Source organism: Caulobacter sp. DMC95 (genome assembly GCF_056313785.1).
Window position 1 is genome coordinate 1 of record NZ_JBQUZP010000003.1, and the last position, 447,227, is coordinate 447,227.

The 447,227-nt window shown below is 68.0% G+C and carries 408 protein-coding genes, 3 tRNA genes and 30 pseudogenes (1 of these 441 running past the window's edge); 218 read left to right on the forward strand and 223 right to left on the reverse strand.

Annotated elements, in window-relative coordinates:
- Positions 1-662: 662 nt before the first annotated feature.
- On the forward strand, positions 663-1,094 hold the full coding sequence (locus ACT53N_RS08005; protein WP_476063413.1) for an RrF2 family transcriptional regulator: 432 nt from the start codon (positions 663-665) through the stop codon (positions 1,092-1,094).
- Between the two features lie 75 nt (positions 1,095-1,169).
- On the opposite strand, the gene ACT53N_RS08010 is transcribed toward ACT53N_RS08005, so the two are convergent.
- Both ACT53N_RS08010 and ACT53N_RS08015 read right to left on the reverse strand, forming a co-directional pair.
- Positions 1,170-1,601: a CBS domain-containing protein gene (locus tag ACT53N_RS08010; RefSeq protein ID WP_476063414.1), complete on the reverse strand. Its 432-nt coding sequence runs from the start codon at positions 1,599-1,601 to the stop codon at positions 1,170-1,172.
- A 72-nt stretch (positions 1,602-1,673) separates the two neighbouring features.
- Positions 1,674-2,330, reverse strand: coding sequence for a rhomboid family intramembrane serine protease (locus ACT53N_RS08015; protein ID WP_476063415.1), 657 nt, complete (start codon positions 2,328-2,330; stop codon positions 1,674-1,676).
- A gap of 146 nt (positions 2,331-2,476) precedes the next feature.
- Between ACT53N_RS08015 and hfaA the strand changes: the two genes are divergently transcribed.
- The 11 genes from hfaA (at position 2,477) to ACT53N_RS08070 (ending at position 16,733) form a co-directional block, all read left to right on the forward strand.
- Positions 2,477-2,920: a holdfast anchoring protein HfaA gene (gene hfaA / locus ACT53N_RS08020; protein WP_476063416.1), complete on the forward strand. Its 444-nt coding sequence runs from the start codon at positions 2,477-2,479 to the stop codon at positions 2,918-2,920.
- Positions 2,917-3,930 (forward strand): holdfast anchoring protein HfaB, encoded by a 1,014-nt coding sequence (gene hfaB, locus ACT53N_RS08025; protein WP_476063417.1) that lies wholly within the window; start codon positions 2,917-2,919, stop codon positions 3,928-3,930. Before hfaA ends, hfaB begins: the two co-directional genes overlap by 4 nt.
- A complete protein-coding gene (hfaD, locus tag ACT53N_RS08030) occupies positions 3,848-5,095 on the forward strand; it encodes a holdfast anchor protein HfaD (RefSeq protein ID WP_476063418.1) in 1,248 nt (415 codons plus the stop codon). The genes hfaB and hfaD overlap by 83 nt, the downstream gene beginning before the upstream one ends.
- A 130-nt stretch (positions 5,096-5,225) precedes the next feature.
- The gene (locus ACT53N_RS08035; protein ID WP_476063419.1) at positions 5,226-7,055 is read left to right on the forward strand and encodes an ABC-F family ATP-binding cassette domain-containing protein; all 1,830 of its coding nucleotides are present in this window, start codon (positions 5,226-5,228) and stop codon (positions 7,053-7,055) included.
- A 220-nt stretch (positions 7,056-7,275) separates the two neighbouring features.
- On the forward strand, positions 7,276-9,357 hold the full coding sequence (locus ACT53N_RS08040; RefSeq protein ID WP_476063864.1) for an MASE1 domain-containing protein: 2,082 nt from the start codon (positions 7,276-7,278) through the stop codon (positions 9,355-9,357).
- A gap of 88 nt (positions 9,358-9,445) precedes the next feature.
- Entirely contained in the window at positions 9,446-10,453 is a 1,008-nt protein-coding gene (locus tag ACT53N_RS08045; protein WP_476063420.1) for an ABC transporter substrate-binding protein, read from the forward strand.
- Positions 10,450-11,199 carry an ABC transporter ATP-binding protein gene (locus ACT53N_RS08050; RefSeq protein ID WP_476063421.1) on the forward strand — a complete coding sequence of 250 codons (750 nt, stop codon included), beginning with the start codon at positions 10,450-10,452 and terminating at the stop codon, positions 11,197-11,199. Before ACT53N_RS08045 ends, ACT53N_RS08050 begins: the two co-directional genes overlap by 4 nt.
- Complete coding sequence (locus tag ACT53N_RS08055) at positions 11,196-11,954, forward strand: ABC transporter permease (RefSeq protein ID WP_476063422.1); 759 nt, start codon at positions 11,196-11,198, stop codon at positions 11,952-11,954. The genes ACT53N_RS08050 and ACT53N_RS08055 overlap by 4 nt, the downstream gene beginning before the upstream one ends.
- A gap of 61 nt (positions 11,955-12,015) precedes the next feature.
- Complete coding sequence (locus ACT53N_RS08060; protein ID WP_476063423.1) at positions 12,016-12,618, forward strand: hypothetical protein; 603 nt, start codon at positions 12,016-12,018, stop codon at positions 12,616-12,618.
- Positions 12,618-13,706: a DUF2336 domain-containing protein gene (locus ACT53N_RS08065; RefSeq protein WP_476063424.1), complete on the forward strand. Its 1,089-nt coding sequence runs from the start codon at positions 12,618-12,620 to the stop codon at positions 13,704-13,706. Before ACT53N_RS08060 ends, ACT53N_RS08065 begins: the two co-directional genes overlap by 1 nt.
- A gap of 96 nt (positions 13,707-13,802) precedes the next feature.
- Positions 13,803-16,733: a M16 family metallopeptidase gene (locus ACT53N_RS08070; protein WP_476063425.1), complete on the forward strand. Its 2,931-nt coding sequence runs from the start codon at positions 13,803-13,805 to the stop codon at positions 16,731-16,733.
- Between the two features lie 62 nt (positions 16,734-16,795).
- Here ACT53N_RS08070 and ACT53N_RS08075 read toward each other — a convergent pair whose 3' ends face one another.
- Positions 16,796-17,725, reverse strand: coding sequence for a hypothetical protein (locus ACT53N_RS08075; RefSeq protein ID WP_476063426.1), 930 nt, complete (start codon positions 17,723-17,725; stop codon positions 16,796-16,798).
- 175 nt (positions 17,726-17,900) lie between these two features.
- Here ACT53N_RS08075 and ACT53N_RS08080 point away from each other — a divergent pair, with 175 nt between their 5' ends.
- A complete protein-coding gene (locus ACT53N_RS08080; RefSeq protein ID WP_476063427.1) occupies positions 17,901-18,446 on the forward strand; it encodes a PAS domain-containing protein in 546 nt (181 codons plus the stop codon).
- A gap of 56 nt (positions 18,447-18,502) precedes the next feature.
- Here ACT53N_RS08080 and ACT53N_RS08085 read toward each other — a convergent pair whose 3' ends face one another.
- Both ACT53N_RS08085 and ACT53N_RS08090 read right to left on the reverse strand, forming a co-directional pair.
- Positions 18,503-20,170, reverse strand: a complete 1,668-nt coding sequence (locus tag ACT53N_RS08085) for a choline dehydrogenase (RefSeq protein WP_476063428.1) — start codon at positions 20,168-20,170, stop codon at positions 18,503-18,505.
- A gap of 291 nt (positions 20,171-20,461) precedes the next feature.
- Positions 20,462-20,992, reverse strand: coding sequence for a gamma carbonic anhydrase family protein (locus ACT53N_RS08090; protein ID WP_476063429.1), 531 nt, complete (start codon positions 20,990-20,992; stop codon positions 20,462-20,464).
- 179 nt (positions 20,993-21,171) lie between these two features.
- Here ACT53N_RS08090 and ACT53N_RS08095 point away from each other — a divergent pair, with 179 nt between their 5' ends.
- The 3 genes from ACT53N_RS08095 to ACT53N_RS08105 all read left to right on the forward strand — a co-directional run bounded on the left by ACT53N_RS08095 (position 21,172) and on the right by ACT53N_RS08105 (position 24,194).
- On the forward strand, positions 21,172-21,333 hold the full coding sequence (locus ACT53N_RS08095) for a hypothetical protein (RefSeq protein ID WP_476063430.1): 162 nt from the start codon (positions 21,172-21,174) through the stop codon (positions 21,331-21,333).
- Positions 21,330-22,109 carry a PhoH family protein gene (locus ACT53N_RS08100; RefSeq protein WP_476063431.1) on the forward strand — a complete coding sequence of 260 codons (780 nt, stop codon included), beginning with the start codon at positions 21,330-21,332 and terminating at the stop codon, positions 22,107-22,109. Before ACT53N_RS08095 ends, ACT53N_RS08100 begins: the two co-directional genes overlap by 4 nt.
- An 84-nt stretch (positions 22,110-22,193) precedes the next feature.
- Positions 22,194-24,194 (forward strand): OPT family oligopeptide transporter, encoded by a 2,001-nt coding sequence (locus ACT53N_RS08105; protein WP_476063432.1) that lies wholly within the window; start codon positions 22,194-22,196, stop codon positions 24,192-24,194.
- A gap of 155 nt (positions 24,195-24,349) precedes the next feature.
- Here ACT53N_RS08105 and ACT53N_RS08110 read toward each other — a convergent pair whose 3' ends face one another.
- The 3 genes from ACT53N_RS08110 to ACT53N_RS08120 all read right to left on the reverse strand — a co-directional run bounded on the left by ACT53N_RS08110 (position 24,350) and on the right by ACT53N_RS08120 (position 26,343).
- Entirely contained in the window at positions 24,350-25,039 is a 690-nt protein-coding gene (locus ACT53N_RS08110) for a GNAT family N-acetyltransferase (RefSeq protein WP_476063433.1), read from the reverse strand.
- Between the two features lie 117 nt (positions 25,040-25,156).
- Positions 25,157-25,363 (reverse strand): DUF3126 family protein, encoded by a 207-nt coding sequence (locus ACT53N_RS08115; protein ID WP_012640547.1) that lies wholly within the window; start codon positions 25,361-25,363, stop codon positions 25,157-25,159.
- A gap of 80 nt (positions 25,364-25,443) precedes the next feature.
- Positions 25,444-26,343: a LysR substrate-binding domain-containing protein gene (locus tag ACT53N_RS08120; protein ID WP_476063434.1), complete on the reverse strand. Its 900-nt coding sequence runs from the start codon at positions 26,341-26,343 to the stop codon at positions 25,444-25,446.
- A gap of 73 nt (positions 26,344-26,416) precedes the next feature.
- On the opposite strand from ACT53N_RS08120, the gene ACT53N_RS08125 reads away from it, so the two are divergent.
- Positions 26,417-26,593: a hypothetical protein gene (locus ACT53N_RS08125; RefSeq protein WP_476063435.1), complete on the forward strand. Its 177-nt coding sequence runs from the start codon at positions 26,417-26,419 to the stop codon at positions 26,591-26,593.
- A 132-nt stretch (positions 26,594-26,725) separates the two neighbouring features.
- Here ACT53N_RS08125 and ACT53N_RS08130 read toward each other — a convergent pair whose 3' ends face one another.
- The 3 genes and pseudogenes from ACT53N_RS08130 to ACT53N_RS08140 all read right to left on the reverse strand — a co-directional run bounded on the left by ACT53N_RS08130 (position 26,726) and on the right by ACT53N_RS08140 (position 29,113).
- Entirely contained in the window at positions 26,726-27,508 is a 783-nt protein-coding gene (locus tag ACT53N_RS08130) for a glutaminyl-peptide cyclotransferase (protein WP_476063436.1), read from the reverse strand.
- Positions 27,509-28,348 (reverse strand): serine O-acetyltransferase, encoded by an 840-nt coding sequence (gene cysE, locus ACT53N_RS08135; protein ID WP_476063437.1) that lies wholly within the window; start codon positions 28,346-28,348, stop codon positions 27,509-27,511.
- A gap of 76 nt (positions 28,349-28,424) precedes the next feature.
- Positions 28,425-29,113, reverse strand: a pseudogene (locus ACT53N_RS08140) (NUDIX domain-containing protein).
- A 4-nt stretch (positions 29,114-29,117) separates the two neighbouring features.
- Between ACT53N_RS08140 and ACT53N_RS08145 the strand changes: the two are divergent.
- On the forward strand, positions 29,118-29,732 hold the full coding sequence (locus tag ACT53N_RS08145; RefSeq protein ID WP_476063438.1) for a nitroreductase family protein: 615 nt from the start codon (positions 29,118-29,120) through the stop codon (positions 29,730-29,732).
- 7 nt (positions 29,733-29,739) lie between these two features.
- Here ACT53N_RS08145 and queF read toward each other — a convergent pair whose 3' ends face one another.
- On the reverse strand, positions 29,740-30,195 hold the full coding sequence (queF, locus tag ACT53N_RS08150) for a preQ(1) synthase (protein WP_010920506.1): 456 nt from the start codon (positions 30,193-30,195) through the stop codon (positions 29,740-29,742).
- Between the two features lie 68 nt (positions 30,196-30,263).
- On the opposite strand from queF, the gene ACT53N_RS08155 reads away from it, so the two are divergent.
- Both ACT53N_RS08155 and ACT53N_RS08160 read left to right on the forward strand, forming a co-directional pair.
- Positions 30,264-31,085 (forward strand): SDR family NAD(P)-dependent oxidoreductase, encoded by an 822-nt coding sequence (locus ACT53N_RS08155; protein ID WP_476063439.1) that lies wholly within the window; start codon positions 30,264-30,266, stop codon positions 31,083-31,085.
- Between the two features lie 245 nt (positions 31,086-31,330).
- Positions 31,331-32,023: a TorF family putative porin gene (locus ACT53N_RS08160; RefSeq protein ID WP_476063440.1), complete on the forward strand. Its 693-nt coding sequence runs from the start codon at positions 31,331-31,333 to the stop codon at positions 32,021-32,023.
- 65 nt (positions 32,024-32,088) lie between these two features.
- Here ACT53N_RS08160 and ACT53N_RS08165 read toward each other — a convergent pair whose 3' ends face one another.
- From ACT53N_RS08165 to ACT53N_RS08210, 10 genes and pseudogenes are all read right to left on the reverse strand, one after another.
- Entirely contained in the window at positions 32,089-33,369 is a 1,281-nt protein-coding gene (locus ACT53N_RS08165; protein WP_476063865.1) for an MFS transporter, read from the reverse strand.
- A pseudogene (locus ACT53N_RS08170) lies at positions 33,370-33,517 on the reverse strand (hypothetical protein); the annotation flags it as partial.
- Positions 33,517-35,925, reverse strand: coding sequence for a TonB-dependent siderophore receptor (locus ACT53N_RS08175; protein ID WP_476063441.1), 2,409 nt, complete (start codon positions 35,923-35,925; stop codon positions 33,517-33,519). The pseudogene ACT53N_RS08170 and the gene ACT53N_RS08175, both read right to left, overlap by 1 nt.
- 172 nt (positions 35,926-36,097) lie before the next feature.
- Entirely contained in the window at positions 36,098-36,814 is a 717-nt protein-coding gene (locus tag ACT53N_RS08180) for a GntR family transcriptional regulator (protein ID WP_476063442.1), read from the reverse strand.
- A 103-nt stretch (positions 36,815-36,917) separates the two neighbouring features.
- Complete coding sequence (locus ACT53N_RS08185) at positions 36,918-37,730, reverse strand: MetQ/NlpA family ABC transporter substrate-binding protein (protein WP_476063866.1); 813 nt, start codon at positions 37,728-37,730, stop codon at positions 36,918-36,920.
- A gap of 95 nt (positions 37,731-37,825) precedes the next feature.
- Positions 37,826-38,173: a hypothetical protein gene (locus ACT53N_RS08190; protein WP_476063443.1), complete on the reverse strand. Its 348-nt coding sequence runs from the start codon at positions 38,171-38,173 to the stop codon at positions 37,826-37,828.
- A 52-nt stretch (positions 38,174-38,225) separates the two neighbouring features.
- Positions 38,226-38,885 carry a methionine ABC transporter permease gene (locus tag ACT53N_RS08195; RefSeq protein WP_476063444.1) on the reverse strand — a complete coding sequence of 220 codons (660 nt, stop codon included), beginning with the start codon at positions 38,883-38,885 and terminating at the stop codon, positions 38,226-38,228.
- Positions 38,882-39,880, reverse strand: a complete 999-nt coding sequence (locus ACT53N_RS08200; protein ID WP_476063445.1) for a methionine ABC transporter ATP-binding protein — start codon at positions 39,878-39,880, stop codon at positions 38,882-38,884. Before ACT53N_RS08200 ends, ACT53N_RS08195 begins: the two co-directional genes overlap by 4 nt.
- A gap of 94 nt (positions 39,881-39,974) precedes the next feature.
- On the reverse strand, positions 39,975-42,047 hold the full coding sequence (locus ACT53N_RS08205) for a hybrid sensor histidine kinase/response regulator (protein ID WP_476063446.1): 2,073 nt from the start codon (positions 42,045-42,047) through the stop codon (positions 39,975-39,977).
- 142 nt (positions 42,048-42,189) lie between these two features.
- Positions 42,190-44,649: a S9 family peptidase gene (locus ACT53N_RS08210; RefSeq protein WP_476063447.1), complete on the reverse strand. Its 2,460-nt coding sequence runs from the start codon at positions 44,647-44,649 to the stop codon at positions 42,190-42,192.
- A 223-nt stretch (positions 44,650-44,872) separates the two neighbouring features.
- Between ACT53N_RS08210 and ACT53N_RS08215 the strand changes: the two are divergent.
- Positions 44,873-44,983: pseudogene (locus ACT53N_RS08215) on the forward strand (hypothetical protein); the annotation flags it as partial.
- A 47-nt stretch (positions 44,984-45,030) separates the two neighbouring features.
- Here ACT53N_RS08215 and ACT53N_RS08220 read toward each other — a convergent pair.
- From ACT53N_RS08220 to ACT53N_RS08230, 3 genes are all read right to left on the reverse strand, one after another.
- Complete coding sequence (locus ACT53N_RS08220) at positions 45,031-46,314, reverse strand: Xaa-Pro dipeptidase (protein WP_476063448.1); 1,284 nt, start codon at positions 46,312-46,314, stop codon at positions 45,031-45,033.
- Between the two features lie 93 nt (positions 46,315-46,407).
- Positions 46,408-47,388, reverse strand: a complete 981-nt coding sequence (locus ACT53N_RS08225; RefSeq protein ID WP_476063449.1) for an NAD-dependent epimerase/dehydratase family protein — start codon at positions 47,386-47,388, stop codon at positions 46,408-46,410.
- Between the two features lies 1 nt (position 47,389).
- Entirely contained in the window at positions 47,390-48,697 is a 1,308-nt protein-coding gene (locus ACT53N_RS08230; protein WP_476063450.1) for a UDP-glucose dehydrogenase family protein, read from the reverse strand.
- Between the two features lie 300 nt (positions 48,698-48,997).
- Here ACT53N_RS08230 and ACT53N_RS08235 point away from each other — a divergent pair.
- Positions 48,998-49,081: transfer RNA gene (locus ACT53N_RS08235), tRNA-Leu, on the forward strand.
- Between the two features lie 169 nt (positions 49,082-49,250).
- Entirely contained in the window at positions 49,251-49,649 is a 399-nt protein-coding gene (locus ACT53N_RS08240) for a helix-turn-helix domain-containing protein (protein WP_476063451.1), read from the forward strand.
- Between the two features lie 16 nt (positions 49,650-49,665).
- On the opposite strand, the gene ACT53N_RS08245 is transcribed toward ACT53N_RS08240, so the two are convergent.
- A complete protein-coding gene (locus ACT53N_RS08245; RefSeq protein WP_476063452.1) occupies positions 49,666-50,427 on the reverse strand; it encodes a competence/damage-inducible protein A in 762 nt (253 codons plus the stop codon).
- Positions 50,428-50,581: 154 nt separating this feature from the next.
- Between ACT53N_RS08245 and sfsA the strand changes: the two genes are divergently transcribed.
- From sfsA to ACT53N_RS08285, 8 genes are all read left to right on the forward strand, one after another.
- Positions 50,582-51,283 carry a DNA/RNA nuclease SfsA gene (gene sfsA / locus ACT53N_RS08250; RefSeq protein ID WP_476063453.1) on the forward strand — a complete coding sequence of 234 codons (702 nt, stop codon included), beginning with the start codon at positions 50,582-50,584 and terminating at the stop codon, positions 51,281-51,283.
- Between the two features lie 553 nt (positions 51,284-51,836).
- Entirely contained in the window at positions 51,837-52,229 is a 393-nt protein-coding gene (locus ACT53N_RS08255) for a hypothetical protein (RefSeq protein ID WP_476063454.1), read from the forward strand.
- A gap of 125 nt (positions 52,230-52,354) precedes the next feature.
- Positions 52,355-53,185 (forward strand): type I methionyl aminopeptidase, encoded by an 831-nt coding sequence (map, locus tag ACT53N_RS08260; protein WP_476063455.1) that lies wholly within the window; start codon positions 52,355-52,357, stop codon positions 53,183-53,185.
- 60 nt (positions 53,186-53,245) lie between these two features.
- The gene (locus ACT53N_RS08265) at positions 53,246-53,512 is read left to right on the forward strand and encodes a hypothetical protein (protein ID WP_476063456.1); all 267 of its coding nucleotides are present in this window, start codon (positions 53,246-53,248) and stop codon (positions 53,510-53,512) included.
- On the forward strand, positions 53,512-53,754 hold the full coding sequence (locus tag ACT53N_RS08270; protein WP_476063457.1) for a hypothetical protein: 243 nt from the start codon (positions 53,512-53,514) through the stop codon (positions 53,752-53,754). The genes ACT53N_RS08265 and ACT53N_RS08270 overlap by 1 nt, the downstream gene beginning before the upstream one ends.
- A 28-nt stretch (positions 53,755-53,782) precedes the next feature.
- A complete protein-coding gene (locus ACT53N_RS08275) occupies positions 53,783-53,989 on the forward strand; it encodes a hypothetical protein (protein WP_476063458.1) in 207 nt (68 codons plus the stop codon).
- A gap of 199 nt (positions 53,990-54,188) precedes the next feature.
- On the forward strand, positions 54,189-54,962 hold the full coding sequence (gene radC / locus ACT53N_RS08280) for a RadC family protein (RefSeq protein WP_476063459.1): 774 nt from the start codon (positions 54,189-54,191) through the stop codon (positions 54,960-54,962).
- A 148-nt stretch (positions 54,963-55,110) separates the two neighbouring features.
- Positions 55,111-56,295 carry a dipeptidase gene (locus tag ACT53N_RS08285; RefSeq protein WP_476063867.1) on the forward strand — a complete coding sequence of 395 codons (1,185 nt, stop codon included), beginning with the start codon at positions 55,111-55,113 and terminating at the stop codon, positions 56,293-56,295.
- Positions 56,296-56,403: 108 nt separating this feature from the next.
- Here the strand turns inward: ACT53N_RS08285 and msrQ are convergent, their stop codons facing one another.
- From msrQ to ACT53N_RS08320, 7 genes are all read right to left on the reverse strand, one after another.
- Positions 56,404-57,030, reverse strand: coding sequence for a protein-methionine-sulfoxide reductase heme-binding subunit MsrQ (msrQ, locus tag ACT53N_RS08290; RefSeq protein ID WP_476063460.1), 627 nt, complete (start codon positions 57,028-57,030; stop codon positions 56,404-56,406).
- Between the two features lie 112 nt (positions 57,031-57,142).
- Entirely contained in the window at positions 57,143-58,063 is a 921-nt protein-coding gene (gene msrP / locus ACT53N_RS08295; protein ID WP_476063461.1) for a protein-methionine-sulfoxide reductase catalytic subunit MsrP, read from the reverse strand.
- A 69-nt stretch (positions 58,064-58,132) separates the two neighbouring features.
- Positions 58,133-58,852, reverse strand: coding sequence for a periplasmic heavy metal sensor (locus ACT53N_RS08300; RefSeq protein ID WP_476063462.1), 720 nt, complete (start codon positions 58,850-58,852; stop codon positions 58,133-58,135).
- Positions 58,849-59,286, reverse strand: coding sequence for a hypothetical protein (locus tag ACT53N_RS08305; protein WP_476063463.1), 438 nt, complete (start codon positions 59,284-59,286; stop codon positions 58,849-58,851). The genes ACT53N_RS08300 and ACT53N_RS08305 overlap by 4 nt, the downstream gene beginning before the upstream one ends.
- A 25-nt stretch (positions 59,287-59,311) precedes the next feature.
- Positions 59,312-59,875, reverse strand: a complete 564-nt coding sequence (locus ACT53N_RS08310) for an RNA polymerase sigma factor (protein WP_476063464.1) — start codon at positions 59,873-59,875, stop codon at positions 59,312-59,314.
- 26 nt (positions 59,876-59,901) lie between these two features.
- Positions 59,902-60,309, reverse strand: coding sequence for an EF-hand domain-containing protein (locus tag ACT53N_RS08315; RefSeq protein ID WP_476063465.1), 408 nt, complete (start codon positions 60,307-60,309; stop codon positions 59,902-59,904).
- Positions 60,310-60,548: 239 nt separating this feature from the next.
- Complete coding sequence (locus tag ACT53N_RS08320; protein WP_476063466.1) at positions 60,549-63,425, reverse strand: bifunctional [glutamine synthetase] adenylyltransferase/[glutamine synthetase]-adenylyl-L-tyrosine phosphorylase; 2,877 nt, start codon at positions 63,423-63,425, stop codon at positions 60,549-60,551.
- 116 nt (positions 63,426-63,541) lie between these two features.
- On the opposite strand from ACT53N_RS08320, the gene ACT53N_RS08325 reads away from it, so the two are divergent.
- A complete protein-coding gene (locus ACT53N_RS08325; RefSeq protein WP_476063467.1) occupies positions 63,542-64,429 on the forward strand; it encodes a M56 family metallopeptidase in 888 nt (295 codons plus the stop codon).
- Positions 64,430-64,436: 7 nt separating this feature from the next.
- On the opposite strand, the gene uczS is transcribed toward ACT53N_RS08325, so the two are convergent.
- The 16 genes from uczS to ACT53N_RS08405 form a co-directional block, all read right to left on the reverse strand.
- Entirely contained in the window at positions 64,437-65,843 is a 1,407-nt protein-coding gene (uczS, locus tag ACT53N_RS08330) for a two-component system sensor histidine kinase UczS (RefSeq protein WP_476063468.1), read from the reverse strand.
- Between the two features lie 34 nt (positions 65,844-65,877).
- Positions 65,878-66,549, reverse strand: coding sequence for a two-component system response regulator UczR (uczR, locus tag ACT53N_RS08335; protein WP_010920598.1), 672 nt, complete (start codon positions 66,547-66,549; stop codon positions 65,878-65,880).
- Positions 66,550-66,737: 188 nt separating this feature from the next.
- Positions 66,738-68,324, reverse strand: coding sequence for a Do family serine endopeptidase (locus ACT53N_RS08340; RefSeq protein WP_476063469.1), 1,587 nt, complete (start codon positions 68,322-68,324; stop codon positions 66,738-66,740).
- Positions 68,325-68,503: 179 nt separating this feature from the next.
- Positions 68,504-68,956 carry a cytochrome c-type biogenesis protein gene (locus ACT53N_RS08345; RefSeq protein ID WP_476063470.1) on the reverse strand — a complete coding sequence of 151 codons (453 nt, stop codon included), beginning with the start codon at positions 68,954-68,956 and terminating at the stop codon, positions 68,504-68,506.
- Positions 68,953-70,935 (reverse strand): heme lyase CcmF/NrfE family subunit, encoded by a 1,983-nt coding sequence (locus tag ACT53N_RS08350; RefSeq protein WP_476063471.1) that lies wholly within the window; start codon positions 70,933-70,935, stop codon positions 68,953-68,955. The genes ACT53N_RS08345 and ACT53N_RS08350 overlap by 4 nt, the downstream gene beginning before the upstream one ends.
- A complete protein-coding gene (gene ccmE / locus ACT53N_RS08355) occupies positions 70,932-71,420 on the reverse strand; it encodes a cytochrome c maturation protein CcmE (protein WP_476063472.1) in 489 nt (162 codons plus the stop codon). Before ccmE ends, ACT53N_RS08350 begins: the two co-directional genes overlap by 4 nt.
- Entirely contained in the window at positions 71,417-72,529 is a 1,113-nt protein-coding gene (gene ccmI / locus ACT53N_RS08360; RefSeq protein WP_476063473.1) for a c-type cytochrome biogenesis protein CcmI, read from the reverse strand. Before ccmI ends, ccmE begins: the two co-directional genes overlap by 4 nt.
- A gap of 108 nt (positions 72,530-72,637) precedes the next feature.
- The gene (locus tag ACT53N_RS08365; protein WP_476063474.1) at positions 72,638-74,008 is read right to left on the reverse strand and encodes a hypothetical protein; all 1,371 of its coding nucleotides are present in this window, start codon (positions 74,006-74,008) and stop codon (positions 72,638-72,640) included.
- A 159-nt stretch (positions 74,009-74,167) separates the two neighbouring features.
- Complete coding sequence (locus ACT53N_RS08370; protein WP_476063475.1) at positions 74,168-75,559, reverse strand: ATP-binding protein; 1,392 nt, start codon at positions 75,557-75,559, stop codon at positions 74,168-74,170.
- Positions 75,560-75,563: 4 nt separating this feature from the next.
- Positions 75,564-76,241, reverse strand: a complete 678-nt coding sequence (locus tag ACT53N_RS08375; RefSeq protein ID WP_476063476.1) for a response regulator transcription factor — start codon at positions 76,239-76,241, stop codon at positions 75,564-75,566.
- Positions 76,242-76,259: 18 nt separating this feature from the next.
- The gene (locus ACT53N_RS08380; protein ID WP_268068422.1) at positions 76,260-76,577 is read right to left on the reverse strand and encodes a PepSY domain-containing protein; all 318 of its coding nucleotides are present in this window, start codon (positions 76,575-76,577) and stop codon (positions 76,260-76,262) included.
- A 126-nt stretch (positions 76,578-76,703) separates the two neighbouring features.
- Complete coding sequence (locus ACT53N_RS08385) at positions 76,704-77,639, reverse strand: DnaJ C-terminal domain-containing protein (RefSeq protein WP_476063477.1); 936 nt, start codon at positions 77,637-77,639, stop codon at positions 76,704-76,706.
- An 87-nt stretch (positions 77,640-77,726) separates the two neighbouring features.
- Positions 77,727-81,437 carry a baseplate multidomain protein megatron gene (locus tag ACT53N_RS08390; RefSeq protein WP_476063478.1) on the reverse strand — a complete coding sequence of 1,237 codons (3,711 nt, stop codon included), beginning with the start codon at positions 81,435-81,437 and terminating at the stop codon, positions 77,727-77,729.
- A 62-nt stretch (positions 81,438-81,499) separates the two neighbouring features.
- Positions 81,500-82,000, reverse strand: coding sequence for a C40 family peptidase (locus ACT53N_RS08395; RefSeq protein ID WP_476063479.1), 501 nt, complete (start codon positions 81,998-82,000; stop codon positions 81,500-81,502).
- Between the two features lie 119 nt (positions 82,001-82,119).
- Positions 82,120-82,746, reverse strand: coding sequence for a baseplate hub domain-containing protein (locus tag ACT53N_RS08400; protein WP_476063480.1), 627 nt, complete (start codon positions 82,744-82,746; stop codon positions 82,120-82,122).
- The gene (locus tag ACT53N_RS08405; RefSeq protein WP_476063481.1) at positions 82,746-83,381 is read right to left on the reverse strand and encodes a phage distal tail protein, Rcc01695 family; all 636 of its coding nucleotides are present in this window, start codon (positions 83,379-83,381) and stop codon (positions 82,746-82,748) included. Before ACT53N_RS08405 ends, ACT53N_RS08400 begins: the two co-directional genes overlap by 1 nt.
- A 146-nt stretch (positions 83,382-83,527) precedes the next feature.
- Here ACT53N_RS08405 and ACT53N_RS08410 point away from each other — a divergent pair, with 146 nt between their 5' ends.
- On the forward strand, positions 83,528-83,992 hold the full coding sequence (locus ACT53N_RS08410) for a DUF805 domain-containing protein (RefSeq protein ID WP_476063482.1): 465 nt from the start codon (positions 83,528-83,530) through the stop codon (positions 83,990-83,992).
- Between the two features lie 9 nt (positions 83,993-84,001).
- Here ACT53N_RS08410 and ACT53N_RS08415 read toward each other — a convergent pair.
- From ACT53N_RS08415 to ACT53N_RS08475, 13 genes and pseudogenes are all read right to left on the reverse strand, one after another.
- Positions 84,002-84,133 (reverse strand): annotated as a pseudogene (locus tag ACT53N_RS08415) (hypothetical protein); the annotation flags it as partial.
- Positions 84,133-84,639, reverse strand: a complete 507-nt coding sequence (locus tag ACT53N_RS08420; RefSeq protein WP_476063483.1) for a phage tail tape measure protein — start codon at positions 84,637-84,639, stop codon at positions 84,133-84,135. The gene ACT53N_RS08420 and the pseudogene ACT53N_RS08415, both read right to left, overlap by 1 nt.
- Positions 84,636-84,815, reverse strand: a complete 180-nt coding sequence (locus ACT53N_RS08425) for a phage tail assembly chaperone (RefSeq protein ID WP_476063484.1) — start codon at positions 84,813-84,815, stop codon at positions 84,636-84,638. Before ACT53N_RS08425 ends, ACT53N_RS08420 begins: the two co-directional genes overlap by 4 nt.
- The gene (locus tag ACT53N_RS08430; protein ID WP_476063485.1) at positions 84,812-85,096 is read right to left on the reverse strand and encodes a GTA-gp10 family protein; all 285 of its coding nucleotides are present in this window, start codon (positions 85,094-85,096) and stop codon (positions 84,812-84,814) included. Before ACT53N_RS08430 ends, ACT53N_RS08425 begins: the two co-directional genes overlap by 4 nt.
- 154 nt (positions 85,097-85,250) lie before the next feature.
- Positions 85,251-85,667 carry a phage major tail protein, TP901-1 family gene (locus ACT53N_RS08435; RefSeq protein WP_476063486.1) on the reverse strand — a complete coding sequence of 139 codons (417 nt, stop codon included), beginning with the start codon at positions 85,665-85,667 and terminating at the stop codon, positions 85,251-85,253.
- A 12-nt stretch (positions 85,668-85,679) separates the two neighbouring features.
- Entirely contained in the window at positions 85,680-86,078 is a 399-nt protein-coding gene (locus ACT53N_RS08440; protein WP_476063487.1) for a DUF3168 domain-containing protein, read from the reverse strand.
- Entirely contained in the window at positions 86,075-86,344 is a 270-nt protein-coding gene (locus ACT53N_RS08445; protein WP_476063488.1) for a head-tail connector protein, read from the reverse strand. The genes ACT53N_RS08440 and ACT53N_RS08445 overlap by 4 nt, the downstream gene beginning before the upstream one ends.
- A gap of 17 nt (positions 86,345-86,361) precedes the next feature.
- A pseudogene (locus tag ACT53N_RS08450) lies at positions 86,362-86,486 on the reverse strand (NlpC/P60 family protein); the annotation flags it as partial.
- Positions 86,486-87,709 (reverse strand): phage major capsid protein, encoded by a 1,224-nt coding sequence (locus ACT53N_RS08455; protein ID WP_476063489.1) that lies wholly within the window; start codon positions 87,707-87,709, stop codon positions 86,486-86,488. The gene ACT53N_RS08455 and the pseudogene ACT53N_RS08450, both read right to left, overlap by 1 nt.
- A 128-nt stretch (positions 87,710-87,837) precedes the next feature.
- Positions 87,838-88,263: an HK97 family phage prohead protease gene (locus ACT53N_RS08460; protein ID WP_476063490.1), complete on the reverse strand. Its 426-nt coding sequence runs from the start codon at positions 88,261-88,263 to the stop codon at positions 87,838-87,840.
- Entirely contained in the window at positions 88,253-88,504 is a 252-nt protein-coding gene (locus ACT53N_RS08465; RefSeq protein ID WP_476063491.1) for a hypothetical protein, read from the reverse strand. Before ACT53N_RS08465 ends, ACT53N_RS08460 begins: the two co-directional genes overlap by 11 nt.
- A pseudogene (locus ACT53N_RS08470) lies at positions 88,504-88,633 on the reverse strand (hypothetical protein); the annotation flags it as partial. The pseudogene ACT53N_RS08470 and the gene ACT53N_RS08465, both read right to left, overlap by 1 nt.
- Positions 88,629-89,768, reverse strand: a complete 1,140-nt coding sequence (locus ACT53N_RS08475; RefSeq protein WP_476063492.1) for a phage portal protein — start codon at positions 89,766-89,768, stop codon at positions 88,629-88,631. The gene ACT53N_RS08475 and the pseudogene ACT53N_RS08470, both read right to left, overlap by 5 nt.
- A gap of 180 nt (positions 89,769-89,948) precedes the next feature.
- On the opposite strand from ACT53N_RS08475, the gene ACT53N_RS08480 reads away from it, so the two are divergent.
- A complete protein-coding gene (locus tag ACT53N_RS08480) occupies positions 89,949-90,290 on the forward strand; it encodes an endonuclease domain-containing protein (RefSeq protein WP_476063493.1) in 342 nt (113 codons plus the stop codon).
- A 132-nt stretch (positions 90,291-90,422) separates the two neighbouring features.
- On the opposite strand, the gene ACT53N_RS08485 is transcribed toward ACT53N_RS08480, so the two are convergent.
- Together ACT53N_RS08485 and ACT53N_RS08490 are read right to left on the reverse strand one after the other, a co-directional pair.
- A complete protein-coding gene (locus tag ACT53N_RS08485; RefSeq protein WP_476063494.1) occupies positions 90,423-91,721 on the reverse strand; it encodes a DNA-packaging protein in 1,299 nt (432 codons plus the stop codon).
- On the reverse strand, positions 91,606-92,013 hold the full coding sequence (locus ACT53N_RS08490) for a hypothetical protein (RefSeq protein WP_476063495.1): 408 nt from the start codon (positions 92,011-92,013) through the stop codon (positions 91,606-91,608). Before ACT53N_RS08490 ends, ACT53N_RS08485 begins: the two co-directional genes overlap by 116 nt.
- A 263-nt stretch (positions 92,014-92,276) precedes the next feature.
- Between ACT53N_RS08490 and ACT53N_RS08495 the strand changes: the two genes are divergently transcribed.
- From ACT53N_RS08495 to ACT53N_RS08505, 3 genes are all read left to right on the forward strand, one after another.
- Positions 92,277-93,863 (forward strand): aldehyde dehydrogenase (NADP(+)), encoded by a 1,587-nt coding sequence (locus ACT53N_RS08495; RefSeq protein WP_476063496.1) that lies wholly within the window; start codon positions 92,277-92,279, stop codon positions 93,861-93,863.
- A gap of 181 nt (positions 93,864-94,044) precedes the next feature.
- Complete coding sequence (locus ACT53N_RS08500; protein WP_476063497.1) at positions 94,045-94,386, forward strand: ArsR/SmtB family transcription factor; 342 nt, start codon at positions 94,045-94,047, stop codon at positions 94,384-94,386.
- Positions 94,383-94,838, forward strand: a complete 456-nt coding sequence (locus ACT53N_RS08505) for an SRPBCC family protein (protein ID WP_476063498.1) — start codon at positions 94,383-94,385, stop codon at positions 94,836-94,838. The genes ACT53N_RS08500 and ACT53N_RS08505 overlap by 4 nt, the downstream gene beginning before the upstream one ends.
- A gap of 138 nt (positions 94,839-94,976) precedes the next feature.
- Here ACT53N_RS08505 and ACT53N_RS08510 read toward each other — a convergent pair whose 3' ends face one another.
- The 4 genes from ACT53N_RS08510 to rutR form a co-directional block, all read right to left on the reverse strand.
- A complete protein-coding gene (locus tag ACT53N_RS08510; RefSeq protein ID WP_476063499.1) occupies positions 94,977-95,378 on the reverse strand; it encodes a c-type cytochrome in 402 nt (133 codons plus the stop codon).
- A gap of 14 nt (positions 95,379-95,392) precedes the next feature.
- Complete coding sequence (locus ACT53N_RS08515; RefSeq protein ID WP_476063868.1) at positions 95,393-97,018, reverse strand: flavin monoamine oxidase family protein; 1,626 nt, start codon at positions 97,016-97,018, stop codon at positions 95,393-95,395.
- Between the two features lie 135 nt (positions 97,019-97,153).
- The gene (locus tag ACT53N_RS08520; protein ID WP_476063500.1) at positions 97,154-98,821 is read right to left on the reverse strand and encodes a sensor histidine kinase; all 1,668 of its coding nucleotides are present in this window, start codon (positions 98,819-98,821) and stop codon (positions 97,154-97,156) included.
- Positions 98,822-98,884: 63 nt separating this feature from the next.
- Positions 98,885-99,649 carry an HTH-type transcriptional regulator RutR gene (rutR, locus tag ACT53N_RS08525; protein ID WP_476063501.1) on the reverse strand — a complete coding sequence of 255 codons (765 nt, stop codon included), beginning with the start codon at positions 99,647-99,649 and terminating at the stop codon, positions 98,885-98,887.
- Positions 99,650-99,758: 109 nt separating this feature from the next.
- On the opposite strand from rutR, the gene rutB reads away from it, so the two are divergent.
- The 5 genes and pseudogenes from rutB (at position 99,759) to rutA (ending at position 102,932) form a co-directional block, all read left to right on the forward strand.
- Positions 99,759-100,478, forward strand: coding sequence for a pyrimidine utilization protein B (gene rutB / locus ACT53N_RS08530; protein WP_476063502.1), 720 nt, complete (start codon positions 99,759-99,761; stop codon positions 100,476-100,478).
- Between the two features lie 26 nt (positions 100,479-100,504).
- Positions 100,505-100,639 (forward strand): annotated as a pseudogene (locus ACT53N_RS08535) (hypothetical protein); the annotation flags it as partial.
- Between the two features lie 30 nt (positions 100,640-100,669).
- On the forward strand, positions 100,670-101,059 hold the full coding sequence (gene rutC / locus ACT53N_RS08540) for a pyrimidine utilization protein C (protein WP_476063503.1): 390 nt from the start codon (positions 100,670-100,672) through the stop codon (positions 101,057-101,059).
- A 6-nt stretch (positions 101,060-101,065) separates the two neighbouring features.
- Positions 101,066-101,866, forward strand: coding sequence for a pyrimidine utilization protein D (gene rutD / locus ACT53N_RS08545; RefSeq protein WP_476063504.1), 801 nt, complete (start codon positions 101,066-101,068; stop codon positions 101,864-101,866).
- 4 nt (positions 101,867-101,870) lie between these two features.
- Positions 101,871-102,932, forward strand: a complete 1,062-nt coding sequence (rutA, locus tag ACT53N_RS08550; protein WP_476063505.1) for a pyrimidine utilization protein A — start codon at positions 101,871-101,873, stop codon at positions 102,930-102,932.
- 52 nt (positions 102,933-102,984) lie between these two features.
- Here rutA and ACT53N_RS08555 read toward each other — a convergent pair whose 3' ends face one another.
- From ACT53N_RS08555 to ACT53N_RS08565, 3 genes are all read right to left on the reverse strand, one after another.
- Complete coding sequence (locus tag ACT53N_RS08555) at positions 102,985-103,488, reverse strand: FKBP-type peptidyl-prolyl cis-trans isomerase (protein WP_476063506.1); 504 nt, start codon at positions 103,486-103,488, stop codon at positions 102,985-102,987.
- 248 nt (positions 103,489-103,736) lie between these two features.
- Positions 103,737-104,393: a response regulator gene (locus tag ACT53N_RS08560; RefSeq protein WP_476063507.1), complete on the reverse strand. Its 657-nt coding sequence runs from the start codon at positions 104,391-104,393 to the stop codon at positions 103,737-103,739.
- Positions 104,390-106,549: an ATP-binding protein gene (locus tag ACT53N_RS08565; RefSeq protein ID WP_476063508.1), complete on the reverse strand. Its 2,160-nt coding sequence runs from the start codon at positions 106,547-106,549 to the stop codon at positions 104,390-104,392. Before ACT53N_RS08565 ends, ACT53N_RS08560 begins: the two co-directional genes overlap by 4 nt.
- A gap of 378 nt (positions 106,550-106,927) precedes the next feature.
- Between ACT53N_RS08565 and ACT53N_RS08570 the strand changes: the two genes are divergently transcribed.
- Complete coding sequence (locus ACT53N_RS08570; protein WP_476063509.1) at positions 106,928-108,505, forward strand: GH35 family beta-galactosidase; 1,578 nt, start codon at positions 106,928-106,930, stop codon at positions 108,503-108,505.
- 41 nt (positions 108,506-108,546) lie between these two features.
- Here the strand turns inward: ACT53N_RS08570 and ACT53N_RS08575 are convergent, their stop codons facing one another.
- From ACT53N_RS08575 to ACT53N_RS08585, 3 genes are all read right to left on the reverse strand, one after another.
- Positions 108,547-110,223 (reverse strand): glycoside hydrolase family 43 protein, encoded by a 1,677-nt coding sequence (locus ACT53N_RS08575; RefSeq protein ID WP_476063510.1) that lies wholly within the window; start codon positions 110,221-110,223, stop codon positions 108,547-108,549.
- 169 nt (positions 110,224-110,392) lie between these two features.
- Positions 110,393-111,559, reverse strand: a complete 1,167-nt coding sequence (locus ACT53N_RS08580; protein WP_476063511.1) for an endo-1,4-beta-xylanase — start codon at positions 111,557-111,559, stop codon at positions 110,393-110,395.
- Positions 111,560-111,704: 145 nt separating this feature from the next.
- Positions 111,705-114,932: a TonB-dependent receptor gene (locus tag ACT53N_RS08585; protein WP_476063512.1), complete on the reverse strand. Its 3,228-nt coding sequence runs from the start codon at positions 114,930-114,932 to the stop codon at positions 111,705-111,707.
- Positions 114,933-115,400: 468 nt separating this feature from the next.
- Here ACT53N_RS08585 and ACT53N_RS08590 point away from each other — a divergent pair, with 468 nt between their 5' ends.
- The 5 genes from ACT53N_RS08590 to ACT53N_RS08610 all read left to right on the forward strand — a co-directional run bounded on the left by ACT53N_RS08590 (position 115,401) and on the right by ACT53N_RS08610 (position 121,830).
- Positions 115,401-116,909, forward strand: coding sequence for a tryptophan halogenase family protein (locus ACT53N_RS08590; protein ID WP_476063513.1), 1,509 nt, complete (start codon positions 115,401-115,403; stop codon positions 116,907-116,909).
- Positions 116,906-118,030 (forward strand): tryptophan halogenase family protein, encoded by a 1,125-nt coding sequence (locus tag ACT53N_RS08595; RefSeq protein WP_476063514.1) that lies wholly within the window; start codon positions 116,906-116,908, stop codon positions 118,028-118,030. Before ACT53N_RS08590 ends, ACT53N_RS08595 begins: the two co-directional genes overlap by 4 nt.
- A gap of 162 nt (positions 118,031-118,192) precedes the next feature.
- On the forward strand, positions 118,193-119,722 hold the full coding sequence (locus ACT53N_RS08600; RefSeq protein ID WP_476063515.1) for a tryptophan halogenase family protein: 1,530 nt from the start codon (positions 118,193-118,195) through the stop codon (positions 119,720-119,722).
- Positions 119,719-121,230 (forward strand): tryptophan halogenase family protein, encoded by a 1,512-nt coding sequence (locus ACT53N_RS08605; RefSeq protein ID WP_476063516.1) that lies wholly within the window; start codon positions 119,719-119,721, stop codon positions 121,228-121,230. Before ACT53N_RS08600 ends, ACT53N_RS08605 begins: the two co-directional genes overlap by 4 nt.
- Before the next feature lie 156 nt (positions 121,231-121,386).
- Positions 121,387-121,830 (forward strand): endonuclease domain-containing protein, encoded by a 444-nt coding sequence (locus ACT53N_RS08610; RefSeq protein WP_476063517.1) that lies wholly within the window; start codon positions 121,387-121,389, stop codon positions 121,828-121,830.
- Between the two features lie 74 nt (positions 121,831-121,904).
- Here ACT53N_RS08610 and ACT53N_RS08615 read toward each other — a convergent pair whose 3' ends face one another.
- Both ACT53N_RS08615 and ACT53N_RS08620 read right to left on the reverse strand, forming a co-directional pair.
- Entirely contained in the window at positions 121,905-123,221 is a 1,317-nt protein-coding gene (locus ACT53N_RS08615; RefSeq protein ID WP_476063518.1) for an amidohydrolase, read from the reverse strand.
- Between the two features lie 207 nt (positions 123,222-123,428).
- Positions 123,429-125,570 (reverse strand): alpha-glucuronidase family glycosyl hydrolase, encoded by a 2,142-nt coding sequence (locus ACT53N_RS08620; protein WP_476063519.1) that lies wholly within the window; start codon positions 125,568-125,570, stop codon positions 123,429-123,431.
- 219 nt (positions 125,571-125,789) lie between these two features.
- Here ACT53N_RS08620 and manD point away from each other — a divergent pair, with 219 nt between their 5' ends.
- The 3 genes from manD (at position 125,790) to ACT53N_RS08635 (ending at position 129,122) form a co-directional block, all read left to right on the forward strand.
- Positions 125,790-127,001, forward strand: a complete 1,212-nt coding sequence (gene manD, locus ACT53N_RS08625; RefSeq protein ID WP_476063520.1) for a D-mannonate dehydratase ManD — start codon at positions 125,790-125,792, stop codon at positions 126,999-127,001.
- Positions 127,002-127,128: 127 nt separating this feature from the next.
- Positions 127,129-127,878 (forward strand): FadR/GntR family transcriptional regulator, encoded by a 750-nt coding sequence (locus ACT53N_RS08630; protein WP_310213184.1) that lies wholly within the window; start codon positions 127,129-127,131, stop codon positions 127,876-127,878.
- Positions 127,879-128,039: 161 nt separating this feature from the next.
- Positions 128,040-129,122 carry an acyltransferase family protein gene (locus ACT53N_RS08635; RefSeq protein WP_476063521.1) on the forward strand — a complete coding sequence of 361 codons (1,083 nt, stop codon included), beginning with the start codon at positions 128,040-128,042 and terminating at the stop codon, positions 129,120-129,122.
- 117 nt (positions 129,123-129,239) lie between these two features.
- On the opposite strand, the gene ACT53N_RS08640 is transcribed toward ACT53N_RS08635, so the two are convergent.
- Complete coding sequence (locus tag ACT53N_RS08640) at positions 129,240-129,941, reverse strand: HAD family hydrolase (RefSeq protein ID WP_476063522.1); 702 nt, start codon at positions 129,939-129,941, stop codon at positions 129,240-129,242.
- A gap of 127 nt (positions 129,942-130,068) precedes the next feature.
- Here ACT53N_RS08640 and ACT53N_RS08645 point away from each other — a divergent pair, with 127 nt between their 5' ends.
- On the forward strand, positions 130,069-131,562 hold the full coding sequence (locus ACT53N_RS08645) for a putative 2OG-Fe(II) oxygenase (RefSeq protein WP_476063523.1): 1,494 nt from the start codon (positions 130,069-130,071) through the stop codon (positions 131,560-131,562).
- A 98-nt stretch (positions 131,563-131,660) separates the two neighbouring features.
- On the opposite strand, the gene ACT53N_RS08650 is transcribed toward ACT53N_RS08645, so the two are convergent.
- Entirely contained in the window at positions 131,661-134,582 is a 2,922-nt protein-coding gene (locus ACT53N_RS08650; RefSeq protein ID WP_476063524.1) for a TonB-dependent receptor domain-containing protein, read from the reverse strand.
- 585 nt (positions 134,583-135,167) lie between these two features.
- On the opposite strand from ACT53N_RS08650, the gene ACT53N_RS08655 reads away from it, so the two are divergent.
- Positions 135,168-135,899, forward strand: a complete 732-nt coding sequence (locus ACT53N_RS08655) for a 2OG-Fe(II) oxygenase family protein (protein WP_476063525.1) — start codon at positions 135,168-135,170, stop codon at positions 135,897-135,899.
- Positions 135,899-136,441, forward strand: a complete 543-nt coding sequence (locus tag ACT53N_RS08660) for a hypothetical protein (RefSeq protein WP_476063526.1) — start codon at positions 135,899-135,901, stop codon at positions 136,439-136,441. Before ACT53N_RS08655 ends, ACT53N_RS08660 begins: the two co-directional genes overlap by 1 nt.
- 195 nt (positions 136,442-136,636) lie before the next feature.
- On the opposite strand, the pseudogene ACT53N_RS08665 reads toward ACT53N_RS08660, so the two are convergent.
- Positions 136,637-136,768 (reverse strand): annotated as a pseudogene (locus ACT53N_RS08665) (hypothetical protein); the annotation flags it as partial.
- A 208-nt stretch (positions 136,769-136,976) separates the two neighbouring features.
- Here ACT53N_RS08665 and ACT53N_RS08670 point away from each other — a divergent pair.
- The 8 genes from ACT53N_RS08670 to ACT53N_RS08705 are packed head-to-tail and all read left to right on the forward strand — an operon-like array spanning position 136,977 to position 147,646.
- Complete coding sequence (locus ACT53N_RS08670; RefSeq protein ID WP_476063527.1) at positions 136,977-138,608, forward strand: TldD/PmbA family protein; 1,632 nt, start codon at positions 136,977-136,979, stop codon at positions 138,606-138,608.
- 21 nt (positions 138,609-138,629) lie between these two features.
- A complete protein-coding gene (locus ACT53N_RS08675) occupies positions 138,630-139,961 on the forward strand; it encodes a TldD/PmbA family protein (protein WP_476063528.1) in 1,332 nt (443 codons plus the stop codon).
- Between the two features lie 9 nt (positions 139,962-139,970).
- A complete protein-coding gene (locus tag ACT53N_RS08680; RefSeq protein WP_476063529.1) occupies positions 139,971-140,690 on the forward strand; it encodes a DUF4159 domain-containing protein in 720 nt (239 codons plus the stop codon).
- A gap of 21 nt (positions 140,691-140,711) precedes the next feature.
- Entirely contained in the window at positions 140,712-141,719 is a 1,008-nt protein-coding gene (locus ACT53N_RS08685; protein WP_476063530.1) for an AAA family ATPase, read from the forward strand.
- A gap of 8 nt (positions 141,720-141,727) precedes the next feature.
- Positions 141,728-142,615, forward strand: coding sequence for a DUF58 domain-containing protein (locus ACT53N_RS08690; RefSeq protein ID WP_476063531.1), 888 nt, complete (start codon positions 141,728-141,730; stop codon positions 142,613-142,615).
- Entirely contained in the window at positions 142,612-143,766 is a 1,155-nt protein-coding gene (locus tag ACT53N_RS08695) for a BatA domain-containing protein (RefSeq protein WP_476063532.1), read from the forward strand. Before ACT53N_RS08690 ends, ACT53N_RS08695 begins: the two co-directional genes overlap by 4 nt.
- Positions 143,763-145,925 carry a DUF4175 family protein gene (locus ACT53N_RS08700; RefSeq protein ID WP_476063533.1) on the forward strand — a complete coding sequence of 721 codons (2,163 nt, stop codon included), beginning with the start codon at positions 143,763-143,765 and terminating at the stop codon, positions 145,923-145,925. Before ACT53N_RS08695 ends, ACT53N_RS08700 begins: the two co-directional genes overlap by 4 nt.
- Positions 145,922-147,646 carry a hypothetical protein gene (locus ACT53N_RS08705; RefSeq protein WP_476063534.1) on the forward strand — a complete coding sequence of 575 codons (1,725 nt, stop codon included), beginning with the start codon at positions 145,922-145,924 and terminating at the stop codon, positions 147,644-147,646. Before ACT53N_RS08700 ends, ACT53N_RS08705 begins: the two co-directional genes overlap by 4 nt.
- Positions 147,647-147,653: 7 nt before the next feature.
- Here the strand turns inward: ACT53N_RS08705 and ACT53N_RS08710 are convergent, their stop codons facing one another.
- The 3 genes from ACT53N_RS08710 to ACT53N_RS08720 form a co-directional block, all read right to left on the reverse strand.
- Positions 147,654-147,797 carry a hypothetical protein gene (locus ACT53N_RS08710; RefSeq protein ID WP_476063535.1) on the reverse strand — a complete coding sequence of 48 codons (144 nt, stop codon included), beginning with the start codon at positions 147,795-147,797 and terminating at the stop codon, positions 147,654-147,656.
- Positions 147,798-148,078: 281 nt separating this feature from the next.
- Positions 148,079-151,153, reverse strand: coding sequence for a TonB-dependent receptor (locus ACT53N_RS08715; RefSeq protein ID WP_476063536.1), 3,075 nt, complete (start codon positions 151,151-151,153; stop codon positions 148,079-148,081).
- Between the two features lie 348 nt (positions 151,154-151,501).
- Positions 151,502-151,768, reverse strand: coding sequence for a DUF1272 domain-containing protein (locus tag ACT53N_RS08720; protein WP_476063537.1), 267 nt, complete (start codon positions 151,766-151,768; stop codon positions 151,502-151,504).
- A gap of 329 nt (positions 151,769-152,097) precedes the next feature.
- Between ACT53N_RS08720 and carA the strand changes: the two genes are divergently transcribed.
- The 4 genes and pseudogenes from carA to ACT53N_RS08740 all read left to right on the forward strand — a co-directional run.
- A complete protein-coding gene (gene carA, locus ACT53N_RS08725; protein WP_476063538.1) occupies positions 152,098-153,264 on the forward strand; it encodes a glutamine-hydrolyzing carbamoyl-phosphate synthase small subunit in 1,167 nt (388 codons plus the stop codon).
- 198 nt (positions 153,265-153,462) lie between these two features.
- On the forward strand, positions 153,463-154,200 hold the full coding sequence (locus ACT53N_RS08730) for an SDR family NAD(P)-dependent oxidoreductase (protein ID WP_476063539.1): 738 nt from the start codon (positions 153,463-153,465) through the stop codon (positions 154,198-154,200).
- A gap of 13 nt (positions 154,201-154,213) precedes the next feature.
- A complete protein-coding gene (locus ACT53N_RS08735) occupies positions 154,214-155,254 on the forward strand; it encodes an alcohol dehydrogenase family protein (protein ID WP_476063540.1) in 1,041 nt (346 codons plus the stop codon).
- Between the two features lie 24 nt (positions 155,255-155,278).
- Positions 155,279-155,460 (forward strand): annotated as a pseudogene (locus tag ACT53N_RS08740) (hypothetical protein); the annotation flags it as partial.
- Here the strand turns inward: ACT53N_RS08740 and ACT53N_RS08745 are convergent.
- Positions 155,431-155,550, reverse strand: a pseudogene (locus ACT53N_RS08745) (endonuclease domain-containing protein); the annotation flags it as partial. The pseudogenes ACT53N_RS08740 and ACT53N_RS08745 sit on opposite strands and share 30 nt — an antisense overlap.
- Before the next feature lie 48 nt (positions 155,551-155,598).
- Positions 155,599-155,844 (reverse strand): flagellar basal body rod C-terminal domain-containing protein, encoded by a 246-nt coding sequence (locus ACT53N_RS08750; RefSeq protein ID WP_476063541.1) that lies wholly within the window; start codon positions 155,842-155,844, stop codon positions 155,599-155,601.
- 408 nt (positions 155,845-156,252) lie between these two features.
- Here ACT53N_RS08750 and ACT53N_RS08755 point away from each other — a divergent pair, with 408 nt between their 5' ends.
- From ACT53N_RS08755 to ACT53N_RS08765, 3 genes are all read left to right on the forward strand, one after another.
- Positions 156,253-157,980: a M20/M25/M40 family metallo-hydrolase gene (locus ACT53N_RS08755; RefSeq protein WP_476063542.1), complete on the forward strand. Its 1,728-nt coding sequence runs from the start codon at positions 156,253-156,255 to the stop codon at positions 157,978-157,980.
- Between the two features lie 146 nt (positions 157,981-158,126).
- Positions 158,127-158,828 carry a DUF998 domain-containing protein gene (locus ACT53N_RS08760; RefSeq protein WP_476063543.1) on the forward strand — a complete coding sequence of 234 codons (702 nt, stop codon included), beginning with the start codon at positions 158,127-158,129 and terminating at the stop codon, positions 158,826-158,828.
- A gap of 79 nt (positions 158,829-158,907) precedes the next feature.
- Positions 158,908-160,008 (forward strand): HPP family protein, encoded by a 1,101-nt coding sequence (locus ACT53N_RS08765; protein ID WP_476063544.1) that lies wholly within the window; start codon positions 158,908-158,910, stop codon positions 160,006-160,008.
- Positions 160,009-160,059: 51 nt separating this feature from the next.
- On the opposite strand, the pseudogene ACT53N_RS08770 reads toward ACT53N_RS08765, so the two are convergent.
- A pseudogene (locus tag ACT53N_RS08770) lies at positions 160,060-160,164 on the reverse strand (hypothetical protein); the annotation flags it as partial.
- A 44-nt stretch (positions 160,165-160,208) separates the two neighbouring features.
- Positions 160,209-162,455, reverse strand: coding sequence for a methyl-accepting chemotaxis protein (locus ACT53N_RS08775; protein WP_476063545.1), 2,247 nt, complete (start codon positions 162,453-162,455; stop codon positions 160,209-160,211).
- A 71-nt stretch (positions 162,456-162,526) separates the two neighbouring features.
- On the opposite strand from ACT53N_RS08775, the gene ACT53N_RS08780 reads away from it, so the two are divergent.
- From ACT53N_RS08780 to ACT53N_RS08815, 8 genes are all read left to right on the forward strand, one after another.
- Positions 162,527-163,189 (forward strand): glutathione S-transferase family protein, encoded by a 663-nt coding sequence (locus tag ACT53N_RS08780; RefSeq protein ID WP_476063546.1) that lies wholly within the window; start codon positions 162,527-162,529, stop codon positions 163,187-163,189.
- A 64-nt stretch (positions 163,190-163,253) separates the two neighbouring features.
- Positions 163,254-163,682, forward strand: a complete 429-nt coding sequence (locus ACT53N_RS08785) for a VOC family protein (protein WP_476063547.1) — start codon at positions 163,254-163,256, stop codon at positions 163,680-163,682.
- A 182-nt stretch (positions 163,683-163,864) separates the two neighbouring features.
- Positions 163,865-164,491 carry a hypothetical protein gene (locus tag ACT53N_RS08790; protein WP_476063548.1) on the forward strand — a complete coding sequence of 209 codons (627 nt, stop codon included), beginning with the start codon at positions 163,865-163,867 and terminating at the stop codon, positions 164,489-164,491.
- Positions 164,488-165,084, forward strand: coding sequence for an OmpA family protein (locus tag ACT53N_RS08795; RefSeq protein WP_476063549.1), 597 nt, complete (start codon positions 164,488-164,490; stop codon positions 165,082-165,084). The genes ACT53N_RS08790 and ACT53N_RS08795 overlap by 4 nt, the downstream gene beginning before the upstream one ends.
- 155 nt (positions 165,085-165,239) lie before the next feature.
- On the forward strand, positions 165,240-165,596 hold the full coding sequence (locus ACT53N_RS08800) for a hypothetical protein (protein WP_476063550.1): 357 nt from the start codon (positions 165,240-165,242) through the stop codon (positions 165,594-165,596).
- Positions 165,593-167,197 (forward strand): methyl-accepting chemotaxis protein, encoded by a 1,605-nt coding sequence (locus ACT53N_RS08805; protein WP_476063551.1) that lies wholly within the window; start codon positions 165,593-165,595, stop codon positions 167,195-167,197. The genes ACT53N_RS08800 and ACT53N_RS08805 overlap by 4 nt, the downstream gene beginning before the upstream one ends.
- Positions 167,198-167,351: 154 nt before the next feature.
- A complete protein-coding gene (greA, locus tag ACT53N_RS08810) occupies positions 167,352-167,825 on the forward strand; it encodes a transcription elongation factor GreA (protein ID WP_476063552.1) in 474 nt (157 codons plus the stop codon).
- Between the two features lie 114 nt (positions 167,826-167,939).
- Entirely contained in the window at positions 167,940-169,097 is a 1,158-nt protein-coding gene (locus tag ACT53N_RS08815; protein ID WP_476063553.1) for a mitochondrial fission ELM1 family protein, read from the forward strand.
- 21 nt (positions 169,098-169,118) lie between these two features.
- Here ACT53N_RS08815 and ACT53N_RS08820 read toward each other — a convergent pair.
- Positions 169,119-169,234, reverse strand: a pseudogene (locus tag ACT53N_RS08820) (hypothetical protein); the annotation flags it as partial.
- Positions 169,235-169,301: 67 nt separating this feature from the next.
- Between ACT53N_RS08820 and ACT53N_RS08825 the strand changes: the two are divergent.
- The 3 genes from ACT53N_RS08825 (at position 169,302) to ACT53N_RS08835 (ending at position 170,487) form a co-directional block, all read left to right on the forward strand.
- On the forward strand, positions 169,302-169,466 hold the full coding sequence (locus ACT53N_RS08825) for a hypothetical protein (protein WP_476063869.1): 165 nt from the start codon (positions 169,302-169,304) through the stop codon (positions 169,464-169,466).
- 58 nt (positions 169,467-169,524) lie between these two features.
- Positions 169,525-169,638, forward strand: a complete 114-nt coding sequence (locus ACT53N_RS08830) for a hypothetical protein (RefSeq protein ID WP_476063554.1) — start codon at positions 169,525-169,527, stop codon at positions 169,636-169,638.
- A 108-nt stretch (positions 169,639-169,746) separates the two neighbouring features.
- Positions 169,747-170,487 (forward strand): hypothetical protein, encoded by a 741-nt coding sequence (locus ACT53N_RS08835; RefSeq protein ID WP_476063555.1) that lies wholly within the window; start codon positions 169,747-169,749, stop codon positions 170,485-170,487.
- A 2-nt stretch (positions 170,488-170,489) separates the two neighbouring features.
- On the opposite strand, the gene ACT53N_RS08840 is transcribed toward ACT53N_RS08835, so the two are convergent.
- The gene (locus ACT53N_RS08840) at positions 170,490-172,445 is read right to left on the reverse strand and encodes an ATP-binding protein (RefSeq protein WP_476063556.1); all 1,956 of its coding nucleotides are present in this window, start codon (positions 172,443-172,445) and stop codon (positions 170,490-170,492) included.
- Positions 172,446-172,604: 159 nt separating this feature from the next.
- Here ACT53N_RS08840 and ACT53N_RS08845 point away from each other — a divergent pair, with 159 nt between their 5' ends.
- The 5 genes from ACT53N_RS08845 (at position 172,605) to ACT53N_RS08865 (ending at position 177,128) form a co-directional block, all read left to right on the forward strand.
- Positions 172,605-173,321 (forward strand): cytidylyltransferase domain-containing protein, encoded by a 717-nt coding sequence (locus ACT53N_RS08845; protein WP_476063557.1) that lies wholly within the window; start codon positions 172,605-172,607, stop codon positions 173,319-173,321.
- Positions 173,318-174,301 (forward strand): UDP-2,4-diacetamido-2,4,6-trideoxy-beta-L-altropyranose hydrolase, encoded by a 984-nt coding sequence (gene pseG, locus ACT53N_RS08850; protein ID WP_476063558.1) that lies wholly within the window; start codon positions 173,318-173,320, stop codon positions 174,299-174,301. The genes ACT53N_RS08845 and pseG overlap by 4 nt, the downstream gene beginning before the upstream one ends.
- A 213-nt stretch (positions 174,302-174,514) precedes the next feature.
- Positions 174,515-175,162 (forward strand): class I SAM-dependent methyltransferase, encoded by a 648-nt coding sequence (locus ACT53N_RS08855; protein WP_476063559.1) that lies wholly within the window; start codon positions 174,515-174,517, stop codon positions 175,160-175,162.
- Positions 175,159-176,424, forward strand: a complete 1,266-nt coding sequence (locus tag ACT53N_RS08860) for a flagellin modification protein FlmF (protein ID WP_476063560.1) — start codon at positions 175,159-175,161, stop codon at positions 176,422-176,424. The genes ACT53N_RS08855 and ACT53N_RS08860 overlap by 4 nt, the downstream gene beginning before the upstream one ends.
- On the forward strand, positions 176,421-177,128 hold the full coding sequence (locus ACT53N_RS08865; RefSeq protein ID WP_476063561.1) for a WbqC family protein: 708 nt from the start codon (positions 176,421-176,423) through the stop codon (positions 177,126-177,128). The genes ACT53N_RS08860 and ACT53N_RS08865 overlap by 4 nt, the downstream gene beginning before the upstream one ends.
- Here ACT53N_RS08865 and ACT53N_RS08870 read toward each other — a convergent pair.
- Positions 177,126-177,239: pseudogene (locus tag ACT53N_RS08870) on the reverse strand (hypothetical protein); the annotation flags it as partial. The gene ACT53N_RS08865 and the pseudogene ACT53N_RS08870 sit on opposite strands and share 3 nt — an antisense overlap.
- A gap of 88 nt (positions 177,240-177,327) precedes the next feature.
- Between ACT53N_RS08870 and ACT53N_RS08875 the strand changes: the two are divergent.
- Entirely contained in the window at positions 177,328-178,179 is an 852-nt protein-coding gene (locus ACT53N_RS08875; protein WP_476063562.1) for an SDR family NAD(P)-dependent oxidoreductase, read from the forward strand.
- A gap of 154 nt (positions 178,180-178,333) precedes the next feature.
- On the opposite strand, the gene pseI is transcribed toward ACT53N_RS08875, so the two are convergent.
- The 3 genes from pseI to ACT53N_RS08890 form a co-directional block, all read right to left on the reverse strand.
- Positions 178,334-179,386, reverse strand: a complete 1,053-nt coding sequence (gene pseI / locus ACT53N_RS08880; protein ID WP_476063563.1) for a pseudaminic acid synthase — start codon at positions 179,384-179,386, stop codon at positions 178,334-178,336.
- A 73-nt stretch (positions 179,387-179,459) separates the two neighbouring features.
- The gene (locus ACT53N_RS08885) at positions 179,460-179,714 is read right to left on the reverse strand and encodes a hypothetical protein (RefSeq protein WP_476063564.1); all 255 of its coding nucleotides are present in this window, start codon (positions 179,712-179,714) and stop codon (positions 179,460-179,462) included.
- A gap of 24 nt (positions 179,715-179,738) precedes the next feature.
- The gene (locus ACT53N_RS08890) at positions 179,739-179,927 is read right to left on the reverse strand and encodes a hypothetical protein (protein ID WP_476063565.1); all 189 of its coding nucleotides are present in this window, start codon (positions 179,925-179,927) and stop codon (positions 179,739-179,741) included.
- A gap of 60 nt (positions 179,928-179,987) precedes the next feature.
- Between ACT53N_RS08890 and trxB the strand changes: the two genes are divergently transcribed.
- Entirely contained in the window at positions 179,988-180,995 is a 1,008-nt protein-coding gene (trxB, locus tag ACT53N_RS08895; RefSeq protein ID WP_476063566.1) for a thioredoxin-disulfide reductase, read from the forward strand.
- Positions 180,996-181,101: 106 nt separating this feature from the next.
- Here trxB and ACT53N_RS08900 read toward each other — a convergent pair whose 3' ends face one another.
- Complete coding sequence (locus ACT53N_RS08900; RefSeq protein ID WP_476063567.1) at positions 181,102-182,340, reverse strand: cell wall hydrolase; 1,239 nt, start codon at positions 182,338-182,340, stop codon at positions 181,102-181,104.
- A gap of 9 nt (positions 182,341-182,349) precedes the next feature.
- Positions 182,350-182,829, reverse strand: a complete 480-nt coding sequence (locus ACT53N_RS08905; protein WP_476063568.1) for a Dps family protein — start codon at positions 182,827-182,829, stop codon at positions 182,350-182,352.
- 59 nt (positions 182,830-182,888) lie between these two features.
- Here ACT53N_RS08905 and ACT53N_RS08910 point away from each other — a divergent pair, with 59 nt between their 5' ends.
- Positions 182,889-185,288, forward strand: coding sequence for a hybrid sensor histidine kinase/response regulator (locus tag ACT53N_RS08910; protein WP_476063569.1), 2,400 nt, complete (start codon positions 182,889-182,891; stop codon positions 185,286-185,288).
- Between the two features lie 4 nt (positions 185,289-185,292).
- On the opposite strand, the gene ACT53N_RS08915 is transcribed toward ACT53N_RS08910, so the two are convergent.
- Both ACT53N_RS08915 and ACT53N_RS08920 read right to left on the reverse strand, forming a co-directional pair.
- Entirely contained in the window at positions 185,293-185,628 is a 336-nt protein-coding gene (locus ACT53N_RS08915) for a hypothetical protein (RefSeq protein ID WP_476063570.1), read from the reverse strand.
- Complete coding sequence (locus tag ACT53N_RS08920; RefSeq protein ID WP_476063571.1) at positions 185,625-186,041, reverse strand: hypothetical protein; 417 nt, start codon at positions 186,039-186,041, stop codon at positions 185,625-185,627. Before ACT53N_RS08920 ends, ACT53N_RS08915 begins: the two co-directional genes overlap by 4 nt.
- Positions 186,042-186,109: 68 nt before the next feature.
- On the opposite strand from ACT53N_RS08920, the gene ACT53N_RS08925 reads away from it, so the two are divergent.
- On the forward strand, positions 186,110-186,664 hold the full coding sequence (locus ACT53N_RS08925) for a TetR/AcrR family transcriptional regulator (protein ID WP_476063572.1): 555 nt from the start codon (positions 186,110-186,112) through the stop codon (positions 186,662-186,664).
- Between the two features lie 42 nt (positions 186,665-186,706).
- Positions 186,707-187,093 (forward strand): thiol-disulfide oxidoreductase DCC family protein, encoded by a 387-nt coding sequence (locus ACT53N_RS08930; protein WP_476063573.1) that lies wholly within the window; start codon positions 186,707-186,709, stop codon positions 187,091-187,093.
- Here the strand turns inward: ACT53N_RS08930 and ACT53N_RS08935 are convergent.
- Positions 187,074-187,694, reverse strand: coding sequence for a TIGR02466 family protein (locus tag ACT53N_RS08935; protein WP_476063574.1), 621 nt, complete (start codon positions 187,692-187,694; stop codon positions 187,074-187,076). The two genes, ACT53N_RS08930 and ACT53N_RS08935, sit on opposite strands and share 20 nt — an antisense overlap.
- A 54-nt stretch (positions 187,695-187,748) precedes the next feature.
- On the opposite strand from ACT53N_RS08935, the gene ACT53N_RS08940 reads away from it, so the two are divergent.
- Genes ACT53N_RS08940 through uvrC form a run of 3 tightly spaced genes read left to right on the forward strand, consistent with a single transcriptional unit; the run spans position 187,749 to position 190,271 of the window.
- Positions 187,749-188,048, forward strand: coding sequence for an antitoxin (locus ACT53N_RS08940; protein WP_476063575.1), 300 nt, complete (start codon positions 187,749-187,751; stop codon positions 188,046-188,048).
- Positions 188,045-188,323 (forward strand): type II toxin-antitoxin system RelE/ParE family toxin, encoded by a 279-nt coding sequence (locus ACT53N_RS08945; protein WP_476063576.1) that lies wholly within the window; start codon positions 188,045-188,047, stop codon positions 188,321-188,323. Before ACT53N_RS08940 ends, ACT53N_RS08945 begins: the two co-directional genes overlap by 4 nt.
- A 28-nt stretch (positions 188,324-188,351) precedes the next feature.
- Entirely contained in the window at positions 188,352-190,271 is a 1,920-nt protein-coding gene (uvrC, locus tag ACT53N_RS08950; RefSeq protein WP_476063870.1) for an excinuclease ABC subunit UvrC, read from the forward strand.
- 5 nt (positions 190,272-190,276) lie between these two features.
- Here the strand turns inward: uvrC and ACT53N_RS08955 are convergent, their stop codons facing one another.
- Positions 190,277-190,636, reverse strand: coding sequence for a CZB domain-containing protein (locus tag ACT53N_RS08955; RefSeq protein WP_476063577.1), 360 nt, complete (start codon positions 190,634-190,636; stop codon positions 190,277-190,279).
- 232 nt (positions 190,637-190,868) lie between these two features.
- Between ACT53N_RS08955 and ACT53N_RS08960 the strand changes: the two genes are divergently transcribed.
- The gene (locus tag ACT53N_RS08960) at positions 190,869-191,438 is read left to right on the forward strand and encodes a sigma-70 family RNA polymerase sigma factor (protein WP_476063578.1); all 570 of its coding nucleotides are present in this window, start codon (positions 190,869-190,871) and stop codon (positions 191,436-191,438) included.
- On the opposite strand, the pseudogene ACT53N_RS08965 reads toward ACT53N_RS08960, so the two are convergent.
- The 3 genes and pseudogenes from ACT53N_RS08965 to ACT53N_RS08975 all read right to left on the reverse strand — a co-directional run.
- Positions 191,437-191,497: pseudogene (locus ACT53N_RS08965) on the reverse strand (hypothetical protein); the annotation flags it as partial. The gene ACT53N_RS08960 and the pseudogene ACT53N_RS08965 sit on opposite strands and share 2 nt — an antisense overlap.
- 73 nt (positions 191,498-191,570) lie before the next feature.
- The gene (locus tag ACT53N_RS08970) at positions 191,571-192,755 is read right to left on the reverse strand and encodes an aminotransferase class V-fold PLP-dependent enzyme (RefSeq protein ID WP_476063579.1); all 1,185 of its coding nucleotides are present in this window, start codon (positions 192,753-192,755) and stop codon (positions 191,571-191,573) included.
- Positions 192,731-193,522 carry a tryptophan 2,3-dioxygenase gene (locus ACT53N_RS08975; protein ID WP_476063580.1) on the reverse strand — a complete coding sequence of 264 codons (792 nt, stop codon included), beginning with the start codon at positions 193,520-193,522 and terminating at the stop codon, positions 192,731-192,733. Before ACT53N_RS08975 ends, ACT53N_RS08970 begins: the two co-directional genes overlap by 25 nt.
- A gap of 103 nt (positions 193,523-193,625) precedes the next feature.
- Between ACT53N_RS08975 and ACT53N_RS08980 the strand changes: the two genes are divergently transcribed.
- The 6 genes from ACT53N_RS08980 to ACT53N_RS09005 all read left to right on the forward strand — a co-directional run bounded on the left by ACT53N_RS08980 (position 193,626) and on the right by ACT53N_RS09005 (position 199,696).
- Positions 193,626-194,084: an Lrp/AsnC family transcriptional regulator gene (locus ACT53N_RS08980; protein ID WP_476063581.1), complete on the forward strand. Its 459-nt coding sequence runs from the start codon at positions 193,626-193,628 to the stop codon at positions 194,082-194,084.
- A gap of 234 nt (positions 194,085-194,318) precedes the next feature.
- On the forward strand, positions 194,319-196,205 hold the full coding sequence (locus tag ACT53N_RS08985; RefSeq protein WP_476063582.1) for a methyl-accepting chemotaxis protein: 1,887 nt from the start codon (positions 194,319-194,321) through the stop codon (positions 196,203-196,205).
- Between the two features lie 109 nt (positions 196,206-196,314).
- Complete coding sequence (locus tag ACT53N_RS08990) at positions 196,315-197,487, forward strand: carbohydrate porin (protein WP_476063583.1); 1,173 nt, start codon at positions 196,315-196,317, stop codon at positions 197,485-197,487.
- 51 nt (positions 197,488-197,538) lie between these two features.
- Positions 197,539-198,531: a glycosyltransferase family 2 protein gene (locus ACT53N_RS08995; RefSeq protein ID WP_476063584.1), complete on the forward strand. Its 993-nt coding sequence runs from the start codon at positions 197,539-197,541 to the stop codon at positions 198,529-198,531.
- A complete protein-coding gene (locus tag ACT53N_RS09000; RefSeq protein ID WP_476063585.1) occupies positions 198,528-198,971 on the forward strand; it encodes a GtrA family protein in 444 nt (147 codons plus the stop codon). The genes ACT53N_RS08995 and ACT53N_RS09000 overlap by 4 nt, the downstream gene beginning before the upstream one ends.
- Positions 198,971-199,696 carry a class I SAM-dependent methyltransferase gene (locus ACT53N_RS09005; RefSeq protein ID WP_476063586.1) on the forward strand — a complete coding sequence of 242 codons (726 nt, stop codon included), beginning with the start codon at positions 198,971-198,973 and terminating at the stop codon, positions 199,694-199,696. The genes ACT53N_RS09000 and ACT53N_RS09005 overlap by 1 nt, the downstream gene beginning before the upstream one ends.
- A 4-nt stretch (positions 199,697-199,700) precedes the next feature.
- On the opposite strand, the gene ACT53N_RS09010 is transcribed toward ACT53N_RS09005, so the two are convergent.
- The gene (locus tag ACT53N_RS09010; protein WP_476063587.1) at positions 199,701-201,620 is read right to left on the reverse strand and encodes a hypothetical protein; all 1,920 of its coding nucleotides are present in this window, start codon (positions 201,618-201,620) and stop codon (positions 199,701-199,703) included.
- Between the two features lie 207 nt (positions 201,621-201,827).
- Between ACT53N_RS09010 and ACT53N_RS09015 the strand changes: the two genes are divergently transcribed.
- Positions 201,828-202,379, forward strand: coding sequence for a hypothetical protein (locus tag ACT53N_RS09015; protein ID WP_476063588.1), 552 nt, complete (start codon positions 201,828-201,830; stop codon positions 202,377-202,379).
- Here ACT53N_RS09015 and ACT53N_RS09020 read toward each other — a convergent pair.
- The 3 genes from ACT53N_RS09020 to carB all read right to left on the reverse strand — a co-directional run bounded on the left by ACT53N_RS09020 (position 202,376) and on the right by carB (position 207,619).
- On the reverse strand, positions 202,376-202,846 hold the full coding sequence (locus ACT53N_RS09020) for a DUF2269 family protein (protein ID WP_476063589.1): 471 nt from the start codon (positions 202,844-202,846) through the stop codon (positions 202,376-202,378). The two genes, ACT53N_RS09015 and ACT53N_RS09020, sit on opposite strands and share 4 nt — an antisense overlap.
- On the reverse strand, positions 202,846-204,138 hold the full coding sequence (locus ACT53N_RS09025; RefSeq protein WP_476063590.1) for an SDR family oxidoreductase: 1,293 nt from the start codon (positions 204,136-204,138) through the stop codon (positions 202,846-202,848). The genes ACT53N_RS09020 and ACT53N_RS09025 overlap by 1 nt, the downstream gene beginning before the upstream one ends.
- A 181-nt stretch (positions 204,139-204,319) precedes the next feature.
- Entirely contained in the window at positions 204,320-207,619 is a 3,300-nt protein-coding gene (carB, locus tag ACT53N_RS09030; RefSeq protein ID WP_476063591.1) for a carbamoyl-phosphate synthase large subunit, read from the reverse strand.
- A gap of 272 nt (positions 207,620-207,891) precedes the next feature.
- Here carB and ACT53N_RS09035 point away from each other — a divergent pair.
- Both ACT53N_RS09035 and ACT53N_RS09040 read left to right on the forward strand, forming a co-directional pair.
- Positions 207,892-208,008 (forward strand): annotated as a pseudogene (locus ACT53N_RS09035) (hypothetical protein); the annotation flags it as partial.
- A gap of 147 nt (positions 208,009-208,155) precedes the next feature.
- Positions 208,156-209,937 carry an SLC13 family permease gene (locus tag ACT53N_RS09040; RefSeq protein ID WP_476063592.1) on the forward strand — a complete coding sequence of 594 codons (1,782 nt, stop codon included), beginning with the start codon at positions 208,156-208,158 and terminating at the stop codon, positions 209,935-209,937.
- 6 nt (positions 209,938-209,943) lie between these two features.
- Here ACT53N_RS09040 and ACT53N_RS09045 read toward each other — a convergent pair whose 3' ends face one another.
- A complete protein-coding gene (locus ACT53N_RS09045) occupies positions 209,944-210,096 on the reverse strand; it encodes a hypothetical protein (RefSeq protein ID WP_476063593.1) in 153 nt (50 codons plus the stop codon).
- 343 nt (positions 210,097-210,439) lie between these two features.
- On the opposite strand from ACT53N_RS09045, the gene ACT53N_RS09050 reads away from it, so the two are divergent.
- Both ACT53N_RS09050 and ACT53N_RS09055 read left to right on the forward strand, forming a co-directional pair.
- Positions 210,440-210,649, forward strand: coding sequence for a cold-shock protein (locus ACT53N_RS09050; RefSeq protein ID WP_004622582.1), 210 nt, complete (start codon positions 210,440-210,442; stop codon positions 210,647-210,649).
- A gap of 132 nt (positions 210,650-210,781) precedes the next feature.
- Positions 210,782-211,945 carry a patatin-like phospholipase family protein gene (locus ACT53N_RS09055; protein WP_476063594.1) on the forward strand — a complete coding sequence of 388 codons (1,164 nt, stop codon included), beginning with the start codon at positions 210,782-210,784 and terminating at the stop codon, positions 211,943-211,945.
- On the opposite strand, the gene ACT53N_RS09060 is transcribed toward ACT53N_RS09055, so the two are convergent.
- The gene (locus tag ACT53N_RS09060; protein ID WP_476063595.1) at positions 211,942-212,709 is read right to left on the reverse strand and encodes a LytTR family DNA-binding domain-containing protein; all 768 of its coding nucleotides are present in this window, start codon (positions 212,707-212,709) and stop codon (positions 211,942-211,944) included. The genes ACT53N_RS09055 and ACT53N_RS09060 overlap by 4 nt on opposite strands.
- A gap of 108 nt (positions 212,710-212,817) precedes the next feature.
- Here ACT53N_RS09060 and ACT53N_RS09065 point away from each other — a divergent pair, with 108 nt between their 5' ends.
- Positions 212,818-213,459 (forward strand): DUF2306 domain-containing protein, encoded by a 642-nt coding sequence (locus ACT53N_RS09065; RefSeq protein WP_476063596.1) that lies wholly within the window; start codon positions 212,818-212,820, stop codon positions 213,457-213,459.
- A 22-nt stretch (positions 213,460-213,481) separates the two neighbouring features.
- Here ACT53N_RS09065 and pgsA read toward each other — a convergent pair whose 3' ends face one another.
- Complete coding sequence (pgsA, locus tag ACT53N_RS09070) at positions 213,482-214,099, reverse strand: CDP-diacylglycerol--glycerol-3-phosphate 3-phosphatidyltransferase (RefSeq protein WP_476063597.1); 618 nt, start codon at positions 214,097-214,099, stop codon at positions 213,482-213,484.
- Positions 214,100-214,263: 164 nt separating this feature from the next.
- Here pgsA and ACT53N_RS09075 point away from each other — a divergent pair, with 164 nt between their 5' ends.
- The 6 genes from ACT53N_RS09075 to nadC all read left to right on the forward strand — a co-directional run bounded on the left by ACT53N_RS09075 (position 214,264) and on the right by nadC (position 221,066).
- Positions 214,264-215,934, forward strand: coding sequence for a sensor histidine kinase (locus ACT53N_RS09075; RefSeq protein ID WP_476063871.1), 1,671 nt, complete (start codon positions 214,264-214,266; stop codon positions 215,932-215,934).
- Positions 215,934-216,839, forward strand: coding sequence for a kinase (locus tag ACT53N_RS09080; protein ID WP_476063598.1), 906 nt, complete (start codon positions 215,934-215,936; stop codon positions 216,837-216,839). Before ACT53N_RS09075 ends, ACT53N_RS09080 begins: the two co-directional genes overlap by 1 nt.
- A gap of 10 nt (positions 216,840-216,849) precedes the next feature.
- Positions 216,850-217,290, forward strand: a complete 441-nt coding sequence (locus ACT53N_RS09085; RefSeq protein ID WP_476063599.1) for a hypothetical protein — start codon at positions 216,850-216,852, stop codon at positions 217,288-217,290.
- A gap of 173 nt (positions 217,291-217,463) precedes the next feature.
- On the forward strand, positions 217,464-218,564 hold the full coding sequence (gene nadA / locus ACT53N_RS09090) for a quinolinate synthase NadA (RefSeq protein ID WP_476063600.1): 1,101 nt from the start codon (positions 217,464-217,466) through the stop codon (positions 218,562-218,564).
- Between the two features lie 125 nt (positions 218,565-218,689).
- A complete protein-coding gene (locus ACT53N_RS09095) occupies positions 218,690-220,204 on the forward strand; it encodes an L-aspartate oxidase (protein WP_476063601.1) in 1,515 nt (504 codons plus the stop codon).
- A 4-nt stretch (positions 220,205-220,208) separates the two neighbouring features.
- Positions 220,209-221,066, forward strand: coding sequence for a carboxylating nicotinate-nucleotide diphosphorylase (nadC, locus tag ACT53N_RS09100; RefSeq protein ID WP_476063602.1), 858 nt, complete (start codon positions 220,209-220,211; stop codon positions 221,064-221,066).
- A 139-nt stretch (positions 221,067-221,205) separates the two neighbouring features.
- Here nadC and ACT53N_RS09105 read toward each other — a convergent pair whose 3' ends face one another.
- Positions 221,206-221,622, reverse strand: coding sequence for an MAPEG family protein (locus ACT53N_RS09105; RefSeq protein ID WP_476063603.1), 417 nt, complete (start codon positions 221,620-221,622; stop codon positions 221,206-221,208).
- Between the two features lie 90 nt (positions 221,623-221,712).
- Positions 221,713-222,222: a lipocalin family protein gene (locus ACT53N_RS09110; protein WP_476063604.1), complete on the reverse strand. Its 510-nt coding sequence runs from the start codon at positions 222,220-222,222 to the stop codon at positions 221,713-221,715.
- A 172-nt stretch (positions 222,223-222,394) separates the two neighbouring features.
- Between ACT53N_RS09110 and ahpC the strand changes: the two genes are divergently transcribed.
- From ahpC to ACT53N_RS09130, 4 genes are all read left to right on the forward strand, one after another.
- Positions 222,395-222,958 carry an alkyl hydroperoxide reductase subunit C gene (gene ahpC, locus ACT53N_RS09115; protein ID WP_062095751.1) on the forward strand — a complete coding sequence of 188 codons (564 nt, stop codon included), beginning with the start codon at positions 222,395-222,397 and terminating at the stop codon, positions 222,956-222,958.
- A gap of 153 nt (positions 222,959-223,111) precedes the next feature.
- Positions 223,112-224,695 (forward strand): alkyl hydroperoxide reductase subunit F, encoded by a 1,584-nt coding sequence (gene ahpF, locus ACT53N_RS09120; RefSeq protein ID WP_476063605.1) that lies wholly within the window; start codon positions 223,112-223,114, stop codon positions 224,693-224,695.
- A 109-nt stretch (positions 224,696-224,804) separates the two neighbouring features.
- Entirely contained in the window at positions 224,805-226,721 is a 1,917-nt protein-coding gene (locus ACT53N_RS09125) for a hypothetical protein (RefSeq protein WP_476063606.1), read from the forward strand.
- Positions 226,722-226,790: 69 nt separating this feature from the next.
- On the forward strand, positions 226,791-228,686 hold the full coding sequence (locus ACT53N_RS09130; protein WP_476063607.1) for a tetratricopeptide repeat protein: 1,896 nt from the start codon (positions 226,791-226,793) through the stop codon (positions 228,684-228,686).
- Here the strand turns inward: ACT53N_RS09130 and ACT53N_RS09135 are convergent.
- The 3 genes and pseudogenes from ACT53N_RS09135 to ACT53N_RS09145 all read right to left on the reverse strand — a co-directional run bounded on the left by ACT53N_RS09135 (position 228,683) and on the right by ACT53N_RS09145 (position 233,118).
- Positions 228,683-229,180, reverse strand: a complete 498-nt coding sequence (locus ACT53N_RS09135; RefSeq protein ID WP_476063608.1) for a helix-turn-helix transcriptional regulator — start codon at positions 229,178-229,180, stop codon at positions 228,683-228,685. The genes ACT53N_RS09130 and ACT53N_RS09135 overlap by 4 nt on opposite strands.
- A 9-nt stretch (positions 229,181-229,189) precedes the next feature.
- Positions 229,190-229,846 carry a cytochrome b/b6 domain-containing protein gene (locus ACT53N_RS09140; RefSeq protein WP_476063609.1) on the reverse strand — a complete coding sequence of 219 codons (657 nt, stop codon included), beginning with the start codon at positions 229,844-229,846 and terminating at the stop codon, positions 229,190-229,192.
- Between the two features lie 418 nt (positions 229,847-230,264).
- Positions 230,265-233,118, reverse strand: a pseudogene (locus tag ACT53N_RS09145) (TonB-dependent receptor).
- Between the two features lie 81 nt (positions 233,119-233,199).
- On the opposite strand from ACT53N_RS09145, the gene ACT53N_RS09150 reads away from it, so the two are divergent.
- Positions 233,200-234,324, forward strand: coding sequence for a phosphatidylinositol-specific phospholipase C1-like protein (locus ACT53N_RS09150; protein ID WP_476063610.1), 1,125 nt, complete (start codon positions 233,200-233,202; stop codon positions 234,322-234,324).
- 10 nt (positions 234,325-234,334) lie between these two features.
- Here ACT53N_RS09150 and ACT53N_RS09155 read toward each other — a convergent pair whose 3' ends face one another.
- From ACT53N_RS09155 to ACT53N_RS09170, 4 genes are all read right to left on the reverse strand, one after another.
- Positions 234,335-234,544: a hypothetical protein gene (locus tag ACT53N_RS09155; protein ID WP_476063611.1), complete on the reverse strand. Its 210-nt coding sequence runs from the start codon at positions 234,542-234,544 to the stop codon at positions 234,335-234,337.
- Positions 234,514-235,698, reverse strand: a complete 1,185-nt coding sequence (locus ACT53N_RS09160; protein WP_476063612.1) for a PepSY-associated TM helix domain-containing protein — start codon at positions 235,696-235,698, stop codon at positions 234,514-234,516. The genes ACT53N_RS09155 and ACT53N_RS09160 overlap by 31 nt, the downstream gene beginning before the upstream one ends.
- The gene (locus ACT53N_RS09165) at positions 235,608-237,773 is read right to left on the reverse strand and encodes a TonB-dependent receptor (protein ID WP_476063613.1); all 2,166 of its coding nucleotides are present in this window, start codon (positions 237,771-237,773) and stop codon (positions 235,608-235,610) included. Before ACT53N_RS09165 ends, ACT53N_RS09160 begins: the two co-directional genes overlap by 91 nt.
- 147 nt (positions 237,774-237,920) lie before the next feature.
- A complete protein-coding gene (locus tag ACT53N_RS09170) occupies positions 237,921-238,811 on the reverse strand; it encodes a branched-chain amino acid aminotransferase (RefSeq protein WP_476063614.1) in 891 nt (296 codons plus the stop codon).
- A gap of 80 nt (positions 238,812-238,891) precedes the next feature.
- On the opposite strand from ACT53N_RS09170, the gene ACT53N_RS09175 reads away from it, so the two are divergent.
- The 3 genes from ACT53N_RS09175 (at position 238,892) to ACT53N_RS09185 (ending at position 241,574) form a co-directional block, all read left to right on the forward strand.
- Positions 238,892-239,398: a MarR family winged helix-turn-helix transcriptional regulator gene (locus tag ACT53N_RS09175; protein ID WP_476063615.1), complete on the forward strand. Its 507-nt coding sequence runs from the start codon at positions 238,892-238,894 to the stop codon at positions 239,396-239,398.
- Positions 239,395-240,096: a response regulator gene (locus tag ACT53N_RS09180; RefSeq protein WP_476063616.1), complete on the forward strand. Its 702-nt coding sequence runs from the start codon at positions 239,395-239,397 to the stop codon at positions 240,094-240,096. Before ACT53N_RS09175 ends, ACT53N_RS09180 begins: the two co-directional genes overlap by 4 nt.
- Positions 240,097-240,236: 140 nt before the next feature.
- Complete coding sequence (locus ACT53N_RS09185; protein WP_476063617.1) at positions 240,237-241,574, forward strand: ATP-binding protein; 1,338 nt, start codon at positions 240,237-240,239, stop codon at positions 241,572-241,574.
- A gap of 3 nt (positions 241,575-241,577) precedes the next feature.
- Here the strand turns inward: ACT53N_RS09185 and ACT53N_RS09190 are convergent.
- Positions 241,578-241,667, reverse strand: a pseudogene (locus tag ACT53N_RS09190) (hypothetical protein); the annotation flags it as partial.
- 1 nt (position 241,668) lies between these two features.
- On the opposite strand from ACT53N_RS09190, the pseudogene ACT53N_RS09195 reads away from it, so the two are divergent.
- A pseudogene (locus tag ACT53N_RS09195) lies at positions 241,669-241,818 on the forward strand (hypothetical protein); the annotation flags it as partial.
- On the opposite strand, the gene ACT53N_RS09200 reads toward ACT53N_RS09195, so the two are convergent.
- The gene (locus ACT53N_RS09200; RefSeq protein WP_476063618.1) at positions 241,815-242,666 is read right to left on the reverse strand and encodes a prephenate dehydratase; all 852 of its coding nucleotides are present in this window, start codon (positions 242,664-242,666) and stop codon (positions 241,815-241,817) included. The pseudogene ACT53N_RS09195 and the gene ACT53N_RS09200 overlap by 4 nt on opposite strands.
- Complete coding sequence (locus tag ACT53N_RS09205) at positions 242,663-243,400, reverse strand: 3-deoxy-manno-octulosonate cytidylyltransferase (RefSeq protein ID WP_476063619.1); 738 nt, start codon at positions 243,398-243,400, stop codon at positions 242,663-242,665. The genes ACT53N_RS09200 and ACT53N_RS09205 overlap by 4 nt, the downstream gene beginning before the upstream one ends.
- 156 nt (positions 243,401-243,556) lie before the next feature.
- Between ACT53N_RS09205 and ACT53N_RS09210 the strand changes: the two genes are divergently transcribed.
- Positions 243,557-244,243: a c-type cytochrome gene (locus tag ACT53N_RS09210; protein ID WP_476063620.1), complete on the forward strand. Its 687-nt coding sequence runs from the start codon at positions 243,557-243,559 to the stop codon at positions 244,241-244,243.
- 202 nt (positions 244,244-244,445) lie between these two features.
- Here ACT53N_RS09210 and ACT53N_RS09215 read toward each other — a convergent pair whose 3' ends face one another.
- Together ACT53N_RS09215 and ACT53N_RS09220 are read right to left on the reverse strand one after the other, a co-directional pair.
- Complete coding sequence (locus ACT53N_RS09215) at positions 244,446-245,282, reverse strand: C40 family peptidase (RefSeq protein WP_476063621.1); 837 nt, start codon at positions 245,280-245,282, stop codon at positions 244,446-244,448.
- Complete coding sequence (locus ACT53N_RS09220; protein WP_476063622.1) at positions 245,279-246,679, reverse strand: leucyl aminopeptidase family protein; 1,401 nt, start codon at positions 246,677-246,679, stop codon at positions 245,279-245,281. The genes ACT53N_RS09215 and ACT53N_RS09220 overlap by 4 nt, the downstream gene beginning before the upstream one ends.
- 83 nt (positions 246,680-246,762) lie before the next feature.
- On the opposite strand from ACT53N_RS09220, the gene ACT53N_RS09225 reads away from it, so the two are divergent.
- Positions 246,763-247,587: a tetratricopeptide repeat protein gene (locus ACT53N_RS09225; protein WP_476063623.1), complete on the forward strand. Its 825-nt coding sequence runs from the start codon at positions 246,763-246,765 to the stop codon at positions 247,585-247,587.
- A 9-nt stretch (positions 247,588-247,596) separates the two neighbouring features.
- Here the strand turns inward: ACT53N_RS09225 and ACT53N_RS09230 are convergent, their stop codons facing one another.
- The 11 genes from ACT53N_RS09230 to ACT53N_RS09280 all read right to left on the reverse strand — a co-directional run bounded on the left by ACT53N_RS09230 (position 247,597) and on the right by ACT53N_RS09280 (position 257,502).
- Positions 247,597-247,791: a hypothetical protein gene (locus ACT53N_RS09230; protein WP_476063624.1), complete on the reverse strand. Its 195-nt coding sequence runs from the start codon at positions 247,789-247,791 to the stop codon at positions 247,597-247,599.
- Between the two features lie 60 nt (positions 247,792-247,851).
- Positions 247,852-248,835 carry a type II secretion system F family protein gene (locus ACT53N_RS09235; protein ID WP_476063625.1) on the reverse strand — a complete coding sequence of 328 codons (984 nt, stop codon included), beginning with the start codon at positions 248,833-248,835 and terminating at the stop codon, positions 247,852-247,854.
- 13 nt (positions 248,836-248,848) lie between these two features.
- The gene (locus ACT53N_RS09240) at positions 248,849-249,826 is read right to left on the reverse strand and encodes a type II secretion system F family protein (protein WP_476063626.1); all 978 of its coding nucleotides are present in this window, start codon (positions 249,824-249,826) and stop codon (positions 248,849-248,851) included.
- 3 nt (positions 249,827-249,829) lie between these two features.
- The gene (locus ACT53N_RS09245; RefSeq protein ID WP_476063627.1) at positions 249,830-251,335 is read right to left on the reverse strand and encodes a CpaF family protein; all 1,506 of its coding nucleotides are present in this window, start codon (positions 251,333-251,335) and stop codon (positions 249,830-249,832) included.
- The gene (locus ACT53N_RS09250; RefSeq protein WP_476063628.1) at positions 251,336-252,889 is read right to left on the reverse strand and encodes a CpaE/TadZ family protein; all 1,554 of its coding nucleotides are present in this window, start codon (positions 252,887-252,889) and stop codon (positions 251,336-251,338) included.
- On the reverse strand, positions 252,889-253,566 hold the full coding sequence (locus ACT53N_RS09255; protein ID WP_476063629.1) for a CpaD family pilus assembly lipoprotein: 678 nt from the start codon (positions 253,564-253,566) through the stop codon (positions 252,889-252,891). Before ACT53N_RS09255 ends, ACT53N_RS09250 begins: the two co-directional genes overlap by 1 nt.
- 9 nt (positions 253,567-253,575) lie before the next feature.
- Positions 253,576-255,231 (reverse strand): type II and III secretion system protein family protein, encoded by a 1,656-nt coding sequence (locus tag ACT53N_RS09260; protein ID WP_476063630.1) that lies wholly within the window; start codon positions 255,229-255,231, stop codon positions 253,576-253,578.
- Positions 255,228-256,121: a Flp pilus assembly protein CpaB gene (gene cpaB, locus ACT53N_RS09265; protein ID WP_476063631.1), complete on the reverse strand. Its 894-nt coding sequence runs from the start codon at positions 256,119-256,121 to the stop codon at positions 255,228-255,230. Before cpaB ends, ACT53N_RS09260 begins: the two co-directional genes overlap by 4 nt.
- 189 nt (positions 256,122-256,310) lie before the next feature.
- The gene (locus ACT53N_RS09270; protein WP_476063632.1) at positions 256,311-256,823 is read right to left on the reverse strand and encodes an A24 family peptidase; all 513 of its coding nucleotides are present in this window, start codon (positions 256,821-256,823) and stop codon (positions 256,311-256,313) included.
- 133 nt (positions 256,824-256,956) lie between these two features.
- Entirely contained in the window at positions 256,957-257,136 is a 180-nt protein-coding gene (locus ACT53N_RS09275; RefSeq protein WP_310213473.1) for a Flp family type IVb pilin, read from the reverse strand.
- 186 nt (positions 257,137-257,322) lie between these two features.
- Positions 257,323-257,502 (reverse strand): Flp family type IVb pilin, encoded by a 180-nt coding sequence (locus tag ACT53N_RS09280; RefSeq protein ID WP_062095805.1) that lies wholly within the window; start codon positions 257,500-257,502, stop codon positions 257,323-257,325.
- A 317-nt stretch (positions 257,503-257,819) separates the two neighbouring features.
- Between ACT53N_RS09280 and ACT53N_RS09285 the strand changes: the two genes are divergently transcribed.
- The 3 genes from ACT53N_RS09285 to ACT53N_RS09295 all read left to right on the forward strand — a co-directional run bounded on the left by ACT53N_RS09285 (position 257,820) and on the right by ACT53N_RS09295 (position 259,428).
- On the forward strand, positions 257,820-258,245 hold the full coding sequence (locus tag ACT53N_RS09285; RefSeq protein ID WP_476063633.1) for a pilus assembly protein N-terminal domain-containing protein: 426 nt from the start codon (positions 257,820-257,822) through the stop codon (positions 258,243-258,245).
- Positions 258,246-258,325: 80 nt separating this feature from the next.
- Positions 258,326-258,877, forward strand: a complete 552-nt coding sequence (locus tag ACT53N_RS09290) for a TadE/TadG family type IV pilus assembly protein (RefSeq protein ID WP_476063634.1) — start codon at positions 258,326-258,328, stop codon at positions 258,875-258,877.
- Positions 258,874-259,428, forward strand: coding sequence for a TadE/TadG family type IV pilus assembly protein (locus tag ACT53N_RS09295; RefSeq protein WP_476063635.1), 555 nt, complete (start codon positions 258,874-258,876; stop codon positions 259,426-259,428). The genes ACT53N_RS09290 and ACT53N_RS09295 overlap by 4 nt, the downstream gene beginning before the upstream one ends.
- Here the strand turns inward: ACT53N_RS09295 and ACT53N_RS09300 are convergent.
- The 7 genes from ACT53N_RS09300 to ACT53N_RS09330 all read right to left on the reverse strand — a co-directional run bounded on the left by ACT53N_RS09300 (position 259,425) and on the right by ACT53N_RS09330 (position 266,890).
- Positions 259,425-260,180: an aminotransferase class IV gene (locus tag ACT53N_RS09300; protein WP_476063636.1), complete on the reverse strand. Its 756-nt coding sequence runs from the start codon at positions 260,178-260,180 to the stop codon at positions 259,425-259,427. The two genes, ACT53N_RS09295 and ACT53N_RS09300, sit on opposite strands and share 4 nt — an antisense overlap.
- On the reverse strand, positions 260,177-261,505 hold the full coding sequence (gene pabB, locus ACT53N_RS09305; protein ID WP_476063637.1) for an aminodeoxychorismate synthase, component I: 1,329 nt from the start codon (positions 261,503-261,505) through the stop codon (positions 260,177-260,179). Before pabB ends, ACT53N_RS09300 begins: the two co-directional genes overlap by 4 nt.
- A gap of 167 nt (positions 261,506-261,672) precedes the next feature.
- Positions 261,673-262,170 (reverse strand): motility/cell cycle regulatory protein MopJ, encoded by a 498-nt coding sequence (gene mopJ / locus ACT53N_RS09310; protein WP_476063872.1) that lies wholly within the window; start codon positions 262,168-262,170, stop codon positions 261,673-261,675.
- A 197-nt stretch (positions 262,171-262,367) separates the two neighbouring features.
- The gene (locus tag ACT53N_RS09315; protein WP_476063638.1) at positions 262,368-262,787 is read right to left on the reverse strand and encodes a Ros/MucR family transcriptional regulator; all 420 of its coding nucleotides are present in this window, start codon (positions 262,785-262,787) and stop codon (positions 262,368-262,370) included.
- 227 nt (positions 262,788-263,014) lie between these two features.
- Positions 263,015-264,238, reverse strand: coding sequence for a DUF2336 domain-containing protein (locus tag ACT53N_RS09320; RefSeq protein WP_476063639.1), 1,224 nt, complete (start codon positions 264,236-264,238; stop codon positions 263,015-263,017).
- 200 nt (positions 264,239-264,438) lie between these two features.
- On the reverse strand, positions 264,439-265,323 hold the full coding sequence (locus ACT53N_RS09325; RefSeq protein ID WP_476063640.1) for a crotonase/enoyl-CoA hydratase family protein: 885 nt from the start codon (positions 265,321-265,323) through the stop codon (positions 264,439-264,441).
- Positions 265,324-265,555: 232 nt separating this feature from the next.
- A complete protein-coding gene (locus ACT53N_RS09330; RefSeq protein ID WP_476063641.1) occupies positions 265,556-266,890 on the reverse strand; it encodes a cytochrome P450 in 1,335 nt (444 codons plus the stop codon).
- A 165-nt stretch (positions 266,891-267,055) separates the two neighbouring features.
- Between ACT53N_RS09330 and ACT53N_RS09335 the strand changes: the two genes are divergently transcribed.
- From ACT53N_RS09335 to ACT53N_RS09365, 7 genes are all read left to right on the forward strand, one after another.
- Complete coding sequence (locus ACT53N_RS09335; protein ID WP_476063642.1) at positions 267,056-268,723, forward strand: GMC family oxidoreductase; 1,668 nt, start codon at positions 267,056-267,058, stop codon at positions 268,721-268,723.
- Between the two features lie 126 nt (positions 268,724-268,849).
- Positions 268,850-270,388, forward strand: coding sequence for an acyl-CoA synthetase (locus ACT53N_RS09340; RefSeq protein ID WP_476063643.1), 1,539 nt, complete (start codon positions 268,850-268,852; stop codon positions 270,386-270,388).
- 76 nt (positions 270,389-270,464) lie between these two features.
- Positions 270,465-271,478 (forward strand): nucleotidyltransferase family protein, encoded by a 1,014-nt coding sequence (locus ACT53N_RS09345; RefSeq protein ID WP_476063644.1) that lies wholly within the window; start codon positions 270,465-270,467, stop codon positions 271,476-271,478.
- Between the two features lie 64 nt (positions 271,479-271,542).
- On the forward strand, positions 271,543-271,992 hold the full coding sequence (locus ACT53N_RS09350) for a MaoC family dehydratase (RefSeq protein WP_476063645.1): 450 nt from the start codon (positions 271,543-271,545) through the stop codon (positions 271,990-271,992).
- A gap of 90 nt (positions 271,993-272,082) precedes the next feature.
- On the forward strand, positions 272,083-272,400 hold the full coding sequence (locus ACT53N_RS09355) for a DUF1272 domain-containing protein (RefSeq protein WP_476063646.1): 318 nt from the start codon (positions 272,083-272,085) through the stop codon (positions 272,398-272,400).
- Positions 272,401-272,874 carry an OsmC family protein gene (locus tag ACT53N_RS09360; RefSeq protein WP_476063647.1) on the forward strand — a complete coding sequence of 158 codons (474 nt, stop codon included), beginning with the start codon at positions 272,401-272,403 and terminating at the stop codon, positions 272,872-272,874.
- A gap of 99 nt (positions 272,875-272,973) precedes the next feature.
- Positions 272,974-275,379 carry a bifunctional diguanylate cyclase/phosphodiesterase gene (locus ACT53N_RS09365; protein ID WP_476063648.1) on the forward strand — a complete coding sequence of 802 codons (2,406 nt, stop codon included), beginning with the start codon at positions 272,974-272,976 and terminating at the stop codon, positions 275,377-275,379.
- 83 nt (positions 275,380-275,462) lie between these two features.
- Here ACT53N_RS09365 and ACT53N_RS09370 read toward each other — a convergent pair whose 3' ends face one another.
- On the reverse strand, positions 275,463-277,364 hold the full coding sequence (locus ACT53N_RS09370) for a CocE/NonD family hydrolase (RefSeq protein WP_476063649.1): 1,902 nt from the start codon (positions 277,362-277,364) through the stop codon (positions 275,463-275,465).
- Positions 277,365-277,453: 89 nt separating this feature from the next.
- Between ACT53N_RS09370 and ACT53N_RS09375 the strand changes: the two genes are divergently transcribed.
- Entirely contained in the window at positions 277,454-278,902 is a 1,449-nt protein-coding gene (locus ACT53N_RS09375) for an aminotransferase class V-fold PLP-dependent enzyme (RefSeq protein WP_476063650.1), read from the forward strand.
- A gap of 46 nt (positions 278,903-278,948) precedes the next feature.
- On the opposite strand, the pseudogene ACT53N_RS09380 reads toward ACT53N_RS09375, so the two are convergent.
- Both ACT53N_RS09380 and ACT53N_RS09385 read right to left on the reverse strand, forming a co-directional pair.
- Positions 278,949-279,142, reverse strand: a pseudogene (locus ACT53N_RS09380) (CsbD family protein); the annotation flags it as partial.
- 66 nt (positions 279,143-279,208) lie between these two features.
- A pseudogene (locus ACT53N_RS09385) lies at positions 279,209-280,166 on the reverse strand (trypsin-like serine peptidase).
- Positions 280,167-280,186: 20 nt separating this feature from the next.
- Between ACT53N_RS09385 and ACT53N_RS09390 the strand changes: the two are divergent.
- Positions 280,187-282,379 carry a S9 family peptidase gene (locus ACT53N_RS09390; RefSeq protein WP_476063651.1) on the forward strand — a complete coding sequence of 731 codons (2,193 nt, stop codon included), beginning with the start codon at positions 280,187-280,189 and terminating at the stop codon, positions 282,377-282,379.
- Positions 282,376-282,927, forward strand: coding sequence for an N-acetyltransferase family protein (locus ACT53N_RS09395; protein ID WP_476063652.1), 552 nt, complete (start codon positions 282,376-282,378; stop codon positions 282,925-282,927). Before ACT53N_RS09390 ends, ACT53N_RS09395 begins: the two co-directional genes overlap by 4 nt.
- Before the next feature lie 242 nt (positions 282,928-283,169).
- On the opposite strand, the gene ACT53N_RS09400 is transcribed toward ACT53N_RS09395, so the two are convergent.
- From ACT53N_RS09400 to ACT53N_RS09420, 5 genes are all read right to left on the reverse strand, one after another.
- Positions 283,170-283,598 (reverse strand): Ros/MucR family transcriptional regulator, encoded by a 429-nt coding sequence (locus tag ACT53N_RS09400; protein ID WP_012640096.1) that lies wholly within the window; start codon positions 283,596-283,598, stop codon positions 283,170-283,172.
- Between the two features lie 327 nt (positions 283,599-283,925).
- Positions 283,926-284,630: an ABC transporter ATP-binding protein gene (locus ACT53N_RS09405; RefSeq protein WP_476063653.1), complete on the reverse strand. Its 705-nt coding sequence runs from the start codon at positions 284,628-284,630 to the stop codon at positions 283,926-283,928.
- Complete coding sequence (locus ACT53N_RS09410) at positions 284,627-285,832, reverse strand: ABC transporter permease (RefSeq protein ID WP_476063654.1); 1,206 nt, start codon at positions 285,830-285,832, stop codon at positions 284,627-284,629. Before ACT53N_RS09410 ends, ACT53N_RS09405 begins: the two co-directional genes overlap by 4 nt.
- Positions 285,833-285,836: 4 nt before the next feature.
- On the reverse strand, positions 285,837-286,913 hold the full coding sequence (locus tag ACT53N_RS09415) for an efflux RND transporter periplasmic adaptor subunit (protein WP_476063655.1): 1,077 nt from the start codon (positions 286,911-286,913) through the stop codon (positions 285,837-285,839).
- A 188-nt stretch (positions 286,914-287,101) separates the two neighbouring features.
- Positions 287,102-287,175: transfer RNA gene (locus tag ACT53N_RS09420), tRNA-Gln, on the reverse strand.
- Between the two features lie 163 nt (positions 287,176-287,338).
- Here ACT53N_RS09420 and ACT53N_RS09425 point away from each other — a divergent pair.
- Positions 287,339-287,415 (forward strand) — tRNA-Pro (locus tag ACT53N_RS09425).
- A gap of 186 nt (positions 287,416-287,601) precedes the next feature.
- Positions 287,602-289,386, forward strand: coding sequence for a signal peptide peptidase SppA (sppA, locus tag ACT53N_RS09430; RefSeq protein WP_476063656.1), 1,785 nt, complete (start codon positions 287,602-287,604; stop codon positions 289,384-289,386).
- Positions 289,387-289,862: 476 nt separating this feature from the next.
- Here the strand turns inward: sppA and ACT53N_RS09435 are convergent, their stop codons facing one another.
- Entirely contained in the window at positions 289,863-292,892 is a 3,030-nt protein-coding gene (locus ACT53N_RS09435; RefSeq protein ID WP_476063657.1) for an outer membrane beta-barrel protein, read from the reverse strand.
- A 605-nt stretch (positions 292,893-293,497) separates the two neighbouring features.
- Between ACT53N_RS09435 and ACT53N_RS09440 the strand changes: the two genes are divergently transcribed.
- Positions 293,498-293,905 (forward strand): TIGR01244 family sulfur transferase, encoded by a 408-nt coding sequence (locus tag ACT53N_RS09440; RefSeq protein ID WP_476063658.1) that lies wholly within the window; start codon positions 293,498-293,500, stop codon positions 293,903-293,905.
- 4 nt (positions 293,906-293,909) lie between these two features.
- On the opposite strand, the gene ACT53N_RS09445 is transcribed toward ACT53N_RS09440, so the two are convergent.
- Positions 293,910-294,056 carry a hypothetical protein gene (locus tag ACT53N_RS09445; protein ID WP_268066882.1) on the reverse strand — a complete coding sequence of 49 codons (147 nt, stop codon included), beginning with the start codon at positions 294,054-294,056 and terminating at the stop codon, positions 293,910-293,912.
- A gap of 66 nt (positions 294,057-294,122) precedes the next feature.
- On the opposite strand from ACT53N_RS09445, the gene ACT53N_RS09450 reads away from it, so the two are divergent.
- Positions 294,123-295,016, forward strand: a complete 894-nt coding sequence (locus ACT53N_RS09450) for an MBL fold metallo-hydrolase (protein ID WP_476063659.1) — start codon at positions 294,123-294,125, stop codon at positions 295,014-295,016.
- Positions 295,017-295,024: 8 nt separating this feature from the next.
- On the opposite strand, the gene ACT53N_RS09455 is transcribed toward ACT53N_RS09450, so the two are convergent.
- Complete coding sequence (locus tag ACT53N_RS09455; RefSeq protein WP_476063660.1) at positions 295,025-298,033, reverse strand: long-chain-fatty-acid--CoA ligase; 3,009 nt, start codon at positions 298,031-298,033, stop codon at positions 295,025-295,027.
- Between the two features lie 236 nt (positions 298,034-298,269).
- Here ACT53N_RS09455 and ACT53N_RS09460 point away from each other — a divergent pair, with 236 nt between their 5' ends.
- Both ACT53N_RS09460 and ACT53N_RS09465 read left to right on the forward strand, forming a co-directional pair.
- Positions 298,270-300,030 (forward strand): ATP-binding protein, encoded by a 1,761-nt coding sequence (locus tag ACT53N_RS09460; RefSeq protein WP_476063661.1) that lies wholly within the window; start codon positions 298,270-298,272, stop codon positions 300,028-300,030.
- A 171-nt stretch (positions 300,031-300,201) separates the two neighbouring features.
- A complete protein-coding gene (locus ACT53N_RS09465) occupies positions 300,202-301,596 on the forward strand; it encodes an amidohydrolase family protein (RefSeq protein ID WP_476063662.1) in 1,395 nt (464 codons plus the stop codon).
- Between the two features lie 124 nt (positions 301,597-301,720).
- Here ACT53N_RS09465 and ACT53N_RS09470 read toward each other — a convergent pair whose 3' ends face one another.
- A complete protein-coding gene (locus tag ACT53N_RS09470; protein WP_476063663.1) occupies positions 301,721-303,220 on the reverse strand; it encodes a bifunctional aminoglycoside phosphotransferase/ATP-binding protein in 1,500 nt (499 codons plus the stop codon).
- Positions 303,221-303,365: 145 nt separating this feature from the next.
- On the opposite strand from ACT53N_RS09470, the gene ACT53N_RS09475 reads away from it, so the two are divergent.
- Positions 303,366-303,986, forward strand: coding sequence for a TetR/AcrR family transcriptional regulator (locus ACT53N_RS09475; protein WP_476063664.1), 621 nt, complete (start codon positions 303,366-303,368; stop codon positions 303,984-303,986).
- A gap of 10 nt (positions 303,987-303,996) precedes the next feature.
- Here the strand turns inward: ACT53N_RS09475 and pdxH are convergent, their stop codons facing one another.
- Positions 303,997-304,665 (reverse strand): pyridoxamine 5'-phosphate oxidase, encoded by a 669-nt coding sequence (gene pdxH, locus ACT53N_RS09480; protein WP_476063873.1) that lies wholly within the window; start codon positions 304,663-304,665, stop codon positions 303,997-303,999.
- A 106-nt stretch (positions 304,666-304,771) separates the two neighbouring features.
- Between pdxH and ACT53N_RS09485 the strand changes: the two genes are divergently transcribed.
- The 3 genes from ACT53N_RS09485 (at position 304,772) to ACT53N_RS09495 (ending at position 306,592) form a co-directional block, all read left to right on the forward strand.
- Positions 304,772-305,473, forward strand: a complete 702-nt coding sequence (locus tag ACT53N_RS09485; RefSeq protein ID WP_476063665.1) for a DnaJ domain-containing protein — start codon at positions 304,772-304,774, stop codon at positions 305,471-305,473.
- Between the two features lie 245 nt (positions 305,474-305,718).
- On the forward strand, positions 305,719-306,135 hold the full coding sequence (locus ACT53N_RS09490) for an organic hydroperoxide resistance protein (protein ID WP_476063666.1): 417 nt from the start codon (positions 305,719-305,721) through the stop codon (positions 306,133-306,135).
- A gap of 10 nt (positions 306,136-306,145) precedes the next feature.
- Positions 306,146-306,592, forward strand: a complete 447-nt coding sequence (locus ACT53N_RS09495; protein ID WP_476063667.1) for a MarR family winged helix-turn-helix transcriptional regulator — start codon at positions 306,146-306,148, stop codon at positions 306,590-306,592.
- A gap of 6 nt (positions 306,593-306,598) precedes the next feature.
- Here ACT53N_RS09495 and ACT53N_RS09500 read toward each other — a convergent pair whose 3' ends face one another.
- The 3 genes from ACT53N_RS09500 to ACT53N_RS09510 form a co-directional block, all read right to left on the reverse strand.
- Positions 306,599-306,991, reverse strand: a complete 393-nt coding sequence (locus ACT53N_RS09500; protein ID WP_310214461.1) for a DUF4282 domain-containing protein — start codon at positions 306,989-306,991, stop codon at positions 306,599-306,601.
- A gap of 114 nt (positions 306,992-307,105) precedes the next feature.
- Positions 307,106-307,630, reverse strand: a complete 525-nt coding sequence (locus tag ACT53N_RS09505; protein ID WP_476063668.1) for a hypothetical protein — start codon at positions 307,628-307,630, stop codon at positions 307,106-307,108.
- 85 nt (positions 307,631-307,715) lie between these two features.
- Positions 307,716-308,324, reverse strand: coding sequence for a TetR/AcrR family transcriptional regulator (locus ACT53N_RS09510; protein WP_476063669.1), 609 nt, complete (start codon positions 308,322-308,324; stop codon positions 307,716-307,718).
- 123 nt (positions 308,325-308,447) lie between these two features.
- On the opposite strand from ACT53N_RS09510, the gene ACT53N_RS09515 reads away from it, so the two are divergent.
- Positions 308,448-309,770: an oxygenase MpaB family protein gene (locus ACT53N_RS09515; RefSeq protein WP_476063670.1), complete on the forward strand. Its 1,323-nt coding sequence runs from the start codon at positions 308,448-308,450 to the stop codon at positions 309,768-309,770.
- 65 nt (positions 309,771-309,835) lie between these two features.
- Positions 309,836-309,928: pseudogene (locus ACT53N_RS09520) on the forward strand (hypothetical protein); the annotation flags it as partial.
- 6 nt (positions 309,929-309,934) lie between these two features.
- Here the strand turns inward: ACT53N_RS09520 and flhA are convergent.
- The 11 genes from flhA to ACT53N_RS09575 all read right to left on the reverse strand — a co-directional run bounded on the left by flhA (position 309,935) and on the right by ACT53N_RS09575 (position 322,550).
- Complete coding sequence (flhA, locus tag ACT53N_RS09525; protein WP_476063671.1) at positions 309,935-312,037, reverse strand: flagellar biosynthesis protein FlhA; 2,103 nt, start codon at positions 312,035-312,037, stop codon at positions 309,935-309,937.
- 268 nt (positions 312,038-312,305) lie between these two features.
- Positions 312,306-313,673, reverse strand: coding sequence for a sigma-54-dependent transcriptional regulator FlbD (gene flbD, locus ACT53N_RS09530; RefSeq protein ID WP_476063672.1), 1,368 nt, complete (start codon positions 313,671-313,673; stop codon positions 312,306-312,308).
- Positions 313,674-313,706: 33 nt separating this feature from the next.
- Positions 313,707-314,039 (reverse strand): flagellar motor switch protein FliN, encoded by a 333-nt coding sequence (fliN, locus tag ACT53N_RS09535; protein WP_476063673.1) that lies wholly within the window; start codon positions 314,037-314,039, stop codon positions 313,707-313,709.
- A 15-nt stretch (positions 314,040-314,054) separates the two neighbouring features.
- Positions 314,055-314,693, reverse strand: a complete 639-nt coding sequence (locus ACT53N_RS09540) for a FliH/SctL family protein (RefSeq protein ID WP_476063674.1) — start codon at positions 314,691-314,693, stop codon at positions 314,055-314,057.
- A 10-nt stretch (positions 314,694-314,703) separates the two neighbouring features.
- Positions 314,704-315,726: a flagellar motor switch protein FliG gene (gene fliG / locus ACT53N_RS09545; protein ID WP_476063675.1), complete on the reverse strand. Its 1,023-nt coding sequence runs from the start codon at positions 315,724-315,726 to the stop codon at positions 314,704-314,706.
- Positions 315,726-317,390, reverse strand: a complete 1,665-nt coding sequence (gene fliF, locus ACT53N_RS09550; RefSeq protein ID WP_476063676.1) for a flagellar basal-body MS-ring/collar protein FliF — start codon at positions 317,388-317,390, stop codon at positions 315,726-315,728. Before fliF ends, fliG begins: the two co-directional genes overlap by 1 nt.
- A gap of 18 nt (positions 317,391-317,408) precedes the next feature.
- Positions 317,409-317,633, reverse strand: coding sequence for a hypothetical protein (locus ACT53N_RS09555; RefSeq protein WP_476063677.1), 225 nt, complete (start codon positions 317,631-317,633; stop codon positions 317,409-317,411).
- Positions 317,634-317,653: 20 nt separating this feature from the next.
- On the reverse strand, positions 317,654-317,935 hold the full coding sequence (gene sciP, locus ACT53N_RS09560; protein WP_010918787.1) for a CtrA inhibitor SciP: 282 nt from the start codon (positions 317,933-317,935) through the stop codon (positions 317,654-317,656).
- Between the two features lie 168 nt (positions 317,936-318,103).
- Positions 318,104-319,879 (reverse strand): flagellar hook protein FlgE, encoded by a 1,776-nt coding sequence (flgE, locus tag ACT53N_RS09565; RefSeq protein WP_476063678.1) that lies wholly within the window; start codon positions 319,877-319,879, stop codon positions 318,104-318,106.
- Positions 319,880-320,025: 146 nt separating this feature from the next.
- Positions 320,026-320,709 (reverse strand): flagellar hook assembly protein FlgD, encoded by a 684-nt coding sequence (locus ACT53N_RS09570; RefSeq protein ID WP_476063679.1) that lies wholly within the window; start codon positions 320,707-320,709, stop codon positions 320,026-320,028.
- 11 nt (positions 320,710-320,720) lie between these two features.
- Entirely contained in the window at positions 320,721-322,550 is a 1,830-nt protein-coding gene (locus tag ACT53N_RS09575) for a flagellar hook-length control protein FliK (protein WP_476063680.1), read from the reverse strand.
- Positions 322,551-322,830: 280 nt separating this feature from the next.
- Here ACT53N_RS09575 and ACT53N_RS09580 point away from each other — a divergent pair, with 280 nt between their 5' ends.
- Genes ACT53N_RS09580 through mnmA form a run of 5 tightly spaced genes read left to right on the forward strand, consistent with a single transcriptional unit; the run spans position 322,831 to position 328,536 of the window.
- Entirely contained in the window at positions 322,831-322,947 is a 117-nt protein-coding gene (locus ACT53N_RS09580) for a hypothetical protein (RefSeq protein WP_310215278.1), read from the forward strand.
- A gap of 3 nt (positions 322,948-322,950) precedes the next feature.
- Entirely contained in the window at positions 322,951-325,062 is a 2,112-nt protein-coding gene (gene flgK, locus ACT53N_RS09585; protein WP_476063681.1) for a flagellar hook-associated protein FlgK, read from the forward strand.
- Between the two features lie 3 nt (positions 325,063-325,065).
- Entirely contained in the window at positions 325,066-325,989 is a 924-nt protein-coding gene (locus ACT53N_RS09590) for a flagellin (RefSeq protein ID WP_476063682.1), read from the forward strand.
- 41 nt (positions 325,990-326,030) lie between these two features.
- Positions 326,031-327,269 (forward strand): FAD-binding domain-containing protein, encoded by a 1,239-nt coding sequence (locus ACT53N_RS09595; RefSeq protein WP_476063683.1) that lies wholly within the window; start codon positions 326,031-326,033, stop codon positions 327,267-327,269.
- 43 nt (positions 327,270-327,312) lie between these two features.
- On the forward strand, positions 327,313-328,536 hold the full coding sequence (gene mnmA, locus ACT53N_RS09600) for a tRNA 2-thiouridine(34) synthase MnmA (protein WP_476063874.1): 1,224 nt from the start codon (positions 327,313-327,315) through the stop codon (positions 328,534-328,536).
- 6 nt (positions 328,537-328,542) lie between these two features.
- On the opposite strand, the gene ACT53N_RS09605 is transcribed toward mnmA, so the two are convergent.
- Together ACT53N_RS09605 and ACT53N_RS09610 are read right to left on the reverse strand one after the other, a co-directional pair.
- Positions 328,543-330,576, reverse strand: a complete 2,034-nt coding sequence (locus tag ACT53N_RS09605; protein WP_476063684.1) for a putative bifunctional diguanylate cyclase/phosphodiesterase — start codon at positions 330,574-330,576, stop codon at positions 328,543-328,545.
- 90 nt (positions 330,577-330,666) lie between these two features.
- Entirely contained in the window at positions 330,667-331,170 is a 504-nt protein-coding gene (locus ACT53N_RS09610; protein WP_476063685.1) for a winged helix-turn-helix transcriptional regulator, read from the reverse strand.
- A 234-nt stretch (positions 331,171-331,404) separates the two neighbouring features.
- On the opposite strand from ACT53N_RS09610, the gene ACT53N_RS09615 reads away from it, so the two are divergent.
- Positions 331,405-332,592 carry an acetyl-CoA C-acyltransferase gene (locus ACT53N_RS09615; RefSeq protein ID WP_476063686.1) on the forward strand — a complete coding sequence of 396 codons (1,188 nt, stop codon included), beginning with the start codon at positions 331,405-331,407 and terminating at the stop codon, positions 332,590-332,592.
- 164 nt (positions 332,593-332,756) lie between these two features.
- Positions 332,757-333,026: a GNAT family N-acetyltransferase gene (locus ACT53N_RS09620; protein WP_476063687.1), complete on the forward strand. Its 270-nt coding sequence runs from the start codon at positions 332,757-332,759 to the stop codon at positions 333,024-333,026.
- A 4-nt stretch (positions 333,027-333,030) separates the two neighbouring features.
- Here the strand turns inward: ACT53N_RS09620 and ACT53N_RS09625 are convergent, their stop codons facing one another.
- Positions 333,031-333,864: a DUF2306 domain-containing protein gene (locus ACT53N_RS09625; RefSeq protein ID WP_476063875.1), complete on the reverse strand. Its 834-nt coding sequence runs from the start codon at positions 333,862-333,864 to the stop codon at positions 333,031-333,033.
- Between the two features lie 140 nt (positions 333,865-334,004).
- Between ACT53N_RS09625 and ACT53N_RS09630 the strand changes: the two genes are divergently transcribed.
- Complete coding sequence (locus tag ACT53N_RS09630; protein WP_476063688.1) at positions 334,005-334,985, forward strand: helix-turn-helix domain-containing protein; 981 nt, start codon at positions 334,005-334,007, stop codon at positions 334,983-334,985.
- Here ACT53N_RS09630 and ACT53N_RS09635 read toward each other — a convergent pair whose 3' ends face one another.
- The gene (locus ACT53N_RS09635) at positions 334,986-336,365 is read right to left on the reverse strand and encodes a M20/M25/M40 family metallo-hydrolase (protein ID WP_476063689.1); all 1,380 of its coding nucleotides are present in this window, start codon (positions 336,363-336,365) and stop codon (positions 334,986-334,988) included.
- An 85-nt stretch (positions 336,366-336,450) separates the two neighbouring features.
- Positions 336,451-336,948, reverse strand: coding sequence for a winged helix-turn-helix transcriptional regulator (locus tag ACT53N_RS09640; RefSeq protein WP_476063690.1), 498 nt, complete (start codon positions 336,946-336,948; stop codon positions 336,451-336,453).
- Positions 336,949-337,048: 100 nt separating this feature from the next.
- Here ACT53N_RS09640 and ACT53N_RS09645 point away from each other — a divergent pair, with 100 nt between their 5' ends.
- Entirely contained in the window at positions 337,049-337,846 is a 798-nt protein-coding gene (locus tag ACT53N_RS09645; protein ID WP_476063691.1) for an SDR family NAD(P)-dependent oxidoreductase, read from the forward strand.
- Positions 337,847-337,948: 102 nt separating this feature from the next.
- On the opposite strand, the gene ACT53N_RS09650 is transcribed toward ACT53N_RS09645, so the two are convergent.
- Complete coding sequence (locus ACT53N_RS09650; protein ID WP_476063692.1) at positions 337,949-338,518, reverse strand: OmpA family protein; 570 nt, start codon at positions 338,516-338,518, stop codon at positions 337,949-337,951.
- A gap of 423 nt (positions 338,519-338,941) precedes the next feature.
- On the opposite strand from ACT53N_RS09650, the gene ACT53N_RS09655 reads away from it, so the two are divergent.
- Positions 338,942-339,268 carry a hypothetical protein gene (locus tag ACT53N_RS09655; protein WP_476063693.1) on the forward strand — a complete coding sequence of 109 codons (327 nt, stop codon included), beginning with the start codon at positions 338,942-338,944 and terminating at the stop codon, positions 339,266-339,268.
- Positions 339,269-339,298: 30 nt separating this feature from the next.
- Here ACT53N_RS09655 and ACT53N_RS09660 read toward each other — a convergent pair.
- From ACT53N_RS09660 to prmC, 10 genes and pseudogenes are all read right to left on the reverse strand, one after another.
- A pseudogene (locus tag ACT53N_RS09660) lies at positions 339,299-339,387 on the reverse strand (hypothetical protein); the annotation flags it as partial.
- A gap of 38 nt (positions 339,388-339,425) precedes the next feature.
- Positions 339,426-339,758, reverse strand: coding sequence for a hypothetical protein (locus ACT53N_RS09665; protein WP_012640079.1), 333 nt, complete (start codon positions 339,756-339,758; stop codon positions 339,426-339,428).
- A gap of 48 nt (positions 339,759-339,806) precedes the next feature.
- Positions 339,807-339,932, reverse strand: a pseudogene (locus ACT53N_RS09670) (hypothetical protein); the annotation flags it as partial.
- Positions 339,933-340,019: 87 nt separating this feature from the next.
- Positions 340,020-342,599: an ATP-dependent chaperone ClpB gene (gene clpB, locus ACT53N_RS09675; protein WP_476063694.1), complete on the reverse strand. Its 2,580-nt coding sequence runs from the start codon at positions 342,597-342,599 to the stop codon at positions 340,020-340,022.
- Positions 342,600-342,756: 157 nt separating this feature from the next.
- Complete coding sequence (locus tag ACT53N_RS09680; RefSeq protein ID WP_476063695.1) at positions 342,757-343,512, reverse strand: M48 family metallopeptidase; 756 nt, start codon at positions 343,510-343,512, stop codon at positions 342,757-342,759.
- A 74-nt stretch (positions 343,513-343,586) separates the two neighbouring features.
- Entirely contained in the window at positions 343,587-343,928 is a 342-nt protein-coding gene (locus ACT53N_RS09685) for a response regulator (RefSeq protein WP_476063876.1), read from the reverse strand.
- Between the two features lie 10 nt (positions 343,929-343,938).
- Positions 343,939-344,982, reverse strand: coding sequence for a sensor histidine kinase (locus tag ACT53N_RS09690; protein WP_476063696.1), 1,044 nt, complete (start codon positions 344,980-344,982; stop codon positions 343,939-343,941).
- A 157-nt stretch (positions 344,983-345,139) separates the two neighbouring features.
- Positions 345,140-346,252 (reverse strand): DUF4167 domain-containing protein, encoded by a 1,113-nt coding sequence (locus tag ACT53N_RS09695; RefSeq protein WP_476063697.1) that lies wholly within the window; start codon positions 346,250-346,252, stop codon positions 345,140-345,142.
- A pseudogene (locus tag ACT53N_RS09700) lies at positions 346,249-346,473 on the reverse strand (hypothetical protein). The gene ACT53N_RS09695 and the pseudogene ACT53N_RS09700 overlap by 4 nt, the downstream one beginning before the upstream one ends.
- A 37-nt stretch (positions 346,474-346,510) precedes the next feature.
- Positions 346,511-347,380, reverse strand: a complete 870-nt coding sequence (gene prmC / locus ACT53N_RS09705; RefSeq protein WP_476063698.1) for a peptide chain release factor N(5)-glutamine methyltransferase — start codon at positions 347,378-347,380, stop codon at positions 346,511-346,513.
- 100 nt (positions 347,381-347,480) lie between these two features.
- Between prmC and ACT53N_RS09710 the strand changes: the two genes are divergently transcribed.
- Together ACT53N_RS09710 and ACT53N_RS09715 are read left to right on the forward strand one after the other, a co-directional pair.
- On the forward strand, positions 347,481-347,732 hold the full coding sequence (locus ACT53N_RS09710) for a type II toxin-antitoxin system ParD family antitoxin (protein ID WP_476063699.1): 252 nt from the start codon (positions 347,481-347,483) through the stop codon (positions 347,730-347,732).
- The gene (locus tag ACT53N_RS09715) at positions 347,729-348,016 is read left to right on the forward strand and encodes a type II toxin-antitoxin system RelE/ParE family toxin (RefSeq protein ID WP_476063700.1); all 288 of its coding nucleotides are present in this window, start codon (positions 347,729-347,731) and stop codon (positions 348,014-348,016) included. Before ACT53N_RS09710 ends, ACT53N_RS09715 begins: the two co-directional genes overlap by 4 nt.
- Here ACT53N_RS09715 and ACT53N_RS09720 read toward each other — a convergent pair whose 3' ends face one another.
- Positions 348,017-348,778, reverse strand: a complete 762-nt coding sequence (locus tag ACT53N_RS09720; protein ID WP_476063701.1) for an MOSC domain-containing protein — start codon at positions 348,776-348,778, stop codon at positions 348,017-348,019.
- Positions 348,779-348,883: 105 nt separating this feature from the next.
- On the opposite strand from ACT53N_RS09720, the gene ACT53N_RS09725 reads away from it, so the two are divergent.
- From ACT53N_RS09725 to ACT53N_RS09745, 5 genes and pseudogenes are all read left to right on the forward strand, one after another.
- The gene (locus ACT53N_RS09725; RefSeq protein WP_476063702.1) at positions 348,884-350,104 is read left to right on the forward strand and encodes a YihY/virulence factor BrkB family protein; all 1,221 of its coding nucleotides are present in this window, start codon (positions 348,884-348,886) and stop codon (positions 350,102-350,104) included.
- Positions 350,105-350,191: 87 nt separating this feature from the next.
- A complete protein-coding gene (locus ACT53N_RS09730) occupies positions 350,192-350,719 on the forward strand; it encodes a GNAT family N-acetyltransferase (RefSeq protein WP_476063703.1) in 528 nt (175 codons plus the stop codon).
- 80 nt (positions 350,720-350,799) lie between these two features.
- A pseudogene (locus ACT53N_RS09735) lies at positions 350,800-350,931 on the forward strand (hypothetical protein); the annotation flags it as partial.
- A 24-nt stretch (positions 350,932-350,955) separates the two neighbouring features.
- Positions 350,956-351,570 carry a DUF3108 domain-containing protein gene (locus ACT53N_RS09740; RefSeq protein WP_476063877.1) on the forward strand — a complete coding sequence of 205 codons (615 nt, stop codon included), beginning with the start codon at positions 350,956-350,958 and terminating at the stop codon, positions 351,568-351,570.
- Positions 351,571-351,657: 87 nt separating this feature from the next.
- Positions 351,658-352,524 (forward strand): endonuclease/exonuclease/phosphatase family protein, encoded by an 867-nt coding sequence (locus ACT53N_RS09745; protein WP_476063704.1) that lies wholly within the window; start codon positions 351,658-351,660, stop codon positions 352,522-352,524.
- Between the two features lies 1 nt (position 352,525).
- On the opposite strand, the gene ACT53N_RS09750 is transcribed toward ACT53N_RS09745, so the two are convergent.
- Entirely contained in the window at positions 352,526-354,205 is a 1,680-nt protein-coding gene (locus ACT53N_RS09750) for an alkaline phosphatase family protein (RefSeq protein ID WP_476063705.1), read from the reverse strand.
- Between the two features lie 125 nt (positions 354,206-354,330).
- Positions 354,331-355,713 (reverse strand): aminotransferase-like domain-containing protein, encoded by a 1,383-nt coding sequence (locus ACT53N_RS09755; protein WP_476063706.1) that lies wholly within the window; start codon positions 355,711-355,713, stop codon positions 354,331-354,333.
- A 107-nt stretch (positions 355,714-355,820) separates the two neighbouring features.
- On the opposite strand from ACT53N_RS09755, the gene ACT53N_RS09760 reads away from it, so the two are divergent.
- Both ACT53N_RS09760 and ACT53N_RS09765 read left to right on the forward strand, forming a co-directional pair.
- On the forward strand, positions 355,821-356,492 hold the full coding sequence (locus tag ACT53N_RS09760; RefSeq protein ID WP_476063707.1) for a LysE family translocator: 672 nt from the start codon (positions 355,821-355,823) through the stop codon (positions 356,490-356,492).
- A gap of 61 nt (positions 356,493-356,553) precedes the next feature.
- Positions 356,554-357,402, forward strand: a complete 849-nt coding sequence (locus tag ACT53N_RS09765; protein ID WP_476063708.1) for an alpha/beta hydrolase — start codon at positions 356,554-356,556, stop codon at positions 357,400-357,402.
- 243 nt (positions 357,403-357,645) lie between these two features.
- Here ACT53N_RS09765 and ACT53N_RS09770 read toward each other — a convergent pair whose 3' ends face one another.
- A complete protein-coding gene (locus ACT53N_RS09770; RefSeq protein WP_476063709.1) occupies positions 357,646-359,853 on the reverse strand; it encodes a putative bifunctional diguanylate cyclase/phosphodiesterase in 2,208 nt (735 codons plus the stop codon).
- Between the two features lie 196 nt (positions 359,854-360,049).
- On the opposite strand from ACT53N_RS09770, the gene prfA reads away from it, so the two are divergent.
- Complete coding sequence (gene prfA, locus ACT53N_RS09775) at positions 360,050-361,120, forward strand: peptide chain release factor 1 (protein ID WP_476063710.1); 1,071 nt, start codon at positions 360,050-360,052, stop codon at positions 361,118-361,120.
- Positions 361,120-361,887, forward strand: coding sequence for a pseudouridine synthase (locus ACT53N_RS09780; protein ID WP_476063711.1), 768 nt, complete (start codon positions 361,120-361,122; stop codon positions 361,885-361,887). The genes prfA and ACT53N_RS09780 overlap by 1 nt, the downstream gene beginning before the upstream one ends.
- Positions 361,888-361,935: 48 nt before the next feature.
- On the opposite strand, the gene ACT53N_RS09785 is transcribed toward ACT53N_RS09780, so the two are convergent.
- The 9 genes from ACT53N_RS09785 to ACT53N_RS09825 form a co-directional block, all read right to left on the reverse strand.
- Positions 361,936-363,093 (reverse strand): acyltransferase family protein, encoded by a 1,158-nt coding sequence (locus ACT53N_RS09785; protein WP_476063712.1) that lies wholly within the window; start codon positions 363,091-363,093, stop codon positions 361,936-361,938.
- Positions 363,094-363,234: 141 nt separating this feature from the next.
- A complete protein-coding gene (locus ACT53N_RS09790) occupies positions 363,235-363,645 on the reverse strand; it encodes a hypothetical protein (protein ID WP_476063713.1) in 411 nt (136 codons plus the stop codon).
- A 2-nt stretch (positions 363,646-363,647) separates the two neighbouring features.
- Positions 363,648-364,115: a hypothetical protein gene (locus ACT53N_RS09795; protein ID WP_476063714.1), complete on the reverse strand. Its 468-nt coding sequence runs from the start codon at positions 364,113-364,115 to the stop codon at positions 363,648-363,650.
- Between the two features lie 117 nt (positions 364,116-364,232).
- A complete protein-coding gene (locus ACT53N_RS09800; RefSeq protein ID WP_476063715.1) occupies positions 364,233-364,640 on the reverse strand; it encodes a hypothetical protein in 408 nt (135 codons plus the stop codon).
- 12 nt (positions 364,641-364,652) lie between these two features.
- Positions 364,653-365,792, reverse strand: coding sequence for a flavodoxin-dependent (E)-4-hydroxy-3-methylbut-2-enyl-diphosphate synthase (gene ispG, locus ACT53N_RS09805; RefSeq protein ID WP_476063716.1), 1,140 nt, complete (start codon positions 365,790-365,792; stop codon positions 364,653-364,655).
- A 74-nt stretch (positions 365,793-365,866) separates the two neighbouring features.
- Complete coding sequence (locus ACT53N_RS09810; RefSeq protein WP_476063717.1) at positions 365,867-366,925, reverse strand: helix-turn-helix domain-containing protein; 1,059 nt, start codon at positions 366,923-366,925, stop codon at positions 365,867-365,869.
- A gap of 159 nt (positions 366,926-367,084) precedes the next feature.
- The gene (ptsP, locus tag ACT53N_RS09815) at positions 367,085-369,349 is read right to left on the reverse strand and encodes a phosphoenolpyruvate--protein phosphotransferase (RefSeq protein ID WP_476063718.1); all 2,265 of its coding nucleotides are present in this window, start codon (positions 369,347-369,349) and stop codon (positions 367,085-367,087) included.
- 242 nt (positions 369,350-369,591) lie between these two features.
- Entirely contained in the window at positions 369,592-370,008 is a 417-nt protein-coding gene (locus ACT53N_RS09820; RefSeq protein WP_476063719.1) for a hypothetical protein, read from the reverse strand.
- 243 nt (positions 370,009-370,251) lie between these two features.
- Positions 370,252-371,202, reverse strand: a complete 951-nt coding sequence (locus tag ACT53N_RS09825) for a DMT family transporter (protein WP_476063720.1) — start codon at positions 371,200-371,202, stop codon at positions 370,252-370,254.
- Between the two features lie 120 nt (positions 371,203-371,322).
- On the opposite strand from ACT53N_RS09825, the gene ACT53N_RS09830 reads away from it, so the two are divergent.
- Complete coding sequence (locus tag ACT53N_RS09830; protein ID WP_476063721.1) at positions 371,323-372,249, forward strand: CE1 family esterase; 927 nt, start codon at positions 371,323-371,325, stop codon at positions 372,247-372,249.
- Positions 372,250-372,342: 93 nt separating this feature from the next.
- Positions 372,343-372,786 carry a nuclear transport factor 2 family protein gene (locus tag ACT53N_RS09835; RefSeq protein WP_476063722.1) on the forward strand — a complete coding sequence of 148 codons (444 nt, stop codon included), beginning with the start codon at positions 372,343-372,345 and terminating at the stop codon, positions 372,784-372,786.
- Between the two features lie 3 nt (positions 372,787-372,789).
- On the opposite strand, the gene ACT53N_RS09840 is transcribed toward ACT53N_RS09835, so the two are convergent.
- The 3 genes from ACT53N_RS09840 to ACT53N_RS09850 all read right to left on the reverse strand — a co-directional run bounded on the left by ACT53N_RS09840 (position 372,790) and on the right by ACT53N_RS09850 (position 375,067).
- The gene (locus tag ACT53N_RS09840) at positions 372,790-373,143 is read right to left on the reverse strand and encodes a CZB domain-containing protein (protein ID WP_476063723.1); all 354 of its coding nucleotides are present in this window, start codon (positions 373,141-373,143) and stop codon (positions 372,790-372,792) included.
- A gap of 126 nt (positions 373,144-373,269) precedes the next feature.
- Entirely contained in the window at positions 373,270-373,734 is a 465-nt protein-coding gene (locus ACT53N_RS09845) for a hypothetical protein (protein WP_476063724.1), read from the reverse strand.
- A gap of 85 nt (positions 373,735-373,819) precedes the next feature.
- Entirely contained in the window at positions 373,820-375,067 is a 1,248-nt protein-coding gene (locus tag ACT53N_RS09850; protein WP_476063725.1) for an aspartate kinase, read from the reverse strand.
- 180 nt (positions 375,068-375,247) lie between these two features.
- Here ACT53N_RS09850 and ubiG point away from each other — a divergent pair, with 180 nt between their 5' ends.
- The 5 genes from ubiG to ACT53N_RS09875 all read left to right on the forward strand — a co-directional run bounded on the left by ubiG (position 375,248) and on the right by ACT53N_RS09875 (position 379,979).
- Entirely contained in the window at positions 375,248-376,006 is a 759-nt protein-coding gene (ubiG, locus tag ACT53N_RS09855; protein ID WP_476063726.1) for a bifunctional 2-polyprenyl-6-hydroxyphenol methylase/3-demethylubiquinol 3-O-methyltransferase UbiG, read from the forward strand.
- Between the two features lie 130 nt (positions 376,007-376,136).
- Entirely contained in the window at positions 376,137-377,153 is a 1,017-nt protein-coding gene (locus ACT53N_RS09860; RefSeq protein ID WP_476063727.1) for a glycine zipper 2TM domain-containing protein, read from the forward strand.
- A 101-nt stretch (positions 377,154-377,254) separates the two neighbouring features.
- Positions 377,255-377,557 (forward strand): glycine zipper 2TM domain-containing protein, encoded by a 303-nt coding sequence (locus tag ACT53N_RS09865; RefSeq protein ID WP_476063728.1) that lies wholly within the window; start codon positions 377,255-377,257, stop codon positions 377,555-377,557.
- A gap of 113 nt (positions 377,558-377,670) precedes the next feature.
- On the forward strand, positions 377,671-378,423 hold the full coding sequence (locus ACT53N_RS09870) for an ABC transporter ATP-binding protein (RefSeq protein ID WP_476063729.1): 753 nt from the start codon (positions 377,671-377,673) through the stop codon (positions 378,421-378,423).
- On the forward strand, positions 378,420-379,979 hold the full coding sequence (locus ACT53N_RS09875; RefSeq protein ID WP_476063730.1) for a hypothetical protein: 1,560 nt from the start codon (positions 378,420-378,422) through the stop codon (positions 379,977-379,979). Before ACT53N_RS09870 ends, ACT53N_RS09875 begins: the two co-directional genes overlap by 4 nt.
- A gap of 1 nt (position 379,980) precedes the next feature.
- On the opposite strand, the gene ACT53N_RS09880 is transcribed toward ACT53N_RS09875, so the two are convergent.
- Together ACT53N_RS09880 and ACT53N_RS09885 are read right to left on the reverse strand one after the other, a co-directional pair.
- Entirely contained in the window at positions 379,981-382,245 is a 2,265-nt protein-coding gene (locus ACT53N_RS09880) for a PAS domain-containing protein (RefSeq protein WP_476063731.1), read from the reverse strand.
- Positions 382,246-382,401: 156 nt separating this feature from the next.
- Positions 382,402-383,832 carry a DEAD/DEAH box helicase gene (locus ACT53N_RS09885; protein ID WP_476063732.1) on the reverse strand — a complete coding sequence of 477 codons (1,431 nt, stop codon included), beginning with the start codon at positions 383,830-383,832 and terminating at the stop codon, positions 382,402-382,404.
- Between the two features lie 387 nt (positions 383,833-384,219).
- Here ACT53N_RS09885 and mutT point away from each other — a divergent pair, with 387 nt between their 5' ends.
- The gene (gene mutT / locus ACT53N_RS09890; protein WP_096052285.1) at positions 384,220-384,624 is read left to right on the forward strand and encodes an 8-oxo-dGTP diphosphatase MutT; all 405 of its coding nucleotides are present in this window, start codon (positions 384,220-384,222) and stop codon (positions 384,622-384,624) included.
- Positions 384,603-384,776 (forward strand): Flp family type IVb pilin, encoded by a 174-nt coding sequence (locus ACT53N_RS09895; protein WP_476063878.1) that lies wholly within the window; start codon positions 384,603-384,605, stop codon positions 384,774-384,776. Before mutT ends, ACT53N_RS09895 begins: the two co-directional genes overlap by 22 nt.
- 5 nt (positions 384,777-384,781) lie before the next feature.
- Here the strand turns inward: ACT53N_RS09895 and ACT53N_RS09900 are convergent, their stop codons facing one another.
- Positions 384,782-385,693, reverse strand: coding sequence for a methyltransferase domain-containing protein (locus ACT53N_RS09900; RefSeq protein WP_476063733.1), 912 nt, complete (start codon positions 385,691-385,693; stop codon positions 384,782-384,784).
- Between ACT53N_RS09900 and ACT53N_RS09905 the strand changes: the two genes are divergently transcribed.
- From ACT53N_RS09905 to ACT53N_RS09920, 4 genes are read left to right on the forward strand one after another with little or no spacing between them, the layout of a single operon-like run.
- Entirely contained in the window at positions 385,692-386,489 is a 798-nt protein-coding gene (locus tag ACT53N_RS09905) for a phosphoribosyltransferase family protein (protein ID WP_476063734.1), read from the forward strand. The genes ACT53N_RS09900 and ACT53N_RS09905 overlap by 2 nt on opposite strands.
- Before the next feature lie 28 nt (positions 386,490-386,517).
- The gene (grxC, locus tag ACT53N_RS09910; RefSeq protein WP_096052288.1) at positions 386,518-386,772 is read left to right on the forward strand and encodes a glutaredoxin 3; all 255 of its coding nucleotides are present in this window, start codon (positions 386,518-386,520) and stop codon (positions 386,770-386,772) included.
- On the forward strand, positions 386,769-387,605 hold the full coding sequence (locus ACT53N_RS09915; protein ID WP_476063735.1) for a carbon-nitrogen hydrolase family protein: 837 nt from the start codon (positions 386,769-386,771) through the stop codon (positions 387,603-387,605). Before grxC ends, ACT53N_RS09915 begins: the two co-directional genes overlap by 4 nt.
- Positions 387,606-387,624: 19 nt before the next feature.
- Entirely contained in the window at positions 387,625-388,062 is a 438-nt protein-coding gene (locus ACT53N_RS09920; protein WP_476063736.1) for a DUF1178 family protein, read from the forward strand.
- Positions 388,063-388,066: 4 nt separating this feature from the next.
- Here ACT53N_RS09920 and ACT53N_RS09925 read toward each other — a convergent pair whose 3' ends face one another.
- The gene (locus ACT53N_RS09925; RefSeq protein WP_476063737.1) at positions 388,067-388,462 is read right to left on the reverse strand and encodes a PAS domain-containing protein; all 396 of its coding nucleotides are present in this window, start codon (positions 388,460-388,462) and stop codon (positions 388,067-388,069) included.
- A 193-nt stretch (positions 388,463-388,655) separates the two neighbouring features.
- On the opposite strand from ACT53N_RS09925, the gene ACT53N_RS09930 reads away from it, so the two are divergent.
- Complete coding sequence (locus ACT53N_RS09930) at positions 388,656-390,146, forward strand: methyl-accepting chemotaxis protein (RefSeq protein ID WP_476063738.1); 1,491 nt, start codon at positions 388,656-388,658, stop codon at positions 390,144-390,146.
- Positions 390,147-390,173: 27 nt separating this feature from the next.
- On the opposite strand, the gene ACT53N_RS09935 is transcribed toward ACT53N_RS09930, so the two are convergent.
- Positions 390,174-390,695: a hypothetical protein gene (locus ACT53N_RS09935; RefSeq protein ID WP_476063739.1), complete on the reverse strand. Its 522-nt coding sequence runs from the start codon at positions 390,693-390,695 to the stop codon at positions 390,174-390,176.
- A gap of 90 nt (positions 390,696-390,785) precedes the next feature.
- Between ACT53N_RS09935 and ACT53N_RS09940 the strand changes: the two are divergent.
- Positions 390,786-390,896, forward strand: a pseudogene (locus tag ACT53N_RS09940) (hypothetical protein); the annotation flags it as partial.
- Between the two features lie 53 nt (positions 390,897-390,949).
- Here ACT53N_RS09940 and ACT53N_RS09945 read toward each other — a convergent pair.
- Positions 390,950-391,432 (reverse strand): hypothetical protein, encoded by a 483-nt coding sequence (locus ACT53N_RS09945; RefSeq protein WP_476063740.1) that lies wholly within the window; start codon positions 391,430-391,432, stop codon positions 390,950-390,952.
- A 194-nt stretch (positions 391,433-391,626) separates the two neighbouring features.
- On the opposite strand from ACT53N_RS09945, the gene ACT53N_RS09950 reads away from it, so the two are divergent.
- The 8 genes and pseudogenes from ACT53N_RS09950 to ACT53N_RS09985 form a co-directional block, all read left to right on the forward strand.
- Entirely contained in the window at positions 391,627-392,781 is a 1,155-nt protein-coding gene (locus ACT53N_RS09950; RefSeq protein ID WP_476063741.1) for a fumarylacetoacetate hydrolase family protein, read from the forward strand.
- A gap of 24 nt (positions 392,782-392,805) precedes the next feature.
- Positions 392,806-394,242, forward strand: coding sequence for an aldehyde dehydrogenase family protein (locus ACT53N_RS09955; RefSeq protein ID WP_476063742.1), 1,437 nt, complete (start codon positions 392,806-392,808; stop codon positions 394,240-394,242).
- A gap of 5 nt (positions 394,243-394,247) precedes the next feature.
- Positions 394,248-394,994: a D-xylose 1-dehydrogenase gene (gene xylB, locus ACT53N_RS09960; RefSeq protein WP_476063743.1), complete on the forward strand. Its 747-nt coding sequence runs from the start codon at positions 394,248-394,250 to the stop codon at positions 394,992-394,994.
- Between the two features lie 89 nt (positions 394,995-395,083).
- Positions 395,084-395,947, forward strand: a complete 864-nt coding sequence (gene xylC / locus ACT53N_RS09965) for a D-xylonolactone lactonase (RefSeq protein WP_476063744.1) — start codon at positions 395,084-395,086, stop codon at positions 395,945-395,947.
- Positions 395,940-397,715, forward strand: coding sequence for a xylonate dehydratase XylD (xylD, locus tag ACT53N_RS09970; protein ID WP_476063745.1), 1,776 nt, complete (start codon positions 395,940-395,942; stop codon positions 397,713-397,715). Before xylC ends, xylD begins: the two co-directional genes overlap by 8 nt.
- Positions 397,716-397,926: 211 nt before the next feature.
- Entirely contained in the window at positions 397,927-398,133 is a 207-nt protein-coding gene (locus tag ACT53N_RS09975) for a hypothetical protein (RefSeq protein ID WP_476063746.1), read from the forward strand.
- A gap of 55 nt (positions 398,134-398,188) precedes the next feature.
- Positions 398,189-398,584: pseudogene (locus tag ACT53N_RS09980) on the forward strand (tetratricopeptide repeat protein); the annotation flags it as partial.
- A gap of 39 nt (positions 398,585-398,623) precedes the next feature.
- A pseudogene (locus ACT53N_RS09985) lies at positions 398,624-398,755 on the forward strand (hypothetical protein); the annotation flags it as partial.
- A gap of 106 nt (positions 398,756-398,861) precedes the next feature.
- On the opposite strand, the gene ACT53N_RS09990 reads toward ACT53N_RS09985, so the two are convergent.
- Entirely contained in the window at positions 398,862-401,060 is a 2,199-nt protein-coding gene (locus tag ACT53N_RS09990) for a TonB-dependent receptor domain-containing protein (RefSeq protein WP_476063747.1), read from the reverse strand.
- Between the two features lie 366 nt (positions 401,061-401,426).
- On the opposite strand from ACT53N_RS09990, the gene ACT53N_RS09995 reads away from it, so the two are divergent.
- The 3 genes from ACT53N_RS09995 to ACT53N_RS10005 all read left to right on the forward strand — a co-directional run bounded on the left by ACT53N_RS09995 (position 401,427) and on the right by ACT53N_RS10005 (position 405,745).
- A complete protein-coding gene (locus tag ACT53N_RS09995; RefSeq protein ID WP_476063748.1) occupies positions 401,427-402,863 on the forward strand; it encodes a sugar porter family MFS transporter in 1,437 nt (478 codons plus the stop codon).
- Between the two features lie 262 nt (positions 402,864-403,125).
- Positions 403,126-404,748: a family 43 glycosylhydrolase gene (locus tag ACT53N_RS10000; RefSeq protein WP_476063749.1), complete on the forward strand. Its 1,623-nt coding sequence runs from the start codon at positions 403,126-403,128 to the stop codon at positions 404,746-404,748.
- 139 nt (positions 404,749-404,887) lie between these two features.
- Positions 404,888-405,745: a rhamnogalacturonan acetylesterase gene (locus ACT53N_RS10005; RefSeq protein WP_476063750.1), complete on the forward strand. Its 858-nt coding sequence runs from the start codon at positions 404,888-404,890 to the stop codon at positions 405,743-405,745.
- Here ACT53N_RS10005 and ACT53N_RS10010 read toward each other — a convergent pair.
- Positions 405,742-407,334: an MBL fold metallo-hydrolase RNA specificity domain-containing protein gene (locus ACT53N_RS10010; protein ID WP_476063751.1), complete on the reverse strand. Its 1,593-nt coding sequence runs from the start codon at positions 407,332-407,334 to the stop codon at positions 405,742-405,744. The two genes, ACT53N_RS10005 and ACT53N_RS10010, sit on opposite strands and share 4 nt — an antisense overlap.
- Positions 407,335-407,463: 129 nt before the next feature.
- Here ACT53N_RS10010 and ACT53N_RS10015 point away from each other — a divergent pair, with 129 nt between their 5' ends.
- A complete protein-coding gene (locus tag ACT53N_RS10015) occupies positions 407,464-408,231 on the forward strand; it encodes an LOG family protein (protein ID WP_476063752.1) in 768 nt (255 codons plus the stop codon).
- On the opposite strand, the gene ACT53N_RS10020 is transcribed toward ACT53N_RS10015, so the two are convergent.
- Entirely contained in the window at positions 408,228-408,824 is a 597-nt protein-coding gene (locus ACT53N_RS10020; RefSeq protein WP_476063753.1) for a TetR/AcrR family transcriptional regulator, read from the reverse strand. The genes ACT53N_RS10015 and ACT53N_RS10020 overlap by 4 nt on opposite strands.
- Positions 408,825-409,011: 187 nt before the next feature.
- Here ACT53N_RS10020 and ACT53N_RS10025 point away from each other — a divergent pair, with 187 nt between their 5' ends.
- The 4 genes from ACT53N_RS10025 to ACT53N_RS10040 all read left to right on the forward strand — a co-directional run bounded on the left by ACT53N_RS10025 (position 409,012) and on the right by ACT53N_RS10040 (position 415,156).
- On the forward strand, positions 409,012-410,187 hold the full coding sequence (locus tag ACT53N_RS10025) for an efflux RND transporter periplasmic adaptor subunit (protein ID WP_476063754.1): 1,176 nt from the start codon (positions 409,012-409,014) through the stop codon (positions 410,185-410,187).
- Positions 410,188-410,199: 12 nt separating this feature from the next.
- Positions 410,200-413,361: an efflux RND transporter permease subunit gene (locus ACT53N_RS10030; RefSeq protein ID WP_476063755.1), complete on the forward strand. Its 3,162-nt coding sequence runs from the start codon at positions 410,200-410,202 to the stop codon at positions 413,359-413,361.
- A 1-nt stretch (position 413,362) separates the two neighbouring features.
- Positions 413,363-414,766, forward strand: coding sequence for an AdeC/AdeK/OprM family multidrug efflux complex outer membrane factor (gene adeC, locus ACT53N_RS10035; protein ID WP_476063756.1), 1,404 nt, complete (start codon positions 413,363-413,365; stop codon positions 414,764-414,766).
- Between the two features lie 225 nt (positions 414,767-414,991).
- Positions 414,992-415,156 carry a hypothetical protein gene (locus ACT53N_RS10040; protein WP_476063757.1) on the forward strand — a complete coding sequence of 55 codons (165 nt, stop codon included), beginning with the start codon at positions 414,992-414,994 and terminating at the stop codon, positions 415,154-415,156.
- On the opposite strand, the gene ACT53N_RS10045 is transcribed toward ACT53N_RS10040, so the two are convergent.
- Positions 415,153-415,620 (reverse strand): Lrp/AsnC ligand binding domain-containing protein, encoded by a 468-nt coding sequence (locus ACT53N_RS10045; protein WP_096052310.1) that lies wholly within the window; start codon positions 415,618-415,620, stop codon positions 415,153-415,155. The two genes, ACT53N_RS10040 and ACT53N_RS10045, sit on opposite strands and share 4 nt — an antisense overlap.
- 444 nt (positions 415,621-416,064) lie before the next feature.
- Here ACT53N_RS10045 and putA point away from each other — a divergent pair, with 444 nt between their 5' ends.
- The 3 genes from putA to ACT53N_RS10060 all read left to right on the forward strand — a co-directional run bounded on the left by putA (position 416,065) and on the right by ACT53N_RS10060 (position 422,316).
- Positions 416,065-419,154, forward strand: a complete 3,090-nt coding sequence (gene putA / locus ACT53N_RS10050) for a bifunctional proline dehydrogenase/L-glutamate gamma-semialdehyde dehydrogenase PutA (RefSeq protein ID WP_476063758.1) — start codon at positions 416,065-416,067, stop codon at positions 419,152-419,154.
- Between the two features lie 132 nt (positions 419,155-419,286).
- Positions 419,287-420,615, forward strand: coding sequence for a glycoside hydrolase 5 family protein (locus tag ACT53N_RS10055; RefSeq protein WP_476063759.1), 1,329 nt, complete (start codon positions 419,287-419,289; stop codon positions 420,613-420,615).
- A gap of 84 nt (positions 420,616-420,699) precedes the next feature.
- Entirely contained in the window at positions 420,700-422,316 is a 1,617-nt protein-coding gene (locus tag ACT53N_RS10060) for a carboxylesterase/lipase family protein (protein WP_476063760.1), read from the forward strand.
- A 31-nt stretch (positions 422,317-422,347) separates the two neighbouring features.
- Here the strand turns inward: ACT53N_RS10060 and ACT53N_RS10065 are convergent, their stop codons facing one another.
- The 4 genes from ACT53N_RS10065 to ACT53N_RS10080 all read right to left on the reverse strand — a co-directional run bounded on the left by ACT53N_RS10065 (position 422,348) and on the right by ACT53N_RS10080 (position 426,488).
- Entirely contained in the window at positions 422,348-423,121 is a 774-nt protein-coding gene (locus ACT53N_RS10065; RefSeq protein WP_476063761.1) for a MerR family transcriptional regulator, read from the reverse strand.
- A gap of 73 nt (positions 423,122-423,194) precedes the next feature.
- Positions 423,195-424,454, reverse strand: a complete 1,260-nt coding sequence (locus ACT53N_RS10070; protein WP_476063762.1) for a hypothetical protein — start codon at positions 424,452-424,454, stop codon at positions 423,195-423,197.
- A 202-nt stretch (positions 424,455-424,656) separates the two neighbouring features.
- Positions 424,657-425,820, reverse strand: coding sequence for a hypothetical protein (locus tag ACT53N_RS10075; protein ID WP_476063763.1), 1,164 nt, complete (start codon positions 425,818-425,820; stop codon positions 424,657-424,659).
- Between the two features lie 71 nt (positions 425,821-425,891).
- Positions 425,892-426,488, reverse strand: coding sequence for a GNAT family N-acetyltransferase (locus ACT53N_RS10080; protein WP_476063879.1), 597 nt, complete (start codon positions 426,486-426,488; stop codon positions 425,892-425,894).
- A 157-nt stretch (positions 426,489-426,645) separates the two neighbouring features.
- Here ACT53N_RS10080 and ACT53N_RS10085 point away from each other — a divergent pair, with 157 nt between their 5' ends.
- Positions 426,646-427,953: an acyl-CoA dehydrogenase family protein gene (locus ACT53N_RS10085; protein ID WP_476063764.1), complete on the forward strand. Its 1,308-nt coding sequence runs from the start codon at positions 426,646-426,648 to the stop codon at positions 427,951-427,953.
- A gap of 8 nt (positions 427,954-427,961) precedes the next feature.
- Here the strand turns inward: ACT53N_RS10085 and ACT53N_RS10090 are convergent.
- Positions 427,962-428,070 (reverse strand): annotated as a pseudogene (locus tag ACT53N_RS10090) (hypothetical protein); the annotation flags it as partial.
- A gap of 63 nt (positions 428,071-428,133) precedes the next feature.
- On the opposite strand from ACT53N_RS10090, the gene ACT53N_RS10095 reads away from it, so the two are divergent.
- Positions 428,134-428,646, forward strand: a complete 513-nt coding sequence (locus ACT53N_RS10095) for a methylated-DNA--[protein]-cysteine S-methyltransferase (protein WP_476063765.1) — start codon at positions 428,134-428,136, stop codon at positions 428,644-428,646.
- Here the strand turns inward: ACT53N_RS10095 and ACT53N_RS10100 are convergent.
- A complete protein-coding gene (locus ACT53N_RS10100) occupies positions 428,643-429,071 on the reverse strand; it encodes a DUF4345 family protein (RefSeq protein ID WP_476063766.1) in 429 nt (142 codons plus the stop codon). The genes ACT53N_RS10095 and ACT53N_RS10100 overlap by 4 nt on opposite strands.
- Positions 429,072-429,100: 29 nt before the next feature.
- Positions 429,101-429,484 carry a VOC family protein gene (locus ACT53N_RS10105; protein ID WP_476063767.1) on the reverse strand — a complete coding sequence of 128 codons (384 nt, stop codon included), beginning with the start codon at positions 429,482-429,484 and terminating at the stop codon, positions 429,101-429,103.
- Between the two features lie 173 nt (positions 429,485-429,657).
- Between ACT53N_RS10105 and groES the strand changes: the two genes are divergently transcribed.
- The 4 genes from groES to ACT53N_RS10125 all read left to right on the forward strand — a co-directional run bounded on the left by groES (position 429,658) and on the right by ACT53N_RS10125 (position 432,434).
- Entirely contained in the window at positions 429,658-429,948 is a 291-nt protein-coding gene (gene groES / locus ACT53N_RS10110) for a co-chaperone GroES (RefSeq protein WP_013080760.1), read from the forward strand.
- Between the two features lie 59 nt (positions 429,949-430,007).
- Positions 430,008-431,651 (forward strand): chaperonin GroEL, encoded by a 1,644-nt coding sequence (gene groL, locus ACT53N_RS10115; RefSeq protein WP_310214683.1) that lies wholly within the window; start codon positions 430,008-430,010, stop codon positions 431,649-431,651.
- Between the two features lie 296 nt (positions 431,652-431,947).
- The gene (locus ACT53N_RS10120) at positions 431,948-432,079 is read left to right on the forward strand and encodes a hypothetical protein (protein WP_476063768.1); all 132 of its coding nucleotides are present in this window, start codon (positions 431,948-431,950) and stop codon (positions 432,077-432,079) included.
- A gap of 40 nt (positions 432,080-432,119) precedes the next feature.
- Complete coding sequence (locus ACT53N_RS10125) at positions 432,120-432,434, forward strand: hypothetical protein (protein ID WP_096032523.1); 315 nt, start codon at positions 432,120-432,122, stop codon at positions 432,432-432,434.
- Between the two features lie 4 nt (positions 432,435-432,438).
- Here the strand turns inward: ACT53N_RS10125 and ACT53N_RS10130 are convergent, their stop codons facing one another.
- Positions 432,439-433,512, reverse strand: coding sequence for an IMCp domain-containing protein (locus tag ACT53N_RS10130; protein WP_476063880.1), 1,074 nt, complete (start codon positions 433,510-433,512; stop codon positions 432,439-432,441).
- Positions 433,513-433,655: 143 nt separating this feature from the next.
- On the opposite strand from ACT53N_RS10130, the gene ACT53N_RS10135 reads away from it, so the two are divergent.
- The gene (locus tag ACT53N_RS10135) at positions 433,656-434,813 is read left to right on the forward strand and encodes a DUF3089 domain-containing protein (protein WP_476063769.1); all 1,158 of its coding nucleotides are present in this window, start codon (positions 433,656-433,658) and stop codon (positions 434,811-434,813) included.
- Positions 434,814-434,937: 124 nt separating this feature from the next.
- Here ACT53N_RS10135 and ACT53N_RS10140 read toward each other — a convergent pair whose 3' ends face one another.
- Positions 434,938-435,120 carry a DUF1328 family protein gene (locus tag ACT53N_RS10140; protein WP_476063770.1) on the reverse strand — a complete coding sequence of 61 codons (183 nt, stop codon included), beginning with the start codon at positions 435,118-435,120 and terminating at the stop codon, positions 434,938-434,940.
- Positions 435,121-435,227: 107 nt separating this feature from the next.
- Here ACT53N_RS10140 and cobT point away from each other — a divergent pair, with 107 nt between their 5' ends.
- The 5 genes from cobT to ACT53N_RS10165 all read left to right on the forward strand — a co-directional run bounded on the left by cobT (position 435,228) and on the right by ACT53N_RS10165 (position 441,649).
- Positions 435,228-437,156, forward strand: coding sequence for a cobaltochelatase subunit CobT (gene cobT, locus ACT53N_RS10145; protein WP_476063771.1), 1,929 nt, complete (start codon positions 435,228-435,230; stop codon positions 437,154-437,156).
- Positions 437,153-438,229 carry an esterase-like activity of phytase family protein gene (locus ACT53N_RS10150; RefSeq protein ID WP_476063772.1) on the forward strand — a complete coding sequence of 359 codons (1,077 nt, stop codon included), beginning with the start codon at positions 437,153-437,155 and terminating at the stop codon, positions 438,227-438,229. The genes cobT and ACT53N_RS10150 overlap by 4 nt, the downstream gene beginning before the upstream one ends.
- Positions 438,230-438,433: 204 nt before the next feature.
- Entirely contained in the window at positions 438,434-438,733 is a 300-nt protein-coding gene (locus ACT53N_RS10155; RefSeq protein ID WP_476063773.1) for a hypothetical protein, read from the forward strand.
- A gap of 465 nt (positions 438,734-439,198) precedes the next feature.
- Positions 439,199-439,489, forward strand: a complete 291-nt coding sequence (locus ACT53N_RS10160) for a hypothetical protein (RefSeq protein WP_476063774.1) — start codon at positions 439,199-439,201, stop codon at positions 439,487-439,489.
- 234 nt (positions 439,490-439,723) lie between these two features.
- A complete protein-coding gene (locus tag ACT53N_RS10165) occupies positions 439,724-441,649 on the forward strand; it encodes a TonB-dependent receptor domain-containing protein (RefSeq protein ID WP_476063775.1) in 1,926 nt (641 codons plus the stop codon).
- Between the two features lie 22 nt (positions 441,650-441,671).
- On the opposite strand, the gene ACT53N_RS10170 is transcribed toward ACT53N_RS10165, so the two are convergent.
- Both ACT53N_RS10170 and rpmB read right to left on the reverse strand, forming a co-directional pair.
- Positions 441,672-442,394, reverse strand: a complete 723-nt coding sequence (locus ACT53N_RS10170; RefSeq protein ID WP_476063776.1) for a hypothetical protein — start codon at positions 442,392-442,394, stop codon at positions 441,672-441,674.
- Positions 442,395-442,519: 125 nt separating this feature from the next.
- Positions 442,520-442,819, reverse strand: a complete 300-nt coding sequence (gene rpmB / locus ACT53N_RS10175; protein ID WP_010918547.1) for a 50S ribosomal protein L28 — start codon at positions 442,817-442,819, stop codon at positions 442,520-442,522.
- Between the two features lie 265 nt (positions 442,820-443,084).
- On the opposite strand from rpmB, the gene ACT53N_RS10180 reads away from it, so the two are divergent.
- Together ACT53N_RS10180 and ACT53N_RS10185 are read left to right on the forward strand one after the other, a co-directional pair.
- Complete coding sequence (locus ACT53N_RS10180; RefSeq protein ID WP_476063777.1) at positions 443,085-443,567, forward strand: DUF3617 domain-containing protein; 483 nt, start codon at positions 443,085-443,087, stop codon at positions 443,565-443,567.
- 215 nt (positions 443,568-443,782) lie between these two features.
- A pseudogene (locus ACT53N_RS10185) lies at positions 443,783-443,914 on the forward strand (hypothetical protein); the annotation flags it as partial.
- Positions 443,915-443,938: 24 nt separating this feature from the next.
- Here ACT53N_RS10185 and ACT53N_RS10190 read toward each other — a convergent pair.
- Positions 443,939-444,514 (reverse strand): methylated-DNA--[protein]-cysteine S-methyltransferase, encoded by a 576-nt coding sequence (locus tag ACT53N_RS10190; RefSeq protein WP_476063778.1) that lies wholly within the window; start codon positions 444,512-444,514, stop codon positions 443,939-443,941.
- An 80-nt stretch (positions 444,515-444,594) separates the two neighbouring features.
- On the opposite strand from ACT53N_RS10190, the gene ACT53N_RS10195 reads away from it, so the two are divergent.
- Positions 444,595-446,229, forward strand: coding sequence for an amidohydrolase (locus ACT53N_RS10195; RefSeq protein ID WP_476063779.1), 1,635 nt, complete (start codon positions 444,595-444,597; stop codon positions 446,227-446,229).
- Between the two features lie 17 nt (positions 446,230-446,246).
- Here ACT53N_RS10195 and ACT53N_RS10200 read toward each other — a convergent pair whose 3' ends face one another.
- On the reverse strand, positions 446,247-446,675 hold the full coding sequence (locus ACT53N_RS10200; RefSeq protein ID WP_476063780.1) for a GFA family protein: 429 nt from the start codon (positions 446,673-446,675) through the stop codon (positions 446,247-446,249).
- A gap of 70 nt (positions 446,676-446,745) precedes the next feature.
- On the reverse strand, positions 446,746-447,227 hold the final stretch of the coding sequence (locus ACT53N_RS10205) for a hybrid sensor histidine kinase/response regulator (RefSeq protein WP_476063781.1). Its footprint extends 1,393 nt past the window's final position; 482 of the gene's 1,875 nt are visible here — the last part of the coding sequence; the start codon falls outside the window, past its right edge; its stop codon occupies positions 446,746-446,748.

Sequence of the window (447,227 nt, forward strand, 5' to 3'; positions counted from 1 at the left end):
CGTTTAGCGCCCGATGTCGGCGGAGGCGGCTATCTATCCAACCTCGAAACCCGTGTCAAATCGTTTTTTTCAAAACTCTCTGACTTTCTCCGCGGGTCCAGCCCGAAGGCTTTCTGCGGAGCCGGCAGCTTCTAAAGAAACCACCGGAGCCAGTCAAGCGACTTTTTCAAAGAAAAAGCTAAGCTCTTCTGGGTGAAATACTTGGAGCCTCTTGCGAGTTACCTCGTATTTCTAGGGAGCGCGGCTTCTATCGAAACCGAATTCCCAGGTCAACCGATCTTTTCATTCTTGTTTTCTTTGCCGGCACGGCCAGCTTGGAGCACAAAAACTGCCGTTGGCGCGCCAGAGGAGCGCCGCGAGCTCGAAGAGATTCGACTGAGGCTGCGGAACCTATCGATCCACGGTTCGAAACGCAAGCCCCGAGAGGCTTAAGTTCCGGTCCGTGGCGCGGGGCCCCGAAGCGAGGGGCGGCTTCTAGGCCCCCTCCCCTCGGGCGGCAAGCGTGAAATCGGCGTTTCATCCCCAGCGAGCCGCATTCCCTGTGCATGAACGGCGTCATGCAAGACTTGCGCGGCGAGCGCGCCTCGCTCAGAACGCGGACCACTCTATAGAGCGTGCGCCCCCAAAGGACACGGCTCGCTCCATCAAGGCGCCCTGCAACCATGTTGTCCCAAAAGGCTCGCTATGCGCTCCGCGCCATGATCGAACTGGCTCGGGCCGACACCCAGGTCACCGCCGGCGAGCTCGCCGAGCGCGCCGACGCGCCGCGCAAGTTCCTGGAAGCGATCCTCCTGTCTCTATCCCGAGAAGGCCTTGTCATCAGCCGGCGCGGCAAGTTTGGCGGCTATGTCCTAGCCCGCGAGGCCGATGCGATCAGCTTCGCCGAGATCATCCGCCTGGTCGACGGCCCCTTGGCCCTGACGCCCTGTGTCAGCCGCACTGCGTTCCGGCGCTGCGAGGATTGCCGCGACCTGGCGACCTGCGCCTTGCGTGAAGCGCTGCTCCGCGCCCGCGACGCGACCGCCGGCGTGCTGGAAGGCTATAGCCTGGCCGACGCCGCCAAGGGGGCGGGCGCCGAACTGATCGAGAGCTAGCGGCTTCCAGTCTTTATATATGCGGCGCTGCTCTATAGAGCGCCGCATATATAAAGGGAGCCGCGCGATCCGGGTTCAGCCCGCTGCGATGTAGGCTTTCAGCCCCTCGGCCTCGGCCTGGGTTTCGCTGATCTTGTACTTTACGAGGTCGCCGATCGAGATGATCCCCGCCAGACGCTCCCCGTTGACCACGGGCAGGTGACGGATACGGCGGTCAGTCATTCTTTCCAGAAGCGCGTCGATCGACTCGTTCGGCTGAGCGAAGACGACATTAGCGCTCATACAGCCGCTGATCGGCTTGGAGAGCGCAGCAGCCCCCTCCTTAGCGACCATGCGAACAATGTCGCGTTCGGACACGATGCCGACGACGGCCTCTTTTTCATCGACCACCACCATGGCGCCCACCTTGCGGGTATGCAGCAACGCCGCTGCGGCGCCGACCGTCTCCTGAGGAGAGGCCGTGAACACGAGATCACCCTTGTCCTTGAGGATCTGAGAAACCAGCACAGCTTGTCCTCCCTTGTTCTTTATAGAACGAGGGTCCTCCAAAGCGGCTCTTCGATCAATGGGGCTTAGGCCTCAATGGGTATCGGTGACATTGGCGGGCGGCCCGGCCCAGCGCGCGAACGGACCGATCAACAGAACGCCGGCCGCGAACCCGATCAGATGCGCCTCCCAGGCGACGCCGCCTGCGCCCATTGTCAGAAGACTGCCGGTCACCGCCATGACCAGGTTCACCACAAGCCAACCCAGGCCCAGGGAAATCACGCGCGGCCCGAACACAGGGCCCAGGTGCCGGGGCGCACTGTCCATGGTGCGCGCCGCCGCGCCCATCAGGCCGGCGATGGCGCCGGACGCGCCGACCACCGGGCTCATCCCCTGAGGATGGATCGCGGCGAAGCCGGCGCCGGCGACCACGCCACAGGCGAGATAGAACAGGCAGAAGATTCCCCCTCCCCGGCCGTTAAGTCCCAGCACGCGGGAGACCGGGGCCCCGAACGCCAGGCCGAACGCCGCGTTCATGATCGCGTGGATCCAACCGCCGTGGACGAACTGCATGGTGATGACGCCCGTCCACCGCCCCTCCCAGAACTCGCGGGGAACCAGGGCCAGCGAGTAGATCAGATCCTGGCTGGCGTTCTGCAGCAGCAGGTGCGGGATGATCACAGCCGCCGCGACCAGCAGCGCGGGCCAGGGCGCGTTGAAGATGGGTTCGGGGCGCGAGGGCTGGTCCATGGCTTCTATCTAGGGGCTCGTGCGACGATTCGAACCCCGTCGCAGGGCTTAACCATTTTTTCGAGACCTTGGGTCTATCCCTGACGCTGTATCTTTTTGGCACGAGGGTTGCTTGCCGCTCCGTGTCGACAGTCGCGGAGCCTCTCATGGCCTGGCATCGGAAATCAAAGACGCGTCTGGCGACGGTTGTCGTCGCCGTCACGCTCGGCGCAGGCGGCGTCGCCAACGCGCAGTCGATGTCGACGAACTCGGCCTCGTTCAACGCCGGCTATGGCCGCAGCTCAGGCCAGGAGAGCCGGATGGTCGAGTATTCGACCCGCGACGCCAACGGCAACCGGGTGATCGTGGACGGCGTCATGTTGACCGGCTCCGACCAGAGCGTCTTCTCCTCTAGCCGCAGTTCGGGGTCGCTGGACGCCTATTCTGGCGTCGGCGCGGTCGGCGGCTACGCCGGCTCCACCGCGATCGGCAACAACCTGACGGTCATCACCCAGGGCAATAACAACACGGTCATCGTCAACTCCAGCCAAGTGAACACCGGCAACGTCACCGCCGGCTCGAATGTTGTGAAGGGCGACGCCCCCAAATGATGGTCAAGCGCACAGGGCTGGTCCTGGCCTTGCTGGCTACAGCAGCGCTCAGCGCCTGCGGCAGCACGCCCGTGGCCTCGACGGCCGGCAACTACGCCAAGCCGATTGGCACCGCGCCGGTGACCGCCAACCCCACTGACTACTCCTCGGCGCTGGTTTGTCTGAACCAGTATGCGCGCACGAACCGTATCGTCGCCCCGCGCATCGCTATCGGCCGCATCGCCGACTACACGGGCAAGGAAGAGGCCGACGGTTCGGGCCGCAAGGTCACGCAAGGCGCATCGCTCATGGCCGTTTCGGCCTTCGCCAAGGCTGGCATGCCGCTGGTCGAACGTTTCGACACCTCGGTGTCGGAGTTCGAACTGAAGTACGCCAACAACAAGCTGATCTCGGATCGCCCCAACCCCGCGCCCGACGCGCCGGCGGACTTCCGCAAGATCCTGGCCGGCCAGGTGCCGGGCTCGGACTTCTATGTCATCGGCGGCATCACCGAGCTGAACTACAACATTCGCTCGGCCGGCATTGACGCCTATGCCGGTGACAAGGACACGGACGGGCTGAAGGGCAACTTCCGCCGTCGCGTTTTCATCATGAACATCGCGCTGGATCTGCGCCTGGTGAACACCCGCACCCTCGAGGTGGTGGATGTCATCTCGTACCAGAAGCAGGTGGTCGGTCGCGAAGTCAGCGCCGGCGTCTTCGACTTCTTGAACGGCAACCTCTTCGATATCTCCGCCGGTCGCGGGGCGCTGGAGCCGATGCAACTGGCGGTCCGCGCCCTGATCGAGCGCGCGACGGTCGAGATGGCCGCCAACCTCTATGGCATGCCCGGTCCGGAAAGCTGCCTGCGCTTTGATCCGTTCGGGGACGCCACCGTCGGTCAGACGGGCGCCTTCACGCCGGCCTACAACAATCTGGGAACGAACAATGCGCAGACCCGCGATGACCCGTCTCGCTGGAACGCTCGCCGCGATCCCGATATCCGTGATGCTAAGCGGGGTCGCTACTAGCCAGACGACCACCCCGAGCCCGGTCCTCAACAACCAGATCAATCTGGGCGAGATCTTCTCGGAGCAGACCCTCAACGTCCAGACGGTCAGCGACGGCGTCACGGCCAGCACCACCGCCCAGGCCAATGGCGTGTCGGTTGGCGTGACCAACGCCGACGCTGCGGTGACCTCCAATCAGGACAATCAAGGCGTGGTGTATGGCCACGGCTTGGTGGACGTCGCCGGCAATGCGGGCGCTTCCAGCGCGGTGCGGACCACCGCCGTGGGCAACGCCGCCGCCCTCACCGCCTCGAACGGCACGATCTCGGCCTTCGCGGTGCAGACCAACTCGGCCGCCGTCACCGCGCGCGGCCAGGTGGAAGCCGCAAACGCTGAAGCCGCGGATCTGACCCAGTCCACCCTCGCCATGGGCAACAGCGCCGGCGTGACTCTCGACAATGGCTCGGCCGGTGCGCGGATCAGCCAGTCCACGACCGCCAACGTCCTGGCCGACGGCGGCGCGATCGTCGGGTACGTCTCGGGCACCAGCGCGGTCACCGCGACGACGGCGGGCAACAACATCAATATCGGCGGCGCCAACCAGTCGGCTGTTCGGGCGATCACCGACCAGGCGAACACGGCCGACGTGACCCAGGCCAGCAAGTTTACCGCCTACGGCAACAGCAATCTCACGTCGACCGCAGCCACGGCGACGGGCAACAACCTGTCGGTCACCAATGAAGGGCCGCTGGCGGACGTGACCTCGAACCAGTGGAACACGTCCTATGTGCGCGGCCAGGCCGAAGCGACATCGTACCTGTTCGGCGCTGCTCAAACCACGGCCTACGCCGCCGGCAACTCATCGCAGGTCAACAATATCGGCGCCGAATTGGTGCTCGACAACATCCAGACCAACACCGGCGGCGGTGTTGAAGCGACCGCCAGCTTCGTGGGGCAGGACGGCTACGACACCGTGACGACCGCCACCGCCATGGGCAACGCCGTCACCGGCTATGCCTGCTCGCGCTGCAATGGCCGGATGAGCGTCAACAACAATCAGACCAACGGCGCGGACGTTGGCGCATCGTTGTCGTCCAGCGTCGTGTCCAGCGGGCGTCAGGTCACCGGCGTCTCGACCGCGATCGGCAACAACGCCAGCTTCAACGTCAACGCCCCGGGGAACTAGGCGGACGGCATAGGGGTCAAGGTCCGCGCGCGTCCGGGCGGCATAGAGAATTTGGCGTTCCTTAGGCCTCTGGCCTGCTATACGCCCTCTCCTCCCGGCTCCGCCGCCTCCGACCCCGTATTCAGACACCATGGCTTCTCCCGCCCGCGCGCCCGTACTCGCTCTCAAGGATGTCCGCCTCGCCGACGGGGCCAAGCCGCTGTTCGACGGCGTTGACCTGGCGCTGGAGCCCCGCGTGCGCGCCTGCCTGGTCGGCCGCAACGGCGCGGGCAAGTCGACCCTGCTGAAGATTCTGGCCGCCCAAGGCGTCGAGGCCGACAGCGGCGAACGCGCCGTGCAGCCCGGCGCCAAGGTCGTCTATGTAAGCCAGGAGCCGGAGATCACTGGCGAGACCCTATTGGACTACGCCACCGCAGGCGGCGCGCAGGACTATGAAGCCCAGGCCGCCCTCACCGATTTCGGCCTGGACCCTGACAAGAGCGCCAAGGGCCTGTCCGGGGGCGAAACCCGCCGCGCCGCTCTGGCCCGCGCCTTCGCCGAGCAGCCCGACGTGCTGCTGCTGGACGAACCGACCAACCACCTGGACATCTTCGCCATCCAGACGCTGGAAGACGAACTAGCCGCCTCCAAGTGCGCCGCCCTGATCGTCAGCCACGACCGCGCCTTCCTCAACCGCGTCACCGAGCGCTGCTTCTGGCTGGAGCACCGCAAGATCCGCCGCCTGGACAAGGGGTTCTCCGAGTTCGAGGCGTGGGCCGAGTCGATCATGGCCGCCGACGCCGAGGAGGCGCGGCGCCTAGACAAGGTGCTGGAGCGCGAGAACGCCTGGCTGGCGCGCGGCGTCCAGGGCCGGCGCGCGCGCAACGAAGGCCGTCGCCGTGCGCTCCTGGCGCTCCGCGCTGAGAAGAAGGACCGCCAGTCCGAGCTGCGCGGAACCATGACTATGGCCGTGGAGTCCGCGGGGACCTCGGGCAAGCGCGTGGTCGAGGCCAAGGGCGTCACCAAGCGCTTCGGCGATCGTATCATCGTCGAAAACTTCTCCACGCGCATCCTGCGCGGGGATCGTGTCGCTCTGGTCGGCCCCAACGGCGCGGGCAAGACCACCTTGGTCAAGCTGCTGCTGGGCGAACTGGAGCGGGACGCCGGTTCGGTGCAACTGGGGACCAATCTCGAGGTCTCCTATATCGACCAGGCCCGCATGGCCCTGTCGGACAAGATCACCGTCTGGGACTTCCTGACGCCCGGCGGCGGCGACTCGATCATCGTGCGCGGTCACCCCAAGCATGTGGCCGGCTACGCCAAGGAGTTCCTGTTCACCGACGCCCAGCTACGCCAACCCGTCACCAGCCTTTCGGGCGGCGAGCGTAACCGCCTGCTGTTGGCCCGCGCGCTGGCCAATCCCACCAACCTGATGGTGCTGGACGAACCGACCAACGATCTCGACATGGACACCCTCGATCTGCTCGAGGATCTGCTGGCCGACTTCGACGGTACGCTGATCCTGGTCAGCCACGACCGTGATTTCATCGATCGCCTCGCCAGCTCGACCATCGCCCTGGACGGCAAGGGCAGGGTCGTCGAGACGCCCGGCGGCTGGACCGACCTGATCGACCAGAACCCGGACTTCTTCAAAGCCGCAAAGTCCGGAACCGCGTTCGCGCCCGTGTCGAAGGGCGCCGCCAAACCCGCAAGCGCCGCACCGGCTCCTCCGCCGAAGAAGAGCGTCAAGCTCTCGTACAAGGACCAGCGCCGCTTGGAGGAATGCGAGGCGCTGATCGCCAAGAGCCCGGCGATCATCGCCAAACTCGAGGAAGCGCTGGCGGACCCCAACCTCTACACACGCGATCCAGCCACCTTCGACAAGACCATGAAAGCCCTCGACAAGGCGCGCGCTGACCTTGAGCAAGCCGAGATGGAGTGGCTGGAGCTCGAGGAAAAGAAAGAAGGCTTGGCGGGCTGACCGGCGGTCGCCAGGCGACTCTTTTCAGCGCAAAGCTGTGCGACGAAATGGCACAGCCATCGATTGCTAGGCGCGGACGGTTTGTGCGGTCGTAATGTAGCGCCTGTGGCGACGATCTCGTGGCGGTACGCTACGCGGCATGGCCTTGTTTGGCGATCAGGACTTTCGCGCGATCCGCGCGAACCTGCCTGGCGCTTTCGGCTTTGGGAACAGCTTCACGATGACGCTGAGTTTGGCGCTTCATGAGGAAAGGCGGCAAGCGGCGCTGCTGCTGGCCCTGTCGTGCACGATCGTCGCGGCGATAGCCTTCAGCGAGTACCTGACCCGCGCGACGCTGGGCGTCGCCGCCTTTTGGCCCGCCAACGCTTTCTTGGCCGCCGGCCTGTTCACCCTCAAGGGCGGTCGCCGCACGGTGCTGGCTGGCGTGTTCATCGTGTCTCATCTCACGATGAGCCTTCTGGCGGGCGACGAACTGCTATCGGCCCTGCTTTACGCCATCGTCGATCTCTGTGAGGCCGGGGCGGTCTGGGCTGTCTGCCATCGGTTCTGGAACGGCGCCCCGCGCGTGCGGACCATGCGCTCCCTGGCGCAAATGCCCGCGATCACGACGCCGATCGCTCTTGTTTCAGCTCTGGTCTGCGCGACCGCCTTCCATTTCGGATACGGCGCGCCCTTTGTAGTAACCCTGATCGATTGGTTCCTGCGCAGCGCGCTTGGTTTGGCCGTCGCCCTGCCAGCCACCCTGGTGCTGATCGACGCTGAGCACAGGCGGGCTTTCCACCGTCCCAGGACCGAGCAGTTGCTGCTGATGTTCGGCGTCGGCACGATCGCCCTGCTCTGCGCGCATCCGGCGGCTGGCGCGCCGCCAGTGCTGATCTTTCCGGTGACCTTGGCGGCCGCCTACCGGCTTGGGGCCAGGGGCGCCGCGCTGGCGGCGTTCCTGACCATCGGGATCATCATGCCGTTGGCCATATCGTCGGGGTCGTCGCCTTTCAACGCGACCCAGGATCCCGTCGTCCAGGCTCGCACGATCCAGGTGTTTACGAGCGTCCTGTTCTACACCTGTCTCGCCGCCGGCTTGGCCTTCGGCCAGCAGAACCGGCTCAAGCGCCTGTTGCTCCGTCGTGAGTTGCTGACCCGCGCCGCGCGAGGCCGCGCGCTGGCCGCCACCGAGGCCAAGACCGAGTTCCTGGCCACGATGAGCCACGAGATCCGCACGCCGCTGAACAGCGTGCTCGGCTTCGCCCAACTGCTCGCCGCACGCGAAGACCTGCCGCCCGAGGCCCGCCGTCAGGTCAATCTGATCGATAGCGCGGGCGCCGCCTTGCTGACGGTCGTCGACGACATTCTGGACTTCTCGCGCGTCGAGGCGGGCCAGATCGAGCTTCTGCCAGGCCCAACCTCCGCGGCGGCCTTGCTCCAGGATACGGTCGCGATCATGGCCCCCGAGGCCCGCGCCAAGGGCTTGTCGATGGACCTCGATGTCCTCGATCCTCTCGGTGTGCTTCACGATCTGGACGCCGATCGCCTGAGGCAGGTCTTGATCAACCTGCTGAACAACGCCGTGAAGTTCACCGACGAAGGCCGGATCGGCGCACGCCTGATCATAGAGCCGGGCGATCTTGAGGACCGCCTGCGCTTCGAGATCACTGACACCGGTATCGGCATCGAACTCGACAAGCAAGGGCTGCTCTTCCAGCGCTTCTCGCAGACCGACAGCTCCCCAAGCCGGCTGCATGGCGGCGCGGGCCTTGGACTGGCGATCGCCAAGGCCCTGGTCGACGTGATGGGCGGCAAGATCGGTGTCGACAGCGTCCCGGGTCGTGGCTCGTGCTTCTGGGTGGAGCTCTACGCGCCTGTCGCCGAGCCGGGGCCCGAGCCTGAGCCGGCGAAACCTCCGGCGCCCGGCGCCGCGCGGATCCTGATTGTCGACGACCACGCCATCAATCTGGAGATCGCCGCCGCGCTTCTCACCCTTGTCGGTTATGAGGTGGATCTGGCCGAGAATGGCAGACAGGCGGTGGAAAAGGCGCAAGCGGGCGCCTACGACCTCATCCTGATGGACATCCACATGCCGTTGATGGACGGGCTGCAGGCGACACGGGCGATCAAGGCCCTGCGCACAGCGTCCGGAAAGGCGCCGATCATCGCCATGAGCGCCGACGCCCTGCCGCGTCAGGTGGAGCGCTGCTACGCCGCCGGCATGGTCGACCACATCGCCAAGCCGATTCAGCGCGAGGTGCTCTACGCCAAGGTCGAGCGTTGGCTGCACCCACGTCCTGATACGCCGGAACCAACCTAGGTTCGCCAAGACGGTGCGAAGCCACGGGTTTGGGTTGTGGCTTGGAACTCCGCGCCGACGCCCCTAACTTGGCTGCGGATAACGGGAGATGTCCTCAATGCAGCGCCGCGCCTTTGTCGCCCTTGGCTTGATGGCCATGCTCGCCGCTTGTTCGCCTGCCAAGAAGGAAGACGCTGCGACGGCTGGTCAGACCCCTATCAAGCTGGCGACCGACTGGCGCGCCCAGGCCGAGCTCGGCGGCTACTATCAAGCGCTGGCGACGGGTGAGTATAAGAAGCGCGGCCTGGACGTGACCCTGATCCAGGGCGGCCCGGCGGTGAACGTGCCGCAACTGCTCGCCACCGGCGCGGTCGATGTCGGCGTCGGCTCCAACAGCTTCATCATTATGAACCTGGCCAAGGAAAACGCGCCGGTCAAAGCCGTGGCGGCCTTCATGCAGAAGGATCCGCAGGTCCTGATCGCGCATCCGGACCAGGGGATCAACGGCATCGCCGACATGAAGGGCCGGCCGATCCTGCTGTCGGACGCCTCGATCACCGCGTTCTGGGTCTGGCTGAAGGCCAAGTACGGCTTCACCGACGATCAGGTCCGCAAGTACAACTATTCGTCCGCGCCGTTCCTGGCCGACAAACGCGTCGTGCAGCAAGGCTACGCCACCAGTGAGCCGTACCTCATCGAGAAGGAAGGCAAGATCAAGCCGGCGGTCTTCTTGCTAGCCGACAGCGGCTATCCCGCCTACGCCTCGTTCGCCCTGGTGCCCGACAGTCTGATCGCCAAGAATCCGGCCGCCGTCCAGGCCTTCGTCGAAGCGACCGCCGCTGGCTGGACCTCCTATCTCTATGGCGACCCCAAGCTGGGCGACGCCGCGATCCTGAAGGACAATCCGGAGATGACTCAGGACGTCCTGGACCAGGCGCGCGAAAAGATGCGGTCTTATGGCATCGTCAGCGCCACCGGGGGCAAGGGCGACGTAGGTCAGATGACCGACGCGCGCTGGGCGGAGTTCTTCAAGGTCGCGTCCGAACAGGGCGTCTACCCCAAGGACATGGACTACAAGAAGGCCTACACCCTGCAGTTCCTGCCCAAGGGCCAATGAGCGCCCCCATCGCCAGCCTGTCCGCCGTCGAGGTCGACTACCCCCGGGGACGGGCGCTGGGTCCGTTTGACCTGACGCTTGCGCCGGGCGAAATTGTCGCTCTGGTGGGACCGTCCGGCTGCGGCAAGTCCACCGCGCTTCGGCTTCTCGCGGGCCTGGAGCAGCCGACGCGCGGTGTCGTGTCCCGCGTGGCGGGCAAGGGCGAGACTGCTGTCGTCTTCCAGGCGCCGACCCTGGCGCCGTGGCTGTCAGCCCGGGACAATGTAGCCCTGCCCCTCGTTCTGGCGGGAGTCGCCAAGGCCGCCGCCCTCAGAGCCGCTGACGAAGCGCTGTCCAGGGTCGGGCTCAGCGCCGCCCTGCATGCCCGCCCCAGCCAGCTCTCCGGCGGCATGGCCATGCGCGCGTCCCTGGCCCGGGCGCTGGTGACGCGGCCTCGGTTGCTGCTGCTGGATGAACCGTTCGCGGCGCTGGATGAGATCACCCGTCGCGCGCTGGCAGACGATGTCCTGGCCCTCGCCGCCGACAGCGCGCCGGCCGTCGTGTTCGTCACCCACAATGTCGAAGAGGCCGTCTACATGGCGCAGCGCATCGTGGTGATGACGCCAGGTCCCGGTCGCATCGCGGGCGAGGTGGTCATCAACGCGCCGTCGCAGCGCCCCGCCGGGTTCCGGACCACCGAGGCCTTCCGCACCGCCGCCGAGGCTGTGTCGCACCTTCTCGCCGCCGCGACGGAGCGCGCGGCATGAGCCGGATCCTCGCGCCGCTGATCCTGATCGCCGCCCTGCTGGGGGGCTGGGAATTTGCGTGCAAGGCGCTGGAAGTTCCCGCCTATTTGCTGCCCCCGCCCAGCGCGATCTGGAAGGCCTTTACCGAGTCATGGCCGCTTCTGCTGAGCTCCGCCTGGGCGACGCTGTCGACGGCCTTGCTGGCGCTCGTCATCGCCAGCCTGATCGCTTGCGGCCTTGCGCTCGTCGTCAGCCTTAGCCGCCTGCTGGAGGACGCCGTCCGTCCCATCGCCGTGACCCTGCAGGTGACGCCGCTGGTCGCCATCGCCCCGCTGGTCACGATCTGGGCGGGGATCGATCACCCGGAGCGAGCGGTCATCGGTCTCGCCGCTGTCGTCGCCTTTTTCCCAATCTTCTCCGGGGCGTTGAGCGGGCTGAAGGCCGTCGACCCGGATCTGGCGCGTCTGTTTGATCTCTATGGCGCCACGCCGCTACAGCGCCTGACACGCCTGCGATTGCCCTCCGCCGTGCCCGCCCTGCTGGAAGGACACAAGGTCGCCGCAGGTCTGGCCGTGATCGGCGCGGTGGTCGCCGAGTTCGTGGCGGGCGCCGGCGGCGCGCAGGGCCTCGCCTGGCGCATCCTGGAGGCGTACAACCGCCTGCAGACGGCCAAGGTCTTCGCCGCCCTCTTCACCCTCGCGCTGCTGGGCGTGGCCTTGCACGCGGCGATGGAAACCCTGGAACGTCGACTCCTCAACTTTTGGCGAGGGCGTTAGGCCAAGATTAAAGCGCGCACCGCAGAATGAGCGTCTGACAAGACTTCGCCTGGATCGCGTTATGCGTCTCGCTGCTCTCATCGTCGCCCTGGCCAGCGCGTCCGCCGCGCAGGCCGAAGGTGCGCGCGAGACCCGATACGGCCCAGCGCCCGCGCGATCGCCCGCCGCGCTGGAAGGCCGCCCCGCTCTCTACAATGGCGCCGCCTACGGCGCGAGAACCCTGGGTTGGTCGGGCAAACGCGACGCTGTGGCTGCGCCCGCCGGAACGGTTGAGCAACGCCCTTGGTGGGCGCGCGAACAGTCACAGGCTCAAGCCCAGACCCGCCAGCCCGGCGCATCCATCCCGGCGGCCTTCACACCTCAGGCTCCGGCTCCCGCAGCGCCGCTGCCACAGAGCCTTTTTGATGCGCCGCCGCCCCTCGCCGGCGCCGCGCCGACGCAAGCCGCCAACGCCGCGCCCCAGCTTCAGCCTGGCCAGGTGGGCGCTCGAACCTACTCGGTCGGACGCCAGTTCGGCATGACGCCCGATCCCATTCCAGCCGCTGGCCCCTCGCGCATGGTGCTGATCGCGCCGCCGCCCGCTGCGGAGGCGGACGAATCCAAACCCAGCCTTCAAGACGGCGGCGAGTGGTCCGGACGCGCCGAAAAGGACGGCGATCTCTAATGCAGTCGCGTATTCACGATCTCATCGCCCTGGCCAACGAGCCCTCCAGCGCCAAGCGCCGCGAACTGCTGCGCGGCGTAACCGACCTGTTTTTCCAAGGCGACGGCCACAACAGCGTCGAGATGAGCCTCTTTGACGACGTGCTCAGCCAGTTGGCCGGGGACATGGAAGAGGCCGTCAAGGCCGAGCTCGCGCAGCGCCTCAGCGAAACGGCGAAGCCGCCGGCCGGACTGTCGCGCACATTGGCCGCTGATTCCATCACCGTAGCCGCGCCGATCCTCCGCAGTTCCAGAGTCCTGACCGACGATGACCTGCTGCACGTCGCCCGCACCCAGGGCCAGGATCACCTGCGGGCCATCTCGCAGCGCAGCAGCGTCTCAAGCGTGGTCTCCGACGCCATTGTCGCGCGCGGCGACGACCAGACCCTGGGCGTCCTGCTTCGCAATGAGGGCGCGGTGCTGTCCCGCGAGGCGCACGAGACCGTCGTTGATCGCGCGGCGGCGAACCCTGCCCTGCACGAGGCTGTCATCGACCGGCAAAGCCTGCCCGTCGATCTGCTGAACGAGATGTATTTCATGGTTGAGGCCCGGCTTCGGGATCGGATCATGGAAAAGAACGCCGGCATGGATCCCGCGACGCTGGAAGCCGCCCTCTCCGCCGGTCGCAAGCGGGTCGCCGAGCAGGACGGTGCGCTGCCTCCCGACCACGCCGAGGCTGAACGCGAGTTCCGCGCGCTGCGCGCCAAGGCGCAGATCTCGCCGCAGATCCTGGCCAACATGCTCCGCGGCAAGAAGACGACGCTGTTCCTTGTCGCTCTGGCGGACATGGCTCAGGTGGACTTCCACACCGCGCGCAAGATCCTCGAGCGACGCGAGATGGACGCCTTGGCGGTCATCTGCAAGGCGGCCGATTTTGACCGATCGCTGTTCCTGACCTTCGCGCTGCTGATCCTGGAACAGACCGAAGACGTCATGATGCGCGCCAAGGCGTACGGCGAACTCTACGCCAACCTGCCTCGGGACTCGGCCCTGCGCACGATCCGGTTCTGGCGCCTGCGCCGTCAGACCGGCGACGTCGCCGCCGCCTAAAGTCGGCCGGGCGCAAAGCCGCCCACCTCGCGCCTTGCGTGCGCCATGCGGGACGGCCAAGGTGCGCGCCTTGTTCTCTCCTGTCTTGGATTCCCGATGATCAGCGCTTCGCGCCTGGCGATTGTCGCCGCTGCCGGCCTCTCGGTCGCCGCCTGCTCCCAGCTGCCCAAACCCTCGATCCCGCTGCTGAAGAAGGACGCCGGCGAAGCGTCTGCGCCCCGGACGCCCGAAGCCCCGGCGCTGGCGGGACCCAAGGTGAGCGATCTGAAGCCGGGCCAATGGGCTCAGGAGCTCTCGGATGTCGCGCCCGATCCGGCTTGGCGCTTCGGGGTGTTGCCCAACGGCATGCGCTACGCCCTCCGCAAGAACGCCACGCCGCCGAACCAGGCGGCGCTGCGCCTCTGGTTCGACGCCGGCTCGCTGATGGAGGCCGATGACCAGCAAGGCCTCGCCCATTTCTTGGAGCACATGGCCTTCAACGGCTCGAAAAACGTGCCTGAAGGCGAGATGATCAAGATCCTGGAGCGCCACGGTCTGGCGTTCGGCGCTGACACCAACGCCTCGACCGGCTTTGACGAGACGATCTACCAGCTTGATCTGCCCAAGACCGACGACGGCACGGTCGACACCTCGCTCATGCTGCTGCGCGAAGCCGCCGGTGAGCTGACCATCGCCCCTGAAGCCGTCGATCGTGAACGCGGGGTCGTACTGTCGGAGGAGCGCACTCGCGACACCCCCGGCTATCGCGTCGCGATCAAGACGTTGTCCGCCCAGATGGAAGGCCAGCTGACGCCCAAGCGGATTCCAATCGGCAAGACCGAGGTCCTTAAGACCGCTCCCGCCCAGCGTATTCGCGATTTCTACGAAGCCTATTACCGGCCAGAGCGCGCCGTGCTGGTCGCCGTGGGCGACTTCGACGTCGACGCGATGGAAGCCAAGATCAAGCGCAAGTTCGGCGATTGGGTCGGCAAGGGCCCGAACGGAAAGGACCCTGACGTGGGTCCGGTGGCCAAGCGCGGCCCGACGGCCAAGATGATCGTCGAGGCGGGCGCCCCTTGGTCTGTGCAGATGACCTGGACCCGTAAGCCCGACGGCCTGCTGGAAACCAAGGCCGTCGACGAACGCGAGGTGCTGGAAAATCTGGCCTTCGCCGTTCTGAACCGGCGCATGCAGGCGCTTGGGCGCTCCGCCGAACCGCCGTTCATCGCCGGGGGCGCGTTCAAGGGCGATCAGTACGGCACGGTCCGCGTCACCACCTTCGGCGCCACGGCCCAGCCCGGCCGCTGGCGTGAAGCGCTGACCGCGCTCGACGCCGAACAACGCCGCGCCGTCCAGTTCGGCGTGCGTCAGGACGAACTGGATCGCGAGATCGCCTCCACGCGCGCGGCCCTGGTCGCGGCTGCGGCGGGCGAGGCCACCCAACGCACGCCCGCTCTGGCCAACCAACTGGTCGGCACGCTGGGCGATGGCGAGGTGATCACTTCGCCCAGCCAGAACCTCGCGGCCTTCGACATCATGGTGAAGGATCTGAAGGCCGAACGCGTCAACGCCATACTCAAGAGCGCCTTCGTCGGTTCGGGCCCGCTGCTGATCCTGGCTGCGCCTACCGCCGTCGAGGGGGGCGAGCCGGCCATCCTGAAGGCCTACGAGGATCTCAAGGCACAGCCCGTAACGCCGCCCGCCGCGCCGGGCGTGACCGTGTGGCCCTATTCCAGCTTCGGCCCCACCGGCAAGGTCGCCGAACAGAAGGACGTCTCGGATCTGGACGCCGTCTTCGTGCGCTTCGAAAACGGCGTGCGCCTGACGGTCAAGCCGACCAAGTTCCGCAATGACCAGGTGATCGTGAAGGTCCGCGCCGGTCACGGCCTGCTGGACATGCCGTCGGACAAGCAGAGCCCGCTGTGGTCCGGCTCAGCCTTCATCGAGGGCGGGCTCAAGCAGATCACCGCCCAGGACATGGAGCGCGTGCTCACGGGCAAGATCTGGAACGCCCAACTGGGCGTCGAGGACGACGCGTTCACGCTGAACGGCCGCACCCGTCCGGAGGACCTGTCCACTGAACTTCAGGTGCTGGCGGCGTTTGCGAGCGAGCCGGGCTGGCGGCCGGAAGCGTTCAATCGCATCAAGACCAGCTACGGCACGCTGCATGACCAACTGCAGAGCACGACCGGCGGTGTCCTGGGTCGTGACCTGGGCGGTCTGATGCATGGCGGCGACCAGCGCTGGACCTTCCCGTCGCGCGAACAGATCGCGTCGGCCTCGCTGGACGAGCTGAAGGCGGCCGTGGCCAACCCGCTGGCCAAGGGCGACCTGGAGGTCGTCATCGTCGGCGACACCACGGTGGACAAGGCGATCGCTGCGGTCGCTGACACCTTCGGCGCCCTGCCCGCGCGCCCGGGCGATCCGCCTTTGCCCGGCGCGGAGAAGGCTCCCTTCCCGGCGCCTTCGAAGGAGCCGGTCGTTCGCACCCACAAGGGACGTCCCGATCAGGCGGCTCTTTTCATGACCTGGCGGACGGACGACCTGTTCTCCAACCTGCAACGGTCGCGCGACGTGTCGGTGCTGGGCCAGGTCATGCAGCTGCGCCTGACCGATGAGCTTCGCGAGAAGCAGGGCGCGACCTACTCGCCCAGCGCCTCGGCGACCGCCAGCGTGGTGTTCGAGGACTGGGGTTATCTGGCCGTCAGCCTGGAGGTTCCTCCGGAGAAGCTGGATGGCGTCGTCGCCTCGATCCGCAAGATCGCAGCCGACCTGCGCGACAAGCCGGTAAGCGGCGACGAGCTCGAACGCGCCAAGAAGCCCAGGATCGACGCGATCGAGAAGGCCCGCGTCACCAACGAGTACTGGGTTGGCGCGCTGTCGGGCGCCCAGTCGGATCCGCGCCTGCTGGACGCGACACGTTCCGTAGTTGCGGGCCTGTCCCGCGTGACGCCGGCGGACGTTCAGAAGGCGGCGCAGACCTATCTCGCCGACGACAAGTCCTGGCTCTTGCTGGTCAAGCCAGAGGTCGCCGCGCCAGCGAAGTAGGAGCGCACAAAAAAGGCCCCGGTGAAAACCGGGGCCTTTCCATTTCCAGAGCGTAGTCGCGCCTAGTAAACGACGCCACCAACGCCGCCATCCAGGCTGAAGCTGGTCGAAAGCGTCTGGCGCTCCTGCACCGTTTCCTCGCGATAGGCGGTGTAGGTTTCGGTCGTCAGCATGCTCAGGATCTTCACGCCGGCGCCGAAGCGGCGCAGCAAGGAGCGCTCATTGCAGTCGCGGGCCGGAAGCTGCGGCCGGCACGACACGATCGCCTGACCAGCGGCGGCGCCGCGCGCGTAGTAGAGCGCCTCGCCCTTGCGGCAGATATAGGTCTGTCCCGGCGCGCCGGTCGAGATGTCGATATGACCCCCATACTCGGCGATCACATACTGAAGCCGGGCGCCAGCGATGCAGCGGTAGAGTTCGCCGTCATAGGCGTCGTCGATCTCGCGGTCAGGCGTGACCTGTGAAGCCGCGTGCGGCACGTCGCGATCGTCCAGGCAGACGGCGCGGACGATGACCCGGCGGGTGCGGGTGCGCGTCGCTTCATAGGCCTGGCGACGACGGACTTCGGCGCCCTCGACGTTCAGACCCTGGATATATCCCGTCGCCATCGGGCCCGAATAATAGCCGCCGTGGCCACCACCGCCGTAATAGTTGACGACGCCGCCAGCGGTCGAGCCGGCTCCGGCCGACGCGCCGGACGTCGCGCCAGAATTGGCGATCGCCGTGGCGTTCGTTGTCGCGTTGACGATCACGGTCGAGCCGATGTTCACGTTCACGCCGGGAATGTTGACGTTGTGACCACCGCCGCAGCAGCCGGTTGGCGGCGCGGGCGGCTTCGGCGGGGGCGGCGGCGGCTTGCAGCACACCGGCGGCGGCGGCGGACAGGCGCTGGTGCAGCCAGCGGCATAGGCCGCGCCCCCCAAAAGCAGCCCGCTCAGCATCGCCCCCAGAGCGATCATCCCTGCGCGCGTGTTCAGTTTCGGCGCCTTCATCCGGCGTTTCCCTTCACCTCGGGTCGTACCGCTTGTGGTTAAGCAAGAAACGGGCCGAGGCGACCGCCGAACCCGGATTTGCTCCAGAATGAGACGGTTGAGCGCTTGGCCCGGTTCTCCCAGCAAGCCCCGTGCGGTCGAAAACAGCCGCGCAAGGACCCGCAAGGGGACGACGATGTTCCATCCAAGCACGGAACGGTTGATAGACTATTGGCGCGCCAAGAAGGGCGAGGCCGCCCTGCCCCGCCGCGCCGACATCGATCCCGGGGAATTCCTGGAGCTTTTGCCCCAGGTGTTCGTGCTGGGGCGCGAAGGCGGCAAGCTGCCCTTCCGCCTGGCCGGCGGCTTTGTGTCCGACCTGCACGCGCGCGACCTTCGCGGCCATGACGCCCTGTCGCTGTGGGCTCTGGCCCACCGCCTCGAACTGAAGAGCGCCCTGGACGTGGCCCGCAAGCGGCGTACGCCGGTGGTCGTCACCGCCGACATCCGCGCCCATGGCGTGCCCTCGGTCGGGATGGAGGTGCTGTTCGCACCGCTGCAGGGCGCGAGCGGCGAGACGGACCGGTTCCTGGGCCTCTACCAGCCGATCGCGATGATGGCGCGCCTGATGGGCCGTCCCGCCTATGAGTTGGGGGTGCGCGAGATCAAACCGCTGGGCGACGGCAATCAGGACATGCCGCGCCTACGCTTGGCCACGCTAGACGGCCGCCGGATCGCTTAATGCTCGAAGCGCTCGCCCGCTTGATCTAATCGGGGCGAGCGCCTCAAAGGCCCTACTTACTCCGCCGCCACCGCGCGGCCGTCCTCATAGACGGGCACGTCCAGCGGCGCGGCCGGCGCCTTGCCCCGGATCAGGTCCGCAGCCCGTTCGGCGATCATGATGGTCGGCGCATTGGTGTTGCCGCCGATCAGGGTGGGCATGACCGAGGCGTCGATCACGCGCAGCCCCTGGACACCCTGGACCCGGAGTTGGTCGTCGACCACGGCCATCGGGTCGCCCGCCACACCCATCCGGCAAGTGCCGACGGGATGGTAGATCGTCTCGGCCTTGGCGCGGATCCAGGCGTCGAGGTCGGCGTCCGACTTTACGTCCGCGCCCGGCGCGTACTCGGCGTCGCGATAGGGGTCGAAGGCGGCCTGGGCGACGGTCTCGCGGGCGATACGCACGCCTTCGCGGATGGCGCGGCGATCCTCTTCCGTGGCCAGATAGTTGCCCAGAATGGTCGGATCATCGAACGGATCCGCCGAACGCAGTCCCACCTTGCCCCGGCTTTCCGGACGCAGTTGGCAGACGTGCAGGGTAAAGCCGTCCTTCTCGACCACGACCTTGCCGTGGTCCTGCATGATCGCCAGCACGCCGTGGATCTGCAGGTCAGGACGATCAAGGTCCGGGCGCGACTTCAGGAACGCGCCGCTTTCCAGGAACTGCTGCCGGCCCAGGCCCTTGCCGAAGAACATGTAGTTCATGCCGACGCCGAGCTTGTTCAGCCCCTTGTTGGCCGAATAGGCGGTCTTCAGGTTCTTGGCGGTCCATGAAACGCAGACGTCGAGGTGGTCCTGGAGGTTGGCGCCGACGCCCTTGGACTCGTGGGCCACCGCGATGCCGTGCGGCGTCAGGTCGTCCGGCGCGCCGATCCCCGACAGTTGCAGGATCTGCGGCGACTGCACCGCGCCGGCGCTCAGCAGCACCTCGGCGTCGGCGTAGGCGACCTGCTTCTCGCGCGACTTGCCCACCACGTACTCCACACCCACGGCGCGGCGCTTTTCCAGGATGATCCGCGTGGTCCGGGCCTCGGTGACGCAGGTCAGGTTCGGACGCGACAGGGCTTGGGTAAGGTAGGCCATGGCCGCGCTCCAGCGCTGGCCGTCGCGGATCGTCAGGTCGTAGGGCCCAAAGCCCTCCTGCTGGTAGCCGTTGAAATCCTTGGTTGTCTTGTGACCCGCCTGGCGGCCGGCCTCGACCAGGGTGGTGTAGAACGGGCTGTCGGACTCGCCCTTGGACACGTGCAGCGGCCCCTTGTCGCCGTGATAGGCGTCGCCGCCGGCGTGGTGGGTCTCCGAGCGCTTGAAGTAAGGCAGAACCTCAGAATACGACCAGCCGGTCAGGCCCATCTGGCGCCACTGGTCATAGTCGCGGGCGTGGCCGCGAATGTAGATCATGCCGTTGATGGCCGAGCTGCCGCCCAGGCCCTTGCCGCGCGGCCACCAGAGCTTGCGGTTGTCAAGGTGCGGCTCGGCCTCGGTCCAGAAGCCCCAGTTCTGCTCGCCCTTGTCCTTGATCAGTTGGCCGACGCCGGCGGGCATCTTCACCAGGATGGACTTGTTCTTGCCGCCGGCCTCCAGCAGCAGAACCTTGACGTTCGGATCCTCGGTCAGGCGCGCGGCCAGGACGCAACCGGCCGAGCCGGCCCCGATGACGATGTAATCAAAGCGCTCGCTGGCCATGGCCCCGACGCCCTCCCTCGAAGGTTATCATTGTTAAGGCAGAGATTGGTCTGGGTTTGAGCCGCGCGCAAGGCGCTTGCTGAAGGCGCCTGCAAAGCGGCGCACGTTTAAGCCTTCCCGCAACCAAGAATGCGGACTATACCACCTATACACGAAATGAGGCCCTATTCGCCTCGCCGCTCTCGCCGCGACCACGATCGTAGCGAGCGCTTCTCGCGCTCGTGCGCCCTGCGCGAGAAGCGGGAGCGTCGCCTTGCATCCCCCCAAGCAAGCGGGCGGCGCTCCCACCCCCTATTCGACGATCCGCAGATCGCGGGCGTAGCGCTTCCAGTTCTCGACATAGTGCAAAGCCGAGGCCTGAAGGATCATGGCGTGCTGTTCACCGATCTCGCGCACCACCTTGCCCGGCGCGCCCATGACCATCGAATTGTCCGGGATCTCCTTGCCCTCGGTGATCAGCGCGCCCGCCCCGATCAGGCAGTTCTTTCCGATCTTGGCGCCGTTCAGCACGATTGCGCCGATGCCGATCAGCGAACCGTCGCCGATCGTGCAGCCGTGCAGCATCACCATGTGACCGATGGTCACGTTCGCGCCGATGGTCAGCGGCGCGCCAAGATCAGTGTGGAGAACCGAGCCGTCCTGGACGTTGCTGTTCTCGCCAATCGTAATCGGATCGTTGTCTCCGCGAGCGACCGCGCCCCACCAAATACTGGCGTTCTTCTTGAGAATCACATTCCCCATGACGCTCGCCGTGGGAGCGACCCAGTATTCGCCTTGCGCGGGAAGCGTCGGCGTCACGGCGCCCAAGGAATAGACAGTCATCCGTACACCTCGTTTTCTTACGCGCGATTTCCAGGTTAACGACCCGGAAACCATGATGCGCCATTGTAGTCGGGCGATTCGAGAGGGAACATTCCTCCAGCGGGAATCATTTTCCTTTCGTAACGGGCTCGGAGACAAGCGCTCCAAGCTCGCCCGCTGACGAAGACGAGGTGTGGCTCTTGGCGTTTCGGCGTACAGCACCGTCTCCTGGGACTTCCCCACTGGGAAGCGCTCCCGAGCCGCTCCGCCGCGCACGCGACTTCGTAAAAACCCAGCTCACCGCCAAGGACGACGCCTCACGGGCTCGTCCTTTTTTCTTGTCTGAATGGAGGCTTAGATGACCAAGCGAGCCCTGAAGCGGATGGCGCGCGAAGGCGTGCAGGAAACCGGCCAGTACGACGACGCCAAGGTGCGTCGTCTGCCGGTCGATCACCGCGGCGGCTGGTCACCCCTGCCCCAGGACGGAGCGCCGAGAGGGGATAGTCGGGACCAGAGCTACCTAAAAACCATAAAACCCAAATCGCCGGGACAGGCCCAGCTCATGGAGGCCATCGACGAGAAGAACCTCGTCATGGCCCTGGGCCCGGCCGGCACCGGCAAGACCTACATCGCCATCTCCAAGGCCGTGGAGGCCCTTGAGGCCGGTCGCGTCAGCCGCATCGTCCTCTCTCGCCCCGCCGTCGAGGCCGGCGAGTCGATCGGCTACCTGCCGGGCGACATGGAGGACAAGCTGGCGCCCTACCTGCGTCCGCTCTACGACGCCCTGACGGACCGCCTGTCGGTCAAGCGCATGCGGGCCTTGATGGCCGAAGGCGCCATCGAGATCGCGCCGGTCGGCTTCATGCGCGGCCGCACCCTGAACAACGCCTTCGTCGTGATCGATGAGGCCCAGAACTGCACCTACATGCAGCTGAAGATGCTGCTGACTCGCCTGGGATGGCACTCGACCATGGTGGTGACGGGGGACCCTAACCAATCGGACCTGCTGCCGGGCATTTCGGGCCTGGCCGAAGTGGCGGCCAAGTTCGACGCGGTCTCCAACATCGCCGTCGTGCGCCTCGCCGACCGCGACATCGTCCGCCACCCGTTGGTCGCGGAGATGCTGGGCGTGCTGTGATTTCGTAACAGCACACGACACTGAAGACTTGAGTTTGAGGCGGTCGGACGTGCAAGGTCCGGCCGCCTTAATATTTTGTTGGACATGTCCATGGCCGATACGACTGCCCCGCGCACGGAACTGACCCTTCGCGGGGTCCTCCTCGGCATACTGATCACGTTGGTGTTCACCGCCGCCCAGGTCTATCTGGGCCTGAAGGTCGGCCTGACCTTCGCGACCTCGATTCCCGCCGCCGTCATCTCGATGGCTCTGCTGCGAGCGTTCAAGACCTCGACCATCCAGGAAAACAACATCGTCCAGACGATCGCCTCGGCAGCGGGGACGCTGTCGTCGGTGATCTTCGTCCTGCCAGGTCTGTTGATGATCGGATGGTGGGCCAATGTGCCCTTCCTGCCGACCTTCGGCGCCTGCGCGGTCGGCGGCATCCTGGGCGTGATGTACACGATCCCGCTGCGCCGGGCGCTGGTGACCAACTCAAACCTGCCCTACCCAGAAGGCGTCGCCGCCGCCGAGGTGCTGAAGGTCGGCACGGGCTCGCGCGAGGGCGCGGCCGAGGGCAAGGCGGGCCTCGCCGCCGTCAGCATGGGCGCGATCGCCTCGGCGCTGTTCGGCGCCCTGGGCGCAGCCAAGGTGTTCGCGGCAGAGATCGCCGCCTACTTCAAGTTCAAGCTCGGGGCCGCCTCGGGCGCGACAGGCATCGGCGCCTCCAGCTCGCTGGCCCTGATGGGCGCGGGCCATCTGATGGGCATCACCGTCGGCGTCGCCATGTTCGCAGGCCTGTTCATCGCCTGGGCGATCCTGACGCCGGTCCTCACCCTCTTGACCCCGATGCCCGAGGCCGACGCCGCCACCCACGCCCTCACCGTCTGGAAGAGCCAGGTCCGCTTCCTGGGCGCGGGCGTCATCGGCGCGGCCGCCGTCTGGACTCTGGCCAAGCTGGTCGGCCCGATCACCTCCGGTCTGAAATCGGCGCTGGACGCGGCCAAGGCCCGCAAGGCCGGCGGCGCGACCCTGCCCCGCGTCGAACAGGACATCCCGATCGGCATCGTCGGTCTGGTGTCGGTGCTGCTGCTCGCGCCCGCCGGCTGGTTCCTGGCCCACTTCCTGACGGGCGGCCCCATCGCTCAGCTGACGACGCCGCTGGTGGCCATCGGCATCGGCTATCTGGTCTTCGCCGGCCTCCTGGCCGCCGCCGTCTGCGGCTACATGGCCGGCCTGATCGGTTCCTCGAACAGCCCGGTCTCCGGTATCGCCATCCTCAGCGTTCTAGGCGCCTCGCTGATGGTCGGCATGGTCGGGCGCGGCGTCATCGGTCCGGACGTGACCAAGGCGCTGATCGCCTTCGCGCTCTATGTCACCACCTGCGTCCTGGCCGTCGCCGTGGTCGCCAACGACAACCTGCAGGACCTCAAGACCGGCCAGTTGGTCGACGCCACCCCGTGGAAGCAGCAGGTCGGCCTGATCATCGGCGTGCTGTCGGGCTCGGTGGTCATCCCGTTCGTGCTGGAGTTGCTGAACCGCTCGAACGGCTTTGCCGGGGCGCCGAACCTGCAGGCCATCGCCGACGAGCCGTTGGCGGCGCCGCAGGCCACCCTGATCTCGACCCTGGCCAAGGGCGTGCTGGGCGGAAATCTCGACTGGGGGCTGCTGGGCTTTGGCGCACTGATCGGCCTGGCCCTGGTCGCCGTCGACACGGGTCTGCGCGCGACCAGCAAGGACCGCCTCAGCCTGCCGCCGCTGGGCGTGGGCCTGGCGATCTATTTGCCCAGCTCGGTCACCGCCCCCGTGGTGGTCGGCGCCCTGGCCGGCTGGCTGTTCGAAAAGATCGTCGCCAAGGACCGCTCGGCCGAGGCGGCCAAACGCCTGGGCGTGCTGATCGCCTCTGGCTTCATCGTGGGGGAGAGCCTGTTCAACGTCTCCCTGGCCCTGCTGATCGTCTCTACGGGTAAGGGCGAGCCGCTCGCCGTGCCGTTCGCGCCGCCCGAACATGTCGGGATGCTGCTGTCCCTGACCGCCGCTGCGATCGTGGTGGTGGGCTTCTACCGCTGGGCCCGCAAGGCCGGCGCGAAGGCGATGGAGGGGTAGCGATCTGGGGGCGCCCTCAGCGCCCCCTCCGTCTCGCCGCTTCGCGCCGAACCACCTCCCCCGCAAGCGGGGCAGGAGGGTTGCGGCTTCCTCCTCCCACGCAAGGCGAGGGAGGTGTCACGATGCGGATACGCATCGTGACGGAGGGGGCGCTGCTACGCTTCACCCGGCCGAAGAATCGTGAACATCAGCTCCCGCCGCCCGCGATAGCCCAGCGACTCGTAGAGCCGGATCGCCGTCGCATTGTCGGTGTAGCTATGCAGGAAGGCCTTCTCGCCGCGCGCCAGGATCCGGGCGGTCACCTCGCGCAGCAGCCGCGCCGCATAGCCTTGGCCGCGATGGTCGGGGTGGACGCAGACGCCGCTGGCCTCGGTGTAGCCGTCCGGGCGCATGCGCTGGCCGGCCATGGCGATCAATTGGCCCTCCCGCCGCACGCCGATGAAGGCGCCCAGCTGATGCGTGCGCGAGAAGAACGGGCCCGGCTTGGTCAGGGTCGCTAAGGCCAGCATTTCAGGTCCGTCAGCGTCGGCGAGGTCCAGCATGTCGAAGGCGACATCCCAGGCGGGAACCACCTCGGCCGCCTCCATCTGCAGGCAGACGGCGTTGGAGACCACCTCGGTTCCGGGAACCGGCGGCGTCGCTTCGGGCGCGATCAGGCCCACCGTCCCTTGCTCGCGCACCAGCGCGCCAAGATCGGCCAGCGCCTCGGGGCCTTCGTCCTCCAGACCGGCGAACAGGCCGTAGTCGGGATGCATCCGGAAGGCGCGCCCGCGCCGGATCGCCAAGTGGCTTTGCCGCCCAAGGAGGGTCGAACAGACGGGGCGATCAAGAACGTGAAAGGTCATGGCCCCATTCAAGCGGGGCGAGGGTCGACGATCAACGCCTGACCAAGCTGCGGATACTCAAGACCGCAGCGGCCGCGCGCCCCGTCGATCACCGACAGGGCGCGGGGCCAGTTCGATTTAGTCGAGATCTTCGCCGAGAATGGCCATTTCGAACATGAACGAGCCGTCCTCGTCCTCGTCCTGGAAGACGACGCCGATGAACTCGCCGGCGACCTCGACCTCGGCCGAGTCCTTCTGCTTGGGGCGCGGCTTCACCTGGATGTGCGGGTTGCCGAAGGTGCGCTTCAGGTGCTTTTCGAGCTTGGCGACGGTTGTGGCGTCCACGGGGGATCCTCATTGATGGCTGGGCGCCCGGGGCGCTTGTCCGCGCGAAACTAGCGCCCGCCGCGAGAACGGCAAGCCGCTTAAGGCGGAGAAGGTGTGGACGCTCCTTCCGACAGCAGCCAATCGCGGAACAGGAGGGCCTCACGGGTGGCGCCGTCGGGCGGCGTGACCGCCACGATCTTGGCTCGTCCTGGGGTGAAACCCAGCGGCGCCACCAGCCGCCCGCTGGCCAGATCGCGCTGGACGAAGGCCCAAGGGCCGATCGCCACGCCAAGCCCAGCGGCCGCCGCCTCGATCATGTAGAAGTAGTGGTCGAACTCCTGCTCGCTGAAGGCCGGCGGCAGGTGATCGAGCTCGAAATTCCGCGCCCAGTCGGACCAGCTTTCCACGAAGGTTCGGGTCAACAGGCGCGGCATGGCGAAGACCTGCTCCAAGGTCATCGGGCTGGTCGCCAGCTCCGGCGCCATGACGGGCCCGTGGTAATGCTCCATGAAGGGCGTCGCGACGGCGTCATAGGTCACAACGGTGTCGGGCGATCGCATGCGAATGGCCAGATCGATCCCATCCGCCTTGAAGTCGAAAGGTCCGTTCGACTCGGCCACCCGCACCGGAACATCGGGATGGGCGGCTTGGAAGCGGGGCAGACGCGGGATCAGCCACTTCATGGCGAAGGTCGGAAGACAGGAAACCACCAGCGGCTTGGGGCCAGCCTGGATTGGACGCGGGACCGCCGCCTCAATTTGATCAAAGGCCGGCGACAGGGCCTGGGCCAGCTTCAGCCCCGCCTGCGTCAGGCGAAGGCGCGAGCGCGGTCCCTCAGTCAAGGCCACGCCGAGTTGTTCTTCAAGCTGCCGGATCTGCCGACTGACGGCCCCGCGCGTCACGCAAAGCTCGTCGGCCGCCAAGGTCATGCGGCCATGCCGGCCAAAGGCCTCGAAGGCGCGCAGAGCGTTCAGCGAAGGCAGTTGCCGGCGGGCCATGTGAAGAAACCTCACAGAAGGCCGACCGATAAGTCGTTATCGCGGGCGGCGCAACCGGGGGATAGTGCCCGGCATGCCACCCATCGCGCCACGCTCCACCGGCCACGAGGTCACCCTGCCCCAGTTGCTGGCGGTCCTGACTATCTGGGCAGGCGTCATCTACGGCCTCACTCACACTGGCAAGCCGGACGCGGAGCAAATCTCACTGAAGAACAAGCCGCCCCTGACGGTCTGCGCGCCCCAGGGTTAGGAACCGGGCCCGGCAGATATGAGTAGGGCCCCGGCGCGTCTCGCGGCCGGGGCCCTGGTCCGCCCACTAGGTCGGGGGGGCGTAGAGGGGCGGACATCAGTTAAACGCCAACGCCCGAACACGGTTCCCCGACTACTTGGCTTCGGTCAGCTTGATTTCGAAAAGCTTAGGCCACAGCTTGCCGGTGACGAACAGGCGATCGCCAGCGGCGTCATAGGCGATGCCGTTCAGGACATCGTCGCGGTCGCCGCGCACGCCCGCCTCAGGCAACAGCCCGGCCAGTTCGATCCAGCCCTTCACCCGCCCGGTCGCCACGTCGATCCGCGCGATCCGGGTCGTCTGCCACACATTGGCCAGCAGCTCACCCTTCACCCATTCCAACTCGTTGAGCTTGGTCACCGGGACGCCGTTGTCGGTGACCTGGATGCGCCCGGTCTCCTTCAGCGTCTCGGGGTCGAGGAAGCGGATAAAGGCGGTGCCGTCGCTCATCATGATCCGCTTGTCGTCGCGGGTCAGGGCCCATCCCTCGCCCGGATAACTGAACTCGCCAAGCGTCTCGAAGCTGTTGATATCGTAGATGAAGCCGACTTGATCGGTCCAGGTCAGCGCATAGACCCGGTCCTTCCAGTCGACGATCCCTTCACCGAAAAAGCGGGAATCGATGGTGCGCTCGGCCTCGATGGCGCCCGTTTCCAGGCTCCACTTGCGAATGAACGACCGCCCCTGCAGGCCGGTGCTCTCAAAGATGAACCCGTCACGATAAAGCAGGCCCTGGGTGAAGGCCCGGGTGTCGTGCGGATAGCTTTTCACCACCGTGTAGCCGCCCACCGGCGCAGGCGCAGCCAAGGCGGGCGCAGCCAGACCGACGACGACCGCCAGCGCCAGGCCGCCCAGACGACGTAAAAGCGGCTTCACTCAGATCTCGTAGGTCGAGGGCGAGTAGACCGTCTCGGCCAGGGTGTGATCCATGGTCTTCGCCGGCTCTTCACAGGTCGGGCAGTTGACCAGACGCGCAGGCACGCCGGCCGCCGTGCAATGCGCCGGCACCGGACGCAGCACCACTGAGCCAGACGCCACCTTGGCGTAGTCGCCGATGGTGATGTTGCCCAGCACCTTGGCGCCGGCGCCTAGCAGCACGCCCTTGCCGATCTTGGGGTGACGGTCTCCACGCTCGGCGCCGGTGCCGCCCAGGGTCACGCCATGCAGCATCGAGACGTCGTCGCCGACCACCGCCGTCTCGCCGATGACGATGCCGGTGCCGTGGTCGATGAACACGCCCTTGCCGATCTTGGCGGCGGGATTGATGTCGACCTGAAAGACCTCGCTGGAGCGGCTCTGCAGATAGAAGGCCAGGGTTTCGCGACCCTGGTTCCAAAGCCAGTGCGACACGCGGTGCGTCTGCAGCGCCAGGAAGCCCTTGAAGAACAGGAATGGCTGAACATAGCCCTTGCAGGCCGGATCGCGCTCGAACACCGCCTTGAGGTCCGCCTCGGCGGCCTCGACGATCGACGGGTCATCCTCGAAAGCGTCGGCGGCGAACTCGCGCGCCGTCATCGCCCGCATTTCCTGGTCGCCCAGCTTCCGCGCCAACTGGAAGGTCAGGGCGTCGGCGAGGTTGTCGTGGCTGAGAATGACTGCGTTCAGCAGCGACGCCAGCGCCGGTTCGGCCTTGGCGGCGTGTTCGGCCTGGTTACGCAGCGCCACCCACACCGGCGTTTCGGTGTCGGACGTCACCACTTCGAGATGCTTGGCCATCGGGCTCTCCCTTCCCAGGCGCGCCGGGAGCATAGCGCATCTTTTTTAGAAATGCTCTAGCTCAGTGCGGGACGCCCTATGCGAGGATCAGAGCGGCCAAGTCGGCCGGCAGTTCGCCTCGCACCGCCATATGGTGCGTTCTCAGCAACAACGCCACTGTAATTGCGTCAGGCATATGACCCAACGTCGCCGCGTCCAGCGCCTCGCGGAACGGCACGCGCGCGACAGCGAAGTCCTCGGTCTCGTCCGGCTCGCCTTCGGTGGGAGACAGGCCCATGGCCAGAAAGCCATAGGCGATCTCGTCGGTGACGGAATTGGAGAGCTCCATGCGCAGGATCAGGCGCCAGTCCGACGCCTGCAGCCCCACCTCCTCGGCCAGTTCGCGCTTGGCGCCGTCCAGCGGATCCTCGCCGTGCGGCGCGCCGCCTTCGGGCAACTCCCAGCTATAGTTCGCCAGCGAAAAACGGTTCTGGCCCACCAGCGTGACCGTGCCGTCCTCATGCAGCGGCACGATACCGATCGCCTGGTTCTTGAACCCCACCTTGCCGTACAGCGCCGGCCGTCCCGTCGGCGCGACCGCCTGATACTCCGTCAGGGTGATCCAGGGATTGTCGTAGACGACCTTGCTGGACGAGACCGCCCAAGGCTTTCCGTGCGGCTTCAGCCATGCGGGCTTGCGGTCAGGTTCGTCGGCCATAGCGCTGAGTCCCTTGTCGCGGCCTCGTCACGGCCATAGGTCTGCGACTTACAACGCTTCGGAGACATCGTCTTGGCTGGTTCCGTTCCCCCCGCCCCCGAGTTTGGCCAGACCTTGCCGGTCGAGGCGGCGCCCAAGGTCTTGGCCTTCCTGGCTAAGCGTCGCTCGGCCAGCGCCATGACCCTGACGTCGCCAGGGCCGGACGACCAGCAGCTGACGGAGCTTCTGCGGGTCGCCGCCCGCGTGCCCGACCATGGGAAACTGGCCCCCTGGCGCTTCATCGTTCTCACCGGCGCCGCCAAGGACGCGTTCGCCGAACGGATCGCTCCGCTCGCCGAGAGCCAAGCCAACCCGACCAAGGCGACGGCGGCGCTTCGCAAGCTGACACGCCCGCCGGTCTGCGTGGCCGTGATCTCGCGCCATATTCCCGGCGAAATCCCCGAGTGGGAGCAACGCCAGAGCGCTTCGGCGGTCTGCCACCAGATGCTGCTGGCCGCCGCCGCCCTGGGCTGGGGCGCCAACTGGATCACCGACTGGTACAGCTATGACCCGCGCGCGACCGCGCTCCTGGGTCTGGCCGAGGGCGAGCAGGTGGCGGGCTATCTCTATCTCGGAACCACCACCGAACAGCCGCAGGAGCGCCCGCGCCCCGATGTGGCGGCGCTCACAACCTATTGGTCAGCCTAGCGGAGCTTCAGCCCCGGCCGCGATAGGGCGCGACGCCTTGGTCGGGGACCCACAGCCCCTCCGGCGCCGGTCCGGTCTGCCAGAAAACGTCGATCGGGATGCCGCCGCGCGGATACCAGTAGCCGCCGATGCGCAGCCAGCGCGGCTGCGCGATCTCGACGATCTTGCGCGCCACCTTGACCGTGCAGTCTTCGTGGAACGAGCCGTGGTTGCGGAAGCTGGTCAGATAGAGCTTCAGCGACTTGCTCTCGATCAGCCAGTCGCCAGGGGCGTAGTCGATGACGAGGTGCGCGAAATCCGGCTGGCCGGTGACGGGGCACAGCGAGGTGAACTCCGGCGCGACGAAGCGCGCCAGATAGAGCACGTCGCTCTGCGGATTGGGCACGCGCTCAAGGACGGCGGCCTCGGGGCTTTCGGGCGCGTCGACGACGCGGCCCAGCTGGGTGACGTTGAGATCGGTCATCGGGGCGATTTAGGCCTCCCCGGCTCGCGAGACAAGCGCGCGGCGCCCCGCTACAAGGTCGCAAACAGATGTTCGGGAGAGACGCGATGTTGGGACGAGACTTCGAAGGCTTCACCGTGGTGGTCACCGGCGGCTCCACCGGGCTTGGTCGTGCGATCGCCGTCGAGACCGCACGGCGCGGCGCGGACCTTGTCGTGATCAACTTCGCCCGCAGCGCCGAAGAGGCCGAAGAGACCGCCAAACTCGTCCAGGCCGAAGGGGCCAAGGCGGTGCTGGCCCAGGGCGACGTGTCCAGCGACGAGGACTGCCGCAGGATCGCCGCAGCCGCCGACGCTTCGGGCCGCATCGACGCGCTGTTCAACAACGCCGGCATGACCAAGTTCGCCCCGAACCACGCCGACCTCGACGCGGTGAACGCCGAGGACTTCCTACGGCTCTATTCAGTGAACGTGGTCGGGGCCTTTCAGATGGTCCGCGCCGCCCGCTCGCTGCTTGAGGCCGCCCCGTCGCCGGGCGCTGTGGTCAACACCTCTTCGATCGCTGGCGTCGTCGGCAACGGCTCGTCAGTGCCCTACGCCGCGTCAAAGGGGGCGATGACCACCATGACCCTGTCGCTGGCGCGCGCGCTCGCCCCTCGGATTCGCGTCAATGCCGTGTGCCCGGGCTTCATCGATACGCCCTGGTTCGGAAAGGCGATGGACGCCGAGCGAGTCGATCGCCTGCGCGCTGGCGCGGCGGCCGCAACACCTCTGAAAGTGGCGTCCACCGCCGAGGATATCGCTGGAGCCGCTGTCTTCCTGGCGTCTCCCGCTTCGCGACACGTGACCGGCGAGACCCTGCTGGTCGATGCGGGCCTGCACCTGGGCGGCGCAAGCCTTTCCATGCGGTAAAGACACAGCCAAGCTGGATTCGCTTTTCAGGCGCATGTGGCCTAGCGGCGTCAATATTGAAGCAAAATCGTCACACACCGCCCAAAGTTTAAGCCTCAGGCGCCCTTCGCACTGGCGTTCCACGCCCCTCGATTGCACTTAAGGACGTGTCCCCAACTAATCAGTGGGGGACGCAAATGCGCTTGCAGGCGCGGTTGGCGGCTGGGAACCAACCCGGTCGACGACACAGACAAGGGGATAGAACTATGAAAGCCATGAAGATTGCGCTGGCCGCAGCCGCCGCCACGGTCGCCCTCGCGGGCGCCGCCTCGGCTCAGGAGCTGAAGGCTTCCTACAACCTCGGCATCACCAGCGACTACGTCTTCCGCGGCGTGAGCCAGACCCAGGAAGATCCGGCCCTGCAGGGCGGCGTCGATCTGTCCTACGGCATCGCCTATGCGGGCGTCTGGGCTTCGAACGTCGACTTCGGCGCCAGCGACCCGACCACGGAAATCGACTTCTACGCCGGCGTGAAGCCGACCGTGGGCGACACCTCGCTGGACTTCGGCGTGCTGTACTATGGCTACACCAAGGACAAGGGCCTGACCCCCGGCTCGTACAGCTACGTGGAACTGAAGGCCGCCGCTTCGCGCGCTTTCGGCCCGGCCACCCTCGGCGCGGCCGTCTACTACTCGCCGGAATATCCGGGCAAGGGCGGCGGTGCGACCTACTTCGAAGCCAACGCCGCCATGCCGGTCGCTGAAAAGCTGACCCTGTCGGGCGCCGTCGGTCACCAGACCATCAAGAACTACGCCGACTACAGCACCTGGAACGTGGGCCTGGCCTACGCCCTGACCGACAAGCTGGCCGCTGACCTGCGCTACCACGACACCAGCGAGCACGGCCTCGGCAAGATCTATGACAGCCGCGTGGTCGTCAGCCTGAAGGCCGCTTTCTAAGCGATCCTACAGGATAGACATCGAAGCCGCCCCGGCTCCCCCGGGGCGGCTTTTTTGTATCAGCGTCAAACTGCGGGCGCGCGAGGCGGCCGCATCGCCAGGACCGCGACGAACACCACGGCGGTGACGGCGGCGAACAGCTCGAAGGTCGGCGTGAAGCTTCCCAGGCGGTCGCGCATGGCGCCCGCGATGAAGGGGCCCGCCGCTGACACCGCGCCAACCAGACAGGTCAGCGAGAACAGCTCCAGATTGCTCTGGCGGCCATAGTAGTTCAGCAGCAGCACCGTCACGGCCAGGACCGTCAGACCAAAGCCCACCCCCGTCCCGATCGCATAGACCAGCATCAGGGCCGGCGTCGTCGCCTTGGCCAGGGCCAACAGGCCGACCACCAGCATGGCCTGGGCGATGATCAGCAGCCAGCGCGGATCAACCCGGTCGCCCAGGGCTCCTCCAGCGAGACGCGCGAGGGTCTGCATCAAGGCCTCGAGGCTCAGCATCTTGGCGGCCAAGGCCCCGGCCGCGACCGCCGCGATCCCCGCCGCGACGCCGATCTCGGTGAGGTGCGACACCGACACGCTGGCCACGCTGACCCCGACCAGCAGGTGCGAGAAATAGGCCGCCACCAGGATGTAGAATTGCGGCGTTCGCAGCGCCTGACGAACAGTCCATTCATGCGCGGTGCGATAGACGCGAGCGTTGGCGGGCGCTTGCCGCGCCGCCTGCTCGACCTCTTCATCAACCTCATGCGCGGCGGCCGCCAGCCATTGGGAGCCACCGACCATCAGCGCGCAGGCGCCGCCGACCACAATGGCCAAGACCGCCTGCACGACCCAGAAGGCGCGCCAATCGCCGCCACTGGCGTCCATCAGGGTCAACACCATCCAAGGCCCGGCGGCGCCGCCCAGCGATCCGAAGGTGAAGTAGACGCCGAACGGCATGGCCCGCTCGCGAAACAGCGCCGACAGCACGTGCGTCCCCGGGATCAGCGCGGCCATCTGGAAGCCAACGCCACACGCCGCGGCTCCGGCATAGTAGCTCATCAGGCTTTCGGCGTTGGCCAGGCCGACGAACCCTGCGGCCAGCACCGCAGCGCCGACCAGCAAGGTCCCCCGCACCCCGATCCGCCGGATCAGGATCGCCGGCAGCCATGACGAGGCCCCGGTGAAAACCCCAAGCACCGAAAAGCCCAGGAACGCCTTCTCGAAGCTCCAGTTCAGCTCGCCGATCATGGCCGGCAGCACCACGCCCAGCGAGCCGTAGGTCGAGGCGGTGATCAGGAACAGCAGCAGGCTGAACGCCGCCACCAGCAGCCAGGGGCGGAAACGGGAGACAGTATCGATCGTCATGCCGCCCTCCTCACCCACATCGCGGGGGAGGTGGCGCGATGCGGATACGCATCGTGACGGAGGGGGCGCCGTGCGGCGGCTGTGCCCCCTCCACCGCTTCGCGGTCCCCCTCCCCCGTTTCACGGGGGAGGATGCTTTGCTCAATCATCAGAAGGTCCGCTTCAGGGTGGCCCGCCACTCGCGTCCCTTGCCGGGCAAGGCGCCGAGATTGGCGTAGGTGTCAGCGTCGGGGGTGAAATAGAACGTGTCGAACAGGTTATCGACATTGACCGACAAAGTGTAAGGCCCCCGGCTGATGAAAGCCGACGCATTGACCACCTCATAGGCGGGATAGCGCACCGCGTTCTGCACCGTGCCCGAGGTGCGGCCCACATGGCTGACGCCGACCGTTGCTCCAGCCTGCCCCCAGTCATAGCCCTTGCTGGTGTAGGTCCCGTACAGGCTGAGCACAGACTTCGGCGTCAGGGTGTAGGCGTAGTCGCCGCTGCGCGCTGGCAGGCCGGCGAAGCTCCACACCACATAGGAGCCGCCATAGGCCTGCGCCCCCGGCACGCCGGCAGTATAGGCGGGGATGTACTGGAACGAGGTATCCGGCCCCTTGATCGTCGTGCGCTGGTTGTTGCCGGCGAAGGTGAAGGACAGCCGTTCGGAGGCCAGCCAGCGGATCTCCAGCTCCACGCCCTTGGCGCGCGTGCCCTGCACGGTGGGCGGCGCGATGGCGCCGGTGATCTGGGTGCGGTTCTGGCGATAGGCCGCCAGCGAACCGATCAGGGTTCCGCGCAGCAGCTGGAACTTCACCCCGGCCTCGGCGAGGTCGGAGCTGGAGAGCCATGAGCCGTCGGCCACCAGACCCGGCGCGATATCGCCGCCCTGGCTCATCTCCAGCGCCGAGGCCTTGGCGTAGCTGGCGTAAGGCATCAGGCCGATCGGCAGCTTGTAGGTCAGGCTGGCGTTCCAGGTCGCCTTGTTGCGATCGGCCGTCTTGCGGCCCGTGACCGTGTAGCTGAGGAAGCCGCTGTCCTGGCTTTCGACGCTGTAGTGGTCCCAACGCCCGCCCAGCACCAGGTTCAGACGCCCGATGTCGATATCGGAGGTGACGAAGACGCCGGTCTGCTTCCAGGTCGAGCGGTTGTCGTTCTCCCACTTCAAGCCGACGCCGCCGGGCTCGTCGTCGAACGGGCTGTCGATGATGTCGGTCGGCGTGGCGCCGAAGCTGATGTCGCGGCGGTCCAGCGCGATCATGCCGCTGTTATAGCTCTCCCGACGGCGCCCCTCGAACCAGCGATGGGAGCCGCCGACCAGGGTGCGGGCGCTGGCTGCGCGCAAGGTGGTCGGGAAGGCGTAGGTCAGGCGGACTTCGCTGACCTTGGCGTCGATCGCCGACGGATAGCCGTAGGAGACGTAACGCTTGTTGTCCTGACGGTCGTGGAACAGCTGCAGCTTCAGCGCGCGATCCTCGCCCAGGTCCTTGGCCAGGTCGAAGTACAGGGTCTGGGTGTCGGTCTTCGAGAAGTCGGCAGGGCTGATATAGACCGTGCGGCGGTCCAGCTTGGTGGTCCCGACGCCGACGTCGAGCGTGTGGACCGCATCGGTGCTGAAGAAGCCGTAGTGCGGGATGTAGAGCGCACTGGCGTAGGGATAGAAGCCCACCTCGTTGGGCGTCAGCCGGCCGTTGCCGTCCGTGTCCTTCAGCGTCGTGTCGCGGCCGGTGACATAGGCGCGGTTGTCGATCAGGTCCTGGGTCAGGCGGTTCCAGCCCGGCGTCTGCACGTCGCCCCGCGAGCGGAACAGCATGCCGCCGAAAGCGGTGCTCCAGCCCTCGCCCAGATCGAAATCGGCCGACAGCTCCAGCGTCTGGTGACGCGGATAGATCCCCTTGTAGAAGCTGTGGCTGTCCTCGGCCTCGCCGTAGATATAGACCCCGCCCTCGGCGCCGCCGAGGCTCACCGGCGCGCCGAACTGGGCGGTGAGCAGCTTCTTGTTGTAGCTGCCGACGGTGGCGGTGACCTCGCCTTCCGGTCCGGCCAGGAAGCGGCCCTCGTCGCGCGCGGACTTGGGGATGAAGTTGACCAGGCCGCCGACCTTGCCCGCGCCATAGACCGGCGTCGGCGGGCCGCGCAGGATCTCGATACGCGCCGCGCCGCCGATCGGGGTCGAGTAGGTTCCCCGGTTCTCCACGCGCTTGAAGCCGCGGAAGTAGTTTTCGGCCAGGGTGCCGCGAATGTTAAGCGAGCCGGGCACGCCATAGAAACTGGCGGTGTGGGTTCCGGGCGCGACCTTGGTGGCGCCGTCCAGGGTCAGAACGCCGTAGCGCTCCAGCGTCAGGTCGCTGACCAAGCTGGCCGAGCGCGGCGTCTCGATCAGCGGCTTGTCGATCCCGAACACCGTCTGGCTGGGCTGCTTCTCCAGCAGGCCAGCCTTGTCGCGCGCCACGATCACCACCGCATCGACGCGATCGGACAACTGCGTGTCGGCCAGGGCGGGCGACGCGGCGGCCAGGGCCAGGAGGCTGGCGGACAGAAGGATGCGCTGAGACGACATGGATTGAGCCTTCACGGCGCCGGGCGGGAGGGCCCAGCGGTCACGGCTCGATATCTGGGGATGTCTTGATCTTCGTCAAAATGCCTTCTGACATTTCAGAAGGGATTGCGATGGGAGTGTGGCCTGAATGCTGCAGCTTACGTAAAGGGAACAATGACCTTTGCGACGTGGTGCGGAGGCTTGCGATCTAGGATCGAGCGCCGGCCTCGGGCTGGACATCCAGAATCCGCAGCATCGCCCGCCGCGAGCCCTCGACGTCGCCGCTGGCGATGACCCGCGCGACCTGCCGATGCTCCTCGATCTCATCGAGCAGCTCCTGTTCAGACGCGCCATTGAACGAGAACACCCAGAAGCGAGCGGCCTTGTGCTGGAGCGGAATCAGGATGCGCGCCAGGGCGAGGTTGCCGGAAGCGCGGGCGACGGCGGCGTGGAACCGTAGGTCCATCGCCACCAGGGCGGGCAGGTCGCAGGTCCGCGCGGCCTCCTCCCCGTCGGCGAAGACGTCGTACATGGCTTGGGCTTCGGCCTTGCTGGCGTTCTTGGCGGCCAGTTGCGCGCAGTGCGGCTCGATCAGCACGCGCGCCTCATAGCCCTGGCGCAGCTCCACCAGGTCCAGCGGCGCGACGGTGGTGCCTGAACGGGCGCGACGGATGACCAAGCCTTCCAAGGCCAGCCGCCCAAGGGCGTCACGGATCCCCGCCAGTCCGGTGTCGTAGTGCGCCGCCAGCGACTGCTCGTCCAGGCGGGCCCCCGCCGGCAGTTCGCCCAGGATTAAGTCCAGCAGAATCCGCTCATAGACCTTGGTCTTCTGAAGGTCGGGTGCCCAGTCCTCGAGGCCCGAGGAGTTGGCCACGTCCAGCACAAGGCGGCGTCCAGCAGGCGATATCAGCGACGGCGGGGCCATGAGCGATCCGTAAGCGGCGGGCGCTGATAGGTAGTGTGAAATGTCAGGGCGCGCCAGCCGCTAGCCCCCCCCACATCGCGGGGGCGCAACACATCAGCGTCCCTCAGAACGCCGGCACCACCGCGCCGGCGTACTTCTGCTCGATGAACGCCTTGACCTCTGGCGAGGTCAGGGCGGCGGCCAGCTTCTTGACGCGGGGGTCTTCCTTGTTGTCCGGACGGCCGACCAGGTAGTTCACATAGGGGCTGGTCTTGTCCTCGATGATCAGGGCGTCCTTGCTGGGGTTCAGCTTGGCGTCGAGGGCGTAGTTCGTGTTGATCACCGCCAGGTCGACCTGGTTCAGCACCCGCGGCAGGGCCGGCGCTTCCAGCTCCTTGAACTTCAGGTTCTTCGGGTTGCTGGTGATGTCGCGCAGGCTGGTCAGAGGATTCTTGGGGTCCTTGATGGCGATGACGCCATTCTTGGCCAGCAGGATCAGGGCGCGCCCCTCGGTCGAGGCGTCATTGGGGATGGCGATGGTGGCCCCGTTCGGAACCTCGGCGATCGACTTCCACTTGGCCGAATAGGTCCCGATCGGCTCGACATGGACGCCCTGTAGCGGGATCAGGTTGGTCCCCTTGTCGCGATTGAAGCTCTCCAGATACGGCAGGGTCTGGAAGTAGCTGACGTCGATGCGCTTTTCGGCGACCTGGGTGTTGGGCTGGACGTAGTCGTTGAACACCTTGATGTCGATGTTCAGCCCCTGCTCGGCGAGCTTTGGCTTGATGAACTCCAGCACCTCGGCGTGCGGCACCGCGGTGGCCGCCACGGTCAGGGTGTTGGGATCGGCGGCCTTGGGGGCCTTCGGGCCACAGGCGGTCAGCGCCAGAGCGGCGAGGCTGAGGGCGACGAAAGCGCGGCGGGCGACCATGAACAGCTCCATAAAGGCGATCCTAGCGGTAGGCTTTTGCCCTGATACGCGGGACGCACGAAATCAGATTTCCTGACGCGCCCTCAAGGGGACGAGAAACCTCAGACCTCTTCGTCCAGGTCGTTGGCGACATCGGGCGCGCCCTGGATGACCCAGCTGGCGACAAAGTCGGGCTTGTCGCCGGCCAGGCTGGTGACCCCCGCCTCGGCCTTCTGGATCGCCGAGGTCTGCGGCGGCAGGGTGTAGGTGTCGCCGTCGTGCTCGCCCAGCAGGTCCAGCACGATGCCCTCGTGTTCGGTGGCGTCGATGACCACGCCGAAGAACTGCTGGCGCTCCTCAACCTCGCCGTCGTCATCGACGAAGGTCAGGTTCATCAGCAGCGTCTTGCCGATCAGGCTCTCGGCGAAGGCGGCGTCCCAGTGGGGGTCGTGTTCGATGGGGTCGGTCATGGCGCGTTCTTGGCTGCAATCCTCCTCACCCGCAAGGCGAGGGAGGAGGTTGTCACTTATGCGAAACGCGACGCACCACCGCGTCGCCGATCATCTGCAGCACCTGCACCAGCACCAACATCAGCACGACAGTCACGACCATCACGTCGGTCTGGAAGCGCTGATAGCCAAAGCGGATGGCGAGATCGCCCAGGCCGCCCGCGCCGACCACCCCGGCCATGGCGGTGTAGGAGACCAGCGCCACCGCCGTCACCGTCGCGGCGGCGACGAGGCCGGGCAGCGCCTCGGGCAACAGCGCGCCCAGAACCACCTGACGCCGCTTGGCGCCCATGGCGAAGCTGGCCTCGATGACGCCCTTGTCGACCTCGCGCAGGGCGGTCTCGACCAAACGCGCGAAGAACGGCGCTGCGCCCGCCACCAGCGGCGGGATCGCGCCGGCCACGCCCAGCGAGGTGCCGACCAGCGCCACGGTCAGCGGGATCATCACGATCAGCAGGATCACGAACGGCACCGAGCGCAGGATGTTGACCAGCAGCGACAGCGCGCCATTGGCCATGCGGTTCTCCAGCATCTGGCCCTTGCCGGTCAGGAACAGGATCACGCCCAGCGGCAGACCCACCGCCACCGTCAGCACCATCGAACCGCCCAGCATGGCCAGCGTGTCGAGCGTGGCTTGGCCGATCTCGCTCCAGTCAATGTTCGAGACGCTCATTGGGCGGTCTCCCCGGAAAGTTCCTCCACGCGCACGCCGGCGGCCTGGAACTGGGCGATGGCGGCGGCGACATCGCCGCCGGTCAGGGCCAGGGTCAGCTGGCCATAGGGCGTATCGCGCAGGCGATGGATGCGGCCTCCCAGGATCGAATAGTCAACGCCGGTGGTCCGGGCCACCTCGCCCAGCACCGGCTTGTAGGTCGCCTCGCCCTTGAAGGTCAGGCGCACCACGCGGCCGCCGACGCCGGGCGCTGCGGAGACATCGCCCTCGGCCTCGCGAACGAAGCGACGGGCGGTGTCGCTGACCGGGTGCAGGAAAACCTCCTCGACCGCGCCCTCCTCCACCACGCGGCCGGCGTCCAGCACGGCCACGCGATCGCAGACGCGGCGCACCACATCCATCTCGTGGGTGATCAGCACGATGGTGAGGCCCAACTCGCGGTTCAGGCCCGAGATCAAGTCGAGGATCTGCTCGGTCGTCTCGGGATCCAGCGCGCTGGTGGCCTCGTCGCACAGCAGGACCTTGGGGTTGGTGGCCAGGGCGCGGGCGATGCCGACACGCTGCTTTTGACCGCCCGACAGCTGGGCCGGATACTTGCCGGCGTGGGCCGACAGGCCGACGCGTTCGAGGAGTTCGGCGGTGCGCGCCTTGACCTCGGCGGCGGGGCGACCGGCAAGCTTCAGGGGAAAGGCGACGTTCTGGGCGACCGTCTTCCCCGACAAGAGATTGAAATGCTGGAAGATCATACCGACCCGACGGCGCAGGGCGCGCAGCCCCTCCACGCCGAGGGCGGCCACATCGTCGCCGTCGACGATCATCTTGCCCGCGCTGGGTGTCTCCAGGCCGTTGATCAGCCGGATTAAGGTGGACTTGCCCGCGCCCGAGGCGCCGATCACGCCGAACACCTCGCCGGCGTTCACCGACAGCGAGACCCCGCGCAACGCGGGCGGCGCGCCCTGGGCGTAGGTTTTAGAGACGTCCTGGAAGGTGATCACGCGGCCAAGTCCAAGCAGGGTTTCGGGCGGCCCCCGGGCCGCGAGCCGCCCGATTTAGGCGTTCGCCGCGCAAAGGTGAAGGGAAACCGCCGGATCAGTGCGCCATCACCTGGCCGATGCCGTCCAGAAGCGCCGCGACCGTCACCGGCTTGGCCACATGCAGGTCAGCGCCGGCCTGCAGCGCATCCTGACGATGACTGGCCATGGCGTTGGCGCTAAGCATGATAATCGGCGTGCGCCGCCCCTCCCCTTCCCGCGCCCGGATCGCGCGCGTCGCGGCCAAGCCGTCCATCACCGGCATCTGCATGTCCATCAGCACGACGTCGAAGACTTCGGACGTCATGGCCTCAACGGCCTGCGCGCCATTCTCCACGACGGTCACGTCGGCGCCGCACGGCTCGAGGATCAGTTGGACCACACGCTGGTTGATCGGGTGATCCTCGGCGAGAAGCACCTTGAGCCCTTCGCTCGGCGCCGCAGATCGGGGCGCCTCGATATCGACGCCCTGATCCAACTGCGTGCGGCTCAACGGCAGCACCACCCGGAATAGGCTGCCCTCACCAGGATTGGAGCGGGCCGCGATCTCGCCGCCCATCATCTCGACCAGGGTCTTGCTGATCGACAGGCCCAGACCCGACCCGCCGAACCGGCGCGTGATCGTGCTGTCGGCCTGACTGAAGCGCTGGAAGATCAGATCGGCCTTCTCAGCATCAAAGCCGACGCCCGTGTCCTCGACCTCGACGCAAAGGCGCGCTGTCTCGCCCTCACCAGCCTCCTCTACAGCGACGCGAACAATCACCTCGCCCTGGTCGGTGAATTTCACGGCGTTGGAGAGCAGGTTACTGATCACCTGGCTGATCCGCACGCTGTCACCCACGAAGCGGCCAATCGCGGTCGGGCCGCGCTCAAGGCGAACCGCCACGCCTTTGTCCTTGGCCCGTAGTCGCGTGACATCCAAGAGCCCGTCCAAGAGCGCGCCCAGGTCAAAGGCTTGCGGCTGGATGGTCATCTGACCGGCCTCGATCTTGGAGACGTCCAGAATATCCGAGACCAGCCTCTCAAGGGTCTCGCCAGAGCGCGCGATCATGGCGACCATTTCAGCCTGCTTGGCGGTGAGCGGTGTCTCACCCAGCGCCGCAGCCAGAGCGACAACCCCGTTGAGGGGCGTGCGGATCTCGTGGCTCATATTGGCCAGGAAGTCGTTCTTGGCCCTGTTCGCCGCTTCGGCGGCGTCGCGCGCTTCGGCCATCTCCGCCTCGATTCGCAGCCGCTCGGTGACATCGCGCGCCACGCCAAACACCAGGTCGCCACAGCGACGCGCCCGCCACTCCAACTGGCAATAGGAGCCATCGGCCCGCCGGTAGCGATTGACGAAGCCATTGACCTCACCATCAAGGTCAGCCTTGGCCATATGGGCGCGCGTGATCTCGACGTCGTCAGGGTGAAGAAGCGGCAGCAAACCCTCGCCTACCAGGGTCGCGACCGGATAACCCAGCACAGTCTCCCAAGCCTGGTTCACCTGGACGAACCGCCCCTTGAGGTCCCGGATACAGAGGAGATCGGCCGAGACGTCGAAGAAGTTGGCCAGGTTTCGCGACGTCTCCAGCGCCTGTTCGGCCAGCCGTCGCGCGCGCGCCTCGCTGGCCGCCAGCTCCTCTTCCGCACGCCGCCGATCGATCGCGAACGCGGCCAGCTGCGCGGCGGCCTCGATGAAGGCGATGTCCTCCCTATTCGGGGTGCTGACCTCGCGATGATAGATGGCGAAGGTGCCCACCACCGTCCCGTCGGACGAGCGGATTGGCTGAGACCAGCAGGCCGCCAAGCCAGCCTCCGTCGCAAGCGCCTTGTAGCCGTCCCAAAGGGGGCTGGACTGGATGTCGTCAACGGTCACCCGACGTCCAAGATAGGCCGCCGTGCCGCAGGAGCCCACCGACGGGCCGATCTCAACGCCCTCGATCGCCTCGTTGTAGAAGCTCGGCAGGCTGGGCGCGGCGCCCATGAGCAGCCGACGCCGATCGGCGTCGAGCAGCAGGATGCTGCAGAGGATCGTGGGGTCCTCGGCCTCGACGGCTTGCACAATGGCCTTGAGGGCTGAGGCCAAGGGCTTGCCGCCGGCGATGAGGTTCATCGTGCGCCGAAAGGCGCGGTGGGCGGTCGTTCGACTCATGGTGGCGTCTCCCGAACAGCGACCTTGCCACGAGCAGAGAGATCAGGCGATCAGATCCGACAGCTCCGCTCGCTGGAAACGCGCGACACAATGGCGCGGAGGCGGCCCGGCGGCCGCCCCCTTCATCCTTCATCGTCCTCGCTTACTTGCCTTCGCGCTTGGGCGCGTTCTTCACGTGCTTGTCCATCCACTGAGCCATTTCCCACAAGGTATGGCCCGTGGACTCCCGCGCGCGATAGCCGTGCGCTTCGTTGGGCAAGGTGACATAGCGCACCGTCGCGCCCGCCCCCTTCAGCGCTGCGTAGAAGCGCTCGCTCTGCACCGGGAAGGTGCCCGAGTTGTCGTCGGCCTCGCCGTGGATCAGCAGGATCGGGTCCTTGATGTTCGGCGCGTAGGTGAACGGGCTCATCTTCGTATAGGTGTCGGTCGCCTCCCAGTAGGTGCGCTGCTCGGCCTGGAAGCCGAACGGCGTCAGGGTGCGGTTATAGGCGCCCGAGCGGGCGATGCCGGCTCGGAACAGGCGCGTGTGAGCCAGCAGATTCGCCGTCATGAACGCGCCATAGCTGTGGCCGCCCACGGCGATCCGATCCCGATCCGCGACACCCATGGCGACCACGGCGTCCACAGCGGCCTGGGCGTCTGCGGTCAGCTGCTCGATATAGGTGTCGTTAGGCTCGGCCCCGTTCTGGCCGATGATCGGGAACGCCGGATTGTCGAGGATGGCGTAGCCCTGGGTCAGCAGGAACAGGTGGCTGGTGCCGCCCGGACGGGTGAAGCGATTGCCCTCGTCCACCGTCTGGCTGGCCACGGCCGCGTCGGTGAACTCGGCCGGATAGGCCCACATCAAGAGCGGCAGCGGGCCGTCCTTGGCCTTGTCATAGCCCGGGGGCAGATAGAGCACGCCCGACAGGGTCACGCCGTCGGCGCGCTTGTAGGTGATCGTCTGCTTGGTGACGCCGGCGAACTGCGGCGCGCGGTCCGGGAAGCTGGTCAGGGCCTTGGCCTTGGCGCCCGGCGCAACGGCGTGGGTGTAGAAGTTGGGCTGCTCCTTGGCGCTCTCGCGGCGGGTGATCACCGTCTTGCCCGCGTCGTCGGCCAGGGCGACCGGAACCTGATAGTACGGCGCCTGGGCTTGCCAGAGCTTGGTCACCTTGCCGTCGGCCAGCGACATGCGGCCCACGAACGGGAACTCGCCCTTGGCCGAGGCGCCATCGCCGACCACGAACACCGACTTGCCGTCTGGCGTGAAGTGCAGCAGGTCCTCGCCCTTGGCGTCGCGACGGGTCAAGACGCGGCCCGGATCGTTGTAGCGATCCTGGTAGTTGCGATCGACGATGACACGGCCGGTTCCCGGCTTGGACGGGTCGATCAGGATGAGCTTCTGGTTGCGGGTCTGCCACCAGCGGCTGGTCAGCAAGGCAACGTCGCCGCGCCCCCATTCGACGCCGCGATAGCGCTGCTCCAGATCGATCAGCTTGGTCGGCGCACCGTCGAACGGCGCGGCCTGTACAAAGACGCTGTCGTGGATGGCCACCTTCTTGCGCGGGTCGCCGCCATCCTGGGCCTCGGCCCAGACCAGCGTGGCCGGGGCGTCGGCGCGCCACGAGACCGAGCGCACGCCGGTCGGCACGGCGTCGAAGGCGGCGGGCAGGTTGTCGGCCAACGGACGGTCGACCAGGGTCTTCACCGGCTGGCCTTCGATGGTCGAGACCGCGATCTCGGTCGGGAACTGGCTGGCCGGGACCAGGTAGCTGTAGGGACGCTTCAGGCGGTTGGTCAGCACATACTGGCCGTCCGGCGAAACGCCAAAGCCGGAGATCACGCCCGGCTTGCCGACCGCCGTCGCCTTGCCATCGGCCAGGTTCACGCGGGTCAGTTGCGAGGTGAAGTAGTAGTCGAACAGCGCCTCGTCATGGGCGTTGGTCAGCAGGTCCTGATAGGTGCGGATGGCGGCCGTGCGGCCCTTGGACTCCTGAATGGTCGGCCCCGTGGGCGTCAGGTCCTTGGCCGGCGGCGCGCCGCGGCCGGCCACCACGGCTTGCACTAGGAAGCCCGAACCGTCCGGCAGCCACTCATAGCCCGCGCCGAACACGCCGTTGACCGCCACGTCAGAGACCTTGCGCGCGGTGGCCGCTTTCACGTCCACGACCCACAGCTCAAGACCGCTCCTGGCGTCCATGACGAAAGCCATCTTGCCGCCGTCCGGCGACCAGCTGGGCGCCAGGAAGCGCGCTCCGGCCGGCAGCGTCACGGGACGGACCTTGCCGGTCGCCACGTCCTGGAACGACAAGGCGTTCATCCAGGCCGAACGCGCCTCGATCGGTCCGTTGCTGCGCGGATTGATGCGATAGCCGCCCAGCCGCAGGATCGGCTCGGACACGGCGGCGATCGATGGCAGGTTCTCGCGGCCCAGTTGGGCGAGCACCTTGCGATCAGGGCTGACCGCGATGCTGGGGGTCGGGGCGGCGTCCAGGATCTGGGCGATCGGCGCAGGCGGCGCCTGATAGCCGTCGGCGGCCAGCGCCGCGCCGGAGGACAGCGCCGCAATGGCGACCGATGCGGCCAGCGCCAGCGCGCGGCGGCGGAAGGAAGTCTGGAACATCAAAGGGCCCCTCACCTGAAACGCGCACCGTCGATCCGGCGCGTCAATCGAGGGGCATGATTATGCAGGCGCAGGGCCAAAGGGAATCGATTTTGTCCGCAAATCGACGCCAAACACGCCAACTGCACACCATTTTTTGCCGAGACGCGTAGCATTCGATTTCCCCGGCGCCACATCGTGTCAACGGGGAAATTTAAAGACTGTCTCAACGTGAGTGTTGCTGGCGTCGTGGAAGCCGCCCTCGCCCTTCGACGGGCTCAGGGTGAGGGCGAATGTTAGCCTCGGTTCGTACAAAATCCTTATCCTGAGCCTGCCGAAGGGCGAGGATTTCCAGCCGGACGAGGCTCACACTCAACGCAAACCTAGCTCATCCAATGTCGGCTAAGGCGCCTTCACCACCGCGCCGCCCTTCATCACGAAGACTGGCTTCTCCAACGTGGTGACGTCGGCCAGCGGATCACCGGCCACCGCGATGATGTCGCCATAGCGACCGACGGCCACCTGACCGACATCCTTGCTACGCCCCAGGGCCTCAGCGGCGGTCACCGTCGCCGCCTGGATCGCCTGCAGCGGCGTCGCGCCGTAGCGCACCATGACGGCGAACTGCTTGGCGTTGTCGCCGTGCGGATAGATGCCTGCATCGGTGCCGTAGACCATCTTCACCCCCGCCTTCAGCGCCTTGCGGAAGTTCTCGCGCTGAATCTCGCCGATGTCGCGATCCTTGCGCAGGTTGTCTTCCAGCACGCCGTTCTTCTTGCCCTCGGCCTGGGTGTAGTCGGTGTTGTAGATGTCCATCGAGAAGTAGGCGCCCTTCTGGACGGCCAGCTTGATGCCCTCGTCGTCGACCAGGCTAGCGTGCTCGATGGTGTCGACCCCGGCCCGCACCGCTTCGCGGATGCCCGAAGCGCCGTGGGCGTGGGCGGCGACCTTGATGCCGGCCATGTGCGCCTCGTCGACGACGGCCTTCATCTCCTCGTAGGTGAGTTGCTGCTGGCCCGGCTCGTTGCCGCGCGAGAACACCCCGCCCGTGGCGCAGATCTTGATCACCTGAGCGCCGTATTTCTTCAACGTACGCACGGCCTTGCGGGCCTCGTCGGGGCTGTCGCTGTTGAAGGGGTTCTTCTGGTCCATCGACGGCGGCAGGAAGGTCGAGTCGCAGTGCCCGCCCGTCGCGCCGAACGAGATGGCGGCGGTGACGATCCGGGGACCGGGCACATAGCCCGCATCGATCGCCTCGCGCAGGCCCACGTCGTCATAGTCGGCGGCGCCGACGTTCCGCACCGTGGTGAAGCCGGCCTCCAGCGTCTTCCTGGCGTTGGCGGTCTGCACCACGCTCCAGAAGCGGTCGCTGTATTCAAGGCCGTTGTAGCCGCCGATCTCGGCGAGGCTGTCGAGGTGCACGTGCATGTCGATGAGGCCCGGCAGCAGGGTTGCGCCAGGCAGGTCGACGGCGACAGCGCCCGCAGGAACCGCATCGCCCTTCTTGCCGACGGCGGTGATGCGCCCGTCGGTCACAATCACCAGAGGATTGTCGACATACTTGCCGCTGGCCACGTCGAGCAGACGCGCCGCGCTGACCGCCTTGACCTCCGCCGCGCCCGCCGCGCCGGCCAAGGCCGCCGCCGCGCTCGCCGTCAGCGCCGCGATCTTGATCCTCTTACGCATGAAACCATCCCCATCAAACTTGAGCGGGGAACGCTAGCACGCCGAACGGCTCCGTCGAGCCCCCTGCGAGAGGTCCGTCTGAAAGCGCTATCTTCAGCCTGCCCAGCTGAACGCGCGCCGCCATTCGACAAACCGCCCCAACCCCTCGGCCAGCTTGACCTTGGGCTTGTAGCCGCAGAGGGCGTGGAGCTTGTCGATGTTGGCGTAGGTGGCGGTGACGTCGCCGGGCTGCATAGGGCGGAAGACCTTGTTGGCCTCGATCCCGAGCGCGGCTTCCAGTGTGGTGATCATGTCCATCAGGCCGACGGGGTCGTTGTCGCCGATGTTGTAGACCTCGTGCCCGCCTTGGGCCGGAGGGTTGTCGAGCACGCCGAGGATCCCGTCGACGATGTCGTCGATATAGGTGAAGTCGCGGGCCATCTTGCCCTCGCCATAGACCTCGATCGTCTCGCCCTTCAGCATCTTCTCGGTGAAGCTGAAATAGGCCATGTCCGGGCGGCCCCACGGGCCATAGACCGTGAAGAACCGCAGGCCCGACTGCGGGAAGCCATAGAGCTTGGCGTAGCTTTGGCTCAGCAGCTCGCACGAGCGCTTGGTGGCGGCGTAGAGGGACACCGGGCTCTCGGCCGGATCGCTCTCCCTGAAGCCCTCGCCGTTCAGGGGGCGATCACCGTAGACGCTGGAGGAGCTGGCATAGACCAGGTGCTCGACGCCGGCGTGGCGACAGGCCTCCAGCACCGACAGGTGGCCGGCGAGGTTGCTGCGCTCGTAGGCGAAGGGGTTCTCGATCGAGTAGCGAACGCCGGCCTGGGCGGCGAGGTGGATCACCTGCTTGGCGCCGGAGGACTTCACCAGGGTGGCGAAGGCGTCGTGGTCGGCGATGTCCATGCGGAGCATCGTAAAGCCCTGCCGGGCGTCAAGCCGACGGGCTCGGGCCTCCTTCAGGGCCGGATCATAGTAGGCGTTGAAGACATCGACCCCGATCACCGCCTCGCCGCGGTCGAGCAGGCGCTCGGCCACGTGGTAGCCCACGAAACCGGCTGCGCCCGTGACGATGATGGGCGTCTTGCTCATATCAGCCGCGTCCGATGGACGCGTAGGTGAAGCCATGACGGACCATCTCGGCCGGCTTGTAGACGTTGCGCAGATCAACGACCGTCGGCGACCGCATCAGCAGCTTCAGTCGATCCAGATCCAGCGCCCGGAACTGGTCCCACTCGGTCAGGATCACCAGGGCGTCAGCGCCCTCAGCGGCCTCATAGGCCCCGGCCTTGAAGTCCACGCCCTCGAGCATGTGGGCGGCTTCCTTGGCGCCTTCAGGATCGAAGGCCTGGACCTTGGCGCCCATGGCCTGCAGGGCCGGCAGGATGTCGAGGCTGGGCGCGTCGCGCATGTCGTCGGTGTTGGGCTTGAAGGTCACGCCTAGCACCCCGATCGTCTTGCCGCTGAGGTCCGTCGAGCCGATGGCGTCGGCGACCTTCGTGGCCATGGCCTTCTTGCGAGCGGTGTTGACCTCGACCGTGGTCTCGATCAGCCGGGTCGGCGCCCCATACTGCTGGGCGGTCTTGACCAGAGCGATGGTGTCCTTCGGAAAGCAGCTCCCGCCATAGCCGGGGCCGGCGTTGAGGAACTTGGAGCCGATCCGCTTGTCCAGACCAATGCCCTTGGCCACCGACTGCACGTCGGCGCCGACTTTCTCGCAGAGGTCGGCCATCTCGTTGATGAAGGTGATCTTCATCGCCAGGAACGCGTTCGCCGCATACTTGATCAGCTCGCTGGTGCGGCGGCCGGTAAAGACGATCGGCGTCTCATTGAGACTCAGCGGACGGTAGAGGTCGCGCATCACCGCCTGGGCGCGCTCATCGTCAGTGCCGACCACCACGCGATCGGGACGCTTGAAGTCCTCAATCGCCGCGCCTTCGCGCAGGAACTCAGGGTTGGAGACCACGGCGAACTGGGCGTCGGGGCGTACCTTTTTGATGATCGCCTCGACCTCGTCGCCGGTGCCCACCGGCACGGTCGACTTGGTGACCACCACCGTAAAGCCGTCGATCAGGCCGGCGATCTCTTCAGCGGCGGCGTAGACATAGGAGAGGTCGGCGTGGCCGTCGCCGCGACGGGTCGGCGTGCCGACGGCGATGAACACCGCGTCGGCGTCCTTGATCGTCTGGGCGCCGTCCAGGGTGAAGAACAGGCGGCCTTCGCGCACGTTGCGCGCCACCAGATCATCCAGGCCCGGCTCGAAGATCGGGATCTCGCCCTTCTCCAGGCGCTCGATCTTGCTCGGGTCCTTGTCGATGCACGTCACCACGTGCCCGAAGTCGGCGAAGCACGCCCCCGACACCAGGCCCACATAGCCCGTTCCAATCATCGCTACGCGCATCTTTTCCCTACCGCGTTCCCTGCCCAAGCAAGCAGGGCATACAGGTTGAAAGAGTATCGAGTCCCGTACAGCGCAGTACGGGCCGGAGTGTGACTACCTAATGCAAATGACAGCGACGCAAAGCCTGTTTGCGCCGTTGTCATAGCGCAATCGCGATCAGACGCCTCGCTGGGATTGATCCGGCCGTTGAAGCCTTGCCGTAAGCCGCGACTTCGGTTGCCTCTTGGGTGCGACCCTGCCCCCCTTGCAATGATCCGCAACCCTTGTGGTTCAAAGGAAAAACCCTTACGCCACCGCCATGGGGACGTGGCGGAATGGTAGACGCGCCGGACTTAAAATCCGTTGGAGCAATCCGTGTGGGTTCGAGTCCCACCGTCCCTACCAACCAACCTTCGGACGAGCCTCAAAAGCAAGTTCGCGCCTTTGGGGAATGAGCAGCGTAAGGTAGAATATTCATTTCAGCCAACCTCGACTCCGGTCAGGATAAGCGACAGTCGAATCCTGGTGCGGCGCTGGTAGTCGCTCTCCTCCGTAGCGTTTCGAGTTCCGTAGAATGGCTGAAGACAAGTCTCCCGATCCCGTCGACACCCATGTTGGTCGGCGCCTTCGCATGCGGCGCAAGGATCTGGGGTACTCCCAGCAGGCGCTGGCCGACGCTCTGGGACTGACCTTCCAGCAGGTGCAAAAGTACGAAGGCGGCTCGAACCGGATCAGCGCCAGCAAGTTGCACGCGGCCGCCATGTTCCTGAAGACGCCCGTGGCGTTCTTTTTCGAGGGTCTGGAAGATCCCGAAGGTGTCGACAACACGGCGGCGGACCTGGCCAACGAGATGGCCAGCTTCTGGTCGCTGCCGGGCGGCCCTGATCTGGCCCGCGCCTATGCGGCGATCGAGTCGGCGGGCATGCGCAAGCACCTGATGGACCTGGCCCGCGCGATCGCCGGCCAGGAGTAGAGGTTCGAACCCGGTCTCAGACCGGGTCCGCAAGCAGTTCGACGTTCTTGGCGCCGGCCTCGGCCAGGGCCGAGATCAGTTCGCTCACCGCCGCGTCCAGCTCCGCCGCATCGCGGCCGCGCAGGACGAGGTTCGCGCCATAGACGTCCGGCGGCGAGAAGAACGGGTAGCTGCCCAGCGACATCTCCGGATGGGCCTTGGCCACGGCCTCCAGCGGCGCGGCGATGACGCCCTCGCCCGTGCCGGTCACCCGCACCGTCTTGGCCAGCACCACAGCGCCGGTGCGCAGGCGCGGGCCGACGTCCTCGAGCATGCCGCGCATGATCGACGGCACCCCGGCCAGCACGAAGACATTCTCCTTCTGGAAGCCGGGCGGGCCCTGCACGGGGTTCTTCACCAGGCTGCCGCCCTCCGGCACGTGCGCCATGCGGCGGCGGGCGGCGTTCAGCTGGTCGCCCCAGCGCGCCGTCAGCATGGCGATGATCTCGGGATGCTCGGGCGCAGTCACGCCGAACGCCTTGGCGATCGAGTCGGCGGTGATGTCGTCGTGGGTGGGGCCGATGCCGCCTGTGGTGATGACGTAGTCGTATTTGGTGCGCAGGGCGTTCACCGCATCGATGATCTCCTGCTCGACATCGGGCACCACCCGCGCTTCGCAAAGATCGACGCCATAGGTCGCCAGATATTTGGCGATGGCCGAAAGGTTGGTGTCCTGGGTGCGACCCGAGAGGATCTCGTCGCCGATGATCATCACGGCGGCGGTTACACGATCGACCATGTCTTTCTCTCCCAGGGACCGCCCTCGCCCTTCGACAGGCTCAGGGTGAGGGCTACTTCAGCCGGTTCGACCAGAAATCCTCATCCTGAGCTTGTCGAAGGACGAGGATTTCCGCAAAGCCTAGCGACTTCTCTCAGCCCGACTTAGGCCTCGCATGCTGCTGCCGCAACCGCTGATCCATGGTCGTCTGGTGAGCCGCTACAAGCGGTTCTTCGCCGACCTCGTACTGGACGATGGCCAGGAGATCACCGCCCACTGCCCCAATCCGGGGGCGATGCTGGGGGTGAAGGATCCAGGGCAAGGCGCCTGGGTGTCATGGTCGGACGATCCCAAGCGCAAGTTGGCCTACACGCTGCAACTGGTCGAGCAGGGCAATGCCCTGGTCGGGATCAACACCCTGCTGCCCAACAAGCTGGTGGCCGAGGCCCTAGCGGCCGACGCCATCCCTGAGCTCTCCGGCTATGCAACCATCAAGCCCGAGGTGAAGTATCGCGAGGCCAGTCGTGTCGACTTCCTGCTGACCCACCCGGATCGCCCGCCCTGCTGGCTGGAGGTGAAGAACTGCCACTTCTCGCGCACCCCGGGCCTGGCGGAGTTTCCCGACTGCAAGGCGGAGCGCTCGACCCGGCACCTGGAGGACTTGGCCGCCCAGGTCCGCGAAGGTCACCGGGCCGTGGTGTTGTTCATCGTCCAGCGAGAGGACTGCGACACCTTCAGCGCCTGCGCCGACCTCGACCCGAAGTTCGCGGCGGGGCTGGACGCGGCGGCGCAGGCCGGGGTGGAGGTGCTGGTCTATGCGTGTGCGATGGGAACGGAGGCGATCAAACTACGCCTTCGGCTTGAGTGGCATCGCTAAACCGCGTTGAAATCTAACCTAACAGCGCCCTTCTCTGCACAGGCGAGACGAGGGTGGCCAGCGGCGCGCCAATCATTCCCTGAATCCGCAAACTGGCTCTTGAACCCGCACGAAGCCGCCCCATCTCTGTTTAACGGTGAGGCTGCCTCGCCAACGATATAGTCGGAGCGTGTTTGGGGATCACCATGACCGGACTACAGGCTAACAAACCCCAGAGCTAACACGCTGGCCTAACGCATCCCCCCACCGGCTACAGTAAGGGTCGGGATGCGAGGTAGAGGAGAAGGAGGCCATGAGCTTCCGACTTGCTATCGAAGCCAGCCAGCCAGATGGAACAGTGTTCCGCCTAGGCCTTGCGTGGGACTTCCCCGCCTTGGCTTCGTGGAGCAGCTTGATCCTGCGGCTGTTCTGAACGAGAGGGCGTCCCCGAAAGGGGGCGCCCTTTTCAGTTGGTGAGCATCCAACCTAGGAACGCCCCCACCTAACAGCGATTTAAGCTGCATTTCGCGCCCGCTGAGCTACCCCTTCTGGAGGCTCGCGAAATGGGGATCGCATGAGGAAGACCGTTCTGGCGCTCGCTGTCGCGGGGCTGGCCCTGGCGTCGTGCGGCCCGTCCGATCCCGGCAAGCCCGAGGGCGGCTTCATCATCGGCCTGCGGGCGGTGTTTGCGTTCAAGACCTGCACCAGCAAGCTCGAAGAGCGGTTCGGTCTGAAGGAGATCGCCGGCGTCACCTCCAACGACATGGACCCCCAGCCCACCGGCCGTCCGGGCGAATGGGACGTCAGGTTCACCGCCGACGTCACCGAGAAAGAAAGCGGGCGGGTGACGCGCTACAAGGGCGTGTGCCGCGTGCGTCGCGACCAGCCCACGACCTTGGACGCCCAGTTCGTCAAGGAGGTGAAGGCGGGCGTCGCCGAGACGGTGCGGCGGGTTCGGCCGAACTGAGGCGCTACGCCGAAAGGTCGCGGCCAAGAGGCGACGGCTATTGAACTTTCGTGCTATGCTCGCGACATAACCCTGACATCAGACCGCTTCGCCGCCCCTCGCGGCGGCGAGCCCCCGAGTAGAGCATGACCCTGGATAACGCCCTCGAGATCGAAGCCGAGACCCGCACGGGTCAGATCAAGCTGCACAAGGCCGAGGACTTCGAGGGCATGCGCAAGGCCGGCAAGCTGGCCGCCGAATGCCTGGACATGCTGACCCCGCACGTCCAGCCGGGCGTCTCGTCCGACGAGCTGGACCGGCTGGCCCGCGAGTTCATCCTCGATAACGGCGGCCTGCCCGCCTGCCTCTACTATCGCGGCTATCCCAAGACGGTCTGCATCTCGCGCAACCACGTGGTCTGCCACGGCATTCCCGGCGACTGGGCCCTGAAGGAAGGCGACATCGTCAATATCGACGTGACCGCCATCGTCGACGGCTGGCACGGCGACACCTCGCGCATGTACGGCGTCGGCGAAGTGGGTCCGCGCGCCCGTCGCTTGGTCGAGATCACCTATGAGGGCATGCGGCGCGGCCTTGAGGCCGTGAAGCCGGGCGCCACGCTGGGCGACATCGGCCACGCCATCCAGTCCTATGTCGAGGCCCAGCGCTGCAGCGTGGTGCGCGATTTCTGCGGGCACGGCCTGGGCCGGGTGTTCCACGACGCCCCGAACATCCTGCACTTTGGCCGCCCCGGCCAGGGCGCGGTGCTCAAACCCGGCATGTTCTTCACCGTCGAGCCGATGGTGAACCTGGGCAAGCCCGCCGTGAAGGTGCTGAACGACGGCTGGACCGCCGTCACCCGCGACAAGTCGCTGTCGGCCCAGTGCGAGCACTCGATCGGCGTGACGGAAGACGGCTACGAGGTCTTCACCGCCTCGCCCGCCGGGCTGTTCCAACCGGCGATCCTGGGCGGCTGATCGCGTAAAACGCGTATTTCTGCGCTAGACAATCGGGCTATTGTCGGTGATCCTCCGGCCATGACCGAGGCTGAAAAGCGCAAGCGATTTCAACGCTTCTTCGGATGGTTCTACCTCCCGATTGGGGTGAGCCTGTGGCTCGCCCTTAGCGCGTTGAGACTGCGCGACGGCGAGATCACCGAGGCCGAGTTTCTTTGGCGAGCCTCCCTCTTCGCCCTCGTGATCGTTGCGGGCGCCCTCATCCCTTGGGCGGAAGGTCGCCGTCTCCGCCGTCTCACCGAGGAACGGCGCAAGACGCGCCGACCACCGCTGAGCCTCAGCGCGTGATGCAAAAGCGTGTCTACGCGCTGGCCGCTTGGGTGATCATTCCGTGCCTTTGGTTGGCGATCGTCGCCTGGACGTTCTTGGAATGGCGTGGCGGGGACGCGTCCGACGAAAAGCTGCTGACCACCGTCATCATTGTCGGGATCCTGTCGCTTTTTGCGCCTGCAGTCAGACTGGTAAGGGTAGCGCTCGCGCACCGGGCCGAGGCGCCGCCACAACATCCTCCCCTAAATCTTGGCGGCTAGGATGAAGGCCTTGCGAAACTCGCCTTAATTGCTCGGGGCGCAACTGGCCTGCCTGATCGTCCCCGCAGCGCTGAACATCGGAGGGGCCGCGCAAGCCTGGGTTCATCGCGCGCCGGACGCGCTTATTTCCGGATCCTTCCAGTTTCGGATCTTCGTGGCGCTCCTCCACGCAGCCATGACTATCGCGGGGGTCTTCATCCTGCTGGCGATCCACCGGCGTCGAGTGCAGAGCTAGGCCGGACATACTGAGAGACTACGCACTAAATCCTCCCCCCAGCGGGGGAGGTGTCCGCGCAGCGGACGGAGGGGGAAGTCTTGCTGAGCTTGCCCCCTCCGTCGCCTCTTCGAGTCGACACTTCCCCCATTGAGGGAGGATTTTCACTAGACAACCTCGACGATAAACCGCCTACTCTTCCCGTAGAGTCGAGGGCGGCATGGTCAGTGTTTCTTCCCTGGCGATCTCCGACGGCGCGCCTGATGAGCCGTCTGCACCTACGCCCGCTCCCCTACCGCCCAAGCCCGCCCGCAAGTCCGCCCACGCCCATCACCTGGGGCACCGCGAACGCCTGCGCGAGCGGGCGGCCAAGGGCGGGTTCGTCGCCCTGCCCGACTATGAGCTGATCGAGCTTTTCCTGTTCCGCACCTTCCCGCGCGGCGACGTCAAGCCGCTGGCCAAGGCGCTGCTGACCCGGTTCGGCTCGTTGGACGGGGTGCTGGGCGCAACCGTCGAGGAGCTGCGCACCGTGCCCGGCGTCGGCGAGGCGGCGGCCATGGACCTGAAGCTGCTGCACGAGGTCGCCCTGCGCGCCGGTCGCGACAAGATCGTCAAGCGCCCGGTCATCTCGTCGTGGAGCGCCTTGCTCGGGTATGTCCGCGTGGCCCTGGCCAACGAGTCGCGCGAGCAGTTCCGGGTGCTGTTCCTCGACAAGAAGAACCAGCTGATCGCCGACGAGGTGCTGAACCGGGGCACCGTCGACCACGCGCCCGTCTATCCGCGCGAGGTGATGCGCCGGGCGCTGGAGCTCTCCTCCAGCAACATCATCATCCTGCACAACCACCCGTCCGGCGATCCTACGCCCTCGCGGCCCGACATCGACATGACCAAGCAGATCGTCGAGGCCGGAAAAGCCCTGAAGATCGCCGTTCATGATCATTTGGTGGTCGGTCGCGACGGGGTGGCCAGCTTCAAGGCGTTGGGGTTGATGTGAGGGCGGAAGATGGGTTGACGACCGCAAGCGCAGCCGTGAGCCTCCCAACGCGAAATTGCTCCGGAGTCCGCTCATGCGTCGTCTGCTTACCGCCCTGCTCGCCTCGACCGCCCTACTGGGCGGGGTCGCCGAGGCCCAAGCCCAGACCATGACCAAGGCCAAGACGCCCTCGGCCCCGCCGGCGGTGTCCAAGGCGGACAAGGCGCTGCACGACAAGTTCCTGACCCTGGACACCCACCTCGACACCCCGACCCACTTCGCGCGCCCCGGCTGGAACATCACCGACCGCCACGAGGTCGAGCACGACTTCAGCCAGGTGGACCTGCCGCGCATGAACGAAGGGGGCCTGGATGGCGGCTTTTTCGTGATCTACACCGGCCAGGGCGACCTGACCGCCGCCGGCTATGAGTACGCCCGCAACTACGCCCTGCGCCGCGCCATCGAGATCCGTGAAATGCTGGCCGGCACCAAGACCGGCTTCGAGCTGGCCCTGACCTCGGACGACGCCCGACGCATCGACAAGGCTGGCAAGAAGTTCGCCTTCGTCAGCATGGAAAACAGCTGGCCGCTGGGCGAAGACCTGACCCTGCTGACCACCTTCCACCGCGAAGGCCTGCGGATGGCGGGGCCCGTTCACTTCCGCAACAACCAGCTGGCCGACAGCTCGACCGACCCCAAGGGCAAGATCTGGAACGGCTATTCGCCGCTGGGCCTGCGCTGGCTGGCCGAGGCCAATCGTTTGGGCATCGTCATCGACGTCAGCCACGCCAGCGACGACGTCGTCGACCAGTCGGTGGCCCTGTCCAAGGTTCCGATCATCGCCTCGCACTCGGGCCCGAAGGCGGTCTACAATCACCCGCGCAATCTCGACGACGCGCGCATCAAGAAGATCGCCGACGCCGGCGGGGCGATCTGCATCAACTCGATCTACCTGACCGACACCACGCCCAGCCCCGAGCGCAAGGCGGCGCTGGAAGCCCTGGGCCGCGCGCCGGACATGAAGACCGCCACGCCTGAAGCGGTGAAGGCCTATGCCGAAAAGCGGGCCGCGATCGACAAGGCCCATCCGGTCCCGCGCGGCGACTTCGACCTCTACATGAAGAGCATGCTGCACGTCTTGAAGGTGGCCGGGCCCAAGGGCGTCTGCGTCGGCGCCGACTGGGACGGCGGCGGCGGCATGGACGGCTTCGAGGACATCACCGACCTGCCCAAGATCACCGCCCGTCTGAAGGCCGAAGGCTATTCCGACGCGGACATCGAGGCGATCTGGAGCGGCAATGTGCTGCGCATCGTCGACGCGGCGCAGGCCTATGCGAAGACGGTGGCGAAGTAAGGATCAATCCTCCCCCTAACGGGGGAGGTGGCCGAAGGCCGGAGGGGGAAGTTCAGCTGAGCTTCCCCCTTCCCCCTCCGTCGCCTCTTCGAGCCGACACCTCCCCCGCTAGGGGGAGGATTTGGAGGCCGCTCGCCGTCCCTCCCAAACCCGCCACAGCATCAACGCCGCGAAGATCGCGCCGTAGATGATCGGTGGGCGATGGTCAGCCTTCACCAGCAGGTAGTAGTGGGCGACGCCCAGCGGCACGATCAGATAGACCAGCCTGTGCAGCCGGCTCCAAGCCGCCCGGCCCATGCGGATAACCCAGCCATTGGTCGAGGTGATCGCCAGCGGGATCAGCAGCACAAAGCCCAGCATGCCCAGGGTGATGAAGGGCCGCTTGAGGATGTCCTTCCACAGCTGGTTCCAGTCGAAATAGAGATCGACGCCGATGTAGCTGAGCAGATGCAGCAGCACATAGGCGAAGGCGAACAGGCCAACGGTGCGCCGGAAACGCACCAACCTCGGCATCTTCAGGATCCGCGCCACCGGGGTGATCGCCAGGCCCACCAGCAGCAGCCGCAGCCCCCAGACGCCTAGCTCGCGGATCAACTTTTCGATGGGATTGGCGCCTAGTTCGCCCGCATAGCCGCGCCAGGCCAACCAGCCCAGCGGCGCAAAGCAGGCCAGCCAGACGAGGCCGTAGACGAGGTTGTCCTGGAGCTTGGAGGCGCGTTTCTTTCTCATTATCATCCCGGACGCCCTGTAGGGGCGATCCGGGATCTCCGGAAGCTGTTGCGCATGCGGAGGTCCCGGCTCTTCGCGCTTCGCGCTGCGGCCGGGATGACAGGCAAGATCACCACCATCAATAAAACCGCTTCAGGTCCATGCCCCGGTACAGATCCGCCACCCACTCGCCGTAGCCGTTGAACGGCAAGGTCTCACGGCGGCGGAACTCGCCGATGCGGCGTTCGGTGGCCTGGGACCAGCGGGGGTGATCCACGGCCGGATTGACGTTGGAGTAGAAGCCGTACTCGCGCGGGGCCAGGACGTTCCAGGACGTTGTCGGCTGCTTCTCGGTCAGCGTGATCCGGACAATCGACTTGATGCCCTTGAAGCCATATTTCCACGGCACGACCAGACGCAGCGGCGCGCCGTTCTGGTTGGGCAGCACGTCGCCATAGAGACCCACGGCCATCAGGGTCAGCGGGTGCATGGCTTCGTCGATCCGCAGGCCCTCGCGATACGGCCAGTCCAAGGTGTTCCAAGCCTGGCCGGGCATTTCCGAGGGGCGCATGACCGTTTCGAACGCCACGAACTTAGCCTTCGAGGTCGGCTTGACGGTGGCCAGAAGGTCCTTCAGCGGGAAGCCCACCCACGGAATGACCATCGACCAGCCCTCGACGCAGCGCATCCGATAGATGCGCTCCTCCAGCTTGTTCTTGCCGATCAGGTCCTCGATGCCGACCGTGCGCGGCGCCTCGCAGGCGCCGTCGACACGCACCGTCCAGGGACGCGGCTTGAACTTCCCCGAGTTCTCGGCCGGATCGCTCTTGTCGACGCCGAACTCATAGAAGTTGTTGTAGGTGGTGATGTCCTCTTTCGAGGTCGGCTTTTCGGTGGTCGAAAAGCCCCGGCTGTAGGTCAGGTCAGCCTTCGCCTCGCCCGCCGCCGCGCCCGCCACCCCAAGGCCCGCCAAGCCAGCCATCAAGGTCCGGCGCTTCAGATAGAGGCCGTGGTCGGTGACGTCGTTATCGGTCAGGTCGGCGGCGTGGCGGATCAGCATGGGAACACTCCGGCGAGGCTTGCGACCATGATACGCAGCGGCGCGCGGTTTGGTTACGTGGCCACGCGATTATTGTCGCCCGGGCCGGGCGCCCCCCGGCTCGCGCGCCCCCTGCTCGCGCCCCTGGGCCGCGTAGATCTGCCGCAAACCCTCGGCCAGGGCCGCGCGCTCGGCGGGCGGCAAGGTCGCGGCGAACGCAGCCAAGGCCGCTTCGACATTGGTGCGGGCCTCTTGCTCCAGCGCGCGAGCGTTGGCCAGACGGCGCGCCACCTCGGCCGGGTCGGCGCCTGGGGTCGACAGCGCTTCCAGGGCCGACCGCCGCTCGAGGCGGGCCTGGCGGGTGATGGGCTGATTTTTCTGATTCACCGCCCTGAGGGTCTGGCGCAGGGCGACGCGGTTTTCCGGCGAAAGCTGCTCACCCGCCGTCCAGATAGGCGCGCGCGCCGGACGCGGGCCCGGTTGAGAGGCCGTCGGCGCGGGCGTCGCTGCGGGCTTGCCCGTCGCTGTTTTCGCCGGTTTATCGCTCGGCCGCTCGGGCGCGGGCGCTCGACTTGGCGAGGCTTGTGAACCCTGATCCGTGGCTGCCGGCGGCGAGAGCGGGGCGATCACCGGCGGCCCGGCGGCGGGCGCAGGCCCCGTCGCCCCGGCGCGCTCCGCGGCGTCCGATGCGGACGCAGCCTTTGGAGCCGTCAGCCGCACGTAGGCCACGCCGGCGATCCCGCCGATCAGGAACACATTGAGGGCCGCCGATGCGATCAGGCCGATCAACAGCGGGCGCGAGACACTCATAACTCGGATGGCTCCTGAAGGGCGTCCTGCAGGTCCTGATAGACCTCGGCAGCGGTGACCACCTCGTTTTGCGGCGCTTTTGCGGGCAAGGCCGGAGCGTGAACGTGTCCGCCCAGCGCCACACCCGCCAACACGCCGGCGAAGGCGGCCGCCGACAGGCCCAGCGCCGCCGACAGACCTGCAGCCCAACGGCGCGCGGTGTTCGGGGCCTGGGGCGCGGCGGTGATCAGACGGCCGAGCAACGCTGCATCAACCGCTTGCGCCGGGGCTAGGTCCAGCAGACGGTCGACCTGCGACGCCTCGGCCAGAACGCTCGCCAGGAGAGTCGGATCGGACGCCAGCAAGGCGCGCGCGGTCTCACGCTCGGCTTCGGGCCAGCGCGCGATCTCGCCGCCATAGGCCTGCGCCAGCGCCTCAAAGCGCGCGACGGACATCGCCGTCTCCATTACCCGGCCTCCTTCATCGCCCGTCGTCCCGGGCCAGATCGGCCAGCGACGCCTTCAGCGCCCGCCGGCCGCGCGAGAGCAGGCTTTCCAGCGCCTCGACGCTGATCTCCATCAACCCCGCCGCCTCGATATTGCCAAGCCCCTGGTGGTGACAAAGCACGATCGCCTCGCGCTGGCGCTCGGGCAAGGCCGCCAAGGCCGCCTCGACCCGGCGCGAGAGATCCGCGTGCATCAGGCCCGCATCCGGGGCCGGCCCGGTGTCTACCTGCTCGGGCGGACTGTCGGTGACCACCTCGCGCCGCCGACGCAGACGGTCGTAGCAAAGGTTCAGCGCCACCCGGTGCAGCCAGGTGTCGAAACGGGCACCGCCGGGCTTCCAGGCCCGCGCCTGTTTCCAGGCGCGCAGGAAGGTCTCCTGGGCCACATCCTCGGCCTCGCCGGAGTCGTTGAGCATCCGGCGCGCCAAGGCGAGAATGCGCGGCAGACGCCGGTCCAGCAGGGTTCGTACGGCGGACGGGTCGCCCCGTCCCACCCCCGCCAGCAAGGCTTCGTCGGGATCGTTCCCGTCGGAGACCAAACCTCAGCTCGCTGCGCACGTCGTCATCAGATCCCGACCTTGGGCCCGCCGCCCTTGGCGCTCAACTCCTCAAGCGTCAGAACGCCGTCATTATTGGCGTCCATCCGCTTGAAGCGCATGGCCATCACGGTGTTGGCCTCGGTCCGCGACAGCGCGCCGTCCTTGTCCTTGTCGAAGCGCGCGAACATCCGCTGGCCGCGCTTGCCCGCCTTGTCCGCCTTGGCGTCGACCTCGGCGTTCTGGCGACGCATGGCGGCGAACTCGTCGGGCGAGATCTTGCCGTCCTTGTTGGTGTCCAAGCGCGCAAACATCTTGTCGCCGTTCTTGGCCTGGAACTGCTCGAGCGTCATGCCGGTCGGCGCGGCGGTCTGCGCCAGCGCCGGCGCGGCCAGGGCCAGCACAGCGGCGGTCGCAATCAGGGTGCGTTTCATCATCAGGCTCAAAGTCTCCATCGTCTGGACAGCCCGTCCCATGGAGCTGAAACGCAGGGCGTTTGGGATTCCGTCGCGGGGGTGGATGAGAAATTCAGAGCGCCCCCTCCGTCACGTCGCCTATCGGCGCCGCGCCACCTCCCCCGTTTCACGGGTGAGGAGGAAGCCGCCATCCTCCTGCCCCGCTTGCGGGGGAGGTGGCGCGCGGCGCAGCCGCGTGACGGAGGGGGCGCTCGAAAGCCCTACCCTTTCACCACCGCAGCATAGGCCGCCCGCGCCTCGGTCTTGGCCTTGGCGAGCTTGGGTCTCAGCGACTTGAACTGGGCCACGCCGCCGGCCTTGGCCAGCAGGGTCTTGAAGGCCTTGGGCTCGGCCTCGACGTCGGCGCCGTCCTCCAGCGCCACCTTGATCAGCTGCGAGAGGTCCTGCTCCAGTCGCCAGGCCGCCTCCAGCCGCGTGAGCGCGCCCTCGTCGGCGAGGCCCGCCGCGCGCAGGGCCGCCAAAGCCTCGCCGGTGTTTTGCCGCAGAGGTCCGCCCGCCGCCGCGTGGGCCAGCTGCAGGAACTGGGCGGCGAACTCGATGTCGACCAGCCCGCCGAGGTCGAGCTTCAGGTCCCAGTCGCCCTTGCCCGGGCGCTCGCGCTCCATCAGCTGGCGCATCTCGACGACGTCGGCGGCGGTCTTTTTCGGGTCGCGCCCCCGCCGCAGCGCCGCAGAGATCGCGCCCTCGGCCCGCGCCTTGAAGTCCGGCGAACTGGCCCAGACCACCCGCGCGCGAGTCAGGGCCAGGAGCTCCCAGGTCTCGGCCTCGCGCTCGTAATAGTCCTCAAAGGCGGCGAAGCTGACGGCCACCGGCCCCTTGGCGCCCGAGGGGCGCAGCTTCATGTCGACCTCGTACAACGCCCCCTCGCCGGTCGGCGCCGACAGGGCCGAGATCAGCCGCTGGGTGAACCGCGCGTAGAAGACGTCGGCGCTCCACTCCTTCACCGACGACATGCCGCGCGGATCGTCGGCGGCGTAGAGAGTCATCAGGTCGAGGTCCGACTTGGCGGTCATCTCCCGCGAGCCGGCCTTGCCCAAGGCCACCACGGCCACCTGCCCAGGAAATGCGCCGCCGACACGCTCGACCTCGGCAAGGGCGGCCGGGGCCAGGCCGCCGATGATCAGGTCGGCCAGTTCGGCGAAGGCGCGGCCGATATCGCGGGCGTCGGCGGTTCCGCTCATCACCCGCACGCCGATGCGGAAGCTCTGGTCGCGGAACAGGCGACGGGCGGCGTCCATCGCCCCCTCGAAGTCCTCCGGGTCCCACGGCGCGACCGTCGGGGTCTCGATCGGTCCGAAGAAGTGCGGATCCAGCAGGGCGTCCAGCGCGGTCGGTCGCTTGGCCATGGTCGCCGCGAGGCGCGGCGCGAAGGCCATGACCTCGACAATCAGCTCGAACAGGCGCGGCTGGGCCAGGAACAGCGACTGGATCTGCACGCCCGACGACAGGCGGCCGAAGAAATCGGAAAAGCGGTTGAAGGCCTGGTCCGGCGCGCCGGTGGCGTTGGCTGCATCCAAGAGGCGGGGCGCCAGGCGCGTGAATAGCTCGCGGCCCCGCTCCGTGCGCGTGGCTGCGATGTGGCCATGGTGCCAGCCCCGGATGGTGGCGGCCACCCGCTCGGGGCTGGAAAAACCCATCCGCTTCAGCGTGGCCAGCGTCTCCGGATCGTCCTCGACGCCGGTGAACACCAGGCTACCGAAGCGCGACGACAGCGCCTCCTCCCCGGCGAACAGGCGTCCATAGCGCAGGTTGACGCCCTTGAGGATCTTGCCGACGGCGGCGTCGAACACCCGCAGATTGCCCTCGCCCCACAGGGCCGCGACTTTCTTGCGCTCGACGTCGGACTCCGGGAGCTTGTGGGTCTGGTCGTCAGCGATCATCTGGGCGCGATGCTCCAGCGCCCTCAGGTCCTTGTAGGCCTGCGTCAGCCAAGCGGCGTCCTCTGGCGTGACGTGACCTGCAGCCGACAGGGCCTGGAGCGCGTCCAGCGTGCGCGGGCTGCGTAGGTCCGGCTGACGGCCGCCCAGGATCAGCTGCTGGGTCTGGACGAAGAACTCGATCTCGCGGATGCCGCCCCGGCCCAGCTTCAGGTCCGCCCCCTTGGCGGTCAGGCGGTCGTCGACCTTGTAGGTATGGATCTGGCGCTTGATCGAGTGGATGTCGGCGATGGCCGCGAAATCCAGGTTCCGCCGCCAGATGAAGGGCTGCAGTCCCTCCAGGAACCGCCGCCCTTCAGCGAGGTCGCCGGCCGCGATCCGGGCCTTGATGTGGGCGGCGCGCTCCCAGTTCTGACCGACGCTCTCGTAGTAGTCCATGGCCGCGTCGACCGGCATGGCCGGCGGGGTCGAGGACGGATCCGGGCGCAGACGCAGGTCGATGCGGAAGACATAGCCATCGCCGGTGCGCTCCTGCAGGATCCGGCCCAGATGGTTGGCGATCCGCACTGCCACCGCCTGGGGCTCATGCCCCTCGGCGACCTGCAGTTTTTCGGGCGCGTAGAAGATCGAAAAATCGATGTCGCTGGAATAGTTCAGCTCGAATGCGCCGTGCTTGCCCATGGCCACGCAGAAGAGGCCGGGCGCAGGCCCCGCCGCGCCTTCGCCGACATGGGTCAGGGCGCCGCGCGCCACCTCCTGCCGCACCGCCTGGGCCAGCGCCGCATGCAGCACCGCGTCGGCGAAGCGGGTCAGGGCGCCGGTCACCTGATCCAGATCCCACACGCCGCCGAGATCACTGATCGCCGTCAGCAGGTGCAGGTCGGCCTTCAGCTCGCGCAGCACTCGGCGGGCGGTCTCGAAATCCGGTTCGGCGGCGACGGCCTCAGCCTGGCTGAGGATCACCGCCAAGGTCTGGTCGGGATCGCCCGCCAGGATCCTTGGCAAACGCTGGCCGTCGCGCCGCGCCAGGCCCGCCAGATAGGGCGAGGCGGCGAAGATCGGCGCCAGGCTGTCCCAGGCCGCGTCGACCTCGTTCATCGCCTCGCCGGCCCGCTTGGCGATGGCCTCATGCGCCCGGTCGGCGGCCTTCAGGTCAAGAACGGGGCCGCAGGGGGCGAGGCGGACGGCGAGCTTGGTCATGCGACCACGGTGGCCTGCGTTGCGTTTTCCGACAAGCCAACCGCGTGACTCGCGCTTGACGCCAGATATTACAGTTGTAACCATCAGCCCCTAGAAACGGCTGGAACCGCCCGACCATGATCGAGCTCTTCGCCCTCGCCCTGATCCGGGCCCAGATCGCCGCCGCCGCCGCCGTGCTGCTGGTGCTGATCCTGCGGCCCTCAGCGCGCCAGCTGTTCGGACCCCGCCGGGCCTATGCGCTGTGGGGCGTGGTCCCCGCCGCCGCCGCCGCCGCCTTCCTGCCCAGCCTGGCTGAGACCATGGATATCGGCGCGCCCACCCAGCCGCTCGGCCCCTGGGCGGCGAAGCTGGTGGCGCTGTGGCTGGCCGGCGGCGCGATCGCGACCGCCATCCTGGTGCTGCGGGAGCATCTGTTCCGCCGCCGCGTCGACCAGGGCCAAGCGGGCCCGGCGGTGATGGGCGCGCTCTGGCCGCGCATCGTGCTTCCTGCCGACTTCGCCCAGCGCTTCGACGCCCGCGAGCGCGAGTTGATCGTGCTGCACGAGCGCACCCACATCCAGCGGGGCGATCCGATCGCCAACCTGGTCATCGCTGGCGTCGGCGTCCTTTGCTGGTGCAACCCGATGATCGCCATCGCCCAGCGCTTCATCCGCATCGACCAGGAACTGGCCTGCGACGCCACCGTCGTGGCCCTGCGCTCGGACATCCGCGCCGACTACGCCCGCGCCCTGATGAAGGCGCAGATGAGCGCCAGCGTCTCGCCGCTGGCCTGCGGCTGGGCCACTCATCCGCTGATCCTGCGCGTCTCGCTGCTGAACCGCCGCGAGCCCAGCCTGCATCGCGATATCGCAGGCTTTCTGACCATGACCTTCCTGGCGCTCATGGCCATGGTCGTCGTCTGGAGCGTCGCCCCGCGCGGCCCCGACTACAGCGACCTGCGCCCAGGCCTGGCGCCGCAGATGGACCCCTACACGGGCGCGATCACCTGGGTCCAGGGGACTTAAAGTCCCCCTACTCCACCCGCGGCAGCACCAGCGCCACGCGCAGGCCTGGGCCCATGCCGTTGTACTCCCCGGGCCCTTCCGACAGCTCCAGACGGCCGCCGTGCGATGCGGCCACGGCGCTGACCAGCGACAGGCCAAGGCCCGCGCCCGGTTCGCTGCGGCTGTTTTCCAGGCGCACGAAGCGCTGGACCACGCGGGGGCGATCGGCCTCGGGCACGCCGGGGCCGGTGTCGGTGACGGAGAACTCCAGTTCGCCCGACGAAGTGCGGCGCGCGCGCAGCATGATGGCGCCGCCTTCGGGCGTGTACTTGATGGCGTTGTCGAGGATGTTGGCCAGAGCCTGGGCCAAGAACTCACGATTGCCCTTGATGACCAGGGCCGGCGTGATCTCGGCCTTGAAGTCCAGCCCCTTGTCCTCGCACGACAGCTCGTAGAGCTCCGCCATGTCGCCGGCCAATTCCGAAGCGTCGAACTGCCGCTGGTCAGGGGCCGAGCCGGCCGCCTGCAGTCGGGCGATGGCCAGCACCGCGTTGAAGGTCTTCAGCACCCCGTCGGCGTCCTGCAGGGCGGTTTCCAGAGCCGCTACAGGGTCGCCCTTGCCGTTCTCGGCGTCGATCAGGGCCACCTCCATGCGGGCGCGCAGGCGTGTCAGCGGCGAGCGCAGGTCGTGGGCGATGGCGTCGCCGGCATGGCGCAGGCCGCCCATAAGGCGCTCGATCCGGTCGAGCATGTCGTTGAGACCCTCGGCCAGCTCGTCATATTCGTCGCGCGTGCCTCGCACCCGGGCGCGAGCATGTAGATCGCCGCCGCGCACGGCGTTGACCACGTCCACCAGCCCCTGCATCGAGCGGCTGACATTGCGGCTGATAAGCACCCCGCCGGCCATGCCCAGCAGGATGACCAGCGCCCCCGCGCCCCACAGCGCCCGAACGATCTTGCGGACATAGGCCTCCGAGGCGTCGACATCAGCGCCGACGAACAGGATCTCGCCATTGTCCAGCCGCTGCTGCACGCCGCGCGCGGCGGCCCGGACCTCAGCGCCGTCAAGATCGGTCTCAGTGACCTTGAAGCTGGCCCATTCCGGCCCATCGCCGGTGAAGCCGGACACCGGCGACTCCTCGATCGAACCGGAGATCCGCTTGCCGTCCTTGTCGGCCAGGAAATAGAGGAACGGCCGCTCGCTGGTGGCCCGCTCGACGATCGTCTGGTTCAGCGCGTCGACGCCCCCCTGGCGATAGGCCGCCTCCAGGCTCTCGAACTCGCGGCTGATCTCGGCCTGGGCGCGCCGGTTCACCTCGCCCGCCGTGGCCACATAGATGTAGCCCAGGAAGGCGCTGGCGGCCGCCGCGAACAGGGCCAGGAACAGCAGGGTCAGCCGGAACGGCGTGGTGCGGAGAAGGCGCGGCAGACGCATGGTGATTCCCGACGGCTAGGCCGCCGCCAGTCTCCTACGGATCCAGCCGGTAGCCGGCGCCGCGCACGGTCTGCAGCATCGCCCGGTCGAAGCCCTTGTCGATCTTGCTGCGCAGGCGCGAGATGTGGACGTCGATGACGTTGGTCTGCGGATCGAAGTGGTACTCCCAGACCTTCTCCAACAGCATGGTGCGGGTCACCGACTGGCCGGCGTGGCGCATCATGAACTCCAGGAGCTGGAACTCACGGGGCTGGAGGTCGATCTCCTTGCCCTGGCGATGGACCGTGCGGTTGATCAGGTTCATCTCCAGCTCACCCACCTTGAGAGTGGTGGCCACGGCGCCCGTCTCGCGGCGACGCGACAGGGCCTCGACGCGGGCCATCAGCTCGGGGAAGGCGTAGGGCTTGACCAAGTAGTCGTCGGCGCCGGCCTTGAGGCCCACCACACGGTCATTGACCTCGCCCAGGGCCGACAGGAAAAGCACCGGCGTCTGGTCGCCCTCGCGACGCAGGGTCTCGACCACCGTCACGCCGTCCATCTTGGGCATCATCCGGTCGACGACCAGCACGTCCCAGCCGCCCTTTTGGGCCTCGGCCAGGCCCGCCTCGCCGTCCGGCGCGTGGGCGACGTCATAGCCGGCTTCCTTCAGCCCGTGCGCCATGGCGCCGGCGGCTTCCAGGTCGTCCTCGATAATCAGAATACGCATCGTAAAGCCCCTCAGGCGCCAGACACGGTGGTGGAACTTCCGACGTTCCCCCGATTCCGCGCATCACGCGATAGTCGTCAGGGTTGATAGCGTTTTCGACGACCGCCGTAACTTAAACCTTCGACAGGTACGAAAAAGCCCCGCCCAGGAGGTCCTGGACGGGGCGATTTGGTTCGAAGACGGAGCGCTTACGGCGCGATCTTCAGCGGCACGAAGACCGAACGGTTCTGACGGATCACCTTGACCAGCACGCTGGTGCGGCCGGCCTTCTTGGCCGCTTCCACCGCCGTCGTGACGTCAGCGGCGCTGGCGACCGGCGCGCCGTTGATGTTCGACAGGACATCGCCCTTGGCCAGGCCCTTCTCGCCAGCGTCGCTGTCGCCCTTCACGCCGATGATCAGCAGGCCCTTGATCTCCGGATCGATCTTGTAGGTCTGGCGAGCCGCAGCGTCGATCGGCGACAGGGTCAGACCCAGCGCATCGACCTTCTGGCTGGTCGGCTTGTCCGGCGTGGGCGTCGCGCCGTCCTGACCTTGTTCGTCGTCGGTCGCCGCCAGGCTGCTCTCCGAAGGACGGGTGCCCGACGTCACGCCCACTACGCGCGGCTTGCCGTCGCGAAGGATCGACATCTTGATCGTCTCGCCCGGACGCGCCTTGGAGACTTCACGGGTCAGCTCGCTGCGGTCGCTGATCTTGACGCCGTTGACGGCGACCAGGATGTCGTCCGGCAGCAGACCAGCCTTGGCGGCGGGGCCGCCCGGCACGACCTCGGCGACGATGGCGCCCTTGACGTCGGTAAGACCCAGGGCCTCGGCCATCTCGACGCTGAAGTCCAGGATGCTGACGCCGATATAGCCGCGCACGACCTTGCCGTTGGCGATCAGCTGCTTGGCGACACCCTCGGCCACCTCGGCCGGGATGGCGAAGCCGATGCCGACCGAGCCGCCCGAGGGCGAATAGATGGCGCTGTTGACGCCGATCACCCGGCCATAGATGTCGAAGCTGGGACCACCCGAGTTGCCGCGGTTGATGGGCGCGTCGATCTGGATGTACGGCACGAACGACGAGGTGTTGTCGTTCAGGTTGCGGTCATAGGCCGAAATGATGCCGGCGGTGGCCGTGCCGCCCAGGCCGAATGGATTGCCGATGGTGATCACCCAGTCGCCGACGCGCGGCTTGGCCTGGTTCTCGAAGTTCACAAACGTGAAGTCCTTACCCTTGGCCTTGGGGTCCACCACCTTGATCACGGCCAGATCGGTGCTTTCGTCGCGACCGACCAGCGTGGCCTTCAGCTCGCGGCCGTCCTTCAGCACCACCTGGATGTCATCGGCGTCGGCCACGACGTGGTTGTTGGTGACGATGTAGCCGTCAGCTGAGATGAAGAAGCCCGAACCCGCCGATTGCTGCTTGGGGGTCGCCGGCGTGTCGCCGTCCTCATCCTGCTGATCCTGACCAGGCTGGCCCGGGCGGCGCTGGCCGCGCGGGACGATGTCGAAGCCTTCCAGGCCCGGGATGCGCAGCGACGGCGCCTTGGCCTTGGACGTCACATTGATCTGGACGACGGCCGGCGAGACCTTCTCGAAGATGTCGGCGAACGACATCGGCGCGCCCGGCGGCGGGGCGAAGGTCGGCGCGACAGCCGTGGACGCGCGGGTGACCTGAGCGGGGGCGGCTTCGGCCGCTCCCATCCGCATGCCCATCCCGGCCAGAGCCGCACACGCCACGCCTGCGCCTGCGACGGCGCCCACGATGAAACCCGACTTCCTAGCGGTCATTCTCGTCTTTCCTCACCCACATCGCACAGACGTGGTCCCTTAACGTCATCCGCGCGCCCGGCGCGCGGCCCCGATCTCTTTGAGAACCTAGTCGCGACCGGAAAAGGTGCAATGGCTCTCGAACGATCTTTGCATCATGCTCAAGTCGCTTCTTGCGGCCCCATTTCGGCGCAATCGTGTCAATCGCCCTCGAGAAGGCGCCGAACGCGCTCTTCTTCAGCTTCGGTGAGCTCGGGTTCGGACGCTGGGCGGCGACGCAGCAAGCCGGCCATCAAAAGGCCGCCCACCAGCAGGACGCCCACCGGCGCCAGCCAAAGCACCGCATTTCCAGCGGAGAACCGCGGCTTCAGCAGCACGAACTCGCCATAGCGCTCGACCAGGAAGTCGCGGATCTGCGCATCGCTGCGGCCCGCCTTGACCTGTTCGCGGACAATAAGCCGCAGGTCGCCGGCCAGCTGGGCCTGGGAGTCGTCGATCGACTCGTTCTGGCAGACCAGGCACCGCACCTCCTTGAACAGCGTGCGGGCGCGGGCCTCCTGCGCTGGATCCGGCAGGCGCTCGGACGGATCGGACGCTCCGGCCATGAGGGCGAACGAGCAGAGGGCGATGGCGAGGGTTCTGTATAGCCTCACGACACCACCTCACCGGTCCGCCGTCCCACGCCCAGGCGCACGCGGCGATCCGACAGCGAGACCAGCCCGCCGATGGCCATCAGCAGCGGCCCGAGGAAGATCAGCCGCACCCAGGGGTTCACATAGGCGCGCACCAGCCAGGCCGGCTTGCCGCCTTCGCCCGCCCGGCGCTCGCCCAGGACGATGTAGATGTCATCCAGACCCTTGGCGCAGATCGCGACCTCAGAGGTGGTCTGCGCGCCCGTGGGATAGAACCGGCGCTCGGGTTCGGCCCGGCAGACCTCTTGCCCCGCCTTGTTGACCACGGTCACGGTCCCGCGCTCAGCCAAGTAGTTCGGCCCCTCGATCGTGCCCACATCCTTAAGGGTCACGGTGTAGGCGCCCAGGGTCTGGCTGTCGTTGAGACTGAGCGCCTGAGCGGCTTCGACGCGCCATGAGGTTTCGAAGGACGCCCCCAGCACGAAGACGCCAAGGCCGGCATGGGCCAGGGTGGTGCCCCAGGCGCCGCGCGGCAGGCCGCGCGCGCGACGGACGCTCTCGGCCGCGGGCGCGCGGAACAGCTTCAGGCGCTCGGCCATCTCCAGCAGCGCGCCGCCGACCAGCCAGAACCCGAACACCAGACCGATGCTGGCCAGGATCTTGCGCGGCTGCACGACGCCGTAGGCGATCAGGCCCAGCAGAGCGGCGAGCGCCAGCACCACCCACAGCTTGCGGGCCACGCCCTTGGCGTCGCCCCGCTTCCACGCCAGCAGCGGCCCGGCGGGCAGCACGGCGAACGCCAGCAGCATCAGCGGCGTGAAGGTCAGGTTGAAGAACGGCGCGCCGACCGAGACGGCCTCACCGTCCATGGCCTCGCGGATCAGCGGGTACAGCGTGCCCAGCAGCACCACCGCCGTCGCCGTCGACAGCAGAATATTGTTGAGCACGATGGCGCTCTCGCGGCTGATAGGCCGGAACTGGCCGCCCCGGTTCAGGCTAGGCGCGCGAAGGCCAAACAGCAGGAAGCCGGCGCCGGCGGCCACGCCCATCATGATCAGCAGCAGGACGCCGCGCGTCGGATCGACCGCGAAGGCGTGGACAGATGTCAGAACGCCCGAACGCACCAGGAAGGCGCCCAGCATCGAGAACGTGAAGGCCGCCAGGGCCAGGAACGCTGTCCAACCCGGCAGGGCGCCGCGCCTTTCGGTGACGATGGCCGAGTGCAGCAGGGCCGCGCCGATCAGCCACGGCATGAAGCTGGCGTTCTCGACCGGGTCCCAGGCCCACCAGCCGCCCCAGCCCAGCTCGTAATAGGCCCAGAAGGCGCCGAGCGCGATGCCGATGGTCAGCATGCTCCACGCCGCCAGGGTCCAGGGGCGCACCCAGCGGGCCCAGGCCGCGTCGATCCGGCCCTCGATCAGCGCAGCCATCGACAGCGAATAGACCACCGAGAATCCGACATAGCCGGCGTAGAGGAACGGCGGGTGGAAGGCCAAGGCCCAGTCCTGCAGCAGCGGGTTCAGCGACTTGCCCTGGATCGGCGCGTCCAGCAGGCGCGCCAGCGGGTTCGAGGCGAAGACGGTGTAGGCCAGGAACATGACGCCCAGCGCGCCCTGAACGGCGATGGCGTAGGCGCGCAGGCGCGGCGGCAGGGTATCGCCGAACGCCGCCATGGCCGCGCCAAAGCCGGTCAGCACCAGACACCACAGCAGCATCGAGCCTTCGTGGCTGCCCCAGGCGCCGGCCACCTTGAACAGCATCGGCTTGTCAGTGTGCGAGTTGGTGGCGACGTTGGTCACCGAGAAGTCCGAGGTCACGAAGGCGTAGACGAGGGCCGCGAACGAGACCAGCAGCGCTGCGAAGGTCGCGATCGCCGCGCCTTGCCCCGCGCCCGCCAGCACCGGAGAGCGCCGCGCGCCGCCCACGGCGGACAGACCCGCCTGGGCGAGCGAAAACATCAGGGCCAGGACCAGCGCGAACGCGCCGAATTCGACGATCATGGCGCGGGCTTCCCATAAGCCGGAGCCCCGGCGCCTTCGCCGCGCCACTCGCCCTGCTCCTTCAGCGCCTTGGACACTTCGCGCGGCATGTAGCGCTCGTCGTGCTTGGCCAGCACGAGCTTGGCCTCGAAGACGCCCGCCTTGTTGAAGCTGCCCTCGGCGACGATGCCCTGCCCCTCGCGGAACAGGTCGGGCAGGTCGCCATGATAGACGACCTTGGCGGTGGCCTTCTGGTCGGCGACCACGAACTCGACATTGCCGTCCGGGTGCTTGACCACGCTGCCGTGCTGGACGAGGCCGCCCAGTTGGACCTTGCGGCCGGCGTCAACCTTGGCCTCCTGGGCCTGGGCGGGCGTGTAGAACAGCGAGATGCTGTCGCGCAGGCCGTACAGCGCCAGCCCGACCGCCAGGGCCAGCACCGGCGCGATGGCCAGCAGGATGGTCAGGCGACGGCGCGCCTTCCGGGATTTTGGCCAGAAACTCATGGATTTGTCGTCTTGGCTTGAGCGGGCGTATCGGCGGCCTGACGCAGGGCCGACAGCACCTTGGGCTGATCCTTGAACAGGGCCGAGGCGGTGGCCAGGGCCGCGTCGCGCTTGGCCGCGTCGCCCAGCACCGCATAGGCGCGCACGAGACGCACCCAGCCGTCGGGATCGTCGGGCGACTGCTTCAGGCGCTGAGCCAGCCCCTCGACCATGCCGGCGATCATGCCCTGCACCTCGGGGTTGGCGCTGGCGGGTTCGGGTTGCGCGCCGGGCAACTTGCCGGACGCCTCGACCTGGGCGATCTCGGCGGCCAGGGAGGCGCGCCCCGGCGCATTCGGCGCGAGAACCGCCAGGAGGTTGCGCCAGTCCGCAAGACCTCCGGCGAGATCGCCCTCGGCGATGCGGGCGCGGCCCAGATAGTAGCGAGCGCGGACATCAGCCGGGTCGGCCTTCAGCGCTTGGCCAAAGGCGAGCTTGGCGTCGGGGCCGATCTGCCCCTCGGACTGGATGACGAAGGTTTCGCCCAGCAGGCTCCAGATATCGGCGCGCTTGGGCGCGATGCGGACCGCCTTGCGCAGCGCCTGCTCGGCGCTGGCCATGTCGCCGGCGGCCGCATGGGCCTTGGCCATGAACACCAGCGGCTCGGGATCGTTCGGGCGCTCGGCGGCCACGCCTTCCAGCACAGCGGCGATCTTGGCCGGCTCCAGGGTCGCGGGATCAGCGGCGCGCCATGCGGCCACGCGCTTGGCGTAAGGCTGGTCCGGCAGCTGCGGCTGACCCACGACGAGATAGAGCCCGACAGCCGAGGCGCAGACCAGACCCACCGTCGCCACGGCCGCCTTGCGCGGTCCCGCGCCATCGCGGTTCCAGCTTTCGGTCTGGTCTGCGGCGGCCAGCAGGCCACGGCCCGCCTCGGCGCGCGCGGCCTTCAACTCGTCCGCAGCCAGCAGCCCGTCGATGGCCAAGCGCTCGACCTCGGCCAAACGGCGGCGATGCGGCTCCAGCCGCGTCTCGGCGTCATCCAAGGGCCGGGCGCGCGCGGCCCCGCGAAGCACCAGCCCGGCCGTCACGACCGACAGCCCCGCCGCAGCGATCCAGAAAGCGATCATGGCCGCGTGTTAGCTTGTTCCGGCCGTCGCCGTTAGAGGAAAAAGCGCTTAAGGACGCCCTGGCACCGTCATTCTGGGGCGCCCGCCAACGGCGGTCTGGAAGCCTGACTAAGCCGCGATCGCAGCGGCCGCCCGTCGGCGGACGATTTCGGCGGTCTTCTCGTCGCGGGTGTAGGCGATGAAGCCGGCGGCGACGTCGAGATACTGGACGGCCAAGGCGGAATCGCCGCCCTCGCCTGTCCGCGCCACGTGCAGGACATCCTCGATGTAAGGATCCAGGCGCGCGTTGAGCTTCTCGAGGATCTTCGTGCGCGAGCTGCCATAGCCAGCCTTGTCGGCGCAGGCGCGCAACTCGGCTACGAACGCCAGGGCGGACTGCGCGCGTACGATCATGTCGGCGTTCGGTCCCTCGACCAGCTTGGCGACGCCCCGCGCGCCCTTCTTGGCCAGCATCGAGATGGGACGGGTCGGCAGCGCCTTTTCCAGCTCCTTCTCGGCCTGATCCATGCGCAGCTCGCAGGCCTTGGCCATCGCCTGCTTCTGGCGCGCCAGTCGCTTGCCCCAAGGGCCGTCCTTGGCGATGTCGACCGACTGCTGGATCTCGACCATCATCAGCTGCACCTTCTGGGCGGCCTGGGCGGCCTGGCGCCCAGCCTTCTCACCATCGGCGAAGCTGAAGCATTCGATCAGGGCGATCGTCTCATCGATCTCGCTCAATACACGCTCGCCAAACTGCGCGACTTCGGTGGAAGCGAGATAACGATCCGTAGGCCGATCCATGACCGCTGAGATCACGCGCATGATCCGCCAGTCATCGGGCAGATGCGCGGACAGGATGTCCAGCAGCAGCGGACCCGCGTCCTCGCTGATGCGGCAGGCGTCGCGATAGGCCAGGCGCGCTGCGGCGGCGCGCTCTTCCGACATGCGGCTGACCCATTCGGAAAGCTTGGGCAGGCAACCACGCGTCAGGGTGGAGAGCTGCAGGCACAGCGCCAGTTGCTCAGGATCGCACAGCGAGCGCACGCTATCGAAGGCGGCGTTCTCCGGGTCGCGAAGCCCGGCGGCGGCGAGCTTGCACAGCTCGTCGAACACTTCAGGCGAGCCCTGCTCGAGATCCCAGGGGTTGCAGCGCGCCGCAGCGCTTTCAACCCGGGCTCCTGCGACCGACTTCAAGGCGCGCCAGAGACGTGACAGGACCGGAGCAGGGAAGGACACCTGACCAGAGGCGCGCGACGCGCACAACGGCACGATCGGGGCCAGGACGTTGTTGCGGACGAAGCGATTGGCGGTCTCGTCCTCAACGAGATCGCGCACCGAAGCCAACGCGCTCTGCCCGCCGGCGCTCGACAGGGCCAACTCAAGGCTGCGCAGAGCCGCATCCGGCGCGGTTTCCACCAGCGTCCGGATAATCTGCAGTTTATGCGCGGCGATGGCGGCCATGATCCCCCGTGCCGGATCGAGACTTCCGACAAGCGTCAACCATGTTGCGAACGAGGTTAAGGATTTCCGAAACGAAACAAAAATCCTGTTTCGCCGCGTGCGCGTCAGAGACGGAAAAGCTTTATCGACCGGAGGTTTAGCGGTCGCGTAACTTGATATGCGAACCGCGCCCCATGACGGTTTGTCGCAACCGGACGCTTAGGACACCGCGCGGGGCAGCTCGAGCGTGACGCGCAGTCCGCCCAGCGGTGATTCACCAAGCTGGACCGAGCCTCCGTAGGCTCTAGCCAGTTCGTCCACGATCGACAGGCCTAGACCCGAGCCCGGCGCGTTCTCGTCAAGACGCTGGCCACGCTTCAGCGCCTGGCCCCGTTCCTCAGGCGGCAGTCCCGGACCGTCATCGTCGACGGTCAGCGTCATGCGCGCCTCACCGACCGGAACCGCGTCGACGCGGATCCTGCCGCGACACCACTTGCCGGCGTTCTCCATGACGTTGCCGGCCAGCTCCATCAGGTCCTGCTTTTCGCCCTGGAAGCAGAGGTCTTCGGGGCACCGCCAATCGATCTCGACGCCTCGCCCCTCGGCCTTATCCTGAAAGATGCGCTCAAGCGTCACAGCCAGCTCGTCCAGGATCGGCTCGACGGGCGTGCGCTCGCCGCTGGTCTGCGAACGGGCGGCGGCGCGGGCGCGGCGCAGGTGATGGTCGACCTGCTCGCGCATGGTCTGGGCCTGGCGGGTCACCACCTCGGCCAGTTGCCCTGGCTGCTGGCTGGCCTCGGTGAGCATGACCGACAGCGGGGTCTTGAGCGCGTGCGCCAGATTGCCGACGTGGGTGCGCTGACGCTCGACGACCTCCTGGTTATGCGCCAGCAGCGCGTTGAGCTCTCCGGCCAGCGGCGACAGTTCTTCGGGGTAGGACCCTTCGACCCGCTCGGCCTTGCCCCGACGCACCTCAGCCACCTCGCGGCGCAGGGCGAATAGCGGCTGGAGACCAAAACGCACCTGCACCACCACGGCCAGGATGAGACCGCCGCCCAGGATCAGCAGGGCGAAGGCGGTGATCTGCGCGAAGCGATCCGCATCGGCGTCGATCGGCGAACGATCCTCGGCCGCCAGGAAAACCACCGGGTCGGGGTAGCCCGGCAGGCGCGCTTGCACCGCCGCCGCCCGCAGCGGCTTGTCCTGCGGCCCGCGCAGGTCGAAATACTGGGTCTTGCCCGGCGCGGCCTCCAACTGGTCGATCTGGGCCGACGACAGCATCAGGTCGCTGTCGAACAATGAGCGCGAACGCTCGATCGGCTTCATCGCGCCGTCCGGCTGCTTGTCCAGGATCACCCAGTAGCGGCCCGAATAGACGCGGGTGGCGCGGATGTCGGTCAGGAACGGCGCGCGCAACTGGCCATTGTCGACGCTGGAGCCGGCGTAAAGATCGTCGGTCAGCACCGCCAGCGACTGGTCAAAGCGGCGGATGGCGGCGTCGCGAAACTGCGCGGTCAGGAACACGCCCGCGATCAAGACGACCAGCAGGGTCCAGATCCCGGCGATCAGGACCAGGCGGCGGACCAGCGAGCGGCGGCGCAGGTCTAGCAATGGACTAGGCGTTCTCTTCGCCCGGCAGCGCCGCGAGGCGGTAGCCCAGGCCCCGCACGGTCTCGATCCGGTCCGCGCCCAGCTTCTTGCGCAGGCGGCCGATGAACACCTCGATGGTGTTGGAGTCGCGGTCGAAGTCCTGGTCGTAGAGGTGCTCGACCAGCTCGGTGCGGCCGATCACCCGGCCCTGGTGCATCATCATGTAGTGCAGCAGGCGGTATTCCAGCGAGGTCAGGCGCAGCGGCTCGCCATTGACGCTGGCGCGGGCGGCGCGCGGGTCCAGGCGCAGCGCGCCGCACGACAGCGACGGCGCGGCGTGGCCGGCCGAGCGGCGCAGCAGGGCGCGCAGGCGAGCCAAGAGCTCCTCGGTGTGGAACGGCTTGGCCAGATAGTCGTCGGCCCCGGCGTCAAAGCCCGCGACCTTATCGCTCCAGGCGCCGCGCGCGGTCAGGATCAGCACGGGCGTGGCGACATTGCCGCGCCGCCAGCGCTCCAGCACCGACACGCCGTCCACCTTGGGCAGGCCAAGATCCAGGATCACCGCGTCATACGGCTCGTTCTCGCCCAGATACTGGGCTTCTTCGCCGTCGGGCGCGTGGTCGACGGCGTAGCCGGCGCCGGCCAGGGCCAGCTTCAGCTGGCGCGTCAGGTCGGGATCGTCCTCGACGAGCAGGATGCGCATGGAAACTCCTGAAGCCTGTTAGCCGCCGCTGAGGATCTGGCCGGTCTGGGCGTCGACGATGAAGTCGATGCGACGGCCATCCGCCGCAGCCCAGCGAACCCGGTAGTTGCCGCCTTCAAGGCCGGCGTCCAGCACCCGGCCCGGCACCCGGCGGCCGATCATCTCGATCACCCGGGACAGCGGCACCAGCCGGCCCGACTGCACGCCGCCGCGCGCCTGGTCCTGCTGCTGACGCCAGTCGGCGCCCAGCGAGTCCGGACGGCGTTGCGCGAAGGCGGCGTCCGGAAGGACGGCGGCCAATGCAGCGGCGACGATGAGGGCGCGGATCGGTTTCATGCTGCTTGGTCTACAGGCCCTCGGCTGAATGGAGGCTGAACGTCCGGGTTATGAACGGCGCGCGACGTTCTGTCACGGGCGGACACGTCGTGAACGAAGGGCGTGCCCAAACGCCGCGACGCCAGCCTACTTCCGCTTCGGCGTGTAGGGTTTCTGGGCGCGCCAGGCTTCGGCGAACTTTTCGAGGTCCTGGTCGACGGTCTCGGGCAGGGTGACCACCAGGCGCGCCAGCAGATCGCCGCGCTTGCCCTTGCCGTCGGGCATGCCTCTTCCCTTCAAGCGGAGCGTCTGACCGCTGTTGCTACCCTTGGGGACGGCCAGCATGACATTGCCGTCGGGGGTCGGGGCCTCGACCTTGCCGCCCAGCACCGCGTCGGGGATCGACACCGGCAGGTCCATGACCAGGGCGTCGCCCTCGCGGCGATAGATCGGGTGCGGCTTGATGGCCAGTTCGATCAGGGCGTCGCCCTGGCCGCCGCGTCCCGGCGAGCCCTGGCCCTTCAGGCGCAGGGTCTGGCCCTCCTGGGCGCCGGCCGGGATGGTGACATCGATCGTGCGGCCGTCCGAGAAGGCCACGCGCTTCTTGCCGCCCTTGATGGCGTCTTCCAGGTCGATGTCGAGCCGCGCCTTGACGTCAGCGCCCTTGCTGGAAAAGCCGCCGCCCGCGCCGCCGCCGAAGGGGCCGCGCCCCGCCCCGCCGCCGCCGAACATGCCGCCGAACAGGTCAGACAGGTCGATCTCCGGCCCTTCGCCGGACCGGTGGAAGCCGCCCTGGCCAAAGCCGCCGGCGTTGAACGGGCCGTTGCCGGGCTGTCCGCCGAAACCGCGCATGGTCTCGCGGCCGTCGGCGTCGATCTGGCCCAGGTCGAACTTCTTGCGCTTTTCAGGGTCGCCGACGATGTCGAACGCGGCGCTGACCTGCTTGAAGCGCTCTTCGGCCTTCTTGTCGCCCGGGTTGGTGTCCGGGTGGAACTGCTTGGCGAGCTTGCGGAACGCCTTGCGGATCTCGTCCGCGCTGGCGGTGCGGGAAACGCCGAGTTCCTGATACGGGTCGCGCGCCAAGGAAGGTCCTCTGAGTTAAGTCGGTGGTTGGGTAGCCCCCTCCATCTAGAACGTCCAGCGCTGCGCGCAAGGGCGCATGTGGTAAATTTACCACAGACTTGTGGTTGCGACCGCACCCCACCCGTACAGCGGAGACCCTTGGGCCACCTCCAGCCGCGCGGCGGCGGATGGCGAGTCGGCCGCGCGCTGGGCGGCGGCGTAGGTGAAGCTGGGCGTCTCCACCTCGGCCTCACGCAACACAGCGAGCCCGTCCAGCACCCTCACGCGGTAGCGCTCGACGCCCTCGGCGAGCGGGACCTCGCCCGCCCAGACATCGCCGCCGACCCGTGCGCGACGGATCCAGGACAGCGACAGGTCGCCGCCGATCATGCGCTTACGAAGATGCGCCGGGGCCAGGGGACACAAGGCTCTTCCGGTCCAGACCGTGCCGACCTGCGTCATCCCCGGCCCTGATGGCGGACCGCCGGCCGGGGCGGCGCGCACGGTCAGACTTGTTCCCCGCTCGAAGGCCGCGACGCTCATCGGAACCACCGCCTCATCCAGCAGCACCACGGCCGCGCCCGCCGGGATCACGACCGGACTCGCCGCCCCGTCCCGCTGGCCGCGCAGCAGCCCCGACAGCCGCCAGACGTCCGGCGCGATCAGCTCGGCGGTATGGAACGCGATCACCTCCCAGTCACCGGACGGCGCGCGGATCGCCAGAGTGTTCTGGCCCGCCAGCATGGCGGCCAGCGGCGCGGAGGACAGGCTGGTCCCCTCCATCCGCACCTCCAGTCGCGCCGACCGGTCCAGGCGGTGCGGCGAGGCGGGCGCAAGATCGGTCAGGGTCACGCCCAAGGTGGCTGGGGCGGCTAGGCGCGCCCGGACCGTCAGGGTCTCGACGCTGGCGCCCGCATGGACGTCCAGCGGCCGCCAGGGCTCGGCGGCGCCGGCGACCCGCGGGCGGGCGTCGTCGGACAGCGCGCCGTCCGAGGGCAGGTCCAGCAAATGCAGCACCGGCGGCGAGGCCGGGTCGCGCGGCGGGGCCGGCGTCCAGTCGATCACCGCATCGACGCCTTGGGTTCGCAGGACCGGCGCCAGTGTGGCGCGAGGCCTCTCGTCAAGATCCAGACGCAGGACCCGCCAGGTCTCCCCGTCCAGCGTCAGGCGGTCGCCGGCCTGAAACCGCAGGGCCGCGGACGGCGCCAGTCGCAGGATGCGGGAGCGCCGCGCGGCGGCGTCGCTATCCAGCATCCGGCGCGCCACCGCGCCAGCCTCGGCCGCCGACAGCACGATCGGCGCATCCATGTCGCGCGTCCCGTCGCCCGCCTCGCGGCGGACGATCAGGGCGCCGACCTGATAGTCGCGGGCGGCGTCCAGGAACCGCAGGCGCAGGGCCTCGGCTGCGGGATCGAGGGTCCGGGTCTCGCGCTCGGCCGCGCCGTCCTCGGGCAGGACAAGGTCGTCCGGAACCAGCGCCGCCACCGCCCGTCCCGTCCGCGACACCATCCGCACCCGATCGCCGCGCTCGACTGGGTCGAGGGCGAAGGCCTCGGTAAGCGGCGACAGCGCGTCGCGCAGGCGCATCGGCCGATCGACCACATAGCCGCCCAGGGCCCCGCCCGCCTCGCCGGGGTCGAGCGTCACGCCCGCGCGCACGCCCAGGGCCTGGATCAGCTCGGGCAGCGGCGCGATCCCCGCCCGCCCGGTCAGCCAGTGGCCCAGCAACCAGTTGCCGCCGTCGCTCCACACATCCGACCGCGCGGGAAAGTCGGGGAACGGCCGCGCGTCCCAGCACCAGGCGCTGGCCGCCTCGATCATAGGCCCGCCATACAGCGGCGAGACCGGATTGGCGGCCGGCTCGTCCAGCCAGGCCAGCACCGCCTCCAGATAGCGCCGCTGGCCGAAGTCGTCGCGCTCGCCGCTCGAATACGGCGGCAGGAAGCTTTCCGAGCTCTTGGGATCGATGAAGAGGTTCGGCGAATTGGCGCCCTTGTCCACCGCCGGGCAGCCGAACTCGGTCAGGCGGATCGGCTTGGACCTCGGGATCCAGGCCGTAGGCGCCGCCGACCGGACGCCGCCGGGCCGGTCGTGGTGCGGGTGGCTCCACCAGGACAGCAGGTCTTTCGCCCGGAACATCCAGGCCTCGCCATGGGCGCCGTCGGTGATCGGAGTGCGGGCCTGAGCGTCGCGGTCTGCGCCGCTGGCGTAGTACCAGTCAAAGTCGGCCCCGCCCGTCAGGCCAGCCCGCAGATAGGCCGGGTCGTGCGGTCCCTCGTAGCCGGCCACCGCGTCCAGGTGATCCTCGCCCTCGCGCCAGTCGGTGACCGGCGGGTACCAGTCGACGCCGACGAAATCGATATTGGGGTCGGCCCACAGCGGATCAAGGTGAAACACCGCATAGCCCGAACCATCGCGGGGCTGATGGCCGAAATACTCGCTCCAGTCGGCGGCGTAGCCGAGCTTGGTTGTCGGTCCCACCACCGCGCGCACATCGGCGGCCAGGGTCTTCAGCTTGGCCACCGCCGGATAACTCCCTCCGGGTCCGCGCGTGGTCGTCAGGGCGCGCAGCTCCGAGCCGATGATGAAGCCGTCCACCCCGCCCGCCTGCGCGGCCAAAGCGGCTTGGTGCAGCACCATCCGGCGCAGCCCCCATTCGCCGTCGAAGAAGGCGTTCACCTGAGTCGTCGCCGCCGCCGTCCCGTCGGCCGAGGGCGGATCGCAGGCGATGCGGCCCCGCCACGGATAGGCCGGCTGACCCGGCGGGGTGTCCATCAGGATGAACGGATACAGCGTCACCTTCAGGCCGCGCCGCTTCAGCTCGGCGATGGCCTGCAGCACCACCGCGTCGGCGGGCGTGCCGCCATAGGCCGGGGCGCCGTCCTTCAGCGAGATCAGATGCGCGCCGGTGCGATCGACGCCCGCGACGCTCCAGGTCAGGGGCAAGGTGTCCTTGGCCGCGCCCTCGACGCCGGGCTTGATCTGGCACTGGCCGCAGCGGAGATCGGTGCCAAACCAGGCGACGACCAGGGTCACGTGATCGACGTTGGGCAACTGCGCCTGCAGCTGGTTCAGCGCCACCATCAGGTCGGGAAGGCCCTCGGCGTTATGGACGCTCTCGCTGGCGGTGCGGGTCAGGCCCTCGCGGCGCAGCACGGCCTCGGTGGCGTAGACGAACTCACCCGCGCCGGGGATCAGGCACACGCCCTTCAGGCGCTCCTCCAGCCCCACCGTCCCCGGCGCGCGCGGCCTGCGGAAGACCTCGAACGACAGCTGCGGCGGACGATTGCCGAAGGTCTCCAGCGGCAGGTCCTCGAACACCACATAGGCCACACCGCGATAGGCTGGGGCCTCTCCCTCAATCGCGGCTATCAGCGGATCAGGAAGCTGATCCTCAGTTCCCAGATGCACGCGCATCGTCACGCCCGACAGGTCCATCACCCGCCCGTCGGCCCAGACCCGGCCGATCCCGTCGATCGGTCCCTCGGCCACCGCGACGGCGAACGACAGGCTGTAGGCGTAGGCCGTCGTCTTCTGGCCCTTGGATCCGCCGACCCTGCCCTCGACCCGCCGCTCGCGAAACCGCGCGGCCCAGATGACTTGGCCGCCGACCCGCGCGCGACCGAACACGCACGGCAGCGCCGCGCCTTCGGCCGCGCCTGTCAGGCGCAGTTCAGGGATGCGCGGCCCGACCTGGCGCGCGGGCGAAAGGGCCGACAGCGCCGCCTGGTCGACCAGACCGCCGACGAGGGCGCCGGCCACGGCCCCGATGGGACCACCGAGGGCTGAACCCACGCTGGAAAGGATCACCTGAGCCATTCTTATGCTCCTTCTCTACCGACCTCCCCGGCGAATGCCGGGGCCCAGATTCAGCCTGAGCGTCAGACGTGCTCGCGCCAGATCGCGGCGCCTAACCTCTCAAGGTCTGGGGTTCGATCTGGACCCCGACTTTCGCCGGGGAGGTCGGGTGTTTTGGGGATGGGAAACCGAAACGCCGCCACGCACCGCTCGCGCCACCACCGTCCCAAGGCGCTCTCGACGCACGCGCGGCCCCAGTAGGCATGGATGATGCGGTCCGGCGCAGACTGGATGGCGCAGTGCTTGGTGGCCGCGCCCGGCGCCATGCGGAAGACGAGCACGTCGCCGGGCTGGGCTTGCGACACCGGGATCGCGACCAGCCAGCGGTCGAATGCGTCCAGCAGCGGCTCGCCCACGCCGATCTCGGCCCAGTCGGGACGATAGGGCTGCGGCGCCTCAGGCTCGTCGCCGTACAGCGCACGCCAGACGCCGCGGACGAGGCCCAGGCAGTCGCAGCCGGCGCCCAGCGTCGAGGCCTGGTGGCGGTAGGGGGTGCCAAGCCAGAGGCGGGCTTCCTCCAGCACGCGGCAAGCCCCCTCCCCCGCCGTTCGGCGGTCCCCCTCCCTCGATGGGGGAGGAAGGTGATTATCCTTCCGCCCCCTTTGGGGGCGGACGGTCGCGCGAAGCGCGGCCCGGTGGGGGCTCACCGCCGCTCGCCGTCGTTGCGCTCGCCCTCGACGGGGTACAGCGTCAGAAAATCCTCGCCGGGCGACGTCGGAAAACCCCGGAAGTTCACGCCGTTGCCGAACACCCCGACACAGGTCGCCCAGCGCTTGTCGCAGGCCGCCCCCGGCGCGGGCGTGATCCCGCAGCGGACATCGCCCAGACGCGCGTCGCACAGCCGGGTGAAGGTGCGGCCCGCCACCCGCTCCAGCGCCGCCAAGGGTCCGGCCAGGGTGGCGGTGAAGGCCTCGCCCTCGCGGGTCACCGAAGCGATAGTGGCGGTCCAAAGCGACACGCAGCGCGACGGCGCGCTCCAGTCGACGCGCAGCGCCTCGACCTTCGCCCCGTCGTAGAGACCTGCGGCGAGGTCCGCCTCGGTGATCCCGGCGTCGTCCAGCACGCCCAGCACCGCGCTCTGGCCAGCCCCGTAGCCGGCGGCGGTGTCGGCCGCGCCGGGGCTCCAGCCGCCGCTAGCGCGGCAGGTGACGCCATCGACGAAAAGGTCGCGATCATGGTCGGTGAAGCCCAGCCTCGTCCCGTCGGCGCGCGTCAGGATCCAGGCGTGGCAAAGTCGGGCCTCGTCCAGGCCCTCGGGCAAGGCGCGCATCAGACCAGCACCTCAATGAGGGAACAGGCGGTGACGCGCGCGGCGGCGAAGCCCTCCAGCGTGACGTCCAGCCGATCGAGGTCAAAGCGGACCGGCGTGTCGAACTCATAGCCTGCCGTCACCGCCGCCCCGGCCGCTGGCGCGGTGGTGAGGGTGACGAGCCCCGTGGCGGCGTCGACGGCGAAGGCGGCCGGCGCCAGGACGACGCCGGCCACGGCCACCTTCACCGTCCCCCCGACCGGCTTGGTGATGGCGCGGATCACGGCGTCGGCGCCCGCGCCGTAGCTCTTACGCAATTGGAAGACCTTACGGGCGCCGTCGCCTGTTCCCAACGCCTGGTCGCCCGCCGCCGGCTGCGCCGAGGGCGCGCACGACTTCCAGTCGGCCGGGTCACGGAAACGAAAGCCGCACAACCGCCCGCGCCGGGCCTCGAAGAAGGCGACCAGCTCGGCGATTTCGTCCAGCGGACGCGGCGCGGTGGCGATCAGATAACGACGCCGACTCTGGGCCCAGGGACTGGTGCGACGCTCATGGCCCGAGGCCAGGGTCACCACGTCCGTGCGCCGCTCGACGCCGCCCGTGCAGCCGAACGCCAGGCGCGCAGGCAGGCGCGCCTCATGGAACTCGCTCATCAAGTGATCCTTCTGGAAGTCGTGAAAAGGTTTGCGGAAAAGCAAGGGCCCGCGTAGCCGACGCCATTAAGACGACGTCATGACCCGCTTTTCACTTCATGCGCGGGCGATCGGTCCCTAGGTTAGGGATCGAGATTGGAGACCACGAAATGGATTGGAAGACCCTGTTCCTGTCGCCTGAGGGCCGCATCGGCCGGCAGTCGTTCTGGATCGGCTGGCTCGTCCTGCTGGGCGTCAACGTCGTGGCCGGCTGGCTGCCGATCATCGGATGGGCCCTGTCTCTGGCCACGATCTACGCCAGCGTCTGCATCCATTCCAAGCGGCTGCACGACATGGGTCAGACCGGCTGGTGGCAGGTCCTGCCGTGGGTCCTGGGACCGGTGCTGGTGTTCGGCGCCGCCATCTCGGTGGGCGTGATGCCCGCCATCGCCGCCCTCACCAACGGCGAGCCAGAGGTTTCGGCCTTGACCGCCCTGGTGGGCCTGTTCGTGTCGATCTTCATCGCCTTCGCCATCTGGCTGGCCTTCACGCTCTGGGTCGGCTGCAGCGTCGGCCAACCGCGCGAGAACCAATACGGCCCGCCGCCGATCAACCCGAACGCCGTGACGGTTTAGGCATCAGAATAGCGCCCCCTCCACCGCGGAGCCTGTCCTCGGGCGCGCGCTTCGCGCGACCCGGGGGCGTTCCCCCTCACCCGCAACGCGGGGGAGGTGGCGCGATGCGAAGCATTGTGACGGAGGGGGCGCTTTCCACATCAAAGCCCCCTCGCCCCCAGCGTGACCGCCCGCGCCAGGGCCTGGGCGATCTGGGCGTCGGAGCGGATCAGGCCGGACGCCTCGCCGCCCTGGACATTGACCGTCACCGAGACGCCGCCGCTTCCCACCGGCTCGATGCTTCCGGCCGAGGCGGGGCGGAACAGCTCCGGTCCCCGCTCGCCCACCAGATAGGCCCCGCCGGGCAGCACCGGCCCGCCGTCCGCGCGGGCTCCGGCGAAGGTCTTGGTCAGGGCCTCGCCCAGCCCGCCGCCCTTCAGCGCCGCCCCGGCCGCGCCCAGCACCGCCCGCGCCAGCTCCGACAGCGACACCTGCCCGTCCGAGGCGGCGCGAGCCAGGGACCGCACCAGCGAGGCGCCCGCGCGAGCGAAGGCCTCGTCGATCGAGCGCGCGGCTCGTTCGGCGGGGGCTTTCAGGCTCTCCAGAGCGGCGGCCGCCTCGGCGGCGCGGGCGGGCACGGCCGACAGGCTGTCTTGGTCGAAACTCATGGCGCGGTCTCCTCATCGGGATAGCGGGCGATCAGGTCCTGCAGGCGCGCGCGGTTCAGAACCGGCGCAGGCTCGGCCTCTGTCAGCGCCCGCCACTCCGTCAGCGACAGGCGCCAGAAGGCCTCAGGCGGCAGGCCCAGCGACAGGGCCAAGCGCAGCGGCGCGGCCCAGCTCATGCGCAGGCGGCCAAGGCGGCGGCGAGAGCGCTGGCGGCCTCGGGCACGGTGGCCCGGGTGGCGATCTCCGGCGCTTCGCCGCCGCCGTCCAGCAGCGCGGCGAGGATGGCCGAGAGCTCACCGGCGCTCAGCGTGGCGATGCGGTCGGGCAGCTGCGACCAGTCGGCGAGATTGAGCGCCGCCTCGATGCGCGCCAGGGCGCCGAGGGTGAGGCACAACCGACGCGGCGCGCCGGCCAGGGTCACGACGACCTCGCCGCGGGCTGGGTTGGGGGTGAGCATGGGAATCTCCGTGAGGAGCGCCCCCTCCGTCACGATGCTTCGCATCGCGCCACCTCCCCCGCGTCGCGGGTGAGGAGGACAACCTTCCTCACCCGTGCAACGGGGGAGGTGGATCGGCGCGGATACGCGACGAGACGGAGGGGGCGCTTGCTGACTACAGCGCCGTAAACGTCACCGCCCCGGCGCTGGCGAGGCTCAGCGCGAACACCGCCTCGCCGTCGTGTTCGCCGGCGTATTCGAGCGCAGCGACGATGAACGCCCCCTCCAGCTGGCCGAAATCGGGGATCACCAGCCGCCACACGCGGGCCGACTGGTCGAAGAAGCTGGTCCGCACCTGGGCGTCGGAGGCCGCGTCGCGGAACACGCCCGAGCCCGAGACGGCCACCGCCTTGACCCCCGCCCCGGCCAGCAGCTCGCGCCAGCGGCCGGTGCTGTCGCTGTCGGTGATGTCGAGGGTCTTGGCGTTCAGGCTGATCGTGCGGGCCCGTAGGCCCGCGACGGTGTGGAAGGTGGGCGTCGGCGCCCCGTCGCTGATCTTCAGCAGCATGTCCTTGCCGGCTTGGGCGGCCATCTGGGTTCTCCGTTAGAGGGCCTCGGTCACCGCCCGCACGCGGACGATCCCGAGGGTGGTTTCGCGGTCGGCGCCGGCGAAGACGTCGGCATAGGGCACGCGCAGGTTCACAAGCCGCCGGCCGACAAGGGCGGGCCGGGCGTCATGCAGCGCCAGGCGGACAGCGGCGACCAGGGCGCGGGCCTCCTCGGGACCGCCGAAGCGGCTGGCGCAGGTCAGGGTGAGCAGGTGCTCGATCCCCTCCCCGCCCACGCCGCCGACCTGCCGGCCTTCAGACCGGGTGACGACGACGCACGGATAGGTCGGCAGGCGGGGGCTGGCGCCATAGATCCGCTGGCCGGCGATGGCGGTGACGGCGGGCGCGGCCTTCAGGGTGGCGACCAGGGCGTCGATCAGGGGCTTGTCGCTCACAGCCTGGTCTTTCGGTACGGGGCCAGCCACGGCTCGACGAGGGCGAGGGACGGCTCGCCGGTGTCTCTATGCTCGTAGGCGTGGGCGGCGAGGATCAGCACCGACAGGCGCAGCGGGGCGGGGCTCGCCGCGGTCAGGGCGACGCCCGCGGCGCCGGCCACCCGCGCCTCGGCGGCGTCGATCAACAGGGTCAGCAGCGCGTCTTCCGAAGCGTCGGACACGCGCAGGAACGCCCTGGCCTCGGCCAGGGTGAGGGCTTGGGGCATGGGGGAATGTCCTGAAAATCCTCCCCCCAGCGGGGGAGGTGTCGGACCGCTAGGGACGACGGAGGGGGAAGAGGCCGGCTTTCCAGCCCTTCCCCCTCCGTCCGCTTCGCGGACACCTCCCCCGCTGGGGGGAGGATTGGATTACGACGCCGCGAACTTCAGCAGCTTCACGGCGTCAAAGTTCTGCACGCCGCCGCCGACGCGCTTGGTGGTGTAGAACAGCACGTGCGGCTTGGCCGAATAGGGATCGCGAAGCACCCGCACGCCGGCGCGGTCGACGATCAGATAGCCCTTCTCGAAGTCGCCGAACGCCACCGCCAGGCTGTTGGCCGCCACGTCCGGCATGGCCTCGATCTCGGTGACCGGGAAGCCGAGCAAGCTGGCCGACTGCCCCGGCTGCAGGGCCGCGTTCCAGATGTAGTTGCCCTGCGCGTCCTTGAACTTGCGCACGGCGCTGACCGTGCGGCGGTTCATCACGAAGCGGCCGTTCTGACGGTACTGGGTCTTGGCCGCATAGATCAGGTCGATCAGCTTGTCGGTCGGATTGCTGGCCGGCCAGCCGCCCGCCACGCCCGTGGCCAGATAGCCGACCTGGCCCCAAGTGTAGCTGGCGTCCGGCGCGGCGGTGTAGGCGAGAAAGCCCTTGGGCTTGTTGACCCCGTCGCCGGTGACGAAGGCCGTGGTCTCCTGGGCGGCGAAGGCGTCCTGCACCTCCTCGGCCAGCCACTCGTCGATGCTGACATAGGCGTCGTCCAGCAGGGCCTGGGTCGCCGCCGGGCTGGCGTAGAGCTCGCCGGCCGGGAAATCGATGACATCCAGGGTCGGGGCCGTGGTCTCGGGCCGCGCGGCGGTCTCGGCCACCCAGGCGGCGGCCAGGCCCGTGGGCGACACCGGCTTGCGGAAGGTCCCGGCGCCGATGGTGCGCACCTGGCAGATCTCACGCATCGGCGAGGTGGCCGCCAGACGCCGCAGGATCAGCCGCTCCAGCTCCGGCGGGGCGACATAGCCGCCGGCGGTGGCGACGCCTTCCGACAGCCCCTTGGCTTCGAGCAGGACAGCGGGCGTCTCGCCGGTCTTCACATAGCGGTCGAAGGCGGCCTTGCGCTCGTCCACATGCGCCAGCGGCGCCTCCGCCGAAAGCGAAGGACGCCGCAGGTCGGCCATGATGCGGTCCAGACGATCCTGGGCGCGGGACATGGCCTCGTCGATACGGCCGACCTTTTCCTCCAGCAGGACGTCGGCCCGCTTGGTCTCGATGGCCGAAAGGCGCGCGTCATTGGCGGCCTTGAAGCTCTCGAACGCGGTCAGGACGTCAGCCAGCGCCGCGCGGGCCTCGGGCGAGGCCGCGTGTTTGGTTTCCTTCATGAGGATCTCCGGAGATGAAAGAAAATCCTCCCCATAGCGGGGGAGGTGTCGGCCCGCAGGGACGACGGAGGGGGAAGACGCCGAGCCAGGACAACGTCCCCCTCCGGCCCTGCGGGCCACCTCCCCCGCTATGGGGAGGATCTAGAAAGCCGCGCCCAACTCAGGCGGGCTTGGGGCAGCATCGGGAAGGTCACGATCGACACCTCCCAAAGCTCCACGCGGCTGAGCACGCGCAGGCGGCCTTGCGTGCGCGCCTTGACCTGACGAAAGCCGATGGACAGGCCGTCCAGCGCGCCGGCCTCGACCAGGGCCGCGACCAGCCTTCCGCGCGGCGTGGTCCGCAGGATCCGGCCGCGCACGAACAGCCCCTTGGCGTCCTCGACCACCGCGTCCCAGACGCCGATCGGCTCGGCCTCGTCGTGCTGGTGCAGCATCTTGACCGGCGTTCCCGCCGCCAGGCTCTCAGCGAAGGCCCCGGCGGCGGTGACGTCGTCATTGAGGTCGCGGGTCCAGAACAGGGACGCGTAACCCTCGATCTTCAGCTCATCTGTCATGGCCGCGCTCCAGTCGGGCCTCGATGCGAACAAGGCTCTGGCGCGCGGCCTCGGCCTGGGCTTCCAGGCGGGCCAGACGCTCGGCGACCGGGGCCTGGGCCTCGAGCCGGCGCTGCATCTCGTCGATCCGCGCGGCGGCCTTGCCGGCCCACAGCAGGGCGGCCGCCGCCTGCAGAAACACGGTGACGAGCACGGCGGCCGACACCTGGCGGTCCAGCCGCCAGCGGGTGGGTTGGGTCATGGGAACCTCCAAATCCTCCCCCCAGCGGGGGAGGTGTCCGCGAAGCGGACGGAGGGGGAAGAAGCCGGCTCGGCAGTGCTCCCCCCTCCGGCCTTCGGCCGCCTCCCCCACAGGGGGAGGATTTCTACTGCTCCAGCCCCGCCAGCCGCCGCCGCTCGGCGTCGGTGAGGAAGCTTGCCGCCTGCAGCCGGCTCCACAGGGCGTCCCGCTCGACCGACAGGGCGGGAACCGCGTCGAGATCCGGAACAATCGTCGCGCCGGGGAACTTCGCCCCCAGCCAGCCGGTGAGCGCACGCGCCGCGCGCTGGGCCAGCGGAACCGCCGTGCCGCGCCAGAAGGCGGCGTTGGCCTCGCGATAGTTGGCGTAGGTGTTGTCGCCCGGAATGCCCAAGAGCTGCGGCGGGACGCCGAACGCCAGGGCGATCTCGCGGGCGGCGGCGTGCTTGCCTTCGGTGAAGTCCATCTCGGCCGGGCTCAGCGACATGGCCCGCCAGTCGAGCCCGCCTTCCAGCAGCAGCGGCCGCCCTGCGTTGGCGGTGCCGGACTGGGCGCTGGCCAGCTCGGTCTTCAGCCGGTCGAACTGCTCGTCGGTCAGGCGGTCGCCGGCGTCCTTGCTCGAATAGACAAGCGCCCCCGAGGGCCTGGCCGAATTGTCCAACAGCGCCTTGTTCCAGGCGCTGGAGGCGTTGTGCACGTCAATCGCGAAGGCGGCGGCCTCCAGCGGCGAGAGGCCGTAGTGGTCGCTCGTCGGATTGAACAGCTTCAGGTGCAGCACCGGCAGCCAGCCGTCGCCGTCGCGGCCGATCCGCGCCGTGCGGCCGGCGGCCTGGTAGTCATAGGCCAGCGGCCAGCCGCGCGGTCCCGGGACCATGGTCATCCGGTCGGGTCGCAGGGCGTAGAGCTCGCTGGGCTGAGCGTCGCCCGCCGCCTCCAGATAGGCGTTGCCAGCCACCTGCAGGTTCCCGAAGAACGCCTCCATCAGATCCGGCCCGCCCTGTTCGGGATTGGGCCGGTCGAGCAGGCGTTTCAGAGGGTGATCATCCGCGCGCCGCCCCTCGACGAATACCGCCAGCGGCATCGAGGCCGCCGCCTCGGCGATCACCCGCACGCAGCGATAGGCCACCGGGTTCTTGGCGAACCCCTCGGACGCGAGCGCGCCATAGTCGCGCGGCGTCCACTGCGGACGACCGCCGGTGGTCAGCGCGATCAACCGCGCGGCGCGGGAGTCCTTGCGCTCAGGCGGGCGCGGTTTGGAGAAGAGCATGGGGGGGCGCTCCGGGGGGGGGGTGGAGTTGAGAACGAAGGGTGAACAATTTAGGGTGGTGAAGAAGGCGTAGATCAACACCTCCCCCTGGCGGGGGAGGTGTCGGCGAAGCCGACGGAGGGGGACGTGAGACGACCCGAGAAACCCTGCATCGCTCAGGCGCGGAGGCTACGACGGCAGATGTCGCTACCCGAGGTTCTGTTGTGGAACGCTCTACGCGGCGGACGCCTCGATGGTCTGAAGTTCCGCCGCCAGCATCCGATCGGGCCTTATGTGCTCGACTTCTACTGTCCGGCCGCGCACCTGGCGGTCGAGATCGACGGCTGGTCTCACGCGACTGAGGATCAGCCGGAGCACGACGAGATCCGTGACATGCGGCTCGCCGAACGCGGCGTTCACACGCTGCGAATACCGGCGAGCGAAGTCTTGCGGTCCGTAGACGATACGTTGGCGACTATCCTGGAAGTCGCGCGACCAGGGAAACAAAATCCTCCCCCCAGCGGGGGAGGTGTCGGCCCGTAGGGACGACGGAGGGGGAAGACGCCGGGCCAGGCGAACTTCCCCCTCCGGTCCTACGGACCACCTCCCCCTCTGGGGGGAGGATTTGGAACGGTGAACCTCAACCCTCCCCCGCGACGCGGGGGAGGAACTTAGCTAGAGCGCCCGCAACCTCGGCCGCCTCACCTCGCCGAGCATCAAGTCACTGACCGCCCAGACCAGCGCATCCGCGCGGTCGGGGCTGTGTTCGAGATCGCCGGAGCCGAGGGCCATCAGTTCCTCCTCCAGCGCCACGAACGATCCGCAGTGCAACACGCGGCCTTGCTCGTAGAGCGCCGCCACCGGTTCGGCGCGGGCGCGTTTGCCCACGCTGGCGCGAACCAGCTTCACCCGGCACGGCGGATCGGCCTGGGCCAGGACCGAGCGGACCATGTCGCCGCCCTGGTTGGCTTCGGCCACGAGGGCGTCGGCGTTCCAGGTTCGGGCGGCCGCCACCGCCCTCCCCGCCCAGCCCGCCGGAGACAGTCCCCGCGCGGTCTGGTCGGCCAGAACGAAGGCGCGGTCATCGCGGCGGCCGACCACGACGATGCCGCAGGCGTCGCCGCCTGCCGTCGCCGGTGGGTCGACGGCCACGACCACGCGGTCGAGGCGCGCCGGCCGCGCGGCCCGGCATCTGGCCAGGTCCTCGGCGCGGAAGAGGCCGCCGTCGGTCTCGACCACGACGCCGTCCAGTTCCTGAGCGGCCAGGCGCGTGCCGCCATAGAGGCTCTCCAGCGTCCGCAGGAACGCAGGCGCCAGGTTGCCGGCGTTGGCGCTGGTTCCGGCGCGGGTCAGGGCCACGCCTGGCTCGGCCATCAGGGTCTTGAGCGCCCGATGCGGCTTGGGCGTGGTGGTGACGACCAGGCGCGGATCCTCGCCCAGCCGCAGGCCAAACCGCAGCATGGCCAGGGTCTCGCCAGGTTTAGGCCACGCGCAGAACTCATCGGCCCAGGCGGCGTGGAACTGCGGGCCGCGCAGGGACTCCGGGTCTTCGGCCGAGAAGGCGTAGGCGACCGCCCCGTTGGGCCAGACGAGGCGCCGGCGGGAGGCTTCCCAGCGGGGGCGGAAAAGGGGGCCGCCCATCGACCTGAGACCAGACGATCCCTCGATCATCACCTCACGGACGTCGTGCAAGGTGGGACCGATCAGCGCCTGGCTTGGATAGGCCAGGGCGTTCCAGGTGATCCACCGCGCCCCGGCGAAGGTCTTGCCTGCGCCCCGCCCGCCCAGCATCAGCCAGGTCGACCAAGCCCTGTGGTCCGGCGACATCTGGTGCAGCAACGGATCGGCCTGAACCGCGCTAAGCAGGCGCTGCTGGTCTGGCGTCTCCAGCCCCACGATCACGCTCGCCAGCGCCCTCATCATCCCGGCGCTTGAGTTCGAGCAGCTCAGCAAAGCGAGTAAAGCGGGCGACAAGAGCGGCTTGAAGCTCTTCGGGATCGTCCGGAATGCCGTCATGCATGGAAGCCTCGTCGTCATCGGCCGCCTCGTCGGCGGCGGGTTTGGCTTTGGGCTCGGGAACCATCGTCGCCACCGCCTTGGTCGAGCGCGCGAAGACCCCGCAGGCGCGGGCGTCCTTCTCGATCTGGGCGCGTTCGGCGGGGTCGGTGGAGATTTCAAAGGCGGCGATGAGCGCGTCCATCTTCGCCTGGAGGCGGGTCTGCAGCATCGCGCTCCAGTCCTGAACCTCGTCGCTTCTTCCGGCCATGACACAAAGATACGGCGCCAGCGGGCGCGGATGATTGGCGGACGCATAAAAGTGACAAGGCACTGATTTTACTCGACTTTACCTGGCTTATTCAGAGCGTTCAGGCGCGCCAATCCCCGTACCTGGGCCGTCGTACGGGTCAAGGCGTCCCTGAAAATCCGCCCGCCGGGGCGCCCGATTGGCTATCCTGCCCTCAACGCGCATGGACATGTCATGTTAGCGCTCCCATATAGCAGCTCCGCACCCTAACCAGCAGGACGACCATGGCGCATTTGACGGGCGAGCTTCTGATCGGCGGCGAGCGCCGCTTTGGAACCCACGGCGAGATCAAGGGCGTGAACCCCGCGACGGGTGAGACCCTGGAGCCGGCGTTCGGCGGCGCGACCAAGGCCGATGTCGAGGCGGCCTGCGCCCTGGCGGCCGAGGCGTTCGGCCCCTACCGGTCCCTGCCCTACGAGACCCGCGCCCGGTTCCTGGAGTCGATCGCCGAGCACATCGAGGCCATCGGCGATGAGCTGATCGTCCGCACCATGGCCGAGACCGGCCTGCCGCGCCCGCGCCTGGAGGGCGAGCGGGGCCGCACCGTCGGCCAGCTGCGCCTGTTCGCCAGCGTGCTGCGCGACGGCGGTTTCCTGGAGGCGCGGATCGACCCCGCCCTGCCGGAGCGCAAGCCGCTGCCGCGCCCGGACCTGCGGCTGCGCAACGTGCCGCTGGGCCCGGTGGCGGTGTTCGGCGCGTCGAACTTCCCGCTGGCCTTCTCGGTGGCCGGGGGCGACACCGCCAGCGCCCTGGCGGCCGGCTGCCCGGTGGTGGTGAAGGCCCACCCGGCCCATCCGGGCGCCTCGGAGCTGGTCGGCCGCGCCGTGCAGGCCGCCGTCGCCGCCTGCGGCCTGCATCCGGGCGTGTTCTCGATGATCCACGACAGCGGCTACGAGGTCAGCCAGGCCCTGGTCGCCGATCCGCGGATCAAGGCCGCCGGCTTCACCGGCTCGCGCCGGGGCGGTTTGGCCCTGCTGGCCATCGCCCAGGGCCGCCCCGAGCCGATCCCGTTCTACGCCGAGATGAGCAGCATCAATCCGGTGATCCTGCTGCCCGCCGCCCTCAAGGCCCGCGCCGACAAGATCGCGCCGGACTTCGTGGCCGCCCTGACCCTGGGCGCGGGCCAGTTCTGCACCAATCCCGGCCTGATCCTGGCCCTCGACGGCCCCGAGCTGGACGCCTTCGTCGACGCCGCCGGCAAGGCCGTCGAGGCCGCCCCGGCTTCGGTCATGCTGACGCCGGGCATCTGCCAGGCCTTCGCCCACGGGGTCGCGGCCCTGACCGACGCGGCGGAAGTCACCACCGTGGCGCGCGGCCAGACCGGCCCCGAGCACAGCCACACCGGCCAAGCGGCGCTGTTCTGCGTCAAGGCCGCCGACTTCCTGGCCAACCCGCACCTGCACGAGGAAGTGTTCGGCGCCGCCTCGCTGGTGGTGCGCTGCGCGGGTCAGGCCGAGCTTGAAGCCGTCATCGCCGCGCTCGAGGGCCAACTGACCATCGCCCTGCACCTGGAAGACGCCGACCACGCCCTGGCTGCCGCCCTGCTACCCGCGCTGGAGCTGAAGGCCGGCCGCATTCTGGTCAACGGCTTTGGCACCGGCGTCGAGGTGGCTCACGCCATGGTCCACGGCGGCCCGTTCCCCTCGACCAGCGACGGCCGCACGACCTCGGTCGGGACCTTGGCGATTGCCAGGTTCCTGCGTCCGGTCAGCTACCAGAACCTGCCGGAAGCGCTGCTGCCGGCGGAGCTGAAGACGGAAAACCCGCTGGGCGTGGTGCGGCGGGTCGATGGGGTGGTGAAGGTGGGCTAAACCCTTCAAAACCGTGTCATCCCGGGCGGCGTAGCCGACCCGGGACCCAGGGGCCAAGCGCAGTGCGGTTGCCCTGGGTCCCGGCTCTCCGCTTCGCTCCGGCCGGGAAGACACGGTTTTGTTTTGCGATGATAGTTAGGCAATTGCTTGACTATCCGTAAGGTGCGCGATACTTAACCCCATGCCTAACCAACAGCCCTCGCTCGACCTGATATTCCAGGCCCTCGCGGATCCCGCGCGGCGGAGCATGGTCGAGCGGCTCAGCCGGGGCCCCGCCTCGGTGAGCGAACTGGCCAGGCCGCTGGACATGTCGCTGCCGGCGGTCATGCAGCACCTGGCCATGCTGGAAGCGGGCGCGATCGTGACGTCGGAGAAGGTCGGCCGGGTGCGCACCTGCCGGATGAACCCCGTCGTCCTCAGTCTCGCCGAACAATGGATCAACCAGAGGCGCACCCAGTGGGAGCGCCGTCTCGACCGGCTGGGCGACTTCCTGGCCGCAGAGGACGAGGAGTCCCGGAAATGACCGACCGCAACGCCGTCCACGCCACCTTCGTCGTCGAGCGCGTCTATGCAGCCTCGCCGGCTCGCACCTTCGCCGCCTTCGCCGATCCCGAGAAGAAGAAGCAGTGGTTCAAGGGGCCCGACGACTGGAGCTTCGAGCAGAAGTTCGACTTCCGGGTCGGCGGCGAGGAATACAGCATCGGCGGCCCTGCCGGCGAGCCGCCGCACCGGTTCTACAACCGCTATCTCGAGATCATCGAGAACGAGCGGATCGTCTACACCTACTGGATGCACCACGGGCAGCCGCTAGCCTCCGCCTCGATCGCGACTATCGAGTTCCTCCCAGAAGGCGCCAAGACCCGCGTCGTCATCACCGAGATCGGGACGTTCCTGGACGGCTACTACTCGGCCGAGGGCCGCGAGGAAGGCATCCGCCTGCAACTGGAAGCGATCACGCCGGTGGTGGAGGGCTGATCTTCCTTCCGCCCTCTCTGGGGCGGACGACCGCGCGGCGCGCGGTCAGGTGGGGGCAAGTGGCAGGATTTCGCCTCTGACTTGCCCCCTCCGCGCCTTCGGCGCTCCTCCCCCGGAGGGGGAAGAAGGAACGCGGTCCTAGTGCCCCCCGGCGCTCGGCGGCTTGGCGAGCTTGGCCACGTCGCCTTCCGTCACCGGCTTGGCGTAGCTGTTGCCGAAGTGGGTCCGCACATAGGTCACCGCCTCGGCCATCTGGGCGTTGCTGAGCGTGCCGGCGAAGCCGGGCATGGCGCCCTGCCCGCGCGCCACGACCAGGATCGGATAGGCCGCCCCGGCCAGCTTGGGGTTTGAGGCGAGACCCGGAATGGTCCCCGCCCCCACCGCGCCCTTGGCGTCGGCCATGTGGCAGGCCTGGCAGACCGCGCCATAGACCTGCTCGCCGGTCACCGGCTTTTCGACCCGCACCACGCCGCCGGCCGAGTCTTGTGCGAAGGCGGGGGCGGCCATCAGGGTCGCCGTCAGCAGAAGAAGCTTACGCATGTCAGGGCTCCCGATCAGGCGCTCAGGGCGCGTTTGTGCAGGCGGGTGATGGCGTCCAGGGACGACAGCAGCGCCCCCTCCATCCAGCAGCCGACATAGGAGGCGTGCTCGCCGGCCAGGACGATCCGGCGGTCCATGGCCACCAGGGTCTGGTAGTGCTGCTTGCGCGTCTCCTCGTTCCAGCGGGCGCAGCAGCCCAGGGTCCAGGGCACGCGGCTCCAGGCCACCGAGGCGCCGGTGCGGAACTCCTTGCGGTAGCTTGTGGGATGGATCACCGAACCCTGCGCCAGGGCCACCTCGATCCGCTGCTCGGGCGTCATGCCGGCCAGGCGGAAGGCGCCGAGGTCGCGGGCGAAGGCGCCCAACAGCACCGCCGGACCATCCTGGAACATGTTGTTGTTCGGGTAGGAGATCAGGCCGATCTCCTGGTCGGTGAAGCTGTGGCCGCCATAGATGAAGTCGTCCTCCTCCCAGAAGCGACGGTTCATCTCTAGGCCCATCTTGACCTGGCCCGAATAGGGCACGGCCTTGATGGCGGCCATCATCTCGTCGGTGACGGCCAGGTCCATCTGGCCCAGGATCCCCAGCGGGATCGTACAGACGCACCAGTCGCCCTTGGCCTCGGTGACCTTGCCGGTGACGGTGTCGGCATAGGTGACGACCACGCCCTTGTCGTCCTGGGCGATCTTGCTGACCTTGGCGTTGTAGGTGATCAGGCCCTCGACCTGCTTGGCGAAGGCTTTGCCGATCATGTCCATGCCGCCCACCGGCTGGAACATGGTGGTCTGCATCTCGTGCCCCATGAAGAAGGCCATCGAGGTCCAGACCTGGGGGTCCAGCACGTCGTGCAGGCTGTAGAGGTCGTCAGAGGGGATCGGCGCGCCGTCCACCCCGCCCCCGCCAGGCCGCTTGAAGCCCCGGTGCGAGGAGGCCCGCAGCGAGGCGGCGTACCTGTAGTCCTTGTCTAGCATGCCCCAGCCCTTGAGTGCCTCAAGCAGGCGGTCGCGGTCCTCGGGCGTAACGGCGTCGTCCAGAGCCTTGGCGTTGACCGACTTGGCCAGGAGCTCGGCGATATTGCCCTCGAAGTCGGCGGCGGCGGCGTTGAACCGCACCGGCTTACCGCCAAAGGCCTGGGACGAGTGGACCCAGCCCGAGTGGTTGAATTGGATGAACGGCTCCAGGGCCACGCCGAACTGCTTGCAGTAGTGCAGCAGGGTCCGATGGTGGTGGGGAATGCGCCAGGGACCGGGGTTGAAGTAGTTGCCGGCCGCATAGCCGACCTTCTGGGTCGCGCCGCCCAGCTCGGTGTAACTATCGCCCCCACGAAGCGACCAGTTGCGGCCGCCGGCCCGGTTCTGGAACTCCAGAATCTGGACCTTGTAGCCGGCCTTGCGCAGCTCGAACGCCGCCAGCAGGCCCGCCAGGCCCGCGCCCAGCACGATGACGCTGGCGCCCGGCCGCGCGCCTTGCAGGTTCGGCGGGCCCGGAAAGCGGGTCTCGGCTGCGTGGCCCAGCGAGGTCATGGCCTGGTAGAGAGCCGCCGTGCCACCGACCTTGGCGATGGCGGAAAGAAGCTGACGCCGGGTCGGCGTACGAGCGCCCGTTTGCATGAAACCTAATCCCCACGAACCGCCGAACAGGCGGTGCGAACTCAGGGGCGCATGGGCGGACCCAGGGGCGCGAGTCCCGGTGCGGCGCTACAGCGGCGCTTTGCGTCAACGCGCCGAATTATCGGCGCCCGGAGCGTTCGGTTGCGCGCGAAGCAGGCGCCGGCTCTAGCTGACGATCCGCAAGGCGGGCTTGTCGCCCGCCGCCTGATTCAGCGGAACGGTGAAGTAGAAGCAGGAACCTTCGCCGGCCGCGGAATGCACGCCGATCGACCCGCCCATCAACTCGATCAGCTCGCGACAGATCGCCAGACCCAGGCCCGCCCCGTCATGCGCGCGGGTCAGCGAGGAGTCGACTTGAGAGAAGGTCTTAAACAGGTCCGGCAGGTGTTCGGGCGCGATGCCGACGCCCGTGTCCTCGACCTCGAACCGCAGGCTCTTGCCCGCCCGCCGGACCCGGACGATGACCGAGCCCTCGTCGGTGAACTTGACCGCATTGGCGACCAGATTGCCCAGCACCTGGCGCAGCCGCACCGGGTCGCCTGTCCAGCGGCCGCGCAGCGCCGGGTCGAGATCCACGGTGAGTTGCAGCCCCTTGGCGGCGGCAGCGCCCGAGAAGGCCACGCATGAGGCGTCCACCAGCGCGGCTAGGTCGAAGGTCTCTGACCTCAGCCGCACGCCGCCGTGCTCCAGCCGGGCTATGTCAACGATATCGTTCAGCAGGGCCAGCAGCGCCTGGCCGGACTCCTCGAGGATCCGCAGACGCTTGACCTGGGGCTCGGACAGCGTGTCGGCGGCCATGACCTGGGCCATGCCCAGCACGCCATTGAGGGGCGTGCGGACCTCGTGGCTCATATTGGCCAGGAAGCGCGACTTGGCGGCGTCGGCGGCCTCGGCGGCGTCCTTGGCGGCGATCAGGGCGTGACGAGCAGCCTCCATCTTGGCCAGGGCTTCGGCGACGCGCCGCATCAGCACGGCCCCGGCGACGGCCAGCACGATAAAGCCGATGATGATCCAGGGCGCGATGCTGCGGATCAGCGATAGACCGGGGTTTTGTGGGGACCAAGCCAAGGCCCCGATCGGCGCGCCGTCCATGTCCGTCAGGCCCGTGCTGGGGCCACGCTTCGGCGGCTGTTCCAGTAAGGCCAGCCCCTTCAGACCAAGGTCCGCTGCGAGTTGACCGATGAAGGCGGCGTTCAGCTCGCGTGCGGAGACGACCACGACAGGCGATCCGGTATAGCGGGCCGCCACCTCGGCGGTTTCGGGCGTCACCGAAGCCAGGGCCACGAGATAGGTCGCGCCATCGACGCGAAGCAGGCCCGTGCGCGTCACTTCGCCGGCCGTGCTGAGCCGGCCCGCGCGTCTGGCCCACAGCGCCTTGCCCGTAATGTCAGCCGCATAGCGGGTGACAGCCTCGGGAAATCCGCCAAGCGCGCCGACATTGGACCGCACGCCGTTCTTGGCCGCATACAAGACCTGCTCTTCGCGCATCACGAAGGTCAGGTCGTGACCGAACTGATCGTGGTAATAGCTTCCGAAGTTGGTGTCGGCCCATTCGGCGTCGATCCGCGCGCCCATGGCTTCATAGGCCGCGTCCCAAACGGTGGCCGAGGTCAGCTCGCGCTCCATCCGATCCAGGGTGCGCGAGACGGTGCGGCTGGCTAGGGCCGCATCATCGGCGGCGTCGGTGCGATCCACCTGCCGCGCGGCTTGCAGCATCAACGCCAGGGCGCCCAGCACGGACACCAGCACCAGGACGGCGGCCGCGCTGACGATCCCGAAAATCAGCCGGTTCGGCCGCGCCTCTAGCGCCGTTGGTAGAAGTCCCCGCCCCATAGTTTCACCCTGCGCTTTTTCAGGGTGAGCCGACACGCGACGCGTGGCCGCAGGTTGGGGTCATCACGGCAAGGCGCCGCGCAGAACCAGGGCCGTCACGGCGTCTCGCGTCTCGCTCATGAAGCCCTTGTCGGCCAACCCCTTGCCGGTCAGCGCCCGCACCTGGACGGCGAAGTCGGCGTAGTGCTGGGTCAGGGCCCAGACGGCGAAAATCAGGTGCGGCGGGTCGACGGGTCGCAACTTGCCGGCCTGAACCCAGGCGGCGATCACCGCGCACTTGGCGTCGAACACCGCCTTCAGGGGGCCGGACAGCACGGGTTTGAGCAGCGGCGCGCCCCGCAGCATCTCCAGGGCGAACAGGCGCGAGACCTCCGGGTGGTCGCGGCTCATCTCCAGCTTGGCGGCGATCAGGGCGCCGATCGCCTCGGCCGGATCGTCAGCCTCGGTGAAGCGGCCCAGCGGCGACAGCCACAGGGCTAGCCCCTGCTCCAGCACCGCCAGATAGAGGGCGTCCTTGGAGGGGTAATAGTACAGCAGGTTGGGCTTGGAGACCCCCGCCGCCTGGGCGATGGCCTCGACGCTGGCGCCGTCCGGGCCCTGCCGGGCGAAGACGGTCAGGGCGGCCTTGAGGATGGCGGCCTTACGCGCCTCGCCGGCCCGTTCTCGCGGACCCGGCGGGCGGGCCCCGCCGGCCGCCTGTCCGCCCCCCGCTTCGCCCATGCTTTGAGCGGCCTTGACCAGCTTGCGGGCGCCCGAGCCCGCCTTGGCGGTCGGACGGGCCGCCACCTTGCGCAGCGGCTTGACGCTTTTGGCGATCGGGTCGGCCATGAGCCCTCAAATCTGGACCATTTGGTCAAACATGGACCGAATGGTTCGGATTGCAACGTTACGCGAGATGGTATTCCATGCCTATCGCAAATCACAAGGCGCCGTGACGATGAGTTCTCCGATCACCCCGCTGTCGCCCGACGCCGTCATGCTGCCGGCCCGGCCCGAGCCCCTGCCGATGGATCCGAAGACAACGGCCGTGATCGTCATCGACATGCAGAACGCCTACGCCTCGCCGGGCGGCTATCTCGACCTCGCCGGCTTCGACATCTCGGGCGCGGCCAAGGTGATCCACGAGATCAAGGGCGTGCTGGAAGTGGCCCGCAAGGCCGGCATGACCGTGATCTATTTCCAGAACGGCTGGGACGACGGTTACATGGAGGCCGGCGGTCCAGGCTCGCCCAACTGGTGGAAGTCCAATGCGCTGAAAACCATGCGCGCCCGCCCCGAGTTGCAGGGCAAGCTGCTTGCGCGTGGCCAGTGGGACTATGAGCTGGTCGATGATCTGACGCCCCAGCCGGGTGACATCCGCCTGCATAAGACCCGCTATTCGGGCTTCTTCAACAGCCAGCTGGACAGCGTGCTGCGGGCGCGCGGCATCCGCCATCTTGTGTTCACCGGCATCGCCACCAACGTCTGCGTGGAGTCGACCCTGCGCGACGGCTTCATGCTCGAATACTTCGGAACCGTGCTGGAGGACGCCACCCATCAGGCGGGCCCCGACTTCGTCCAGAAGGCCGCCCTGTTCAACATCGAGACCTTCTTCGGCTGGGTCTCGACCACGGCGGACTTCAAGGGGGCGTTCGGGCAGTTGGCGCCGCAAACCTAGCCCCATCCACCCGATCTCCCCGGCGAATGCCGGGGCCCAGATCGAACCTACGAGCGTTTTAGGAACGGACCGACATCAAGGCGCGAACACCCCAACTGTCCCGGATGAATCTGGGTCCCGGCATTGGCTTCGCCGCACTGGCGTGTCGCCGGGAAGGTCGGACTTTTTGAGGATCTAGAGGACCAAACCCCATGCCCAAGACCGTCATCACCCCGCCCGGGACCCAGACGCCCATCGCCCCCTTCTCGCCCGGAACCCTGGCCGACGGCGTCGTCTACGTCTCGGGCACCCTGGCCTTCGACAAGGACAACAACGTCGCCTTTCCCGGCGACGCCGAGGCCCAGACCCGCCAGGTGCTGGAGACCATCAAGTCGGTGATCAAGACCGCCGGCGGCACGATGGAGGACGTGACCATGAACCACATCTTCCTGACCGACTGGGTCCACTACGCGCCGATGAACAAGGTCTATGCTGAGTACTTCCCCGGCGACAAACCGGCTCGCTACTGCATCCAGTGCGGCCTGGTGAAGCCCGGCTTCGTGGTCGAGATCGCCTCGGTCGCCCACGTCGGCAAGAAGTAGCCGGCCATGACCTCGGGCGTCGTCGACGGCATCTTCTACGAACTGCATGGCGGTCCCGTGGCCGGCCGGGAGGTCGTCTTGCTGTCGTCGGGCCTGGGCGGTTCGGGGGCGTTCTGGGCGCCGCAGATGCAGGCCCTGAGCGCACGCTGGCCGGTGGTCACCTATGACCATCGCGGCACGGGCCGCAGCACCCGCGAGCTGCCGCCGCACTACACGCTCGCCCACATGGCCGGCGACATGGTCAAGGTCATGGACGCCCTGGGCCTGGCCAGGGCCCACGTGGTCGGCCACGCCGCCGGCGGCAACGCCGGGCTGCAACTGGCGCTGGACCACCCCGATCGCCTAGCCAAGCTGGTGGTGGTCAATGGCTGGAGCGGGCCCGATCCGCATATCAAGCGCTGCTTTGACACCCGCCTCCATCTGCTGAACGACACAGGCCCTGAGGCCTACGTCCACGCCCAGCCGATCTTCCTCTATCCGGCCGACTGGATCTCGCGGAACCACACCCGGCTGATGGCCGAAGAGGCGCACCATGTAGCGGCCTTCCCGCCGCGCGAGGTGATGCTGGCGCGGATCAACGCCCTGCTGGCCTTCGACATCGACGCGCGGCTGGAGGAGATCACCCACCGGGTGCTGATCAGCGCCAGCGCCGACGACATGCTGGTGCCGATGAGCTGCTCCCAGCGCCTGGCCGGCCGCCTGCCCAACGCCGACTTCCAGCAGGTCGCCTGGGGGGGCCATGGCTTCACCGTCACCGATCCCGAGACCTTCAACGAGGGTCTGATCAAGTTTTTACAGGGGGAATAATCCCATGCAGGTCGGCGTCTTCATTCCCATCGGCAACAACGGCTGGCTCATCTCCGAGACCTCGCCGCAGTACATGCCCAGTTTCGAGCTCAACAAGACCATCACCCAGAAGGCCGAGCAGTACGGCTTCGACTTCGCCCTCTCGATGATCAAGCTGCGCGGGTTCGGTGGGAAGACGGAGTTCTGGGAGCACAATCTGGAGAGCTTCACCCTGATGGCGGGCCTCGCTGCGGTGACCTCCAAGATCAAGATCTTCGCCACCGTCGCCACCCTGACCATCCCGCCGGCCATTGTGGCCCGCATGGCCTCGACCATCGACTCGATCGCCCCCGGCCGCTTTGGCGTGAACCTGGTCACCGGCTGGCAGAAGGCCGAGTACTCGCAGATGGGCCTCTGGCCCGGCGAGGCGCACTATACCGACCGCTACAACTACCTGGCCGAATACACGACCGTGCTGAAGGACCTCTTGGAGACCGGCGTTTCGGACTTCAAGGGCAAGTACTTCACCATGGAAGACTGCCGGGTCAGCCCGCATCCGAAGGAGACCAAGCTGATCTGCGCGGGTTCATCCGACGAGGGCCTGGCCTTCACGGCCCAGTACGCCGACTACAGCTTCGCCCTGGGCAAAGGCACCAACACCCCGACCGCTTTCGCCAGCGTCAACCACCGCCTGGAGGCCGCCGCCGCCAAGACCGGCCGCGACGTCCAGTCCTTCATCCTGTTCATGATCATCGCCGACGAGACCGACGAGAAGGCGATGGCCAAGTGGCAAAAGTACCGCGACGGCGCCGACCAGGAGGCCCTGGCTTGGCTAACCCAGCAGGCCGCCCCCAACGCCAAGGCCGGCGCGACCACCAACACCCAGCAACTGGCCGCGCCGGAGTCGGCGGTAAACCTGAACATGGGCACGCTGGTGGGCAGCTATGAAAGCATCGCCCGCATGATGGACGAGATCGCCGAGGTCCCCGGCACGGCCGGCGTGCTGCTGACCTTTGATGACTTCGTGCAGGGGGTCGAGGATTTCGGGACCAAGATCCAACCGCTGATGAAGTCGCGGCAGAAGTAGAGCCTGAAGAGCATCTCTCCTCCCCCATCGGGGGAGGAGAGCCGATCCTGGATCAATCCACCGACAGCATCCCCTCCAGCTTCAGGCGGAAAATCAACGTGCTGTCCGGCGGGATCTCGCCCAGGTCGCGCGAGCCGTAGGCCAGCTCCGGCGGAATGAAGAGCGTCCACTCGTCGCCGACCTTCATCAGCGGCAGGGCCTGTAGCCAGCCCTGGATCAGGCCATCGGCCGGCATGATCGCCGCCTTGCCGCGCGCGAAACTGCTATCGAACACCTGCCCGTTCAGCAGCTTGCCCTCGTAATTGACCTTGATGATGTCGCCCAGCTTCGGCGAGGGGCCGTCCTTGGGGCCCGAGGTGATGACCTTGTACTGCAGGCCCGACGGCAGGCTGACCACGCCCGGCGCCTTGGCGTTGTTGGCCAGGAAGGCCTTGCCAGCGGTCGCGGCGGCCGAGGGACCGGCGTTCAGTTGCGGCGGAGCCGAGGGCGTAACCTGGGCCTGGGCGGCGCCGGCGGCGAGAGCGGCCGTGAGGGCCAGGGAAGCAAGTAGGCGCATGGGGTCTTTCGAGGTTCGATTCCGGTGTCAGTGAGCGACACCGTAGCGATCCTTGAGCTGAACTTCGCGGCGAAAATTGGGGTACTTTCTCTTCCGACCTCCCCGGCGAATGCCGGGGCCCAGATCGAACCCACGAGCACTCAACGAGCGGACAGGTCGCGTCTCGGATCAACTCAAACCGGTCAGAATGAATCTGGGCCCCGGCATTCGCCGGGGAGATCGGGGTTTTGGCGCGCGCTCCGTCCCCCTCAAACCAACCCCCGCCGCTGCGCCTCCAGCGCCGCCTCGGCCCGCGAGCAGATGTTGAGCTTGCGGTAGATGGCCTTCACATAGCCGGCCACCGTCAGTTCGGTGACGCCCATCACCTTGGCCGCCTCGCCCGAGCGCAGGCCCCGGCCAATCAGGCGTAGAACCTCGGTCTCGCGCGGGGTCAGGGCCGCCTCGGGTTCGACCTCGGCGAGCGGCGCGGGGCGGGCGCGGAAGTAGTCGAGCATCCGGCGGGCCACGGCCGGCGACAGCGGGGTCTCGCCCGCCTCCAGCCGGCGCAGGTAACGCACTAGGTCCTCACGACCCATGTCCTTCAGGAGATAGCCGCCCGCCCCTGCCGCGATGGCGTCGAACAGATGGGCGTCGTCGGCGTAGATGGTGACCACCACCGAGCGGGTGGCGCCGCCCGAGCGTTCGGCCAGATCGCGCAGAAAGTCGACGCCGCGCCCGTCCGGCAGGGCCAGGTCCACCAGCGCCAGGTCTGGGAGGCCGTCGCCGTCGAGGAACGAGCGCGCCTCGGCGAGGTCGGCCGCACCCCGCGCGACCACGCCCGGAAACGCTTCGGACAAAGCCGCCAGCAGGTGCTCGCGGGTCTCGGTCTGGTCTTCCAGGACAAGCGCGGTTTCAGGCGAACTCATGCGACGGCGCTCACTTCAAGCGGGGCGGAAAGGCGGATGGTCAGTCCCTGGTCGACGGGCGGAATCTCGACAACGCCGCCGATCTCGCCCAGGCGACGCTCCAGATTGGCCAGGCCGCTGCGGCGACCGCCCGGCGTGTCGGGCAGGCCGACGCCGTCGTCGGCGATGGTGACGGACAGGCGCCCGTCGGCCTCGCGCACCTCGACGCTGATGCGCGCCGCGCCGGCGTGACGGATGGCGTTGGAGATCACCTCGCGCACGGCCGAGGTCAGGTTCTTGTAGACGCGGTAGGGCGCGGTGCGGTCAGGGTCGACCAGCTCGACCGGCGGCCAGTCGAGAGCGATCCCGGCCGCCTCCAGGCGCTCGGCGGTCTCGTGGCGCAGGTCGGCCAGCACCGCCTCCAGCGGCAGGTCGCGGCCCGACAGGCCCGAGACGATCGAGCGCAGGTCGCCGATGGCCCCGCGCATGGCCTCTCGGGTCTGGGAGAGGTCCTGTCGGTGCAGGCCTGACAAGAGCCGCGCCCCGACGTCGTCGTGCAGGTCGCGGGCGATGCGCAGGCGCTCCTCGACCACGCCGCGCGCATAGGCGTCGCGGCCCTGCTCGATCTGGGCCAGCAACCCCACCAGCTGGTCTGCGAGCTGGACCTGGGCCGTGCCGAAGAGGCCCCGCCCCCGGAACGGAAAGCGCAGGTCCAGCGCGCTCGATCCGGCGGCGGCGGGCAGGCCAAGGCCTACCCCCTCCTCCAGGATCTGGGCCTGCGCCCGAACCGCAGGACTGGGCGCGACCTCGAGCGGCTCGTAGACCTTGGCCAGCAGATCGCGCCAGGCCTTGGCCCGCGCCTCGACGTCGTGGACCAGCGCCACCTGGGCGACGGCGGCGAACATCTCGTGCTCTTTCAGCGTCCGCCGGCCCAGGGTCAGGCGCCACAGCAGGTCGCGGAACGGCAGATAGGCGAAGGCCACGACCAGCAGCGACACGCCCAGCGCCGTGCTAGGCGCCGCGCCGAGGGCGGTGATGAGAAGTCCGTCCAGCGCCAGAAGGGCCGCGCCGGCGCTGATATAGAACAGGATCCGGAACGCCCACTGGTCCAGCTCGAACAGGCGGTAGCGGCGCAGGCCCACGGCCATGCCGACATAGATGACGACGAAAAAGCCCAGCGAAAAGCGGGTGTCCAGAAACGGCTCGCGCCCCAGGGCGATCGGCAGGGCGACATTGCCGATGAAGGCGCCGGCGCCCAGGATCACCGACAGGCCCAGCCAGCGGGCCGCCGCCATCGCCGCGGGGTTCTTGCGGCTGGCGAAGGCCTGTACGCCGATGGCGACGATGATCAGGGCCATCTCGATCGTGGTGACCGACTGGCCGGTGCTCTCCAGCGGCGGGTTGCCGGGCAATAGCGGCGTCAGCGCCCAGACCAGAACGCAGAGCGGAACAAGCAACGCCACGGGCAGGCGCGTGACCCTCGTCGGATAGACCAGGAAGAACGCGATCATCGCCCCGCCATAGGCGACCGCGCCGATCATGTTCAGCAGGTGCCCGCCCGCCGCCATGGGCCCCGGCGCGACCAGCTCGACGCTGGCGTTGACCGCCCAGCCGAAGGTGAAGGCCAGCATCGACAGACCCGTCAGGGCGAAGAGCTGGGTGGCCAGGTCGCGCGGTCGCAGCGCCCACACCCAGCCGACGATCAGGGTGGCGATCAGGCCAAAGGCCAGATTGGCCCAGAACTCGGCCCCGAGGCGGCTCAGCGGCCGCACCCGATCGTCCAAGGTCACCACGCGCTGGGCGCCGTCGCCGCCAGCCACGCGGAGCGCCAGAGGACGCGCGGACAGCGCCTCGGCGAAGGCGGCCTGTCGACGGGTCATGTCGCGGTGGGCGCGTTCGGTCGGGGCCTCCTCAAAGGCGCCGATGTCGCGGGCGAGCAGAGGCGGCGCGGTCATGTCCGCGCCCACGCCCGCCAGGCGATCGCCAACTCTGGCCCCGGCCCGCGCCAGCGGACCGTTCGGAACGAGCTCGGCGATGACGACCGCGCCGTCCGGCCGCGCCTGGAAGCTGGCCCCCAGCCAGGGCGGGCTGATCGCCATCCACACGCCAGCCAGGGCCGTCGCCACGCACAGCAGCACGACGCCAAGCAACAGGGTGGTGGGAGACGAGACGCGCATACGATCCAAAGCTTGGGGCAGGACAAGCTTTGGGGCAACTCTCACGAAACGCCGTTAGCCGCACACCCCCCAGGATTGGGGGTTGCGTTGGGGGAAGGGCGTTCTTCCAGGCTCGTCTGGAGTGCGCCTAGAGGGACGTAGGGACGCCCCCTCCGTCACGCGGCTGCGCCGCGCGCCACCTCCCCCGCAGGCGGGGCAGGAGGGTGTTTCAAGTCCTCCTCCCCCGTAAAACGGGGGAGGTGGCGCGGCGCCGATAGGCGACGTGACGGAGGGGGCGATCAGCCAAGCGCTCCGCCTCCGATACCGCTCCCATTTTTCGCCGCCCAGGCCACTTTCAGTATTGATCTTACAAGTGGCCCACCCTCATCTGACCTCACCATGCGTCGCCTCGCCCCAGCCCTCGCCGCCCTGCTCCTGGGCCTAGTCGCCGCCTCTGCCCAGGCCGAGCCCGCCCCCCGGATCGCCAGGATCGACGGCGTCCATCGGCTGCTGGTCAACGACAAGCCGTTCCTGATCCTGGGCGGCGAGCTGGGCAATTCATCGAGCTCCGACCTGAAGGACCTGTCTGGCCACTGGGCGGTGATGAAGGCCGCCAACCTCAACACCGTGCTGGCGCCGATGACCTGGGAGCAGATCGAGCCGGTCGAGGGCCAGTTCGACTTCACGGTCCTGGACGGGATGATCCAGCAGGCCCGCGCCCACGACATGCGGCTCGTCCTGCTATGGTTCGGGGCCTGGAAGAACAGCATGTCGACCTATACGCCGGCCTGGGTGAAGCGCGACCCGGCCCGCTTCCCCTATGCCCGCACCGCCGAGGGCAAGGCGGTCGAGATCCTCAGCGCCTCCTATCCGGCCACGCGCGACGCCGACGCCAGGGCCTTCGCCGCCGTGATGGCTCACCTGAAGGCGGTCGACGGCGACAAGCGCACAGTGCTGATGGTCCAGGTCGAGAACGAGATCGGCATGCTGCCGCAGGCGCGCGACCACACCAAGGCCGCCGACGCCGACTTCAAAAAGCCCGTACCGGCCGCCGCCCTGAAGGCGCTGGGCGCCAAGACGACGGGAACCTGGGAGGAGGTGTTTGGCCCTTCACTGGCGACCGACGAGCTGTGGCAGGCCTGGACCTATGGTCGCTTTGTCGAGGCGCTGACGGCGGCGGGCAAGAAGGCTTACGACCTGCCGATGTACGTCAATGCGGCCCTGCCCCGGCCGGGCGCGGTTCCGGGCGGCTATCCCAGCGCCGGTCCCCTGCCCCACCTGATCGACCTGTGGCGGGCGGCCGCGCCGTCCTTAGACATGCTCTCGCCCGACATCTACTTCCCGGACTTCACCAAGTGGATGCCGCCGTACGATCGGCCCGACCAGCCGCTGTTCATCCCCGAGGCCGACCAGGCCGGCAAGACGCCCGCGCCCGGCAACGCCTTCTGGGCCATCGGCGAGCATGACGCGATCGGCTTCTCACCGTTCTCGATCGAGAACCTGCCGCCCGAGGGCGTGAAGACCCTGGGTGCGGCCTATCGCCTGCTTGACCAGCTGACGCCGCTGATCACCACCCACGACGGCGGCAAGACCATGCGCGGCTTCCGCGCGCCCGTGGCTTATGACGGGACGGTGGACCTGACGCCGCGCAAAGCCAGCTTCGGTCCCTGGGACTTTACGGTGACCGTCGTCGATCCCTGGACGCCCAAGGACGCTCAGGACTACGCCAGCCACGGCGGCCTGGTGATCCAGACGGGGCCAGACGAATTCATCGTCGCGGGGCGCGGGATCACCCTGACCTTCGCCACGAAGGACGGCTCGGTGGGCCTGGAGACGGTGCGCGAGCTGCGCTTCGAGAACGGCCAGTGGGTCGACGGCCGCTGGCTGAACGGCGACCAGACCCACCAGGGCCGCCACGTGCGGCTGCCGCCGACCGAGTTCGGGGTCCAGCGGGTGAGGCTTTATCGGTACAAGTGAACCCTCTCCTCCCCCATCGGGGGAGGAGACCTTGTGCAGCCCTACTCCTCCACTCCATGGGCGTAGACGCCGAGCATCGTGCCCACGAACCCACCGGCGACCTTGGTGCTGAGGCTGGTGGCGTCCGCCCCCGCCTTCAGCACCTGCCACTGGCCGGGCTTGGCCGCATAGGCGAAGTCCATGGTCCCGCCGCGCACGGCGATCTTCAGGTCCAGGCCCTGCCCCGGCTTCAGGGCGACCGGCGCCTGCGCCACCACCACGCCGTCGACCGGATCGTCCTTGCCCGCCCGCTTCTCGACCCGGACGACCGTCTGGCCGTCGGCGCGCGCCAGACCCACGAACCAGTAGAAGTCGTCGCTCTGCACGGCCACCAGGCCCGCCTTGTCGCCGTCGGCCTTGGGGTCGAAGCGGACAGTGGTGCTGACGCTGGCGTTCATGTGCTGCTGGCGGCGCGCCCAGATCGAGGGCTGCTCGTGGCCGCCCAGCTTGTCCTTGCGGGCCTCAAGGCTCAGCGCCCCGTCCTTGACGCTCCACCAGCGCGAGGTCGGAATGCGCATGGTCATCCAGTTCTTCGGCAGTTCGGGACCGGAGAACGTCTCGGCCGCCTTGAACGGACCCGACGTCGGGGCCGTCTTCAGCGCCGACAGCTTGGGCGCATCGGCGACATAGGGGATGGTCTTGCCGTTCTCCAGGATCACCGGCCAGCCGTCCTTCCACTCCACGGGAAGCAGGAAGGTCTCGCGGCCGGTGTTGTAGAGGTCATCGCCATAGGGGCGCACGGCCAGGAAGGTGGCCCACCACTTCCCGTCGGGGGTGTCGACGATGTCGGCGTGGCCCGCCGAGGTGATGGGCAGCGGCCGGTCGCGCGGCAGGTCGCGCTGGGTCAGGATCGGATTGTCCGCATACGGAATGTATGGCCCGGTTACCGACTTCGAGCGCAGGACCACCTGGCTGTGCCCCTCGGCCGTGCCGCCCTCGGCGGCGGTCAGATAGTACCAGCCATCCTTCTTCAGGATATGCGGCCCCTCGGGCCAGATCGGCTTGGCGGCGGGGTTGACGCCCTTGTCCAGCAGCACCTTGGCCGGGCCGATGGTCTTCTGGCTCTTGAGGTCATACTCGCGGATCCAGATGGCGCGGTGGCCCGAATACTCGGCCGGGCCCGGCGGCTCGTCGTTGTTGAGGATCCAGGCCCTGCCGTCATCGTCGAAGAAGATCGAGGAGTCGATGCCGCCCACGTCGGGCAGCCAGACCGGATCGGACCACGGCCCCTTGGGGTCCTTGGCGGTGATCAGGTAGTTGCCGCCGCAGTCGACGCAGGTGTTGAGGATGTAGAACGTGCCCTGGTGCTCCTGGATCGCCGGGGCGAACACCGCGCGCGACAGGCCCAGGCGCTTGAAGTCCAGCATGCCGGGGCGGTCGATGGCGTTGCCGATCTGCTCCCAATGGACGAGGTCGGTCGAGTGAAAGACCGGCAGTCCCGGGAACCAGGCGAAGGTCGAATTGACCAGATAGAAGTCCTTGCCCGCCCGCGTCACGCTGGGATCGGGATAGAAGCCCTGGACCACCGGGTTGCGGTACTGGCCAGGGCCGGCCCTGACCACGTCGGACGGGTCGGAGCCCTCGTAGACGAAGTTGCTGAACCGGGCGGTTTGGGGCGCGGCGATAGCGTTGGATGCCATAAGCGCCAGAGCCAGGGCGGTCAGGGTGGGTCTGATCATGAGCGTCTCCCTTTGATACTGAACGCCCCCTCCGTCTCGCCGCGTATCCGCGCCGAGCCACCTCCCCCGCTTGGCGGGTGAGGAAGAGCGGCTCCCCTCCTGCCCCGCTTGCGGGGGAGGTGGCGCGCGGCAAAGCCGCGTGACGGAGGGGGCGCTCCTGATCTTGCCCCTACCGCGCCGGCGCCGCGCGCAGCGCCGCGGCCACCGCTTCGCGCAGCGGCTTGGGCTGGTAGTTGTCGTCATAGAGCGTCGGGCGCTTGGGCTTCTTGTCCTCGCGGAGCCACTGACCTTGCAGCCACGAGTACTTGTCGATCATGCCCCAGGCCAGGACCTCCTTGGTCTGACGATAGCTGAGCATCTGGTCGAGGAAGGCCTTAGCGTAGGCCGCCACCGCCGCGTCGCGGGGGCCAAAGTCGTAGACGAGACCCTTGTCGTGGACGTCGAACTCGGTGATCAGCAGGTCATAGCCCATGCCGGTGACGTCGTTCAGGAACGCGGTCCATTCCTTTTCCTGCGGCTTGCCAAACCCGGTGAAGCTGTCGGCGTTCTCGGCCCCGATATGGCTCTGGACGCCCAGGGCGTCGACGGGCGTGCCGCGCTTCTTGAAGCCTTCCAGCAGCTTGAGCACGCCGTAGCGGTGCTTCTCGTTGCCGACCTCCTGGCTCATGTAGTCGTTGTAGACGAGACGCGCCTTGGGCGCGGCCTCGCGGGCGACATGGAAGGAAAGGTCCAGCACCGCTTCCTTGCCCATGGCGTCGGACAGGAAGGTCGAGCGGATCGAGCCGTCCTTGGGATCGACGGTCTCGTTGATCACGTCCCACGAGACCATCTGCGGATAGCGCTGGCACAGGGCCTGGATGTGCTCGGTCACCATCTTGGCCGCCGCCTCGGCGGGCTTGGGTCCGAAATCGTAGCCCTTCACCCAGTTCGGGAACCATTGCGGGTGGTGCCAGATCAGGGTGTGGCCGCGCAGGGCCTGGTTATTGGCCTTGGCGAATTCGGCGATGCGGTCGGCGCGCTCGAAGTCGAAGTATTGCGGCCCCCGGGCGCGCACCACGTACCACTTCAGCTCGTTCTCGGGCACCAGCACGCCGCACTCGCGGATGAGGATCTCGCGGTGCCTGGCGTCCTCGAACGGTCCGGTCTTGGCCCCGCGCGGGCCGGCCGGAACGGCGCTGCCGAACAGGATTCCCTTGGCCTGGGCGAGTTCACGCAGCGACGGCCCTTCTGCGGCGAGGGCGGGACCGGCCAGGGCCGTGGCGGCGCCGGCGGCGCCGGCGGCGAGGAGATCGCGACGGGAGAGGGTCATGACACGCGCTCCAAGAAAAACGCGCACCGCTATGAAGGACGATGCGCGTGAAAGAGTTGGCAGGAGTAACCGAGCCTCGCCGCAGACCTCCGAAACGGAAGGAAGGCGTCGACGAAACCCCTCCGCGACCCCCGACCCAGGGCGAGCGCCCCAGGCCGGGTTTCAGCGGAACTTAGAAGCTGGCGCGCACGACGAACGTGTAGCGCCGGTCGTTCATGAACCACGAGCGGCCGGTCTTCAGCAGGTCGCTGTTGAGGACCTGGGTGGCGCGCGTGGTTTCGTTCAGCAGGTTCACGCCCTGGACACCGACCTTCATCTTGTCGTTGACCGTGTAGAAGAACGAACCATCCAGCTGACCGGTCGCCTCGTTCATGATCGGCGCGTACGGCACGATCACGTCGCGGACGGTGAGCAGGAAGTCCGAGCGCCAGCTGTAGGCCAGACGCGCCGAGATCTTGTTCTTCTCGTAGATGACCGCGAGGTTGGCGTTGTACTTCGACAGGCCCTGCAGCGGCAGCTTGCTGGTGTCGACCGTGGTCACACGGCCGGCGCCGACGTCGGGGTCGGTCGCCGACAGGGTGTTCTGCGGCACGCCCTTGCTGTCGATGTAGCTGAAGTTGGCGTTGACGCCGAGACCGTCGAAGGGCGCAGGCAGGAAGTCATAGAACTGCTGGTAGCCGACTTCGAAGCCCTTGATCTTGCCCGTCTGATCCGAGTTGCCGGGCGTCGTCACCAGGGCGCTGAACGTGGCGCCGTTGTTGGTGAACGGCAGGCGCACGGTCGTGTTGGCCGCGACGTCGTTCAGTTCCTTGTAGAACAGAGCCAACGTCAGCGAGCCGACCGGCGCGAAGTACCATTCGACCGAGGCGTCGATGTTCTTGGCCGTCGTCGGCTTCAGGTAGGGGTTGCCGACCGTGACGTTGCCGGTGGGCTGGCCGTTGATGATGCCGTCGTTGTTCGTGTTCAGCGCGAGGTTGTAGTAGTTGCGCGTCAGGCCGATGTCCGGCGGCGTCATGGTCTTGGACAGACCCACGCGATACTGCAGGCCGTTCGGCGCCATGACCCTCAGGTTGAAGCTGGGCAGCCAGTATTCGAACGAGGTCTTGACCGAGCTCGGCACCGTGGCGCCGTTTTGCCAGGCCCGAGCCGCAGCCCGCACTTGCGGCGTCAGACCGCAGAACGACGAGGGCACGAAGGGATCCTTCGGCGCGGGGCGGGCCTGCCATTCGACGAAAGCCGCATCGCAGGCTGCATCGGTAGACAGGCCCGTGGCGGTCGGGAAGGCCAGGAAGCCGTCCGACTGACGAGTCGTCTTGGTGTAGCGCAGGCCGAAGTTGCCGCTGATCTGCAGATCGCCGCTCTCGCCCTTGAACCGGCTCATCAGGTAAGCCGACTTGGTGACCTCGTTGACGGGGTTGATTTCCTGCGGGCGGAACGGCGTTCCGGCGATCACGCCGCAGCGCTGCGCCGAAGGCACCCAGTTCTGCGGGCAGCCGCCGGCGAGGCGGGCGCGCCACTCGTCGCCGATCGACAGGGCGAACTGAGAGACCGCATCGTAGTTGTCGACGGTGTTCTGGGTGTAGAACAGACGCCCGTCGCCGACCGGCGAGGCGATCTTGCCGCGCATGAAGTTGTCGAAGCCGTAGAGCTCGACCTGACCCACGCTGGTCGAACCGCCGGCCGTCGCCGGGTTGCCGTTGATCGGATCATCGAACCAGACCGGGCCGCCTTCGCCCCAGATTTCGCTGAGCACGCCCCAGTTATAGGACGAGAAGCGGGTCGTCTGGTCACGCTCGGACCAGCGGACGCCGGCCTTCACCGAGTCCAGCCACGTGTCGTTGTGGAACTTGTACTCGACGTCGATCTTGGCGGCGTCTTCGGTGCCGTCCGACTGCTCGAAGTGGTCCATCGCCGAGCGCCAGAAGCTGTTGTAGGCGGCCGCGAGGTTGCTGTTGGCGCCACGGGCATAGGACGGGCAGGTGTTGTCGAACGGCGCGCAGTTGGACGCCGTCACGCCGTTGCCGGGCGTGGTGAAGTTGACGGTCGGCAGCTTGTTGCCGTTCAGCGTGATCGCGGCGTTCTGGAAGCTGGAGCCCCAGATGCCCATGCTTATCGCGTCGACCTTGGAGTCGACGTGCTGCGCGTCGAACTGGACACCCCAGTGCTCGTTCGGCGTCCACTTGAAGTTGAAGCCGTAGTCGGTGGTCCGGTTGGTGTTGTTCTCGTCGCGGCGGATGTTGTTCGACTGCAGGCCGTCGATCGGCGTGCGCGGATCGGACGAGAACTGGTCGGAACGCCAGCCGGTCGTGCCGGTGATGACGCCGTTGGTGAACACGCCGTCTTCGTCGAAGCTGAACGTCGTGCCAGCCGCCGGACGCGAGTCACCGTTGCCAGCGACGTTGTCAGTGGCGATTTCGATGGCGCGCTCGGTCCACTTGGTCCGCGACTTGGAGTTCAGGTACTGGAACGCGGCCTGCATCGTGCCGTCGTTGTTCTTCCACTGCAGGGCGAAGGCCTGGCCTTCACGCTTGCGGTCGTTCTCGGTCGAGCGCATCGCCGCGCCGCGCGGGAACCACACGCCCTTCGTGCCATTGCCGCAGTCCGAGACGGCCTGGCCCAGATTGGTCCGGCAGCCGAAGTTCGAGATCTGGATGGCGTCGTTGCGGCTGGACAGCTCGGAGTTCACGAAGCTGGCCAGAACGCCGACCTGGCCGATGCTGGTGTCGAAGCGGTCGCTGTAGAGGAACGAGTAGGTCGGGTTCCACGACTTGACGAGGTCGCCGTAGCTGGCCTCCGCCGAGAGCGAGAGGATGCGCTTGTTGCTGTCGAACGGCAGGCGGGTGCGCAGGTTCACCGTGCCCGAGATGCCGCCCTCGATCATGTCGGCCGAGGGGCTCTTGAACACGTCGACGCCACCCATCAGCTCGGCCGGAACGTCGGCGAAGCTGAGAATGCGGCCGTTGTTGGCGGTGAAGGTGTCGCGGCCGTTCAGTTCCGAACGGATGAAGTTCAGACCGCGCACCACGACGCCCGAGCCTTCGACCGAGAAGTGGTCAGGGTCGACGCTGGCGGCGAAACGGTTGATGGCCACGCCCGGGACGCGCTGCAGCGCTTCGGTGACCGAGCGGTCCGGCAAGGCGCCGATGTCTTCAGCGGTGATCGAGTCACCGATGATTTCCGACGACTGCTTCAGCTGCTGGCTGCTCTTGAGGCTCTGCTTGATGCTGGTGACGATGACTTCGTCGACCGTCTGCGCGTCGGACTTCGCCGCCGCAGTTTGCGCCATCGCCGGCGCGCCGAACACCAGCGCGCCCAGCGCCAGCACCGAGGCTCCGTACTTCAGTCGCGTGGTGAAGGAATTTTGTCCGCACCCAGCGGACAGCCTTTTGGCCGTGCCCATTTAGTCCACCTCCCCTTTTGTTGTTGGCAGCAAGGTAGCGCTACCATTGATCATGTTACCGTGACCATTGTCGCCAGATCACACGACCGACCACGTGTCGTCAAGCGTTGTCACAAACGCCCAAGTCGTTTAGCCATAAGGAATGGGAACGTTACCATTTGAGGTAGCAGCACTGTCGCCACACGGGCGCGGCCGCGACATCCTCAAGTCCTGGTCACCTCCCCATTCGTGGCCCGACCCCTTCGAGGTTTGACCACGCAACGTCCGGATTCTGATTGTCCGGTGACGAGAACGATGACAACGAAAGACAGCGTTGTCAATTTACGAATGAGCGGAGGCGATCTGAAGTCGCCCCGGCGGAGGGGGGGAAGCATGACGAGGACCCACGCGGTCGGGCCATCGGCGGACCGCGCCCCAGTTGGGGGGCAACCCTTTTCCAACCGCGCCGCACGGTCCTAAGGTCGCGGCATGGATCCCATTCGCAAGATCGTCATCGTCGGCGGCGGCACAGCCGGCTGGATCAGCGCCTCGGGCCTCGCGGCGGTTCTGAAGGGCCTGCCGATCGCGATCGAACTGGTCGAGTCGGCCGAGATCGGCACGGTCGGCGTCGGCGAGGCCACCGTCCCGCATATCCGCTACTTCAACGCCCGGCTCGGCCTCGACGAGGCCGACTTCATGCGCAAAACCCAGGCGACCATCAAGCTGGGCATCGAGTTCCGGAACTGGGGCCGCCTGGGCGAGGGCTACATTCACCCCTTCGGCGCCTATGGCCACGCGATCGACGGCCTGCCCTTCCACCAGCATTGGCTGGCGGCCAGGGCGCGCGGCGAGGCAGGTCCGATCGAAGCCTACAGCCTGCCGATCATCGCCAGCCGCGGCGGCAAATTCGCCCCGCCGTCATCCGATCCGCGCTCGCTGGGCTCAACCTTCAACTACGCCTACCAGTTCGACGCCAGCCTCTACGCCCAGTACCTGCGGGCCTATTCCGAGGCGCGGGGCGTCGTCCGCACCGAGGGCAAGATCACCAGCGTCCAGCAGCGCCCGACGGACGGCTTCGTCACCAGCGTCACCCTGGAGGACGGCCGGGTCGTCGAGGGCGACCTCTTCATCGACTGCTCGGGATTCAGGGGCCTTTTGATCGAAGGCGCCCTGCAGGCCGGCTACGAAGACTGGACCCAATGGCTGCCGTGCGACCGCGCCGTCGCCGCCCCCTGCGAGGCGGTCGAGCCGCCCACGCCCTATACCCGCGCCACAGCCGACAAGTTCGGTTGGCGCTGGCGCATCCCGCTGCAGCACCGGGTGGGCAACGGCCACGTCTATTGCTCCAGCTATGTCAGCGACGACGAGGCCGCCCGCATCCTGGTCGAGAACCTGGACGGCAAGCTGCAGCAGGACCCGCGCTTCCTGCGGTTCGTCACCGGCCGCCGCAAGAAGCAGTGGTTCAAGAACGTCGTGGCGGTGGGCCTGTCGTCAGGCTTCCTGGAACCGCTGGAAAGCACCTCGATCCACCTGATCCAGGTGGCGGTCACCACCCTTTTGGAACTGTTCCCGCATCGCGGCTTCGAGCAGGCCGACGAGGACGAGTACAACCGGGTGATGGACCTGGAGTTCGAGCGGATCCGCGACTTCCTGGTGCTGCACTACCACGCCAACCAGCGCGACGACTCGCCGTTCTGGATCGAGCGGCGCGAGGGTCCGATCCCCGACAGCCTGGCCTACAAGATGGCTCTGTTCCGCGAGCGCGGCGCGGTCGTCGGCTACAAGGACGGCTTCTTCCTCGAGCCCTCGTGGCTGGCGGTCTATTTCGGCCAGAACATCATGCCGACCGGCCATGACCCGCTGGTCGCGGCCAGCGATCCGGCTCGGACGGCGAAGATCATGTCCGACCTCGCCGCGGCCGTGACCCGCACCGTCGACGCCATGCCGAGCCACGAGTCGTTCCTGCGCGCGATGGCGCAGACGAGGACGCCGGCATGAGGCGGGTTCTGATCATCGGCGCGGGCGTAGACGCCTGGATGACGGCCGCCGGTCTCGCCACGGCGACCAAGGGTCTGGCCGAGGTGCTGGTGGCCGAGACCGCCCCGCCGCCGTCCGGCCGGATCGCCGCCCTGCCCTCGCTGCAAGGCCTGCATGCACGGCTCGGGATCAACGAGCCGCCCCTGGCCCAGGCGGCCCAAGCCCGGCCACGCCTGGGCGCCCGCTACAATGACGGGATCGAGCCCTTCGGCGAGACCGGCGTCGGCATAGACGGCGTGGCCTTCCATCACTACTGGCTGGCCGCCGGACGTCCGGGCCCGCTCAGCGATTGGAGCCTGGCCGCCCAGGCCGCCGCGCGCGGCCGCTTCGCTCCCCCCAGCCCCGACCCGCGCTCGCCGCTGTCAACCCTGAGCCATGGCCTGAGCCTGGACGCGGCGGGCTATGCCGATCTCCTCAAGCGCGTCGCCCTTGCGGCGGGCGCACAGGTCGTGGACGGCCGCCCCGACGCCGATCTCAAGGTGGACGCCTCGGGCGCAGACACGCTGCTGGTCGCGCACGAACCGTGGAGCGACTGGAGCGCCTGGCTGCCGAACGGCGTCGACCTCGCCGAGGACGGCCTAGTCTCCACGTTCGCGCCCGCGCCGGCCCGGACCGGCCGGATCGCCCAGGCCATGACCGGCGACACCGTGGCGGTCGGAACCGCCTATGGCGTCATCGGCGCCGGCGACGGCGGCGACCTGCATTTGCTGCAAGGCGACGTCTCGCGCTTGATCGCCCTGTTCCCCACAGGTCCCGCCGCCATCGCCGAGTACAACCGCCTGGCCGAGTCCGCCCTGGAGCGCGCCCGCGACATGGCCATCCTGCGATGGGGCGACCTCTCGAACCCGCCAGAAACCCTGGCCCGCAAGATCGAGCAGTTCGAAAGCCGCGGCCGCGTGGTCACCTATGACGACGAGGCCTGGCCCGAGAGCGCCTGGATCCACGCCTTCCTGGCGCGGGGGATCACGCCCAGGCGCTGGGATCCGCTGGCCGACCGCGTCCCGCCCGAGCGGATCCGCGACATGCTGAGCCGGATGAAGGCTATGCTGGAACAGACGGCGGAGGCGATGCCGCGTGCTTGAGCGCCCCCTCCGTCTCGTCGCTGCGCGCCGATCCACCTCCCCCGTTGCACGGGGGAGGACGCCCATCCTCCTCACCTGCGAAGCGGGGGAGGTGGCGGGACGCGGATACGCGTCACGACGGAGGGGGCGCTATGCCGCCAAGCATCACATGAGCCCAGCCCCATGACCCCCGCCCCTATCCGCAGCGTCCTGATCGTCGGCGGCGGCACGGCCGGCTGGATGACGGCGGCCGCCCTGGCCAAGGCCTTGCCCAAGACCACCGCCGTCACCCTGGTGGAGTCCGAGCAGATCGGCACAGTCGGCGTGGGCGAGGCGACGATCCCGCCGATCAACACCTTCAACCAGATCCTGGGCCTGGACGAGGCCGCGTTCATGCGGGCCACCAAGGCCAGCTTCAAACTGGCCATCGAGTTCGTCGACTGGATGGGCCCGGGCCACCGCTACCTGCATCCGTTCGGGTCCTTCGGCCTGGATATCGAGGCGGTGAAGTTCCACCAGGTCTGGCTTCGCGCCCACCATGAGGGCTGGGCCCCGCCGATCGACGCCTTCAACCTGTCGGCCCAGGCCGCGCATCTGAACCGCTTCGCCCCGCCGTCCAAGGACCCGGGCCAGGTGCTGTCGAGCCTGAAATACGCCTTCCACTTCGACGCGGGCCTCTACGCCAAGTTCCTGCGCGATTACGCCGAGCCGCGCGGCGTGACGCGCGTCGAGGGCAAGATCGCCAGCGTCCAGCAGCAGGGCGAGACCGGCTTCGTCACCGGCGTCACGCTGGAGGATGGCCGCACGCTGGAGGCCGACCTCTTCGTCGACTGCTCGGGCTTTAGAGGCCTGTTGATCGAGCAGACGCTGAAGGCCGGCTATGACGACTGGAGTCACTGGCTGCCCAATGACCGGGCCGTGGCCATGCCCTGCGTCACCGGCGGTGATGGCCTGACCCCCTACACCCGCGCCACGGCCGATGCGGCCGGCTGGCGCTGGCGCATCCCGCTGCAGCACCGCACGGGCAACGGCTATGTCTATTCCAGCCGCGACATCAGCGACGAGGACGCGGTGGCCCGCCTCCGCGCCACCCTGGACGGCGAGCCGCTGGCCGAGCCCAATTTCCTGCGGTTCCAGGCTGGGCGCCGCAAGGCCGCCTGGGTCAAGAACGTAGTCGCCATCGGCCTGTCGTCGGGCTTCCTGGAGCCGCTGGAAAGCACCTCGATCCACCTGATCCAGGCCGGGATCACCAAGCTGCTGGCCCTGTTCCCCGACCGGCGCTTCGATCCGGTGGAGATCGCCGAGTACAACCGCCTGACCGCCCTGCAGGTCGAGCTGATCCGCGACTTCATCATCCTGCACTTCAAGGCCAACGCCCGCAGCGAGCCCTATTGGGTGCGCGCCCGCGAGATGGACATTCCCGAGAGCCTGCAGCGCAAGATCGACCTCTTCGCCGCCTCAGGCCGGCTGTTCCCGTCGGACCTGGATCTCTTCGCCGAGCCCAGCTGGATCGCCGTGCTGCTGGGCCAGGGGATCATGCCACGCCGCCATGACCCGCTGGTCGACGGCTTCGATGACGCCTTCCTGAAGTCCCAGCTGTCGCGGCTGGCCGGCCTGATCCGCCAGACGGCGGAGGCCCTGCCAACCCACGACCAGTTCATCGCCCGCTACTGCGCCGCGTCCCACGCGTCTCGCCCCGAGTTCAAAGCATGACCCAAGACCACCGCCTGCGCCGCGTCGTCATTGTCGGCGGCGGCACCGCCGGCTGGATGACCGCCGCCGCCCTCGGCCGCTTCCTGAAGGACGGCTACACCAAGGTCACGCTGGTCGAATCCGAGGCCATCGGCACGGTGGGCGTGGGCGAGTCGACCATCCCGCAGATCAACATCTTCAACCGGATGCTGGGCCTGGACGAGAACGACTTCGTCCGGAAGACCAAGGCGACCTTCAAGCTGGGCATCGACTTCGTCGACTGGAAGGAGATCGGCCACAGCTACCATCACCCGTTCGGCCCCTATGGCGTCGACATGGAGGGGGTGTCGTTCCACGCCTATTGGCTGAAGGCCCGGGCGATGGGCCTGGACGATGATCTGGGCGCCTACAGCCTGCAGACAGTGGGCGCCCGGCAGAGCAAGTTCATGCGCCCCAACGGCCAGGCCAACTCGCCACTGGGCCAGATCGCCTACGCCTTCCAGTTCGATGCGGGGCTCTACGCCAAGTTCCTGCGCGAGTATTCCGAGGCGCGCGGCGTCATCCGACAGGAAGGCAAGATCGCCTCGGTCCAGCAGAACGCCCAGAGCGGCCACGTCACCTCGGTCACGCTGGAGAGCGGCCAGGTGGTCGAGGGCGACCTCTTCATCGACTGCTCGGGGTTCCGGGGCCTGCTGATCGAGCAGACCCTGAAGACCGGCTATGAGGACTGGTCGCAGTGGCTGCTGAACGACCGCGCCGTGGCCATGCCCTGCACGCTGGGCGGCTCGATGGCCCCGGTGACGCGAGCCACCGCCCGGCCGCACGGCTGGCAGTGGCGCATCCCGCTGCAGCATCGCCTGGGCAACGGCTACGCCTATTCCAGCCAGCATGTCAGCGACGACGAGGCCCTGGCCGACCTCTTGAGCCAGCTCGACGGCGAGCCCCTGGCCGACCCGAACCTGATCCGCTTCACCCCCGGCCGCCGCAAGAAGAGCTGGAACGGCAATGTCGTGGCCATCGGCCTGTCGGCGGGCTTCATGGAGCCGCTGGAAAGCCAGTCGATCTACCTGATCCAGGTGGGCATCTCGCGCCTCCTGGCCCACTTCCCCGACCGCCATTTCCGGCAGGCCGACATCGACCGCTACAACCGGACCATGACGTTCGAGTACGAGAAGATCCGCGACTTCATCATCCTGCACTTCAAGGCTACGGCGCGCAGCGACACCCCCTATTGGGACTATCTGCGCGAGATGCCGATCCCGGACTATCTGGCCGACAAGATCGAGCTCTTCAAAGGCTCGGGCCGGGTGTTCCGCGAGAACGAGGAGCTGTTCAACGACACCTCGTGGTTCGCGGTGTTCATCGGCCAGGGGATCTATCCCGAAGGCTACGACCCGATGGCCGACTGCATGGACGAGAGCCTGTTCAAGGCCCGCATGGCCGAGATCAAGTCGGTCATCGCCCGCTCAGCCGAGGTGATGCCGGGGCATATGGACTTCATCCGGGAGAACTGTGCGGCGGAGGGGTGAGCGGGGCGACGCCCCCTCCGTCTCGTCGCTACGCGCCGATCCACCTCCCCCGCTTTGCGGGTGAGGAGAAAGCGGCTCCTCCTGCCCCGCTTGCGGGGGAGGTGGCGCGCGGCAAAGCCGCGTGACGGAGGGGGCGCTTTGAGTCATTCTCAACCTATGCGATCAACAAGTCGAACCCACACGCGCGCCAAGTCCCTTCGGCGCGCCCTCACGCCGCCGGAAGTCATGCTCTGGGTTCGGCTCCGCACACGCGAGCCCGGCGCGCCCCGCATCCGCCGCCAACACCCCATCGGCCCCTACATCGCGGACTTTTACTGCGCCGAAGCCCGGCTTGTGATCGAGATCGACGGATGGGGCCACAACATGGGCGCTCAGCCGCTTCACGACGCGCGCCGGGATGCGTGGCTGGCGGAGCAGGGTGTCTGCGTACTGCGGTACCCGGCAGACGAGGTGTTTCGCGATCCGACGGCTATTGCTGATGGCGTTTGGGACACCTGCGTTGAGCGTATCAAAGCCCGGAGGTCCCAAAGCGCCCCCTCCGTCTCGCCGCCTGACGGCGTCGAGCCACCTCCCCCGCAAGCGGGGCAGGAGGGTGATTAGTTCCTCCTCACCCGTGAAACGGGGGAGGTGTCGCCGCGCCGTAGGCGAGGTGACGGAGGGGGCGCTCTGCCCCCCTACTTCCCCACCACATTCAGCACCGCCAGGGTCATCGCCTCGACCCCCGTGCGGATCGTCGGCTCGGCCACCGGGGCGAAGTATGGCGAGTGGTTGACCGGGAGCTCACGGCCCTCGGCCTTGGCCTTGGCCACCTCGGCGGGATCGGAGCCGCCGATGGCGAAATAGACCGACGGCACGCCGGCCAGGACGAACTCTGAATAGTCCTCGGAGGCCGAGCCGGGCTTGTCCTGCGCCACGGCGCGGGCGCCGAAGGCGGCCTTGAACACCACCGCCGTGCGGTCGGTCAGGGCCTGGTCATTGACCACCATCTTGCCACCCGGAGTCAGCTGCAGGTCGGCGGCCGGAGCGCCCGCCATGTCGGTCACCGCCTTCACCGTGCGGCGCACGCCGTCGAGGATCTTCTCGCGCACAGCGTTGTCCTGGGTGCGGATCGTGCCGCGCACCCGGGCCTTGTCGGGGATGATGTTGCCGGCGCTGCCCGCCTGGATCGAGCCGACCGTCACCACGCCAAAGGCCGACGGGTCCTTCTCGCGGCTGATCACGCTCTGGACATCGACGGTGAAGCGGGCGGCCATCAGCACCGGGTCGATCGTGGCCGAGGGCATCGAGCCGTGCCCGCCCCGGCCGTTGAAGGTGATGTCGAGACCGTCCGAAGTCGAGGTCAGGACGCCCGGCTTGTAATAGACCTCGCCGGCCGGACCCGAACCGACATGCAGCGCAAAGCCGTAGTCGGGCTTGCCGCCGATCTTGTCCCACAGGCCGTCGTCCAGCATGGCGCGGGCGCCGCGAACCGTCTCCTCCGAGGGCTGGGCGACGAACACCAGCGTGCCCTTCCATTTAGACTTCATCGCCACAAGCTGGCGCGCCGCGCCGACCCAGGCGGCCATGTGGATGTCGTGACCGCACGCATGGGCGACGAAGACCTTCTCGCCGTTCCAGGTGGCGGTCGCCTGGCTGGCCCAGGCCAGGCCTGACTTTTCCTGCATCGGCAGGCCGTCCAGCTCGGTGCGGATCAACACCTTGGGGCCCTCGCCGTTCTTGAGCACCGCCACCACGCCGGTCTGGCCGACGCCTTCGGTGACGGTGAAGCCCAGCGCCCGCATCTGCGCGGCCAGCTTCCTGGCGGTCTCGACCTCCTGGAAGCCCAGCTCCGGATGGGCGTGGATGTCCTTGTACAGCGCCTCCAGCGCCGGATAGTCGCGGTCGAGCTGGGCGCTGATCACCTTTTGCGTCGCCGGCACGTTCAGCGGCCCGGCCTGGGCGGCGGTGGCGATCAGCAAGGCGAGGGCCGAGGCGGCGAACACGGACTTCATGGCGGGGTCTCGGGTTGGAAAGCGTCGCCTAGATGACGCATGGCGGAGACAAATCCGCTAGCCCCTTCCCTCTCCTAAAACACCCGTGTCATCCCGGCCGAACCCCGGCGAAAGCCGGGGGTAGAGCCGGGACCCAGGGGGTGAAGGAGCGCCGCGCGAGCCGCCCCTAGGTCCCGGGTCGGCTGCGTCGCCCGGGATGACACGGAGCTACTTCCCGTTCCCCGGGGCCCAGGGAAACTTGAGGCTCCGGTAATATTCCAGCGACTTCTCTGGCGGTTTCTCCCCCGCCGGCAGCGGGCGCCTGGAGAAGGTCTGGAACCAGGCGATCGAGGCGTCGCGCCACCACTGCGCCTCGGCCCGCTGGATCTTCAGATAGTCGGCCACCTCGCGGTGGCGGGGTCCGTCGACATAGGGGGCCAGGCCCGCCCAGGTCTTTTCCATGCCGTCCACATAGGCAACGCCGCGCCCGTAGTGCTTCACCAGGCCGTCCCACAGGGTGTCGCCGGACTTGAGGCGATAGTCCCAGGGCAGGTGGTGGAACCACAGCAGGTCCTTCTCATCCACGCACTTCAGGTCGGCGTAGCAGGCCCCGACGGCCGGCGCGTACTGGGCGGTGGCGTTACTGCCAGTCGGCGTGCGGTCAAAGCCGATCCCGGTCTCGCTGGCCTTGGCGTAGTAGACGCTGGTCCAGTCGGCGCGCGGGCCGCCGCTGACCCAGGGACCGGGGCCATAGTGGTGCCCCTCGCCCATCTGGTGGTGCAAGCCCAGCGGCGTCATGTAGTCCACCGCCGCCTCGCGCGAGCCCATCATCATCGCCACGACCGGCCCCACGAGGCGCGGGTCGGCCCCGAAGGTCATCTTGGTCCAGTCCTGCGCGATCGCCTCCGTGCCCGCCTCCGGGTCCCAGGCCAGACGGCCAAAGACATACCAGTTGGCCTGGTCGAACTGCGAGCCGCTCCAGTTGCGGTCGCTGCCGATATTGGCCACGCCGGCCATGGCGGTCAGCTTGCGGCCGTCCAGCGCCCCGTCGATCACCTTGGCGACCGTCGAGCCCTTGCCCCTGGCCATGGTGTCCGAGCGCAGGGTCTCCTCGAACATCGGGCCCAGATAGACAAGGTGGGTTGAGAAGCCGAGATATTCCTTGGTGATCTGGAACTCCATGCCGAGGTTGGTCTTCGGCATGGCCCCGAACAGCGGGTGGAAAGGCTCGCGCGGCTGGAAGTCGATGGCGCCGTTTTTGACCTGGATGATCACGTTGTCGGCGAACTGGCCGTCGAACGGCTTGAACTCGTTATAGCCCTGCTTGGCGCGGTCCTCGGGCTGCTCGTGCGAGTAAACGAAGGCCCGCCAGAATACGACGCCGCCGTGCGGACCGACCGCCTCGGCCAGCATGTTGGCGCCGTCGACATGGGTGCGGCCATAGTCCTGCGGACCGGGCTGGCCCTCCGAATTGGCCTTCACCAGGAAGCCGCCGAAGTCGGGGATGGTCTTGTAGATCTCGTCGGCCTTGGCCTTCCAGAACGCCCGCACCGCCGGGTCCAGCGGGTCGGCGGTCTTGAGGCCGCCAATTTCCATCGGGGCCGAGAAGCGGGCCGACAGATAGACCTTGATCCCGTAGGGCCGGAAGGTGTCGGCCAGCGCCGCGGCCTTGGCCAGGAACGGGGCGGTCAGGCTGTCGGCCTTGGCGTTGACGTTGTTCAGGACCGTCCCGTTTATCCCGAGCGAGGCGTTGGCGCGGGCGTAGTCGACCATGCGCGGATCGACATGGCCGGGCAGACGCCACCAGTCGAAGATCGACTGGCCCGAATAGCCGCGCTCGACATGGCGATCCAGATTGTCCCAGTGGTTCAGCATGCGCAGCTTCACCTTCGGAACCGAGACGATGTCGAGCTTGTCGACGCTCGCGCCGGTCTGGATCAGCGAGAGATAGCGGAACACGCCGTAGAGCACGCCGATGTCGCGGTTGGCGGCGATGACAGTGGTGGCCTTGCCGGCCACCGACACGGTGCGGATGAGGTAGCCCTCCTCGCCCAGCGTCTGCAGCGGCAGACCAAGGCCCGTGACGGCGGGCGTCGCGCCAGCGCTCAGCAGGATCACCCCGTCGCGCGACCCGGCGGCGGCCAGGGCCGGCTGGCCCACTAGGCCCGTCAGGCCGCGCTCCAGCTCGGCGCGGGCCACCTTCAAGGTCGGCGTTTCGGCGACGGGGGCGATAGCGGCGGCGCGGGCGGCGTAGGCGGGGCGCGCGCCGGCCTCGACAGGCTTATAACGGAGCCACAGGTCGTAACCGTCCTCGGCCCGGGCGACCGGGGCCAGCATCACAAGTCCCAGGACCAGCGCCAGAAAACGCATCGTTCACTCCCTCGCGATGTTCACGCGAACATTCTTGTGTGGCCCCGGAAAAGGTCGGGACACCGACTCATAGTGGTCAGACCACCCGGTTGACAAGCCTCATGGTACCGGTACATCGATAGTCAGGGAGGCGGTTGGAGCGCTGCGCGACAAAGGCGCGGGCTTTGGCTTTTGGCCTCCGGCTCAGTCCGCCGTCTGCACAAGGTCGAAGCGTCTTCCATGCCCAAGATCATCGCCGCCAAGACCATCGTCACCTGCCCGGGGCGCAACTTCGTCACCCTGAAGATCATCACGGACGAAGGCGTCTATGGCCTGGGCGACGCCACGCTGAACGGCCGTGAACTGGCGGTCGAGGCCTATCTGACCCAGCACGTCATTCCCTGCCTGATCGGCCGCGACGCCCACCAGATCGAGGACATCTGGCAGTACCTCTATCGCGGGGCCTACTGGCGCCGGGGCCCGGTGACGATGGCCGCCATCGCCGCCGTCGACACCGCCCTGTGGGACATCAAGGGCAAGATCGCCGGCCTGCCTGTGTACCAGCTGCTGGGCGGCTCCTGCCGTGCGGGCGTGATGGTCTATGGCCACGCCAACGGCGAGACGATCGATGAGACGCTCGACAACGCCGCCGTCTACGCCGAGCAAGGCTACAAGGCCATCCGCCTGCAGACCGGCGTGCCGGGCATGAGCGGGACCTATGGCGTCTCGAAGGACAAGTTCTTCTACGAGCCGGCCGACAGCGACCTGCCCAAGGAGACGATCTGGTCGACCGAGCGTTATCTGCGCAGCACCCCCGCCCTGTTCGAGGCCGCGCGCGCGCGGCTGGGCGATGATCTGCACCTGCTGCACGACGTCCACCACCGCCTGACCCCGATCGAGGCCGCGCGCCTGGGCAAGGACCTGGAGCCCTACCGCCTGTTCTGGATGGAGGACGCCACCCCGGCCGAGAACCAATCGAGCTTCCGCCTGATCCGCCAGCACACCACCACCCCGCTGGCCGTGGGCGAAATCTTCAACTCGATCTGGGACTGCAAGCAGCTGATTGAGGAGCAGTTGATCGACTACATCCGCGCCACGGTCGTCCATGCCGGCGGGATCACCCACCTGAAGAAGCTGGCCAGCTTCGCCGACCTGCACCACGTGCGCACCGGCTGCCATGGCGCCACCGACCTGTCGCCGGTGTGCATGGGCGCGGCCCTGCACTTTGACCTGTCGATCCCGAACTTCGGCGTTCAGGAGTACATGCGCCACACGCCCGAGACCGACGCGGTGTTCCCGCACGCCTACACGTTCAAGGACGGCATGCTGCATCCCGGCGATGCGCCCGGCCTGGGCGTCGACATCGACGAGGACCTGGCCGCCAAGTACCCCTACCAGCGCGCCTATCTGCCGATCGCCCGCCGCCTGGACGGCTCGATGCACGACTGGTGAGCGTGGTCTGACCTCCGCGACGATGTGCGCGAAAAAGGAGGCTCATCGGCGCGTTCCGGCGTGGTAGAGATTCGCCCCTACCCCGCGTGCGCCAGGGGTTTTCCGCGCCTGCTCAAGCCCGATCGCCATGTCTGACAACGTCAAGCTCTACCGCAAGATCGCCGACTCCGTGGCCGACGACATCGAGGCCGGCCGCTACAAGCTGGGCGACCGCCTGCCGACCGAGCGCGAGCTGGCCGAGCAGTTCGGCGTCTCCCGCCCCACCCTGCGCGAGGCGATGATCGCGCTCGAAATGCTGGGCATGATCGAGGCCCGCCATGGCCTGGGCATCTATGTCACCGGCAACGTCCGTCCCGTGGCCCCGTCGGCCGAGATCGACTTCGAGATCGGCGCCTTCGAGCTGATCGAGGCCCGACGCCTGTTCGAGGGCGAGGCCGCCGCCCTGGCCGCCACCTCGATCAGCGACGAGCAGATCGAGGCGCTCGAGGGCCTGCTGACCCGCATGCACGAGGAGGAGGAGATCCGGGGCGAGGACGCCGATCGCGAGTTCCACCTGACCATCGCGCGGGCCACCGGCAACGGCGCGATCATCGCCACGATCGAGAACCTGTGGGACTGGCGCAACCGCTCGCCCCTGGCCCGCAACATCCTGACCCGCGCCCGCGGCATGGGCCTTGAGCCCCGCATCGCCGAGCACCGCCGCGTCGTCGACGCCCTCAAGGCCCGCGACCCCGCCGCCGCCCGCCAGGCCATGCGCGACCACCTGGAACGCGTCATCGACCACCTGCTGCACGCCACCGAAACCGAAGCGGTCCAACGCGCCCAGGAAGAGACCAACGCCCGCCGTAGCGCGATGGCGAAACGGGTGGCGATTTAGAGGCATAGCGCCCCCTCCGTCACGTCGCCTATCGGCGCCGCGCCACCTCCCCCGTTTCACGGGTGAGGAGGACACCGCAACCCTCCTGCCCCGCTTGCGGGGGAGGTGGCGCGCGGCGAAAGCCGCGTGACGGAGGGGGCGTCTCATGCCACCACTCCGCCATGCCCAAGCTCCCTCCCCTCCAACCCGATTCCGACCAGATGCTGCATCTCGACGCCCTGCGCATCGTCGGGGCGGTGATGATCGTGGTGTTCCACTTCAACCGGTTCATCAACCTGGACGGCCAGTGGCAGTGGGCGGACGATACGATCAAGACGTTCAGCCTGATCGTCGACCTGTTCTTCTTCATCTCAGGCTATGTGATGGCGGCGATCTATACCGGCCGCCTGACCAGCTTCGACAAGTACCGCGACTTCATCCAGAAGCGGGTGGCGCGGCTGGGCCCGCTGCACTGGGCGACCATGCTGGTGTTCATCGCCGTGGCCGCCGCCGGCGCGGCCGGCTGGATCCAGGACCGCGACCCGCGCCGCTATGACGTGGCCTGCATCGTGCCCAACATCGTCTTCGTGCATGCCTGGGGCGTCTGCCACTCCCAGACCTGGAACTTCGTCAGCTGGGCGATCAGCGCCGAGATGGCGATGTACCTGGCGCTGCCGCTGATCTTCCTGCTGACCGCGCGGGGACCGTGGGTGACCCTGGCCGTGGCGCTCGCCTCGATCGCCGTCATGCTGCAGACCCCGCATGGCGACCGGCCGTTTCACCAGTGGACCTGGGACTACGGCATGCTGCGGGCGATCCCCGGCTTCCTGATCGGCATGGCCGCGTTCCAACTGCGTGAGCGCCTGGCGAAGATCCCCCGCCCGAACCTTCTGATGTGGCTGCTGCTGGGCGGCTATCTGATCATGTCGTGGGCGGGCGTGGAGCGGACGATCCTGCTGTTCGTCGTCTACGCCATCGGCCTGCTGGGCGTGGCGGCCGACGCCAAGGGCGCGCACGGCGGGGTGAGCCAGCGCCTGGCGCCCTGGGCGCAGCTGTCGTTCAGCCTGTACCTCCTTCATCCCATCGCCCTGAAGATGGGCCTGGCCTGGGTGGGCCTGGGGATGTGGAACCTCAACGGCGACCTGATGCGCCTGTGGGTGCTGTTCTGGGTCGTGGCCCTGTTCCCGATCGCCTATCTATCGCTGGTGTTCTTCGAACGTCCGGCGCGGGACTGGCTGGCGAAGCTGGGGAAGAAGCGGGCTTGAGCGCCCCCTCCGGCCCTTCGGGCCACCTCCCCCGCTCCGCAGGGGAGGATGACATCCCTCCTGCCCCGCTTGCGGGGGAGGTGGCGCGCGGCGCAGCCGCGTGACGGAGGGGGCGCTTTAGCGCGATACCCCGTCCACCCAAGCCGGCAGCTCACCGATATTGGCCAGCTCCACATAGCGCGGATGCCCGACCGGCGCGTCCGCCGCTTCGTGCGACCAGACCAGCGGATACGGGATCAGGGCGCCCCAGCAGCCGGCCTCAAGCGCCGGCAGGATGTCCGAGCGCATCGAGTTGCCAGCCATCACCGCCTGTTCGGCGCCGGTGCCGTAGCGGTCGAAGACCCGGCGGTAGGTGCTGGCGTCCTTCTCGGACACGATCTCGACGGCGACGAAGTAGTCGCCCAGACCCGACGAGGCCAGCTTCTGCTCCTGGTGCAGCAGATCGCCCTTGGTGATCAGGATCAGGCGATAACGGTCCGACAGCGCCGCCAGGGCGTGCTCGACGCCGGGCAGCGGCTCGATCGGCTCGGTCAGCATCTCGCGGCCCACGGCCAGGATCTCGCGGATGACGCGGGTGTCGACCGCGCCGTCGGTGACCTCCAGCGCCGTCTCGATCATCGAGAGGGTGAAACCCTTGGCGCCGTAGCCATAGACCCGCAGGTTCCGTTTCTCGACGGCCAGCAACTGGGCCTCGATCTTCTCGGGATCGCCGTGCTCGGACAGCAGTTCCAGGAAGCGGGCGTGGGACAGGCGGAACAGGCTCTCGCAGTGCCACAGGGTGTCGTCGGCGTCGACGCCGACGGTCGTGATCTTGCTCATGGCGGGAGGCATAGCAGGCGTTCGCGAGCCGGTCCTCGGGGAATTTCAGCTCGACGCGCGCCTTGGCGGTTGTGGTCCTTGGCAGGGCGCCCCAAACACGGAAACGGGGAGCAAACAACCGCGCGCCATGACCGATCTTGTCACCAACCAGGCCTGGACGCTGATCGACAACGGGCGGGCCGCCGACGCCCTGCGCCTGACCACGGGTCCCGCCGCCCTGCCCCAGGCCTCGGCCAGCCTGCTGATGGCCCACGCGGCCGCGCTGAAGGCTCTGGGCCTCCCCGATGAGGCCCTGGCGTTCAACCGTCGCGCCGTCGCCCGCGCGCCGGGCGACCGCTTCGCCTGGTACAATCTGGCCGCCACCCTGGGCGACCTCTCTCTGGATCACGAAGCCGAGGCGGCGGCGCGCAAGACCATCGCTCTGGGCCTGGACGTCCCCGAGGTGCGGCTGGTCCTGGGCAAGGCGCTGCAGGGCCTGCACCGCTATGACGAGGCCGAGGCGACGTTCGCCCGGGCCCTGGCCGCGCGTCCCAATGACGCCGCCGTACATCTCAATCTGGCCCAGCTGCGCTGGATGCGCTCGGGCCAGAGCAGCGAGGCGCTGGCCCCGCTGGACGCCGCCATCGCCCTGCATCCCGCCGACGTCACCCTGCGGACGATCCGCAGCAATGTCCTGACCTTCGCCGGCGACCACGTCGGGGCCGACGCCACGCTGGAAGACGCATTGGCGCGCGCGCCGGCGGACCTCGCGTTGCGGATCGCGGCGGCGCGCGCAGCCGGCGCCGTCGGCGACCGCGCGCGGATGCTGGACCACGCCCATCAGGCCGTCCGCCTGGCCCCCGGCGCGCTGGAGAGCCAGACCGTGCTCTGTGAGGCCCTGTTGGCCCAGGGCGACGCCGCCGCCGCCGCGCGCATCGGCGAGGCCCTGGTCGCCGCCGCGCCGGACGACCAGTACGCCCTGGTGCTGCGCAACACCGCCTGGCGGCTCACCGGCGATCCGCGCGGTGACCTCTTCCGCGACTACGCCACCCTGGTGCGGACCGATCGGCTGGATACGCCGGACGGCTGGGACAGTCTTGACGCCTTCCTCGACGCCCTGCGCGATCGCCTGCTGGAACTGCATGACCTGAAGACCCACCCGCTGAACCAGTCGCTGCGCGGCGGCAGCCAGGTTCCGTCGCTGGACCGCTCGCTTGATCCGCTGGTGCAGGCCTTCTTCGCCTGCGCGCGCAAGGCGGTGGCGCGGTATGTCGAGGCCCTGGGCGCGGGCCAGGACCCGATCCGTCGGCGTCGCGCGGCGGACTTCGCCTTCGCCGGCGGCTGGTCGGTGCGGCTGCGGTCCGAGGGCTTCCACGCCGACCACGTGCATCCGCGCGGCTGGATCTCGTCGGCCTTCTATCTGGATTTGCCGGGCCGCTTTGACGACGAGACCACCCGCGCCGGCTGGTTGCGGTTTGGCCGACCCGGATGCCTGACGCAGCCAACGCTCGAGGCCGAACATTTCATCAAGCCCGAGCGCGGGACCCTGGCTCTGTTCCCGTCATGCCTGTGGCACGGCACCCAACCGTTCACCGACGCCGAGCACCGCCTGACGATCGCCTTCGACGTCGTTCCGCGCTGACGCGCTACAAAACACGCAAAAGAAAACCCGCCTCAATCGCTTGAGGCGGGCTTTCGAAACCGGGTGTCCCCGCCGCCGAAACGGCGGGGAAGCCTCGATTAGTAGCGCAGGCGGGCGTTCAGGAAGAACGTCCGGCCCAGCACGTCGTACGTGGCGGGGTAACCGCTGTTCGACGGCGAGGCGTTGCCGCCCAGGATCGGGTAGGCTTCCTGGGTCAGGTTGCGCACGCCGCCCGTGAACGACAGGTTGTCGTTGACGTTCCAGTCGGCCGACAGATCCCAGTAGTTCTTGGCGCCGATACGCTCGACCGTGAACTTGCTGGCGGGGTTGTCGTCCAGCACGTCGTCCAGGTGGTTCCAAACCACGTTCACGCCGAACTGGTTCATGGTCCAGTTCATGGTCGAACGCAGCTTGTGACGCGGGGTCGGGTTACCGCAGCGCGTACCGAACTTGTCGGCGCACTTGATCGGCGTCGAGATTTCGTCCGGCGTCGTCGTCGAGTCCCAGGTGTTGGTGTACAGCGAGCGGAACGCCAGCGAACCCCAATCCGGCAGACCCAGTTGTTCCAGGGTCGTGCGGTACGCGACGCCGATGTCGAAGCCGGCGGTCGTGATCGTCGCGACGTTCTGGTTGGTCAGCGAAACATAGTCGATCGAACCGTTCGAGAGGCGGTTGATCGCCTGGCAGTACGGCGAGCTCGGGTTGCCGTTGACCAGCGGACCGTAGCAGACGTTCATCACGTTGGCGGCGCTGCCGCCGAACGAGGCGATGGCGTCCGTGATCTCGATGTCGAAGTAGTCACCGGTGATCGAGAAGCCCGGCAGCCACGACGGCGTGTACACGAAGCCGGCCGTGAAGGTCTTGCCTTCTTCCGGACGCAGGTTCGGGTTGCCGCCCGACAGGGTCTGGGTCTGCTGGTTGGCGTTGATCAGGCCAACAACGCTGGCGGCGACGCCCGAGTTGATACAGGCCTGACGGATCGCGGCGGTCGGAGCGCCACGGGCCGAGCAGGGATCCGTCGCGGTCGGGAAGCCGTTCGACTGCGGCGAGAACAGTTCACCCACCGACGGAGCGCGGATCGCCTTGTTGTACGACGCGCGCAGCATCAGGTCGTCGAAGACCTTCCACGAGCCGGCGACCTTGTAGGTTTGCACCGACTTGGGCTGACCGGTGTAGTCCGACGTACGGCCGGCCAGTTCCAGGTCCAGCGACTTGATCAGCGGCAGGTCCTTCAACAGCGGGACCAGCACTTCGGCGTAGCCTTCGTAGACGTCGAAGCGACCGGAGACCGGCGGGCTGGCGTTGAAGCCCGTCAGGTTGCCCGTGGCCAGGTCTTGGCTGGGGTTGAAGGCGAAGTCTTCCGAGCGGTACTCGAAGCCGACGGCGAAGCCGATCGGGCCGGCGGGCAGCGAGAACTGGTTCTCGGTGTCACCGTTGATGCTGAAGCCGCCGTACATCTGCTCGTAGTCTTGCGACGAGTTGATGCGGGTCTTGATGAAGTTGGCCGCAGCGGCCGACATCGTGCCTTGACCGAAGATGTTCACCGGGACGCAGCCGCCCGACGGATCGGCGCAGGCGGTGCCGGCGGCGTTCAGCAGCAGGCCTTGCTGGATACGGGCCAGGCTGGTGTCGCCCAGCAGCGTGTTGCTGCCGTGGGTGTTGCCGTACTGGTAGTAGATGTCGAAGCCGCCGTTGATGGCCTCGATGTCGCCCTTCAGGCCCAGTTGCATCTGGAAGCCGGTGAAGTTGAACGACGAGACGCGCGGACCAACGTCGCTGAGGCGCTTGTTGAACACGCCCGTGACGGTGTCGAACAGGCCGTCGCCGTCGGTGTCGACGTCGGTGTAGGTGCCGGTCGCCCAGGGGCTGGACGTCGGGATCGAGTAGCTGGTGCTCGAACCCAGGCTGTTCAGAGCGGTCTTGGCGGCCGCCGTCAGGAACGGGTTGTTGTCGAGCGAGAAGCGGAAGATACGGCTGCCGACCGGGGTCGGGGCCAGCTGGGTGACGACCTTCGAGTTGACGAAGTTACCCTTGGCGTAGGCGGTCAGGCCCGGCTTGATTTCGTAGCTGGCCAGCGAGGTGACCGAGAAACGCTCTTGCGGGGTCTGCAGATAGTTGACCGGCGCGAAGTTGTAGGTGTCGTTCGCCGCGTCATACAGGCGAACGTCGCCGGTCGGCAGGAAGTAGGCCGAGTTGGCGGCGCTGTTGGCGACGCCCGGCAGGGTCACGAACTTGCCCGAAACGAACGGGTCGACGCGGCCCGGCTCCATCGAACCCGAGCCCGACGGGACAAAGCCCGTACGCGCGGCGTTGTCGCCCCAGGCGCGGGCCAGCATGCCGCCACGCTCGCCTTGGGTCAGGGCTTCACGCTTGTTGTAGCCCAGGCTCAGGACGACGTTGCCCTTACGATCGGCGAAGTTGGCGCCCATCGTCAGGTCGGCCGAGTAGATCGGCGCTTCGCCGCCGTCGGTTTCCGAGTAGCCCGCCGAGAACTCGAGGCCTTCGAAGTCGTTCTTCAGGATGAAGTTGACGACGCCCGAGATGGCGTCCGAACCGTAAACGGCCGAGCCACCGCCCGACACGACGTCGATGCGCTTGATCAGGGCCGGCGGGATCAGGTTCAGGTCGACGCTGCCGGCCGAGGTGGTCGGGGTCTGGCGCTTGCCATCCACCAGCACCAGGGTGCGGTTCGTGCCCAGGCCGCGCAGGTTCACCGTGGCGGTGCCGTTGCTGCCGTTGTTGACGGTCGAGGTGATGCCCGGAACGGCCTGCGGCAGGGTGTTCAGCAGGTTTTCGGTGTTCACCACGCCCGACTGCTTCAGCTCCTTGTCGCCGACTTGGGCGATCGGGCTGGCCGAGGTCAGGTCGGCGCGCGCGATGCGCGAACCGGTGACGACGATTTCTTCGACCTGGGCCGGCTCTTCAGCCTGTTGCGCCCAAGCCGCGGCGGCCGGCAGCATCACGCCGCACAGGATGGAAGACGCCAACAGGCTCTTTCGACGGCTAACAAAACCCAACAAATTCCACCTCCAAAAACTTGGCGTCGCCTCGCCCGAACGAGACAGACGCTCCCCCCGGTTCTTGACGAACAGGGCATTGGCGGCAGGAAGGCTGTAGTCGCGGGCATGGGTCAATCGCGGGTCGCGTCGTTCGCGCAATAAATCGTCGCCAGTGTCTCAAATGCGACACACTCCCATCTAGCTGGGCGCTAAGCCGATGAAAGATCGAAGTAAAAAGTTCCAGCGAGATCAGACCTATCGACACAAATATGAAACATTACAAAATAGTTATTCCGCAATCGGCGAGTTTTTGAATCCAATCCAACCAGTGACTGACAATGAGTTTCGCTAAATCCGTCGTTTAGAAACTCTATATTCTGTCATTGAAATGACAAACTTTGCCTGATGAACATCGATCAACGATCATGGGTAGCGCTACCCATCATCAACGACTTTGATCTTCACTGAAGATGCGTTGTACGGCCTGCGAAAAGGCGCGTGTCGGGCCAACGGATGCGATCGGGCGGTTGCGCCAAGCAAAGAAGCAACGCTTGAATGGATATTCGGCAGCCCGTTGCCGCTCCGCCGCCGCCTGTCCGAGTTCGCATGCCTCAGCACCCGCCCCTCAGAATCAACGCCGACCTGCCGGTCGAGACCTTCGCCGAGCGGTTCGCGCAAGACGGCTACGTGCAGATCCCTGTCTTCCTGGCGCCCCAGGACGCCGAAGCGGTCGCGGCCCTGCTGGACCCGCTGACCTGGAACATCGTCGCGCCGGACGAGGCCTCGGAGACCCTGGTGATCACGCCCGAGGTCATCAAGAAGTTCGGCGAAGCCCAGGTGCGCCAGTTCCTCCAAGGCGCCCTGAAGCGCGCCGCCAAGGGCTTCTCGTTCGTCCATATGTCCTATGCGCTGCAGGACGAGTATCTGCGTGCGCCGCAGACGCCGGTCCATCGGGCGACCGAGTTCCTGGAAAGCCGCGCGTTCCTGGACTTCGGCGGCCAGGTGATCGGCGCGCCGGAGGTGACCGGCGTGCGGGTCCAAGCCTCCTATTATCGCCCCGGCGACTTTCTGACCGTGCACGACGACAGCCATCGCAAGGACCACCGCCTGGCCGCCTTCACCGTGGGCTTCACCCGGCGCTGGCGTCCGGACTGGGGCGGCCAGCTCCTATTTCACGACGCCGAGGGCAATGTGACGCGCGGCCTGGCGCCGGGCTTCAATGTGCTGACCCTGTTCAAGGTGCCCACGCCCCACTCGGTGGCCCAGGTCGCCAGCTACGCCGAAGCCAAGCGCCTGTCCCTGACCGGCTGGCTGCTGGGCGACAAGACCGCCGCCTGATGAGGACCTCCGCCATGCTCGCCCCCGCCCTCGCCGCCGCCCTGACCCTCACCGCCGCCGGCGCCCTGGCCCAGGCCGCGCCTGAGCCCGACGTGATCAAGGCGCTGAAGGCCTGCAGCGCGATCAAGACCGATGGCGAGCGCCTGTCTTGCTACGACAAGGCCGCCCAGTCAGTGACCAAGGCTCAGGAGACGGGCGAGGTCATCATCATCGACAAGCAGGCGGCCCGCGCCGCCCGGCGTCAGGCGTTCGGCCTGGAGCTGCCGACCCTGTCGATCCTGGATCGCGGCGCTGACAAGGCCGAGACCGAAAAGCTGCAGGCGGTCGTCAAGACCGCGCGCGCCGACGCCGAAGGACGCCTGGTCGTGACGCTGGAAGACGGCGCGGTCTGGCGCCAGATCGACGGCGATATCCTGGGCAAGCCGCCCAAGGCGGGAACCACCGTCGAGATCCGCAAGGCTGCGATGGGCAGCTACATGATGAAGGTCGGCGCTCAACCCGCCATCCGGGTGCGTCGCAGCGAGGCCGCCCCGGCGCGCTGAGGCGCTTGGCCTTTGCGGATTCGGCGCCCGACGAATAAGCGCCAGGCGCCGTTGATTAGAGCGCGTTAGGTTTAAGTGTGAGCGGTTAAACCGCTCGAACGCGCCCTAAGCCTATGAATTAGAGCCTGTTTATCTGGTTTAGATGACTCCATCTAAACCAGACAGGCTCTAGTCCCTCGGGCGTCAAGGACGCAGCAGAAGACGTCCTCGCCCTTCGACAAGCTCAGGGTGAGGACGACTGTTGGCGCATGTTTACGGGTGATCTTCATCCTGAGCTTGTCGAAGGACGAGGATTTCCAGCCGAATGTGCGCCGAAACCTCAGCCATGCACCCTTTTTCTCGCGGCAAGGCACGTTTGCGGCCGTATCGCCAGAGAAATGCTTCAAGCGTGCAAACAGAGCGCGCCCAAACATTACATTTGAGAAATATTTGACCTTGGGCGCTGGTCTACGTCAGAACTTCGCTCGCGTGAGATTCCGGCCGATCCGGAACGGGCGAGACCGTGCCCCTTCGCGGGCTACTGGGAGGAGAGACCTTGGATAGACGACAGTTCCTCGCGGCCTGCGGCATCGGCGCCGGGGGCGTGTTGCTGCCGGGCTTTGGCCAGGCCATCGCCGCCGAACAGCTGATCGAGACGATGGACGTCGCGGTCAAGAAGCGCCTGGCCGACGCGGCGCTCAACGCGGCCAAGGCCGCCGGGGCCACCTACTGCGACGTGCGCGTGGGCCGCTATCTGCGCCAGTTCATCCAGACGCGCGAAGCGAACGTCCAGGGCGTGACCAACACCGAGTCCAGCGGCGTGGGCGTGCGCGTCATCGCCGGCGGGGCCTGGGGCTTCGCCGCCACCAACAACATGTCGCCGGAGTCGGTGGCCCAGACGGCCCGCCTGGCCGTGGCCATCGCCAAGGCCAACGCCAAGAACCAGACCGCGCCGGTCCAGCTGGCCCCGGCCAAAGGCGTGGGCGAGGTCAAGTGGGCCACGCCCATTCGCCGCAACGGCATGGAAGTGTCGCTGCAGGAGAAGGTCGACCTCTTGATGCGAGTCAACGGCGCGGCCCTGAAGGCCGGCGCCAACTTCGTCAACTCCAGCCTGTTCCTGATCAACGAGCAGAAGTACTTCGCCAGCAGCGACGGCTCGTACATCGACCAGGACATCCACCGCGTCTGGGCGCCGTTCACGGTCACCGCGATCGACAAGGCCACCGGCAAGTTCCGCTCGCGCGAGGGCCTCTCGGCCCCGATGGGCATGGGCTACGAGTATCTGGATCCCAAGGCCGAGGATAAGGTTCTCTCGCCCAACGGCATCATCAGCTACAACAAGTCCTACGACATGGTCGAGGACGCTCAGGCCGCCGCCGTCCAGGCGCGCGAGAAGCTGACCGCCAAGTCGGTGAAGCCGGGCCGCTACGACCTGGTGCTGGACCCCAACCACCTGGGCCTGACCATCCACGAGTCGATCGGCCACCCGCTCGAACTCGACCGCGTACTGGGCTATGAGGCCAACTACGCCGGCACCAGCTTCGCCACGCTGGACAAGCGCGAGCAGCGCTTCCAGTACGGCAACGAGATCGTCAACGTCGTGGCCGACAAGGTCCAGCCGGGCAGCCTGGGCGCCGTTGGCTATGACGACGAAGGCATCAAGACCAAGAGCTGGCCGCTGATCGAGAAGGGCAAGCTGGTCGACTACCAGGCCACTCGCGACCAGGCCCACATCCTGGGCAAGACCGAGAGCGACGGCTGCTCGTACGCCGACTCCTGGTCAACCGTGCAGTTCCAGCGCATGCCCAACGTCTCGCTGGAGCCCGGCAAGAAGCCGCTCAGCCTGGCCGACATGATCGGCAACGTCGAGAACGGCATCTACATCCTGGGCCGCGGCTCGTTCTCGATCGACCAGCAGCGCTACAACGCCCAGTTCGGCGGCACGCTGTTCTACGAGATCAAGGACGGCAAGATCACCCAGCCGCTGGAGGACGTCGCCTACCAGATGCGCACGCCGGAGTTCTGGAACGCCTGCTCGGCGATCTGCGACGAGCGGGACTACCGCCTGTTCGGGTCGTTCTTCGACGGCAAGGGCCAGCCCAGCCAGGTTTCGGCCGTCAGCCACGGCTCGTCGACCACAAGGTTCGACGGCATCAACGTCATCAATACCGCGCGCTCGCTCGGTTAAGCGGATCGAGGGAGACACATCATGGGTATCATGACGGAAGCCGAGGCCAAGACGATCCTCGACAAGGTCCTCAAGTTCTCGATGGCGGACGAATGCACCGCCCAGCTGACGGGCTCGATCGAAGGCAACATCCGCTTCGCGCTGAACAACGTCTCGACCAGCGGCGTGGTCAGCGACACCAACCTGGGCGTCTCGGTGGCCTTCGGACGCCGGGTCGGCACCTCGTCGACCAACGACTTCTCGGACGCGTCCCTGGCCCGCGCGGTCAAGCGCGCCGAGGAGCTGGCCCGCCTGGCGCCGGAGAACCCCGAGTTCGTGCCGGCGGTCGAGAAGCAGGTCTACAAGCCCAGCTCGACCTTCAGCGCGGCCACGGCGGCGATCACGCCAGAGCAGCGCGCCGACATCGCCATGGCGTCGATCGCGCCCTGCCGCGCCAAGAACCTGATCGCGGCCGGGTTCCTCAACGACGAGCAGAGCTTCGTGGCCTTCGCCAACAGCAAGGGCGCGTTCGGTTACCAGCGTTCGACCGAGATGGACTACACCTGCACCGTTCGCACCGCTGACGGGAAGGGCTCGGGCTGGGTCGCCCGCAACCTGCAGGACTCGACCCCGTTCAAGCCGGCCAGCGACATCGAGATCGCCATGCGCAAGGCCAGCGCCTCGGCCGAGGCCCAGGCCCTGGAGCCGGGCAAGTACACGGTGATCCTCGAGCCGGCCGCCGCCTCGGGCCTGATCTCGTTCATGTTCAACTTCTTCGACGCCCGCGCGGCGGACGAAGGCCGCAGCTTCCTGTCCAAGAAGGGCGGCGGCAACAAGCTGGGCGAGCAGGTCTATGACCCGCGCGTCAGCTTCATCTCCGACCCCTGGCATCCGGACCTCGCGGTCCTGCCGTGGGACGGCTCGGGCCGCGCCCGCGAGAAGATGGCCATGGTCGAGAACGGCAAGATCGCCAACCTGATGTACTCGCCCTACTGGGCGCAGAAGCAGGGCAAGCCGGTGGTCGGGCGTCCGGGCAACATCATCATGTCGGGCGGCACCAAGTCGACCGCCGACCTGGTGCGCGAAACCGAGCGCGGCATCCTGGTGACCCGCACCTGGTACATCCGCATGGTCGATCCGCAGACCGTGCTGCTGACCGGCCTGACCCGCGACGGCACCTTCTACATCGAGAACGGCCAGCTGAAGTATCCGATCAAGAACTTCCGCTTCAACGAGTCGCCGGTGATCATGCTGAACAATATCGACGACCTGGGCCGTCCGGTCCGCGTCAGCGAAGGCGGTCAGATGAAGTACATGATCCCGCCGATGCGCGTGCGCGACTTCACCTTCACCTCGCTGTCGGACGCCGTCTGACACACACCTATGGCCAGCAGTCGCGTAACCCGTTCGGAGTGTCTGCGTCTGCTGGCGGGCGGTGCGATGGGAGGTTGGCTGGCCAGCCTCCCATCGTCTCCCAAAGCCGCGCCGGCCTACGATTTCTGGTTCACGCGCCTGCGCTACGACAGCGGCGACTGGGACGTCGACCAGCGCATGCCGGCCAACATCCTGACCTCGCTGGTCGACTACACCACCCTGCGGGTCGATCCCGAAGAGCGCGTCGTACGCCTGTCGGACCCAGCCATGCTGACCGCCCCGTTCTGCTACCTGGCGGGCCACAAGCTGGTCGAGTTCAGCCCCGCCGAGGCCGAGAACTTCAAGACCTATGTCCGCAACGGCGGCTTCGTCTTCGTCGACGACTGCAACCACGACATCGACGGCCTGTTCGCCAAGTCGTTCGAGCGCCAGATGGCCAAGCTGTTCGGGGCGGATGCCCTGAAGAAGCTGCCCAACGACCACCTGATCTACCGCAACTTCTTCAAGTTCGACGGGCCGCCCGCCACCAGCTTCGAGCTGAACGGCTGGGGCGATGATCTCGTCCACGACTATCTGAAGGGCATCGAGATCGGCGGGCGCCTCGGGGTGCTCTACAGCAACAAGGATTACGGCTGCGAGTGGGATTACGACTGGCGCAACAAGCGCTTCCTGGCCGATGACAACACCAAGTTCGCGGTCAACATCGTGCTCTACGCCCTCACGGCCTGATCGCCTTTTTCTCTGTTCGGATTGCTTATGACCAAGACCCCCACCGAAGCCGAGATCGCGGGCAAGCTTCAGCGCCTGTCGCAGCTGCGCGCCGCCATCGGCCAGGCCATCGTCGGTCAGGACGAGGTGGTCGAGCAGCTCCTGATCGGCCTGCTGGCCGGCGGTCACTGCCTGATCGAGGGCGTGCCGGGCCTGGGCAAGACCTTGCTGGTCCGCACGCTTGGACAGGCCCTGTCGCTCGACTTCCGCCGCGTGCAGTTCACGCCGGACCTGATGCCCAGCGACATCCTGGGCACCGAGGTGCTGGAGGAAGACCACGGCACGGGCCATCGCCACTTCCGCTTCCAGCAGGGTCCGGTGTTCACCAACCTGTTCCTGGCCGACGAGCTGAACCGCACGCCGCCCAAGACCCAGGCTGCGCTCTTGGAAGCCATGCAGGAGCACCAGGTCAGCTATGCGGGCGTCACCCACGCCCTGTCCGAGCCCTTCTTTGTACTGGCCACCCAGAACCCGCTGGAGCAGGCCGGCACCTATCCCCTGCCCGAGGCCCAGCTGGACCGCTTCCTGCTCAACATCCGGGTGGGCTATCCCACCGCCGAAGAGGAGCGGGCGATCCTGGCCCTGACCACCGGCGGCGCGATCGAGGCCCCCAAGGCGGTGATGACCGGCGAGGACATCGTCGAGCTGCAAAAGTGGGTGCGACAGGCCCATGTCAGCGACGGCCTGCTGACCTGGATCACCAGCCTGATCCGCGCCACGCGTCCCGGCCCCGACGCGCCGAGCGCCATCCAGGACTATGTCCGCTGGGGCGCTGGGCCCCGCGCCGGCCAGGCCCTGGTGCTGGCGGCCAAGGCCCGCGCCCTGCTGCACGGACGCCTCGCCGCCACCCGCGAGGACGTCGTCGCTCTGGCCGCGCCAGTGCTGCGCCACCGCATCCTCTTGTCCTTCGCCGCCGAGGCCGAGCGCAAGACGACCGACGACGTGGTCGCCGCCCTGCTGGCCGCCCTGCCCGCGCCCGCCCGCGACTGACCTTTCCCATGTCGCCCTTCGACCTGCCGCCGGACCTGCGCACCCGCCTGCGACGCCTGTCGCTGGCGCCGCGCGCGGCTGCGGTGCTGGTCGGCGACGGGGCCCACGCCAGCCGCAATCGCGGCGGAGCGATGGAGTTCGCCCAGTACCGCGCCTACGAACGCGGCGATGACCTGCGGCGCATCGACTGGAAGCTCTATTCGCGGTCCGACAAGTTCTTCGTCCGCGACGCCGAGCGCGAGAGCCCGGTGGCGATCTGGATCGTGCTGGACGCCAGCGCCTCGATGGCCCAGGCGGATCTCGCCCGCCCCACCTGGACCCGCTTCGACGCCGCCCGCCGGCTGACCGCCGCCCTGATCGAGATTGCCCTGCTGCAAGGCGACCGCTTCGGCCTCGTCGTGGCCCAGGAGCGTGGCCCGCTGATGCTGGCCCCGTCAGGCGACAAGCGCCAGCGCGACCGCATCCGCCTGGAGGTCAGCCCGCTCAAGCCCGGCGGCGCGCCGCACTGGGACCGCGACCTCAAAACCCTGGGCGAGCGCATCGCGCCCGGCGATCTCGTCGTCTTCATCACCGACGGCTTCGATGAGGCCTGCGTCGCCGCCGCCGAGCGCCTGGCCGCCTCGGGCCGCGACGTGTCGTTCGTCCAGCTGCTGACCGGCGACGAGCGCGACTTCCCGTTCGACAGCTCGCTGCGCTTCCGTGATCCGGAGACCCTTGCCGAGCTGCCCGGCGAAGGCAGATCCCTGCGCGCCGACTTCCTCAAGCGCTTCGGCGAGGCCCGCGCCGCCCTGCGCGCCCGGCTGGAAGCGCGCGGCGTCCGCTTTGCCGCGCACTTCGCCGATCAGGATCCTGACGGCCCGATCCAGGCCCTGGCCCGCGCGGCGGCGGCCCGATGATCCCCGCCCTGCTGCTGCCCGCCGCGCTCGCCGCCCTGCTGGCCGTCGCGGTTCCGCTGGCGATCCATATCGCCCGGCGCACCGAAACCCGAACCATCGATTTTGCCGCCCTGCGCTGGCTGAACCCCAACCCCAAGCCGGTCCAGCGCCTGCAACTGGACGAGCGCCTGCTGCTGGCGGTGCGGATCGCGCTGATCGTTGCGGTCGCGCTCGCCCTGGCGCGCCCTGTACTGCGGCCGACCGGCGATGGCCAGCCCGTCGTCGCCATCGCCTCCGGGATCGACGCCGCCCAGGTCGCGGACCAGGGCGTGCGACGTGTCTGGCTGGCCCCGGACTTCCCCAGCGTGGGCCGCGCTGTCCCGCCCGCGACCGCCGACCTCGCCAGCCTGATCCGCCAGCTCGACGCCGAGACCCCGGCCGGAACCCCGCTGACCCTGGTCGTGCCGCAGACCTTCGAAGCGGACGCCGCGCGGCTCGTCCTGTCGCGCGAGGTCGTCTGGAAGGTGGCTCCGGCGAGCGGCACGCCCGCCGCCGCACCCCGGCGGACGCCGCCCAGCCTGATGGTCCGTTACGCCGCCGAGCGGGCCGAGGCGGTTCAGTACTTCCGCGCGGCGGCGGCCGCCTATGCCGGACCTGACCAAGCCCCGCCCCTTGAAGCCGCGCCCGTCGACCAGCCCCCGCCCGCCCAGGCCAAGACCCTGATCTGGCTGTCGGGCGCCCCGCTGTCGGATGCGGCCCTGGCCTGGATCGAGCGCGGCGGCGTCGTGCTGCTGGCCGATGACGCGCCCTCGCCCGTCGAGGGGAGGAAGACCGTGGTCTGGCGCGACGCCGACGCCGCCCCGCTGGCGCTCGAGGGCCGCTATGGCCAGGGTCGCGTCGTCCAGCTGACCCGCCCCCTGACGCCCAAGAGCCTGCCAGCCCTGGTCGAGCCCGACTTCCCCGACCGCCTGTGGGCCCTGCTGGACCCGCCGCCGGCCCCGGCCCGCGTCGCCGCGCAGGACTATGCCCCCGCTGTCGGCGGCGAAGGCCCGGCCCTGGCCTTCAATCCGCATCCGATCGACCTGCGCCCGTGGCTGGCGATGCTGATCGCGGCGCTGTTCGCCGCCGAGCGCTGGCTGGCGACGCGTCGAAGCCGCGCGGCGCCAGCATGATCGCCGCCCTCGCCCACCTGCCCCGCGCCGCCCGGCTGCGCGTGGTGCTCGACACCCTGGCGGTCGGCGCGCCCGCCGTGCTGGCCGGCGGCGTCGCAGCCTGGCGGGTGGCGGGGCCGCTGGGGACGCTCGCCATCGGCGCGGCGGGCCTGGGCGCCACGGCCTGGACCGCCTGGAAACGCACGCAGCGCTTCGATCGCGCCTGGCTGACCGCCGCCCTCGACGCCCGGGCGCCGGGACTTGAGGACAGCAGCGACCTCCTCTTCGCAGCGCCCGAGACCCTGACGGGCCTGGCCGCCCTGCAGCAGGCGCGCCTGCGGGAGCGGCTTAAGGAGGCCGCCGCCCTCGACCTGCGCCCGGCTTGGTCGACCCGCGCCATCGCCGCCTCGGTCGGTCTCAGCGCGCTGGTCATCGCGGCCGCCGCCCTATGGCCCGCGCCGAGCGATAGCGTTCGACGCCCGGGCGCAGCCGTCCCCGCGCCGCTGGCCGCCCCGCACCTGACCGGCGTGCGGCTGCGGATCACCCCGCCCGCCTATACCGGCCAGCGGCCTTTCGAGCAGAGCAGCCTCGATGTCCGCGCGCCCGCCGGATCGCAGGTCGCCTGGAGCCTGGGCTTCATGCCGCAGCCCGACGCGGCGAGCCTGACCTTCCCGGGCGAGGCCGCCCTCTCCCTACGCCGCGACGGCGGCCGCTGGACCGGCGCGCGCGCCTTCGAGCGCTCGGCGCTTTACCGGATCGAGGCCCCGGGCCTGGCCCGCCAGCGCCTGCATCGGCTGGAGATGATCCCGGACGCCGCGCCCGTGGTCCGCGTCGCGAGCCCGACCACCGCCCTCTCCTTCGTCGAACCCGGCCAGGCCCGCTGGGCGCCGGTGTTCGAGGCGCGTGACGACTACGGGGTCGCCGCCACCGCCACCCTGAAGATCACCGTCACCAAAGGCGAAGGCGAGAACATCACCACCACCGAGCGGACCTTGCCGGTGACCGGCCAGGGCGATGCGCGGCTGAAGCGTTTCCCGGTGTCGCTGGACCTGGCCCGCGAAGGCCTTGCGCGTGGCGGCGACCTGATCGTCCAGCTAACCGTCCGCGACAACCGCCAGCCCGCCGCCCAGAGCGTCGAGGGCCCCAGCATCATCCTGCGCTGGCCCAATGACCCGCCGCCGGTCGACGGCCTGGAGGGCATGGCCCGCAAGATCCTGCCGGTCTATTTCCGCAGCCAGCGCCAGATCATCATCGACGCCGAGGCCCTGCTGGCCCGCAAGGCCAGGATCTCGGCCGACAAGTTTATGGATAGCGCCAACGGCCTTGGCGAGGACCAGGCCCAGCTGCGCCTGCGCTACGGCCAGTTCATGGGCGAGGAGGCCGAGGGCGGCGGCGTGGGCCTGGCCCTGCCCACCAGCGACGCCCCGGCGCTCGATCTTCCGACCAATGACGGCCCCGCCGCCCCGGCGGCCAAGGCCAAGGCGCATGACGACGATCACGACCACGGTCCGGGCGACGGCCACGATCATGGCGGCGAGAGCGACGGCTCGCCGCTGGGCGACATGGACAAGCTGTTGGCCCAGTTCGGTCACGCCCACGACACCGGCGACGCCGCCACCCTGTTTTCGCCCAGCGCCCGCGCGACCCTGGCCCAGGCGCTGGACGCCATGTGGGCCTCCGAGCGCGCCCTGCGCCAGGGCGAGGTGAAGGCGGCCCTGCCGCACGCCAACCGGGCGCTCGTCCTGCTGAAGACCGCCCAGCAGGCGACGCGGATCTATCTAGCCCGCACCCCGCCCAAGCTGCCGCCGATCGACCTGTCGCGCCGGATGAGCGGCAAGCGTGACGGCATCGTCACCGGGCGTCTCGCGCCGCTGGTCCGCGACGCCGCTGACACCCCGGCCGTCGCCGCCTGGCGCGCTCTTGGCGAGACGGGTTCCAACGCCGCAACGCCGAACCTCGACGCCCTGAACCGCTGGGTCGCCGCCAACGCCGGCCGCCTGCCCGACGCCCTGTCGCTGAGCGCGGCCATCGACACGGTCCGCAACGAGCCCCAGTGCCAGGACTGCCGTCGCAAGCTGCGCGCCTTGCTGTGGACCGCGCTGGAGCGCCCGACGCCGGGCGTGCAGCGCCGCGCCCCGGTCGATCCGCGCGGCCGGCTCTATCTGGACGCCCTGCGATGACCGGTCCTTCGCTCCTGGCCCTGGTCGTGATCGTCGGCGCGCTGGTCGTCAGCCTGACGCGCCTTTCCCTGCGCCGTCGGGCCGCTGCTACGGCCGAGCGCGGGCCCACCTGGCGCTTCGCCGCGCTGGCCGGTTTGCAGATCGCGGCCGGCGCTCTCTTGTGGCTGACCCTGTTCCCGCCGCAGGTGCTGACCGCGCCGGGTCGGCTGGTGGTGCTGACGGAGGGCGCGGGCGCTCGCCTGCCCGCCTCCGGCGACGTCGTGGTGGCCTTGCCCGAGGCGACCCGCGCGGCCGGGGCCGTCCGGGTTCCGGACCTCGCCACCGCCCTGCGGCTCTATCCCGAGCCCGGCCGTCTGCAGATCGAGGGTCACGGCCTTGCGCCGCGCGACCGCATCCCGCTGGACCGCCCCGCGACCTTCGCCCCGCCCGCGCCGCCGAAGGGGATCATCGCCCTGGCGCTGCCCGCGCCAGTCGCCCCCGGCGCCCGCTTCACGGTAGGCGGCGAGATCGGCGTGCTGGAGGCCGGCGTGGTCGAGTTGCTGGATCCGGCCGGCGCCGTGGTCGACAAGGTCGAGGTCACGGCCGGCGCGCGCTTCCGCCTCGCTGGCGCGGCCCGCGCAGCGGGTCCGGCGCTGTTCGACCTGCGCCTGCGCGACCCGGCCGGCCGGCAGATCGAGCACGTTGAGATCCCGGTCGAGGCCCGCGCCCCGGTCAGCCCGCGCGTCCTCGTCCTGGCCGGGGCGCCGAGCGCCGAGACCAAGTATCTGCGCCGCTGGGCCCAGGACGCCGGGATCGCCCTGAACCTTGAGGTGTCGTTGGGCGGCGGCGTGCAGCTGGGCGACGCGCCCGTGGCCCTGACCCGAGCGACGTTCGACGCGGTGGACCTGCTGGTGATCGACGACCGCCGCTGGGAGGCGCTCAGCCGTCCGGAGCGCGCGGCCATCGACGGCGCCGTGCGCGGCGGTCTGGGCTTGCTCTTACGGCCCAGCGGCCCGCTGTCGGACGCCGTGCGCCGCGACTGGGCGAGTCTGGGCCTGCCCACCGCCGAGACCGACGGCCTGCGCGCCGTGCGGCTGAACGGTCCGAACACGGACGTCAACCGCTACGACATCCTGCCCACCGCCTCAGGCGGCGTGCCGCTGGTCGTCACCAAAGACGGCCAGCCCCTGGCCGCTTGGCGCGCGCGGGGCCAGGGCCGGGTCGCCCTATGGACCGTGGCCGACAGCTACGCCCTGGTGCTGACCGGCCGCGCCGACCGCCACGGCGAGCTGTGGAGCGAGCTGTTCACGGCCGTGGCCCGTCCCGGCGAGGCGGCGGGCGTGCGGGTGGAGGGCCTGGCGCGGGCGGGTCAGAGGGTCGCCCTGTGCGGGGCGCGGGAAGGCCTTACCGTGGTCGAACCCGAAGGGACGACGCGGCGGCCGCTGGTCGATCCACGCGCCGCCCCGGGGGCCTGCGCCGCCTACTGGCCGGCGAGCCCGGGCTGGCGGATGATCGTCGAGGGTGATCGCCGGAGCGCGCTGTACGTCCAGCCCGCCGACGCCGCGCCCTCCCTGGCGAACGCCGAAGCGCGGGCGGCGACTGAGGCTCTGGTCGAGACGGCCGCCGCCGGTCCGGCGCGCGCGGCGCGCCATGCGCCGGGCTCGCCGTGGCCTTGGGCCGCAGGTCTGCTCGCCGTGCTGGGGGCGCTGTGGTGGCTGGAACGGCGCTCGCCGCGCCGGTGATCCTGACCTAGAGCGTCAGCACCACGAACATCACCGCACTGACCGGAATCGCCGCCGAAAGGGCCATGTGCAGAAGGGTCTCGCCGACCGAAAGGGCCGAGCGAGCGGACGTGGAAACCTTGACCGGGGATGGGTTGACGGCGGTGGCCATGGACGATGCTCCTTGCACGGTGGAGCTTGCCCGCAAGGTGTTAACGAAGCTGAATCGGGAACCCCTAACGGCTTGCGACAAGTTGTCCGCGAGACAGCCGCCAGCCCGCCCCAGGGCCAAAAAAATCGGCGCGTCCGAGGGGGACGCGCCGCGGGATCCCGCGCGACACCGGGAGGTTTGTGGCCGCGCGATCGAACCGAAGTAACCCGCCGGGCCAGGAGAGGCGGACGCCGGCGGGCCAGGAGAGGCGGACGCCGGCGGGCGGGGGGTATCAAGACGTCCTAGAAGCTCATCCGCAGGCCCAGAACATAGGTGCGGCCGGGCTTGTAGTAGGTGAAGGTGGCGTTGTCGTACTGGAAGTACGAGCGCAGCGACTCGTTGGTCAGGTTGGTGACGTTGAAGGTCACCTGCGGGGCGTTGTTCAGGCCGAAGATCTTCCCGAGGTCATAGCTCGAGGAGAAGTCGGTCTGCTTGTAGTCGTCCGAGAACAGGGCGGCGGCGGCGATGCCGTTCTGGTTAAGGCCGCTGACCTGCGAGCCCTTCCGGAACACATGGCTGAGACGCAGGCTGACGCCGTTGTGCTCATAGTAGCCCGTCAGGTTGTAGGTGTACTTGGCCACGCCCAGCGCGGTGGCCGGACCATTGCTGGTCTGGTCGACGATGGTGGCGTTGGCGTTGACGCCCAGGCCCTCGACGCCGAACCGGCTGGTCAGGAAGTCGAGCGGCTGAACCCACTGGAACTCCAGGCCGTTGATCGTCAGCTTGTTGGGCACGTTGATCTGCGACTGGACCTGAACCTGCGCCTGGGTCGGACCGCCACGCGAGTTGATGGCCGTCTTCTGGGTGTCGTTCAGGGTGTCGTAGGTGATGCCGTACTGGGCCAGGAACGAGAACGGCTGGGTGACCACGTTGTTCTGCGTGAAGCCGGTGATCGACTTGCGGAACGCGTTGACCGCGACCACGCCTTCCTGGCCGGTGTAGAACTCGAAGCCCAGGTCGATGTTCTTGGAGAAGTAGGGCTCCAGGGCCGAGTTGCCGATCGTGGCCTGGTCGGCCGACGGCGCGCCGAAGCTCACGCCCGGCAGCTGGGCCGACGGATCCGGTCGGGTCATGGTCTCCGACACTGCAGCCCGGGCGACGGCGCGCTCGCCCACGTCATAGGCGATGCTCGCGGCCGGCAGCCACTTGGAATAGGTGTTCTTCGTGTAGACGAAGTTGGTGATGTTCGGATAGCGCGAGCCGTCCGGCAGCGTCCCCGTAGCCGGAGCGTTGCGCGGGTCGGCCACCGAGACGCGGCCGCCGATCGTCTGCTTGGTGTGGACGTAGCGAACGCCGACATTGAAGCGCAGGTCGCTGTCCAGAACCTGGGTCACGCCGTTCAGCTCGGTGAAGGCCGCGCTGTTCTTCTCGTTGATGTAGCCGCCGCTGGCGCCGGTGTTGGAGCCGCCGGATTCCGGGGTGTTGTCGTGGAACTGGTCGTACTTTGAGGCCTGCTTGACCTTGTCCCAGTCGACCGTGACGAAGCCGGCCGGGCCGGGCTTCAGATAGCCGGCTAGACCCGTGGTCGGGATCAGCGAGCCGCCATAGGTGACCGTGCCCGTCTGACCGGCCGTATAGCCCGTGCCGTAGCCCGGATAGGTCGGGTAGCCGGCCGGGGCGGCGCCCGGCTGGTTCAGGCCCTGGCACGCCGGCTGACCGTTCGGCGAGGGCAGGAAGATGCTCGGGTTGTTGCCGCAGGTCGCGTTCTGCCAGGCTTGGCTGTTGTCGTAGCCCCGGATGGTGCGCGAGATGTCGTCGTAGTTGGCGCCGGCCTTCAGGTTCAGGGCCTCGTCGCCCCAGGTGAGCGCGGCGCGGGCGCCCTTGGTCTCATACCAGCGCTTCTCGTCCTGCATGTTCACGCGACCGCCGGTCCAGATGAAGTTGGCCGGGTTGTTGAGGTCGACGCTGCTCTTGATGGTCGGAATACCGGTCGGGTTGGCGGTGTACTCAACCGTCGTCCCCACGCCCAAGGCGGTGACCGGACCGAAGGTCGGGCTCTCGCGGTGGAACGTGCTCTTGGTGTAGTTGGCCTGGGCCTCGAACTTCAGCTTGTCGTTGATGCGCCATTCGCCGCCCGGATTGATCCCCCACAGCTCGGTCTTCTCGAGATAGGGACGGAATTCCAGGAAGAAGTTCGAGTTGGCGTAGGTGCCGGACGTGACCGTGCAACCCGTCGAGCAGTCGGCCTTGTCGTACTTGGTGTTCAGCGGAATGACCGCGCCGTTGCGGACGATCCACATGATGTCTTCGCGGATCAGGTCGGTCTTCTTGTAGCCGTACATCCCGTCGACATAGAAGTTGACGTCGTCGTTCGGACGCCACTCCAGGCTGCCGACCAGGTTGATGCGGTCGCGGTTCCCGTACGAGGCGGACGGACGGCCGATACGCGGCAGCAGACCGTTGTCGATCTGCTGGATCGAGGCGCCGGGGTTGTTGGCCAGCAGGAACGCGCGATCGATGACCGTGCCGGCCACCAGGCCTGCGCCCGCGCCGACCGGGACTGTGCCCGGGATCGTCCAGTTGCCGCCGCCCGTGGGGTTGCAGCCGCTGGTCGCGCCGCACTGGGCCGCCGACAGGTTCGGGTTGGTGTAGCCGATGGTCTCATAGCCGCGGGTGTCGGTCTTCAGGCGCTGGCCCGACATCCCGAACAGGACGCCGAAATTGTCCCAGGTCTTGCTGGCGATCAGCGAGCCCTTGGCGCCCACGCCCGCGCCGTCGGCCTTCACGCCCTGGATGTTCATGGTCAGCGACTGGCCGGGGCGGTCGAACGGACGCGCCGAGCGCATGTCGATATTGCCCGCCGCGCCGCCTTCCAGCAGGCTGGCCGAGTAGCTCTTGTTGACCGTCAGCTTGGTGAAGAGATCGGTCGGGAAGAACGACAGGTCGACCGAGCGGTCGGTGCCCTGCGCGTCGGTCGCGCCCGACGAGGCCACGGCGATCGAGGCGCCGTTCAGCGTCACGTTGGTGAAGTTGCTGCCCAGACCCCGGATGGCGACATTGACGCCTTCGCCGGTGATGTCGCGGGTGATGGTGATGCCCGGAACGCGGTTGAACGACTCGGCGATGTTGGAGTCGGGGAACTTGCCGATGTCTTCGGCGAAGATCGCGTCGGCGAAGCCCGTGCTCTCGCGCTTGGCGACGGTCGATTGCGCCAGGCTCTTGCGATAGCCCGTGACGACGATCGCCTCGACCGAGTCATCGGCGGCGGCCGCCGGCGCGGTCTGGGCGTGCGCCTCGACAGCGATCATGCCCGACAACATGGTGGCGCCCAGCAGCGCAGCGCGGCGCAGACGCGCGCCCATAGCGAAATTCCGCATTGAGATCCCCTTCCTCCCGAAAGCCCGCTTGAAGACGAGCAGCCTTGCTTCTTGGCGCCGCCCGATCTGGTAGCGCTACCAGACACTCTCGCGAAACAACGTGGTCGTCAATAGGTCAGACGACTGAGGTCAGACCTATTGAGGCGCAGGAGAGCGGCGCTGGGCTGTCCTTCGCGCGATACGAAGCGGATTTTTGTCGGTCGGGCGTACGGCAGAACCGCAATCAGGCCTTTCTAGGCGGCCCCATACAGGCTCTCGCGCGGCCATGAAGCGACCACGCGCCGGGCCAATAGTCCTGACCACTTCCCGAGAGATGCGCCAGAAAATCCCTGAACTGTCCAGACCAGTTCAGCCCGGCGGCGCGGCCCCGGGCCCCGTGCGGTAGGCGGCGCGTCCACGGGTCACCCGCCGCAGGGAGGCCGGATAGCGATGCAGCTGGCTCTCGGGCCGGATGGGCCTGGCCACCAGTCCGCCGCCGCAGTCGGGACACAGGCCGCCGAAGCGATCGGCGCAATCCAGGCAGAAGGTGTGCTCGAAGGTGCAGATTCGCGCCGCGTCGCTGGACGGCGGCAGGTCGGCGTCGCAGCACTCGCAGTTGGGACGCAATTCGAGCATGGGCCGTTCTCCCGTGATCGTCGCGCTTCGATAGCTTGGAAGCCTTGCACCATAAGGGGTTTTGCGCGGCCTGCGCGAGGGCGCGCGTTCACCGATCACGGGAATGTGGCGATGCGCGAAAAGCCCGTGATCAACAGGGGTTGACCCCCTTCCCCCCAGGCCCTAGACACCGCGCCGTTTGCGCGGCGGACGGGCCCAAAGCCCGTCCGCTTTCTTGCAAGAAGACGCCCCGACGCGCGGGGGGCGGACGGGGGTTACCCCGGGGCCGTCTTTTTGCGAAAATGACCGCCCAATTCCGGGCCCGATCGCGTTCAGGAGCGCTCCATAGAATGTCCCAAGACCTTCTCCCCGGCGTGACTGGCGTTCTGGCCCTGGCCGACGGCACGATCCTGCAAGGCGTGGGCTGCGGCGCAGTCGGCGACGCGGTCGGCGAGGTGTGCTTCAACACCGCCATGACGGGCTATCAGGAGATCCTGACCGACCCCTCATACATGGCCCAGATCGTCGCCTTCACCTTCCCGCACGTGGGTAATGTCGGCACGAACACCGAAGACCTGGAGCAGATCACCGGCGTGGCCGAGACGGCCGCCCGCGGCGCGATCTTCCGCGACGTCCCGACCGCCCAGGCCAACTGGCGCGCCAATGGCGACTTCGACGCCTGGATGAAGGCCCGCGGCGTGGTCGCCCTGGCCGGCGTCGACACCCGCGCCCTGACCCGCAAGATCCGCGAAACCGGCATGCCGCACGGCGTCATCGCCCATTCGCCCGACGGCAAGTTCGACCTTCCCGCCCTGGTCGCCAAGGCCAAGGACTGGGCCGGCTTGGAAGGCCTCGACCTGGCCAAGGACGCCTCGACCACCCAGACCTTCACCTGGGACGAGGGCCTGTGGTCGTGGCCGGAAGGCTACGCCAAGCTCGACAAGCCCAAGTACGAGGTCGTGGTCATCGACTACGGCGTCAAGCGCAACATCCTGCGGGCCCTCGCCCATGTCGGCGCCCGCGCCACGGTGGTGCCGGCCTCGACCAGCGCCGAAGACATCCTGGCCCGTAATCCGGACGGCGTCATGCTGAGCAACGGCCCGGGCGACCCGGCCGCCACCGGCCAGTACGCCGTGCCGGAAATCCAGAAACTGGTCGCGAGCGGCAAGCCGGTGTTCGGCATCTGCCTGGGCCACCAGATGCTGGCCCTGGCGCTCGGCGCCAAGACCGTGAAGATGGAGCAGGGCCACCACGGCGCCAACCACCCCGTGAAAGACCTGACCACCGGCAAGGTCGAGATCGTCTCGATGAACCACGGCTTCACCGTCGACACCGCGACCCTGCCCGCCCCGGTCAAGGAGACCCACGTCTCGCTGTTCGACGGCACCAACGCCGGCATCGCCCTGGAAGGCAAGCCGGTGTTCTCGGTGCAGCACCACCCCGAAGCCTCGCCCGGCCCGACGGACAGCCTGTACCTGTTCGAGCGGTTTGCGGGCCTGATGGACGCGGCGAAGTAAGCGGTTCGACCTCATAGATCCTCCGCCGCGATGCGGGGGAGGTGGCCCAGAGGACCGTAGGGGGCCAACGCGGCGCTTTCCCAGCTCGCCCCCTCAGTCGCTCCGCGACAGCTCCCCCGTATTACGGGGGAGCATCTTCATGTTTTGACCTCCCCTACGTCACCCGCGCCTATCCTTTGAAAAAGGGAGGACGCGGGGATGATCGACGACACCGATTTCACCGGCAGACGGGTGCTGGTTGTGGGCGGGTCCAGCGGGATCGGCAACGGGATCGCGCACGCGTTCAAGGCGCGCAGCGCCGAGGTCGCCGTCTGGGGCACGCGGGCCAGCGCGGGCGACTATGACCCCGCCGATGGGTCGGACCTTTCCGGCCTGTCCTACGCCCAGGTCGACGTCGGCGATCCGGACGCCATCGACGCCGCTCCTGCCCCGTTCGAGACGCTGGACGTGCTGGTGCTGTGCCAGGGCACGGTCGTCTACAAGCGCGGAGAGTTCGAGCGGCCGGGCTGGGACCGGGTGATGGCGGTCAATCTCGACAGCCTGATGTCCTGCGCCCGGCGCTTCAAACCGGCCCTGGCGCAGAGCCAGGGCAGCGTCATCATCGTCAGCTCGATCTCAGGGCTGAAGGCCAATATCGGCAATCCGGCCTATGCGGCCTCCAAGGCCGGGGCGATCAGCCTGACCAAGACCCTGGGCCAGGCCTGGGCGCCGGAGGGCGTGCGAGTCAACGGTCTGGCGCCGGGCCTCGTCGAAACCAAGCTGACCAAGGTCACCACCGCCAATCCCGAGCGCCTGGCCGGAGCGCTGGCGACCATCCCGCAGCGCCGGATGGGCACGCCCGCCGATATGGCCGGGGCGGCGCTGTTCCTGGCCTCGCCGCTCGCATCCTACGTCACCGGCCACACCCTGGTGGTCGACGGCGGTCTGTCGCTTTGAAGGGAGAAGAACAATGAAGGCCCTGCGCTATCACGGCGCCCGCGACGTCCGCTACGAGAGCATGGACGATCCGACGCCCCAGTCGGACCGCGACGCCATCGTCAAGGTCACCGCCTGCTCGATCTGCGGTTCGGACCTGCACATCTATCACGGCCACGGCTTCTCGGAGGACCAGGGCTTCTGCGTCGGCCACGAGGCGGTCGGCGAGGTGGTCGAGGTCGGGCGCGGCGTGCAGCGGCTGAAGGTGGGCGACAAGGTGATGCTACCGGCCGCCGTGGGCTGCGGGCGCTGCCGCTCGTGCCTGTCGGGGGTGATCCAGACCTGCGAGAACGGCCAGGGCGCCTGTTATGGCCTGTCCGCGCGGCTGCAGGGCTCGCAGGCGGAAGCCGTGCGCGTGCCGGCGGCCGACATGAACGCCGTGCCGGTGCCCGACGGCGTCTCGATGGACCAGGCGCTGATGATGACCGACGCCCTGGCCACGGCCTGGTTCGGGGCGCGAAACGCCGAGGTGCGGCCGGGCGCCAGCGTGGCGGTGATCGGCCTTGGGCCGATCGGCCTGATGGCGGTGGAGAGCGCCTATGTCATGGGCGCGCACGTCGTCTACGCCATCGATCCCCTGCCCGCCCGCCGGGCCCTAGCGGAAGAGGCCGGCGCGATCGCCCTGCATCCCGACGAGGCTCTGGCGCGCGTGCGCGAGGACACGAAAGGGCGCGGGCTAGATTGCGTGATCGAGGCGGTCGGCGGCGAAGCCACAGTCGACGCGGCCCTGCGGCTGGTGCGGCCGCGCGGCGTGGTGTCGGTGATCGGCGTACAGCAGGCCAAGCGCTTTCCCTTCCCGCTGGAGCGCGCCTTCGGCGCGGGCCTGACCTTCCGGGTCGGCACCTGCTCGGTGCCCGAGGAACTGCCGGCGCTGTTCCCGCTGGTCCGCTCAGGCCGCCTGCGGCCCGAGAAATACATCAGCCACCGCATGGCGCTCAGCGACGGCGCTGAGGCCTACCGCCTGTTCGAGAGCCGCGAGGCGGGGGCGCTCAAGATGGTGCTGACGCCGGGGTGATCGCCTGTTCCCCTTTACCCAGTCATCCGACCTCCCCGGCGAATGCCGGGGTCCAGATCGAACCCGCCGTCATCGAAGCGCTGGCAAGGCCGTATGGCGCGCTCACCCAAACCGATCCGGATGAATCTGGGCCCCGGCATTCGCCGGGGAGGTCGGGTATTTTGGCCGCGACGTTGAAAAGTGGGGGCCGCCTCCCGCAAGACTAGGGGGCAAAGCGGGAGGCGGCGACCGGACGCCCGCTGCAATGGGGGGCGCGTGCAGGCGTCCGGCGGGCGGAGCCCATCGCCCGGACACATGTCCGGAAGGGATGGACGGGCTCGAACCCGATCTGTGAACTCAGGCGCTCAGACCTTCATGTCGAGCAGGGCGCCAGTCATCTCGTCGGCGGTGCGGACGACCGCCGCATTGGCCTTGAAGTCGGTGGACGCGCCGATCTGTTCGACGCGCTCCTTGACGTAGTCGACGTCACGGGTCTCGGCGTTCTTCTCGGCCTGCTGCTCGCCGGCGGCGACGCGCTGGGCGCTGGCGCTGAGCCGGTCGGCGGCGGCGAGCATCCCCGAGGCGGCGATGGATAGGGCCTGCATGGACAATGTCCTCTCTGCTTACCCAAGGTTATCCGACAGGTTGGGTTAAGCCCCGGCGACGAGAAATGGTAAAATTCACGGCTTGGTCATGTTTTTTGCCACGCGTTAACCTCCGGGGGTCGGGCATGAGCTGTCGGGAGGGGTGGGATCTTCCGCCGCCCCGCCCTCTGGCGGCTGGCGCATGCTGGGGTTGCGACAGCAGCGGAACTGCGTGGCGATAACACCGGTCTTCGCGCCAAAAACCTACCCAAGATTACAAAACGTTCAGACTCCGCCGTCTCGACAAGCTGTCACAGGGTCGACATGGTTCGCCGCCGTTCCGGACTTGGGGGTCCGCGACGCGGGGGAATGGGGCGAGTTCGCCGCCGGAACCAATCATAATTTTGGCTACACGCCCGAGGAGCGTCTCAAGTCATGTCGTTTATCCGTCGCGCCGCGCTCGCCAGCGCCGCCCTGCTCATGGTCGCGCAACCGGTCCTGGCCAAGACGCAGGCCCAGCCCGCCGCCGTCCAGAAGGTGGCTCCGAAGGCGGCTCCGAAGGCGATCAAGAAGGCCGCGCCGGTTTCGGATTTCACGCCGTCGGCGGACATCATCAAGACGCACATGGCCTTCCTGGCCGACGATCTGCTGGAAGGCCGCGAAGCCGGCACGCGCGGCTATGACATCGCCGCCAACTACGTGGCCGCCCAGTACGCCCTGCTGGGCGTGAAGCCGGCCGGCGACAACGGCGCCTATCTGCAGCGCGTACCGTTGATCTCGTTCCGTCCGGCCGGCGACGGCGCGATCACGGTTACGGGCGCCGACGGCCAGACGACCGCCCTCACCTTCGGCGAAGACTTTCTGCCGACGCCGCAGGCCCAGGCCGCCGACCTGACGGTGGAAGCCCCGCTGGTGTTTGTCGGCTACGGCGTGGTCGACCCCACCCGCAACCGCGACGACTACGCTGGCCTGGACGTGAAGGGCAAGATCGTCGTCATGCTGGGCGGCGCCCCGGCCTCGATCCAGACCGAAGAGCGCGCTCACCTGAGCAGCCCCAACACCAAGCGCGCCGAAGCCGAAAAGCGCGGCGCGATCGGCGTCATCACCCTGTCGACCCCGAGCGGCGAAAAGCGTCGTCCGTTCAAGGCGGGCGTGGCCGGCATGAAGAGCTGGCGCGTGGTGTGGCGCAACGCCCAGGACGTCGGCGCGATCCGCGCGCCGGGCGCCCCGTCGCTGGCCTCGCTGAGCCAGGCCGGCGCGGCCAAGCTGTTCGCCGGCGCGGCGGGCTCGCTGGAAGCCGCCATGGCCGAGGCCGAGAAGCCGGAAGGCGCGGTCAAGGGCTTCGCCCTGGCCACCAAGGTCAAGATCGAGCTGAAGACCGAGATCCAGAAGAGCGAAAGCAGCAACGTCGTCGGCGTCATCGAAGGGTCGGACCCGACCCTGAAGGCCCAGACGATCATCCTGTCGGCGCACCTGGACCACATCGGGATCCGGCCGAACGTCAAGCCGGGCGAAGACGCTATCAACAACGGCGCGCTCGACAACGCCTCGGGCATCGCCACCCTGCTGGAGGTCGCGCGCGGCTTCAAGAACAGCAAGATCCGTCCCAAGCGCTCGATCGTCCTGCTGGCGGTGACCGCCGAGGAAAAGGGCCTGGTAGGCTCGGACTACTTCGCCAACAACCCGACGGTGAAGAAGGCCGACATCGCGGCGAATGTGAACCTCGACATGCCGGTGCTGCTGTATCCGTTCAGCGACGTCATCGCGTTTGGCTCTGACCGCTCGACCATCGGCGACGTCGTCAAGCGCGCCGCAGGCCGCGTCGGCATCGGTCTTTCGGGCGATCCGCTTCCGGAAGAAGGTCTGTTCACCCGCTCGGATCACTACCGCTTCGTTGAGCAGGGCGTGCCGTCGGTGTTCCTGATGACCGGCTTCAAGAACGGCGGCGAGAAGGCCTTCACGACCTTCCTGAAGACCAACTACCACAACCCCGCCGACGACCTGAAGCAGCCGATCGACTATGACGCCGCCGCGCGCTTCGCGCTGGTGAACTACGAGATCGCCCGCGAACTGGCCAACACCCCGGCCCGTCCGACCTGGAAGAAGGGCGACTTCTTCGGCAGCGCCTTCGCCCCGGCCGGCCACCCGTCGGCGGCGAAGTAGGGCTTAATCCCGATCTCCCCGGCGAATGTCGGGGCCCAGATGGAAAAGCGCTGGGGTTGGTTCTAGGAGCGCATCGCTTCTCCAATCACCCCAAACGCCTTGAGATCTGGATCCCGGCGTTCGTCGGGAAAATCGGATGAGAGTGATTGACCCGGAGGGCGGCGGAAGAGATTCTGCCGCCCTCTCTTTTTCGTGATCCGGATACCCCACGCGTGACCGCCCGCACCGGCGCCTACCTGAAGATCGGCGTGATCGCGCCGGCCCTGATGGTGGCCGACGTGTGGCTGGCCCAGCAGCTGTTTCCCGGCTTCGACGCAGGCGCGCAGTTCATCAGCGAGCTGGGCGGCCCCGAGGCGCCGATGCCCGAGATCTTCAACTACGGCATGGTCATCGCCGGGATCGCGGGCCTGTTCGCCGGCGCAGGCTTCACCCATGCGCTGGAGCACGCCGGCGGACGACGGGTCGTCTCGGCCTTCGCGGGTCTGTTCGTGGCGCTTACGGGCCTGGGCGCGATCTTCGCCGGCATCTTCCACTGGCCTGATCCGATGCACCGCGCTTGCGGCGTAGGCCTGGGGATCCAGTTCGCGCCGCTGTTCGCCGCCTGGGCGCTGTGGGGCAAGCCCGACTACCGGCGCCTCGCGCAGTTCTCGCTGGGCTGGTTCTTCGGCCTCCTGCTGGTCTTCGCCCTGCTGACCGGGGTCTGGAACGTCCGCACCGGCCACGACGTCGGCTACTGGCAGCGCGGCCACGCGTTCCTTGGCCTGCTGTGGCTGGGCATCGCCGCCTGGACCCTGGAGAAGGGCTGGCGCACGGCGGTCATGGACGAGATCGAAACCGCCTCGGCCTGAAACGGCCCCTTGGTTTTCTTGAACCGCCTGTACAAAAAACGGCGAGACCCAGGGCGCGGCGCGGCTTAAGAGCCCGCCAATGACCACGCCTCTGCTGACCCTGCTGCGGGGCAAGACCCCGATGCGCCCGCAAGACGCCGTCCGGGGCGGCCTGGGCGCGTTGCTCGGCCTGCTGTTCGCCGGACTGCTGGGCCGCCTGGCTGTCGGCGACGGCGACTGGCTATTTCCGCTGCTGGTGGCGCCGATCGGCGCGTCGGCGGTGCTGGTCTTCGCCGTGCCGGCCAGTCCGCTGGCGCAACCGCGGTCGGTGCTGGGCGGCAACATCGTCTCAGCCCTGGTCGGGGTGACGGTCGCGCTGCTGATCCCGGCCCCGGTGATCGCCGCGCCGCTCGCGGTCGGACTGGCCATCGCGACCATGATGCTGCTGGGCTGCCTGCACCCGCCCGGCGGAGCCGTGGCGCTGATCTGCGTGATCGGCGGCCCCAAGGTGGCGGAAGCCGGCTATCTGTTCGCGCTGAATCCCGTGGCGCTGGACTCAGGGCTTCTGGTCCTGGCCGGCATGGCCTGGGGACGGCTGACCCGTCACTCCTATCCTCACCGGGCGCCCGCGCCGGCCGCCAGTCCGCATCAAACGCGCGATCCCACGCCTGACGCCCGCATAGGCTACAGCCCGATCGACCTCGACACTGCGTTGGCCCGCTATGGCGAGTTGCTCGACGTCAGCCGCGACGACCTCGACGCCCTCTTCCGCCAGGTCGAGCTGTCGGCGGCCCAGCGCCTGCACGCGCAGATCCGCTGCGGCGACGTGATGTCCCGCGACGTGGTCAAGCTGCAACACGACCAGTCGGCCGAGAGCGCCCTGACTTTCCTGCAACGTCACGACCTTCGCGCCGCCCCGGTGGTGGACGCCGCGGGCCGGGTCATCGGCATGGCGCGACGCGCAGAGCTGCAAGCCCATCGCGACGGGGTGGTCGAGGCGGCTTTGGATCCGTTCGTCCACCAAGTTCGGGAGTCCACGCCGATCGCGGCGCTGCTGCCGATCCTGTCCGGCGGCCATGTCCACGAGGCGATGGTCGTCGACGCCGAGCGCCGCCTGGTGGGCGTGATCACCCAGACCGACCTGATCGCCGTGCTCTACCGGGCCCACGTGGTCGAGGCCGTGGTGGGCGCGACGCCTTAGGTGTTCAGCCCCGGGCTTTGGCGGTAGGTGCTGGCGCGGGTTCGGATGGGAATCCTCGTCCTTCGACAAGCTCAGGATGAGGATTTTGTGCGAGCCGAAGCTGACAGTCGTCCTCACCCTGAGCTTCTCGAAGGGCGAGGACGGCCACCAGAACGCCGCTCCCACCCAATGCGAATAAAGCCTTAGGCGAAATCAGCCACCTAAGCCGCGCGCCGGATCGCGCCGCGGCCCAGGCGGAAGCGGCCGACCAGCGACATCAGCCGCGCGCCCTGCCCGGCCAGCGCCTCGTCAGCGAGGCTGGCCTTCTCGACCATGGTCAGATTTTCCTGGGTGAAACGCTCGATCTCCGCGACCTCGCCGTTGACCATCGCCAGATCGCGGGCCTGTTCGCGCAGCGACTCGGCGATGCGGCTGGCGGCGGCGTCGACGCCGACGATCCGACCGGCCACGCTATGCAGCGCTGCGCCGGTGCGTTCCACCAGCGCCACGCCAGCCTGGACGCTGGTCCCGGACTCGCTGATCAGCCCCTTGATCTGCCGCGCGGACTCCGCCGAGCGCTGGGCAAGAGCCCGGACCTCTTGCGCCACCACCGCGAAACCCCGCCCCGCGTCGCCCGCCCGCGCCGCCTCGACGCCCGCATTCAGGGCCAGCAGGTTGGTCTGGAAGGCGATCTCGTCGATCAGGCCGACGATGTCGCCGATCCGGCGCGACGAGGCGTCGATCTGACCCATGGTTTCAGCCGCCTCGCCCACGACAGCGCCACCCTGGTCGGCCTCGCTCCGCGCAGAGGCGACGAGGCGCCGGGTCTCGTCGGCGTCAGCGGCCGCGCCGCCCATCGCCCCGGTGACGGCGTCCAGCGACCCGGCGGCGCGCTGCAGGCCCAGGGCCTGCCGCTGGGTGCGGCGCGCCAGATCGCCAGAGGCGGTCGACAGCGTGTCAGCCGCAGCGCCGATCGCGTCGGCGGCTTCGGCGATCTCACCGATCGCCTGCTCCAAACTCTCAACGGCGGTGTTGAAGTCACGGCGCAGCGGCTCGTAGACCGGCGCGAACGGCCCGGCGATGCGGCGCGACAGGTCGCCCGCCGCCACGGCTGCAAGAGCCTCGCCCACCTGACTGACCACGTCGGTCTGCTCGTCGATCGACAGGGTCAGGGCGGCGGCCCGGTCGCGATCGGCGTCGGCGGCGCGGCGCAGACTGTCCTGTTCGTCCCGCAGGGCCTGGGCGCGGGCCAGTTCGACGCGCAACGTCTCCAGCGCGCGGGCGATTGAGCCGATCTCGTCGGCGCGCTCGGTCTCGGCGACCGGGCGATCATAGCGATGCTCGGCCAGACCCTTGACCGTCTCGCGCAAGGCCAGCAGGGGCCTGGCGATCAGGGCCCGCGAGGCGACCGCCAGAACGCCCAGGGCGGCGGCCAGCAGCACCAGGCCGCCGATCGCCAGACCCAGGGCCAAACGGCGCGCAGGCGCCAGCAGGGCCGCCTCGCTGACATCCACCACCATGGCCCAGGTCGCGCCCGAGGCCAGGCGCACTGGCGCAACCAGACGCTGGGCCTTCTGGCCGTTGATCGTGACGCCGGCGATGACGGCGGGCTTGCCGTCGCTCATCACCTGGCGCACGCCGTCCAGGCCCGGATCGGCGTAGGGCTTCATCCGCAAGGCCGCGTCCGGGTGCGAGACCCACAGGCCGGCCGGAGAGACCAGCATGGCCCGCCCGTCGTTGAAGGGCTTCAGCGCGTTCAGGCGCGCGGCGATATCGTCCAGGGCCAGATCCGCGCCCATCACCCCGATCAGCCGTCCGCTCGCCATGACCGGATAGGTGATCGAGGTCATCAGAACCTGCTTCTGGCCGCCGCCTTCGGCGACATTGTCGGAATAGGGCTCCATCACGGCGGGGCGGCCGCTGTTGAAGCTGGTCTTGTAGAAGTCCTCGTCGAACTCGCCGTCCTCACCGCCCGAGATCGCCACGCCCTGCCCCTCGCGCACCCAGTAGCCGATGAAGCGGCCGCTGGCGGTCGAGCCCAGCTCGGTCTTGCCCGCGAAGGCGGCGTCGTCGCCCAGCACGTTGGGTTCGAACATCAGCCAGCCGCCCAGCATGGCGTCGGCCGCCGTGGAGACGGGTTTCAGTTGGGCCATGTAGACCGCGCGATCCCGCTGTCCGGCCTCATAGCTGGCCGCGAACAGCGCCGCCGAGGCGCGCACCACCGCGTCGGCGGCGTCCAGGTCGGTCTTGACGCCTTGAGCGCTCTCGCCCGTCATGCTGGCGGCGTAGCGCTCGGCCAGATCGCGGACCGCGACATTGCTGCTCCAGGTGATCAGCAGCGAAGCCGCCATCAGCAACGCGCCCAGGGCTCCGCCCCCGGCCGCCATCAGCTTCCCCGCCAGAGACAAGCGCTTGAACGCTCCGGTCATCCTTACGCCCCCCAACTCTACTGTGGCGTGAGAAGGCATGGTAAATCTTGCCGAAACTTGAACGCCGCCCCATCGTCCCCCGACGCCTTATCCAAAATGGGGAGCTTTCGATGATCGTGGTCCACCACCTCAACAACTCACGCAGCCAGCGGGTGCTTTGGCTGCTGGAGGAGCTGGGCCATCCTTACGAGATCAAGCGCTACCAGCGCGACGCCAAGACCATGCTCGCGCCGCCGGAACTGCGGGCGATCCATCCGCTGGGCAAGTCCCCGGTGATCACCGACGGCGACACGGTGCTGGCCGAGACCGGCGCGATCGTCGAGTACCTTATCGCCATGTATGGCGGCGGCCGCCTGATGCCGACGCCCGGCACGCCCGAGCGCCTGCGCTACACCTACTGGCTGCACTACGCCGAGGGCTCGGCCATGCCGCCGCTCCTGATGAAGCTGGTGTTCACCGCCCTGCCCGATCGTGCGCCCGGTCTCATGAGGGGCCTGGTCAAGTCGATCGCCGGCCGGGCGCTGAAGGGTTTCGTCGACCCGCAGGTGAAGGCCCATATCGACTACTGGGAGACGGAGCTGGGCAAGTCGACCTGGTTCGCCGGCGCGCAGCTGACCGGCGCCGACATCATGATGAGCTTCCCGCTGGAAGCCGCCGCCCAGCGCGCCGGGGCGGCCGATCGCCCCCGGATCAAGGCGTTCCTCGACCGCATCCACGCCCGCCCGGCCTATCAGCGGGCCCTGGAGCGTGGCGGCCCCTATGACTACGCCTGAGCGCCTGCTGCCAGAAACCGTCACGCGCCCCGGCTAGCTTGGACGAACAGAGCGGAGAAACGCCATGAAGATCGTCACCAGTCTCAGCTTCCAGGGCCAATGCCGCGAAGCCTTTGAGTTCTACGCCAAGGTGCTGGGCGGCCAGATCACGGCCGCCTACCCGTTCGGCGAAGGTCCGCCCGACGGCCCGCCGATGGACCCCAAGTACAAGGACTGGCTGATGCACGCCTGGCTGGACGTGGGCGACCAGTCGATCATGGGCGCGGACATGCCGCCCGAGTTCGCGCCCAACATCGACAAGCCCAAGAACGGTTTCGACGTCACCTTCCACACCGATGATCCGGCCGAAGCCCGGCGCGTATTTGACGCCCTGTCTGAAGGCGGCCAGGTCGGCATGCCCTTCGCCGCGACCTTCTGGTCGCCGGGCTATGGCAGCTTCACCGACAAGTTCGGGATTCCGTGGATGATCAATACGACGTCCAAGGAAGGCTGACGGCGCGCGCTCGGTCTGGGCGAGGCGCGCCCTCGCCCAGACCGACAGTGATTCCAGAGGGTTAGAGCGCTTCCACCCGTTCGATGGCGCCTGTCCGACCAGTCCCCCGGGCGATGCGACACTGAGTTGCATCCGCCTCGCATTCACGTAACATCGTTCTGCGTCGTGGCGCGAGGGCGGGCATGGATCTGGAGAGAGCGCTCAGTTTCGCCGAAAAGTACGCGCGCGAATACCTGCTGTACCTGCTCGACTTCTTTCGCCGCAAACGCAGCGAACCCACCACCAATGTCGAGAACCCCGAAGGCAAGATCGTCATCTATGCGCTGATCAGCGCCTCGATCGGCCTGTTTCTCAGCTACAAGTTCGTCGCCGAGACGGACCTGACCGCGCAGACCTTTGCGATCGAGCTCTTCGTGAAATTCGCCTACTGGCTGGCGATCGCGCTGTTTCTGCATCTGTTGCTGGTGGTGATGCGGTCCGGTGTCGACTTCATGACGCCGCTGCTGGTCACCCTGACCGTCATGCCCGTGGCCTACGCCCTGGGCGGCTATGCGGCCTATGTCATGAACAAGCTGTCGTGGTTCTGGGTCGACCTGGACAACAATAGCCGGGCCCACCTGGGCTACGCCTATTTCGGCGCGGTGGCGGTGCAGCTGGCCGTCGCCATCATCTACTTCCCGCGGATGCTCAGCCGATACGGCGCCTTGGCGCGCTGGCGCGTGGCGGTGGCGTCCGCAGGCGTGTCGCTCTTCATCATCCTGGTGCAACTCGTCGCCTTGATCGGCCGGATCGAAGGGAAAGCGGTATGAGACTAGTGCTGGTTCCGCTCTTCGCGACCGTCCTGGCCCTCAGCACGCCTTCCGCCGCCCGCGCCGAAACCGGACTCCAGAAACTGGGTTCCTGCCTGGTTCGACCGATCGAATGCGCCAAGAAGATCGTCGGCGCGGTCGTGAACGGGCCAACACCTCCGCCCGCTCCGCCACCGCCTCCAATTCCTCCTCCTCCTCCTCCTCCTCCTCCTCCTCCGCCTCCTCCGCCGCCGCCGCCGCCGCCGCCGCCGCCCGTCACGTCGCGAGAATTCATCGTCTATTTCGAGTTCGACTTGAGCGTGTTGAGCCCGACCGGACTGGAGGTGGTGAACGCGGCGGCCGCCTACGCCGCGCAGAGCGGCGCGACCCGGGTGCTGGTCATCGGCCACGCCGACACCGCCGGCGACGACGCCTACAATCTCGGGCTCTCAGAGCGACGGGCCAAGGCCACCGCCGACGCGCTGGTTGCGCAAGGGGCCTCCCTCCTGACGATCACCGTCGACTGGAAGGGCGAAAGCCAGCCTGCGGTCGCCACCGGCGACCAGGTCCCCGAACCCATGAACCGTCGTGCCGAGATCAGGGTCGGCGACTGAGGCGCGCGCCCGATCTTGACCTCGATCAAGGCTAGGTCGAGCGCTGCGACCAAGCGCCGCCGTTGACGGAAATTAACCGTCTAAAAAGGCTAATGGCGGATTTTATCCACAAGGATCGTGCGGTTAATCCGCCTGTCCCTTGGAGATCGCGCCCCGTGAGCATTCAAGCCCCGACGACCCGCCGCCTCACCGCGGTTGTCGGGCCGCTGGTGTTCTCAACCTTAGGCATAATCCTGAGTCTTTTCGCGGCCGTCGCCGTCGACGCTCAGCCGCGCACGCCCGGGCGCTTGGCGGCGGTGTTTCCCCCCTGGTGGGACGCCGCCCGCGTAGTCGGCGCGGCCGGGACGGCGGGCGATATCGCCGGCGCCGGCGGCGCGTCCTTCATCGTCATTCTGCGCGGCGACCCCGCCACGCTGAACCAGCGCGCCAAGACCGCCGGCGCGCTTCTGTTGCTTGATCCCGCCCTCGCCGGCGCCTGCGCGCGTCCGGCTTCGGAGCCCGTAGAGTCATGAACATCACCTTCTCCAGCCTCGACGCCCAACGGAAGGTCGGCGGCAAGCTGATCATCGCCCTCGCCTGGCTGATGGTTCCGATCGTGTTGGGCGCGCGCCTGGCCGTGCAAGAGCCGATCCTGGGCGTGGCGCTGGCCGCCGTGCTGGTCGCAATCGGCGCGACGCTGGCCTGGAAGTTCGGCGGTGAAGGTTCGGGCGGGCGCGCCATGGTCGGCGTGGCGTTGATGGCGCAGGTGTCGCTGCTGGTGGCCGCCCAGGGCGGTCACGCCTGGCAGGTCGACATGCACATGGCCTATTTCGCCGCCCTGGCCCTGCTCGTGGTCTACTGCGACTGGGTGGTCATCGCCGCCGCCGCCGCGACCGTCGCGGTGCACCACCTGGGCCTGTCCTATTTGGCGCCCAGCCTGGTGTTCCCGGGTTCGGCCAATCTGGCCCGAGTGATTGTTCACGCGGTCATCCTGATCATCGAGGCCGGCGCCCTGATCGCCGTCACCGCCAGCGTCAACAACATGTTCGCCATCGCTTCTTCCGAACGGGCCAAGGCCGAGGACGCCGTCGGCGAGGCGCGCGCCGCCAACGACGCCGCCGAGACCGCTCATCGCCAGCAGGAAGAAACCCGCGCCCGCGCCGCCGCCGCCAGCGAGCGCGAGGCCGCCCAGCGCGACGACGCCGTCGCCGCCCTCGGCCAAGGCCTCTCGCACCTGGCGCGCGGCGACCTGACCCTGCGCCTGACCGACCGCTTCGCCGAGGCCTATGAACCGCTGCGCAGCGACTTCAACACCGCCGCCAGCCGTCTGGCCGACGCCCTTTCGGTGATCGAGCAGCGCGCCAGCGGCGTGCGCGCCGGCGCCGACCAGATCGCCGACGCCGCCGTCAACCTGTCGCGCCGCACCGAACGCCAGGCCGCCAGCCTGGAAGAGACCGCCGCGGCGATGGACGAGATCACCGCCACGGTCGGCCAGACCGCGACGGGCGCCAACAAGGCCGCCGAGGTCGTCAGCCGCGCTCGCGAAGACGCGCGTCGCTCCGGCGAGGTAGTCGAGCAGGCCGTCTCGGCCATGACCGTCATCGAGGAGTCCTCGCAGTCGATCAGCCAGATCATCAGCGTCATCGACGAGATCGCCTTCCAGACCAACCTTCTGGCCCTGAACGCGGGGGTCGAGGCCGCCCGCGCGGGCGAGGCGGGTCGCGGCTTCGCGGTCGTCGCCCAGGAAGTCCGCGCCCTGGCCCAACGCTCGGCCGAGGCCGCCAAGGAGATCCGCACGCTGATCTCCAACTCGACCCAGCAGGTCGAGGCCGGCGTCAACCTGGTGGGCCGCACCGGCGAGGCGCTGGAACGGATCGTCGCCCAGATCGCCGAGATCGACGGTCTGGTCCGCACCATCGCCGCCTCGGCCCAGGAGCAGGCCAACGGCCTGGCCCAGATCAACGGCGCGGTGAACCAGATGGATCAGGTGCTGCAGGAGAACGCCGGCATGGTCGAAGAGACCTCGGCCGCCACCCAGACCCTGAACACCGATGCGGCGCAGCTGGCCGAGCTGGTGCGCCAGTTCGACCTGCCTCGGGGCCATATCGAACAGGCCTCGCGGCGGGTGGCCTGAGCCAGGGGCGCCGGGCGCGTTTGAGGCTCCAGATCAAACGCCAAGCTTGGCCCCCTTGCGTTAGCGGAACCGGGCGCCTATCCTCCCAGCCCCCGGTTGTGCGCGCCCGCGACCGGAAGACTTTCCTCCCAAGGCGTCCGAGCTAAAATCCGCAATGGAAAAAGTGCCGATGACCGTCGGTGGGTATCAGACCCTCGACGAAGAACTGAAGCGTTTGAAGACCATCGAACGACCGGCCGTGATCGCCGCGATCGCCGAGGCGCGCTCGCACGGCGATCTGTCGGAAAACGCCGAGTATCATGCCGCCAAGGAGCGTCAGGGCTGGATCGAAGGTCAGATCGCTGAGATCGAGGACAAGATCGCCCGCGCCCAGGTCATCGACGTGTCCAAGCTCTCGGGCAAGCAGGTGAAGTTCGGCGCCACCGTCTCGGTGGTCGACGAGGACACCGAGGAAGAGGCGCGCTACCAGATCGTGGGCGACCACGAGGCCGACGTGAAGTCGGGCCGCATCTCGCTGAGCTCGCCGCTGTCGCGCGCGATGATCGGCAAGGAAGTCGGCGAGGTGGTCGAGGTCAACACGCCCGGCGGCGTGAAGGCCTATGAGATCCTCAAGGTGGAGTGGCTGTAAGGCGGCCTTCCGCCTCAGCAACGCCACAAGTCGGGTTCAACGGAGCGAGGCCGCTAACTTAGCGGCCTTGTTTCGTTTTATGTTCGCCCGCTTCTTGCGTCCGAGATCGATGACTTGACCAAGGCTGGACCTTCCCCGTCGAAGACGTCGCCGCTCAAGGTATGGGCGGTGTCGGACGGTCGCGCCGGCATCGAGGCCCAGGTCGTGGGCCTGTCCGAAGCGCTCGCGCGTCTGGTTCCCTGCGAGGTCACGGTCAAACGGGTGGGTTGGCAGGGAAACACAGGCCGCCTGCCCTGGTGGCTGAACCTCCTGCCCAAGCGCTGGCTGACGCCGGAGAGCGGCCTTCCCGACAGCCGCAATCCGGACGACTGGCCCGACCTGTGGATCGCCGCCGGCCGCGCCACCCTGCCCCTATCGATCCGCGCCAAGCGCTGGTCGGGGGACAAGACCTTCGTGGTCCAGATTCAGGACCCGCGCGTGCCGCCGCACATGTTCGACCTGGTGATCCCGCCCAAGCACGACCGGATGTCGGGCGACAACATCTTTCCGATCACCGGTTCGCCGCACCGGGTGACGCCGCAGCGTCTCGCGGCCGAGTACGAGGCCTTCAAGGCCATCATCGACCCGCTGCCGCATCCGCGCGTGGCGGTGCTGGTGGGCGGCAAGTCCAAGGCCTTCGACCTCTCCAGCGAACGGGCGGCCCAGATCGCCCACTCGATCCAGATCCCGCTGGAGCAGGACGGCGGCAGCCTCTTGATGACCTTCTCGCGCCGGACGCCCGAGACGGCCCGCGCCCTGATGACCGCCCGCCTGCGCCACCTGCCCGGCATGGTCTGGAACGGTGAAGGTCCCAATCCCTACTTCGCGTTCCTGGCGGGCGCCGACTACATCCTCGTCACCGAGGACTCGACCAACATGGCCACCGAGGCGGCCTCGACCGGCAAGCCGGTGTTCGTGCTCAAGATGGACGGCTCCAGCCTGAAGTTCCGCATGTTCCACGAGGAGCTGGAACGCCAGGGCGCAGCCCGCCCCTATGGCGGCGCCTTCCACGGCTGGACCTACGAGCCCGTCAACGAAACCGACCGCGCCGCGCGCGAGGTGCTGGCCAGGATCGGGGTGGAGGTTCCGCAGGCGGCAGCGGAGGTCGAACCGGCGGCGGCGGTGAAGCCAAAGCCAAAGCCCAAGGCCCGCCCTGGCGCCGAGGCGGCCGTGTCGGCTGCCCCCGCCGCGCCGAAGACCCGCAAGTCCCGGGCGGCCAAGCCGAAGGCCTGATTTTCTTGTCAGATCGTGGGGGCGTCCTCGCCCTTCGACAAGCTCAGGGTGAGGACGACTGTCGATTCAGCGCGCTCAAAATCCTCATCCTGAGCCTGTCGAAGGACGAGGATTTCCCCGCCGAACGCGCCCCACACACCAACTAAAATCGGCGTTTTTATCGGTTGCGGCGGCGCGAATGTTCTTGCAATGTTCGCGACATGGTTGAGCTCGAGCCCCGCAGCGCGATTGGCAAAGCCGCCCGCAATGAGTGGCGCAAGGCGTTCGCCGCCACCTGCAACACGGTGGCGGTCGCTTTCCTGGTTTCGGCTCTGCTGCAGCCTCTCGTCGGCGGCGAGCTGCGATGGATCAGCTTCCTGGGCGCGCTGATCGGCTTCGTTGTCTTGCGGGGCTTCTCCACTACATCTTGTCGCGCGTGGAGGATTGAATGGACCCGGTAATCCAAGTCGTCCTGATCGGTCTCGTGTTCGTCGCCGCCGCCTACGGCGTGTTCTGGCTCTCGATGCGAGCAAAGCCGCACCAGAAGGCTCCGCCTCGATAGCCGTCGGACCCTTTCCCCCAAAAAGGTGTCGTGGATTTATCGATACTTCGCTGACAGCGGGGCGCTGCGCCGTTAAAACGCCTCAGGGTTGTTATTCGAGAAAATTCCATGCGGCTTCGCCTAGCGCTCTTCGCTGCTGTCGTGCTGACGGCGGCCACGACGGCCTCCGCCCAGACCTCCGCGCCATCCCAGGCTCCGGCGTCGATCAGCGAGGCCGAACGTGAGGCCTTTCGCGCCCAATCCAGCAATATGGGCGCCGAAGACCTGATGTCGCTTGTTCGCCAGACCTATCCCGAGGACTATCTCGCCTTCGAGACCGAGATGATCACGGCGCGCAAGGCCGGCGCCTCAGCGAATGATCTAAACCAGCGCGCCTACAAGTTTGGCTCCGATATCCGCCGCCGGGTTGAGCCCTACGTGAAACAGGCGCCAACCCCGGCGCTATTGAGCTTCCTTCGAAGCCAGACAGAAGCCATCGATCAGATGCGCACCGTCAGCGCCCGCGCTTGCTACGAGGCCGTCGAGCTCGGTGGCGTGAGCGCGGAGTCCGTCAAGACGCTGACGCCCACAGTCGTCAAACGCTTGTCGCTTGAAGGCGAAAATCGGCTGACGCTCGCGCTGAAGGGCAAGGCCAATCCTGTCAACCGCGCAGCGCCCTCGGCGGAAGACCGCGAGGCGGCCAGGACGGCGTTTCTGAAGATCGGTGGCGACCCTGACTGGCTGCAAGCCATGAGCCAAGGCGCGCCCCGCCAGCAATCCGACGATGTCCGCTGTCATTCGGCGCTGGCCTATCTGAGGGGCATTCTCTCCCTGCCATCGGAACAGGCCGCTCGCCTGGCTGCTTTCTAGCCCTACTCCGCCGGACGCCCCTCCAACGCCGCGCTGAGCGTGGCGAAGAGGCCCTGGATGCTGACCGGCTTGGCCAGGTGCAGGTCGGCGCCCGCCTCGAGGCAGGCCTGGACCTGATGGGGCATGGCGTTGGCCGTCAGAGAGATGATCGGTATGCGCCGCGCTTGCGCCTGGTATTCGCGTCTGCGGATCTCGGCGATGGCGGCCAGTCCGTCCATGACCGGCATCTGGGTGTCCATCAGCACCACGTCGAAGGCGTCGTTTTCATAGGCTTCGACAGCGGCCCGGCCGTCCACGGCCACGACGACGTCGGCGGCCTCGGCCAGCATCAACTCGATCACCTTCTGGTTGGTGGGATGATCCTCGGCCAGCAATACTCGCAGACGCCGATCCAGCGTCTGCTCGCCGCGGGGATCAACGGGTTGCGGCTGGGGCGAGCGGCCGTCCGCAGCGAAGCGAGCCTCGAAAACGAAGGTGGCGCCCCCGCCCGGCTGGGCCGCGCAAGAAACATCCCCCTCCATCAGGCGGGCCAGGCGACGTGCGATCGGCAGCCCTAGTCCCGTGCCACCGACCTTGCGCGTCACCGAGCCGTCGGCCTGCTGGAACCGCTCGAACAACCGGTCGGCCATGGCGCTGTCGAACCCTTCGCCGGTGTCCTGGACGCTGACGTTCAGGTCGATCCGCCCGTCGGGCGCGACGAGGGTCCGGGCCTCGATCATCACCGATCCAGAGGTCGTGAACTTTACGGCGTTACTGGTCAGGTTGGCCACGATCTGCCGGATGCGCAGGGCGTCGCCCAGGACCTGATCGTGGAAGCCGTCGGCGAAGGTCAGCTGGAAGGCCAGGCCCTTGCTCTCCGCAACAGCCTTGAAGACCGCGACCGCCGCGGTGATCGCCTCGCGCAGGTCCAGCGGGTCTTGCGACAGCTCCAGCCCCCCGGCCTCGATCTTGGACAGATCGAGAATGTCGCTGAGCAGCAGGTTCAGCGCCCGGCCGGAGTTGAGGATCACCTCCATCATCTCGCGCTGGGCGTCGTCCAGGGCGGTTCGGCTGAGCACCTCGGCCATGCCGATCACCCCGTTCAGGGGCGTGCGGATCTCATGGCTCATATTGGCCAGGAACTCGCTCTTGGCGACGCTGGCCGCCTCGGCCTTCTGCAGGGCTTCGGCCAGGGCCACGGCGCTGGCCTTGCGCTCGGTGATGTCCTCGCAGATCACCAGCAGGTGGCGACGGCCGTCCTCGCCCGGGATCGCGATCTTTCGGGTGTGCAGCCACCGGCGGCCGCTATGGGGCGTATCCAGCGGCTCTTCGTCGATCGTGAAGAGTTCACCGCTGTCGATCACCTGACGATCGGCGGCGGCGAAGGCGTCGGCCTGTTCCTTGGGAAAGAAGTCGTAGTCGCTGCTCCCCAGAAGCTCGCCGCGCGGCACGCCCAGCTGGGTCTCGGCGGCCCGGTTGACCAGCAGAAACTTGCCCGTGTCGCCGTCCTTGACGAACAGCATGGCCGGGGTGTGCTCGACGATGGTGTCCAGGAAGCTGCGCGCGGCCAGGGCCTGGGCCTCCCGGCGCCGCAGGTTGGTCAGGTTGGAGCAGGTGGTGATCAGCCCGCCGGCGGGCGTGCGTCGGCTTTCAAACCGGAGGTATTCGCCAAACTCCTCACGGATCTCCTCGATGCGATCCAGCTTTCGCCGGCCTAGCTGGTGAGCCAGCCAGGCCGCTCGGTCGCCATTGGCCTCGGGATAGCGCCCCGCCGCCAGACCCGCGAGCAGCAGGCTCTCGAAGCTCGCCCCCACAGTCAGAGTGACGCCCCATCGGCCCCACAATTCGCCGTAGCAGGCGTTCCAGATGACGCAGCGATCCTCGGCGTCGAACAGCGCGAAGCCCTCCGGAGCAGCTTCGAAAGCCTCCTGCAGCGCGGCGTCGACGGCCAGTGTGTCCACGGGACTAGCGGCGTTCATGAAGCCTCGCGGGGTGTGCGACTCGACTAGCAAGCGCACAAAGGACCTTAACGAGGTTGAACGCGACGCCTCGAAGCTGGCGATGCGGCGATTTGTCCCGCGAAGAAGCCACGCCCGCGCCCCCTTGCCCCCGCCCCCGAACCCGCGTGAAATCAGCGGATGATCCTCGCCATTCTCCAGGCCCGCATGAGCTCCACCCGGTTGCCGGGAAAGGTGCTGATGCCCCTCCAGCGCCAGCCGATGATCGTGCGGCAGATCGAGCGCGTCGCGCGTTCCAGGCGCATCGACAAGCTGGTCGTCGCCACCTCCGACCGGCCCGAGGACGACGCCATCGAGGCTGCCGTCCGCCGTGAGGGGATCGCGGTGTTCCGCGGCTCGCTCGACAACGTGCAGCAGCGCTTCATCGGCGCGCTGGACGCCCATCCGGCCGATCACGTGGTGCGCCTGACCGCAGATTGCCCGCTGGCCGATCCGAGCCTGATCGACGCGACGATCGACCTCTGTCTGTCCAAGGGCGCGGACTATGTCAGCAACACCCCCGAAGGCCACGCCCACCCCAAGGGCACCGATGTCGAGGTGATGACCGCCGCCGCCCTGCGCCGCGCCGCCGCCGAGGCGACCACCAAAGAAGCCTTCGAGCATGTCACCTGGGACCTGTGGAACCAGCCGGAGCGCTGGAACTGCGCCTGGCTGCCGTGCTTCCCCGACCAAGGCGCCGTGCGTTGGACGGTCGACCGCCCCGATGACTACGCCTTCGTCGCGGCGGTCTATGACGCGCTCTATCCGACCAACCGCGCCTTCACCTCCGACGACATCCGCGCCTTCGTCGCCAGCCGGCCGGACCTGAAGGACTACGGCGGCGACCGCCGGGCATGACGCGGCGGATCGTCTTCGTCTGCGCGGCCGGCCCCAGCATCGGCGGGGGCCACGTGATGCGGTCCCTGACCTTGGCGCGGGCGCTAGCGGCGCGCGGGGCGGCGTGCGCGTTCCTCGACACGCCGGAGGTCGCGGCGGTGCTGGACGCCTTCGGCCCCGACATAGCGCGGACGGACACCCCCCAGCCCTTCGACGCCGTGGTGTTCGACAGCTACGCCCTGTGCGCCGACGACCACCGCGGGATCGCGGCGGGCCGTCCCACCCTCGTCATCGACGACCTGGCCGACCGGCCGCTGGCCGCCGATCTGGTGCTGGACGCTGGGCCCGCGCGGCGGGCCGAAGACTATTCAGGCTTGGTCGCCGCCCACGCCCGTCTGCTGCTGGGTCCGAACCACGCGCCGGTGCGCCCGGCCTTCGTCGCCCTGCGCGAGGCCGCGCTGGCCCGCCGCGCCGAGCAAGGTCCCGTGCGGCGCATCCTGGTGTCGCTGGGCATGACCGACGTCGGCGGGATCACCGGCCGGGTGGTCGCTCTGCTGGCGCCGATCCTAGACGACATCACCCTGGACCTGGTGGTCGGCGCCGCCGCGCCGAGCCTGCCGGCCCTGCGCGCCCTGGCCGCCGAAGACCCGCGCCTTGTGCTGCACATCGACGCACAGGACATGCCGCGCTTGGTGCTGGAGGCTGACCTGGCCATCGGCGCCGGCGGCTCCACCACCTGGGAGCGTTGCGTCCTGGCCCTGCCGGCCCTGACCCTGGTCCTCGCCGACAACCAGATCGCCGCCGCCCGGGCCCTGGAGGCGGCGGGCGTGACCCCGTGTCTGGACGTGAACGCGGCGGACTTCGAGACGGCGTTTGTCGCGTTGGCGCGGAGCCTGATCGGTGATCCCGCCCACCGCGCGACGCTGTCGGCCGCCAGCGCCACGGTCTGCGACGGACGCGGGGCCGAGCGGGTGGCGGAGGCGGTTTTGGGGATGCTCTAAGCGCCCCCTCCGTATCGTCGCCTATCCGCGCCGATCCACCTCCCCCGCTTCGCGAGGGAGGATGCCCCTCCTGCCCCGCTTGCGGGGGAGGTGGCGCGCGGCGCAGCCGCGTGACGGAGGGGGCGCTCAACATCCCCTGCGACATCCCGCCTCGCAGCGCGCCCTCATCGTTAACAAGTTGTTCGCTGCTTCGGCCCGATTCTCCGCGCCACCATGCGCGCCCTGCCCGACATTCGCGGTCTCAAATATCCGGACGAGTTCATCGCCCGGCATTTCTTCAAGCGCGGCCTGCACCAGCGCACCGGCCGGGTGGTCGAGCTGGGCGGCGGCACGGGCAATAATCTCAGCCTCTACGCCGCCTATGGCTGGGACCTGACCAATGTCGACTATTCGGCCGCCGCCCTGGCCGACTGCCGCTGGAACCTCGGCGAGGCGGTGACCCTGATCGAGGCCGACCTCTCCAAAGGCCTGCCCGACCTGGGCGCGACGCCGATCGACGTGCTGCTGATCCCCAACCTGCTTTGCTACCTGACCAGCGCCCAGGCCACGGCGGTGCTGACCGCCGCCCGCGCGCGCCTGGCGCCCGGCGCCGAGGTCTTTGTCCGCACCCGCCTGATCGACGACTTCCGATGCGGCAAGGGCGTCGAGGAAGAGCCGAACGGCTGGCGCCTGGCCACGCCCGAGACTGGCGAGGCGGGGCTGTTCAATCTGTTCTACACCGAGGACGGCCTGGTTCGCCGCCTGGTCGACGAGCTAGGCCTCGTCGATCCCACCGCCCTGAAGGTGTCGTTCGACAACATCCAGAATGGGGTCTTCGTCTCGCCCAACAGCGATCTTGTGGTCTGGGGCGCGACGGCGTGAGCGGCCCCCAACGCATTCGGATCATCGGCGGCGGCCTGACGGGCGTGCTCGCGGCCTTCGAGGCCCATCGCCTGGGCTGGCGCGACATCGTCCTGCAGGAGCGCTTCGAGGCCCTCGGCGGCGTCGCACGGCCCAAGCTGATCCACGGCCGCGAGATGCGCGACGGCTGCGTCTATTTCGGCGGCGAGACCGACCCGATCGTCCAGACCCTGACCGCCCACGGCGCGAAGTTCGAGACCTTCGACAACCGGTTCGGCTCGATGAGCGCCGACTTCGAGGGCCGGCGGGTGTTCACCTGGGACTTCGGCGGCCCGGCGATCGATTGTCCGGCCTACAAGGTCAAGGCGCCCGCCGATGACAGCTTGGCCGCGCGCCTGGCCGCCTATCCGCCCGAAATCGCCGCGACGTTGGAAGACTATGTCCGCTGGCACCTCGGCGCCGACCCGGCTCTGGTGCACGGCGACGCGGTGATCCCGATGGCCATCAACCGGGTGTTCCCGGCCGCCGCCGACCTGACCGCCCTGGCTCGCGCCAAGGCGACTGATCCGTGGACGGACGAACTCTACGCCATACCGCGCGCCCTGTCGGGCCGCACCGCCAACCTGGTGGCCAGCCTGCCGGAGGGCGGCTTCGCCAAGCTGTTCGACGGGCTGCACGCCGCGCTCGTCAAGCTGGGCGTCAAGGTCGAGCTGAACTGCCTCGTCCCACCCCGACAGCTGATGGCCGAGACCACCCCGGACGAGACCATCGTCTGGGCCGCAAACCCGACGCCGCTGTTCAAACCGATGGGCCTGGCCACGCCTTCGCTCGTGAAGAAGAGCTTCTTCACCTACGTCTATGAGGTTGAGGCCTTCGACGGCCCCTGCCCCCTCTATGTCCAGAACTTCACCGCCCAGGGCGCGACCTTCCGCGCCTACCTCTACGAGAGCGGCGGCGCGAAACTGGTTGTGGCCGAGTGCGTGCGCGAAGCCGACCTGAAGACCCTGCCGGGCGAGCTGCGCACCCTTTTGTCAGGCTTCGGCGCGGCGACTCTCGGCCCGATGGTCCACGCCGACGCCCAGCCGCGCTGGATCTACCATTCGCTGGAGGCCATCGCGGGGCTCAAGACCCTGCGCGCCCAACTTGCCGCGCGCTTTGGCGAGCGCTTCATCCCCGGCGCCTGGGAGCCCTACGCCAAGGCCGCCAAGCTGGCCGAGGTCAACGCCGCCCTGAGCCGCGCTCGCGACACGGCCGCACCACCCGCCGCCGCCCGAGCCGGATGACCGCCGCGTCGCCTCCCCGGACGGCGGTGATCATGCAGCCGACCTATCTGCCGTATCTGGGCTATTTCCAGCTGATGGCGGCAGCATCGGTGTTCGTGTGTCTCGACGACGTGCAGTTCGCCCGCCGCTCCTGGCAGTCGCGCAACCGCATCCTGACCGCCCAGGGCGAGCTGATGCTGACCGTCCCGGTCAAGAAGCACGACCGCGACACGCCGATCCACGCGATCCAGATCGACGACAGCCAGCCCTGGCGCGACAAGCACCTGGCCGCCATCCGCCACGCCTATGGCAAGCGGCCGTTCTTCGCCGAGGGCTTCGCCTTCATCACCGAGCAGCTCGCCCGCGAACGCGACGGCGGCCTCGCGCACCTGACCTGCGGCCTCACGCAAGCCACGGCGGCGCAGCTGGGGATCACGCCGGCGTTTGTGCGCGCCTCCGACCTGAAGGCCCCCGGCGCGCGATCCGAGCACCTCCTGGCGATCTGCCGCGCGGTCGAGGCTGACGCCTATGTCTCGCCGATGGGCTCGGCCGACTACATGGAAGAAGACGGCGTCTTCCAGGCCGCCGGCTTCCCGGCCAGGTTCCAGCCGTTTCGGATGGTGGAGTACCCGCAGGGCCGCGAGCCGTTCACGCCTTACATGGGCTTCGTGGACGCGCTGATGAACGTCGGCTGGGACGGGATGCGGCGGTTGGTGCGGGGATAAACTCCCTCTCCCAAAGGGAGAGGGAGGGGCCCGCCGCGAAAGCGGTGGGAGGGTGAGGGGTTACGAGAGTGACGGCATGCCGGCGCTCCGTCGGACGCCTTACCCCCTCACCCCGCCCCTCTCCCTTTGGGAGAGGGAGCCCCCTAGCGAACACTGTTCAGATCGCCCATCTTCCCCGCAACAGGGGAGGAAACCGCATATGGCTCAGTCAAAATCCGTCGTGATCACCGGCGTCTCGACCGGCATCGGCCATGCGGCGACCAAGGTGCTGATTGGCAAGGGCTTTCAAGTCTTCGGCAGCGTCCGCAAGGCCGCCGACGGCGAGCGGCTCAAGGCCGAGTTCGGCGAGGCCTTCAGCCCGCTGATCTTCGATGTCGGCGACGAGGCGGCGGTGCGTGCGGCTGCGCAACAGGTCGAGGCGGCGCTGGGCGGGGCGACCTTGGCGGGGCTCGTCAACAACGCCGGCATCGCCGTGGCTGGGCCGCTGCTCTATCTGCCCGTCGAGGAGTTCCGTCAGCAGCTGGAGGTCAATCTGACCGGGGTGCTGAACGCCACTCAGGCCTTCGCGCCGCTCTTGGGCGCCGGCGGCGAGCGGGTCGCTCAGCCGGGCCGGATCGTCAACATCTCGTCGGTGGGCGGCCGCAACGCCAACCCGTTCATGGGCCCCTACTGCACGACCAAGTTCGGGCTGGAGGGCTTCTCGGAGTCGCTGCGGCGCGAGCTGCTGCCGTTCGGGGTCGATGTGGTGGTGGTGGCGCCGGGCGCGGTGGCGACGCCCATCTGGGACAAGGCCGAGCAGGTCGATGTCGCCCGCTACGCCAACACCCCCTACGCCAGGGCGCTGGAGCGTATGCGCGGGTTCATGCTGTCGCTGGGCAAGTCGGGCCTGCCGCCCGAGCGGATCGGCGAGACCATCGCCACCGCCCTGACCGCACCGGCGCCCAAGGTCCGCTACGTGGTCTCGCCCTCGCCGATGCAGGTGCTGATGACCGAGATCCTGCCCAAGCGGACGATCGACAAGGCCACGGGCAAGCGGCTGGGCTTGATCTAGGCGCGGCAAAGCGCCCCCTCCGTCACGCGGCCTGGCCGCGCGACACCTCCCCCGTTCACGGGGGAGGAGGGGAACAGGCATCCTCCCCCGCGTGCGGGGGAGGTGGATTGGCGCGAAGACGCGCCAAGACGGAGGGGGCGTCCTTGCCCTCCCCCTACCCCACCATCGACCAGTCCAGCGGCTCGCCGCGGGAAAGGTCGCGGGTGGCCTTGCCGGCCAGCACCTTGTCGAGATCGGCGGGCGGCAGGCCGTTGCCGGGGCGGACCGAGCGGACATTGGCCCGCGTCAGCGGCTCGCCCGCCTTGACGTCGGCGGTGACGTACAGCGAGCGGCGGAAGAGCAGGCTCGTCGCCTCCGAGCCCAGCACGTCGTAGTGGGCGCGGCCGAGCGCCGCCCAGGCGTTCTTGGTGTCGTCCACCAGGGCCTTGAACTCGGCCGGCTCCAGGCTGAAGGCGGCGTCGGGGCCGCCGTCGGCGCGGGCCAGGGTGAAGTGCTTTTCGACCGCGCAGGCGCCCAGGCTGACCGCCGCCACCGAGGCGGCCGTGCCCGGCGTGTGGTCCGACAGGCCGATCGGGCAGCCAAAACGCGCGGCCATGTCCGGCACGGTCCGCACATTGGCGTCAGCGAACGTGGCCGGATAGCTCGACACGCAGTGCAGCAGCAGCACGCCCGGCGCGCCGGCGGTCAGGGCCGTATCGAGCGCGGTCTGCATCTCGGTCAGGTTGGCCATGCCCGTCGAGATGATCAGCGGCTTGCCCTTGGCGGCGGCGTACTTGATCAGCGGCAGGTCGACAGCCTCGAACGAGGCGATCTTGAAGGCCGGCGCGCCCAGGCTGTCGAGCAGGTCGACGGCCGTCTCGTCGAACGGGCTGGAGAAGATCGTCACGCCCCGCTGGCGCGCGCGCTCGAAGATCGCCGCATGCCACTCGAACGGGGTGTGGGCCTCTTCGTAGAGCTCGTAGAGGGTCCGCCCGTCCCACAGGCCGCCGTGGATCTTGAACTCGGGCCGGTCGACGTCCAGCGTGATGGTGTCGGCGGTGTAGGTCTGGATCTTGATGGCGTCGCAGCCGGTGTCGGCGGCGGCGTCGACCATGGTCAGGCAGCGCTCAAGGCTGCCGTTGTGGTTCCCCGATAGCTCACAGATCACATAGGGCGAATGGTCAGCGCCGATCTTGCGACCGGCGATTTCGATGAAGGGCGCGGACATAGGCGTGCTCCTCGGGCGAAGGACCCGGAAACGTGGTTGCCCTCAGTTTAACCCGCCAAAGGTGGACGAGCCGTCAATCGCAGCCGCCGCCATCTGCGCTGCAGTCGCCGCCAGAATCGCTGGAGCCGCCGTCGGCCACGACGCCGCCGTCGCCGTTGTTCTTGGCCTTCTTGTCAGACGCCACCGACGCCGCGTGGGCCGTCACGCCCAGACCGCCGCCGATGGCGACGCCCAAGCCAATCCCCAGCGCCAGATTATCCAGCGCCAAGCCCAGGGCGACACCAATCGCGATCCCCGCGCCCATGCCGATCGGCAAGCCTGCCTTCATGACGTCCCCCTCGATACGCCGAACCTACTCCGTGATCGGCTCGCCGCGCGGTCGCGCGTCGTATTCCTTCTTGCCCTGCCACGCCGAATAGCCGGCGACCATCAAAAACATGGTCACCAGGCCCAGGCCGACCAGCACGTCGCCGAACCAGATATTGGCCAGGCCGGCGAACAGGGCGACGATACCCACGCCCAGTAGAACTCCGAGCTTCATCAGGTTTTCCTCCCGTGGCTTATGTCGCCACTGCGGAGAATCCACACTATATCTCCGCCCATGTCTACGCCCCCCCCTCGCCAGACCCGCTGCCTGATCATCGGATCGGGTCCCGCCGGCTACACCGCCGCCATCTACGCCGCGCGCGCTCTGCTGAAGCCCGTGCTGATCGCCGGCATCCAGCCCGGCGGCCAGCTGACCATCACGACCGATGTCGAGAACTATCCGGGCTTCGCCGACGTCATCCAGGGCCCCTGGCTGATGGACCAGATGCGCGCCCAGGCCGAGCATGTCGGCACCGAGTTCGTCAGCGACATCGTCACCAGCGTCGATCTGTCCAAGCGCCCGTTCACGGTGAAGACCGACAGCGGCCAGGACTGGATCGCCGAGACGATCATCATCGCCACCGGCGCCCAGGCCAAGTGGCTGGGCCTGCCGAGCGAGAGCAAGTTCCAGGGCTTTGGCGTCAGCGCCTGCGCCACCTGCGACGGCTTCTTCTATCGCAACAAGGACGTCATAGTGGTCGGCGGCGGCAACACCGCCGTGGAAGAGGCTCTGTTCCTCACCAGCTTCGCCAGCAAGGTCACGCTGGTGCACCGCAAGGACGAGCTGCGCGCCGAGAAGATCCTGCAGGAGCGCCTGCTGGCTCATCCGAAGATCGAGGTGATCTGGGATAGCGTCATCGATGAGGTTCTCGGCCAGACCGACCCGATGGGCGTCACCGGCGCCCGCCTGAAGAACGTCAAGACCGGCGAGACCCGTGACGTCGCCGCCGACGGCGTGTTCATCGCCATCGGCCACGCCCCGTCGTCGGAACTGTTCGCCGGTCAGCTGGAAACGGGTCCGGGCGGCTATCTGAAGGTCAAGCCCGGCACGGCCTCGACCGCGATCGAGGGCGTCTACGCCGCCGGCGACGTCACCGACGACGTCTACCGCCAGGCCGTCACGGCCGCCGGCATGGGCTGCATGGCCGCCCTAGAGGCCGTGCGCTTCCTCGCAGAGGAAGACCACAAGGCCGCCCACCACCCGATCAGCCACGAAGAGGCCAACAAGATCGGGGTCTGGTGAGGGTTCAGCGCCCCCTCCGTCTCGGCGCCTGATGGCGCCGATCCTCCTCCCCCGCGATGCGGGGGAGGTGTCGCGCGGCGACGCCGCGTGACGGAGGGGGCGCTTCTTAATTCAACGGATTCAACAAACTCGGCGGCCGGGGCTTGGGCTTTGGCGGCGGCGGCGGCGCAGGCGGCGCTTCGGCGGTCGGAGGCTGGGGACCAGCGACGGCCTCCAGCGCCTTGTTGATCCGCGCAATCTCGTCGGCGGTCGGGATCCGGCGGCCGGCCACCGTGCCCTGCACGGTCACGCGCTCGCCGGTCGGCGAATTGGCGTCGGGCACCGCCACCAGCTTGGCGTCCGGCAGGACGAGGTTCGAAACACCCAGCATCTGGGCGGCCGCGCCCGTTGCGACCGGCGTGGCGACAGTCGGCGTCGCCTGGGCCGCCAGCACCTCGGGCGGAGCGGCTTCCATCGTGCGCGGGTCGGCCGCCATCAGGATGTCGGCGCTGACCGTCTCGTTGCCGGAATAGCGGCCCCGGAAGGCCTGAAGGGTCCCGGACGGACCGGTCCAGCGATAGAAAACGTGCTGGCCGAACTGCTTGAGCTTGACCAGGGTCGGCGCCCAATACGGCGAGACGTAGTCGGCGTGGTAGTGAGTGGCCACGCCCACCGGCTTGAACACAAAGCCGCTCAGAGCGCGCTTGGCCACCGCCTGGGCGTTGGCCCAGATCGCCGGCACGGGCTCGCGCGCCAGCGAGCCGTCACAGGCGAAGCTGAACTGGCAGCCCGTGGCCCGCGCCGCGCCTTCGTAGATCACCCCGCAGATCGACTTGGGATAGCCGGGGTGGCGCATGCGGTTGATCACCGTCTGGGCTACGGCCATCTGGCCCTCGCCCGGCTCGAACCCGGCCTCGTAATAGACCGCCTGGGTCAGGCACTGCAGCGCCCGGGCGCGCGCGTCAGCCGTGCCCGTCAGGACGAACGGCTTGGCGACCTCGAGCTCTTCATCGATTGTCGGACGCAAGGCGTTGATCAGCCGCGCGGACTCAAAGTCCGGATCTCGATCGCCCAGACGCGGAATGTCCTTCAGGCGGATCACTTCCCAGCCGGGCACACGACCCCAGTAGTCGGTGTGCGGACGCGGATCGTGCCGCCGCGCCAGCGCCAGCATGGCGGGGTCCATGTTAGCGACATAGCGCTTGAGGCCCCGCTCGCTGAAACTGGCGGTGACGCGCATCAGGCCCGCGTCGCGGCCGGAGCCCGCGGGGATGTAGTAGGTCGCGCACGCCGAAAGGCCGCACACCACCCCGAGAGCGGTGACGGCCTTCAAGGCTTGCGGCTGGGTCAGAATGTCCGCCCGCACGCGGGACGGCTACTTTACGCCGAGGGTGGAGCGCAGCATCCAGGCGTGCTTTTCGTGCGCCTGCAGCCGCTGGGTCAAAAGGTCGGCGGTCGCTTCGTCGCCCGCGTCTTCGGCGATCGGCATCGCGTCGCGCAGGGTGCGGATGACGGTCTCGTTGTCGGCCTTCAGCTCGCCGATCATGCCTTCCCAGTCCTGCTCGGGATCGCCGTCCTTGAGGCTGGAGAGGTTACCGAAGGCGGCGTAGCCCTGCGGGGCCAGTTCGCCCAGGGCGCGGATGCGTTCGGCGATGGCGTCCAGCGCGGCCCACTCTTCCTGGTACTGGCCTTCAAGGAGCACGTGCAGCGACTGGAAGTTCGGCCCGCGGACATTCCAGTGATAGCCGTGCGTCTTCAGATACAGGGCGTAGCTGTCGGCCAACACCTTGTTGAGCGACGCGGCGATATCGGTGCGCTGTTTCGCGGTCAGCCCAGTGTTCAAAGCGGCGGCCATGGTGATCTCCCGTGTTGCGTGTCTTAGGTAAGCGTGTCCATCCTCTTGGCAAGACATCTTTGCCTGGAGCGGGGATGGAGAAGAAAGACAACCCGATCCGCGCCTCCGACGACCAAGGACGTATCCACGCGCTGGTTAGCGCCTGGCTCATCCCCCCGGTTCCGCCGCCAGCGTGGCTTTGCGCGATCGCCGCGATCATCGGCGTGGCCATGGCCATCCTGATGCGAATCGGCCTGCTAGGCTTGAGCGGAGGCGTCGGGGCGACCCAACCCTTCTTCCCGGCCATCATGCTGGTCACGCTCTACGCGGGCTGGCGCTGGGGCATGATCCCCACTCTCGCCGGCGCAGTCTTCGGCTGGTGGCTATGGGGCGGGCGCTACGGCGAACCGCTGAACAGCGACGAGCTGTCGACCATGGTCATCTATCTGATCTGCGGCGCGATGGTCGCGGCGGTCGCCGAGGGCCTGCGCGCCGCGATGCGTGGCCTGGCCAGCGCCCGCGCCCAGCGCGCCAACGCCGAAGCCAGACTGCGCGTCACCCAGACCGCTGCGGGCGTGGGCCCGTGGGACTATGACCTGACCACCGGCGAGCTTTACCTGTCTCCGGCCGCCCGACGAAACCTGGGCATACCGGAAAACGCCGACATCATCCTGGCCGATCTGCCGCGCTTCGTGCATCCCGACGACCGGGCGATGACGGAGACCGTCGTGTTCGGCGGGTTGAACACTTTGACCGACTACGAGGTCGAGTATCGCCTGGCCGACACAAGCAACGGCGAGCGCTGGGTGCACGGGCGGGGCGAGGTGCTGCGCGACGAGACCGGCCGGCCCGTTCGGATGATCGGTCTGAACTTCGATGTCACCAATCGCCGCCGCGCCGAGGCCGAGGTGCGCGAAAGCGAAGCGCGGTTCCGGACCCTGGCTGACAGCGCGCCCGCCCTGATGTGGGTGACGCGGCCCGGCGGCGTGCGCGAGTTCGTCAACAACGCCTATGTCGCCTTCGCCGGCCTTACCTATGACGAAGCGCTCAACCTCGACTGGCGGACCCGGATCTTCCCAGAAGACCTGCCGCGCCTGCTCAAGGAGCAGGTCGCCGGAGAGGCCTCGCGCAAGCCGTTCAGCCTTGAGGCGCGCTATCGCCGCGCCGACGGCGAATGGCGTTGGCTCAAGTCGTTCTCCCAACCCCGCTATGACCCCTCTGGCGCATTCGCCGGTTTCATCGGCATGGCGTTCGACACCACCGAGGCCAAGCAGGCTGAGGCCAATCTGACCGGCATGAACGAGCTTCTGGAGGAGCGCGTCGCCGCAGCGGTCGCCGAGCGTGATGCGGCTCAAGCGGCGCTGCTGCAGTCGCAGAAGCTGGAGGCGATCGGCCAGCTGACCGGCGGCGTCGCCCACGACTTCAACAACCTTCTGACGGTGATCATCGGCGCCCTGGACGTGGTCGAGCGCCACCCCGACGACGCCCGGCGCCGCGAGCGCATGGTCGGCGCGGCCCTGGCGGCGGCTAAACGCGGCGAGAAGCTGACCCAGCACCTCTTGGCCTTCGCACGACGCCAACCGCTGAAGCCGGAAGTATGCCGCGTGGATCGGCTGATCGCCGAAAGCGAGGGCCTGCTCAAGCGCGCGCTGGGTGACGCCTACACCTTCCATCTGCGCCTCGGCGCGGGGGTTCGCAGCGCCCGTATCGACGCGGGTCAGTTCGAGGCGGCGCTGCTCAACCTGGTGGTCAACGCTCGCGACGCCACGCCGCCCGGCGGCGAGGTGAGCATCGAGTCCCGGCAGGTGACCCTCGAGCGCCAGGACGGCGACCTGGAGCCCGGCCAGTATCTGCGCGTGGCGGTGCGCGACACGGGCTCGGGCATGGACGCCGCGACGATCGCCCGGGCGGTCGAGCCATTCTTCACCACCAAGCCGCCAGGCGAAGGCACGGGGCTGGGCCTGTCGCAGGTCTACGGCTTCGCCCGCCAGAGCGGCGGCTCGGTGCTGATCGAGAGCACGCCGGGACAAGGCGCGACCGTCGCCCTGCTATTGCCGGTCAGCGAAGGCGATCCGGCGAGTGAAAGTCTGCCTCGCATAGACCACATCGGCGCCCAGACGCCGTCTCGTGTGCTGCTGGTGGAGGATGACCCTCAGGTCGCCGAGCTGGTCGACGCTATGCTGCATGACCTCGGACACTCAGTCGTCCGGGCCAGCGGGGTCGATGAAGCCCTCTCGCGCCTGGACCAGGACGAGGGCATCCAGCTGGTGCTGAGCGACGTGATCATGCCCGGCGGCAAGAGCGGCGTGGATCTGGCCGAGCAATTGGCCGCCACGCGCCCGGGCCTCCCGGTGGTGCTGTGCTCGGGCTATACCGGCGGCGACCAGAGCCGCGCGCGGGCGGGCGACTGGCCGTTCATCAGCAAGCCGTTCTCGCTGGAGACTCTTGCCCAGGCCCTGGCCCAGGCGCGGCCGCACTGACGGTTCAGGCGCGGTCGCCCAGCAGCACCTGGCGGATCTCGCCCTTCGATCGAGACAAAGCGATCAGCAGATAGATCGACAGGAATAGCATCCCGCCGAAGACCGCCAGCACGCCCAGGCCCAGCGCCGCAGGACGGAACCGTCCGCGCCACGAAACCCACAGGCCCGACAGCAGCAGGAAACAGAAGAAGTCCAGGTTGAACTGTCCGGGCCAGCCCATGGCCGCCATGTCGCCGAAGAAGATCGGCAGGAGGTTCCAGCCGTGGTTGGCGATGGTGACGCTGGTGTAACCGACAATGACGACCAGGCAGGCCAGCAGAAACAGGCGGAACGGGATCATCGGGCGCTCTCCTTCGACGGGGTGATCAGGCGGGCTTCCAGGAACAGGCAGCGGGCGGTCATGGCCAAGAGGCCGATCGAGCCGCTGGCCAGCACGGCCAGCATCCAGGGGATTGGCCGCATGCCCACGGCGCGAGCGCGCGGTAACAGCAACGCGGTGGCGACTCCTGCCGCGAGCAGGAGATCGCACCAGATCTGCGCCCCCCACGGCCCGCGCAGGTGCTCATTCCAGAAGCCGAGCGGTCCGGCCTTGGCGACGACATCGACGGTCAGGGCGAAGAACAGGGTCGAAAGGATCGCCGGAACGATCCAGGCGCGCGGGCCCAGGTTCGGCTTGGCGGCCATGACTACAAGGGCGAGCAGCAAGCCGAGGGCTGCGCTGGCGGGCAGAATGGCGTACACGGACTGAGGCATGAGACCCTCATGTAGCGATTGCTACATGACTAGCGCATTGTAGCAGTCGCTACAACCGGAAAGGCGGCATGAACGTTCGCGACGATCAGCGGGACCGGGTGATCAAGTCCCTGGCCGAGCACCTGCTGGCCACCGGCCTGTCTCAGGCCAGCCTACGGCAGCTGGCGGCGGCGGCCGGGGTCAGCGACCGCATGCTGCTGTACTATTTCGCCGACAAGACCGAGGTCCTGGCCTTGGCCATGCAGAGCCTGGCCGGCGGCATGGCCGCGCGGCTGGAGACCGCCTTGCCCGCCGACCAACGCCTTTCGCAGGCGGCTCTGACCGCGCGCGCCGCCCGGCTGGTGGTGGACCCGGTCTTCCGGCCGTTCATGCGCCTGTGGATCGAGGCCATCGCGGCCGCCGCGCGCCAGGAGCCGCCGTTCGCCGATATCGCCCGCCAGATCGGCGAAGGGTTCCTGGCCTGGATCGAGGCGCGGCTGGATCCAGCCCTCGTCGCCGACCCGCCCGGCGCGGCCGCGACGATCCTGGCGCTGATCGACGGTCTGGCCCTGCTGGAGGTGTGCGGCGGCGAGGACCGGGTGCAGCGCGCCGTGGCGGCGCTAGAGGCGGCGAGTCTGGGGTAGAGGCGGCTTTCGCCTCGCCGCGCGCGGGCCCATATCCAGGTCATGACCGCAGCCACCGCCCACGACCCGCGCCTGACCGTCTGGTTCGACGGCGCTTGCCCGCTGTGCCTGCGCGAGATCGCCCTGATGAAGCGCCTCGATCGCCGGGGCGCGATCCAGTTCCTGGACGTCACGGACGGCGAGACCACCTGCCCCATCGATCGCGGCGAGCTGCTGGCCCGCTTCCACGCTCGCGAGGACGACCAGTTGCTGTCCGGCGCGGCGGCCTTCGCCGCCATGTGGCGCGCCATCCCGGTGCTGCGCCCCTTCGGACAGATCGCCCGCGCGCCGTGGGCGCTGAAGATCCTGGAAGCCCTGTACGTCCGCTTCCTGCGGGTGCGACCGCGCCTGCAGCGTCTGGTGGCGGGGTCTAGCGCCAGGCGTAGTTGAAGCTGACGCTGATCCGCTGCTCGTCGGCCTGGTTGGGCGTCACCTCGTGGCGCAGCCAGCTCTCCCACATCAGGATCGCGCCCGGCGTCGGCTGGACATAGACGAACGGCTGCAGGCCCTCGGGCGCCTCGGCCCCGCGGGTCGGCGCGGCCATCATCATCGGCAGGCGAGGATCCTCGAACTTGATGGCCGAGGCGCCCGGCGGGATGGTCACATAGACCGTACCGGAGATGACGCTGTGCGGGTGGATGTGGCCGGTGTGCTGGCCGCCCGGCTCCAGGATGTTGATCCAGAAGCTGTCCATCACCAGCTTGCCGGCGCCCAGATCGAAGCACAGGTCCTTGGCGAAGGCGGCCGCGTGCTTGTCGAGCTTCTTCTTCAGCTCGGCGAACAGGCTGTCGCGCAGCGGCAGGTCGTTCAGCGAGGCGTAGGAGGTGTAGCCCAGATAGCCCTTGTTGTAGGCCCAGGCCTGACCGGCCTCGTCCTCCTCGGCGATGGCGACGCAGGCGTCGTGCAGGTCGTCGATGAAGGCGTCAAAGCCCTTCTCGCCAGCGAGGGTGGCTTCATAGAGCGGGGTGACGAAGAGGCTGCGTGGGGTCATGGGCGGGGTCATAGCGCGATTGACGGCGGAGCACGAAGAGAACATAGTCAGAACATGGCTGATGATGGACTGACCCTTAAGATCAGCGCGCCCCTTACAGCGAGCCTGCGCGCCCGCGCTAAGGCGGCGGGCAAGAGCGTGGAGGCCTATGCCGAGACGCTTCTGGAAGACCATTTCGTCGAAAGACCCGGCTTCGAGGACAACGAAGCGCATTGGGAGGAGGTTCGGCGGATCGCCGATGAGACCTTGCGAGACGGAGGTATCCCGCTGGACGATGTCAAACGCTGGGTGGAGTCCTGGGACACGGAGAACGAACTACCCCCGCCCGAGCCAAGGCCCCGCGAAGCGAAATGAAGCGCGTCGAAATCTCGACGCAGGCCCAGAATGATATCCAGTACTTGCGACGATGGTTGGCTGTGAGATCGCCGAGCGCGTCCAGACGTGCGAACCAGGCCATCGTGGCGGCGGCCTATACGCTCGTCGATTTCCCTGAACGGGGTCATCTTACTGGCGCCGGGATCCGCGAACTTCCTATCAGGTTCGGCTCAGCCGGCTACGTCTTGCAGTACTTCGTTGAAGACGACCGTGTCGTCATCGCCCGCGTCTTCCACAGCCTGGAACGTCGCTGAACGCGGCGGACTCGCCTATATCTGCCCTGTGACCGATACCCCCTCCGCCCCCGACACCGACGCCTCCTGCCCAGCGCCCGTCCTGACCGGCGCCGCCCTGATCAAGGACGAGGTCACGCGCCTGCCCGACGCGCCGGGCGTCTATCGCATGATCGGCGAGGGCGACGAGGTGCTCTATGTCGGCAAGGCCAAAAGCCTGAAGAAGCGCGTGGTGCAGTACGCCCAGGGTCGCTTCCACACCAACCGCATCGCCCACATGGTCGACGCCACGCGGTCGATGGAGTTTGTCACCACCCGCACCGAAGCCGACGCGCTTCTGCTCGAGATCAACCTGATCAAGTCGCTGAAGCCGCGCTTCAACGTGCTGCTGCGCGACGACAAGAGCTTTCCCGAGATCGTCATCCGCCGCGACCACGACGCCCCGCAGCTGCGCAAGCACCGCGGCGCCCACACCATCAAAGGCGACTATTTCGGACCGTTCGCCAGCGCCTGGGCGGTTAACCGCACGCTCAACACCCTGCAGAAGGCCTTCCTGCTCCGCTCGTGCAGCGACAGCGTCTACGACAGCCGCGACCGGCCCTGCATGCTCTACCAGATCAAGCGCTGCGCGGCGCCCTGCACCGGCCTGATCGGCAAGGACGACTACCAGGCCCTGGTGGACCAGGCCGAGGCCTTCCTGCGCGGCAAGTCCCGCGCCGTCATGGCCAGCATGGCCAAGCAGATGGAAGAGGCCGCCGAGGACCTGGAGTTCGAGCGCGCCGCCCGCCTGCGCGATCGTATCCGCGCGCTCTCGGCCGTGGCCCAGGAAACCCAGATCAACCCCGAGACGGTGGAGGAGGCCGACGTCGTGGCCCTGCACGTCGAGGGCGGCCAGGCCTGCGTGCAGGTGTTCTTCTTCCGCGCCGGCCAGAACTGGGGCAACCGGGCCTACTTCCCCCGCATCACCGGAAACGCCGACGAGTCCGAGGACGAGACGATCACCGAGGAGCAGCGGATCATCACCGCGTTCCTGGGCCAGTTCTACGACGATAAGCCGATCCCGCGCCTGATCCTGGCCAATGTCCAGCCGGCCGAAGCCGAACTCCTGTCCGAAGCCTTCGCGCTGAAGAGCGGTCGCAAGGTCGAGATCAGCGTGCCCAAGCGCGGCGAGAAGGCCGATCTGGTCCAGCACGCCCTGACCAACGCCAAGGAGGCGCTGGGCCGCAAGATGGCCGAAGGCTCGGCCCAGACCAAGCTGCTGGCCGGCGTGGCCGAGGCCTTCAAGCTGGACGCGCCGCCGGAGCGGATCGAGGTCTATGACAACAGCCACATCCAGGGCACGAACGCCGTCGGCGGCATGATCGTGGCCGGTCCCGAAGGCTTCATGAAGGGCCAGTACCGCAAGTTCAACATCCGCTCGACCGAGCTCACCCCCGGCGACGACTACGGCATGATGAAGGAGGTGCTAAAGCGCCGCTTCGCGCGCCTCGTCAAGGAAGAGGAAGAGGGCGACGACGCCAACCGGCCCGACCTGGTGCTGGTCGACGGCGGCAAGGGCCAGCTGGACGCGGCGCTGGAGATCATGGCCGACCTTGGCGTCGACGACATCGCCGTCGTGGGCGTCGCCAAGGGGCCCGACCGCGACGCGGGGCTGGAGCGGTTCTTCCTGCCCGGCCAGCCGCCGTTCATGCTCGAGCCCAAGTCGCCGGTTCTGTATTACCTGCAGCGCCTGCGCGACGAGGCCCACCGCTTTGCGATCGGCGCCCACCGCACCCGCCGCAGCATGGATCTGAAAAAGAACCCCCTCGACGAGATCGAGGGCGTGGGTCCGGGCCGCAAGAAAGCCCTGCTGCACGCCTTCGGCTCAGCCAAGGGCGTCAGTCGCGCCAGCGTCGAGGACCTCGTCAAGGTCGACGGCGTCAGCCAGGCCCTGGCCGAGCGGATCTTCGGGTTTTTCAGGAAGGGCTAAAGCCCTCAGGCCGCCACCGTCGCGGCCGCCTTCATGCGGCGGAACGCGGCGTTGAGGTCCGCCAGGGCGTGGGCGAAGGGCGTGCCGTTGCGCAGGGCGCGCTGGGCCTCGACCGTGGCGCCGCGCTGGGCCAGTTCGGCCACCTCGGCCGCCCGCAGGTGGAACTCGCGGTGGGCTTCCAGCAGGTTGAGGAACGCGTGGTTCCCCGCCCAGCGACGCGAGCCCTCGCCGTGCAGCCAGCAGCCGGTCGCGCACAGCCGGTCGGACTTCAGTTCGCGGACATCGATCGCCCGCTGCTCGGAAATCGCCGCGCCGAGCGTCTCGCGGATCAGGGTGTGTTGGTGTGCGTGTTCCAGGAAATCCATGGCCAAACCTTCCGGTTCAAACATGGGGCGATATGTCGCGCACCTTGGTTTCCGAACCGTTTCCGCACCCGCCGCCTATCCACAGTCTGAGGCCGTTTTCCCCCGATTTGGGGGCGCGCTCCATCAGCGATCGCCCGAGCCGGTCAGCCCCGTCATAAACCACCGTTCGCCTGTGGAACCTCCCCAGCTCCGGCTCGTTTTAAAGGTCGAGTTATTGTCGAGGGAGGCCCCCATGGACCTGCAGACCCAGAAGACTTTCGAGCGCGACCTGGTCGCTCTGATCCCGCACCTGCGCGCGTTCGCGCGGTCGCTGTGCGGTAATGCGGCCGCCGCCGACGATCTGGCGCAGGAGGCCGTGGCCAAGGCCTGGGCGAGCCGCAAGAGCTTCACCATGGGCACCAACATGAAGGCCTGGACCTTCATGATCCTGCGCAACCAGTTCTACTCCGACAAGCGCCGCAGCTGGCGCTCGGTGGCGCTGGACCAGGAGATGGCCGAGCGCACTCTGGTCGCCAACACGAACTTTGACGGCGCCATCGCCCTGGATGATCTGCGCCAGGCGATGATGATGCTGCCCGAGAACCAGCGCGAGGCGCTGATCCTGATCGGGGCCGGCGGGTTCTCGTATGAAGAGGCCGCCGAGATGATCGGCGTCGCCGTCGGCACGGTGAAGAGCCGCGTCAGCCGCGCCCGCGCCGAGCTGGTCAACCTGTTCGAGACCGGCGACTACGTCCGCGACGGCAAGCCCGCCGGCGAAGCCATGGCCTCGATGCTGCGCACGCTGGAACAGCTGGCGGCTTGAGGGCCTAGCGCCCCCTCCACCGCTTCGCGGTCCCCCTCCCCCGTTTCACGGGGGAGGATTGTGCTTCCTCCTCCCTCGCGAAGCGGGGGAGTTGTCGCGGCGTGGATACGCGACGTGACGGAGGGGGCGTCCTTACAGCCCTGCACACACCTCGCAGAACGCAGCGATATCCGCCTCGTCGTGGTACACGGACAACCCCACCCGCAGCACGTCGTCGCGCACGTCGACCACCACGCCCTGGTCGGCCAAGGCGTGTTTCCACGCGTTGGCGGCGGGATGGCGAAGGGCCAGGAAGCGGGCCTGAGGGCCGTTGCCCGGCGGGTTCAGCACGACTGCTAGGCCCAAAGGTCCGGCCTCCCCCGCTGAGATCTTCTCCAGCAAGCTCACCTGCAGCGCCCGCGCGTGGGCGGCGACGGCCGCCGTGGTCAGGCCCTCGGCCTCCAGCATCCGTCCTGCGGCGACAAACCGGTAAAGGCCCGAAGGGTCGAAGGTCGCCCCCATGAACCGGCCGGCGTCGCTGACATAGCCGACCCCACCGGGCGGACCTTCCAGGTCGCCGAACTCGGCGTACCAGCCGGTCAGCACCGGGCGCGGGCCAAAGCCGGGCGGGGCGTGCAGGAACGCCGCGCCCTCCCCGGCCATCGCGTACTTGTAGCCGCCCGAGACGTAGAACAGCCGGTCCGCCACCGCCGAGAGGTCGGTGGGGATCGCACGGAAGCCGTGATAGCCGTCGACCACGACCCACGGCCCGTTCGGGCGCGCCAAGTCCGCCAACTCCCAGACCCGATCGAAGACGAACCCGGTCTTGAAGAACACGTGACTGACGAAGATCAGGTCATGCTGGCCAGTCCGCGCGGCGGTCAGGAACTGCTCGGCGAAATCGGGCTCTTCGGCGTCGATCAGGGTCAGCGTGATTTCGCCGGACTCGACCCAGCGCTGGGCCTGGCGGCGGAACGAGTGGAACTCGCCATTGGTGGACAGCACGCGCAACGGACGCGGGCGGTCGATCGCCGAGACGAGCGTCGCCAGCAGCAGATGGGTGTTGGGCGCAAAGACGACCGTGTCGCTAGACGGCAGGTTCAGCTCGCGCGCCACCAGGGCTTGGGCCGCAGGATAGACCTGGCCCAGCGCCTTGTCCCACTTGTGGTCGGCCAGGACGGCGGCGTCCTCCCAGGCCTCCATCTGACCGACCAGGGTGGCGTCGGGCCAGAGGTGGTGGCTGTGGGCGGCCATGTGCAGGCGGCCGGGCGCCGCAGACAGGGCGCGCGAGAACAGATCCTTGCGCGCGGCCATTAAAGCTTGGTCCTCAGCGACCACAGCTCGGGGAAGGCGCGGCGGCGAAGCGTGCTAGCCAGATAGCCGACGCCGTCAGTGCCGCCGGTGCCGGGCCGCCCGCCGATGATCCGCTCGACGGTCAGCACGTGCTTGTGGCGCCAGGTGACCAGGGCGTCGTCCAGATCAACGAGCTTCTCGGCCAATTGATAGAGCTCCCAATAGCGCTTGGGGTCGCGATAGACCTCCAGCCACGCAGCCTCGACCTCGGGCGAGGGAACATAGGTCTGGCTGAAGTCGCGGTGCAAGGCGGCGTCGGGCACGCTCAGGCCATGGCGCGGCAGCTGGGCGATGGCCACGTCGTACAGGCTGGGCGACTCCAGCGCCGCCTTGAGCATGGCCAGGGCCTCGGGCCGCTCGGCGTGGAACTTCAGGAAGCTCTGGTCCTTCAGACCCAACAGGTATTCCAGCGCCCGGAACTGGTGCGACTGGAAGCCGGAGCTGGTTCCCAGGTCATCGCGGAAGCTGAGATAGTCGGCGGGCGTCATCGTGGCCAGGATGTCCCACGACAGGGTCATCACCGTCTGGATCCGCGAGACCCGCGCCAGAGCCTTATAGGCCGGCTCGACATCGCCGCCCGCGATCAGCTTCATGGCCAGGGCGACCTCGTGGAGGATCTCCTTGAGCCACAGCTCCTTGGTCTGGTGGATGACGATGAACAACAGTTCGTCGTGCCGGTCGCTCAGGGGCTTCTGGGCCGAGAGCAGTTCGTCGAGCGCGAGATATCGCGCGTAGGTCATGTCTTGCGCCATGGAGCGACCTTAGGCGGCGTTTGGGCGCACATTGTTCTGGTTTGCGCGGCAGGCGTCGAGGCCGCTAGAATATCGTTCTGATTTTGTGGAGATTTGCAGAACGATGACCGCGCTCAGCCGTATGGATCTCTCCATCCTCCGCATCCTGGAGGCCGACGCCCGCATCTCGTTCGCCGCCCTGGCCGAGCGCGTGGGTCTATCGAAGTCGCCTTGCTGGTCGCGCGTGCAGGCGCTGGAGAAGCAGGGCGTCATCACCGGCTACCACGCCCGCCTCGACGCCAAGGCGCTGGGCAAGGGGCTGACGGTCTATGCCCTCGCGACCGTTGAGTTCGCCCGCTACGAGGCCTTCGAGGCCGCCGTGCTGCGCCATCCGGCGATCACCGACTGTCACTCCACGGCCGGGGCCGGCGACTACCTGCTGCGGATCGTCGCTGCCGATGTCGAGGACCTCGACCACCTGCTGCGCAAGGAGTTGAGCCAGATGCCCGGCGTGCAGCGCTACACCACCACCGTCTGCATGAAGGCGATCAAGGAGGGCGGTCTGGTCACCGCCGGGCTGTGACCGGGGAATGTTTCAGCCCATTTTTCACTGACAAGTCGCGAACGAGACGCAAATACAATGAGGAATATATACCTACGCCCCGCAGTATTTGATGCGCATCAATAAAGACTCGCCGCCCGCAGCCGTCCCTATTTTGAGTTTTCCTGCCTCAGCGCCGTTATGGGCTCCTTAACGCCGCGCGCCGATATCGTGTCGGATAACAAGAAATCTGACTAAATCCGGGTCACGCCAGCTATGTCCGCCGACAATCTCGAGACGCAAACGTTTTCGTCTCGCAAGCTCGAACGCTTCATCACCTTGATGATCGGGGGCTTGAGCGCCTTCTGCGTGCTGGCGGCGCTGGGCGCCACCGGGGCCATGGAGATGCAGCGCCGGGCCCGGGTCGCCGAGGCGGCGCGCGACGACCGGATCAGCGCCCAGATGCTGGAGCTGTCGGTCCTGGCCAAGCAGATCCAGCTCGAAATCGTCCAGGTTCAACAGTTCCTCACTGACGTCTCGGCGACGCGCGGCCTGAACGGGCTGGATGACGGCTGGAGCGAAGCGGCGAGCAACGCCGACGAGTTCAAGAGGGATGTCGCGCGCGCCGGCGTGCTGGCCGACGAACTGGGGGCCAGCGAACTGAAGCAGGCGTTGGGCGAGGTCCAGGTCGCGTTCCCGGCCTACTATGGCACCGGCCAGAAGATGGCGCGCGCCTATGTCGACAACGGCACCGACGCCGGTAACGCCATCATGGGCGAATTCGACGCCACCAGCGAAACCCTGGCCGGCAAGATGGACGCCGCCCGCACGGCGATCGCACGCCTGGAAAAGACCCAGGACGCCGAGAATCTCGTGATCGAAAAGCGGCTCCGCAACGAGCAGAACATCGCCATCGGCCTGGGCGTCGTCGTCGCCTTGATCGCCTGCGTCATCGGCGCCGGCGCGATCCTGCTGACCCGCACCCGCCTGCTTCAGCCGCTGTCGCGGATCGGCGCCTATATGGGCCGCCTGGCCGAAGGGGACTATGAGCAAGAGCCCCCCTTCCGCCATCGCAAGGATGAGCTGGGGGCGATGGCGCGCACCATCGTGATTTTCCGCAACGCCGCCCTGGAGCGTCGCCAGTCGCGCGTCGAGCAAGAGGCCGCGCGCGACGCCGCCGACGACGAGCGCCGCGCCAACGAGCAGGAGCGTCGTCGCGCGGACGCCGAGCGCCAGGCCGTGGTCAGCGAACTGGCCGCCGCCCTGGGCCGCCTGTCCGAGGGCGACCTGACCGCCGCGATCAAGACCCCCTTCCCCGGCGACTACGAGGCGCTGCGGACCGACTTCAACGCCGCCATCGCCCGCCTGTCCGGGACCCTGGCGGCCATCGCCCACGGCGCCCGCAACATGCGCGCCAGCTCCGAGGAAATCGCCTCGGCGGCCGACGACCTGTCGCGCCGCACCGAGCAGCAGGCCGCCAGCCTGGAAGAAACCGCCGCGGCCCTGGACCAGATCGCCTCGACCGTCGCCCGCGCCAATGACGGCGCCCGCGAGGCCGCCGCCGTGGTCACCCAGGCCAAGGCCCAGGCCGAGACCTCAGGCGCCGTGGTCGAACGCGCCGTGACCGCGATGAGCGCCATCCAGCAGTCCTCGGACAAGATCGGCCAGATCATCGGCGTGATCGACGAGATCGCCTTCCAGACCAACCTCCTGGCGCTGAACGCCGGGGTCGAGGCCGCGCGCGCGGGCGAGGCCGGTCGCGGCTTCGCCGTGGTCGCCATGGAAGTCCGCGCCCTGGCCCAGCGCTCGGCCGACGCGGCCAAGGAGATCAAGACCCTGATCGCTGAGTCGGGCGCCCAGGTGAACGCCGGCGTCGAACTGGTCGGCCAGACCGGCGAGACCCTGACCCGCATCGTCGACGAGGTGCTGCGCGTGCACAGCCTGGTCAACGACATCGCCCGCTCGTCCGAAGAGCAGGCCGTGGGCCTTCGCCAGGTCAACACCGCCGTCAACCATATGGACCAGGTCACCCAGCAGAACGCGGCCATGGTCGAGCAGACCACCGCCGCCACGCACTCGCTGCGCGGCGAGGCGATGGACTTGGCCGGCCGCGTCGGCGAGTTCCGCCTGGAGACCGATCGCGCCCAGGCGCGCGCGGCCTGACCCGCATCGGGGAGGTAAAGGATATATAAATCAGCGCTTTAACCTGAAATAAGGCTAAGCTTGAGACACTGAGGTCCAACACAGATTCAGAAGAATCCAAGGACCGAACGTGAAGAACTCCCGCCGCCTGGCGACCGCCCGAGCCCTTGCCGTCACCGCACTGGTGGGCGCCGCGACGCCCAGCCTGGCCGGCGAGGCCGTGACCCTGAAGCTCGACTACATGGCCGACGTGGCCGGCGTCGTGCGCGGCGGGACAGCCCACAAGGCGCGGGTTCTCGACAACCTCAAGATCTCGGCCGACATCGACCTGGAAAAGGCCCTCGGCTGGACCGGCGCGACCCTGCACGTCTCAGGCCTTAACAACGCGGGCGGAACGCCGAATGACGACGCCGGCACGCTGCAAGGTGTCGACAACATCGAGGTCTCCAAGCAACGCGCCCGTCTGTTCGAGGCCTTCGTCGAGCAGAGCTTCGGCGCGGGCAAGGGCTCGGCCCTGGTCGGCCTCTACGACGTCAACAGCGAGTTCTACGCCAATGAAAGCGCCGGTCTGCTGATCGCGCCCGCCTTCGGCATCGGCTCGGAGCTAGCCGCGACGGGACCCAATGGTCCCTCAATCTTCCCCTCCACCGCCCTGTCGGCGCGCCTGCGCTGGACGACGGAAAGCGGCGGCTATGTCCAGGGCGCGGTGATCAACGCCCACGCCGGCGTGCCCGGCGATCCGGGCGGCGCGGACTTCAGCTTCGATCACGGCGTTCTGGCCATCGGCGAGGCTGGCTGGAGCGGCGCCGGCAAGGTCGCCGTCGGCGGCTGGGCCTATTCCAAGCGTCAGGACGACTGGCGCGACGTGACCGCCTCGGGCGATCCCGTCCAGCGCCGCGCCTACGGCGCCTACGCCCTGGCCGAGCGCCGGATCAAGGGCGGCGAGGACGAGCCGGGCCGCATCACCGCCTTTGCGCGCGGCGGGATTTCCGACGGCCTGACCAGCCCCTTCCGGGGCGGGTGGCAGGCGGGCGTCCTGATCGAGCAGCCGGTCGCCAGCCGCCCGGCGAGCCAGGCCTCGTTCGGGATTAACCAGGCGTTCCTGTCGCGCCGCGAACGCGCCAACGGCTGGGACGCGGGCCTCAACACCAGCCGCACCGAGACGGCCCTGGAGGCCACCTACGCCGACACCTTCGGCCCGATCACCCTGCAGCCCGACCTGCAATACGTGATCCGTCCCGCCGGAAACCGCGACGCGCGCAACGCCGTGGTCGCCACCTTGCGGGTGAAGGTCGGCTTCTAGGGGCTTCTCTTCCCCTTCCCCTTCAGCGCGCAACACGGCTAAACCAGTATCATGGTTGAGCCTGTTGCGCCCCTCCCCGCGTCGCCGCCCGCCGTCACGCGCTCGCGCGTCGGCAAGACGCTGTCGATCGTGGCCCCCTGCTATAACGAGCAGGAGGTGCTGGACCTGTTCTTCGACCGTATCGACGCCGAGATGGCCAAGCTGGGCGTCGCCTACGAGGTCGTCTGCGTCAATGATGGCAGCCGCGATCACACCCTGGCGGTGCTGCTGCGCCGCCATCAGCGCGACCCGCGCGTCAAGGTCATCAACCTGGCCCGAAACTTCGGCAAGGAGACCGCCCTGTCGGCGGGCCTGGACGCGGCGACCGGCGACATGATCGTGCCGATCGACTGCGATCTACAGGACCCGCCCGAGCTGATCGGCCATTTCCTGGAGGCCTGGGAGGCCGGCGCCGACGTCGCCTATGGCGTGCGGGTCGACCGCACCTCGGACGGCTTCCTCAAGCGCGCCACGGCCCAGGGCTTCTACCGCGCGTTCAACAAGCTCTCGGACGTCAACCTGCCCTACAACGCCGGCGACTACCGCCTGATGGACCGCCGAGTGGTCGAGGTGCTGAAGCAGCTGCCTGAACGCAATCGCTTCATGAAGGGCCTGTTCGCCTGGGTCGGCTTCAATCAAGTCGCCGTGCCCTATGCGCGCCCCGAGCGTGCGGCGGGGACCAGCTCGTTCCGCTACTGGAAGCTCTGGAACTTCGCTCTGGACGGCTTCACCTCGTTCAGCAGCGTGCCGATCCGGATCTGGAGCTATGTGGGCCTGATCGCTGGGGTGCTGGCGTGCGGCGTGGCCGGGTTGATCGTCCTGCGCACCCTGTTGTTCGGCCGCGACGTACCCGGCTATCCGTCACTGATGGTGGTGATCCTGATGGGCTTTGGCCTGCAGATGCTGGCCATCGGCTCACTGGGCGAATACGTCGCCCGCATCTATCAGGAAGTGAAGAACCGCCCGCTCTATGTGGTCATGGACCGTTACGGGTTCGACGCGTGAGTCGGATCGGGCTGCTGACGCCCGCGCGTCGGGATTTCCTGGTCTCGGCGTTGCGCTATGGCCTGGCGGGCGTGTTGAACACGCTGGTAGGCTTTTCGATCATCCTGGCGCTGGACTTGGGTCTGGGTCTGGATCCGCATCTGGCCAACGCCGTCGGCTATGCGATCGGGATCTGCGTCAGCTTCGTGCTGAGCAGGCTTTTCGTCTTCAAGGCGCGTGAGACCGCGCGCTCGGCGCCGCTGCGCTATGTTGTCGCCGTGGCCGCCGCCTTCGGTCTGAACCTGGGCGTTCTGACCCTGGCCGGGCTGGTCCTGCCGACGGGCGCGTTGTGGAGTTCGGCGGCGCAGGGGCTGGCGGTGGCCAGCTACACCGCCGCACTGTTCCTGTTGAGCCACTTCTGGGTCTTTGCCCACGCCCCGAAATCCGGCAAGGACGCCTGATGGACCGCCTGATCTACGACCGTATCCGCGACCTGGAAGCCGACCACTGGTGGTTCGTGGGCCGCCGCCAGATCCTGCGCGGCCTGCTGCAACGCGTGGGGACGCCGACAGGCGCGAAGATCCTGGAAGTCGGCTGCGGCGCCGGCGGCAACGTTCCGCTTCTCCGCGAGTTCGGTTCGGTCACGGCGCTGGAGCCCGACGACGAGTCCCGCGCCTACGCCAGCGAGCGGCTGGGCCTGGCGGTCGACACCGGCTTGCTGCCCGACGGCCTGCCCTACGCGCCCGAGACCTTCGACCTGGTCTGCGCGTTCGACGTGGTGGAGCATGTCGACGACGACGCCGCCTCGGTCCGCGCCCTGGCGCGGCTGGTCAAGCCGGGCGGCGCGATCCTGACGACGGTGCCGGCCTATCAGTGGATGTGGAGCCACCACGACGTGCTGCACCACCACAAGCGCCGCTATAGGCTGTCGGCCTATCGCGCGCTGTTCGAGGCGGCGGGGCTGACCATCGAGACGGCCACCTATTTCAACACCTTGCTCTTCCCGCTGGCGGCCGCGCAGCGCACCGTCAAGCGCCTGCTGGGCGACAAGAGCGCCGACGACGCCATGCCGCCGGCGGCGCTGAACAAGGCGCTGGCCGGCGTGTTCTCGCTGGAGACGCCGCTGGCCGCGGGCCCCGGCCTGCCGTTCGGCCTGTCGATCGCGGTGATCGCGCGGAAGGCTTGAAGCCTCAGGGCGCGGCGGAGACGATCCGCATCGCCTCCAGTCCCACGCCCATCAGCCGGGTGTCGGCGCCCAGGCCCAGCGAGGCGGGTGTCTGGGGGTCCTTGGCGTCGAAAACCACGCGCACAACGCCCGTCTTCAGCGTCTCGGCCGGCAGCAGCAGCCGGTAGTCGTGGCGGATCGCGTTCTGGCGGTTGAAGGTGAAGGTCTCCGACGCGCCGCCCGCCGACACGGTGACGGTGCGCGTCGAGGTCTGCAGCGGCAGGAAGGCGAAGGCCGCCACCTCCAGCACCGCGCCCGGCAGACTGGCCTGCGCCTCGGACAGCCGCATCTCGACGACGGACTGACGACCGTCCGCCCAGACCCCGCCCAACTCCGGCGCGCTCCAGCCGGTGCGCAGGGCGCTGACGCCCGACCCGCCGGCCTTAAACAACAGCGACGGCGGCTCGACGCAGGAGCCGACCACCACCACCACCAGACCCAACGGCGCCCCTGAGCGACAGCCGGGCTTGTCGTAGGCGTCGCCAGCCAGGGTCACGATGTAGGGCACGTCGCCCGGACGGTTGGGCCGCCCGTCGTCCAACAGGCTCAGCACATTGCCGCCGTGCGGCGACTGCAGCATGCCGATCGTGCCCATATAGGTCGCCACGGCGGGCACCTGGGTGGCCGAGAACATCACCTGCTCGCCGTGCAGGCCGCGCGTCAGGCGCACCTCGCGAACGTCGCGCAGCACTGCGGTGACCTGCGGCACGTCATAGACGCTGGGCCGCAGGAACACGGCCAGCATCACCAACAGTTGGGCCGCCAGGGCCGGCAGGACGCCCAGCCGCGCGGCCCAGCCGGACCGCTCCTCGAACGCCGCGCCGCGCACGCCCAGCACCGTCATCCCCCACAGCGGAATGACGAAAACCAGCAGGGTGCAAACCCCGAACCCATGCTTGAGCACCGCATATTCCGAGCCCTCGCCCCGCAGGGCGTAGAGGCCGTACTGGGCCAGCATCGACACGCCCGCCCCCGCGCCCAGCGCGGCCAGCAGCACCGCTGCGCGCGTCGGCCCCGCGTCCTCCTCGACGGCCGCCGGGGGCCGCAGCGCCTCGATCAGGAAGATCCAGGCCGACAGCGCCACCAGCAGGGCCGAGAGCCCCGCCAGGCCATTCAGCGTCATCGGCACGGCGAAGTGGATGCTGCCGTTGTTGGCGGCCATCCAGCGCATGCTCCAGAAGAACGGATTGCCCAGCAGGCCGCCGGCGATCAGCAACAGTCCCCCCACGCCGATCCAGTCGATGCGGCGGGCGTGGATCATGTCGCGCAGCACCGCCAGACCCAGCATCGCCATCAGCGCCCCGCACAGGCGCAGGGTCGGCACCAGGTGGAAGCAGCCGCACAGCAGCACCATGGCCGCGCCATAGACGGCGAACGCCGGCCGCGAGCGGGCCAGCACCACCGCGCCGCCAGCCACGCCCAGCGCCGCCACCGCCTCGCCGACCATCTGCGGATAGAAGAAGTTGCGCACCAGCTCGGCGCCGATCACGCCGCGCAGAGCATAGACATTGACCAGGGCCAGCCCCGCGCAGATCGCCAGATAGGTCAGCGACACGCGCCGCGCCTGATCGAACAGCACCAGCCAGGCCACGCCCGCCGACAACACCCCGGCCATCAGCAGGGCGTTGATCTCCGACCAGCCCAGGGTCGCAAACAGGCCCGCGAACCGGTGGCTGAGCTTGGGATAGGCGACCATCTCAGCCATCCACTCATGCCCGACGGGCGGCACGAGGAAGGCGCGGCGAACCACCTCCATCACTTGCAGGTGATAGGAAGCGTCGATCGACAGCGACAGCATCCGGTTCGTCGAGAGCGCGGCCGCCAGCACCAGGCACCACAGCACGATCCCGCCCGCGCGGGCCCAAACGGCCTTGTTCTCGAACATCTGAGTTTCGCCCCGATCGATTCCGCGTCGCCCCACGCAGGCCCAAAACTACTAGCAGCAAAGTCGCCGCTGAGAACCCCGCGCCCCCAGGTTGCGCGAACGGCCGCCGCAAAAGCCAAATCACACATGTAAATAAATTATACTTGTAATTCACAAGATCTTCGTCACCCTCGCGTCTGGCGAAAGGGCCAGCGAAGAGGGTCGGTCATGGCGGTTTCGGATTTCGGCTCCCGCCCCGCGCGCGCCTCGGCGGCGGCGCTGGTCATGTCGACGATCGCCGTGATCGGGGCGCTGGGCGCGGCGGGCGCGATGGTGCTGACCGGCGTCGACCTGGCGAAGTTCGAGCGCGAGAACGCCGACCTGCCGCCGCCCTCGCCGCAGCAGGCCGCCCGCTACGCCCCGCTGGCGCGGACCAACTGGCGGATCGTCCACGCCAATCTCGAGGCCCGGCTGCAGCAGTCCAGTCCCCTGGAGCTGGGCGCGGTGTGGTCCACCCGCACCGGCCGCATATGCGGTCTGGTCAACGGCCGGGGCAGCTTTGGCGGCCTGACGGCCATGGCGCGGTTCTACACGGTCGATCAGCAGCCGGTGTTCCACCGCGACATCGACCACCTGAGCTTCCAGCACGAATGGTTCCAGTGCCGGCGCGACCCGTATGTGATGCTGAACCAGGGCACGATGGAGCCGGGCTTCTGCGGCACCGAGCTTGGGCGGCGGCGGTGCTATACGGTGGTCAACGGAGTGCGGAGGGAGCCCTAGAAGACGGGCTTGGCGACCATTAGCCAGACAATGGCCAGCACGGCGGCGAAGGCCGGAAAGCCCAGCACGAACCAGAGACGGAACAGCCGATCATAGGTCGGCGATAGAGGCTCGCCCGCCGCCACCGCCGCCTCGGCCAGGCGCCGCAGCCGCATCTGGATCCACACCACTGGCAGCCAGCACAGTCCGGTGACGACATAGAGCGCCAGGCTCAGGGCCACCCAGCCGGTGTTGAACGGAAACCCCGCCAGGTGCGCCAGCGCCCCGCCGGTGATCGGCTGGGCGATGACCGCCATGGTAGTGAAGATGAAATCAGCCAGCACGACGATCCGCGCGGTGTGGGCGACCAGGGCCGGATCGCGGGTGCGGTGGGCCATTAGCATGAAGAAGGCGATCCCCGCCCCCGTGCCCAGCAGCACCGCCGCGCCGACGATGTGGGCCGCCTTGAGCAGCAGGTAGAGGTCCATCAGCGCTCCTCCAGCGTCGCCAGGGCGGCCACCGCCAGCAGGGCGGCGGGAATGCTCTTGACCAGAGGCCCCAGCGGATCGAGCCACAGGTCGGGCCGCACCAGCGCCCCGCCCAGCAGGTAACCCGCCGTGACTAGCAACATGCCCTTCAAGGCCAAGGCGGCCGTGCGCTTGTGGGCTAGCAGCAGGGCCAGGGCGATATCCGCCACGCTTCCGCCCAACACCGCCACCACGGCGAGGTCACGCGAGACGCCCGCTGTCGTCAGCGTCGCCACCGCAGGCTCGAAGCCCGCCGTCGCCCCGATCAGCCCCGACACCAGCCAGAAGGCGAACAGGACCAGCAGGATCAGCGGCTTGGCGAAATAGGCGCGGGCGAACCAGCGCTCCTGCACGCCGGACGGCATCGCCGCCAGCAGGGCGTCCAGCGATTTGAGCTCAAGGCCAAGGCGGCCGGCGTCATCGGCCTCGCCGCGCACGCCCATCCGCAGCTGGGCCAGGGCCGCCGTCCGCATCGGGCTGCGCCAGCCCAGAAAGGCCAGGGCGTCGGCGCAGGCGGCGGTGATCCGCGCCAGGGACGGCGGCAGGTCGATGACTGGCGCGGCGGGAAAGCCCAGCCAAGCCCGCAGGCGCGATACGAGATCCGTCAGGGCCACGGCATCGGCATGCGCCAAGTCCAGGCGCTGGCGCAGGGGCGCGTCGGGGGTGAGGCACCGCGCGACGGCGGCGGCGACGTCATCGGTCGCGACGACCTGCACACGGCTCTGACCGTAGACGACCGGCGAGAAGCCCGGGAACCCCGCCAGGCCGCGCAGCAGCGCCGTGCCGCCGTAGGCCGCCGGGCCGATCACCAGACCGGGCCGCAAGACCACCCAGTCCAGTGCGGGCATCGCGGCGAGCAACGCTTCGGCCTGGTGCTTGGTGGTGTTGAAGGCGGTGGGCTTGCCGGCCTCGACCCCGGCCGCCGAGATATGGACCAGCCGCGCGCGCTTGGCCTCGCACGCCTGGGCCAGCCGCCGGACGCCCTCGACATGCACGGCGTTCAGGTCGTCGCGCGGACTGTCCTGCAAGGCGCCGGCGCAATTGACCACCGCCTCGACGCCATCCAGCAGCGCCGTCCAGTCCGCGACGCTGGACGTCGCCAGATCCGCGTGTTTCCACACCAGGGCCGGAAACCGCCGCCGGGCCTGAACCAGATCCCGCCCAACGCCGACGACGTCATGGCCGTCCGCCACGAGCCGGGCGGCCACCGAGGAGCCGATAAGCCCGTAGGCTCCGATGACGGCGATGCGCATGACGCCTTGAGTAGCCGGTCTGTCGGCGCGGGAGAAGGTGGGCGCTGCAAGCGCCCCCTCCACCGCCATTCGGCGGTCCCCCTCCCCCGTTGCACGGGGGAGGATGATAGTCCTCCTCACCCGCGACGCGGGGGAGGTGGCGCGCGGCGCAGCCGCGTGACGGAGGGGGCGCTCTCCCGCCCTACTCCGCCGCGTAGCTCTGCAGCGGACGCACGTCCAAGGCTTCAGCCGGGGCGCCGGCGATGGCCTGGGCGGCGGCCAGGGCGCCGGCCGACGTCGTGTAGTACGGCACCTTCATCATCAGGGCCGTGCGGCGGATCTCGAAGCTGTCTTCCAGCGCCTGCTTGCCTTCGGTGGTGTTGAAGACCAGCTGCACGCCGCCGTTCTTCATCACGTCGACGATGTGCGGGCGGCCCTCAAGGACCTTCTTCACGTGCTCGACCTGGACGCCCTGGGCGGCCAGATAGGCCTGGGTGCCCTCGGTCGACAGCACTTTGAAGCCGGCCGCCTGCAAAAGCTTCACCGGCTCGACGATCCAAGGCTTGTCGCTTTCCTTGACCGAGACGAAGGCCGTACCCTTGGTCGGCAGCTTGACGCCGCCACCGAGCTGGCTCTTGGCGAAGGCGCGGGCGAAGGCCGGGCCCATGCCGGTCTCGCCGTCGCGCTTCCAGTCCAGGCCCATGACCTCGCCGGTCGAGCGCATTTCCGGGCCCAGCACCGTGTCGACGCCGGCGAAGCGGGCGAACGGGAAGACCGCTTCCTTGACCGCGATGTGGTCGTAGGGAACGTCCTTGAGGCCAAAGCTGGCCAGGCTCTCGCCGGCCATGATCTTGGCGGCGATGGCGGCCACCGGCTGGCCGATCGTCTTGGCGACGAACGGCACGGTGCGCGAGGCGCGCGGGTTCACTTCCAGCACATAGATGCGCGGGTTGTCGCTGTGCGGCTCTTCGATGGCGAACTGCACGTTCATCAGGCCGCGCACGTTGAGCGCCAGGGCCATCTGCACCGTCTGGCGCTTCAACTCCTCGACCGTTTCGGCCTTCAGCGAGAAGGGCGGCATCGAGCAGGCCGAGTCGCCCGAGTGGACGCCGGCCTCCTCGATGTGCTCCAGCACGCCGGCCACGAACACGTCCTTGCCGTCGCACAGGGCGTCGACGTCCACCTCGGTGGCGCGGCTCAGATAGTGGTCCAGCAGGATCGGGTGCTCGAGCGAGATCTCGCCGGCGCCGGCGATGTAGCGCTCCATGGCGTCATGGTCGCGGATGATCTCCATGCCCCGGCCGCCCAGCACGTAGGACGGACGCATCACGAACGGGAAGCCGATCTTCTCGCCTTCCGCGCGCGCCTCGTCCCAGGTGCGGGCGATGGCGTTTTCCGGCTGGGCGATGTTGAGGCCGTTCAGCAGTTGCTGGAAGCGCTCGCGGTCCTCGGCCAGGTCGATGGCGTCGGGGCTGGTGCCCAGGATCGGCACGCCGGCCTCTTCCAGGGCATGGGCCAGCTTCAGCGGCGTCTGGCCGCCGAACTGTACGATGACGCCGGCCAGGGTCCCCTTGCTCATCTCGACATGCAGCAGCTCCAGCACGTCCTCGGCCGTCAGCGGCTCGAAGTACAGGCGGTCGGAGGTGTCGTAGTCGGTCGAGACGGTCTCGGGGTTGCAGTTGACCATGATCGACTCCACGCCGATCTGGTCCAGCGCAAAGGCCGCGTGGCAGCAGCAGTAGTCGAACTCGATGCCCTGGCCGATCCGGTTGGGACCGCCGCCCAGGATCACGGCCTTCTTGGCCGAGGACGGGTCGCTCTCGCACTCGGGAACCTGGCCCAGGGCGCCGAACTCGTAGGTCGAGTACATGTAGGGCGTGGAGGCCAGGAACTCGCCGGCGCAGCTGTCGATGCGCTTGAACACCGGGCGCACGTTCAGGTCTTGGCGAGCCTTGCGGACGGCCTTTTCGGTCGAGCCGGTCAGCTTGGCCAGGCGGGCGTCGGAGAAGCCCTGGGCCTTCAGCTCGCGGAAGCCTTGCGCGGTCTTCGGCAGGCCGCCGGCCTTCACCCAGCCTTCCTGACGGACGATCTCGGCGATCTGGCGCAGGAACCAGGGCTCGTAGCTGCAGGCGGCGTTGACCTCTTCCACGGTCAGGCCGTGGCGGAAGGCCTGGGCGATGACGCGCAGGCGGTCGGGCGTGGGCGTGCCCAGCGCGCGGATCACGGCGGCCTTGCCGTTGTCGGGATCATCGGCGCCGTCGATCAGCACCTCGTCGAAGCCCGAAAGGCCGGTCTCGAGGCCGCGCAGGGCCTTCTGGACGCTTTCCTTGAAGGTGCGGCCGATGGCCATGACCTCGCCGACTGACTTCATGGCCGTGGTCAGCAGGGGCTCCGAACCCGGATACTTCTCGAAGGCGAAGCGCGGGATCTTGGTGACGACGTAGTCGATGCTGGGCTCGAACGAGGCCGGGGTCGCGCCGCCGGTGATGTCGTTCTTCAGCTCATCCAGCGTGTAGCCGACGGCCAGGCGCGCGGCGACCTTGGCGATCGGGAAGCCGGTGGCCTTCGAGGCCAGGGCCGACGAGCGCGACACGCGCGGGTTCATCTCGATGACGACCATGCGGCCGTCCTTGGGATTGACGGCGAACTGCACGTTCGAGCCGCCGGTCTCCACGCCGATCTCGCGCAGCACGGCGATCGAGGCCGCGCGCATCCACTGGTATTCCTTGTCCGTCAGGGTCAGGGCCGGGGCGACGGTGATCGAGTCGCCGGTGTGGACGCCCATCGGGTCGATGTTCTCGATCGAGCAGACGATGATGCAGTTGTCCGCCTTGTCGCGGACGACCTCCATCTCGTACTCCTTCCAGCCCAGGACGCTCTCTTCGACCAGCACCTCGGTGGTCGGCGAGAGGTCGAGGCCGCGCTCGACGATCTCCTTGAACTCCTCGACATTGTAGGCGATGCCGCCGCCGGTGCCGGCCAGGGTGAAGGACGGGCGGATGATCGCCGGCAGGCCGACGAACTCCAGGCCTTCCATCGCCTCTTCCAGCGTGTGGCAGGCGCGCGAGCGGGGCGATTCCAGGCCCAGCTTGTCCATGGCGTCGCGGAACTTCTGGCGGTCCTCAGCCTTGTCGATGACCTCGGCCTTGGCGCCGATCATCTCGACGCCGAACTTCTCCAGCACGCCCTGTTCTTCCAGGGCCAGCGCCGTGTTCAGCGCGGTCTGGCCGCCCATGGTCGGCAGCAGCGCGTCGGGGCGCTCCTTCTCGATGATCTTGGCGACCATCTCCGGCGTGATCGGCTCGATATAGGTCGCATCGGCCACGTCCGGATCGGTCATGATCGTGGCGGGGTTCGAGTTGACCAGGATGATCCGGTAGCCCTCGGCCCGCAGCGCCTTACAGGCCTGAACGCCCGAATAGTCGAACTCGCAAGCCTGACCGATGACGATCGGCCCCGCGCCGATGATCAGGATCGAGGAGATGTCTGTTCTCTTGGGCATGGCTAACTCGCGCAAAGACACGGTCGCGCACATCCGCGCGCCCGCTGTCGACCATCTTGCAGGTTAAGGCGCCCGTGTAGAGACGGAGTCGGTTTGGCGCAACCCCGCATGTTGGCGCAGGGTTAAGGGGGGCTTGAAACCCTCTCTGGAGCGAAGAAGGACACGTCCTGACGGCACTGGGCGATCACCGAGGCCATGGCGCGACGCTGTAGAGCCCAGGGCGTGGACGTCTTTGCGGTCCGTGAAGGGTGGGTGACGGACCTTTGGCTCTCAACGCCCCCTCCGTCTCGCTGCGTATCCGCAGCGATCCACCTCCCCCGCAAGCGGGGCAGGAGCGTGGCGACTTCCTCCTCACCCGTGGAACGGGGGAGGTGGCGCGGCGCCGATAGGTGACGTGACGGAGGGGCGCTCTTCGGTCCGACCTGGATCGTTTTCAGTCGCCCCCCACAAACAGGACCTCCGCAGCCCCCACATCAAGCTGAACCCATTCCCGCTTCGCCCGTTTCCCGATGGCGTAGCTTCGGGGAACACCTTTCGTGACATTGCAGCAGAGCCTGGCCTTCGCGCTGATCGGCGCGACCGTGATCGCCTTCATCTGGGGACGGTGGCGCTACGACCTGATCGCGCTGGGCGCGCTGGCGGCTGGCATGGCGCTGGGGCTGATCCCGGTGAAGGCGGCGTTCGACGGCTTCGCCAACGACATCGTCATCATCATCGCCAGCGCTCTGGTCTTGTCGGCCGCTGTCGCGCGCAGCGGGTTCGTCGACATGGTCATGGCGCCGCTGTTGCCCAGGCTGAAGGACGAGCGCAGCCAGGTCCCGGTGCTGGCCGGCGCGACGGCGGTGCTGTCGATGGCCACCAAGAACGTCGGGGCGCTGGCCTTGATGATGCCCAGCGCCCTGCAGATCGCCAAGCGCACCGGCGTGCCGCCAGGCCGCCTGTTGATGCCGATGGCGTTTGGCTCGCTTGTCGGCGGTCTGGCCGTGCTGGTTGGCACCTCGCCCAACATCATCGTCTCCGAAGTTCGCCAGGAGGCGATGGGCGAGCCGTTCAGGATGTTCGACTTCCTGCCGGTCGGCGGGATCCTGACCGTCATCGCCATCGCCTATCTCACGATCGGCTATCGTCTGCTGCCACGCTCGCGCCAGGCGGCGATCGACGTCGACGCGGCCCTGGCCACCAAGGCCTATGTCACCGAGGTCGCCGTCCCCGATGACTGGAGCTTTCACGCCAACACCGTCGGCGCGCTGAAGAAGGCCGCCGACAGCGCGGTCTCGGTGGTCGCCATCCTGCGTGGCCGCAAGCGGCTGGAGTCGCCGCACTCCAACATGAAGATCCATTCCGGTGACATCCTCCTGCTGGAGGGCGAACAGCAGGCGCTGAACCAGCTGATCGTGGCGGCCAAGCTGCGGCTCAGCGACGCCGACCGCCCTGTGGCGATGAACGAACCGACCGACGAGGTGCGCGTGGTCGAGGCGGTGATCGGCGGCGAGAGCGACCTGATCGGCGAGTCGGCCCGCAGCCTGACGCTCAGCCACGCCCACGGGGTCAATTTGCTGGGCGTGTCGCGCAGCGGTCATCGGATGGCCGGACGCCTGGCGACCATTCGCCTGCGGGCGGGCGACATCCTGGTCCTGCAAGGCGGCGAACAATCCTTGCCGGCGGCCCTGCAGGCCCTGGGCCTGCTGCCCCTGGCCGAGCGCGAAGTGCGGCTGGGCGGGGTGCGGCACGCGCTCCTGCCGGTGATCATCCTGGCCGTGGCCATGGCGCTGGTCGCGACAGGCGTCGTACCGGTGGCCGGCGGCTTCTTCGGCGCGGCGGTGCTGGTGGTCGCCTGCGGCGCGCTGCGCATGCGCGAGGCCTATGCGGCCCTGGAGGCTCCGGTGCTGGTGCTGGTGGCCGCCCTGATCCCGGTCAGCGACACCGTCCAGAAGACCGGCGGCGCTGACCTGATCGCCAGCTGGCTGTCCGGCGCCTTCCATGGCCTCCCGCCGCTGCTCACCCTGACAGCGATGATGGCCGTGGCCATGGCCGCAACGCCGTTCCTGAACAACGCCGCCACCGTGCTGATCGCCGCGCCGATCGGCATGGGCGTGGCCCAGCGCCTGGGCCTGTCGCCCGATCCGTTCCTGATGGCCGTGGCGGTCGGGGCGGGCTGCGATTTCCTCACGCCCGTCGGCCACCAGTGCAACACCCTGGTCATGGGCCCAGGCGGCTATCGCTTCGGCGACTATGCGCGGCTGGGCGCGCCGCTGACGATCCTGATCCTGCTGGTCGCGCCGTGGCTGATCGCCTGGTTCTGGCCTTTTACGGGATAGAGCGCTCTACTCGTCCGACGGCGCGTCCCGGGGTTCGACCACCGCAGGATCACTGGGACCAAACAGCAGCCAGGCGTCGTCGTCGAACCCCTCGCCCTCTTCGCGCTCGACTCGCATCATCGCGGCCAGCCAGCTCGCGCCCGTCATTCGCAGAACCATCGTCGTCTCCTTCGCGATGATGCATTTGAGAATGATTTGCATTAAAGAGTCTGACAAGGCCCTTTGATGGCGACGACCATGCCCGCCTCCGGAGGCTTCTAGGCAACTATTTCGAATAGAATTCGCGATCTGGAGAAATAGCCGAAAAGTCGTAGTTCGGTATTTTCCTTGATATCCCCAGAAATATCGTGTTTATGGTCGTATCGAATTCGCTGCCGCTCGGCCTGCTTTTCCTTGCTCCCGGACCGGGAGCGCCGGACGCGCCTACCGAACTTCCAACGAAATTTGATCGTCGACCGGGCGTTCCGGACGACGAACACCTATGCCTACAAGGAACATCCCCATGGCGACTGGAACCGTGAAGTGGTTCAACTCCACCAAGGGCTTCGGCTTCATTCAGCCCGACAACGGCGGCTCGGACATCTTCGTCCACATCTCGGCCGTTGAGCGCGCCGGCCTCGGTTCGCTGAACGAAGGCCAAAAGATCTCGTACGAGCCGGAAGTCGACCGCCGCAGCGGCAAGACCTCGGCCGGCCAGCTGCAAGCGGCTTAAAGCCCCGCAGCGAGCCCACGGGTTCTGAAGATCACAGGCCGGCGCTTGCGCCGGCCTGTTTTCGTTTGGGGGCAATTCCCTCGCGCGGCCGACGGGGCTAATCATCGCCCAGCCTTTTCGGAGACGCTTTCCATGCGAGGCTTTCGCGTCCTGGCCGCCTTGATGGTCAGCCTGCTGCTGTCAGCCTGCGGGACGGTGTCGCGCGACGCATTCACGGCCCAGGACCTTGGCGCCGTGGCGCCCCGGGGCCTCTCCGACGTCCGGTTCAGCGCCGCCGATCCAGCCGCCGGCCTGCGGTTTGCGCAGGACGTCCACAGCCATACCGCAGGGCGCAAGGTCAATGTCCTGGCGATCTCGGGCGGCGGGTCTAACGGCGCCTATGGGGCAGGCGTTCTGGTGGGCTGGACGGAAACGGGGAACCGCCCCGACTTCGATATCGTCACCGGCGTCTCGACCGGAGCCCTCACAGCGCCCTTCGCCTTCCTGGGCAAGGACTGGGATCGCCGCCTGACCGAGGCCTACACCAGCGCGGCCGCCGATCGCATCCTGGAGCGGCGGGGCCTCGATCTCTTCTTCACGCCCAGCATCTTCCGCAACAACGCCCTGCGCGACCTTGTGGCGAAGTATGTCGATCCGCCGCTGCTGTACGCCGTGGCCGTCGAGCACGCCAAGGGCCGGCGGTTGATGATCGCCACCACCAATCTCGACACCGAGGAGGCGATGATCTGGGACATGGGAGCCATCGCCTCGCGCGGCGACGCGGCGGCCTTGCAGCTGTTCCGCGACGTGCTGGTCGCCTCGGCCAGCATCCCCGGCGTCTTCCCGCCCAGCCTGATCGAGGTGGAGGGCTCCAACCGCAAGCTGTCGGAGATGCATGTCGACGGCAGCGTCACCACCCCGTTCTTCGTGGCCCCCGAGACGCTTCTGCTGTCCATCCTGCCCGGACGTGACCAGACCGGACCCGGCGAGGTTTCGGTGATCGTCAACGGCCAGATCGACGGCGGCTTCGGCTTCACCAAGGGTGACGCCCTGTCGATCGTGGGCCGCTCCTGGATCGCGATGAACAAGGCCCAGATGCGCACGCATCTGACCGCCAACGCCGCCTTCACGCGGCGCAACGGCGGGGTGTTCCGCTACACGGCCATTCCCGACGACGCCAAGGGCGACTTCTCGGGGCTGGACTTCGCCTCCGAAGGCCGGCGCGCCCTGTTCAAGCTGGGCCATGACTTGGGCAAGTCCGGCGCGGCGTGGGCGGCGCCGTCAGATCCAGCGGCGGACACACAAGCGCCGGGTTAAAGCCAGCCCGCCGCCCGCAAGGTCGGGGCGTGTCGGCGGCTGACGGGCGCGACCAGATCGCCGGCCAGCCGCAGCTCGCCCGCGCCGCGCCGCCATTGCGCGGCTTCGATCGCCTCGCCGGCCACCCACCAGGACCGATGGGTCTGAAAACCGTGCGCGCCCGAAAGCTCGGCGAGCGCGTCGGAGAAGCGCAGCGTCAAAAGCTCGACGCCCGCGTCGGTATGAACCCGCAGATAGTGGTCATGGGCCTCGACGGCGATCAGCCGGGCCGCGCGCCGCTTGGCCGACAGGCGCTGACGGAAGGCGGCCTCTGACTCGGGCAGCGGCGGAGCCACGACCACCCGGGTCTCGACCGTGGGCGCGGGCGTCGGCGGCCTGCGCCAGACCAGGATCCGCACCGTCATGACGAGGCCGCTGATCACCCAGACGCGAAACCACAGCACCGGCGGAAGCCAGAAATCCTCCTGGCCGAACATCATCTCGACCAGCCGAACCCAGATGACCACTGCTGGGGTCATGACGGTGGTCACGGCAAGCAGGCGGCGGCCAAAACCTTCGATCCGCCGTCCCATCAGCTCGTCGACCACCAGGCCGATCAGGCCTCCGCCGACGATCGACAGAAGCCAGTAGACGAAGCTCCCCTGAGTCGACAGCTGCGCGGTGCCGAAGGGCGACAGCACGCCCATCACCAGGCCCAGCGCGGTCAGCAGCAACAGGTCGATGGCCAGACGCTTCAGCGCGGCCCGGCGATCCGTCAAAATCATCGATCATCCGCCCCCGGCGCCGTTCGCGCAGAATAGGCGCCGCTCACGCGGTTGGCGTAGCGCGGCGCCGCGGCGCTTGCAATCTCGGCTCTAAACCGGAGCCCGACCGTGCCGAAAACCCTGACTCGTCCCGCCTGGCTGCTGATGATGATCCTCAGCCTTGTGGTCGCCCTGACGGCCTATCGCTACCTGCCCAGGATAGGGCCTATGGCGGACAATGTGATGGCCAATCGCTTCGTCGATCCGTTCCTTGCGCTGCATGTGGCGGGCGCGGCCACCGCCCTGCTGATTGCACCGTTCCAGATGCTGCAGGGCCTTCGCGCGCGCTGGCTAGGCCTGCATCGGCTGCTGGGGCGGATCTATGTCCTGGGCTGCCTGTCAGGCGGTGTGGGCGGAGTCGCGCTGGCGCTGGGATCCACGGCCGGCCCCGTCGCCACGACCGGCTTTGGCCTGCTGGGCGCAGCCTGGATCGTCACGACGACTCTCGCCTGGCGCCGCGCCGTCCAGGGGCGGATCGCCGAGCACCGGGCCTGGATGATCCGTTCGTTCGCTCTCACCCTGGCGGCGGTGACCCTGCGGCTCTACCTGCCGATGGCGGCGATGGGACCGTTGCCCTTTGTCGAGGCCTACCGCGCCATCGCCTTCCTGTGCTGGGTTCCCAACCTGCTGCTGGCGGAGGCGTGGCTGTTCGCCGCGCCCGGTCCCTCGCCGTCCGCCAGTCTCAGCCCCAGCCCGGCGGCAGGCCGTTGAGGGCGACCAGCCTGGTCGCCCGCTAGGTCAGCGCCTTGCGGGCCGCTTCCCAGTACTGTGCGCCGGTGACCAGGGTGACCGCCGTGGCTAGCCACAACAGGCTATGGGCCACGAGCGTGAACCCGCCGACCAAGGAAGGTTCCGGCGGCAGACCGAAGGCGCTCCACGAGGCCAGGATCATCTCCGCGCCGATCGCCACCAGCTGCAGGGTCGTCTTCCACTTGGCCAGCAGGGTCACGGGCAGCTTGACGCCCTTGCCCGCCCCGACTTCGCGCAGGGCGCTGACAGTGAATTCGCGGAACAGGATCAGGCCGGCCGGCAGCACGACCATGGCGTTGGGGCCCAGGGCCATCAGGCCCAGCAGCGCGCCGCACACCAGGATCTTGTCGCCGATCGGATCAAGGATCGCGCCCCAGACGCTGACCGCGTCCAGCTTGCGGGCCAGCCAGCCGTCGAAGAAGTCGGTCACCGCCGCCACCACGAAGGCGTAGAAGGCCCAGCGCTCGAGGCGGAACTGCGTCTCGGCCGTCAGCTGCTCGCTGACATAGGGCACCGCCCCGGCCGCCGCCGCCAGGGCGATGAACATGAACAGCGCCATCACGAGGCGCGAGCTGGTCAGGATGTTGGGCAACGCTTTCATGCGGGTTTCATAACGCACAAACCGGGGAAAGGGATACCGGGGCGCTGGGCTCCGCCTTGGAGTTAACCGAGACGAGGGATTTTTCGGACGCCGGACGCGACTCGCTCGGATATACAAACCTGGAGAGCGACACGGCGCTCTTGTCGAAGCGGGCGCACCCCGGCATGCTAGGGCTCGGAACGGCGGGATACAGTCTGCGACGACGCGCCAGCTCGGTGCGCGGGCGCCTGGTGCTTCTGACCGTCAGCCTGCTGGTCCCGGCCCTCCTGGCGATGGGCTTCCTGCTGGCCAGCGCCGATCGCGAATCGCGCGGACGCCTCTATCAGCAGCTCGTCACCACCGGCCGGGCGCTGAACGGCGCCGTCGACCGTCAGGCCGCGACCGGCGTCTCCGTGGCCGAGACCCTCGCCACCGACCAAGCGCTGATCGATGGCGACTGGGCAGCCTTCCACGCCCGCGCGCGCCGCGCCATGGAGCGACGCTCCGGCTGGATCGTCGTGGCCGACGCCAGCGGCCAGCAGGTCATCAACACGCTCGTTCCCTACGGCAGGCCCCTGCCGCGCATCCAGCGCACGCCCGCCGAGACCCAAGCCTTCTCGGCCGGCCGCAACAAGGTTTCGGACCTCCTGGAAGGCCCGGTGGCCGGCAAGCCGGTGATCACCGTCGGCACGCCGATCACCGTGCGCGGCCAGTTCTATGTGCTGTCCTACGTCGTGGAGTCCGCCTCGTTCGCCTCGGTGTTCCGCCAGCAGCGGGTGCCCGACAGCTGGGTGGCGACCCTGCTCGACAACAAGCAGCGCGTCATCGCCCGCTCGCGGCTCAACGAGAAATTCACCGGCGCCCAGGCGTCGGCGGACATGACCGAGAACCTGCGCCGCTCCACCGAGGGGGTGAACAAGAGCGTCTCCCTGGAGGGCGTGCCGACCATGGTCGCCTACACACGCTCGCCCCAGACGGGCTGGACCTTGGTGGTGGCCATTCCTCGCAAGGAGCTGGCCAGCACGGTCAACCGCTCGGTGGCGGTCGGAACCGGGATCTTCCTGCTCCTGCTGGGGCTGGGGCTGTGGCTGGCCCTGGTCTATTCGCAGCGCATCAACCGCGACATGCGCCGGCTGGTGCAGGACGCCTCGGCGATCGGGCGCGGCGAGACGCTGCGGCCCGCCCCCAGCGACAGCCTGGAAGAAATCGCCGCTGTCCACGCCGCCCTGCTGACCGCCTCGGAAGAGCTGAAGGCCCGCGAAGAACGCCAGGGCGTGATGATCAACGAGCTGAACCACCGGGTGAAGAACACACTGGCCACGGTGCAAGCCCTGGCCCGACAGACCTTCGCCAAGGCTGACAAGCGCTCTCTGGCCGTCTTCACCGACCGCCTGATCGCCCTGTCCGGCGCCCACGATCTGTTGACCCGCACCGGCTGGCGCGAGGCCGACATGGCGGCCCTGGTGGCGGCGAGCCTCGGCGCGCACGTCGACCGGGTGGAGCGCACGGGCCCCACCGTTGCGCTCGCCCCGCACACGGCGGTGGGGCTGTCGATGGTGTTCCACGAACTGGCCACCAACAGCGCCAAGTACGGCGCGCTTTCGGTTCCCGGCGGCCGGGTGGTCCTCACCTGGCGGCTCGATCCGGTGACTGACGTGCTGTCCTTCATCTGGCGCGACATCGACGGTCCCACGGTCACGCCGCCCACCGCGCCCGGATTTGGCACGCGCCTGATCGAAAGCTCCATCCGGCGCGAACAGAAGGGCCAGGCGCGCTTCGACTTCCAGGCCGATGGTCTGGTGTTCGAAGCCTCGCTGCCGCTGCCCGAGGCGGTGCGCTGGAGTAATCCGGTCTGATGGTCATGGCCTCGGCCGACACGGCCGCCCTGCTGGCCGCGTTTCTTCAGGACGAGCGCCTGCCGCCCACGTTCGCCGCCCTGGCGGAGCGTCTGCATCTTCCCCTTGCGGCGCGTATCGCCGACTGGGCGCAAGCCCCCCGAGACCGGCCGCTGGCGGTCGGCGTCTGCGGTCCGCAAGGCTCGGGCAAGTCGACCCTGGCCCTGCTCCTGACGCGGTTGCTCAAGGCGCGGGGATTACGGACCGCCAACCTGTCGCTCGACGATCTCTACCTGCCGCGCGCCGCCCGAGAGCGCCTGGCCCACGACGTCCACCCGCTGCTGAGAACGCGCGGGGTGCCGGGCACGCACGATCCGGCGCTGGGCCTGACGGTGCTGGACGCCTTGGCGAGGCCGGGTCGCAGGCCGCTGCCCCGCTTCGACAAGGCCGTCGACGACCGCGCGCCAGAGGTCAGCTGGCCGATCTTTCAGGGCCCCGCCGACGTCGTGCTGCTGGAAGGCTGGTGCGTGGGCGCACGGCCGCAGCCGCCCGAGGCCCTCGCCGCCCCCGTCAACGCCTTGGAAGCCGGCGAAGACCCCGACAGCGCTTGGCGCGGCTACGCCAACGAGGCGCTCGCCGGCCCCTATCGCCCCCTCTTCAACCGCATTGATCGCCTGGTGTTGTTGACCGCGCCGGACTTCGCCACCGTCCGCGCCTGGCGGGGCGAGCAGGAGGTCAAGCTGCGGGCCCGCCTGGCCGCCGAGGGCCGCGACGCGGCGCAGACGATGGACGACACCGCGCTCGACCGCTTCCTGGCGCACTATCAGCGCCTGACCGAATGGATCGCCCAGGATCTGCCCGCGATCGCCGATGTCGACGTCAGCCTGGACGCGCACCGCTGGCCCGTGGAGACGCGCGGCCTATAGTGGCCTGGCCATGACCGCCTCTTCCAACGCCGACATCGCCGCGCTCGCCGAGCGCTTGCTGGACCACAGCCTCCCCAAGGCCGAGTGGACCCACGCCGCCCACCTGACCGCCACCCTGCGACTGGTCCGCACGCGCGATGCGGGCCTGGAGCGCGACCTGCCGAACATCATCCGCATCTACAATGTCGCGGTCGGCGGGGTGAACGATGACAAGAGCGGCTATCACGAGACCATCACCCAGGCCTATCTGGCCGCCATCCGCGCGTTCGAGACCGCCCTTCCGCCCGGCCTGGACGACGCCGAAGCGGCGCGCCAGCTGCTGGCAACGCCCCTGGGCGACAAGAACTGGCCCCTGACCCACTGGTCGCGCGAGCGCCTGTTCACGCCCGAAGCGCGCCTCGGCTGGGTCGACCCCGACCTCAAGCCGCTCGACCATCCTCCAGCCCGCTGAACGCCGGTTTCCAGGGGATTTGCAATCGCGGCCACGGACCGCTATATGTGACGCATCAGTTATGCTCAATTTCAGCATAACCCCGGCGCCGGACCCTGATCGGAACGTTCGTGAGGGACCCGGCGTTTTTTGAGGCCCTGGTAATGCTCACTTTGAGCATAACGGAGGATCAGATGGCTGACGGGTTCGCCGCCCCCAACGCGTTCAAGGGGGAGTTCACCGCCGAGATCGAGGCGCAGACCGCGCCGATCTGGGAGAAGGTCAAGCACCACGTCACCCCGATGGAGTGGCGCACGCAGGCGCCGCTGATCGTCGAGATCAACCGCCTCAAGCGCGAGAAGAACGCTGCGATCCTGGCCCACAACTACATGACGCCGGACATCTTCCACGGCGTGGGCGACTTCGTGGGCGACAGCCTGGCGCTGGCCAAGGAGGCCGCCAAGAGCGACGCCCAGATCATCGTCCAGGCGGGCGTCCACTTCATGGCCGAGACCAGCAAGGTCCTGAGCCCCGAGAAGAAGATCCTGATCCCCGACCTGAAGGCCGGCTGCAGCCTCGCCTCCTCGATCACCGGCGCGGACGTGCGGCTGATCAAGCAGCGCTATCCGGGCGTGCCGGTGGTCACCTATGTCAACACCACGGCCGACGTGAAGGCCGAGACCGACATCTGCTGCACCAGCGCCAACGCCGTGCAGGTGGTCGAGTGGGCCGCCAGGGAATGGGGGACCGACAAGGTCATCCTGATCCCCGACGAGTTCCTGGCCCGCAACGTCGCGCGCCAGACGGACGTCAAGATCATCGCCTGGGCCGGTCACTGCGAGGTGCACAAGCGCTTCACCGCCCAGGACATCGCCGACATGCGCGCGGCCTGGCCCGGCGCCGAGGTGCTGGCCCACCCCGAATGCCCGGCCGAGATCCTGGAGGCCGCCGACTTCGCGGGCTCCACAGCGGCGATGAACGACTATGTGGCGGCGAAAAAGCCGGCCCAGGTGGTGCTGATCACCGAGTGCTCGATGGCCAGCAACGTCCAGGCCGAAAGCCCGGCCACCCAGTTCATCGGCCCCTGCAACATGTGCCCGCACATGAAGCGCATCACGCTGCAGAACATCTACGACGCCCTCGTGCACGAGCAGTACGAGGTGACGGTCGACGCCGAGGTCCTAGACCGCGCGCGCCTCGCCGTCCAACGGATGATCGACCTGCCGCCGCCGGCCGTTCCGGCCCGGTACGACCTGGTGAAGGCGCGGCATCACGTGGATGTGGAACTGATCTAGCCCTTGGAACTGTCATCCCGGCCAAGCGCGAAGCGCGCCGAGCCTGGACCGCGGCAAACGCCCGCGTTCCGACGATCCCGGGTCTTCGCCCGGGAAGACAATCGGAGAGCGGAGTGGAGCGTAAAATGATCGAGCGCATCACCTTCGACGGCCCCGTCATCCTCGGCGCAGGCCTGGCCGGTCTCACCGCCGCGCTAGCCGCCAAGACCGCCCTCGTCCTGTCGCCCACCCCGCTGGCGACCGGCTGCTCCAGCGCCTGGGCGCAGGGCGGCATGGCGGCGGCGCTGTCGGACGAGGACAGCCCGGCGCTTCACGCGGCCGACACCCTCGCCGCCGGCGCGGGCCTGTGCGATCCGCAGGCCGTCGACCTCCTGACCCGCGAAGGCCCGCAGGCTGTGCGCGACCTCGTTGCGCTTGGCGCGCCGTTCGATCGCAAGGCGGATGACAGCTTCGTGCTGAGCCTCGAGGCCGCCCACTCGGCCGCCCGTGTCGCGCGGGTCGGCGGCGATGGCGCCGGCGCGGCGATCATGGCCGCTGTCGTGGCGGCGGTCCGCGCGACGCCGGGCGTCGAGGTCCGCGAAAACGCTCGCGCCCGGCGGCTGCTGCAAGACGACACCGGCCGCGTGGTCGGGGTGCTGGCGCAGATCGACGGCGTTCTCATCGAGATTCGCTCCAACGCCGTGATCCTGGCGACCGGCGGCGTTGGCGGGCTCTATGCTGTCACCACCACGCCCGCCGAAGTGCGCGGCGAAGGCCTGGGCCTGGCCGCCTTGGCCGGCGCGACGATCGCTGATCCCGAGTTCGTGCAGTTCCACCCCACCGCCATCGACATCGGCCGCGACCCCGCCCCCCTGGCCACCGAGGCCCTGCGCGGCGAGGGCGCGATCCTGCGCAACACCAATGGCCGCGCCTTCATGGCCGACTACCACCCGGCCAAGGAACTGGCGCCGCGCGACGTCGTCGCCCGCGCCATCCACGCCGAGCGCGCGGCCGGTCGCGGCGCGTTCCTCGACGCGACGCAAGCCGTGGGCGAGCATTTCCCGCACGAGTTCCCCGCCGTGTTCGAGGCCTGCATGAGCGCCGGGATCGATCCGCGCCGGCAGATGATCCCGGTCACGCCCGCCGTGCATTACCACATGGGCGGGGTGGCCACCGATCTCGAGGGGCGGACCAGCCTGCCGGGCCTCTACGCCGCCGGCGAGTGCGCCTCGACCGGCGTCCAGGGCGCCAACCGCCTGGCCTCCAACAGCCTGCTGGAAGCGGCCGTGTTCGGGGCCCGCGCGGGACGCGCGGCGGCGGCCGACGGCATGAGCAGCGGCGAGCCGGTCAGCCTGGCGCCGTTCCCCGACCTGCCCGACGCCGCCCTTCAGGGCCTGCGCCAGGCGATGAGCCGCGACGCGGGCGTGATCCGCGATGCGTGGGGCCTGACCCGCCTGCTGGCCCAGATCGAGGCGCTGGAGGCCGCCCACGGCGCCTGCCCGACCCTGGTGGCCGCCCGCCTGATCGTCGACGCCGCCCTGGCGCGTCAGGAGAGCCGGGGCGGTCACTACCGCTCAGACTTCCCCGCGACCAGCGAGGCGGTCCGAACCTTCGTGACCCTGTCCAGCGCCGACGCGCCGCTGCGCTACGCCGCCGAGTAGGCCCATGAGCATCACGCTTCTTTCTCCCCTGGATGATCTCCTCGTCCGTCCGATCGTCGATCTCGCGCTTACCGAGGATCTGGGCCGCGCGGGCGATATCACCGGCCAGGCCTGCATCGATCCGGACGCCCGGCTGTCGGTGGCGTGGGTCTGCCGGCAGGACGGCCGGGTCTCGGGCCTGTCGTGCGCGCGGCTGGCGCTGGCGGCGATGGACCCGACCGCACGCTTCGAGGTCACCACGCCCGACGGCGCCGACGTGACGCCGGGCGCGGTGCTGGCGCGCGCCGAGGGGAACGCGCGCGCGGTGCTGATCGCCGAGCGCACAGGCCTCAACCTTTTGGGCCGGATGTCGGGGATCGCCACCCTGACGCGGGCCTATGTCCGCCTGATCGAGGGCACGGGCGCCACCATCGTCGACACCCGCAAGACCACGCCCGGCCTGAGGGCCCTGGAAAAGTACGCCGTGCGCTGCGGCGGCGGGGTCAACCACCGCTTTGGCCTGGATGACGCGATCCTGATCAAGGACAACCATGTCGCGGCCTGCGGCGGGGTCGGCGAGGCCGTGCGCCGCGCCCGCGCCCATGCCGGCCACCTCGTCAAGGTCGAGGTCGAGGTCGACGGCCTGGACCAGTTGGAGGAGGCCCTCAAACATGGCCCGGACGTGGTGATGCTGGACAATTTCAGCCTGGCCGACCTGCGCGCCGCCGTGGCCCTGGCCAAAGGCCGAGCGGTGCTGGAGGCCTCGGGCGGGGTGAACCTGACCACCGTGCGCGCGATCGCCGAAACCGGCGTCGACGTAATCAGCGTCGGGGCGTTGACGCACTCGGCGCCGGTGCTGGATATCGGGCTGGACGCGCTCTGAGGCGCGACGACAGTTGCTCCCCCGCGATGCGGGGGAGCTGTCACGGCGTGACTGAGGGGGCGAGCTGGACGAACCTCACGCTCGCCCCCTCCGGCCCTCTGGGCCACCTCCCCCGCAGCGCGGGGGAGGAACATCTTATCTAAAACAACCGCATCAGCTCACGGATGACCATCGCCGCCAGCACGCCGGTCGACAGCACGAAGACCAGGAAGCGCAGGGCCACCAGGTTCACCGTCGTCTGCACCAGGCTGTGCAGCACGCGCAGGCCGACATAGACCCAGGCGAAGTGCACGGCCATGCCGTCGGCGTGGCCCGCGACCTCGATGGCCAGCGCCGCCGCGTAGAAGATGGTCGGCTGCTCCATCAGGTGATTGTAGTTGTCGGCCGCCTGCCGGGCGCCGTCGGGCAGCTTGTCCAGAGAGCCCGGGAACCGCGCGTCCTGCGGCTTGATGCCGGCCTTCTGCATCGCCGGGATCCGCTGGACGTACATCCACAGCCAGATCACCAGCGACCACGCCACCAGCGCCATTACCGGCGCGACCATTGAAGTTTGCAAGACGCCCTCCCAGGCTTTGTTCTTTCCTGGGAGGGATCAGACCAGACAACCGCGTTCGCTAAAAGCGTGACGCTTAGGGAAGGCCGCCGACTAACGCCCGACTGGCGGCGGCGCGGGGTACTCGATCTCGCCCTGGTAACCCAGGGCCCGGGCCCGATCGGTCATGGTCTTGAGCAACTCGGGCGAGGCCGGCGCGCGCGTATAGAGGAACACCTTGCGGCGGTCAGGGCTGGCCGAGATGAACCAGGCGCCGGCCGGGTCCTGGTCCAGCACCTCGTAGCGCCAGGTGACGAACGGCAGGTAGGAGACCTTCAGGCGACGGTTGACGCCCGGATCTTCGATGACGCCGTCGCCCTTGATCGCGCGGCGCTTGCCGTCGACGCCGCCCTGGCGGCAGTCGTCCTCGACCGCGACGCGGCGGTCATCAACGCGCTTGTAGACCGTGGTCGCGGCCACGCAGCCCTTGGTGATGCGCATCGGCGTGCGGCCCACCTCCATCCAGACGCCAGAATAGTGGCGGGCCGGATCGATCAGCGGCGTCGGCGGTTGCACTGCAGCAGCCTGGGCCAGGGCGAAGAGCGCAATCGTGGTGTTCAGCATGGGGTCACCTCCTGAAGCACATACGCGCCGATCCCTTTTCCGGACGGGTCTTGATCTACATCAAGCGCCCTCAAACTATAGATGGAACCTATTCCATCCAGAAGTTTTATCAATTTGATCGATTGTGCGGCGCATTATAGACAGCCGCCATCCCTTCCAACCGGAGCGCCTCATGTCGCTGATCAACACCGAGATCAAACCCTTCACCGCCCAGGCCTACAAGGACGGCAAGTTCGTCACGGTCACTGAAGCCGACGTGAAGGGCAAGTGGTCGGTCTTCTTCTTCTACCCCGCCGACTTCACCTTCGTGTGCCCGACCGAGCTGGAAGACCTGGCCGATAACTACGACGTGTTCACGCGTCTGGGCGTCGAGATCTACGCGGTGTCGACCGACACCCACTTCTCGCACAAGGCCTGGCACGACAGCTCGCCGGCGATCGGCAAGATCAAGTACACGATGATCGGCGACCCGTCGGGCCAAGTGACCAACAACTTCGAGATCATGCGTCCGGGCGTCGGCCTGGCCGACCGCGGCACCTTCCTGGTCGACCCGCAAGGCGTGATCCAGTTCATGGAAGTCACCGCCGAAGGCATCGGCCGCAACGCCATCGAGCTGCTGCGCAAGATCAAGGCCGCGCAGTACGTGGCCAGCCACCCGGGCGAAGTCTGCCCGGCCAAGTGGGAAGAAGGTGAAAAGACCCTCGCCCCGTCGCTGGACCTGGTCGGCAAGATCTAAGTCTTTCGACACTGGCCGCCGTCCCGCCTCCAGCCCGAGGCGGGACGGCGCGCCCTCTACGACCTGAGCTACCCGATCGTTCGCCGCGCTCGATCCGCCTCCCCGACAATCGAACGCCCCCTTCAACTCCCCTCGCCTTTTTGGGAGCCCGCCATGCTGGACGCCGGTCTGAAAGCCCAACTGACCACCTATCTGCAGAACCTGCGCCAGCCGATCACGCTGGTCGCCTCGCTGGACGACTCCAAGGGCTCGGTCGAGATGCGCGCCCTGCTGGACGACGTCGCCTCGACCTCCGACAAGGTCAGCGTTCGCTTCGACGGCGATGACGCCCGCAAGCCCTCGTTCGCCATCGAACGCGCCGCGAACGACGCCGAAGTGCGCTTCGCCGGCCTGCCGCTGGGCCACGAGTTCACCTCGCTGGTGCTGGCCCTTCTGCACGTGGGCGGCCACCCGCCGCGCCTCGACGCCGAGGTGGTCGAGCGCATCAAGGCGCTGGACGGCGATTACAGCTTCGAGACCTACTTCTCGCAGTCGTGCCAGAACTGCCCCGACGTGGTGCAGGCCCTGAACACCATGAGCGCCCTGAACCCGCGCATCCGCCACGTCGCCATCGACGGCGCTCTGTTCAAGGCCGAGGTCGAGGAACGCCAGGTGATGGCCGTGCCGACCATCCTGCTGAACGGCCAGCCGTTCGGTCAGGGCCGCATGGAGGTCGAACAGATCCTGGCCAAGCTGGACACCGGCGCGGCCGACCGCATGGCCGAGAAGATCAAGGCCAAGGACGCCTTCGAGGTTCTGGTGGTCGGCGGCGGTCCGGCCGGCGCGGCCGCGGCGATCTACGCCGCCCGCAAGGGCATCCGCACCGGCGTGGCGGCCGAACGCTTCGGCGGCCAGGTGCTGGACACCATGGACATCGAGAACTTCATCTCGGTGCCGCACACCGAAGGCCCCAAGCTGGCCACCGCGCTGGAGCAGCACGTCAAGGACTACGAAGTCGACGTGATGAACCTGCAGAAGGCCGTGGGCCTGGTCCCGGCCAAGACGCCCGGCGGCCTGCATGAGGTGAAGCTCGAGAACGGCGCCAGCCTGAAGGCGCGCACGCTGATCCTCTCGACCGGCGCCCGCTGGCGGAACGTCAATGTGCCCGGCGAGGCCGAGTACAAGAACAAGGGCGTGGCCTATTGCCCGCACTGCGATGGCCCGCTGTTCAAGGGCAAGCGCGTGGCGGTGATCGGCGGCGGCAACAGCGGCGTCGAGGCGGCCATCGACCTGGCGGGCATCGTCGCCCACGTGACGCTGATCGAGTTCGACAGCCAGCTGCGCGCCGACGCGGTGCTGCAGCGGAAGCTGGCCAGCCTGCCGAACGTCAAGATCGTCACCTCGGCCATGACCACCGAGATCCACGGCGACGGGTCCAAGGTGAACGGCCTGACCTACAAGGACCGTAACAGCGACGCCGTCCACCGCGTCGACCTGGAAGGCGTGTTCGTGCAGATCGGCCTGGTGCCCAACACCGAGTGGCTCAAGGACTCCGGCGTGGCTTTGTCCGCGCGCGGCGAGATCGAGGTCGACTATCGCGGCGAAACCTCGATCCCCGGCGTCTTCGCCGCCGGCGACGCGACGACGACGCCCTACAAGCAGATCATCATCGCCATGGGCGAAGGGGCCAAGGCCTCGCTCAGCGCCTTCGACTACCTGATCCGCCTGCCGGCGGCGACGGCGGCCGAAGCGGCGTAACGCCTCTCGCGATCAAACTGCAGAGGGCCGTCCGGTGATGCGCCGGGCGGCCCTTTTGCTTTCGCAGAACACTGTTTAGCTTTCCGCCGGGGCAGTTCGGGGGAGCGCGATGGCCAAGGGCGGCGCGGGAAAGACGCAGCACAACGACGAGGTTCCAGGTACGACCGACGCGGTCGAGATCGCCATGGACGAAGAGCGCCACGACCCGGCTCCGGACAGTCCGGCCCGCACCCTGCTGCTGCGCCAGAGCCGACTGCTGGAGCTGCAGATCCGCAGGGAACGCCTGCTGGTCTGGACCCAGGGCCTCTTGATGCTGGTCGGCGTCGTCGCCGTGCTCGGCGCCGGGGTGGCGCTGTGGAGCGCGAGCCAGGACCGCAGCATCATTGTCCGCCCGTTCAGCGTGCCCGAAGCCTACGCCGCGCGCGGCCTGACCGGCGAGGCGGCGGCGCTTCGGCTGGTTACAGAGATGGCGGCCATCCGCGAGGTGACCAACCGCGGGTCTTTCGTGGCCACCTCAAGCATTCGCGACGGTGGCGACGTCGTCAGTATAGAGATCCCCCAGACAGGTCTGTCCGTCGAAGAGCTGAGCCGCCTGCTTCGGCGCTGGTTGGGCCGTCAGACCGAAGTCACGGGCCAGATTGTCGATGGCGGAAACGGCGAGGTCACCTTGGTGCTGCGGTCCTCGCGCCATGGCGTGTCGTCCGTGACAGGCCCCACCGGTCAGATCGACGCCCTGTTCGTGAAACTGGCCGAGGCGGCCTTCTCAAAGGCCGACCACACCAACTGGGTGCAATATCTCAAGGGCTCGGGACGCTACGAAGAGGCGGTCGCCAGCGTCAGAAGCGTGATCGCGCGACCTGAGACCAGCGACATGCCGCTGGCCAACAATTACGACCTTTGGGCCAACGCCGTCGCGGAGCCGAACGAGACGATACGCCTCGCACGACGTGCGCTCGCGCTGGATCCGAACATCATGACGGCGCGGCTCAACCTCCTCCGCGCCCATCTGCGGCTGGGTCATGACGAGGCTAGTCTGGCGGACGCGCGCCGGCTGCTCGCGCTTCGCGATCGTGACCAGAACGCGCGGTTTCGGGGCGCCACCAGCCTGATGCGCCTGGAAGCCCAGCTGACGATTCAGCGTCTGACCGGCGGCTACGAAACGGCCGCGTTTCGGGCCCCTAACCTTCCGATCGCCTTTCGAACGTTGCTCGCCGCGTTGGTCAGCGCCCGCGCTCATGACACGGCCCTGGCCCGCCAGTTTATCCAGGATGGTCTTGACCAAACCACACTTGAACCACGCGACATCTCACGTCTCCAGGCCGAGATCGCCCTGGCGCGGGGCGACGGCGCAGCGGCGCTGATTTCAGTCGCGGCCATGGAATCCGCCCTGGACCGTCGCAGCCGCGCGCCGATCCGCGCCGGAGGTCCTCTCCGCCAGGAGATCGACGCCTATCGCGCGCTCGACGCGGCCATTCGCAACAGCGAGGGCCTGCCTTTGAAAGCCCGCGCCCTGATCGCCGCAGGCCGCCCCGCCGAGGCCCGCGACGTCCTAGCGCCCACGCCGCTGGACGCCTACCAGGCCGTCATCGCTCGAGGCGAGGCGGCTTCGGCGTTGAAGGAGTGGGCCGACGCCGACCGCTGGTTCGCCCGCGCCAAGACTCTGGCCCCCAGCCTGGCCTGGGCGCATCTGGCCGAGGGCCGGTCGCGGCTGGCGCGCGGGAATCTCGCCGGCGCCGAGGCGGCGCTGAAGGTGGCGCAGGAGCGCGCGCCGCGCCTCGCCGAGGTACGCTACGAACAGGGCCTTCTCGCCCTGCGTCGGGGCGACACCACCGCCGCCGTCCGCGCCTTCAAGGCCGCCGCCGAGCGCGCGCCGCAGTGGGGACGGCTGCATCTGGCCTGGGGCGAGGCCGAGGCGGCTCGCGGCCGGATCGACGCGGCGCGGGCGCTCTGGATCAAGGCCTTGACCATGGACCTCTCGCCCGCAGACCGCGCGCAGGTCGACGCGAGACTAGCGGCGACGCGCTAGCCACGCGGCCCTTTTGCTTTCGCAGAACACTGTTTAGCTTCCGCCCCCGGGGCAGTTCGGGGGAACGCGATGGCCAAGGGCGGCGCGGGCGAGACGCAGCACAGCGACGAGGTTCCGGGCACGACCGACGCGGTCGAGATCGCCATGGACGAGGAGCGCCACGACCCGGCTCCCGACAGCCCGGCCCGCACCCTGCTCGTCAAGCAAGGCCGCCTGCTCGATCTGCAGATCCGCCGCGAGCGCCTGCTGGTCTGGACCCAGGGCCTGATCGTCGCGCTGGTCATCGCCGCGGTGCTGGGCTTGGGCGTCGCGATCTGGCGGGCCAGCCAGGACCGCAGCATCGTGGTCCAGGCGTTCACGACCCCAGCCTCGCTCTCGGATCGCGGCATGACCGGCGAAGCGGCGGCGATGCGGCTGCTGGACGGCCTGTCGACGATCAAGGACACGGTCGGCGCCACCACCTTCCTGGCCACCAACAAGATCCAGGGCGGCGGCGACAGCCTCAAGATCGAGATCCCGCAGTCCGGCGGCCTGACGATCGACGACCTCAACAAGCTGCTGGTCCAATGGTTCGGCCACCAGACGGTGATCAGCGGGCAGGTCATCGACGAGGGCGACGGCCGCGTCACCCTGATCGCGCGCTCGTCGCGCCACGGGCTCTCGCGCGTTACGGGCCCCGTCGCCGACCTGGACGGCCTCTTCACCCAGCTCGCTGAGGCGGTGTTCACCAAGGCCGAACCGACCAACGGCGTGCAGTACCTGGGCATGACGGGGCGGTTCGATGAGTCTTACGCCGCCGCGCTGCGGCTGGCGCGAAACCCCGCCCTCAGCGACCTGCCGCCGGGCTACAATATCGGGCTGCTGGGCGATCAGGAGCCGGATCCTCGGCGCTCTCTGGAACTATTGACCCTGTCGCTGCGCGACGAGCCGACGTTCATGGCGTCCTGGACGGTGTCGGGCCGGCGTCGCGCGGTGCTCGGCCACGACGAGGCGCTGCTGCAAATCTCCCGCAAGGTGCTGAGCCTGCGGGAACGGGACCAGAATCCGAGGTTTCGCGGGTCTGGCGTCCAGCGCATGCAGGCCGAGGCGCGCTACTATGAGAGCCTCCTGCTGGGCGATTTCCGCCCTGTAACCGGACAGTTCCCCTCGCAACGGGCGACGCTCCTAGCCCTGGCGCATGATGCGGCGGCGGCGCGCTCAGTGCTCTCGGAATCGACCCTGACAGGCGTCCTCGATCCCGACTACGCCCAGCGGATCCAGGCGCGCATCGCGCTGGCGCGGGGCGACGGCGACGCGGCGCTGACCTCGCTCGACCGGCTTCGCGCCACCCAGGCTGAACTTGAGGCCAGGCTATCGCCGCCCGGCCGCCCCACCGGCCCGGTCGTCGACCGGATGCGGGCGGCCGAGGACCTCACCCGCCTCACCCGAGATGTCCCTCTGCGCGTCCAGGCGCTGATCCTGCGGGGCCGGTTCGACGAGGCTCGCGCCCTGGCGGCGACCACGCCCGAGGACTGCCACGCCTGCGTCATCGCCCGAGGCGAGGCGGCTTCGGCGCTGAAGGCCTGGGGCGAGGCCGACCTGTGGTTCGCCCGCGCGAAGACCCTGGCCCCCAGCCTGCCCTGGGCGCATCTCGCCGACGGCCGATCGCGGCTGGCGCGAGGCGATCTGGCCGGCGCAGAGGCGGCGCTGAAAGAGGCTCAGAAGCGCGCGCCGGGTCTGGCCGAGGTGCGCTACGAACAGGGCCTTCTCGCCCTGCGCCGGGACGACACCACCGCCGCCATCCGCGCCTTCAAGGCCGCCGCCGAGCGTGCGCCGCAGTGGGGCCGGTTGCATAGCGTCTGGGGCGAGGCCGAGGCCGGGCGCGGGCGAAGCGACGCGGCGCGTAGCCTCTGGACCAAGGCGCTCGGCATGGATCTGTCGCCCGCCGACCGCGCGCAACTGGAACGCCTGCTGCTTTCTTCCTAGCCCTCGCCCGCCTCGACCAGTTCTTCGAGGAACAACGCCATCAACGCCGACTGGGAATTGACGCCAGCCTTGGCGTAGACGCGGGCGAGCTGGGCGCGGACCGTGCCGGCGGCGGCGCCGCGCAGGGCGGCGATCTCGGCGACGTCGCAGCCTTTCAGCGCAAACAGCGCCACGTCGGCTTCGGCCGCCGTCAGCTTCCAGTCGGAAAAGCGCAGGCGGGCCAGATCGGCCAGCGCGCCCTTGGCGGCCGCCACCGCCGCCTCATCCTGGCGGGCTCGCAGCACCAGCCAGCGCACCTGGGCCGCGCCGAACACCACCCCGACCAGCAGGGCGAGCGCCGCGCCGGCCTCGGCCGCGATATGGACGCCCGATCCGTCGGCGCGCAGGTCGCCGGTGACGTCGACCAGGAAGAACAGCGTCGCAGCCAGCTGCAGGATCACGACGACCGCGATCAGCGTGATCCTGTGTTCCAGAGCGCGTCGGCGGCCGATCATGCGCAAGCATTACCGCCGCCCGGGAAGCATCGCCAAGACAATCCGCCGGCCGCTGCGCCGGGTCTCGAAGACCACCCCGGCGATATGCAGCACGATCAGGACATAGAGCAGGTTCACCGCCGTCTCATGGACTTCGGCCAGCGGGCCTTCCTCGCCATGCCCCTCGGCACCCTCATCGCCTTCGTGATCTTCGGCCTCCTCGCCGATCTCTTCGGACTCGCGGGCCTCGTTGTGGACGGCGGCTGGCGTGGCGGCGATGGGGCCCTTGGCCTCGGCCGGCGCATTGGCCATCAGCACGCCCGTGACGATGATGACCGCCAGCGTGCTCCAGATCGCGTAGACCATCAGCGCGCCCAGCGGATTGTGCGAGGCGTGCTCAGTCCGCCGTCCCTGGGTGATCTCGCGCAGGTGGGCCAGGGCGCGGCCGGCGCTGGGCGGGAAGGCGGCGAACCGCGCCTCGGCCGGGCCGATCACGCCCCAGATCAGCCGCAGCGCCAGGGTCGCGGCCAGGGCGTAGCCGACCCAGATGTGAGGGCTGGAGCCTTCCTCGGTGATCAGTCCGTTGGCGAGGATCGCGCCGACGATCGTCCAATGGGTCAGCTTGACGACGGGGTCCCAGCGACGCGGCGGGCGCGGGGTTTCCAGAGGGGCGGCGGAGGCGGTCATGGGGCTTCTCCCGGTTCGAGGCGGGACAAGCGATGCGCGGTCCGGCGGCCCGCGACCATCGGCGGGCGGCTTATGCGCCCGGACGTAAGCGCGGGCTTACGGCGCTGACCGCGCGCAAGAACGCCGCTCAGACGGCGCCCTGGGTGGCCTTACGACCCTTTACCGAACGACCCTCGCGGGCCGAGCCGAGCGTGTCAGCGCCCCCTCCGTCACGTCGCGTATCCGCGCCGCGCCACCTCCCCCGTTACACGGGTGAGGAGGAAACTCCCTCCTGCCCCGCTTGCGGGGGAGGTGGCGCGCGGCGAAGCCGCGTGACGGAGGGGGCGTTCTTGCGTTCTTCGAGGCCCCCCCCCACAAAAAAACGCCGCCCAGGATCGCTCCTGGGCGGCGTCTTCGTCTCCAGGCCCAAACCCAGTCCTTAGAACTGGATATTCGCCCCCACGAACACCGTGCGGCCGCTGGTGGTGAAGTTCCACAGGCGGCGGGCGCCGGGTTCGCCGAAGCCCGGGCTGTTGAAGCTGTTGACCTGCTCTTCGCGCTCGTCCGTCAGGTTGATGGCGTCCAGCGACAGGCGGATGCGCGGGGTCAGCTGGTAGAAGGCCGCCGCGTCGACATAGGTGGTGGCGTTGAACGCGCCGCTGTCGATCAGATAGTCCGAGCGATAGTTGGCCGAGATGCGGCCGCCGTACTTGGCGGTCTCGTAGTACAGCGTGGCGTTGGCGTTGACGTCCGACAGGCCGAAGATGTCGGTCTCCTGGTTCTTGCCGTTGACCAGGTTGATCGTCTTGCTGTCGATCAGGGTCAGGTTGGCGACCGCGCCCATGTTCTTCAGCGCGCCCGGCAGGAAGAAGAAGTCGCTCTGGGCCGACAGTTCCAAGCCCGTCAGCTTGGCGTTCCGCAGGTTCACCTGGCGGGTGTAGGACGCGACATTGGTCGTGGCCGTGACGCCCGGATAGATCCCTTCGGCGAGGCCCGTGCTGGCGTAGCTGACATTGGTGGTCGTCTGGCTGGCGATCAGGCCGTCGATGTTCTTGTGGAACACGCCCGCCGTCAGCATGCCGACGCCGCCGAAGTACCATTCGGCCGCCAGGTCGAACTCGTCCGAGGTGTAGGGCTCAAGGTTCGGATTGCCGGTCGAGACCGTGACGGTCGTGCCGTCGACGCTGACCGAGCCGTTCATCGCATAGGCGCCCAGGGCCGGACGATTGATGTTCTGCGCCGCGGCCAGACGGATCTGGAAGCGGTCGGAGACCTCCATCACCGCGTTCAGCGAGGGCAGCACGCCCGAATAGGTCTTCTTGGCGACGGTCGGGGTGTTGACGCCCTTGACCGCCAGAACGCCCGACGAGGTCAGCTCGGTTTCATAGCCGCGCAGGCCGGTGTTGCCCCGTACGGGGCGACCTAGGAACTCACCCTTCCAGTCCAGCTGCAAATAGCCGGCCGTGGTGTCTTCCGCGACCGCATAGATCGAGCGCGGCGCGCCAAGCGTGCGGGTGACGCCGTACTTGGCCAGAGCCTTGTCCCAGTCGACGATGATCCATGACTGGTCCTTGTGCTGGGTGAAGACCTTGGTCACACCATCCAGACGGTCATCCAGCGTACCCTTTTCCCAGGCGGTGCGGTTCACGTCGTCGTTGGTCTGCGAATAGCCTTCGTTCTTGAAGCCGCGATAAGACAGGCCGCCCTTCAGGGTCAGGGCGTCGTTGAAATCATAGGCCCCGTTGAACTCGGCGTTCTTCAGCTCGGTCGTCTGATAGGTGGCCGAGAAGTCGATCTCGTGGGCCCGGTAGTTGGCCGCGTCGGTGGTGTTCCACTTGTAGGTGTTCTTGCCGCTGTCGCCGCGATAGTCGGTGATCAGGCCGCCGAACGCCTCGGTGTAGAACTTGCCAGACATCGGGATGTCGTAGTCCGAGGTCTCCTGGCCGATGTGGCCGTCGAAGCGCAGCTTGTCCGACACCGCCCATTCGCCGGTCAGCACCAGCTGGTTGAAGGTGTTCTTGGCCTCTTGGCGACGGGTCTCGGTGGCGAAGACGGTGTTGTCGACATCGGCGTAGATGATCGTGTTGTGCTTGTCGTACTGGATCGCATTCAGCACCGGCGGGGCGCTGACCAGATTGCCCGAGTGGGGCGTCGAGCCGCCCAGCACGGTCGAGCCCACCGAGGCGCGGGTGGCCAGGTGGATCTCGGTGCGGTCGTTGGTGAACTTGCCGTGCAGGGCGTCCAGCGTCAGGGTGACGGTCTCGACCGGACGCCATTGAGCGGCGGCGGTGATCCCCAGGCGCTCCTGGTCCGAGCCCCAGACCGACAGACGGTTGCCGCGCTGGAAAACCAGCTCGCCGTTGACGGCCTTGGCCGCGTCGACGGGGTTCAGCTTCACGACGTTGGCGGGCAGCGCCTTCTGAACGCCGGCGCCGTAGGTGTTGTAGCCCTGCTCTTCGGTCTTGCGCTTGGAATAGGCGACCGAGGCCAGCAGGCCGAACTTGTCGTCCCAGTTCTTGGCGATCATCGCCGCGCCGCGCGGCTGGGTGTCCTTGGTGGCGCTGTTGGTGCCGGCCTGCAGCGACAGGGCGCCCTTGGTCCCCGAATAGTCGAACGGCTTGGCGGTGTAGAGACCAACCGTGCCGGCCATGCCGCCTTCGTCCTGCTCGGCCGAGAACGACTTGCGCACGTCGACCTTCGAGAACAGGTCCGAGGCGAAGATGTTGAAGTCGAACGCGCGGTCGCGCGAGGTCTGGCCGCGGCTGTCCATCGGCGAGTCGACATTGCCCAGCACTTCCATGCCGTTCAGCTGGACGCGGGTGAAGTCGGGACCAAGGCCCCGCAGCGAGACCCGACGGCCTTCGCCGCCTTCGCGGTTGATCGCGACACCCGGCAGGCGCTGCAGCGACTCGGCGAGATTCAGGTCGGGGAACTTGGCCATGTCCTCGGCGACGATCACGTCCGAGACGATGGCGCTGGTCCGCTTGGCTTCGCGGGCCAGGCCCAGCGACTTGCGGAAACCGGTGACCACGACAGCGTCGACTTCAGCGGCGGCGTCAGCGGCCGGGCTCTGGGCTTGATCGGCGGCTTGGGCGACCGGCGCCAACGCGGCCATGACCAGTTGAGCCGCGCCCACGAGGAGCGCGATCTTGCTGCGAGACATTGGAGTACCCCCTTGTACAGACTCGTACCGATGTCGGCGGTTTGACCCGGGGAGGGGCGCCGACGGTTGGCGCGGCAATAGGGAGCGTCGATGACTGCGACGTCTCAGCTCGATCAAGGATTGATGACAGCGTTGACAGTCGTCCGCTGCGCGACGTGAAACCGTCATGCGCCGTCGCTAGGGCCACTGGGCGCTGTTTAGGAGTTGGACGATGTTGAACCTGCTCGCCGCCATAGCTGTCGCCGCCGCGCCCTGCCCCGCCTCGGACACGAGCCCGGCCTGCGTGCGCCAGCGGATCGACGCCCTGCCGATGACCGATCTGCTGACCGTGGGCACGCACAACTCCTACAAGCTGGCCGTCCCGCCACAGGAGATGGCGGCGATGGTCGCCGCGCGGGGCCCTGCGGCCCTGGGGATCGACTATGGCCATCGGCCCCTAGTCGAGCAGCTGAACGCCGGCGCGCGGCAGCTGGAGATCGACGTCGTCGCCGATCCGCAGGGCGGTCTCTTCGCCAAGCCGCTGACGGCGCTGGGCAAGGGCGCGGCCCTGACGCCCGAGTTCGCCGCCGTGATGGCGAAGCCGGGCTTCAAGACCCTGCACATACCCGATGTGGACTTCCGGTCATCGTGCCTGACCTTTGTGGCCTGCCTGCGCGAGGTGCGGGCCTGGTCCGACAAGCACCGCGACCACGCGCCGATCCTGATCATGCTGAACGCCAAGGAAGGCGCTGCGACCATGCCGGGCGGGGTCACGCCCCTGCCCTTCACCGAAGCCCTGTTCGACGCGCTGGACGCCGAGATCCGCGCGGTGTTCGGCGAGGACCGCCTGATCACGCCTGACCAGGTGCAGGGCAAGGCCAAGACCCTGCGTGAAGGGGTTCTGGCCGGTGGCTGGCCCAAGCTCGCGGCGGCGCGCGGCAAGGTGTTCTTCGCTCTCGACGAAAGCCCCGCCAAGGTGGCGATCTATCGCGGCCAGCGCGCCTCGCTGGAAGGCCGCGCCATGTTCGTCAACACCGACGAGGCCTCGCCCGCCGCCGCCTATCTGACCCTGAACGATCCCGTGGCCCAGAAGGACCGCATCGCCGCCGCCGTGAAGGCCGGCTTCATCGTCCGCACCCGCGCCGACGCCGATACGCGCGCGGCCAGGTTCAATGACACCCGACAGCGCGACGCCGCCCTGACCAGCGGCGCCCAGTACGTCTCGACCGACTACATGTGGGCCGACCCGCGCTTTGCGGGCGGCTACACCGTGCGACTGCCGGATAGCAAGGTCGCGGTCTGCAATCCGGTGCGGCAGCCGGAGGGGTGCGGCGGGCGCGACCTGGAGGGGCGGTAGGGGTCTGTCTTCAGCGCCGGCGCGCGACCAGCGCCCAGGCGGTCGCGATCACCGACACGCCGAGCGTCAGGGCGCCGACCACGTCCCAGACGCCATCGCCCAGCAGGGCGACGAACAGGCCAAACAGGCTGAAGGCCGCGATCATCGTCGGCGCGCGGAACACCTGCCAGAGGGAAAGATGATGCGCCCTCATCGCGCCGCCTTGCGCTTGGCCAGCCACAGATAGAGGCCCGAGGCCAGGATCACGATGGTGGCGAGGTCGAGCAGCGCCCACAGGATCTTCAGCCCCAGCCCGCCATAGTCGCCAAAGTGCAGCGGCTGCGACAGCGACAGGGTCTTCACGTACCAGGGGGTCGGCGCGATGGCGGCCAGCTCGCCGGTGCGGGCGTCGATCAGGGCGGGCGTTGTCAGGTGCGTGGTCAGCGGCGTCTTGCCGTGGAAGAACACCGCGTAGTGGTGATCGGTCGAATAGTCCGAGCCCGGGAAGGCCACGAACTGCAGCTCCTTGTCCGGCAGCGCCTTCCGCGCCTTGTCGACGGCGGCCTGCAGCGAGCTGCGCTGCCCCGGCGCTACGGGACTGTCATAGGCCTCCGTCAGCTCCTTGAGCGCCGTGTTCTTCCAGTAGTCGACGATCGGCGTGGCCAGGGTGTTGACGACGCCGGTGGCGCCGACCACCAGCACCCAGGCCGCCGTCACCGCGCCCAAGAGGTTGTGATAGTCCAGCCAGCGGGTGCGGGCGCGCTTGCTGGCTCGCACCGTGCCGAACGGCAGCCGGCGCATGAAGGGCGCGTAGAGCACCACGCCCGAGACCAGGGCCACGATCAGCAGCAGCCCCATCGCCCCCAGGAACAGCATGCCCGCCAGGCCCAGGAACATGTCGGTGTGCAGCTGGAGCAGGAACTCCATGACCGGGTGCCCCGCGACCGGCGGGGCGGGATCGCCGCTGGTGTGGTCGATGGGCTGGAAGCTGTAGACCCCCGCCTTGCCGCCCGGCTGGACGCTGGTGACGTTCACCACCGGCCGGTCTTCGTCGAAGCTCATGAAGGCCGGAACTTCGCCCGGCTTGCGGGCGAGCGCGGTCTCCAGCACCTGGTCTAGGCTCAGCTTGGGGCCATCCGGACGCGCGGGCGTCCAGGGCTCCTCCATCAGGACATGCTCGATCTCGTGGGTGAACACGAGCGGCAGCCCCGTGATGCACAGCATCAGCAGGAAAGCGGTCGAGACCAGGCTCGACCACTTGTGAATCCACGACCAGGCGCGGAGCGTCCGGGCCTTCATCGGCGCTAGAAGTCGGTGCTGATCGACAGGCGCAGGGTGCGCGGCGCGCCCAGCGTCAGGTAGTTGGCGCCCGGATAGCCGCCGACCGCCACCCACTGGTTGCGGTCGGTCACGTTCTCGAGGCGAGCCCGCAGGGTGACGGCCTTGCCGCCGGCTTCGAAGACGTAGCGCGCGCCGAGGTCGTAGCGAGTCCAGGCGTCCAGCGACACGGTGTTGGCGGTGTTGGCCTGCTGCGATCCGGTGTGGACCGCGCGGCCTTCCAGGGTCAGGCCCTCGAGCGTAGCGATGTCCCACTCCAGGTTCAGATTGGCCTGGAACTCCGGAACGCCGATCGGGGTCTTGCCCTGCAGCGCGGCCGACAGGGCGCGGTTGACCTGGGCGTCCAGCCAGGTGGCGCCGCCCAGCAGGCGCAAGCCGGGAGCGGGCTGGCCAAAGACGGTCAGTTCGACGCCCTGGTTCTCCTGCTCGCCGCCGGCGGTGTAGCGACGGCTGGAAGCTTCGAAGTACTCGGCCGGCTGGGTGGTGCGGAACAGGCTGATCGAACCGCCGAACGTCCCGGCGTCGTACTTGGCGCCGATCTCGGTCTGCTCGCCGCGGAACGGCGAGAGGATCTCGCCGACATTGGCCACCGCCACGCCGTTGACCTGGGCCGGGGCGATCTTCCCGGGGACCAGGGCCTCGGCGTAGTTGGCGTACAGCGAGATCTTGTCGCTGGGCTTGAACACCGCCGCCAGGGCCGGGGTGGTGGCGTCGCCGTCATAGGCGCCGTTGCGGACGCCGGTGTTGTAGTCATACGAGCGGGTCTGGATGTCCTGATAGCGGACGCCCACCGTGACCAGCAGGCGCTCGTCCAGGAAAGACAGGGTGTCAGCGACCGCGACGCTGCGGTTCTTGACGCGCTCGGTGACGTTCGGGTCGCTCTTGGAGCCGCCCACGAAGAAGTTCGGGTTCGGCGCGGCGACGGCCACGGGGTTGTAGAGGTTGCTGGCGAAGCCGGCGAAGTTCGAGAAGGCGTAAGCGTTCTTCGACTTCAGGTTCACCTGGGCCACCGAGGCGACGATGGCGTGACCAACGGTCCCGGTGGCGAACCTGGCGCGCAGGCCCGCGTCCGCCGACAGGATCGAGTCCTTGCGGACGTTATCGAAGCGGTAGGCGCTCAGCGTGCCGTCGGCCAGGGCCGTCGGGTTGGCCAGGACGTTGTCTTCCTTGCCCTGGCGACCGCCCAGGGCGGCCCAGGCGCTGACCGTGTCGGTCAGGTCGAACTCGCCGCGCGCCGCGCCGAACAGCTGGCGCTCGTCGGTGTGGGTCCAGGGCTGGGCGAAGTTCTTGTCGGCCGCGGGGGCCTTGGGGATGGCGCCGGCCGGGGTGACGGTCGGACGCGCGCCCTCGATGCGGTGATCCTGCCAGCCGAGATCGGCCGAGAAGCGGGCGCGATCGCCGCGACGATCCAGGCCCAGGCCCAGCACGGTCAGGTCGCGCTTTTCGCCATCGATGGCCGTCTCGCCGCCGCGCAGGCCCAGGTTCACCCGCGCGCCATAGGCGTCGTTCTGGCCGAAGCGACGGGCGATGTCGGCCGAGCCATAGACCTGCTCGCCGCCGTCCCAGCCGGCGGTGAAGCGGGTGAGCGGCGCGGTCGGGGCGCGCTTGGGCATGAGGTTGAAGGCGCCGCCGACGCCGCTGCCGCCGGGGGCCGCGCCGTTCAGGAAGGCGTTGGCGCCGCGGAACACGTCCACGCGCTCGACGAGCTCGGCCGCCACGAACTGGCGCGGCAGCACGCCGTAGAGACCGTTATAGGTCATGTCGTCGGAATAGACCGGGAAGCCGCGAACGACGTACAGCTCCTGGAAGTTGCCGAAGCCCTTGGTCACCCGGACCGTCGGATCGTTCTGCAACACGTCGGCGACGCTGCGGGCCTGCTGATTGCGGATCAGGGCTTCGGTGTAGCTGGTGACGGCGAACGGGGTGTCCATCGTGTCCAGCGCGCCCAGCAGGCCGACGCGCGCGCCCTTGGCGACCTGATCGCCAGCGTAGGCGGGCGGCAGGCGGACCTGCGAGCCGGTGATGACCACCTCGTCGACGCGGGTCGTATCAGCCTGCTGAGCCAGGGCCGGGCTGGCCAGAGCGCCGCTGATCAGCGCGGACGACAGCAGAAGGGCGAGACGAGACGACATTGGAGGTTCCCGAGAATGCGAGTGCGTCGCAGTATCTGACCTTCAGCAGCGTTTCAACGCTTTCCTCCCCGGGATGAGGGAGGCCGGCATGAAAAAGCCGCCCGGGAGGTCCCGGGCGGCGTCTTCGGTTCAGGCTCGCAGGCTGGCTCAGGCCGTCGCCATCGCTTCGCCGCGCACCAGGGCGGCGTAGGTGTCCATCAAATCGAGCGACAGCTTGCCGGGCGTGAACTTGAACTCGCCCACTTCCGAGACCGGGGTCACCTCGGCGGCGGTGCCGACGATGAAGCATTCGGTGAAGGTCGAGAGCTCTTCCTTCTGGATGTGGCGCTCGACCACCTCGACGCCCTTGCCCTTGGCGATGTCGATCACCGTGCGGCGGGTGATGCCATCGAGGAAGCAGTCGGGCTTGGGCGTGTGCAGCACGCCGTCCTTGACGAAGAACACGTTGGCGCCCGTCGCCTCGGCCACATAGCCGCGATAGTCCAGCATCATCGCGTCGGCGTAGCCGTCCTTCTCGGCGGCGTGCTTGGAGATGGTGCAGATCATGTAGAGGCCGGCGGCCTTGGCCGCGACCGGCGCGGTCTTGGGGTCCGGACGCTGGTACTTGGCCCAGGTCAGGCGGATGCCCTTGGCCTTGGTGGCCGGGTCGAAATAGCTGGGCCATTCCCAGACCGCGATGGCGACATGGATCTTGGAGTGCTGGGCCGAAACGCCGATCATTTCGCTGCCGCGCCAAGCGATCGGGCGCACATAGCAGTCCTTCAGGCCGTTCTTGGCCGCCGTCGCCTTGCAGGCCTCGTCGATCTCGGCCACCGTGTAGGGGATCTTGAAATCGAGAATTTCCGCCGATTTGAACAGGCGCTCGGTATGCTCGGTCAGTTTGAAGATTTCGCCGCCGTACATGCGCTCGCCTTCGAACACCGACGACGCATAGTGCAGGCCATGGGTCAAAACATGCACCTTCGCCTCGCGCCAGGGCACAAATTGCCCGTCAAGCCAGATCCAACCGTCACGATCGTCGAAGGGAACCAGAGACATCGGCCCAAGACCTCCTTATTGGGAACGCGGTTCTTAGACGCCCCGTGGGGGGATGCGTCAAATAAAATGGACTCGTTACGATGATAGCCCCGCTGCAGCCTGGTTCGGACGATCCCCGTCTGATCCTCCGCGAGGAGGAGCTGGACGGCGGGCTGGAGCTGATCCTCCTGGCCGAGGCCGCGCTATGGGCCGCCGTCGACGCGGTGCTGGAGACCGAAGCCCTGGGTCTTGGCCGTTCGCACTGGCGCGCGGCCTTCCTGCTGCGCCGTCGCCCGGGCATCGGGGTGCAGGACCTCTCGAAGCTGACCAGCCTGTCGAAACAGGCCGCCAGCCGCACGCTCTCAGACCTTGAGAAGGCGGGCCTGGTCGAGCGCGTTTCGGGCGATCTGGACGGCCGCCGCCGCCCCGCGACCCTCACCGCCGAGGGCGTCGCGTTCGAGCAGCGCACGGCCGAGCGCCTGCGGGCGCTGCTGGCGCGGGCCTACCGCACCGGCGGCCTGGACGGCGTGGCCGGCACGCGACGCATCCTGGCGGCGCTGGCCGGATCACGGCAAGGTGTCGGCCCCGGACGACGGATGACCACATGACCCCTGACGAGCGCCGCGAACGCCACCTCCTGGTGGTCGACGACGACGACCGGCTGCGTAAGCTGATCAAGGAATTCCTGAGCCGGGCGGGCTTTCGCGTCACCGCCGCCGCCAGCGCCGCCGGGGCCGACAAGCTGTTCGAGGCGCTCGACTTCGACCTGATGGTGCTGGACGTTATGATGCCCGGCGAGGACGGCATGGCCTTCACCAAGCGCCTGCGCGGCAAGGGCGGCGAGGCCGGACGCACGCCGATCCTGATGCTGACCGCCCGCGACCAGACCGCCGACAGGATCGAGGGCCTGTCCAGCGGCGTCGACGACTATCTGGGCAAGCCGTTCGAGCCGCAGGAGCTACTGCTGCGCATTGAGGCCATCCTGCGCCGCTCGGCCGCGCGGCCCATGGGTCCCAAGGCCCTGAGTCTGGGCCGCTGCTCCTTCGACGCCGACCGGGGCGAGCTGACCTGCGACGGCGAGGCCGTGCGGATCACCGAGGCCGAGGTCACGCTGCTGCGCCGCCTGGCCCGCTCGCTGCACGAGCCGGTCGACCGCCTGGAACTGGCCCGCGACACCGCCGACGCCACCGGCCGCGCCGTCGACGTCCAGGTCACCCGCCTGCGCCGCAAGATAGAGCCCGACCCGAAGAACCCGCGCTACCTGCAGACGGTGCGGGGGGTTGGGTATCGGTTGGCGCCGGATTGATGGGGGGCGCCGTCCAAATCCTCCCCCCAGCGGGGGAGGTGTCCGCGCAGCGGACGGAGGGGGAAGTCGGCCGGCCGCGAGGGTGTCATCTTCCCCCTCCGGCGCTTCGCGCCACCTCCCCCGCCAGGGGGAGGATTTAGATGCCCCTCACCCGCCTCGACATCCCGCCGGCGCTGAAGCGCCTGCTGCCGACCACGCTGTTCGGGCGCAGCCTGCTGATCATCATCCTGCCGGTGGCGATCATGCAGATCGCCGTGACCTGGGCGTTCTTCGACGCGCACTGGCAGAGCGTGACGGCCAAGCTCTCCGAGGGCCTGGCCGGCGACATCGCCTGGGCCGTGCAGTCCTACGAGGATGATCCCAGCCCAGCGGCCGTCGAGAAGCTGGCCAAGCGGGCCGAGGACTCGCTGTCGCTGTCGATCGCCTTCCAGAAGGGCCGCAAGCTGCCGACCAGCCACCGCCCCTCGCTGTTCGCGGCCCTGGATCGCTCGCTGGACAAGGCGCTGGAGGACCGGCTGGACAACCCGTTCTGGTTCGATACGACCCGCTACCGCGCCTATATCGACATCCGCGTGCAGGTCGACGGCGGGGTGCTGCAGATCTACGCCCTGCGCGACCGCGCCTACGCCACCCAGGGCCACATCTTCATTCTGTGGATGGTGGTGGCGACCATGCTGCTGACGGCGATCGCCATCCTGTTCATCCGCAATCAGGTGCGGGCCATCGAGCGCCTGGCCGAGGCGGCTGACGCGTTCGGGCGGGGCGAGGATCCGGACTTCAAGCCGCACGGCGCGCGCGAGGTGCGGCAGGCGGCTCTGGCCTTCATCGCCATGAAGCTGCGGATCCAGCGCCATATCGAGCAGCGCACGGCCCTCTTGGCCAGCGTCAGCCACGACCTGCGCACGCCGCTGACCCGGCTGAAGCTGGAAATGGCCATGGCCGAGCCCTGCGAGCAGATGGAGGCCATGAAGGGCGACCTGGCCGAAATGGAGCACATGATCGACGAGTACCTGGCCTTTGCGCGCGGCGAGGGCGGCGAGGCGATCCAGGTGGTCGACCTGTCCGAGCTCGTCGAAAGCGTGGTGGCCGACGCCGAGCGCGGCGGCGCGGCGATCGAGACCGAGATCACGCAAGGGCTGGAGACGCGCCTGCGTCCCCTCACCTTCCGCCGGGCCCTGGCCAACCTGATCGACAACGGCGTGGCCCACGCCGACCGGGTGCGCGTCACCGTCAGCCCGCGTCAGACCGGCGGGGTCGATGTCGCCGTCGACGACGACGGGCCGGGCATCCCCGAAGACAAGTACGAAGAGGCCTTCAAGCCGTTCTCGCGGCTCGACGAGAGCCGGAACCAGAACGAGAAGGGCGTGGGCCTGGGGCTCGCCATCGCCCGCGACATGGCGCGCGGCCTGGGCGGGGATCTCGTGCTGTCCCGCTCGGCGCTGGGGGGTCTTAGGGCGCTGATCCGGTTGCCGGGGTAGGGCTCAATCCTCGTCCTTCGACAGGCTCAGGACGAGGATTGAGCGCGAACCTAGGCCAACAGTCGTCCTCACCCTGAGCCGGTCGAAGGGCGAGGACGCCCCCTCCGTCACGCGGCTGCGCCGCGCGCCACCTCCCCCGCAAGCGGGGCAGGAGGGCTGCGGCTTCCTCCTCACCCGTAAAACGGGGGAGGTGGCGCGGCGAGGATACGCGACGCGACGGAGGGGGCGCTTACACGCTTGCTAAGCCCCCCGATCCCGGAACGGGTCGGCCGGGTACACGCCCAGGATCTCGAAGCGCTCGGAGAAGAACTTCAGCTCGTCCAGAGCGAGTGCGAGGTTGCGGTCCTCGGGGCGGCCGTCGACCTCGGCGTAGAAGAAGGTGGCGGTGAAATTGCCGCCCTCCATGTAGCTCTCCAGCTTGGTCATGTTGACGCCGTTGGTCGCAAAGCCGCCCAGCGCCTTGTAGAGCGCGGCCGGCAGGTTGCGGACGCGGAAGACGAAGCTGGTCACGCAGCGATGCGTGAAGTCCGGCGCGGCCGGCGCCTTGTCGGCGGTCATCACCAAAAAGCGCGTGGTGTTGTGGCGCTCGTCCTCGATGTCGCGCGCCAGGATGTCGAGGCCGTAGATCTCGGCGGCCAGGGCGGGCGCGACGGCGGCGTGGGTCGGGTTGGGCTTCAGGGCCAGAGCCTTGGCGGCGCCGGCCGTGTCGCCGGCCGCCTCGGTCTCGACGCCCAAGCGCTTGAGGCTATTGCGGCACTGGCTGAGCGCGATCGGCATCGAGCTGACGACCTTCACGTCCTCGATCTTGACGCCCTTGTTGGCCATCAGCTGGAAGCGGATCGGCTTGAAGCGCTCGCCGATGATCTTGAGGCCCGAGGCGGGCAGCAGGTGATGGACGTCGGCGACGCGGCCGGCGATCGAGTTCTCGATCGGGATCATGCCCAGCGCCGCGACGCCCGTCTTGATGGCCTCGAACGCCTCTTCGAAGGTCTTGCAGGGATAGGCCTCGTAGTCGGGGAAATAGGTGCGGCACGCCTCGTGGCTGTTGGCGCCGGGCTCGCCCTGGAAGGCGATCTTCTTGAGGAGGCTCATCGGGTTTCCTCGGCCTGCTTGCGGGCCGCTTCGAGATCAGAGGGATTGTCGACGGAGATCGGCGCGGTCCTGGCCACGGCGGCGCGGATGGTCAGGCCCAGCTCCATGGCGCGCAGCTGCTCCAGCTTCTCGCGCTTTTCCAGCGGCGAGGGCGCGGCGGCGTTGAACGCCTCCAGCGCTTCGCGGCGATAGCCATAAATGCCGATGTGGCGCCAGACAGGGCCATCGCCATAGAGGGTGGAGCGGGTGAAATAGAGGGCCCGGCCGCTTTGGCCGTCCTCTTCCATGGCCAGCACGGCCTTGACCACATCCGGGTTGGCGCGGTCGGCGGGCGAGGCTTCGGGGGCGACGACGGTGGCGATGTCGGCGTCGCCGAACTCCTTAAGTATTCGGGCGCAGTCGGATAGCACGGCCGGGTCGACGAAGGGCATGTCGCCCTGCAGGTTGATCACCACGTCGTGCTCGAACCCCGGATCGAGCGCAGCCAACGCCGCCAGAATCCGGTCCGAACCCGACGGCAGATCCGGATCGGTCAGCACGGCGGTTCCGCCAGCCTTTTGAACAGCTTCGACGATTTCCGGGTCGCCGGCGGCCACCGCGACCGGACCAATACCCGCTTCGAGGCCCTGACGGAGAACCCGCACGATCATCGGAACCCCGCCGATATCGGCCAGGGGCTTGCCCGGCAGGCGGGTCGCGGCCATCCGAGCCGGTATCAGAATGAGGGGGTTCATCGGTTCAAATCTCCGCCGCCCTGTTGCGCGAGGGGCGGTAGCGTGTAAGAGACGCGAGCGCAACATGACGCGCGCTGGAGACTCGTCCTTGTGATTCCGGCGCGCGGGTTTCAAGCCCGCCGTTCGACGGGCCGATAAGAGGCTGACAAGGCTGAAATGAGCGACCTGACGTTCAACAAGATCGCTGGCGGCGTGCTGCTGACCGGCCTCGTTATTTTCGGTCTGCGGGAAGCGTCCTCGATCGTCTTCGCCAAGCACGAAGTCGAAAAGGCCGGCTACGAGATCGCGGTCCAGGAAGAAGGCGCCGAAGGCGGCGCGGCGGCGGTTGAGACCCTGCCCGACTGGAACGCCGTCCTGACCCCGGCCAATGTGGCCGCCGGCCAGGCCGTCGCGGCCAAGTGCGCCGCCTGCCACAAGTTCGACGCTTCGAACGCCAACGGCACCGGCCCCGGCCTGTGGGACGTGGTGGGTCGCAAGCCGGCCGCGCATGCGGGCTTCAACTATTCGGGCGCCATGAAGGACTTCGGCGCCAAGACGCCTGTGTGGGACTACGACCACCTGTATGAGTTCCTCAAGGCTCCGGGCAAGTACGTCTCGGGCACGAACATGACGTTCGTCGGTCTGAAGAAGTCGGAAGATCGTGTCGCGATCATCGCCTACATGCACAGCCTGGGCAGCAAGCTGCCGGTTCCGCCGCCGCGTCCGGTGGCCGCTCCGGCCGACGCCGCTGCTCCGGCGGCTGAAGGCGCGGCTCCGGCCGCCGAAGGCGCTGCGCCCGCCGCTGGCGCCGCCGCGACCCCGGCCGCTCCGGCCGCCGCCGCCCCGGCCGCCCCGAAGGCCTAAGGCTCTCGGACATCCGATACGAAGAGGCCGCGACGCGAAAGCGCCGCGGCCTTTTTTGTTTGCGGGAAGCGCCCCCTCCGTCACCGCGCCTACGGCACGGCGACACCTCCCCCGTTTGCACGGGTGAGGAGGACGCGGCCTCCCTCCTGCCCCGCTTGCGGGGGAGGTGGATCGGCGCGCAGCGCCGAGACGGAGGGGGCGTCTAAACGCGCCGATACCCCAGCACTCCGCCGGTCGGCGTCGCGGCGATCCTCTCAACCGCCTCGGCCAACGGCTCGATGGCGGTGGCCATGTGGTGGGCGTTGGCGTGCAGGATGGTGTCGGCGTCCAGCAGGATCGCCACGTGGCCCTTCCAGAACACCAGGTCGCCGCGCCGGCGGTCGGCCTCGGCGACTTCCGGGAAGAAATCGCGCTGCATGTCGGTGTCGCGCGGACAGGCCCGGCCGCAGGCGTAGAGCGCCTGCTGCACCAGGGCCGAGCAGTCGAGGCCCAGGCTTTCCCGGCCGCCCCACTGGTAGGGCGCGTGCAGGAACCGCTCGGCGACCGCGACGTAGTCGGTTTCGAAGCGGCCGACCGGCGCCAGGTGGTGGTCGACGAACCAGCCCGACCGCGCTCCGCGCACAAAGCGGCCTTCCCGCGCCTCGACCGTGACCAGGGCGTTCAGGCTATAGAGCCCGACGATGGCCGATTTGATGTCCGGCTCGGCGAAGGCGTAGGTGCGCGGCGCGGCGATCCGATGATCCGGCGTCAGCACCGGCGCCGACAGGGCCTCCACCAGCACATAGCCGACATAGCGGTCGCGCCGGGCCTGGCCGAAGGCGAAATCGCCGACCTCGAACAGCACGTCGAACAGCTCGCCAAAGACCAGCTGATCCTCCTGCTCGGCGTCCGGCTCGGGGGCCTTGCGCAGGCTGGCGATGGGCGCGCTGACCTGCATCGGCGTGACATCGGCGAAGCGCTCGGCGGCGACCAAGCCCTCCAGCCGGCGGTCGGCGAGCCCGTCGCGAACCAGAGTGACGCGGCGATCCGGAGCGCTCATCGGACAAACCTCGCTTGCAGCATGGCGAAGGCCGCGCGGATGGCCTGGACCTCGGCCCCGACCGGATAGCCGGGACGCCCCTTCGGGTTCCAGGCGAAGACGTCGAAGTGGGCCCAGCTTCCCTCGCTCGGGGCGAAGCGCTGCAGGAACAACGCCGCCGTGGTCGCGCCCGCCTGGGCCCAGCCGTCGGGGTCGTTCTTCAGGTCGGCGATGTCGCTGTCCAGCGCGTCACGATAGGCGTCGGTCAGGGGCAAGCGCCACAGCGGGTCGGACACCTTGCGCGAGGCGGTTTCGATCTGCCCGGCCAGAGTGTCGTCGGCGGTCCAGAACGGGATCACGAACGGCCCCATCGCCACCCGCGCCGCGCCGGTCAGGGTGGCGAAGTCCAGGGTCAGGGCGGGCTTGAGCTCGGTGGCGCGAGTCAGGGCGTCGGCCAGGATCAGGCGCCCTTCAGCGTCGGTATTACCGACCTCGACGGTCATGCCCGCGCGAGTCTGCAGCACGTCGCCCGGCCGCATGGCGTCGCCGGCGATGGCGTTCTCGACGACCGGGAGGAGGATCACGAGGCGCACCGGCAGCTTGGCCTCCATGACCATCCGCCCCAGCGCCAGAGCGTGGGCGGCGCCGCCCATGTCCTTCTTCATCAGGCGCATGCCCGACGAGGGCTTGATGTCGAGACCGCCGCTGTCAAACACCACGCCCTTGCCCACCAGCGCCAGCACCGGATGGGACGGATCGCCCCAGGCGATCTCGATCATGCGCGGCGCCCGCGCGTCGACGGCGGCGCGGCCCACGGCGTGGACGGCGGGATAGTTCTCCTTCAGCAGGTCATCGCCCCGCACGACCGAGAGGGTCGCGCCGTAGCGCTCGGCGATCTCGCCGGCGATGGTCTCGATCTGCAACGGCCCCATGTCGTTGGCCGGGGTGTTGACCATGTCGCGGCACAGGGCGCAGGCGTGAGCCAGGGCGGTGACGAAGGCCACATCGACGCCCGTGGGGGCGACCAGGCGCGGGATAGGCTCGCCGCGCTTCTTGTAGCGGTCATACCTATAGGTCCCGAGCGCGAAGGCCAGGGCCGCCTGCTCGCCGTCCAGGCCCTTGGGCAGGCGCGAGAGGGCGTAGTCGCCGGCCGGCAGCTTGCCCGCCAGGCCCCGCAGCAGCGACAGATCGGCGCGGCCCGCACCCACGCCCATCAGCACCTGCTCGATCGCCCCGCTGGCGCCGGGAACGGCCAGAACCTGTCCGGCCTTGCCCGAAAACTTGATGGCGGCGGCGTAAGTTCTTACCGGGGCTCGCTTTCGCGCCAGAAAGGCCTCGACTTCAGACTCCGCCACGGGATGCACCGGGATCGCCTTGCCGTCGGTTTCGGCCAGGATCGGATGCGCGGCGTCGGTCATCGGCGAAACCCTTAAAAACTATGCTTAACGATTCCTTGAGGCCCGCGCGGGATGATGCGCGCACCTTCTGGAGACTTGTCTTCATGTGTCGCAAGCGCGCGCTCATCGCAACCGTTCTCGCCCCCATCGCCCTCGCTCTGGCGACCCCGGTCTTCGCCGCCGATCCGCCGAAGGCTGATGCGGGCAAGACCGCCAAGGCCGCGCCCGCGCCGGTGAAGGCCTCAGCCCAGCAGCGGGCCGAGGCGCGCCGCCTGGACCCGCTGGCCCAGGCCGCGTTCTGGGGCGCGGAGTTCGAGGTTGATCCGGGCGACGCCGAGGCCGGCGCGGGCCTAGCCAAGTCACTGCGCGCGCTCGGCCGCGCCGACGAGGCCGCCATCGCCGCGACCAAGGGCCTGATCGCCCATCCCGAAGACGCGGGCCTGCTGCTGGAACTTGCGCGCGCCCACATCGCCCGGGGCCAAGGCTTCTATGCGATCGAGCCCGCCCGCAAGGTCGCCGCCCAGTCGCCCAAGGACTGGCGTCCGCTGACCCTGCTGGGCGTCGCCTATGAGCAGGCCGAGCGGGATGAGGAAGCCGAAGCCGCGCACCGCCAGGCGATCGCGCTGGGCGCCAACGAAGCCACCCCGCTGGCCAACTACGCCATGCATCTGGCCGCCAAGGGCGACCTGGCCGGGGCCGAGACCCAGCTTCGCCGCGCCGTCGCCCTGCCCTCGGCGACCATCCAGGTCCGCCAGAACCTGGCCTTGGTGGTCGGGCTGCAAGGCCGCTTGCCGGAAGCCGAAAAACTGGTCCGCGCCGACCTGCCCCCCGAGCAGGTCGCCAACAACCTGGCTTATCTGCGCGCCGTCACCGGCCAGGCGGGCCAGACACGCAGCTGGGACGCCATGAAGGCCGGCGGCGGGCGCTAAAAGCGCCGCCTACCCCGCCAGGGCCTGGCTGATCACCTGGGTGGCCTTGGTGAAGGTGCCGAGCAGTGGCGTCGCCATGACATGCTTCAGCGTGAAGGCGAAGAACGCCGCAAGGCCCAGCAGCAACGCCATCTCAAGCGCCGCGCCGCCCTTTTCCTCCTCCGCGAACACGCGAACCGGAGGCCCCTTGCCCTGATAGTCCATCGCACCTGTCCCAAACCGACACTGAACGGTTGAGACAGCGCAAGACCTGCGCCAGGGACTCTACTTGAAGGCGTCCTGAACCTTCATGATCGCCGGGCCCAGGATCATCACAAACAGCACCGGCAGGAAGAACAGGATCATCGGCACGGTCAGCTGGGCCGGCAGGGCCGCGGCCTTCTTTTCAGCCGCCGACAGGCGCAGCTCGCGGTTTTCCTTGGCCATGACCCGCAGGGCGGTGCCCAGCGGGGTGCCGTAGCGCTCGGCCTGGATCATCGCGGTGGCGACTGACTTGATGCCGGGGTGGTTGGTGCGGCGGGCGAGGTTCTCATAGGCCACGCGGCGCTCGGGCAGGTAGGACAGCTCGGCGGTCAGCAGGCTGAGCTCCTCGGCCAGCTCCATCGACGAGGACCCGACCTCGGCCCCGACCTTCTGGATGGCGGCTTCGATCGACATGCCGCTTTCGACGCAGATCAGCAGCAGGTCCAGCGCGTCCGGGAAGGCCGCCACGATCGACTCTCGACGCTTCTGGGCGACATTGGTGATGTAGACGTTGGGCGCGTAGTAGCCGAACGCCAGGAACGCCACGCAGGCGCACATCTTCTGGATCGGCAGCAGGCCAAAGTCGTTGATCAGATAGAGATAGAAGGCCGCGCCCGCTGCGAAGGCGAACGGCATGGCGAACCGGAAGAAGTAGAAGGTGCTGACGGGCTTGGGACCGCGAAAGCCGGCCTGGGCCAGCTTTTCCACCACCTTCGGATCCTCCAGCAGCCGCGACAGCTGCAGGCGGTCGACGACGTTCTTGTAGAGGCCCTCGTCCTGGTGGCGCAGGCTGCCGCCGGCCGTCCCGCCGCTGCGGGTGGCGATCGACTGGCGGGAGCGGCGACGCAGCTCCTCGCGACGGTTGGCGACCGACTTTAGCCGGCCTTCCAGATTGTTGTCGCGCATCACCGGCGAGGCCAGGGTGATGATGGTGGCGAACACGACCACGGCGATGAAGGCCGTCAGGACGTTCGAGGGGTTGGTCAGGGTTTCGACAAGCGACATCCGGCCCTCCCCCTCAGAACTTGAAGTTGATCATGTTGCGCATCACGAAGATGCCGATGCTCATCCACACGGCGCTGACCAGCAGCATCAGGTGACCGCGCGGATCGGTGAACATCGGGGCCATATAGGCCGGCGAGGTGACGCTGATCAGGGTGACGACGCCCGGCGGCAGGCAGCCGATGATGAAGGCCGAGGCGACGGCTTCGGCCGACAGCGCCTTGATCTTCTCCTTCATCAGCTTGCGCGCGCGCAGCACGGTGGAGAGGTTGCTCAGAGCCTCGGCCAGGTTGCCGCCCGTCTTCTGCTGGATGGCCAGCACGATCGAGAAGAAGCGCAGCTCGTTGGTCGGCATGCGCTCGTACATCTTCTCCAGGGCCGCATCCATCGGCACGCCCATGGCCACGTTCTCGGTCAGGGTGCGGAACTCGCCGGCCAGGGGCTCGGGGCACTCCTTGCCAATGATCTTCAGGCAGTCGTGGACCGGCAGGCCTGACTTGATGCCGCGCACGATGATGTCGACGGCGTCGGCGAAGGCCTCTGTGAACTTCTGGGTGCGGCCCTTGATCAGGAACCCGAGCACCCAGCGCGGCAGCCCGGCGCCGGCGGCGAAGCCCGCGCCCAGCGCCACCAGCGGCGACTGGCCCAGCAGCAGGATGATCATGGCCACGAACAGGCCCAGGACCCCGCTGACGATCCAGAACATCCGGACATTGTCGCCCAGACCCGCCGCCTGCAGGCGGGCGCCGATGCTGAGCGAGGCCTTCTTCTGCTTGCGCTCCTGGTCTTTCAGCGCCTTGAGAATGGCCTGGCGGCGGGCGTCGGGCGTATTGGCGGCGGCCTTGGCGCGGACATTGGCCTGGCGCTCGCCACCCTTGGCGATGATCTGGGCGCGCTTGGCCGCCTTGGCCGAGGCGCTGTCGCCTCCGGCGAACGCAAAGCCGAGGCCCGCGATGGTGATGAAGCCCAGGATTCCGGCCAGGACGAACAGCATCCCCTACTCCGCCGCGTCCAGCGCTTCGGCCAGTTCGCGCTCCAGGCCGTAGTAGCGGGCGCGGTCCCAGAAGCGCGGCCGGGCGATACCGGTCGAGCGGTGCTTGCCCACGACCTTACCGTTCTCGTCTTCGCCGGTGATCTCGTAGACGAACAGGTCCTGGGTGACGATCACGTCGCCTTCCAGGCCCACGACCTCGGTGATGTGGGTGATGCGGCGTGTGCCATCGCGCAGACGGGCGGCCTGGATAATCACGTCGACGGAGCCGACGATCATCTCCTTGATGGTCTTGGAGGGCAGGCCGTAGCCGCCCATGGTGATCATGCTCTCGATCCGGCTGATCGCTTCGCGCGGGCTGTTGGCGTGCAGCGTGCCCATCGAGCCGTCGTGGCCGGTGTTCATCGCCTGCAAGAGGTCGAACGCCTCCGGCCCCCGGACTTCGCCGACGATGATGCGTTCGGGACGCATCCGCAGACAGTTCTTGACCAAGTCGCGCATGGTCACCGCGCCTGATCCTTCCAGGTTCGGCGGACGGGTTTCCAGGCGCACCACGTGCGGCTGCTGCAGTTGAAGTTCGGCCGCGTCCTCGCAGGTCACGACCCGCTCGGTGGGGTCGATGAACGCGGTCATGGTGTTGAGCAGCGTCGTCTTGCCCGAGCCGGTGCCGCCCGAAATGACGATGTTGCAGCGGCAGGCGCCGATGACCCCCAGAACCCGCGCCCCTTCAGGGCTGATGGAGTTGAACTCCACCAGGTTCTTCATGGTCAGCTTATCTTTCTTGAACTTCCGGATGGTCAGGGTCGGACCATCCAGCGCCAAGGGCGGGGCGATGACGTTGACGCGGCTGCCGTCGGGCAGACGGGCGTCGCAGATCGGCGAGCTTTCGTCGACGCGGCGGCCGACCTGGCTGACGATCCGCTGGCAGATATTCATCAGCTGCAGGTTGTCGCGGAAGCGGACATTGGTCAGCTGGACCTTGCCGCCCACTTCGATGAACACCCGGTGCGCGCCGTTAACCATGATGTCGGCGATATCGTCACGGCTGAGCAGGGGCTCCAGCGGGCCGTAGCCGAGGACATCATTGATGATGTCCTGGACCAGGTGCTCCTGTTCCGCGACCGACATCGAGACGTTCTTGATCGCCACCAGTTCGGCGACGATGTCGCGGATCTCCTCGCTGGCCTGCTTCTGATCGAGCTGAGCCAGCTGGCTCAGGTCGATCGTGTTCAGCAGCGCATTGAAGATCGTGGTCTTGGTGGCGTGGTAGTAGTCGCTCTGTTCACGGACGATATGAGCGGTCTGCGGCTGACCTTGGGCGGCGCGCAGCTGCTCCAAGCCCGCCGTGGCCTTGGGCGCAGGGCCGCTGACCTTGGGCGCGGGGGCCTTGGGTTCCGGCGCGGCGACGGGCTCGACGCGTTGCGGCCGCGTAGCGATGGCCGCACCGCCCGCCGGAGCGGGGGGGGGCGCCTTGGGATCGCCGGAGGCTGACGTATCGCGCTTGCCGAACATCTACTTCTTCTTGAACAGGCCCGAGAACAGCGAGGTCTTCTGCGCCGGCGGCGGTTCGCGCCGGCTGATCAGGCGCGCCAGGTGCTCCAGCCCCTCGGCGGCCTTGGACTTGGGGGCCACCTCAGCCAGCATTTGACCATTGTTGGCCGCCTGGCCGTAAGGCTTGGGATCGAACGGCAGCACCAGCGACGGCTGCACGCCCAGGGCCTCGCCGAAATCCTTGACCGGGATCTCCGGACGGCCGGGCACGCCCACCTGGTTCAGGACGAGGCGCGGCGGGGCGTCGTTGGGCCGCGAGCCCTTGACCAGATCGATGATGTTCTTGGCGTTGCGCAACGACGCCAGGTCCGGCGTCGCCACAACCACCAGGTCGTCCGAACCGATCAGCACCCGCCGGGTCCAGGCGTTCCAGACGTGCGGCAGGTCCAGCACCACGAAGGGCGCGGCGCCGCGGATCTTCTGGGTGACTTCCTCGAACGCGTCGGCGCCGAACTCGTAGTCGTCGTCCAGCGAGGCCGGCGCGGCGAACAGCGACAGGCGGTCGGCGCAGCGCACCATCATCCGGTCCATCAGCACCGGGTCCAGACGGTCGGGCTGGCTCAGGGCGTCCAGAACGCCCTGCAGCGGGTCCTGGTTGAAGTCGAGGCCAGCGGTGCCGAAGGCGAGGTCCAGGTCGACCAGCACGGTCGCGGTCTGCATCTTCTCGGCCATGGCCCAGGCGAAGTTGTGCGCCAGGGTCGAGGCCCCAACCCCGCCCTTGGCCCCGACGAAGGCGATCTGGCGGCCGGTGAACGGCGCGGCGGGATCTGCGTAGAGCGCGCCGACGGCGCGGATCACCTGCAGCGGGCCCAGCGGCTGGGTCAGGTACTCGCTGACGCCCCGGCGCATCAGTTCGCGATAGAGGGCGATGTCGTTGGTCTGGCCGACGACGACCACCTTGGTGCCGGGGTCACAGACCTGGGCCAGGCTGTCGAGCAGGTGCAGCAGGCGCTGGGCGCCGTCCAGGGTCTCGACCATCACCAGCGAGGGCGTCGGCTGGTTCTGGTAGTAGTCGACGGCCGCCTCCAGGCCGCCGTCGCGCACGATCGTGGCGGCGCGCGACATCCGACGGTCAGCGGCGGCCTTCTCGATCAGGGCCGCGGTTTCGGGTCGGGCGCAGAAAGCGTGGATGGTGATACGCGGGATCACCGCATCGCCCAGGCCGCTGTCGGCGATCGGCTCGTTATAGGCCTGCGCGGGTGCGGCTGCCCCGATGGAGGGCATGTCCAGATCCCGGTCGTCGTCGTCGCTGCCGCTCATCACGGGCGCTGCCGGTTGGGCAGGCCGCGCCTGCGGCGTGGGCCGCGTCGTCAGCGGAGCGGCCTGCGACGAGCGGGCCGGCGGGGCGGTGTCTTCGCGCGGTCGCGCGGGCGGGAAGTCGGCGAAGGGGTCCTCGAACCCGCCGGCCGGCGTCAGCGACGGGGCGGGCGAGCGCCAGGGATCGCCCGCGCCGGTGGTGAACTCGTCGGCGGCGTCGAAGCCGAGATCGAAGGGGTCGTTGTCGGTCGGCCGCATTACTGGATCGCCTTCGAGACGACGCCGCTGGCCTGTTCGTCCTTGGCCGAGCTGGTGATCTCACCCTTGCGGTACTTGCCAAGCACGGTTTCGCGGCGGCCCGCATCGGCGGGGGTCATGTCGCGCGGTCGCACCAGGTCTTCCGGATTGGCGACCTGGGCGGCGATATTGGCGGCCATGGCGCAGCCGAAGTTCTCGTACACGGTGTTGTCGCGGGTCGCCGCCAGGTTCTCCCAGCGCTGACCGCACTTGATCGGCTGGGCTTCATAGCGGACGAAGCCGACGCGGATCGCGCCCTCCTCCGCCGCCGCCGGATCAACGCCGACGACCCGTACGCGCGAGCCGGCGCCCAGAGCGGCCAGACGGTCGCGGACCTGGATGGCCATGCCGCCGGCGGTGTTCGGCGCGGTCACCACCAGCTCGCGGGCCTCGGCCTCGATCCAGCGTGAGACCAGGGCCTCCAGCGCGGCCGACTGATTGGCCGACAGGCCGGTGGCGTGTGGCTTCAACAGGATCTCGTCCGGCGCGGCGTCGACCTTGATGCGGTCCATCCACTGCTGGGTCTCGGTGGCGGCCAGCTTGCTGGGGCCCTGGTCGGGCGGCGTCGAGGCGCAGGCGGCCAGGCCCAGCAGGGCGGCGCCGAAGAGGACGGACTTGACGGGAAGGCGAAGCGTCATGGCGGCGTCCTACTCGATCACATAGCCGACGGGGCCCTGATAGGCGCGCCCCGCATTGGCGCCGGCCGGCGCCTTGACCACCTTGTTCAACCGCCCCAGCAGCACCGTGCTCATGTCGCCCGCAAAGCGCAGGCCGTCGGCCGGTGTCTGCAGGTTCTGCGGCTTGGTGGGGTCGATGATGTAGGGGGTGATGATGACGACCAGTTCGGTCTGGTTGTTCAGGAAGTCGCGCGACCGGAACAGCGAGCCGAGGATCGGCATGCTGGTCATGCCCGGCAGTGAGTCGATGGTTTCCTTGGTGGTCTGCTGCAGCAGACCCGCCAGCATCAGTGAACCGCCCGAGGGCAACTCGACCGTGCTTTCGACGCGCCGCACCGACAGGCCCGGAACGGTCAGGGCGGTGTTGGTGCCCGCGCTCAGGGTGAAGGCGCCCAGGCTGGTCAGCTCCGACACCTCGGTCGAGAGCTTCAGCGAGATGCGGCCGCCCGACAGCACCACCGGCGTGTAGCCAAGGCCGACGCCATAGGGCTTGAACTCGATGGTCACCTTGCCGCTCTGGTCGCTGCCCGTCGGGACGGGGAACTCGCCGCCAACCAGGAAGTGACCCGCCTCGCCCGAGACGGCCGCCAGGTTGGGCTCAGCCAGGGTGCGCACCAGACCCACGCGCTCGAACGCCTGGATCATGCCCTTGGCCGAGTTCAGACCCGCGCTGCCGGCGGTGTTCTGGATCGTGGCGATGTCGCTCTCGCGATCCACCGCCGGAAGGTCGTAGGCGTCGGTGATCGGGTTGTACCGCATCACCTGCGGCTGCTTGGTGGTGTCGGCCTTGTAGCCGCCCGTCACCCCGCCCAGAAGGCTGCCGTTGACACCGTAGCTGGGCGCCATGCCGAAGGTGTACTGGGTCTCGCCCAGCTGGCCGATGACGGCGTTCAGGTCGACGCCCAACTGCTTGATGACGTTGCGCTGCACCTCGACGATGCGGACCTGCAGCATCACCTGGTCCTTGCCGGCGACGCTGATCATGTTCAGCACCTTGTCCGCAGACCCCACGAACTGGGCGGCGATCCGGGCCGCGCCCTCGGCTTCGGCGGCGCTGCGGACCACGCCGCTCAGCACGACGCTGTCGCGGATCGGCGAGACGGTGATCTTGGCCTCGGGCATGATCTTGCCCAGCGTGGCGGCCAGTTGATCGACCGGCTGGCTGACCCGGATGCTCAGCGACAGGATTCTGCGGCCGGCGGCGTCGAAGAAGGCTGCGTCGGTCGTGCCTTCGGCCAAACCGACGATGTAGATGCGGCGCTTATCGCGCAGCACCGCATCAGCGATCTGCGGATTGGTGACAAGGAGGTCACGGACCTCGCTGGGCAGCTCGACGATGGCCGACTTGCCCTTGGCCAGCTCCAGCGTGGCGGCGGTCTGGTCGGCGGTCATCACGATGCGTGCGACCTGATCCTCGGCGCGCATCATCACCGGCGCAGGCGGCGCGACGGGCGCGCGCGTGACGCGCGCGGGCGGCCGATAGGTGTGCGACCCGCCGACAGGACCATCGGCGAAGACCGGCGCGGCCGGCGCCAGGGCCAGCACGCCGGCGGCGGAAACCGTCAGGAAGCGACGCGAAGCGGACATGGGAGCTTTCACGGAAGAAGCGGTCACCGGGCGGCTCATGGGCGCACCGCCACGCTGGTGGTCTGGCCGCCGCGGTTGATGCGGACGGTCGAGTCGTCGCCCGCGACCGGCCGGGTTACGCCCGACGGGCCGCCCATATCGGTATAGGCGCGCAGGGCCAGGGTGATCGGGCCGCCAGCCTTGGCGCGGGCCAGAGTCTCGGCCTCGACGGGGCCGACCTCGAGGGTGGCGGTGGCCGCGACGATCGACTTGGCGCCCTTCTCGGCGGCTGTCGCCTGGTCGAGGGCCAGCACGCGAATGTTCTGCAGCACGGTTTCGGCGACCGTGATCTTGCCGCCTGCGTCGCCGACGGCGGGCGCGTCGCGGGTCGACAGCACGTCGACGCGGTCGCCCGGCAGGATAAAGCCGCCGACGGCGGTGTCGGAGGTCACGGGCACCGACATGGCGCGCTTGCCAGGCGTCAGGACGACCGACAGGTAACCGCCCTCGCCGCCCCGCACGATCTTGCGGGGGGTGATGGGCTCGCCGACCAGGATCGGATCGCGGACGATCGCGCCCTCGACCACCTTGGCGGGATCGCCGCCGATCATCTGGTCGGCGGTGGCGGCGACGACGGCCTTGGCCGCATCGACCTTGCCTTCCGGCGCGGCGGGCGCGGCGCCGTTGGTGATGAAGGCCGCATTGATCGAATCACTGGGCCAAGCCTGCCAGCCCACATCGGCGGCCACCAAGCGCGTGCCGACGGGCAGGTCGCGCTTGGCGACCAAGACCTGGGTCATGGGCTTGCCCTGCGCGGCGGGCGCGCTCGCGCCCTCGACCAGGCCGGTCGGCTTGGCCGGCGCGCCGCCCAGGGCGCGCTGCAGCACCACGGCCAGGCCGATGGCCGACACCGCGGCGATCAGGACGATCAATAGGCGAACGGGGCTCATGAGCAGGCTGGAACTCTAGGGTGAGCCGCACGGCCGCCGGTCCGGCGAGCGCGCACGATTCGTCAGTCAGCCTTTCTGGCCACGTTCCATGGTGGCCGACACATGGTTAACGCCCGCTAAAAGTTTTGCTCAGGGAGTCGATCGATCGCGCGACAGGCTGTCGCGCCGCGCGTCAGGCCAGGACTGGGCTCAACCCAGGATTCCCTGGGCCAGGGCCCCTTGCGGGAAGGCCGCCAGGGCGCCGACCGCGATGGCCACGCCATAGGGCAGGTCCCCGCCCGTCGTCCCCAATTTGCGTAACCAGGCGGGCCCGCCGGCGACGGCCGGGGCGAGCCAGCCTGAGCGAAGGGCCAGGATGGCGAAGGTCAGGGCTCCGCCTGCCAGGCCCGTATAGAGCATGAACGGCAAGGCGGCCGGCCAGCCCAACCACAGGGCGCAGACGGCGAACAGCTTGCCGTCGCCGCCACCGATCCAGCCGGCGGCGAACATGCCCATGCCCAGCACCAGCGCGCCGAGACCCACGGCCAGGCACAGACCGATCTGCGGCAGCGGCGCGCCGCTGACCAGGGCGGCCGGAACAAAGGCGGCGATCAAGGCCAGCGAGATCCAGTTAGGGATCGTGTAGCTGGTCAGGTCCTTCAGCGCCCCGACGATGGCCAGGGCCGGAAAGACCAGCAGCAGCGGGATCTGGAGAGCCTGCATGGAGACGGTGGACCTTGTTGCGTTCACGCCCATTCTGGGGTCGCACACGTGAAGCAATGGTTTCCCGCAGAACGTAAAAAAGGCCGCGACGCCCGGCGTCGCGGCCCTTGCTTTCGAGGCGTGTTGAGCGCCGTTAGGTGCCCGCAGCGGTCGAAACCGCAGTGCCGGCCTTCGTGAAGGCGAGGTTCAACTTGTCGCCCAGCGTCGTAACCGCGGTCACGATCACCACGGCGATCAGGGCGACGATCAGCCCATACTCGATGGCGGTGGCGCCGGACTCGTCTTGAATAAAGGCTTTCAGCAGGCGCGTCATGAACGCAGTCTCCGAGATGAAATAGACAGGCTGTAACTTAAGCTCCAGCCATGAAGTCTTGGTGAGCCCAGATGGTTAAATCACGGGAAACCTACCGCGCAGAGAAGGCTTGGCCGGACCCGAAATAAAGAAAAGGGCCGAGGCGGGAGCCTCGACCCTCTTCTTTTCGAGCGTGACGCGGGTGGCTTAGGTGCCAGCCGCCGTCGAAACCGCAGTGCCGGCCTTCGTGAAGGCGAGGTTCAGCTTGGTGCCGAGGGTCGTGACGGCGGTCACGATGACAACGGCGATCAGGGCGACGATCAGGCCGTATTCGATGGCCGTGGCGCCCGATTCATCCTTCAGGAAGCGAGTGACGAACTTGGTCATGACTTGGTCTCCTAAACCAGAGCTAGTTGATTTGAGGCTCTCAAGCCGTTCGACTTGCTCACCCCCGAAAACACGATCAATTTCGCCGACCGCACTTAATGGCCAGTAAACAGCCAATAGTTTCCGACGATTTTCTTTTGGTTTATTTGTATTTACCGTTATTTGTTCTTAACCATGCAGGTCGGGAGCGTCGCCAAGCCCTTTTGATTCAACGACTTTCTCAAGCGACGCTTGGCCGCACGTCCGGAAATTTTAGTCTTTTGTTGACCAATAAAAATGATCTTGGGGGTCGTTCGGATCCGGGATCGGAAACCCTCATGCGTCGTCTCTCCCTCGTCATCGCCACGCTCGCGACCCTTTCGGGAGCCTCTGCGTGGGCTCAGACCCTGCCGGTCGAGAAGGTTTCGACGACGAGCGCCCCCTCCGCCGTGTCGGTCGACCTGCCGGTCTCCGCAGGTCAGGCTTCCTATGTGAGCCTCTCGGGTCCTGTTCGCGACATCGTGGTCGGCGATCCCAGCATCGCCGATGTCAGCGTCGTCAACGACCGCACCCTGGTGGTTCTGGGCAAGCGGCCCGGCGTGACCAGCCTGCTGGCCTTCGGCGCGGGCGGCCGCGCCCTGGCCAACCGCCAGGTGGTGGTCTCCGAGAATGGCGGCGGCGGCGTCACCGTCTATCGCGGGGCCACGGCCAGCAACTACGCCTGCGCCGCCCAGTGCACGCGCCTGGGCCAAGGAACGCCGTAGTCCCTCACGTACGCGCGCGTCCTAACCTGTAGTTAGGATCGTTCCGCTAGCTTGCCGGTGAAAGCAGGATTGCTCGCCGCATGGCCACACGCTCTCTTCTCGCCCGCGCACGTCTCCGGCTGGCCCGCTCGGCCGGCCGTTTCGCGCGCGCCGACGAAGGCGCGACGGCCGTCGAATTCGCCCTCGTGGCCATCCCCTTCCTGATGCTGCTGTTCGCCATCATCGAACTGGGTCTGGTTTTCCTGGTCTCCATCACGCTCGAGAACGCCGTGATCGACGCGGGTCGCACCATCCGCACCGGACAGGTCCAGACCGCCGGCAGCGACGCGGCCGCGTTCAAGACCGCCGTCTGCAACCGCATGAGCTGGCTGGGCTCCAAGTGTTCGACCGCGCTGCGAGTCGATGTGAACACTTTCGCCGACTACTCGACGGGTAGGACTTCGGCGGTGAACACCACGGTGCCGACCACGATGAACTGGAACCCGGGCGTTTCGGGCTCCATCGTTCTGGTCCGCGCCTACTACACCTGGCCGCTGATCACGCCGATGATGAACACCGGGCTGCAGAGCTCCAACGGCAATCGGATCATCTACGCCGCCACCTCGTTCACCAACGAGCCGTACGACCAATGAGCCGCCGTCGCCCCCTCTCTGGCTTCTGGCGCGACAAGCGCGGCGTCTCCGCCGTCGAATTCGCCCTGATCGCCCCGGTGATGATTGTCATGTACTGCGGCCTCGCCGAGGTGACCCAGGCGATGATGGCCCAGCGGCGGCTGTCGAACATCGCCTCGCAGATCGGCGACCTGGTGGCTCAGAGCAGCCAGACGGGTCCGACCAAGATGACCGACGTCTTCACGATCGGCTCGATCATCATGGCGCCCTTCCCCACCAGCACCCTGAAGATGTGCGTCGCCAGCATCACCTCGGACGCGACGGGCAAGGACACCGTCGCCTGGTCGCGGGCCTCCGCCAGCGGCATGTCGACCTGCCCCGCCCAGGGCGCGGTCTTGACCACGGTGCCCGTGGGCGTGCTGCCCGCCAGCCAGAGCGTGATCATGGCCCGCGCCAGCTATGCCTACGCCTCGCCGATTAAGCTGGTGATGCCCCGGGACATCACATTCCAGCGAACCTTCTATCTGCGCCCCCGCAAGGTGGACGCGGTGATCTGGTCGAGTTCGAGCTAGATCTCCAGGATCGCATTCAGCCGCGCCGCCAGCGGATGCTCGAGCAGGACGCGGTCGCCCAGCCGCGACACCGGCCGCGCGCCGATCAGGCTGTTGGTCAGGACCACCGCCTCGGCATGATCGAGGGCCTCGACCCCGACCGCGACCTCCTCCACAGGTTCGATCGCCACCAGCCGCGCGCGGGTGATCCCCGCCAGCACGCCACAGTCCAGGCGCGGCGTGAACAGCCGTCCGTTCGCCAGCCAAAAGAGGTTCGCCGCCGCCGCGCAGGCGATCTCGCCGCGATTGTTCAGCATCACCGCCTCGTCGGCGCCGGCGCTCCGCGCCTCGGCCCGCGCCAGCACGTTGTCGAGGTAGGACAGGGTCTTCAGGCGTGAGGCGGGCGAGCCTTCGTTGCGCCTCGTCGCCGCCACCATCAGGGCGGCGGGGTTGATCACTGGGTTCGACGGCGCGGCGGTGGCGAAGAGGCGAACAACCGGTGCGGCCGGTCGATCCAAGCCCCGGCCGCCCGAACCGGCGGTCAGGGTCAGGCGGATCGCGAACCGGCCTTGCGCGGGCGCAGCGGCCCGGGTCGCCCGCTCGGCTTCATCGCGATCGAACGGCAGGCCCAGGATGACGCAGCCTGCGGCCATCCGATCCAGGTGAGCCGAGAGGTGCGCGATCACGCCGTCCCGGGCCAGCATGGTCTCGAACAGACCATCGCCCAGCAGCAGGCCGCGGTCGTTCAGGGGGACGGCGTCCGGCAGGGTCATTGGGTGAGCGCCTTCTGCAGGGCCGCGATCTTGGCCTCGGTCTCAAGGCGCTCGCCGTGCGGATCGCTGTCGGCGACGATCCCCGCCCCCGCCCGGGCCTCCAGCCGCCAGCCTTGGTCGTCCTCGACGAGGCCGACGGTGCGGATCAGGACGCTGGAGTCGAAGGCGCCGTCGACGCCGGCCCAGAACAGGCTGCCGCAATAGGGACCGCGCGGCGGCTCCAGCGCGGCGATCACCTTCATGGCCTGCACCTTCGGCGCGCCGGTGATCGAGCCCGGCGGGAAACTGGCCCGCAACAGGTCAGCGACGCCGCGCCCGGGCGCCAGCCGTGCGGTCACCGTCGAAACCAGATGATGCACATTGGCGAAGCTCTCGACCTTGAACAGCTCCGGCGCGCGGACGCTGCCGGCCGGCGACACGCGGGCCAGATCGTTGCGCATCAGGTCGACGATCATCAGGTTCTCAGCCCGGTCCTTGTCGCTGGCCAGCAGCTCGGCGGCCAGGGCGCGATCCTCGGCGGCGTCGCGCCCCCGGGGCCGGGTGCCTTTGATCGGCTGGGTCTGGATGGCGCCCGCCGCGTCCAGCTTGAGAAACCGCTCGGGCGAGTTGGATACCAGCGCCCGGCCGGGCAGGCGCCAATAGGCCGAGAACGGCGCGGGACTCTGCGCGCGCAGGCGTACGAACAGGTCGAACGGATCAACGCCCGCCGCCAGCCGCCCCGTCCAGGACCGGGCGATATTGGCCTGGAAGATCTCGCCGCTGAGAATGCGTTCGACCACCTGCGCCACCGCCGCCTCATAGGCCTCAGGGTCGCTGGCCATGAGGTCGGCGCAGAGCGGGCTGGATGGTTCGGGGCGCCCGGACGCGGGGGCGTCCAGCCAAGCCAGGGCGTCCGTCGCCCGCGCCTGCGCCGTCGCATCGGTGTCGCCCCGCCCCACGGCCAGCACCTGGCGGGCGTGATGGTCGAACGCCAGCAGGGCCGGATAGCGGGCGAGGGTCAGGTCCGGCCAGTCGGTGCGCGCGAGTCCCAGATTCTCGACCCGGTCGCCCAGCTCATAGGCGCCGAGGCCGACGACGCCGCCTTGGAACGGCGGACCGTCGGGATGGCCGGGCTGGCGTGGTCCGACCAGCGTAGCAAGGGCGGCGAAGGGGTCGGCGCTCTCGTCGGCCGACAGGCTCAGCGCCGCCTCCGGCGCCCGCAACAGATACGACCACCGCCCCGCGCCCCCGGTCACCAGCGCGCAGGCGTAAGGCTCGTCCAGGAAGGGCGCCAGCGCCCAGACCGGCTCGCGCCACGGGGCGGTGAGGAGAGCGACATGCCGCATGCCGTGGTGATAGCGGGGTAGGCAGACTGAGGCCAGTGCTGGGGCCCACAGGCGGCTCCGCAGCCGTGCTGAAGACGGACCTCAAAGGACGGACAAGACCTCAACCGAACGATTCCGGGCGTCGCCTTGCGCTTAGAGAACTGCGAGCCGCCGGGCCAAACGCCTCCTCAGGCTGCGCGGATGCCCGAGCCGCTCTCGACGGCCGCGCCAACCACGGCGTCGTAGCCGAGGATCATGTCGACGTCCTTGCCGTTGCTGGCCAGCGGCAGGCGCAGCCACAGGATCGACATGTGCGGAGCCCCGCGCCAGGCCAGGCTGTGGACGCCGACGCCGGGACGACGCTCGTCCACGACCTTGTCCAGCTCCTTGCGCCAGTAGTCGACAGCAGCGGCGTTGTAGACGTCGCCGATCAGGCGGCCCGTGATCTCACGGCCGTAGACCCCGTAGAGACCGGTGCCCGCCAGGCGCAGGCGATAGTCGCGGGGCGAGCCGCCGACGACATCGATCAGGCTGACGGTCGGCAGCAGACGTTTCATGCTTGCAGGATGCACGTCGACGCGCGCGGGGAGGTTCGCCCCCCGACGGAGGGACGCCCAGTAGGCGAACATCTCCTGGTGAGCGCGGGCCGCCGTGGCCGATGCGCTCAATTGCGCGGACATCTTCAGAGTCCTTAACAAGCTATTGGAATCACTTCGATTCACTATCGCTTAAGGAACGAATCGGCGGCAAGTGAAAAACATGTCGCGCGACAAGATTCCCGGGGAGAGTCAACCATCAACGACAACGCCCGCCGTCCGGGATCGGACGGCGGGCGTTGTTTCGAGCGCAGGCCGCGAACGGCCAAGCTTTTGTTCCGACTCGGCTATTTCGCCTTGCGCGCGGGTTTGCGGCCGCCTTGGCCGAGCCCCATCTGCTTGGCGAGATTCGAGCGAGCCTCGGCGTAGTTCGGCGCCACCATTGGGTAATCCTTGGGCAGACCCCACTTGGCGCGGTAGTCCTCAGGCGTCAGATCGTATTTGGTGCGCAGGTGGCGCTTGAGCGATTTGAACTTCCGGCCGTCTTCCAGGCAGACCAGATAGTCCGGCGTGATCGACTTCTTGACCGGGACCGCCGGCTCCTTCGGCGTCGGCGCGGGCTCAGCGGCCGGGGCGCCGACATTGGCCAGCGCAGCGTGCACCTGCTGGATCAACGCGGGCAGGTCGGCGGTCGAAACAACGTTATTGCCGACATAGGCCGAAACGATGCCCGCAGTCATCTCGATCAGGTCCGATTGATCTTCCATATGCCTCGCCCGTCGCCAAAACTTTTTGTTGGTGCGGCTGATTCCTAGATCAGTTGAGAGGTGCATACCCAGATTGCCCACAACGAGCAACACGGAGGTCCCCAAGAGATCATTTGTAATGATCTAATGTTCAGTTGACCCTGCGGCTACTCGAACTGGAGTGATCGCTCAGCTGATTTTTTGAGTATCGCTCGCCGCAGCTATTCGATATCGGCGATATCCAGACCTTATCGACCAAAGTCGCGCGAGAGCGCCAGCATGGCCGCGCGCTGCGGGGCGGAGTATTCGTCGACAGCCCCCTCGTCGCCGTCGCGGATCGCCTTCAGAAGCGCTGGCGTCAGGGCTGAGGTCAGCGACCAGTTCCAGTAGCGCAGGACAGTCTGGGCGCGGTCGACGGCGATGGCGTCATAGACCGTCAGCACCCGCTCAAGATTGGGATCGACCGCGCCGGTGCGGTCCGCTTCCTGCCGGCGCAGGCCGCGCCAAAGCTGGCGTATGCAGCCGCGGGGCAGGCCCGTAGCCTTGCACAGGATCGCCAACGGCTCGCCGCCCGGATCGGTGAAGATCTTGGCCCCGGTCATCGGCTTGAGGCCCGACAGATAGGAGATCTCTTCGGCGATCTCGCGGGTGAAGCCCCCCTCCCCGGCCGCAACGGCTTCGTCCAGGCTATTGAACGGGCTTTTGGCGATGGCGGCGCGGTTGCGCTGGCGGCGTTCGATGAACTGCAGCGCCTTGCGCGACAGCGGGTCCTGCCAGCCCTCGGCCGAAGCCAGGGCGAAGACGTCGCCGACCGCGTCCTGCAGGATCTCACGCGAGACCGCGAAACGCTGGAGAATGACCCGCCGCGCCTCGGCGTCGGCCCACCAGAACATCACATAGGCGTGGCTGGGGCGCAGTTCCGCGCGGCGCAGCAGCAAGGGGATCAGGTGCGGCGCATCGCGCGTGGCGGCCACGATGTTCTCGACGCCCTGGTGGCTGAGCTTGACCAGCTCATTGCGCAGCAGGGTTTCGATGACGGCGGCCTCGCCCATGTCGATCAGGGCGTCGGCGACCACTTCGCTAACCCCGCGCCGCTGGGCGATCAGGCGGCGATGCTCGGTCGTGGCTTGATACAGGCAGCTGATCAAATCGGCGTCCGACAGCTTCTCGGAGTCGACCAGCAGGGCGCGCGCCACCGGCAGTTCGTCCCGCAGCAGCAAGCGGACCAGCACGCCGGGCATCTCGTTGAGCATGGCCAGGCGGCGGGCCACCTTCTCGCGCTCGGCGATATTGGCGTCACGCAGCATTTCCACCAGCAGATCGGCTGTCATCGAGCGTTCGAAGGCGTTGATCCGGCTGCTCGGCAGGCAGACCACATCGGCCAGACGCTTGAGCAGGGTCGACCGCGAGCGCGGCGCGGCCCGGGGGACCTCAGGCTCTTCAAACGACGGTGTCAGCGCGGCTTCGCTCATGCTCCCAAACAGACCAGAGCGTGATTAACGGTCGGTGAGCACGGGCGCGGCAAATAAGCGCCAGCGCCCCCTCCGTCTCGCCGCCTATCGGCGTCAAGACACCTCCCCCGCACGCGGGGGAGGATGAACGTCCTCCTCACCCGCAAAACGGGGGAGGTGGCGCGGCGCAAAGCGACGCGACGGAGGGGGCGCTAGAAGCCCTACCGGAACTCAGGATCCTTCCATTCCGGCCAGATGTCCGGCACGTCGGTCGAAACCTTGTTCGGATAGACCGGCGCGCGCTTTTCCAGGAACGAGGTCACGCCCTCCTTCGCGTCACCGGAGGCGCCGCGCGACTGGATCGCGCGGCTGTCAGCCTTGTGCGCCTCCATCGGATGATCCGCGCCGGCCATGCGCCACAGGAGCTGGCGGGTCAGGGCCACCGAGACAGGCGCGGTGTTGTCGGCGATCTCGCGGGCCAGAGCGCGGGCGGCGGGCAAAAGCTCATCAGGCGCGTGCAGCGACCGCACCAGACCCTTCTCCAGCGCTTCGGATGCCGGGAACACGCGGCCGGTGTAGCACCATTCCAGCGCCGTCTGCAGGCCGACGAGACGCGGCAGGAACCAGCTGGACGCCGCTTCCGGATTGATGCCCCGACGCGCGAACACGAAGCCGAACTTGGCCTCCGTCGACGCCAGACGGATGTCCATCGGCAGCTGCATGGTCACGCCCACGCCGACCGCCGCGCCGTTGATAGCGCCGATGATCGGCTTCAAGCTGTCGTACATCCGCAAGGTCACGCGGCCGCCGCCGTCGCGATAGATGTCACCGACCTTGCCCTCTTCGCGCTCCAGCGCCTGGGGGCTGGTGCGGTCGAAGGTCGCCCCGCCGCCGCCCAGGTCCGCCCCGGCGCAGAAGGCCCGGCCCGCGCCGGTGATAATCACCACCTTGACCGCGTCGTCGGCGTCGGTGACGTCGAACACCTCGATAAGGTCCTTCATCATCCGGGCGGTGAAGGCGTTCATGCGGTCGGGGCGATTGAGAGTGATCGTCGCGATCCCATCCTCGACATCGTACAGCAGGGTCTCGAAGGTCGGTTTCGACATGGCGTGCTCCTCGGCCTGGTTTTTAAACGATCGTATGACCCGAACATGTCCGAGGACAAGGCCAGCTCGCCGGGCGTTTCAGCGCTCTACTGTTTTGGGTTTGCTGCGACGGCGCGTCGCGGCGCGCGAACGTACGAAGCTGAGCCATTCTCAGGCCGTCCGGTACCCCCCATAGCCGGACGCCCTACAGCGTCGGCGCGAAACCCAAGGCTCGCGGCCGGCGCGCCCTTTCTCAGCCCCGCTTCACACCCAGCTTGCTGATCGCGTGCACGAAGTTGTTCGGCGCGATCTCGATGTCGCCCGTCCAGTTCAGGTCGGGGAAACGCGCCAGAATCTGGCGATAGGCTTCTTCCAGCTGGATCTGCGCCACGCGCTTGCCGATGCAAGTGTGCGGGCCGTAGCCGAAGGCGATGTGTTTGCCGGCGTTGGCGCGGGTGACGTCCAGTTGATCAGGGTTCTCGAACATGGCCGGATCGCGGTTGGCCGCGCCGTAGTACATGATCGCCTTCTCGCCCTCGCGGATCAGCTGGCCGTTGACTTCGACGTCGCGGGTGGCGGTGCGGCGCATGTAGACAACCGGGCTGACCATGCGAATGAACTCGTCGACCGCGCCGGCCAGCAGCGACGGATCGGCGATCAGCTTCTGCTTCTGGTCCGGGAACTCGGTCAGCAGCCGCATGGCCCCCGACAGGGTGTTGCGGGTGGTGTCGTTGCCGGCGAACACGATCAGCAGCCACGAGCCGTCCAGATACTCGTCCGGCAGCACCGCGCCGTCGAGCTGGGCGCGGGCGATCGCGGTCATCAGGTCTTCCTTTGGGTCCTCGCGACGCTTGTGCAGCATCGTGCGGCCGTACTCGAACATCTCCTCGACGTTGTTGTTGAAGTCCATGACGAACTGCATGAGCTCCAAGGTCGGCTGCATCGGCGCATTGGCCTGCTTGACCGCCAGGTCCTGGGCGCGCTCCAGATAGTGCATCCAGGTCAGGAACTTTGGCCGGTCCTCCGGCGGCACGCCCAGGATCTCGCACAGGGTGAATAGCGGTAGCACGCTGGAGAAGTGCTCGACCATGTCGATCTCGGCGCCGTTCGCCAGCAGCGGCTCCATGTTGTCCAAGAGGCGCGTGACCTCGCCCTTCACGCGCTCGGTCAAGCCGCGCAGATAGGACGGCGTAAAATACGGCATGTGCTCGCGGCGCAGCTGCAGGTGATGCGGCGCGTCCATGTTGATCATGGTGTCCATCGAGGCGCGGAACAGCAGCGCATGGCGCTTCTCCGGCGCGCCCATCGACATCAGGATGCCACCGCGCTGCGACGAGAAGGTCTCGGGATCGCCATTGACCCGGTGGACGTCCTCATAGCGCGTCAGGGCCCAGAAACCCGGCCCGCCCATCGGCTCGGGATGCCACATCACCGGCGCCTGTTCGCGCATCCGGGCGAAGTCGGCCCAGGGCTGACCGCTGGTGAAGCGGAAGATGTCGGCGAGATCGACGTCCTTGAGCGTCGGATAGGTCGGCGGCGCGCCGGGCCCCGCCTTGCCGTCCACCACCGTCTGACTGATCAGGTCCATTTAACGCCTCACTGGAATAGGTTTCCGTTAGCGTCACGATACCCAAGATCGACGTTCGTCCAACGGCGCCGCGACGGCAACTTGCGCAAGAGCCGAACCTGGGCGCATCCTCTCAACTAAACACCGATCAGCGACGAGAACGCGGACGGTCGAGGGAGAGAAACGATGACCGGGATCATCGAGGCCGACTACGTCATCGTGGGCGCAGGCTCAGCCGGCTGCGTGCTGGCCGCGCGCTTGTCGGAGAACGGCCGCTACAAGGTGGTTCTGCTGGAAGCGGGCGGCGATGACCGCCCCACCAAGAACCTGTCGCAGTTCGCCTCGAACATGATGATCCACATTCCGGTCGGCTACTCGTCGACCCTGAAGGATCCGAAGGTCAACTGGCTGTTCACCACCGAGCCGGACCCCGGCACGGGCGGCCGCAGCCATGTCTGGCCGCGCGGCAGGGTGCTGGGCGGCTCGTCCTCGATTAACGCCATGCTCTATGTGCGCGGTCAGGCGGCCGACTATGACGGCTGGCGGCAGCTGGGCTGCGAAGGCTGGGCCTGGGACGACGTCCTCCCCTACTTCCGCAAGGCCCAGAACCAGGAGCGCGGCGCCTGCGACCTCCACGCCACCGGCGGTCCGCTGAACGTCGCCGACATGCGCGACGCCCACCCGATCTCCGAGGCGCTGATCGAGGCCTGCGACCAGGCCGGTATCCCGCGCTATCCGGACCTGAACGGCCCCGACCAGGAAGGCGCGACCTGGTATCAGGTGACCCAGAAGAACGGCGCGCGCTGCTCGTCGGCGGTGGCCTATCTGCACCCGGCCATGAAGCGTCCGAACCTGCGGGTCGAGACCAACGCCCTGGCCGGCCGCGTGCTGTTCGAAGGCAAGCGCGCCGTCGGCGTCGAGTTCATGCAGAACGGCGTCAAGCGCACCGCCATGGCGCGCGGTGAAGTGATCCTGGCCGGCGGCGCGATCAACTCGCCCCAACTGCTGCAACTGTCCGGCGTCGGCGCCGGCGGCCTTCTGCGGGAACATGGGATCGAGGTCGTTCACGACCTGCCCGGCGTCGGCGAGAACCTGCAGGACCACTACATCGTCGCCGCTCGCTACCGGCTGAAGTCGGGCACCATCTCGGTCAATGAGCAGAGCAAGGGCGGACGCCTGGCTGCCGAAGCCATGAAGTACCTGCTGTTCCGCAAGGGCCTGCTGACCCTGTCGGCGGCGCACGTGGCGGCGTTCTGTAAATCGCGCCCCGATCTGGCCGGCCCGGACATCCAGTTCCACATCCTGCCCGCGACCATGGACCTGGAGAAGCTGTTCAACGAGCAGAAGATGGAGCTGGAAGGCGCGCCGGGCATGACCATCGCCCCGTGCCAGCTGCGCCCCGAAAGCCGCGGCCACATCCGCATCAAGTCGGCCGATCCGTCGGTCTATCCGGCCATCTTCGCCAACTATCTGGCCGATCCGCTAGACCAGGAGGTCATCGTCGCCGGCCTGAAATGGGCGCGGAAGATCGGCCAGCAGCCGGCCATCGCTCAGTACGTCGAAAGCGAGATGAACCCCGGCCTCGAGGTCCAGACCGACGAGCAGCTGCTGGAGTTCGCCCGCCAAACCGGCTCGACGCTCTATCACCCCGTGGGCAGTTGCCAGATGGGAACCGGGCCGATGGCCGTGGTCGACGCCCAACTGCGCGTGCGCGGCGTCGAGAGCCTGCGCGTGGTCGACGCCTCGATCATGCCGCGCCTGATCTCCGGCAACACCAACGCCCCCTCGATCATGATCGGGGAAAAGGGCGCGGACATGATCCTGGCGGCGGCCAGACAAACCGTGGCCGCTTAGCTCCCAACCCGTGTCATCCCGGACGGCACGCAGGGGCGATCCGGGATCATAGCAAACACAGCGCTCCCAGCGGTCCCGGCTCGGCCTTCGGCCGTCCGGGATGACAGCTTAAAACGAGGTATCGATATGCACCCCTACCTCCACGCCCAATCGCAAGGCGACAAGGCCGCCTATGTCATGGCCGGCTCCGGCGAGGTCGTGACCTACGCCCAGCTGGACGCCCGCTCGAACCAGGGCGCGCACCTGTTCCGGTCGCTGGGCCTGGCGCCCGGCGACGTCATCGCCATCCTGATGGAGAACAACGCCCGCTTCTTCGAGGTGGCGTGGGCGGCGCAGCGCTCGGGCCTCTATTTCGTCTGCATCTCGACCAAGCTGACCGCCGGCGAGGCCGAGTACATCCTGCAGGACTGCGGGGCCAAGGTGTTCATCACCTCCACCGCCATGGGACCGGTGATCGACGAGATCGCCGCCCTGGTCCCTGACCTGTCGCTGTTTACGGTGGGCGGCGCGCACGGCCCTTACGCCGACCTCGTCGCGGCCCGCGACAGCCATCCGGCCACGCCGATCGCCGACGAGAGCGCGGGCACGGACATGCTCTACTCGTCGGGCACCACGGGCCGGCCCAAGGGCGTGAAGCCCGCGCTCAGCGGCGGGCCGATCGACGCGCCTAACGCCCTGCAGATGATGGCCCAGGGCCTGTTCGGTTTCTCGGGCGAGAGCATCTATCTCTCGCCCGCGCCGCTCTATCACGCCGCCCCGCTGCGCTGGTGCATGACCGTGCACAAGCTGGGCGGCACGGTCGTGGTGATGGAGAAGTTTGACCCCGAGGTCGCCCTGGCCCTGATCGAGAAGCACAAGGTCAACTGCGGTCAGTTCGTCCCGACCCACTTCGTGCGCATGCTGAAGCTGCCGGAAGCGGTCCGCGCCAAGTACGACGTCTCGTCGATGAAGTCGGCGGTGCACGCCGCCGCCCCCTGCCCCATCCCGGTCAAGGAACAGATGATCGCCTGGTGGGGCCCGGTGATCTTTGAGTACTACGCCGGCACCGAGGGCAACGGCTTCTGCTGGATCAATTCGGAGAACTGGCTGACCCACAAGGGCAGCGTCGGCCAGGCGGTGCTGGGCGAGCTGCGCATCTGCGACGAGGCCGGCGACCCCGTCCCGCCGCGCACCGAGGGCACGGTCTATTTCGCCAACGGCCCGGCGGTGAACTACCACAACGCCCCGGAGAAGACCGCCGAGAGCTACAACAAGCACGGCTGGACCACGCTGGGCGACGTGGGCTGGGTCGACGAGGAGGGCTTCCTCTACCTGACCGACCGCAAGAGCTTCATGATCATCTCGGGCGGGGTGAACATCTATCCGCAGGAGATCGAGAACCTGCTGATCACCCACCCCAAGGTCGCCGACGCCGCCGTGGTGGGCGCGCCGCACGAAGAGATGGGCGAGCAGGTGGTGGCGGTGATCCAGCCGATGGACCTGGGCGACGATCAGGTCGCCCTGGCCGAAGAGCTGATGGCCTTCGCCCGCGCCAATCTCAGCCACGTGAAGTCGCCGCGCCGCATCGACTTCATGGCCGAGCTGCCGCGCCACCCGACCGGCAAGCTCTACAAGCGCCTGATCCGCGACGCCTACTGGGGCAAGGGCGAGAGCAAGATCGTCTAGGGGTAGGCACGGCTTTCTCATTGATCTTTCTAGAAGTTGCCACCACATTATAGAAAATGGTGGCAACGAGGATCATATGGCTCTTCAACGCCTTCCCCTGGCGATCCACACGAACGTCGCCGAGTTGCTTGACCAGCTACGCGCCGCCCAGATCACCGCGTTCGGCGATGGCGCAAGCTTCCTGCGCCGCGAACGCAAGGGACGCTACTACTGGTACGTCCGATCGCCGCAATCCCAGGGCGAAAGGCGAGAGCGCTATCTTGGCCTCGAAACGCCTGAACTCCTGCAGACGATCGAGCAGGCCAAGCAGGCGAAAAGCGCCTTGGAAGGGCGGCGCATGCTGGTCCGTGCGCTTCGCGCCGCAGGTCTGCACGCCCCCGATAGTCGCACGGGACGCGTGCTGAACAGTCTGGCCCAAGCGGGCGCCTTCCGCCTCCGCGCCGCCGTGGTGGGAACGGTTGCGTTCCAGACCTATGGGGCGCTTCTAGGCTTTGCCCTGCCTGCCACGGCGGTGCGGACCGGCGACCTCGACATCGCTCAGGACTATGGAATCTCCGTGGCGCTGGACGACCGTTTGGACGAGACGTTTCTCGACGTCCTACGAACCGCCGACCCCAGTTTCAGCGCTGTGCCGAAGCTCGCCGCAGGCAAGAGCACGGCCTATCGCACGCCTGATGGCTATGCGGTCGATGTGTTGACGACCAGCCGTCACGCCGGTGACGAGGCAAGCTCGCGGCTAGAGGCGCTGAATACCGACGCCACACCTCTTAGGTTTCTGGACTTTCTGCTCCGCGACACCGTCGAAGCCGCCGTACTGCACGGCGACGGCGTGCTCGTTCGCGTCCCCGCACCCGCGCGCTACGCAGTCCACAAACTGATCATCTCGCGCAAGCGCAGCCAGGCCAATCCCAAGCGCCGCAAAGACTTCGAGCAGGCAGAAACGCTGATCCAGGCCCTCGCCCAGGAAGACCCCTTCGCCCTGCGCGAGGCCTATGCTGAGGCGCGCGATCGCGGCGAGGCCTGGCGGGAGCTTCTGGATCAGGCCGTCTCGCTGCTGCCAGAGCCCGCACGCGTCGCCCTGGAAGCTTGAGCCGGCTTGCCCTTCCAGGCGGCTCATGCGACCTATCCAAACAACTGTTCGAGGGAGAAATCACATGAAAGAAGTCGCCTACGCCGACATCGCCGGCCTGGTGGGCCAGGAGCTGGGCGTCTCGGACTGGGTCGAGATCAGCCAGGAGCGGGTCAACCAGTTCGCGGAAGCCACCGGCGACCACCAGTGGATCCACGTCGACGTCGAGCGCGCCACCAAGGAAATCGGGGGGCCGATCGCTCACGGCTACCTGACCCTGTCGCTGATCCCGATGCTGGGCGCGGGCATCCTGCGGGTCACCGGCGTCACGCGCGGCATCAACTATGGCTGCGACAAGGTCCGCTTCACCGGGATGGTCCGCGTCGGCAAGAAGGTGCGCATGCGTCAGAAGCTGCTCGCCGTCGAGCCCAAGGCCGGCGGCCTGCAGATGAAGAACGAATGCACCATCGAGATCGAGGGCGAGGAGCGTCCCGCCTGCGTCGCCGAGACCATCTCGATCATCTACGGCGCCTAAACCGTCGACCTTGCGGTAATCGAGGCTTTGCTGTCATTTCCCCTGGCGGCCCTTCGCGATAGCGGATGGACCCACCGCCAGGGGATTTGCATGCTCGAACTCCGCCCCAATTGCGAACTTTGCGACATCGACCTGCCACCGGCGGCCACGACCGCGCGCATCTGTAGCTACGAGTGCACCTATTGCGCCGACTGCGCCGAAAGCGTGCTGCGGAATGTCTGCCCAACCTGCGGCGGCGACCTGCAAGCCCGTCCCATCCGCCCGCGAGCCGCCTATCGCGCGCCGGACATTTCACTCGGACTCAGCTTCCATCCGGCCAGCGAAACCCGCAAACATTCACGCTGGAGCCGGGACGAGATCGCCGCCATGACCACGCGGCTAAAGGATGTTCCGCCGAGCGAGCGTTAGATGGCGAAGCAGCACGACTACACCAGCCTGATCGAATGGACTGGCGACCGGGGCCAGGGCACGCTCAGCTATCGCGGCTATGATCGGACCTGGACCATCGCCACGCCAGGCAAGCCGCCTGTGCCGTGCTCCAACGATCCGCTGCTGGGCGGCGACCCAACCCTGCACAATCCCGAGGACCTACTGCTGTCCTCGCTGAGCGCCTGTCACATGCTCTGGTATCTGCACCTGGCGTCCAGCGCCGGGATCGTGGTGCGCGGCTATCGCGACCAGCCCATCGGCGTGGGGGAGAGCACGCCCGACGGCGCGGGGCGCTTCGTGCGCGCGACGCTGAGACCGCACATCGTGGTGGAGGCCGGCGCCGACCTCGCCAAGGCCGACGCCATCCACCACGAGATCCACAAGGTCTGCTTCATCGCCCGGTCGGTGAACTTCCCGGTCGACTATGCGGCGACCTATGCAGTCGACGCCTGAGAGACCGGAGCAGCGACGGTTTCTAGGCCTAACGAAAACGGCGGTTTTTCGTTAATTGATTTAAGTCAAAACTCAGCGTGACACCACGCTGAGCTTACGATGCGCTTTCTGACCTGTCTCACCGAACAGCATAACCTCTGGCTCGTCGCGCTGGCCGCAGCCCTGTGCTTGGTCGGATGCATCACCGCCGCAAACCTGCTGCGACGCCTGAAGACCTGCGATCGCAAAGCCCAGCCAGCCTGGCTGTTCATGGGCGCAGTGGCGACGGGCGCCACGATCTGGTGCACGCACTTCGTCGCGATGATCGCCTACCAGCCCGGCGTCGCGGTGGCGTATGAACCAACCCTCACGGCCGCCTCTCTCGGCGTGGCGATCCTGGGAAGCGCGCTGGCGCTGTCGATCGCCTCGCGCGGCGAGCGGCGCTTCAGCCTGATTGGCGGCGGCTTGCTGGGACTGGCCGTCGGCGCGATGCACTACACCGGTATGGCTGCCTTCACGACGCAGGCGATCATCCAATGGTCGTGGGCCTATGTCGCCGTGTCGATGGCCGGCGGCGTCGCCCTGTGCGCTCTGGCGTTTGACCGGCTGGATCGGCAAGGTCCGCTGAGCGGCGTGATCGGCGCGGTGGCCGGCATGGTCGGCGGTATTGTCGTCCTCCACTTCACGGGCATGGCGGCCATGACGGTCATTCCGCTGACGCCGGAAGGCGCCGGCGTCACCAGCGATGCGGCCAACAGCATCCTGGCGTTCGCCGTCGCAGGCGTAGGCCTACTGATCCTTGGCACCGGGGTCTCAAGCCACGCCCTCGACGCCCAGGGCCGCGCCCGCTCCGCCGCTCGCGTCGAGCAGCTTCTGGAAGGTAGCGTCGACGGCATGGTGGTGACCCGCGACGGCCGCATCGTCGCCGCGAACGCCGCGTTCCTCAGCCTGGTGAACGAAGGCGCCGAGTCCGTCGTCGATAGCCCGATGTCTCGCTGGCTGACCGACATCGACAGCCTCGCGATCGGAACCCTGGCGCAAACGAGCCTCGCCACGGACGGCGGCGGATCGCTGCCGGTCGAGGTCGCCGTGCGCCGGGAAGAAGACCAGGACAACCGCGCGCCGCTGACGATCTTCGCCGTCCGCGATCTGCGGGCGCGTCTGGCGCAGGAACGCAGGATCGCCCATCTGGCGCGCAACGATGCGCTGACCGGACTGCCCAATCGCGCCAGCTTCCTGGAGTGGGTCACCAAACAGACCTCGACCGCTGCAGCAAGCAGCAAGCTGGCCCTGCTCGCCGTGGACCTCGACCGCTTCAAGGAGGTCAACGACGTCCACGGGCACGCCGCAGGGGACCAGTTGCTGGTCAGAGTCGCCGAACGCCTGAAGGAGACCCTGCGTCCGGGCGAATTCATCGCGCGCCTGGGCGGCGACGAGTTCGTCGCGCTGACGCCGGTCGAAGCGCGCGAGGACGCCCTCTCCCTGGCCGAACGCATCGTGCGCGCCATCACCGAACCGGTCGATCTGGGCCACGCCGAGGTCTCCTGCGGCGCCAGCATCGGCGTGGCGGTTTGGCCGGACGATGCGGCCGACATCTCCACCCTCATCAACAACGCCGATCTGGCGATGTACCGCGCGAAGGCCGCCATCGCTCAAGAGGTCTGCTTCTACGAAGAGGAAATGGACGAGGCGGTTCGCCGCCGTCGTCGCCTGGCGACCCAGCTGCGCGAAGCGCTCGAGGAGGAACAGTTCAGCGTGCACTGGCAGGCCCAGGCCAGCACCGTGACCGGCGAGCTGACCGGTTACGAGGCCTTGCTGCGCTGGACTCGTCCCGACGGCCAGTACATCTCTCCCGCCGACTTCATTCCGCTGGCCGAGGAAAGCGGCCTGATCCTGCCGATCGGCGAGTGGGTCCTGCATCGCGCCTGCGCCGAGGCCGCCAGCTGGGACAAGCCCTACAAGATCGCAGTCAATCTCTCACCCGTCCAACTGAGCAATGTGGATCTGCCGCGACTGGTCCACGAGACCCTGATCGCGACCGGCCTGCCACCCTCGCGTCTGGAGCTTGAGATCACCGAGACGGCGATGATCGCCGACATGCAACGGACCACCCATGTCCTGCGACAACTGAAGGCCCTGGGCGTGTCGATCGCGATGGACGATTTCGGCACCGGCTATTCGTCACTGTCGACCCTGCGCGCCTTCCCGTTCGACAAGATCAAGCTGGATCGCAGCTTCATGCTGGAACTGGATGGCGGTAAGCAATCCAAGGCCATCATCCACGCGGTGCTAGCGCTCGGAAACAGCCTTGAAATCCCGGTGCTGGCCGAAGGCGTCGAGACCCTCGAGCAGCTCCAGTTCCTGCGCGAACAAGGGTGCAACGAGGTGCAAGGGTACCTGATCGGCCGCCCGCAACTGGATCCGTCCTTGAAGATCAGCGACGAAGCACAGACGCTCTGGGACACCCCCGTCGAGGCGGCTGACGATCGATCGCGCGCCTCGCGACCCAGAACTCGCCGAGCCTGAGCAGCCGGCCCGCCGCATAGCGAACGGGCCGAGGTTTCAAAGGGCGCCGCAGGTCGCGCCGGCACGACCTGCGGCGGTGACGCCTACTTCGCCGGCACGACCGGCAGCTCGACATAGGACTCCTGGCCTGCGGCGTGGTGGATCGCGTTACGGGCCACGACGAACTTGGTCTCCTTCTCGTTGTCGCCGCCCGTGTTCAGGTTGCGGACGAACTTGGGGAAGTTCGACGAGGTGATCTCGATGCGAATACGATGCCCGGGCAGGAAGGTGTTGCTGGTCGTGATCGGCGTGGGCTTCACGACGCTGACTGCACCCGCCGTCAGGAACTTGGGCTTGTCATAACCGTCGCGATAACGGGCCCGCATGATCGTGTCGCCGATGATGTAGGCCGTGCCGTCCGGGGCCACGTCGACCAGCTTGACCGCGAAGTCAGTGTCCTTGGCGTCCGACGACACGTGCAGCACCGGGCGGACGAAGCCGGAGACCTCCATGGCCTCGGTCAGCGGCTCGCTGGTGTAGACGAGCACGTCACCGCGCGCCTCGATCGGACGCTGGTCGAAGGCGCCGGCGATGACGAGGCCGCCGTTGCAGCAGTCGCCGCCGCCGATGGTCTGCACCGGGTTGGCCGGGTCATAGACGTAGCGGTCGGCCTTTTCGCCGGCGGCCGGCGCGGCGGTCGACAACTTGCCGTCGCCGTTCAGGCTGTTGGCCTGTCCGCCCGAGCGCAGATAGAAGCGCACCGTCTTGGCCTGTTGCGGCGGCCACTGGGCGCTTTCCCGCCAGGCGTTGGCGCCCATCGAGTAGTAGCGAACCGGCGGCGTCGAGGCCGAGAACGCGGCCGTATCGCCCTTCAGCCAGCGATCGAAGAAGGCGTAGACCTCCTTCTCGGCGTCGAAATCAATCGAGCCCAGGGCCCGGTCGCCCGACTTGTAGGGACCGCTCAGCACCCGCGAATTGAAGCCGCAGTGGTTCGAGGGCGTGACCACCACGTATTGGTTGGCGCTGGCTTCCTTGTCGGAGTTCACCGTCCGGGCGTGATTGAACAGGGCCATGTTCGGCCCGATCGACACGTCGTACCAGGAATTGAACCATAGGGCCGGGACGCCCCAGCCGGCGTCGTCGTGATAGAGCCCGCCCTTGCGCCAGGCCGGGTCGGCCGGGCCCTTGCGATTGATCAACTCTTCGAACGTACCGGTCGGCTCGCCAAGGTCCTTCAGCATGTCGGCCACCGGCAGGTGACGGATCTGCTTGGGCCAGTCGACGGCGGGCTTGTTCGGGGCCAGGTCGTTGTACTTGGCCAGACGCGCGATGGTCGCCTGGTCCAGGCCCTTGGGCGGCTGCGGGTTCAGCGGATTGTCGACACCGTAAAGCCAGACGAAGAACAGGTTGCGCGGCACGCCGCCGGTGTACCAGTTGCCCTGCTCCTCGAACTCGCCGACCTTGCCGATGCCGGCGCCCGACGCCTGCGGGACCATGGCCGCGTGAGCGGGGTGGTTCTGGCCGGCCAGGGCCAGCTGCCACTCTGCCGAGGACGAGCAACCGCGCGTGCCGACCTTGCCGTTCGACCAGGCCTGCTTGGCGATCCAGGAAAGGGTGTCGTAGCCGTCGGTCTGTGGCTTGCCGAGGATCTCCCACTCGCCTTCGGAATAGAAGCGACCGCGCTCGTTCTGCAGCACCAGGGCGTAGCCGCGCTTGATCGCCTCCAGCGCGCTGCGGCTGCTGCCGACCTTGTAGGAGAGCTCGTTATAAGGCGTCTTGATCAGGATGGTCGGCAAAGGCCCCTTGGCGCCCTTGGGCCGATAGACATTGGTGGCCAGCCGCACGCCGTCGCGCATGGGCACCATCTCGAACATCGTCACGTCAGCCTTCTGGGCCAGCTCGCGCTCGATCGCGGCGTCCGAAAACTGAGAATAGTCTTGAGCCAAGCTTGGCGATGCGATCGCCAAGACCATGACGGCCGCACAAACCTTCATTGAAGTATGCATTTCTGTTCCCTCTCCTACCCCGCGTCCACCAATCAAACAGACCGCTGACGCTCAAGCCACTTTTCGTCATCGCGGATGAGCGCCCGGGATTGCACGGCGTCGCGCCATCGCTGCCCAAGAGCCCGACTTCCCGCTCCTCACCCCCGCGCCCAGGGTCGGAGCGTCTTGCGCTGCGCATCGGTTCATGGGCTGCTCCCGCGCCGACCTCGGCCAACCAGAGGATCTCGATGCCCCTCGCGCCCAGCCGCCGCCATCTGCTTTCCGTCGCCGGTCTCGCCGCGCCAGCCCTGCTCGCCGGACGGGCTGACGCCCGAGCGTCAAAGAGCGCCGCCGCGACCCAACTGATCCCGAACTCGATCCCCGTCGCCGACCTCCACAAGCAGTTCGACGTCGAGCCCGGCTATCACAACCTCGAGGCCGGCTACTGGAGCATGATGCCGCGTGTGGTGGCCGAGGCCTTCGCGCGCAACACCGCCCACGTGAATAGCGCCAACGCCGTCTGGGCGCGCAATGTCATGCCGGGCGGAGAGGGCTGGACCAGCGCCTTCCGCGCCGCGCAGGCCGCGATCGCGCGGCTGGTCGGCTGCAGCGCAGACGAGATCGCCATCGCCCGCAGCGGCGCCGACGCCCTGCAGATGCTGATCACCAACTACAAGCCGCTGAAGGCCGGAGACGGGGTGATCTGCTGCGACCTCGACTACGACACCATGATTGGCGCCATGCGCTGGCTGGGGACGCACAAGGGGGCCAAGGTCGTCGAATTCGCCATGCCCGAGCCCGCGACCACCGCCAACGTTCTGGCGGCCTACGACGATGTGCTGAAGCGCACGCCGGAAGCCAAGCTGCTGCTGGTCACGCAGGTCTCGAACAAGACCGGGCTCGTCACGCCCGTCCGCGAGATTGTCGCCATGGCCCGGGCGCGCGGCGTGGACACCATCGTCGACGCCGCGCACGGCGTGGCCTGTCTGGACTTCCAGCTGGAGGATCTCGGCGCCGATTTTGTCGGCTGGTCGGTGCACAAGTGGACGTCCGCGCCGCTCGGCACCGGCGCGATGTACGTCCGCAAGAGCCGGATGGCCGACATCGACGTCGCGTTCGGAAACCGGAGCTTTCCCGAGGACGACATCAACGCGCGGATTCCGTCAGGCACCGTCAACTTCGCCGCTGTCATGACGATTCCCACGGCGGTGGATTTCCACTTCGCGGTCGGCGGCGCGGCCAAGGAGCGGCATATGCGCGGCCTCCGCGATCGCTGGGTCCATGCGGTGAGAGACGTGGCGAATGTCGAAATCTGCGTTCCGGACGATCCCGCCCGCTACTGCGCGATCACCAGCTTTCGTCTCAAGGGGATGACGACGGACGAGGCTGCGCGTCGGGTGCAGAAGCGGCTGTTCGACACTTATCGCATCCACACCATCTGGCGCGGCGGCGTGCGCAACGGCCCGGTGATCCGCGTCACGCCTGGGTTCTTCAGCACATCTGAGGACGTTGACGCCTTGGCCAAGGCCTTGCGGGTCGACCACGCGATGCTGCTGTAAACGCAAAGCGGCCGCCGGATCGCTCCGGCGGCCGCTTGATCAGTCGTAGGCTGGCGTTCAGTGCTTGATCGCGTCGCCGATCTTGTCCTGAGCCTTGCCGACCTTGTTTTGCAGGTCGCCCTTGGCCTTCTGGACAGCGCCTTCGGCTTGCAGCTTCTCGTTGCCGGTCACCTTCCCGGCGGCTTCCTTGGCCGCGCCCACGCCCTTGTCGATAGCGCCTTCGATACGATTGGTGCTCATGGCTGGCTCCTCTGCGTTGCTGTTGTGCGTCGCAGAAGAAACGACCTGACGCCGCCGGGGGTTCCGTCAGCGGGACGAGCCCATGGCCGTGGCCGAAACGGCCGCCGCCGCCGTGGCGCCCGGCATGGCCGGCTCCGGCTTTGCCCCTCGCGCCTGGGTGATGGGCGCGCCGGGAAGCTGGTCGAGGATCGCCAGGGTCTCGCGGATGAACTTGGCGTGGGTGACGATGCCGATCTCCAGCCGCTCGCCCGACAGCTCGACCTGCTGGGTCAGGAGACCGGCGATGAATTGCACCTCCTGGGCCTCGCCGGAGCCCGGGCGCCGACGGGCGCCCTCGGCCATGAACACCGGCCCGCCCGAGTTGCCGGGAAATACCGAGAAGTCCATCAGGAAGGTCGGAAAGTTGGTCGCCGGGGCCAGCGGATAGGACGCCACGCGCCCCGACCGCAGGATCGGGAAGCCCGCCGGGTTCGCCGAAAGACCGCGGGGGAAGCCCAGCGCCATCATCTCGTCGCCAGGACCCAGGTTGAAGGCGCTGAAGGTGTCGTCCTTGGCCAGGTAGTTCAGCGGAATGGCCGCCCGGACGAACTCCTCCGGAGCCTCGACCACCATGGCCGCCACGTCGCGGGTCGGGTGCTTCACCCACAGCGGGTGATCGCCATCACGGATCTTCAGCGCCTCGGGATCGTAGCGCCAGACACTGTCGGAACCCTGTACGCGATAGCCGATGCGGGCCGTCATCGACGGCATCTTTTCGAAGACGTGGGCGGCGGTGACGAGGATGGTGCGCGGCTTGCCGTCTGGCGTGGGGTCGGAGATCAGAAAGCCGGTGCCGACGGTGCGCGACCCGTCGCCCAACGGCTGCTCCAGTTGGACCGTCGCCTTGATCAGGTCGACGGAGAGGTCCACCGGCATGACGCCCCCCTCGATACGCTACTACTCACTAGCCCGACGCTTGAGCGAGTTTGACCACAGGTTTTTCACGCCGCAAGTTGTCGTTGTGCCGCATGGGCGCGTTGTTCAGGGTTACGGGGAATTTTGCTTATGGATCGACGTCAGATGATGACGGGAGCCGCTGCGGTGCTTACGTCGTCCCCCACACTCTTGTCTGGAACAGCCTTCGGATCCCCCATGACCGCCGACAACGCCGCCCGCCTCACGCCGCCGGTGGCCAAGAAGATCCCGAAGACCATCACCCAGCTGGGCCGCACGCGGACCGACGACTACGCGTGGATGAAGGACGACAACTGGCAGAAGGTCCTGCGTGACCCCAGCCTGATCAAGGCCGACGTCAAGGAACACCTGACCGCCGAGAACGCCTACACCAAGGCCATGCTGGCCCCGACCGAGGCGCTGCAGGCGGCGATGTTCGAGGAGATGAAGGGCCGCATCAAGGAGGACGACGCCAGCGTCCCCGCCAAGGATGGCCCGTTCGAATACTACACCCGCTACGACAAGGGCGCGCAGCATCCGGTCCACGCCCGCAAGCCCGTCGGCGGGGGCGCCGAGGAGGTGCTCCTCGACGAAGAGAAGGAAGCCAAGGGCAAGGCCTTCTATCAGGTCGGCGCGGCCAGCCATTCGCCCGATCACAAGCTCTACGCGTGGGCCGTGGACGAACAGGGCTCGGAAGTCTTCCGCATCCATGTGAAGGATCTGGCGACCGGCGCCCTGCTGGGCGAGGCCGTGGACAGCAGCACCGGCGACTTCTGCTTCTCGCCCAACGGCCAGTGGCTGTTCTGGACCTTCCGGGACGACAACGGCCGCCCGGCCAAGATCTATCGCCGCCCGATCAAGGGCGCGGCCAAGGACGACGTGCTGATCTATGACGAGCCGGACGAGGGCTTCTTCATCGGCGTCGGCGTCACCAGCTCCGAGAAGTACGTCGTCATCTCGTGCGGCAATCAGGAGACCAGCGAAGCCCTGCTGATCCCAGCCGCCGACCCGACCGCCAAGCCGGTGGTCTTCCACCCGCGCGAAGTGGGACTGCGCTACGAGATCGAGCACTGGAACGACCACTGGGTGGTCCGCACCAATGCCGACGGCGCCGTCGACTGGAAGCTGGTGACCACGCCCGAGACCGCCACCGGCAAGGCCAACTGGAAGGACTGGGTCGCCCACAAGCCGGGCCGCCTGATCTCGGGGACCATGGCCTACAAGGCCTGGTTCGTCCGCCTGGAGAAGGTCGACGCGCTCAACCGCGTCATCGTCACCGCCAAGGACGGCGCTGAGCACGCCATCGCCTTCGACGAGGCCGCCTACGCCCTTTCGCTGGAAGGCGGCTACGAGTACGACACCGACACCGTGCGCTTCGTCTACAACTCGATGACCACGCCCCGGCAGTGGTTCGATTACGACATGGCCAAGCGCACGCGCACACTGCGCAAAACGCAGGAAATCCCGTCCGGCCACGATCCGTCCAAGTACGAGACCCGTCGCCTGAACGCCAAGGCCGCCGACGGCGCCGAGGTGCCCATCTTCGTCCTGATGAAGAAGGGAACCAAGCTGGACGGCACGGCGCCGCTGCTGCTGTATGGCTATGGCAGCTATGGCATCTCGATGGAGCCGAACTTCTCCATCCGTAACTTCAGCCTGGTCGATCGCGGCTGGATCTGGGCCACGGCCTGCCCGCGCGGCGGCTCCGAAAAGGGCTGGAGCTGGTTCCTGGACGGCAAGAAGTTCAAGAAGAAGAACACCTTCACAGACTTCATCGCCTGCGCCGAGCACCTGCATGCGGCCGGCTACGGCAAGCCCGCCAATACGGTGGCCTATGGCGGCTCGGCCGGCGGCCTCCTGATGGGCGCGATCACCAACATGCGGCCCGACCTGTTCGCCGGGATCATCGCGGCGGTTCCGTTCGTCGACGTGGTCAACACCATGAGCGACACCACCCTGCCCCTGACCCCGCCGGAGTGGCCCGAATGGGGCAACCCGCTGGAGGACAAGGAGGCCTACGACTACATCGCCAGCTATTCGCCGTACGACAATATCGGGGCCAAGCCCTATCCGGCGATCCTGGCCACCGGCGGCCTCTCGGACCCGCGCGTCACCTACTGGGAGCCGCAGAAGTGGGTCGCCAAGCTGCGGCCGGCCACGACCAGTGGCAATCCGGTGCTGCTGAAGATCAACATGGAGGCCGGTCACGGCGGCGCCTCAGGTCGCTTCGATTTCCTCAAGGAGATCGCGCTGGACTACGCCTTCGCCGTGTGGGCGGTTGAGAAGGGTTGGAAGGCGGCGTGAGCGTGTTGATCCGGGCGTCAACCGACGCCGACCTCGCGGCCATCACGGCCATCTACGGCTGGAACGTGCTCAACGGTCTGGGCACGTTCGAGGAGGTCCCCCCTGACGAAGCCGAGATGGCCCGCCGGCGGCAGAGCTTCCTGGATCGCGGCCTGCCCTATCTGGTCGCCGAACTGGACGGCAAGGTCGTGGGCTACTGCTACGCGGGCCCGTTCCGGCTCCGCGCGGCCTATCGCTACACGGTCGAGGACAGCGTCTATGTCTCGCCTGAGGCCGTGGGCGCAGGCGTCGGCCGGGCGTTGCTCTCGGCCCTGATCGCAAAATGTGAGGCCTTGGGGCTGCGACAAATGTGCGCAGTCATCGGCGACAGCGGCAACGCCGCCTCGATCGGCCTGCATGCTTCGCTCGGCTTTGAAAAGAAGGGCGTTTTCCCCGATATGGGTCACAAGTTCGGCCGCTGGGTGGATCTGGTCTGGATGCAGCGCCCCCTCAATGGCGGGGGAAAAACGTCGCCGGACAGCCCTGGGATGAGCCTCAGCGGCGTCTAGAGGAATTCGCGACCTGACTGCGCCAGGTCATGAGCGCTAATCTTCTGTTTTGGAAAATTTTCTTCGCGCGAACCTGACCCACTTCACTCGAAAAATTCTCTAGGGCGTCATTCCGATCAGCCGGTTCGTCGCCCCGCAGGGCTCTCGGTCCGCGCCCATCCGCACGCCTTGGGCCGCACTCAGGATACGAAAAAGGGGACGCCGCCGCGTCCCCTTCCCATTTCTTCAACCGCTGTAAGCGATCAGCCCTTGCGGCCGCGGGTCGTCTTGCCCTTGCGACCGCCTTGGCCCAGGCCCAGGGCCTTGGCCATCTGCGAGCGCGCTTCGCTGTAGGCGGGCGCGGTCGTCGGATAGTCGTTGGGCAGACCCCACTTGGCCTTGTATTCGGCCACGGTCATGCCGTGGGTGGTCAGGTGACGCTTCAGCGTCTTGTAGGGCTTGCCGTCCTCGAAGCTGATCAGCGCCTCGGGCGTGATGCTCTTGCGGATCTGGGCCGGCGTGGCCTTGGTCACCACTTCAACCGTCGGCGCCGGCGGCGAACCAATGCCGGCCAGCGCATCATGCGTCGCCCGGATCAGAGCCGGAAGCTCCGACACAGGCGTGGAATTATTGGCCACATAGTTGGCGACGATTTCAGCGGTAAGCTCGATTAGGGTAGCTTTATCTTCCACGATCACAACTCCGTTCCCCTTGCGTCCGGGATTACACGGTCGCCTCAGAAAAACAAGTAGTTTGAAATTGAAATCAAACTTGCTTCGTGAATTGTTGCAACAATTGCCGGATGTTGAACGCCAACGACATGGCGAAAATTCGGGCAATTAAAGCGATGAACACCCGGCCATCACGAGCGCTACAGCAGCCTCAACCCGGCCGATCGCAGCCTCTATCTCGCATCCGCGAACTGGACTTGAGGCTACATAACGCTATTCGATGAATACGTCCCCGCGCTGCGACGCTTGGCGTCGGAACGAAGTCAGTCCTCCTCAAGGCACAAGCACTTATGAGAGCCGACCGCACTCTTGGACGTTCGACGTCAGCAGTCCGTCACTGAGCGTCAGGCGACGACCGCATCGCGCCGCGACACCGTCATCGTGCGTACAGATCAGGAAGGTGGCGCCGTCCTCTCGGTTGACCTCGCGCATCAGGTCCAGAACGCGATCCGCCGATTCCCGATCCAGATTGCCCGTCGGTTCGTCGGCGATGATCAAATCCGGGCGGTTCATCAGGGCGCGCGCGATGGCGACGCGCTGCTTCTGCCCGCCCGAGAGCCGCGCGGCGGGAAAGTCGATCCGCTCTTCCAGGCCCACGCGCGCCAGCAGGTCACGGGCCCGGGTGCGCATCGCCCGCGATATGCCTCCGCCCGGCGCGGCAGCTGGGAAGGCGACATTCTCCATCGCCGTGAAGTCGGGCAACAGGTGGTGGAACTGGAAGACGAAGCCCAGCCGCTGATTGCGAAAGCGCGCCCGCATCCGCTCGGACAGGTCGTCGACCCGCTCGCCGCTGATGCTCAGCGTGCCGGAGGTTGGGCGCAGCAGAAGACCGATGATCGACAACAGGGTCGACTTCCCCGATCCGGAGGCCCCGACCATGGCCACCAGCTCCCCCTGCCCCAGCGTCAGGTCGATGCCCTTCAGCACCCGCGTTTCCTCATCGCCGTTGTGGAAGACCTTCTCGATCCCCCGCGCCTCGATCACGTTGGTCATTGCTGAATGGCCTCCAGCGGATCGATCTTCGATGCGGAGCGCGCGGGCAGGATGGAGGCGATCACCGCGCCCAACGTGGTGAGCACCAATGCGGCCGCGTAGCCGCCCTGGCGTGGCGCGATGGGCAGGATCGATGTTCCGTCCGGCCGCGTGATGCTCTCCAGCCAGACGCACAAGCCATAGCCGGACGCGCAGCCGATCAAGGCGCCGACAAGACCGATCAGAAGCCCCTGCAGCAGAAAGACCCACAGGATGAACCCGCCGGGCACGCCAAAAGCCCGCATGATCCCGACCTCGCTCCGCCGGCGGTAGGCCGACAGAACCAGGGCGCTGGCGATGCCGATGATGATCGAGATCAGCGAGAAGATCTGGATCATCTTGCCGGTCTGCCCCTGAGCTCTCAGGGCGTCCTCCAGGCCGACGTTCTTCTCCTGCCAGGGCGTCGCGCGCAGTCCCGTCGCCTCACCCAGAAAGCGGGCCGTGGCGCGCGCGTCCTGGGGATCCTTCAGCTTCACCTCGATATTGGTCACGCCCTCGGGCAGGTCGAACAGCGGCCTTGCGGTCTGCAGCGACAGGAAGGCGACGCGTTCGTCCAGGCTTTGCAGACCCGTGCGGAACACGCCTCGTACGGTCAGTTGCCGCTCCACACCGCGCTCGGTGCGCAACAGGATCGATTGGCCCGCGCCCAAGCCCAATTCCTCGGCCATACGCACGCCGATCAGGAGACCATTGGCGCCAAGGTCGCCGTCGCCTTCGATGATGTTGGGCGTGATGCGCGAAATGGCGTCGATCCCCTGCGGCTCCAAGCCCAGCACCGCCACCGGCGCGACCGCCTCGCTCTTGACCAGGAAGGCGCTGCCGGAGATCTGCGGACTGATCGCCGACACCTCGGGATTGGCGCGCAGCAGATCGACCACCATCGGCCAGTCGCGGATCTGCTGGCGCTGGAAGGTCGAAACCAGCGCCACCGACTCGACCGGCAAGTCAGGTCCCGCCAGCACCCGCGCCACGCGCGTGGCCGGTTGCAGGCTGACATGGGCGCTGTTGCCGGTCACCTGATCGGTCAAGCGTACGGCCAGACCCGCGATCAGGGCCGTGATGAAGATGAACACCGTCACCCCCAGCGCCACCCCTGCAATCAGCAAGAGCGTCTGAGAGGGATTGGACAGCAGGTAGCGCCGGGCGACCTTTAGGGCGAACACGGGGTCAGCGGTCCGGCTTGGCGGCGACGGGGCGGACCTGGGCGCCGGGCTTCACGGCCGCCGGCTCCAGCACGACCCTGTCCCCCGCCCGCAGGCCGCTTTCGACAATGGCGTTGACCGAGGGCCATCGCGCCACGGTGATCGGCCGCGCCCGCACGATGTCGCCGGCGTCGACGACATGCACCTTCGGCGCGGCGGTGGCGTCCAGCACCGCTGCGCGCGGGATCACGATCGCGCCGGACCGCTGCCGGACCACGATCGTCACGTCGACCGATCGTCCTGGCGAAAGGGTCTGATCACCGTCGGCGGACAACCGCACCGACCGTCCGCCGGTGCTAGAGTCCACGCGCGGCGAAACCTCGGTGACTCGGGCCGGAAAAATCGTCGACGACCCCGACAGCGCCGCGCGCGCGTTCTGGCCCGGCTGAAGGGCGTCGGCATAGACCTCCTCCACCTCGGCGCGGATCTCGACCCCGGCGGACGAGCCCAGCTCAAACAGCGTCTGCCCCGCCGAAACGACCTGACCATTGTCGATGGGCCGGAACAGCACCACGCCGGCCATTGGGGCGCGGATGATGAACTCCTGGGCGCGCTCGGCCGAGGCGCGCACCCCGGCGGAGGCCGCCGCGACATTGGCCTGGGCGGTGTCGAGCTCGGCCCGCGCGGCGTCCAGCGCAGCCTTGGCAGCGAAGCCCTTGTCGTACAGCGTCTTGACCCGCTGGTAGTTGAGGCGCGCCTCGGTGGCCGCAGCCCGCGCCGCCCGCTCGCGCGCCAGATCGACCTGTGTCTGCGCCTGCTCCACCGTGGCCAGCACCACGGCCAGCGGATCACCGGCCGAAACGCGGTCGCCTTCGTCGTGCGACAGGCGCACGATCTGTCCGGAATTTGGCGAAGCCACCTGGACCAACTCCAGCGGACGCACGCGGCCGACAACGGACAGCGCCTGCTCGATGGTCGCGGGCCTGATCTCGAGAACGGCGACCTCTGGCGGCCGTCGCGACATCACAAACCACGCTGCGACGCCGACCGCCAGGACCGCCGCCGCGAGGAAAACAACAAGCCTCGATGTCGCCCGCATCATGTCTCTTTACCGCAATCGCCCCGCGACGCGCCGAGGGCGTGCTTTCCCCCACGTCGCACCACCGCCCGTCGCAACCTGCGGGCGGCCCCTGTGAACCGTACTACGCAGTCGGGCTTGCTGCGGATGCAAGCTCAGGCGCGCCTTGGTCTGTAAAGACTTCGGCATCTAGAGCAATCAAAGAGGAGAAGTGGCTGGGGAACTAGGACTCGAACCTAGAATGACGGTACCAAAAACCGCAGTGTTACCATTACACCATTCCCCAGCAGGAACGGCGAGACCCCTCGGGCCCGGCGAGGCGGTGGAAATAGCTCACGACTCGGATGGATGCAACGACCTTTTCAGAACTTTTTTCGGGGCTTCCAAACAACCTGAAAAAAGGCGCTTGCGCCCTCCGGAACACCCACCTATAAGGCCGGCCTCCAAGTCGGAGTGTGGCTCAGTCTGGTAGAGCACTGCGTTCGGGACGCAGGGGTCGCAGGTTCAAATCCTGCCACTCCGACCATTTCCTCCCCGCTGACCAGAAGCGGAAAATTCACAGAAAATCAAAGCGCTCCGCGCCGCAAAAGCGGCGCTGGCCGGCGTGCGTGGTGTTGAGCGCAATAAAAGCTCCCCCACGTTGCGCGCTCTTCATTTGGTTGCAACCCGAACACCGGTTAGCTTGTCGGCGGTTTCGTAAACAGGACCTCCGATGAAGCAGTTCTTCCTGACCGTCGCCGGCGTGTTCGTCGGCCTTCTGCTGTTCCTGGTCGGCGTGCCTTTCCTGTTGATCGCGATGGCGGCCGGCGCCGCGCGTCCCGCCCCGGTTCCTGCGCACGCCGTCCTGCAACTGGACCTGCGCAACGGCCTTTCGGACCAGGAACCCAAGAGCCCGTTCGCCGCCTTCGGCTCCAGCAGCGGCTCGGTGATCTCGGTGATCGAAACCCTGCGGCGCGCCGAGAAGGATGACAAGGTCAAGGCCATCCTGGTGCGCCTGCCCGAAGGCGGCGTCGCCCCGGCGGCCGCCGACGAGCTGCGCCTGGCCTTCAAGCACTTCCGCGAGGTCGGCAAGAAGCCGATCTACGCCCACAGCCAGGGCCTCTATCCCTCCGGCATGGTGACCTCGACCTACATGCTGGGCGCGGCTACGAGCGAGTTCTGGATGCAGCCCGACAGCAGCTTCCAGGCCGTCGGCATCGCCTCGGAGTCGATGTTCTTCAAGCGCTTCTTCGACAAGTACGGCGTCAAGGCCGAGTACGAGCAGCGCTATGAGTACAAGAACGCCGTCAATCCTTACCTCTACAGCGACTACACGCCCGCTCACCGGGAATCGACGCTGTCGTGGATGGGCTCGGTCTATCGCACGGCCCTGACCAGCGCCGCGGCCGACCGCGAGCAGGATCCGGCCAAGTTGCTCAAGACGCTGGAAGCCGGCCCCTACATCGCCCAGGAAGCCCAGGCCAAGGGCCTGATCGACAAGGTCGGCCAGGTCAGCGACATCCAGACCTTCGCCCTGGAGAAGGCCGGCAAGGGCGCCAAGCTGGTGGACTTCGAAGATTACGCCTCGCGCTCGAAGCCGCCGGCGGTCAAGGGCGGCCCGGCGATCGCGGTGATCGGCGCCGAAGGCGCGATCGTCACGGGTACGGACGGCGGCGGTTCGCCGTTCGGCGGCGACAGCAACGTCTACTCCGACGACGTCGCCCAGGCGTTCCGCAACGCGACCGAGGACAAGGACGTCAAGGCGATCGTCTTCCGCGTCTCCTCGCCCGGCGGCTCGGACACCGCCTCGGAGCAGATCCTGGCGGCCCTGGAAGGGGCCAAGAAGGCCGGAAAGCCGGTCGTTGTCAGCATGGGGACCTATGCGGCCTCAGGCGGCTACTGGATCTCCAGCCAAGCCGACTCGATCATCGCCCAACCCTCGACCCTGACGGGATCGATCGGCGTCTATGGCGGCAAGTTCGCCATCGGCGACGCCTTGGCCCGCTTCGGCGTCGACACCAAGGACCTGCACGTGGGCGGCGCCTACTCGCAGGCCTTCGGCTCGGCCGAAGGCTTCACGCCCGAGCAACGCGCCAAGTTCGCCGGCTGGATGGACCGCATCTACGCCGGGTTCATCACCCGCGTGGCCGAGGGCCGCAACCTGCCGCCCGCCAAGGTGCGTGAGATCGCCAAGGGCCGTGTCTGGACCGGCGAACAGGCCAAGCAGCTGGGCCTCGTCGACGACCTGGGCGGCTACTATGAGGCTGTCGAGAAGGCCAAGGCCCTGGCCAAGATCAAGGGCGACATCCGCATCAAGCACATGGATAGCGGCAAGTCGCCGTTCGAAGCCTTCGAGAAGTTCCTGGGCGTTTCGGAAACCTCGGCCAAGACCCTGGCGGCCGCCGCCTGGGTGCTGGGCGACCCGCGCTCGCAGGCGATCCTCGACGAGATGGCCAAGGCCCGCCTCCGCTCCGCCCCCGGCGGCGCCTCGGTGCTGGCCGACATGCCGGTGCGGTAGAGCCCTCTCCACCCCGCCGAACGACCAAGCCGCCCGGTTCGCGCCGGGCGGCTTTTTCGTGGGCGATGGGGAGGCGACATGGACGCGCCTTTAGAACGCCCCCTCCGTCACGCGGCTGCGCCCCGCGCCACCTCCCCCGCAAGCGGGGCAGGAGAGAAGCGGCTTCCTCCTCAGCCGTAGAACGGGGGAGGTAGCGCGGCGCCGATAGGCGACGTGACGGAGGGAGCGCTGAACCACCGCCAGCCCTGAGGGAAATCCTCATCCGGACTCGGGCCGACCTTCGGTCGCCCCCGGGGGACAGGCTCAGGATGAGGATTTTATGCGCGCAGGGCCCCAAAGTCGTCCTCACCCTAAACCTCTCGAAGGGCGAGGGCGGCCGCCATAGCGCTATCAGCACCCAACCCCAAGGCCGCCCAAAAGAAAAGCGCCGGTGCTTTCGCACCGGCGCTCAACTTCAGAGCGGACTGCTCGTTCGATTAGAACGAGTAGCGGGCGCCCAGGTAGAAGCGGCGGGGCTCGACCCAACCGTTGGCTTGCTTGAAGGCGTAGGTGCCGTCGCCGGCCACCAGCTTCTGCACGCTCGTCGCCGACTGCTTGTTCAGGATGTTGAACGCGTCGAGGAAGAACTCGACCTTGCCGCCCAGGCCCGGCACTTCGTGCTGGTAACGCAGACGCATGTCGAACGTGTAGTACGAGGGGTTCTTCTCGCTGCCGACAACACCGGCTTTGGTATAGGTCTCGGTCACGCCCGCATAGGTGTAGGCGTTGTCTTGCGGACCGAAGTAACGGCCCGAGACCGGTTCAGCCGGGGTGAACAGCGAGCCGCTGTTCCAGTTGAACACGCCCGAGACTTGCAGACCGAAGTCGAAGTCATACGAGCCGTAGGCCTTGAACTGGTGCTTGATGTTACCAGCTTGCGGGCCCCACATGTTCGGCGCGCGCGGATCGATGGCGATCCAGTCGCCCTGGAAGTCGGCGTTACCGTCCGAGTTGGTGTTACCCTCGGCCCAGTTCCGGGTGTACGAGGCTTGGCCTTGCCAGTTGCCGGTCTTGTATTTGGTGACCGTCAGTTCGAAGCCCGTGTACTCGCGCTTGCCGCCCGCCAGGGTGCCCAGAACGTAGTTGGCGTTCGGAGCCGACGAGAAGCCGAAGTACGAGTACGGCAGGTAGAACAGCGTGCCCGGCGAAGCGTGACCGAGGGCCGCGCAGGTGGCCACGGTGCAGCTCGGATCCGAGTAGATCGCCAGATCGTAGTCTTCGAAGATGTCCTTCGTGACGCGACGGGTCAGCGACGTCTGCACGCCGATGCTCGAGCCGATCGTCGTCGAGCCACCGACCATGAATTCGTCGGTGTAGGGCGTCTTGGTCGCCGGGCCGAAGACCGAGTCCGGCACCACGGCGCCGCCGCGGGTGCGGAAGGTCAGCCATTGGTTGCCGATGTAGATCTGCTCTTCGGTGACCGGACCGGTCAGGTTACCGGCGAAGTTGGCCATGTCCGAACGGATCGGGTCATAGTAGCGGCCGTAGAACGCGAAGACCTTGCTGCGGCCGTCGCCCTTCACGTCGTACACGACGCTGACGCGCGGAGCCAGTTCCCAGTCGAACGTGAACAGCTTGTCGCCGGCCGAGCTGAAGTGGCTCCACTTTTCGGCGCGCAGGCCGGCCGTGACCGTCAGCTGGTTCAGCGTCCAGGTGTCCTGGATGTAGGCCGTCTCGCCTTCGCTCTTGATGGCGTAGGGCGCGTCCACCGTGCGCAGGGCGCGGTAGGCGTTGATCTGGCCGCCCGGGTTGCCGGCGGTGCTGGTGAAGGTCAGCGCGTTGACTTCGGCGGCCGAGATCGTGCCGTCGCTATTGGTGTCCAGCAGACCACGGAAGTACGACGCGTTGGCGCTGGACGCCATCGCCGCCTGGATGCGCGGAATGTCGGTCGAAGCGAACGGACGGGCGGTCCAGCCCGACGAAGCAGTCGTGTAGTCCAGGAACGAGCGACCCGAGAACGCCGAGGCGATCGAGGTGTAGGTCGCGTTACCCGGGACGGTCGCGTTACGCTTGTAGATATTGTCCGTCATCGAGTAGCCACCCTTGAAGGTGTGGCTGCCGAAGTCGGTGTCCAGGAAGTATTCGAGCTTGGCGCCCCACTCTTCCGAGTTGCGGTGCGTTTCGCTGTTGGCGCCGGCGCCGCCCAGCTGACGCTGAGCTTGGGTCGAACCTGCGCCACGGAAGGTGACATCGTTGCGGATGGACTGGTCAGCGGCCAGCGTCGTCAGCTCGGCCTTGTGGTTGTAGTAGTAGGCGTTGATCAACAGGTCGCCCCAGGTGCGGCTGTAGTCGATCTTGTAGTTGTCGCCGCCTTGCTTCTGGGCCGAGTCACGGTTGTTCAGCGTGGTGGCCGCGCGCGAGCCGCTGATCTCGGTCGGGTCATTGAAGAACGTCGCCGTCAGACGGTCGTTGTCGGTGATCTGCCAGGTCGTCTTGAAGAAGGCGTACTTGGCGTCGTTGGTGACGTTACGACGAACAGCGCCCGTGACCGGATCCAGCACTTCGTCCGAACGGTGCTTCTTCTGGTACGAACCGAAGACCCACAGCTTGTCCTTGATGATCGGGCCACCGAGGGTGAACGCGGTGTCGTAGGTCTTGAAGCCGCCCGAGGTCGAGTGCTTGTCCTTGGCGACCAGCTTGTCGTTCTGCAGGTAGTAGTTGATCGAGCCGTGCCACTCGTTCGAACCCGACTTGGTGACGACGCGCGACACCAGGCCCGAACCGCCAGCCGATTCAGCCGGCAGACCGCCGACCGTGACTTGCTGTTCCTGGATGATTTCGGAGTTGAAGTTCGAACCGAAGGTGCCGGTCAGCGGGTCGGTGACGTTGACGCCGTCCAGGTAGTAAACGTTGTCGGTCGATTGACCGATCGTGCCGCCGACGTCCGAATAGTTGACGCCCGAGCGCGAGGCCGGGTTGCCGCCGCTCGAGGGCTTCACGCCCGGAACCAGCTGCAGGTAGCTCTGGTAGTTACGGCCGGTGGGCAGCGACTCCACGACGCCCAGCGTCAGGGTGGTGCCGACGGTGGCCGAGGTCACGTCGACGGCGGCCAGCGAGCGGCCGGTCACGACGATCTGCTCGACGGCGTTGTCGTCCGACGCCAGGGCGTAGCCCGACGACAGGTCCTTACCAGCCGAGACAGCGACGTTGTTGGCGCTGAAATCCTTGTAGCCCGACGCCACGATCGAGACCGTATAGTTGGTGGCCGGGTCAAGACCGCTGACGCGGACCTTACCGTCAGCGTCGGTGGTGGCGGTGCGGCTCACCAAGCTGTCCGGCGACTTGATGACCACGGTGGCGCCCGCGACCGGCTGGCCGCTCGAACCCGTGATCGTCAGACGCAGCGCGCCTTGCGACTGCGCGAAGGCCGAGCCGGCGACAACAACACTCAGCGCAACGCCGAGCGCCAGGCGGCTAGCGCCCTTGGAGAGCAGGCGCGCGCGCACGCTGCTTTTGGTCGAATTCATGCTGTTTAGTCCCCTCTGAACGTGCTGGCAGCGGTTAGACGAACAAGAAGCCCCTCTAGCGACCTTGTCCGAATTCGAGCCGAAACCCGCTGTAGCTCCATCACGCAATCACTTGTGTCCCGGAACAAACTATTCCGGTTGCACCGACGTTAGGGGGTGCGTCGGGCGAGGGTCAATTGTGATTGCAAAAAAGTAATCATTATCCGCACCCCCCTGTCGCAAAATCGCCACAGGCGGGACACTTTTCGGAAAATCATTGCTCGATCTGGATACGCCGACGTCGAATATGGCGCAGCTCAACAACCATCGGGTTGTTTTTTCTTATCTATTTGCACGTTCAAAAACATCGTTCGACCGATCGGCTTTTCGAAGACCGCAGCGCGAACCCAGCCCTTGCAGACCTTGACTTTCCGTCATTTCATTCCGCCAAAGGCCGAGATTTTCACAAATCTGTTTTATTCAATCCGATACCGCAGCAACGTTCTTGCTCGAAAGCCCAAGACTTAAGCAGGGGAAGACGACCAACGCCCATTGCGTAGGCGCTGCGCCGTCGCGAAGATATCAAGCGGCGAAACAGCGCCGCGTGTTCCTGAGACCCGACCCGCATGAGCGACTTCCGATACGTCACCGAATCTCTGTCCGTCAGCCCGCAGCTCGATCCGGCCGACATGGCGCGCGCCGCCGCGCAGGGGTTTGTGCTGGTGATCAACAATCGGCCCGATGGCGAGGATCCTAGCCAGCCGTCCAGCGCCAGCGTCGAGGCGGCGGCGCGGGCTGCGGGCATGGACTATCTGCACGTACCGGTGCGCGGCGGACCGACTCCGGAGCAGGTCGAGATCATGCGCGCGGCGTTCGACGCCGCTGGCGGTCCGGTGCTGGCCTTCTGTCGCTCAGGCACCCGCTCGATCGTCACCTGGTCGATCGGCCAGGCCCTGGCGGGCGCGGATCGGGAGACCCTGATCGCCCAGGGCCGCGAGGCGGGCTACGACCTGTCGGGCGTCCTGCCCGCATAGGCTTCTAGAAAGCGGCGGACTCGCGCGCCGCCATCGGCGTCGGTTCGGCCTCGCAGCTGGCGAGGACGAACTGGGCCAGGATGATACACAGGATGGCGAAGGCCGCGCGCTGGAGCCGTTTTGAAACAAAAATCGCCGCGTCCGCCGCCATGGCCGGTTCTCCCTCGGGTACTGGCGGGGTCCAGCGCAAGAGCGGCGCCGCTTCGGGAGCGATCCTATGATTCCCTTCGTCCGCGAGCTCGAGTTCGAATACGGCCGCTGCGATCAGGTCAGTCCGCTGATCCGGCGGGTGATCGCCCGCAACCCGGGGCCTTTCACCTATACGGGGACCGGCGTCTATATCGTCGGCCAGGGAGAGGTGGCGGTGATCGACCCGGGTCCCGACCTGCCCGAGCACTTCGAGGCGCTGAAGGCCGCGCTGGCCGGCGAGACGGTCACGCATGTGCTCGTCACCCATCACCACCTGGACCACAGCCCCCTCGCCCACCCGCTGGCGCAGGCGTTCGGCGCCAAGGTCTATGGCCTGCCCGCGCCGGCCGATCATGGCGAGGCGGCCGCGCCAGGTCTCGAGGAAGGCGCCGATGCGCGCTTCCGGCCAGACGTCGTGCTGACCGATGGTCAGGTGCTGACGGGACCGGGCTGGACGCTGGAGACGGTGGCCACACCCGGCCACACCTCCAACCACCTGTGCTTCGCGCTACGCGAGGAGAACGCCCTGTTCTGCGGCGACCACATCATGGGCTGGTCGACCACGGTGATCACCCCGCCCGACGGCGACATGGGCGACTACTTCGCCAGCCTGGCCAAGGTGCGGGCGCGCGGCTTCGACACGCTTTGGCCGACGCACGGCGCGCCGGTGCGCGAGGTGGCGCCGTTCATCGACGCCTATGTGGCGCATCGCCGGGCGCGGGAGGCGCAAATCCTGGAAGCCCTTGGCGCGGGTATCACAACCATCAAGGCGATGGTGCCCAGCCTCTATGCGGCGGTCGACCCGCGCCTGCATCCGGCGGCGGCACTTTCCGTGCTGGCCCACATGGTCCAGCTGGTTCGCGAGGGGCGCGTGGTCACAGCCAGCGAGGCCAGCCTCGATGCGGAGTACCGGCTGGCCTGAAGCGCTCTCTAGCCGCCTTTGATCGCCGTCAGCAGCGCGCCGATCCGGTCGCAGTTGCGGCCAAGGTCTGGTCCCGCGTCGCGGCCGATCGAGCGCATATCCAGCCGCGATCCCGCCGCGTCCGGGCGCACCCGCACCACGACGTCGTCGGTCAGCCCGTACCAGAAGCTCCTGGCCGTCGCCTCCAGTCGGCCGTCCATTGGATCGTCGGTGATCAGGGTCATGCCGGACGCCAGGACGGCGGCCTTCGCCGCCTCATAGGCGTCGGCAGGCGAGCGGCTGCTGACCAGCGGACGCGCGGCCGGGCAGGTTTCGGCGTTGATCTCGGCGATGCGGCGGCCCGCGAAGGCCGCTGATCCGACCGGCAGGCTGGGCGCGTCGTCAACGAACGCCGCCGCGCCGCCTCGGGCGGCCAGGGCCGCGTCGGAGAAGCCCAGCGGTGTCTTCCAGTCGGTGGCCACGTCATGGATCGGCGGGGTCTGGCCAAACAGGGCCTTGGCGCCGAACATGACCCCGAAGGTCGCTCCGGTGATCAGCAAGGCCAGCAGCGCGGCCTTCCACAACCGGCCAAAGCCCGCGAACAGGGCGATGACCAGTCCGATCAGACCCGTCGCGACGCTGGCTTGCGCCGCGCGGGGCGCCCAGTCCAGGGTCATCAAATTGTAGCCAAACGGCAGGTCGATCAGGCCAAGCTTGACGCCCAGCGCGCCGCCGCCGGCCAGGATCGCCGGGGTCAGGGCCACCAGGACCGCGAAGTCCAGATAGGTCGACGCCCAGCCGGGCTTAGCCTTCTTCTCACCCTTCGTCTTGGCCGCCTTGGCCTTGCCCTTGCGCCCTGGCGTGATCGGCACGGCGAAGGGCGTCGCGTCGGCCGCGACCGGCTTGGCCTGCGGCGGAGGCTTGGGCGCTTCGGCCTTGTCCGGCTCATGCAGGCGCAGCGGCGCCTCGGTCTCGGCCTTGGCCTCCGGGGCCTTGGCCTCCGGGGCCTTGGCCTCGACGACGCTCACCGGCGCCGCAGGCTTGGGGCCCGCAGCGGCGATGGCGGCGGCTTCAGCGATGATCGCGTCGGCGGCGGAGAGCGGCTTGGCCTCGGGCGCGGACGCCTCGGGGGCCTTGGCCTCGACCTCAGGCTCGACCGCGATCAGCTTGGCTTCGGGCGGCGTTTGAGGCGACGGAGCCTCAGACGCCGCCAGGGGCTCCCCCGCCGGCTGGGTCTCCTCTTGAGAGCCGGCCTCAGGCGCGTCCAGCACCGCCTCGGCCTCGACCTCTTCGACAGGCTCGGGCGCATAGATCTTGGTCGCCTGGCTCCCGTCCGCCGCCGCGAGGGTCGGCTTGGGCGCGGGCGGACTGGGCTGCAGCGGCGTGGCTGGCAGCTGGTAGCCATCGTCGGCGAGGCGCTTGCGGATCAGCTTCTTGTCGATCTTGCCGGTCGCGCCCAGCGGGATGTCGTCGACGATCAACACGTCGTCGGGCATCCACCACTTGGCGATCTTGCCTTGCAGATAGTCGATGAACTCCTGCGGCGTGGCGGTCTCGCCCTCCTTGAGCTTGACCAGCAGCACCGGGCGCTCGTCCCACTTGGGATGGGGCTGACCGACCACGGCAGCCAGAGCGACCTTGGGATGGCCCACGGCGATGTTCTCGATCTCGATGGTCGAGATCCACTCGCCGCCCGACTTGACCACGTCCTTGGCGCGATCAGTGATCTGCATGAAGCCATGCTCGTCGATCGTGGCGACGTCGCCGGTGTCGAAGAAGCCCTCGTCGTCCAGGATCTTGCCGCCGGCGCCGCGGAAGTATTCGGCCGCGATGATCGGGCCGCGGATCTTCAGGTGGCCGAAGGCCTTGCCGTCGTGCGGCAGGCGCTTGTCCTCGTCGTCCTTCAGGCAGATCTCGACGCCCAGCGGCGGACGGCCCTGCTTCAGGCGCCAGGCCATCTGCTCATCATAGGGCAGCTTGGAGAGCTCATCCGTCAGCACCGACAGCGTGCCGACCGGCGAGGTTTCGGTCATGCCCCAGGCGTGAACCACCTCGACCTGATACTTGTCGTGGAACGCGCGGATGATGCTTTCGGGGCAGGCCGCGCCGCCGATCACCACCTTCTTCAGGTTCGGAAGCTTGGCCCCGGTCGCCTCCAGGTGCTGCAGCAGCATCTGCCAGACAGTGGGCACGGCGGCCGAGAAGGTGACGCCCTCGGTGTCCAGCAGCTCGAAGATCGAGGCGCCGTCCATCTTGGCGCCCGGCATGACCATCTTCGCGCCCGCGCCCGGGGCCGAGAACGCCACGCCCCAGGCGTTGGCGTGGAACATCGGCACGACCGGCAGGATCACGTCCTTCTGCGACAGGCCCATCACGTCGGGCTGCAGGGTGATCAGGGTGTGCAGGAAGTTCGAGCGGTGGGAGTACATCACCCCCTTGGGGTCGCCCGTCGTGCCCGAGGTGTAGCAGAGGCCTGCGGCCGTGCCCTCGTCAAAGCCGCCCCAGGCGCATTCAGCGTGGTGCTGCTCGACCAGCTCCTCGTAGCAGAGCAGGCCCTTGAAGTGCGGCGCGTCGCCCGCCGGGGCGAAGTCGGCCGGCATGTGCGCGCGGTCGGTGAAGACGACCACGTACTCCACATGCGGCAGGCGCGGCAGGATCGCGGCGATGATCGGCAGGAAGGTCAGGTCGGTGAAGATGGCGCGGTCGCCGGCGTGATCGGCGATCCAGGCGATCTGTTCGGGGAACAGGCGCGGGTTCAGCGTATGGCAGACCGCGCCGATGCCCATGATGCCGTACCAGGCCTCCATATGGCGGCCGGTGTTCCAGGCCAGGGTGCCGACCCGGTCGCCCGGCTTGATCCCCATGCCCAACAGCGCGTTGGAGACGCGCTTGGCGCGGTCGCGGATCTGCCCATAGGTCGTGCGGACGATCGGTCCTTCGACCGAACGACTGACGACCTCGCGACCGCCGTGCCACATCGCGGCGTGATCGATGATCTTGTCGAGGGTCAGCGCCCCGTGCTGCATCAGCCCCTGCATCGGCCCTCAGCTCTCCCGTCTGCTTATCGTTGTTAAGGCAAGGCTATCGGTGTGCGGCGCAACACGCAACGCGCCGCGCTCGCCACGCGAGCAGGAATGTGATCGTGTGTCGATCAGCCGACACGGCGCGATCATCGGTCGCAGGCGTTGTTCAGGGACTTTTGGTTGCGTACGTCCGATATTTCGCCGTCCGGTGGGGCGCTTCGCGCGCCCCGAATTCAAACCTGTGAGGCGACTTGGGCTGGTTGGCCAAGGCATGGTCCGATGAGCGACTGGATGAAGTCGCAGCCGACACCTATCGGCTGACGGTCTCGCGGTTGGTGATCGCCGCCCTTGTGGCGGGGCTGATGGTGTTCGTGCTCCGCCCGGAAGTCGCCTTGCTATGGCTGCTCAGCCTCTACATGGGCGAAGGCCTGGCGCTTCTGGCGACCCGGCGCTTCAAGAAGGGGCGCGCAGGCACGCCGCGTGAGCGGGCCTGGTTCGTCTGGGCCTCCATACCGATCACGATAAGCTGGTCGACGCTGGCGACCTTGCTGTGGTTCGAGGGCCAGGACCTGCTGAAGATCTCCGCCGTTTCCATCTGGGCGGGCCAGATCGTCTACACCCAGAACTTCCGCCACCAGTCCGTGCCGATGCTGGTGCTGAACGGGCTGGCGCCCCTGGCGAGCCTGCTGATCTTTCCGATCTTCTTCATGCCCGACACCAGTCCGGCCGCACAGACCGCGCGCTGGGGCCTTGTCCTGCTGGTCGGGACCACCCTGAACGTGATGGCCCAGAACCGCGCCGCGGCCAAACGGATGGACGAACTGACGCGCGGCCTGCGCGAGGAACGTGAAAAGGCCCTGGAGGCGACCCGCGCCAAGTCGACCTTCATCGCCGTGACCAGCCACGAACTGCGTACGCCGATGAACGGCCTGCTCGGCATGGCCCACGCGCTGCAGCGCTCAACCCTGGACCCGGTCCAGCGCGAGCAGATCGCTTTGATGATCAAGTCCGGCGACAGCCTGATGCAGTTGCTGAACGACGTGCTGGACCTCTCACGCGTCGAGGCGGGCAAGGTCGAACTGGCGCCGATCGACATGACGTTGCAGGACGTGGTCGGCGAGGTCGTCGACGCCTGGCGCGACGCGGCGGTGTTCAAGAACCTGTCCCTGACCGTCGACTACGCGCCAGACCTGCCGCCGGGCCTCCACGCCGATCCGCTGCGGATCCGTCAGGTCGTGACCAACCTGGTCTCCAACGCCATCAAGTTCACCGTCGACGGCGGCGTCAGCCTGCGGGTCACGGCGACGCCGGGCGGGGAGGACAAGCAGCACGTTTCAATTACGGTCACTGACACCGGCCCGGGCGTGCCGACGGGCGCTGCAGAGCGGGTGTTCGACAGCTTCACCCAGGCCGACCAGACCATCTCGCGCGAGCATGGCGGGGCGGGTCTTGGCCTCTCGATCGCCCGCGCCCTGGCCCGCCAGATGGGCGGCGATCTGGTGCTGGCGCCGTCAGAGCGCGGCGCGCGATTCGACTTCACGTTCACCGCCCCCGCCTGCGCCGCGCCGGTCGCGCTCGCCCAGGACGTCGAGCCGAACGCCGAAGACCTCGAACAGATCCAGGTGCTGATGGCCGAGGACAACGCCATCAACCAGCTGGTCGTCCGCACCATGCTGGAGCCGCTCGGGGTCGCCCTCACCGTCGTCGACAACGGCCAAGAGGCCCTCAAGGCGATGACCGAGCGCCGGTTCGACTGCGTGCTGATGGACATCAACATGCCGGTGATGGACGGCATCACCGCCCTGGAGGCCATCCGCGAGGGGCGGACGGGAAACCCAGCCATGCCGGTGATCGCCCTCACCGCCTCGGCCATGTCCGGCGACCGCGAGCGCTTCCTGGGCCTGGGCTTCGACGATCACCTGGGCAAACCGGTCAAACCGGTCGACCTGATCACCGCCATCGCCAAGGTCGTGAACCCCGAACCGCCGAATGCGGGTCGGCGGGCGGCCTGAGGCGGCTTAGGGTCGGGTTTCTGGGGGCAGGCTTGAGACCGCTTACGACTCATTGCGGACAGTGGGGAAGCTAAGGCATGAGCTGCGTTTGTAGCTCGGCCAAGAATTGATGCCTTGTGGCGATCTTGGCGCCGTGGCTCCTTGCCGGCGGCATTCATGGAGCGCTCCCCCTTGATCCTCCGTCATCTACGCCGTGCGAGCCTACCGCTGCTGGCCCTCCTTCTCGCCTCCTGCGCCGACAGAACCGCCCACGGACGAGAACGCACCGTCGTGATCGAACATGTGACGGTGCTGGACGGACATGGCGGGGCGGCGCTCGATGACCGCAGGGTGGTCGTAAGTGGGGGCCGCATCGTCGATGTTGGCGCCTCGGCGTCTGGCCGTCTTCCGCGCGGGGCGATGATCGTCGACGGGACGGGCAAGTTCCTGCTTCCCGGCTTCATCGACATGCACGCGCATCTTCTCTTTCCGAGATGCAATCCAGACGGCGGAGCGCCGCGCTTTGATCGCGCGCTCTCCGAGAAGGCCCTGTCGGCGCAACTGGATTTCGGGATCACCATGGTGCGCAGTCCAGCCACCCCGACGATCGAGGGCCTGAGGCTCCGCGACGCGCTCAATGCCGGCCGCGTCAGGGGGCCCCGCGCGATGGCTTCGGCGGAGCTGATCAACGATCCGACCCTTAGCGACGCGCAACTGCGCCAGATCGCGCGCGACGCTCTTCCGTACAGGCCCGACTTCTTCAAGGTTTATGCGCGGCTCCGCCCAGAGCAGGTCGCCACGGTGACGGACGAGGCTCATCGTCACCACATCCCGGTCATCGGCCATCTCCAGCGCGCGAGCTGGGCGCAAGGCGTGCGCCTGGGCGTGGATCATCTGGCCCACAGCGTCGATTGGTCCGCCGATAGCCTTCCGTCTGACCGCCGGCAGACTTACCTCGCAGCCGCAAAGATGCGGCCGGGCTTTCGATCACGCATCGACTGGCTGGAGGCGTTCGACCCCAATGGCGCGGACCAGACAGCGCTTATCGACGACCTCGCTCGACGGCGGGTTTCGGTCGACGTCACCCTGATCGCCTATGACGCCAAGTTCTCGACTCCCGACGAGGGGCGCTACCGGCGCAATCCCCACCTGCGGAACTTTCCCGAACTCCGCGAGGACTGGAGCCGTTGTGACGACGCCACGGCGGACTGGACCGTGGACGATTTCAGGCGCTGGAAGGCCGCGCGCCCCAAGCTCCAGGCCTGGATAAGGCGGATGAGTGACGGCGGCGTGCTCCTCGTCACTGGCACTGACCTCACGAACGAATGGATCGCGCCCGGAGAGGGGCTGCATCAGGAATTCGAACTCCTCGCGGAGGCTGGACTTTCCCCCGATCGTATCCTGCGGATGACCGGAGCCGACGCGGCCCTGGCTCTCGGTCGTACGGATGTTGGCGTGGTCGAGGCAGGGCGACGCGCCGATCTGGTTCTCCTGTCGGCCGATCCCCGCAAGCGCATCAGTAATACGCGTTCGATCGTGTGGGTGATGCAGGGCGGGCGCATCGTCGCCAAGGGAGCGCCGCGTTAGGCGAGTCATCAGTGTCTCAGGGGCGGGAGGTCGAAGCGCCTTCACGGCGCAACACCGTCCTCGTGACGGTCCGCAATCCACCCATTCCAAACGGCGCAAGCGTCAGCTCAGTCGCCGGAGCCCCCTACCCCATCGCCTCGGCCAGCGCCCGCGCCTCATCCTCAAACGCGCTGACCGTGTCGACCTTGCGCCAGGTGATGTCGCCGGTGTCGCGAGTCAGCTGGGTCTCCAGCACCGCCACGTCGGCGTCGGAGGCGTCGTTGACCCGGGCGGCCACGCGGGCGCGCAGCACCTCGGGCGGCGCCTCAAGCCAGACGCCGAGGAAGGCGACGTCGCAGGTCTTGGCCAGGGCCTCGGCGCGGGCGCGCTCTTCAGGCTTGAGGAACACCGCGTCCAGCACCGCCGAGCGACCGGCCTTCAGGCACAGCTCGGCGTCATGGAAGAGCTGATCATAGACCCTGGCGCTCATCTCCGGCGTATAGGCCTCGCGCGGCAGCCGCTGCAGCGAGGGCACGCCCCATAGACGCTTGCGGATCTCGTCGGTACGCAGCACCACCGCGCCCGGGGCTGAGCCCAGGCCCGGCGCGCAGACCCGCGAGAAGGTCGACTTGCCCGAGCCTGACAGGCCGCCGGCCGCCACCAGGCTGACGGGCCGCGGGGCCAGGTGCTCCAGCGCCGTCTGCAGATAGGCCCGGGCGGCCTCGTCATCGCCGGTATAGGCCCAGACATGGGTGCGCACGGCGGCGCGAACCGACAGCATCAGCGGCAGCGCCGCCAGACCCGTCCACAGGCCGTCGCCGAAGCTGCGGGCGGCTTCGTCCAGATAGGCGTTCAAGACCCGGCCTGCCGCGTCGCGGCGACGGCGGAAGTCGAGGTCCATCAACAGGAAGGCCAGATCGTACTGGATGTCGATGTCCGACAGGGTGTCGTTGAACTCGATGCAGTCGAACAGGATCGGCTGACCGTTCTCGATCAGGATGTTTCCGAGATGCAGGTCGCCATGGCAGTGGCGCGCGAAGCCCTCGCCGGCCCGGGCGTCGAGCAAGGGCCCGAGGCGCTCCAGCGCCAGATCCGTCTCATGCACCAGGCGCTCGACGGCCTGCTTGCCCAGGCGCGGCGAGAGGCCCCGCAGCAGGTTGGCGTTCGAGCGGATCGTGTAGCCCAGGGCCGAGACCCCGCCGCCTTGCGGTCGCAAGCTGGATCCGGCGTGAAAGCGCGCGACGGTGCGCCCCAGCGAGTCTTCCAGCGCGTCGTCGATCGCCCACGGCTGGGTGGCCAGGACGCCGTTCTGGTCGAACCGGCGCATTTCCAGCAGGTACTCGACGATCTCGCCGTCGCCATCGATCTCTATGCCGCCGTCGGTCGCGCGCGTCAGCCGGCGCACCTCGCGATAGATGTCCGGCGCGGCCGCGCGGTTGAAGCTGAGCTCGCGCTCCAGGGCCCAGCGCCGCAGCTCCAGCGTGGAGTAGTCGAGAAAGCCGAAATCGACCGGGCGCTTCACCTTGAACGCCGACTCGCCGATCAGGAACACGCGCGCGCACGACGTCTCGATCGTGTTCTCCGCCCGCTCGCCAAACCAGGCGGCCACTTCCTGCTCGCGCGCGGCTTCCGCGTCCTTGATCACGCCGACATTCCCATCTCTTCGCGCGCAAAAACCGGCGCCGGCGCTCCATAGCCCAAAGCCGCTCGCAAGTCCTCTCGCGCATGCCTTGATCTCGCTCTTAATTCACGGTTAGATTGCATTGAGGGTGGCTGGCGCGAGTTGTGACATGCTGATTGGGGTGGGCCTCAAGCGAGCGGGCCAAAAGCGCGAGGAAATCCTCGGCTCGGCCAGGGCGATGTTCCTGCGCGAAGGCTATGCGGACGCCGGCATGGAGACGATGGCGCGAACGGCCGGGATCTCAACCGCCACGCTGTACGCCTACTTCCCCAGCAAGGCTGACCTGTTCCGGGCGATCGTCATGGAGACGATCAGCGGTGTCGCTGCGCCCGTGCGCGAGGCTGTTCGCGTCAGGGGCGACGCCCGGACGCGCCTGACCAGCTTGGCGAAGGCCTACGCCACCTTCTTCTCGCGTCCCGACACGCGCGCGCTGTTCAGGATGGTGACCACCGAGCGGCGTCGCTTCCCGGACGTCGCCGAATACGTCCTGCAAAGCGCCCGCGACGAGCTGGGCGGCGCGGCCATCGCCGTGATCAATGACCTAGTGAAGACCGGCGAGCTCAAGGTCGACAAGCCCTCGTGGGCCGCCGGCCAGCTGATGGGCATGCTCGATCACGTCACGCTCGTCCTCGGCCTGTCGGCCGGCGACGACGTGCAGTCGCGTCGGCCGGTGCGCGCTATCGCCGAGGACGCCGTGGAGACCTTCCTGGCCCGCTACGGGGCGCGGTGAGGCGGCGGCCTTAAGGGAACAACCGCTTGGTCGTCCAACCGCCTTCGGCGCGGTCAAAGACCAGACGCTCGTGCAGGCGGAAGGGCCGGTCGCGCCAGAACTCGATCGTCACCGGCGTGATGCGATAGCCCGACCAGTGCGGCGGACGCGGCACCTTTCCGAGGCCGAACTTCAGGCCCATCTCGGCGACGCGCTTCTCCAGCGCCAGGCGATCAGGCAGAGGCCGCGACTGGTCGCTGGCCCAGGCGCCGATCTGGCTGTGCCGAGCGCGGCTGGCGAAATAGGCGTCGGCCTCGGCTTCGCTGACCGGCTCGACCGTCCCGCGAATCCGCACCTGGCGGCGCAGCGACTTCCAGTGGAACAGCAGCGCGGCCTTGGGATGAGCGTTCAGCGCCTGCCCCTTGGCGCTCTGGGTGTTGGTATAGAAGACAAAGCCCCGCGCGTCGAAGTCCTTCAGCAGCACCATCCGCGAGTCCGGCATGCCGTCGGCGTCGACCGTCGAGACCGTCATGGCGTTGGGATCGTTCGGCTCCTTCTTGCCCGCCTCCTCCAGCCACTCGGCGAACAACGCGAACGGGTCGTCCTCGCTGAGCAGCGGCGGGGGCGTGGCCTCCCGCACCTGGCGGACATAGTCGTCCTCGCTGGGCGAGGCGGGGATCAGGGTCGGATCGGCGCTCATGGGGTGGGTATAGTCCTCGAGCGAGGCCGCGACCACCATTCAGCGCCCCAAAGCGAAAGTCTTAACTTAACCGGGCGTTGACCATCCGGGCGTCAGGGTCGCCGGCATGACCGCCCGGCACTCCGCCCTGACGCTTTCGGCCGCCCGCGCCCTGCTGGGCGTGGCCGCCGACGCTGACGAGCGCGAACTGCGCAAGGCTTATCGCGAGGCCGCCAAACGGGCGCATCCCGACCGTCCGACCGGCGATGCGGCCCTGTTTCGCGACGTGCTGGCCGCCTATCGCCTGCTGCAGGACACCCCGGTCGTTCGCCACCACTTCCCGCCGGCCGTCGCTCAACCGGCGCCGATCGCCGACCGCGTCTTTCTGGAGATCGACATCGCCACGGCCCTGTCGGGCGGCGCCGAGGAGCTGGCCATCGACGGTCGGCGCCTGCGCTTGAAGCTGCCCGCCGGCCTGCGCGAGGGCGACAAGGTCCGGGTCGAGGGCGTCTGCTTCGAGGTCCGCCTGCGCGCCCAGGACGGCGCTCTGGTACGTGGCGATGATCTGTGGCTGACGGGCAAGGTCGACCCACGCGTGCTGGCCGAAGGCGGCCGGGTCGATGCCGATACGCCGCTGGGCCTGCGCCCCGCCTGGATCTCGACCAAGGCCGCCGCGCGCGGCCTCGTGCGCCTGCCCGGCCAGGGCCTGCCCGCCCGCGCCCACCACAAGGCCGGCGACCTGTTCCTGCGCCTTGAAGCCGCCGAAGGCCGCGGCGAGAGCCCGGCCCGCTCGCTGCTGAAGCGTTTTGCCGCCGTCTGGGCGGCCTAGGCTCCAAGCGCCCCCTCCGTCTCGTCGCCTATCGGCGCCGATCCACCTCCCCCGCTACGCGGGTGAGGAAGAGCGGCTCCCCTCCTGCCCCGCTTGCGGGGGGAGGTGGCGCGCGGCGCAGCCGCGTGACGGAGGGGGCGCTCCAGATAATTCTATCGCGCGCGATCTTTTTCACCGCCCCTCCCTTGAATTCATATCGTGCACGATTAAATCGTTCGTACAATTTCAAGCCAAGGAGCTTCCCGATGACCACCCTCTACACCACTCGCGCCACCGTCGTTGGCGGCCGCGAAGGCCACGCTCGTACCGAGGACGGCCTGCTGGACGTCCAGCTGTCGATGCCCAAGTCGTTGGGCGGCAAGGAAACCGGCACCAACCCCGAGCAGCTGTTCGCCGCCGGCTACGCCGCCTGTTTCCAGAGCGCCATGGGCCACGTCGCCCGCACCCAGAAGATCGCGCTCTCCGGCTCGACCGTGACCGGTCAGGTCAGCCTGGCCACCGCCGAGGTCGGCTTCCGCCTGGAAGTGGCCCTGGAGGTCGAGACCCAAGGCCTGTCGCAAGCCGACGCCGAGGCCCTGGTCGCCAGCGCTCATGCGGTCTGCCCCTATTCGAACGCCACGCGCGGCAACATCGACGTGGCCATCAGCGTCAAGGCCGCCTAACAGTTTTCCCATGACCCAGAAGCCCGCGTCATCCGATCAGCCTGTCGAGATCCTGCGTCTCGACAACCAGCTGTGCTTCGCCCTTTACGGCGCGGCCAACCGGATGACGCGGCTCTATCGCCCAATGCTCGACGCCCTGGGGCTGACCTATCCGCAGTATCTGGCGATGCTGGTGCTTTGGGAGGCCAGTCCCCGGACCGTCGGAGCACTGGGCGAGGCCCTGGATCTCGACTCCAGCACCCTGACCCCCCTGCTCAAACGGCTGGAGGCCGGGGGCCTGGTCACCCGCGACCGCGACCCGGAAGACGAGCGACGGGTGATCGTGTCGCTCACCGACCAAGGCCGCGCCTTGCGCGATCAGGCGGTGACGATTCCGGAAAAGCTGTTCTGCGCGCTGGACATGCCGCTGGACGCCATCGGCGCCCTGCGCGATCGGCTCAAGGTGCTGGCGAAGTAGCTATAGTTAGTGCGTCTCGGCGGCGGCCTTTTGGGCCTGGCGCGCGCGGTGGGCGGCATGGTCGGCGTCGCTGGTCTGGCGCAGGGCCCGCAGGTCCTCGCTGATCCGGAAGATCGCGACATAGAACTCGCAGAAGGCGCGCCACAGCAGCACCAGCGCGCCGGCGACCAACAGGCCCGCGACCAGCACCGGGAAGGCCAGCAGCAACGAGCCGACGCCCGGCTCCTTCAGCGCCAGGCCGACGGCCGCGCCGACGACCGAAAAGCCGAACAGCGCGACAACGCCGAGGCCAGCCCAATAGATGAAGTGAATCACCGGCCCGGTGACCAGGCGATCGAACGTCAGGAGATCCCAAAGCAGCGAGCTGGACCCACGCTTGGTCTTATTGGCCGGAGGCATACGTCACCCCAAGACGGCGAAAAGCGCCTCTTTGCCGCCATCGCTACCAGCGACCGGCCCGCTCGGCAATGCCGAGCGGGCCTCGTCGTTTTCAGGGTCGGGAACCCGACGCCTTTACTGAGGCTTGGCGCCCGCGACCGTGGCGTCGATCTGGGCCTTGGTGGCCGTGGTCTGGACGCCGCCGTCGGCGGTGGCGCTCAGGCTGGCGCTGGGCAGAGCGAACTTCACCCCGCCGTTCGTGACGATGACATTGGTCGAGCCATCGGCGCCGGTGGTGGTCCCGGTTATCTGGCCGACCGACACGCCCTGAGAATCCTTCACCGCCATGCCGACCTTGAAGTCAGCCGCCACATTGGCCGAGCTCGGCGTCGCGGCGCCGTCCGCCGGGTTGGCCGAAGGCGGGGTCGCGGGATTGACGGGCTGAGAGGGGCTCATGCCGGGCTGCGCGGGCGCGGCGAGATCTGTCGCGCTCGGGGGCGGCGGGCTGAAGGGCGGGGTCGCCGCTTGGGCCGGCGACGTCGTCTGGGCCGGCGGCATCGGTCCGGTCGGATTGGCCGGGGTGGTCGTGGTCTGGGCGATAGCGGCGCCGGCGAACGTCAGGGACGCGGCGGCGGCGAGCAAGGCAAGCTTGTGCGTCATGTTGGAACTCTCCGTCGAGGGCCCCTCCCGGGTAGAAACAACGTGACCTCGCCGCGGCGGTTCCGTCGGCGATCCGACACGCGCGCTATCCTGGCGTGTTTTTCGCTTCGATCAGCGCCAGGATGTAGCGCTCCATCAGCCGCACCAGCTCGTCTTCCAGGCGTTGCGGATCCAGCGCCAGCTCGGTCTCGATGGTCGCCGCGCGCAGCAGGCCGATCACGGCATGGGTCAGCACGAAACCCGCCTCGGGCGTCATGTCGAAGTCAAAGGCCGCCTTGCCGTCGATGGCGTCGAAGAACAGCTGGTGGTGACGCATCACCGCAGCATCGCCGCCGTCCTGGACCAGCGTGTCGAGAAGCGCCCGCCTGGTCGCAGGCGCGCCCTCGAAAGCCGTCGCCAGCGTCCGCACGATCAACCGAACCGCACTGATCCGAGGCCCGTCGATGACGATCGCTGCGATGCGGTCGCGCGCGGCGGCCGCCTGCCTTTGGGCCAAGGCCGCCAGGATCGCCTGCTTGCCCTTGAAGTACTGGTAGAGCGTGCCGACGCTCACCCCCGCTCGCTCGGCGATGTGGTTGGTCGTCAGGGCCCGCACGCCGCCCTGCTCCAGAAGTTGAAAGGCCGCCTGGAGAATCGCCTCGACGGTCGCCTCCGACCGCGGCTGGCGCGGCGTTCGCCTCGTCTTTTCAGTCACTTGCCGCGTCGCTCCTGCGCTGCCCGGCCCGACGGGCAAGGCGAGTAGGCCGATGAACGACGATTACATAGGCTTTGATCCCAGACGAGGGTCCATGATGGACCGCCGCCACGAGAGGATCGCATGAACACCACGCTGGAGACGGTTCGCGCCAAGGTCGCCTGGCAGAGGGACGCCCTGCCCGCCCTGTATGGCGATGTCGACTTTGACCTCACGCCCGAGCGGTTCACCGACGATCCGAAGACCAGCGTCGCCCCCCGCTTGGCCCACGCCAAGCTCGATCCCGATAAGCTGGCCCTGATCAAGGCCTACACCATGCTGGGCGATGTCGTGGCCGACGCCTATGCGGCGCTGATGCCCAGGTACGGCTTCCGGCCTCTGATCCAGATGCTGACCACGGCCTGCGACCAGGGGATCGACGCCGTGCCCGACGCGCCGCCGGAACTGGCGGCCTTCATCGCCGACATGGAGCGCGTTCCCGACTGGCTGGACATGGATTTGGTGCGCGAGGGCCAGAAGCTGGACCGCAACGCCGCCGCCAATCTGGGGCCGTTCGCGATCCGGGGCGCGTTCATCGCCACCTTCATGAATAAGTACGCCGCCCTGCCCATGGCGCTGACCGGCACGCTGTCGAACGATACCGCCGCCCGCCGGGTCAACGAGACGGCGACCTTCTTCACCACCACCCTGCTGCCAGGCTCGCTGGAGCGCCACGGCGCGGGCTTCAAGGCCGCCGCCATGGTGCGGTTGATGCATTCGATGGTGCGGTTCAACGCCCTCAAGCGCTCCAACCTGTGGGACGTGGGCGTCTATGGAATCCCGATCCCGCAGGTCGACCAGATGCCCGCCGGCCTGATCCCGATCTTCCTCATGAGCTACAAGATCGTGGCCACGGGCCGCACCGTCTTCACGCCCGAAGAGCGCGCTCGCGTCGAGCTGGCCCGCTATCGCTGCTTCCTCTTGGGCCTGCCCGAGGACCTCTTGGCCGACACCCCACAGGGCGTGGTCGACACCATGAACGCCCGCAGCGCGACCTTGCGCGCCGGCTTCGACGACGCGACCTGCGGCGAGTTGGTCCGCGCCACCCTCAACGCCTATCTGCCGCCGGACGAGCGTCCGGAAAACCGGCTGTTCGACAAGGTCGAGCGCGGCTTCGCGAAGGTGTTCTTCCTGAAGAACTTCCTGAACGGCGACCGGGCGACGGCTAGGCGGATGGGCGTCGAGATCGGCCCGCGCGACTTCATGCTGTTTGGCGTGGTGGCCCTGCTGGTCAGCAGCCAGCTGGCGGCCTACCGGCTGGCGCGGAATATTCCAGGCGTGTCCGAGTTGGCGGATCGCCGCTTGGTGGCCCGGTTGAAAAAGCAGCTGGCGCGCTATGGCCATGCCGAGTTCACCAGCGACGCGGAGAAATACCGGCCGGCGGCGGGAGCCAAGGCGGCGGCTTAAAGCTGGGGCGGCTCGCGCGCCCTCTCCCATGGGGAGAGGGTTAGGGCGAGGAGGACTGCCCAGGACGGAGCGCCGGCACGCCGGCAAACTTTGTAACCCCTCACCCTCCCACCGCTTCACGGCGGGCCCCTCCCTCTCCCTTTGGAAGAGGGATTCTGAACTCCCTAGACCATCCCCACAGTCTTCAGTCGCGCGCGGGGGTGGATCTCGTTCTGGCTCATCACCACGGTCTGGCCGCGGAAGCGCTCGATGATCGAGCGGACATACGGGCGCACGCCGGGGCTGGTCAGCAGCACGGGCGCCTCGCCCGCGAGGGCCGCGCGCTCGAAGCTGTCGCGGACGCCACGGATGAAGTCCTGCAGACGCGAAGGCGGCAGGGCCAGCTGCTTGTCGTCGCCCGGGCCGATCAGGGCCTCGGCGAAGGCGTGCTCCCAGTCGGCCGACAGGGTGATGATCGGCAGGGCGCCGTCGTCGCCGCGATTGGCCCAGCACAGCTGGCGGGCCAGGCGCGCGCGCACCTGCTCGACCAGCTGGGTGACCGAGGCGGTGTGCGGGGCGGCCTCGCCGATGCCCTCCAGGATCTGCGGCAGATCGCGGATCGAGACGCGCTCGCGCAGCAGCGACTGCAGCACGCGCTGCACGGTCGTGGCGGTCACGGTGCCCGGGATCAGGTCGTCGACCAGCTTCTTCTGCGTCTCGGGCAGCTCCTTCAGCAGCTTCTGCACCTCGGCGTAGGACAGCAGGTCGGCCATGTTCTCCTTGAGGATCTCGGTCAGGTGCGTGGTGAGCACCGTGGCCGGGTCGACGACCGTGTAGCCCCGGAAGGTGGCTTCCTCGCGCAGGTCGTCGGTGATCCAGGTGGCGGGCAGGCCAAAGGCCGGTTCGCGCACGTGTTCGCCCGGCAGTTCGACCTGGCCGCCGCGCGGGTCCATGCACATCAGGCTGCCCAGGCGGACTTCGCCCGCGCCGGCTTCCATCTCCTTGATGCGGATGGCGTAGCCCTGGTTGGCCAGGCGCATGTTGTCCAGGATGCGGACCGGCGGCATGACGAAGCCGAACTCGCTGGCCAGGGTCTTGCGCAGGGCGCGGATCTGGTCGGTCAGCTTGCGGCCGTCCAGGTCGTTGATCAGGGTCAGCAGGCCATAGCCCAGCTCGATCTTGACGTCGTCGATGGCCAGGGACGCGCTGATCGGCTCCTCTTCCGGCTCGGACGGTGCGGCGGCCTCGAGGTCGGCGGGGTCGATGGGTTTGGGTTTCTTGGCGTCCTGGATGCGCTTGTAGGCCAGGGCCCCGGCCGCCAGCGACATGGCCGCGAACGGGAAGATCGGCATGCCCGGGATCAGAGCGATGACGCCCGACGAGGCCGACACCATGCCCAGGCCTACCGGGTTCATGGCCAGCTGGGTGGTCAGGGCCTTGTCGGCCGAGCCTTCGACGCCCGCCTTGGAGACCACCATACCGGCGGCGATCGAGATGATCAGGGCCGGGATCTGGCTGACCAGGCCGTCGCCGATAGTCATGATGGTGTAGGTCGAGGCCGCGTCGCCGAACGGGAGCTTGTGCTGCACCACGCCGATGATGATGCCGCCGATGATGTTGATCGCCGTGATGATCAGGCCGGCGATCGCATCGCCCTTCACGAACTTGCTGGCGCCGTCCATGGCCCCGAAGAACGTACTTTCCTGCTCCAGCTCCTTGCGGCGGATCTTGGCCTCGTCCTGATTGATCAGGCCGGTCGACAGGTCGGCGTCGATCGCCATCTGCTTGCCGGGCATCGAGTCCAGGGTGAAGCGGGCCGCGACTTCGGCGATCCGGCCCGAACCCTTGGTCACGACCATGAAGTTCACGACGATCAGGATGATGAAGACGATCACCCCGATGACGAAGTTGCCCTGCATCATCAGGTGACCGAAGGCCTCGATCACCGCGCCGGCGCCGCCGGTGCCTTCCTGGCCATGCGCCAGGATCAACCGGGTCGAGGCGATGTTCAGGCCCAGGCGATACAGCGTCGCGACCAGCAGCACGGTCGGGAACGAGGTGAACTCCAGCGGCTTCTTGATCAGGATCGCCGTCATCAGGATCAGCACCGATCCCGTGAGCGAAATGGCCAGCAGCAGGTCCAGCAGGAAAGCCGGAACCGGCAGGATCAGCAGCACAATGATGCCGACCACGCCCAGGGCCAGGCCCATCTCGCCGCGCATCAGCCCGTCGAGCAGCGACTTGGGGCTGGGCATCGCGCTGGCGGTCGGGGCGGCGGCGTCGGCCATTAGGAACCTTGAACCGGGGATGGAAGGCTAGGCTTTCGCTTGAAGCGATTTGCGGCCCGCCGCCATCTTGTTAACCAAACTTTGCATGTCGTGGCGCCGGACCGATGGTCGCGGCGGCGCGACATGTTGGCCTGACGCTTTGCCTCGTCCTCGCCCTTCGACAGGCTAAGGGTGAGGACGACTGAAGCGCCGGGCCAGGGGTAGAAAACCTCACCCTGAGCTTATCGAAGGGCGAGATTTTCGGTCCCGCCGCCTCGACGCTCCAGCCTTAAGCCGCAGCGCCCACCCCGCCCTGTGGCGGCGGCACCGACACGCCGGCGTCGGCATATTCCTTCAGCTTGTTGCGCAGGGTGCGGATCGAGATGCCCAGGATGTTGGCCGCGTGGGTGCGGTTGCCCAGGCAGTGCTCGAGCGTATCGATGATCAGCTGCTGCTCGACCTCGGCGACGGTCGAGCCGACGAAGGCGCGCGAAGCGGCGTCGGCGGCCATCTGGGCGCCGCGGGCCACCGCAACGTCCGGGGCCGGCGCCATCGGCTGGCCGTCGGGCAGGCGGATGGCGAACTCCTCGATCTCCGGACCGGTCGACAGCAGCACCGCGCGGTGCATGGCGTTTTCCAGCTCGCGGACGTTCCCAGGCCAGCGGTGGGCGATCAGACGGCGCTTGGCCTCGGCAGAGATCGGCTTCTCGTCGATGCCGTTGGCGGCCGAGTACTTCTTCACGAAGAACTCGCACAGGCTGATCACGTCGGCCGGACGCTCGCGCAGCGGCGGCAGGCGCAGATTCACGACGTTCAGGCGATAGAGCAGGTCTTCCCGGAACGTCCCGTCCTTCACCGCCTGCGCCAGGTCGCGGTTGCTAGTGGCCAGGATACGGATGTTGACCTTGACCGGCTTTGAGCCGCCGACGCGGTCGATCTCGCGCTCCTGGATGGCGCGCAGCAGCTTGGCCTGCAGGCGCACGTCCATTTCCGAGATTTCGTCCAGCAGCAGGGTGCCGCCGTCGGCCTCCTCGAACTTGCCGATGCGGCGAGCCATGGCGCCGGTGAAGGCGCCCTTCTCGTGGCCGAACAGCTCGCTTTCCAGCAGGTTCTCGGGGATGGCGGCGCAGTTAACGCTGATGAACGGCGCCTTGGCCCGGCGGGATTTGCCGTGGACATAGCGCGCCATGACCTCCTTACCCGAACCGCTTTCGCCGGTGATCAGGATCGAGGCTTCGGACGGGGCGACCTGGTCGGCCAGCTTGATGACCTGCTCCATAGCCGGATCGCGGACGACCATCGGCTTTTCGTCGTCGGTGACGGCGGCCAGGACGGCGGCGATCAGCTCGGCGTCCGGCGGCAGCGGGATGAACTCCTTGGCGCCGGCCTTGATGGCGTTGGCGGCGCGCATCGGATCGGCGTCGACGCCGCAGGCCACCACCGGCACCCGCATCCGCTCGGCCTCGTTGGCGGCGATCAGACCGGCGATGTCGAGCGCGTAGTCGACCATCAGCAGGTCAGCGCCCTGCCCCGCTCGCAGCGCGTTGGTCGCCTGCTCCGTCGTTTCGACGTGCGAGACCTTCGCGCCCGCGCCCATCGCCATCTTCACGGCGACCGAGAGCTGCCCGTTCAGTTTTCCAACGACCAGAAGCCGCATCTCTTACTCTCCCTCTCGAACGACCACCGGGCGTCAGCCCTGGTCGCCGTCCTTGATGATTTCCGTCATGGTCACGCCCAGGCGCTCGTCGACGACGACGACCTCGCCCCGGGCGACCAGGCGGTTATTGACGTAGATGTCGATCGCCTCGCCGACCTTACGGTCCAGCTCAAGGATCGAGCCCTGGCCGAGTTGCAGCAGCTGCGCCACCGACATGTTGGCGCGGCCCAGCACGGCCGAGATGTTGACCGGAACGTCGAAGACCGGCGCCAGGTCCGCAGCGGTCTTGTCGCTGAGCTCGACCGGCATCTCGGAGGCCAGCATGGCGCCTCCGAATTCGTCGAGCGGGAGATTGTCTTCGGCCATCGTTCGTCAGCCTTCCTAGGTAAACAGGGGTTCGGCGTGGAGGCCTTCGGCGGCGATCGCCGCCTCCAGCGCCTCGGCGACGCGCTGGGCGGCGCCGTCGGGGTCGAAGGCCGCGCGGCCATCGCCCCAGTCGAAGGTAAAGGCAGCGGGAGCCATGGCGCCGTCGGCGCGCGCGACGATCTGGCCTTGGAAACCGATCTGTGCGGCGACGTTCTCCAGCGCCTGCTGGGTGCGCTCCTCAAGCTCGGGCGAGACGCGCACGAAGATCCGGGGCTGGGCCTCGACCTCGCGGGCCAGCGCCTCGAGAGCCGCCGTGACCGGGGCCTCGGGGAAATGGGTCAGGGCCGCATCGGCGATCTTGCGGCCGCAGGCCAGGGCCAGCATCGCCGAGCCCTCGCGATGCTCGTGCGCCACATGGGCCAGGGTCTGAAAGGCTTGCTGCACGGCCTGAGCCACCTCGGCCAGGGCGTGGGCGGCTTCCTGCTCGGCACGGACCAGGGCCGAGCGCTCGCCCTCGGCGTAGGCCTGCGCCTTGGCGGCCTCGACCTCTTCGGGCGTGAAGCTCTTCTTCACGCGCGGCGCGGTGTAGGCCACGCCGCCCTGGTCGTCGAAGACGGTGTCGAAGGCGAACTTGCGGTGAGGGATGTCGGTCATCGCATGCCCCTCAGTAGATCAGCTCGTCGTCGGCGCCCGAGCCGGCCAGCATGATCTCGCCCTTGGCGGCGAGATCCTTGGCCACCTGCACCATGCCCACCTGGGCGGCGTCGACGTCCTTGAGGCGCACGGGGCCCATGCTGTCCATGTCCTCGCGCATGATCTTGGCCGCGCGCTCGGACATGTTGGAGAAGAACATGTCGCGCAGCTTGTCCGAGGCGCCTTTGAGGGCCAGGGCCAACTGTTCCTTGGGCGTGCCGCGCAGCAGGGTCTGGATGCCGCCCGGATCGAGCTTCGACAGGTCCTCGAACACGAACATCAGGGCGCGGATGCGCTCGGCGGCTTCGCGGTTGCGCTCTTCCAGGGCGGCGATGAAGCGCGCCTCGGTCTGGCGGTCGAAGTTGTTGAAGATCTCGGCCATCATCTCGTGGCTGTCGCGCTTGGATGTGCGCGCCAGGTTCGACATGAATTCGGTGCGCAACGTCATCTCGATCTTGTCGAGGATCTCGCGCTGCACCGGCTCCATCCGCAGCATGCGGGTGACGCATTCCAGGGCGAAGTCTTCCGGCAGACAGGCCAGGACGCGGGCAGCGTGGTCGCTCTTCACCTTCGACAGCACGACGGCGACGGTCTGCGGGTATTCGTTCTTCAGATAGTTGGCCAGAACGGCTTCGTTCACGTTGCCCAGCTTGTCCCACATGGTGCGACCCGCCGGACCGCGGATTTCTTCCATGAGGGCGTCGACCTTGTCGGGCGGCATGAACGAGGCCAGCAGGCGCTGGGTCTGTTCGTACGAGCCCATGATCGCGCCCGTCGAGCTCATGCCCGAGACGAACTCGACCAGCAGGTCTTCCACGACCGAGGCCGAGACGGTGCCAAGGCCCGCCATGGCCTGGGAGACTTCCTTGATCTCCTCGTCGTCCAGGGCTTCCCAGATCTTGGTGTGATCCTCACCCAAGGCGAGCAGAACGATCGCGGCCTTTTCGGGCCCCGACAGGTTCTTCACGTCGGTGACGGCGATTTTCATGGCCATCAGGTCGACTCGTGCAGCCAGTTACGCAGGATCGCGACGGATTCGTCAGGATGCTTCTCGACGAATTCGGAGACGCGCTTGATCGACGAGGCCTTCACCTGGCCCTCGATCTTGGCGATGTCGATACGCTGGTCGATATCGCTGGGCGCGGGGCCAGCAAGCGCGATCGGCTCGCCGGACTGATCGACCACCACCTGCTGCTGGGTGCCGTCCGACAGCGTCACCAGACGCGTGACCGGCTGACCGCCCGACGGTGCGGCCAGGGCCATCTGGCCCGGTGCGGGCGCAGACAGGTTCTTGATGAACGGACGGACCGCGAACAGCAGGATCAGCAGGGCCACGACAGCCAGCACGCCCAGTTCGGCGGCGCGCATGATGTCGTTCTTGTCGAAGCCCGCCAGAAGCCCCGCCTTCTCCAGACCCTGGTCCTCGGGCTGCGGGAACTTGATGTTGGTGACCCGGACCTGATCGCCGCGCTCGGCGTCAAAGCCGACGGCGGTCTTCACCAGTTCTTCGATCTGTTGGATCTCCTCAGCGGTGCGCGGCGTGTAGGCGCCCGGCTTGCCGTCCTTGCCCATCGGGGCGCTCACGCCGTCGATGGCGACCGCCACGGCGACCTTCTTGATCGTGCCCGGCTCCTGCACGGTGGTCTTCACCGACTTGGAGATCTCATAGTTGGTGACGCTGTCGTTCTGCCCCGAGCGCGAGCCCAGTTGCTGGAAGCCGTTGGCGCCTTGGCCGCCCGGAACATTGGCCGCGGCGGTGACGCCGGCGTTGTCGTCGTTCTTGTTTTCCTGGCTGGAGGCCTCGGTCGTGCTTTCCGAGCGGACCACCTGGCCATCGGGATCGAAGCGCTCCTCCTGGGTGGTCACGCGGTTCAGGTCCAGCTCAGCGGTGACATTGACGCGCGCCTTGCCCGGGCCCAGCACGCCCTCGATCATGTCCTTGACGGTCTTGGCGATGCGGGCCTCGACCTCGGTCTTGCGGTCCTGGGCCATCTTGCCGGCCAGGCTCTCGTCGCTTGGAGCCGACAGGGTCTTGCCGTGCTGGTCGATGACCGCGACCTTCTCGGCCTTCATGTTCGGCACCGACGACGAGACCAGGTTCTGGATGGCCCGGACCATGTCCGACGACGGCTCGCGGGAGCCAACACCGATGGTGACGGCGGCCGAGGGCTGCTCGGCGTTTTCCTCGAACAGCTGGCGCTTGGGCAGAACGAGGTGCACGCGGACGCTGTTGACGCCCTGCATCGCCTTGATCGTGCGCTCCAGCTCGCCCTGCAGGGCGCGCTGGCGGTTCAGTTGCTGGACAAAGTCGGTCTGACCCAGCGCATTGCTGGTGTCGAAGATCTCGTAGCCGATGGACCCGGAGCTCACGAGCCCCTTGCCGGCGACCATCAGACGCGCGCTGGCGACCTTGTCGCGCGGCACCATGATGGTCGAGCCGTCGCCCTTGGTTTCATACTTGATGCCGGCTTGGTCCAGGGCCTGGGTGACTTCCGAGGCTTCCTTGAGGTCCAGGTTCGAATAGAGCAGCTCACTGGGCTCCCGGCCCATGAACATGACCAGGGCCACCAGCACGGCGACGACGCCCGCGCCGACACCCAGCATCGCGGCGAGACGCCCGACGCCGAACTGCCTGATTGAACCCAGAAAGCTTTCCACGAAGCCCCATCCCCTGCGTCAACAATCCCCGAGGGGAAGCCCGCCAAACGCATACGAAGCGCTCGTCGGTAGGCAGGATTTACCCAGTACAAGGTAAACGAGGCGTTTATATCTGCCGGCCGCCGCGCGTTCCGCAGGCGCCAAAACGTCGCGGCCGCGCCCTTTCGGGCGCGGCCGCTGAACGTCGTCAAACCCTTGCGGCGTATGGCCCTTGGGGTTTTCGAGGCGAGGAAGGGCGGTCACATCAACACACCCCGCCCGTCTTAACGGTACTGCTGGATCCGGGTGGTCCGCAGGCCCGCCAGGCCGTGCCGATCGATCGACTGCTGCCAGCTGAGGAACTCGTCGTTCGTCAGCTTGTAACGATCGCACGCCTCGTCGAGCGAGAGCAGACCCCCGCGAACGGCGGCCACGACCTCGGCCTTCCGACGGATAACCCAACGCTGGGTCTCCGCGGGCGGCAAATCCGCCAGAGTGAGAGGCGCACCGGTCGGACCGATGACGTACTTTTCACCCCGGCTGTTGGTGCGCTGCTGCTGCAACATGGCTTTACGCCTTTCCCACAACCATCACTGTTGAAGGCCACTATAGGCGCCGCCTAATAACAGCGGCTTAATTCCAATAGTAAAGAAAGGCCTAAACAAGATGGCTCCTTAGCAGTCCGTAGTGTCTCAGTGTGAAACACAAGAATTAAAGAATGTTAAGCTCTATGATCAGCGCTTAATATTCAAGAGTTCCTCAAGCATCTGATCGGCGGTCGTGATGATCTTCGACGAAGCCGAGTAGGCGCGCTGAGTAGTGATCAGGCCAGTGAACTCCTGCGACAGGTCAACGGTCGAGGCTTCAAGGGTAGAGGGGGCCAGAGCGCCGGCGCCGCCTTGCGACGGAGCCTTCAGGCTGTAGGTGCCGCTCTCGTTGGTGACGCGATAAGCATTGCCGTTGACGCCCTTCAGACCGTTCGGGTTCGAGAAGGTGGCGATGGCGACCTGGGCGATCCGGCGGGTGACGCCGTTGTCGAAGATGGCCGAGACATAACCGTCCTCGTCGACCTCGATATTGGTCAGGTTGCCAAAGGCCGTACCGTTGGTGTTGACCGACTGGACCACCGACTGGCTGTTGTACTGGGTCAGACCGCCGGCGGCGCTGGCGAGATCGATCTGAACCTCCTGCTCGTCAATGCCCAAGGCGTCGGCCCAGGTGGGCGGCGCGGGCGGTTGCACCGCAGGCGGCACAACGGCCGGCGCGACATAGCCCGAGCTCTTGATCGTGATCGCTGTTGGAACCGTATTGCCGAACAGTCCGCCGGTGTTCTTGAGCTTGCCGTCCGTGGTGAACTCGATGATGCCCGTGCTGATCTGGCCGTTGCCGTTGTTCGCCAGGTCGCCCGGCTTGGCGCGCAGCTCGGCGTACCACTGGTTCGGACCGGGCCCCTTGAGCAGCGAAAGCGTCACGGTGCGCTGACCGCCCTTGGAGTCCGAAAGCGGGATCTGGACTTCGAAGTCCGGCTTGACGCCCTTGCTGTTGTCCTTGGCGTAGTCCGACATCGACCAGGTCGACGGGTCATAAAGCTTGCCCGCCACGACCTCGGCGTCGTCGGCGCCGGCGGCGTCGATGATGCCCAAGTCCTCCAGGTTGATCGTGTCGCCTGCGGCGTTGATCCGGGTGGTGGTGGTCGAGCCGGCCACCGGCGAGGCGCCCTTGTAGTCGATCGTCGAGCTGACGATCTCATTCGTGCCTGCGTTGTAGGCCACCTTACCGGTGGCGATGATCACGCCGTTTTCCTTGATGTCGACCAGGTACTCGTTGTTGCCGCCAACCGGATTGGCGACGCCGGTCGAGCTGTAGATGACATCGTAGTTGTGGGACGTACCGGCCGAGTCGACGACATTGGTCTTCGACGGCGACCCCGCAGTACCGACCTTGAACGACACGGCCGCCGCCACAGGCTGCTCGGAGCGCAGGTTCGCGTTGACGCCGACGCGGGTGGTCTTCTCGGCCGTACCGCCAACGCTGCCGACGTTGATCGACGCCAGCTGCGTCAGGTCGGACGGGTCGGGCGTGATAAGGCCGCTGACCGGGTCGGCCAGCCAGCCCTGCAGATAGAGACCTGCGTCGTTGCGCAGATAGCCGAGGCTGTCGAGCTGGAACGAGCCAGCGCGCGTGAACGAGCGCGTGTCGGCGGCCGTCAGGTTCTCCGGCTTTTCCGTGGTGACGAAGAAGCCCGCGCCCGAGATCGAAATATCCAGGTTCGAGGTCGTCGACTGGGTCAAGCCTTGCTGGCTGATGAACTGGTGCGTCTGGGCCTTCACGCCGCCGGCGCTATAGGTCTGGTTCTTGTTGCCGGACGTGACCAGCGTCGAAAAGTTCGAGGTCGAACGCTTGAAGCCGACCGTGTTGACGTTGGCGATGTTGTCCGAGATCGCGGCCAGGGCCGACGAGTTGGCGACCAGACCGGAAACGCCGGCGAGCATGGCGCTGTTGATGCTCATGACTGAATTCCTACAAAAAGGGGGGACGAGGGTTCAGCGCTGTTTGCGTTTGGATCCGCAGGAAGACCGTCTTCCGGGGACCGCGTCGGCGTCTTTCTGACGCCCGGTCGATGGGGGTTCAGGCCGCCTCGGCCTGGTTGGGTGCTCTAGGCGGCGGCCGCCTTGATGCCGACGACGTTGTCGACGGGGATGGTCTTGCCATCGACGACGACCATCGGCTGACCGGTGGCGTTGTCGACGGCGGTCACGACGCCCTCGGTGCGACCCTTGATGTTGGTCGCCTTGATTTCGGCGCCGTCACCGGTCTTGGCCGTCACGACGATGCCGTAGACACCGCCGTCAGGCAGCTGGGCGCCGCTGTCGTCCTTGCCATCCCAGGTGATGATGTGGTCGCCGCTCTTCTGGTCATCCGGCGTCAGGGTGCGAACCACCTTGCCGGCCGGGTTCTTGATCTCGACCTTCAGCGACGCCGAGGCGCTGGGCTGGGTCCAGGAGAAGGTCGCCGCGCCGTTCTTCAGGGTCGAGGTGTCGCTGATCGCCGAAACCTGCTTGCCGATCATCGCCACCCCTTCGGAGAGGCCCGTGCCGGTGTTCATGCCGACCAGAGCGGCCAGCAGATCATTGGTGACGAGCTGCTGCTCCACACCGGTCATCTGCGTGATCTGCTGGGTCATCTGGGTGGTGTCGGTCGGTGACAGAGGATCCTGGTTCTTCAGCTGCGTGGTCAGCAGCTGCAGGAAGGTCTCCTTGTTGGTCGCCAGCGACGTGCGCGAGTTGTTGATCTTGTCGAGGACCGACGCGGTGTTTTGTGACGAGACGGCGGTGGCCATGTCGGTCTCTCCTAGATCCGGATGTCGAGACCGCTGTCGGCGACCGTCTTCAGGCCGGGCAGCAGTTCAGGGGTGATGGTGATGTCTTCTTCGCCGGTCAGCGCGGCCTGGAAGGCGCGGCCCGAGAAGGCGCGCTGTCCCTGGTCGCCCCAGCCTTCGAAGGCGAAGAACGGGTTCTGGCTTTGGCCGCCCTGGCTGGAGACGTCGAAGCTCAGGGCGTTGTCGGCGACGTTGAAGCCGGCGTCGGACAGCGCCTGGCGCAGCTCATTGGCCTTGCCGCGCAGCTCCTGAGCAGCATGCACGGTGTCGAAGCGCATCGAGGCGGTCAGGGCGCCGTCGCGGGCGATCTCGATCCGCACGTCGACCTTGCCCAAGCCGTCCGGGGTCAAGGCCACGTCGAAGCGCGTGGTCTTGGCGTCGGCTTTCTTGAGGATCTCGGCTGACAACGCCGCGACCGTCTCGGGCGAACCGCGCACTGGGGCCGGCGCGGCGGCGGGCGTAGCGGTGTTAGCCGCCTGCATCTGGACCGGCGGCGCGGCGGTCGCGGTCGGCGCAACTTCGGGGCTCGACGCGCCGGCGACCGAAGCATCCACAGTGACCGTGGCGCTGGCAGGAGCCTCAAAGCTGTTGGCTTGGTCGTTGGCCTCGTTGTTGGCGCTCGTATCGCCACCGCCCGTGGCGTTGGACGCGACGGCGGTCACCGCTTGAGCGGTCTCGGCCGATTCTGCGGTCACGACCGCTTCAGGAGCGCCGGACGGCGCGGCCTGGCCTGAGGGCGCTTCGACCGACTTCGCAGCGATGGTCGCGACGCCCGACGTCACGGTGGGCGGGACCTCGACGGTGTCCGTGTTGGCGGCAATCGCTACCGGAGCGGCCTCCGTGGCGCTCGCGGCCTCCACTGGCGCGGAGGGCTGCTCCGCCGGCGTGGCGACCAGCGCCGGGGCGGCGACCGGAGCGGGCGGGGCGCTCGGGGCCTGCGCAACGACGGCGGCGGCGGTCGCCTCAGTGGTCCTGGTCGACGCGGCTTGTGCGGTCGATAAGGCGGGCGCGGCGACCTCGGCGGGCGTAGGCGTGGCGGCCTGAGGCGTGGCCGGGTCCACGGCGCTGACAGACGTCTCAGCCTCCCCGGCCAAAAGGGTCATGGCCTCGAGCGCAGAGGCGTCCAGTGCTTGTTCGCCGACGACGGCGGTCGTCGGCGCAGGCGCAGCCTGGGGCGAGGTCGCGCCAGCGGCCTCGGGCGCCTGATCCGTCGTCCCCTGCGGCGCGACGACCAGATCCTCTCCCGCGACCTCGACAGCGGCGGCGAACGCCGAGGCGTCGCTAGCAGCGGCGGCGGCGATCGCTGGAGCCTGATCAGCCGGGACATCGACCGGCGTGGTCGTCGCCGGCTCGGCGGCCATGGCGGCGATCAACATCGCAGCGGCCTGGGCCGAGGCCAGAGCCGAGTCGATCTCGACCGGAGTCTCGGCGCCCGTCTCGGAGGTTTCGGCCTTGGCGCTGGAGGCCATGTCGGCGGCCGCATCATCGCTGGCCTTGGCGTCTAGGGGCGCCGCCATGGCGTCTTCAGCGTCGGCGCGAGGCTCCTCCTGCCGCTCGACGGCCTTGGCGTCGGCGCGCGCCTCAGTCCGGGCGGGTCTTTCAGCGGCTTTCACCTCACGATCCGCGTCGCGGTCATCGCTCTTGGCCTCAGCGCGGCGGGGCGCGGGACGCGGAGCCGGAGTGTCGTCCGACTGGCCGGCGATGGCCAGCAGGGCGTCGAAGCCGTCGGCGGACGCCTTGCCGCCAGCGGCCGGGGTCGGCGCGGCTGGAAGAGCGGCGGTGGGTGCGGCGATCGCGGTCATGCGCAGTCGTTGCTCGGTTGGCGACGGCCCATGACGGACACGTCTTCGCCGCCTCCCTCAGCAACGGTCGGGCCAACTTGGAAAACACCCCCTAAGCCTCTGTTATAAATGACTTTAATGGCTTGTTTACGAAGAAAAATAGCGCCGGATGCGGCGCTTTTTGCCGAGTTCGAAGGACTGTGAGGGACGGGAGTTGCCGCGTCGCCCCGCCACGCCCCGGGTTGGCGCCGTCCTTGCGGAAGACCTCTCGTCGAATTTCCGACCGGCGGAACATATCGCCATGAATTTCAATGGCTTGGCACATCATCGGGGATCATGCCCCACCGCGACCCGGCAAGTTTCGCCGGGCAAGGGCGCGTCGTGCGTTGCGCGGTTTGCCGAGCCGAAGGAGGCCTGATCCATGTCGCTCAATGCGATCATGAGCACGGCGACGTCCGGCATGATGGCCTCGCAGACGGGTCTGCGCGTCACGTCGGACAACATCGCCAACGTCAACACCACTGGCTACGTCCGCAAGACGGTCAGCCAGTCGAACATGCTGTCCAACGGCATGGGTGTGGGCGTCAGTATCGACGCCATCAAGCGCGCGACCGACAACTTCCTGCAGTCGGCCAGCCTGAACGCCGCCTCGGAAAGCGGCCGCGCCTCGATCGTCGCCAGCACGCTCAACAGCGCCCAGCAGCTGTTTGGCGACCCCAGCGGCTCGACGAGCTTCTTCACTGTGCTGGACGACGTCTACGCCGCGTTCTCCTCGGCGCAGGACGATCCCTCCTCCAGCCTGCTGCGCACCCAGGCCCTGACCCGGCTGGACGACTTCCTCAGCGAGTCTAGCCGCATCACCGCCTCGCTGTCGAAGCTGGGCAAGGACGCCGATACGCGGATCGCCGCCGACGTCGGTCGGGTCAATGACCTGCTCAGCCAGATCGACGCACTGAACACCGACATCACGCGCGCCAAGGTGGCGGGCGCCGACGCCACGGGCGCCGAGAACGTTCAGAGCAAGCTGGTCGATGAGCTGTCCACGCTGATGAACGTGCAGATCTCGCCACGCACGCTGGGCGGGATCGTGGTGCGTTCAACCGAAGGCCTGAACCTGGCCGGCGACGGCGCGGCGAAGGTGACCTACCAGACCTCGGCCACCGCCACGGGTTTCCTGACGGTGCAGCTCGCCAATGGCTCGGACTATCCGGTCCCGCTGAACATCTCGAGCGGCGAGATCCGCGGCCTGATGGACGTGCGCAACATCGATCTGGTCAACCTGTCCGACCAGCTGGGCGAGTTCACCTCGCGCGCCACCGAAGAGATCAACCGGGCGGCCAACGCCGCCTCGTCGGTGCCGGCGCCCACCAGCCTTTCGGGCCGCGACACCGGGCTCGACGCCCAGGCGGCCATGACCGGCTTCACGGGCAAGACCACGATCGCGCTCACGAATGCGAGCGGCGTGATCCAGCGCCGGATCGACATCGATTTCACCGCCGGCACGATGACGGTGAACGGCGCGGCCGGTCCGGCCTTCACCCCGGCTAACTTCATCACCCAGCTGAACACCGCCCTGGGCGGTCAGGGGGCGGCGGGCTTTTCGAACGGCGCGTTGAGCATCAATGGCGTCGGCGGCCTGGGCGTGGCGATCGCCGATGACGCCACCACCCCCTCCAACAAGGCCGGCAAGGGCTTCAGCCACTATTTCGGCCTCAACGACATCGTCCGCACCAGCGGCTATTCGCCCTACGAGACGGGCCTGACGGCGACGGACCCGCACGGGTTCACGGCCGGCGAGATGACGATCCGCCTGACCGACGTCGAGGGCGGCCGCATCCGCGACATCCCCTTCACGCCCCCCGTGGGCGGCACGATGCAGAACATGCTCGACGCGCTGAACTCTCGCGCGTCCGGGGTCGGCCTCTATGGCCAGTTCTCGATGAACGCTCGGGGCCAGATCAGCTTCATATCGAACACGAACACGCCCGTGACGATGTCGATCGTCGACGACAGCACCGAACGCGGCGCCGGCGGCCCATCGGCCAGCCAGTTGTTCGGGATCGGCCCCGCCGAACGCAGCACGCGCGGCGAGAAGTTCTTCCTCAACACGGCGATGGACCAGAACCCCAAGCTTCTGCCTTTCGCCAAGCTGGACCTGACCCAGGCGGTGGGCGGCAATGCGGCCCTGGCGATCGGCGACGGTCGCGGCGCGCTGGCCCTGGCCAACGCCGGCGAGAGCACCGCGACGTTCGGCGTCGCGGGCAGCGCCGCCTCGGTGACCATGACGGTGGCGCGCTACGCCGCCGACTTCGGGGGGTCCATCGCCCGCAAGGCCGCCACCGCCGAAAGCCGCAAGGACGCCGCCGCCGCGGTTTCCAGCGAAGTCGACAGCCAGCGTCAGTCCGAAGAGGGCGTGAACCTGGACGAAGAACTGATCAACCTGACCACCTACCAGCAAGCCTTCAACGCCTCGGCCCGCCTGATCCAGGCGACCAAGGACATGTTCGACGTGCTCACCGGAATCCTAGGGTAAGCCATGACCCGCGTCTCGACCGTTCAGAACTACAACATCATGACGTCCAACCTCATGAAGGCGCAGATCCGCCAGAATGACGTGGGCGCCCAGGTGGCCAGCCAGAAGGTCGCCACCGATCTGCGCGGCTACGCCAAGAACGCCGAGGTGCTGACCGCAATGCGCAGCGCCCAGACCAAGATCGAGGGCCTGCTCGATCAGACCAAGCTGGTCAACAACCGGCTGGATATGCAGAACACCGGCATCGGCCGGGTGGCCGACGCCACCAAGGACGCGCGCGAAGCCATCGCCAACTCGCTGGCCGCCGGCAACGCCACCACCCTGATGCAGCAGTTGCAGGCGGCGTTCAGCGAAGTGGTCCAGGGCGTCAACACCAAGTCGAACGGGCTCTACGTCTTCTCCGGCGCCCAGACCCAGACCCCAACCACCACCGCCACCACCATGGCGGACCTGACCCTGGCGCCCTCGACGGCGTCGCTGTTCCAGAACGACCAGTACATCACCACCAACCGGGTCGATGAGCAGACCAACGCCAAGACCGGCGTGCTGGGCGACGCCCTGGCCACGGGCACCTTCGACGCCTTCAAGCAGGTCCAGGCCTATATCGACGCCAACGGCCCGTTTACGGGCAACCTCAACGACACCCAGGTCAACTTCCTCAAGGGCCTGCTGCCCACCTTCGACGCGGCCTACAAGACGGTGGTCGACATCCAGGGCAAGAACGGCGTCAACCAGAAGCGCTTCGAGGCGGCGGAGACCGATCTCTCCAACCAGGCCGACACCCTGACCACCATGGTCGGCGGCATTGTCGACGTGGACATGGCCGAGGCCGTCACCCGCCTGGAGGCCGCCAAGCTGGCGGTTCAGGCCTCGGCTCAGGTGTTCACAAGCCTGCAGGCCTCCTCGCTGCTGAACGTTCTGAAGTAAGCCCGTCCATCCGCGCGTCCGGCTTGGCCGTAAGCGCAGGCATGAGCTTGCTGTTCTCGACCTGGCCCGCCACGCGCGCCGCCGGCCTCGCCCGCCTGGACGCCTTCCTGCCGCACGCCGGCCGCGCCTACGCCGCCCGGCGCAACCACGCGGTCGCGACGCCCACGGTATCTGGCCTGTCGCCCTATCTGCGTCGACGGATGGTCACCGAGCGCGAGGTGCTGACCCGCGTTCTGGCCCGACACGACGAGGCCGCCGCCGAGAAGTTCGTCGACGAGGTGTTCTGGCGCGCCCATTTCAAGGGCCGGCTGGAGGGCCAAGCGGAGATCTGGGCCCGCTATCAGACCGCGCTCGTCCAGGGCCAGGCGGCGCTGGACCACGACCCCGCCCTCGCCCGCCGCCACGCCGACGCCGTCGCGGGCCGGACCGGGATCGACGCCTTCGACGCCTGGGTCGCGGAACTGGAGGCCACGGGCTATCTGCACAACCACGCCCGCATGTGGTTCGCCTCGATCTGGACCCACACCCTTAGCCTGCCGTGGGCGCTGGGCGCGGCGTTCATGTTCGCGCGGCTGCTGGACGGCGATCCGGCCGCCAACACGCTGTCGTGGCGCTGGGTCGTGGGCCTGCACACGCCGGGCAAGACCTATCTGGCGCGGGCCGACAACATCGCCCGCTACACCGACGGCCGCTTCCAGCCCAAGGGCCTGGCGAGCGACGCCCCGCCCCTGGAGGAGCCGCCGTTCGCCCAGCCCTGGGCGTCGCCCGCGCTCGATCTGGCCCTTCCTGGGGGACCGATCCTGCTGCTGGTCACCGAGGAGGACCTGCACCCCGAGAGCCTGCTGCCCCCGGGCGCGGCCGTAGCGGCGATCCAGGTCGTAGACGCCGTAGAGATGGAGGGTCACGCCCGCTCCGACCTTGTCCAGGCCTTCGCGAGCGCGGCGCTCGACGACGCCGCCACACGGGCCCGGCAGGCCTTTCCTGGCACACCGGTCGATCGTGGGCCGCTCGACGCCGAGGCCCTGGCGCAGGCCGCCTTGGCCGCCAGGGTCAGCACGGTCGTCACCGCCTACGCGCCTGTCGGACCGACCCGCGATCGGCTGGAAGCCCTGGCGTCGCAACTGGCCGCGCGGGGCCTGCCCCTAAAGCGCCTGGCTCGTCGCTACGACGCCCTGACCTGGCCGCAGGGTCGCGGCGGCTTCTTTGGCCTCAAGAAGCGGATCCCGCGGCTGCTGGACCAGCTGGACCTGCGGCCAAACGCCCAACCCGCCCTGCTCTAGCCCTCGCCTCGCAAAATCCGGGTCGAGCCGCTATATGGCGGCGATGGACTTGGCGACGACCGACACGACCCCCGCTTCCGACCCCGACACGCTGATCGCGCGCGCGGTCGAACAGGCGCGCGCCGCTGTCGGCCTGCCCGAGGGAACGCGGATCGTTGCGGCGATGTCGGGCGGCGTCGACTCCACCGTGACCGCAGCCCTGCTGGCCCGCGCCGGCTATGACGTCGTCGGGGTGACCCTGCAGCTCTACGACCACGGCGCGGCGATCTCGCGCAAGGGCGCCTGCTGCGCCGGCCAGGATATCCTGGACGCCCGCATGGCCGCCGAGCGGATCGGCATCCCGCACTATGTGCTCGACTACGAGAGCCGCTTCCGCGAGCAGGTCATCGAGGACTTCGCCGACGCCTATCTGCGCGGCGAGACGCCGATCCCGTGCGTGCGTTGCAACCAGACGGTCAAGTTCCGCGATCTGCTGGACGTGGCCCGTGACCTCGGCGCCGAGGCGATGGCCACCGGCCACTATGTGCAGCGGGCCATGCCGGCCAATGGCGGCAACCGTCCGCAACTGCGCCGCGCCGCTGATCCAGCCAAGGACCAGAGCTATTTCCTGTTCGCCACCACGCGCGAGCAGCTGGACTTCCTGCGCTTCCCGCTGGGCGGCATGGACAAGCCGACCGTGCGCGCCGTGGCGGCGGGTCTTGGCCTGTCCATCGCCGACAAGCCCGATAGCCAGGACATCTGCTTCGTGCCCGAGGGCAAGTACACCACCGTCATCGACCGCATCCGGCCGCAGGGCGCGGAAGCGGGCGACATCGTGCATCTGGATGGCCGGGTGCTGGGCCGCCACGAGGGCGTAACCCGCTACACCATCGGCCAGCGCCGCGGTCTGAACATCGCCGTCGGCGATCCGCTGTTCGTGGTCAGGATCGACGCCGACAAGCGCCAGGTGATCGTCGGCCCGCGTGAGGCGCTGCTGACCGCGTCCCTGACCTTGAAAGAGGGAAGCTGGCTGGGCGGTCAGGACAGCCTGGAGGCCGCCGCCGAGGACGGCCAGCGGGTGCTGGCCCGCGTGCGCTCGACCCGCGAGCCGGTTCCCGGGCGCCTGGCTTTGGTCGACGGCGCGCTTTCGGTCGTGTTCGACGGCGCCGAGGAAGGCGTCGCGCCCGGTCAGGCCTGCGTGCTCTACGACCCCGCCGATCCGGATCGGGTTCTGGGCGGCGGTTTCATCGCCGGCACGACCCGGACGATGGACCTGGCGACGGCCTGATCGGCCTCAGCCGGCTTCGCGACAGAAGTCGCCGCCCCAGTCGGCGTCACCAGCGCCGCGCTGGCGCCGACGACGGGCGGCGGAGACGGCTTCGCCGCTCAGATAGTCCGGCACGGCCTCCGCCGGCATGGGCCGCGCGAAGTGGTAGCCCTGCATGACCGTCGCCCCCAGCGCGGCCACGCGGTCGCGCTGGACCTCGGTCTCGACGCCCTCGACCACGCACTCCATGCGCAGGTTTCGACCCAGCTGCAGCACGGTGCGGACGATGTCCTCGCTGGCGGGATTATGCTCGATGTCCGAGACAAAGCTGGCGTCGATCTTCAGCTTGTCCAGCGGCAGCAGCCGCAGGTGGCTGAGGCTGGAATGGCCGGTGCCGAAGTCATCCAGCGCCGTGCGAACCCCGAGCGCGTGAAAGGCGGCCAGGGCGTCGCGGGCCTGGTCAAAGTCGCAGACGATGGCCGTCTCGGTGATCTCGAAATCGATCCTGTGCGGCGCGATGCAGCTTTCACGGACGATATCGAGAAGCCGCTCGACGTTCTCCATCGAGGCGATGTCGCGGGCCGACAGGTTGATCGACACCCGCACGTCCATCGGCCAGGCGCGCATCTCGCGCAGGGCCTTGGCGACCAGCAGGCGGGTGATCTCGACGATCTGGCCTGAACGCTCGGCGGCGCGGATGAAGACATCGGGACGGATCGGGCCGATCTCGGGGCTGGTCCAGCGAGCCAGCGCTTCCAGCGCGACGGTGCGCTGGGCCACGATGTCGACCAGCGGCTGGAAATGGACGCTCATCTCCTTGTCGAGATCGGCGTGGCGCAGGGAATGCTCGACCACCGCCATGTCGCGGATCGCCGCCTCGTGGCGCTCGTCGAACACCACGGCCGTGCCCTTGATGCTCTGCTTGGCGTGGTAGAGGGCGTAGTCGGCGCGTTCGAACAGCTGCTCGCTGGTCTCGCCGCCGCAGGGGAACGGGCAAAAGCCGATCGAGGCGCCGACCTGGGCGCGCACGCCGCGCAGATCGTAGGTGGCGTTCAGGGCCGCGCACAGCTCACGGCCCAGCGCGCGCAGGGCGTCGCCCTCAAGGGCCGCGTCGATGATTAGGCCAAACTCGTCGCCGCCCAGGCGCGCAGCCAGGATCGGCGGCCCGTCGAACGCCTTCAGGCGACGGCCCACCTCGATCAGCAGGCGATCACCAGTGGCGTGGCCAAAAGCGTCGTTGATCGGCTTGAAGTCGTCCAGGTCGATGACCCCGACCACGAAACGCTCGCCACGCTCGCGCGCGGTCTCGACGCGGGCGTCCAGCTCGGCGAAGTAGCGGCGGCGGTTGGGCAGGTCGGTCAGGCTGTCCAGATTGGCCAGGCGATCGTTCTCGTCGCTCAGCCGCCGGGCCTCCTCGGCCTTCTGGGTCAGGGTCACGCGCGAGCGAACGAGGTCGGCGAACTCGCTGTACTGGGTCAGCAGGATGACGATCATCACCGCCGAGACGACGACGATATTGACGGCGATCGCCTCGAACACCGGCTGGCCGGTGGTGGCGAAGAAGGCGACCATCGAGCCCAGCACCACGGTGGTCACCAGGATCGCCGCGCCGCGGAGATGCATCAGGCAGAAGATGCAGGCGATGACCGTGATGGCCATGTAGAAGGCGATGTGGGACTGCTGATAGGCGTTCCCGTACGGGTACAAGGACAGCGACCAGCCCGCGAACAGCGCCGCCAGCAGACCCGAGGTCTTCAGCGTGCTGGTGAGCATCCGGGCGGCCTGATCGGGATCCACGTCCTTGCCGCCGATCTTCAGCCAGTCGACGCTCCGGACCGCGCAAGCCAGGGTCAGGGCGATCGGCAGGCCGATGGTCTGCCACAGCGGCGCTACGTGCAGGTGGGTGGCCGCCAGCGCGTAGGCGTTGCCCAGCACCACCACGTACATCAGAGGAACCTGCCAGGAGAGCGCCCGCGCCTGGGCGATCACCAGCTCGGGCTGATCCCGTCGAATGGCGAAAAGACTCTTGATCCGTAGAGACAGGGGTGAGGCGCCGAACATGCCCAAACCGTGTTCAGAGAACGGTGAAGCCTTCCCGAACGCGGCCAGCGTACAGGGTGTGGCGGATTGTCGCGGAGGTTCCGTCCTTGCCTATTCGGCGGCGATCTTCACCGCGTCCAGCGCCTCGCCGACGGTGGGCGCGGTGAGGTCCTGAGGGCCGGCCCGTTCGATATCCCGCCGGTCGACGACCTGGCCGCACGCCTCGCAGGCCAGCACCGGATGGAAGGCGCAGCCGCAGGTCTTGTGCCGGAACAGCACCGGCGACTTGTCCCGGCCATAGACGTGGCGGTCGCCCCACTCGGCCATGGTCAGCAGCACCGGCGACAGGGCCAGACCCTTTTCGGTCAGCCAGTACTCATGGCGCGGCGGGCGTTCCGAATAACGCCGCGTCTCCATCACGCCGTGGCTCACCAGCGTCTTCAGCCGGGCGGCCAGGACGTTGCGGGCGACGCCCAGACGCTCCTGCCATTGCTCGAAGCGCTTCACCCCTGCGAAGGCGTCGCGCAGGATCAGCAGAGTCCACGGGTCGCCGACGACCTCGAGGGTGGCGGCGACCGAGCAACGTTCGTTGGTATAGTCAGCTGTGCGGCCCATATGGCGAGGTTGCGGCGTTCCGCGAGGGAAAGCAAGAGAGCGTTGCGTTTGAAGATGAACCGGCATAGGTTTTTTTTCGCAATTGACTCTCTCGGTTCATTGCCAACTGGCGAGCGGCGCGTTTTTTCGGCGGCGCCGCTCGCCCCTTTCGCATCACGTTTCCGCAACCCTCTTGCACGGACAGGCGCGATGAGGGCCTATCCCACCCCGAAATATCTCAAGGGAGCTTGATCCATGTCCGCCGCTGATCCCGTCGTCATCGTCTCGTATGCGCGCACGCCGATGGGCGGCTTCCAGGGCGCCCTGGGCGGGGTCAAGGCGACGGAGTTGGGCGCCACGGCGGTCAAGGCGGCGATCGAGCGGGCCGGCGTCGCGGGCGACAAGGTCGAGCAGATCATCATGGGCTGCGTGCTGCCCGCCGGTCTTGGCCAGGCGCCGGCCCGTCAGGCCGCGCTGGGCGCGGGCCTGCCGCTCTCGGTCGAGGCGACCACGGTCAACAAGATGTGCGGCAGCGGCATGCAGGCCGCGATCATGGCCCACGACGCCCTGGCGGCGGGCAGCGTCGACGTCGTCGTGGCCGGCGGCATGGAGAGCATGACCGGCGCCCCCTACCTGATGTCCAAGCACCGGGCCGGCGCCCGCATCGGCCACGACCAGATGTGGGACTCCATGTACCTGGACGGCCTGGAAGACGCCTACACCCCCGGCAAGCTGATGGGCGCCTTCGCCGAGGACAGCGCCCAGACCTACCAGTTCACCCGCGAGGCCATGGACGACTACGCCACCAAGGGCCTGATGAAGGCCAAGACCGCCGTCGAAAGCGGCGCGTTCAAGGCCGAGATCACGCCCGTCAGCGTCGTCACCCGCAAGGGAACCGAGGTGGTCGACACCGACGAGCAGCCTGGCAAGGCCGATCCGGCCAAGATCCCGACGCTACGTCCGGCCTTCAGCCGCGACGGCGGCATCACGGCGGCCAACTCCAGCTCGATCAGCGACGGCGCCGCGGCCCTGGTCATGACCCGTGAGAGCGTCGCCAAGGCGCTGGGCCTGCCGATCGTCGCCAAGGTGGTCAGCCACGCCGCCCACGCCCATGAGCCGGGCCTCTTCACCACCGCCCCGGTGCCGGCCATGCAGAAGGCCCTGAAGAAGGCCGGCTGGACCGTCGCCGATGTCGACCTCTTCGAGGTCAACGAGGCCTTCGCGGTCGTGGCCATGATCGCCCAGAAGGAGCTGGGCATCCCGGACGACAAGCTCAACGTCAATGGCGGCGCCTGCGCGCTGGGCCACCCCATCGGCGCCTCGGGCGCGCGCATCCTGTGCACCCTGATCAACGCCCTGCAGTCGCGCGGCGGCAAGAAAGGCCTGGCCAGCTTGTGCATCGGCGGCGGCGAAGCCACGGCGATGGCCATCGAGCTAGTCTAGGGCTCTTTCAATCCTCCCCCTAGCGGGGGAGGTGTCGACGCGAAGCGGCGACGGAGGGGGAAGCGGCAAGGTCAGCAGGACTTCCCCCTCCGGCGCTTCGCGCCACCTCCCCCGCTGGGGGGGAGGATTTGGATATCCTGGCCTGATCACGCGTTGGAAATCCCATGACCGACACCTTCCGCCACAACCCCGAACTGTCCCGCTACGAGCTCGACGTCGACGGCCTGCTGGCCTTCGCCGACTATCAGCGGTCCGGGCATCGGCTGGTGATCCCGCACGTCGAGAGCGATCCGGCCCTGCGCGGCCAGGGCGCGGCGGGCCGTCTGATGGCCAAGGTCGCCGAAACGGCGCGGGCGGAAGGGATGCGGATCGTCCCGCTGTGCTCCTACGCGGCGGCATGGCTCAAGCGGAACGATCCGGACCTGATCGCCTGACCGCTCAGAGCATGTACGGTCCCCACAGGATGACCACGGCGCCGACGACGCCTAGGGCTGTCAGGACCGTGGCCAGCGCCACCAGACCGGCGACCGCATGCTTAGCCCGGGCGCTCACGCCGTCCTGGGCTCTCAGGTAGAGCTCCAGAACCACCAGCGGCAGCACATAGGCGCAGAGCTGCAACGCGATGTCGGCCGGCCCTGACAGGGTGCGGTCCATGCCCCAGCCGCCGGTCAGGGGCGCCCAGACCATCAGCGCCACGCGCAGGAACCAGACGCCGTTGACCGCCAGATAAGCCCTCAGCGCCCAGCGTCGATGGACGGCCAACCGCCGCGTAGCGGCCATCCGCCACGCTTGGACGCTGAACCCCAGGATCAGAACCCCGTTCAGAGACACCAGCCCCGCCGAAGCCAGCGACAGGTAGGTCGGCCGCCCCCAGGTCAGCCAGAGTCCGCCCAGGGCCATGACGAAGGCGGTGACGAAGAACACCCGCCCGGTCCAGCGATGCAGCGCGGGCGCCTTCGCCCGGATGACAGGGACCAGTTGCATAAGTCCGCCCAGGGTGACGACAACGGCCAGCAGCACGTGAACGGCGAACTGCAGGTTCCCCAGCGCGTCGCCGGCCACATAGCCCTTGATGATCGGCTTGTCGTTCCAGGCGGCCAGGTCGCCCGCCAGGGTCTTGCGGCCATAGTGGGCCAGGATCATCCAGATGAAGGCCCCCTGGCCGATCGCGGCCACGCAGAACCAGGCCTGGGCGGCGCGCCTCAGCCATAGGTCCGCCGCCCGCCGCGCCGCTGCGGGAGCCGTCTGTGTGGAGGGGTCAGTGTCTGTCATCGTCACGCGTCGGTCGCTCCTGTGTCCGCTCGTCTGGCGACAGGGCGTGACGCATCCGCGACGCGGGGTCTTGCCGATTTGGAAATCGGCTATGGATTATCGCCAGAAGCGTCAGGGCCTTGTCTGAGGAGCAGCCGCGCATGCGCGCCCACATCCAGACCGCGATGGACCGCCCCGGCGGGCGCTGGCCTGAGACCTATCTCTATGGCGGCCTGTTCGCGGGAGCGATCGTGGCCTTCTGCCTGGCCCAATGGCTTGGCCCGCGACTGGGCCCCGCCTCCGGCCTGGTGGCGATCGCGGGCGATGCGACCTGCGGCTGGTCCTGGCTGCTGGTGCGCGCCCTGTTTCAGCCGCCCAGGGCGCAGCGGGCGCGCTGGCCCCTGCTTCTGGTCCTGACGCTCGTGGCGATCGGCGCGCTTCTGCGCGCCTCGGGAGACCTGCCCGCGCCGCTGGCCCGGATAGCCGAGAACCTGGGCGGACTGATCAGTTCGGCCATGCTGTTGATGGCCACGCTGGAGCCGCTGAAGGGACTTTCCGCACGGACCCTGCGGGCTGAGCGGCGGTTTCGCCTGGCGTTCACCGGCGGCTATGCGGCCCTGCTGACTGTCTCGGTGCTCTGGGCCAATGGGGCGCCGGCCGCCGCCTGGAGCTCTTTCGTCAAGCCGGTCTGCGCCCTGGCCGCCCTGGCCGGTATGGGGGTCGCCGTCGCCTACCGTCAGCGCCACCCGCTGGAGCCCGCGCGCGCCGTCCGCCAGGCGCCGCTGCCCGCCAACGCTGAGGAGCTGGCTCAGGCGATCCTGCGCTCGGTGGCTGACGAGGGCCTCTACGCCCAGCCCGACCTACGGGTCGCCGACCTGGCTCGCCGCCTGGGCGCGCCCGACTACAAGGTCACCCAGTGCGTGACCGGTCCGTTAGGCTTTCGCAACTTCAACCAGATGGTCAACCAGATCCGGATCGACGAGGCCAAGCGAAGGCTGGCCGACCCGGCCTTCGACCACCTGCCGATCCTGACCCTGGCCTATGACTGCGGCTTCGGATCCATCGGCCCGTTCAACCGGGCGTTCAAGGCGCAGACGGGGATGACTCCGCTGGCGTTTCGCAAGATCCGCCGACAGCCGTGACTATTTCGGCGCCGCCGGCGGCGGGCTCTCGAAGCTACCCGCTGCGCCCGGGAACACCGTCGGGCTTTCCCAGCCGTCCGGGCTGATCGCCGAGACGCCGAAGAAGTAGTCGTCGATGACCACGTCCTTCAGGGTGGTCGTCGCAGCCGGGCCCGGAACCCAGCGGTTCAGGCGCCATTGCGGGTCGGTGGTGACGCGCCACCAGACGCGGTGGCCCGCCGCGCCGGGCGTCGGGGTCCAGGAGACCTTGGTGTCGGCGCTGACCGCCCCCTCGATCTTGACGCCCGACGGGGGCGGCGGGGCCGAGGCGAGGCTGGCCATGGCCACGGTGTTCAGGCGCGTGACCTGGGCCAGATAGGAAAAGTCGACGCCCTCGATGGTGTCGCCATAGGCCTTGCCGTTCTCGGTGCGCAGGTTCTGGTGCTGGCGGTCATAGTTCTCGACGGCCTCGGTCACGCGCACGGCCGGATAGCCGGCCTCCAGCAGCGGCACCTGGTCGCCGCCCCGGCCGTAGCGGTCGGTGCGATAGACCATGACGACGTCGAAATTGGTCAGGTAGCGATCCGCCAGTCCGTCGAGATAGCGGGCGAGGTTGCGCGAGGGGCTGTCGACCTCGCCGCCATTGTAGCGGCGGCTGTTGGCCTGCTCGGGCGTCTCGACGGCCTTGGTCCCCTCGGAGAAGACGCGGACCTGCGTGTTGTTCATCAGCCCGCTCTGGCCGCGGCTGTTGCCGACGATGTCGTTGTTGAGGTCGGCCTCGACCTTCCAGCCCTGGGCGCGGGCGTAGTCCGCCAGGATCTTGCCGCCCAAGAGGCCCTGCTCCTCGCCGGACAGCACGGCATAGACCAGCGTGGCGGGGAACTTGTGCTTGGACAGGATGCGCGCGGCCTCCAGCACCGCCGCCACGCCAGAAGCGTCGTCATTGGCGCCGGGCGCGTCGCTGGTGAAGTCCATGACGTCGGTGACGCGGCTGTCGATATGGCCGGCGATGATGATCACCCGGTTGGGGTCGGTCGTCCCCTTCTGGACGCCGAGGACGTTCATCACCTCGGTCGGGTTCGGCACCCGGCGGCCGGTGACGACCTGGGACGGCGTCTCGACCGTCAGGCAGCCGCCGCAGTCCTTGGAGATCGCCTCGAAGCGGGCCTTGGTCCAGCGCCGGGCCGCGCCGATGCCACGCGTGTCGGACTTGGTGTCCGACAGGGTGTGGCGGGTGCCGAAACCGACCAGCGAGCGGATCGTGCTCTCCAGCGCCTTGGGATCGACCTCGGCGGCCAGGGTTCGCAGCAGCGGCTGGTCGGTCGAGGGCTGGGCGGGTGCTTGAGCGTGGGCGGTGGCCGCCACGCTGGCGGCGGCGAGGAGAGCGAGAACGAGGCGCATGCCGGCTCCATGAAATCAGCGCCCGGACGTTGCCGCCCCGGAGACGCCCCGACAACACATTTTCCGCCCATTCTCGGGAGGGCGCTTAAGCCTCGGCGCGCTGGGCGATAAACGCCACGCGATCCAGCACCTCCGGCCCGGCGGCGGGCCCGGGGCCGTATGCGAAATACTCGGCCGTGATAGGCTTGCCGCTGACACGGTCGATCAGCACTGGTTCGGCGGGCAGGCCCGTCTCGCGGTCGACGAGTTGACCCGCGATCCCCTCGACCGCGAAGTGCCGGTTGCCAAAGGCCAGCATGGCGGTCAGCACGCCGCCAAAGTCCCGCCCCCTGTCAGTCAGCACATATTCGTAGCGCAGCGGCTTCTGGCTATAGGCCCGCTTCACCAGGAAGCCGTTCTCAACCAGAGCCGCCAGGCGCTTGGCCAGGATGTTCGGCGCCACGCCCAGGCTCTTTTCGAACTGGTCGAACCGTCCAAGGCCTTGGCCAGCGTCGCGCAGGATCAGGAACGTCCAGACATCGCCGACCCGCTCCAGCGTGCGGGCGACCGGACATTGCGTGAGGGCGCGTTCAGATTTGCTCATGGTGGAATAGTTGGCGTGTGACTTGCGATTTGCAAGTTACCCCATAGCTAGGGACCACAAGCCGGACCGATGGGGCCTCGGCGAGGGATTTCAGAGAACGATGAGCAACAGCAGCAAGGGTTCGGCCCTGGTCACCGGCGCCTCGACAGGGATCGGCGCGGTTTATGCCGACCGCCTGGCCAAGCGCGGATATGACCTGGTTCTGGTGGCGCGCGACGAAGTCCGGCTGAACGCGCTGGCCGAGCGACTGCGCGCCGAGACGGGGGTCTCCATTGAGGTCGTCAAGGCCGACCTCACCGACAAGGGCGACCTCCTGAAGGTGGAGCAACGCCTGGCCGCCGACACCGCGATCACGGCCCTGGTCAACAACGCGGGCGTTGCGGGTTCGGGCGACTTTGTCGGCTCCGATCCGGACGCCTTCGAGAAGATGATCCAGTTGAACGTCGTCGCGGTCACCCGCCTGGCGTCGGCCGCCGCGCGCAACTTCGCGCCGCGCAACGCCGGGACGATCATCAATCTGGCGTCTGTCGTCGGCCTTGCGCCGGAGATGGGCATGCCGGTCTACGGGGCGACCAAGGCCTATGTAATCTATCTGACCCAGGCCCTGCGCGCCCAGCTGGCCAGTTCGGAGGTCCGTCTCCAGGCGGTGCTGCCCGGCGCCACCCGCACCGAAATCTGGGAGCGCTCGGGGACGGACATCAACGCAATCGATCCGAACATCCTGATGGATGTCGACGACATGGTCGATGCGGCTCTGGCGGGCTTCGACCAGGGTGAACTGGTGACCATCCCGTCGCTGCCCGACGCCGCTGACTGGGACGCCGCTCAAGCGGCCAGGACCAAGCTCTATCCGAACCTGTCCCGCAACCAGCCGGCGGATCGCTTCAGCAAGGCCTAGAATGAAGGTCTCGCCGACACGGCGCTCACACCCGCGCCGGCGAGGCCGCCCTGAGCGGGGTCCTGGCCTGATGCCGACCAGACCCCGCCCGGGAACGCGAAACTAGCTCAGCACCATCACGACGACGCGGCGGTTCTGGGCCCGGCCTTCGCGCGTTTCATTGGCCGCCACCGGGGCGTCCTCGCCGTACGAGATGGTGGCCATCCGGTTGAGGGCCACGCCATGCTGGCTGAGGAACCTGCGCACGGCCTCGGCGCGCTTTTCGCCCAGCTCGTTGTTGTAGTTGGGCGAACCCGAATTGTCGGTGTGGCCCTGGATCTCGAGATAGACGTTCTTGTTGTCGGCCTTCAGCTTCTCGGCGAACTCGCCCAGGCGCTGCTCGGCTTCCGGCGATAGGGTCGCGGCGTTGACCGGGAACTTCACCGAGTCATCGCTCAGCACCAGGGCGTACTGGAACTTGCCCTCGGCCAGCTTGCCGGCGGCGATGGCGCGGTCCAGCGCTTCCTTCGAGGTCTTGTCCAGCTCGCCGATCTGGCCGTCGTGAGCGGTGACCCGCTCGTTGACCGCGCCGACCTGGGTGTTGACGTACTTCTTGGTCGCGCAGCCGCTGACCGTCAGGCCGCCCATCACCAGGGCGGCGGCGACCATCAAGGTCTTCCTGCTTGCTATCATGTTCGGGTCTCGTCCGTGGTAGGGGCGCGAGACGTCCTGCAACGCTCGCCCCTCCCAAACGCGCAGCCGAAAGGGGCCAAAGCGAGGCGCGATTCCGGCGCTTCCGGGTCAAGCTAGACCATTGATCTTCCATCACATTTAGACCGCGCGCGAGCGTGCGACGGCGCGTTTTGTTCCACGAATTTTTGTCTGGATTGGCGCAGCGGATGGACCGCCTTCGGGTGGGAGGCTCTCGCTCTTCGCGAAGTTATCCACAGGCCTTCCCACCAAGAATCCGACCTCCCCGGCGAACGCCGGGGAGGTCGGTTAAGGAAGGGCGTCTATCCCCGCTCAGTAACCGACGTTTCCGTTGAAAACCGGGCCCTTACAGGAAAACGCCGGTTTCTTATCCCCACCCCCGCCGATGGCCCCATGCTGGAGCGCATGAGCCAGCACCGCCCCTCGACCCGCACCTGGTGCGATCGCCTGCAACAGAAGCTGATGGACGCCATCGACGCCGCCTTGGCGATGGTCGAGGCCAGCGACGATCCGGCCGTCCTGGCCAAGGCCCGCGACCGGGCACGGGTCTGCGGCCAACTGGCCAGCGAGGCCCGCAAGGTGCTGGCCCTGGACCCCAAGCCCGACAAGCTCAGCAAGCTTCCGGGCGCGATCCGCGAGGCCTTCGACCGCCCGGAGGCCCAACCCGCGCCGCCGATGGCCGCGCAAGCCGTGGCGATGCAGGCGGCGCTCGCGAAGCTGAAGCGGCGGTAGGGATCTTAAGCGCCCCCTCCGTCACGTCGCCTATCGGCGCCGCGCCACCTCCCCCGTTTCACGGGTGAGGAGGAAGCTGCCCCCTCCTGCCCCGCTTGCGGGGGAGGTGGCGCGCGGCGCAAGCCGCGTGACGGAGGGGGCGCTCACTTGAGCCGCCCTACGCCCCCTCCTCATCCACATAGATCACCACCGGCTTGCCGCGCGACAGCGGCTCCCAGCCGGCCTCGATGGCCGAAGCGATGGCTTTGGCGACGATGCGCACGGGGATCTGCGAGGGCTTCAGCGGCGGGGCGCTGAACTTGGGTTTGGGGCCGGGCGGGAACTCGATCAGCGCCTCGCGCTGGCCTTCCTTGTGCCGCGCGGCGATCACCTTGCCGTGGCGCTCGGACGGGTCATACGACCACTGCGGCAGGCGATGCAGCCGCCAGACATAGGGGTCTCCGTCGACCTCGATGTCGAATTCGGTGATGAGCTTGGTGGTTTTGGCCATGCGGGGAGATACCGCGTTGGGCGGCGACGGGAAAGTGGGGGGCCGAAGCTAGCGTCCCAATGCCCTTATGCGTGTCATCCCGGGCGGCGAAGCCGACCCGGGACCCAGGGGGTGGATGAACGCGGTGCTAGCCGCCCCTGGGTCCCGGCTCTCCGCTGCGCTGCGGCCGGGATGACGAGGTTTAGGATGAAACCTCTCATCCTCCCATCGCCGAGAGCGATGGGCCCCTCCCTCTCTCAAAGAGAGAGGGGCTCGTAGCGCCTACTGCAGCACCGCTTTTCCAAACGACAGCTGCCCGTTCGCCACCCCCACAGCGATGACGCCGCCGTCCTCGATCTCGCCGGCCAGGAGCTTCTTGGCGATCGGGTCGACGAGCTCCTTCTGGATCACGCGCTTGAGGGGGCGCGCGCCGTAGACGGGGTCATAGCCCTTGTCCGCGATCCAGTTCAGGGCCTCGGCGTCGAGGGCGAGAGCCATGCGGCGGTCGGCCAGCAGCTTTTCGAAGCGCTGCAGCTGGATGCGGACGATGTCGCCCATGTTGTGGCGCGACAGGCGCTTGAACAGGATGATCTCGTCGATCCGGTTGAGGAACTCGGGCCGGAAGTGGCCGCGCACCGTGTTCATCACCATCGGCCGCACGGCTTCCACGTCCTCGCCCTCCTCCTGGTTGGCCAGGAATTCGGCGCCGAGGTTGCTGGTCATGATGATCAGCGTGTTGCGGAAGTCGACCGTGCGACCCTGGCCGTCGGTCAGGCGACCATCGTCCAGCACCTGCAAAAGCACGTTGAAGACGTCCGGGTGGGCCTTCTCGATCTCGTCGAACAGGACGACCTGGTAGGGACGCCGGCGCACGGCCTCGGTCAGCGCCCCGCCCTCGTCGTAGCCGACATAGCCGGGAGGCGCGCCGATCAGGCGGCTGACCGAGTGCTTTTCCATGTACTCAGACATGTCCATCCGGGTGATGGCGGCCTCGTCGGCGAACAGGAACTCGGCCAAACTCTTGGTCAGCTCGGTCTTGCCCACGCCCGTGGGTCCTAAGAACAGGAACGAGCCGATCGGCTTGGACGGGTCCTGCAGGCCGGCGCGGGCGCGGCGGACAGCGTCGGAGACGGCCTCCAGCGCCTCGTCCTGGCCGACCACGCGACCGCGCAGCTCGTCCTCCATCTTCAGCAGCTTCTCGCGCTCGCCCTCGAGCATCTTCTCGACGGGCACGCCGGTCCAGCGGCTGACGACGGCGGCGATCTGCTCGGCGTCTACAACCTCGGGCGTGAGGGCCTGGGTGTCGCTCTGCTCGGCTTCCGCCAGGCGCTTTTCCAGCATCGGAATCTCGCCGTACTGGATCTGGCCGGCGCGGGCGAAGTCGCCGGCGCGCTGGGCGTTGGCGAGGTCGGCGCGCAAGCGATCGAGGGCTTCACGGGCTTGCGCCGCGCCGCCGACCTTCTCCTTCTCGGCCTTCCACTTGGCGGTCATCTCGTCGGAGCGGAACTGCAGGTCGTCGATCTCGACCTCCAGGTTCTCCAGGCGCTGCTTGGAGGCGGCGTCGGTTTCCTTCGAGAGGGCCTCGCGCTCGATCTTCAGCTGCACCAGGCGCCGGTCGATCTCGTCCAGCTCTTCGGGCTTGGAGTCGATGGCCATGCGCACGCGGCTGGAGGCCTCGTCCACCAGGTCGATCGCCTTGTCGGGCAGGAAGCGGTCGGCGATGTAGCGGTTGGACAGGGTCGCAGCGGCGACGATGGCGCTGTCGCTGATCCGCACCCCGTGGTGGACCTCGTACTTTTCCTTCAGGCCGCGCAGGATCGAGACGGTGTCTTCCACCGTCGGCTCGCTGACGAACACCGGCTGGAAGCGGCGGGCCAGGGCCGCGTCCTTCTCGACGTGCTTGCGGTACTCGTCCAGCGTGGTGGCGCCGACGCAGTGCAGCTCACCGCGCGCCAGGGCGGGCTTCAAGAGGTTGGAGGCGTCCATGGCCCCGTCGCCCTTGCCAGCGCCCACGAGGGTGTGCATCTCGTCGATGAACAGGATAATCGAGCCCTCGGCGGCCGTGGTCTCGTTCAGCACGGCCTTCAGCCGCTCCTCGAACTCGCCGCGATATTTGGCGCCGGCGATCAGGCTGCCCATGTCCAGCGACAGGAGCTTCTTGTCCTTCAGGCTCTCGGGCACGTCGCCGTTGACGATGCGCAAAGCCAGGCCCTCGACGATGGCGGTCTTGCCGACGCCCGGCTCGCCGATCAGGACGGGGTTGTTCTTGGTGCGGCGCGACAGGACCTGGATCGTGCGTCGGATCTCCTCGTCGCGGCCGATCACGGGGTCGAGCTTGCCGTCGCGGGCGGCGGCGGTCAGGTCGCGGGCGTAGCGCTTGAGGGCGTCATAGCCTTCCTCGGCGTTGGCGCTGTCGGCGGTGCGGCCCTTGCGCAGGGCGTTGGCGGCGGTCTCCAGGGCCTGGGCGCTGGCGCCGGCCTCCTTGAAGAGCTTGGCCGCGTCGCCGCCTTCCTTGGCGATGGCGATCAGCAGGCGCTCGGTGGTGACGAAGGCGTCGCCGGCGGTCTTGGCCGACTTTTCAGCCTCGGCGAACACGCGGGCGGTGTCGGGCTTCATGTAGAGCTGGCCGCCGGCGCCGTCGACGCGCGGGGTCTTGGCCAGCAGGGTCTCGACGCCGCCGTCCAGCTGGTCGGGGCGGCCGCCGGCGCTCTGGATCAGGGCGCGGGAAAGCCCGTCCTTCTCCTCGAGCAGGACCTTCAGGATGTGTTCGGGCGCGAACTGCTGGTGGCCGCGGGCGAGCGCCAGGCTCTGGGCCGACTGGACCGCCTGTTTGGCGCGATCGGAATAGAGGTCGATATTCATGATGTCCCCTCAACTAGGCGGATCAGGACGCGCTGCCTTGATCAAGCACAACGCGGCCGGCTTCAGACACTGCGGAACGGCTTGAGCGGATCAGCCATCGGCCTGACCCTGACGCTCCGAAAGGGGATGTAGGTGTGGCCCATCAGCCACACAAGGCTCACCAGCCCTTGCTGCTGAGATATCGTTCCAGTTCCTGGATCCGCACGGCGTCGGAGGGGTGGGTCGAGCCCAGGTCGCCGCCAGACTTGCCGCCGTCCAGCGCCTGCATGTTGCGCCACAGCTTCACCGCCTCGCGGGGGCGGTAGCCGGCGCGCTGCATGAAGTCGACGCCCAGCTTGTCGGCCTCCAGCTCCTGCTTGCGCGAGAACGGGAGAAGCAGGCCATAGCGGGTGGCGTCGTCGCCGTGGTCCTTGAGCAGCTTGCCAAACTCGGTGCCGCCGGCGGCGGCCTTGGCGATGCCCAGCAGCACCTTGGAGGTGGTTTCCTGGGAGACGCGCTCGGCGGCGTGGCGGGCCACGACGTGGCCGGCCTCGTGACCGATCACGGCGGCCAGTTGGTCATCGTTCTCGACCAGGGTCAGCAGGCCGACCGTCACGCCGACATGGCCGCCAGGCAACACGAAGGCGTTGGGGGCCTCGTCCAGGAACACCGCATAGTCCCAGGGCCGGCTGGCCAGGCCGGCGGCGCTGATCACCCGCTGACCCACGGCCTGGACGCGGGCGTTCTTGCGCGGCTCTTTGGAGACATAGCTGTTGCGCAGCGTCTCGGCCCAGGCCTTCTCGCCCTGCGCCGCCAGGTTGTTGTCATTGACGATCAGCAGCTGGTCGCGGCCAAGGTCGGCGTTGTACGCACAGCCGCCCAGGGCGCAGGCGACGGCGATCAGCAGCGGAAGGATCAGGCGCGGCAGGGTCATGGGCTCGGCGAACTGTGTTTCGAAGTCGACACAAGCCTTATCTCCGGCGCCGGTCCGGGACGCAACCGTAACGCTTACGCGTCTCCCAGCCGCGCGATGACCTTGGCCAGCTGGCGCGGGTCAATGGGCTTGGAGAGGATCGGGACGTCGCGCAGGTCGGGGCGCACGCCCTGATCGCCATAGCCGGTGACGAAGGCGAACGGCACGCCGCGTTCGCGCAGGATCTCGGCGGCGCGGAACGAGGTCTCGCCGTCGCCCAGGTTCACGTCCAGCAGGGCCAGGTCAAAGCCGTTGGCCTCCGCGGCCGCCACCGCCTCGTGGGCAGAGGCCGCCGGCCCGATGACCGCGCAGCCGAGGTCGCCGAGCAGGTCTTCCACCAGCATGGCGACGAACAGCTCGTCCTCGACCACCAGGATCCGAAGCTGATCAGGCCGCGCCTCGGAAGAAGCGGTTAGACTCGCCGGTCTTGCCGAGTTGCGCGTCGATCTCGCAGACGACGCCGCTCGCCGGATAGCCGAGGCGAACCTCCCCCCCGAGTTCCCGGGCGAGCCCGCCGGTGATGAGGCGGGTCCCAAAGCCCTGACGGGTCGGGGGCGCAACAGTTGGCCCATCGGTTTCCTCCCAGATCAGTTTCAGGCGCGCGTCGCCCTTTTCGGCTTCACGCCGCCAGGTGATGCGCACCTGGCCCGCCGTGTTGGAAAGCGCACCGTACTTGGCCGCGTTCGTCATCAGTTCGTGCAGCGCCATCGACAGGGCCAGCGCCGCCTTCGGCGCCAGTCGCACAGAAGGTCCGTCGAGGGCGAACCGTTCCGCCTCGCCATGGGCGGCGACGACGGTGGCGACGATGTCGGTCAGGGCCGCGCCGTCCCAGCTCTCGCGGGTCAGGATGTCATGACCGCGCGACAAGGCCAGCAGCCGCCGGGTCAGGCTGTCGCGGGCGTCGTCCAGGGTCTCGGCGTTACGCAGGGTCTGCCCCGCCACCGACTGCACCGTGGCCAGGGTGTTCTTCACCCGGTGGTTCAGCTCGTTGATCATCAGCCGCTGCAGTTCTTCAGCGCGGCGACGGTCGGTGACGTCGCGCATCACGCCGGTGAAGAACCGCTGCTTGCCGTCGTTCCACTCGGCGATCGACAGCTCCAGCGGGAAGGTCGTGCCGTCGCTGCGCCGCCCCTCGACCTCCCGGCCAATCCCGATGATCCGCCGCTCGCCGGTCTCGCGATAGCGGGACAGATAACCGTCGTGCTCGCCGTGATAGGGCTCAGGCATCAGGATGTTGACGTTCTGGCCGACCATCTCGGCGGCCGCGTAGCCAAACAGGCGCTCGGCGGCGGGATTGAACGCCTCGACCCGTCCGCGCTCGTCAATCACGACGATGGCGTCCACGGCCGTATCGACGATCGCACGGTATCGCGCGTCGACGGCGGCTGGCTTGGCCGCAGCTTTCGGTGAGGGGGTAAGCTTACTCGCCATGTACAGGCCTCGGCTTCTGAGACCGAGACCCTAACGCCGGAGTTGTCACCTTGCTAGGCCACAACTCAACCTGAAGAAGAATAACCCCAAATCCGTAACAAAAAGCCCCGTTCCTTGAGGAGGAACGGGGCCTTGCTTTGTCGCCTGAAAGCCGACCTTAGGCGTCTTCAGCTTCCGGCTTGGCCGGCGCGCCTTCGCCCGCTTCGAAGCTGCGCGGGGCGCGGCGGCGGCGGGGCTTCTTGACCTCTTCGCCGTCGTCCGAGGCCGGGGCCTCCGGCGCTGGGGCGGCTTCAGCGCGCTCGGCCTTGCGGCCCAGGAACGCCGGGGCGTGGCTGACGGCGCCGTCCTGGCCGCGCAGCATCGGCGAGCCTTCGCCGGCCGGCGCCTCGGCGGTCAGAGGCGAGGCTTCCGGCTCGATCACGGCCATCGGATCGCGCTCGCCGCGCGGCTGCCAGTCGCGGTCACGATCGCGGTTGCGGTTGCGGTCACGACGGCGGCCCTCGCGGTACTCGCCCTCGCCCTGCGGCTGGTCGCCCTCGGCGGCGGGACGGTCTTCGCGCGGCCGATCATCCCGGGGGCGATCATCGCGGTCACGGAAACGGTCTTCGCGGGGGCGATCGTCGCGCGGCCGGTCGTCACGGGGACGGTCATCACGGGGACGGTCATCACGGGGACGATCGTCGCGGGGACGATCGTCGCGGTCACGCCAGCGGTCACGACGGCCTTCGCCGTCGCGGCTGTCGCGGGGACGGTCATCGCGGTCGCGATTACGGTCCCGGTCGCGGTCGCGGCCCTCGAAGTTGCGGTCACGATCACGATTACGGTCGCGGTCGCGGCTCTCGAAGCGATCACGGCGTTGCTCGCCGCCTTCGCCGTTCTCACCGCCCTCGGCCTGGCCCTCGGCGGGCTGCTCGACGACCTCGGGCTCTTCCGGCGGCTCGGCCTCAAAGTCGATCTCGTAGGCGGCGTAGACGTCCTTGCCGACGATGTCGGCCACCGGACGATTCGGCTGGATCGCGCGCAGGACGCGGAAATAGTGCTCGGCGTGCTGCAGATAGTTCTCGGCCAGCACGCGGTCGCCGGACGACGAGGCGTCGCGCGCCAGCTGCTGGTACTTTTCGTACACGCTCTGCGCCGCGCCACGGACCTTCACGCCCTCGGGGCCGTTGGAGTCGAACGCGCGGTTGGCGTTGTGCTGTTGAGGCTTGCCGCCGTTGCCGCCGCGATTGTTGCGGCCGCGTTGGCGCTTCATGCCTTTGAAATCTCTCATGTTCTCTTCTGAACCTGTCCGGAGGTCAGTCTTGCGCTGGCGCGTCCGGCCTTGCTGGTCTCTGGGCGGGTCTAACCCTGGTCGGTGTCAGAGACTCTGGTTTCCGTAGAGCCCCCATCCTGCTCTTTCGGCGCGGCGACCGGCGGACCGGGCGCGCCTGCCAGGGGAGCGTCGCAAGCGTCAGACACCGAAGCGTCCTCGACGACCGCTTTTCCCGTCACCCGGCGATCTGGAAGGAGACGAGACTCGTCTAGCGGTTCACGCAGGGGTTTCCAAGGGATTTTTCACCCCCAGCACCACGCGGTCATGCGTCGAAAGGTCCTTGACCGTGCGAACCTCGGTGGCGCCCGCCGCCCGGAACAGCGCTTCGACATCCTTGGACTGGTCGTAGCCGATCTCGACGGCGAACATCCCGCCCGGCTTAAGCACGCGCAGGATCTCGGGCGCCAGGTCTCGATAGGCGTCCAGACCATCGGCGCCGCCGTCCAGGGCCAGACGCGGTTCGTGGTCGCGAACCTCGGGCTCCAGCGTGTCGATGACGGCGGTCGGGATATAGGGCGGGTTGGAGACGACGAGGTCGAAGCTGTCGCTGCCCAAGCCCGTCGTCCAGTCACCGTGCATAAGGGCCGCGCGATTGTTGAGGTCCAGGTTGGCGGCGTTCTCGCGCGCCACGGCCAGGGCCTCGCTGGAGGCGTCGACGCCCAGGCCCTTGGCGGCCGGCCGCTCGGCCAGCACCGCCAGTAGGATCGTGCCCGAGCCGACGCCTAGGTCGAGCATCGAGAACGCCATGTTTTCCGGGAAGGCCTTCAGCACCTCGTCGACGATGACCTCGGTCTCGGGACGGGGCGTGAGGACGTTCTTGTTCACCTGCAGCAGGATCTTCCAGAAGCCCTTGCGGCCGATGATGTGGCTGACCGGCTCGCGACGGGCGCGGCGCTCCAGATAGGCGTCCAGCGTCGCGACCTGCTCATCGGTCAGTTCGCGATAGGGGTCGGTGACGATCTGCGTGCGGGTGACGCCGGCGGCGACCTCCAGCATCAGGCGCGCGTCGATCGACGGCTGGTCGATGCCGGCGTCCTTCAGGCGATCCTTGGCGGCGGTCCAGGCTTTGACGAGAGTCAGGGTCATGCGCGGGGATTTAGCGCGTCAGCGGCCGGGAGGCGAGATTGAATGCGGTACCAGATTTTGGTATAGACGCTGTGCGCTTCAAGCTGATGGAGGAAACACCGTGAGCAAGAACACGTCCATCGTGCTCAGCGAACACTTTCAGTCTTTCATCGCCGAGCAGATCGAGGAAGGCCGCTATGGATCGGCCAGTGAGGTCGTCCGCGCCGGACTTCGGCTGCTGGAAAATCAGGAAGCCAAACTGGCCGCGCTGCGGGCCGCCCTGAAGGAGGGCTGGGACAGCGGCAAGCCTGAGGCCTTCGACGTCGAGGCCTTTCTGGCGGAGGCGAACGCCGACTACGACGCCAAGTCGTGAGCGCCTATCGCCTGACGCCCCGCGCACGATACGACGTGCGCGAAATCTGGGCCTACACGGTGGGTGTCTGGGGGCGTCGCGCCGCGGATCGATACATCCGCGAACTGACCGAAACCTTCGAAGCGATCGCGAAGGACCCAAGCCACGGCGCGATCGTGGAAGAACTGGACTGCCGCAAGCAGATCTTTCGCTCCCACGTCATTTTCTATGCGGCCGAACATGACGAGGTCGTTGTAGTGCGCGTGCTGCATCAGCAGATGGACGCGCCAAGCCACCTCAACTGATCAGCCCGCCGCCACCGCATCCCCCTCGCCGACCGCGCCGCCCTCGGTGACGTTCAGATAGATGCCGCAGAACATGTGGCCGTAGTGGTCGAACAGCGCCTTGACGAGATCCACGTCGCGCTCGGCGCTGGTCGGGTCCACATGGGTGGCGGCGCAGCGGACGATGGGCTTGAGCACTTCGGCGCGGGCGTCGCCCAGACTCAGGGTCTGGCCGGTCATCTCGTTCTCGGCCCAGGCGGGCCAGCCCTCGACATAGAGGTTGGCGCGGAAGCGCAAGGGATCGAGGTCGCGCCCGACCTTCGCCGAAAGGTCCCGCACGCTGGCCAGGTTGACGATCGAGACATAGCCCGAGCGGCTGTCCATGAAGCGGTGCGCGCCCGGCCCTTCGATCACCTTCAGCGACCCTTGCGCCGCATCGCCCAGTAGGTCGGCGAGCCAGGCCGCAAAGCCCGCCCGCCCCGCGTCGTCGTTCAGGTCGCCGGCGAAGTCGGGACAGCCCTCGGCGCAGGCGGTCAGCACGCCGCTGGCCTCGTCGAACGTCGTGCGCGCCTTGGCCACGGCCGGGATCTTGGCCAGCACGGTGAACTTCATCTTCGAGACGTGCTGCGGCGCCTGCGGGTCAAAACCGCTAGGCCCGTCCTCGACCGCATAGAGCCGGTCGCAGGGAAAGCAGACCCCCGCCTCCAGGTCGGCGCGCTCCAGGCGCTCGGGCGTGAAGCCCTTCACGGGGTGGCGGTAGAGCGAGACGATCCGGGCTTCCATGGGCCGGGACCATCGGGCTCGACTCGCGCCAAGGCAAGGCCAAGCTCGCGGTGATGCGGAACGCCCCGCGCCGAGCCGGGTTGTTGAGGACCTGGAGAGCGCTTCATGACTAACCCAGCGCCGCGTCGTATCCAGTCGTGGCTGAAATCGCGGCCCTATCACCTGACGCCGTGGATCGTCCTGCTGGTCCTCGCGCCGTTCGCCTTTCCGCGTCGCGCCCCGCCGGCGGCCGCAGAGCCGGCCACGCCCCCGCCGGGCCTCTCCGAGGATCGCGTCCTGCCGCCGACCGAATTCGACGCGGTCGAGCCCCTGCGGGGCCGCGCGGCGGCCCATCCGGCTCACATCCCCTGGCGCGGCTGGCGCGACATCGCCTGGCGCACGGTGCGGGAGATCAGCGTCGACCGGCTGCCGGCGGTGGCGGGGGGCGTGACCTTCTACACCCTGCTGGCCCTGATCCCGGCCATCGGCGCCTTCGTCGCCCTCTATGGGCTGTTCGCCGACGTCGGCGCGGTCGAACAGCAACTGCGTGGCATGGTCGGGGTGTTTCCGCCCAGCGTGATCCAGATCGTCGGCGAGCAGATGCTGCGCCTGGCTCAGCAGAAGGACGGCGAGCTGGGCGTCGCCTTCATCGCCAGCCTGCTCCTGTCGGTGTGGAGCGCCAACGCCAGCATGCGCGCCCTCTTCGATGGCCTCAACATCGCCTATGACGAGGACGAAAAGCGCCCCTTCGCCCCGCGCCTGCTGCTGACCTACGCCTTCACGCTGTGCGCGCTGGTCTACGCGGTCGCCGTGGCCGGGGTGCTGATCGCCGCGCCGCTGCTGCTGGAGGCCGCCCGCCTCTCGGCGCTGGAGGGCCTGCTGGCGCCCGTGCGCTGGTTGATCGTCTTGGTGATGACGGCCGCGGCCTTCACCGTGCTCTATCGCTTCGCGCCCAGCCGGGCGCGAGCGCGCTGGCGATGGGTGTGGATCGGCGCGAGCTTCGCGGCGGCGGGCTGGCTGGTCGGGTCGCTGGGCTTTTCGATCTACGTCAACCGCATCGCCCATTTCGACGCCACCTACGGCCCGCTGGGAGCGGTGATCGCCTTCATGGTCTGGGTGTGGTTCTCGATTATGGCCATCCTGGTCGGGGCCGAGCTGAACGCCGAGATCGAGCACCAGACCGCCGTCGACTCCACCACCGGCCCCGAACAGCCGATGGGCGCGCGCGGCGCGGCCATGGCCGACACAGTGGGCCTGGCCTTCCACCCGTGGGAGACTCTCAAGCGCGAGGCCGGGACGGTGCGTCGCGTGACCGGCGGCGCCTGGAAACGGATGCGCGGTCGCTGAGGTTTTACGCCCTTCACGCCGGAATCGGGTTGTTGCGGCCAAGGTCGGTTTCTAGCTTGGGAGCCCTCGCCCTATGAAAGCCTCACCATGCCGATTCTCGCCCCCGCCGAAGACCACGACCTGGCCGACATCGCCGCCCTGGTGAACTCGGCCTATCGCGGCGAGACGGCGGCCAAGGGCTGGACCAGCGAAAGCGCGCTGCTGGGCGGCCAGCGTACCGACGAGGCTTCGCTGCGCGCCGATCTCGCCGCCAAGCCGGGCTCCACGATCCTGACCTTCCGCGACACGACCGACGCCAAGCCGTTCGCCTGCGCCTGGATCGAGCCGCAGGCCGACGACGTCTGGTATATCGGCATGATCACCGTGAGCCCGACCCGCCAGGCCGGCGGCATGGGCCGCACGGTGCTGGAGGCTGGCGAGACGTACGCCCGCGAGCGCGGCGGCAGGATCATGCGCATGACGGTGATCTCGGTGCGCGACACCCTGATCGCCTGGTACGAACGGCGCGGCTACCGCCTGACTGGCGAAACCCAGCCCTTCCCCTATGGCGACGAACGGTTTGGTTTGCCGCAACGGGACGACTTGGCCTTTGTGGTGATGGAGAAGGCGCTTTAGGGCGCGCATTACCGAAGCTTAAGTAGCCCTGAGCCCCCAGGCCGCGATCAGATGCCGCGTCTTCGGCTCAGGGGCTCTTAATGGCGTTCAGGTTTCGTGCGGCCGCGTTGGCCGCCTTCATTCTCGTCGCGGCCGGATCCGCGCAGGCGGCGGTTACTTCCGTGCCCGTCGGCCAGCCGTTGGCGCGGTTCGACAAGGTCAAGCCCGCCACTCACCGCTATCTGCGGTACAAGCAGGTGGGCGAGACCATCACGCCGCTGGACGTCTGGACCCGCGAAATCCGCATCGAGCCCGACAAGGCCGGCGTCAAGCGGCTGCGCATCGTCCAGCACTGGGACGGTGCGACGCCGGGGACGGTCAAGACCCTGGACAGCTGGTTCGAGCTGGGCGCCTTTCGTCCGTTGACCCACGAGCGCCGCACCACGGGCAAGGACGGCGTGACCAAGATCGAAGGCTTCGACTTCAAGCCCGACCGCGTGGTGGGCCTCAAGGATCTCGAGGGCAACAGCCAGGCCGCCTACGACGTGGCCTCGCCCGAGCCGACCTTCAATTTCGAGACCGACATGGAGTTCCTCCAGGCCCTGCCGCTGGCGAAGGGCTATGAGGCCAGGATCGTCTTCCACCATCCGGGCGGCGGCGCGCCCGCGCCCTATGTGTTCAAGGTGACGGGTTCGGAGGTGCTGACCAGCTCAGCCGGCGGCAAGATCGACTGCTGGGTGGTGACCACCGACTACAACCGCCCCGACTGGAAGCCGACGACCTTCTGGCTGGCCAAGGATAGCCAGGTGGTGATCAAGAACGTCTCCCCCGCGCCGGATGGTTCGGTCTGGGTGAAGACGTTGCTGTGGTAGCGGGACGGGCGCGGCCCGCCGGTGTCAGCTCTCACGGGCGCTAGATCCGTCGCGCCTGCGTCGCGTCCGTGCGCTAGAGAAGCAGGCATGAGCACGTCACGGCCCCTGTCCATCGCCCTCGCCGCCGCCATCCTCGCGTTCGCCACCGCCTCGCAAGCCGCAGAGCCCGGCCGCGCGCTTTGGGTGATGAGCTACAACATCCGCTACGACAGCCCGGACGACCGGCCCGACTGGCGGGCGCGGCGGGGGCCGATGGTCGAGCAGATCCGCTTCTTTGCGCCGGATATCCTGGGCCTGCAGGAGGCCTTGCCGACGATGGTGGACGACCTGGCCGGGGGCCTTGCGGGCTACGACCGCTATGGCGTCGGCCGCGACGACGGCGCCGGGCGCGGCGAGACGACGACGATCTTCTATCGCGCTGAGCGGTTCCAGCGCGTGCTGGCCAAGACCTACTGGTGCTCGCCGACGCCGGAGATCCCGGGCAAGGCCTATGACGCGGCCTTCCCCCGCACGGTCACGCGCCTGGTCCTGAAGGACCGGGTCACCGGCGTGACCTTCGATGTCCGCAACGCGCATCTGGACCACATCGGCGCGGAGTCCCGGGCCAAATGCGCCGCCCAGATCCTGGCGCTCGCGCCCTGGCCCAAGGCCCGGCTGATCACGCTGGGCGACTTCAACAGCGCGCCGGACGATGCGCCCTATCGCCTGCTGACCGCGCCGCAAGGTCCCTATCGCGACGCCCGCGCGGCCGCATCCAGCGTCTTCTCGCCGATGACGGGCACCTTCAACCGGTTCACGTCCGCGTCAATCGGCCCGCCCATCGACTACATCTTCGTGGACCGCCGGCTGAACGTCGAGCGCTTCGCCGTGCCGACCGACATGTCCGACGCCGGCGTCATCTCGGATCACTTCCCGGTGCTGGCCGAGATCACGCTGTCGCCGAGCGCTCGCTAGGTCAGCGGGCCGCCGGCGTCAGCAGGTTCGGGTCGATGAACTGGCGCGGCAGGGCGGGACCTTCGAAATAGGCGCCGAGCCAAGACCCGCCGCCGCCGTTGAAATACTCCACCCGCAGGGCGTGACGGCCGGGCTGCAGGGTGATCTCGCCTTGGGCGCTAATCACCCCATGGTCGCCGTCGTTGTCGACCACCGCCTTGCCGTCGACATAGAGCTTGCTGCCGTCGTCCGAGGCCAGGGTGAACCGATAGGCGCCCGCCGTGTCGATCCGCAGGTCGCCCTCGAACACCACCGCGACATTGTCCTCGCGCGGCACGGGCACGCCGGCCAGGGCGATGTCCAGGGTCACGCCCGAGGACGCCGGCTGCAGGCGCGAGAAGTCAGGGAGACGCACCGCCGGCTCGGGCAGCAGATAGGTCTTGTAGGCCACGCCACGCGGCTGGGCGGCGTCCTGGCGCACGATCCGGAAGTAGCCGGTGGCCGTGGCGCTGGCGGCCTTGCCGTCGACGAACAGGCCTGCGCGGACGATGGTGTTGCGGGTGATCTCGACCGGACCGTCATAGCGCGGCGAGGCGGCGGTCGGGGTCGCGCCATCGAGGGTGTAGCGGATCTCGCCCACCGTGTTCGGGTTGCGCAGGGTCAGGCGGGCGTTGCGATCGACGAACAGGCCGCCCGGCGGGGTATTGCCGTCACCCGCAGGCTCGATCACCGGCGCGGCGTGGAAGCCGCTGATCATGTAGGTCTGGGGCGGCATCGGCGCGCCCTTGCCGATCGGCGTCACGGCTCGCCCGAGCCAGGCGTAGGGGGTCTGCACGCCCAGCAGCCAGGCGGCCGTGGCCGGCGTGTCGAAGGTGTTGATCGGCAGGTTCAGTTGGCGGCCCGGCTGCACCGGCGCGCCATAGGCGATCCAGGGGATTTCCAGCTCGGCCAGGGTCTCGCCGCCGTGCCCCTTGCCCACGCCGCCGTGGTCGGAGCTGATCAGGATGACCGTCCGATCGGCGATGCCGGCCGCGACGGTCGCCTGGCGGATCTTCTCGATCAGCCGGTCGGCCTTGGCCACGGAGTCATAGTATTTCGGCGTGCCGTGGCCATAGGCGTGTCCGGCGTGGTCCACGTGGTCGAGGTGGACGAACAGGAACTTCGGCCGCTTGTCCTGGATATAGCGGACGGCCAGATCCGTGGTCTCGTCCTCGGTCTCGGCGCGGCGGTCATAGCTGACGAAGCGATGGTCGTAGAGATTGCCAAAGCCGTCCCAGTGATAGATCGAGCCGATCTCCCAGGTCGGGTTCTGCTCGCGCAGCACCTGGAAAATCGACGGGAAGAAGCCGCCCGTCCCGATCACAGCGGTGGGGAAGTTGAACTCGCCGACCTTCCAGTCGTTGCTGGTGACCCCATGCTGCTCGGGCCCGGCCCCGGTGATCATCGAGGCCCAGTTGGCGGCGCTGGTGGTGGGCATCACGCCGCGCGCGCGCAGGCTCCAGCTGCCCTGCTTCATCATCGCATGCATCGTCGGCGTATCGGCCTTTTCAACGCCATCCGGGCTCATGCCATCGACGCCGATGATGATCACATGCTCGGCGGGCGCCTTGGGGCGCGCTGGTTCGATCGCCGGGCGCGCCTGGACGGACGTCGCCGCCAGCAGGATCAGGATCAAGGCGAGAGGGCGAAAGGCGGCTTTCATGACGGGCTCCGGGACCAGCGACCAGTCCGAGCCTCAAACGCACTTTGGCCTCATCTGGTCTAGACCAGATTAGCGCCCGATGATTGCGGTTTTACGACTTCCGGCGACGCGCCCTGGGCTTTCGCCTAGATCACCGCCCGCGACCGCTCGCCCACCTCGCTCGACAGCGCCCCCGCGACGATCTCCAGGCCCCGGCGCAGGGTCTCGCGATCGCCGACCGCGCCAAGGCAGATGCGGACGCCGCTTTCGTGGCCCGGCTCAACCACGGGCGCATCGGGGGCGGTGACCTCGGCGCCGCCGCGCAGGGCGCGGCCGGCCAGGCGTTCAGCGTCCAGCTCGCTCATCGGCAGCCAGATGTGCGGCGCCATCGGCGATTGCGGGGTTTCGACGGCCTCGCCGAGGATCTCGCGGGCGAGGGCCAGACGCGCCCGCCCCTCCTCCCGAGTCTCGGCCAGGATGGCGTCGGCCGAACCGTCCTCGATCCACTGGGTGGCGATCAGCCCGCCAAAGGCCGGCGGGGCGTAGGCGACGATGCGCAGGGCCTCCACGGCGCGCTCGAAGGTCTCAGCGGCCGGGGCGACCAGGAAGCCGGCGCGCAGGCCCGGCGCCAGGGTCTTGGAGACGCCCGACACATGGAAGGTCCGCTCCGGCGCCAGCACCGCGAACGGCGGCGGCGCGCCTTGCGCATAGGCGCCGTAGATGTCGTCCTCGACGATCGTCAGGTCATGGCGGCGGGCGATCTCGACGATGGCGTTGCGGCGGGCCCGGCTCATGATCCGGCCGGTAGGGTTCTGCAGGGTCGGCAGCACGGCCAGCACCCGCGCCCCGGTGGCGCGGACCGCCGCCTCCAGCGCATCGGGGCGCAGCCCCTCGGCGTCCATCGGCAGGCCGCGCGTGCGCCAGCCGCTGTAGCGGGTCAGGGCCTTCAGCCCGTGATAGGCCAGGGCCTCGGTCAGCAGCACGTCGCCGGGACGCAGCACCGTGTTCAGGGCCACCGCCAGACCCTGCTGGGCGCCGGCGCAGCAGATCAGCCGCCGCCAGTCGACGCCCTCATAGCTGCTGGTGCGCGACAGCCACGCCGCCCCCGCCCGCCGCTGCGACTCGTGACCGGCCGGCGGGGCGTAGGCCAGGTGTTCGGAGAGATCGGCCCGGCGACGCAGGCGCGCCAGGGCCTCGGCGATGCGCGAGGCCGCAGCGGCGGCGGGCGCGATGTTCTGGGCCAGGTTGATCGGCCCTTCCCGCTCGTAGGGCCGGTGCTCGGCTGGCGCATTGACGAAGCTGCCGCGACCGACATGGGCGCTGACCAGGCCCGCCTTCTCGGCCTCGACATAGGCGCGGGTGACGGTGCCCAGCCCCATGCCCAGGCGGTAGGCCAGGTCGCGCTGCGGCGGCAGGCGCACCCCGGGCGCCAGCGCTCCGGACGCGATGTCCGCGCGCAGGGCCGCCACCAGCCGCTCGTAAAGCGGCGCGGCGCCGGCGGGGATAACGGGCGTCCAGGTCGGAGTCACAGGAAAAGTCCTATATTGTCACGATAACAATATGATCTTTGACTCTCGATACAATCAAAATCATCACGGTGACATTCAAGCCCACTCTCCGAGACAAGGAGGCCCGAATGACTCCGGAACTGATGCTGGCCTATGTCGTGTTCTGCTTCGCCACGGCGGGCACGCCGGGACCCAACAACATGATGCTGCTGGCTTCGGGCGCGAACTTCGGCTTCCGCCGCACGGTGCTGCACATCCTGGGGATCAGCGGCGGCCTGGGCTTCATGGTGCTGGCCATGGGTCTGGGCCTGGGCGGGGTGTTCAGAGCCTATCCGGTGCTGCACGAGATCCTGAAATGGGTCGGCGCGGCCTACATGCTGTGGCTGGCCTGGAAGATCGCGACCTCCAGCGCGGTCACCGACCGGTCGCTGGGCAAGCCAATGACCTTCCTGCAGGCGGCGGCGTTTCAGTGGGTGAACCCCAAGGCCTGGGCCATGGCGCTGGGCGCGGTGACCACCTACGCCCCCGAAAACTCTGGCTGGACGATCGTGCCGCTGCTGGCCGGGACCTTCATGCTGGTGGGCGCGCCGTGCAGCGCGGCCTGGGCGGGCTTTGGTCAGGGCCTGCGGCCGTTCCTGGACCGCCCGGCGGTGCTGCGGACGTTCAACGTGACCATGGCCGTGCTGCTGGTGGCGTCCCTGGTTCCGATGGTGGCGACCGGCGGACATGGCCTGACAAGCCGGGCGCAGACAGCGACAACCGCGCCCGCCGTTCTGCTGGCCGTCGACCTCAAGCGCTGAGGTCTCTAGACAGCCGCCACGAAGCGTTCAACCGTGGGCTGACCACAGTTGAGAGAGTCCCGTGACCGAACGCCTTCTTCACCGCCGCGCCCTGCTGACCGGCGCCCTGGCCCTGGCGGTGGCTCCCGCCCTCGCCCCGACCCTGGCGCGCGCTGCGGCGACCACCACCACGATCACCGTCGGCGATCGCGAGCTGGCGCTCAGCGTCTTCCGGCCCGCCACACCCAAGGGCGTGATCGTGTTCTCACACGGGGCGGGCGGATCAGCGGAAAACTACGCCGCCCTGCTGGACGCCTGGAGCCAGGCCGGATTCCTGGTGGTCGCGCCGCTGCACGTCGACTCTCTGAAGCACCCCCGCAAGGCCGAGTACACGCTGCAATCGGCCTTCCCGGTGCGGCTCGCCGATGTCGGCGCGACGGCCGGCTGGGCGGCGAGCGTCGCGCCTGGCCTGCCGCTGGCCTATGCGGGCCACTCGTACGGCTCGCTGATGTCGCTGATGCGCGGCGGCGCGCTGGAGACGATGATCCCGGCCCGCGATCCCAAGGCCAAGGCTGTGCTGTGCTTTTCGAGCCCAGGGACCATCCCGGGGCTGATGGGCCCGACCACCTTTCAGACGCTGAACGTCCCCACCCTGATGATCACCGGAGAGCAGGACGTCGTGCCGGGCATGGCGCCGGACTGGCGCGCGCATCTCCGCGCGTTCGAGGAAAGCCCGGCCGGCGACAAGTACGCCTGGATCGGCAAGAGCGTCGATCACGGCCTGGCGCACCATCCCGAGCAACCCGCCTTTACGGAAGCCTCGGCGCTCAGCATCACGTTCCTGAAGGCGGAGGTGCTCGGCGACGCCGAGGCCAAGGCCGCGCTGGCGGCCCAGACCTCGACGGCGGCGGCGGAGTTCCGGCGGCGCTAGCGCCGAGCGCGCCGTCCCCCGGAAGTGGGGCGGGAGGAAGCTCAGCCCTAAAAGCCCGACCTCCCCGGCGAAGGCCGGGGCACAGATTCATCCGGTGCGGTGGAGGATGATGCGACATCGCTCCGGACTGAACGGATGGGACGCCTGGGCTCGATCTGGATCCCGGCCTTCGCCGGGAAGGTCGGGCTTCTGAAGGGAGGCTGGGGACCGCTCTCGCCTCTCGGCCGACGAAACAGCGCCCCCTCAGGCCACCGCCGCCAGATGCATGCGGCCGCCGTCGTCGACGATGCTGTCGATCGCGTCAGCCGTCACCGGGGCGCTGAACAGGAAGCCCTGGGCCTGGACGCAGCCGATCTCCTGCAACTGCTCGCGCTGCTGGTTGGTCTCGACGCCCTCGGCGATGACCGACAGGTGCAGCGCCTTGGCCAGCCGGACGATGGCCGCGACCACCGCGCCGGCCTCCTTGTCGCCGCCCAGCGGGGTGATGAAGCTGCGGTCGATCTTGATCTTGTCGATCGGATAGCGCCGCAGATAGCTCAGCGAGCTGTAGCCGGTGCCGAAGTCGTCGAGCGCCAGCGAGAAGCCCATCTCACGCAGGCGGCGTATGGCGTCGTGCGTGGCCTCGTCGTCGCCCAGCAGCGCGCCTTCGGTGATCTCAAGCTCGATCTTGTCGGCGCGCGCGCCGGTCTCGGCCAGGATCTCGGCGACGAGGTCGGGGAAGCCGACCTGGCGCATCTGCAAGGCCGAGACATTCACCGCCACCTTCAGATCCTTCCAGCGCAGGCTATCGGCGAAGGCGCGGCGCATGATCAGCCGGCCCAGGTCGTCGATCAGCCCGCAATCCTCGGCCAGGGGCACGAAAGCGGCCGGCGAGATCGCGCCCTTCTCTGGGTGGGTCCAGCGGGCCAGGGCCTCGACGCCCAGGACGTGGCCCGTAGCGTCGACCTGGGGCTGATAGGCCACCCAGACGCCGCCGTCCTTGAGCGCCTTGCGCAGGTCGGCCTCAAGCCCGCGCCGCGCCTTCAGGGCGGCGTCCATCTCGGCTTCGAAGAAACAGTAGCGGCCGCGTCCCTCGTCCTTGGCGCGGTACATGGCGACGTCCGCTCGTCGGGCGGCCTCGACCGCGCCGACATAGGCCTCTTCCGGCGTGATGATGGCCACGCCGACCGAGCCGCCGACGAACACCGTGCCGCACGACAGCTCGACCGGCGCGCCCAGCGCAGCCACCAGACGCTCGGCCAGGGCGGCCGCGCCATTGGGGTCGATATCGGCGGCCACGACCCCGAACTCGTCGCCGCCCAGCCGGGCCAGGGTTTCAGTAGTCCGGCACAGGCCCGCCAGGCGCGCGCCGATCACCTGGATCAGCTCGTCCCCGGCCGCGTGGCCGTGGGTGTCGTTCACGGCCTTGAAGCGATCCAGATCGATGGCCAGCACCGCCAGCGCGCCGCGGCGACGCGCCAGACCGTCGACGCCTTGCCGCAGGCGTTCCTCGAACAGGACCCGGTTGGGAAGGCCGGTCAGGGCGTCGTGCATGGCCATGTGCTTGGCGCGCGCTTCGCTGGCCACCAGGCCCTCGGCGATCCGCCGGCTGCGACGCGCGAAGATGAGGGCCACAGCGGCCAAGCCGCCAACGACCAAGAGGATAGGGATCACCGCCTTGCGCAGCAGGCGCTGGCCGGGATGCGGCGGCGCCCAGTCCAGCGTCGCCACGACCTTGCCCGTGTGATCGCGCAGCGCCACATGGGCGTCCTTGGCTTCCGGCCGCATGTCGCCTTTGTGCAGATGGATGCCGGCGAGCAGGAACCGGCTGGAGAAGGCCTCAAGGAACACCGCGTCGATCTTCAGCGCGGTGACCACCACCGGCGCGCGGGGTTGGCGGAGGACCGCCTTGCCGAAGTCGGGCTGCACCAAGCTGGCCGTCACGATGTAGGCCTCGCCATCGAGCGACTCGATGGAGCTGACCTGCGCCGGCGCGGACACCAAGCCACCGTCGCTTCTGGGTCCCGTAACTCTTGGCCGGGCCGCCTCCAGCCTTCGAAGCTTGGCGATCAGCGGCGCGAGACGGGGGGTGTGGCGCTCATAGTCGGCCGCAGAGGTCGTTTGCCCGACCCGCGCGCTAAGCCGCGGGCGACCCTGTCCGTCGACCACGAAGATCATGTCAAAGCCGGCCTGACCCATCAGGTAGGCGCTGATATTCTCTTCAGCCCAGCCCAGGTCGAACCGGTTGTCGAGGTTCTTGACCGCGTCGTCCCATAGGACCTGCGGCGACACGACCCGCTGCAGGTCGGCGATCTTGGAGTCGACGCCGCGCTGCACCAGCTGTTGCTCGTGACGCAGGGCGTCGCGATCGACGCGCGCGGCGATCATGAACAGCACCGCCACCAGCACGCCGACCGTCAGCAGGGCCATGGCCGCCAGGGGTGCGGAAAGGCGGGCCTCGACACCCTTCATGATCGCGAACGTCCAATGTTGCAGAGCAGATCGTCCCGTTCTCGCAAGCCATGGCTAAGCTCCACCTAACGCTCCCTGAGGCAACTTGTCGCAGGTCGGCGACCGGGTCGCCCTGCGGCGCGCGGGGGGAACATTTCCTTTGGCCGGGAAAGGCTCTAGAGAGACCGACCGTTCTCTCCAGACTTGTGACACCACCGTGAGACTGCCCCAGGCCCGCCTCGACCAGGTTCTCGACCGTTTCCGTGAAGTGGAAGCCCGCATGGGCGCGGCCACCGACGGCGGCGAGATCGTCAAGCTCTCCAAGGAGCACGCCGAACTGCGCCCGGTCGCCGAGGCTGTCGAGCGGCTGGCCAAGCTGAGCGCCGAGCGCGCCGAACTGGACGTCATGGCGTCCGATCCCGAGATGGCCGAGATGGTCCGTGACGAGATCCAGGCGCTGGACGAAAAGCTGCCGGTCATGGAGCGCGAGCTCGCCCTGATGCTGGCCCCCAAGGACAAGGACGAGAACGCCTCGGCCATCCTGGAAGTGCGCGCCGGCACCGGCGGCGACGAGGCGGCCCTGTTCGCCGGCGACCTCTTCCGCATGTACCAGCGCTACGCCCAGACCCAGGGCTGGCGGGTCGAGGTCGACAGCATCTCGGAAGGCGAAATGGGCGGCTACAAGGAAATCGTCGCCTCGATCACCGGCGAGGGCGTGTTCGGCCGGCTGAAGTTTGAGAGCGGCGTGCACCGCGTGCAGCGCGTGCCGGCCACCGAGGCGCAAGGCCGCATCCATACCTCGGCCGCCACGGTCGCGGTGCTGCCTGAGGCCGAGGACGTCGAGATCGAGATCAAGGAAAGCGACCTGCGGATCGACACCTATCGCTCGTCGGGCGCCGGCGGTCAGCACGTCAACAAGACCGACTCGGCCGTTCGCATCACCCACTTGCCGACCGGCGTGGTGGTGACCTCCTCGGAAAAGTCGCAGCACCAGAACCGCGCGCGGGCCATGAAGAACCTGAAGGCGCGCCTCTACGACATGCAACGCGAGGCCCTGGACAGCGCCCGCTCAGAGGCCCGCAAGAGCCAGGTAGGCAGCGGGGATCGTTCGGAACGCATCCGCACCTACAACTTCCCGCAGGGTCGGGTGACCGACCACCGCATCAACCTGACGCTCTACAACCTGGCGCGGATCATGGAAGGCGACGCCCTCGACGATGTGATCAACCCGCTGATCGCCGAGGACCAGGCCGAGCGCCTAGCCAGCCTCGAAGAAAGCTTCGGCTGATGAGCTGGACCCGCACCTACGACGAGGCCGAGCCCCAGCGGGTCAACAAGTGGCTGGCCCAGAGCGGCGTGTGCTCGCGCCGCGAGGCCGAGCAGCTGATCAGCGACGGCCTTGTTTCAATCGACGGCGAGGTGGTCGAGGACGTCGGCCGCAAGATCCAGCCGGGCCAGACCCTCACCCTGGCCGATCGCGCCACCGCCAAGCTGGACGCCGTCCCGACCTATCTGGTGCACAAGCCGCGTGGCGTGGTCTCGTCGCAGCCTGATCCCGGTCAGGTGCCGGCCGCACGTCTGCTGACGCGCGCCAACCTGTGGGGTGACGCGCGCGGCGTGGCGATCCCGCAGTCGGGCGACCTGATCCCGCCGATCGGGCGTCTGGACAAGGACTCGCGCGGCCTTCTGCTGCTGTCGCAGGACGGCGTGGTGGCCAAGGCCGTGATCGGCCCGCAGTCGGAGCTCGAAAAAGAGTACCGCGTCGCGGTGATGGGCGAGCTGACCGAGGAAAAGCTCGAGCTGCTGCGCTTTGGCCTGGAGCTGGACGGCCGCGAGCTGCGCCCGGCCGAGGTCGAGGTCATCTCCGAGCAGCGCCTGCGCTTTGTCCTGCGCGAAGGCCGCAACCGCCAGATCCGCCGGATGTGCGAGCTGGTGGACCTGAAGGTCGTCGACCTGTTCCGCGTCCGCGTGGGCCCACTGGACCTGGGCGATATGCCCGAGGGCCACTGGCGCCCGCTGACGGCGGCCGAGCGGGCGGCGCTGGTCGCGGGTTAGAGCCCTTTTTTATCCGATCTGAGTGATGCAGTCAGATCGGAAAGGGCTCTAGTGAGGAGCCGCCTCGCTGGCGACCGTCGCGGGCCTGCGGAAGGTCAGCCGATCGGCCCAGCGGTTGACCACCGCCTGCACTGGACTATCGATCCAGCGCTCGAACGCCAGGGCCGTGGCCACCGCCAGGGGAAAGGCCATCGCCCAGAGCGTCCATTGTACGGGCTCGGACAGGTGAAGGCCCTCGATCACGATGTGGGTGAGCCGGAACCAGATCATCGCCACCAGAATGTGCGTGATATAGAGCGAGAAGGATATCCGGCCGGCCAAGGCCGCGAACGAGGCGCCTCGCGGAACCCGGATCACGCCCCCGGCGGCGATCAGCAGTCCCAGCAGGATCATGCTCAACAGATCAAAGCGCCCGACGAACTGCAGCCCGATGACCATCACCCCCGCGACCACGGCCATGACCGGCGCCAGCCGCTCGCTGGGCCAGTTCAGTTCGCTGGCGCGGGCGATGCAGGCGCCGAATGCGAACAGCGGCAGCGCCCGCAGAACCCCCAGATTGAAGGGCAGGTCGTACAGGGCCCGGCCATAGAGGCTCTGGCTGAGCCCGTTGGCCGCCCAGATCACCACGACGCCGCCCCCGAACAGCAGCAAAGCGCCGCTGACCCGGCTGAGCTTGCGCCAGAGCGTGGGGAAGGCCGCGTAGCAAACGACCAGGGCTGACAGCGACCAGGTTGGAAGGTTCCAGCCGGCGCCGAGGTCCAGACCCCAGGCGTGGATCAGCAGCGCTTGTGCCGGAAGATCGCTCCATTGCAGCTGCGCCGGATCATGTGTCGTCAGCCCGACCGTCGCCGACAACCCCACCACCGCTGCGAACGCCGCCAAGACGATAATATGGGCCGGCCATACCCGCAGCACCCGCTTGGCAAGGAAGCGCTCGTCGCTGACCGCTCCGGAAAGAACCTTCCGCCCATAGGCGCGTCCCAGCACATAGGCCGACAGGATCAGGAAGAAATCCGTCGCCAGATAGCCCCGCTGAAACAGCGGGCTAAAGCCCGTCAGCGACCTTGGCCCCTCGCTCTGGTAATGAAACAGCACGATCAGCCCGGCGGTCAGAAACCTCAGACTGTCCAGGACGACACGCCGGGAGCTCCCAGGCTGCGGCTCGCCTGTTTCAGCCTGGGACGGAATGGGCGGACGCAAAGGCATCAGACGGAGACTCGAATGGTTCTCCTGCGACCTCTGCAACGGATCGGCCAGAACCGGCGCCGACAGGATGACGGCAACCCATTCCGAGGATCTCCAACTTGGTCTCTAGGGGGCATGCGCCCTGAGGGGCGTCCCTAGGCCTCAGGGGCGCGTGTAGGGCGTGAACGCTCCCAGGCGGACAGCGGTGTGGCCGCGAACGCCCTTGCCGCCCGGGCTGGTCAGGGCCACGCCATCCCCCTGGCACAGCGCGCGAGGGCCGACCGAGGTGCGCACCGCATCGCGGGCCAGCCCTTGGGCGCCCATGGTCGGGCGGCTGACAAACACGGTTCCGTCGCGCATGCGGTAGAGGATCGCCGTCTGCTCGACGACCCAGACATCGCTGACCTTGCGGCCGATGATGCAGTTGACCGGCTGACCCGGCGCTCGACCGTTCAGCTCCTGCGCCAAGCTGGCCTCGCCCGGCCCCGCGCCGCCGTCAGCCGCCCAGGCGGCCGACGTCAACGCAACCGCCAGGGCTATGGCGCCGAGAGCGCTGTAGGCCTCGCGGCGCATGGTCAGCGCTCGAAGTAGGGAACGAACGCGCCCAGTTGCGCCGAGGCGCCCGGACGACGAAGACCCTTATCGCCGCGCATGTAGACTGTCGAACCGCCGGGTTCATTCACCGCCACAAAATCGTTTTGGCAGATCGCACGCGGCGACTTGCCGATCGCTTCCACGACGCCTTCACGCGGCAGCAACTCCGTGCCCTTTGCCGGCCGGTTCACGAACATCGTTCCGTCCGGCATGCGAAACAGCAAAGCGGTGCGGTCGATGACGCGAGTCTCGACCACGAGACGGCGGGTGATGCAGGGCACCGGTTGCCCGGGCACGCGACCGTTCAATTCCCGGACAAGGCTGGCTTCGCCCTGCGGATAAGCTGGAGCGCCCGGGTCGCCCGCCATCGCCAAGCCAGGCGCAATCATCGCCGCCACGGCCAGGGCGCCAGCGCTGCGGAGCTTCGCGCCAAGGGTAAACATCGCCATCGAACCCTCCTTGCGGGCGGGACGAACCCATCGTTCCCCCACGCCTGACGGTAACGATGACACACACCCTCAGATTGTCAAACCGGACAATTACGCCTCAGCTCAACCCGCGCGCGGTCAGCGCGCCTTGGGCCTGTCGTACGGGGTGAACGTGCCTAGGCTGACAAAGCCCGCATCGAACCGCGCGCCCGACTCCAGCAAGTTCACCGCATCGAAGCTGCAAAGGCGCGTTCCGACGGTCCGGGTCACCAGCGTTTGGTCGCGTCGCAGGGCGTCCGCGCCGATCCGCGGCCGGTTCACATACAGCCGCCCGCCGCGCAGCCCGTAGACGATGGCGGTCTTGTCCACGATATCGACGGTGTCGACGTTGCGGGGGTCGATGCAATTGACCGGCGCGCCGGCTGTGCGGCCGTCGAGCATCTTGGCCAAGACCTGTTCCGGCGGCGGCTTGGGGCTCGCCGCGTTCGCCGCGCCGGCCGCCGCGAAGGCCAGCATCGCCACCAGTCCGTTCAGCTTGTACCGCATGGACCTGATCTCCTACTCCGCGGCGAGGGTCTCCGCCGCTTTCGCGGCCTGGATCTCGGCCGCCTTCTTCTCAACGAGGTCGACGATGTGATCGATCATCCCCTCGTTGGACTGTTTGTGGTCGGGCTTGCCGGCCATGTACACCATGCCCGCGCCGGCTCCGCCGCCGGTGAAGCCGATGTCGGTCATCAGGGCCTCGCCTGGGCCGTTCACGACGCAGCCGATGATCGACAGCGACATGGGCGTGGCGATATGGGCCAGGCGCTCTTCCAGGGCCTCGACGGTCTTGATGACATTGAAGCCCTGCCGCGCGCACGACGGGCAAGCGATGATGTTGACGCCCCGGTGGCGCAGCCCCAGCGACTTGAGGATATCGAAGCCGACCTTGATCTCTTCCACCGGATCGGCGGCCAACGACACCCGGATCGTATCGCCGATGCCGGCCCACAACATCGAGCCGATGCCGATGGCGGACTTGACCGTGCCGGTGCGGGTGGCGCCGGCCTCGGTCACGCCCAGGTGCAGCGGACAGTCGATGGCCTCGGCCAGCTGGTAATAGGCCGCGACCGTCATGAACGGATCGGACGCCTTCACCGAGATCTTGAACTCGTGGAAGTCGTGGTCCTGCAGGATGCGGGCGTGGTTGAGGGCGCTCTCGACCATCGCCTCGGGGCATGGCTCGCCGTACTTTTCTAGCAGTTCGCGCTCCAGCGAACCGGCGTTGACGCCGATCCGCATCGAGCAGCCGTGGTCGCGGGCGGCCTGGATGACGTCGCGTACGCGGTCGGGGCTGCCGATATTGCCCGGATTGATCCGCAGGCAGGCCGCGCCGGCCTGGGCCGCCTCGATGCCGCGCTTGTAGTGGAAGTGGATGTCGGCCACGAGCGGGACCTTGGCCTCGCGGGCGATGGTCTTGAACGCGGCGGTGCTCTCGACGTCAGGGCAGCTGACGCGAACGATGTCGGCGCCGGCCTCCTCCAGCTGGCGGATCTGCTCCAGCGTCGCCTTGGCGTCGCTGGTCAGGGTGTTGGTCATCGACTGCACCGAGATCGGCGCGTCGCCGCCCACCTCGACGGAGCCGACGCGGATCTTGCGCGATTGCCGGCGCGTGATCATGCGCCAGGGACGGACGTGCGTGTGGTCTGCGGCCATGGCGCTAATTTAGAGGGTGTTGGGGCGGGATAGAAGGGGCTTCCCTCTCCTTCTCCCCCTGCGGGAGAAGGGAACTAGCGCGCGGGCGCCGCCGGAGCAGCCACCGCCGGCGCCGCTGGGATCAGCTTGGCCACAGAGGTCTGGTTAGAGGACAGGCGGCCGGTCAGGCGGCCGTTGTAGTAGACGTCGAACAGCGACGGCTCCACCACGTCCAGGATCAGGCCCGGGGTGCGCGGGGCGCTGTAGGCGTCGCCGGCCGACAGCCAGCGGGTCATGGCGATGCCGCCGTCGGCGCGGCGGACGGTCAGGGCGCCGGCCTTGCGGGCCTGGATCAGCACGCCCGAGGCGTCCGCGGCGCTGGCGCCCAGGATCTGGCCTTTCGGCTTGAACGGCGCGCCGATCACGACCGCGTTGGCGGTGTCGGTCACACCGGACGCAGCCTCGGCCTCGGCGCGGGCCTTGGCGGCCAGCTTGGCGGCGTCGACCGAACCGCCATTGGCGGCGGCGTCGTCGAGACCGGGGGTCTTGTAGGGTTCGGGCGTGGTCGACTCGACCGGCGCAGGCAGCGGCGCGCCCAGCGACACCGAGCCGCCCGGACCAACCGTTCCACCATGGGCGACCCGCACCTGGGCCGACTCCGGCGCGACCTGCGGCGGCGGTTCGTCCTTGGTGATGGCGCGCTGGGCGACGTTCCACAGCAGGATGGCGCCGACCACGAGAAGGCCGCCGGCGAAGATCAGCGCCAGACGCGGGTCACGCTCGCGCCGCACGCCCACGGGCGCGCGCAGTTCGGCGCCCTCGTCGGGCGCATCGTTCTTGAAGCGGGCCACGGCCGCCTCGGCGTCCAGGCCCAGGAGGCCGGCATAGGCGCGGACATAGCCGATCGTGAAGGGGCGCGAGGGCAGGTCGTCGAGGCGCATGTCCTCGAGGGCCTCGATATAGCTCTGGCGGATGCGGGTGCCGTCAGCGACGTCTTGGGTGGTCAGGCCGCGAAACTCGCGCGCGGCCTTCAGCGCCAGACCAATGTCGGCGCCCTCTTCCAACGACGGTTGGCCTACGGCGATCGGAGCCTCATCCGTATCGACGTCGGCGACGAGGTGCAAACGCCTCACGTTCCCCGTATCCAGCGGCATAATCGGCTAAACGCCCCCGAAAATCGCGCCGCACGCGAAGCGCGCCGCACTCCCCCACCCCGGTTATACGGAGTTCTTAATATGTGTTTGTGAATATCAAACTAAGTAGCGGGATTCAATGTACTAAACGGTGACGCTTGGTTAACGGCCAAGCTTTTGTCACACGGCGACGTAGAGCTTGCGCGCCAAGGTTTCGATCTCGCCGCGCAAGGATCCGCCCGAACCCTTCAGCAGGGCCTCGACATTGCGGCGGGCGGCTTCGCGATCCAGCGACAGAACCATCTGCTTGACCGGCCCGATGCCGGCCGGCGGCATCGACAGGCGATCAAAGCCCAGGGCCACCAGGGCGAAGGCCTCCAGCGGGCGGCCGGCCATCTCGCCGCAGACCGAGACCTGGGTGCCCGTGTCGGCGCAGGCCTGCTGGATCGTCTTCAGCGCCCGCAGCGCGGCCGGCGACAGCGGGTCATAGCGGTCGGAGACACGCGGATTGCCCCGGTCGGCCGCGAACAGGTACTGCATCAGGTCGTTGGTGCCGACCGAGACGAAGTCGGTCATCGGCAGCAGCGCATCCAGATGCCAGAGCAGCGACGGCGCCTCGACCATGGCCCCGACATCCAGGCGGGCGGGCGCAGGACGGCCCCGCTTCAGGGCCCAGGCCACTTCCTGGTCGACGAACGCGCGGGCGGCGCGGAACTCGTCCACATTGGCCACCAGCGGGAACATGATCCGCAGCGGCCGGCCGTTGGCGGCCTTGATCAGAGCGCGGATCTGCATGCGCAGCAGGGCCGGGCGGTCCAGGCCCATTCGCACGGCGCGCCAGCCCAAGGCGGGATTATCCTCGCGCTCCAGCTCCATGTACGGCAGCAGCTTGTCGCCGCCCAGGTCGAGCGTGCGGAAGGTCACCGGCATGCCGTTGGCCGCGTCCAGCACCTTTTCATAGAGCGCCGTCTGGGCTTCGAGCCGCGGCAGCTCCTCGGCCACCATGAACTGGAACTCGGTGCGGAACAGGCCGATGCCCTCGGCGCCGGTCTCGCCCAGGATGTCGAGATCGACGGCAAGGCCCGCGTTCATCAGCAGCGTGACCTTGGAGCCGTCCTTGGTGATCGGCGGGGTGTCGCGCAGGCGGGCGAACTCGGCTTTGCGCTGGGCGCGGACCTCCATCCGGGCCTTCAGCGCCTTGACCACGTCAGGACGCGGGCGCAGCCAGGCTTCCTGCGTCTCACCGTCGACCACCACGGGATCGCCCTCGTTGACGCGATCGCGCAGGCCGGCCAGGCGTCCGACGCACGGGATATCGAGGGCCCGGGCGACGATGCCGGCGTGGCTGGCGGCGCTGCCCTCCTCCAGCAGGATGCCCTTCAGCTTGGTGCGGTCGTATTCGAGGAGATCGGCCGGCCCGAGGTTCCGGGCGATCAGGATGGCGTCCTCGGGCAGCTGGCGCACATGGTGCACGTCGCCCGACAGGTGACGCAGCAGCCGGTCGTTCAGGTCTTCCAGGTCGTGTAGCCGCTCGCGCAGATAGGGATCGCGGGCCTGGCCCAGGCGGGCGCGATGCTCGGACCGCACGCGCTCGACGGCGGCCTCGGCGGTCAGACCCGAGCGCACCGCTTCCTGCAATGAGCGGTTCCAGCCCCGGTCGTGGGCGAACAGGCGGTAGGTTTCCAGCACCTCGTAAGAGGCGCCCACCAAGCCGTGCTGGCCTTCCAGCATCTGGTCGATCTGGGTCTGCAGCGCCTCGATGGCGTAGGAAAGGCGGGCTTCCTCGGCCAGGGCGTCGTCCGACAGCAGGGTCTCAGGCACGACCGGCTGCTCGTGCAGCACCGCCACGCCGTAGGCCAGCCCCTCAGCGAAGCGGGAGCCCTTCAGGCGCTCGGGCTTGTGCGGCGCCAGCTCGACGTCCTTGAGTTCGTCCGCGCCGAGAAGCTCGCTGGAGCTGACCATCTCGGCCAGCACCATGGCGATGATCTGGAGGTCCTCGACCTCCTCTTCGTCATAGTTGCGCTCGGTGCGGTTCTGGACGACCAGCACGCCGATGGCGCGACCGCCGCGCAGCAACGGCACGGCCAGGAAGGCGTGATACGGATCTTCGCCCGTTTCCGGACGGTACGAGAACGACGGGTGGCTGGCGGCGTCCGACAGGTTCAGCGGCCGGCCCAGGCGCATGGTTTCGCCGACCAGACCCTCGCCCGGCTTCAGGCGGGTGACGTGGACGGCCTCGCGGGCCAGACCTTCCGTGGCGAACAGCTCCAGGTCGCCCGAGGCGCGGCGCAGATAGATCGAGCAGACTTCCGCCACCATCGAGATGGCGATGGTGCGGACCACCATGTCGAGCTTGCCCTGGGCGGGACCCGCGCCGGCCATGGCCTCGCGGATCTGCCGCAGCAGGCTGCGTGGTCCTCGAACGGCGATGCCGGATGCCGCCATGACGCCTGTACGCGCTCCCTGTCCCTTAGAGCCTTCTAGCCCAGCGTCCGACGCCAGGGGTTAAGACGGCTCTTACCTCCAAGGTGGGGCTACAGCAGATTTCGCCCGGGGACCAGTCGCGGTCGTCAACCGAACGGCGATTAGGTGCGCGCTCACGAAAAAGCGCCGCCCGGAGGGGAGCCGGGCGGCGCAGTCTGGCACGCTGGAGGAGGGATCAAAACTCCAGCGGCGATCGGGTGGGCCTAGCGACGGTAGCCGTAGGCGTAGCGGTCGTCGTAGCGATCGCGGCGCTCATAGCGCTGGCCATAGCGGTCGTAGGCGTAGCGGCTGTTGGCGCGGCTATCGTAGGCGTAGCGGTTGTCATAGCCGTAGCGAGTGTTCGACGTGTAGCGCGGCGCCGTGCGGTACGACTGGCTGTAGCGACGGTCGTACTTGTCCTTGGCCGTGGTCGCGCCCAGGGCCGCGCCCGCCACGGCGCCGATGGCGACCGCGTCGGTCTTGCCGTCGCCGATCGCCGCGCCGGCGATGCCGCCGATCACCGCGCCGATGATGGCGCGCTCGGTCTTCTCGCCGGCGAAGGCGGCCGAGGCCGGGGCGAGCAGCGCGCCGGCGACAGTGACGGCGATGGCGGTCTTGGTGAACGTACCGAGGGTCTTCATGGCGGGTCTCCTATCTCTGTTGATAGGGGTTGTAGGCCCTCGGCCCTGAACGGGGTCGGGACTGGTCGTTCAGGTGGGGTTTAGGTTTGGGGGGCGTGAGAACCCATCCACACCGACTTCCCCGGCGAATGCCGGGGCCCAGATCGAGCCCGCTGGCGTGGCTGGGTTGGCTGAGGCTGTGGGCGAGCCCACGCCGACTGTTCCGGATGAATCTGGGCCCCGGCATTCGCCGGGGAGGTCGGACTATGGGCTGGTTGCGGGTTTAGCACCGTCCGCCCGATGCAACCGCGCCGACCAAAGCACCCCGGCCAGCATCAACACCATCGCCACGCTCTCCAGCGCGCGCGGCCAGCGGGCCTCGTGCAGGAAGCCGTACAGCAGGGCGAACACGGTCTCGAACACGATCAACTGGCCCGACAGCGACAGCGGCAACAGGCGGCTGGCGGCGTTCCACAGGCCGTTGCCGATCACCGAGGCCCCGATGGCGACGGCGAAGCTGACGCCCCAGAACAGGCCCCAGGCGCTGGCCGCATGCGCCTTGCCGTCGAAGGCGAAGGCCGGGACCACGATGACCAGAGACAACAGCCCCGTGGCGACGCCGGTCAGCAGCGACCACTCGTGACTGTTGAACTTGGGCGTCGCGGCCAGGCGCCGGGCGTTCCAGACGGCGTAGGCGGTCCATACGGCGAGGGCCAACAACGCCCCCAGCAGGCCGACCAGCGTTCGGCTCATCCCCGCCCGTCCGGCGGCGGCGAAGGCGTCGATATTGATGCAGACCCCGCCGGCGACGATCAGGGTCAGGGGCCAGATCAGGCGCCGCAGCGGCGTCCCCTCCCCCGCTTTCGCCCCGACCAGGGTGATGGTCACGGGCAACAGGCCGATGACCAGCGAGGCCAGGGCCACGCCGGCGCTCTGCACCGCCACGGCCAGGCCGACGTAGTAGATGAGGTTGCCCAGCAGGCTCAGCAGGATGAGGTCGCGCCAGTCGCGCCCGTCCATCCGGGCCATGACCGCCTTCCAGCTGGGCGCCAGCAGCACGGCCGCCGCCAGGCCATAGGCCAGATAGCGTCCCGCCGTGGCCTGCAGCGGCGTGAAGTCGGCCAAGAGCTTGGGCGCCAGAAACACCCCGCCCCAGAACGCCCCGGCGATGACGCCGCACAGAAGGCCAAGCAGGAGGTTGCGCGAAGGAGTCATGACGGCCGCATAGCAGTCCGCCGCCAGCTTGGCTCGCTCCGACGGGGTCTCACAACACGGTTTCGGAGCCTTCGCCCCCTGGCTAAGCTGTGCGCCCAATCCAGGGGCAGGAGACGATCAATGACGGCGGGAGCGTTCAAGCGCGGGTTTGCGGCGCTGCTGGCTGTGCTGGCGGGGCTCGTCGGCGCCGCCAGCGCCCACGCCGCCTGCGCGGTCGGTTCGCCGGGCGCGACCGTCAGCGTTGACGTCGGCGCGACCGGACGGCCGTTCCTGCTACGGCGGCCCGCCAGCCTCGCGGCGGGCCAGCCCGCGCCGCTACTGATCCTGCTGCACGGCAGCGGCGGCGACGGGGGAAAGATGCTGGCCGCCTCTGGCCTCGAAGCGACGGCGGAGCGTCACGGCTTCCTCGTCGTCGCGCCCACCGCCGCCATCGCCGCCGGCAAGGGCTTCGCCTGGAACATCCCGGGCGTGCCGACCGTCACCGGCAAGATCCCCGACGCCTCGGACGCCGACGACGTGGCCTATCTGGCGGCACTGGTGGATGGCCTGGTCGCGGAAGGCTGCGTCGAGCCCGCGCGCGTCTATGTCACTGGCCTGTCGGGCGGCGGGCGCATGGCCTCCTGGCTGGGCTGCGTGGCGTCGGACCGCTATAGCGCCATCGCGCCGGTGGTGGGCCTACGCGCCGGCAATCCGCGCGCGGGCAACCCGCAGGAGCCCGATCCGGCCACCTGCCAGCCCCGGCGGCCAGTGCCTGTGATCGCCTTCGCGGGCGACCGGGACATGACCAATCCCACCCAAGGCGGCGGCGCGGGCTACTGGCAGTATACGATGCACGCGGCCGAGCAGCGCTGGGCGGCGCTGAACGGCTGCCAGGCTTCGCCGACCACCCAATGGGTCGCGCCCGGCGTCTATGAGGAGCACTATTCCGGCTGTCGGGGCGAGGCCGATGTGGTCGGCCGCATGACCGTCGGCGGCGGCCACACTTGGCTGGCTGACAACGACGCCCTCTGGGCCTTCGTCTCGCGCTATCGGCGGGAGAGCCGGTAGGCAGCCGGATTAAAAGAACGCCGGTTCGCCACGTAAGCGTCACTATTCGTCGCGAGCTTGCGCGCGCCGCAAACGACTCGACCGGAGATGCGCATGATCGCCGCCCTGCTCACCGCCCTGGCCCTGCAAGCCGCACCGCCCCTGGCGTTGGATCCGGCGGCCGTCAAGGCGGTGGAGGCCGTGGCGTTCGACTATGTCGACGGTCAGCTGGAGGGCGACACCGCCCGCGTCGCTCGCGCCCTGCACCCGGACCTGGCCAAGCGCGCCGTCCGCGCCAAGCCTGATCCCGACGAGGTCCTGGCCCTGCGCCGGATGAGCCGTGACGAGCTGATCGACCTGACGCGGCAAGGCGCCCTGAAGACCCCGCGCGACCAGTGGGACCGCACCGTCCGGGTGCTGGACGTGGCCGGCAATGTAGCTATCGCGCGCGTCGAGACGCCCTGGTTCGTCGACCACCTGAGCCTTGGCCGGTTCGGCGAGCGCTGGGTGATCGTCAACGCGCTCTGGTATCCCAAGCCCAGGCCCGCGGCGAAGTAGGGGTCAGGCCGGCGCCATGGCCTTGAGGCGGCGCACCGCCACGGCCACGCGCATCGAGGCGTCATGGAACTTCGAACCGACGTCGATCATGTCGGCGGCGCGCTGGAAGTCGCGACGATTGATGGCGCCCGCGACCTCGCCGGCCGCCTCGTGAAAGTCGCTATGAGCCTCGACGCACTGCAGATAGGTCTTGTCACCAGATAATTTGGCCTTCGCTTCGCCATGCAGCCAGTGGCCCAGGACGCAGACCTTGTCGGAACAGGCGCGCTGGGCGTCCACCGTCGTCTGGGTCGCCAGGGCGATCCTGAAGTTGACTTTCCAGTCGGCGTGGGCGGCGATGGCGGCGTCGAAATCCATGGGTCTGCTCGCGTCAAATTTCACGGAGCGGTGAATATTCCCAGCTTGGCTATTGAACGGTGACCAGGCAGCGTTAACGGCACCGTTTCATCCCCTTAAGGGCGAAAGGCCGCACCCCGGGGGCGGTCAGCCGTGTCCCGGCATCGCCAGGGGCGCGTCAGCGTCGGCGACCAGACGGCGGGCCTGTTCGAGGGCGGCGTCGATGTCATTCTCGATGAACTCGACCTCAAGGTCGGTCAGCGGATGCGGCGCGGCGATGGTCTCGCGCAGATAGACGCGCTTTTCAGCCTCGCTCATCGACCACCAGCCGACAGTGTGGCCTTCCTCGATGACGGCGTCGCCCATGGCCAAGAGGTCGTCGGTGTCGAAGATCGGCTGGCCCGGCTTTTCGGGGAACCACTGACCGTCGTCGGGCAGGGCCTTGTCCAACTGCTTCAGCAGCGACGCCAGCCAAGGGCTGACCAACAGCGGCTTCTCGTAGCCGTCGCCGAACTTGGCGCGCAGCAACAGGTCGTAGAGCAGCTCCAAGCCGGCGTCGCCGTGGAAGGTGACGGTCTTGGCGTCGGGGTCGAACTTGAAGACGTCGGGCATGGGACTCTCTTGGGCTGACGCCCTCATAACGTCCGAACGCGACGTTTTCATCTAGGTCGAGGGGAGCGCCCCCTCCGCCTCTAAATCAGAGCTGATCCAGCCCGTACACCGCGTGCAGCGCGCGGACCGCCAGCTCGGTGTAGGCCGCGTCGATCAGGACCGAGATCTTGATCTCCGAGGTCGAGATGACCTGGATGTTGATGTTCTTCTCGGCCAGGGCCTGGAACATCGACTGAGCGACGCCGGCGTGGCTGCGCATGCCCACGCCGATGACCGACACCTTGGCGACGTCCTCGTTGACGGCGACGGCCTCGAAGCCGATCTCCTTCTGGGCGGCTTCGACGATCTCGACGGCGCGCTGGGCGTCACGCTTGCCGACCGTGAACTCCATGTTGGCGGTGTCGGCGCTGCGGGCGCGCGACTGCACGATCATGTCGACGTTCACATTGGCGTCGGCCAGACGCCCGAAGATCTGCGAAGACACGCCCGGATGGTCGGGCAGGCCCAGCAGGGTGATCTTGGCTTCGTCGCGGCTGTAGGCGACGCCCGAGACGATGCGCTTTTCCATGATTTCTTCCTCGTCGCAGACGATCGTACCTTGGCCCGGGGCTTCGCCCGGTTCGACGAAACTGGACAGCACCCGCACCGGGACGCGATGGGCCATAGCCATCTCGACCGAGCGGGTCTGCAGAACCTTGGCCCCCAGCGAGGCCATTTCGAGCATTTCTTCGTAGGAGATCTTGGCCAGACGCTTGGCCTTGCTCTCGATCCGGGGGTCGGTGGTGTAGACCCCGTCGACGTCGGTATAGATGTCGCAGTCGCCCTTGACGGCGGCGGCGATGGCCACGGCTGAGGTGTCCGAGCCGCCCCGGCCCAGGGTGGTGATGCGGCGGTTGGGCGTCACGCCCTGGAAGCCGGCGATCACGGCGATCTCGCCGTTGGCGAAGCAGGCCTCGAGGTTCTCCGGCGGGATCTCCTCGATCCGTGCTCGGCCATGGGCCTCGTCGGTCAGGATCGGCACCTGCCAGCCCAGGAACGAGCGGGCCTTGTGGCCCATGTTGCGCAGGGTCATGGCCAGCAGGCCGGCCGTGACCTGCTCGCCCGAGGCGACGACCGCGTCGTACTCGTCGTCCGACTCCGGCAGGCCCGCCGCAGCGCGGCCCGCGCCGTCGGTCCAGGCGACCAGCTCATTGGTCTTGCCCGACATGGCCGACACGACGACGGCCACTTGCTTGCCCGTGGCGACCTCGGCGGCGACCAGGCGCGCCACACGGCGGATGCGCTCCAGGTCGGCCACCGACGTGCCGCCGAACTTCATCACCAGACGTGACACGTCCCTGGTACCTCGACACTTGGTTATTTCTTGCGCCCGCGCGGCCGGATCACTCCCCCTCGCGCAAGCCCGCGCCTTCTAGCGAGCCGATGGCGCAACGGCAATGTCGTGAGGCTGTCTTTTTTACATGAGGGGGGGGCGGGGCGTGGCGCGCGCGCGACGCCATGATAGACACGGGTCATGACACAAGCCGCTTCCGCCGCCCCCTCCTGGAGCATCGACCCCGCCGACGTCGCGCGGTTCTCGGCCATCGCCGCCGAGTGGTGGGACCCCAAGGGCAAGTTCGCGCCGCTGCATGTGTTCAACCCCTGCCGCCTGGCCTTCATCCGCGAGCAGGCCCTGGCGCGCTTCGGCCGCGACGGCGCGGTCCGCGCGCCATTCGAGGGTCTCACCCTGCTGGACATCGGCTGCGGCGGCGGGCTGCTGAGCGAGCCCATGGCGCGGCTGGGCTTTGCCGTCACGGCGATCGACGCGTCGGAAAAGAACATCAAGACCGCCGCCACTCACGCCGCCGAACAGGGTCTTGAGATCGGCTATCGGCCCGCCACCGCTGAGCAGTTGCTGGCCGAAGGCGCGGGGCCGTTCGACGTGGTGCTGACGATGGAGGTCATCGAGCACGTCGCCGATCCTGGCGAGTTCCTGCGCACCTGTTCCAAGCTCTTGAAGCCCGGCGGGATCATGGTGGTGGCCACCCTGAACCGCACGCTCAAGGCCCTGGCCCTGGCCAAGATCGGCGCCGAATACGTGCTGCGCTGGGTGCCGCCCGGCACCCACGACTGGAAGCAGTTCCTCAAGCCCGAGGAGCTGCGCGCCTTCCTGGCCGGCGAGCCGGTGGCGATGCAGGGCCCGTTCGGCGTGGCCTACAATCCCCTCACCGGCCGCTGGAGCCGGTCGAGCGACACCGACATCAACTACATGATGACGGTGACGAGGGACTGAGGACAGCCTCAGGGAACCTCTGCGCCTGCCGACGCTTTCTCGTCTCCGCAGGGGCGCACGCCCCCGGATTGGCGACCTAGGTATCGGGGGTCGGCCGTCGATCCGTTCGATCTGAACGGAGACCACCACCATGACGTCCAGAATTCTGGCCACGCTGCTGGCCACCACCGTGGCCTGCGGCGCCGTCGCCCCCGCCCTCGCGCAGGACTCGGCCTATCAGCGCAGCCTCGAGCGCTACGACGCCCAGCGCTCGAACTACTACGAAAGCGTGGCCGAGTATCAGCAGCGCCAGGCGGCCTATGAGCGCGACCGCGCCAACTATGTGCGCGCCCGCGACGACTATGACCGCCGCTACGGTCGCGGCGCCTATGACCGCCGCTATCCCAGCTACGCCGAGCGCTATCGCGTGGCCCAGTACCGCGACAGCGCGGCCTACTACGCCGAACAGGCCGAGTTCGAACGCGCCCGCGCCAACTATGAGCGCGCCCGTTACAACTATGACCGCCGCAACGGCGATGGCGCCTATGACCGCCGCTATCCCAGCCAGGCCTCGCGCTTCCGGGTCAGCGGCGTCAACTACGCCGGCTATGACGCGGGCCGCGACCAGTGGGAGCGCGACCGCGACCGCTACATCGCCGCGCGCGACGCCTATGATCGCCGCAACGGCTACGGCAGCTACGACCGTCGCTATCCAGGCGAAGCCAGCCGCTACGGCGCGCCCTACGCCGGCGGCTACAGCATCGACACAAGCACCAATATCGGCGCCAACACCAACTACGGCCCGGACTGTCGTCAGGACGCCAAGCGCAACGCCACCGTGGGCGGCGTGATCGGCGCCTTGGCCGGCGCAGCGCTGGGCTCGAACGTCGCGGCGCGCAACGCCCGGCCGGAAGGCACCGTGCTGGGCGCCCTGGTCGGCGCGGGCGTCGGCGCGGCCGTCGGCAACGCCTCGGCCAAGTGCGACACGCGCGGCGCCTACTACAGCTACGACCAGACCCAGCCGTACCGCTATAGCGACGGTCGCTACGCCGACTCGGCCGAGCGCTGCCGCCTGGCCCCGGCTCCGACCGACTACAACGGCCGCGTCGAGACCCGCTATGTGCGCGTCTGCCCCGACGCCGACGGCCGCTATCGCGTCCAGGGCTGATCCCTTCCGGCGCCAGGCCGGCGATCTGGAAACCGCTCGCCGGCCTGAGCGTTGAACATCCGAGGGATCGAAACCAAGAAACAACAAACGGAGAGCTCGTCATGCGCGCCCCCCTGAAAGCCATCATCCTGGCCACCGCCGTCGGCTTCGCCGCCAGCACCGTGGCCGTGACCACCGCCGACGCCCAGTCCAAGAGCCGCTACCGCGTGCTGGTCTGCAACAAGTCGAAAGCCAAGAACGGCGCCGTCATCGGCGGCCTGGGCGGAGCCCTCTTGGGCAACACCGTCGCGGCGCGCGGCAACAAGACCGAAGGCGCTCTGCTGGGCGGCGCGGTCGGCGCCGTGGCCGGCCACGAGATCGGCAAGAGCAAGAAGAAGTGCCACTACGAGTACCGCTACCGCTAAGCGGTCGAGCATTTGATGACCGACAGGGCGCCGGACGCGAGTCCGGCGCCCTTCTCGTGTTTGGCTTGCCTGCCGGAGCGCATCAGGCTCAATAACGCTCGCTGAGTTGTGCTTTGGGGGCGGTGTTGACGGAAGCCTTGGTTATTCGCGGGTTGAACAAGACGTTCGCCAAGCCCGCGGTGTCGGACCTGGACCTGACGGTCCGCGCCGGTGAGCTTTACGCGCTGCTGGGCCCCAACGGCGCGGGCAAGACCACCACGCTACGGATGGTGGCGGGCCTGACCCAGCCCGACGCGGGCGAGATCGCCATCTTCGGCGTCGATGCGCGCAAGGATCCGGCCGGCGCCAAGGCCCTGCTGGCCTGGGCGCCGGACGAGGCGATGATCTACGACAAGCTGACGCCGCTGGAATATCTGGAGTTCGTCGCCGGTCTCTGGAACATCAATCCCCGCACCGCCAAGGCCAAGGCCGAGGAGCTTCTGGCCACCCTGGGCCTGGCGTCCGAGGCGCGCCGCCGCTGCGAGGGCTTCTCGCGCGGCATGAAGCAGAAGGTCGCCCTGGCCGGCGCCCTGATCCACGATCCCAAGCTCCTGATCCTGGACGAGCCTCTGACCGGCCTCGACGCCGCGGCCGCGCGTCTCGTGAAAGACATGCTGCAGGCCCGGGTCGACGCGGGCGGCACCGTGATCCTGACCACGCACATTCTCGAAGTCGCCGAGCGCATGGCCAATCGCATCGGCATCATCGCCGGCGGCCGGCTGCTGGCCGAGGGCACCCTGGACGAACTGCGCAGCCGGGCCGGCGAGGCCAGCGGCCGCACCCTTGAGGACGTCTTCCTGCAGCTGACGGCCGAGGCCGCCGCGTGAGCCTGCCATTCAAGCCGGCCAGCACGCCCTGGCTCCTGGCCCACGAGATGCGCCTGACCTGGCGCGGCGTTTCGGCGGGCCGCAAGTCCAGCGGCGTCGGCTCGATCATCGCCTTCGCCGTTCTGGGGGTCTTTGCGCTGCTCGGGGGCGCAGCCCTGGCGTTCGCGACGCGAGGCTATGAGGTCCCGATCACCCCGTTCTCGGTGATCATCGTCGACATGGCGCTGGCGGTGATCCTGACCCTGATGCTGGCCAACACCCTGGCGGCGGCGGCCAACGCGCTCTACGAGCGCGGCGATCTGGACCTGCTGTTCTCCTCGCCCCTGTCGCCGCGCAAGGTGCTTTTTGTGCGAGCGCTGGGCCTGGCGGTCGGGGCGGGCTTTTGGTTCGTGCTGCCGGCGGCGCTGATCCTGGCGCCGTCGCTCTTCATGGGTCATCCGCACTGGGCTGGCGTGTTCGGGGTGCTGATCGCTGCGGCGCTGGGCGCTTCGGGCGTCGGCCTCTTGCTGGCCATGGCGTTGTTCGCGCTGATCGGCCCTCGCCGTACGCGGACCGTGGCCCAGGTGCTGGCGGCCCTGATCGGCGCGGCCTTCTTCCTGGCCAGCCAGTACCGCAATCTGGTGGGCGAGGACGCCTCGGAAAGCCTGTTCGCGCGCATCGCCCTGGACGTAAGGGACGGCCGCATCCAGCCGCCGCCGTTCGCCGACCTGCCCCTTCGCGCGGCGGTGGGCCAGCCGATCCCGCTGCTGATCCTGATGGCGATCGGCCTTGGCGTGTTCCTGTTCGCGGCCCGCGTGCTGGGCCAGCGCTTCGCCGACGCGGCGGCCGCCACCCAAGGCGCTGAAACCCGCAAGGCGGCCAAGGGTCCGACCCGCGACTTCGCCGCCGGCGCGTTCCAGGCGACGCTGCGCAAGGAGCTGCGCCTGGTCAGCCGCGACGCCGCCCTGCTCTCCCAGGTGCTGCTGCGTGTGCTCTACATGGTGCCCCTGGCCTTCGTGATGGCCCGCAGCGCAGAGCACATGCCCGCCTGGGCCCTGGCGGGTCCGGCGGCGGCGGTCACCTTTCTGGCTGGTCAGGTGGCCGCAAGCCTGGTCTGGATCACCGTCTCGGCCGAAGACACCCCCGATCTTCTGGCCATTTCCCCAACGCCCATGCGGGTGCTGAACCGCGCCAAGCTGGCCGCCGCCCTGATCCCCGTCGCGCTCTTGCTGGTCGTCCCCATCGCGGCCCTGACCTGGTACGCGCCGCTGGCGGGGCTGTGGACCGCGCTCGGAGCGGCGCTCACCGCCTGGGCGACCGGGCTGATCGGCGTCTGGCATCAGAGACCGGGCAAGCGCGCTGACTTCAAGCGGCGTCATGGCGGGTCTTTCCTGGCGGGCCTGGCCGGGGTGTTCATCGCCACCCTGATCGGCGGGGCGACGGCGCTGGCCGTGGCCGGCCTGCTGGTCTGGGCGGTGATCCCACTGATCGTGGCCGGGGCGCTGACGATCGCGATGCGCCGCACGGACGACCAGATCGCCGCCACCCTGCGCGCCGCCTCAGCGGCGTCCAACTAGTTCAAGCCTCGAGCAGCGCCCGGATCCGGCAGACCACGCCCTCGGGCTGGAAGTCGATCACCGCCGCGCCGGCCAGCTCGGCGGCGAGCCCGCGCTCGATCAGGCGCGAGCCGAAGCCGCGCCGCTCGGGCGGCTTGACCGGCGGTCCGCCGCGCTCGATCCAGGTCAGGTCCAGTCGCGCCGCGCCGGGCTCGGGAGCCAAGGCCCAGGCGATATGAATGCGCCCCTCGGGAGCGCGCAACGCCCCGTACTTGACGGCGTTGGTGGCCAGTTCGTGCAGGGCCATGGACAGCGACAGAGCCGTCTTCGGCGACAGGCGGATCGCCGCTCCGCTCAGTTCGAACCGCCCCTCACCGCCATGAAGCGCGGCCACGCGGGAGGCGACGTCGTGCATCTCCGCCCCCTCCCAGTTCTCGCGGGTGAGCAGGTCATGAGCTTCGGCCAGAGCGATGATCCGGTTGGAGAAGGCTTCCTGGGCGTCGTCCAGAGAATGCTGGCCGTTGAAGCTCTGGGCGGCGATGGCCTGGATCGTCGCCAGGCTGTTCTTGACGCGATGGTTCAGCTCGTTGACCAGCAGGCGCAGGTGCAGCTCGGCGCGCTTGCGATCGGTGATGTTGACCACCGCGCCGACGAACCGATGGGCCTTGCCGTCCTCGCCGAAGAACACCTTGCCCTTCACGCTCAGCCATCGCTCGACATGGTCGTCGCGCCCGACGACGCGGAACTCCACCGCGTAGTCAGCGCGGATCTCGGGATCAAGGGCCTGGCGGGTCGCGTCTCGCGCCTTCGTCGCATCGGTGGGATGGACGCGCGCGTAGAAGGTGTCGACGGTCACGGGCTCGCCCAACGCCACGCCGAACATCTGGTAGCAGCGATCCGACCAGCTCAGGGCGCCGGTGTCGACATCAAGGTCCCACGTGCCGACGTCGGCCGCGTCCATCGCCAGGCGCAGCGTCTCTTCCTGCCGCAGCAAACGATCGACCGCCTCACGGCGCTCGGTGACGTCCGAGACCACGCCGACGAACCGGGTGCAGCGCCCGCCCTCGAAGAACGCGCGGCCGAAGGTCTCGACCCAGCGCAGCGCTCCGTCGCTGACGCGATAGATCCGGTATTCCAGGTTGATCGTACCGGGCCCGGACGGATCGGTGGCGTCGCTCACCGCCGCCGCCACCGCCTCGCGATCATCCGGATGCAGGATGGCCATAAGCTGCTCGAAGTCGTGCGGCGACTCGGCGTCGACCCCGAAGATGGCCCGGGCCCTCTGGTCCCAATAGCGCGATCCGGTCTCGGGATTATGGTCCCACCGCCCCATGCCGGCCGCCTGGGCCGCCAGGTCCAGCTCCGCGCGCGCCGCCGCCAGCTCAGCGTCGACCTGCTTGCGCTCGGTGATGTCGACGATGACGCCCGTGTTGCGCGACGGCTGGCCGTCATCGTCGAGATAGGACTGGCCTCGCGTGAAGACCCAGCGGATCGAGCCGTCGGCCTGCACCAGCCGGTACTCATCGGAAAAGGCGTCGCCGCTGGCCGCGGCCGACAGGGCCAGGTCGCGGATGCGGTCGCGATCCTCGGGATGGACGGCGGGGGTGAAGCTCTGGGGCGGCAGACCGGCCTCGGCGAAGACCGGCTCCACGTTGTGAAGTTCGGCGTACCGCGCGTCAGCATAGACCTTGTTGGCCTTCATGTCCCATTCCCAGGCGCCGACCACGCCCGCCACCGCGCGCGCCATCTCGTAGCGCTCCTGGGTGACGCGGAGAGCCTTCTCGGCCCTGACCGAACGCGAGATCTCGACGGCGGCGACCAGCACCCCGCCCACACCGCCCGGCGCGGCGCTGTCCGGCACCGGGCTGTAGTTGATGGCGAAGTAAGCGGTTTCCAGCGCCCCCTCGCGCAGCACCTTGAGCGGCAGCCGCTCGAAGGCGTAGCCGGGGCTCCGCCCGGCCAGGATCTCTTCATGCAAATCCCGCAACGTCGCCTGGAACTCCGGCGTCGTGTCGTAGAAGCTCTGGCCTAGCGCGGCGGGATGGCGCTCATGCAGCGACGGCGCGTAGGCGTCGTTGTAGATGAGGATCAGCTCTGGGCCCCAGCGCAGGGCCATGGGGAAGTTGCTTGCCAGCAGGATGTCGGTCAGCAGCCGCAGCGCGGGCGACCAGGCCTCACGCGGGCCCAGGGGCGTCTTCGACCAGTCAAAGGCGAGAACGCGCGCGGCCATCTCGCCACCCGCGATCCTGGTCAATCTAGGCGTGGCCCTTTGGCCGCCCTCGCCCATCCTGAAGGTCCCCCATCCGGCCCCCCGACCGGCCCTGACCGCAAGGTGACCTCATAGTGAACGGGGATTCAAGCGTGGCCTTAGCTAAACCTCGCGCAAGGCGAGCGAAGACGCTGTCTTCGCTCGCCCCGTACAACCTATTGTAATCCTGAAGGATCAATCGATAGGCGACCAGCGCTTCTCCGCCACGGCGGCTTGGCGCTTGGGACCGCGGAACGCGTTCTGGCCCTCGCCGGACTTCTGACCCGGCTTGCCGGGGCCCTTGCCCTGACCCGGACCACGGCCTTGAGCCTTCTGCCCGCCTTCGGGGCGACCGCCGCCGCCGCCATTGCGGTTGCGCTGGCGCTTGCGGCGCAGCTCCGAGGGGACGTCGTTGCGCGGGTCGGCCTTGCGCGGATCGACATACTTCTCGGCCGGAACCAGCTTGTCGGCGACGGCGGCGGCGGCGGCCAGCTGCTTGTCGTTGCGGCGGTCGAAGGACGGGATCGTCTGGCGGGTGGCCTTCTGGATGTCCTTCAGCAGGTTACGCTCGTCATCGGCGCAGAAGCTGATGGCGATGCCGTCCTTGCCCTTGCGGGCGGTGCGGCCGATCCGGTGGACATAGGCCTCCGGCACGTTGGGCAGCTCGTAGTTGATGACGTGGCTGACGTCGTTGACGTCGATGCCGCGCGCGGCGATGTCGGTGGCCACCAGGGCCCGCATCTCGCCGGCCTTGAAGGCGGCCAGAGCCCGCTCGCGTTGGCCTTGAGTCTTGTCGCCGTGGATCGAGGCGGCTTCGATACCCGCCGCGTTCAGGTACTTGGCCACCCGGTCGGCGCCGCGCTTGGTGCGGGTGAAGACGATGGTGCGGGAGAAGCTCGTGTCCGCGAACAGCTCGGCCAGCAGCGGACGCTTGCGCTGGGCCTCGATGAACAGCACCCGCTGGTCGATGCGCTCGACCGTGGTGGCTTGAGGCGCGACCGAGACCTGCACCGGATCCTTCAAGAGCTCGCCGGCCAGCTTGCCGATCTCGCTCGGCATGGTGGCCGAGAAGAACAGGTTCTGGCGGTTCTTGGTCAGTTGGGCGGCGATCTTGCGGATCGGCACCACGAAGCCGAGGTCCAGCATCTGGTCAGCTTCGTCGAGGACGAAGATTTCCGTGCCCGAGACGATGGCCGACTTCTCGGCCATGTGGTCCATCAGGCGGCCGGGGGTGGCGACCAGCACGTCGATGCCGCCGGCCAGGGCCTTCATCTGCGGGCCGTACTTGACGCCGCCATAGATGGTGTGGACCGACAGGCCCATGTGAACGGCGTAGGCCTTGAAGTTCTCGGCGATCTGGGTGGCCAGCTCGCGGGTGGGCGAGAGGACCAGGCAGCGGAAGCCGCGGCGCGGAGCCGGCTTACGGTCTTCGGCCAGGCGCTGCAGGATCGGCAGGGCGAAGGCGGCGGTCTTGCCGGTGCCGGTCTGGGCGATGCCCAACAGGTCCTTGCCCTGCAGCACCACCGGAATGGCCTGGGCCTGGATCGGGGTCGGTTCCTTGTAGCCCTTTTCAGCCAGCGCCTTCAGCAGCGGCTTGGCCAGGCCAAGGTCGGAAAATTGAGTCACGTGTGTTGTGTCTTTCATGCGCCGAAAGACAGCCCGTGCGTTCCTCGCACGGCTGGCCTGTCGGCTATCGTTCGGAGGAGCGCCCCGCGTGCACGGGCGATCGGGTGAGAAAAGCTCTCAAGGCGCTCGACAGGCTGGTCCGAAAACGGACCCTCACGCGGCTGGAGCGCCAATAGCGCCGAAGTGGCGCGCGGTGGGTATCGGTTATCCTAGCGGGAAAGTCAAGTTTTGCGAAAATCCTCCCCCTCGCGGGGGAGGTGACGCGGAGCGTCGGAGGGGGAAGTTCTGCTGACCTTGCCCCTTCCCCCTCCGTCGCCTCTTCGAGCCGACACCTCCCCCGCGAGGGGGAGGATTGACCAGCCCACCGCTCCGCGCCACACCGCGCTCATGACCAAGCCTATCGTCCTCGTCGCCGCCGCCGCCCTCATCGATGTCGACGGCCGCGTGCTGATCTGCCAGCGCCCGCAGGGCAAGCAACTGGCCGGCCTGTGGGAGTTTCCCGGCGGCAAGGTCGAGGCCGGCGAGACGCCGGAAGAGTGCCTGATCCGCGAACTTCAGGAGGAGCTCGGGATCAAGGTCGCGCACGCCTGCCTGGCGCCGTTTGTTTTTGCGTCTCACAGTTACGAGTCTTTTCACCTCCTGATGCCACTGTACCTGCTGCGTCGCTGGGAAGGCCAAGTGACGCGCAAGGAGCACGAGGCGCTGGCATGGGTAAAACCGGACAAGCTGAGCGACTATCCGATGCCCCCGGCCGACGAGCCGCTGGTGGCCTGGCTACGCGACGTCCTCTGAGCGCGTTCTGGGCCGATCAGTCCGGCGCCACGGCCGTCGAGGTCGGCGTGATCGTGGTGCTGATCAGCATCGCCCTGATCGGCGCGATGACCGTGCTGAGCGACGGCATCAAAACCGCCTTCACCAAGTCCGCCGACGCGATGGGCAGCTAGCGGCCCTACCCCGCCTTATCGCCAGCCGGCTGCTCTTGTGTCCCCAGAGCATCGGCCAGACGCATCTTGGCCGAGCCTGGCCGCAGTGGCTTCTGCTGGCTGTCATGCGGCGCCCAGCCGGTGACCGAGACGATCTCGAACGTCGCCGGAACCTTGCCGTCGGCCTCGGCGAACCGTTCGACATAGAGCTCCATCGCGCGGAACAGGACCTTGCGGGTCAGGGGCTTGCGCGCGCGGTCCAGCAACACGCTGGTCTCGCCCATCTTGCGCAGATCCTGCAGTAAGGCGATCGGGTGGGCGTAGCGCACCTTCACCCGATCCACATCCGCGACCGGTAGCGCAAAGCCAGCCCGTTGCAGCAGGCCCGCGGCGTCGATGGCGTCGGCGAACGGCGAGATCCGCATCGACGCGCCGTCCGACAGCTCGGCCTCGGCCGCCAGCAAGCACTGGCGCAGCTCAGTCAGGGTGGCCCCGCCAAAGATCGCGCCGACGAACAGGCCGTCGGGCCGCAGCGCCCGGCGGATCTGGATCAGCGCGCCGACAAGGTCATTGGTCCAGTGCAGCGACAGGGTCGAGACCACCAAGTCCAGGGTGGCGTCCCCGAACGGCAACCGCTCCTCATCGGCGACAACACGCAGGCCAGCACGACCGGCCAGCATTCGCCCCGACAGGTCGGCCTCGATCAGCGTGTCGATGTTGGCGCGGGCGTCGCTGTCGCTCAAGGCCTTGAAAAAATGGCCATTTCTCGCGCCGAGGTCGACGGCGACCGGAAACCGTCGCAGGATCGTCTCCAGCCGCATCACCACGTCCTGGGCGGCGCGGGCCTTCAGGAAGTCGGCTGCGGCGAAATCGGGCGCGGCGCGGTCAAGGCGCTGGCGATGCAGGGCGCGGTCGAACAGGAACGGAGAAGCGGTCATGCGGGCGGAACATGGCGATTTCGAACCGACATGGAAAGCCGCCTCCCGCGTGATGGTCCCTCATTTGCGAGGTCTGGGACGCGGCCTGCTGGACCTCGTCCTGCCGCCCGCCAGCCTGGATGGGGCCAGCGCCCTGACCGGCGGCCTCTCGCCTGAAGCCTTCGCCAAGGTTACCTTCCTCGACGATCCGGTCTGCGACGGCTGCGGCCTGGCGATGCTTTACACCGACGCGGCGGCAGAGCGTTGCCTGGCCTGCCAGACCAAGCCCAAGGCCTTCGCCCGGGCCCGCGCGGCCTGCGTCTATGACGAACACTCGCGGGACCTGGTCCTGATGCTCAAGCACGCCGACCGCGTCGACCTCGCGGGCCTATTCGCCCGCTGGTTGTCCCGCGCGGCGACCGACCTGCTGGACGAGGCTGACGCTATCGCGCCGGTCCCCGCGCACCGGGCGCGGATGTTCACCCGCCGCTACAACCAGGCCGCCGAGATCGCTCGCCCCTTGGCGCGGATGGGGGCTCGCCCTTATCTGCCCGACGCCCTGGTCCGGCGGCGCGACACCCAGAGCCAGGGCGGCAAGTCGGCCACCGGGCGTCGGCGCAACGTGGCGGCGGCCTTCGTCGTGCCGCCGTCCCGGCGACGCCAGGTCGAGGGCCGCAAGATCCTACTGATTGATGACGTCCTGACCACCGGCGCCACGGCCGAGGGCTGTGCGCGGGCGCTACTGGCGGCTGGCGCGGCCAGCGTGACCCTATCCGTCGTCGCGCGCGTTACAGAAATGCAGGCGCGTCCTATATGAGGACGGCGAAACACCAGCGAGTCATCTCATGGCCAAGGTCACTATCTACACCCGCCCCTTCTGCCCCTACTGCTCGCGCGCCGTGGCGCTGCTGAACGACAAGGGCGCCGACTTCACCGAGATCGAGGCCGGCATGGATCCCGCCCTGCGCCAGGAAATGATGCAGCGCTCGGGCCGCAACACCTTCCCGCAGATCTTCGTGGGCGAGCAGCACATCGGCGGCTGCGACGACATGATGGCCCTGGAAGACCAGGGCAAGCTGGACGCGCTTCTGAACGCATGAGCCAGGCCGCGCCGCTCCGCGTCGGGCTGATCCAGACCCGCACCCCCGCCACCCACGCTTCCGCGCTTGATCATGTGGCGCCGCTGGTGCGCGAGGCCATCGCGGGCGGCGCGAAGGTCGTGCTGACCCCCGAATGCACCAACGTCGTCCAGAAGGACCGCAGCCTGCTGCTGCCCGCGCTCAAAACCCTGGACGAAGACCCAGTGGTGCTGGGGCTGCGCGACATCGCGGCGGAGACCGGGACCTGGATCGCCATCGGCTCGGCCCTAGTGCGCCGCGAGGCGGGCGAGAAGGCCGCCAACCGTCAGGTGGTCATCGACCCTGCGGGCGCGATCGTGGCGACCTACGACAAGCTGCACATGTTCGATGTGGACCTGCCGACCGGCGAGACGGCGCGGGAGTCCTCGGCCTATGAGCCCGGCGAGGCGGCCGTGGTGGTCGACACGCCCTGGGCCAAGCTTGGCCTGACCATCTGCTACGACATGCGCTTCCCCGCCCTGCACCGAGCCCTGGCCCTGGCCGGCGCCACCGTGCTGACGGTTCCGGCCGCCTTCACCCGTCCGACCGGCGAGGCGCACTGGGAGATCCTGCTGCGCGCCCGCGCCATCGAGACCGGCTCCTTCGTGCTGGCCGCCGCGCAAGGCGGGTTCCACGAGGACGGTCGCGGCACCTGGGGCCGCTCGATCGTGGTCGGTCCGTGGGGCGAGGTGATCGCCACGTTGGACCATGACGAGCCCGGCGTGCTCCTGGCCGACCTTGACCTGCCCGCCGCCGACAAGGCGCGCGCGGCGATCCCCGCCCTGAAGAACGCCCGGGCTTTCACCGGCCCGTGAGCGTCACCATGTCTATCCCATGATCAAGTACGCGCTCCGGTGCGACCGGACTCATGAGTTCGAAGGCTGGTTCGGCTCGTCGGCCGACTATGACGATCAGGCCGCGCGCGGTCTGGTCGAATGCCCCGTGTGCGGCTCGACCGGCGTCTCCAAGCAGATCATGGCCCCGGCCGTCGCCGGCACCAAGGCGCAGCGCTCGGCCGCCCCCGCCGTCGATCCCAAGATGCGCGAGATGATGATGACGGCCATGGGCGAGGTCCGCCGGCACGTCGAGGAGAACTTCGACTATGTCGGCGACGCCTTCGCCAAGGAGGCCCGCGCCATCCACGAGGGCAAGTCCGAGGAACGCGGCATCTACGGCGAGGCTTCCCCCGCCGAGGTCAAGGCGCTGGTCGAGGACGGGGTCAAGGTCGCGCCCCTGCCGCCGGGACCGCCGAAGAAGACGGAAGTGAACTGAGGCCTTACTCGCCGAAGGTCCGTCGCCGCCCGGCCCGGATCGGGCGTTCCTGCTCGAAGGCCAGCGCCAAGGTCGGGACGCCGGCTGCGTCTCTCAGAATCTGGACCGAGATCGCGCAGTCATAGGGCTCGCCGTTCTTGCGGTAGTTGCGGATGACCACCGTCGAGCGGTCGTCGCGCCGGATGGCCCGCGCCAGCGCCTTGCGGGCCGCCAGTGTGGTGCCCGCGCCCTGCAACATGCGCGGCGTTCGACCGATCATCTCCCCCGGGGCGTAGCCGGTCATCCGCTCGGCGGCGGCGTTGCTGAACAGGATGGTCGGACCGGTGGCCGAGAAGTCCACGTCGGTGATCACGACCGGGGTGTCGCTGTCGGCGTACTGACGCGCCAGATAGTCAAGCATCGGCTTCTCCGCTGGCCTCCAGCATCCGCCTGCGCAATTAACGGCTGATTAACTCCCCAAAATCGCAGACAAAACGGGCGTTTCGGCGCGGCGAGACGTCGCATCGGCGCGCCAAGAACCCTTCAATTATGGATTTGTTTACGCACAACACCGTTCCGTGAAGCTTCACCGTCATCAGCGAGCAGGAACGGACGTGGCCGAGGTCAACACGATCGAAGAGCGTTTGGAGTTCATGGGTCTGGACGCCACAGCGCGGACCCGGATCTCGGCCATCGGCCCGACGATCAAGGCCCGCCTGAGCCCGGCGATGGACGGGTTCTATACCAAGGTCCGCAGCAATCCGGCGACGATCCGGTTCTTCCCGAACGAGGCGGCCATCGAGCACGCCAAGCAGAAGCAGGTCGCTCACTGGGAGCGGATCCTCACCGGCCAGTTCGACCAGGGCTATGTGCAGGCGGTGACCACCATCGGCCAGGTCCACGCGCGCATCGGCCTGGAGCCGCGCTGGTACATCGGCGGCTATGCGGTCGTGGTCGAGAGCCTGATCGACGCCCTGGTCAAGGCCCGTTGGCCGCGCGGCATGCTGATGAGCAAGGGACCCGATCCGTCGGAGGTCTCGGCCGAGTTGGGCGCGCTCGTAAAGGCGGCGATGCTCGATATCGACTACGCCCTGTCGGTCTATCTGCAGGCGGCCGAGGAGGCGCGCCGCAAGGCCGAGATCGAGGCGATCCGCACCGAGCGGGAGTCGATCGTCAAGAGCGTGGGCCAGGCGCTTTCGGCGCTCAGCGACGGTCTGCTGAACTATCGTCTGAACGAGGATCTGCCCGCCGAGTACGCCCAGTTGCGCGAGGACTTCAACGCCGCGATCCAGACGCTGGAAGCGACCATCCAGGGCATCGCCGGGGCCTCGGCCAATGTCGAACGCGGTGCGGTGGAGATCGCACAGGTCTGCGAGGACCTGACGGCCCGCACCGAGCGCCAGACCTCCGACATCGTCAAGGCCGCCGGCGCGATCGACGAGATCACCAAGGCGGTGAAGACCAGCGCCCAGGGCGCCAAGCAGGTGGCCGCCTCGGCGTCCGCCGCCCGGGGCAAGGCCGAGCTGTCCAGCGATCTGGTGCGCGACGCCGTCTCGGCCATGGACGAGATCGAGAAGGGCGCCGGCCAGATCGCCCAGATCATCGGCGTGATCGACGAGATCGCCTTCCAGACCAACCTTCTGGCGCTCAATGCTGGGGTCGAGGCGGCGCGGGCCGGCGAGGCGGGGCGCGGCTTCGCGGTCGTCGCCCAGGAAGTGCGCGCCCTGGCCCAGCGCTCGGCCGAGGCGGCCAAGGAGATCAAGTCCGTCATCGCCCAGAGCACCACCCAGGTCACGCGCGGCGTCGAGCTGGTCGGCCGCACCGGTGAGGCGCTGATCGACATCACCGGACAGATCTCGGAAATCGACACCCTGATCCAGGGGATCGCCGACGCCGCCTCGGGTCAGGCCGCCAACCTGGGCGACGTCAACGGGGTCATGAACCAGATGGACGCCACCACCCAGCAGAACGCCCAACGCGTCCTGCAAGCCACGACCGAGGCGGCGGCCCTGCGTCGCGGCGCGGGCGAGTTGGCGGCGCTGGTCGCGGGCTTCGAGACCAGCGCGGTCGGCGCGCAGGCCGCGCCGCGTCGGGCGGCGGCCTGAGGTAGGCGGCGGCGGGGAACCGCCGCCTCAGAACTTCGTCTTGCAGCCCTGCTTCAGGTGAACCCCGCGCAGGAAGCCGCGGCGGGCGAGGCCCGCGTCGACGGCGGCGTTCATCTGGCGGTCGGCGGGGGCCGCGCCGGTGACTTCACGGACCAGACCGCGGAACGGGATGATGCTGTTGATGATGGTCTTGCCGCCCGCCTCGGCCAGCTTGCCGGCGCGGTTCTCGGCGTACTCGGCGCCGACCTTGTAGTCGGGCCCTAGCACCACGTTCAGCGCCTTCACCTCGTTGGCCAGGGCCTGACAGGACTTGAGTCCCTTGAGGCTGTAGGGGTCATCGAAGGCCTTGGCCAGGATCGGCGGAACCTCGCGCTTGGACAGGCCGACATCGCGCACCGGCTGGGTGCCGATGTCGACGGCCTTCTTGCCCGCCTCGCCCCAGCGACCGGCGGGTTCGTCCGGCTTGGCGGGCGGCTTGACCTGAGCGTGGGCCGTAGAGCCCAGCAACAAGGCGGCGGCTCCGGCCATGATCAGCAGCTTGTTCGGCATCGCAACGCCCTCCCGACAAAACACGCCACGGGAACGGCAAGCCTCGCCGCCGGTTCCCGCCCGCAGGTCCCTCGGCGCGAACTCTAAGGCCTGCGCACGATCCATCGCCACCCCAAAGCGTGTCATCCCGGCCGAAGCGCAGCGGAGAGCCGGGACCCAGGGGCGGCGCGCGCGGCGGTTCGTCCCCCCCTGGATCCCGGATAGCGCTCCGCGCTTCCGGGATGACACGGATCTAAGCACTTGGGTGAGAAGCCCTAATTCGGCGGGCCGCCCGCTTCCAGGTCGAACGCCGCGTCGAAGGCGTCGTCGCCGGGAACCGCCCCTTCGAGCGCAGCGTCGAACAGGTCCTCGAGCGACGACCAGATGAAGGTCATCTGCTCCATGATCGTCGGCGCGATCGCTGGATCGAAGCCCGGATAGAGGTCTTCCACAAGCCACAGGCCGACTCCCGGATCAAAGGCGAAGCGGCAGCCGATCAGACGGAACTGGGCGCGGGCCATGGTCTCGAACAGGGCGGTCAGATCGCGGGCGGCGTCCAGGTCTTCATGATCCAGCACCAGGCAGCGGATCTGCAGCCAGCCGTGGTCAGGCAGAAGGTAGAAGGCCCCCTCGTCCTGGTCCTCGCCCGAGATTTCGAGCCCCCGGTCGATCGCTTCCACGACATAACCCGCCGCGCGGCAGGTGTCGGTGAGCGCGGCCAGCAGGGCGGCTTCCTGGTCGGGCGTGAGGTCTGTCATGGCGGCGGTGTTCCGATGTGTGGTGCGTCGGCGGCTTCTAGCACGGAACGCTTTGGCCGGGACGCGACCAATTCCGGGGACTGGTCAGACAACCTACTTGCCGTCGCCACATGTTAGCGCTACCAAGTGCCGACGAACGCGCGCCGCCGACGGTGTCGGCGCTTCAGACGCTCGAGTTTTGGGGAGACGACGCCGTGGGCGTGAGTGAATTCCTGCCGGAAGATTGGAAAGACGCGACCCTGCTGGGGCGTATGGATTTCGGCGAAGGCCCGACGCCGGTGCTGGTGCGCGGCGGCCGCGTCGAGGACGTCTCGAAGATCGCCCCCACCGTCGCCGACGTGATGAACGCCTTCCAGCCTGGCGCCATCATTCCGCGCGGCGAGGACAAGGGTCCGTTGGAAGCCCTCGACATCCGCCCGGTCTGGGAAGACCCGGACGGCGCCGCGCCGGTGAAGCTTCTGGCCCCCGTCGACCTGCAATGCCTGAAGGCCGCTGGCGTGACCTTCGCGGTCTCGACCCTGGAGCGGGTGATCGAGGAGCGCGCGCGCGGTGACGCCGCCGCCGCCCTGAAGATCCGCGAGCAGCTGTCGGCCAGCATGGGCGGCGACCTCAAGAGCGTGAACCCGGGCTCGGAGGGCGCCGAGCGCCTGAAGCAGACCCTGATAAAGGACGGCCTCTGGTCGCAGTACCTGGAAGTGGCCATCGGACCCGACGCCGAGATCTTCACCAAGGGCCCCACCCTCTCGTCGATGGGCTGGGGCGACCAGGTAGGCGTGCGCAGCGACAGCCACTGGAACAACCCTGAGCCGGAAGTCGTGCTGCTGTGCGACGGTTCGGGCCAGATCCGCGGCGCGGCGCTGGGCAACGACGTCAACCTGCGCGACTTCGAGGGACGCAGCGCCCTGCTGCTCAGCAAGGCCAAGGACAACAACGCCAGCTGCGCCATCGGCCCGTTCTTCCGCCTGTTTGACGACACGTTCTCGCTGGACGACGTGCGCTCGGCCGAGGTCGAGCTGAAGATCACCGGCCGCGACAACTTCGTCCTCGACGGCAAGTCGAACATGAGCCTGATCAGCCGCGATCCGGCCGTCCTGGCCGGCCAGGCCTATGGCAAACAGCACCAGTATCCGGACGGCTTCGCGCTGTTCCTGGGCACCATGTTCGCCCCGATCCAGGATCGCGACACCCCCGGCCAGGGTTTCACCCACAAGGTCGGCGACCGCGTCCGCGTCTCGACCCCCAAGCTGGGCGTGCTCGAGAACGAAGTCACCACCTGCGACAAGGCCAAGCCGTGGACGTTCGGCATCTCGGCCCTGATCCGCAACCTGGCCGGTCGCGGCCTGCTCTAATCCAGATCGAAGGACCATCGGCACATGACCGACACCCTGCGCCACTACATCGGCGGCGAACGCGTCGCCGCTGACGCGCCGGCCGAGAGCCTCAACCCGTCGAACACCAACGACGTCGTCGCCAAGGTCCCGATGGGCGGCCAGGCCGAGGTCGACGCCGCCGTCGACGCCGCCCGCAAGGCCTTCCCGGCCTGGGCCGACGCCTCGCCGGAAGTCCGCTCGGACCTGCTGGACAAGGTCGGCTCGACCATCATCGCCCGCAGCGCCGACATCGGCCGCCTGCTGGCCCGCGAAGAGGGCAAGACGCTGGCCGAGGGCGTCGGCGAGACTGTCCGCGCCGGCCGCATCTTCAAGTACTTTGCGGGCGAAGCCCTGCGCCGTCATGGCCAGAACCTGGAAAGCACCCGCCCCGGCGTCGAGATCCAGACCTACCGCCAGGCCGTCGGCGTCTATGGCCTGATCACGCCCTGGAACTTCCCGATCGCCATCCCGGCGTGGAAGGCCGCCCCGGCCCTGGCCTTTGGCAACACCGTGGTGATCAAGCCGGCCGGCCCGACGCCCGCCACCGCCAACGTGCTGGCCGACATCATGGCCGAATGCGGCGCGCCGGCGGGCGTGTTCAACATGCTGTTCGGTCGCGGCTCGATGGGCGACGCGCTGATCAAGCACAAGGACGTGGACGGCATTTCGTTCACCGGCTCGCAAGGCGTGGGCGCGCAGGTCGCCGCCGCCGCCGTGGCCCGCCAGGCCCGCGTCCAGCTGGAGATGGGCGGCAAGAACCCGCTGATCGTGCTGGACGACGCCGACCTGGAGCGGGCCGTCGCCATCGCGCTGGACGGCTCCTACTTCGCCACCGGCCAGCGCTGCACCGCCAGCTCGCGCCTGATCGTCCAGGACGGCATCCACGATCGGTTCGTCGCCCTGCTGGCCGAGAAGGTCGCCGCCCTGCGCGTGGGCGACGCTCTGGACCCCAACACCCAGATCGGCCCGGCCGTCTCCGAAGACCAGATGGAGACCAGCTACAAGTATATCGACATCGCGACGTCGGAAGGCGGCCGCGTGGTCACCGGCGGCGACCGCATCAAGCTCGACAATCCGGGCTGGTACGTGCGTCCGACCCTGATCGCCGACACCGAGGCCGGCATGCGGATCAACAACGAGGAGGTCTTCGGGCCCGTCGCCTCGACCATCCGCGTGAAGTCTTACGAAGAGGCCCTGGAGATCGCCAACGGCGTCGAGTTCGGACTGTCGGCCGGCATCGCCACGACCTCGCTCAAGCACGCCCGCCACTTCCAGCGCTACGCCCGCGCGGGCATGACCATGGTCAACCTGGCCACCGCCGGCGTCGACTATCACGTGCCGTTCGGCGGCACGAAGAGCAGCTCGTATGGGGCCCGCGAGCAGGGCTTCGCGGCGGTCGAGTTCTTCACCCAGACCAAAACCTCCTACTCGTGGTCGTAAGCAGCATGTCCTCAGCCATCTATCCCAGCCTGAAGGGCAAGCGCGTCGTCATCACCGGCGGCGGCTCGGGCATCGGGGCCGGCCTGACCGCCGGCTTCGCGCGCCAGGGCGCGGAGGTGATCTTCCTCGACATCGCCGATGAAGACTCCAAGGCCCTGGAGGCCGAGCTGGCCGGCTCGCCGATCCCGCCGGTGTACAAGCGCTGTGACCTGATGAACCTCGACGCGATCAAGGCGACCTTCGCCGAGATCGGCGACATCGACGTGCTGGTCAACAACGCCGGCAATGACGACCGCCACAGCCTGGGCGACGTGACCGGCGCCTATTGGGACGAGCGGATCAACGTCAACCTGCGCCACATGCTGTTCTGCACCCAGGCCGTCGCGCCGGGCATGAAGAAACGTGGCGGCGGCGCGGTGATCAACTTCGGTTCGATCAGCTGGCACCTGGGCCTTGAGGACCTTGTCCTCTACGAGACCGCGAAGGCCGGCATCGAGGGCATGACCCGCGCCCTGGCCCGCGAGCTCGGCCCCGACGATATCCGCGTCACCTGCGTGGTGCCGGGCAACGTCAAGACCAAGCGCCAGGAGAAGTGGTACACGCCCGAAGGCGAGGCCGAGATCGTCAAGGCTCAGTGCCTGAAGGGCCGCATCCTGCCCGAAAACGTCGCCTCGCTGGTGCTGTTCCTGGCCTCGGACGATGCGGCGCTGTGCACCGGCCACGAGTACTGGATCGACGCGGGCTGGCGTTAGGTCTGGGGCTTTTTTCCCTCGCGGACTTTCCTCATGCCTAGGCAAGCCTTACGAACGCGCAGCACCGAAATCTGGGAGACCGTGCGGAAATGACCTGCGTCTGGGACTTGAAGGCGACCTTGGGCGAAGGCCCGATCTGGCTCAACGACACCCTTTGGTTCGTCGACATTAAGCAGCAAAAGATCCACGGCTTCATCCAGAGCTCCGGAGAGAAGCTCACCTTCTCCGCGCCTGAGCCTGTCTCGTTCTTGGCGCCGCTGGCGGGGGCCCCCGGCAACTTCCTTGTCGGGCTGAAGTCGGGTCTCCACCGCTTCAATCCGATCATGGGCGGGTTCTTGCCCCTGGCGACCATCGAAGACGCCACGCTGGACAACCGCACCAACGACGCCACGGTCGACGCAAAGGGCCGCCTTTGGTTCGGCACCATGCACGACGGGGAAGAAAACAAGAGCGGCTCGCTGTACCGGATGGACGCCACCGGCGTCGCGCGGATGGACCGCGACATCTGCATCACCAACGGTCCCTGCGTCTCGCCCGACGGCAAGACCTTCTACCACACCGACACCCTGGAAAAGACGATCTACGCCTTCGACCTGTCCGAGGAAGGCCTGCTGTCGAACAAGCGCGTCTTTGTGAAGATCGCCGTGGGCGACGACGTCTATCCGGATGGTTCGGTCGTCGACGCCGAAGGCTATGTGTGGACGGCCCTGTGGGGCGGGTTTGGCGCGGTGCGCTTCTCACCGCAGGGCGAGGCCGTCGCGCGCATCGAGCTGCCCGCTCCGAACGTCACCAAACCCTGCTTCGGCGGGCCCGACCTGAAGACCCTTTACTTCACCACCGCCCGCAAGGGCCTGAGCGACGAGACCCTGGCGCAGTATCCTCTGGCTGGCGGCCTGTTCGCCATCCAGGTCGACGTCGCCGGCCAACCCCAGCATGAGGTACGCCTTGCCTAACCGCACGCCCCGCCGGTTCCGGTCCCGCGATTGGTTCGATAACCCCGACCATATCGACATGACCGCGCTCTATCTGGAGCGCTTCATGAACTACGGGATCACGCCGGAGGAGCTGCGCAGCGGCAAGCCGATCATCGGCATCGCCCAGACCGGCAGCGACATCTCGCCCTGCAACCGCATCCACCTCGATCTGGTGTCGCGGGTGCGGGACGGGATCCGCGACGCCGGGGGAATCCCCATGGAGTTTCCGGTTCATCCGATCTTCGAGAACTGCCGTCGCCCAACGGCGGCGCTGGACCGGAACCTCTCGTACCTGGGTCTTGTCGAGACCCTGCATGGATATCCGATCGACGCCGTGGTTCTGACCACCGGCTGCGACAAGACCACCCCGGCCGGGATCATGGCCGCCACCACGGTCAATATCCCGGCCATCGTGCTGTCGGGCGGTCCTATGCTGGACGGCTGGCACGAGAACGAGCTGGTCGGTTCGGGCACGGTGATCTGGCGTTCGCGCCGCAAGCTGGCGGCCGGCGAGATCACCGAGGAAGAGTTCATCGACCGCGCCGCCTCGTCGGCGCCGTCGGCGGGCCACTGCAACACCATGGGCACGGCCTCGACCATGAACGCCGTGGCCGAGGCGCTTGGCCTGTCGCTGACCGGCTGCGCGGCCATTCCCGCCCCGTACCGCGAGCGCGGCCAGATGGCCTACAAGACCGGCCAGCGGATCGTCGACCTGGCCTATGAGGACGTCAAACCGCTCGACATCCTCACCAAGAAGGCCTTCGAGAACGCCATCGCCCTAGTGGCGGCGGCCGGCGGCTCGACCAACGCCCAGCCGCATATCGTGGCCATGGCCCGTCACGCCGGCGTCGAGATCACCGCCGACGACTGGCGCGCGGCCTACGACATCCCGCTGATCGTCAACATGCAGCCGGCCGGCAAGTATCTGGGCGAGCGCTTCCACCGGGCCGGCGGCGCGCCGGCGGTGCTGTGGGAGTTGTTACAGCAGGGCCGCCTGCACGGCGACGTGCTGACCGTCACCGGCAAGACGATGGCGCAGAACCTGCAAGGCCGCGAGACCAGCGACCGCGAGGTGATCTTCCCCTACGCCCAGCCGCTGGCCGAAAAGGCCGGGTTCCTGGTGCTGAAGGGCAACCTCTTCGACTTCGCGATCATGAAATCCAGCGTGATCGGCGAGGAGTTCCGCAAGCGCTACCTGTCGCAGCCCGGCCAGGAAGGCGTGTTCGAGGCCCGCGCCATCGTGTTCGACGGCTCGGACGACTATCACAAGCGGATCAACGACCCGTCGCTGAACATCGACGAGCGCTGCATCCTGGTGATCCGCGGCGCGGGCCCGATCGGCTGGCCCGGCTCGGCCGAGGTCGTCAACATGCAGCCGCCGGATCACCTGCTGAAGAAGGGGATCATGAGCCTGCCCACGCTGGGCGATGGGCGTCAGTCGGGCACCGCCGACAGCCCCTCGATCCTCAACGCCTCGCCCGAGAGCGCGGTCGGCGGCGGACTGTCGTGGCTGCGGACGGGCGATGTGATCCGCATCGACCTCAACACCGGCCGCTGCGACGCTCTGGTGGATGAGGCTACGATCGCCGCGCGCAAGCAGGAGGGCATACCGGCCGTTCCCGCCACCATGACGCCCTGGCAGGAGATCTACCGCGCGCACGCCAGTCAGCTCGACACGGGCGGCGTGCTGGAGTTCGCGGTCAAGTACCAGGACCTCGCGGCCAAGTTGCCCCGCCACAATCACTGACGCGAAGGGCCTTCGGAGCGATCCGGAGGCCCTTTTTGATTGTGGGTTGAGCACACTCACCCCGCGCCGCCTTGGTAAACGCGGCTGACCATTTGCCGAAGGTTCAAAAAGCCTTAAGAGGAATGTTGCAAATTGTAAAATTCTTCTCTGGGTTGAAACCCATTCTGGGTGTATTGATAGGGCCACGGGCCAATTGTTGAGCGCGGGCAGGATGTTGTCGGTGAACCGAGCCCTTCCTCAGCGACCGGAGTCGCCCAGCCTGGTGATCATGACCACGATCCTCCAGCTCGGCCTCGTGGTCCTGGTCTGGCTGGTCGCACTGGTCCCCGCCGCGCTGGCGGCGTTAACGATGCTGGCCGTGAGATCGGCGCGCGGCGCCATTGGTCCTTCTAGTGTTCGACGCATAGCGCGCCGCTGAGACCTTGGCCCGCGCCAGGAGGCCGGCCACTATGCCTTCGACCAACGGAGGCCCCATGCGCGACATCGACTGGCTGATGGCCGAAGCCCAGGCGCTGCGCGAGCGCGGCGAACGCGACACGGCGCGCGCGCTCTATGACGAGGCCTTGGAGAAGGCCCGTGCGACGGAGGAGCCAGAGGGTCTGGCCAAGGCCCTGCGCCATGTCTCGGACCTCGACCGGGAGACGGGCCGCCCGGAGGCCGCCCTCGCCGCCGCCGAGGAGGCCGCCACCCTCTACGGCGCGCTGGGACGGGAGCACCGCCTTGATCTGGCCAACGCCCTGCGGCTCACCGCCCTGGCGCTGGAGGCGCTGGGTCGTCCGGCGCTTCAGCCTTGGCGCGAAGCGGGCGATCTCTACGCCGAACTCGACATCGCCGCAGGGCTGGCGGAGGCCGAGCGGCATCTGGGTTTAGGGGGGGATTAAAGGACGCCGTCAACCGACCGTGCGGGTGGCGGTCGCAGAAGCGCCCCCTCCGTCTCGCCGCTTCGCGCCGATCCACCTCCCCCGCAAGCGGGGCAGGAGGGGGACGGTTTCCTCCTCACCCGTAAAACGGGGGAGGTGGCGCGCGGCGCGGCTGCGTGACGGAGGGGGCCCTCAGGCGCTCATGAAAGTCCGCCCCTCAAAACCGCGTCATCCCGGAAACGCCGCTGCGCGCTACGGCCGGGATGACACAGCTTTGATGTGTTCCCTAGTTCGGCCCGCCGGTGCTGAAGTCGAACTGCTCGGGACGCGGCTTGCCGCCGCCGAAGGCGTAGCTGAAGCCGATGAACGCGGTGCGGACATTGACCTTGGTCTCGTTGCGGTCGCGCAGGCGCGCGGCGTTAGTGACGCCGGCGATCTTGAAGCTGTCGACCACGTCATTGACGGTCACGACGAAGTTCAGCTTGTCGTTGACCTTCCGGCGATAGCCCAGGTTCACCATCTGCACCGGCTCGCGATAGCCCTGCGGCGTGATGCGCCGGCCCGAGGTGAAGGCGTTGACCTGGAAGAAGTCCTTCGGGGTGGCCTGGAAGTTCACATTGGCCCGGCCCGACAGGCTGGTGTCCGAGCGCTTGCCAGTGAAGCCCAGGCTGGCGGCGTCGATCTCGTTCCAGAACGCCTGGCCGCTGAGGTTGTAGGTCAGCTTCGGCGTCAGACGGCCGACGACGACAAACTCCAGACCGCCGTTGCGGCTCTTGGCCAGGTTCTCGCGGGTGGTCAGGAACACGCCGCCGCCCAGGTCCTTGACCACGTCGGTCACGCCGTCGCGGGTGTCGCGATAGAAGGCGGTCGCCAGATAGGTCGTCGGGCCCTTGCGGTACTGCCAGCCCAGCTCGAACGAGTCGGTGACCTGCGGCTTCAGGTTCGGGTTACCGGCCCGGAAGTTATAGGGGTCCTGGTAGATCGGATACGGGTTCAGGTCCTGGGCGCCCGGACGGGCCACCCGGCGGCTGAAGCCCGCGCTCAGGCTGTTGGCGTCATTGATGCGATAGCCCGCGTTCAGCGTCGGATAGAGCCGCAGATAGTCGTTCGAGCCCTTCTGGCCCGAGGTGATCTGGTCGGTGCGGATCTCGACCTGCTCTGCGCGCAGACCGGTCTGCACGGTCAGGTCGCCGAACGGACGCTCGTAGGTGACATAGGCCGCGAACACGTCCTGGTCATAGGCGAAGCGGTTGGTGCGGGCCGGGTCGACGGTCTGGCCGTTCAGCGTGGCCCCGCGCGCGCCGTAGTTGTTGTAGTCGTTGTCGGCGCCTTCGAAATCCAGGCCGGTCTTCAGCTTGGCCTGGTCGGCCAAGGGCTTGGCGTAGTCGAGCTTCCAGTTGGCGCGCTTCTGCTCCGAACCGAAGCTGAAGGCTTCATAGAAGTCCGGCGCGCCGGCGGTGTAGTCGGCGAAGGCGTCGCCGCCGCGCTTGAAGCGGGTGATCTCGTACTCGGCGCGCGAGGTCAGTTCGTGGCCGGCGCCGGTGAACTGGCGGCGATAGTCGCCGGCGATGGCCGAGTTGTCGCGGATCATCACGCCGGTGCTGTCGCGCAGATAGGCCTGCTGCGTGACGCCCGCGCTGTTGCGCGACAGGTAGGTCTCGCGACCGTCGCCCTCGTAGTCCATGCCGCGATAGCGCACTTCGGCCGACAGGCGGGTCTTCTTGTCGAGGTCGTAGTCGACGCCGGTGCGCAACGACAGCGCGCCGCCCTTGTTCAGCACCTCGGCGGTCTGGTCGGCGTCCAGGGTGACGGCGCCGGCCGCATTCAGCGACTGACGGTCGACGATCGAGGTGACTTCCTGGCGGTCGTAGCGATAGCTGGCGTCGCCCGAGAGCGTGAGCTTGCCTTCGCGGCGCTGCGCGCTGATCCCGCCGTTGTAGCGGCCGTCGGGACCGACATTGGCGCGCACCGTGCCGGTGACGCCGGCCTTCTGGGTCTTCTTGGTGACGAGGTTGATGACGCCGGCCGAACCGTCGGGGCGATACGCCGCCGAGGGGTTGGTCATCACCTCGACGCGGTCGATCTGGTCGGCAGGCAGTTGCTGCAGCGCGTCGGCGCGGTTGTCGCCGTTGAACATCCCCGAGGGCTTGCCGTCGATCAGGATGGTCACGTTGGAGTCGCCACGCAGGCTGACATTGCCCTGCACGTCGACCTCGACAGACGGGACGTTGCGCAGGGCGTCGCTGATCGAGCCGGTCTTGGCGCTCAGGTCATTGGCGACGCTGTAGCTGCGGCGGTCGATATCGGTGCGCATCGCCGTGGCGTCGCTGCGGATCACCACGCCTTCAACGGCGGTCGGCGCGTCCGCCGGTTTGGCGGGGGGGGTCTGGGCGGGCGCGGAGGGCGCAGGGGCCGTTTGGGCCAGACCAAGGGCCGGCGGCGCGATCACGGCGGCGGCGGCGAGGAGGGCGAACTTCAGGCGCAAGGGAGACCTCAACTTCAAGCGTCGAGCGATACGCTGCGGACGTCCGCGCGGTCTCGACCGACAGCCGTAAAGACGGTCCGAAGCCCCGGGACAAATTTCTTTTCGGCAATGTTGCCGGTCGGGGACTCCAAGTGGCATTCGCGCCACAGGCGTGAACCTGGGATCCGACACTCTGCCGTCGCGGAAACCACCGCCTCTCTGCTATCGATACGCGCGCAGGGGTGAGTCCCGCGCGTCGGCGATGTGGTCGTCAGAACCACCGCTTGCGCGCTGATACCGGTAACACTAATGTCGCCGGCAACCAGAGGTCCGACAAGGACCTGTAGGGCATCAACGGGCCAGTCTGGCCCCATGGGGAGGGAACCTGTGGCTTCAGTATCCAACGCCGGGCCCAGCGCCGGCATGAGCGCCGATGGCGGGAAGGTCAACATGACCTTCGTCGCTGCGATCGTCGCCGTCGCCACGATCGGCGGCTTCATGTTCGGCTACGACAGCGGCGTCATCAACGGCACGCAAGAGGGCCTGGAGAGCGCCTTCAATCTCAGCAAGCTGGGCACCGGCCTGAACGTCGGCGCCATCCTGATCGGTTGCGCCATCGGCGCCTTCGCCGCCGGCCGCCTGGCCGACGTGTGGGGCCGCCGTACGGTGATGATCATCTCGGCGCTGCTGTTCGTGATCAGCGCTATCGGCACCGGCGCGGCCGAGAGCTCGATCGTGTTCATCGTCTTCCGCCTGATCGGCGGCCTGGGCGTGGGCGCGGCCAGCGTGCTTTGTCCGGTCTACATCTCGGAAGTGACGCCCGCGAACATCCGCGGCCGCCTGTCCTCCGTGCAGCAGATCATGATCATCACCGGCCTGACCGGCGCTTTCGTGGCCAACTACGTGCTGGCCCACACCGCCGGCAGCTCGACCGCCGAATTCTGGCTGGGCCTGCCCGCCTGGCGCTGGATGTTCTGGATGCAGGTCATTCCCGCCGGCGTGTTCTTCCTGTGCCTGCTGGGTATTCCGGAAAGCCCCCGCTACCTGGTGGCCAAGGGCAAGGACGCCCAGGCCGAAGCCATCCTTTCGCGCCTGTTCGGTGCGGGCCAGGGCGCCAAGAAGGTCGAGGAAATCCGCGCCTCGCTGAGCAGCGACCACAAGCCGAAGTTCTCGGACCTGCTGGACCCGACGACCAAGAAGCTGCGCGTCATCCTGTGGGCGGGCCTGGTGCTGGCCGTGTTCCAGCAGCTCGTGGGCATCAACATCGTCTTCTACTACGGCTCGGTGCTGTGGCAGTCGGTCGGCTTCACCGAAGATGACAGCCTGAAGATCAACATCCTGTCGGGCACGCTGTCGATCCTGGCCTGCCTGCTGACCATCGCCGTGATCGACAAGATCGGCCGCAAGCCGCTGCTGCTGATCGGCTCGGCCGGCATGGCCGTGACCCTGGGCGTGATGACCTGGTGCTTCTCGACGGCCACCACGGTCAACGGCGTGCTGACCCTGGGCGACCAGGTCGGCGTGACGGCCCTGATCGCCGCCAACCTCTATGTGATCTTCTTCAACCTCTCATGGGGTCCGGTCATGTGGGTGATGCTGGGCGAGATGTTCCCCAACCAGATGCGCGGCTCGGCCCTGGCCGTCTGCGGCTTCGCCCAGTGGATCGCCAACTTCGCCATCTCGGTCAGCTTCCCGGCCCTGGCTGCGGCCAGCCTGCCGATGACCTACGGTTTCTATGCCGTAAGCGCCCTGGTCTCGTTCTTCCTGGTCCAGAAGCTGGTCCACGAAACGCGCGGCAAGGAGCTGGAAGCGATGCAGGGGTAGCTGAGAGACAAGCTCCTCCTCCGCATGCGGGGGAGGTGGCCCAGAGGGCTGGAGGGGGCGAACTCGGCCGACCTCCAACCCGCCCCCTCAGTCGCTGCGCGACAGCTCCCCGCATCGCGGGGGAGCATCTTCAAGAACCGCCCGGGAGCCTTCGCTTCCGGGCGTTTTCTTTTACGCCGCACGCAAATGACACCGGTGGACAAAACCGTCCCAGCCGCTAGCTTGGCGACAACAAAACAAGTGCGCGTTCGGGAGAAACACCATGGTCGACATCAATCGCCGAGGCGCGCTGGGCTCGCTGCTGGCCGGCGCCGGCCTCACCGCTCTGCCTGCTTCAGGCCAGGCGATGCAAATGGGCCTCCTCCCCGCCAAGCCGACCAGCGGTCCGACCTGGACCAAGGGCGTCGAGGGCCAGCGCAAGGCGGATCTGGGCGACGGGACCTTCCTCAACCCGATCCTGACCGGCGACCGGCCCGACCCGTCCATCCTGAAGGACGGCGCCGACTACTACATGACCCACAGCTCGTTCGACGCCTATCCGGGGTTGCTGATCTGGCACAGCCGCGACCTGGTGAACTGGACGCCGGTCACCGCCTCGCTGAAGACCAACATCGGTTCGGTCTGGGCGCCGGAGATCTGCAAGCACAAGGGCCGCTACTACATCTACATCCCGGCCAAGTACCCCAACAACAACACCAGCTACGTGATCTGGGCCGACAAGATCGAAGGGCCGTGGTCCGAGCCGATCGACTTGAAGCTGCCGCGCTACATCGACCCGGGCCACATCGTCGACGAGAACGGCGAGCGCTGGCTGTTCCTGTCCGGCGGCGACCGCATCAAGCTGGCGCCCGACGGTCTGTCGACCGTGGGCAAGCCCGAGCACGTCTACGATCCCTGGCGCTATCCGGACGACTGGGACGTCGAGGGGTTCTCACCTGAGGGCCCCAAGGTGATGAAGAAGGGCGACTACTTCTACATGATCACCGCCGTGGGCGGCACGGCGGGCCCGCCGACCGGCCACATGGTGATCGCCGCCCGCGCCAAGTCGCTGGCCGGTCCTTGGGAGAACCACCCGCGCAACCCGCTGGTGCGCACCGTCGACAACGCCGAGAAATGGTGGTCGCGCGGCCACGCCACCCTGGTCGAGGGGCCCACGCCCGGCGACTGGTGGACCGTCTATCATGGCTATGAAAACGGCTACTACACGCTGGGCCGCCAGACCCTGCTGGCCCCGGTCACCTGGACCGCCGACGGCTGGTTCGACATCGGCGGCGGCGATCTCAGCCAGCCCATCAAGAAGCCCAAGGGCGGCAAGCCGGGTCCGCACGGCATGGCGCTGTCGGACGACTTCAGCACCGACAAGTACGGCGTACAGTGGAACTTCTTCGATCCGAAGCCCGGCGAGCAGGACCGCATCCGGCGCGAAGGCGGCGCCCTGATCCTGAAGGGCGCGGGCGAAGCGCCGTCGACGGGCTCGCCGCTGATCTTCGTCAATGGCGACCAGGCCTATGAGATCGAATGCGAGATCGAGATCGAGCCCGAGACCCGCGCCGGCCTGATCCTGTTCTACGACCGCCAGCTCTATTGCGGCCTGGGGTTCGATGCGAAGAACTTCGTCACCCACCAGTACGGCATCGAGCGGGGCCGCCCGGCGAATCCGCATGGCGCCCGGATGCTGATGCGGCTGCGCAACAACCGCCACATCGTCAGCTTCCACACCAGCGGCGACGGTGGAAAGACCTGGAAGCGCTTTGATCGCGGCATGGAGGTCAGCGGCTACCACCATAATGTCCGCGGCGGCTTTTTGATGCTGAAGCCGGGGCTCTACGCGGCGGGCAAGGGCTCGGCGCGGTTCCGGGGATTCAAGTATCGGGCGTTGCCGTAAAAACTGTCATCCCGGCCCAGCGCGCAGCGCGCCGAGCCGGGACCCAGGGGCGGCGCGCACGGCGTTCTGTCACCCCCTGGGCCCCGGATAGCGCTCCGCGCTTCCGGGATGACACACGTTGTTTGGGCTGGGAGTTGAGATGCTGAAAATCGTGCTGGCGGCCGCCGCCCTGCTGATCGCGCCTGTCGCCGTCCACGCCCAGGAGCCCGTCTTCAAGGCGTCCAAGATCGTGCTCGTGGGCGACTCCACCGTGGCGGTCAACAGCGGCTGGGGCGGGGCGTTCTGCGCCACGCATGTGACCTCGAACATCGCCTGCGTGAACCTGGGACGCGGCGGTCGGTCCAGCCGCACCTATCGCGAGGAAGGCTCCTGGTCCCTGGCGCTGAAGGAGATGAGCGCCGGCGGATTCGAGCAGACCTTCGTTCTGATCCAGCTGGGCCACAACGACCAGCCGGGCCGCCCCGAACGCTCGACGGACCTGGCCACCGAGTTCCCCGTCAACATGCGGCGCTTCGTCGAGGAGGCGCGCGCGACGGGCGCCAAGCCGGTGCTGGTCACGCCGCTAATCCGTCGCCAGTTCAAGGACGGGAAGGTGTTCGACGACCTCGCCCCCTGGGCGCAGGCGATCCGCAAGCTGGCCGCCGAGACCAACACCCCGCTGGTGGACCTGCATGCGCTGAGCCGCGAGGCCGTCCAGGCCATGGGTCCCGTGGCCGCGCTCTCCCTGGCCCAGGCGCCGCCCCCACCTGAGGTCGCCGTCTCAGCCGGGTCGGGAACCACCAGCGGCGCGATGTTCTATGAGCCAGTCCTGCCCGGCGCCGCAGCCCCGCCCCGCCCGCCGGCCGCGCCGCCCTCCCCGCCCGGCGCGATGGGCAGCTTCAAGCCGTCGTTCGACTACACCCACCTGGGCCCCGAGGGCGCGGCGCTGTTCTCGGCCATGGTCGCAAAGGCGCTGGCGGACGTCGCGCCGGCGCTGCGGCGTAACCTTCTCCCCTAGCCCCGCCCCTGCAGCGTCGCCGTGAGCGACCGGAGCAGAGCCTCGCGCGCGCGGTCGTCCGGCGCCTCGGCCAGCGCCTGGCCCAGCGCCACCTGGAACGCTACCCGCTGATTGTGCCAGTCGAGCTTGCCCGGCGCCCCGGCCGGCAGACGCGGCCGCGCCTCACCGATCGGCTGCGCTGCGCCGACGCCGTCCAGGACGAAGCCCTCGTCCAGCGCGGGGATCACCAGACGCTCGGGCGGAAAGTCCGCCTCGACCAGACGACGCCGCAGACCTTCGGTCGCGTCGGGTTCGCCGTGGGCCAGGAAGATGGAGCCCGTCACCGGCAGCCGATCCTTGGCCCAGGCCACCAGCCCCGCCGCGTCAGCGTGACCGGAATAGGCGTCCAGTTGGCGGATGCGGGCGCGGACGCTGATCTCGTCGCCCCGGATCGTCACCCGGTTGCGGCCGTCGGCCAGAAGGCGGCCCAGGGTGCCGGTGGCCTGGTAGCCGCACAGCAGGACCGTCGCCTCGCGTCGCCACAGCAGGCGCTGCAGGTGCTTTCGCACCCGGCCTGCGTCGCACATGCCGCTGGCGGCCAGGATGACGTGCCAGCCCTTCAACCGGTCCAGACCATCGCTCTCGGCGGGCGAGTCGAGGAACCGCAGGTGCTGCGAGGGCCGCAGCGCCGCGAACGGATTGGTCTGGGTGCGCGGGTTCCAGCCGCGTTCCTGGAAGACCTTGGTGGCCTCGATGGCCAGAGGCGAGTCCAGGAAGATGTCGCCCCTCGGAACCTCGCCCTGGTCCATCAGGTCCAGCAGGTCGACGAGGAGCTCCTGGCTGCGCTCGACCGCGAAGGCCGGGATCAGCAAGGGACCGCCGGCGGCATGGGCGGCGCGGACCTCCTCGGCCAGCTGCTGCTTGCGCGCGGCGCTGTCGATCCCGACGCGGTCGCGGTCGCCGTAGGTCGACTCGAGGATCAGGTGATCGACGCCGACCGGGGCGTCAGGATCATCCAGGAACGGACTGCCGCCGGGCCCCAGATCGCCCGAGAACAGGAGGCGCTTCGTCTTGCCCTCCGGACCGACGTCCAGCGATATCGAGGCGGCGCCCAGCATATGTCCAGCCGGCCAGTAGGTGGCGACGATGTCTTCGGCGATGCGGACCGGCTCGCCCAGCTTGACCTTTCGGAACTGCTTGGCCACTCGCTCGCCGTCGCGCTCGGTATAGATCGGCTCGACCGGCGGCAGGCCGCGCCGCAGATTGCGGCGGTTGAGGCTCTCGACCTCATTCTCCTGGATGCCGCCGGCGTCGACCAGCATCACCGCGCCCAGGTCGCGCGTGGCGGCCGTGGCGTAGATCGGCCCCTCGAAGCCGGCCAGCATCAGCTTGGGCAAGAGGCCCGAATGGTCGATATGGGCGTGGGTCAGCAGCACCGCGTCGACGCGTCCCGCATCGAACGGAAACGGCTGGTAGTTCAAGGCCTTCAGGGTCTTGGAGCCCTGGAACATGCCGCAATCGATCAGCACGGTGGCGTGGTCCGTGACCAGCCGGGCGCAGAAGCCGGTGACGCAACCGGCCGCGCCGTGGAAGGTCAAGCTGAGGGTCATCGGGTGGCCTTCCGAGTTGTCGTCGCCCCGCACCAGGGCTTGCGCGCGCCGCCCGCGCCCTGATCTAGGTCAAGTCCGCGCGGCGATCGCCCGATAGTCTGCGCCCAGAAACCCTTGCGAGCCACCATCGTGACCGACGTCCCCGACAACACCGCGCAACTGGCCTCATCGTCCTATCGCCTGGCGGCCCTGGACCAGGACTTTCTGCTCGGCGAGTCGATGCGCGGCGTGCGGTTCCTGCTGGAGTTCGCCAAGGCCGACGAGGCCCTGCGCCGCTGGGGCGTGCGCTCGACCATCGTGGTGTTCGGCAGCGCCCGAGTGCGCGAGGACGACCGGCCCGAGCGCGCCCGCTGGTACGCCGAGGCGCGGCGGCTGGGCCGTATCGTCTCCGAGCGCGGCGGGGCCAAGCATCAGAACGGCGACAAGGTCCGCGACAACGTCATCGCCACCGGGGGCGGGCCGGGCCTGATGGAGGCCGCCAACCGGGGCGCCTTTGAAGCCGGCGCGCCGTCGATCGGCTTCAACATCACCCTGCCGCACGAGCAGGTTCCCAATCCCTACAGCACGCCCGACCTGACCTTCCGCTTCCACTATTTCGCGATGCGGAAGATGCACCTGGCCATGCGGGCCAACGCGCTGGTGGTGTTCCCGGGCGGCTTTGGCACGTTCGATGAGCTGTTCGAGATCCTGACCCTGCGCCAGACCGACAAGGCCCCGCCCATCCCGATCGTGCTGTTCGACGAGGCCTACTGGCGGTCGATCATCAATTTCGAGGCGCTGGTCGGCCACGGCATGATCGCGGCGTCAGACCTTGAACTGCTGCATTTCGCGGATGATGCGGAGGGCGTCTGGGACGAGCTGGTGCGCTGCGGGCTGGAGTTGCCGGAAACGCCCTAGCTCAGCAGGTGCCGCACGGTGGACCGCAGCACGGCCGTCAGGGCGTCACGGTCGAGGTCGGGGTGGTTTACGCCCCGCAGCAGCAGGCCGTCGAACAAAAGACCCACCACCTCGCAGCGGGCCTGGAACTCGGCCTCGGTCCACTCAGGCTTGCGGTCGCGCTCCATCATGGCGCGGGCCAGGGCGCGCTCCTGCTCGTCGGCCGAACGGACGATGGCGGCGACCTTGCAGTTACGGGCCGCCTCGGCCACCACCTCGAGCGCCAGGGCGGCCCGGCGCGGGTCGAAGCACTTGTCGATGGCCTCGGGCAGGTGATCGTCGATGGAGTCGCGCAGCGTGCCGGGCTGCTTCTCCATCTCGGCGAACTTGTCGCGCATCTCGGCCAGGTCCTGGGCGACGATGGCGGCGATGATCGCCTCCTTGTTCTCGAAGTAGCGATAGATCTGGCCGACGCTCAGGCCAGCGACCTTGGCGATGTCGGCCATGCTGGCGCCGTGGAAGCCCGACTGGCGTACGCGCTCGCACGCCGCATCCAGGATCTGCTGGCGGCGCGTTTCCGGCGACGGACGACCTGCATGAGTCTCGTCAGCCATTGAAAATCCTGTTCGGCATTACATTTCCGTTAGGGCAGCCAAACTCTCGGCGCTGGGTGTTGACTTGCGACACTCCCGCTCCTATGTCCAGCCCGCTTGAGAATGAACGTTCATTCTCACATTGTTCATCATACCGGCCGCGTCAAGGGTAATAGCCCACGCGACCTTCTCCTCCCCGGGGTCAAACATGCATTTCCAACGCTCGGTCGCGGCGACGACCGTGGGACTCGCCGCCATTGCGCTCACCCTCACCGCCTGCGGCCAGAAGCCGGGCGGAGGCGGCGGCATGGGCATGGGCGGCCCCACCGAGGTCGGTTACGTCGTGGTCCAGTCGCAGTCTGTCGGCTTGACCACGGAACTGGCCGGCCGCACCTCGGCCTATCTGGTTTCGGAGGTGCGCCCGCAGGTCAGCGGCGTCATCAAGGCGCGCCTGTTCGAGGAAGGCTCGATCGTTCGCGCCGGCCAGCCGCTGTATCAGATCGACCCCGCCACCTATCAGGCCGCTTACAACAGCGCCGCCGCCGCTCTCGCCCAGGCCCAGGCCCAGGCGACCGCCGCCAAGCTGAAGGCCGACCGCTACAAGGCCCTCGTGGAGACCGGCGCGGTCTCCAAGCAGGACAATGACGACGCCCAGGCCGCCGCCCTGCAGACCGCCGCCGCCGTCGGCGTGCAGAAGGCCGCGCTGGACACTGCCAGGATCAACCTCAACTACGCCCGCGTGACCGCCCCGATCTCGGGCCGCATCGGCAAGAGCAGCGTCACCGCCGGCGCCCTGGTCACCGCCAACCAGGCCACCGCCCTGGCCACCGTGCAGGACCTGTCGAAGGTCTATGTCGACCTGACCCAGACCTCGGCCGAGCTTCTCAAGCTCCAGGCCCAGTTCGCCTCGGGCAAAGTCGGCCGCTCCGGTTCGGCCCAGGTGACGCTGAAGCTGGAAGACGGCTCGACCTATCCGATCCCCGGCCGTCTGGAGTTCTCCGACATCACCGTCGACCCGGGCACGGGCGCGGTGGGACTGCGCGCGGTGTTCGCCAATCCGAACGGCGTGCTGCTGCCGGGCATGTATGTCCGCGCCGTGCTCAGCCAGGGCGTCGCCTCGGGCGGTATCCTGGCGCCGCAGACGGCGATCCAGCGTGACCCCAAGGGCGGCGCTCTGGTCACCGTGGTCAACGCCAAGGGCCAGGCCGAGCCGCGCCCGGTCACCCTGGGCCAGACCGTCGGCGACAAGTGGCTGATCACTGGCGGCCTGAACGCCGGCGACAAGGTCATTGTCGAAGGCCTGCAGAAGATGCGCCCCGGCGCGCCGATCAAGCCGGTTCCGGCCGGCTCGACGTCCGCCCCTCCCGCTCAAGCCCAGCGCTAAGGCCGGCTACCCATGCTCTCGCGTTTCTTCATTGACCGGCCCATCTTCGCGTGGGTCATCGCCATCGTGATCATGCTGGCCGGGGCGCTCGCCATCCGGACCCTGCCGATCGCGCAGTATCCCGACATCGCCCTGCCCCAGGTCACCATCTCGGGCGTCTATCCCGGCGCCTCGGCCAAGACCGTCGAGGACAGCGTCACCCAGGTCATCGAGCAGAAGATGAAGGGCCTGGACGGCCTGGAATACATGTCGTCGACCAGCGACAGCTCCGGCGCGGCGTCCATCACACTGACGTTCAAGGCCGGGACCGACATCGACATCGCCCAGGTCCAGGTCCAGAACAAGCTGCAGACCGCCACGGCGTTGTTGCCGCAGGAAGTGCAACAGCAAGGCCTGACGGTCGCCAAGTCAGCGCGCAACTTCATGATGGTGGTCGGCCTCTTCTCCGAGGATCCGAAGACCACCAACACCGACCTCGCCGACTATCTGGCCTCCAACATCCTGGACCCGCTGAGCCGCGTCGACGGCGTCGGTGACATCCAGCTGTTCGGCGCCCAGTACGCGATGCGCATCTGGCTGGACCCGCAGAAGCTGGCCAGCTTCAGCCTGACCCCGGCCGATGTCGCCACGGCGATCCGCGCCCAGAACGCCCAGGTCTCGGCCGGCCAGATCGGCGGCGCGCCGAACCTGCCGGGCACGGGCCTGAACGCCACCATCACCGCCCAGTCGCGCCTCCAGACGCCCGAGCAGTTCCGCGACATCATCGTCAAGAACACCGCAGGCGGCGCCACTGTGCGCCTGTCCGACGTGGCCCGCGTCGAGCTGGGCGCCGAGAACTACGGCTCGGTCGCCAAGTTCAACGGCAAGCCGGCCGCCGGCCTGGCCATCCGCCTGGCCCCCGGCGCCAACGCGCTCGACACCGCCGCCGCCGTCAAGGATCGGATGGCCCAGCTCGAGCAGTCGTTCCCCGCCAACTACAAGTACGTAGTTCCCTACGACTCGACGCCGTTCGTGAAGCTGTCGATCGAGGAAGTGGTCAAGACGCTGATCGAGGCCATCATCCTCGTGTTCATCGTCATGTTCCTTTTCCTGCAGAACTGGCGTGCGACCCTGATCCCGACCATTGCGGTGCCGGTGGTGCTGTTGGGCACGTTCGGCGTGCTGGCGGCCTTCGGCTACTCGATCAACACGCTGACCATGTTCGGCCTGGTGCTGGCCATCGGCCTGCTGGTCGACGACGCCATCGTCGTGGTCGAGAACGTCGAGCGGGTGATGTCCGAAGAGGGGCTCTCCCCCCTAGAGGCCACCCGCAAGTCGATGAGCGAGATCACCGGCGCCCTGATCGGCATCGCCCTGGTGCTGGCGGCGGTGTTCGTGCCGATGGCCTTCTTCGGCGGCTCGCAAGGCGTGATCTACCGCCAGTTCTCGATCACCATCGTCTCGGCCATGGCCCTGTCGGTGGTCGTCGCCCTGATCCTGACGCCCGCCCTCTGCGCCACGCTGCTGAAGCCCGTCGAGGCCGGCCACAAGGAGCACCAGACCGGCTTCTTCGGTTGGTTCAACCGCAGCTTCAACGACATGTCGTCGCGCTACCAAGGCTCGGTCCGCAAGATCCTGGGCAAGAGCGGCCGCTGGATGGCGATCTACGCCGCGATCATCGTGGCCATGGGCCTGCTGTTCGTACGCCTGCCCAGCGCCTTCCTGCCCGAGGAAGACCAGGGCACCATGCTGACGCTGGTCCAGCTGCCCGCCGGCGCGACCGAGGAAAAGACCCTCGCCGTGCTCGAACAGGTTCGCGACCACTTCCTGGTCGGCGAAAAGGAGGCCGTGCAGTCGGTGTTCACCGTCTCGGGCTTTAGCTTCGGCGGCGCTGGGCAGAACGCAGGCCTGGCCTTCGTTCGCCTGAAGGACTTCGAGCACCGCAAGGCCGCTAACCTCAAGGCTCCCGCCGTGGCCGGTCGCGCGATGGGCGCGTTCAGCCAGATCCGCGACGCCATGGTGTTCGCCGTGGTGCCGCCGGCCGTGCCGGAACTGGGCACCTCGTCGGGCTTCGACTTCCAACTTCAGGACGTCGGCGGCGTGGGTCACGAGACCCTGATGCAGGCCCGGAACATGATGCTGGGCATGGCCGCCCAGGATCCCAATCTGGTCGGCGTGCGCCCCAACGGCCAGGACGACACCCCGCAGCTGAAGATCACCGTCGACCAGGCCAAGGCTGGGGCGATGGGGCTGACCACCGCCGACATCAACAGCGCGCTCAGCGCGGCCTGGGGCGGCGCTTACGTCAACGACTTCATCGATCGCGGCCGGGTCAAGAAGGTCTACATGCAGGCCGACGCGCCGTTCCGCATGACGCCCGAGGACCTGAACCGCTGGTACGTGCGCAACAACCAGGGCCAGATGGTCGCCTTCCCGGCCTTCGCCACGGCGTCCTGGACCTACGGCTCGCCGCGTCTGGAGCGCTACAACGGCCTGTCGTCGATGAACATCCAGGGCTCGCCCGCGCCCGGCAAGAGCTCGGGTCAGGCCATGGCGGCCATGGAAAAGCTCGCCGCTCAACTGCCCAAGGGCGTCGGCTTCGAGTGGACCGGCCTCTCGGCCCAGGAGCGGGAATCGGGCAACCAGGCGCCGGCCCTCTACGCGATCTCGATCCTGGTCGTGTTCCTGCTGCTGGCGGCGCTCTACGAGAGCTGGTCGATCCCGCTGGCGGTGATCATGGTGGTGCCCTTGGGCATCATCGGCGCCCTGGCGGCCACGTTCCTGCGCGGCCTCAGCAACGACATCTACTTCCAGGTGGGCCTGCTGACGACCATGGGCTTGGCGGCCAAGAACGCCATCCTGATCGTGGAGTTCGCCAAGGACCTCTACGAGAAGGGCATGGGCCTGATCGAGGCCACGCTGGAGGCGGTTCGCCTGCGCCTGCGCCCGATCATCATGACCTCGCTGGCCTTCGTGTTCGGCGTGCTGCCCCTGGCCATCTCCAACGGAGCGGGTTCTGGCGCACAGCACGCGATCGGCACCGGCGTCATCGGCGGCATGATCTCGGCCACCCTGCTCGCGATCTTCTTCGTCCCGCTGTTCTTCGTGGTGGTCGAGAAGATCTTCAAACCCAAGCACCGCGGTCACGATACCGCCAGCGCCCAGGGCGACGCCCCGGCGGCGGAGGCTCACTGAGATGCTGCGTAACCTCTCCCTGATCCTGGTCGCCTCGACGGCGGTCGGCGCCTGCACCCTGGCGCCCAAGTACGAGCGCCCCACCCTGCCGGTCGCCCAGACCTGGTCGACCCCGACGCCCGAGGCGGCCACCACCGTCTCGGCCGCCGATCTCGACTGGCGCCAGGTGCTGGTCGATCCGCGCCTGCAAGGCGTTGTCGACCTGGCCCTCAAGCAGAACCGCGACCTGCGCGTGGCGGTGCTGAACATCGAGCGGGCCCGCGCTCAGTACGGCGTCCAGCGCGCCGCCCTGCTCCCGGGGATCAACGGCGCGGTCTCCGAGCAGCGCGGCCGCACCCCGGCCTCGACCTCGCAGACCGGCCAGGCCTTCGACACCGAGGTCTACAGCGCCACCATCGGCTTCACCGCCTATGAGCTGGACCTGTTCGGCCGCGTCCGCAGCCTGAAGGACGCGGCGCTGCAGAACTATCTGGCCACCGAGCAGACCCGCCGCTCGGTCCAGGTCAGCCTGATCGCCGAGACCGCCAACGCCTGGCTGACCCTGGCGGCCGACCAGGAGCGCCTGGCCCTGGCCCAGAGCACCCTGGCCACCCGCGAGGACTCGCTGCGTCTTGTGCGTCAGCGGGTCGATGGCGGGGCCGGTTCGCTGCTGGACCTGCGCAACGCCGAGACCCTGGCCGAAACGGCCCGGGCCGACGTCGCGGTCTACACCGCCCAGGTCGCCCAGGACCGTAACGCCCTGACTCTGCTGGCCGGCGGCGAGTTGCCCGCCGACCTGCTGCCCACGGGACGCCTGGACGCCGACAGCGTGCTGGCGGACCTGCCAGCGGGGCTGCCCTCGGATGTTCTGGTGCGTCGCCCCGACGTTCTGGCCGCCGAACACCAGCTGCAGGCGGCCAACGCCAATATCGGCGCGGCGCGGGCGGCGTTCTTCCCGCGCATCAGCCTGACCGGTTCGACGGGCTCGGCCAGCACCGACCTTGGCGACCTCTTCAAGAGCGGCACGGGCGTCTGGAGCTTCACGCCTCAGATCAGCCTGCCGATCTTCGCCGGCGGGGCCAACGTGGCGAACCTGAACATCTCAAAGGCCGACCGCGATATCGCCGTGGCGACCTATGAGAAGACGGTGCAGACCGCGTTCCGCGAGGTCTCCGACGCCCTGTCGGTGCGCGCGACGGTCGCCGATCGCCTGGCCGCCCAGGAGCGCCTGACCGCCGCCGCCGCCGACAGCACACGCCTGTCGCAGCAGCGGCGCGACGCGGGCCTGGACAGCGCACTGACCTTGCTGGACGCTCAACGCAGCCTCTATACGGCGCAACAGGGCCTGATCAGCACGCGCTTGGCCCAGGCGACCAACCTTGTGACCCTCTACAAGACCCTCGGCGGCGGCGCGCCCGCGGCCTGAGGCTAAACCGCTTCCCCGGCTCTGGCCGGGGGAGTTCGCTGTCCATCATCCCCCCCGATGGTCGCGAACGGAACGGGCGAGCTCCTCCCCCCCCCTGTGAGCCGCCCGTTCCACCTTCGCAGATGCGCCAGGCCTCCTCGAAACGGGGAGATTTACTCTACTGCGATCACATTTACGCAATCGATTGAGTTAGATTTCGCGCAGGCATTGACTCGGAGTCGACCCATGTCGCCCTCGAAGGAAAAAGAACTAGCGCTCCATCTGACGGGCATCGCGGTCGCGACCGTGCTGGCCATCGCCGCCATCGTGCTGGCGGCCGCCTGCCCGCCGCAGGATCTCAGGCCCGAGCGCGGCCAGTTGTTTGCGACCTCAAGCCACGGCGCGCTCTAAAGCGGCAGCTGCACCGTGCTCTTGACCTCTTCGAGCACCGCATAGGTCCGCGTTTCACGCACGCCCGGCATCTTGACCAGAATGTCGCCCAGGAAGCCGCGATAGGCCTCCATGTCGCGCACGCGCGCCTTGATCAGATAGTCGAAGCCGCCGGCCACCATGTGGCACTCCAGGATCTCGGGCGCGCGACGGACGGCGGCCCCGAACTCTTCGAAGACATCGCCGGTCGTGCGCTCCAGCACCACTTCCACAAAGATCAGCAGCGCCCGGTCGACCTTGGCCGGATCCAGCAGGGCGGCGTAGCCGGTAATGAAGCCGCGCTCGCGCAGTCGCCTGACCCGGTCGAAGGTGGCCGCTGGCGAAAGGTTGCAGCGCTTGGCGAGCTCGGCGTTGGTGATCCGGCCGTCGGCCTGCAGAACCTTCAACAGCCGGCGATCGGTGTCATCTAGAGCGGAAATGGCCATATCGCACTTTCACCGAATAACCTTCGAAAATTAAACACTACAAACGTAGCACATTCGGAGAATGCAGGGGTATACCCCGCATCGTTCCAGCGCCGCCTGGCGCCGCCCCTCCTCCTCAAGGCGCCTGCGGAAACGGCCAGCCGCCGTGGTCTGGAACTGACGCGACGCTCGCCCCTCTCCCCCTAACCGGGCGTCGCGCTAGAGAGGAAGGGACGCGAGCGTCTCCCCCCCTGAACGCGTCCCTTCCTCCCTCCCCATTTGCCCTTGTCCTGGCCTTCCGCGCAGACTTGCGCGCGCACAAAGCCCGCGCTGCGCCGCACGCTGGAGCGGACGAACATTTTCCGCGTTCCGGCCGAACAAGTTTCGCTTCCGCCGGCCAACAAACGAAGCACCTTCCGTCATACCCGAGTTAGACCGACGATATACCAACAAGCGGAAACGACCATGACCGATTGGGATAGCCTCGACGCCGGCAAGTATCGCGACGAAGCCGCAGTGATCGCCGACCTGCTCGCCGCCAAGCCGCTCTCCAGCGAAGACCGCGCGGCCGTCCGCGCCGAGGCCGAGGCGCTGGTCCGCGGGGCTCGCCGCAGCGTCCGCAAGCAGGGCGTGGTCGAAAGCTTCCTGCAGGAGTTCAGCCTGGGCACCCGCGAGGGCCTGGCCCTGATGTGTCTGGCCGAGGCGCTTCTTCGCACCCCCGATGACGACACCCGCGACAAGCTGATCGCCGAAAAGATCGGCTCGGCCGACTGGGCCAGCCACCTGGGCGGCTCCGACAGCCTGTTCGTCAACGCCTCGACCTGGGGCCTGATGTTGACCGGCAAGATCGTCGAGCCCGACGCCGAGGCTCAGAAGGACTTGCCCGGCTTCATCAAGAAGCTGGCCGGGCGCCTGGGCGAGCCAGTGATCCGCGCCGCCGTCGGCCAGGCCATCCGCATCATGGGCGAGCAGTTCGTCCTGGGCCGCACGATTGAGGCGGCGATCAAGCGCGCCGCCGCCGAAGGCGACATGTGCAGCTTCGACATGCTGGGCGAAGGCGCCCGCACCGCCGCCGACGCCGCCCGCTATGAAAAGTCCTATGCGGACGCCATCGAGACGGTCGGAAAGCTGTCGAATGGCGCCGGTCCCGAGGCCGGCCACGGCGTGTCGGTCAAGCTCTCGGCCCTGTGCCCGCGCTATGAAGCCACCCACGAGGACCGCGTCTGGGAGGAGCTCTATCCCCGCACCCTGCGCCTGGCCAAGATCGCCGCGCGCCACAACCTGAACTTCACGATCGACGCCGAAGAGGCCGACCGCCTGGCCCTGTCGCTGAAGCTCTTGGACAAGCTGTGCCGCGAGCCGGAGCTGGGCGACTGGAAGGGTCTGGGCCTCGCCGTCCAGGCCTATCAGAAGCGCTGCGGCGAGGTGATCGCGCGCCTGAAGACCCTGTCGGAACAGACCGGCCGCCGCCTCATGGTCCGCCTAGTCAAGGGCGCCTATTGGGACAGCGAGATCAAGCGCGCCCAGGTCGCCGGTCGTCCAGACTACCCGGTCTATACGACGAAGCCGGCCACGGACCTGTCGTATCTGGTCAACGCCAAGGCCCTGATCGACGCCGCCCCGCACCTTTACGCCCAGTTCGCGACCCACAACGCCCACACCCTGGCGGCCGTGGTGCGCATGGCCAAGAACGCCGGCGTGAAGATCGAGCACCAGCGCCTACATGGCATGGGCGAGGCCCTGTATAAGGCCGCCGACGACCTCTATGACGGCATCACCCTGCGGGCCTACGCTCCGGTGGGCGGTCACGAGGACCTGCTGCCCTACCTCGTCCGTCGCCTGCTGGAGAACGGCGCCAACACCTCGTTCGTCCACGCCCTCCTGGACGAGCGCGTGCCGGTCGAGAAGGTCGTCACCGACCCGATCGACACGGTCGAGGCCCACCCCGACCGCCACGCCAAGATCCCGACGCCGATTCACGTCTATGGCGAGCGCCGCCAGAACAGCGCGGGCCTGGATCTGTCGGTAAAGGCCGACCGTGAACGCCTGACCGCCGCTGTCACCGCCTTGGACGGCGTGACCCTGTCGGCCGGTCCTTTGATCGGCGGCAAGGTCGTGGCCGGCGGCGCGCCGCTGCCGGTGATCGCGCCCGCCAATACGCAGAAGACCGTCGGCGTGGTTTCGGAAGCGCAAGGCCCGCAGATCGACGAGGCCTTCAAGCTGGCCCGCGCCGCGCAGCCGGCCTGGGACCGCGCCGGCGGCGTCGCCCGCGCCCAGGTGCTGCGCGCCATGGGCGATGCGCTGGAAGCCAATATCGAGCGCCTGATCGCCATCCTGTCGCGCGAGGCCGGCAAGACCCTGTCGGACGGCATCGCCGAGGTGCGCGAGGCCGTCGATTTCTGCCGCTACTACGCGACGCTGGCCGAAGACCAGTTCGGCGAGGCCGAGATCCTGAAAGGTCCGGTCGGTGAAACCAACAGCCTGCGCCTGGCCGGGCGCGGCGTCTTTGTCTGCATCAGCCCGTGGAACTTCCCGCTGGCCATCTTCACCGGCCAGATCGCCGCCGCCCTAGCCGCCGGCAACGCCGTGCTGGCCAAGCCCGCCGAGCAGACTCCGCTGATCGCGTTCGAGGCGGTGAAGCTCTATCACGCCGCCGGCCTCGACCCGCGCCTGCTGGCCCTGCTGCCGGGTCGCGGCGAGACCGTCGGCGCGGCCCTGACCAGCCATGAGGGCCTGGACGGCGTCGCCTTCACCGGCGGCACCGACACCGCCTGGCGGATCAACCAGACGCTCGCCGCCCGACAAGGCCCGATCGTGCCGTTCATCGCCGAGACCGGCGGCCTCAACGGCATGTTCGTCGACACCACCGCCCAGCGCGAACAGGTCATCGACGACGTGATCGTCAGCGCCTTCGGCTCGGCCGGCCAGCGCTGCTCGGCCCTGCGCCTGCTGTTCCTGCCCGAAGACACCGCCGACCACATTATCGACGGTCTGAAGGGCGCGATGGACGCCCTCGTCCTCGGCGATCCGGCCCTGGCCGTCACGGATGTCGGCCCGGTGATCGACGCCGAGGCCAAGGACGCATTGGACAAGCATCTGGCCCGCCTGAAGTCGGACGCCAAGGTGCTGCACGCTCTCGCCGCCCCCGCTGGCGGGACCTTCTTCGCCCCGGTCCTGGCCGAGATCCCGACCGCCGACTTCCTGGAGCGCGAGGTGTTCGGCCCGGTGCTGCACGTGGTGCGCTACAAGCCTGAAAACCTCGAAAAGGTCGCCGGCGCCCTGGCCGCCCGTCGCTATGGCCTGACGCTGGGCATCCACTCGCGGATCGAGAGCTTCGCCGCCGACGTCCAGCGCCTGGTCCCGGCCGGCAACGCCTATGTCAACCGCTCGATGACCGGCGCGGTCGTGGGGGTCCAGCCGTTCGGTGGCGAGGGCCTGTCGGGCACCGGCCCCAAGGCCGGCGGCCCGCACGCTCTGCTCCGCTTTGCGGTCGAGCGCGCGCTCAGCGTCAACATCACCGCCCAGGGCGGCGACCCGGCGCTGCTGAACCTGTAACGGCCTACTTCACAGCCGATCCGAAAAATGACGAAGCTCCCCGACGCTGTCGGGGAGCTTTCCGTTGTTAGCGCTATCAACGCGCGGCATGTTACCCGCCGAGAGCCCCGCAGAGGTTCGCCGGAGGACGCCATGACCCTTTCCCGCCGCCACCTGATCGCCGCCGCAGCGGCCCTGCCTGCGATCGGCGCGGCCAAGGCGCCTACGCCGCCGAAGGGCTTCGTGACGGTCAAGGACGGCCGGCTGAGCCTGGACGGCAAGCCCTATCGCTTCGCCGGGACCAATGTCTGGTACGCCGCCTGGCTGGGCGCGCCGGCTGGCTATGGCGACCTTGGCCGCCTGCGCCGAGAGCTCGATCGCCTGAAGGCCATGGGCGTCACCAACCTGCGCATCCTCGGCGCGGGCGAGCAATCGCCGGCCAAGGTGGCCATGGACCCGACCTTCCGAGGCCCGGGCGAGGACTATAACGCCGACCTGCTGAAGGGCCTCGACGTCACCCTGGCCGAGATGGCCCAGCGCGACATGAAGGCGGTCATCTACGTCAACAATTTCTGGGACTGGTCGGGCGGCATGCCGGCCTATCTGAACTGGGCGGGCGACGGTCCCTGGTTCCAGCAGGGAGATCCCGCCCATCCGTGGCCCCAGTACGCCGACTATTCGGCGCGGTTCTACGCCAACCAGAAGGCCAACGCCCTCTTCCGCCACTATGTGACGAGCCTTGTCAGCCGGGTCAGCACCGTCACCGGCAAGCCCTATCGCGATGATCCCACGATCATGGCCTGGCAGCTGGCCAACGAGCCGCGCCCCGGCGGCTCGGACGCGTTCGGCAAGAGCAACATGCCCGCCTATCAGGCCTGGATCCGCGACACCGCCAGCCTGATCAAGCGCCTCGACAACCAGCATCTGGTCACCACCGGCAGCGAGGGGACCATGGGCTGCATGGGCCTGGAGTCCTGCGTCGTCGACGCCCACGCCCCGCCGGTGATCGACTACATGACCATCCACATCTGGCCCAACAACTGGGGCTGGATCAGCATGACCGACCAGCCCTCGACCTATGAGGCGGGCGAGCAGAAGTGCCGCGACTATGTCGCCCAGCACATCGCCCTGGCCAAGCGCCTGAACAAGCCGCTGACCATCGAGGAGTTTGGTCTGATCCGCGACGGCCGCCAGTTCGCGCCCGGCTCGCCGACCACCTATCGCGACCGCTTCTACAAGACGATGCTGGATCTGGCCCTAGCCGACATGAAGGCCGGCGGGCCGACGGCGGGCGTCAACTTCTGGGCCTGGAACGGCGAGGGCCGCGCCCAGCAGCCGAACGCCTGGTTCAAGAAGGGCGACAAGAGCTATGTCGGTGATCCGCCTCAGGAGGAACAGGGCCTGTTCGGCGTCTTCGACGCCGACGCCTCGACCCTGGCGGTGATCGCCGAGCACGCGGCGGCGGTGAAGGCGCTGGGCTAGCCACCCGGCGACAAAGGGATTGTCACCGGTGTCACCCGTGATACCGCTTCGGACCGCTCGTCAGAAAGCGCCGAAGGAAACCCGATGCCCGCCACCCGCCGCACCCTGATCACCGGCGCCGCCGCCACAGCCGGCTACGCCGTCCTGCCCCGCGCAGGCTTTGCCGCCGAAGCGCGCTCGCCCGTGGTGGCGACCACGAACGGCAAGGTGCGCGGCTACGTCCAGGACGGGGTCTGCGTCTTCAAGGGCCTACGTTACGGCGCCGACACCGGCGGGGCGCGGCGGTTCATGCCGCCAGTGGGGCCGCAGCCCTGGGCCGAGGTGAAGGACGCCCTCGCCTATGGCCCCGCCTCGATGCAGACCGGCAAGGGCGAGGAGGGCGAGACCCTCTCGGAAGACTGCCTGTTCCTCAATGTCTGGACCCCAGCCAAGGCCTCGCGGAAGACCGGTCTGGCCGACGGCGGCAAGCGGCCGGTGATGTTCTACATCCACGGCGGCGCCTATAATGGCGGGTCGGGCGCCAGCCCCTGGTATGAGGGAACCAAGCTCGCCAAGCGCGGCGACGTCGTGGTGGTGACCGTCAACCACCGCCTGAACGCCTTCGGCTATCTCTATCTGGCCCGGCTGTTCAACGATCCGTCGGTCGCTGACAGCGGCAATGTCGGACAGCTGGACCTCGTGCTCGCCTTGCAGTGGGTGCGCGACAACATCGCCAGGTTCGGCGGCGATCCCGATTGCGTCATGCTGTTTGGCCAGTCGGGCGGCGGGGCCAAGATCGCCACCCTGATGGCCATGCCCGCCGCCAAGGGCCTGTTCCATCGCGCCGCCACCATGAGCGGCCAACAGGTCACGGTCGGCGGCCCGTTCAACGCGACCAAGCGCGCCAAGGCTTTCCTCGACAAGCTGGGGATCAAGGACCTGGCCGCCCTGCGCGCCCTGCCCGCCGCCGAGATGCTGGCGGGGCTGAAGGCGGTCGATCCGATCGCCGGCGCGGGCGGGGTCTATATGGGCCCGGTGCTGGACCAGCGGTCGCTGACCCGCCACCCGTTCTTCCCCGACGCCGCGCCCCAGAGCCTGTCGATCCCGATGATGGTCGGGAACACCCACGACGAGACCAAGGGCTTCATCGGCTGGGACGCCAAGGCCTTCCCCCAGACCTGGGACGAGGTGATCGCCCGGCTGCCGGGGCAGTTCGCCGCACGCATCGACATCGATCCCGAGACGGTGGTGGCCTTCTACCGCCAGACCTATCCGAACTATTCGCCGGCCGACGTCTTCTTCGCCGCGTCCACGGCGGGGCGCTCTTGGAAGGCGGCGATCATCCAGGACGAAGAGCGGGCCCGCGCCGGCGCGCCGGCCTACGCCTATCAGGTCAACTGGCGCTCGCCGATCCAAGGCGGGATCTTCGGCGCGCCGCACACCATCGACATCGGGCTGGTGTTCGGCACGCTGGACGCCAAAGGCTCGATCGTCGGGATAGGCCCGGACTCGGTGGCCATGTCCAACACCATGAGCGACGCCTTCATCGCCTTCGCCCGCACGGGCGACCCGAACGGCGGCGCCCTGCCCAAGTGGGAGCCCTACACCCTGCCCCGCCGCCAGACGATGGTGTTCGACACCGTCTCGCGGCTGGAGGACGATCCGCGCGGCGTCGAGCGTGAGTTCTTCAACCGCGTGCCCTTCACCCAGTTCGGGACGTGAGGTCGTAGAGCCCCCCGGATCAAAGATCGGATCAGGCCCCTCGCGCTCGCGCGAACACCCGCATCGCCTCGGCGAAATACGTCGTCAGGCCCGGCGCGATGGACTCGTAGCGGGCGGTGAACTCCGGATTGTCCTCGTAGAGATGCGCCAGTCCGGCGAAGGCGTCCGGGGTGGGTTCGCGGTTCCAGGACTTGCCAATCCAGGCCCAGTGCCGACGCATGATCGCCGTCACAGGCTGGCTGTCGACCGGCAACCCCTGGCTCAAGGCCTTGGACAGATCGTGCTCGATCGCCTTGGCCTCTTCCTGAAACTGGGACCAGTCCTGCTTGCCCCAGGTCTTCATGCCCGCCTTAGCGTCGGCGATGCGCCGGGTGGCTTCTTCGCCATAGCGCTCGACCAGTTCGGCCTCGTATCCCGCCTGTTTCTCGGCGTCGAAGCCCGCGAAAAGCATCTTGTCATCCATCGTCTCGTCTCCTTCGAGGTCGGCGAGGGTGCGGTCGACGACGTCCACCAGCCGGGCGTAGCGCTCGGCCTCCGCCGCCAGTCGCGCGCGCTGGGCGCGCAAGGCGGCGGCGAGGTCGAACCCTGGCTGGTCCAACGTAGCCTGGATGTCCTTCAGCGGCGTTTCCAGAGCCCGATGGAACAAGATCTGCTGCAGGCGCAGCAGGTCCTGGCGATCGTAGTAGCGATAGCCGTTAGCCCCGACGGCGCGGGGCTTAAGCAGGCCGATGGCGTCATAGTGGTGCAGCGCACGCACCGAGACGCCCGAAAGCCTCGCCATCTGTTTGACCGTGTAGACGTTCAACGCGACCTTCCCTCTCAATGACGAGAGCCATCAGGTCTGACGTGGCGTGAGGGTCAAGCGTCGGGTTTCGTGGTCAGGCCGCGCTCTTGGCCAGGGCGGCGGGCGCGCCGTCGGCGACCGCCACAGGCTTGTCCATGAGGTCGGTGACCGCCGGTCCCTGAACGCGGACGACGCCGGCGGCCTTGCAGGCTTCCAGCTCCACGGGCGAGGTGACGTTCGCCACGCACTGCATGACGCCCTTGGCGGCATAGGCGGACTTACGCTCGACGAACTTGAGGATCTGCTTGAGACGCTCATGCTCGGTCTCGCCCGCCAACACCAGAGTGATGCTTTCGAGGAGCTCCGGCGGCAAGCCCTGGACCGGGAAGGTCGGGTCCGTGATCCGCAGATCCATCGCCGCGAACGCGCCCGACAGCAGGGCTCGCATCTGCTGCAGCATGCCGATCGAAGCCTCGCGCGGCGCCCCGTAGATCGACGCGGTCAGGCGGGGGCGCGCATCAAGGGGATAGCGCGACAGGCGAGCCTTGTAGGACTCCTGCGAGGCGGGCGTGATCAGGTTCCAGAAGCCGAACGACGCCTGGATTTCGCCGAATGATGCGGTTTTCAGCGCGGCCTGGAGGTCGGTCAGCGCCACGAGGTCGCGCTTCAGCAGCTTGGTGTCGTCCTCGGGCGGCGCTTCGACCAGATCGGCGCGCATGGCGATCGTGGAGCCGATGAAGACGCACTGGGACAGATCGTAGACGCCCCACCAGCCCGTATCGGCCGGTCGCTCTGGCGCGACAGCCTTGGGGGCGGTCGGCGCAGGCGCGGCGGCGGGCGCCGGCTTGGCGGCGGGCTTGGCCTTGACGGGCGGCGGTTCAACCTCAGCGGCCTTGGCCTTTTCGGCCGCGTAGACCTTGGCTTCCTCGCGCGTGGCCGGCATCGGCTTGATCGCGTCGGCGGTCACCACGTGAATCCGTCCCGGCTCACCGCCGTAGCCCTCGCCGGCCATCAGGGCGGCCAGTTCCTTTTGCGAAAGGGCCGAGAAGTGCAGGACCGCAGTTTCGTCGCCCTCGAAGGTCATCAGGGCGATCTGGCCGATAGGCCGGTTGGGAAACAGGGTCTTCTCGAGCTCGACCGCCAGACCCTGCACTTCCGCCGGGTCCAGTTGATCAGCGCGATGATCGGCGAGCACGAACGCCAGCGGAGCGACGGCCCCACATTTACGCGGCGCGCGCCACTTGGCCTTCAGGAACGCGTCCGCCACGCCCTGCGCCTTGTGCTTGGGCATATCCCCGGGGCGCATGTCGCCGTCGGCGGTGAACAGGATGCGAAGGCAGGCGATGGCCGTCATGCGCGCAGCATGCGCCGCCATTCCTCGACAATTCGTTAGGGAGAAGCCGCCTTTCGCACAGCCTCAGCCCATTTTTTTTGCGCTGCTGAAAACGATTGAATACAAGAAATAGTATTTATTTCAAAGCCTTACAGAAATCCCAGATTGGGGAGATTGAGGCGCGTGAAGCGGCTTGCGGCGAAACGTCTCTGGCGGCGGGATGTCAAGCGCGCAGCGGCAACTCAGTGAGCGGTAAGGTCTGATCGGCGACGGGCGTAGAGAAGAGCGCGCTGACAAGCGGTCCCTTGACGATGTGCGCGCCCATCTTGCGGGCCAGCTCCAGTTCGCGCGGCGCTTTGACGCCCGCGAGCCCAACCCGGATCTTACGCGCGACATATTGGCTGCGCGCCGACAGAAAGCGGTGAGCCTTGAGCATCCGCGCCTTCTCATCCTCCTCCGGCAGTTGGAAGATCACGCAATGCGCCAGGGCGTCCGGAAGGGCCTGGACGTAAAAGCCCGGATCGTTCACGCACAACCCCACCCGCGCGAAGAACGGCTGCACCAGCTCCCGCAAAGGTCCGATGGTCGAGAAGGGCAGGTCGCGGGGCGCGTCATAGACCATCGCCCCCAGCCGTTCGCGCACTGAGTCAGGGATGGCCGAAAAGCGTTCGCGACAGGTGTCCCGCAAGCCGCCCCGCGCCACGCTCCAAAGCCGGACGCCAACCCAGGCCCTTAGCCGCGGATCGCCCTCCAGAGCCGCCACCGCCCGATCCAGAGCCAAGAGATCGCGATCCAGGAAATCAGCGTCGTTCTGGGGCTCGGCCTCGCCAGGCTTCAAGAAAGGCTGGATCTGACTGGCTTCAAACCTCTGGGTGGGCAGGCTGTAGACCCCGCGCCAACCCAGGCGGACCGGCGCCGCGTCGGCCTGGGCCTGCTCGGCGACGACGCGGGGCGTCGATCCCCAGGGCGCGAGCTCCCGGACGCCGTCCTGACTGACAATCCGAGTGCGGCCTTCCGGCGGCGGCGGCTCGCTGCCGCCCCGCATCGCCAGAAGCTCTTCTTCCGGCAGCGTGGTGAACTTCAGGACCTGCTCTTCGTCGCCCTCAAAGGTCAGCATGCAGAGGTCCTGCTGACCCTGGGTGCCAAACAGATGCACCTGCAGCTCCGCCGCCATCTGGCGCAGCTCCTCGCCGTTGAGGGTGTCAGCGCCGGGATCGATCAGCACATAGGCCCCGGGTCCCACGCGCCCATGTCGGCGGGGCGCACGCCAGTTCACATCGATATAGCCGGAGGCGACCTTGTCGATCTTGGCCGGCGTGACGCCGTCAAGCGTGACGCTTCGCGCGCCATGTTCGATGCAAATGCGTAGACAAGCCATTCCAGCCATGGACCAGCATTCATGGCCAAGCTTGTTGAGAAAGTATTGTTACGCCAGCTTCGCGCCAGATTGACGCAAGGTCAGGCGAACGTTTCGCTCAGGCGGAATTCCAGGCGCTCACGAATGGCCGGCCAGTCGTAGTCGGTGATCGAGAACACGGCGGTGTCACGGATATGGCCCGTCCAGGTGACCTTGTGGTTGCGCAGCACGCCCTCCTTCGTGGCGCCCAGCTTCAGGATCGCCGCCTGGCTGCGGGCGTTGCGTACGTCGGTGACCAGTTCCACCCGGATTGCGTCGGCCTTGTCGAACGCGTGGCCCAGCATCAGACGCTTGCTCTCCGGATTGACCGGACCGGACCGCGCGTCGGGATTGAGGAAGGTCGCGCCGATCTCGAGCCCGCCATGCAGGCGCCGGATGTTCAGATAGCTGGAGGTGCCGACGACCTTGCCGTCGGAAAGACGCCGGATCGCAAAGCCGATCCGCTCGCCCCGGTCGGTCTCGCCCTGCAGCGCGCCCCAGAAGTCCTCGAAGCCCTCGCCACAGCCGTTGACCGACATGATCTCCCAGCTCTCGGGATCGCAGTCGATGGCGGCCTTCAGTTCGTCGCGATGATCGACGGTGACGGGTTCGAGCCGTACGTAGCGGCCCTGCAGGATGTCGGCGGTCAGGTTCAGCATGGCGACGTTGTCGGCGATGATCGGCGTCAAGACAACCGAAAGCCGCGCACCAGCCGCTACGTACGTCTTCCTGCCCGCTTGCCGCCCGCGGAAAGCCGGTCTACTAATGCTTCAAACAACTGTTTGACACCGAAATAAGCGGGTAGAGGGAACGGCCATGGACTTCGACATTTCCCCCAAACAACGCGCGTTCCTGGATCGCGTCACCGCGTTCATGGACGAGCACGTCTATCCGGCGATCCCGGCCTATGAGGCCGAGATGAACGTCCTGGGCGCCGAGCGCTGGAAGGTCGTTCAGGTCGTCGAGGACCTGAAGAAAAAGGCCAAGGCCGCGGGCCTGTGGAACTTCTTCATGCCGCCGCACAGCGGCCAGACCCATGTGGACGACACCTTCCAGTTCGAAGGCGTGCAGCTGACCAACCTGGAATACAGCCTGATCGCCGAACAGCTGGGCAAGGTCGGCTTCGCCTCGGAAGTGTTCAACTGCTCGGCGCCCGACACGGGCAACATGGAAGTGCTGATGCGCTATGGCACGCTGGCGCAGAAGGAAAAGTGGCTGCGCCCGCTGATGAACGGCGAGATTCGTTCGGCCTTCCTGATGACCGAGCCGGCGGTGGCCTCCTCGGACGCCACCAACATCGAAACCCGCATCGAGCGCGACGGCGACCACTATGTGATCAACGGCCGCAAGTGGTGGTCCTCGGGCGTAGGCGATCCGCGCTGCAAGGTCGCCATCGTCATGGGCAAGACCGATCCCGACAACCCCAGCCGCCACGCCCAGCAGAGCCAGGTGCTGGTGCCGCTGGACGCCCCGGGCATCGAGATCGTCCGCATGCTGCCGGTGTTCGGCTATGACGACGCCCCGCACGGCCACGCCGAGGTCATCCTCAAGGACGTGCGCGTGCCGATCGAGGACGCCCTGCTGCTGGGTGAAGGCCGCGGCTTCGAGATCGCCCAGGGCCGCCTCGGCCCCGGCCGCATCCACCACTGCATGCGCACCATCGGCACGGCGGAAGTTGCGCTGGAAAAGATGTGCCAGCGCCTGATGAGCCGGAAGGCCTTCGGCAAGTACGTCTCGGACCACTCGGTGTGGGAAGAGCGCGTCGCCGACGCCCGCATCGACATCGAGATGTGCCGCCTGCTCTGCCTGAAGGCCGCCGACATGATGGACAAGGCCGGCAACAAGTCGGCGCGTCTGGAGATCGCGATGATCAAGGTCGCGGCCCCGCGCCTGGCCCTGAAGATCATCGACGACGCCATCCAGGCCCACGGCGGCGGCGGCGTGACCACCGACTTTGGCCTCGCCAAGGCCTATGCCGGCATCCGCACTCTGCGCCTGGCCGACGGTCCGGACGAGGTGCACCAGCGCACGATCGCCCGCATGGAATACAGCAAGTACGGCGACCTGATGTACAAGCAGAAGGCCGAGAAGGAAGCCGCCCTGCACGTGCCGGGGATCCGGTAGTCTTCTCAAATCCTCCCCCTCACGGGGGAGGTGTCGGCTCGAAGAGACGACGGAGGGGGAAGAAGCAGGCTCTGCAGAACTTCCCCCTCCGGCCTTCGGCCGCCCCCCCTTGGGGGGGAGGATCTAGCCAGCCGCAAAATCCGGGCGGACAGCGGCGCTGACCTCGGCGATCTTCGCCCCATGACCCGCCCCGCCCGCCTCTTTCTCGACCGCGCTCCCTCCCCCATCGGCGACCTGCTGATTGTCACCGACGAGACCGGCCTGCTGCGCGCCGTAGACTTCCATGACTTCGAGCCCCGGATGCGGCGCCTGGCGCGGCTGCACTATGGCGAGCTTGCGATGGAGAGCGGACCTGCGCCGTCAGCAATCAAGGAGGCGTTCACACGCTACTTCGATGGCGTGACCGACGCCTTGACCGCCCTGAGCTGGCGGACAGGCGGGACGCCCTTTCAGCAGACAGTGTGGACGGCGCTGACCAAGATCCCCGCTGGTCAGACCATCCCCTATTCAGAACTGGCCCGCCGCGTGGACAAGCCTCTGGCGATCCGGGCTGCGGGCGCGGCCAACAGCGCCAATCCGCTCAGCCTGGTGGCGCCGTGCCATCGGGTGATCGGGAGCAACGGCGCGCTCACCGGCTATGCGGGCGGGGTCGAACGAAAACGGTGGCTGCTCGCCCACGAGGGCGCGCTTTAAGCCAGCCCCAAAGCGCCGCGTAGCACGACCTTGCCGATCTGGAACGACGGCAGGCTCAAGGTCACCCCGATCAGCACGTTGAACAGCAGCGCGCCGCGATTGTAGCGCCCGGCGTCGCCGTCCAGCGCCAAGGACACCGCACGCCCCACAGCCGCGCCCAGCCACGCGAGCGCGAGGGCCAGGGCCATGGCCGCGCCGATCCGGGGCTGATAGCCAAGATAGAGCGCCGCCACGCCGTGCGAGGCGATCAGCACCCCGCCCAGGGCGCGTCCCTCGGCGAACAGCGGCGGCTTGGGCGTGCCGTCTTCGGACAGACCCGCCGCCTCAAGCAGCGTCGCCGGTCGCGCCAGGATCATGCCGCCCAGCGTGCCGCCGATGACGCAAGCGATCACGGCCAGAAGCAGCGACAGGACGTAGCTCGACATAGGGCGGAAACTCCCGTGGAGACCTGAATCTAGTCCGGCGCGCGGCAGACGGCCTCGACGTTGAAGCCGTCCGGATCCAGCACGAATGCGCCGTAATAGTCTCTATCGTAATGAGGGCGAAGTCCGGGCGCCCCATTATCGCGCCCGCCCGCCTTCAAGGCCGCTGCGTAGAACGCGTCGACCTCGGCGCGGGTCTGGGCGGCGAAGGCGACGTGCAGCTTGCCCTGGGTCGCGTCCTGCCCGGAAATCCAGAACATCGGCCGCTCGCGTCCATAGCCAACCGCATCGACGCCGCCGGTGAATTCCTTGGGAACGACATACAGCTGGCGGATCCCCAGCGGCGCCAGGGCCGCGTCGTAAAACGCCGTCGACTGCTGGAAATCGACGACGCCCAGGCCCACATGATCGAACATCGCAGCCCTTTCCTCGCAGCTTTCGCGAAAAGTTCGCGGGCCGCGTCCTTGACTCCCCGAAGCCCGGCGCCTAACTCACCGGCGTCGTTAGCACTCAGGGGAAGCGACTGCTAACAGCCCCGCTCCCCGAGGCCGACGAGTTCTTATTTCAAACCGTTCCGACGGAGAACACCATGAAGTTTCGTCCCCTGGGCGACCGCGTCCTCGTGAAGCGCGTCGAAGAAGAAACCAAGACCAAGGGCGGGATCATCATCCCCGACACCGCCAAGGAAAAGCCGCAAGAAGGCGAAGTCGTCGCCGTCGGCCCCGGCGCGCGCAACGACAAGGGCGAAGTTGTCGCCCTGGACGTCAAGGCTGGCGACCGCATCCTGTTCGGCAAGTGGTCGGGCACCGAAGTGAAGGTCGACGGTCAGGACCTCCTGATCATGAAGGAAAGCGACGTCCTGGGCGTGGTCGAGGCCTAAGGCCTCCTTCGTCTTCCGACGCTCTCCAAATCTAACCTCTTTCCAGAAAGGCATCCGAAATGGCCGCCAAAGACGTCTATTTCTCGTCCGACGCTCGTGACCGCATGCTGCGCGGCGTCAACATCCTCGCCAACGCGGTGAAGGTGACCCTGGGTCCGAAGGGCCGCAACGTCGTCATCGAAAAGTCGTTCGGCGCTCCGCGCACCACCAAGGACGGCGTCTCGGTCGCCAAGGAAATCGAACTGTCGGATAAGTTCGAGAACCTCGGCGCGCAGATGATCCGCGAAGTCGCGTCGAAGACCAACGACAAGGCCGGCGACGGCACCACGACCGCCACGGTCCTGGCCCAGGCCATCGTCCAGGAAGGCCTCAAGTCGGTCGCCGCCGGCATGAACCCGATGGACCTGAAGCGCGGCATCGACAAGGCCGTCGCCATCGCCATCGAGGACATCAAGGCTTCCTCGAAGAAGGTCACCACCAACGCTGAAATCGCTCAGGTCGGCACCATCTCGGCCAACGGCGACAAGGAAGTTGGCGAGATGATCGCCAAGGCCATGGACAAGGTCGGCAACGAAGGCGTCATCACCGTCGAAGAAGCCAAGACCGCCGAAACCGAACTCGACGTCGTCGAAGGCATGCAGTTCGACCGCGGCTACCTGTCGCCGTACTTCATCACCAACGCCGACAAGATGGAAGTTCAGCTGGAAGAGCCGCTGATCCTCCTGTTCGAAAAGAAGCTGTCGTCGCTGCAGCCGCTGCTGCCGGTGCTGGAAGCCGTCGTCCAGTCGGGCCGCCCGCTGGTCATCATCGCTGAAGACGTCGAAGGCGAGGCCCTGGCCACGCTGGTCGTCAACAAGCTGCGTGGCGGCCTGCGCGTCGCCGCCGTCAAGGCTCCGGGCTTCGGCGACCGCCGCAAGGCCATGCTGGAAGACATCGCGATCCTGACCGGCGCTCAAGTCGTCAGCGAAGACCTCGGCATCAAGCTCGAGAACGTTTCGCTCGACATGCTGGGCCGCGCCAAGAAGGTCTCGATCACCAAGGACGACACCACGATCGTGGACGGCGTTGGTGAGAAGGCCGACATCGAGGCCCGTATCGCCCAGATCAAGCGCCAGATCGAAGACACCACGTCGGACTACGACAAGGAAAAGCTGCAAGAGCGCCTGGCCAAGCTGGCCGGCGGCGTTGCGGTCATCCGCGTCGGCGGCTCGACCGAAGTCGAAGTGAAGGAAAAGAAGGACCGCGTTGACGACGCCCTGAACGCGACCCGCGCGGCCGCCGACGAAGGCATCGTCCCGGGCGGCGGCACGGCCCTGCTGAAGGCCTCCAAGGCCCTGGCCGGCGTCACCGGCGACAACGATGACCAGACCGCTGGCATCGCCATCGTCCGCCGCGCCCTGCAGTCCCCGATCCGCCAGATCGCCGAAAACGCCGGCGTCGAAGGTTCGATCGTGGTCGGCAAGATCCTGGAAAACGACTCGAGCTCGTTCGGCTTCAACGCCCAGACCGAGCAGTATGTCGACCTGGTCGCCGACGGCGTCATCGACCCGGCCAAGGTGGTCCGCACCGCTCTGCAGAACGCCGCTTCGGTGGCCGGCCTGCTGATCACGACGGAAGCCGCGATCGTCGAAGCCCCGAAGAAGGCCTCGGCCGGCGGCGCCCCGGGCGGCATGCCCGGCGGCATGGGCGACATGGACTTCTAAGGAAGTCCATAAAGTCGCCCATCTCCCAAAGAGATCTGGATCGGCCCAGCCGATCCAGAGCAGCGACATGGACTTCTAAGGAAGTCTGGTCAGCTCAAACGCTGAATGGATGAGGGCGGAGCCGAAAGGCTCCGCCCTTTTTCTTTGGCGGAATGGAGTTGCTTGTGAGGGGCTGGCCACGCCCCTTTAGCCTGTCGATAGGCGGATACGCCCCCTCGCCGGGTCAATGGGTCGCGGAGCCAAGGGCCACGTCCGGCGTTAACCTCTTGTTCGGAAATCAGGGCATGGAGGCGTCCATGGCGTATGTGCGTTTGCAGTCTTCACAGCATCGTCGCCGACCTGTGCGGGCGTCAGTCGTGCTTTTGGGCCTGGGCGCCTGGCTGGCGCTGGGCCTGATCAGCCAGGCGGCGTTTCAATTGATCGGCTGAGCCCCTTTCGGACACCTTCCCGCAAGGCTACATCCCGCGGATGTTCCGCCAGCGCCCCGACGCCGATCTGATCGTTCAAGGCTGGGTCATCGGCGTGATGGTCGAGGTCCCAGGCGAACGCGCGCCCGTCCGCCACTACTTCGCTGTGGGCAAGGCCGACCGGGCCCAAGCCGAATGGACCGCCGTGGATCTGGCGATGAACGCGGGCCCCGTAGCCTCAAGCCCCGTCGGCGGCCACGAGCCGGTCGAGGCGCTGCGCGAGATCGTCGCCTATCGGATGCGCGACCTGGGCCTCAAGCCCGGCGAGGCGCGGGCGCTGGGCGACAAGAACCCGCGCCGCTGGCTGTCGCTTTGAGGGATTAGTGGCGCTTCTTGCCGCCGCAGCCCGAGCAGCCGCCCCCGCCACCACCGATGCGGATTGAGGTCGAGGCCGTCGCCGACGCGGTGGCCGAAGCGCTCGCAGACGCCGAGCCGCCGGTGAAGCCGCCGCCGCGCCAACCGCCGCCGCCGACCAGGCCAACCCCGCCATATCCACCGCCGCGACCGCCCGAGGCGCTGCCGAGATAGCCCAACGGCAGAGGCGGAAGCTCGGCGTAGCCGTCATGGCGTTCATCGTAAGACGAGCGCTCTTCATAGCGTTCTTCGCGATGCTGGATCACCCCACCGTAGCCGCAAGGGTTAGCGCAAGGCGGCGGGCCCTGGATCGGTCCGCAAGGATGACCGCAGCTGGAAGGCGGCGCGGGCCGCCAATGGATATCGCAACGGCTGGCGCACGGAGCCGGCTGCGGATATCCGCAGGAACTGGCGCACGGCGCGGGACGCTCGACATAACCGCAGGGCTGAGCGCAACCTTGTGACGGCGTCGCAACCGGGCGATCGACATAGACGTAGATCGGAACCTGGATGATCTTCTCGACCACCTCGCCGGGCTTGTCCGTCGGCACGGGCCGATCGACGTAGACGGGCTTCTCCACGACCTTTTCGACGATCTTCTCGACGGGGACCTCGACCCGCTTCTCAACCACGCGGTCGACATAGATTTTCTTCTCGACCGGTCGGTCGACATAGACCTTCTTCTCGACCGTGCGGTCGACGTAGACCTTCTTCTCGACAGGCACCTCGACCAGCTTCTCGACCGGAACCTCGATGCGCTTTTCGACGACGACCGGGCGCTCGATGATCACCGGCTTTTCGACCACCTTCTCGACGATCTGGGTGGTGGGGCGGTCGATATAGACGGGCACGCGCTTTTCCACGACGACCGGGCGGTCAACATAGACGATCTTGGTGCGCGGCTTGGGCGTGGCCTGTTTTGGGACTGGGCTGCGCGTCGGCGCGCCCGGGAAGCCGTCGGCCAGGGCCGGCGAGACGCCGAGCGACAGTGTGGCGAGCGCGGCGACGCCCAGGCGGCAAAGGGTCTTGAAGCTGATCACCACACGCAGGCTCCGGCTGGCCGTCCCGAACCGGGACGCGGCTTCGCCGTCGCGCAATGATCGGGCCAAGCCCCCTTGGCGGGCGTCGTTCTTTTGATCATTGTCGCGCCCAAACGAGCGTTTGAGCGTGGGAGGAAACCAGGATGAAGCGGACTTTGACGGGCCTTGCGGCGATGGCGGTCCTGGGGCTGGCGGGCGCAGCGAACGCGCAGACCGCAGCGCCGACGCCCAACGACTACGGCAAGCCCGAGTCGTGGCTGTGCCTGCCCGGCCGCGCCGACGCTTGCGCCGTCGACCAGACCACGACGATCATTCAATCGGACGGCAAGACCTCGTTCGAGACGTTCAAGGCCGCGACAGCGCCGGCCTATGACTGCTTCTACGTCTATCCGACGGTGTCGACCGATCCCGGCGGCAACAGCGACATGAGCATCGACGAGGCCGAGCGCCGGGTGGTCGAGCAGCAGCTGGCGCGCTTCGCCTCGACCTGCCGGGTGTTCGCGCCGATGTACCGCCAGGTGACCCTGGCGGCCCTGCGCGCGGTCATGATGGGTCAAGGCGCCCCCGGTGACGCCGCCCTGGCCTATAGCGATGTTCGCGACGCCTGGAACTGGTACCTGAAGACCGAAAACAAGGGGCGCGGCGTGATCCTGATGGGCCACAGCCAGGGCGCACGGATGCTGCAGGGTCTGCTCACGAACGAAATCGACGGCAAGCCGGCCCAGAAGCAGATGATCGCCGCCTATGTCATCGGCATGAACACCCCGGTCGTCGATGGCAAGTACGGCTCGATCCCGCTTTGCGACAAGGCCGACCAGGCCGGGTGCCTGGTGAGCTATGTCTCGTTCCGCGAAACCAGCCCGCCGCCGGCCAACAGCCGCTTTGGCAAGACCGACGCCGAGGGCCGCCGCTCAGCCTGCGTCAATCCCGCCGCCCTGCTGGCGGGCAAGGCGTCAACGGATGAAGCGCCGCTGCACGCCTACCTCAGCGCCAAGGGCTTTGGCGCGGTGTCGGGCGCGGCGCCCAAGCCGTTCGCCAAGGACGTGACCGTCTCGACGCCGTTCGTCTCCATGCCGGGCCTGCTGTCGGCCAAGTGCGTCTCCGAGGGCGACTTCACCTACCTGTCGGTCAAGGTGAACGCCGACCCGACCGATCCGCGCACCGACGAGATCAGCGGCGACGTGGTCGTCGGCCCGGTCACGCTGAAGGACTGGGGCCTGCACCTGATCGACGTAAACGTCCAGATGGGCGACCTGGTCGCCCTCGCTGGCCGTCAGGCCAAGGCTTATGGGGTGAAGTGAGGTCCATGAAAATCCTCCCCCTCGCGGGGGAGGTGTCCGCGCAGCGGACGGAGGGGGAAGTTCTGCTGTGCGGGCCTCTTCCCCCTCCGGCCATTCGGCCGCCTCCCCCTTCTGGGGGAGGATTTCACTTCGGCCCCGTCGCGGCCTTGAACAGCGTGCCGCCCAAGAGCAGCACCAGCACGAAGCCGACCAGGAACAGGAAGAACAGGATCTTGGCGACGCCGGCCGCCGCGCCGGCCACGCCGGTGAAGCCCAGGCCCCCGGCGATCAGGGCGACGATAGCGAGGATGATGGCCCATTTGAGCATATTGGTTTCCCTCCAGGAGCGCGCCCGGGGCGCGGTTGGAAAATCAACGTCGCTGCCGTGCGCGGCGTTCCTTGTTTTCCCCGCCCGGCGCCTTTAACTCGAACGCCATGGCCTCCAAGCCCGAAAGCCCGACCGAACCCTTCAAGCGCGCCCTGGCGCACGCTGCGCGCTCGCTCGCCGAGACGCCGGATCTGGAGGTCGTGTTCTCCGGCGATGGTCCCCAGCTTCTGGGCAACCGGGCGGTACTGCCGCATCCGCCTCGCGACCTGAACAGCCGCGAGGCCGCCCGCATCCGGGGCCTTGCCGACCAGATGGCCCTGCGCCTGGCCCACCATGACCCCGTCGCCCACGCCCGTGCGCGGCCCAGCTCGCCCGACGGCCAAGCGGCCTTCGAGTCGATCGAGCAGGCGCGGCTGGAGGCGATCGGCGCCAACGCCCTGGGCGGCGTGCGCGCCAACCTGACCGCCGCGCTGGAGGCCCGGCTGGAGAAACAGGGTCTGACTCGCGCCGTCGCCACCGACCGCCAGTCCGCGCCGATGGCCGAGATCCTGGGTCTGATGGTGCGCGAGCGCCTAACCGGCGATGCGCCGCCCGACGGCGCCAGGGCGCTGGTCGACATTCTGCGCAACGATATCGAGGCCCGGGCCGGCAAGGACCTGGATCGCCTCGCCGCCGCCATCGACGACCAGGCCGCCTTCGCCAAGGTCACCCGCGAGATCCTCCGCGACCTTGATCTCTCCGAAGACATGGCCGACGCCACCGAAAGCGCCGACGAGGAAGACGGCGAGGACGACGCCCCCACCGAAAACTCCGACGAGGACCAAGGCGAGGGCGAAGGCGAGCAGCAGGAAGGCTCCGCGCCCCAGGAGAGCGAAGCGACCGATCGCGAGAGCGAGGCCGGCGACGAGGAAATGGTCCAGTCGGACCAGGAGGGCGAGCCCGAGGAGTCCGACGAGAGCCCCGAAATGGGCGACGGCGCCAAGCCGGCGCGTCCCGACACCAGCGCCAGCCAGGGCGGCGAACCGCAGTACAAGATCTTCACCACGGCTCACGACGAGATCGTTAGCGCCGAGGACCTGTGCGACGCCGAGGAGCTGACGCGCCTTCGCGCCTATCTCGACCAGCAGCTTTCGGCGCTGTCCAGCGTGGTCTCGCGGCTGGCCAACAAGCTGCAGCGCCGCCTGCTGGCCCAGCAGAACCGCTCGTGGACCTTCGACCTCGAGGAAGGGATGCTGGACGTCGCCCGCCTGACGCGGGTGATCATCGACCCCACCGCGCCGCTGTCGTTCAAGCAGGAGGAAGACCAGGAGTTCCGCGACACCGTCGTCACGCTCTTGATCGACAACTCCGGCTCGATGCGCGGGCGCCCGATCATGGTGGCGGCGATCTGCGCCGACATCCTGGCCCGCACCCTGGAACGCTGCGGCGTCAAGACCGAGGTCCTGGGCTTCACCACCCGCGCCTGGAAGGGCGGCACGGGCCGCGACGAGTGGATCAAGGCCGGCAAGCCCGCCGCGCCGGGCCGCCTGAACGATCTGCGCCACATCATCTACAAGGCCGCCGACGCGCCTTGGCGCCGGGCCCGCAAGAACCTTGGCCTGATGATGCGCGAGGGTCTCCTGAAGGAGAACATCGACGGCGAGGCCCTGATGTGGGCCCACCAGCGGATCATCGCCCGGCCCGAACAGCGCCGCATTCTGATGGTGATCTCCGACGGCGCGCCGGTGGACGACTCCACCCTGAGCGTTAATTCGGGCCACTATCTGGAGCGTCACTTGCGCCAGGTCATCGCCGAGATTGAGGGCAAGAGCCCGGTGGAGCTGCTCGCCATCGGCATCGGCCACGACGTCACCCGCTACTACCGCCGCGCCGTCACCATCGTCGATGTCGAGCAACTGGGCGGCGTGCTGGTCGAGCAACTGGCGGCCCTGTTCGAGGAAGAGCCTCGCCAGATCGCCCGGGCGCGCGGCCTCCTTGCCCCGCCGCCGGTCGTCATGCCGCAAACGGCGAAGACAGCGGGCAAGGTTCCCGCGTGATCGATCTGCGCACGGCGCTTGTGCTGGGGGTGATCGCCGGCCTGGGCGGCATGGCCACCCAGTGCGCGCCGCGTCGTCCGCCGGTCGTGGCCGCGCCCGCCCCGGTAAAGGTCGGACCCGAGATCGCCCTGACGGCCACGCCCGTCTCACTGGACAGCGCCAACCCGGCCAAGACCACCCTGGACGGCGGCTTCACCTATGCCGGCGGCCTGGTGCTGACCAGCGCGACGACCACGCGGCTGCACGGCCTGTCGGACCTGGCGGTCGGCGCCGAGGGCCAGCTTATGGCCCTGACCGACGACGGCGACCTGTTCGAGGCCAAGATTCAGCTGGACGCCAACGGCTATCTATCGGGCCTCACCGACGGCAAGCTGCGCCCGCTGCGCGGCCTGGACGGCCAGCCGCTCCAGGGCAAGGAGCAGGCCGACGCCGAGGGCCTGGCGGTGCTGCCCAATGGCGACCGGCTGGTCAGCTTCGAGCGCGATCACCGCATCTGGCTCTATCCCGTCCTGCCGGACGGCGGCTGGGGAACGCCCCGCCCCGCCCCCAAGCCCGCAACCGTCCTGCCCGACAACGAGGGGCTGGAGGCCATCGCCGCCTATCCCTCCGCCGGTCCTGACGCCTACATCGTCGGCGGCGAGGAGGGCGAGGTCTGGCTCTGCCGCCTGGCGGCGGACTGCAAGGCGCTTCCGCCGCAGCCGGGACCGGACTTCACCTGGGGCCTGTCGGGCTTTGCGCCGTTCGCGGGTCCCGCCGTCGCCACCCTGCATCGGGGCTTTGACCCAGTGCGCGGCTGGCGCGCCATGGTCCGCTTCGTGGCCGACCCGACCGTGCCTGTCGCTCGCCAGCGGATCTCGGCCACGCTGCGGCTGGAAGGCTCGACCACGCGCGACAACTTCGAAGGCGTGGCCCTGACCCGCTCGCCCTCGGGCGGCACGCGGCTCTACCTGATCTCCGACGACAACGCCGCCGAAAGCCAGCGCACCCTGCTGCTGGCCTTCGACTGGGTCGCGCCGCCGCCTCCGCCGGCCCTGCCGCCCAAGCCCGCCAAGAAGCCCGTCCGCAGGCGCTGAACCGCCGTCAGCGCGGCGAGATGGTTTCGTTGGCAACGATATGGTACCGCTAACATTTTCGTGAGGGCGCGGCCTTCGCACTTGCGGGAGACAACGTTGTCATAAACAAAAGACAGCGACGGACGACGAGGCGAGATCCTGGGGGCCGTCAGAGGAACGCGTCGGGAGGCGGTTGCACTCAACCTCCTTTCCGGGACTACCCAAATGATCCGACTGCTTGTCATCGCCATCACCGCCCTGATGGCCACCTCCGCCGCCAACGCCGGCGAAATCACCGTCAAGGTTCGCGGCCGCGCCACGCCGGTCGTTCACGCCGAGATCGTCGACGCCGCCCGGCAGCTCTGCAAGGAAGACCTTGCCGGCAATCCCCAGGCCTCGGACCTGACTCCCTTCTGCATCCGCGAAGTCACCCGCGACGCCGTGGTCCGCGCCAACAACGCCGAACTGCGCGCCTACAACAAGACGCAGGGCCGCACGGCCTATCTGCGGCTGGCGTCGCGCTGATCGTTTCAGGAGCGCCGAGCTCGCGTTACGCGTCGGCGCAGGCGCGGAAGGAAATCCTCGTCCGCAGTTTATCCTCGGGCCGACCGTCGGTCGGTCCCGGGGGACAAGCCAGGATGAGGATTTTGCACGAGCCGCCTGCAGTCGTCCTCACCCTTAGCTTGTCGAAGAGCGAGGACGGCTCCAACGCCAGCGGCGACACGCAACGTCGAAACAACCTGCCGAAAATTGGCCCGCGAGACTCCGTCTTGCGGGCCTTTCCGTTCGCCTGCCTGCGTCGGGGCGCCAGTTGCGCTGATGACGGCGCCGCAAAATTTCAACGCGTGCGCCGCAACATAATCATTGATCACTCAATGAAGCGCGGCTATACGCTCAGTGACGGCCCAACAGGCGACAGACCGGGGAACGGCCGTCAGAGGAACGCGTCTGGAGGGGGTTGATCACAACCTCCTTTTTGGACACTTCGACATGATCCGCTCGCTCGTTCTGGCCGCCTCGGCCATCGCCACCCTGGTCGCCGTTCCTGCTTCGGCCCAAGAAGTTCGCATCAAGGTCGCCGGTCGCCCGGCCGCCGAAGTCCGCGCCGACATCGTCAAGGCGGCTTCGAACGTCTGCTGGAAGGACGTCCGTGGTGAAGCCCTCGCCGGCTACCTGTATCCGGCCTGCATCCGCGCCTCGGTCAACGACGCTGTCGCCAAGCTCAACAGCCCGGCTCTGACGGCCTACAACATGGCCAACCCGGCTGTCGTTTCGCGCTAAGCGAAACCCTTAGTACCAAGCTTTCAAAACCCGCCGCGGCATAGGTCGCGGCGGGTTTTGCTTTGTCTGGGCGAGACTACCGGACACCCCCTCCGCGCGTGGAAAAGGGCGACGCCGCGCCTTGCCAAACGCCGCCGCATGCCGCATTGCCCCGTTATAGAATAACAGACGAGGGAGGCCGCCAGGACCCGCGAGCGGGCGCCGATCGCCCTCGTCCCTGCGAGTGCGTTCGACATGTGCAGCCCCTCCCCCCGCCTGACGGCGCTCCTGCTGGCCACCGCCGTCGCCGCGCCCGGCGTCGCTCTGGCCCAACGGGTCGGCGACAACGCCGTCGCCGGAGCCGAGGACGCCTTCGGCGCCAGCATCGGCAATGAGCGCGTGGGCCTCTACAGCGCCAGCGAGGTGCGGGGTTTCTCGCCGATCGCGGCCGGCAACATCCGGCTGGAAGGACTGTATGTCGACCGCCCCGCCGGCTTCACCGACCGCCTGGTGGCCAGCAATGTCGTGCGCGTCGGCCTAGCGGCGCAGAACTACCTGTTCCCCGCCCCCACCGGCGTGGTCGACTTCCGCATTCGCCCGTCGGGCGACGAGCCGGTGCTCAGCGTGCTGGCGGGCTATGGCCCCCTGGGTGGCGGACGCCTGGAGCTGGACGGACAGTTGCCGGTGTCCGACACGCTCAGCCTGTTTGGCGGCGTCGCCAGCTTTGATGACGAGTACGGCAGCGGCGCGGATGCGATCTACGCCTCCTACGCCCTGGGCGCGCGCTGGCGTCCAGCGCCAGGCGTCCAGATCCTGCCGTTCTGGAGCCGCGTCGACACCTGGAACCGCGAGTCCGCGCCGATCTATGTGGCCAGCCCGGGCGTACTGCCGCCCGAGGTGGCGCGCCGGCGCTATGTCGGACCCGGCTGGGCCGATGTCCGCAGCCTCGCCACCAACAGCGGGATCGTGGTCCAGGCGCCCCTGCCCGCCGACCTCGGCCTGTCGCTGGGCCTGTTCCGCTCGGAGAACGACACGCGCGACAACTACGCCCATGTCCTCAGCGGAATCACCGCCGACGGCTTAGCGACGCGACGGATCAGTCGCGATCCCCGCCAGACCAGCAACGCCACCAGCGGCGAGGCGCGGCTCAGCCGAACCGTCGTTCGCGGCGACTTTTCGCATGGCCTGCACGCCTCGGTGCGCGGCCGGGTGCGCGACAGCCGCTACGGCGGCGGCGGGGCCTATACCTACGGTCTCGTGCGGCTGGAAGATCGCATCGACACGGCGCCGCCGGCCTTCACGCTGGGCGCGCAAACGGCCGAAGAGGTCAAGCAATGGACCGGCGGCGGGGCCTATGACCTGCGCTGGCGCGGGCGTGGCTCATTGATGCTGGGCCTGCAGCGCACCGACTATCGCAAGACCGTCCGTCGGCCCGGCGTCGCGCCCGCCCTCACCCATGACAACGCCTGGCTCTACAACGCCGCGGCCTCCTGGACCCTGACCCGCCAGTTGGCCCTCTATGGCAGCGTGACGCGCGGCCTGGAGGAAAGCGGCGTCGCTCCCGACAGCGCCGCCAACCGCACCCAGGCCCTGCCGGCCATCATGACCGACCAGTGGGACGCGGGCGTGCGTTGGGTTCTGCCCGGCGATCTGCGGCTGGTCGCGGGCGTGTTCGACGTGCGCAAACCCTATTTCGCGCCCGACGAGGCCAATGTGTTCCGCGAGATGGGCATGGTCCGCCATCGGGGTCTGGAGGTCAGCATGACCGGCGCGCCGGTCGAGGGCCTGAACCTCGTCGCCGGGGCGGTGCTGATGCGTCCCCGGGTCACCGGCGCGCCGGTCGAGCAGGGCCGTCTTGGCCCCAAGCCGGTGGGCCAGACGGCGCGAACCCTGACGCTCAGTGGCACATGGGCCCTGCCCGTCGAGGGCCTGGCCCTGACCTTCGCCGCCAACCATCACGGCCGCCGCACCGCCGACCAGCTGAACCGCGTCTCGACCCCGGCCGCCACGATCTGGGACGCGGGCTTCCGCTACCGCTTCGACATGGGCAAGACCCCAGCCCTGCTGCGCCTGCAGGTCACCAACCTGACCAATGCCTTCGACTGGCGGGTGATCAGCAGCGCGACCTACGACATCAACGCCCCCCGCGCGGCGGCGCTGTTCCTGACGATGGATTTCTGAGGGCGTCGTCTGCGTGAAGGGGCTAGCGCGGGCCGATCAGCGTCGGCGCCAGCGCGCTCCACCAGTCGCTGCGCGCGATCCACGCCGCGCTGATCTGGAGAGGCAGCAGCACCGCGACGCAGAGAACGGTGGCGGGGTGGACCCGACCGGTCGTTTTGCGATCATGGAGCGCTAACGCCACGAGGAAGAGGTCCATCACTAGATAGCTGAAGAGGTCCAACGCCACCGGATCCAACAGCGGCAGCTTCAAGGTCCAGCGCGTGGCCGCCGGCGCAACCAGGCACAGGGCTGCGACATAGGTCAGACGGCGATGCCACTCGCGATGCCGGGTCACGAGCAGTATGGACGCCAGCATCAGCCCCGCGAACAGCGTCAGATCAGTCAGGTTGAACCAGGTACCGTAGTAGGGATCAGCGGTCCGGGCGGCCAGCCGGAGCTCGGCGGCGCGCTGCGCCATCCAATAGCCCAGCGGGATCATCGCGCCGGTCAAGGCCAATCCCGTCAAGCCGATTTCACGATGGAACGCGATGCGTCCCCGCGAGGCCAGCCACGTCTGCCAGACATACAGGCCCATCCAGGCGAAGAACGCCAAGCCGTGCACGTGGTGCAGCAGATCGAACCGCTTTGAGCCGGTGACCAGCGGCGCATAGTAGGTCAGCGGGAAACTTAGAACGACAATCGCCGCCATGATGACGGCCGTCGCGAAGAAGAAACGCCGTTTCGGCGCACTGGCGATGTCAGACATTTGCGCCCCCCCGGCTCTGCCTACGCAACCTGCCATGCTGTCGCGCCCGGCGACAACGACGAAAAGCCCGCCAGGATTGCTCCTGGCGGGCTTTTGAATTCGTCAGCCTTGAAAGGCTAGAAGCCTTAGGCGGCCTGAGCGGCGGCCTTGGCCTTGGCCTTCACCTGGGCCTTGATCTTCAGGGCGCGCGGCGACAGCTGCTCGTCCTTGGCGCCCAGCAGGAAAGTGTCCAGGCCGCCCTTGAAGTCGAGAGTGCGCAGGGCCGCGTTGCTGATGCGCAGCTTGAAGCTCTGGCCCAGCGACTCCGACTGGAGCGTGGCGGGCGACAGGGCCGGCAGGAAGCGGCGCTTGGTCTTGATGTTCGAGTGGCTCACATTGTGGCCGACCATCGGACCGATACCGGTAAGTTCGCAACGGCGCGACATGGTGGTTACCTTGGCTTGGGCGAAGCCCCGCCCTCTTGAGAAGAGCCTGGCCCGCTAAGATATGAATTCGGACACGCGAACCGAACGAGCCGGCCGCGCGAGAGCGGGCGATATAGGCGAAGGCCCGCCCCTGAGTCAAGGCTGGTCTGGGTTTGCCGGGCCTCCCGGCTTTCGCGGCTGCGAAGGAACCAGGCCCTCCCGCGCCGCCTTCAAGCACGGTTCATCTGGCGCCTTATATAGAAGTCGCCTGAAGGAGACCCGCCCCATGCGTTCGACCACCCTCGCCGCCTCCGCCCTGGCCCTCGCCGTCGGCGTCGCCACGGCCGGATACAGCCTGGCCCAGCCGCTGGTCGCCGCAGCGAGTCGCGTCGCCGCCCCAGCGACGAAGACGACGATTCTCCCCGGTCACTGGGAGTACGACTACAAGATCGGCCCGATCCCCGCCGGCAGCGAGACACGCTGTCTGAAACCGGCCGATGTGGAACAGTTCTCGCGCGGCATCTGCACCCGCAAGTATCGCTGCGACTACACGACCAATGTGGTCCAGAACGGCAAGATCCGACTCAAGGGCTCGTGGACCGACAAGAAGGACCGCGTCGCGCCGGTGACCGCCGAGGGCAGCTACACGCCCGAGCGCTTCAAGCTGAACATCAACATCAAGACCATAAACGGCCTGCCGCTCGCTGGAACCATGACCGCCAAGCGCCTGTCGGCTGAGTGCCCGCCCGATCAGACTGCGGCCAAATAGCCCCGGAGATTGAAAGCGATTTGTGGTTAATGCAGTTTAAGCTACAATAGCTAGTAGGGAACAAACACTGAATTGGCGAACGTCGCTGATTCGGTCCTGATTCGTTTCGCCCCTGTTCGGCGAAACGTTAGCGCGCGTTAAGCGGTGTTTCCCAGCCCTTGATACTTGCAGCCTTGGATCGCTGGGACGCCGTGACCTGTAAGGCGGGTCGCCGGCGCAGGAACGCCCCCTCCGTCTCGCTGCGTAACCGCAGCGATCCACCTCCCCCGCAAGCGGGGCAGGAGGGCGGCGGCTTCCTCCCCACCCGCAAAGCGGGGGAGGTGTCGCGGGGCCGACAGGCGACGTGACGGAGGGGGCGCTCCCGCCCCCCCCTACCCGCCCCGCGGCGGGGCCACCGAAAACTCCAGATCAAACAAGGTCGGCGCGGCGCTTGTGCGCGCCTTCTCGATCGTCAGCAGTCGGGCCTTGGTCGTCGAGCCGCCCGGCGCGGAAAAGCCGCCCATGCCGCCTGACGAGCCCAGCACCCGGTGACAGGGCACCACGATCGGCCAGGGGTTCTCGCCCAGGGCCTTACCCACGGCGCGCGCCGCGCCAGGTTCGCCCATGGCGCGGGCCACCTCGCCATAGGTCGAGGTCTCGCCCGGCGGAATGGCCCGGGCGATGGCGTAGACCCGCAGGTTGAAGGCGCTCTGGCCGTCGACGTCGAGGACGATGTCGGCGAGGTCATCGCGCCCGCCTGCCAGCAGGTCGCGGATACGATCGATGACGGCCTCGATCTCGGGCGGCGGCTCGGTCTCGACAGCGTCGGGGAAACGCTTGCGCAGCCGCGCCCAGGCCGCGCCGGGCGTCGCCTCGGGCAACTGCACGCCGATCAGGCCGCCCGCGCCCCAGGCGAGGCCGCAGCGGCCGATCACGGTGTCGAAAAGGGCGAAACCCTGCTTGGTCATCGCCAAAAGTTAGCAGGCCTGTTGCGACTTGGCAGGCGGCCGCCGTACGTTTTCCGGAACTTGCTGTTTGGAGACCGCCCGTGCGCCGCCTTGTTCTCGCCGCCCTGCTGGCCGCGACCTCTCTGACCACGGCCAAGGCCGGCGATCTCCTGATCCACGGCGGCCCGATCCATACGGGCGTCGAGACCGCGCCCAAGGCCGAGGCGGTGCTGATCCGCGACGACAGGATCCTGTTCGTCGGCCCTCTGGCCGCCGCCAAGGCCAAGGCCGCCAAGGACGTCCGCGCCATCGACCTGAAAGGGGCGGCCGCCTATCCGGGCTTCGTCGACGCCCACGCCCACCTGACCGGGATCGGCCTGCGCGAGCTGACCTTGAATCTCGACCAGACCAAGTCCCTGGCTGACTTCGTCGCCACGGTGAAGGCCTACGCCGCCGCCCATCCCGAGGGCGCGATCTATGGCCGGGGCTGGATCGAGACCCACTGGCCCGAGAAGCGCTTCCCGACCAAGGCGGATCTCGACGCCGCCGCGCCGGGGCGGATCATCGTGCTGGGCCGCTCGGACGGCCACGCCAGCGTCGCCTCCAGCGCCGCCCTGGCCAAGGCGGGCGTCACCGCCGCCACCGTCGCCCCGCCCGGCGGCGATATCCTCAAAGGTCCCGACGGCCAGCCCGACGGCATGCTGATCGACCACGCCCAGTCCCTGGTGCGGAACGTCATCCCGCCGCCGAACGAGGCCCTCAAGCGCGAGGCCCTGCGCAAGGCCAGCCAGATCTACGCCGCGCGCGGCTGGACCGGCATGGCCAACATGAGCGTCATGGCCGACGACCTGGCCCTGCTACGCGACGAGGCCGCCAAGGGCGCGTTCCACATCCGCATCGACAACTACATGGACCCCAGCGGCGCCGAGGAGGTGCTGACCAAGGGGCCACAGACCGACGCCACCGGCCTGATCCGCGTGCGCGGCATCAAGCTCTATATGGACGGCGCCCTGGGCTCGCGCGGCGCGGCTCTGCTGGAGCCCTACAGCGACGCCGACACGCTCGGCCTACAACTGACCCAGCCCGAGCAGGGCCTGGCGCTGATGAAGCGGGCCAAGGCCGCCGGGGCCCAGGTCGCCATGCACGCCATCGGCGACCGCGGCAACCGCCTGGTGCTGGACTGGTTCGAGCAGAGCCTGGGCCCCGACGCCAAGGCCGCGCGCTGGCGCAACGAGCATTCGCAGATCGTGGCCGACACCGACGTGCCGCGCTTCGCCAAGCTCGGGGTCATCGCCTCGATGCAGCCGAGCCACGCGATCGGCGACCTCTTCTTCGCCCCCGCGCGCCTGGGCAAGGCGCGGCTACACGAGGGCTATCGCTGGAGCGACTTCCTGAAGGCCGGGGTCGTGGTGGCGGCGGGCTCGGACGCGCCCGTCGAGGTCGGTGATCCGCGCATCGAGTTCTACGCCGCCATCTATCGCCACAGCCTGGACGGTTTCGCCAACGAGGACTGGCATCTCGATCAGGCTGTCAGCCGGGCGGAAGCGCTGAAAATGCTGACCCTGGCGCCGGCCTACGCCGTGTTCCGCGAAAAGGAGCTGGGCACGCTGGAGGCCGGCAAGAAGGCCGACGTCACCGTCTTTGACCGCGACCTGATGACCGTCGAGCCCAAGGCGATCCTCACCGCTCAGCCGGTGCTGACGGTCGTGAACGGCAAGGTGGTGTTCGAGAAGTAGAGGTCGGCGCCCCTGCGTCAGGTCCCTTCGGGAAATCGGCCATGCCGCGGCAGATCGGCAAGGTCGGCCAGCCATTCGGGCGCGTCGTCGAGCTGGATCAGGGCTTCCGGACGTAGTGCGTTCGGGTTGTCGAGCGTAGCGGCGCGCACGTCGACCTCGCCCGGAAACTGGCTATCGCTGCGATAGAACAGGCCGGTCCCGCAGGTCGGGCAGAACAGCCGCCGTACGTCGCCCGAAGAGTTGTAGGCCGCCGTGACGCCGGTGACCTCAAGAGCCGTCTCGGCGACCACCGCCCAGGCCACCGTCGGCGCGCCCGCGCTTCGCCGGCAATCGACGCAGCAACAGAGCGAACAGCGGCGAGGTCGGGCGCTGATCCGGTATCGCACACCGCCGCAATGACAGCCGCCCGTCAGCGGTGCAAAAACGCTCTCATCGACAACCGTCATGGCGCTCGGGTCTCCAAGGGACCTGTCGCGGGCCTACCATGGGCGACGCCGTCCCACCACGCGCGCCAGCTCAAGCGGCGCGGTCACCCAGCAGCGCGGCCTGCAGATCGGCCATCATGATCGGCTTCTGCACCACGCCGTCCATGCCGGCGGCGTTATAGGTCTCGATCTGGTGGGGCATGGCGTTGGCGGTCAGGGCGACGATCCGCGTGGCGGGAAGGCCGCGCTCGGCTTCCAGCCGGCGGATTTCCAGCGTGGCGTCGACGCCGTTCTTCAGCGGCATCTGGATATCCATCAGCACCAGATCCCACGCGCCGGTGCGCCAGGCCCGCACCACCGCCTCGCCATCGGCCACGATCACCGGGTCGATGCCAAGCGCGTTGAGGACCGTCCGAACGACCCGTTGGTTGGCCTCGTTGTCCTCGGCCACCAGCACCCGCAGCATCTGGTCCTGGCCGGTCGCGCGCTCGCTGGCCCGATCGCGGTTCATCGGCAGGACGACGGTGAACAGGCTGCCCTGGCCCACCTGGCTCTCGACCTCCAGCCGACCGC

What these genes read in the sequence shown, in the direction of transcription:
- ACT53N_RS08005 (WP_476063413.1), top strand. Translation starts at nt 663, where the DNA reads ATGTTGTCCCAAAAGGCTCGCTATGCGCTCCGCGCCATGATCGAACTG.
- ACT53N_RS08015 (WP_476063415.1), bottom strand. Translation starts at nt 2,330, where the DNA reads ATGGACCAGCCCTCGCGCCCCGAACCCATCTTCAACGCGCCCTGGCCC.
- hfaA (WP_476063416.1), top strand. Translation starts at nt 2,477, where the DNA reads ATGGCCTGGCATCGGAAATCAAAGACGCGTCTGGCGACGGTTGTCGTC.
- hfaB (WP_476063417.1), top strand. Translation starts at nt 2,917, where the DNA reads ATGATGGTCAAGCGCACAGGGCTGGTCCTGGCCTTGCTGGCTACAGCA.
- hfaD (WP_476063418.1), top strand. Translation starts at nt 3,848, where the DNA reads ATGCGCAGACCCGCGATGACCCGTCTCGCTGGAACGCTCGCCGCGATC.
- ACT53N_RS08035 (WP_476063419.1), top strand. Translation starts at nt 5,226, where the DNA reads ATGGCTTCTCCCGCCCGCGCGCCCGTACTCGCTCTCAAGGATGTCCGC.
- ACT53N_RS08040 (WP_476063864.1), top strand. Translation starts at nt 7,276, where the DNA reads ATGACGCTGAGTTTGGCGCTTCATGAGGAAAGGCGGCAAGCGGCGCTG.
- ACT53N_RS08045 (WP_476063420.1), top strand. Translation starts at nt 9,446, where the DNA reads ATGTCCTCAATGCAGCGCCGCGCCTTTGTCGCCCTTGGCTTGATGGCC.
- ACT53N_RS08050 (WP_476063421.1), top strand. Translation starts at nt 10,450, where the DNA reads ATGAGCGCCCCCATCGCCAGCCTGTCCGCCGTCGAGGTCGACTACCCC.
- ACT53N_RS08055 (WP_476063422.1), top strand. Translation starts at nt 11,196, where the DNA reads ATGAGCCGGATCCTCGCGCCGCTGATCCTGATCGCCGCCCTGCTGGGG.
- ACT53N_RS08060 (WP_476063423.1), top strand. Translation starts at nt 12,016, where the DNA reads ATGCGTCTCGCTGCTCTCATCGTCGCCCTGGCCAGCGCGTCCGCCGCG.
- ACT53N_RS08065 (WP_476063424.1), top strand. Translation starts at nt 12,618, where the DNA reads ATGCAGTCGCGTATTCACGATCTCATCGCCCTGGCCAACGAGCCCTCC.
- ACT53N_RS08070 (WP_476063425.1), top strand. Translation starts at nt 13,803, where the DNA reads ATGATCAGCGCTTCGCGCCTGGCGATTGTCGCCGCTGCCGGCCTCTCG.
- ACT53N_RS08075 (WP_476063426.1), bottom strand. Translation starts at nt 17,725, where the DNA reads ATGAAGGCGCCGAAACTGAACACGCGCGCAGGGATGATCGCTCTGGGG.
- ACT53N_RS08080 (WP_476063427.1), top strand. Translation starts at nt 17,901, where the DNA reads ATGTTCCATCCAAGCACGGAACGGTTGATAGACTATTGGCGCGCCAAG.
- ACT53N_RS08085 (WP_476063428.1), bottom strand. Translation starts at nt 20,170, where the DNA reads ATGGCCAGCGAGCGCTTTGATTACATCGTCATCGGGGCCGGCTCGGCC.
- ACT53N_RS08090 (WP_476063429.1), bottom strand. Translation starts at nt 20,992, where the DNA reads ATGACTGTCTATTCCTTGGGCGCCGTGACGCCGACGCTTCCCGCGCAA.
- ACT53N_RS08100 (WP_476063431.1), top strand. Translation starts at nt 21,330, where the DNA reads ATGACCAAGCGAGCCCTGAAGCGGATGGCGCGCGAAGGCGTGCAGGAA.
- ACT53N_RS08105 (WP_476063432.1), top strand. Translation starts at nt 22,194, where the DNA reads ATGTCCATGGCCGATACGACTGCCCCGCGCACGGAACTGACCCTTCGC.
- ACT53N_RS08110 (WP_476063433.1), bottom strand. Translation starts at nt 25,039, where the DNA reads ATGACCTTTCACGTTCTTGATCGCCCCGTCTGTTCGACCCTCCTTGGG.
- ACT53N_RS08120 (WP_476063434.1), bottom strand. Translation starts at nt 26,343, where the DNA reads ATGGCCCGCCGGCAACTGCCTTCGCTGAACGCTCTGCGCGCCTTCGAG.
- ACT53N_RS08125 (WP_476063435.1), top strand. Translation starts at nt 26,417, where the DNA reads ATGCCACCCATCGCGCCACGCTCCACCGGCCACGAGGTCACCCTGCCC.
- cysE (WP_476063437.1), bottom strand. Translation starts at nt 28,348, where the DNA reads ATGGCCAAGCATCTCGAAGTGGTGACGTCCGACACCGAAACGCCGGTG.
- queF (WP_010920506.1), bottom strand. Translation starts at nt 30,195, where the DNA reads ATGACCGATCTCAACGTCACCCAGCTGGGCCGCGTCGTCGACGCGCCC.
- ACT53N_RS08155 (WP_476063439.1), top strand. Translation starts at nt 30,264, where the DNA reads ATGTTCGGGAGAGACGCGATGTTGGGACGAGACTTCGAAGGCTTCACC.
- ACT53N_RS08160 (WP_476063440.1), top strand. Translation starts at nt 31,331, where the DNA reads ATGAAAGCCATGAAGATTGCGCTGGCCGCAGCCGCCGCCACGGTCGCC.
- ACT53N_RS08165 (WP_476063865.1), bottom strand. Translation starts at nt 33,369, where the DNA reads ATGACGATCGATACTGTCTCCCGTTTCCGCCCCTGGCTGCTGGTGGCG.
- ACT53N_RS08180 (WP_476063442.1), bottom strand. Translation starts at nt 36,814, where the DNA reads ATGGCCCCGCCGTCGCTGATATCGCCTGCTGGACGCCGCCTTGTGCTG.
- ACT53N_RS08190 (WP_476063443.1), bottom strand. Translation starts at nt 38,173, where the DNA reads ATGACCGACCCCATCGAACACGACCCCCACTGGGACGCCGCCTTCGCC.
- ACT53N_RS08195 (WP_476063444.1), bottom strand. Translation starts at nt 38,885, where the DNA reads ATGAGCGTCTCGAACATTGACTGGAGCGAGATCGGCCAAGCCACGCTC.
- ACT53N_RS08205 (WP_476063446.1), bottom strand. Translation starts at nt 42,047, where the DNA reads ATGAGTCGAACGACCGCCCACCGCGCCTTTCGGCGCACGATGAACCTC.
- ACT53N_RS08210 (WP_476063447.1), bottom strand. Translation starts at nt 44,649, where the DNA reads ATGTTCCAGACTTCCTTCCGCCGCCGCGCGCTGGCGCTGGCCGCATCG.
- ACT53N_RS08220 (WP_476063448.1), bottom strand. Translation starts at nt 46,314, where the DNA reads ATGCGTAAGAGGATCAAGATCGCGGCGCTGACGGCGAGCGCGGCGGCG.
- ACT53N_RS08225 (WP_476063449.1), bottom strand. Translation starts at nt 47,388, where the DNA reads ATGAGCAAGACGCCCATCATCGTCACGGGCGCAGCCGGTTTCGTGGGC.
- ACT53N_RS08230 (WP_476063450.1), bottom strand. Translation starts at nt 48,697, where the DNA reads ATGCGCGTAGCGATGATTGGAACGGGCTATGTGGGCCTGGTGTCGGGG.
- ACT53N_RS08240 (WP_476063451.1), top strand. Translation starts at nt 49,251, where the DNA reads ATGGCTGAAGACAAGTCTCCCGATCCCGTCGACACCCATGTTGGTCGG.
- ACT53N_RS08245 (WP_476063452.1), bottom strand. Translation starts at nt 50,427, where the DNA reads ATGGTCGATCGTGTAACCGCCGCCGTGATGATCATCGGCGACGAGATC.
- sfsA (WP_476063453.1), top strand. Translation starts at nt 50,582, where the DNA reads ATGCTGCTGCCGCAACCGCTGATCCATGGTCGTCTGGTGAGCCGCTAC.
- ACT53N_RS08255 (WP_476063454.1), top strand. Translation starts at nt 51,837, where the DNA reads ATGAGGAAGACCGTTCTGGCGCTCGCTGTCGCGGGGCTGGCCCTGGCG.
- map (WP_476063455.1), top strand. Translation starts at nt 52,355, where the DNA reads ATGACCCTGGATAACGCCCTCGAGATCGAAGCCGAGACCCGCACGGGT.
- ACT53N_RS08265 (WP_476063456.1), top strand. Translation starts at nt 53,246, where the DNA reads ATGACCGAGGCTGAAAAGCGCAAGCGATTTCAACGCTTCTTCGGATGG.
- ACT53N_RS08270 (WP_476063457.1), top strand. Translation starts at nt 53,512, where the DNA reads ATGCAAAAGCGTGTCTACGCGCTGGCCGCTTGGGTGATCATTCCGTGC.
- radC (WP_476063459.1), top strand. Translation starts at nt 54,189, where the DNA reads ATGGTCAGTGTTTCTTCCCTGGCGATCTCCGACGGCGCGCCTGATGAG.
- ACT53N_RS08285 (WP_476063867.1), top strand. Translation starts at nt 55,111, where the DNA reads ATGACCAAGGCCAAGACGCCCTCGGCCCCGCCGGCGGTGTCCAAGGCG.
- msrQ (WP_476063460.1), bottom strand. Translation starts at nt 57,030, where the DNA reads ATGATAATGAGAAAGAAACGCGCCTCCAAGCTCCAGGACAACCTCGTC.
- msrP (WP_476063461.1), bottom strand. Translation starts at nt 58,063, where the DNA reads ATGCTGATCCGCCACGCCGCCGACCTGACCGATAACGACGTCACCGAC.
- ACT53N_RS08300 (WP_476063462.1), bottom strand. Translation starts at nt 58,852, where the DNA reads ATGAGTGTCTCGCGCCCGCTGTTGATCGGCCTGATCGCATCGGCGGCC.
- ACT53N_RS08305 (WP_476063463.1), bottom strand. Translation starts at nt 59,286, where the DNA reads ATGTCCGTCGCGCGCTTTGAGGCGCTGGCGCAGGCCTATGGCGGCGAG.
- ACT53N_RS08315 (WP_476063465.1), bottom strand. Translation starts at nt 60,309, where the DNA reads ATGATGAAACGCACCCTGATTGCGACCGCCGCTGTGCTGGCCCTGGCC.
- ACT53N_RS08320 (WP_476063466.1), bottom strand. Translation starts at nt 63,425, where the DNA reads ATGACCAAGCTCGCCGTCCGCCTCGCCCCCTGCGGCCCCGTTCTTGAC.
- ACT53N_RS08325 (WP_476063467.1), top strand. Translation starts at nt 63,542, where the DNA reads ATGATCGAGCTCTTCGCCCTCGCCCTGATCCGGGCCCAGATCGCCGCC.
- uczS (WP_476063468.1), bottom strand. Translation starts at nt 65,843, where the DNA reads ATGCGTCTGCCGCGCCTTCTCCGCACCACGCCGTTCCGGCTGACCCTG.
- uczR (WP_010920598.1), bottom strand. Translation starts at nt 66,549, where the DNA reads ATGCGTATTCTGATTATCGAGGACGACCTGGAAGCCGCCGGCGCCATG.
- ACT53N_RS08340 (WP_476063469.1), bottom strand. Translation starts at nt 68,324, where the DNA reads ATGACCGCTAGGAAGTCGGGTTTCATCGTGGGCGCCGTCGCAGGCGCA.
- ACT53N_RS08350 (WP_476063471.1), bottom strand. Translation starts at nt 70,935, where the DNA reads ATGATCGTCGAATTCGGCGCGTTCGCGCTGGTCCTGGCCCTGATGTTT.
- ccmE (WP_476063472.1), bottom strand. Translation starts at nt 71,420, where the DNA reads ATGAGTTTCTGGCCAAAATCCCGGAAGGCGCGCCGTCGCCTGACCATC.
- ccmI (WP_476063473.1), bottom strand. Translation starts at nt 72,529, where the DNA reads ATGATCGCTTTCTGGATCGCTGCGGCGGGGCTGTCGGTCGTGACGGCC.
- ACT53N_RS08375 (WP_476063476.1), bottom strand. Translation starts at nt 76,241, where the DNA reads ATGCGCATCCTGCTCGTCGAGGACGATCCCGACCTGACGCGCCAGCTG.
- ACT53N_RS08380 (WP_268068422.1), bottom strand. Translation starts at nt 76,577, where the DNA reads ATGAAACCGATCCGCGCCCTCATCGTCGCCGCTGCATTGGCCGCCGTC.
- ACT53N_RS08390 (WP_476063478.1), bottom strand. Translation starts at nt 81,437, where the DNA reads ATGGCTCAGGTGATCCTTTCCAGCGTGGGTTCAGCCCTCGGTGGTCCC.
- ACT53N_RS08400 (WP_476063480.1), bottom strand. Translation starts at nt 82,746, where the DNA reads ATGCGCGCCTTGCCCGAGGGCCTGGACGAGGCCCGACTTTGCCACGCC.
- ACT53N_RS08410 (WP_476063482.1), top strand. Translation starts at nt 83,528, where the DNA reads ATGGATTGGAAGACCCTGTTCCTGTCGCCTGAGGGCCGCATCGGCCGG.
- ACT53N_RS08420 (WP_476063483.1), bottom strand. Translation starts at nt 84,639, where the DNA reads ATGAGTTTCGACCAAGACAGCCTGTCGGCCGTGCCCGCCCGCGCCGCC.
- ACT53N_RS08425 (WP_476063484.1), bottom strand. Translation starts at nt 84,815, where the DNA reads ATGAGCTGGGCCGCGCCGCTGCGCTTGGCCCTGTCGCTGGGCCTGCCG.
- ACT53N_RS08430 (WP_476063485.1), bottom strand. Translation starts at nt 85,096, where the DNA reads ATGCTCACCCCCAACCCAGCCCGCGGCGAGGTCGTCGTGACCCTGGCC.
- ACT53N_RS08435 (WP_476063486.1), bottom strand. Translation starts at nt 85,667, where the DNA reads ATGGCCGCCCAAGCCGGCAAGGACATGCTGCTGAAGATCAGCGACGGG.
- ACT53N_RS08445 (WP_476063488.1), bottom strand. Translation starts at nt 86,344, where the DNA reads ATGCCCCAAGCCCTCACCCTGGCCGAGGCCAGGGCGTTCCTGCGCGTG.
- ACT53N_RS08455 (WP_476063489.1), bottom strand. Translation starts at nt 87,709, where the DNA reads ATGAAGGAAACCAAACACGCGGCCTCGCCCGAGGCCCGCGCGGCGCTG.
- ACT53N_RS08460 (WP_476063490.1), bottom strand. Translation starts at nt 88,263, where the DNA reads ATGACAGATGAGCTGAAGATCGAGGGTTACGCGTCCCTGTTCTGGACC.
- ACT53N_RS08465 (WP_476063491.1), bottom strand. Translation starts at nt 88,504, where the DNA reads ATGACCCAACCCACCCGCTGGCGGCTGGACCGCCAGGTGTCGGCCGCC.
- ACT53N_RS08475 (WP_476063492.1), bottom strand. Translation starts at nt 89,768, where the DNA reads ATGCTCTTCTCCAAACCGCGCCCGCCTGAGCGCAAGGACTCCCGCGCC.
- ACT53N_RS08480 (WP_476063493.1), top strand. Translation starts at nt 89,949, where the DNA reads ATGTCGCTACCCGAGGTTCTGTTGTGGAACGCTCTACGCGGCGGACGC.
- ACT53N_RS08490 (WP_476063495.1), bottom strand. Translation starts at nt 92,013, where the DNA reads ATGGCCGGAAGAAGCGACGAGGTTCAGGACTGGAGCGCGATGCTGCAG.
- ACT53N_RS08495 (WP_476063496.1), top strand. Translation starts at nt 92,277, where the DNA reads ATGGCGCATTTGACGGGCGAGCTTCTGATCGGCGGCGAGCGCCGCTTT.
- ACT53N_RS08500 (WP_476063497.1), top strand. Translation starts at nt 94,045, where the DNA reads ATGCCTAACCAACAGCCCTCGCTCGACCTGATATTCCAGGCCCTCGCG.
- ACT53N_RS08505 (WP_476063498.1), top strand. Translation starts at nt 94,383, where the DNA reads ATGACCGACCGCAACGCCGTCCACGCCACCTTCGTCGTCGAGCGCGTC.
- ACT53N_RS08510 (WP_476063499.1), bottom strand. Translation starts at nt 95,378, where the DNA reads ATGCGTAAGCTTCTTCTGCTGACGGCGACCCTGATGGCCGCCCCCGCC.
- ACT53N_RS08520 (WP_476063500.1), bottom strand. Translation starts at nt 98,821, where the DNA reads ATGGGGCGGGGACTTCTACCAACGGCGCTAGAGGCGCGGCCGAACCGG.
- rutR (WP_476063501.1), bottom strand. Translation starts at nt 99,649, where the DNA reads ATGGCCGACCCGATCGCCAAAAGCGTCAAGCCGCTGCGCAAGGTGGCG.
- rutB (WP_476063502.1), top strand. Translation starts at nt 99,759, where the DNA reads ATGAGTTCTCCGATCACCCCGCTGTCGCCCGACGCCGTCATGCTGCCG.
- rutC (WP_476063503.1), top strand. Translation starts at nt 100,670, where the DNA reads ATGCCCAAGACCGTCATCACCCCGCCCGGGACCCAGACGCCCATCGCC.
- rutD (WP_476063504.1), top strand. Translation starts at nt 101,066, where the DNA reads ATGACCTCGGGCGTCGTCGACGGCATCTTCTACGAACTGCATGGCGGT.
- rutA (WP_476063505.1), top strand. Translation starts at nt 101,871, where the DNA reads ATGCAGGTCGGCGTCTTCATTCCCATCGGCAACAACGGCTGGCTCATC.
- ACT53N_RS08555 (WP_476063506.1), bottom strand. Translation starts at nt 103,488, where the DNA reads ATGCGCCTACTTGCTTCCCTGGCCCTCACGGCCGCTCTCGCCGCCGGC.
- ACT53N_RS08560 (WP_476063507.1), bottom strand. Translation starts at nt 104,393, where the DNA reads ATGAGTTCGCCTGAAACCGCGCTTGTCCTGGAAGACCAGACCGAGACC.
- ACT53N_RS08565 (WP_476063508.1), bottom strand. Translation starts at nt 106,549, where the DNA reads ATGCGCGTCTCGTCTCCCACCACCCTGTTGCTTGGCGTCGTGCTGCTG.
- ACT53N_RS08570 (WP_476063509.1), top strand. Translation starts at nt 106,928, where the DNA reads ATGCGTCGCCTCGCCCCAGCCCTCGCCGCCCTGCTCCTGGGCCTAGTC.
- ACT53N_RS08575 (WP_476063510.1), bottom strand. Translation starts at nt 110,223, where the DNA reads ATGATCAGACCCACCCTGACCGCCCTGGCTCTGGCGCTTATGGCATCC.
- ACT53N_RS08585 (WP_476063512.1), bottom strand. Translation starts at nt 114,932, where the DNA reads ATGGGCACGGCCAAAAGGCTGTCCGCTGGGTGCGGACAAAATTCCTTC.
- ACT53N_RS08590 (WP_476063513.1), top strand. Translation starts at nt 115,401, where the DNA reads ATGGATCCCATTCGCAAGATCGTCATCGTCGGCGGCGGCACAGCCGGC.
- ACT53N_RS08595 (WP_476063514.1), top strand. Translation starts at nt 116,906, where the DNA reads ATGAGGCGGGTTCTGATCATCGGCGCGGGCGTAGACGCCTGGATGACG.
- ACT53N_RS08600 (WP_476063515.1), top strand. Translation starts at nt 118,193, where the DNA reads ATGACCCCCGCCCCTATCCGCAGCGTCCTGATCGTCGGCGGCGGCACG.
- ACT53N_RS08605 (WP_476063516.1), top strand. Translation starts at nt 119,719, where the DNA reads ATGACCCAAGACCACCGCCTGCGCCGCGTCGTCATTGTCGGCGGCGGC.
- ACT53N_RS08610 (WP_476063517.1), top strand. Translation starts at nt 121,387, where the DNA reads ATGCGATCAACAAGTCGAACCCACACGCGCGCCAAGTCCCTTCGGCGC.
- ACT53N_RS08615 (WP_476063518.1), bottom strand. Translation starts at nt 123,221, where the DNA reads ATGAAGTCCGTGTTCGCCGCCTCGGCCCTCGCCTTGCTGATCGCCACC.
- ACT53N_RS08620 (WP_476063519.1), bottom strand. Translation starts at nt 125,570, where the DNA reads ATGCGTTTTCTGGCGCTGGTCCTGGGACTTGTGATGCTGGCCCCGGTC.
- manD (WP_476063520.1), top strand. Translation starts at nt 125,790, where the DNA reads ATGCCCAAGATCATCGCCGCCAAGACCATCGTCACCTGCCCGGGGCGC.
- ACT53N_RS08630 (WP_310213184.1), top strand. Translation starts at nt 127,129, where the DNA reads ATGTCTGACAACGTCAAGCTCTACCGCAAGATCGCCGACTCCGTGGCC.
- ACT53N_RS08635 (WP_476063521.1), top strand. Translation starts at nt 128,040, where the DNA reads ATGCCCAAGCTCCCTCCCCTCCAACCCGATTCCGACCAGATGCTGCAT.
- ACT53N_RS08640 (WP_476063522.1), bottom strand. Translation starts at nt 129,941, where the DNA reads ATGAGCAAGATCACGACCGTCGGCGTCGACGCCGACGACACCCTGTGG.
- ACT53N_RS08645 (WP_476063523.1), top strand. Translation starts at nt 130,069, where the DNA reads ATGACCGATCTTGTCACCAACCAGGCCTGGACGCTGATCGACAACGGG.
- ACT53N_RS08655 (WP_476063525.1), top strand. Translation starts at nt 135,168, where the DNA reads ATGCCTCAGCACCCGCCCCTCAGAATCAACGCCGACCTGCCGGTCGAG.
- ACT53N_RS08660 (WP_476063526.1), top strand. Translation starts at nt 135,899, where the DNA reads ATGAGGACCTCCGCCATGCTCGCCCCCGCCCTCGCCGCCGCCCTGACC.
- ACT53N_RS08675 (WP_476063528.1), top strand. Translation starts at nt 138,630, where the DNA reads ATGGGTATCATGACGGAAGCCGAGGCCAAGACGATCCTCGACAAGGTC.
- ACT53N_RS08680 (WP_476063529.1), top strand. Translation starts at nt 139,971, where the DNA reads ATGGCCAGCAGTCGCGTAACCCGTTCGGAGTGTCTGCGTCTGCTGGCG.
- ACT53N_RS08690 (WP_476063531.1), top strand. Translation starts at nt 141,728, where the DNA reads ATGTCGCCCTTCGACCTGCCGCCGGACCTGCGCACCCGCCTGCGACGC.
- ACT53N_RS08695 (WP_476063532.1), top strand. Translation starts at nt 142,612, where the DNA reads ATGATCCCCGCCCTGCTGCTGCCCGCCGCGCTCGCCGCCCTGCTGGCC.
- ACT53N_RS08700 (WP_476063533.1), top strand. Translation starts at nt 143,763, where the DNA reads ATGATCGCCGCCCTCGCCCACCTGCCCCGCGCCGCCCGGCTGCGCGTG.
- ACT53N_RS08705 (WP_476063534.1), top strand. Translation starts at nt 145,922, where the DNA reads ATGACCGGTCCTTCGCTCCTGGCCCTGGTCGTGATCGTCGGCGCGCTG.
- ACT53N_RS08710 (WP_476063535.1), bottom strand. Translation starts at nt 147,797, where the DNA reads ATGGCCACCGCCGTCAACCCATCCCCGGTCAAGGTTTCCACGTCCGCT.
- ACT53N_RS08715 (WP_476063536.1), bottom strand. Translation starts at nt 151,153, where the DNA reads ATGCGGAATTTCGCTATGGGCGCGCGTCTGCGCCGCGCTGCGCTGCTG.
- ACT53N_RS08720 (WP_476063537.1), bottom strand. Translation starts at nt 151,768, where the DNA reads ATGCTCGAATTGCGTCCCAACTGCGAGTGCTGCGACGCCGACCTGCCG.
- carA (WP_476063538.1), top strand. Translation starts at nt 152,098, where the DNA reads ATGTCCCAAGACCTTCTCCCCGGCGTGACTGGCGTTCTGGCCCTGGCC.
- ACT53N_RS08730 (WP_476063539.1), top strand. Translation starts at nt 153,463, where the DNA reads ATGATCGACGACACCGATTTCACCGGCAGACGGGTGCTGGTTGTGGGC.
- ACT53N_RS08735 (WP_476063540.1), top strand. Translation starts at nt 154,214, where the DNA reads ATGAAGGCCCTGCGCTATCACGGCGCCCGCGACGTCCGCTACGAGAGC.
- ACT53N_RS08755 (WP_476063542.1), top strand. Translation starts at nt 156,253, where the DNA reads ATGTCGTTTATCCGTCGCGCCGCGCTCGCCAGCGCCGCCCTGCTCATG.
- ACT53N_RS08765 (WP_476063544.1), top strand. Translation starts at nt 158,908, where the DNA reads ATGACCACGCCTCTGCTGACCCTGCTGCGGGGCAAGACCCCGATGCGC.
- ACT53N_RS08775 (WP_476063545.1), bottom strand. Translation starts at nt 162,455, where the DNA reads ATGCCTTCTCACGCCACAGTAGAGTTGGGGGGCGTAAGGATGACCGGA.
- ACT53N_RS08780 (WP_476063546.1), top strand. Translation starts at nt 162,527, where the DNA reads ATGATCGTGGTCCACCACCTCAACAACTCACGCAGCCAGCGGGTGCTT.
- ACT53N_RS08785 (WP_476063547.1), top strand. Translation starts at nt 163,254, where the DNA reads ATGAAGATCGTCACCAGTCTCAGCTTCCAGGGCCAATGCCGCGAAGCC.
- ACT53N_RS08790 (WP_476063548.1), top strand. Translation starts at nt 163,865, where the DNA reads ATGGATCTGGAGAGAGCGCTCAGTTTCGCCGAAAAGTACGCGCGCGAA.
- ACT53N_RS08795 (WP_476063549.1), top strand. Translation starts at nt 164,488, where the DNA reads ATGAGACTAGTGCTGGTTCCGCTCTTCGCGACCGTCCTGGCCCTCAGC.
- ACT53N_RS08805 (WP_476063551.1), top strand. Translation starts at nt 165,593, where the DNA reads ATGAACATCACCTTCTCCAGCCTCGACGCCCAACGGAAGGTCGGCGGC.
- greA (WP_476063552.1), top strand. Translation starts at nt 167,352, where the DNA reads ATGGAAAAAGTGCCGATGACCGTCGGTGGGTATCAGACCCTCGACGAA.
- ACT53N_RS08830 (WP_476063554.1), top strand. Translation starts at nt 169,525, where the DNA reads ATGGACCCGGTAATCCAAGTCGTCCTGATCGGTCTCGTGTTCGTCGCC.
- ACT53N_RS08835 (WP_476063555.1), top strand. Translation starts at nt 169,747, where the DNA reads ATGCGGCTTCGCCTAGCGCTCTTCGCTGCTGTCGTGCTGACGGCGGCC.
- ACT53N_RS08840 (WP_476063556.1), bottom strand. Translation starts at nt 172,445, where the DNA reads ATGAACGCCGCTAGTCCCGTGGACACACTGGCCGTCGACGCCGCGCTG.
- ACT53N_RS08845 (WP_476063557.1), top strand. Translation starts at nt 172,605, where the DNA reads ATGATCCTCGCCATTCTCCAGGCCCGCATGAGCTCCACCCGGTTGCCG.
- pseG (WP_476063558.1), top strand. Translation starts at nt 173,318, where the DNA reads ATGACGCGGCGGATCGTCTTCGTCTGCGCGGCCGGCCCCAGCATCGGC.
- ACT53N_RS08855 (WP_476063559.1), top strand. Translation starts at nt 174,515, where the DNA reads ATGCGCGCCCTGCCCGACATTCGCGGTCTCAAATATCCGGACGAGTTC.
- ACT53N_RS08865 (WP_476063561.1), top strand. Translation starts at nt 176,421, where the DNA reads ATGACCGCCGCGTCGCCTCCCCGGACGGCGGTGATCATGCAGCCGACC.
- ACT53N_RS08875 (WP_476063562.1), top strand. Translation starts at nt 177,328, where the DNA reads ATGGCTCAGTCAAAATCCGTCGTGATCACCGGCGTCTCGACCGGCATC.
- pseI (WP_476063563.1), bottom strand. Translation starts at nt 179,386, where the DNA reads ATGTCCGCGCCCTTCATCGAAATCGCCGGTCGCAAGATCGGCGCTGAC.
- ACT53N_RS08885 (WP_476063564.1), bottom strand. Translation starts at nt 179,714, where the DNA reads ATGAAGGCAGGCTTGCCGATCGGCATGGGCGCGGGGATCGCGATTGGT.
- ACT53N_RS08890 (WP_476063565.1), bottom strand. Translation starts at nt 179,927, where the DNA reads ATGAAGCTCGGAGTTCTACTGGGCGTGGGTATCGTCGCCCTGTTCGCC.
- trxB (WP_476063566.1), top strand. Translation starts at nt 179,988, where the DNA reads ATGTCTACGCCCCCCCCTCGCCAGACCCGCTGCCTGATCATCGGATCG.
- ACT53N_RS08905 (WP_476063568.1), bottom strand. Translation starts at nt 182,829, where the DNA reads ATGGCCGCCGCTTTGAACACTGGGCTGACCGCGAAACAGCGCACCGAT.
- ACT53N_RS08915 (WP_476063570.1), bottom strand. Translation starts at nt 185,628, where the DNA reads ATGATCCCGTTCCGCCTGTTTCTGCTGGCCTGCCTGGTCGTCATTGTC.
- ACT53N_RS08920 (WP_476063571.1), bottom strand. Translation starts at nt 186,041, where the DNA reads ATGCCTCAGTCCGTGTACGCCATTCTGCCCGCCAGCGCAGCCCTCGGC.
- ACT53N_RS08925 (WP_476063572.1), top strand. Translation starts at nt 186,110, where the DNA reads ATGAACGTTCGCGACGATCAGCGGGACCGGGTGATCAAGTCCCTGGCC.
- ACT53N_RS08930 (WP_476063573.1), top strand. Translation starts at nt 186,707, where the DNA reads ATGACCGCAGCCACCGCCCACGACCCGCGCCTGACCGTCTGGTTCGAC.
- ACT53N_RS08935 (WP_476063574.1), bottom strand. Translation starts at nt 187,694, where the DNA reads ATGACCCCACGCAGCCTCTTCGTCACCCCGCTCTATGAAGCCACCCTC.
- ACT53N_RS08940 (WP_476063575.1), top strand. Translation starts at nt 187,749, where the DNA reads ATGGCTGATGATGGACTGACCCTTAAGATCAGCGCGCCCCTTACAGCG.
- ACT53N_RS08945 (WP_476063576.1), top strand. Translation starts at nt 188,045, where the DNA reads ATGAAGCGCGTCGAAATCTCGACGCAGGCCCAGAATGATATCCAGTAC.
- ACT53N_RS08955 (WP_476063577.1), bottom strand. Translation starts at nt 190,636, where the DNA reads ATGGATTTCCTGGAACACGCACACCAACACACCCTGATCCGCGAGACG.
- ACT53N_RS08960 (WP_476063578.1), top strand. Translation starts at nt 190,869, where the DNA reads ATGGACCTGCAGACCCAGAAGACTTTCGAGCGCGACCTGGTCGCTCTG.
- ACT53N_RS08975 (WP_476063580.1), bottom strand. Translation starts at nt 193,522, where the DNA reads ATGGCGCAAGACATGACCTACGCGCGATATCTCGCGCTCGACGAACTG.
- ACT53N_RS08980 (WP_476063581.1), top strand. Translation starts at nt 193,626, where the DNA reads ATGACCGCGCTCAGCCGTATGGATCTCTCCATCCTCCGCATCCTGGAG.
- ACT53N_RS08985 (WP_476063582.1), top strand. Translation starts at nt 194,319, where the DNA reads ATGTCCGCCGACAATCTCGAGACGCAAACGTTTTCGTCTCGCAAGCTC.
- ACT53N_RS08995 (WP_476063584.1), top strand. Translation starts at nt 197,539, where the DNA reads ATGGTTGAGCCTGTTGCGCCCCTCCCCGCGTCGCCGCCCGCCGTCACG.
- ACT53N_RS09005 (WP_476063586.1), top strand. Translation starts at nt 198,971, where the DNA reads ATGGACCGCCTGATCTACGACCGTATCCGCGACCTGGAAGCCGACCAC.
- ACT53N_RS09010 (WP_476063587.1), bottom strand. Translation starts at nt 201,620, where the DNA reads ATGTTCGAGAACAAGGCCGTTTGGGCCCGCGCGGGCGGGATCGTGCTG.
- ACT53N_RS09015 (WP_476063588.1), top strand. Translation starts at nt 201,828, where the DNA reads ATGGCGGTTTCGGATTTCGGCTCCCGCCCCGCGCGCGCCTCGGCGGCG.
- ACT53N_RS09020 (WP_476063589.1), bottom strand. Translation starts at nt 202,846, where the DNA reads ATGGACCTCTACCTGCTGCTCAAGGCGGCCCACATCGTCGGCGCGGCG.
- ACT53N_RS09025 (WP_476063590.1), bottom strand. Translation starts at nt 204,138, where the DNA reads ATGCGCATCGCCGTCATCGGAGCCTACGGGCTTATCGGCTCCTCGGTG.
- carB (WP_476063591.1), bottom strand. Translation starts at nt 207,619, where the DNA reads ATGCCCAAGAGAACAGACATCTCCTCGATCCTGATCATCGGCGCGGGG.
- ACT53N_RS09045 (WP_476063593.1), bottom strand. Translation starts at nt 210,096, where the DNA reads ATGGTTCTGCGAATGACGGGCGCGAGCTGGCTGGCCGCGATGATGCGA.
- ACT53N_RS09050 (WP_004622582.1), top strand. Translation starts at nt 210,440, where the DNA reads ATGGCGACTGGAACCGTGAAGTGGTTCAACTCCACCAAGGGCTTCGGC.
- ACT53N_RS09055 (WP_476063594.1), top strand. Translation starts at nt 210,782, where the DNA reads ATGCGAGGCTTTCGCGTCCTGGCCGCCTTGATGGTCAGCCTGCTGCTG.
- ACT53N_RS09060 (WP_476063595.1), bottom strand. Translation starts at nt 212,709, where the DNA reads ATGATTTTGACGGATCGCCGGGCCGCGCTGAAGCGTCTGGCCATCGAC.
- pgsA (WP_476063597.1), bottom strand. Translation starts at nt 214,099, where the DNA reads ATGAAAGCGTTGCCCAACATCCTGACCAGCTCGCGCCTCGTGATGGCG.
- ACT53N_RS09075 (WP_476063871.1), top strand. Translation starts at nt 214,264, where the DNA reads ATGCTAGGGCTCGGAACGGCGGGATACAGTCTGCGACGACGCGCCAGC.
- ACT53N_RS09080 (WP_476063598.1), top strand. Translation starts at nt 215,934, where the DNA reads ATGGTCATGGCCTCGGCCGACACGGCCGCCCTGCTGGCCGCGTTTCTT.
- ACT53N_RS09085 (WP_476063599.1), top strand. Translation starts at nt 216,850, where the DNA reads ATGACCGCCTCTTCCAACGCCGACATCGCCGCGCTCGCCGAGCGCTTG.
- nadA (WP_476063600.1), top strand. Translation starts at nt 217,464, where the DNA reads ATGGCTGACGGGTTCGCCGCCCCCAACGCGTTCAAGGGGGAGTTCACC.
- ACT53N_RS09095 (WP_476063601.1), top strand. Translation starts at nt 218,690, where the DNA reads ATGATCGAGCGCATCACCTTCGACGGCCCCGTCATCCTCGGCGCAGGC.
- nadC (WP_476063602.1), top strand. Translation starts at nt 220,209, where the DNA reads ATGAGCATCACGCTTCTTTCTCCCCTGGATGATCTCCTCGTCCGTCCG.
- ACT53N_RS09110 (WP_476063604.1), bottom strand. Translation starts at nt 222,222, where the DNA reads ATGCTGAACACCACGATTGCGCTCTTCGCCCTGGCCCAGGCTGCTGCA.
- ahpC (WP_062095751.1), top strand. Translation starts at nt 222,395, where the DNA reads ATGTCGCTGATCAACACCGAGATCAAACCCTTCACCGCCCAGGCCTAC.
- ahpF (WP_476063605.1), top strand. Translation starts at nt 223,112, where the DNA reads ATGCTGGACGCCGGTCTGAAAGCCCAACTGACCACCTATCTGCAGAAC.
- ACT53N_RS09125 (WP_476063606.1), top strand. Translation starts at nt 224,805, where the DNA reads ATGGCCAAGGGCGGCGCGGGAAAGACGCAGCACAACGACGAGGTTCCA.
- ACT53N_RS09130 (WP_476063607.1), top strand. Translation starts at nt 226,791, where the DNA reads ATGGCCAAGGGCGGCGCGGGCGAGACGCAGCACAGCGACGAGGTTCCG.
- ACT53N_RS09135 (WP_476063608.1), bottom strand. Translation starts at nt 229,180, where the DNA reads ATGATCGGCCGCCGACGCGCTCTGGAACACAGGATCACGCTGATCGCG.
- ACT53N_RS09140 (WP_476063609.1), bottom strand. Translation starts at nt 229,846, where the DNA reads ATGACCGCCTCCGCCGCCCCTCTGGAAACCCCGCGCCCGCCGCGTCGC.
- ACT53N_RS09150 (WP_476063610.1), top strand. Translation starts at nt 233,200, where the DNA reads ATGTTGAACCTGCTCGCCGCCATAGCTGTCGCCGCCGCGCCCTGCCCC.
- ACT53N_RS09165 (WP_476063613.1), bottom strand. Translation starts at nt 237,773, where the DNA reads ATGTCGTCTCGTCTCGCCCTTCTGCTGTCGTCCGCGCTGATCAGCGGC.
- ACT53N_RS09170 (WP_476063614.1), bottom strand. Translation starts at nt 238,811, where the DNA reads ATGTCTCTGGTTCCCTTCGACGATCGTGACGGTTGGATCTGGCTTGAC.
- ACT53N_RS09175 (WP_476063615.1), top strand. Translation starts at nt 238,892, where the DNA reads ATGATAGCCCCGCTGCAGCCTGGTTCGGACGATCCCCGTCTGATCCTC.
- ACT53N_RS09180 (WP_476063616.1), top strand. Translation starts at nt 239,395, where the DNA reads ATGACCCCTGACGAGCGCCGCGAACGCCACCTCCTGGTGGTCGACGAC.
- ACT53N_RS09185 (WP_476063617.1), top strand. Translation starts at nt 240,237, where the DNA reads ATGCCCCTCACCCGCCTCGACATCCCGCCGGCGCTGAAGCGCCTGCTG.
- ACT53N_RS09200 (WP_476063618.1), bottom strand. Translation starts at nt 242,666, where the DNA reads ATGAGCCTCCTCAAGAAGATCGCCTTCCAGGGCGAGCCCGGCGCCAAC.
- ACT53N_RS09205 (WP_476063619.1), bottom strand. Translation starts at nt 243,400, where the DNA reads ATGAACCCCCTCATTCTGATACCGGCTCGGATGGCCGCGACCCGCCTG.
- ACT53N_RS09210 (WP_476063620.1), top strand. Translation starts at nt 243,557, where the DNA reads ATGAGCGACCTGACGTTCAACAAGATCGCTGGCGGCGTGCTGCTGACC.
- ACT53N_RS09215 (WP_476063621.1), bottom strand. Translation starts at nt 245,282, where the DNA reads ATGAGCGCTCCGGATCGCCGCGTCACTCTGGTTCGCGACGGGCTCGCC.
- ACT53N_RS09220 (WP_476063622.1), bottom strand. Translation starts at nt 246,679, where the DNA reads ATGACCGACGCCGCGCATCCGATCCTGGCCGAAACCGACGGCAAGGCG.
- ACT53N_RS09225 (WP_476063623.1), top strand. Translation starts at nt 246,763, where the DNA reads ATGTGTCGCAAGCGCGCGCTCATCGCAACCGTTCTCGCCCCCATCGCC.
- ACT53N_RS09230 (WP_476063624.1), bottom strand. Translation starts at nt 247,791, where the DNA reads ATGGACTATCAGGGCAAGGGGCCTCCGGTTCGCGTGTTCGCGGAGGAG.
- ACT53N_RS09235 (WP_476063625.1), bottom strand. Translation starts at nt 248,835, where the DNA reads ATGTCGCTTGTCGAAACCCTGACCAACCCCTCGAACGTCCTGACGGCC.
- ACT53N_RS09240 (WP_476063626.1), bottom strand. Translation starts at nt 249,826, where the DNA reads ATGCTGTTCGTCCTGGCCGGAATCCTGGGCTTCATCACCATCGCGGGC.
- ACT53N_RS09245 (WP_476063627.1), bottom strand. Translation starts at nt 251,335, where the DNA reads ATGTTCGGCAAGCGCGATACGTCAGCCTCCGGCGATCCCAAGGCGCCC.
- ACT53N_RS09250 (WP_476063628.1), bottom strand. Translation starts at nt 252,889, where the DNA reads ATGCGGCCGACCGACAACGACCCCTTCGATCTCGGCTTCGACGCCGCC.
- ACT53N_RS09255 (WP_476063629.1), bottom strand. Translation starts at nt 253,566, where the DNA reads ATGACGCTTCGCCTTCCCGTCAAGTCCGTCCTCTTCGGCGCCGCCCTG.
- ACT53N_RS09260 (WP_476063630.1), bottom strand. Translation starts at nt 255,231, where the DNA reads ATGAGCCGCCCGGTGACCGCTTCTTCCGTGAAAGCTCCCATGTCCGCT.
- cpaB (WP_476063631.1), bottom strand. Translation starts at nt 256,121, where the DNA reads ATGAGCCCCGTTCGCCTATTGATCGTCCTGATCGCCGCGGTGTCGGCC.
- ACT53N_RS09270 (WP_476063632.1), bottom strand. Translation starts at nt 256,823, where the DNA reads ATGCAGGCTCTCCAGATCCCGCTGCTGCTGGTCTTTCCGGCCCTGGCC.
- ACT53N_RS09275 (WP_310213473.1), bottom strand. Translation starts at nt 257,136, where the DNA reads ATGACGCGCCTGCTGAAAGCCTTTATTCAAGACGAGTCCGGCGCCACC.
- ACT53N_RS09280 (WP_062095805.1), bottom strand. Translation starts at nt 257,502, where the DNA reads ATGACCAAGTTCGTCACTCGCTTCCTGAAGGATGAATCGGGCGCCACG.
- ACT53N_RS09285 (WP_476063633.1), top strand. Translation starts at nt 257,820, where the DNA reads ATGCGTCGTCTCTCCCTCGTCATCGCCACGCTCGCGACCCTTTCGGGA.
- ACT53N_RS09290 (WP_476063634.1), top strand. Translation starts at nt 258,326, where the DNA reads ATGGCCACACGCTCTCTTCTCGCCCGCGCACGTCTCCGGCTGGCCCGC.
- ACT53N_RS09295 (WP_476063635.1), top strand. Translation starts at nt 258,874, where the DNA reads ATGAGCCGCCGTCGCCCCCTCTCTGGCTTCTGGCGCGACAAGCGCGGC.
- ACT53N_RS09300 (WP_476063636.1), bottom strand. Translation starts at nt 260,180, where the DNA reads ATGACCCTGCCGGACGCCGTCCCCCTGAACGACCGCGGCCTGCTGCTG.
- pabB (WP_476063637.1), bottom strand. Translation starts at nt 261,505, where the DNA reads ATGCGGCATGTCGCTCTCCTCACCGCCCCGTGGCGCGAGCCGGTCTGG.
- ACT53N_RS09315 (WP_476063638.1), bottom strand. Translation starts at nt 262,787, where the DNA reads ATGGAAGATCAATCGGACCTGATCGAGATGACTGCGGGCATCGTTTCG.
- ACT53N_RS09320 (WP_476063639.1), bottom strand. Translation starts at nt 264,238, where the DNA reads ATGAGCGAAGCCGCGCTGACACCGTCGTTTGAAGAGCCTGAGGTCCCC.
- ACT53N_RS09325 (WP_476063640.1), bottom strand. Translation starts at nt 265,323, where the DNA reads ATGTCGAAACCGACCTTCGAGACCCTGCTGTACGATGTCGAGGATGGG.
- ACT53N_RS09330 (WP_476063641.1), bottom strand. Translation starts at nt 266,890, where the DNA reads ATGGACCTGATCAGTCAGACGGTGGTGGACGGCAAGGCGGGGCCCGGC.
- ACT53N_RS09335 (WP_476063642.1), top strand. Translation starts at nt 267,056, where the DNA reads ATGACCGGGATCATCGAGGCCGACTACGTCATCGTGGGCGCAGGCTCA.
- ACT53N_RS09340 (WP_476063643.1), top strand. Translation starts at nt 268,850, where the DNA reads ATGCACCCCTACCTCCACGCCCAATCGCAAGGCGACAAGGCCGCCTAT.
- ACT53N_RS09345 (WP_476063644.1), top strand. Translation starts at nt 270,465, where the DNA reads ATGGCTCTTCAACGCCTTCCCCTGGCGATCCACACGAACGTCGCCGAG.
- ACT53N_RS09350 (WP_476063645.1), top strand. Translation starts at nt 271,543, where the DNA reads ATGAAAGAAGTCGCCTACGCCGACATCGCCGGCCTGGTGGGCCAGGAG.
- ACT53N_RS09355 (WP_476063646.1), top strand. Translation starts at nt 272,083, where the DNA reads ATGCTCGAACTCCGCCCCAATTGCGAACTTTGCGACATCGACCTGCCA.
- ACT53N_RS09360 (WP_476063647.1), top strand. Translation starts at nt 272,401, where the DNA reads ATGGCGAAGCAGCACGACTACACCAGCCTGATCGAATGGACTGGCGAC.
- ACT53N_RS09365 (WP_476063648.1), top strand. Translation starts at nt 272,974, where the DNA reads ATGCGCTTTCTGACCTGTCTCACCGAACAGCATAACCTCTGGCTCGTC.
- ACT53N_RS09370 (WP_476063649.1), bottom strand. Translation starts at nt 277,364, where the DNA reads ATGCATACTTCAATGAAGGTTTGTGCGGCCGTCATGGTCTTGGCGATC.
- ACT53N_RS09390 (WP_476063651.1), top strand. Translation starts at nt 280,187, where the DNA reads ATGGATCGACGTCAGATGATGACGGGAGCCGCTGCGGTGCTTACGTCG.
- ACT53N_RS09405 (WP_476063653.1), bottom strand. Translation starts at nt 284,630, where the DNA reads ATGACCAACGTGATCGAGGCGCGGGGGATCGAGAAGGTCTTCCACAAC.
- ACT53N_RS09415 (WP_476063655.1), bottom strand. Translation starts at nt 286,913, where the DNA reads ATGATGCGGGCGACATCGAGGCTTGTTGTTTTCCTCGCGGCGGCGGTC.
- sppA (WP_476063656.1), top strand. Translation starts at nt 287,602, where the DNA reads ATGAAGCAGTTCTTCCTGACCGTCGCCGGCGTGTTCGTCGGCCTTCTG.
- ACT53N_RS09435 (WP_476063657.1), bottom strand. Translation starts at nt 292,892, where the DNA reads ATGAATTCGACCAAAAGCAGCGTGCGCGCGCGCCTGCTCTCCAAGGGC.
- ACT53N_RS09440 (WP_476063658.1), top strand. Translation starts at nt 293,498, where the DNA reads ATGAGCGACTTCCGATACGTCACCGAATCTCTGTCCGTCAGCCCGCAG.
- ACT53N_RS09445 (WP_268066882.1), bottom strand. Translation starts at nt 294,056, where the DNA reads ATGGCGGCGGACGCGGCGATTTTTGTTTCAAAACGGCTCCAGCGCGCG.
- ACT53N_RS09450 (WP_476063659.1), top strand. Translation starts at nt 294,123, where the DNA reads ATGATTCCCTTCGTCCGCGAGCTCGAGTTCGAATACGGCCGCTGCGAT.
- ACT53N_RS09455 (WP_476063660.1), bottom strand. Translation starts at nt 298,033, where the DNA reads ATGCAGGGGCTGATGCAGCACGGGGCGCTGACCCTCGACAAGATCATC.
- ACT53N_RS09475 (WP_476063664.1), top strand. Translation starts at nt 303,366, where the DNA reads ATGCTGATTGGGGTGGGCCTCAAGCGAGCGGGCCAAAAGCGCGAGGAA.
- pdxH (WP_476063873.1), bottom strand. Translation starts at nt 304,665, where the DNA reads ATGAGCGCCGATCCGACCCTGATCCCCGCCTCGCCCAGCGAGGACGAC.
- ACT53N_RS09485 (WP_476063665.1), top strand. Translation starts at nt 304,772, where the DNA reads ATGACCGCCCGGCACTCCGCCCTGACGCTTTCGGCCGCCCGCGCCCTG.
- ACT53N_RS09490 (WP_476063666.1), top strand. Translation starts at nt 305,719, where the DNA reads ATGACCACCCTCTACACCACTCGCGCCACCGTCGTTGGCGGCCGCGAA.
- ACT53N_RS09495 (WP_476063667.1), top strand. Translation starts at nt 306,146, where the DNA reads ATGACCCAGAAGCCCGCGTCATCCGATCAGCCTGTCGAGATCCTGCGT.
- ACT53N_RS09500 (WP_310214461.1), bottom strand. Translation starts at nt 306,991, where the DNA reads ATGCCTCCGGCCAATAAGACCAAGCGTGGGTCCAGCTCGCTGCTTTGG.
- ACT53N_RS09505 (WP_476063668.1), bottom strand. Translation starts at nt 307,630, where the DNA reads ATGACGCACAAGCTTGCCTTGCTCGCCGCCGCCGCGTCCCTGACGTTC.
- ACT53N_RS09515 (WP_476063670.1), top strand. Translation starts at nt 308,448, where the DNA reads ATGAACACCACGCTGGAGACGGTTCGCGCCAAGGTCGCCTGGCAGAGG.
- flhA (WP_476063671.1), bottom strand. Translation starts at nt 312,037, where the DNA reads ATGGCCGACGCCGCCGCCCCGACCGCCAGCGCGATGCCCAGCCCCAAG.
- flbD (WP_476063672.1), bottom strand. Translation starts at nt 313,673, where the DNA reads ATGCGGCTTCTGGTCGTTGGAAAACTGAACGGGCAGCTCTCGGTCGCC.
- fliN (WP_476063673.1), bottom strand. Translation starts at nt 314,039, where the DNA reads ATGGCCGAAGACAATCTCCCGCTCGACGAATTCGGAGGCGCCATGCTG.
- ACT53N_RS09540 (WP_476063674.1), bottom strand. Translation starts at nt 314,693, where the DNA reads ATGACCGACATCCCTCACCGCAAGTTCGCCTTCGACACCGTCTTCGAC.
- fliG (WP_476063675.1), bottom strand. Translation starts at nt 315,726, where the DNA reads ATGGCCATGAAAATCGCCGTCACCGACGTGAAGAACCTGTCGGGGCCC.
- sciP (WP_010918787.1), bottom strand. Translation starts at nt 317,935, where the DNA reads ATGTTGCAGCAGCAGCGCACCAACAGCCGGGGTGAAAAGTACGTCATC.
- flgE (WP_476063678.1), bottom strand. Translation starts at nt 319,879, where the DNA reads ATGAGCATCAACAGCGCCATGCTCGCCGGCGTTTCCGGTCTGGTCGCC.
- ACT53N_RS09570 (WP_476063679.1), bottom strand. Translation starts at nt 320,709, where the DNA reads ATGGCCACCGCCGTCTCGTCACAAAACACCGCGTCGGTCCTCGACAAG.
- ACT53N_RS09575 (WP_476063680.1), bottom strand. Translation starts at nt 322,550, where the DNA reads ATGACCGCGATCGCCGCACCCACCGCCGCTCTTCCAGCCGCGCCGACC.
- ACT53N_RS09580 (WP_310215278.1), top strand. Translation starts at nt 322,831, where the DNA reads ATGAATTTCAATGGCTTGGCACATCATCGGGGATCATGCCCCACCGCG.
- flgK (WP_476063681.1), top strand. Translation starts at nt 322,951, where the DNA reads ATGTCGCTCAATGCGATCATGAGCACGGCGACGTCCGGCATGATGGCC.
- ACT53N_RS09590 (WP_476063682.1), top strand. Translation starts at nt 325,066, where the DNA reads ATGACCCGCGTCTCGACCGTTCAGAACTACAACATCATGACGTCCAAC.
- ACT53N_RS09595 (WP_476063683.1), top strand. Translation starts at nt 326,031, where the DNA reads ATGAGCTTGCTGTTCTCGACCTGGCCCGCCACGCGCGCCGCCGGCCTC.
- mnmA (WP_476063874.1), top strand. Translation starts at nt 327,313, where the DNA reads ATGGACTTGGCGACGACCGACACGACCCCCGCTTCCGACCCCGACACG.
- ACT53N_RS09605 (WP_476063684.1), bottom strand. Translation starts at nt 330,576, where the DNA reads ATGTTCGGCGCCTCACCCCTGTCTCTACGGATCAAGAGTCTTTTCGCC.
- ACT53N_RS09610 (WP_476063685.1), bottom strand. Translation starts at nt 331,170, where the DNA reads ATGGGCCGCACAGCTGACTATACCAACGAACGTTGCTCGGTCGCCGCC.
- ACT53N_RS09615 (WP_476063686.1), top strand. Translation starts at nt 331,405, where the DNA reads ATGTCCGCCGCTGATCCCGTCGTCATCGTCTCGTATGCGCGCACGCCG.
- ACT53N_RS09620 (WP_476063687.1), top strand. Translation starts at nt 332,757, where the DNA reads ATGACCGACACCTTCCGCCACAACCCCGAACTGTCCCGCTACGAGCTC.
- ACT53N_RS09625 (WP_476063875.1), bottom strand. Translation starts at nt 333,864, where the DNA reads ATGACAGACACTGACCCCTCCACACAGACGGCTCCCGCAGCGGCGCGG.
- ACT53N_RS09630 (WP_476063688.1), top strand. Translation starts at nt 334,005, where the DNA reads ATGCGCGCCCACATCCAGACCGCGATGGACCGCCCCGGCGGGCGCTGG.
- ACT53N_RS09635 (WP_476063689.1), bottom strand. Translation starts at nt 336,365, where the DNA reads ATGCGCCTCGTTCTCGCTCTCCTCGCCGCCGCCAGCGTGGCGGCCACC.
- ACT53N_RS09640 (WP_476063690.1), bottom strand. Translation starts at nt 336,948, where the DNA reads ATGAGCAAATCTGAACGCGCCCTCACGCAATGTCCGGTCGCCCGCACG.
- ACT53N_RS09645 (WP_476063691.1), top strand. Translation starts at nt 337,049, where the DNA reads ATGAGCAACAGCAGCAAGGGTTCGGCCCTGGTCACCGGCGCCTCGACA.
- ACT53N_RS09650 (WP_476063692.1), bottom strand. Translation starts at nt 338,518, where the DNA reads ATGATAGCAAGCAGGAAGACCTTGATGGTCGCCGCCGCCCTGGTGATG.
- ACT53N_RS09655 (WP_476063693.1), top strand. Translation starts at nt 338,942, where the DNA reads ATGAGCCAGCACCGCCCCTCGACCCGCACCTGGTGCGATCGCCTGCAA.
- ACT53N_RS09665 (WP_012640079.1), bottom strand. Translation starts at nt 339,758, where the DNA reads ATGGCCAAAACCACCAAGCTCATCACCGAATTCGACATCGAGGTCGAC.
- clpB (WP_476063694.1), bottom strand. Translation starts at nt 342,599, where the DNA reads ATGAATATCGACCTCTATTCCGATCGCGCCAAACAGGCGGTCCAGTCG.
- ACT53N_RS09680 (WP_476063695.1), bottom strand. Translation starts at nt 343,512, where the DNA reads ATGACCCTGCCGCGCCTGATCCTTCCGCTGCTGATCGCCGTCGCCTGC.
- ACT53N_RS09690 (WP_476063696.1), bottom strand. Translation starts at nt 344,982, where the DNA reads ATGGCGAGTAAGCTTACCCCCTCACCGAAAGCTGCGGCCAAGCCAGCC.
- ACT53N_RS09695 (WP_476063697.1), bottom strand. Translation starts at nt 346,252, where the DNA reads ATGAGAGATTTCAAAGGCATGAAGCGCCAACGCGGCCGCAACAATCGC.
- prmC (WP_476063698.1), bottom strand. Translation starts at nt 347,380, where the DNA reads ATGACCCTGACTCTCGTCAAAGCCTGGACCGCCGCCAAGGATCGCCTG.
- ACT53N_RS09720 (WP_476063701.1), bottom strand. Translation starts at nt 348,778, where the DNA reads ATGGAAGCCCGGATCGTCTCGCTCTACCGCCACCCCGTGAAGGGCTTC.
- ACT53N_RS09725 (WP_476063702.1), top strand. Translation starts at nt 348,884, where the DNA reads ATGACTAACCCAGCGCCGCGTCGTATCCAGTCGTGGCTGAAATCGCGG.
- ACT53N_RS09730 (WP_476063703.1), top strand. Translation starts at nt 350,192, where the DNA reads ATGCCGATTCTCGCCCCCGCCGAAGACCACGACCTGGCCGACATCGCC.
- ACT53N_RS09745 (WP_476063704.1), top strand. Translation starts at nt 351,658, where the DNA reads ATGAGCACGTCACGGCCCCTGTCCATCGCCCTCGCCGCCGCCATCCTC.
- ACT53N_RS09750 (WP_476063705.1), bottom strand. Translation starts at nt 354,205, where the DNA reads ATGAAAGCCGCCTTTCGCCCTCTCGCCTTGATCCTGATCCTGCTGGCG.
- ACT53N_RS09760 (WP_476063707.1), top strand. Translation starts at nt 355,821, where the DNA reads ATGACTCCGGAACTGATGCTGGCCTATGTCGTGTTCTGCTTCGCCACG.
- ACT53N_RS09770 (WP_476063709.1), bottom strand. Translation starts at nt 359,853, where the DNA reads ATGAAGGGTGTCGAGGCCCGCCTTTCCGCACCCCTGGCGGCCATGGCC.
- ACT53N_RS09780 (WP_476063711.1), top strand. Translation starts at nt 361,120, where the DNA reads ATGAGCTGGACCCGCACCTACGACGAGGCCGAGCCCCAGCGGGTCAAC.
- ACT53N_RS09785 (WP_476063712.1), bottom strand. Translation starts at nt 363,093, where the DNA reads ATGCCTTTGCGTCCGCCCATTCCGTCCCAGGCTGAAACAGGCGAGCCG.
- ACT53N_RS09790 (WP_476063713.1), bottom strand. Translation starts at nt 363,645, where the DNA reads ATGCGCCGCGAGGCCTACAGCGCTCTCGGCGCCATAGCCCTGGCGGTT.
- ACT53N_RS09795 (WP_476063714.1), bottom strand. Translation starts at nt 364,115, where the DNA reads ATGGCGATGTTTACCCTTGGCGCGAAGCTCCGCAGCGCTGGCGCCCTG.
- ACT53N_RS09800 (WP_476063715.1), bottom strand. Translation starts at nt 364,640, where the DNA reads ATGCGGTACAAGCTGAACGGACTGGTGGCGATGCTGGCCTTCGCGGCG.
- ispG (WP_476063716.1), bottom strand. Translation starts at nt 365,792, where the DNA reads ATGGCCGCAGACCACACGCACGTCCGTCCCTGGCGCATGATCACGCGC.
- ACT53N_RS09810 (WP_476063717.1), bottom strand. Translation starts at nt 366,925, where the DNA reads ATGCCGCTGGATACGGGGAACGTGAGGCGTTTGCACCTCGTCGCCGAC.
- ptsP (WP_476063718.1), bottom strand. Translation starts at nt 369,349, where the DNA reads ATGGCGGCATCCGGCATCGCCGTTCGAGGACCACGCAGCCTGCTGCGG.
- ACT53N_RS09820 (WP_476063719.1), bottom strand. Translation starts at nt 370,008, where the DNA reads ATGAAGACCCTCGGTACGTTCACCAAGACCGCCATCGCCGTCACTGTC.
- ACT53N_RS09825 (WP_476063720.1), bottom strand. Translation starts at nt 371,202, where the DNA reads ATGACTCCTTCGCGCAACCTCCTGCTTGGCCTTCTGTGCGGCGTCATC.
- ACT53N_RS09830 (WP_476063721.1), top strand. Translation starts at nt 371,323, where the DNA reads ATGACGGCGGGAGCGTTCAAGCGCGGGTTTGCGGCGCTGCTGGCTGTG.
- ACT53N_RS09835 (WP_476063722.1), top strand. Translation starts at nt 372,343, where the DNA reads ATGATCGCCGCCCTGCTCACCGCCCTGGCCCTGCAAGCCGCACCGCCC.
- ACT53N_RS09840 (WP_476063723.1), bottom strand. Translation starts at nt 373,143, where the DNA reads ATGGATTTCGACGCCGCCATCGCCGCCCACGCCGACTGGAAAGTCAAC.
- ACT53N_RS09845 (WP_476063724.1), bottom strand. Translation starts at nt 373,734, where the DNA reads ATGCCCGACGTCTTCAAGTTCGACCCCGACGCCAAGACCGTCACCTTC.
- ubiG (WP_476063726.1), top strand. Translation starts at nt 375,248, where the DNA reads ATGACACAAGCCGCTTCCGCCGCCCCCTCCTGGAGCATCGACCCCGCC.
- ACT53N_RS09860 (WP_476063727.1), top strand. Translation starts at nt 376,137, where the DNA reads ATGACGTCCAGAATTCTGGCCACGCTGCTGGCCACCACCGTGGCCTGC.
- ACT53N_RS09865 (WP_476063728.1), top strand. Translation starts at nt 377,255, where the DNA reads ATGCGCGCCCCCCTGAAAGCCATCATCCTGGCCACCGCCGTCGGCTTC.
- ACT53N_RS09880 (WP_476063731.1), bottom strand. Translation starts at nt 382,245, where the DNA reads ATGGGCGAGGGCGGCCAAAGGGCCACGCCTAGATTGACCAGGATCGCG.
- mutT (WP_096052285.1), top strand. Translation starts at nt 384,220, where the DNA reads ATGACCAAGCCTATCGTCCTCGTCGCCGCCGCCGCCCTCATCGATGTC.
- ACT53N_RS09905 (WP_476063734.1), top strand. Translation starts at nt 385,692, where the DNA reads ATGCGGGCGGAACATGGCGATTTCGAACCGACATGGAAAGCCGCCTCC.
- ACT53N_RS09900 (WP_476063733.1), bottom strand. Translation starts at nt 385,693, where the DNA reads ATGACCGCTTCTCCGTTCCTGTTCGACCGCGCCCTGCATCGCCAGCGC.
- grxC (WP_096052288.1), top strand. Translation starts at nt 386,518, where the DNA reads ATGGCCAAGGTCACTATCTACACCCGCCCCTTCTGCCCCTACTGCTCG.
- ACT53N_RS09915 (WP_476063735.1), top strand. Translation starts at nt 386,769, where the DNA reads ATGAGCCAGGCCGCGCCGCTCCGCGTCGGGCTGATCCAGACCCGCACC.
- ACT53N_RS09920 (WP_476063736.1), top strand. Translation starts at nt 387,625, where the DNA reads ATGATCAAGTACGCGCTCCGGTGCGACCGGACTCATGAGTTCGAAGGC.
- ACT53N_RS09925 (WP_476063737.1), bottom strand. Translation starts at nt 388,462, where the DNA reads ATGCTTGACTATCTGGCGCGTCAGTACGCCGACAGCGACACCCCGGTC.
- ACT53N_RS09935 (WP_476063739.1), bottom strand. Translation starts at nt 390,695, where the DNA reads ATGCCGAACAAGCTGCTGATCATGGCCGGAGCCGCCGCCTTGTTGCTG.
- ACT53N_RS09945 (WP_476063740.1), bottom strand. Translation starts at nt 391,432, where the DNA reads ATGACAGACCTCACGCCCGACCAGGAAGCCGCCCTGCTGGCCGCGCTC.
- ACT53N_RS09955 (WP_476063742.1), top strand. Translation starts at nt 392,806, where the DNA reads ATGACCGACACCCTGCGCCACTACATCGGCGGCGAACGCGTCGCCGCT.
- xylB (WP_476063743.1), top strand. Translation starts at nt 394,248, where the DNA reads ATGTCCTCAGCCATCTATCCCAGCCTGAAGGGCAAGCGCGTCGTCATC.
- xylC (WP_476063744.1), top strand. Translation starts at nt 395,084, where the DNA reads ATGACCTGCGTCTGGGACTTGAAGGCGACCTTGGGCGAAGGCCCGATC.
- ACT53N_RS09975 (WP_476063746.1), top strand. Translation starts at nt 397,927, where the DNA reads ATGTTGTCGGTGAACCGAGCCCTTCCTCAGCGACCGGAGTCGCCCAGC.
- ACT53N_RS10000 (WP_476063749.1), top strand. Translation starts at nt 403,126, where the DNA reads ATGGTCGACATCAATCGCCGAGGCGCGCTGGGCTCGCTGCTGGCCGGC.
- ACT53N_RS10005 (WP_476063750.1), top strand. Translation starts at nt 404,888, where the DNA reads ATGCTGAAAATCGTGCTGGCGGCCGCCGCCCTGCTGATCGCGCCTGTC.
- ACT53N_RS10010 (WP_476063751.1), bottom strand. Translation starts at nt 407,334, where the DNA reads ATGACCCTCAGCTTGACCTTCCACGGCGCGGCCGGTTGCGTCACCGGC.
- ACT53N_RS10020 (WP_476063753.1), bottom strand. Translation starts at nt 408,824, where the DNA reads ATGGCTGACGAGACTCATGCAGGTCGTCCGTCGCCGGAAACGCGCCGC.
- ACT53N_RS10025 (WP_476063754.1), top strand. Translation starts at nt 409,012, where the DNA reads ATGCATTTCCAACGCTCGGTCGCGGCGACGACCGTGGGACTCGCCGCC.
- ACT53N_RS10030 (WP_476063755.1), top strand. Translation starts at nt 410,200, where the DNA reads ATGCTCTCGCGTTTCTTCATTGACCGGCCCATCTTCGCGTGGGTCATC.
- adeC (WP_476063756.1), top strand. Translation starts at nt 413,363, where the DNA reads ATGCTGCGTAACCTCTCCCTGATCCTGGTCGCCTCGACGGCGGTCGGC.
- ACT53N_RS10040 (WP_476063757.1), top strand. Translation starts at nt 414,992, where the DNA reads ATGTCGCCCTCGAAGGAAAAAGAACTAGCGCTCCATCTGACGGGCATC.
- ACT53N_RS10045 (WP_096052310.1), bottom strand. Translation starts at nt 415,620, where the DNA reads ATGGCCATTTCCGCTCTAGATGACACCGATCGCCGGCTGTTGAAGGTT.
- putA (WP_476063758.1), top strand. Translation starts at nt 416,065, where the DNA reads ATGACCGATTGGGATAGCCTCGACGCCGGCAAGTATCGCGACGAAGCC.
- ACT53N_RS10055 (WP_476063759.1), top strand. Translation starts at nt 419,287, where the DNA reads ATGACCCTTTCCCGCCGCCACCTGATCGCCGCCGCAGCGGCCCTGCCT.
- ACT53N_RS10060 (WP_476063760.1), top strand. Translation starts at nt 420,700, where the DNA reads ATGCCCGCCACCCGCCGCACCCTGATCACCGGCGCCGCCGCCACAGCC.
- ACT53N_RS10070 (WP_476063762.1), bottom strand. Translation starts at nt 424,454, where the DNA reads ATGACGGCCATCGCCTGCCTTCGCATCCTGTTCACCGCCGACGGCGAC.
- ACT53N_RS10075 (WP_476063763.1), bottom strand. Translation starts at nt 425,820, where the DNA reads ATGGCTGGAATGGCTTGTCTACGCATTTGCATCGAACATGGCGCGCGA.
- ACT53N_RS10080 (WP_476063879.1), bottom strand. Translation starts at nt 426,488, where the DNA reads ATGCTGAACCTGACCGCCGACATCCTGCAGGGCCGCTACGTACGGCTC.
- ACT53N_RS10085 (WP_476063764.1), top strand. Translation starts at nt 426,646, where the DNA reads ATGGACTTCGACATTTCCCCCAAACAACGCGCGTTCCTGGATCGCGTC.
- ACT53N_RS10095 (WP_476063765.1), top strand. Translation starts at nt 428,134, where the DNA reads ATGACCCGCCCCGCCCGCCTCTTTCTCGACCGCGCTCCCTCCCCCATC.
- ACT53N_RS10100 (WP_476063766.1), bottom strand. Translation starts at nt 429,071, where the DNA reads ATGTCGAGCTACGTCCTGTCGCTGCTTCTGGCCGTGATCGCTTGCGTC.
- ACT53N_RS10105 (WP_476063767.1), bottom strand. Translation starts at nt 429,484, where the DNA reads ATGTTCGATCATGTGGGCCTGGGCGTCGTCGATTTCCAGCAGTCGACG.
- groES (WP_013080760.1), top strand. Translation starts at nt 429,658, where the DNA reads ATGAAGTTTCGTCCCCTGGGCGACCGCGTCCTCGTGAAGCGCGTCGAA.
- groL (WP_310214683.1), top strand. Translation starts at nt 430,008, where the DNA reads ATGGCCGCCAAAGACGTCTATTTCTCGTCCGACGCTCGTGACCGCATG.
- ACT53N_RS10120 (WP_476063768.1), top strand. Translation starts at nt 431,948, where the DNA reads ATGGCGTATGTGCGTTTGCAGTCTTCACAGCATCGTCGCCGACCTGTG.
- ACT53N_RS10125 (WP_096032523.1), top strand. Translation starts at nt 432,120, where the DNA reads ATGTTCCGCCAGCGCCCCGACGCCGATCTGATCGTTCAAGGCTGGGTC.
- ACT53N_RS10135 (WP_476063769.1), top strand. Translation starts at nt 433,656, where the DNA reads ATGAAGCGGACTTTGACGGGCCTTGCGGCGATGGCGGTCCTGGGGCTG.
- ACT53N_RS10140 (WP_476063770.1), bottom strand. Translation starts at nt 435,120, where the DNA reads ATGCTCAAATGGGCCATCATCCTCGCTATCGTCGCCCTGATCGCCGGG.
- cobT (WP_476063771.1), top strand. Translation starts at nt 435,228, where the DNA reads ATGGCCTCCAAGCCCGAAAGCCCGACCGAACCCTTCAAGCGCGCCCTG.
- ACT53N_RS10155 (WP_476063773.1), top strand. Translation starts at nt 438,434, where the DNA reads ATGATCCGACTGCTTGTCATCGCCATCACCGCCCTGATGGCCACCTCC.
- ACT53N_RS10160 (WP_476063774.1), top strand. Translation starts at nt 439,199, where the DNA reads ATGATCCGCTCGCTCGTTCTGGCCGCCTCGGCCATCGCCACCCTGGTC.
- ACT53N_RS10165 (WP_476063775.1), top strand. Translation starts at nt 439,724, where the DNA reads ATGTGCAGCCCCTCCCCCCGCCTGACGGCGCTCCTGCTGGCCACCGCC.
- ACT53N_RS10170 (WP_476063776.1), bottom strand. Translation starts at nt 442,394, where the DNA reads ATGTCTGACATCGCCAGTGCGCCGAAACGGCGTTTCTTCTTCGCGACG.
- rpmB (WP_010918547.1), bottom strand. Translation starts at nt 442,819, where the DNA reads ATGTCGCGCCGTTGCGAACTTACCGGTATCGGTCCGATGGTCGGCCAC.
- ACT53N_RS10180 (WP_476063777.1), top strand. Translation starts at nt 443,085, where the DNA reads ATGCGTTCGACCACCCTCGCCGCCTCCGCCCTGGCCCTCGCCGTCGGC.
- ACT53N_RS10190 (WP_476063778.1), bottom strand. Translation starts at nt 444,514, where the DNA reads ATGACCAAGCAGGGTTTCGCCCTTTTCGACACCGTGATCGGCCGCTGC.
- ACT53N_RS10200 (WP_476063780.1), bottom strand. Translation starts at nt 446,675, where the DNA reads ATGACGGTTGTCGATGAGAGCGTTTTTGCACCGCTGACGGGCGGCTGT.